Annotated in this window: 363 protein-coding genes, 3 tRNA genes, 1 other RNA gene and 3 pseudogenes (2 of these 370 running past the window's edge); 172 read left to right on the top strand and 198 right to left on the bottom strand. The window is 35.9% G+C overall.

Annotated elements, in window-relative coordinates:
- From CGC49_RS10260 to guaB, 4 genes are all read left to right on the top strand, one after another.
- Positions 1 to 454 carry the 3' portion of a pyruvate dehydrogenase complex dihydrolipoamide acetyltransferase gene (locus tag CGC49_RS10260; protein ID WP_095912563.1) on the top strand. 1,145 nt of this gene lie to the left of the window's left edge, so the window shows 454 of its 1,599 coding nt (coding positions 1,146-1,599); its start codon lies off the left edge, out of view; the stop codon is at positions 452 to 454.
- Positions 455 to 726: 272 nt separating this feature from the next.
- Positions 727 to 2,331 (top strand): Ig-like domain-containing protein, encoded by a 1,605-nt coding sequence (locus CGC49_RS10255; protein WP_095912562.1) that lies wholly within the window; start codon positions 727 to 729, stop codon positions 2,329 to 2,331.
- 25 nt (positions 2,332 to 2,356) lie between these two features.
- Complete coding sequence (gene surE, locus CGC49_RS10250; RefSeq protein ID WP_042010427.1) at positions 2,357 to 3,130, top strand: 5'/3'-nucleotidase SurE; 774 nt, start codon at positions 2,357 to 2,359, stop codon at positions 3,128 to 3,130.
- Between the two features lie 136 nt (positions 3,131 to 3,266).
- The gene (guaB, locus tag CGC49_RS10245) at positions 3,267 to 4,736 is read left to right on the top strand and encodes an IMP dehydrogenase (RefSeq protein ID WP_095894306.1); all 1,470 of its coding nucleotides are present in this window, start codon (positions 3,267 to 3,269) and stop codon (positions 4,734 to 4,736) included.
- 429 nt (positions 4,737 to 5,165) lie between these two features.
- On the opposite strand, the gene CGC49_RS10235 is transcribed toward guaB, so the two are convergent.
- The 7 genes from CGC49_RS10235 to CGC49_RS10205 all read right to left on the bottom strand — a co-directional run bounded on the left by CGC49_RS10235 (position 5,166) and on the right by CGC49_RS10205 (position 11,462).
- Positions 5,166 to 6,053, bottom strand: a complete 888-nt coding sequence (locus tag CGC49_RS10235) for a DMT family transporter (RefSeq protein WP_095912561.1) — start codon at positions 6,051 to 6,053, stop codon at positions 5,166 to 5,168.
- Positions 6,054 to 6,155: 102 nt separating this feature from the next.
- Positions 6,156 to 6,914 (bottom strand): response regulator transcription factor, encoded by a 759-nt coding sequence (locus tag CGC49_RS10230; protein ID WP_231549989.1) that lies wholly within the window; start codon positions 6,912 to 6,914, stop codon positions 6,156 to 6,158.
- 77 nt (positions 6,915 to 6,991) lie between these two features.
- Positions 6,992 to 8,572, bottom strand: a complete 1,581-nt coding sequence (locus CGC49_RS10225) for a sensor histidine kinase KdpD (RefSeq protein ID WP_095912560.1) — start codon at positions 8,570 to 8,572, stop codon at positions 6,992 to 6,994.
- Positions 8,573 to 8,640: 68 nt separating this feature from the next.
- Positions 8,641 to 9,237 carry a dephospho-CoA kinase gene (gene coaE, locus CGC49_RS10220; protein ID WP_095912559.1) on the bottom strand — a complete coding sequence of 199 codons (597 nt, stop codon included), beginning with the start codon at positions 9,235 to 9,237 and terminating at the stop codon, positions 8,641 to 8,643.
- Entirely contained in the window at positions 9,234 to 10,181 is a 948-nt protein-coding gene (locus CGC49_RS10215; RefSeq protein ID WP_095912558.1) for a hypothetical protein, read from the bottom strand. Before CGC49_RS10215 ends, coaE begins: the two co-directional genes overlap by 4 nt.
- A 272-nt stretch (positions 10,182 to 10,453) precedes the next feature.
- Positions 10,454 to 10,855: a transfer-messenger RNA gene (gene ssrA / locus CGC49_RS10210) on the bottom strand.
- Positions 10,856 to 11,006: 151 nt separating this feature from the next.
- Complete coding sequence (locus CGC49_RS10205) at positions 11,007 to 11,462, bottom strand: type I restriction enzyme HsdR N-terminal domain-containing protein (RefSeq protein WP_042343349.1); 456 nt, start codon at positions 11,460 to 11,462, stop codon at positions 11,007 to 11,009.
- A gap of 176 nt (positions 11,463 to 11,638) precedes the next feature.
- On the opposite strand from CGC49_RS10205, the gene hemL reads away from it, so the two are divergent.
- From hemL to CGC49_RS10150, 11 genes are all read left to right on the top strand, one after another.
- On the top strand, positions 11,639 to 12,934 hold the full coding sequence (hemL, locus tag CGC49_RS10200) for a glutamate-1-semialdehyde 2,1-aminomutase (protein ID WP_095912557.1): 1,296 nt from the start codon (positions 11,639 to 11,641) through the stop codon (positions 12,932 to 12,934).
- Positions 12,935 to 12,948: 14 nt separating this feature from the next.
- Positions 12,949 to 13,620 (top strand): HAD family phosphatase, encoded by a 672-nt coding sequence (locus CGC49_RS10195; protein WP_095894301.1) that lies wholly within the window; start codon positions 12,949 to 12,951, stop codon positions 13,618 to 13,620.
- Between the two features lie 14 nt (positions 13,621 to 13,634).
- A complete protein-coding gene (locus CGC49_RS10190) occupies positions 13,635 to 14,777 on the top strand; it encodes an AAA family ATPase (RefSeq protein WP_042343346.1) in 1,143 nt (380 codons plus the stop codon).
- Positions 14,778 to 14,837: 60 nt separating this feature from the next.
- A complete protein-coding gene (locus CGC49_RS10185) occupies positions 14,838 to 16,109 on the top strand; it encodes an acetyl-CoA hydrolase/transferase family protein (RefSeq protein ID WP_042343345.1) in 1,272 nt (423 codons plus the stop codon).
- Between the two features lie 3 nt (positions 16,110 to 16,112).
- Positions 16,113 to 16,244 (top strand): FeoB-associated Cys-rich membrane protein, encoded by a 132-nt coding sequence (locus tag CGC49_RS10180; RefSeq protein ID WP_095894299.1) that lies wholly within the window; start codon positions 16,113 to 16,115, stop codon positions 16,242 to 16,244.
- Between the two features lie 253 nt (positions 16,245 to 16,497).
- Positions 16,498 to 18,078 (top strand): phosphoenolpyruvate carboxykinase (ATP), encoded by a 1,581-nt coding sequence (gene pckA / locus CGC49_RS10175; RefSeq protein WP_042343344.1) that lies wholly within the window; start codon positions 16,498 to 16,500, stop codon positions 18,076 to 18,078.
- A 650-nt stretch (positions 18,079 to 18,728) separates the two neighbouring features.
- Positions 18,729 to 18,800: transfer RNA gene (locus tag CGC49_RS10170), tRNA-Glu, on the top strand.
- Between the two features lie 29 nt (positions 18,801 to 18,829).
- A tRNA-Glu gene (locus CGC49_RS10165) sits at positions 18,830 to 18,901 on the top strand.
- 58 nt (positions 18,902 to 18,959) lie between these two features.
- Positions 18,960 to 19,217, top strand: a complete 258-nt coding sequence (rpsT, locus tag CGC49_RS10160) for a 30S ribosomal protein S20 (protein ID WP_042009424.1) — start codon at positions 18,960 to 18,962, stop codon at positions 19,215 to 19,217.
- 38 nt (positions 19,218 to 19,255) lie between these two features.
- Positions 19,256 to 20,515, top strand: a complete 1,260-nt coding sequence (locus CGC49_RS10155) for a hypothetical protein (protein WP_095912556.1) — start codon at positions 19,256 to 19,258, stop codon at positions 20,513 to 20,515.
- A gap of 128 nt (positions 20,516 to 20,643) precedes the next feature.
- Positions 20,644 to 20,916 carry an HU family DNA-binding protein gene (locus CGC49_RS10150; protein ID WP_042009425.1) on the top strand — a complete coding sequence of 91 codons (273 nt, stop codon included), beginning with the start codon at positions 20,644 to 20,646 and terminating at the stop codon, positions 20,914 to 20,916.
- Between the two features lie 196 nt (positions 20,917 to 21,112).
- On the opposite strand, the gene CGC49_RS10145 is transcribed toward CGC49_RS10150, so the two are convergent.
- From CGC49_RS10145 to CGC49_RS10045, 22 genes are all read right to left on the bottom strand, one after another.
- On the bottom strand, positions 21,113 to 21,853 hold the full coding sequence (locus tag CGC49_RS10145; protein ID WP_095912555.1) for an epimerase: 741 nt from the start codon (positions 21,851 to 21,853) through the stop codon (positions 21,113 to 21,115).
- A 290-nt stretch (positions 21,854 to 22,143) separates the two neighbouring features.
- Complete coding sequence (locus tag CGC49_RS11230) at positions 22,144 to 22,296, bottom strand: DUF6088 family protein (protein WP_157909036.1); 153 nt, start codon at positions 22,294 to 22,296, stop codon at positions 22,144 to 22,146.
- 55 nt (positions 22,297 to 22,351) lie between these two features.
- On the bottom strand, positions 22,352 to 23,047 hold the full coding sequence (locus CGC49_RS10140) for a M48 family metallopeptidase (RefSeq protein WP_095894295.1): 696 nt from the start codon (positions 23,045 to 23,047) through the stop codon (positions 22,352 to 22,354).
- On the bottom strand, positions 23,048 to 26,092 hold the full coding sequence (locus tag CGC49_RS10135; protein WP_095912554.1) for a type I restriction endonuclease subunit R: 3,045 nt from the start codon (positions 26,090 to 26,092) through the stop codon (positions 23,048 to 23,050).
- 3 nt (positions 26,093 to 26,095) lie between these two features.
- Positions 26,096 to 27,838, bottom strand: coding sequence for a restriction endonuclease subunit S (locus tag CGC49_RS10130; RefSeq protein ID WP_095912553.1), 1,743 nt, complete (start codon positions 27,836 to 27,838; stop codon positions 26,096 to 26,098).
- A 108-nt stretch (positions 27,839 to 27,946) separates the two neighbouring features.
- The gene (locus tag CGC49_RS10125; RefSeq protein WP_095912756.1) at positions 27,947 to 30,394 is read right to left on the bottom strand and encodes a type I restriction-modification system subunit M; all 2,448 of its coding nucleotides are present in this window, start codon (positions 30,392 to 30,394) and stop codon (positions 27,947 to 27,949) included.
- 31 nt (positions 30,395 to 30,425) lie between these two features.
- Positions 30,426 to 31,820 carry a tRNA uridine-5-carboxymethylaminomethyl(34) synthesis GTPase MnmE gene (gene mnmE, locus CGC49_RS10120; RefSeq protein ID WP_095912552.1) on the bottom strand — a complete coding sequence of 465 codons (1,395 nt, stop codon included), beginning with the start codon at positions 31,818 to 31,820 and terminating at the stop codon, positions 30,426 to 30,428.
- Positions 31,821 to 32,175: 355 nt separating this feature from the next.
- Positions 32,176 to 32,940 (bottom strand): DeoR/GlpR family DNA-binding transcription regulator, encoded by a 765-nt coding sequence (locus tag CGC49_RS10115; protein WP_042010454.1) that lies wholly within the window; start codon positions 32,938 to 32,940, stop codon positions 32,176 to 32,178.
- Positions 32,941 to 33,093: 153 nt separating this feature from the next.
- Positions 33,094 to 34,683 carry a peptide chain release factor 3 gene (locus tag CGC49_RS10110; protein WP_095912551.1) on the bottom strand — a complete coding sequence of 530 codons (1,590 nt, stop codon included), beginning with the start codon at positions 34,681 to 34,683 and terminating at the stop codon, positions 33,094 to 33,096.
- A gap of 225 nt (positions 34,684 to 34,908) precedes the next feature.
- Positions 34,909 to 35,382 carry a biopolymer transporter ExbD gene (locus CGC49_RS10105; protein WP_042006162.1) on the bottom strand — a complete coding sequence of 158 codons (474 nt, stop codon included), beginning with the start codon at positions 35,380 to 35,382 and terminating at the stop codon, positions 34,909 to 34,911.
- 15 nt (positions 35,383 to 35,397) lie between these two features.
- The gene (locus CGC49_RS10100; RefSeq protein ID WP_042345410.1) at positions 35,398 to 36,012 is read right to left on the bottom strand and encodes a biopolymer transporter ExbD; all 615 of its coding nucleotides are present in this window, start codon (positions 36,010 to 36,012) and stop codon (positions 35,398 to 35,400) included.
- 8 nt (positions 36,013 to 36,020) lie between these two features.
- The gene (locus CGC49_RS10095) at positions 36,021 to 36,413 is read right to left on the bottom strand and encodes a hypothetical protein (protein WP_042345413.1); all 393 of its coding nucleotides are present in this window, start codon (positions 36,411 to 36,413) and stop codon (positions 36,021 to 36,023) included.
- A 31-nt stretch (positions 36,414 to 36,444) separates the two neighbouring features.
- Positions 36,445 to 37,173: a MotA/TolQ/ExbB proton channel family protein gene (locus tag CGC49_RS10090; protein ID WP_042345415.1), complete on the bottom strand. Its 729-nt coding sequence runs from the start codon at positions 37,171 to 37,173 to the stop codon at positions 36,445 to 36,447.
- An 87-nt stretch (positions 37,174 to 37,260) separates the two neighbouring features.
- Positions 37,261 to 37,348 (bottom strand) — tRNA-Ser (locus CGC49_RS10085).
- Between the two features lie 59 nt (positions 37,349 to 37,407).
- On the bottom strand, positions 37,408 to 38,436 hold the full coding sequence (locus CGC49_RS10080) for an asparaginase (protein ID WP_042005953.1): 1,029 nt from the start codon (positions 38,434 to 38,436) through the stop codon (positions 37,408 to 37,410).
- Between the two features lie 3 nt (positions 38,437 to 38,439).
- The gene (locus CGC49_RS10075) at positions 38,440 to 39,576 is read right to left on the bottom strand and encodes a 1-acyl-sn-glycerol-3-phosphate acyltransferase (RefSeq protein WP_095912755.1); all 1,137 of its coding nucleotides are present in this window, start codon (positions 39,574 to 39,576) and stop codon (positions 38,440 to 38,442) included.
- A 56-nt stretch (positions 39,577 to 39,632) separates the two neighbouring features.
- Positions 39,633 to 40,394 (bottom strand): TatD family hydrolase, encoded by a 762-nt coding sequence (locus CGC49_RS10070; protein ID WP_042347361.1) that lies wholly within the window; start codon positions 40,392 to 40,394, stop codon positions 39,633 to 39,635.
- Between the two features lie 214 nt (positions 40,395 to 40,608).
- Positions 40,609 to 41,781, bottom strand: coding sequence for a porin (locus CGC49_RS10065; RefSeq protein WP_095894288.1), 1,173 nt, complete (start codon positions 41,779 to 41,781; stop codon positions 40,609 to 40,611).
- Between the two features lie 81 nt (positions 41,782 to 41,862).
- Entirely contained in the window at positions 41,863 to 42,579 is a 717-nt protein-coding gene (locus CGC49_RS10060; RefSeq protein WP_095894287.1) for a peptidylprolyl isomerase, read from the bottom strand.
- A complete protein-coding gene (locus CGC49_RS10055) occupies positions 42,569 to 43,333 on the bottom strand; it encodes an alpha/beta fold hydrolase (protein WP_095894286.1) in 765 nt (254 codons plus the stop codon). The genes CGC49_RS10060 and CGC49_RS10055 overlap by 11 nt, the downstream gene beginning before the upstream one ends.
- A gap of 142 nt (positions 43,334 to 43,475) precedes the next feature.
- Positions 43,476 to 44,282, bottom strand: a complete 807-nt coding sequence (locus CGC49_RS10050) for an endonuclease I family protein (protein WP_095912550.1) — start codon at positions 44,280 to 44,282, stop codon at positions 43,476 to 43,478.
- 245 nt (positions 44,283 to 44,527) lie between these two features.
- Positions 44,528 to 45,685 carry an FtsX-like permease family protein gene (locus CGC49_RS10045; RefSeq protein WP_095912754.1) on the bottom strand — a complete coding sequence of 386 codons (1,158 nt, stop codon included), beginning with the start codon at positions 45,683 to 45,685 and terminating at the stop codon, positions 44,528 to 44,530.
- A gap of 61 nt (positions 45,686 to 45,746) precedes the next feature.
- On the opposite strand from CGC49_RS10045, the gene CGC49_RS10040 reads away from it, so the two are divergent.
- The 4 genes from CGC49_RS10040 to eno all read left to right on the top strand — a co-directional run bounded on the left by CGC49_RS10040 (position 45,747) and on the right by eno (position 50,840).
- Positions 45,747 to 46,982 carry a DUF1343 domain-containing protein gene (locus tag CGC49_RS10040; RefSeq protein WP_198540642.1) on the top strand — a complete coding sequence of 412 codons (1,236 nt, stop codon included), beginning with the start codon at positions 45,747 to 45,749 and terminating at the stop codon, positions 46,980 to 46,982.
- An 87-nt stretch (positions 46,983 to 47,069) separates the two neighbouring features.
- The gene (locus tag CGC49_RS10035) at positions 47,070 to 48,071 is read left to right on the top strand and encodes a glycosyltransferase family 2 protein (RefSeq protein ID WP_095912549.1); all 1,002 of its coding nucleotides are present in this window, start codon (positions 47,070 to 47,072) and stop codon (positions 48,069 to 48,071) included.
- A gap of 279 nt (positions 48,072 to 48,350) precedes the next feature.
- Positions 48,351 to 49,454, top strand: a complete 1,104-nt coding sequence (gene carA / locus CGC49_RS10030; protein WP_095912752.1) for a glutamine-hydrolyzing carbamoyl-phosphate synthase small subunit — start codon at positions 48,351 to 48,353, stop codon at positions 49,452 to 49,454.
- A gap of 96 nt (positions 49,455 to 49,550) precedes the next feature.
- Complete coding sequence (eno, locus tag CGC49_RS10025; protein ID WP_041994254.1) at positions 49,551 to 50,840, top strand: phosphopyruvate hydratase; 1,290 nt, start codon at positions 49,551 to 49,553, stop codon at positions 50,838 to 50,840.
- Positions 50,841 to 51,458: 618 nt separating this feature from the next.
- Here eno and CGC49_RS10020 read toward each other — a convergent pair.
- The 4 genes from CGC49_RS10020 to CGC49_RS10005 form a co-directional block, all read right to left on the bottom strand.
- The gene (locus CGC49_RS10020; protein ID WP_095912548.1) at positions 51,459 to 52,208 is read right to left on the bottom strand and encodes a DUF3298 and DUF4163 domain-containing protein; all 750 of its coding nucleotides are present in this window, start codon (positions 52,206 to 52,208) and stop codon (positions 51,459 to 51,461) included.
- An 18-nt stretch (positions 52,209 to 52,226) separates the two neighbouring features.
- Entirely contained in the window at positions 52,227 to 52,883 is a 657-nt protein-coding gene (locus tag CGC49_RS10015; protein WP_095912751.1) for a metal-dependent transcriptional regulator, read from the bottom strand.
- 88 nt (positions 52,884 to 52,971) lie between these two features.
- Entirely contained in the window at positions 52,972 to 53,496 is a 525-nt protein-coding gene (locus tag CGC49_RS10010) for an acyl-CoA thioesterase (RefSeq protein ID WP_042343976.1), read from the bottom strand.
- 23 nt (positions 53,497 to 53,519) lie between these two features.
- Positions 53,520 to 54,725, bottom strand: a complete 1,206-nt coding sequence (locus CGC49_RS10005; protein WP_095912547.1) for an SPOR domain-containing protein — start codon at positions 54,723 to 54,725, stop codon at positions 53,520 to 53,522.
- Positions 54,726 to 55,085: 360 nt separating this feature from the next.
- On the opposite strand from CGC49_RS10005, the gene bshC reads away from it, so the two are divergent.
- Positions 55,086 to 56,684, top strand: a complete 1,599-nt coding sequence (gene bshC, locus CGC49_RS10000; RefSeq protein ID WP_095912546.1) for a bacillithiol biosynthesis cysteine-adding enzyme BshC — start codon at positions 55,086 to 55,088, stop codon at positions 56,682 to 56,684.
- 69 nt (positions 56,685 to 56,753) lie between these two features.
- Here the strand turns inward: bshC and CGC49_RS09995 are convergent, their stop codons facing one another.
- Entirely contained in the window at positions 56,754 to 57,326 is a 573-nt protein-coding gene (locus tag CGC49_RS09995; protein ID WP_042009493.1) for a DUF3109 family protein, read from the bottom strand.
- A 153-nt stretch (positions 57,327 to 57,479) separates the two neighbouring features.
- Here CGC49_RS09995 and CGC49_RS09990 point away from each other — a divergent pair, with 153 nt between their 5' ends.
- From CGC49_RS09990 to CGC49_RS09975, 4 genes are all read left to right on the top strand, one after another.
- Complete coding sequence (locus CGC49_RS09990; protein ID WP_095912545.1) at positions 57,480 to 58,478, top strand: TlpA disulfide reductase family protein; 999 nt, start codon at positions 57,480 to 57,482, stop codon at positions 58,476 to 58,478.
- Between the two features lie 5 nt (positions 58,479 to 58,483).
- Entirely contained in the window at positions 58,484 to 59,191 is a 708-nt protein-coding gene (locus tag CGC49_RS09985) for a bifunctional 2-polyprenyl-6-hydroxyphenol methylase/3-demethylubiquinol 3-O-methyltransferase UbiG (protein WP_095912544.1), read from the top strand.
- A gap of 131 nt (positions 59,192 to 59,322) precedes the next feature.
- Entirely contained in the window at positions 59,323 to 60,276 is a 954-nt protein-coding gene (locus CGC49_RS09980) for an ABC transporter ATP-binding protein (protein WP_095912543.1), read from the top strand.
- 46 nt (positions 60,277 to 60,322) lie between these two features.
- Positions 60,323 to 61,615 carry an ABC transporter permease gene (locus CGC49_RS09975; RefSeq protein WP_042009497.1) on the top strand — a complete coding sequence of 431 codons (1,293 nt, stop codon included), beginning with the start codon at positions 60,323 to 60,325 and terminating at the stop codon, positions 61,613 to 61,615.
- A 164-nt stretch (positions 61,616 to 61,779) separates the two neighbouring features.
- Here the strand turns inward: CGC49_RS09975 and CGC49_RS09970 are convergent, their stop codons facing one another.
- The gene (locus CGC49_RS09970; protein ID WP_198540626.1) at positions 61,780 to 62,520 is read right to left on the bottom strand and encodes a hypothetical protein; all 741 of its coding nucleotides are present in this window, start codon (positions 62,518 to 62,520) and stop codon (positions 61,780 to 61,782) included.
- A gap of 224 nt (positions 62,521 to 62,744) precedes the next feature.
- Here CGC49_RS09970 and CGC49_RS11225 point away from each other — a divergent pair, with 224 nt between their 5' ends.
- Entirely contained in the window at positions 62,745 to 62,915 is a 171-nt protein-coding gene (locus CGC49_RS11225; protein ID WP_157909035.1) for a hypothetical protein, read from the top strand.
- A 101-nt stretch (positions 62,916 to 63,016) separates the two neighbouring features.
- On the opposite strand, the gene CGC49_RS09965 is transcribed toward CGC49_RS11225, so the two are convergent.
- The 8 genes from CGC49_RS09965 to CGC49_RS09930 form a co-directional block, all read right to left on the bottom strand.
- Positions 63,017 to 64,180 (bottom strand): toll/interleukin-1 receptor domain-containing protein, encoded by a 1,164-nt coding sequence (locus CGC49_RS09965; protein WP_095912542.1) that lies wholly within the window; start codon positions 64,178 to 64,180, stop codon positions 63,017 to 63,019.
- A gap of 70 nt (positions 64,181 to 64,250) precedes the next feature.
- The gene (carB, locus tag CGC49_RS09960; RefSeq protein ID WP_042009502.1) at positions 64,251 to 67,103 is read right to left on the bottom strand and encodes a carbamoyl-phosphate synthase large subunit; all 2,853 of its coding nucleotides are present in this window, start codon (positions 67,101 to 67,103) and stop codon (positions 64,251 to 64,253) included.
- A 94-nt stretch (positions 67,104 to 67,197) separates the two neighbouring features.
- The gene (gene rpmH, locus CGC49_RS09955) at positions 67,198 to 67,356 is read right to left on the bottom strand and encodes a 50S ribosomal protein L34 (RefSeq protein ID WP_002669412.1); all 159 of its coding nucleotides are present in this window, start codon (positions 67,354 to 67,356) and stop codon (positions 67,198 to 67,200) included.
- A 366-nt stretch (positions 67,357 to 67,722) separates the two neighbouring features.
- A complete protein-coding gene (locus CGC49_RS09950) occupies positions 67,723 to 68,406 on the bottom strand; it encodes a YiiX/YebB-like N1pC/P60 family cysteine hydrolase (protein ID WP_095912541.1) in 684 nt (227 codons plus the stop codon).
- A gap of 44 nt (positions 68,407 to 68,450) precedes the next feature.
- Positions 68,451 to 68,915, bottom strand: a complete 465-nt coding sequence (locus CGC49_RS09945; RefSeq protein ID WP_095912540.1) for a DUF4878 domain-containing protein — start codon at positions 68,913 to 68,915, stop codon at positions 68,451 to 68,453.
- 164 nt (positions 68,916 to 69,079) lie between these two features.
- Positions 69,080 to 69,976, bottom strand: coding sequence for a dihydrodipicolinate synthase family protein (locus CGC49_RS09940; RefSeq protein WP_095912539.1), 897 nt, complete (start codon positions 69,974 to 69,976; stop codon positions 69,080 to 69,082).
- A gap of 160 nt (positions 69,977 to 70,136) precedes the next feature.
- Entirely contained in the window at positions 70,137 to 70,664 is a 528-nt protein-coding gene (locus CGC49_RS09935; protein WP_095912538.1) for an NUDIX domain-containing protein, read from the bottom strand.
- A 101-nt stretch (positions 70,665 to 70,765) separates the two neighbouring features.
- Positions 70,766 to 82,906, bottom strand: coding sequence for a T9SS type B sorting domain-containing protein (locus CGC49_RS09930; protein WP_157909034.1), 12,141 nt, complete (start codon positions 82,904 to 82,906; stop codon positions 70,766 to 70,768).
- Positions 82,907 to 83,473: 567 nt separating this feature from the next.
- On the opposite strand from CGC49_RS09930, the gene pheT reads away from it, so the two are divergent.
- The gene (gene pheT, locus CGC49_RS09925) at positions 83,474 to 85,903 is read left to right on the top strand and encodes a phenylalanine--tRNA ligase subunit beta (protein ID WP_095912536.1); all 2,430 of its coding nucleotides are present in this window, start codon (positions 83,474 to 83,476) and stop codon (positions 85,901 to 85,903) included.
- Between the two features lie 157 nt (positions 85,904 to 86,060).
- Here the strand turns inward: pheT and CGC49_RS09920 are convergent, their stop codons facing one another.
- The 5 genes from CGC49_RS09920 to CGC49_RS11305 all read right to left on the bottom strand — a co-directional run bounded on the left by CGC49_RS09920 (position 86,061) and on the right by CGC49_RS11305 (position 92,943).
- Entirely contained in the window at positions 86,061 to 87,128 is a 1,068-nt protein-coding gene (locus CGC49_RS09920) for a branched-chain amino acid aminotransferase (RefSeq protein ID WP_095912535.1), read from the bottom strand.
- A gap of 357 nt (positions 87,129 to 87,485) precedes the next feature.
- Complete coding sequence (locus CGC49_RS09915) at positions 87,486 to 87,965, bottom strand: hypothetical protein (RefSeq protein WP_095912749.1); 480 nt, start codon at positions 87,963 to 87,965, stop codon at positions 87,486 to 87,488.
- A gap of 17 nt (positions 87,966 to 87,982) precedes the next feature.
- A complete protein-coding gene (locus CGC49_RS09910) occupies positions 87,983 to 89,857 on the bottom strand; it encodes a RagB/SusD family nutrient uptake outer membrane protein (RefSeq protein WP_095912534.1) in 1,875 nt (624 codons plus the stop codon).
- A 12-nt stretch (positions 89,858 to 89,869) separates the two neighbouring features.
- On the bottom strand, positions 89,870 to 92,665 hold the full coding sequence (locus CGC49_RS09905) for a SusC/RagA family TonB-linked outer membrane protein (protein WP_232745181.1): 2,796 nt from the start codon (positions 92,663 to 92,665) through the stop codon (positions 89,870 to 89,872).
- A gap of 8 nt (positions 92,666 to 92,673) precedes the next feature.
- Positions 92,674 to 92,943 (bottom strand): carboxypeptidase-like regulatory domain-containing protein, encoded by a 270-nt coding sequence (locus tag CGC49_RS11305; protein WP_232745180.1) that lies wholly within the window; start codon positions 92,941 to 92,943, stop codon positions 92,674 to 92,676.
- A 749-nt stretch (positions 92,944 to 93,692) separates the two neighbouring features.
- Here CGC49_RS11305 and CGC49_RS09900 point away from each other — a divergent pair.
- The 6 genes from CGC49_RS09900 to CGC49_RS09875 all read left to right on the top strand — a co-directional run bounded on the left by CGC49_RS09900 (position 93,693) and on the right by CGC49_RS09875 (position 103,692).
- The gene (locus CGC49_RS09900; protein ID WP_095912533.1) at positions 93,693 to 95,150 is read left to right on the top strand and encodes a regulatory iron-sulfur-containing complex subunit RicT; all 1,458 of its coding nucleotides are present in this window, start codon (positions 93,693 to 93,695) and stop codon (positions 95,148 to 95,150) included.
- A complete protein-coding gene (locus tag CGC49_RS09895) occupies positions 95,150 to 95,638 on the top strand; it encodes a gliding motility lipoprotein GldH (RefSeq protein WP_042009516.1) in 489 nt (162 codons plus the stop codon). The genes CGC49_RS09900 and CGC49_RS09895 overlap by 1 nt, the downstream gene beginning before the upstream one ends.
- Before the next feature lie 111 nt (positions 95,639 to 95,749).
- Complete coding sequence (locus CGC49_RS09890) at positions 95,750 to 98,053, top strand: penicillin-binding protein 1A (RefSeq protein WP_095912532.1); 2,304 nt, start codon at positions 95,750 to 95,752, stop codon at positions 98,051 to 98,053.
- 84 nt (positions 98,054 to 98,137) lie between these two features.
- Complete coding sequence (locus CGC49_RS09885) at positions 98,138 to 99,934, top strand: DUF4091 domain-containing protein (protein WP_095912531.1); 1,797 nt, start codon at positions 98,138 to 98,140, stop codon at positions 99,932 to 99,934.
- A gap of 393 nt (positions 99,935 to 100,327) precedes the next feature.
- Positions 100,328 to 101,602, top strand: a complete 1,275-nt coding sequence (locus tag CGC49_RS09880; protein ID WP_042009540.1) for a pitrilysin family protein — start codon at positions 100,328 to 100,330, stop codon at positions 101,600 to 101,602.
- A 71-nt stretch (positions 101,603 to 101,673) separates the two neighbouring features.
- The gene (locus tag CGC49_RS09875; protein ID WP_095912530.1) at positions 101,674 to 103,692 is read left to right on the top strand and encodes a pitrilysin family protein; all 2,019 of its coding nucleotides are present in this window, start codon (positions 101,674 to 101,676) and stop codon (positions 103,690 to 103,692) included.
- A 147-nt stretch (positions 103,693 to 103,839) separates the two neighbouring features.
- Here CGC49_RS09875 and CGC49_RS09870 read toward each other — a convergent pair whose 3' ends face one another.
- Positions 103,840 to 104,772, bottom strand: coding sequence for a YeiH family protein (locus tag CGC49_RS09870; protein WP_095894254.1), 933 nt, complete (start codon positions 104,770 to 104,772; stop codon positions 103,840 to 103,842).
- A gap of 236 nt (positions 104,773 to 105,008) precedes the next feature.
- On the opposite strand from CGC49_RS09870, the gene CGC49_RS09865 reads away from it, so the two are divergent.
- The 15 genes and pseudogenes from CGC49_RS09865 (at position 105,009) to CGC49_RS09795 (ending at position 117,117) form a co-directional block, all read left to right on the top strand.
- A complete protein-coding gene (locus CGC49_RS09865; RefSeq protein WP_095912529.1) occupies positions 105,009 to 105,536 on the top strand; it encodes a YceI family protein in 528 nt (175 codons plus the stop codon).
- A gap of 130 nt (positions 105,537 to 105,666) precedes the next feature.
- The gene (locus CGC49_RS09860; RefSeq protein ID WP_041913514.1) at positions 105,667 to 106,239 is read left to right on the top strand and encodes a Crp/Fnr family transcriptional regulator; all 573 of its coding nucleotides are present in this window, start codon (positions 105,667 to 105,669) and stop codon (positions 106,237 to 106,239) included.
- Between the two features lie 173 nt (positions 106,240 to 106,412).
- Entirely contained in the window at positions 106,413 to 107,312 is a 900-nt protein-coding gene (locus CGC49_RS09855; RefSeq protein WP_095912528.1) for a pirin family protein, read from the top strand.
- A gap of 149 nt (positions 107,313 to 107,461) precedes the next feature.
- Entirely contained in the window at positions 107,462 to 108,742 is a 1,281-nt protein-coding gene (locus CGC49_RS09850) for a DNA cytosine methyltransferase (protein ID WP_095912527.1), read from the top strand.
- Entirely contained in the window at positions 108,729 to 109,802 is a 1,074-nt protein-coding gene (locus tag CGC49_RS09845; RefSeq protein ID WP_095912526.1) for an HpaII family restriction endonuclease, read from the top strand. Before CGC49_RS09850 ends, CGC49_RS09845 begins: the two co-directional genes overlap by 14 nt.
- A gap of 147 nt (positions 109,803 to 109,949) precedes the next feature.
- On the top strand, positions 109,950 to 110,483 hold the full coding sequence (locus tag CGC49_RS09840) for an NADPH-dependent FMN reductase (RefSeq protein ID WP_095912525.1): 534 nt from the start codon (positions 109,950 to 109,952) through the stop codon (positions 110,481 to 110,483).
- Positions 110,483 to 110,800 carry a GNAT family N-acetyltransferase gene (locus CGC49_RS09835; protein WP_002664345.1) on the top strand — a complete coding sequence of 106 codons (318 nt, stop codon included), beginning with the start codon at positions 110,483 to 110,485 and terminating at the stop codon, positions 110,798 to 110,800. The genes CGC49_RS09840 and CGC49_RS09835 overlap by 1 nt, the downstream gene beginning before the upstream one ends.
- Positions 110,801 to 111,067: 267 nt before the next feature.
- The gene (locus CGC49_RS09830; protein WP_013996603.1) at positions 111,068 to 111,481 is read left to right on the top strand and encodes a GxxExxY protein; all 414 of its coding nucleotides are present in this window, start codon (positions 111,068 to 111,070) and stop codon (positions 111,479 to 111,481) included.
- Positions 111,482 to 111,675: 194 nt separating this feature from the next.
- Positions 111,676 to 112,071 (top strand): OsmC family protein, encoded by a 396-nt coding sequence (locus CGC49_RS09825; protein ID WP_095912524.1) that lies wholly within the window; start codon positions 111,676 to 111,678, stop codon positions 112,069 to 112,071.
- Between the two features lie 382 nt (positions 112,072 to 112,453).
- Positions 112,454 to 113,118, top strand: a pseudogene (locus CGC49_RS09820) (pirin family protein).
- Between the two features lie 15 nt (positions 113,119 to 113,133).
- Positions 113,134 to 113,544: a DoxX family protein gene (locus CGC49_RS09815; RefSeq protein ID WP_002687359.1), complete on the top strand. Its 411-nt coding sequence runs from the start codon at positions 113,134 to 113,136 to the stop codon at positions 113,542 to 113,544.
- Between the two features lie 126 nt (positions 113,545 to 113,670).
- Positions 113,671 to 114,492 (top strand): serine O-acetyltransferase, encoded by an 822-nt coding sequence (locus CGC49_RS09810; RefSeq protein ID WP_095912523.1) that lies wholly within the window; start codon positions 113,671 to 113,673, stop codon positions 114,490 to 114,492.
- Positions 114,493 to 114,586: 94 nt separating this feature from the next.
- Positions 114,587 to 115,495: a cysteine synthase A gene (cysK, locus tag CGC49_RS09805; protein WP_095912522.1), complete on the top strand. Its 909-nt coding sequence runs from the start codon at positions 114,587 to 114,589 to the stop codon at positions 115,493 to 115,495.
- A 101-nt stretch (positions 115,496 to 115,596) separates the two neighbouring features.
- Entirely contained in the window at positions 115,597 to 116,553 is a 957-nt protein-coding gene (locus CGC49_RS09800) for a DUF4300 family protein (protein ID WP_095912748.1), read from the top strand.
- 150 nt (positions 116,554 to 116,703) lie between these two features.
- Complete coding sequence (locus tag CGC49_RS09795) at positions 116,704 to 117,117, top strand: VOC family protein (RefSeq protein WP_095894248.1); 414 nt, start codon at positions 116,704 to 116,706, stop codon at positions 117,115 to 117,117.
- Between the two features lie 772 nt (positions 117,118 to 117,889).
- Here the strand turns inward: CGC49_RS09795 and CGC49_RS09790 are convergent.
- From CGC49_RS09790 to CGC49_RS09775, 4 genes are all read right to left on the bottom strand, one after another.
- The gene (locus CGC49_RS09790; RefSeq protein WP_095912521.1) at positions 117,890 to 119,254 is read right to left on the bottom strand and encodes a hypothetical protein; all 1,365 of its coding nucleotides are present in this window, start codon (positions 119,252 to 119,254) and stop codon (positions 117,890 to 117,892) included.
- A 118-nt stretch (positions 119,255 to 119,372) separates the two neighbouring features.
- Complete coding sequence (locus tag CGC49_RS09785) at positions 119,373 to 120,551, bottom strand: hypothetical protein (protein WP_095912520.1); 1,179 nt, start codon at positions 120,549 to 120,551, stop codon at positions 119,373 to 119,375.
- Between the two features lie 192 nt (positions 120,552 to 120,743).
- Positions 120,744 to 123,332, bottom strand: a complete 2,589-nt coding sequence (gene clpB / locus CGC49_RS09780; RefSeq protein ID WP_095912519.1) for an ATP-dependent chaperone ClpB — start codon at positions 123,330 to 123,332, stop codon at positions 120,744 to 120,746.
- 316 nt (positions 123,333 to 123,648) lie between these two features.
- Positions 123,649 to 123,849: a helix-turn-helix domain-containing protein gene (locus tag CGC49_RS09775; RefSeq protein ID WP_042005567.1), complete on the bottom strand. Its 201-nt coding sequence runs from the start codon at positions 123,847 to 123,849 to the stop codon at positions 123,649 to 123,651.
- Positions 123,850 to 124,010: 161 nt separating this feature from the next.
- Here CGC49_RS09775 and CGC49_RS09770 point away from each other — a divergent pair, with 161 nt between their 5' ends.
- From CGC49_RS09770 to CGC49_RS09715, 12 genes are all read left to right on the top strand, one after another.
- A complete protein-coding gene (locus CGC49_RS09770) occupies positions 124,011 to 124,400 on the top strand; it encodes a hypothetical protein (RefSeq protein WP_095912518.1) in 390 nt (129 codons plus the stop codon).
- The gene (locus CGC49_RS09765; protein ID WP_095894242.1) at positions 124,397 to 124,816 is read left to right on the top strand and encodes a hypothetical protein; all 420 of its coding nucleotides are present in this window, start codon (positions 124,397 to 124,399) and stop codon (positions 124,814 to 124,816) included. The genes CGC49_RS09770 and CGC49_RS09765 overlap by 4 nt, the downstream gene beginning before the upstream one ends.
- Before the next feature lie 7 nt (positions 124,817 to 124,823).
- Positions 124,824 to 125,240 carry a hypothetical protein gene (locus tag CGC49_RS09760; RefSeq protein ID WP_095912517.1) on the top strand — a complete coding sequence of 139 codons (417 nt, stop codon included), beginning with the start codon at positions 124,824 to 124,826 and terminating at the stop codon, positions 125,238 to 125,240.
- Between the two features lie 7 nt (positions 125,241 to 125,247).
- Positions 125,248 to 125,667 (top strand): hypothetical protein, encoded by a 420-nt coding sequence (locus CGC49_RS09755; RefSeq protein ID WP_095912516.1) that lies wholly within the window; start codon positions 125,248 to 125,250, stop codon positions 125,665 to 125,667.
- A gap of 7 nt (positions 125,668 to 125,674) precedes the next feature.
- On the top strand, positions 125,675 to 126,091 hold the full coding sequence (locus CGC49_RS09750; protein WP_095912515.1) for a hypothetical protein: 417 nt from the start codon (positions 125,675 to 125,677) through the stop codon (positions 126,089 to 126,091).
- Positions 126,092 to 126,098: 7 nt separating this feature from the next.
- Positions 126,099 to 126,518, top strand: coding sequence for a hypothetical protein (locus tag CGC49_RS09745; RefSeq protein ID WP_095912514.1), 420 nt, complete (start codon positions 126,099 to 126,101; stop codon positions 126,516 to 126,518).
- 7 nt (positions 126,519 to 126,525) lie between these two features.
- Positions 126,526 to 126,942, top strand: a complete 417-nt coding sequence (locus CGC49_RS09740; protein ID WP_095912513.1) for a hypothetical protein — start codon at positions 126,526 to 126,528, stop codon at positions 126,940 to 126,942.
- A 7-nt stretch (positions 126,943 to 126,949) separates the two neighbouring features.
- Positions 126,950 to 127,363, top strand: a complete 414-nt coding sequence (locus CGC49_RS09735; RefSeq protein ID WP_095912512.1) for a hypothetical protein — start codon at positions 126,950 to 126,952, stop codon at positions 127,361 to 127,363.
- Positions 127,364 to 127,370: 7 nt separating this feature from the next.
- Positions 127,371 to 127,790 (top strand): hypothetical protein, encoded by a 420-nt coding sequence (locus CGC49_RS09730; RefSeq protein WP_095912511.1) that lies wholly within the window; start codon positions 127,371 to 127,373, stop codon positions 127,788 to 127,790.
- Between the two features lie 782 nt (positions 127,791 to 128,572).
- Entirely contained in the window at positions 128,573 to 129,775 is a 1,203-nt protein-coding gene (locus CGC49_RS09725) for an IS256 family transposase (RefSeq protein ID WP_095893597.1), read from the top strand.
- Between the two features lie 167 nt (positions 129,776 to 129,942).
- Positions 129,943 to 131,982 carry a recombinase gene (locus CGC49_RS09720; RefSeq protein WP_095912510.1) on the top strand — a complete coding sequence of 680 codons (2,040 nt, stop codon included), beginning with the start codon at positions 129,943 to 129,945 and terminating at the stop codon, positions 131,980 to 131,982.
- 81 nt (positions 131,983 to 132,063) lie between these two features.
- Positions 132,064 to 134,970 (top strand): glycoside hydrolase family 3 N-terminal domain-containing protein, encoded by a 2,907-nt coding sequence (locus CGC49_RS09715; RefSeq protein WP_095912509.1) that lies wholly within the window; start codon positions 132,064 to 132,066, stop codon positions 134,968 to 134,970.
- A gap of 35 nt (positions 134,971 to 135,005) precedes the next feature.
- On the opposite strand, the gene rimM is transcribed toward CGC49_RS09715, so the two are convergent.
- From rimM to secDF, 4 genes are all read right to left on the bottom strand, one after another.
- A complete protein-coding gene (rimM, locus tag CGC49_RS09710) occupies positions 135,006 to 135,533 on the bottom strand; it encodes a ribosome maturation factor RimM (RefSeq protein ID WP_042007057.1) in 528 nt (175 codons plus the stop codon).
- 2 nt (positions 135,534 to 135,535) lie between these two features.
- On the bottom strand, positions 135,536 to 136,039 hold the full coding sequence (locus tag CGC49_RS09705; protein ID WP_042007059.1) for a 30S ribosomal protein S16: 504 nt from the start codon (positions 136,037 to 136,039) through the stop codon (positions 135,536 to 135,538).
- Positions 136,040 to 136,147: 108 nt separating this feature from the next.
- The gene (locus CGC49_RS09700) at positions 136,148 to 136,465 is read right to left on the bottom strand and encodes a hypothetical protein (RefSeq protein WP_042344908.1); all 318 of its coding nucleotides are present in this window, start codon (positions 136,463 to 136,465) and stop codon (positions 136,148 to 136,150) included.
- Positions 136,466 to 136,907: 442 nt separating this feature from the next.
- Positions 136,908 to 139,850 (bottom strand): protein translocase subunit SecDF, encoded by a 2,943-nt coding sequence (gene secDF / locus CGC49_RS09695; protein ID WP_095912508.1) that lies wholly within the window; start codon positions 139,848 to 139,850, stop codon positions 136,908 to 136,910.
- A 469-nt stretch (positions 139,851 to 140,319) separates the two neighbouring features.
- Here secDF and CGC49_RS09690 point away from each other — a divergent pair, with 469 nt between their 5' ends.
- The 6 genes from CGC49_RS09690 (at position 140,320) to dnaB (ending at position 146,332) form a co-directional block, all read left to right on the top strand.
- Positions 140,320 to 140,877 carry a hypothetical protein gene (locus CGC49_RS09690; protein ID WP_095894236.1) on the top strand — a complete coding sequence of 186 codons (558 nt, stop codon included), beginning with the start codon at positions 140,320 to 140,322 and terminating at the stop codon, positions 140,875 to 140,877.
- A gap of 22 nt (positions 140,878 to 140,899) precedes the next feature.
- Entirely contained in the window at positions 140,900 to 141,376 is a 477-nt protein-coding gene (locus CGC49_RS09685) for a hypothetical protein (RefSeq protein ID WP_042347592.1), read from the top strand.
- Between the two features lie 20 nt (positions 141,377 to 141,396).
- Complete coding sequence (menD, locus tag CGC49_RS09680; protein WP_095912507.1) at positions 141,397 to 143,070, top strand: 2-succinyl-5-enolpyruvyl-6-hydroxy-3-cyclohexene-1-carboxylic-acid synthase; 1,674 nt, start codon at positions 141,397 to 141,399, stop codon at positions 143,068 to 143,070.
- Between the two features lie 37 nt (positions 143,071 to 143,107).
- Entirely contained in the window at positions 143,108 to 143,452 is a 345-nt protein-coding gene (locus tag CGC49_RS09675; protein ID WP_042007071.1) for a DUF2853 family protein, read from the top strand.
- A gap of 214 nt (positions 143,453 to 143,666) precedes the next feature.
- Positions 143,667 to 144,620 carry an acetyl-CoA carboxylase carboxyltransferase subunit alpha gene (locus tag CGC49_RS09670; RefSeq protein WP_042007074.1) on the top strand — a complete coding sequence of 318 codons (954 nt, stop codon included), beginning with the start codon at positions 143,667 to 143,669 and terminating at the stop codon, positions 144,618 to 144,620.
- A 158-nt stretch (positions 144,621 to 144,778) separates the two neighbouring features.
- Entirely contained in the window at positions 144,779 to 146,332 is a 1,554-nt protein-coding gene (dnaB, locus tag CGC49_RS09665) for a replicative DNA helicase (RefSeq protein ID WP_095912506.1), read from the top strand.
- 187 nt (positions 146,333 to 146,519) lie between these two features.
- On the opposite strand, the gene asnA is transcribed toward dnaB, so the two are convergent.
- From asnA to CGC49_RS09625, 8 genes are all read right to left on the bottom strand, one after another.
- Positions 146,520 to 147,554 carry an aspartate--ammonia ligase gene (gene asnA, locus CGC49_RS09660; protein WP_042347588.1) on the bottom strand — a complete coding sequence of 345 codons (1,035 nt, stop codon included), beginning with the start codon at positions 147,552 to 147,554 and terminating at the stop codon, positions 146,520 to 146,522.
- A 21-nt stretch (positions 147,555 to 147,575) separates the two neighbouring features.
- Positions 147,576 to 148,361 carry an esterase family protein gene (locus tag CGC49_RS09655; RefSeq protein WP_095894234.1) on the bottom strand — a complete coding sequence of 262 codons (786 nt, stop codon included), beginning with the start codon at positions 148,359 to 148,361 and terminating at the stop codon, positions 147,576 to 147,578.
- A gap of 224 nt (positions 148,362 to 148,585) precedes the next feature.
- On the bottom strand, positions 148,586 to 163,624 hold the full coding sequence (locus CGC49_RS09650) for a T9SS type B sorting domain-containing protein (RefSeq protein ID WP_095912505.1): 15,039 nt from the start codon (positions 163,622 to 163,624) through the stop codon (positions 148,586 to 148,588).
- Positions 163,621 to 164,319: a hypothetical protein gene (locus CGC49_RS09645; protein WP_095912504.1), complete on the bottom strand. Its 699-nt coding sequence runs from the start codon at positions 164,317 to 164,319 to the stop codon at positions 163,621 to 163,623. The genes CGC49_RS09650 and CGC49_RS09645 overlap by 4 nt, the downstream gene beginning before the upstream one ends.
- Before the next feature lie 207 nt (positions 164,320 to 164,526).
- Entirely contained in the window at positions 164,527 to 165,933 is a 1,407-nt protein-coding gene (locus tag CGC49_RS09640; protein WP_042347859.1) for a PorP/SprF family type IX secretion system membrane protein, read from the bottom strand.
- A 9-nt stretch (positions 165,934 to 165,942) separates the two neighbouring features.
- Positions 165,943 to 169,065, bottom strand: a complete 3,123-nt coding sequence (locus CGC49_RS09635; protein WP_157909033.1) for a gliding motility-associated C-terminal domain-containing protein — start codon at positions 169,063 to 169,065, stop codon at positions 165,943 to 165,945.
- Between the two features lie 386 nt (positions 169,066 to 169,451).
- On the bottom strand, positions 169,452 to 171,647 hold the full coding sequence (locus CGC49_RS09630; RefSeq protein ID WP_095912502.1) for a PepSY domain-containing protein: 2,196 nt from the start codon (positions 171,645 to 171,647) through the stop codon (positions 169,452 to 169,454).
- Positions 171,648 to 171,905: 258 nt separating this feature from the next.
- Complete coding sequence (locus tag CGC49_RS09625) at positions 171,906 to 173,162, bottom strand: sigma-54-dependent Fis family transcriptional regulator (protein ID WP_042345009.1); 1,257 nt, start codon at positions 173,160 to 173,162, stop codon at positions 171,906 to 171,908.
- A gap of 275 nt (positions 173,163 to 173,437) precedes the next feature.
- Between CGC49_RS09625 and CGC49_RS11355 the strand changes: the two genes are divergently transcribed.
- From CGC49_RS11355 to CGC49_RS09595, 7 genes are all read left to right on the top strand, one after another.
- Entirely contained in the window at positions 173,438 to 173,569 is a 132-nt protein-coding gene (locus CGC49_RS11355) for a hypothetical protein (RefSeq protein WP_255318343.1), read from the top strand.
- A 174-nt stretch (positions 173,570 to 173,743) separates the two neighbouring features.
- Complete coding sequence (gene pbpC, locus CGC49_RS09620) at positions 173,744 to 176,098, top strand: penicillin-binding protein 1C (protein WP_095912501.1); 2,355 nt, start codon at positions 173,744 to 173,746, stop codon at positions 176,096 to 176,098.
- 200 nt (positions 176,099 to 176,298) lie between these two features.
- A complete protein-coding gene (locus CGC49_RS09615) occupies positions 176,299 to 178,053 on the top strand; it encodes a 1-deoxy-D-xylulose-5-phosphate synthase (protein WP_082024977.1) in 1,755 nt (584 codons plus the stop codon).
- Positions 178,054 to 178,268: 215 nt separating this feature from the next.
- Positions 178,269 to 179,291 carry a DUF3078 domain-containing protein gene (locus CGC49_RS09610; RefSeq protein ID WP_095912500.1) on the top strand — a complete coding sequence of 341 codons (1,023 nt, stop codon included), beginning with the start codon at positions 178,269 to 178,271 and terminating at the stop codon, positions 179,289 to 179,291.
- 24 nt (positions 179,292 to 179,315) lie between these two features.
- On the top strand, positions 179,316 to 179,927 hold the full coding sequence (locus tag CGC49_RS09605; RefSeq protein WP_095894226.1) for a thymidine kinase: 612 nt from the start codon (positions 179,316 to 179,318) through the stop codon (positions 179,925 to 179,927).
- 34 nt (positions 179,928 to 179,961) lie between these two features.
- On the top strand, positions 179,962 to 180,771 hold the full coding sequence (locus tag CGC49_RS09600) for a TerC family protein (RefSeq protein WP_042008825.1): 810 nt from the start codon (positions 179,962 to 179,964) through the stop codon (positions 180,769 to 180,771).
- 82 nt (positions 180,772 to 180,853) lie between these two features.
- Positions 180,854 to 181,543: a zinc metallopeptidase gene (locus CGC49_RS09595; protein ID WP_095912499.1), complete on the top strand. Its 690-nt coding sequence runs from the start codon at positions 180,854 to 180,856 to the stop codon at positions 181,541 to 181,543.
- A gap of 69 nt (positions 181,544 to 181,612) precedes the next feature.
- Here CGC49_RS09595 and CGC49_RS09590 read toward each other — a convergent pair whose 3' ends face one another.
- The 9 genes from CGC49_RS09590 to lpxK all read right to left on the bottom strand — a co-directional run bounded on the left by CGC49_RS09590 (position 181,613) and on the right by lpxK (position 192,686).
- Positions 181,613 to 182,374 (bottom strand): response regulator, encoded by a 762-nt coding sequence (locus tag CGC49_RS09590; protein WP_042344704.1) that lies wholly within the window; start codon positions 182,372 to 182,374, stop codon positions 181,613 to 181,615.
- 40 nt (positions 182,375 to 182,414) lie between these two features.
- The gene (locus tag CGC49_RS09585; RefSeq protein ID WP_111947372.1) at positions 182,415 to 185,432 is read right to left on the bottom strand and encodes a two-component regulator propeller domain-containing protein; all 3,018 of its coding nucleotides are present in this window, start codon (positions 185,430 to 185,432) and stop codon (positions 182,415 to 182,417) included.
- A gap of 115 nt (positions 185,433 to 185,547) precedes the next feature.
- Positions 185,548 to 187,188, bottom strand: a complete 1,641-nt coding sequence (locus CGC49_RS09580) for an OstA-like protein (protein ID WP_095912497.1) — start codon at positions 187,186 to 187,188, stop codon at positions 185,548 to 185,550.
- A gap of 99 nt (positions 187,189 to 187,287) precedes the next feature.
- On the bottom strand, positions 187,288 to 187,887 hold the full coding sequence (locus CGC49_RS09575) for a DUF5683 domain-containing protein (protein ID WP_042010013.1): 600 nt from the start codon (positions 187,885 to 187,887) through the stop codon (positions 187,288 to 187,290).
- Positions 187,884 to 188,828 carry a ParB/RepB/Spo0J family partition protein gene (locus CGC49_RS09570; RefSeq protein WP_095912496.1) on the bottom strand — a complete coding sequence of 315 codons (945 nt, stop codon included), beginning with the start codon at positions 188,826 to 188,828 and terminating at the stop codon, positions 187,884 to 187,886. The genes CGC49_RS09575 and CGC49_RS09570 overlap by 4 nt, the downstream gene beginning before the upstream one ends.
- A gap of 9 nt (positions 188,829 to 188,837) precedes the next feature.
- Positions 188,838 to 189,605: a ParA family protein gene (locus CGC49_RS09565; RefSeq protein ID WP_042010018.1), complete on the bottom strand. Its 768-nt coding sequence runs from the start codon at positions 189,603 to 189,605 to the stop codon at positions 188,838 to 188,840.
- 26 nt (positions 189,606 to 189,631) lie between these two features.
- Complete coding sequence (locus tag CGC49_RS09560; protein ID WP_232745179.1) at positions 189,632 to 191,041, bottom strand: DUF389 domain-containing protein; 1,410 nt, start codon at positions 191,039 to 191,041, stop codon at positions 189,632 to 189,634.
- A 35-nt stretch (positions 191,042 to 191,076) separates the two neighbouring features.
- The gene (locus tag CGC49_RS09555; protein WP_042010021.1) at positions 191,077 to 191,391 is read right to left on the bottom strand and encodes a YbaB/EbfC family nucleoid-associated protein; all 315 of its coding nucleotides are present in this window, start codon (positions 191,389 to 191,391) and stop codon (positions 191,077 to 191,079) included.
- A gap of 284 nt (positions 191,392 to 191,675) precedes the next feature.
- A complete protein-coding gene (gene lpxK / locus CGC49_RS09550) occupies positions 191,676 to 192,686 on the bottom strand; it encodes a tetraacyldisaccharide 4'-kinase (RefSeq protein ID WP_095912495.1) in 1,011 nt (336 codons plus the stop codon).
- Between the two features lie 319 nt (positions 192,687 to 193,005).
- Between lpxK and rlmD the strand changes: the two genes are divergently transcribed.
- On the top strand, positions 193,006 to 194,418 hold the full coding sequence (gene rlmD / locus CGC49_RS09540) for a 23S rRNA (uracil(1939)-C(5))-methyltransferase RlmD (protein WP_095894218.1): 1,413 nt from the start codon (positions 193,006 to 193,008) through the stop codon (positions 194,416 to 194,418).
- Between the two features lie 99 nt (positions 194,419 to 194,517).
- Here rlmD and rodA read toward each other — a convergent pair whose 3' ends face one another.
- From rodA to CGC49_RS09515, 5 genes are all read right to left on the bottom strand, one after another.
- On the bottom strand, positions 194,518 to 195,807 hold the full coding sequence (rodA, locus tag CGC49_RS09535) for a rod shape-determining protein RodA (RefSeq protein ID WP_042343195.1): 1,290 nt from the start codon (positions 195,805 to 195,807) through the stop codon (positions 194,518 to 194,520).
- A gap of 335 nt (positions 195,808 to 196,142) precedes the next feature.
- Complete coding sequence (locus CGC49_RS09530) at positions 196,143 to 196,391, bottom strand: DUF6327 family protein (protein WP_095912493.1); 249 nt, start codon at positions 196,389 to 196,391, stop codon at positions 196,143 to 196,145.
- Positions 196,378 to 196,743 (bottom strand): hypothetical protein, encoded by a 366-nt coding sequence (locus CGC49_RS09525; protein WP_095912492.1) that lies wholly within the window; start codon positions 196,741 to 196,743, stop codon positions 196,378 to 196,380. Before CGC49_RS09525 ends, CGC49_RS09530 begins: the two co-directional genes overlap by 14 nt.
- Before the next feature lie 9 nt (positions 196,744 to 196,752).
- Entirely contained in the window at positions 196,753 to 197,079 is a 327-nt protein-coding gene (locus tag CGC49_RS09520; RefSeq protein WP_095894216.1) for a YtxH domain-containing protein, read from the bottom strand.
- Between the two features lie 22 nt (positions 197,080 to 197,101).
- Positions 197,102 to 198,556 carry a nicotinate-nucleotide adenylyltransferase gene (locus CGC49_RS09515; RefSeq protein WP_042010038.1) on the bottom strand — a complete coding sequence of 485 codons (1,455 nt, stop codon included), beginning with the start codon at positions 198,554 to 198,556 and terminating at the stop codon, positions 197,102 to 197,104.
- 184 nt (positions 198,557 to 198,740) lie between these two features.
- On the opposite strand from CGC49_RS09515, the gene CGC49_RS09510 reads away from it, so the two are divergent.
- Positions 198,741 to 199,505, top strand: coding sequence for an MBL fold metallo-hydrolase (locus CGC49_RS09510; protein WP_095894511.1), 765 nt, complete (start codon positions 198,741 to 198,743; stop codon positions 199,503 to 199,505).
- Positions 199,506 to 199,509: 4 nt separating this feature from the next.
- On the opposite strand, the gene CGC49_RS09505 is transcribed toward CGC49_RS09510, so the two are convergent.
- From CGC49_RS09505 to CGC49_RS09435, 14 genes are all read right to left on the bottom strand, one after another.
- Positions 199,510 to 200,073 carry a 5-formyltetrahydrofolate cyclo-ligase gene (locus CGC49_RS09505; RefSeq protein WP_095912747.1) on the bottom strand — a complete coding sequence of 188 codons (564 nt, stop codon included), beginning with the start codon at positions 200,071 to 200,073 and terminating at the stop codon, positions 199,510 to 199,512.
- Positions 200,074 to 200,530: 457 nt separating this feature from the next.
- Positions 200,531 to 201,253: a metallophosphoesterase family protein gene (locus CGC49_RS09500; protein WP_042010041.1), complete on the bottom strand. Its 723-nt coding sequence runs from the start codon at positions 201,251 to 201,253 to the stop codon at positions 200,531 to 200,533.
- Entirely contained in the window at positions 201,250 to 202,395 is a 1,146-nt protein-coding gene (locus CGC49_RS09495; protein WP_095912491.1) for a DUF5929 domain-containing protein, read from the bottom strand. The genes CGC49_RS09500 and CGC49_RS09495 overlap by 4 nt, the downstream gene beginning before the upstream one ends.
- 27 nt (positions 202,396 to 202,422) lie before the next feature.
- Positions 202,423 to 203,214, bottom strand: coding sequence for a glutamate racemase (gene murI, locus CGC49_RS09490; protein WP_095912490.1), 792 nt, complete (start codon positions 203,212 to 203,214; stop codon positions 202,423 to 202,425).
- A gap of 450 nt (positions 203,215 to 203,664) precedes the next feature.
- Entirely contained in the window at positions 203,665 to 204,786 is a 1,122-nt protein-coding gene (gene lpxB, locus CGC49_RS09480; RefSeq protein WP_095912488.1) for a lipid-A-disaccharide synthase, read from the bottom strand.
- Positions 204,783 to 206,222, bottom strand: a complete 1,440-nt coding sequence (locus tag CGC49_RS09475) for an LptF/LptG family permease (RefSeq protein WP_095912487.1) — start codon at positions 206,220 to 206,222, stop codon at positions 204,783 to 204,785. Before CGC49_RS09475 ends, lpxB begins: the two co-directional genes overlap by 4 nt.
- Before the next feature lie 60 nt (positions 206,223 to 206,282).
- On the bottom strand, positions 206,283 to 206,921 hold the full coding sequence (locus tag CGC49_RS09470; RefSeq protein ID WP_095912746.1) for an outer membrane lipoprotein carrier protein LolA: 639 nt from the start codon (positions 206,919 to 206,921) through the stop codon (positions 206,283 to 206,285).
- A gap of 196 nt (positions 206,922 to 207,117) precedes the next feature.
- Positions 207,118 to 209,538, bottom strand: a complete 2,421-nt coding sequence (locus CGC49_RS09465) for a DNA translocase FtsK (RefSeq protein ID WP_042010057.1) — start codon at positions 209,536 to 209,538, stop codon at positions 207,118 to 207,120.
- A gap of 121 nt (positions 209,539 to 209,659) precedes the next feature.
- Entirely contained in the window at positions 209,660 to 210,154 is a 495-nt protein-coding gene (gene tpx / locus CGC49_RS09460) for a thiol peroxidase (RefSeq protein WP_042010060.1), read from the bottom strand.
- Between the two features lie 245 nt (positions 210,155 to 210,399).
- Complete coding sequence (gene odhB, locus CGC49_RS09455) at positions 210,400 to 211,617, bottom strand: 2-oxoglutarate dehydrogenase complex dihydrolipoyllysine-residue succinyltransferase (protein ID WP_095894209.1); 1,218 nt, start codon at positions 211,615 to 211,617, stop codon at positions 210,400 to 210,402.
- A gap of 27 nt (positions 211,618 to 211,644) precedes the next feature.
- Positions 211,645 to 212,598, bottom strand: a complete 954-nt coding sequence (locus tag CGC49_RS09450; protein ID WP_095894208.1) for a DUF4299 family protein — start codon at positions 212,596 to 212,598, stop codon at positions 211,645 to 211,647.
- Positions 212,599 to 212,686: 88 nt separating this feature from the next.
- Positions 212,687 to 213,211 carry an HXXEE domain-containing protein gene (locus CGC49_RS09445; protein ID WP_095912486.1) on the bottom strand — a complete coding sequence of 175 codons (525 nt, stop codon included), beginning with the start codon at positions 213,209 to 213,211 and terminating at the stop codon, positions 212,687 to 212,689.
- Positions 213,212 to 213,233: 22 nt separating this feature from the next.
- Positions 213,234 to 213,689 (bottom strand): hypothetical protein, encoded by a 456-nt coding sequence (locus tag CGC49_RS09440; protein ID WP_157909032.1) that lies wholly within the window; start codon positions 213,687 to 213,689, stop codon positions 213,234 to 213,236.
- 89 nt (positions 213,690 to 213,778) lie between these two features.
- Entirely contained in the window at positions 213,779 to 216,577 is a 2,799-nt protein-coding gene (locus tag CGC49_RS09435; protein ID WP_095912484.1) for a 2-oxoglutarate dehydrogenase E1 component, read from the bottom strand.
- Between the two features lie 354 nt (positions 216,578 to 216,931).
- On the opposite strand from CGC49_RS09435, the gene CGC49_RS09430 reads away from it, so the two are divergent.
- From CGC49_RS09430 to CGC49_RS09405, 5 genes are all read left to right on the top strand, one after another.
- Complete coding sequence (locus tag CGC49_RS09430; RefSeq protein ID WP_042007138.1) at positions 216,932 to 217,810, top strand: ABC transporter permease; 879 nt, start codon at positions 216,932 to 216,934, stop codon at positions 217,808 to 217,810.
- A gap of 12 nt (positions 217,811 to 217,822) precedes the next feature.
- Positions 217,823 to 218,074, top strand: a complete 252-nt coding sequence (locus CGC49_RS09425) for a DUF3098 domain-containing protein (RefSeq protein WP_042007140.1) — start codon at positions 217,823 to 217,825, stop codon at positions 218,072 to 218,074.
- Entirely contained in the window at positions 218,074 to 218,898 is an 825-nt protein-coding gene (locus tag CGC49_RS09420; RefSeq protein ID WP_095912483.1) for an undecaprenyl-diphosphate phosphatase, read from the top strand. The genes CGC49_RS09425 and CGC49_RS09420 overlap by 1 nt, the downstream gene beginning before the upstream one ends.
- Positions 218,899 to 219,072: 174 nt before the next feature.
- Complete coding sequence (locus CGC49_RS09410; protein ID WP_042007144.1) at positions 219,073 to 219,609, top strand: hypothetical protein; 537 nt, start codon at positions 219,073 to 219,075, stop codon at positions 219,607 to 219,609.
- Positions 219,610 to 219,615: 6 nt separating this feature from the next.
- Positions 219,616 to 219,972, top strand: a complete 357-nt coding sequence (locus CGC49_RS09405) for a hypothetical protein (RefSeq protein ID WP_095912481.1) — start codon at positions 219,616 to 219,618, stop codon at positions 219,970 to 219,972.
- Here the strand turns inward: CGC49_RS09405 and CGC49_RS11250 are convergent.
- The 3 genes from CGC49_RS11250 to CGC49_RS09390 are packed head-to-tail and all read right to left on the bottom strand — an operon-like array spanning position 219,969 to position 222,134.
- On the bottom strand, positions 219,969 to 220,187 hold the full coding sequence (locus tag CGC49_RS11250; RefSeq protein ID WP_042007148.1) for a hypothetical protein: 219 nt from the start codon (positions 220,185 to 220,187) through the stop codon (positions 219,969 to 219,971). The genes CGC49_RS09405 and CGC49_RS11250 overlap by 4 nt on opposite strands.
- 3 nt (positions 220,188 to 220,190) lie before the next feature.
- Positions 220,191 to 220,952, bottom strand: a complete 762-nt coding sequence (gene yaaA, locus CGC49_RS09395) for a peroxide stress protein YaaA (RefSeq protein WP_095912480.1) — start codon at positions 220,950 to 220,952, stop codon at positions 220,191 to 220,193.
- Between the two features lie 9 nt (positions 220,953 to 220,961).
- Positions 220,962 to 222,134, bottom strand: coding sequence for an AIR synthase related protein (locus CGC49_RS09390; RefSeq protein ID WP_095912479.1), 1,173 nt, complete (start codon positions 222,132 to 222,134; stop codon positions 220,962 to 220,964).
- A 285-nt stretch (positions 222,135 to 222,419) separates the two neighbouring features.
- Between CGC49_RS09390 and CGC49_RS09385 the strand changes: the two genes are divergently transcribed.
- Positions 222,420 to 223,322: a YitT family protein gene (locus CGC49_RS09385; RefSeq protein ID WP_042344834.1), complete on the top strand. Its 903-nt coding sequence runs from the start codon at positions 222,420 to 222,422 to the stop codon at positions 223,320 to 223,322.
- Positions 223,323 to 223,552: 230 nt separating this feature from the next.
- Here the strand turns inward: CGC49_RS09385 and CGC49_RS09380 are convergent, their stop codons facing one another.
- Together CGC49_RS09380 and CGC49_RS09375 are read right to left on the bottom strand one after the other, a co-directional pair.
- Positions 223,553 to 224,140, bottom strand: a complete 588-nt coding sequence (locus CGC49_RS09380) for a riboflavin synthase (protein WP_095912478.1) — start codon at positions 224,138 to 224,140, stop codon at positions 223,553 to 223,555.
- A gap of 21 nt (positions 224,141 to 224,161) precedes the next feature.
- Positions 224,162 to 224,638 carry a hypothetical protein gene (locus CGC49_RS09375; protein WP_042007159.1) on the bottom strand — a complete coding sequence of 159 codons (477 nt, stop codon included), beginning with the start codon at positions 224,636 to 224,638 and terminating at the stop codon, positions 224,162 to 224,164.
- Positions 224,639 to 224,968: 330 nt separating this feature from the next.
- Here CGC49_RS09375 and purN point away from each other — a divergent pair, with 330 nt between their 5' ends.
- From purN to CGC49_RS09355, 4 genes are all read left to right on the top strand, one after another.
- On the top strand, positions 224,969 to 225,532 hold the full coding sequence (purN, locus tag CGC49_RS09370; protein WP_095912477.1) for a phosphoribosylglycinamide formyltransferase: 564 nt from the start codon (positions 224,969 to 224,971) through the stop codon (positions 225,530 to 225,532).
- Positions 225,533 to 225,783: 251 nt separating this feature from the next.
- On the top strand, positions 225,784 to 226,752 hold the full coding sequence (locus CGC49_RS09365; protein ID WP_095912476.1) for a glycoside hydrolase family 130 protein: 969 nt from the start codon (positions 225,784 to 225,786) through the stop codon (positions 226,750 to 226,752).
- Between the two features lie 261 nt (positions 226,753 to 227,013).
- Entirely contained in the window at positions 227,014 to 228,843 is a 1,830-nt protein-coding gene (locus tag CGC49_RS09360) for a M43 family zinc metalloprotease (protein ID WP_095912475.1), read from the top strand.
- A gap of 25 nt (positions 228,844 to 228,868) precedes the next feature.
- The gene (locus CGC49_RS09355; RefSeq protein ID WP_095912474.1) at positions 228,869 to 229,309 is read left to right on the top strand and encodes a hypothetical protein; all 441 of its coding nucleotides are present in this window, start codon (positions 228,869 to 228,871) and stop codon (positions 229,307 to 229,309) included.
- Positions 229,310 to 229,512: 203 nt separating this feature from the next.
- Here CGC49_RS09355 and CGC49_RS09350 read toward each other — a convergent pair whose 3' ends face one another.
- The 5 genes from CGC49_RS09350 to CGC49_RS09330 all read right to left on the bottom strand — a co-directional run bounded on the left by CGC49_RS09350 (position 229,513) and on the right by CGC49_RS09330 (position 235,566).
- Positions 229,513 to 230,637, bottom strand: a complete 1,125-nt coding sequence (locus CGC49_RS09350; RefSeq protein WP_095912473.1) for a peptidylprolyl isomerase — start codon at positions 230,635 to 230,637, stop codon at positions 229,513 to 229,515.
- A gap of 16 nt (positions 230,638 to 230,653) precedes the next feature.
- On the bottom strand, positions 230,654 to 231,244 hold the full coding sequence (gene gldI / locus CGC49_RS09345; RefSeq protein WP_095912472.1) for a gliding motility-associated peptidyl-prolyl isomerase GldI: 591 nt from the start codon (positions 231,242 to 231,244) through the stop codon (positions 230,654 to 230,656).
- Between the two features lie 12 nt (positions 231,245 to 231,256).
- Positions 231,257 to 232,264 carry a bifunctional oligoribonuclease/PAP phosphatase NrnA gene (locus tag CGC49_RS09340; RefSeq protein ID WP_095912471.1) on the bottom strand — a complete coding sequence of 336 codons (1,008 nt, stop codon included), beginning with the start codon at positions 232,262 to 232,264 and terminating at the stop codon, positions 231,257 to 231,259.
- 204 nt (positions 232,265 to 232,468) lie between these two features.
- Positions 232,469 to 233,692 carry a Gfo/Idh/MocA family protein gene (locus CGC49_RS09335; RefSeq protein ID WP_095912470.1) on the bottom strand — a complete coding sequence of 408 codons (1,224 nt, stop codon included), beginning with the start codon at positions 233,690 to 233,692 and terminating at the stop codon, positions 232,469 to 232,471.
- 20 nt (positions 233,693 to 233,712) lie between these two features.
- A complete protein-coding gene (locus tag CGC49_RS09330; protein WP_095912469.1) occupies positions 233,713 to 235,566 on the bottom strand; it encodes a DNA topoisomerase IV subunit B in 1,854 nt (617 codons plus the stop codon).
- A 197-nt stretch (positions 235,567 to 235,763) separates the two neighbouring features.
- Here CGC49_RS09330 and dnaE point away from each other — a divergent pair, with 197 nt between their 5' ends.
- From dnaE to CGC49_RS09315, 3 genes are all read left to right on the top strand, one after another.
- Complete coding sequence (gene dnaE / locus CGC49_RS09325; RefSeq protein WP_095912468.1) at positions 235,764 to 240,239, top strand: DNA polymerase III subunit alpha; 4,476 nt, start codon at positions 235,764 to 235,766, stop codon at positions 240,237 to 240,239.
- A gap of 202 nt (positions 240,240 to 240,441) precedes the next feature.
- Positions 240,442 to 240,753, top strand: a complete 312-nt coding sequence (locus CGC49_RS09320) for a hypothetical protein (protein WP_095912467.1) — start codon at positions 240,442 to 240,444, stop codon at positions 240,751 to 240,753.
- Between the two features lie 173 nt (positions 240,754 to 240,926).
- Positions 240,927 to 241,901: a transposase gene (locus CGC49_RS09315; protein ID WP_095912466.1), complete on the top strand. Its 975-nt coding sequence runs from the start codon at positions 240,927 to 240,929 to the stop codon at positions 241,899 to 241,901.
- 386 nt (positions 241,902 to 242,287) lie between these two features.
- Here CGC49_RS09315 and serS read toward each other — a convergent pair whose 3' ends face one another.
- Positions 242,288 to 243,556: a serine--tRNA ligase gene (gene serS, locus CGC49_RS09310; RefSeq protein WP_095912465.1), complete on the bottom strand. Its 1,269-nt coding sequence runs from the start codon at positions 243,554 to 243,556 to the stop codon at positions 242,288 to 242,290.
- Positions 243,557 to 243,709: 153 nt separating this feature from the next.
- On the opposite strand from serS, the gene CGC49_RS09305 reads away from it, so the two are divergent.
- Positions 243,710 to 243,928 (top strand): heavy-metal-associated domain-containing protein, encoded by a 219-nt coding sequence (locus CGC49_RS09305; RefSeq protein WP_042009945.1) that lies wholly within the window; start codon positions 243,710 to 243,712, stop codon positions 243,926 to 243,928.
- 84 nt (positions 243,929 to 244,012) lie between these two features.
- On the opposite strand, the gene CGC49_RS09300 is transcribed toward CGC49_RS09305, so the two are convergent.
- Positions 244,013 to 246,142 (bottom strand): suppressor of fused domain protein, encoded by a 2,130-nt coding sequence (locus CGC49_RS09300; RefSeq protein WP_095912464.1) that lies wholly within the window; start codon positions 246,140 to 246,142, stop codon positions 244,013 to 244,015.
- A gap of 142 nt (positions 246,143 to 246,284) precedes the next feature.
- Here CGC49_RS09300 and CGC49_RS09295 point away from each other — a divergent pair, with 142 nt between their 5' ends.
- The 3 genes from CGC49_RS09295 to kdsB all read left to right on the top strand — a co-directional run bounded on the left by CGC49_RS09295 (position 246,285) and on the right by kdsB (position 249,233).
- Positions 246,285 to 247,466 (top strand): MalY/PatB family protein, encoded by a 1,182-nt coding sequence (locus CGC49_RS09295; protein WP_095912463.1) that lies wholly within the window; start codon positions 246,285 to 246,287, stop codon positions 247,464 to 247,466.
- 214 nt (positions 247,467 to 247,680) lie between these two features.
- A complete protein-coding gene (locus CGC49_RS09290) occupies positions 247,681 to 248,424 on the top strand; it encodes a porin family protein (protein WP_095912462.1) in 744 nt (247 codons plus the stop codon).
- A 74-nt stretch (positions 248,425 to 248,498) separates the two neighbouring features.
- On the top strand, positions 248,499 to 249,233 hold the full coding sequence (gene kdsB / locus CGC49_RS09285) for a 3-deoxy-manno-octulosonate cytidylyltransferase (RefSeq protein WP_095912461.1): 735 nt from the start codon (positions 248,499 to 248,501) through the stop codon (positions 249,231 to 249,233).
- A gap of 82 nt (positions 249,234 to 249,315) precedes the next feature.
- Here kdsB and CGC49_RS09280 read toward each other — a convergent pair whose 3' ends face one another.
- Both CGC49_RS09280 and CGC49_RS09275 read right to left on the bottom strand, forming a co-directional pair.
- On the bottom strand, positions 249,316 to 249,795 hold the full coding sequence (locus tag CGC49_RS09280) for a DUF2271 domain-containing protein (RefSeq protein ID WP_042009932.1): 480 nt from the start codon (positions 249,793 to 249,795) through the stop codon (positions 249,316 to 249,318).
- A gap of 6 nt (positions 249,796 to 249,801) precedes the next feature.
- Positions 249,802 to 251,280, bottom strand: coding sequence for an ankyrin repeat domain-containing protein (locus CGC49_RS09275; RefSeq protein WP_095912460.1), 1,479 nt, complete (start codon positions 251,278 to 251,280; stop codon positions 249,802 to 249,804).
- Positions 251,281 to 251,438: 158 nt separating this feature from the next.
- On the opposite strand from CGC49_RS09275, the gene CGC49_RS09270 reads away from it, so the two are divergent.
- The gene (locus CGC49_RS09270) at positions 251,439 to 251,726 is read left to right on the top strand and encodes a DUF4834 family protein (RefSeq protein WP_042009962.1); all 288 of its coding nucleotides are present in this window, start codon (positions 251,439 to 251,441) and stop codon (positions 251,724 to 251,726) included.
- Between the two features lie 12 nt (positions 251,727 to 251,738).
- Here CGC49_RS09270 and CGC49_RS09265 read toward each other — a convergent pair whose 3' ends face one another.
- Entirely contained in the window at positions 251,739 to 252,575 is an 837-nt protein-coding gene (locus CGC49_RS09265; protein ID WP_082023482.1) for a DUF3822 family protein, read from the bottom strand.
- Positions 252,553 to 253,209 (bottom strand): hypothetical protein, encoded by a 657-nt coding sequence (locus CGC49_RS09260; RefSeq protein WP_042009927.1) that lies wholly within the window; start codon positions 253,207 to 253,209, stop codon positions 252,553 to 252,555. The genes CGC49_RS09265 and CGC49_RS09260 overlap by 23 nt, the downstream gene beginning before the upstream one ends.
- 121 nt (positions 253,210 to 253,330) lie before the next feature.
- On the opposite strand from CGC49_RS09260, the gene CGC49_RS09255 reads away from it, so the two are divergent.
- From CGC49_RS09255 to CGC49_RS09230, 6 genes are all read left to right on the top strand, one after another.
- Positions 253,331 to 254,749, top strand: a complete 1,419-nt coding sequence (locus CGC49_RS09255) for an ATP-dependent RecD-like DNA helicase (protein ID WP_095912459.1) — start codon at positions 253,331 to 253,333, stop codon at positions 254,747 to 254,749.
- Positions 254,750 to 254,882: 133 nt separating this feature from the next.
- Complete coding sequence (locus CGC49_RS09250; protein ID WP_095912458.1) at positions 254,883 to 255,392, top strand: DUF6252 family protein; 510 nt, start codon at positions 254,883 to 254,885, stop codon at positions 255,390 to 255,392.
- 77 nt (positions 255,393 to 255,469) lie between these two features.
- Positions 255,470 to 256,819, top strand: a complete 1,350-nt coding sequence (locus tag CGC49_RS09245; protein WP_095912457.1) for an alpha-L-fucosidase — start codon at positions 255,470 to 255,472, stop codon at positions 256,817 to 256,819.
- A 198-nt stretch (positions 256,820 to 257,017) separates the two neighbouring features.
- The gene (gene lepA / locus CGC49_RS09240; RefSeq protein ID WP_041993989.1) at positions 257,018 to 258,814 is read left to right on the top strand and encodes a translation elongation factor 4; all 1,797 of its coding nucleotides are present in this window, start codon (positions 257,018 to 257,020) and stop codon (positions 258,812 to 258,814) included.
- Positions 258,815 to 258,829: 15 nt separating this feature from the next.
- Positions 258,830 to 259,951 carry an FRG domain-containing protein gene (locus CGC49_RS09235; protein ID WP_095912456.1) on the top strand — a complete coding sequence of 374 codons (1,122 nt, stop codon included), beginning with the start codon at positions 258,830 to 258,832 and terminating at the stop codon, positions 259,949 to 259,951.
- Positions 259,952 to 259,970: 19 nt separating this feature from the next.
- Positions 259,971 to 260,360 carry an HU family DNA-binding protein gene (locus tag CGC49_RS09230; protein ID WP_041986250.1) on the top strand — a complete coding sequence of 130 codons (390 nt, stop codon included), beginning with the start codon at positions 259,971 to 259,973 and terminating at the stop codon, positions 260,358 to 260,360.
- Positions 260,361 to 260,530: 170 nt separating this feature from the next.
- Here the strand turns inward: CGC49_RS09230 and CGC49_RS09225 are convergent, their stop codons facing one another.
- The 3 genes from CGC49_RS09225 to CGC49_RS09215 form a co-directional block, all read right to left on the bottom strand.
- Complete coding sequence (locus CGC49_RS09225) at positions 260,531 to 260,923, bottom strand: nucleoside triphosphate pyrophosphohydrolase family protein (protein WP_042344164.1); 393 nt, start codon at positions 260,921 to 260,923, stop codon at positions 260,531 to 260,533.
- Positions 260,924 to 260,994: 71 nt separating this feature from the next.
- Positions 260,995 to 261,459 carry a helix-turn-helix transcriptional regulator gene (locus CGC49_RS09220; protein WP_095912455.1) on the bottom strand — a complete coding sequence of 155 codons (465 nt, stop codon included), beginning with the start codon at positions 261,457 to 261,459 and terminating at the stop codon, positions 260,995 to 260,997.
- Positions 261,460 to 261,637: 178 nt separating this feature from the next.
- Complete coding sequence (locus CGC49_RS09215; RefSeq protein ID WP_157909031.1) at positions 261,638 to 262,102, bottom strand: hypothetical protein; 465 nt, start codon at positions 262,100 to 262,102, stop codon at positions 261,638 to 261,640.
- A 121-nt stretch (positions 262,103 to 262,223) separates the two neighbouring features.
- Here CGC49_RS09215 and CGC49_RS09210 point away from each other — a divergent pair, with 121 nt between their 5' ends.
- Together CGC49_RS09210 and CGC49_RS09205 are read left to right on the top strand one after the other, a co-directional pair.
- Positions 262,224 to 264,548 carry a TonB-dependent receptor gene (locus CGC49_RS09210; protein WP_095912453.1) on the top strand — a complete coding sequence of 775 codons (2,325 nt, stop codon included), beginning with the start codon at positions 262,224 to 262,226 and terminating at the stop codon, positions 264,546 to 264,548.
- An 83-nt stretch (positions 264,549 to 264,631) separates the two neighbouring features.
- Positions 264,632 to 265,837, top strand: a complete 1,206-nt coding sequence (locus CGC49_RS09205; RefSeq protein WP_042347382.1) for a hypothetical protein — start codon at positions 264,632 to 264,634, stop codon at positions 265,835 to 265,837.
- Between the two features lie 147 nt (positions 265,838 to 265,984).
- On the opposite strand, the gene CGC49_RS09200 is transcribed toward CGC49_RS09205, so the two are convergent.
- The 4 genes from CGC49_RS09200 to recR form a co-directional block, all read right to left on the bottom strand.
- On the bottom strand, positions 265,985 to 266,314 hold the full coding sequence (locus tag CGC49_RS09200) for a hypothetical protein (protein WP_095894181.1): 330 nt from the start codon (positions 266,312 to 266,314) through the stop codon (positions 265,985 to 265,987).
- Between the two features lie 51 nt (positions 266,315 to 266,365).
- Positions 266,366 to 266,716, bottom strand: coding sequence for a 4Fe-4S binding protein (locus CGC49_RS09195; protein WP_095912452.1), 351 nt, complete (start codon positions 266,714 to 266,716; stop codon positions 266,366 to 266,368).
- Between the two features lie 96 nt (positions 266,717 to 266,812).
- The gene (locus CGC49_RS09190; protein WP_042344166.1) at positions 266,813 to 268,099 is read right to left on the bottom strand and encodes a dihydrolipoamide acetyltransferase family protein; all 1,287 of its coding nucleotides are present in this window, start codon (positions 268,097 to 268,099) and stop codon (positions 266,813 to 266,815) included.
- 202 nt (positions 268,100 to 268,301) lie between these two features.
- Entirely contained in the window at positions 268,302 to 268,919 is a 618-nt protein-coding gene (gene recR / locus CGC49_RS09185; RefSeq protein ID WP_095912451.1) for a recombination mediator RecR, read from the bottom strand.
- 200 nt (positions 268,920 to 269,119) lie between these two features.
- On the opposite strand from recR, the gene CGC49_RS09180 reads away from it, so the two are divergent.
- Both CGC49_RS09180 and CGC49_RS09175 read left to right on the top strand, forming a co-directional pair.
- Entirely contained in the window at positions 269,120 to 270,262 is a 1,143-nt protein-coding gene (locus CGC49_RS09180) for a pseudouridine synthase (protein ID WP_095912450.1), read from the top strand.
- Between the two features lie 141 nt (positions 270,263 to 270,403).
- Positions 270,404 to 271,606 carry an IS256 family transposase gene (locus CGC49_RS09175; RefSeq protein ID WP_095912449.1) on the top strand — a complete coding sequence of 401 codons (1,203 nt, stop codon included), beginning with the start codon at positions 270,404 to 270,406 and terminating at the stop codon, positions 271,604 to 271,606.
- Positions 271,607 to 271,962: 356 nt separating this feature from the next.
- On the opposite strand, the gene CGC49_RS09170 is transcribed toward CGC49_RS09175, so the two are convergent.
- The 9 genes from CGC49_RS09170 to ybeY form a co-directional block, all read right to left on the bottom strand.
- Positions 271,963 to 272,985 carry a macro domain-containing protein gene (locus tag CGC49_RS09170; RefSeq protein WP_095912448.1) on the bottom strand — a complete coding sequence of 341 codons (1,023 nt, stop codon included), beginning with the start codon at positions 272,983 to 272,985 and terminating at the stop codon, positions 271,963 to 271,965.
- Between the two features lie 4 nt (positions 272,986 to 272,989).
- Positions 272,990 to 273,643, bottom strand: a complete 654-nt coding sequence (locus CGC49_RS09165) for a DUF4433 domain-containing protein (protein WP_095912447.1) — start codon at positions 273,641 to 273,643, stop codon at positions 272,990 to 272,992.
- A gap of 32 nt (positions 273,644 to 273,675) precedes the next feature.
- Positions 273,676 to 274,509 carry a 1,4-dihydroxy-2-naphthoyl-CoA synthase gene (locus CGC49_RS09160; RefSeq protein ID WP_095912446.1) on the bottom strand — a complete coding sequence of 278 codons (834 nt, stop codon included), beginning with the start codon at positions 274,507 to 274,509 and terminating at the stop codon, positions 273,676 to 273,678.
- A gap of 85 nt (positions 274,510 to 274,594) precedes the next feature.
- Positions 274,595 to 275,248, bottom strand: a complete 654-nt coding sequence (gene fsa, locus CGC49_RS09155) for a fructose-6-phosphate aldolase (protein ID WP_095912445.1) — start codon at positions 275,246 to 275,248, stop codon at positions 274,595 to 274,597.
- 42 nt (positions 275,249 to 275,290) lie between these two features.
- Entirely contained in the window at positions 275,291 to 276,097 is an 807-nt protein-coding gene (locus CGC49_RS09150) for an SDR family oxidoreductase (protein WP_042009888.1), read from the bottom strand.
- Positions 276,098 to 276,099: 2 nt separating this feature from the next.
- A complete protein-coding gene (locus CGC49_RS09145; RefSeq protein ID WP_095912444.1) occupies positions 276,100 to 276,804 on the bottom strand; it encodes a hypothetical protein in 705 nt (234 codons plus the stop codon).
- A 60-nt stretch (positions 276,805 to 276,864) separates the two neighbouring features.
- The gene (gene dinB / locus CGC49_RS09140; RefSeq protein ID WP_095912443.1) at positions 276,865 to 277,974 is read right to left on the bottom strand and encodes a DNA polymerase IV; all 1,110 of its coding nucleotides are present in this window, start codon (positions 277,972 to 277,974) and stop codon (positions 276,865 to 276,867) included.
- 526 nt (positions 277,975 to 278,500) lie between these two features.
- A complete protein-coding gene (locus tag CGC49_RS09130) occupies positions 278,501 to 279,442 on the bottom strand; it encodes a 2-hydroxyacid dehydrogenase (protein WP_042344180.1) in 942 nt (313 codons plus the stop codon).
- Positions 279,439 to 279,861: an rRNA maturation RNase YbeY gene (gene ybeY / locus CGC49_RS09125; protein ID WP_042344181.1), complete on the bottom strand. Its 423-nt coding sequence runs from the start codon at positions 279,859 to 279,861 to the stop codon at positions 279,439 to 279,441. The genes CGC49_RS09130 and ybeY overlap by 4 nt, the downstream gene beginning before the upstream one ends.
- Positions 279,862 to 280,332: 471 nt before the next feature.
- On the opposite strand from ybeY, the gene CGC49_RS09120 reads away from it, so the two are divergent.
- Positions 280,333 to 281,553 carry an aminotransferase class V-fold PLP-dependent enzyme gene (locus CGC49_RS09120; protein ID WP_095912441.1) on the top strand — a complete coding sequence of 407 codons (1,221 nt, stop codon included), beginning with the start codon at positions 280,333 to 280,335 and terminating at the stop codon, positions 281,551 to 281,553.
- Positions 281,554 to 281,678: 125 nt separating this feature from the next.
- On the opposite strand, the gene CGC49_RS09115 is transcribed toward CGC49_RS09120, so the two are convergent.
- From CGC49_RS09115 to rsfS, 6 genes are all read right to left on the bottom strand, one after another.
- Positions 281,679 to 282,176, bottom strand: a complete 498-nt coding sequence (locus CGC49_RS09115) for a GNAT family N-acetyltransferase (RefSeq protein ID WP_095894509.1) — start codon at positions 282,174 to 282,176, stop codon at positions 281,679 to 281,681.
- An 81-nt stretch (positions 282,177 to 282,257) separates the two neighbouring features.
- Positions 282,258 to 283,040, bottom strand: coding sequence for a diaminopimelate epimerase (dapF, locus tag CGC49_RS09110; RefSeq protein ID WP_172919958.1), 783 nt, complete (start codon positions 283,038 to 283,040; stop codon positions 282,258 to 282,260).
- Between the two features lie 29 nt (positions 283,041 to 283,069).
- On the bottom strand, positions 283,070 to 283,894 hold the full coding sequence (locus CGC49_RS09105; RefSeq protein ID WP_042009868.1) for a phosphatidate cytidylyltransferase: 825 nt from the start codon (positions 283,892 to 283,894) through the stop codon (positions 283,070 to 283,072).
- A gap of 12 nt (positions 283,895 to 283,906) precedes the next feature.
- The gene (locus tag CGC49_RS09100; RefSeq protein ID WP_042009864.1) at positions 283,907 to 284,521 is read right to left on the bottom strand and encodes an LUD domain-containing protein; all 615 of its coding nucleotides are present in this window, start codon (positions 284,519 to 284,521) and stop codon (positions 283,907 to 283,909) included.
- Between the two features lie 212 nt (positions 284,522 to 284,733).
- Positions 284,734 to 286,707 carry an ATP-dependent zinc metalloprotease FtsH gene (gene ftsH, locus CGC49_RS09095; RefSeq protein WP_095912440.1) on the bottom strand — a complete coding sequence of 658 codons (1,974 nt, stop codon included), beginning with the start codon at positions 286,705 to 286,707 and terminating at the stop codon, positions 284,734 to 284,736.
- 1 nt (position 286,708) lies between these two features.
- A complete protein-coding gene (rsfS, locus tag CGC49_RS09090) occupies positions 286,709 to 287,086 on the bottom strand; it encodes a ribosome silencing factor (protein ID WP_095912439.1) in 378 nt (125 codons plus the stop codon).
- Between the two features lie 515 nt (positions 287,087 to 287,601).
- Between rsfS and CGC49_RS09085 the strand changes: the two genes are divergently transcribed.
- The 15 genes and pseudogenes from CGC49_RS09085 (at position 287,602) to CGC49_RS09015 (ending at position 305,973) form a co-directional block, all read left to right on the top strand.
- Positions 287,602 to 288,063, top strand: coding sequence for a DUF6252 family protein (locus tag CGC49_RS09085; RefSeq protein WP_042343897.1), 462 nt, complete (start codon positions 287,602 to 287,604; stop codon positions 288,061 to 288,063).
- Positions 288,064 to 288,144: 81 nt separating this feature from the next.
- Positions 288,145 to 288,633 (top strand): outer membrane protein, encoded by a 489-nt coding sequence (locus tag CGC49_RS09080; RefSeq protein ID WP_042343898.1) that lies wholly within the window; start codon positions 288,145 to 288,147, stop codon positions 288,631 to 288,633.
- Positions 288,634 to 288,775: 142 nt separating this feature from the next.
- On the top strand, positions 288,776 to 289,249 hold the full coding sequence (locus tag CGC49_RS09075; RefSeq protein ID WP_095912438.1) for a DUF6252 family protein: 474 nt from the start codon (positions 288,776 to 288,778) through the stop codon (positions 289,247 to 289,249).
- Positions 289,250 to 289,382: 133 nt separating this feature from the next.
- On the top strand, positions 289,383 to 290,342 hold the full coding sequence (locus CGC49_RS09070) for a hypothetical protein (protein ID WP_095912437.1): 960 nt from the start codon (positions 289,383 to 289,385) through the stop codon (positions 290,340 to 290,342).
- Between the two features lie 155 nt (positions 290,343 to 290,497).
- On the top strand, positions 290,498 to 292,240 hold the full coding sequence (locus tag CGC49_RS09065) for a hypothetical protein (RefSeq protein ID WP_198540625.1): 1,743 nt from the start codon (positions 290,498 to 290,500) through the stop codon (positions 292,238 to 292,240).
- Positions 292,241 to 292,643: 403 nt separating this feature from the next.
- Positions 292,644 to 293,580: pseudogene (locus tag CGC49_RS09060) on the top strand (DUF4372 domain-containing protein).
- A 177-nt stretch (positions 293,581 to 293,757) separates the two neighbouring features.
- Positions 293,758 to 298,092: a translocation/assembly module TamB domain-containing protein gene (locus CGC49_RS09055; protein WP_095912435.1), complete on the top strand. Its 4,335-nt coding sequence runs from the start codon at positions 293,758 to 293,760 to the stop codon at positions 298,090 to 298,092.
- A 55-nt stretch (positions 298,093 to 298,147) separates the two neighbouring features.
- Positions 298,148 to 299,170: a Holliday junction branch migration DNA helicase RuvB gene (gene ruvB / locus CGC49_RS09050; protein ID WP_042343901.1), complete on the top strand. Its 1,023-nt coding sequence runs from the start codon at positions 298,148 to 298,150 to the stop codon at positions 299,168 to 299,170.
- 14 nt (positions 299,171 to 299,184) lie between these two features.
- Positions 299,185 to 301,149 carry a putative porin gene (locus tag CGC49_RS09045; protein WP_042343902.1) on the top strand — a complete coding sequence of 655 codons (1,965 nt, stop codon included), beginning with the start codon at positions 299,185 to 299,187 and terminating at the stop codon, positions 301,147 to 301,149.
- Positions 301,150 to 301,261: 112 nt separating this feature from the next.
- Positions 301,262 to 301,855, top strand: coding sequence for an RNA polymerase sigma factor (locus CGC49_RS09040; protein ID WP_042347423.1), 594 nt, complete (start codon positions 301,262 to 301,264; stop codon positions 301,853 to 301,855).
- On the top strand, positions 301,815 to 302,516 hold the full coding sequence (locus CGC49_RS09035) for a hypothetical protein (protein ID WP_095912434.1): 702 nt from the start codon (positions 301,815 to 301,817) through the stop codon (positions 302,514 to 302,516). The genes CGC49_RS09040 and CGC49_RS09035 overlap by 41 nt, the downstream gene beginning before the upstream one ends.
- Positions 302,517 to 302,534: 18 nt before the next feature.
- On the top strand, positions 302,535 to 303,668 hold the full coding sequence (locus CGC49_RS09030; protein ID WP_095912433.1) for a hypothetical protein: 1,134 nt from the start codon (positions 302,535 to 302,537) through the stop codon (positions 303,666 to 303,668).
- A 147-nt stretch (positions 303,669 to 303,815) separates the two neighbouring features.
- On the top strand, positions 303,816 to 304,010 hold the full coding sequence (gene rpsU / locus CGC49_RS09025; RefSeq protein WP_042007653.1) for a 30S ribosomal protein S21: 195 nt from the start codon (positions 303,816 to 303,818) through the stop codon (positions 304,008 to 304,010).
- A 97-nt stretch (positions 304,011 to 304,107) separates the two neighbouring features.
- Positions 304,108 to 304,755 carry a leucyl/phenylalanyl-tRNA--protein transferase gene (aat, locus tag CGC49_RS09020; protein ID WP_042343905.1) on the top strand — a complete coding sequence of 216 codons (648 nt, stop codon included), beginning with the start codon at positions 304,108 to 304,110 and terminating at the stop codon, positions 304,753 to 304,755.
- A gap of 57 nt (positions 304,756 to 304,812) precedes the next feature.
- Complete coding sequence (locus CGC49_RS09015) at positions 304,813 to 305,973, top strand: class I SAM-dependent RNA methyltransferase (protein WP_095912432.1); 1,161 nt, start codon at positions 304,813 to 304,815, stop codon at positions 305,971 to 305,973.
- A 34-nt stretch (positions 305,974 to 306,007) separates the two neighbouring features.
- Here CGC49_RS09015 and CGC49_RS09010 read toward each other — a convergent pair whose 3' ends face one another.
- On the bottom strand, positions 306,008 to 307,090 hold the full coding sequence (locus CGC49_RS09010) for a bifunctional 3-deoxy-7-phosphoheptulonate synthase/chorismate mutase type II (protein ID WP_095912431.1): 1,083 nt from the start codon (positions 307,088 to 307,090) through the stop codon (positions 306,008 to 306,010).
- 383 nt (positions 307,091 to 307,473) lie between these two features.
- On the opposite strand from CGC49_RS09010, the gene pgk reads away from it, so the two are divergent.
- The 10 genes from pgk to CGC49_RS08960 all read left to right on the top strand — a co-directional run bounded on the left by pgk (position 307,474) and on the right by CGC49_RS08960 (position 318,082).
- On the top strand, positions 307,474 to 308,664 hold the full coding sequence (pgk, locus tag CGC49_RS09005) for a phosphoglycerate kinase (protein WP_042343907.1): 1,191 nt from the start codon (positions 307,474 to 307,476) through the stop codon (positions 308,662 to 308,664).
- 174 nt (positions 308,665 to 308,838) lie between these two features.
- Entirely contained in the window at positions 308,839 to 309,390 is a 552-nt protein-coding gene (locus CGC49_RS09000) for a redoxin domain-containing protein (RefSeq protein ID WP_095894159.1), read from the top strand.
- 189 nt (positions 309,391 to 309,579) lie between these two features.
- The gene (locus tag CGC49_RS08995) at positions 309,580 to 309,909 is read left to right on the top strand and encodes an iron-sulfur cluster assembly accessory protein (protein ID WP_041986634.1); all 330 of its coding nucleotides are present in this window, start codon (positions 309,580 to 309,582) and stop codon (positions 309,907 to 309,909) included.
- A 48-nt stretch (positions 309,910 to 309,957) separates the two neighbouring features.
- Positions 309,958 to 310,326 (top strand): four helix bundle protein, encoded by a 369-nt coding sequence (locus CGC49_RS08990; RefSeq protein WP_095912430.1) that lies wholly within the window; start codon positions 309,958 to 309,960, stop codon positions 310,324 to 310,326.
- A gap of 81 nt (positions 310,327 to 310,407) precedes the next feature.
- The gene (sufB, locus tag CGC49_RS08985) at positions 310,408 to 311,865 is read left to right on the top strand and encodes a Fe-S cluster assembly protein SufB (RefSeq protein ID WP_095912429.1); all 1,458 of its coding nucleotides are present in this window, start codon (positions 310,408 to 310,410) and stop codon (positions 311,863 to 311,865) included.
- Between the two features lie 236 nt (positions 311,866 to 312,101).
- Positions 312,102 to 312,449 (top strand): hypothetical protein, encoded by a 348-nt coding sequence (locus CGC49_RS08980; RefSeq protein WP_232745178.1) that lies wholly within the window; start codon positions 312,102 to 312,104, stop codon positions 312,447 to 312,449.
- 522 nt (positions 312,450 to 312,971) lie between these two features.
- Positions 312,972 to 313,283: a membrane-binding protein gene (locus CGC49_RS08975; protein WP_095912428.1), complete on the top strand. Its 312-nt coding sequence runs from the start codon at positions 312,972 to 312,974 to the stop codon at positions 313,281 to 313,283.
- A gap of 338 nt (positions 313,284 to 313,621) precedes the next feature.
- Positions 313,622 to 315,022, top strand: coding sequence for a hypothetical protein (locus CGC49_RS08970; protein WP_095912427.1), 1,401 nt, complete (start codon positions 313,622 to 313,624; stop codon positions 315,020 to 315,022).
- Positions 315,023 to 315,055: 33 nt separating this feature from the next.
- Positions 315,056 to 315,793 carry a Fe-S cluster assembly ATPase SufC gene (gene sufC / locus CGC49_RS08965; protein WP_013998035.1) on the top strand — a complete coding sequence of 246 codons (738 nt, stop codon included), beginning with the start codon at positions 315,056 to 315,058 and terminating at the stop codon, positions 315,791 to 315,793.
- A 342-nt stretch (positions 315,794 to 316,135) separates the two neighbouring features.
- Positions 316,136 to 318,082, top strand: coding sequence for a hypothetical protein (locus tag CGC49_RS08960; protein ID WP_198540624.1), 1,947 nt, complete (start codon positions 316,136 to 316,138; stop codon positions 318,080 to 318,082).
- Positions 318,083 to 318,166: 84 nt separating this feature from the next.
- On the opposite strand, the pseudogene CGC49_RS08955 reads toward CGC49_RS08960, so the two are convergent.
- Positions 318,167 to 319,104 (bottom strand): annotated as a pseudogene (locus tag CGC49_RS08955) (DUF4372 domain-containing protein).
- 757 nt (positions 319,105 to 319,861) lie between these two features.
- Between CGC49_RS08955 and CGC49_RS08945 the strand changes: the two are divergent.
- From CGC49_RS08945 to tsaD, 3 genes are all read left to right on the top strand, one after another.
- Positions 319,862 to 322,123 carry a TonB-dependent receptor gene (locus CGC49_RS08945; RefSeq protein ID WP_095912743.1) on the top strand — a complete coding sequence of 754 codons (2,262 nt, stop codon included), beginning with the start codon at positions 319,862 to 319,864 and terminating at the stop codon, positions 322,121 to 322,123.
- A 19-nt stretch (positions 322,124 to 322,142) separates the two neighbouring features.
- Complete coding sequence (locus CGC49_RS08940) at positions 322,143 to 322,496, top strand: heavy-metal-associated domain-containing protein (protein WP_042007504.1); 354 nt, start codon at positions 322,143 to 322,145, stop codon at positions 322,494 to 322,496.
- Positions 322,497 to 322,610: 114 nt separating this feature from the next.
- Complete coding sequence (gene tsaD, locus CGC49_RS08935) at positions 322,611 to 323,636, top strand: tRNA (adenosine(37)-N6)-threonylcarbamoyltransferase complex transferase subunit TsaD (RefSeq protein ID WP_095912426.1); 1,026 nt, start codon at positions 322,611 to 322,613, stop codon at positions 323,634 to 323,636.
- Between the two features lie 189 nt (positions 323,637 to 323,825).
- On the opposite strand, the gene CGC49_RS08930 is transcribed toward tsaD, so the two are convergent.
- Both CGC49_RS08930 and CGC49_RS08925 read right to left on the bottom strand, forming a co-directional pair.
- Positions 323,826 to 325,016, bottom strand: a complete 1,191-nt coding sequence (locus CGC49_RS08930) for an aspartate aminotransferase family protein (protein ID WP_095912742.1) — start codon at positions 325,014 to 325,016, stop codon at positions 323,826 to 323,828.
- 119 nt (positions 325,017 to 325,135) lie between these two features.
- Complete coding sequence (locus CGC49_RS08925; RefSeq protein WP_042007510.1) at positions 325,136 to 326,683, bottom strand: glycine--tRNA ligase; 1,548 nt, start codon at positions 326,681 to 326,683, stop codon at positions 325,136 to 325,138.
- Between the two features lie 101 nt (positions 326,684 to 326,784).
- On the opposite strand from CGC49_RS08925, the gene CGC49_RS08920 reads away from it, so the two are divergent.
- The 3 genes from CGC49_RS08920 to ric all read left to right on the top strand — a co-directional run bounded on the left by CGC49_RS08920 (position 326,785) and on the right by ric (position 328,705).
- Positions 326,785 to 327,477, top strand: a complete 693-nt coding sequence (locus tag CGC49_RS08920) for a ComF family protein (protein ID WP_095894152.1) — start codon at positions 326,785 to 326,787, stop codon at positions 327,475 to 327,477.
- A gap of 53 nt (positions 327,478 to 327,530) precedes the next feature.
- Positions 327,531 to 327,851 carry a hypothetical protein gene (locus CGC49_RS08915; RefSeq protein ID WP_198540562.1) on the top strand — a complete coding sequence of 107 codons (321 nt, stop codon included), beginning with the start codon at positions 327,531 to 327,533 and terminating at the stop codon, positions 327,849 to 327,851.
- Positions 327,852 to 327,988: 137 nt separating this feature from the next.
- Positions 327,989 to 328,705, top strand: coding sequence for an iron-sulfur cluster repair di-iron protein (gene ric / locus CGC49_RS08910; RefSeq protein WP_095912425.1), 717 nt, complete (start codon positions 327,989 to 327,991; stop codon positions 328,703 to 328,705).
- A gap of 258 nt (positions 328,706 to 328,963) precedes the next feature.
- Here the strand turns inward: ric and gcvP are convergent, their stop codons facing one another.
- The 5 genes from gcvP to CGC49_RS08885 all read right to left on the bottom strand — a co-directional run bounded on the left by gcvP (position 328,964) and on the right by CGC49_RS08885 (position 336,731).
- The gene (gcvP, locus tag CGC49_RS08905; protein WP_042007515.1) at positions 328,964 to 331,810 is read right to left on the bottom strand and encodes an aminomethyl-transferring glycine dehydrogenase; all 2,847 of its coding nucleotides are present in this window, start codon (positions 331,808 to 331,810) and stop codon (positions 328,964 to 328,966) included.
- Positions 331,811 to 332,021: 211 nt separating this feature from the next.
- Positions 332,022 to 334,622: a carboxypeptidase-like regulatory domain-containing protein gene (locus CGC49_RS08900; protein WP_255407626.1), complete on the bottom strand. Its 2,601-nt coding sequence runs from the start codon at positions 334,620 to 334,622 to the stop codon at positions 332,022 to 332,024.
- Between the two features lie 39 nt (positions 334,623 to 334,661).
- Positions 334,662 to 335,372 carry a GLPGLI family protein gene (locus tag CGC49_RS08895; RefSeq protein WP_157909029.1) on the bottom strand — a complete coding sequence of 237 codons (711 nt, stop codon included), beginning with the start codon at positions 335,370 to 335,372 and terminating at the stop codon, positions 334,662 to 334,664.
- 144 nt (positions 335,373 to 335,516) lie between these two features.
- The gene (locus CGC49_RS08890; RefSeq protein WP_042007517.1) at positions 335,517 to 335,960 is read right to left on the bottom strand and encodes a hypothetical protein; all 444 of its coding nucleotides are present in this window, start codon (positions 335,958 to 335,960) and stop codon (positions 335,517 to 335,519) included.
- 57 nt (positions 335,961 to 336,017) lie between these two features.
- On the bottom strand, positions 336,018 to 336,731 hold the full coding sequence (locus tag CGC49_RS08885; protein WP_369801121.1) for a transposase family protein: 714 nt from the start codon (positions 336,729 to 336,731) through the stop codon (positions 336,018 to 336,020).
- Positions 336,732 to 336,766: 35 nt separating this feature from the next.
- Here CGC49_RS08885 and CGC49_RS08880 point away from each other — a divergent pair, with 35 nt between their 5' ends.
- Together CGC49_RS08880 and CGC49_RS08875 are read left to right on the top strand one after the other, a co-directional pair.
- Positions 336,767 to 337,468, top strand: a complete 702-nt coding sequence (locus CGC49_RS08880) for an IS1 family transposase (protein WP_095893401.1) — start codon at positions 336,767 to 336,769, stop codon at positions 337,466 to 337,468.
- Positions 337,469 to 337,842: 374 nt separating this feature from the next.
- On the top strand, positions 337,843 to 338,667 hold the full coding sequence (locus tag CGC49_RS08875; RefSeq protein WP_042007519.1) for a universal stress protein: 825 nt from the start codon (positions 337,843 to 337,845) through the stop codon (positions 338,665 to 338,667).
- A gap of 115 nt (positions 338,668 to 338,782) precedes the next feature.
- Here CGC49_RS08875 and CGC49_RS08870 read toward each other — a convergent pair whose 3' ends face one another.
- Complete coding sequence (locus CGC49_RS08870) at positions 338,783 to 340,243, bottom strand: aminoacyl-histidine dipeptidase (RefSeq protein WP_095912422.1); 1,461 nt, start codon at positions 340,241 to 340,243, stop codon at positions 338,783 to 338,785.
- 244 nt (positions 340,244 to 340,487) lie between these two features.
- Here CGC49_RS08870 and CGC49_RS08865 point away from each other — a divergent pair, with 244 nt between their 5' ends.
- From CGC49_RS08865 to CGC49_RS08850, 4 genes are all read left to right on the top strand, one after another.
- Positions 340,488 to 341,531, top strand: coding sequence for a DUF3810 domain-containing protein (locus tag CGC49_RS08865; RefSeq protein ID WP_095912421.1), 1,044 nt, complete (start codon positions 340,488 to 340,490; stop codon positions 341,529 to 341,531).
- Between the two features lie 289 nt (positions 341,532 to 341,820).
- Positions 341,821 to 342,588: an alpha/beta fold hydrolase gene (locus tag CGC49_RS08860; protein WP_042347800.1), complete on the top strand. Its 768-nt coding sequence runs from the start codon at positions 341,821 to 341,823 to the stop codon at positions 342,586 to 342,588.
- 69 nt (positions 342,589 to 342,657) lie between these two features.
- Positions 342,658 to 343,254 carry a ribosome biogenesis GTP-binding protein YihA/YsxC gene (gene yihA / locus CGC49_RS08855; RefSeq protein WP_042343532.1) on the top strand — a complete coding sequence of 199 codons (597 nt, stop codon included), beginning with the start codon at positions 342,658 to 342,660 and terminating at the stop codon, positions 343,252 to 343,254.
- A 5-nt stretch (positions 343,255 to 343,259) separates the two neighbouring features.
- A complete protein-coding gene (locus CGC49_RS08850) occupies positions 343,260 to 344,486 on the top strand; it encodes a DUF3667 domain-containing protein (RefSeq protein ID WP_095912420.1) in 1,227 nt (408 codons plus the stop codon).
- A 116-nt stretch (positions 344,487 to 344,602) separates the two neighbouring features.
- On the opposite strand, the gene acs is transcribed toward CGC49_RS08850, so the two are convergent.
- A complete protein-coding gene (gene acs / locus CGC49_RS08845) occupies positions 344,603 to 346,591 on the bottom strand; it encodes an acetate--CoA ligase (RefSeq protein WP_095912741.1) in 1,989 nt (662 codons plus the stop codon).
- Between the two features lie 182 nt (positions 346,592 to 346,773).
- Here acs and CGC49_RS08840 point away from each other — a divergent pair, with 182 nt between their 5' ends.
- The 5 genes from CGC49_RS08840 to CGC49_RS08820 all read left to right on the top strand — a co-directional run bounded on the left by CGC49_RS08840 (position 346,774) and on the right by CGC49_RS08820 (position 350,737).
- Entirely contained in the window at positions 346,774 to 347,184 is a 411-nt protein-coding gene (locus CGC49_RS08840) for a BrxA/BrxB family bacilliredoxin (protein WP_042007529.1), read from the top strand.
- A 154-nt stretch (positions 347,185 to 347,338) separates the two neighbouring features.
- A complete protein-coding gene (locus CGC49_RS08835; RefSeq protein WP_042343514.1) occupies positions 347,339 to 348,067 on the top strand; it encodes a 1-acyl-sn-glycerol-3-phosphate acyltransferase in 729 nt (242 codons plus the stop codon).
- Positions 348,068 to 348,184: 117 nt separating this feature from the next.
- The gene (gene mnmA, locus CGC49_RS08830) at positions 348,185 to 349,378 is read left to right on the top strand and encodes a tRNA 2-thiouridine(34) synthase MnmA (RefSeq protein ID WP_095912419.1); all 1,194 of its coding nucleotides are present in this window, start codon (positions 348,185 to 348,187) and stop codon (positions 349,376 to 349,378) included.
- Between the two features lie 19 nt (positions 349,379 to 349,397).
- On the top strand, positions 349,398 to 350,153 hold the full coding sequence (locus tag CGC49_RS08825; protein ID WP_095912418.1) for a 1-acyl-sn-glycerol-3-phosphate acyltransferase: 756 nt from the start codon (positions 349,398 to 349,400) through the stop codon (positions 350,151 to 350,153).
- A 212-nt stretch (positions 350,154 to 350,365) separates the two neighbouring features.
- Positions 350,366 to 350,737, top strand: a complete 372-nt coding sequence (locus tag CGC49_RS08820; protein WP_095894142.1) for a PUR family DNA/RNA-binding protein — start codon at positions 350,366 to 350,368, stop codon at positions 350,735 to 350,737.
- A gap of 53 nt (positions 350,738 to 350,790) precedes the next feature.
- On the opposite strand, the gene CGC49_RS08815 is transcribed toward CGC49_RS08820, so the two are convergent.
- Entirely contained in the window at positions 350,791 to 352,971 is a 2,181-nt protein-coding gene (locus tag CGC49_RS08815; protein ID WP_095912417.1) for an FUSC family membrane protein, read from the bottom strand.
- Positions 352,972 to 353,153: 182 nt separating this feature from the next.
- Here CGC49_RS08815 and CGC49_RS08810 point away from each other — a divergent pair, with 182 nt between their 5' ends.
- On the top strand, positions 353,154 to 353,714 hold the full coding sequence (locus CGC49_RS08810; protein ID WP_042007539.1) for an L-threonylcarbamoyladenylate synthase: 561 nt from the start codon (positions 353,154 to 353,156) through the stop codon (positions 353,712 to 353,714).
- A 4-nt stretch (positions 353,715 to 353,718) separates the two neighbouring features.
- Complete coding sequence (locus CGC49_RS08805; protein ID WP_042007540.1) at positions 353,719 to 354,159, top strand: dCMP deaminase family protein; 441 nt, start codon at positions 353,719 to 353,721, stop codon at positions 354,157 to 354,159.
- Here the strand turns inward: CGC49_RS08805 and CGC49_RS08800 are convergent.
- From CGC49_RS08800 to mgtE, 6 genes are all read right to left on the bottom strand, one after another.
- The gene (locus tag CGC49_RS08800) at positions 354,156 to 355,547 is read right to left on the bottom strand and encodes a NupC/NupG family nucleoside CNT transporter (RefSeq protein WP_095912416.1); all 1,392 of its coding nucleotides are present in this window, start codon (positions 355,545 to 355,547) and stop codon (positions 354,156 to 354,158) included. The two genes, CGC49_RS08805 and CGC49_RS08800, sit on opposite strands and share 4 nt — an antisense overlap.
- A 170-nt stretch (positions 355,548 to 355,717) precedes the next feature.
- Entirely contained in the window at positions 355,718 to 356,326 is a 609-nt protein-coding gene (locus CGC49_RS08795) for a bifunctional nuclease family protein (RefSeq protein WP_095912415.1), read from the bottom strand.
- A gap of 290 nt (positions 356,327 to 356,616) precedes the next feature.
- Positions 356,617 to 358,467 (bottom strand): glycoside hydrolase family 13 protein, encoded by a 1,851-nt coding sequence (locus tag CGC49_RS08790; protein ID WP_095912414.1) that lies wholly within the window; start codon positions 358,465 to 358,467, stop codon positions 356,617 to 356,619.
- A 140-nt stretch (positions 358,468 to 358,607) separates the two neighbouring features.
- Positions 358,608 to 359,465: a DMT family transporter gene (locus CGC49_RS08785; RefSeq protein WP_095912413.1), complete on the bottom strand. Its 858-nt coding sequence runs from the start codon at positions 359,463 to 359,465 to the stop codon at positions 358,608 to 358,610.
- Positions 359,466 to 359,593: 128 nt separating this feature from the next.
- Entirely contained in the window at positions 359,594 to 359,896 is a 303-nt protein-coding gene (locus tag CGC49_RS08780) for a DUF4286 family protein (RefSeq protein WP_042005845.1), read from the bottom strand.
- Between the two features lie 111 nt (positions 359,897 to 360,007).
- Complete coding sequence (gene mgtE, locus CGC49_RS08775; protein WP_042005838.1) at positions 360,008 to 361,363, bottom strand: magnesium transporter; 1,356 nt, start codon at positions 361,361 to 361,363, stop codon at positions 360,008 to 360,010.
- Between the two features lie 526 nt (positions 361,364 to 361,889).
- Here mgtE and CGC49_RS08770 point away from each other — a divergent pair.
- Positions 361,890 to 363,830 (top strand): family 20 glycosylhydrolase, encoded by a 1,941-nt coding sequence (locus tag CGC49_RS08770; protein ID WP_095912412.1) that lies wholly within the window; start codon positions 361,890 to 361,892, stop codon positions 363,828 to 363,830.
- 221 nt (positions 363,831 to 364,051) lie between these two features.
- Here CGC49_RS08770 and CGC49_RS08765 read toward each other — a convergent pair whose 3' ends face one another.
- The 14 genes from CGC49_RS08765 to CGC49_RS08705 all read right to left on the bottom strand — a co-directional run bounded on the left by CGC49_RS08765 (position 364,052) and on the right by CGC49_RS08705 (position 381,695).
- Complete coding sequence (locus CGC49_RS08765; protein WP_095912411.1) at positions 364,052 to 365,155, bottom strand: 6-bladed beta-propeller; 1,104 nt, start codon at positions 365,153 to 365,155, stop codon at positions 364,052 to 364,054.
- A complete protein-coding gene (locus CGC49_RS08760) occupies positions 365,133 to 365,549 on the bottom strand; it encodes a hypothetical protein (RefSeq protein WP_095912410.1) in 417 nt (138 codons plus the stop codon). Before CGC49_RS08760 ends, CGC49_RS08765 begins: the two co-directional genes overlap by 23 nt.
- Positions 365,531 to 366,667 (bottom strand): DUF4221 family protein, encoded by a 1,137-nt coding sequence (locus CGC49_RS08755; protein ID WP_095912409.1) that lies wholly within the window; start codon positions 366,665 to 366,667, stop codon positions 365,531 to 365,533. Before CGC49_RS08755 ends, CGC49_RS08760 begins: the two co-directional genes overlap by 19 nt.
- Before the next feature lie 357 nt (positions 366,668 to 367,024).
- A complete protein-coding gene (locus tag CGC49_RS08750; RefSeq protein ID WP_042009978.1) occupies positions 367,025 to 367,405 on the bottom strand; it encodes a TraR/DksA C4-type zinc finger protein in 381 nt (126 codons plus the stop codon).
- Positions 367,406 to 367,417: 12 nt separating this feature from the next.
- Positions 367,418 to 367,627: a hypothetical protein gene (locus CGC49_RS08745; protein ID WP_042345562.1), complete on the bottom strand. Its 210-nt coding sequence runs from the start codon at positions 367,625 to 367,627 to the stop codon at positions 367,418 to 367,420.
- 53 nt (positions 367,628 to 367,680) lie between these two features.
- Positions 367,681 to 368,388, bottom strand: coding sequence for a hypothetical protein (locus CGC49_RS08740; RefSeq protein WP_095912408.1), 708 nt, complete (start codon positions 368,386 to 368,388; stop codon positions 367,681 to 367,683).
- Position 368,389: 1 nt separating this feature from the next.
- On the bottom strand, positions 368,390 to 369,895 hold the full coding sequence (locus CGC49_RS08735; protein WP_095912407.1) for an Eco57I restriction-modification methylase domain-containing protein: 1,506 nt from the start codon (positions 369,893 to 369,895) through the stop codon (positions 368,390 to 368,392).
- 34 nt (positions 369,896 to 369,929) lie between these two features.
- The gene (gene ileS, locus CGC49_RS08730; RefSeq protein ID WP_095912406.1) at positions 369,930 to 373,442 is read right to left on the bottom strand and encodes an isoleucine--tRNA ligase; all 3,513 of its coding nucleotides are present in this window, start codon (positions 373,440 to 373,442) and stop codon (positions 369,930 to 369,932) included.
- Positions 373,443 to 373,730: 288 nt separating this feature from the next.
- Positions 373,731 to 373,943 carry a dienelactone hydrolase family protein gene (locus CGC49_RS11300; RefSeq protein WP_232745176.1) on the bottom strand — a complete coding sequence of 71 codons (213 nt, stop codon included), beginning with the start codon at positions 373,941 to 373,943 and terminating at the stop codon, positions 373,731 to 373,733.
- Positions 373,892 to 374,767, bottom strand: a complete 876-nt coding sequence (locus CGC49_RS08725; protein WP_232745175.1) for a carboxymethylenebutenolidase — start codon at positions 374,765 to 374,767, stop codon at positions 373,892 to 373,894. Before CGC49_RS08725 ends, CGC49_RS11300 begins: the two co-directional genes overlap by 52 nt.
- Positions 374,768 to 374,903: 136 nt before the next feature.
- A complete protein-coding gene (locus CGC49_RS08720) occupies positions 374,904 to 375,974 on the bottom strand; it encodes a Shedu immune nuclease family protein (RefSeq protein WP_095912405.1) in 1,071 nt (356 codons plus the stop codon).
- On the bottom strand, positions 375,964 to 376,590 hold the full coding sequence (locus CGC49_RS08715; protein WP_232745174.1) for a hypothetical protein: 627 nt from the start codon (positions 376,588 to 376,590) through the stop codon (positions 375,964 to 375,966). The genes CGC49_RS08720 and CGC49_RS08715 overlap by 11 nt, the downstream gene beginning before the upstream one ends.
- A complete protein-coding gene (locus CGC49_RS08710; RefSeq protein WP_232745173.1) occupies positions 376,577 to 379,714 on the bottom strand; it encodes a class I SAM-dependent DNA methyltransferase in 3,138 nt (1,045 codons plus the stop codon). Before CGC49_RS08710 ends, CGC49_RS08715 begins: the two co-directional genes overlap by 14 nt.
- A 61-nt stretch (positions 379,715 to 379,775) precedes the next feature.
- Positions 379,776 to 381,695 (bottom strand): TonB-dependent siderophore receptor, encoded by a 1,920-nt coding sequence (locus CGC49_RS08705; RefSeq protein WP_095912403.1) that lies wholly within the window; start codon positions 381,693 to 381,695, stop codon positions 379,776 to 379,778.
- A gap of 88 nt (positions 381,696 to 381,783) precedes the next feature.
- Between CGC49_RS08705 and CGC49_RS08700 the strand changes: the two genes are divergently transcribed.
- Positions 381,784 to 382,071 carry a hypothetical protein gene (locus CGC49_RS08700; RefSeq protein ID WP_095912402.1) on the top strand — a complete coding sequence of 96 codons (288 nt, stop codon included), beginning with the start codon at positions 381,784 to 381,786 and terminating at the stop codon, positions 382,069 to 382,071.
- A 33-nt stretch (positions 382,072 to 382,104) separates the two neighbouring features.
- Here CGC49_RS08700 and CGC49_RS08695 read toward each other — a convergent pair whose 3' ends face one another.
- The 11 genes from CGC49_RS08695 to CGC49_RS08645 form a co-directional block, all read right to left on the bottom strand.
- Complete coding sequence (locus CGC49_RS08695) at positions 382,105 to 382,863, bottom strand: hypothetical protein (RefSeq protein ID WP_095912401.1); 759 nt, start codon at positions 382,861 to 382,863, stop codon at positions 382,105 to 382,107.
- A gap of 55 nt (positions 382,864 to 382,918) precedes the next feature.
- Positions 382,919 to 383,200 (bottom strand): 2TM domain-containing protein, encoded by a 282-nt coding sequence (locus CGC49_RS08690; RefSeq protein WP_095912400.1) that lies wholly within the window; start codon positions 383,198 to 383,200, stop codon positions 382,919 to 382,921.
- A gap of 18 nt (positions 383,201 to 383,218) precedes the next feature.
- Positions 383,219 to 383,500 carry a transcriptional regulator gene (locus CGC49_RS08685; protein ID WP_095912399.1) on the bottom strand — a complete coding sequence of 94 codons (282 nt, stop codon included), beginning with the start codon at positions 383,498 to 383,500 and terminating at the stop codon, positions 383,219 to 383,221.
- Positions 383,493 to 384,074, bottom strand: a complete 582-nt coding sequence (locus CGC49_RS08680) for a hypothetical protein (protein WP_042345549.1) — start codon at positions 384,072 to 384,074, stop codon at positions 383,493 to 383,495. Before CGC49_RS08680 ends, CGC49_RS08685 begins: the two co-directional genes overlap by 8 nt.
- Before the next feature lie 231 nt (positions 384,075 to 384,305).
- Entirely contained in the window at positions 384,306 to 394,787 is a 10,482-nt protein-coding gene (locus CGC49_RS08675) for an Ig-like domain-containing protein (RefSeq protein ID WP_095912398.1), read from the bottom strand.
- Between the two features lie 434 nt (positions 394,788 to 395,221).
- Positions 395,222 to 405,463 carry a gliding motility-associated C-terminal domain-containing protein gene (locus tag CGC49_RS08670; RefSeq protein WP_157909028.1) on the bottom strand — a complete coding sequence of 3,414 codons (10,242 nt, stop codon included), beginning with the start codon at positions 405,461 to 405,463 and terminating at the stop codon, positions 395,222 to 395,224.
- Positions 405,464 to 406,584: 1,121 nt separating this feature from the next.
- Positions 406,585 to 408,015: an asparagine--tRNA ligase gene (gene asnS, locus CGC49_RS08665; RefSeq protein ID WP_042008499.1), complete on the bottom strand. Its 1,431-nt coding sequence runs from the start codon at positions 408,013 to 408,015 to the stop codon at positions 406,585 to 406,587.
- 136 nt (positions 408,016 to 408,151) lie between these two features.
- Complete coding sequence (locus CGC49_RS08660; RefSeq protein ID WP_232745172.1) at positions 408,152 to 409,816, bottom strand: hypothetical protein; 1,665 nt, start codon at positions 409,814 to 409,816, stop codon at positions 408,152 to 408,154.
- Positions 409,817 to 409,922: 106 nt separating this feature from the next.
- The gene (locus tag CGC49_RS08655; protein ID WP_095912396.1) at positions 409,923 to 410,903 is read right to left on the bottom strand and encodes a cation diffusion facilitator family transporter; all 981 of its coding nucleotides are present in this window, start codon (positions 410,901 to 410,903) and stop codon (positions 409,923 to 409,925) included.
- A gap of 27 nt (positions 410,904 to 410,930) precedes the next feature.
- On the bottom strand, positions 410,931 to 412,343 hold the full coding sequence (locus CGC49_RS08650) for an alkaline phosphatase (protein ID WP_095912395.1): 1,413 nt from the start codon (positions 412,341 to 412,343) through the stop codon (positions 410,931 to 410,933).
- A 186-nt stretch (positions 412,344 to 412,529) separates the two neighbouring features.
- Positions 412,530 to 413,480: a Na/Pi cotransporter family protein gene (locus CGC49_RS08645; RefSeq protein ID WP_095912394.1), complete on the bottom strand. Its 951-nt coding sequence runs from the start codon at positions 413,478 to 413,480 to the stop codon at positions 412,530 to 412,532.
- A gap of 265 nt (positions 413,481 to 413,745) precedes the next feature.
- On the opposite strand from CGC49_RS08645, the gene CGC49_RS08640 reads away from it, so the two are divergent.
- The 8 genes from CGC49_RS08640 to CGC49_RS08605 all read left to right on the top strand — a co-directional run bounded on the left by CGC49_RS08640 (position 413,746) and on the right by CGC49_RS08605 (position 422,503).
- Positions 413,746 to 414,660 (top strand): dimethylarginine dimethylaminohydrolase family protein, encoded by a 915-nt coding sequence (locus CGC49_RS08640; RefSeq protein ID WP_095912393.1) that lies wholly within the window; start codon positions 413,746 to 413,748, stop codon positions 414,658 to 414,660.
- A gap of 390 nt (positions 414,661 to 415,050) precedes the next feature.
- Positions 415,051 to 415,983 (top strand): citrulline utilization hydrolase CtlX, encoded by a 933-nt coding sequence (ctlX, locus tag CGC49_RS08635; protein ID WP_042008490.1) that lies wholly within the window; start codon positions 415,051 to 415,053, stop codon positions 415,981 to 415,983.
- 16 nt (positions 415,984 to 415,999) lie between these two features.
- Complete coding sequence (locus CGC49_RS08630; RefSeq protein ID WP_095912392.1) at positions 416,000 to 418,531, top strand: O-antigen ligase family protein; 2,532 nt, start codon at positions 416,000 to 416,002, stop codon at positions 418,529 to 418,531.
- A 3-nt stretch (positions 418,532 to 418,534) separates the two neighbouring features.
- Positions 418,535 to 419,098, top strand: coding sequence for a bifunctional pyr operon transcriptional regulator/uracil phosphoribosyltransferase PyrR (gene pyrR / locus CGC49_RS08625; protein WP_042008486.1), 564 nt, complete (start codon positions 418,535 to 418,537; stop codon positions 419,096 to 419,098).
- 8 nt (positions 419,099 to 419,106) lie between these two features.
- Positions 419,107 to 420,036 (top strand): aspartate carbamoyltransferase catalytic subunit, encoded by a 930-nt coding sequence (locus tag CGC49_RS08620; RefSeq protein WP_042008484.1) that lies wholly within the window; start codon positions 419,107 to 419,109, stop codon positions 420,034 to 420,036.
- 3 nt (positions 420,037 to 420,039) lie between these two features.
- Complete coding sequence (locus CGC49_RS08615) at positions 420,040 to 420,354, top strand: hypothetical protein (RefSeq protein WP_042008483.1); 315 nt, start codon at positions 420,040 to 420,042, stop codon at positions 420,352 to 420,354.
- Positions 420,354 to 421,259, top strand: a complete 906-nt coding sequence (locus CGC49_RS08610) for a ribonuclease Z (protein ID WP_095912391.1) — start codon at positions 420,354 to 420,356, stop codon at positions 421,257 to 421,259. The genes CGC49_RS08615 and CGC49_RS08610 overlap by 1 nt, the downstream gene beginning before the upstream one ends.
- Before the next feature lie 122 nt (positions 421,260 to 421,381).
- Positions 421,382 to 422,503 (top strand): serine hydrolase, encoded by a 1,122-nt coding sequence (locus CGC49_RS08605; protein ID WP_095912738.1) that lies wholly within the window; start codon positions 421,382 to 421,384, stop codon positions 422,501 to 422,503.
- A gap of 18 nt (positions 422,504 to 422,521) precedes the next feature.
- Here the strand turns inward: CGC49_RS08605 and pyrF are convergent, their stop codons facing one another.
- The 14 genes from pyrF to CGC49_RS08535 form a co-directional block, all read right to left on the bottom strand.
- A complete protein-coding gene (pyrF, locus tag CGC49_RS08600; protein ID WP_095912390.1) occupies positions 422,522 to 423,334 on the bottom strand; it encodes an orotidine-5'-phosphate decarboxylase in 813 nt (270 codons plus the stop codon).
- Between the two features lie 137 nt (positions 423,335 to 423,471).
- A complete protein-coding gene (locus tag CGC49_RS08595; protein WP_095912389.1) occupies positions 423,472 to 424,128 on the bottom strand; it encodes a hypothetical protein in 657 nt (218 codons plus the stop codon).
- A 663-nt stretch (positions 424,129 to 424,791) separates the two neighbouring features.
- On the bottom strand, positions 424,792 to 425,145 hold the full coding sequence (locus CGC49_RS08590) for a VOC family protein (RefSeq protein ID WP_095912388.1): 354 nt from the start codon (positions 425,143 to 425,145) through the stop codon (positions 424,792 to 424,794).
- Positions 425,146 to 425,204: 59 nt separating this feature from the next.
- Positions 425,205 to 425,375, bottom strand: coding sequence for a DpnD/PcfM family protein (locus CGC49_RS08585; protein WP_082021468.1), 171 nt, complete (start codon positions 425,373 to 425,375; stop codon positions 425,205 to 425,207).
- 8 nt (positions 425,376 to 425,383) lie between these two features.
- A complete protein-coding gene (locus CGC49_RS08580; RefSeq protein WP_095912387.1) occupies positions 425,384 to 426,094 on the bottom strand; it encodes a hypothetical protein in 711 nt (236 codons plus the stop codon).
- Positions 426,095 to 426,168: 74 nt separating this feature from the next.
- Positions 426,169 to 427,326, bottom strand: a complete 1,158-nt coding sequence (gene nhaA / locus CGC49_RS08575) for a Na+/H+ antiporter NhaA (protein WP_042008469.1) — start codon at positions 427,324 to 427,326, stop codon at positions 426,169 to 426,171.
- Positions 427,327 to 427,682: 356 nt separating this feature from the next.
- Entirely contained in the window at positions 427,683 to 428,756 is a 1,074-nt protein-coding gene (gene prfA / locus CGC49_RS08570; RefSeq protein WP_095912386.1) for a peptide chain release factor 1, read from the bottom strand.
- Between the two features lie 195 nt (positions 428,757 to 428,951).
- Positions 428,952 to 429,794, bottom strand: coding sequence for a DUF4249 domain-containing protein (locus tag CGC49_RS08565; RefSeq protein WP_157909027.1), 843 nt, complete (start codon positions 429,792 to 429,794; stop codon positions 428,952 to 428,954).
- Positions 429,795 to 429,799: 5 nt separating this feature from the next.
- On the bottom strand, positions 429,800 to 432,145 hold the full coding sequence (locus tag CGC49_RS08560) for a TonB-dependent receptor (RefSeq protein WP_095912384.1): 2,346 nt from the start codon (positions 432,143 to 432,145) through the stop codon (positions 429,800 to 429,802).
- An 11-nt stretch (positions 432,146 to 432,156) separates the two neighbouring features.
- Complete coding sequence (locus tag CGC49_RS08555; RefSeq protein ID WP_095912383.1) at positions 432,157 to 432,444, bottom strand: hypothetical protein; 288 nt, start codon at positions 432,442 to 432,444, stop codon at positions 432,157 to 432,159.
- Complete coding sequence (locus CGC49_RS08550; protein WP_157909026.1) at positions 432,437 to 433,639, bottom strand: clostripain-related cysteine peptidase; 1,203 nt, start codon at positions 433,637 to 433,639, stop codon at positions 432,437 to 432,439. Before CGC49_RS08550 ends, CGC49_RS08555 begins: the two co-directional genes overlap by 8 nt.
- Complete coding sequence (locus tag CGC49_RS08545; RefSeq protein ID WP_095912381.1) at positions 433,629 to 434,585, bottom strand: hypothetical protein; 957 nt, start codon at positions 434,583 to 434,585, stop codon at positions 433,629 to 433,631. The genes CGC49_RS08550 and CGC49_RS08545 overlap by 11 nt, the downstream gene beginning before the upstream one ends.
- Positions 434,586 to 434,597: 12 nt before the next feature.
- Positions 434,598 to 435,494, bottom strand: coding sequence for a hypothetical protein (locus CGC49_RS08540; protein ID WP_095912380.1), 897 nt, complete (start codon positions 435,492 to 435,494; stop codon positions 434,598 to 434,600).
- A 556-nt stretch (positions 435,495 to 436,050) separates the two neighbouring features.
- A complete protein-coding gene (locus CGC49_RS08535) occupies positions 436,051 to 436,953 on the bottom strand; it encodes an AraC family transcriptional regulator (protein WP_042347109.1) in 903 nt (300 codons plus the stop codon).
- A gap of 193 nt (positions 436,954 to 437,146) precedes the next feature.
- Between CGC49_RS08535 and hemA the strand changes: the two genes are divergently transcribed.
- The 8 genes from hemA (at position 437,147) to CGC49_RS08495 (ending at position 445,193) form a co-directional block, all read left to right on the top strand.
- Positions 437,147 to 438,400, top strand: a complete 1,254-nt coding sequence (gene hemA / locus CGC49_RS08530; RefSeq protein ID WP_095912379.1) for a glutamyl-tRNA reductase — start codon at positions 437,147 to 437,149, stop codon at positions 438,398 to 438,400.
- Between the two features lie 177 nt (positions 438,401 to 438,577).
- Positions 438,578 to 439,384 carry an enoyl-ACP reductase gene (locus tag CGC49_RS08525; RefSeq protein ID WP_042010276.1) on the top strand — a complete coding sequence of 269 codons (807 nt, stop codon included), beginning with the start codon at positions 438,578 to 438,580 and terminating at the stop codon, positions 439,382 to 439,384.
- 200 nt (positions 439,385 to 439,584) lie between these two features.
- Positions 439,585 to 439,809 (top strand): membrane protein insertion efficiency factor YidD, encoded by a 225-nt coding sequence (gene yidD, locus CGC49_RS08520; protein ID WP_095912378.1) that lies wholly within the window; start codon positions 439,585 to 439,587, stop codon positions 439,807 to 439,809.
- A gap of 23 nt (positions 439,810 to 439,832) precedes the next feature.
- A complete protein-coding gene (dgt, locus tag CGC49_RS08515) occupies positions 439,833 to 441,161 on the top strand; it encodes a dGTP triphosphohydrolase (protein ID WP_095894108.1) in 1,329 nt (442 codons plus the stop codon).
- A 15-nt stretch (positions 441,162 to 441,176) separates the two neighbouring features.
- Positions 441,177 to 441,734 carry an aminodeoxychorismate/anthranilate synthase component II gene (locus CGC49_RS08510; RefSeq protein ID WP_095894107.1) on the top strand — a complete coding sequence of 186 codons (558 nt, stop codon included), beginning with the start codon at positions 441,177 to 441,179 and terminating at the stop codon, positions 441,732 to 441,734.
- Between the two features lie 68 nt (positions 441,735 to 441,802).
- A complete protein-coding gene (locus CGC49_RS08505) occupies positions 441,803 to 442,183 on the top strand; it encodes a CCC motif membrane protein (protein ID WP_095912377.1) in 381 nt (126 codons plus the stop codon).
- Positions 442,184 to 442,364: 181 nt separating this feature from the next.
- Positions 442,365 to 442,751 carry a DUF423 domain-containing protein gene (locus CGC49_RS08500; protein WP_042010265.1) on the top strand — a complete coding sequence of 129 codons (387 nt, stop codon included), beginning with the start codon at positions 442,365 to 442,367 and terminating at the stop codon, positions 442,749 to 442,751.
- A 12-nt stretch (positions 442,752 to 442,763) separates the two neighbouring features.
- Positions 442,764 to 445,193: a YfhO family protein gene (locus CGC49_RS08495; RefSeq protein WP_095912376.1), complete on the top strand. Its 2,430-nt coding sequence runs from the start codon at positions 442,764 to 442,766 to the stop codon at positions 445,191 to 445,193.
- Between the two features lie 123 nt (positions 445,194 to 445,316).
- Here the strand turns inward: CGC49_RS08495 and CGC49_RS08490 are convergent, their stop codons facing one another.
- The 7 genes from CGC49_RS08490 to CGC49_RS08460 all read right to left on the bottom strand — a co-directional run bounded on the left by CGC49_RS08490 (position 445,317) and on the right by CGC49_RS08460 (position 452,174).
- Entirely contained in the window at positions 445,317 to 445,526 is a 210-nt protein-coding gene (locus CGC49_RS08490; RefSeq protein ID WP_042010260.1) for a helix-turn-helix transcriptional regulator, read from the bottom strand.
- Between the two features lie 4 nt (positions 445,527 to 445,530).
- The gene (locus CGC49_RS08485) at positions 445,531 to 446,010 is read right to left on the bottom strand and encodes a DUF2975 domain-containing protein (protein WP_095894105.1); all 480 of its coding nucleotides are present in this window, start codon (positions 446,008 to 446,010) and stop codon (positions 445,531 to 445,533) included.
- Positions 446,011 to 446,014: 4 nt separating this feature from the next.
- Positions 446,015 to 446,554: a DUF2975 domain-containing protein gene (locus tag CGC49_RS08480; protein ID WP_095912375.1), complete on the bottom strand. Its 540-nt coding sequence runs from the start codon at positions 446,552 to 446,554 to the stop codon at positions 446,015 to 446,017.
- Positions 446,555 to 446,765: 211 nt separating this feature from the next.
- Positions 446,766 to 448,049 (bottom strand): citrate synthase, encoded by a 1,284-nt coding sequence (locus CGC49_RS08475; protein WP_042345457.1) that lies wholly within the window; start codon positions 448,047 to 448,049, stop codon positions 446,766 to 446,768.
- Positions 448,050 to 448,431: 382 nt separating this feature from the next.
- Entirely contained in the window at positions 448,432 to 449,466 is a 1,035-nt protein-coding gene (locus CGC49_RS08470) for a 6-bladed beta-propeller (protein ID WP_157909025.1), read from the bottom strand.
- Between the two features lie 194 nt (positions 449,467 to 449,660).
- The gene (gene lysS, locus CGC49_RS08465; protein ID WP_095912373.1) at positions 449,661 to 451,358 is read right to left on the bottom strand and encodes a lysine--tRNA ligase; all 1,698 of its coding nucleotides are present in this window, start codon (positions 451,356 to 451,358) and stop codon (positions 449,661 to 449,663) included.
- Between the two features lie 45 nt (positions 451,359 to 451,403).
- Entirely contained in the window at positions 451,404 to 452,174 is a 771-nt protein-coding gene (locus CGC49_RS08460; RefSeq protein ID WP_042347123.1) for an alpha/beta fold hydrolase, read from the bottom strand.
- Between the two features lie 144 nt (positions 452,175 to 452,318).
- Between CGC49_RS08460 and CGC49_RS08455 the strand changes: the two genes are divergently transcribed.
- The 5 genes from CGC49_RS08455 (at position 452,319) to CGC49_RS08435 (ending at position 456,702) form a co-directional block, all read left to right on the top strand.
- Positions 452,319 to 453,311: a DUF4837 family protein gene (locus CGC49_RS08455; RefSeq protein WP_042010239.1), complete on the top strand. Its 993-nt coding sequence runs from the start codon at positions 452,319 to 452,321 to the stop codon at positions 453,309 to 453,311.
- A gap of 183 nt (positions 453,312 to 453,494) precedes the next feature.
- Complete coding sequence (locus CGC49_RS08450; protein ID WP_095912372.1) at positions 453,495 to 454,832, top strand: dihydroorotase; 1,338 nt, start codon at positions 453,495 to 453,497, stop codon at positions 454,830 to 454,832.
- A gap of 3 nt (positions 454,833 to 454,835) precedes the next feature.
- Positions 454,836 to 455,213 carry a DUF4296 domain-containing protein gene (locus CGC49_RS08445; protein WP_042010233.1) on the top strand — a complete coding sequence of 126 codons (378 nt, stop codon included), beginning with the start codon at positions 454,836 to 454,838 and terminating at the stop codon, positions 455,211 to 455,213.
- Positions 455,214 to 455,226: 13 nt separating this feature from the next.
- The gene (locus CGC49_RS08440) at positions 455,227 to 455,886 is read left to right on the top strand and encodes a DUF4271 domain-containing protein (RefSeq protein ID WP_042010231.1); all 660 of its coding nucleotides are present in this window, start codon (positions 455,227 to 455,229) and stop codon (positions 455,884 to 455,886) included.
- Positions 455,887 to 455,952: 66 nt separating this feature from the next.
- Positions 455,953 to 456,702: a uroporphyrinogen-III synthase gene (locus CGC49_RS08435; protein WP_095912371.1), complete on the top strand. Its 750-nt coding sequence runs from the start codon at positions 455,953 to 455,955 to the stop codon at positions 456,700 to 456,702.
- Positions 456,703 to 456,783: 81 nt separating this feature from the next.
- Here the strand turns inward: CGC49_RS08435 and CGC49_RS08430 are convergent, their stop codons facing one another.
- The 3 genes from CGC49_RS08430 to CGC49_RS08420 form a co-directional block, all read right to left on the bottom strand.
- On the bottom strand, positions 456,784 to 457,503 hold the full coding sequence (locus CGC49_RS08430) for a YqjF family protein (RefSeq protein WP_095912370.1): 720 nt from the start codon (positions 457,501 to 457,503) through the stop codon (positions 456,784 to 456,786).
- 1 nt (position 457,504) lies between these two features.
- The gene (locus CGC49_RS08425) at positions 457,505 to 458,122 is read right to left on the bottom strand and encodes a lipoprotein signal peptidase (RefSeq protein ID WP_042347129.1); all 618 of its coding nucleotides are present in this window, start codon (positions 458,120 to 458,122) and stop codon (positions 457,505 to 457,507) included.
- A 136-nt stretch (positions 458,123 to 458,258) separates the two neighbouring features.
- Positions 458,259 to 459,770: a GH3 auxin-responsive promoter family protein gene (locus tag CGC49_RS08420; RefSeq protein WP_042010217.1), complete on the bottom strand. Its 1,512-nt coding sequence runs from the start codon at positions 459,768 to 459,770 to the stop codon at positions 458,259 to 458,261.
- Positions 459,771 to 460,144: 374 nt separating this feature from the next.
- On the opposite strand from CGC49_RS08420, the gene CGC49_RS08415 reads away from it, so the two are divergent.
- Together CGC49_RS08415 and CGC49_RS08410 are read left to right on the top strand one after the other, a co-directional pair.
- The gene (locus CGC49_RS08415; protein ID WP_095912369.1) at positions 460,145 to 460,933 is read left to right on the top strand and encodes a DUF2797 domain-containing protein; all 789 of its coding nucleotides are present in this window, start codon (positions 460,145 to 460,147) and stop codon (positions 460,931 to 460,933) included.
- A 77-nt stretch (positions 460,934 to 461,010) separates the two neighbouring features.
- Positions 461,011 to 461,373: the 5' end (the start) of a Gfo/Idh/MocA family oxidoreductase gene (locus CGC49_RS08410; protein WP_095912368.1), read on the top strand. Its footprint extends 675 nt past the window's final position; only the first 363 of its 1,038 coding nucleotides appear in the window; the start codon lies at positions 461,011 to 461,013; its stop codon lies beyond the right edge, outside the window.

Genomic DNA, 461,373 nt, shown 5'->3' with positions numbered 1-461,373 from the left:
CACATCATGGAAAGGCGATGTAACGGTTTACAACCAACACGTACATATAGGAGTTGCTGTAGCTGTAGAAGACGGTTTAGTCGTTCCTGTATTAAAATTCACAGATAGCCTGTCGCTTACTCAAATAGGTGGACAGGTAAAAGATTTGGCAGGACGCGCCAGAAATAAAAAATTGACTCCTGCTGAGATGGAAGGAAGTACCTTCACGGTGTCAAACTTAGGTATGTTCGGCATTGAAGAATTTACTTCAATTATCAATCAACCGAACTCAGCAATTCTGTCAGTAGGAGCTATTGTGGAAAAACCTGTGGTGAAAAACGGACAAATTGTTGTGGGTAACACAATGAAAGTAACCTTAGCTTGTGACCACCGTACTATCGACGGAGCTACGGGAGCTCAGTTTTTGCAAACATTGAAAACTTATATCGAAAATCCTGTTACGATGTTAGCGTAAGACGAGGACTTTAGGTAAACGATCTTTTTTTTAAATGCAAATCTCTATCTATGGAGGTTTGCATTTTCTTTTTTTGTCAAACTAATAATTCTATTTGCAATTTAATCAATGATAAGAATTAATAATAAAGTTAGTTAATCCAAAAAATGAATGGTTTTTATCGGAAAACTACGAAATTCTTGGTATTTACCTCGTTTTTTGATGTTGCGAAGTGAAAAAAAAATAGTACATTTGTGGGTTGTAATTTGTCAAAAGAAGATAATTTTAGGAATATGCTAAAAAAATACGGATATTTCATTGTTTTAATCATCTCATTATCAATATTTTTACGTTGTGCTAGACGAGGTTCACCTACAGGAGGCCCAAAAGATGAAACACCTCCAGTTTTATTACAGGTAACGCCACCCTCTGCAACAACTGGATTTGATAAGAAAAAAATACGTATGGTTTTTGATGAGCTTGTTACAATTAAGGATTTGCGTAAACAGCTCATAGTTTCTCCTCCTATGGAAAATTTTCCCATAGTCAGTCCTATGAACGCTTCAAGAAATTTGGAAATCAGTATTTTAGATACACTTAAACCAAACACAACCTATGTTTTTAATTTTGGAAATAGTATTCAAGATTATAACGAAGGAAATGTTTATAAAGATTTTAAATATGTATTCTCAACAGGAAAATTTATTGATTCATTAAAAGTCACAGGAAAAATAAAAGATGCTTTAAAATCAAAACCTGATAAATCAATTGTGGTGATGCTTTATGAATATAATGAGTCCTATAAAGATTCCGTAGTTTATAAAAATAAGCCTTTATATATCGGATACGCGAACGACAGTCTTAACACTTTCGAAATCAACCATATAAGAGAAGGAAAATATATGCTGATGGCAATGCAAGATAAGAATAACAACTATCTTTTCAATCAAAAAGAAGATAAAATTGCATTTCTTGAGCAACCTATTTTTGTGAAAGGAGATACTGTTATTTCATATGAACTTACGCTTTTTAAAGAGAAGTGGAACTACAAAGCGGCTCGTCCAATACAAGCGTCTGAAAATCGATTCATATTCGGATTTGAAGGAGATACGGATAATGTAAAAATCGAACCTATATCAAAACAAACTAATGATTTTAAGTATGTTATATCCAAAGAACCTAAAAAGGACACTCTTAATTTTTGGTTTTCTCCCAAACAAGATTCTTTAAGATTTACAATTACAAAAGGTGAAAAGATAGACACATTCACCACACGTTTGCGAAAAATGAAGCCCGATAGTTTGCAAATTTCAAATCTATTTTCAGGAGATCTTCCAAAAGGAAAATATTTCGGATGGAAGTCAAATATCCCAATAATGAAAACGGACACTACAAAGGTACAAGTATTTGAAAAGGACTCTATTAGAATTCCGTTCAAAACAAAATTAAGTGAGGATAGATTGGAATATTTGATTGTTTTCGACGCGAAATACGGTGAATCATACCGAGTAAAAGCATTTCCCGATGCGATGATTGATTTTTTTGGAAAAACAAATGATACTCTGGAAGTGAAACTAAGAACCAAAAAACAGGACGAGTATTCCGTATTGAAACTTACACTAAAAGGCGAAGTGGATTATCCTATACTAATTCAACTTACAGATGAGAAAGGAGATGTTCATCGTGAACTATACACTGAAAAACCTGAAAATCAATATATTTTTGAAGCTGTGCCTCCTAAAAAATATCGTTTGCGTATCATAGAAGACAAGAATGGTAATAAAAAATGGGATACTGGTAACTTTCTAAAACGCCAACAAGCTGAAAAAATTATTCATCATCCAAAAGAAATTGAGCTACGAGCCAATTGGGACATTGAAGAAACATTTAGTTGGTAGATTTAAAACACACATTCAGATAATTATGACTAAAAAACCATTGATTTTAATCACAAATGATGACGGAATTACAGCTCCAGGAATACGCTGCTTAATAAAAATAATGAACGAAATCGGAGATGTGGTGGTGGTTGCTCCTGATTCTCCACAAAGTGGTATGGGACACGCCGTTACACTCAATTCAACCCTGTACTGCGAACCAATACACATCGATGATGGAGTCCAAAAAGAATACACATGTAGTGGTACACCCGCAGATTGTGTAAAAATAGCCAAGTACGAAGTATTAAAACGTAAACCTGACTTATGTGTTAGTGGTATCAACCATGGCTCAAATTCATCCATAAATGTAATTTATTCAGGAACGATGAGTGCTGCAGTTGAAGCGGGTATTGAAGGGATTCCTGCTATAGGTTTTTCATTACTTGATTTCAGTTGGGACGCAAACTTTGAGGAAGCTCGCGATTTTGTTAAGCAAATAGCAATCAATGTATTAAAAAATGGATTACCAAAAGGAGTAGTCCTAAATGTAAATATTCCTAAATTGAAAAAGGAAGCCATCAAAGGTATCAAAATATGTAGACAAGCCCAAGCTCGTTGGATTGAAGAATTTGACAAACGAACAAATCCACAGGGACGGAATTACTATTGGATGACTGGTAAGTTCGTGAATGAAGACGGAGGAGACGATTCGGACGAATGGGCATTAGCAAACGGATATATCTCCGTAGTTCCTATTCAATTTGATTTGACTGCATATCACGTCATTCCTCATTTAGAGAAGTGGAAAATGAAGTAAATTCTGTTAGGACGGAGAAAATATCTTGTCTAATGTACACCAGTATGGTCAACGAAATCATATAGTAGTGAGGGAACTCTTTTTTATTTCAAAAAAAAGTAGTACATTTGCACGCAACAAAATTTCAAGTTGCTTTATGAATTTTCAAGAAAAAATAGTAGGAGAAGGATTGACCTACGATGATGTACTACTCATTCCGAACTATTCCGAAGTACTTCCGCGAGAAGTGGTTATCTCAACCAAATTCACAAAAAATATTACGCTAAACGTTCCTATCATTTCGGCTGCGATGGATACAGTTACAGAAGCTGCGATGGCTATTGCAATGGCTCGTGAAGGTGGCATTGGTGTACTTCATAAGAATATGACGATTGAAGAACAAGCTAAGCAAATTCGCAAAGTGAAAAGAGCGGAAAGCGGAATGATTATCGACCCTGTAACGCTTAATTTAGAAGCAAAAGTATCTGATGCTCAAAGGAGTATGAAAGAAAACAGCATTGGAGGAATCCCGATTGTTGATGCGGATGGTACGCTCAAAGGTATTGTTACAAATCGTGATTTACGCTTTGAACAAAACGGCAATCGCCCCATTGTAGAAGTAATGACTTCTGAAAATCTTATTACAGCAGCGGAAGGTACTTCAATGAAAGAAGCCGAAAAGATATTACAAAAACATAAAATTGAAAAACTTCCTGTTGTAGACAAAAACAACAAACTTGTAGGACTTATCACTTTCCGTGACATCGCTAACCTGCAAGAGAAATCCATATCAAACAAAGATCTATTTGGTAGATTACGTGTGGCTGCCGCATTAGGAGTTACTTCGGATGCCGTAGAACGTGCTGAAGCATTGGTCTATGCAGGAGTAGACGCAGTTATCATCGACACGGCTCATGGGCATACCCGAGGTGTGGTGTCTGTTTTGAAAGCTGTAAAAGAAAAATTCCCCGAATTGGACGTAGTTGTAGGAAATATTGCTACGGCTGAAGCTGCTCTTTATCTGGCTGAAAACGGAGCTGATGCGGTGAAGGTAGGTATTGGGCCAGGCTCTATTTGCACTACTCGTGTGGTAGCCGGTGTAGGCTATCCACAATTGTCAGCAGTTATGAACGTTGCTAATGCACTTAAAGGTACAGGAGTACCAGTGATTGCAGATGGTGGAATTCGTTACACAGGCGATATTGTCAAAGCGATTGCTGCAGGTGCTGACTGTGTAATGTTAGGTTCTCTATTGGCAGGAACCAAAGAATCTCCTGGGGAAACCATTATTTTTGAGGGAAGAAAATACAAATCATACCGAGGTATGGGATCGGTCGAAGCTATGAAACAAGGAAGTAAAGACCGTTATTTCCAAGATGTGGAAGATGATATCAAAAAATTAGTTCCTGAAGGAATTGTGGGACGTGTAGCTTACAAAGGTGAACTTCAAGAGAGTATGCACCAATTTATAGGAGGATTGCGCGCAGGTATGGGCTATTGTGGTGCAAAAGACATTAAAACTCTGAAAGAAACGGCTCGTTTTGTACGTATTACAGCAAGTGGAATCGCAGAAAGCCACCCACATAACATTACTATTACCAAAGAAGCTCCAAATTATTCAAGATAATTGGAGTGATGCATAAATAAATTATCAATTAGGAAAAAGAGACTGTCAGGAAAGACGGTCTCTTTTATTTATGGGTTTCCTGTTTTTTTTTGTAAATTCAGGTATAATGGACAAAAATTGAGTTGTGATTTTTATTTTGCCAATCCGTATTGTTCTTGGGAGCGAGGATTGAGTGAAAACACCAATAAACTTGTACGACAATATATCCGTAAAGGTACTTATTTTGAGGAAATTAGCAAAGAAAAAAAATAAAAGAAACTCAACATAAAATTAACCGAAGACCGAGAACTTCGAAGATCATCACTAACACCTTAACTTTAAAAACTATAAAAAGTGAGTAATAACATTAGATTTTGAAGAACCTAAGAATTTATTTTATAAATTCGTGGCATAAAAAATTGCACTTGGGAGTTGAATCTAAGTGCATAGTTATTTACTTTTTCCTTTTTTTCGTTCAAAAAGAATACTAATAAGCACTCCTGTGATGATAAGTAACACACCGAAAATCAAATTTTTTGTGAGTAATTCTCCAAAAAGAAATACACTAATACCCACTGCTACAATCGGTTCCACAGCTCCTATAATGGCTGTGGGAGTAGAACCAATATAGTAAATCGCATAGACTAAAGTCAAAATTGAAAGCACTGTTGTAATGAGTGAAAAAGCGGTCAAGTGTATTCCCATATCAACTGTCGGAATCTCTACAAAACCATTAATAATCATAGATTTAACTAAAAAATAAATACTCGAAAACAACATCGAATAGAACGTAATTTTAATTCCTGATGCTGTTAACTTTGATTTATTGACTACTACCATATATATTCCATAAATAACAGCCCCCATCAAACCGATGAACAGTCCAAAGAAGTTAATGGAAAAAGAATCAGTGTCCTTTACGCTCAGAAATCCGACTCCTAAAACCACAATCAACAAGGAGATAACGGTAGCTAATGTGATTTTTTCCTTGAAAAATAGTCCTAAAATCAATGCTACCACAATCGGATACATGAAAAATATGGTTGAAGCTATGCCTGGCGTAAGATAATCATACGCTGCAAATAAAAACTCGGATGACAAAGCGTACAACAAACCTAAGATTTTAAAAATCAATAATTCACGAAAATTAACCTGCAATCGTTCCTTACGATATATCAAAAAACCTAAAATAAAAACACTCCCGATGGCAAACCTATAAAACAGAGCATCGTCTAACGATAAGGTACTCTGTTTTATTGGAATCATGTATAGTGGAATCATTCCATATGTGATCGCTGAAACAAGTGCTAAAATGTATCCTTTGAGTTTTAATGACATAAATATTTATATGAAAATAAAAAGAAGAAACTGTCCAAAAAGCACACCTTGAGCTAATGACTTTTTGGACAGCTCCTATAAAAATATTACAATTACATTTTTTTAAATAAAGGATTCTTCCTCACGATTAGTTAATAATCGGAAACCTTCCCCATGGATGTTCAATACCTCTACTTTTTCATCTTTTTTCAAATATTTTCTCAACTTGGCGATATAAACGTCCATACTTCTTGAGGTGAAATAATTGTCGTCCTTCCAAATTTTAGCCAATGCCAACTCTCGGGGCATCAAATCATTTTCATGTAACGCTAACAAACGAAGCAATTCGTTCTCTTTTGGTGATAATTTTTCAGGTTCTTCATCTTTATATTTGAGGAATCTCAACTTTGAGTTAAAGAAGAAATCGCCAATTTCAAATTCAAATTTCTTGCTATCAGCCACCGTTTCCACTGCTTTTCTTTGTAACATGGAACGAATTTTCATCAACAGAATTTCAGAATCGAACGGCTTATTCAAATAATCATCACCTCCAACTTTGTATCCTTTAATGATGTCCTCACGCATCGTTCTTGCTGTCAAGAATATGATTGGAATTTTCTCGTTTTTCTCGCGTATTTCTTTGGCTAAGGTAAATCCGTCTTTATAAGGCATCATAACATCCAAAATGCAAAGATCAAACATCTCCTTTCTGAATTTTTCAAAACCTTCCATACCATTTTTAGCCAATGACACATCAAAACCACTCATTACTAAGTAGTCTCTCAACACTGTTCCAAAGTTAGGGTCATCTTCCACCAAAAGGATTCTTTTGTTTGCTCCCATGGATTTGATGTCGTACCCTCTTTCTGTTTCATCTGTCATAATATTCTATTTTTAAAGGTTATACTGATTAATTTAGCTTTCTTCGTTATGTAGTTTATATATTTGTTAGAAATGAATCAAATTGTAGGCATTTTAATAAAAAAAGTACTACCCTTGCCTTTTTCACTTTCCACGTAGACGGTTCCACCATGGTGGTTAACAATACGTTTCACATAAGCAAGTCCCAATCCATGTCCTTTTACATTATGCAAATCGCCTGTGTGTTCACGATAAAACTTATGAAAAACCTGTTTCACAGCTTGTTTACTCATTCCTTGCCCTCGGTCTTTAACTTTTATAAGTATCTTATTTTTTATATTTTCAGTATAAATATCAATATCAGGTGGATTTGGTGAATACTTAATTGCATTTTCGATAATATTAATCAAAACATTGGTAAAATGCGATTCATTGGCTGAAATATCGCTATTTTCGGCTTCAAAATGAGTACGAATCATTCCGCTACGCTCGTGTAACATCATTTGTACGTGTCCTATTGCAATTTCCAATAACAGATGTACATCCAAAGGTTCTTTTGAAAGGTCAAGTTCGCCTTTATCAATCCGTGAAATTTGCAAAATATTCTCTACCTGAGAGTGCATTCGTTTATTCTCCTCCCGAAGCATATTGATATAGGTCAATATTTTCTCAGGATTATTGATAGTCATCGGATTTTTTATGGCATCTAACACCAAATTGGTGGTCGCAATGGGAGTTTTAAATTCATGCGTAATATTGTTTATAAAATCCGTCTTGATCTGAGAAATTCTCCTATGAGTCAACATTTGATTCAACGTTATGGTAAAAACTCCAATTATGATTATCATAAAAACCATTGATAATGAAGAAATTACAATAACAGATGAAAACATATAGTGTTCTCGTTGCGGAAAGGTCAATGCCAGCTCATAACGAGAATCCCCTGAGCTTGTGTTAAAAAGAGGCATTCGATATTCCTGACCTTTGGTGGAATCAAAATATTTGGATCGTATGCTGGATAATATATTTCGATTGTAGATCGCAAAATCAAACTCCATATTTAAATTTCGCTTATCTAATTCCTGTTGCACTGCATTTTGAATCTGCTCTGCAGAAACTCTATCCACCACGGACAATTTTTGAGAAATATTTTTTATGGATTCCTCCAACATCAGTTTCTCAATTTGAGGCAATCGACTCAATTTTTGGTAGGTTTCAATACTGGGTGCAATCTGATTGTCCAGCTCAGTAGCATACGTTATTTTCTGTTCCGTCTGCTGACTGATGTAGTTTTTGAATAAAACCGTATCGTTGGATGAAATACCATTAAACCCATTGGTCGGAAGATTATAATCCTCTTGTAAAATTCCATGTTTGTAAATGAACGTTTCTTTGGTATTTTTATTCTCCTGAACATACATAAACTCTCTCAAATATGAATCCTTCAAAATTAACGTGCTGTCTTTTTCACGTAATTCAATAATTTGAGCTATATATTTATTCACTTCTTGGCTCTCCAAACTGGCAGTTACTGAACTGAGCACCTGTTGAATAGAGTGAGAAAAAGCCTCCTGTTGTTTATCAATTGCTGACTTTATCCAATACCCCTGAATAAGGATGATTCCTATCAGCGAAATGGTCATCAAAACAACGGTTATTATGTTCAATCTCTTATTCATTGCACAAAACTAATACATTTTTTTCTGCACCTCTAATTTTTAACATATATTTAACTACAAAATTTGGTTTATTGACGATTTCGCAACTTTTTTATTAATTTAGAATGTATTTCTTTGACTTTTAACAAAGATACTTGAATGTTTATGTTATCGACCACTTCATCAGACAATTTTATACGTTCTTCGTCCGTCCATTGATTTCGCATTCGCTCCCTCACCAATTTCTCTGTAACTTGGTCTCTTTCAACCACTCGGCGTATTCTTTCCTGCTCGGGAGCCGTTACCGTAATGATATAATCACATTGCTTATAGGCACCACTTTCAAAAAGAATTGCAGCTTCTTTAATAATATATAGAGATTTTTGCATATCTTTCCATCTCTGAAAATGTAGCGCTAATGCAGGATGTACAATATTGTTTAAATTTTGTAATTTATGTTTATCATTAAACACAATATCTGCTATATATCTGCGATTGTACTTTCCATCAATATACGCCAACTCGCCAAATTCTTTAATAATTCTTCGCTTGACCACAGGGTCAGTTTCAATAACTTTTTGTGCCTCAATATCAGAAATATAGACCGGAATTCCTAAATCTTGAAACATTCTTGTAATGGTAGTTTTTCCACTGCCTATACCTCCCGTTAGTCCTACAACCATCATATTTTTTTAATCAGATATTCTACTCTATTTTCGCCTAAAAACGTAATCTTGACACGCCTCAATGTTGTTTGTATGGTTAATGGTATCCTGCTATCATCCTGAACATCAAGATAATCAGCAATTATTTGTATATCATCTTGCTTGATGTTTTTCAATAAATTCAAATCACCCGAACATAACACATCAACCTCTGACGGAAAGGTTTTCACTTGACTCCCCTCTGGAATATTCGTTACTTGTATAGGTAGCTTTATAATTTGTTCACTGACCTTATCCACCATCGCTTTAACCGTAATTTTATCCGTGTTGTATTGCAAAAAATCTGATTTTTTCAGAAAATGAACTGCTTCAAAAGACTCTTTGACTTCTTTTCTTCCATCCAAAATGACCACCACCTCTTGAAGGGTATCTATAGCTGTTTTAAATCCCATAACTTCGACTGAATCAGGCATTATTTCTAAATCGGTCAACTGATATTCTCGATGATAGGAAGCGTTTAAGTTAACTTTCAAGGGTAATCTTTTGGTGTATTTCTTTTCTAAATCTACATATATGGTGTCGGAGTACGTGTTTTGTATTCTGAAGTTGTTCTTCGAAATTACATTCAATTTATTGGAAATATTTTTAGAAAGTTTGTATCGTTTGTTTCCGATATACTCCAAATCATTAAAATCCACACTAAGCACTTGTCCTTGAGAATAATACTTTAACAAAGCATATCCATTACCTTCGGCTCGTATTTTAATTTTATATTTTTGAGAAGTATTCAGAAACATGTCCTCAGGGATATTAGTAATTGCCACATCAACACTGAACTCACGATGTAGGGTTTTGGATAACCGAATTAGAGACCACAAAACTATTGATACTAACAAACAAATGACGAATGTTACTGTTCGTCGGTCAACTAAAATGAGTTGTATTTTCTTTTTTGTTGATGCCATTGATAGTGAATTTATTTTTATATTATGGACATCAAAGATACGTATAATTTGTTAAATTAGCAATTAAAAAAGGATTTTTTTCTCTATTGGATAACTAGCGGATATAATTCTTCGGGTGATAAGGGTTGTGGTAAAACTTACAGAATTTAATTTTTTACATCTGAAAAAAAGCCCAAAAAATAGATGTTTGGTTTTTGGTTGTACAACGGTTGTACAAATTGGTAAACAAAAAAAGGACAACTACCTTTTTTACAAATAGTTATCCTTTTTTATTGTGGAGTCGGAGAGAATCGAACTCTCGTCCAAATAAGCAATTCAAAGGCTTTCTACATACTTAGTTTTTGTTTGATTTTCGTCGCGTTGCTGACCAAAAACCGCCCACAACACGCTTAGTTCCCTAAAATCCGAATCTTCAGCGGAAACCATCATCCGATTCAATGTTGACTTTTATGGTGCCTCTGTACGAACCGCCGTCAACAAGGGCTTTTCAGAGACATCTCGCTTCCCTACCTTGTAGAGACTTAGCCAGAAATCCTACTAAACTTCAGATTAGGCAGCAAGAGCGTAGTTATTCTCGCCATTTAAAAGTTTGAAATAGAGATTAACGAGCATTAATTTCATAGCTCGGTATGCTTACATTTCAATTCGACTTACTGTCAAAACCGATCGACCCCATTGGGGTTCTTTGTATGAACTTGGGGCAAAGGTACTGAAAATTTACTCTCTAACAAAATTTTTAACTTTTTTAATCTACTCTCAAAAAGTCACCTCTGTAATTTGAAGTAGCATATGACATTTCCATTAAATTTGAAAATTGGTCTGAATTTATCCTTTTATTTCAGAATATGCTGGTAAATCTTTGAGGAAGATATACTTTTTTTGAACGTAATCCACCGTACAGAAATAGTGATTCAAACCGTTAGTAATCATCAGAAAATCAGACTTTAAAACCAAATTATAACGTGCTATTTGATCAAAAGTCTTTTGTGTAATCTGAACTTGTGGAGCCTTGCATTCTACCGTAAGAAGAATATCTCCGTTTTTTGAAAAAACAACTATATCGTAGCGTTTGGATATATCATTTATTTTTAATTCTTTCTCCACATTTATAAGTGATATGGGATAGCCTTTTTCCTGAATCAGATAGCGAATAACATGCTGACGCACCCACTCTTCGGGTTGTAACACCACAAATTTTCTACGGATTTCATCAAAGATAAAACGCTTAGAATCAACTTCTTTAATCCGAAATGAATAATCATTAAAATTCAGTTTTTCCATTGTACAAAGATAGTATTTTTATGATAGATAACATTTTTATGAAAATATATTTTTTATAAATCTCAAAAAATAGTAACTTTGTAGCTTAGGTTTGGAAAACTATAATACGCGAAAAAGAAATGACGTATGTAGTAACAAACGAACAATAAACTATTAAAAATCAATATATTAACACAATGATATATAAAAGAAGTAGTGAGCTTTTTGCTCAAGCGAAAAAAGTGTTGCCTGGTGGTGTAAATTCACCCGTTCGGGCGTTCAATGCTGTGGGCGGAGAGCCTATTTTTATTAAGGAAGGCAAAGGAGCTTATTTGTATGACGAAGACGGACGTAAATTGATTGACTACATAGCTTCGTGGGGTCCTCTGATTTTAGGACATGCTTATCCTCCTGTGGTTGAAGCTGTTGTCGAAAAAGCTAAAAAAGGAACTTCATTTGGAATCCCTACAGAAATCGAAATCCAAATTGCAGAATTAGCCGTTTCAATGGTGCCTAACATTGATAAGATTCGTTTTGTGAACAGCGGAACAGAGGCTTGTATGAGTGCCATTCGCTTGGCGAGAGGATATACTAAACGTGAAAAAATCATCAAATTCTCAGGTTGTTACCACGGACATTCCGATTCGTTTTTGATTCAAGCAGGAAGCGGTGCAACCACCTTCGGAAGTCCAAACAGCCCTGGCGTAACGCAAGGAACTGCCAAAGATACACTTTTGGCGAAATACAATGATATTGAATCAGTTAAATCTCTTTTTGAAACCAATAAAAACGAAATTGCGGGAGTAATCATCGAGCCTGTAGCAGGAAATATGGGGTGTGTTCCTCCAAAAGCTGGATTTATGGAAGCTTTGCGAAAACTGTGTACAGAAAATGGGACGTTGCTGATTTTTGATGAGGTGATGACAGGTTTCCGTTTAGCGAAAGGAGGAGCGCAAGAAGTGCTTGATATTCAAGCTGATATTGTAACCTTTGGAAAAGTTATTGGAGGAGGGCTACCTGTGGGTGCTTTTGCTTCTCGGAATGAAATTATGAATCATTTAGCCCCTGAAGGACTTGTCTATCAAGCAGGTACACTGAGTGGGAATCCGTTGGCTATGAGTGCAGGTCTGGCTATGCTTACGGAATTAAATGACAATCCACAGGTGTTCAAAAGTTTGGAAGAAAAAACCGCATATCTACACCGCGGATTTGAAGAAGTGATGTCCAAAAGCGACATTCCTTTCCAAATAAATCGCTTTGGTTCAATGATTTCACTACATTTCAACGAAAATCCTGTTGTTGACTTTGAATCTTCGGCCAAAGGAAACATTGATCGTTTCAAAAAATATTTCCACGGAATGCTTGCTGAAGGAATTTATCTACCTCCAAGTGCTTTCGAAAGTTATTTCCTTAACGACGCTCTGAGCTATGAAGATTTAGATGTTACCATCGAAGCTCTGAACAAGTTGGTAATTAATAAAAAATTGGATTAGTTTATTTTTCACTAATGACAAAACATTTTATTTTTGACATGGATGGTGTTTTGGTGGATAGCGAACCCATGCACCAACAAATTATTTACGAAGTTTTTGAACAATTAGGCATTCCTTTTTCAAAAGAATATATCGAAAGAGACTTAACAGGAATGTCTGCTGTTCCCATGTGGGAAAAGGTAAAACAAGATGCGAAACGTACTGAATCGGCAAATGAATTGTTAACTTTTCACCGTGAGTACTTCTATAAACGGTTTGAACAAATCGAAGTCAATGAAATTGAAGGAGTTAAATATGTTCTACAAAAACTAAAAGACAGAGGTTTTTTACTTTCCTTAGCATCCTCCTCATCACGAAAACTAATTGATTATTTCATAAAAAAAGTTGAGATAGCACATTTTTTTGATGTAATAATGAGTGGGGACGATGTACAATACAGCAAACCTTTTCCTGATATCTTTTTGAAAGTAGCTGAAGCATATAACATTGATGCTCAATATTTTTGGGTATTGGAAGATAGCAAAAACGGTGTTCAAGCTGCCAAAAGTGCAGGAATGCATTGTATTGGTTTTAAAAATCCTAATTCGGGAGTACAAGACCTTTCAAAGTCGGACATTATCATCGAAAAAATGAGTGACTTTACGGATGATTTTATTACAAAAATAAGTAGTATTTACCGTAAATAGAATCTATGTAGTATATGAAAATAACAGAATCCAAATATTATCGACCTATAAAAATCCTACAATTGGATAGTGACGAACGTATCGAACTTTTTGATAAACACAACATACTATCGTTTAACAATCCATTTCGAACCTTGCTCAACAGTTTGATGGTATCGATTTATCTTGCGGATGAAGATTTGGTCATTCATCGTGAAAAATTGAAGCATTTTCAAAAATGTACAGACTACTACACGGTGGAGTACGCTTCCAAACAAAATGAACTTTTTGAATCGGAACAGTGTTATTTTCACCCTGATTTAGAGGCTTTTATATTGATTGATAAAAACTTATCAAATGAATATGACAACCAAATTTTTGAAGAGGGATTGTTCAAAGTAAGCCATGTTTATTACCAAAATACAAATCCAAAGGCAAAGCAAAATTTAGATACTCTTTTTTCTGAATATATTGAAAAACATATTTCAAAGGAATCAAAAGTTTCAATACTTTTGATGACCAAATTTGGTTTTGAAATCAGAACCCATATCATAAAACCATATCGCATTGATTTTGAAACTATGTACAACGATGATTTTATGGAGGTACATCATCGTGTAAAAAATAGTTTAACCAATGAGAACAAAGGCATTATACTATTCCACGGCATTGCAGGATCTGGCAAAACCAATTATATCAAATGGTTAACAAGTCAAATTCCAAATAAGAAGTTTATCTTCGTACCTACCACAATGATAGGAAAACTCACTGACCCTTCATTCATAGGTTTACTAATGGAGAATAACAATTCGGTGTTGGTATTAGAGGATTGTGAGAACTACATCGCTGAACGAACCACATTCAATAGCAATACGGACGTTGTTTCGTCAATTTTGAACATCGCTGATGGCATATTGTCCGATGTGCTGGAGTGTCAATTGATTGGCACGTTTAATTCCGATATTTCAAAAATAGATCCTGCTCTTTTGCGAAAAGGGAGACTTATTGCTGAATATAAATTTAAGGAATTATCGGTTGAAAAGTGTAACAAATATTTAGAATCTAATGATAAAAATATCAAAGTAAATAGACCATACTCCTTAGCCGAATTGACTAATATTGATGTGAAAGAATTAAAAGAAGACTCGAACCCCACTAAAATAGGTTTTGCCAAATAAAAAACTTGTATTTTTCATAAAAATTTGTACCTTTGAAAGAAAATAACACCATATAAGTATATGACTAAATACACAACCGCTGAAGAGGCTTTGAAAATCGTTAAAAGTAATGATTTTATTTATATTCAAGGAGGAGCCGCCGTTCCAAATCGACTGGTCGATGCCTTAGTACAACGGGCTTCCGAACTGAGAAATGTAACCATTGGACATATCCATGTGGAGGGCGATGCTCCGTATGCAGACCCAAAATATAAGGATAGTTTCTTTGTAAACTCTTTCTTTTTATCAAAGAACGTACGCCACACGCTCGAAGCAGGTAATGGTTCTTACACACCTGTTTTTTTGAGTGATTTACCCTTGTTATTTGACCGAAAACACATTCCTGTAGACGTAGCCTTAATTCAAGTTTCACCTCCCGATATACACGGACATTGTTCCATTGGAGTTTCCGTAGAGGCTTGTAAAGCTGCTATGCGAAACGCTAAGCGAGTTGTTGCTCAAGTTAATAAATGGATGCCTCGTGTTTTTGGAGATGCCTTTGTACACATTGACAATATTGATTATTTAGTGCAACACGACGAACCAATTTTTGCAGTGTCGCCAACCACACCCGACGAAATTGAGGATCAGATAGGAAATCATATTATCGACTTAATTGAGAATGGAAGTACACTCCAATTAGGTATAGGGAACATCCCCAACGCAGTATTGTCAAAAATGGGACATCTGAAAAATTTGGGAGTCCATACAGAACTACTTACTGAGGGAATGCTCAACCTCATCAAACAAGGTGTGGTAGATGGTTCAAAAAAGAAATCGGAACGAGGCAAAGTAGTAGCTTCGTTTATGATGGGTTCACGAGATTTTTATGATTTTGTCAATGACAACCCTTCTGTAGAATTGTTAGAAGCTTCCTACACCAACAATCCTGCAGTGATTCGTCAGCAACCCAAAATGATTTCCATAAATTCTGCTATTGAAGTGGATTTAACCGGACAAGTGTGTGCCGATTCCATTGGTACAAGACTTTACTCTGGTGTCGGAGGACAAATTGATTTTGTACGAGGAGCATCACTCAGCGAAGGAGGAAAATCAATAATAGCTTTGCCTTCGATGACCAAAAAAGGAGTTAGTCGCATCACTCCATTTTTGAAGCAAGGTGCTGGAGTAGTCACCACACGTTCGCATGTACAATACGTAGTTACAGAATATGGAGTAGCTCATCTATTTGGAAAAAATATTCACGAGCGAATCAAAGCAATGATAAACATCGCCCACCCCGACCATAGAGAAACTTTGGAAAGACAATATTTTGAAGTATTTAAAAAATAGAAAATGGACATTCAACAAATTATCGCTTATACATTAGTTATAATAGCCGTTTTTTTCTTGATACGTACTTTTTTCTATAAGAAAAAAAGAAAAAAAGGTTGCGGAAACGATGAGACTAATTGCAAATGCGGATAATTTAAAGAAAAAGTGATTACTATTAGGGTAATTGGAATGAAAAATATGAAAACATATGTATCAGTATTTCAGATAGTTTCAAACGTTTTAAGTAAAAAAATACGAAATTCGTATTTTTTGCATAAAAAAAATATCAAATTCATTTTATATTTCAAAAAAAATTAGTACCTTTACCTTCCGAAAAAAGGACATAAAAATCGTAATATAAACATAAAGAAATTAATTATAAACAATTTTACAAAATTCAAGAGTTATGAGTAAACCAAACACAATCTCTGTTGAAAATTACGGAATTAAAAATGCAAACGTGCGCTACCAACTTTCAGCTGACGAGTTGCACAAGGAAGCCATTGCAAAAGGTGTAGCTGAAGAGGCTAACTCTGGTGCATTGTCTATCAAAACAGGAAAATTTACAGGTCGTTCACCACAAGACCGTTTCATCGTAAAAGATGACATTACAAAAGACCGCGTATGGTGGGGAAAAGTGAATATTCCTTTTGATTCAGCTAAGTTTGATGCTCTTTACGACAAAGTAATGGCGTATCTTTCAGGAAAAGAACTATTTGTTCACGATGGATACGTTTGTGCTGACCCTAACTATCGTACAAATGTTCGTACTATTGCTGAACTTCCTTGGAGTGCACAATTCGTTTACAATATGTTCCTTCGTTTGGAAGACAGCGAAGTAGAAAACTTCAAAGAAGAGTGGTTGGTAATCAACGCACCAGGATTCTTGGCTGACCCAGCTGTTGACGGAACTCGTCAATCAAACTTTGCTATTTTGAACTTCACCAGAAAAATCGCTTTAATCGGTGGAACAGGATATCCAGGAGAAATGAAAAAAGGTATTTTCTCTGCACTTAACTTCGTACTTCCTGTATTCAAAAACACAATGCCAATGCACTGTTCTGCAAACGTTGGTAAAGATGGCGATACAGCGATTTTCTTCGGACTTTCAGGAACTGGTAAAACAACGCTTTCAGCTGACCCTAACCGTCACCTAATCGGAGATGATGAACACGGATGGACTCCTGAAAACACTGTATTTAACTTTGAAGGTGGTTGCTATGCAAAAGTAGTAGATTTGACACCTGAAAAAGAGCCTGAAATTTTCGCGGCTATCAAAAAAGGAGCTATCCTTGAGAACGTGATTATGCACAACGGAGAGGTTGATTTTGCAGATACTTCAATCACTGAAAATACACGTGTTTCGTATCCAATTCACCACATAGCTAATATTCAACCTGGTTCAATAGGTAAAAATCCTAAAAATATATTCTTCTTAACTTTTGATGCTTACGGAGTATTGCCTCCAATCTCTAAATTGACTCCAGAACAAGCTGCTTATCAGTTCGTTTCAGGATATACTTCAAAAGTTGCAGGAACAGAGGTAGGAATTACTACACCACAAAAAACGTTCTCAGCTTGTTTCGGAGCAGCATTTATGCCACTTCACCCAGCTGAATACGGAAAAATGTTGGCTGAAAAAATCGAAAAATCAGGTGTAAACGTATGGTTAGTAAATACAGGTTACAACGGAAAAATGAAACGTTGCAGCTTGAAAGATACTCGTGCTTTGATTACTGCTGCCCTTACAGGAGCTTTAGACAAAGTTGAGTACAAAGAGTTACCAATTTTCGGATTTGGAGTGCCACAATCTTGCGAAGGTGTTTCTGACCAAGCTATCTTGAATCCTGAAAATACTTGGGACGATAAAGCTCAATTCGCTGCTAAATCAAAAGAATTAGCGGAAGCATTCTTACAAAATTTCAAAGATAAAGGATTTGAAGAAGGAGCTGATGCACAAGTACTTAAGGGAGCTCCAAAATTGTAATTATTTAAAAAATAATAAAATCCAAAAGGCTACTTTTGAAAGTAGCCTTTTTTAATTAGACACTTTTGGAAGTTAAAATAGCATCTCAAACCTCACTGAAATCTACATTCAACCGATTTCTAAGTTTCTCTCTTTTACATCATTTTCAGCAATATCAAGACTCTATTTTTATCACTTAGCACAAATCCCAAAGTCAATCGTTCTAGAAGTAAAATAACTGTAAATATTTGTTTTAACTTTGAGCCAAGTAAAATTAATTCATTACTAAGCACTTTGAGTTAAAAACATATTCTTCTCCCTGTATTTTTATTTACTTCTACAAAAGGTTTCTAACTAAGAAAAGGATAATTTACTATTTTCAAAAAAATAAAATGTTTGCTTGAAAAACAATAGTTTTGACCTCCTCCCCTATCCTTTAATAAATCATAACTTCATTTTTTCGGAGAAAGGAAATAATAGAACTAAAAAAATAGATTATAAAATAAATTTAGAAGTTTAATAAAACACTGATTATAAACACCTTAAAAATAAACTATAAAAAAAAATACAAAAAAAAATATTTTTTTCTTTCAAAAATATTGCAGGATTAAAAAATTGTTGTACCTTTGCAACCGCAATGAAGAAATAAGTTCACCTGCAAAAAAAATATTGGCCCGTTCGTCTAGGGGTTAGGACGCCAGGTTTTCATCCTGGTAACAGGGGTTCGATTCCCCTACGGGCTACTTATTCTTAGAAATACTTATAATTTATTGGCCCGTTCGTCTAGGGGTTAGGACGCCAGGTTTTCATCCTGGTAACAGGGGTTCGATTCCCCTACGGGCTACAAAATATGATGGTTAAAAAAGTTATATCATATAACAACTAATTAAGAAAATTATAATATGGCAAACCATAAATCAGCATTAAAAAGAATCAGAAGAAATGAAGCAGCTCGATTACGCAATCGCTACCAACACAAAACAGCTCGTAATGCAGTTAGAAAGTTGCGTGCAATGGAGAATCTTGAAGAAGCAAAAGAAGCTCTTCCTAAAGTTGTTTCTATGATTGATAAGTTAGCTAAGAAAAATATTATTCACGCTAACAAAGCTTCTAATTTGAAAAGTAGCTTATCAAAACATATTAATAAGTTAGCTAAATAGTCATTTAGGTTTTAGATTTATCACTAAAAGCCAGACTTATGGATATAAGTCTGGCTTTGGTGTTTTCTTTTATATTTTACATGATTATGAAAATATTCTCATTTACCTTTGCAAAGACTGCTTTGAAATCCTTATTTTTGAAAGGAATCAAAATATATGCTATAGGATTTGTTCTTTTAATCTCATGTGATAATAGCACTGAAAAAGAGCAACTTCCGAAAGAATATCAAGTGAAAAAAGTTAATTTTGAAGAATTTCGTGTAACTGATATTTCTCCGAAATCTACTCATGACCTGCAAAATTGGCAGTCATTTCAGTCTCTGATACAAGTTATCGTTAGTATGGCTCCTACAAAAATTAAAAATACCGAGAATTTAGTTTCAACAACACCTGATTCACTGCGGATTTATCAACGACTTTATCCGAAAAATACAAATGTAATTTTAAAAAACGCTTTTGTGGAACGGGATTGGCGAAGCTTGGAAAATAATACCATAGATACTATTTATCGTTTTGAAAAAGATAGTGAAAGTGAGTTTTCTTTTGTTCAATGGGATATGTTTTTGGTTAAAAATGTACCATATACTCTCTCTGTCTTTGTAAAAGGAATAAACCAAAATGAAATAGCATTACTTTTTTTAGATGAGCAAAAGGAATTACAAAAATCTAATTTTGAGCTTAATACAGAAACTCACAACAAAGCAGGACGAAAACTAAACTTATCGGATGATTGGAAAGAATTACAGTTACAATTTACCCCTGAACAAGGAGCTACGTACAGCATACAAATTCTTTTCAATGAAGATGCTAAAAAAGGAGAGAATATCATTTTTTACAGACCTACCTTGCAAGTTCCTCCTGAATATTTTTCAAAAATACATCAATTTTCTGACAAAATCGTAAATCAACAAACAAATGTAAAAAGCTCTTATTTTTCATTGTATTTGTGGTTAACACAATTAGATGAGGAGCTAAACCAACTTTTGGCTGAAGATAAATTCCCTGAACCGATCAATTCTCTTGCCATCAAATCAAGATTTAGGTTATTTCAAACTCAGATCAAGGAACTGGCTGATAATGTAAAAAACAATTCTGATTTTGAAGAAACTGCAATCAATCAGCATATTGATAAAATTAAAAATACGTTTAACGGACTTATTACACGAATCAATAGTATCTATCAGAGTGATTTAGATGACCAAATGAAGTATATTCATTCTCAAATTGACACAATGGAATCTTTATTCCCAATGAAAGATTCATTAAGATTTGAGCATTTTACACCAATAAAAGAATGATTTTAGCGGAAAATAGGAATTAAATTGTTAAACTTCACATAAAATTACGGTTTTTGAGTCTGAAACATTGTTTACGTTAAATATATTATTACCTTTGTGCTGTTAACTGTATATAAAAAAAGATACTTATGAACAAAACAGAATTAATTGATGTAATCGCTGCTGATGCGGACATCACAAAAGCGGCTGCTAAAAAAGCTTTAGAGTCTTTTTTCTCAAATGTAGAAAAAGCCTTAAAAAAAGGAGATAAAGTGGCTATCGTAGGTTTTGGTTCTTGGTCGATTGCTAAAAAGGAAGCAAGAGAAGCGAGAAATCCAAGAACTGGGGAGATGATTAAGGTTGCTGCTAAAAATGTAGTAAAATTTAAAGCAGGTTCTGAACTTTCTGATGCGGTAAACTAAATAAAGTTTTATGCACAAAACAAAAAGGATTTCTAAATTTTGGAAATCCTTTTTGTTTAGATATAGGACTGTACTAAAATAATAAAACAAAAAATACTTTAGAGCTATCATAATCGCCTCAGCGTGTCAAGTTTATAGAAATAAGTCCTACAAAGCTCATTCTACAGTCACAATAGGTACACTGACTATCCTTTGGTCAAAAATACAGTGGATTTGGATATAAAAAATCGTAATCCAATTCTCGAATGACTTTTTCAGAAGTAACTATCTTACCATAAGCGGATTCAAGTGGTAAGTGAATGCCTGTTTGATGATTCATAATTTCTTGTTTTGTAGGATGTTTGGGAGCTACAATATTGTATGTTTTGGAATGCAACCCAAATGTCATTATTCGCTCAATAACTCGGCAAACATCCTGATAGTGAATGTGATTTACCATTTGATGGGGTTCCGAAACGACATATTTACTTAAATATCTATCATCCCCCATCAATCCTCCTAAACGAAGAATATTTATCTTTGGAAATTTATCTTTCAGATACTTCTCTACAAAATATAATTCGGGTTGCAGGTCTGGAATTGGAAAATTCTCATCAATAGTTCCATTGACTGATGGATATATCCCCACAGAACTTGTAAAAAACAACTGTTTATTGAATCCTTCAATAAAATTGCAAATATTTTTAAGTCGATTTTGCAATATTTCGACAGATAATCTACGTCCAAAAGGTATTGCTATGATAATACTATCTAAATCGGACAAAACTTGCCACTTGCCTGGAATAAAATTATCAAAATCGACTTCTAAACAATGGTAATAGTTGTCTGTAGATAGATTTCTTTTCGTCCTGATTGTCACATACATACGATGCTTGTCTGACAAGTGACTCAACAACCGCTCCCCTAACCAACCACAACCTATGATTCCTACATTCATAATTTTTTAAATTTATTCTGTTTTTTTGAAATAGATACAAGCCTTTTGTGGTTCAAAAATAATTTGTCGCTTATTACTATCTAGATAAAGTATTGATTCGCGTTTTTTTTGGAAGTTTCAAAAATTTATTCCTCATCTTTTGGAAGGGCTTTTCTCATTATGATTCGTATCCATTGGGGAGCCAATTTTATATCGTGTTCCAAACGGTGGAGTTCTTCATTTTTCAAATATTTTAAGATGATTTTTATTTCCTAATCACGAACATTTTCCTTACCAAGTTCTTTAAGTGCCTAAATTACCAAACCACTAATTTTCCCGATGGCTGATAAATTTTTAGGACTTGCTTTTTTGAAAACTACTTTCCTGTTTCCCAAGTTGATAGTTCTTGCCGAACCATCGGTATAATACACCAAATTCAGCAGAACTTGCGTGGATAATCCCAATCGAAAATTCCAATTAGTACGATTAAAGTCTTTATATCTTTTCTATTTCCTCCTTCTATATTGGCAACTCATTGAGTTGTTTTTTTCTCAATTGCCAATGGGGGTAATACCTGTTCATTAATAAAATAAAATTTTTATTATGATTTCTTTCTTTTAAATGCACCAACTCGTGAACGACGATGTATTCAATGCATTCTTTCGGTTTTTTGGCTAATTCGATATTAAACCACAAGGTTTTGGCATTTGTATTACAACTACCCCATTTTGTTTTTACCTTTCGAATACCAAAACTTTCAGGGGAAACATTCATTTTTTCCTTATAATGCTCAATTGTTTCTAGTAAAAACGCTCGAAGTTGTTGGCGGTACCATTGGTAGAGTTTCTTTTTTATAAAGGCTTTATCGTTTTTATCTGGCACAATGATTTCTATTTTGCTATGATGAAGTACTACTTTCGATTTTTTGTCGGACTCTGTAACTTGTAATAGATAGCGTTTGCCAAAGAAATAATGACTTTCATTGGTGATATACAGATAATCAATTTCTCTTTCTTGGGAAATGATTTTCTTTTTTTCTCGGCGAATCCACCCCAACTTGGTACTGACAAACACCCTAAGATACTCTATATCCATACCTTGGGGAGCAGATAAGGTTACCTTTCCAAAAGGCGGATGCACCCTTAGGTGTAGATTTTTAATATCCTTAAAGGTAAGCACTACCTCTATATCATTGAATGTTAACAGTACCGACATCTAATAATCCAGCTTATTTTGTTCTACTATCTGATAAATTGCTTCTGTTTTTGTTTCGTCTTTAATCACTTGGTAGATAGCTTCTTTTATTTCGTTTTGTTTTTGGATATTTTCTCTAAATCCCTCTTTTTTGGAATACTGTATAGCTTGTTCGCATACGATTGTCATCTCCTCATTTTTGTTCAAATAATCATAAATAGCACGCATACCAATAGTTCGTATGGAAGAAGGGGTGTTGTCTTCTTGTCCTGCTTTTACTTTTTTAGCCAATTCAGCCATTTCGTTCAGATATTCTTTGTATTTCAAAGCTCCTTTTTTGTATTCCTCTATCAACTTTTGGAGTAATTGAGACATATTTTCAAAGAAAATAGGATTTAAAAGCTGTTTTTCAATAATTTTGGAACTTATGCTATTAGCAATGGTTTCTGCTACGGCTTCGGGGTTGGAACGAATACTTTCCGGTAATTTCTCTACCGCTTTAAAAATATCCAACGATAATAAATCTAACAAAGATATATCTTCAAACGGAGAAATAACTTTTGATTCGTCTGCTTGGATATAATTATCAATAAGATGACGCATATCAGACTCATAAGCCTTTAAATCCAATGTTTCACCACTGGCGATACGTATAGTTTCGCGCAATTTTAAATAAAAATCCAATCGCTCTTCAAAATGATTGATTTCTTTTTCGGTATAGCCTGCTAACTCTAATTCTGCTTTTATATTGGCAAAAGCTCGTATATACGAAACAATTGCTTTATACAACGCCCAGCGTTTAAACTCATTGGCTTTTAAATCGGAAGGTATTTCGGTATTTCCGCAGAAATAATGAATGTAATCCAAATCGGATTTTGGATCTTCTACCGCCTCACAAAGAAGCTCCAAGGTTTCCAACGCATTTTCAAGGCGTTCGCGAGCCATACCCAAGCGTTCTTTTAAAGTGATTTCCACATCTTCTTTTGTAAAACTTTCGGTATCCAATTCAGATGTATAGACATTGATGGCATCAGTAACATTGTCAAACAAACCCATATAATCCACAATATAGCCGAAATCCTTATCGTCTGTATCCAAACGATTTGTTCTACAAATGGCTTGAAACAAGGTGTGGTCTTGCATTTTTTTGTCGATATAAATGTACGAACAAGAAGGGGCATCAAAACCTGTCAGTAGTTTAGAAACCACTATGAGCAGTTTCATTCGTGTGGGTTGTTTGATAAACAAGTCCTTGCTGTAATCCTCGTAAGTTTCGGTTTTGGTTTTACCCGCTAAAGGCGTAATATTCGCTAAAAGTTCTTCGTAAGTTTTGTAGATATATTCTTTGTCAGTTTCCGAAAATTCGCCTGTATCTTCGGTGGTAATGTCTTTGGTTTGCGGGTTGTAAGAAGTAATCACGGCACACTTGTTTTTCAAAGGGGTTTCGTGAAACAATTTGTAATATTTACAGGCTTCATAGATACTTGATGCCACCAAAATAGCATTTCCCTTTTCTGATGACAAGCGTGGCTTTACCGAAAAATCAAAAACAATATCAGAAACAATTTTTTCCATACGAGAGCGAGAACTCAATACATTTTGCATCGTTCCCCAGCGTTTTTTTAATTCCTTTTTTTGAAAATCATTCAAACCTTTTGTTTTGGCTTCAAACCAAGCATCTACTTTTTCCTGAGAAGACAGATTTTGGTCTATATCTCTCCCCTCATACACCAAGTCTTTTACCACACCGTCTTCAACAGCCTCATTAAATTTGTAAGTGTGGATATATCTACCAAATACATCCATTGTAGTTTGCTTGTCTTCTTTCAAGAGTGGCGTACCCGTAAACCCAATAAAAACAGCTTTTTGCAAAACGGCTTTCATCGTTTCGTTGAGTTTTCCACTTTGCGTTCGGTGGCATTCATCTACAAATACAAACACATTGCCTTGTACCGGTAGTGGGTTGTTTTTTATTTCCGTGATAAAAGTTTTGTAATCGTTCTCTCCCTTATTGCCAAATTTATGAATGAGCGAAGCGATTAAGCGAGGGGTGGATTGGGTCAAAAACTGCATCAATTCTTTACCTGAGTGCGTACGAGCCACTTGCTCGCCCATATTTTCAAAATTATCAGCGATTTGCTTGTCCAATTCGGTGCGGTCGGTGAGTAAAACAACACGGGAATTGCTCACATTTTCTAAAATCCATTGGGCTACGAACATCATCAAAATACTTTTGCCCGAACCTTGGGTGTGCCAAATGATGCCCCCTTCGTTTCGTTGAATGAATTTTTGGGCTTCTTTTAGTGCAAAATACTGATGCGGACGCGGTAGTTTTTTCCTCCCAGCGTCAAAAATTACGGTATTGTGAATAATGTCTAAAAAGCGTTCTTTGGCACATAGTTTTTTCAAGTATTTATCCAATTTATAGCCCTCGTTGTCTCGCAGATTTTCTTTCCACGACAGATAGTATTTCTCAGGAGTTTCAATCGTACCGTATTTCAAACCTTGCGTATTGTTTCCTGCAAAAATAAATTGAATGGTAGTAAAGAAATTTTCGTTAAACTTTTCTTGTTGATTAGAGATATTTTGTCGGATACTTTCGACAATATCCACTGTGCCTCGTTTGAGTTCCAAGACCCCCAAAGCAATCCCATTGACATACAAAACAATATCGGGACGGCGAGTTTTGTTTCCTTTAAGGGTAACCTCTTGGGCGATGCCAAAATGGTTGTTTTCCCAGTTTTTCCAATCAATGAGGTATATGGTTTCGTTTTGCTCACCGATATTTTCCTTTGCTTTTACGCCATAACGCAAGAGCGAATAAAAATTTTTGTTTCGTTCGTAAATATTTCCTGCATTGGTTTGTGCCAGTTCAGTGGCTTTGTCAATAGCTTTTTTGATAAGTGGTTGGGTATAGCCTTGGGCTTGTAGAAAAGCACGAAGATAATCGGCTTCTACATTGCTATTATTTTCGCGTTCTTCCCAATTGCCATAGTAGGTATAGCCCAACTCCTTAAAAAGTTGGATTACACGATTTTGGGTTACTCGTTCGGTTGGGTTGATCATGGTTTAGTTGTATAAATTATCTAATCTTTTAATGGCTATTTCAATATTTTCATCACAAAATGCAGAACGATTGAGTTTATCACGCCATTCCTCGTTTTCTCTGATAAACTGTTTAATCGAATTCAAATTTATCTCTTTATTTTCTTCTTTTAAATCCTGTATTGCCATATCCACAGTTGCTAAAAGTTCTAAATTATTATTGGTTTCATATTTAAATTGCTTGATAAAATTTAGAGCACCTTCTCCGTACCATCTATTAAAATAACCTAAAGCTTGCTCAATATTCTCTGCTTCTAAAAATCCTTCATATTCTTTTCCTTTATAAGAGCGTTTTTTTATAGCAACATATTTGTTTTCGATTGCAATTTTTTCTGCTCCTCCATACCTCGTTTTAGGATTGTAAGGTCCAGCGGCTTTTTTCAGATACTCTGTAATTTGTTCATCTTTATATCTCTTTAAAAGATAGGAAACTTTAGTGTATCTAAACCTTGTTAATGGAAAATTTTCAGAGCCAAGACACGACGCCATTACCCCAATGAGTACTGCATCATTGAAGTGATTGTTATGTTTCTTCAAAGGCTTAATCTCTTTTTTAACTTGAGATATTACCAATCGTATTTTGCCCGTAAGTAACTCCCGCATCAAGCCTTGTTTGATTTGTTGGGCTTTGGCTAACTTTTGTTCCAATATTTCTATTTCCGCATCCATATCGGATAAAATGGAAGCGATTTTAGTTTGTTCTGCGATGGGAGGTAAAGGGATTTCAATATTCTGAAATTCTCTAATCCAATGCCGTTTATGGTCGCCAACTTGAAATTTCAAACTCATCATAGAGTAGGATAAATACTTTAAATTATTATCATTATTCTTTAAAATAAGCATTTTCATTGCAGATGATTTTGCTTTAAATGGAAAATTAACATATTTAGAAGCTGTTGTAAAATCATCAAATATGATTGTCGGCAGATTGTTAAAAATTCCTGCTGTTTCGTTCGTATAACCTAAAATAAATGTTTTTCCTGCTGTTAAAACAGGAATATTATTGCTAGGTTTGTAATCTGCTGATTTTACCAAAAAGGGAGTGGGTTGTATATAATCTAAACAATCCCCCAACCTTTTCACTTCCCAATTCTCTTTTGGGGTGAGTAGTTTTTGCATTATCCCTTGTTTGATAAGTTGCTTTTTAGCGATGAGGTTTTCCAAACTTTCTATCCAGCGGTCGGTGTCGCTCAGCACTTCGGCAATGGCTTGTTGCTCTGCAAAAGGAGGGAGGGGGATTTGGATTGATTTTACTTTTGATGGGCTAATTTCTAAAAAAGTACTACCACTTGCATTCTTTATAAAAATTGATTTTAAAGTTGATAATAAATAATATAAATATTCACAGTTAATATCTGTTTTCGGAATTAACGATTGAAAACCTTGGTTCGTAGCCGATGGAGATTTCAGAATTCCTAAATCTCCAATTCCTGCTCTAGTAGTTATCAAAATTGTATTTATCGGCAATATTCTTGCTGAACAACTACTTAGTCCTTCTTCTGTTATTTTTCTTGAACTGCTGTATAAATATTTAACTTTTCCTATATCAGTAGGTGTAAACCAATTTATATTTCCATTCCAGTATGCCAAATTTTTTGTACTTGGTGTACTTCCTCCAAATACCTCACCTACCTCCCCCAATGTTTTCACCTCCCAATCTTCGGGGATTAGTCCAATATCTGTATGTTTAAATTTCGTTTTTACCATTCTGTTTACTCCTATTAGTTGTTTGCTCCTCCGCCTTCGAGAGCCTCAGGCATCGGCGTGGTGCCTTTTCCTTCGAGAGCCTCAGGCGTCGGCTTGGTGGCTGAGGTTCTAGAAGCCACCATTAATCCCCATTTTCTGTAAATGTTGTTTTACTTTGGTTTCATAGTTTTGCAGGGCGGTTTCCATTTCTGGCAGGGTAACTGCATAACGCTCGGCAAGTGCTAGAATTCGCCCTGTGAGTGCTTGGCTCATTCGTTGCTTTTCCTCGTAAAGACAAGTCGCCAAATGTTTGAGCCATTTTTTGTTGATCACCAAATCTTTTACTTCGCTTTCTGTGAGTTGGGCATACTTTTCCAATACTGATTTTTCAATGACTTCCTTCTGGATCTTAATCAATTTGGTAAAACTCGAAATGGCTTCACTCAAACGGATATAATTTTCAATCACGGCGAGTTCTTCTTTTGGGGCTTTTTCGGCTTTGCGTTGTTTTAAAAGCATCTTTACGGAAGTGAGATTTACTTTATCCAATTCGCTGAAAATACCGCTTTCGCCTTCATTTTCCTGTTGTATTTCTTCTAATTCAGCTTTAGTATTTTCTATTTTCGTTTCAAAATCGGTAACAGCTTCCCATTCTTTGGCAAAATATTCTTGGATTAACAAATGAGGCGGTATCAGTTTGCCGATGATTCCGTCTAATCCGTCAATGGCTTTGTCTTTTGTGGGCTTGCCGGCTTTTGCTTTTTTACCTTTAACGATTTCTCTCTCCCATTGTGTGCCTGCTTGCCAACCCTCTATTGAGATGGTATAAAAATCATCTTGCATCACCTCTACCCAATACGACATTAGATGTTGGTACATATTATAGGGTTTTACCAAAGCATCGCCTTGAAAGGCTTGGAGTATAGCATCGCCCAATGTTACAATTTCTTTTTTAGGGTTTATGCCTTTGTCCAATTGTTCAAAGTAAAGCTTTTGTTGGTTTGCCCAATGGTCAAAAGTGGCTTGTAGTTGCTCTCTATAAACTACAAATTCAGGATGATTGAAAATCGTTTTTTTGATTTCTTCGTTTGCTATTTTTAGGTCGTAAAAACCTTTTCGTTGTTCTTGAAACAAACTGTTTTTTAAGTTGGGAAATATTTTCCAATAGCTTTGCAGTGATGCAAGGTCTTTCTTGGGGATTCCACCGAACAAATGTGCCTCAATATCTTGTGTATCCTCTTCTTCTTGTGTGTCTATATAACGAGGAATATTCAAATTGTATTGATTTTTGTCATTGGCAATTTCTTCTATTGGCACCATTCGGCTGTATTTCGGAATTTCAGTAAACTGGTGAAAAACATCGGTTATTTTCCGAATGTCTTTTTCTTGCAAGCGATTTTTGTTTCCGTCTTTTACAAAATCTTTACTTGCATCTATCATAAAAATACCTTTTCGTGTGTCGGCGTCCTCCTTGTCCAAGACCAAGATGCAAGCCGGAATACCTGTTCCGTAAAACAAGTTGGCAGGCAAACCGATAATTCCTTTGATGTACCCCTTTTGAATGATTTTTTTACGAATATCACCCTCGGCATTGCCTCGAAACAAAACCCCATGCGGTAGTACTACTGTGGCTTTTCCTGTGGTTTTCATCGATTTGATAATGTGTAACAAAAACGCATAATCACCATTTTTTTCAGGCGGAACACCTAACTCGAAACGCCCATACTCGTCGTTGTTTGCATTAACCCCATTGCTCCAATTTTTTAAGGAGAAAGGCGGATTTGCCACGATATAATCGTAGGTTTTGAGTCCGTCGCCGTGTTCATCTTTCCAATAAGGACGCGTGAGGGTATTGTCGGCAACGATTTCAGCCGAAGGATTGCCGTGCAGTATCATATTCATACGCGCCAGGTTGGCAGTTGTCGTTTCCTTTTCTTGTCCGTAGAGTGTGATACTTTTTTCGGCTTCTTCGCCCACCTTCAAAAGGAGCGACCCTGAGCCACAGGTAGGGTCGTAAGCTGTAGTTTGCACAGTTGAATTTTCGTTGTTGATACCAATCACTTTGGCAAGAATGCGGCTCACTTCGGCAGGGGTATAGAATTGACCTTTAGACTTTCCGGATTCCGTAGCAAAATGTCGCATCAAATATTCATAAGCATCCCCCAATAAGTCATCATCACTAGCATTGTTTTGTGAAAAATCCAAATCGGGAGAATTAAAAATAAGAATCAAATTGCTTAATGTATCCACCAAATCTTTACCTTTTCCTAATTTTGTATCATCATTAAAATCAGGAAAATCGTTTAGTTTATTGGCTTCCTTAATAGGGTTGAGAATTTTTTTATTGATATCATCACCAATATTTGATGTTCCAACCAATGTTACCATATCATCAAACGACGCTCCTTCCGGTATTTTTATGGCAGAAAACTTTTTGCCTTTGTATTTGTCCGATATATATTTTACAAATAAGAGTGTAAGTACATAATCTTTGTACTGTGAGGCATCCATTCCACCTCTTAATTCATCACAGCTTTTCCATAGAGAGCTGTACAACTCTGATTTTTTGATCGCCATTTTTTCTATAAAATGAATTCTTATTTTATCCTTATTTTCCAATACAGAAATTCGCAAATATATTCCCCAGTACTTCGTCATTGGTAACTTCGCCAGAGATGGTACCAAGGTGGTAGAGAGCCTCACGAATGTCGATAGCAAGGAGGTCGCCCGAAAGATTCATTTCCAAACCTTCTTGAACTTTTATAATCTCGGCAAGGGCATTAGAAAGTGCTTCGTAATGACGTGAATTACTAATGATTACATTATTTGCAGAGGACGTAAAACTTTCAGCATACGTTGCAAGTTCTGACTTCAATATGTCAATATTTATATTCTCCTTAGCGGAAATTCCCAAAATAGTGTCCGTGTATTTAGGGACAAGTTCCAACTTCAATTTTCGGTCGAAATCACCAAATTCACCACCAGATATATCTACTTTGTTATGCAAAAGAATTATCTTTAAGTCGTATCGATATACTTCTTTCACAAAATCAATAACTTCCTCAGGTTGATTATCCAATTCATCATAGAGATATAATAAAACATTGGCTTGTGTAATCTTTTCTTTCGCTTTTTTAACACCAATCTCTTCTATTTTATCAGAAGTTTCACGAATTCCTGCTGTATCGATGAATCGGAAAGCCGTTCCGCCGATGTGTAACACTTCCTCGATGGTATCACGTGTTGTTCCCGCAATGTCCGAAACGATAGCTCGTTCTTCATTTAAAAGAACATTCAAAAGCGTTGATTTACCTGCATTGGGTTTTCCTACAATCGCTACTGGAACTCCATTTTTGATAACATTTCCTGTTGCAAATGAGTCCATCAATCGTTTAATTGTAGTCTGAATCCTTGAAAGTAGTGAACAAAATTGGTTTCTGTCAGCAAATTCTACATCTTCTTCCGAAAAATCAAGTTCTAATTCAATCAAAGAAGCAAAATTCAGCAATTCAGTACGTAGTTCCTCAATTTCAGAAGTAAAACCGCCTCGCATTTGTTTCATAGCGATAGTGTGAGCAGCTTCGCTGTCGGAGGCAATAAGGTCAGCAACAGCTTCAGCTTGTGACAAATCCATTTTTCCATTTAGAAATGCCCTCAAAGTAAATTCCCCCGCCTTTGCTAATCTACATCCTTTAGAAAGACAAACTCTTATCACTTGCTGAATGATATAACTACTTCCGTGACAAGAAAATTCTACAGTAGGTTCACCCGTATATGACTTATTTCCTTTAAAAATCGTTGCAAGACATTCATCTATTATCGTCTTATTATCAAAAAAATATCCCAAATGTACGGTATGCGAATCAGAATTAGCTAAACTTCTTCCGTGATGTGCTTTAAATACGCTATCAGCAATTGAAATAGCATCTTTTCCTGATATTCTGATGATAGCAATAGCTCCACTCCCCGAAGCTGTTGCTAATGCTATGATAGTTTCATTCATTTCTTTTTAGTTTGTTTTTACAGATTACGAGTTTTTAGAAGTTTTATAACGTTTTCTGGTACCTGATTTTGAAATTTCATTATTGCTAAATGAAAGAAAATCTACTTTAAGTACTTGGTTTACAATTTTTATGCGAACGGGCATTACTTCGAGTGAAATAACGCCCGTGTTGCACAGTTTAATTATTACGCCTGGTTAATAATATACGTACCATTCCATAACGTAATTTTCCACGTAGGGAAACAAAGTTTATTATTCTTTACTTTTGATGTTACACAACATTTCTGTCCTTTCGTTTTTCATAAAATTCCATATATGAATCTGAAAAAGAAACAATTACCAAATTTCCGACTTATCAAGCAATCACAACTTCTACACCTCGTTTTTCTAGCTCTTCAACAAATTCAGGGTCTATTTTATTGTCGGTGATTAAAATATCTATTTTTTCAAGATAACAAATAAAACCAAAACCTCGTTTGTGCATCTTAGAAGAATCTGCTAACACAATCAACTTGTCCGCATGATCTACCATTTTACGGTTCAGATGAGCCTCTCCTGCATTGGTAGTACTAATTCCAAAATCCAAATCAAGTCCTTCTACACTCAAAAACAAGGTTGTACACAAAAAGTTGCTAAGAGTCTCTTCTGCGAAAGCCCCCACAGTAGAAGTCGAATTCTTACGAACTTCTCCTCCTAAATGTATCGTATTAATATTCTGATGTTTACAAACATCTAAAGCCACACGTAATGAAGGTGTTAAAACAGTTAAATTCTTATAATCAGGTAACTTTTGGGCTAACAAATGTATAGTTGTTCCTGACGAAAGAATAATGAAATCCCCTTCCTTGATATATTCTAAAGCCTTGGTCGTAATTCTTATTTTTTCATCGACATGTAAAGTCTCCTTTTCAGATATGGTTTGATCAAAAACGTATCGCATTTGCTTACTCGCTCCCCCGTGTGTACGATGCAAATACCCCTCCTGCTCTAAAAGAGTCAAATCCTTACGGATAGTTACCACTGAAACATTAAGCCTTTCGCTTAGGTCATTAACACTGATATGTCTTGCAGCATCTAAATACTCTACAATCTTAATTTGACGTTCATTAAGTACTTTCATAATTATATATTTTTCTCCGCCTAACCTCTCATACTCATTCGAAAAAAGGAAATTCGGTAGTTAATGTGATTTTATTTTGTTTTTTCTTCCTAAAACACTTTTTTATGAGATTCAATCATCTTAGTCAAGTGTGAATCAAATCGAAAATGAATTTTAAAACTCCGAAGTAAAATGTAGCTTCACGCTCGGATATTTTTGTTTCACCATCTCAATGGAGAAAGCCGAATCGGCAAGGAAAACTCTATTCCCCTGTTTGTCACGCGCCATATATTTTTGTTTGACACGCAAGAAATCCTGAAACTCGGTATCTTTCGGATTTTCAGGTTCTTCGACCCAACAAGCCTTATGTATCGGGAAGCTCTCATAACTACATTTTGCTCCGTATTCGTGCTCCAATCGATACTGGATAACCTCGTATTGTAATGCTCCCACCGTTCCGATAACTTTTCGTCCATTAAAATCAAGTCTAAAAAGCTGTGCCACACCCTCATCCATCAGCTGGTCGATACCTTTTTCCAATTGCTTGGATTTTAGAGGATCCGCATTATTAATATAGCGGAAATGTTCAGGAGAAAAACTCGGAATTCCTTTGAATTGCAAGGTTTCGCCTTCTGTAAGTGTATCTCCAATTTTAAAATTTCCAGTATCGTGTAGTCCAACAATATCACCCGCATACGAGATATCAATCACTTCTTTTTTCTCCGCAAAAAAAGCATTCGGACTTGAAAACTTCAATTTTTTACCATGACGAACATGTAAATAGGGTTTGTTTCTCTCAAAAGTTCCCGAAACAATTTTCACAAACGCCAAACGATTACGATGATTCGGATCCATATTAGCGTGAATTTTAAATACAAATCCGCTAAACGTATTTTCATCAGGATTTACAATGCGCTCATCACTAGCCTTGGTACGAGGAGATGGTGCTATTTCTACAAAACAATCCAACAACTCTCTCACCCCAAAATTGTTCAATGCCGAACCAAAAAACACAGGCTGTTGCGTCCCATTAAGGTAAGCTTCACGATCAAATGGTGGATATACCTCATATACCAATTCCAACTCGCTACGCAAGTTTTCAGCCGATTTCTCACCAATGATTTTATCCAAATCAGGGTCGTTTACATTATCAAAAGCAATGGTTTCCTCGATATTTCTTCGACTATCACCTGAAAATAAATTGATGTTTTTTTCCCAAATATTGTAAATTCCTTTAAAATCATACCCCATTCCAATTGGGAAACTGAGTGGAGTTACCGAAAGTCCAAGTTTTTGTTCAACCTCGTCTAAAAGGTCAAAAGCATCCTTACCTTCCCTATCCAATTTATTAATAAACACAATCATCGGGATGTTTCTCATGCGACAAACTTCAACTAGCTTTTCGGTTTGTTCCTCAACCCCTTTGGCAACATCAATCACTACGATAACGCTGTCTACTGCGGTTAGAGTTCGGAAAGTATCTTCAGCAAAATCCTTGTGCCCTGGAGTATCTAATATATTGATTTTGTAATTCTTATAGTTAAAAGCTAAAACCGAAGTAGCCACAGAAATTCCTCGTTGTCGTTCAATTTCCATAAAGTCGGAGGTAGCTCCTTTTTTTATTTTATTACTCTTAACGGCTCCCGCCTCTTGAATAGCACCTCCAAAAAGTAGTAATTTTTCGGTAAGAGTGGTTTTCCCAGCATCGGGATGGGCGATAACACCAAAGGTTCTGCGCTTTTGTATTTCTTGAAGTATAGACATAACTCCCTCTAATTTACCTAATATTTTATAATGCAAAAGTAACGTATTTGATTTAGTTATACAAATGTTTTTTTTGATATAATTACCTCAGAATATATGTCTTCCTATGATAAGTTATAACAATAAAACAATCATTTTTCTTAGTTTTAAAAATATTAAAAAACAAAGAGGCTGCCCTTTTTGGACAGCCCCTTTTATTTTATTAGTCAGATAAATTTGTTTTACCTATTTCAATACAGAACCTTCTTTAGTAATATAATTAATCTTCAAAGCGTTAATGTCCTGAAGCTTTTCTCTTATATCACTCACAACACCCATGTTGGTTTCCTCATCTACCTTAAGAGCTGTAATAAACATTTCTCTTAATTCTTCACGAATCCCATCCTTGTACTGTAAGATAAAAGGAGCTATTTCCGAAACATCTGCAAATTTATCATTTATTTGGATCTTTGCATTTACACCAAATTTTTCCTGATACTTAGGAAGAGGTTTTCCTGCATAGATGTACACCACCGGATCTTTCTTATCAAGTTTTTGAACTTGATCAGCCATAGGCACCTTATTCTGAACCATCAAATCACTGTTTTTCATCTCTGTTACTGTCATAAAGAAGAACAATAGCATGAACACGATGTCTGGCAAAGATGCAGTCGAAACTGGTGGTAATTCTCCACTTTTTTTCTTTGTAAATTTAGACATTTTAATTCTGTTTTTTTAGTTTTTCTTAGGAGCCGATTCAATTAACTTTCTTGGAAACAACTCTTGAAGCTTTTTAATTTTAACTTCCAAATCGTCTTTACGTTTTTTAGGAGTTCTTGCAGCGTTGTACTCTGCATCCATCTCAGTATACGAAACCTCATTTGGAAACAAACGCTGACGCTCACGTTCACGCAAATCATTATAAGCTGCTATGAGTTCGTTTTGAACTGAAATATACGTTTTATAAGACGTTTCACGGTCGTTTCGCAATGAGATAATAGCTTTTTCGGGATTGTCAGACGACGCTTGGTTTTTAGCTCCTCGACAATGAGTGCAAGAACCATCACCCCCATTATCTAAGAAATCAACAGCCGCTTTTCTGACATCCTTCAATTCCATTACCTGATTGTTCACCAACAGCTGGTTGTTTTTGTTCACAACCACCACTAGAACGTTTTTCTCTTTTACAGCAGGTGGCTCAGGAGCATCTACCGGCTGTTTTGGAGGTAGTTTTGTGGTAATACCCGCATTGGTTTCAATCGTTGTCGTTACTAAGAAAAATATCAACAACAAGAACGCAATGTCGGCCATCGACCCAGCATTTACCTCTGGTATTCCTCTTTTTGCCATACTTCATTTTATTTTGTTAAAGCTCCTTTTACTCCTGAAATAATAAGCAAACCAACTGCCACTATCGTAAGAATATAGAACGAAATTAAACCTGCACTAACCCAAGTTTCGGTGGTTGTTTTTTCCGTAACAAACAAGAAAGGAAGAAACATAATTACAACAAAAACTCCTGTGTAGATAAGTGTCTTTTTCAAAGCCTTTGGATTGGATAAGATATTCTTTGCTCCTGAAAAAACAGCTGCCACAAGAGCAAGTCCTAAAAGGATATAAGAAATTATAAACATCCACTCCATAGGTGCATTATCAACATTTTGTGTATCAGCTGTGGTTATAAGCATTATCCAAAGAATAGCTCCTAAAACTCCCAACACCAAAACACCTATTTTTGATATTTTATACATAATTTAAAATTCTTTTAATTAGAAAATCATTTTATCTTTTTTGTCTTGCTACTAACATATCTATCAATGAAATAGATGCATCTTCCATATCATTAATTAGAGCATCAATTTTTGAAATGATGTAGTTATAGAACACTTGAAGGATAATCGCAACGATAAGTCCGAATACTGTAGTCAATAACGCTACTTTAATGTCACCTGCAATCAAAGATGCATCCAAACCTCCTGCTGCACTAATTTTGTCGAATGCTTGAATCATCCCGATTACCGTTCCCATAAACCCTAACATCGGTGCAATAGCGATAAACAAAGAAACCCAAGATACGTTTTTCTCTAACTGACCCATTTGAACTCCTCCGTAGGCAACTACTGATTTCTCAACCATTTCGATTCCCTCGTTTGAACGCTCTAATCCTTGATAGAAAATAGAAGCAACAGGCCCTTTTGTGTTACGACAAACCTCTTTTGCAGCCTCAACTCCACCTTTGTCAAGTGCATTTTCTACTTCTGCTACTAATTTCTTAGTGTTTGTAGTTGCCATATTCAAGTAAATGATTCTCTCGATAGCAACCGCCAAACCTAAAATCAAACAGAGCAAAACAACTCCCATGAACTCAGGACCTCCTTCAATGAAACGCTCTTTCAACACTTGATGAAACCCTTTTGAAGCACCTGCATTTTCTACTTCTTGTGCGCTAACAGTAGCGACATTTAAAATTAACATAGCTACGAAAAATAGCTTCGATGACATTTTTTTCATTGTTTAATCTTTTTTAATTTGTTAGTTAATAATTTTAATGATTTTAGTACTCAATTTTTTTGTTTCTACACTATAATTATTGTAAAGCAGAGAGGAAGGGATTCGAACCCTCGATACGCTTTTGGCGTATACACACTTTCCAGGCGTGCTCCTTCGACCACTCGGACACCTCTCTTTCAGAATGCCAAATAACGAATTTTTTTTCTACTTAGAAAGAAAAATGTAAACTTTTTATTAAATTTCACCACAAATATTTTCTTCAAATCTGATTTTCAAAGAGTTATCAGAAACTATTTTTTTTAGCAAAATCATCATTTTTGTTACAGCAGCCTCCGTTGTGATATCTTTTCCATTGATTATCCCCATCCTTCTGAGGTGTTCACTTGCCTCATATTTTCCTAAAATGACGCTTCCTCCAGAACATTGTGTTACGTTGACTATATGTATTCCTTTCTGAATAGCTTTCTCTATACTATTTAAAAACCATTTCTCAGTAGGTGCATTCCCTGAACCATAGGTTTCTAAAATAACTGCTTTTAAATCAGGAATATCAAAAAATCCGTTTAATATCTTCTCTGTAATACCTGGGAACAACTTTACAACAGCTACATTTTGGTCAAACTCTTTCCACACTTTCAAAGACTGGCGACCTTCGCTTCTTAACAAATGTTGCTTGTTCACTTTCAAATGCACTCCACTTTCTGCCAAAGTTGGATAATTCATTGAAACAAAAGCTTGAAAATTTTCAGCATTTATTTTAGTTGTTCGATTTCCTCGATAGAGCTTATATTCAAAATACAATCCCACCTCTTGAATCACTGACTTTCCGTTTTCCTTTAGGGCAGCTAATTGGATGGATGTTATCAAATTTTCCTTCGCATCGGTACGTAAATCACCTATGGGAAGTTGAGACCCTGTAAAAATAACAGGCTTCGCTAAATTCTCTAACATAAAACTAAGTGCTGACGCTGAATAACTCATCGTATCGCTCCCATGTAAAACAACGAAACCATCATAAACATCATAGTTATTTTCAATAGTTTCTGCAATATTGATCCAATGTCTCGGATTCATATCCGATGAATCTATTGCTTTTTCAAAGGACACGGAGTCTATCACACAATCTAAATGTGACAACTCTGGAATACGATGATAAATATTCTCAAACTCAAAGGCTCTAAGCACTCCTGTCTCATAATCCTTTATCATTCCGATAGTACCTCCCGTATAAATGAGTAATATTTTTGAATTTTGTGTGTTCATAAATCAAACATGTTGGCTCATTTTATTTTTAACGGGATTGGCGTACATCTCCAAAAATTTTTCTTGAGAAAGAACATCATCAGATTTGCTACGATTGTGTATTCTTCGTTCAAATTGACGCAGCTCCTTTTCGGTATAAAAATCCTTGTAAGTATCTGTACTATTCAATAAATCATAAGCAATATAATTAGCAGGAAACAGTTTGTACTGCAAATGAATGGATCTATCCAAAGTTTCTGCCATTGCCTGTAACTGCTTATTAACATGAGCATGTTCTTTTTCTATTTTGTCAAGTTCTCCGTTGAGTGGCTTTCCTACCGAAATATGCACACGTCCTTTCTGTCCTATCAATCCCTGTAATATGTTCTCAAAATCTTCTTTTTTTGATTTAACATATTCAACACCATAATGTTGCGCCATTAGAGCGGGGATTTTCATCATATCCGTAGGATCAAATTCATATGAAATGGACATCGGGACTATGTTGAGTGTCTTTAAATACTGCAATGGTGACACTCCCTCTGGTGCAGCTAAAGAAAGCATTTTCAACACACCTTGCTGAGTGCGATCATCCCCATTTTTAGTACGTCCTTCACGTTGAGCTATCCAAACGGATCGGTTATCTTTAGTTATACAATAATGTATATATTCCGAGACAATTTTAGAATGCTCTAACGATTCTCTCGGAGGTAAATTCCTGTAAATTATAAAATTACGATTCAGCATAGAGAGGATTTTCAAAAATTTCTTTTGAATTAAATTATTCCCTATAGCCGAAGCCGTCATTTTTAAATTATGGTCATGTAACGTAACGTTAAGCAACGAAGTGTCCAAAATAATATCCCTATGATTTGAAATAAAAAGGTACGACTTTTCCTTTGTAAGTTTATCAAATCCTTCATAGGTGAACTGAGCAATACTTTTCTCCATTGCTTTCTTGACAACTCCATACATGATTTTATTCTGAAAATCAAAAATCGACTCACACGACAAAAGTTTTCCTACTCTTTCTTCAACAGAAAGATCTGGAAAACCGTAGGCTAACATAGCCTGTACTTTGGAGTGGTCTTTGACTTTTTGCAAAACCTCCGAAACCTCCTTGTCGTAGTAGGGTCGTATTGATTTAAAATAATCCACTATCGTATTTTGTTGCATATCGAAAAGCAAAGTAACGAAAAAAAAATCATAAAACAATGCTAAAAACCAAAAACTTTTATAGAATTTTTTGTGGTGATATCAGCTACTTCGTTCTCAGACACCCCGTAAATACTCGAAATTTTTTTCAAAACTTCTGTAATATAAGCACTTTCGTTTCGTTTCCCTCGATAGGGAACAGGTGCTAAATAAGGAGAATCCGTTTCTAAAACGATATGCTCCAAATCTATATTTTTGAGAAAAGTATCTATTTTTCCGTTTTTAAAAGTTACTACGCCTCCTATTCCGAGTTTTAGATTGTAGCTTATGGCTTGTTTTGCCTGTTGCTCATTACCCGAAAAACAGTGAAATATTCCGAACAAACGGTCGTCTTTTTCTGAATCCAAAATTTCGAAAATTTCGTCAAATGCCTCACGACAATGAATAACAATCGGCAATTTATGCTTTTTAGCCAAGCCTATTTGCCTACGAAAGGCTTCTTGCTGTTCCTTAAAAAAAGTCTTGTCCCAATAGAGGTCGATACCCGTTTCACCTATGGCACAGAAAGAGTGTTCTGTCATCAGTTTCTCAACATGATCCAGCTCTTCCAAGTAGTTTTCTTTCACATCACAAGGATGTAAGCCATTCATTAAGAATACATTATCAGGGTACGCTCGTTTCAAAGCAAACATACTCTCGGTGTGTGAAGAATCAATAGCTGGGATAAAAAATCGCGTCACACCCAATGCCATGGCTCGTTGCATCATTTGATCTCTATCCTCATCAAAGACTTTGCTATAAAGGTGTGTGTGAGTATCAGTTATGATAGGAAGTGGTTGTTTCATCAGATAGTAATAAGGTTATTTTATCACTTGTGTTTTAGTTTCACTCAGATTCAAAATTTAGCACTTAACAAGCGAAAGTATTCGAAATTTTAGGAACAAAACGAGTATAAGCCCGTAAACTTATACTCGTATCATTTTGTATCCATTGAAATATTTTTGGGATAATTTTGTGTTGTATATCTGATTTTTTTGGTTATATACCAATCTCTATTTGGAAACGAGCATACCAATCATCTTTTTTAGGTGATTGAATATAATCATTTTTACTGATTTCAAATTGCATTTTGAAAGCATGTTCCCAAATATACTTTGTAATCCCTAAAGAAAACTGATTTTGTTTAGGAACGAAAGCATACAGATCACTGTGAGAATTATTACGAGAAAAACGCCCTATAATTTCCCATTTCTGAGGAAATACGTAACTCAATTGGGTGTCATACCCATTACCTACTTGCACAAAATTGGCCTTTGCAGCATCAACTATAGGATTGTCAGCCGTACGGCTCATATAGGCCGAGGTGAACGACCAACCGTTATATTTACACACAAAATCTAAGAAAAAAGACTGTAAATCACGTTGTTGTAACAACTTGGTACCGTGCTGCCCTCGACTAAGTGTCGCCTTCTCATTATAGTGATAGGTACCTCCAAAATATAGCTTAGGCTTTTCTTCTCGCTGCAAATCACCCTCAAAAAACTCTCCTCCTTTTTTAAATTTCCCCAAAGGATAAAATTCGATACGTCCTGTGTAAGCCAATCCTTTGGTTTTTGTTGTGGAATTACGACCTTCTCCAGTTGTTAACGCTGCTTTAATATTATACCCAAAGGCGTTTTCTTTCTGCTTTGAATATACTGCCTGTAGTCCGAAATCACGATCGATATTGTACGCCTGATTATTAATAGAACGGTCTGTTAAATTCAACGCTCCTGACGAGTTAATGCGCTGTCTATTTCCCGGAAGCTTGGTTTGCCCAAAACCGAACGACCACTGATCATTGGGTTTATAAAACACAATCGCATCACGGATAATATTTAAATTTTCACCATCTCGGGTTGTTCCAATATCTTCGGGAGCAAATGCCAATTGAATAGCATACGTAAATTTAGGATCTCCAACATAACCATCAAAACGCAAACGTAAACGACGCACTTTCGCTGAATAGGTATCCTCCGTAACCTCTAATCTGTTTTTCATACGAAAACGGATATTCAATTGAAAAATGCTATCGGGTGCCGTAATTCCTAATCCTTTTCCAAAATTATAGTAAGGTAAAAAATCTGTATAGATGTTTTTTTCGTCTTTATGCTTTTGTGCAAAGACTCCTGTTCCGACCAATAGTGCTAAAAAAAGGATTATTTTTTTCATTATCATGTTTTTTTTAAAAAAAGTTGTGCAAAGGTACAAAATCAACCAAACTATGTGTTAAGATATTGTTATGAAATTTAATCACTTCAAAATTTCGACTTTCATTTTAACATCTCGTTTTGGCCATTCGCTCTGATCATCGGTTTCGACTTGACTTATTTTATCGACTACGTCCATCCCCTGAATGACTTTACCAAAAGCTGTGTACCCACCATCCAAATGGTAAGCACCTGGATCTTGAACCACAATAAAAAATTCATAAGGCGACGCGAATTTGTGCGGATTTTCAATGTCACTGCTTGGCATCGAAACCACTCCTCTGTGATGTTTAAAACCTTTTTTAGTGTCGGGAGGCAATAAATACTGTCCTATCCGATGTCGTTTTTTATGGATAGCCCAACTATCCGAATTCCCTCCTTGAATCACAAAATTTTTTACCACGCGATGGAAAACTGAACCATCGAAATATTTTTCCTTGGTCAACAAAATGAAATTTGCTCGGTGATATGGTGTTTCTACAAACAACTCAATATCAATATTCCCGTAGTCAGTAATAATACGAACGTAACGCTCTTTGTGTTTCTTTTCATATTCGAACAAAAAAGGAATTGCACTTTGGGTGGTCAACGGTTCAAATATTTCTTGTTCCTTTTCTGATTTGTCCTCTTTAACTAAGTTCTCTTCCGTGACCTCTTTATTATTTTCAACACTCTCCAACGAATTATTTGCCTTTTGAGATCTGTCGTTACACCCCAAAAGAATAAAAATGCAGAGCATACTCAGAAAACTATATCTCATAGCCTATTCTTTTGATAATATCCACAGTTTCAGTTTCATTCTCAATGTACGACATATGTCCCCCAATCAAACGATTATATGACGCTTTTGTTTTTTGAGCCAGTTCTACTAAATTCTCTGCGGGAATCAGTTCGTCATTTTCACCAATTATGATATGTTTAGGCACCTGTAATCCTTCAAAAATATGTGTTCGGTCGGGTCTATCTTTCATTCCCAAAGAAGCTGCTTTGATTCCCTCGTTAGGAATTTCCATCGCAATTTTGATAACCTTGTCCACTTTTTGCTTCATCTTGATACGATTTTCTGAACTAAACAAGTTATTTACCGCCGTACGTATGAAAAACGATTTATCTTTATCAATAACTTCCAAGACTCGAAGTCGGTTTGCTTTTTTTTCTTCCGAATCAGCGACCGTTGTTGAGTTCATCAAAATTAATCCATTAACTTTCTCAGGATATTTTTCTGCAAAAGCGAGTGATACATATCCTCCCATGGAATGCCCTACAAACAAACAAGTATCTATTTTTTCGATTTCTAGAATACGATTTACAGCTTCTGCCATCATTTCCATAGTATGAATTTCCGCTTCGACAGGAGTTTTCCCATGTCCTAACAAATCAGTGGTAATGACACAAAAATCCGACTGTAGGATTTCTGCAAAATGTTCCCAAATTTCACTACTTTCTAAAAATCCGTGGAGTAACATCAATGGTTTTCCTGAGCCTTTTTTGGTGTAAAACGGAATATTTTTCATGTTTATTTTTATACTAGAATTTACAAAATTGTTTTTTCAGAATCATCTGTATTTTCATCAATGAAAGATTTAACAAGGGGTAACTCTGAACAGAGCCGAAATTTTATGGCAAGAGCTGTATGCAAAAAAGTAAACCCTTGAATTATTTCCATCTATTTTCAGCCTTGTATTTTCCCCATAATAGGGTAGCTAAAAAAGGATTGTCTATGAAAGGATTACGATTTCCTTGAGCTTGTTCAATAACGTTATTGCGATTCTTTTCAATGGTTGAAACGGGGTCTTCAGCATTCCATTTCAGTAGTAAATCAACCCCTCCAGTTGAAATATCCTTGCCAAGACTTTCGTTATATCGCAAATTAAGATACAGAATCATTCGAGCTACATCACCTTTCCATTCATCTCCTGGATACCAACTGCCATTGATTAATCTTGCTGAGCCACTACCTTCCGTAAATGGATAATTGCCCCGAAGTGTGTTCACTCGCGAGTCGCACACCCGTAAGTGATGTAAATCGGCGATGGCCACCAATCCTAATTTTGAACGTGGATAAACGTGTTCAGTATTGAACGTCTGAGGTTTGTATCCTTTATTCCCTTCATATTCTTTCCAAAAACGAATTTCTCCTGTGTAAAGCAACACCACTTTTTGAGGGTCATTTTCCGACTTATCGGCTTGGTATAAATATTTATGTCTGTCGTAATATTGTAAAATATTTTCGTGCTTTTGAATGGTCAAAGTAGCCAAATCGTTGTATAAATCTGAGCTTTTTTTTGAAAAATCAATATTCTTATAGTACGCCTGTAATTCCTTAGGAATATTGAATTTAACATTTTGAAAATTTGGGTCTTCTTCAGGAATCTCTGTATTTTCCTCTTTTTCAGGTAAAGGTACATTTTGTGTACTACAAGCTACGAAAAATGATACAAGTAAAAATAATATATATTTCATAATTTTGTTTTTATTTATTGTTTTTCAATCACTTACACGGGCATCAAAAAAATTTCTGCTTGTTGCTTAAAAACAGAACATATAAATCTCAGCCGTGAAATATGGGTCTTTTGCCCAAATGCTTCACTAAATATCCATCAAATTTCAATTTGAAAAAAATTGCATAATATCCATATTGTGAGCTATATGAATTATTTAGTTTATTATACTCAGAACTTTAACCTTCTGCAAATATACAAAACTTTTTACGAAAACTTCATCGATTTGGTTGGTGATATTTTTGTAACGACATAAGTAGGCACTAAAAGCATCAATAAACACAGTATCAACACCCCAATATTAAGGAAAATAACAGAGAAAACATCAATGTGAATAGGCACTTCAGTAACGTAATAAGTAGCTGGATCTAATTTGATAATACTGTATTTTTGTTGTAAAAACAGTAATAAAAACCCGAGAATATTTCCCCAAAACAATCCTTGTGTGATGATGTAGGCTGCATTATACAAAAATATACTGCGTATACTACGGTCGGAAGTGCCTAAACTTTTTAATATGCCAATCATGGGAGTTTTCTCCAAAATAAGCACTAAAATGGCAGTAATCATATTAAAACCTCCCACGACTATCATAATTCCTATGATGAGATAAATATTAAAATCAAACATCCCCAACCATTCAAAAATAAATGGATATTTCTGCATAATAGTCTGCGAATCAAGTGTCGCCATAGTTTTATCATACACCTGATCACCGACTGACTCTATCTTATCAAAGTCATCAACAAAAACTTCAAACATCCCAACTTCGTCCTTTTTCCACTGATTGATACGCTGAATTTGACGAATATCAACAAAAACGTAAGAGGCATCAAACTCGTGAAAACCACTGTTATAGATACCTACAATTTTAAAATTTCGTTGATTTGGCACTTGTGCGGTTTCATCTTTCAAAAAAATGGTATGACAATGGTCTCCCAAGCGGAGTTGCAACCGATTGGCTAAATATTCCGAAATAAGAACCTCATTACTGATTTCATCGGTGGTAAAATCGGGAATACGCCCCTCTTTAAGGAACTCATACATAACCTCCCAACGATAATCCTCCCCTACTCCTTTTGCTAAAATAGCTTCATAAGTGGTTTCCGTTCGGATAATTCCTCCTTTTGTTGCTACTGCTTGTAAATGCACAATTGAGGGTATTTCGGTAAATTGAGGATAAAAGTCTTGATGGATTGAAATTGGTTTTATTGATACTTCTGAAGCATTATTGTCATAATTATAAATTTGGATATGCCCTTGAAAAGTAACAATTTTTTCACGTATTTTTCGTTGCAACCCACCTCCTGTGGCAATAGCAATCAACATCATAACCATTCCTAAGGCAATTGCCGTAATCGCCATTTTGATAATTGGAGAAGAAATCGTACTTTTACCCGATTTTGAAAATATAATTCGTTTCGCTATGAAAAAGGGAAAATTCAATGGTCTGTTTATTTTAAGAATGGTCAAAAATACGTTTTTTTTGCTATTTTTAATCACTTCTTGTAAAAATTATAGCCAAAAAAACACAAGTAACGGAATTTCTGAAAAAGAAATTGTATTGGCAAGTAACCGTATATGGCTATATATAAACGACTTACAAAATAAAAAAATTGGTATTGTAACGAACCAAACAGGAATCATCAAAAACAAAAAAGGAGAATACACTCACCTGGTCGATTCGCTAATCAGTCGCAAAATAGACATCCACAAAATATATGTCCCTGAACACGGATTTCGTGGTGAAGCCGATGCCGGAGAAATCGTCAAAGATGGTAAAGACTCAAAAACGGGTATTCCCATCATTTCACTCTACGGAAAAAATAAAAAACCTTCTCCTGAACACCTGAAAAATATTGATGTAATTTTATTTGATTTGCAAGATGTAGGTGTCCGATTCTACACGTATATTTCAACTCTACACTACGTGATGGAGGCTTGTGCCGAACTAAATATTCCTGTAATCGTACTGGATCGACCAAACCCTAACGCACACTATATTGATGGGCCTGTTCTAGAAATGGAACAACATAGTTTTGTAGGTATGCACCCAGTTCCTGTAGTCTACGGAATGACCATTGGAGAATATGCACAAATGATAAATGGAGAAAAATGGCTTAAAAATCAAATAGTTGCAAATTTAAAAGTGATTCCTTTATCTAATTATACACACCAAACCCCATATAGTTTACCCGTAAGACCTTCGCCAAATCTACCTAATGATGTTGCCATAAATTTATATCCAAGTTTGTGTTTCTTCGAAGGTACAAATGTAAGCATGGGACGAGGAACTTCATCTCAATTTCAAATTTATGGATCTCCTTATTTAGAGAAAACTAACTTTCAGTTTACACCACAACCAAATCTGGGAGATAAAAATCCTAGATTCAAAGGAAAAGTGTGTTATGGGGAAAATTTAACCAATCATCCACGAATGTCAGCCTTGAATTTGTCTTGGTTACAAAAAGCGTTTGAGCAATCGAAAGGCGTGAAAATAGATTTTTTTAATAACTTTTTCAACAAACTCGCAGGAAATAAAAAACTTAAGGAACAAATTATCCAAGGAAAAAGCGAAACCGAAATTCGTGAAACATGGCAAAAAGATTTGACTAAATTCAAAGAAATAAGAAATAAATATCTGATTTACAGAGATAAATAAAATAATATAATCTACAACAACCACCGAAAAGCACATCATTTGGATAGTAGAGTCTATCCCATGAGTATTTAAAAAAAGTGTCAGAACATGAGTTATTCATTTATAATACCTGTTTACAATCGCCCTATTGAAGTCGATGAATTATTAGAAACTATTGAAAATCAATCTTTTGAAGGGGATTTCGAGGTCGTAGTCATCGAAGATGGTTCAACCCTTCAATCCAAGGAGATTTGTGATAAATATGCAGATAGGCTGCATATTACCTACTTATACAAACCCAATTCTGGCCCTGGAGATTCTCGTAACTATGGTATGCAAAAAGCTCATTATGACTATTTTATAATTTTAGATTCCGATTGCCTACTACCCGAACATTATTTAGAATCCGTAGATGATTTTCTGAAAAGACAGTATGTAGATTGCTTTGGTGGCGCCGATGCTGCTGGTGAAAGCTTTACGGACATTCAAAAAGCAATCAATTATGCCATGACCTCTTTACTCACCACGGGAGGCATTCGTGGCAATAAAAATGGAATAGGGAAATTCCAACCCCGAAGTTTCAATATGGGGCTTTCACGCAAGGCTTTTGAAAGTAGTGGGGGTTTTGGAAGAATACATCCTGGAGAAGATCCTGATTTAGTAATTCGATTATGGCAAAAAGGGTATCAAACGGCATTTATTGAAGAAGCGTTTGTCTATCACAAACGTCGTATTTCGTGGAAAAAATTCAAAGAGCAAGTCTGCAAATTCGGACAAACACGAGCTATTTTAAATCATTGGTATCCACAAACGAAGAAAATAACTTTTTGGTTACCTTTTCTATTTTCAACAGGATTAATCTTCTCTTTATCAGTTGCTTTCATAGGCAGATTGGAAGGATTATACATCTACTGTAGTTATTTCATCATAGTTCTGCTTCACAGTTCAAGGGAAAACAAAAGCACAAAAATTGGATTTTTGACTATATGGGCGATTTTAGTACAGTTTTTTAGCTATGGATTTGGTTTTTTCAGAGCTACTACAAAATTATTTTTGTACAAAAAAGAACCTGAAAAATTATTTCCTCATTTATTTTTTCGCCGAAAATAAACTTTGTTAAAAGAAAGAGTTTATTTATCCCAAATACTACGGATGAAATTGCAAAATATCCGAAACAGGTACACTTTGATTACAGAATTTTAGCTTAAAATTTGTTATATCTTCTTTTAATTATCAGCCAATTTGGTTTGATAATAACTTGATTTATCCTAGTTTGTCTCAATCAATTTTTCTTTTTTTAACACAGAATATGGCCATAAAAAATTTGTTTCTTTCTTCTGGTTTTTGTACCTTTGTCCTTTGGAAATTAAAACCAAAAAAGAACTTTTAATGAAATATCAAGAAAAGAAAAAAGCGGTTATTTTACTTGCTGATGGCACCGCTTTCTACGGAAAAAGCGTAGGAAACGACGGTACTGTTTTTGGAGAAGTATGCTTCAACACGGGAATGACAGGCTATCAAGAAATTTTTACAGATCCCTCCTACTTTGGGCAGATCATGGTAACAGCCAACGCCCATATTGGAAACTACGGAATTAATGAGGACGAAAATGAGTCCGATGGCATCAAAATTACGGGCTTGGTTTGTCGTAATTTTAGCTATGATCACTCCAGACCAAGTGCTTCTGGTTCATTGAAAGATTTTTTCGATAAAACCAACTTAGTAGCCATTTGCGATGTAGACACTCGTGCATTAGTAGCTCACATTCGTGATAATGGTTCAATGAACGCCGTTATTTCAACTCAAACCGATGATTTAGAGTTTCTTAAAGAAAAATTAAAACAAATTCCTGATATGAAAGGTTTAGAATTGGCTTCAAAAGTGTCAGTTACTGAACCTTATTTTTTTGGCAATGAGAACGCTACGTACAAGGTTGCCGCTCTTGACTTTGGAATTAAGAAAAACATTTTGAGAAATATGGCAAAACGCGATATGTACATAAAGGTTTTTCCGTATGACACTCCTCTGGAAGAGTTAAAGAAATGGAATCCTGATGGATATTTTCTATCAAACGGACCAGGAGACCCTGAACCACTAACAGAAGTTATTGCAAAAGTGAAGCAAATGATAGCAGAGGATTTACCTTTGTTCGGGATTTGCTTAGGACATCAAATCATTGCTTTGGCAAATGACGTTCCCACATTCAAAATGCATAACGGACACAGAGGAATTAATCACCCTGTAAAAAACTTACTTACAGGAAAAGGAGAGATAACCTCTCAAAATCATGGTTTTGCGGTAGACAGAAAACAAGCAGAAGCTAATAAAAATATTGAAATTACGCACGTTCACCTCAATGATGATACCATTATGGGAATTCGTGTTAAAGGCAAAAAATGTTTCAGCGTTCAGTATCACCCTGAAGCTGGACCTGGACCAAACGATGCCACTTATCTGTTTGACCAATTTGCGGAAATGATGAAAAATAATTAACAGATAAGAATTTTGTAATGAACGATTTGAGTTAAATCATTCTTCATTGAAAATTGTTAATCAATAAAAAGAAATTTTAATTAAATAATAGAAAATATGAGTATTATTGTAGGCGTACACGCACGACAAATTTTGGATTCAAGAGGAAATCCAACAGTAGAAGTTGATGTTATAACAGAAAACGGACATCTTGGAAGAGCAGCTGTTCCTTCAGGAGCTTCAACTGGTGAATATGAGGCAGTTGAACTTCGTGATGGAGGGAAAGATTATATGGGTAAAGGTGTATTGAAAGCCGTTGCTAACGTTAACGAAATCATTGCTGAGGAAATTATTGGAATGAGTGTTTTCGAGCAAAATCTTATCGACAGAACAATGATTGAGCTTGATGGAACACCAAACAAATCAAAATTAGGTGCTAATGCAATCTTAGGTGTTTCTTTGGCTGTTGCAAAAGCTGCTGCTGCTGAATTGGATTTGCCTTTGTATCGTTATGTAGGTGGAGTTAGTGCACACACATTGCCTGTTCCTATGATGAACATCATCAATGGAGGTTCTCACTCTGATGCTCCGATTGCTTTCCAAGAGTTTATGATTATGCCTGTAAAAGCTAAAAACTTCTCTCAAGCTATCCAAATGGGAGCAGAAGTTTTCCATAACTTGAAAAAAGTATTGCACGACAGAGGATTAAGCACTGCTGTGGGTGACGAAGGAGGTTTTGCTCCAACTTTCGAAGGAACAGAAGACGCGTTAGATTCTATCAAAAAAGCAGTAGAAAATGCAGGTTACAAATGGGGCGAAGAAATTAAAATCGCTTTGGATTGTGCTTCATCAGAGTTCTACGCTGACGGAAAATACGATTATTCTAAATTTGAAGGAGCTTCAGGAAAAGTTCGTACAAGACAAGAACAAGTTGATTACTTAGCTGAATTGGTTGAAAAATATCCAATTATCTCAATCGAAGATGGTATGGACCAAAATGACTGGGAAGGTTGGAAAATGCTTACTGAAAAAATCGGACACAAAGTACAATTAGTTGGAGATGATTTGTTTGTAACAAACGTTTCTATCCTTGAGAGAGGTATTGAAAAAGGTGTTGCTAACTCTATCCTTATCAAAGTAAACCAAATTGGTACACTTTCTGAAACGATTGCAGCTGTGGAAATGGCTCACAGAGCAGGTTACACTTCGGTAATGTCACACCGTTCAGGAGAAACTGAAGACAATACTATCGCCGATTTGGCTGTTGCATTGAATACAGGACAAATCAAAACAGGCTCAGCTTCACGTTCTGACCGTATGGCAAAATACAACCAATTGATTCGCATTGAAGAAGAATTAGGATTGGTAGCGTATTTCCCACAAGAAAAAGCATTTAATGTGAAGTAATTCTTTATTTTAGCTTTATTGAACTATCCAAAAATGTTTTACGAATTGATTTTGAGTATTTTATAAATATTCTTATCAAAAGTAAAAACATTTTGGATAGTTTTTTATTGGATAAAATTTAGATGATACATAAAACTGAGATACCCAAATTACTACTGAAAATCAAATAAATACTTCTCTACTTTAACTACTCAATCAATCTCTCCAAAACAAAAAAGTCTGCCAATTATGACAGACTTTCCGCTTAAAACTAACTATTCACTTATGAAAGAAATAATTTGCAAACTTCTTTACATAATTTGAACTGCAAATGAAATATAAAAAACACTACTAAATTAATTCCCTTTGCAAATAACAACTACTAACAACGAGGCAAATATAATAGTTTTTTTTGAAATCACAAAATTTATTTAGATTTATTTTAAATTATTAAAGTGTATTTTTATACTTGACAAATAGATGAAGTTTATCGGAATATAAACCTTGAACTGCAAAAGGTTACTGATACACTTTTCTTATTAAACTTTTATGAACAACAAATCCAAGCTACACTCTTCACAGTAGGAAAAATGAAACTTGGATGTATGATCTATACCGATTTTTTTAGACTCAAACAAACTATAAATCTCCAATATTAAGATAAGGTTTAACCTCCTCTATTGGTATTTTGACCTGAAATGCTCCATTAACGTACGAAGCTATTTCATAGGGATTATAAAGCAAAATTAAATATTCTTTCGTAAAGCCAATATTCTCGGGAAAAGTAAATTTATTATCATCAAACCAAAAATCATTTTCAGTTGGATTGGTGGCAGAAACGATTTTTCGCTGTTCATTGAAGTGTATTTCAGCAATTTCAGATACTTTTTCAATATCTGAAAATAAATTTTCATTAGCAATAAGTGTTTTTGTTTCGATATCAAAATTCAAAAAAATAGTTGTCAAAAGCTCATGAGCTCCTCCAGTATAGGCATATCTATCCGAAACCAAAGAAATGATTTTTTTATTCTGAAAGGAAATACTATCGCTCAAGTTCAATTCAAAAGCAGGAATATCAGGAAAATGTTCATGTAATTTATTATAGTCATCGACAAAAAGCTTTACAGCTTCAGAAACTGACGAAACATTAGTCACCAAAGAATCTATCTGATTGCTCAATAGAAAGTTAATTACCTGTTCCTCAATTTCACGGTTGAAAAAGTCAGCAAAGGCTGTTGGTTTCTTACAAACTAAATAATTTATAGTAACAGAAAGGCAATTATCCATACAATTTTCATTAGTATGCTCAATTACTTTCTCTGTAAATTTAGGTTCAGATGAACAAGCCGTCAAAAGAATTCCTAAAATGATAGCAATATATTTTTTCATACCCGTGTAATATTGAATTTATTTTTCTTTCTGCACATACAAGTTCCTACAAACCATAGCAGAAAGGTTGATCTCTTTATTATGAATTGAAACAATCATAGAATTATCAAACTTTTCTTTACTTTTCACAACAATTTCATCGCCTAAAGTAATCGAAACTTTACTCAAATAGCGAAGAAAATCTTTAGAAGTATTTTTCACTGCTATACAGATTCCTTTTTCATTTTTATCAAGTTCACTAAGCAGTGTTTTTGTTGTTTTTTCATAGAAACCGTGTTTGTTAGGAATTGGGTCACCATGCGGATCTTTTTCTGGAAATCCTAAAAAAGCATCTAAGCGTTCTATAAGTTTTTCAGATTCAATATGCTCTAATTCTTCGGCAATTTCATGAACTTCATCCCAAGAAAAATCTAATTTTTCGACCAAAAAGACTTCCCACAAACGATGCTTTCTCACTATGTAGATGGCTTTATTTCTCCCCTCTGTAGTCAAAGTAACTCCTTGGTATTTTTTATAGTTAATCAGCTTTTTATCAGCCAATTTTTTCAACATATCAGTCACAGAAGAAGCCTTTGTATTCATTACCTCGGCTATGGCATTAGTGCTCACTTCTTCTTCCTCTTCATTAAAAAGGTGGAAAATTGTTTTTAAGTAATTTTCTTCGGATAGGGTCATTGATTTTGATTTTTTATAAAAAATCCGTCCATAGCGGTTTTCAAAATATAGTAAAACCAACATGGACGGTTTAATTCTTTAAATCGATTTATTCGTTTTCTAATTCCATAAACAAAGCTTTCAATTCTGTAGCATCATGAGGCTTGATTTTTCCTGCAAGCACCAAACTGAGCTGTCTTCGACGTAAAGCCCCTTCATAACGAACCTTCTCAAGTTCTGTCTCTGGCTGAATTTCAGGAACCTTGGTAGGTCTTCCTTCATCGTCAATAGCTACAAATGTGTAAATAGCTTCATTGGCTTTGAGACGTGTTCCGTTGTCAAAATCCTCAACCCAAACATCAATATAAACCTCCATAGAGGTGGAAAAAGCTCTTGAAATAGACGCTTCAACCGTAACAACACTACCTAATTGAATGCTGTGATTAAAAGCCACGTGGTTCACCGAAGCTGTCACCGTCGGACGAAGTGAATGCCGTTGAGCTGCAATACTCGCTGCCCTGTCCATTCGTGCTAAAAGCTCTCCTCCAAACATATGATTCAAGTGGTTAGTTTCCCCTGTGAGAACTAAATCCGTTAATATTGTACGCGATTGAGAAGGTGTTTTTTTCTGCATGTAGTTATTATGTGATGTGAAAATTATTCGTTTGTTAAAATCCAGCCTCCTTCCAATTTCTTAGTGTCTTTTTCTGCTTTGATTTGTTGTTTCAAAGCCTCTGCCTCTGCCATGCTGTCAAATCCAGCATAACTCACTTGATATAATCCTTTGGCATTGATTCCAATAACAGCAGCATTTTTAAAACCTAATTTTTTTAATTGAGCAACTTTGGTATTTGCGTTTTTCTCTTCTTTAAAAGCACCAGCTATCACTTGATATTTTTTTACTTTGGCTGATGAGTTAGCATTCGTTTTTTTAGTCGTCTCCTTAGGTGTAGTTGTTGCCACAGGAGTAGTCTCTTTCTTATTCGTTTTTACTTCTGTCTTATTCTGGTTTGTCGGCTTTGAAGTTGCAACATTTTGAGAAGCAGAAGACTGAGAAACATCATTATCTTTTGGTTTTAAAGCATCTACTTTTGTTACTTCCACAGGAATAGCTGAAAAACTCATCGGAATATTTAAAGTAGCTTCACTCAATTTTTGTTGTACTTTTTCTTCAATCTGATTTTCAGCAAGCATCATCTCTTCATTGTTTTCCAAAGGCTCTCCAAAGAAAGTGATTACGCCAACGGTCAACAAAATAAGACCAACAACTGCAACTGCGGTATATTTAACGAACGAACGTTTTTTCCCTTTTTTAACAGGTTGCTGCTCTGAATCTTCTGCTTCATCTCTGTTCTCTGGCACTGTAGGTTCAATACTCGGTTTGGGCACCACAGGGTCTATGGTAGAAGATACCTGATTTTCAGCGATTTTTTTATTGGACATTTCATTAATTTCGTGCGGAACAAAAGGCGACATGCCAAATGAATCCGTGAGATAATTTACATCTTCAAATGCCTCAAAGGAAACTTTTCCCTCCGGGGTTTGCCTAAAAAGACCTATATTTTTTAACGAAAGATTCTCACCACGGGTCAAAGCCTTTTTCCAAGACTCCACTGTGGAATTTACATATTCTTCAACCAATTTATAATCAACTCCTGATGTTTCTGAAATATGTTTAAGCAATAACCCATCGTTAGAGTTCAAACTTGCATTAAAAGTGAGTTCTCTTTTTGGGGGTGAAAATGTTTTATCTTCAAACAACTTTGCGGACTTTCTGTTAGAAATAAAAGCCCCAAATTTAGGAATTATAACACAAGGATGCTTGTAAAGCAATTCCTCCACGTAAATGTTAAGATCTTTCATACAAATAATATTTTAAGTGTTGAAAATAAACTAATTAGCCATGTTAGAGTCCCAAAGATAAGCAAAAAAAAAATTATATACAAATATATTTTTCTTTGAAAAGATTAACGTGTTTATTTTCAAATATTTAAGCGTTTTATTTTAAGTGAAAATTGTGTGATTTTTATCCAAATTCAAATTGAGAAAGGCGTCTCCAAACACCTAACCTCATCCTATTCAATCCCATGAAAAAGGAAACAAAGTTGCAAAAATACGAATTATTTTGGCATATACAACACCTATGCCCAGGTAAAAAACAATACAAAAATGATTATGATACCGATTATATTTTTTACTTTTGCATTCATATACGTTTTTATTATGATAGTTGATTGTATCCCATTTGACCAAATCCGTTTTTTTTCTTCATTCATAAGTGACTACGTAAATGAAAAAGAAACCTTACGTACATTGTACCACCGTTTTCCATCAGTGGAAAACTTCGAAAAACAGATTCTTGAGAAACAGCAACAATTTTCAGATGAAGCTCGAGTGCTATTGGTAAACTCCTTAAGGGAACAGTATGCTTCTCTCAAAACATCGGATAAAGTACAAAAAAACATCGCTAAATTAGGGGATAAAAACACGTTCACTATCACAACTGGACATCAATTGAGTTTATTTACAGGTCCTTTATATTTCATTTATAAAATCATTTCCGTCATCAACACATGTGAAATACTATCAAAAAAATACCCTGACTATCATTTTGTGCCAATCTATTGGATGGCTACCGAAGACCATGATTTTGAGGAAATTAATCACTTTCATTTTAAACAGCAAACCTTTCGTTGGAATAGTTCACAAACAGGGATGACAGGAAATTTTGATACAACAACATTGGACGCTGTATTTTCATCCTTTATTTCGAATCTGGGAGTGGGTAAAAACGCTGAGTTTCTAAAACAACTTTTTGAGAATAGTTACCTAAAAAACAAGGATTTAGCATCTGCTACTCGATCTTTAGTGAATACTCTTTTTGAAAACTACGGCTTGGTGATTATCGATGGAAATGATTCAAAGTTAAAGAAATCGTTCGCTTCTTTTATGCGAAATGACATACTAAAAAACACTGCATATCAAGAAGTTAAAAAAACAATAATACAAATTCAGGAATTAGATAAAATATATCCAACACAGGTAAATCCTCGTGAAATCAATTTATTTTACCTAACAGAAAAAGGCCGTAATAGAATTGTAATAACCGAAAATGGTTATGGAGTCCACGAAACAGAAATGTACTTCACTGAAAAAGAATTACTTAATGAACTCGAAAATCATCCTGAGCGTTTTTCTCCTAATGTGATCATGCGTCCTCTGTACCAAGAGGTTATATTGCCAAATTTGGCTTATATTGGAGGAGGTGGCGAAATTGCTTACTGGTTGGAATTAAAAAGCTTTTTTGATAGTGAAAAAATTGTTTTTCCTATACTGATGTTACGAAATTCAGCTGTTTTTATAACTGATAAACAACACAATAGAATAAAAAAAGCAGAAATGAAAATTGCTGATTTATTCCTTAAATCAGAGAATCTTAAGAACATATATGTTCAAAAATTAAGCGAATTTCCAATTGATTTCTCAGAACAAAGAAAAGCACTACAAAACCAATTTGCAAATTTGTATGTACTGGCAGAAAAAACAGATAAAACTTTTTTAAACGCTGTCAAATCACAAGAAATTAAGCAATTGAAAGGATTAAATAATCTGGAAAAACGCTTGTTAAAAGCTCAAAAAAGACAACTTTCCGAAAAATTAGAGCGTTTGACAACGTTGCAAAGTGAATTGTTTCCAAATGGGTCGTTACAGGAACGTTTTACTAACTTTTCGGAACTATACTTAGAATATGGCGAATCATTTTTTGAAGTTTTAAAAAATGATTTTAATCCTTTTCATTTCGAATTTTTAGCTGTGAAATAATGTCTTCCTCTTGACTTAAACTATTCAAGAAAACTAACTTTCTTTGCGAGGTCTGCTTTTTTGTAGATTTTATTTTCTTTTCAAATGAGCTACGACCAGTTCCAATTCTTCGTACCATGCTTCTCCGAATTTACGGATGAGTGCATTTTTAACAAACTTATATACAGGAACTTGTAACTCCTTTCCTAAACTACAAGCGTCACTACAGATATGCCAACGATTGTAGTTTACCGCCGTAAACGAAGTGTATTTTTGTAATCGAATTGGATACAAATGACACGAAATTGGTTTTTTCCAGTCAATTTTACCATCGTTGTACGCCTGTTCAATGGCACATAATGCCCAGCCTTTTTCATTGCGAACCACATAAGCACAATCGGCATTGTCAATAAGAGGAGTTTCCCATTCTCCATCTTCACCTTTGATGTATACACCTTGATTCTCAATAGATTCTCGTCCCTTTTCCGTTAGATAAGGAGCTACTTCTGGGTAGATACGCTCTAAAATTTTCAATTCTTCATCCTCTATTGGAGCTCCTGCATCCCCCTCAATACAACAAGCCCCTTTACAAGCGTTCAAGTTGCAAACAAACTCATTTTCAATTATATCCTCTGATATAATGGTCTCCCCTATTTGTATCATACGTCCGAATTTTATAAAGATACTGCTTCTCAGTCGGCAAAAATAGAGAAAAGTTTTTAACTCTCGCTCTTTTAAAGTTAGTTTAGAACGTTCCCAAATTTGTCATTTATGAATTAATAATATATCTTTGTAGCTATCTAAAAAACATTCTGTATGAACAACAAACATAAAATACTGTTAGTAAGTATATTAGGAAGTATTTTTTCTTGTAATAATACTATGAAGCAAGAATCCGATTCGTTTACACTAAACGGAAAGTTACCTACAAACGTAAATGAAAAAGTATATTTATTGGAGTATAAAAACCGTGAATATACCGTTGTAGACTCGGTAGAAGCGAAAAATCAAACCTTTACGTTTAAAGGAAAGTTACAAGAACCTTTAGTACACGCTATTCGATTAGGAAATTCAGGAAAAAGGGCTAATTTTTTCTTAGAAAACGCTGACATCTCCATAACTCTCAACGATAATTGGCAAATTTCAGAAGCCTTTGGCAGTGAAAATACTGAATTATTCAAGAAGTATGATGATTTGAATGCGACAAAACGTATAAATTTGGACAGTTTACTCCAAAAAGACAACAGTTCGCCTGTTATAGCCTATTTTTTAGCAAGAAATGCCTATTTATATGACTACGAATCTTTAATTTTACTTCGAAAAAAGATAAATCAAAATTTATCAAGAAACACTTATATTGAAGAACTTGATGGAGCTATCACTCAATTGGAAAAAATACAACCTGGACAAGTTGCTCCTGAGATTGTGATGGAAGACTTAGAAGGAAACACCATTTGCTTGAGTGATTTGAGAGGGAAAGTGGTACTTATCGATTTCTGGGCTTCGTGGTGTCCCGACTGTCGTAAGGAAAACCCTGAACTGGTGAAACTCTACAATCAATATAAGGACAAAAATTTTACCATATTAGGCGTGTCGTTTGACCGAAAAAAAGACCATTGGAAAACCGCGATTGCGACCGACGGACTAACTTGGACACACGGATTCGTTGAAGGTGCGTGGAAAGCAGAACCGATAAAGACATACGCTATCCGTTGGTTGCCGACAGCTATGTTAATTGACGAAAACGGAATTATCGTAGCTCGAAATATTGACCACAAAAAACTTATTCCAAATCTCGAAAATCTACTAAAATAAGCATAATGAAGGACTTATTTGGACAAGCATTATTAGACTATCAACAAGGAAATTATACGGAAGACATCAAAACGGAAACTTCTATTTCAGAGGAAGATGTATTGCCTTTGCCCTATCTATTTCGTTCTTTTTCAGAGATGCCTCCGTTAGAGAAGAAAGCTCTACAATTAGCGAAAGGAAAAGTGCTGGATATAGGATGTGGCGCAGGAACTCATGGACTCTATCTGCAAAATGAACGAGGATTGGAAGTTCATTCGGTTGATATATCACCCAAAGCCATTGAAGTATGTAAATTACGAGGTCTACAAAATGCTTATGTTGGAGATATAATGACCTTTGAAGGGCAATTTGATACCATCTTACTACTGATGAATGGAGCTGGGATGTGTGGACGACTTCGCAAAATGGGAACTTTTTTTGCTAAAATCAAAAGCCTTTTAGCTCCAAAAGGACAAATATTAACTGATTCCTCTGACATCATATATATGTTCGACCAAAATTCGGATGGCTCCTACGACGTACCTTTAGAGTTTGATTACTACGGGGAACTAATGTATTTAGTAAAATATAAAGGCGAGAAAGAACCTCCTTTTCCGTGGTTATATGTGGATTACAACACCCTACAAAACGTTGCTCATTCTGTTGGATTGAATTGCGAACTCATTGCAGAAGGAGAAAATTTTGATTATTTAGCTCGTTTGGAGCATCTTTAATCTCAAAATGTCTGTATTTATGTCATTTGTTTAATTGTATCTGATACTACACTGAAATTCTTCAAACAAAATTTGAAAGACAACTTAAACTCATAAAACACTAAAAAAAATACTGAAAATAACCAATATATATGATTATTACAGAAAATATTTGTAAAACCTACGGTTCACACATAGCATTAAATGATGTTTCACTACATGTTCCAAAAGGGAGCATTTTTGGATTATTAGGTCCAAATGGGGCAGGTAAAACATCCTTGATTCGAATCCTTAATCAAATTACATTCCCGGATTCGGGAAAAGTTTTTTTCGATGGTGAACCGCTACAAAATAAACACATATACCAAATTGGATATTTACCCGAAGAACGAGGGCTTTACAAAACAATGAAAGTAGGCGAACAAGTGATGTATTTAGCTCAACTTAAAGGTTTATCAAAAATAGAAGCTAAGCAAAGACTTAAATTTTGGTTTGATCGGCTAAATATCGGTGATTGGTGGAATAAAAAAGTACAAGAACTCTCTAAAGGAATGGCTCAGAAAATACAATTTATGGTTACCGTACTTCACGAGCCAAAATTACTGATTTTTGATGAGCCTTTCAGTGGATTCGACCCTATCAATGCAAATATTATCAAAGACGAAATCCTATATCTACGCGAAAAAGGAGCAACTATCATTTTTTCCACTCATCGTATGGAGTCTGTAGAAGAAATATGTGATCACATCGCATTGATTAATAAATCAGAAAAGATTTTGGAAGGAAAATTAATTGATGTAAAGCGAAAATTCAAAAATAACACATATGAAGTTGGTTTAAAAATCGATGAAAATCGAAAAAAAGCCGTTTTAGAAGACTTAAAACAATATTTTTCCGTTTCAGAAGCTAATTTTAAGAGCTTATACGACGACTTGAAAATCAATATACACAAAAAGGACGAACAATCCACAGGAGAGTTACTACATTTTTTACAAACAAAGGCTGAAGTAACTCATTTTGTTGAATCTATACCCTCTATGGATGAGATTTTCATTAAATCCATCAAAGAAAGAGAAGCGAGAATATCAACACCAAACTTTGATTAGTACAAATGTATCACCGTACACAAAAAATTAAACGTAGAAATATCTAATGAAACACATAGGAATTATTACCAAACGAGAATATCTCAATAAAATACGCAATAAATCATTCATCATAATGACATTTGTAAGTCCACTAATAGTGGTGGTTTTTGGAACTTTGATAGGATATCTAACAACAATCAATAGCACAAGTAACGTAAAAAAAATCACTATTTTAGATGAAAGTGGTTTTTTTATGGACAGTTTCAAAGATTCTGAAACAATAAAGTATACTTTTCTTGAAAACATAACTCTTTCGGATGCAAAATTGAATGTTTTAACTGAAAATTCATACGGATTACTGCATATCCCCTCAAAAACAACACCTAAATGGAAAGAAAACATCGAATTTTTCAGTGAAGAAACTCCAAATATTACCCTTCTTAATCAATTATCAAACACATTAGAGGATGCTCTTTTTGAATTAAATCTAACTGACAAAGGAATGAACAAAAATGAAATCGACAATGCTCGTGAAAGCATACACATTTCTTTATCAAATTTCAGTGGAGAAAAAAGTTCTGAACTGAGTAGTATCATCAAAATCGCTATCGGAGGCATCGCAGGATATTTGATTTTTATGTTTATTATCATCTATGGAAATATGATTATGCGAAGCGTCATCGAAGAGAAAAGCAATCGGATTGTGGAAATTATCATCTCTTCTGTAAAACCCTTTGAATTGATGTTAGGGAAAATTTTTGGCACTTCATTAGCGGGACTTACACAGTTTTTAATCTGGATGATTTTCGGTGGACTTTTGATGACTATTACAACAAATTTTTTAGGCATCAGTCCATCATCAACCAACGAAATTGTGATGACGAAATCGGGAATGGATAGAATTACTTCCGAAATTCTGGTTGCATTTTTCCAATTTCCGTTTATGGAAATGTTTGGAGCTTTCCTATTATATTTCATCGGAGGATATCTTCTGTACAGTTCTATTTATGCTACCATAGGAGCTATGGTGGATAACGAAACGGACACGCAACAGTTCCTGATGCCTGTCCTTATCCCCTTGATTTTAGCAGTTTACATCGGATTTTTCAGTGTTATCGAAGAACCTCATGGCACTGTTTCAGTTGTGTTTTCGTATATTCCCTTGACCTCGCCTGTAGTCATGCTGATGCGAGTTCCCTTTGGAGTCTCGTGGTGGGAATTACTAATTTCAGTTGTAATTCTGTATGCTACTTTCTTCCTTTTTATCGGAATTGCTGCCAAAATTTACCGTATTGGTATACTGATGTACGGCAAGAAACCTACGTACAAAGAAATTTTAAAGTGGTTAAAATATTAAATGCGATTGTACTAAAAGTCATTAACATCTGACTTTTTGGCTTAATAGACATTTTTGATTGAAAAGTACAAAGAAATAAAAATCAAACATATTTCAATCCATTACCAACATAAAAAAAGTAAAGACACCCCAATGGACGTCCTTACCGATAATATTTCAATTTCTTATGCTTTTTTGGTCACAATACCCAAAGCCTCAAGCTCCTGACTATGAGCAAACACAACTTTGGCGTAAGCCACAAACTCACTGTACTGCGGGTAAAGTTCATCGAAGAATTTGTCGCGAACTTCGGTGGCTTTTTGAGCCTCGGCGGTTTCCTTTTTCTGACTTTCTTTCAGAGCGATGACTTCTGTGAGTTTATTTTGTACCGCTTTCAAATCTTCTTCTTTGATGTTGATAGACTGCAACTTAGTTAAAAACGCCGAGTTTTTAAGCAATTGCGAATAGAAGTTCCCCACTTGCACCAACCAATCGCTATATGCCGTTTTGCGTTTCCCTGCAAAGTCGAGCGAAGCACCTGCTAACGTATCGCCCTTAAAAAGGATTTTACAGAAAGCCAAATGCTTGGTATACAAATCATTGATTTCGGAAAATTTTTGGTCGAACTTCTCCGTTTCGGCGTATTGCTGAGCGTATTCCGTCTTTTGGATTTGGTGTAACTCTTCCAAACGCACCACTTTTGTTAAAAGCTCATCAAGTTTTTCGGTAGTATAGCCCAACAGCCCCATCTGCTCCTGAATGTTAGGCAATTTCCCGTTAGAAAACGCCAATCGCATTCGCTGAATCCATTCCTCCATTGAAATATGTACGTTTCGCTTCTTTGGAGTTGGTGTTTGCTCGTTTTGATTCAGATTTTGGTCATTCTGATTCAAGTTTTGTTCGTTCTGATGTAAATTCTCATTCATAATAATTGTGTTTTTGGTGTTAAACTTTTAATTTTCTATTGATTTTATAGATTTTTACTTGCAGGAAATGGATTTTTACCGGTCAGAATCCATTTCTTGTCGGTCAAGATTGATTTCTTGTCAGTCAGAATTCATTTCTTATTGGTCGGAATTGATTTCTCGTTAGTCAGAATTCATTTCCTGTTGGTAAATATTGATTTCTTGTTGGTAAATATTGATTTCTTATGGGTCAGAACTTATATGATGCAGGTCAAACCTTGCTTCCCTGCTGTAAGAATGCTTTTCTGTACGGGAATTATCAAAATCCTATGAGTAAATACTCATCACTTACAGGGATTTCTTATGATATACGCAGCAATATCCGTGCCGTAAGTGGTAAAAATTCAGCAGATTAGTATTAAAATCCTGTTAAAAAGAAAAGACGCTGTGAGGGCGTCTTCATATATGAGATATTTTATCGATTTTGAAAAAAATAAAAATACCTTGTTACTGAGATTTAATCAAATTTTGGTTTTTTTCCTATTGGAGGTTTCTTGTGTTTAGGCTCTCTATGAATATCACGCAAAAGCTCTTTTACTTTGGTTTCGAAATCAGTATCACTTCTCATATCAATATACATTCTCCCGTTTAACATGGTTGGTATAGAAGTATTTTCATCTCCTCTTAATAAAGGGATGAATTTAGATGTTTCTATATCTTGAAATATAGTTGCCGTTATTATTGAATACTCGTAGCCAACTCCTCCTTTTGGCTTTTCTGTTTTTATTTTATAGTTAGGAGTCATCACGCAAATCACTCTTTCAGACTCTCTAATAGAGTTTTCCATAAAATTAGGTAATGGCTTTCCTAATTCATTCAATTCCCACTTATCCAAAATTATATCCACACCTTTTTCACATAGTTCTGTAGCTAATTTTAAAACCCAATTTTCGTGTTCTTTGTCATCCCAAGAATATGATATAAATACTTTTGGATGAACTACATCCTTTTGTTCAATTGGCTTTTCTTCCTTCAATAAAGGTTTCTCTTCGTTTGATAATATTGGAAAGTCCCAACTATTATTAGTTTCTTCCTTTTCTTTGGAAAAATCTATTTCTATAAATATTTGAATTTTTGCATATAGAAGAAGCTTACTCTCATCATCTAAAAGATTGATTAAATCTTTATAATAATCAACTCTATTTATTGATAATCCCTTTTTTTTCCTATACTCTATATATTGACTATATGAGGGAGGAATTTCATCAGACAATTCTGCTACAAACTCGTAAAATTTTGAACCTTTTATGTAGAAGATGTTTCCCTCTTTCCCAATTACTCTCCACAATCTATTGTATGCTTTGTCCCAATCTGTCTTTTCTGCTTCTGGAAATACCCAAGGCTTCTTCACCATCGATTTTACAGCATCATCATCATAAATATAGTCAAATCCTTTCCGTGTCAATTGTAAACATTCTAAACCTCCTTTCTCATAGGTATAATAACCCGTAAAAATTAATCCATTGAATACTTTCAAAAACAAATCTTTTTCCTTTGGGTTAAGATTCATTACTATTTTATCATTACGTATGTTACGGAGAGGCACTATTCCATTTTCTTTACATCTTGCTTCTCTAAACTTATCAAAAATAAGTTCTGCTAATTCTCTTTCTGTTTTCATACTTTATTTTATTTGAAAAGAGCGAATTATAATTCGCCCCTACTATTGCCTAATCCCTATTTCCTATTCCCTACTTACTCAAATACATTTTCCTTCTCGCATAGAGTTCATAGAATTGGTCGTCTTTGAGGTCGTCTATGAAAAGGATACTCTCGCCGGTAGATTTCATTTCAGGTCCTAAACGTTTATCCACGTTCGGGAACTTGTTAAACGAAAACACAGGCTGTTTGATAGCAAATCCGTCCAATTTCGGTTGGAAATCGAAATCGGTTACTTTCTTCTCACCGAGCATCACTTTGGTAGCGTAGTTCACGTACGGCTCCCCATAGGCTTTGGCGATAAACGGAACGGTACGCGATGCCCTCGGGTTGGCTTCGATGATATACACCGTGTCGTCCTTAATGGCAAACTGAATGTTTATCAGTCCCACCGTGTTTAAGGCTTTAGCTATTTTGTGCGTATGGTCTTTGATTTGTTGCATCACAAACTCACCGATGTTAAACGGCGGCAGCGTGGCGTTACTATCCCCCGAATGCACCCCACACGGCTCGATGTGTTCCATAATTCCGATGATGTACACGTTTTCGCCATCGCAAATGGCATCGGCTTCGGCTTCGATAGCTCCATCTAAATAATGGTCGAGCAAAAGTTTGTTATTCGGAATTTTACGAAGCAAATCCACCACGTGTTCTTCCAATTCGTGCTTGTTGATAACGATTTTCATTCCTTGTCCACCCAACACGTACGACGGACGCACCAAAAGCGGGAAGTCCAACTCATCGGCTAACTTTAAGGCTTCGTCGGCAGTCTCAGCAACACCAAATTTCGGATACGGAATGCCCAATTCTTTCAATAACGTGGAGAATCGTCCGCGGTCTTCTGCCAAATCCAACGCATCAAAACTCGTTCCGATGATTTTAATGCCATATTTATGAAGTTTTTCAGCCAATTTCAAAGCGGTTTGCCCGCCTAACTGAACGATAACACCTTCGGGTTTTTCGTGACGAATGATGTCGTAAATATGTTCCCAAAAAACAGGCTCGAAGTAGAGCTTGTCTGCCGTGTCAAAATCCGTAGAAACCGTTTCAGGGTTGCAGTTAATCATAATGGTTTCATAACCACACTCGGCAGCCGACAGCACTCCGTGAACACAACAGTAATCGAACTCAATTCCCTGTCCGATACGGTTAGGTCCTGAGCCTAACACAACTACTTTTTTGCGGTCGGAAACGATACTATCATTCGCTGTGAAAAGATTGCCGTTCGCATCACGAATTGGAGCTTCAAACGTAGAGTAATAATACGGCGTTTGTGCTTTAAACTCGGCAGCACACGTATCTACCAACTTATATACGCGGTTGATACCCAATTCTTCACGTTTTTTATAGACTTCACTTTCCCAACACCCCAACATATGAGCGATTTGGCGGTCGGCAAAGCCTTTTTGTTTGGCTTCCAATAGTAAATCTTTCGGAAGTGTTTCTATTTTATAGGTTGAAATTTCTTTCTCAATGCTGTATAGTTCTTCGTATTGCTTCAAGAACCACATATCTATCTTAGTGATTTCGTGAATTCTCGAAAGTGGAATACCCATCGCGATGGCGTCGTAAATCACAAAGACTCTATCCCAACTTGGGTTAGTAAGTTTATCGATAATTTGCTCATAGTTTTTGTATCCTTTGCCATCTGCTCCCAATCCATTGCGTTTGATTTCAAGTGATTGCGTAGCTTTATGAAGCGCCTCTTGGAACGAGCGACCGATACCCATTACCTCTCCTACCGATTTCATTTGCAGACCGATAGTGCGGTCTGAACCTTCAAATTTGTCAAAGTTCCAACGCGGAATTTTTACGATAACATAATCCAACGTAGGTTCAAAAAGTGCCGAAGTGGACTTAGTGATTTGGTTGGAAAGTTCGTCCAAGTTATAACCGATAGCCAATTTTGTTGCAATTTTGGCAATCGGATACCCTGTTGCTTTGGAAGCCAAAGCCGAAGAACGTGACACACGCGGATTGATTTCTATGGCGATAATATCTTCTTTTTCGTCAGGAGAAACGGCAAATTGTACGTTGCAGCCTCCCGCAAAATCGCCGATACTTCGCATCATCTTGATTGCCATATCACGCATACGTTGGAACGTTCTATCGGAAAGCGTCATCGCCGGAGCAACGGTAATGGAGTCGCCCGTGTGGATACCCATTGGATCCATATTTTCAATGGTACAGATAATTACCACATTATCGTTTTTATCACGAAGAAGTTCCAATTCGTATTCTTTCCAACCCATTAACGCCTTGTCAATCAACACTTCGTGAATGGGAGAAGCCTCCAAACCACGTGTGAGAAGCGTATCGAAGTCTTCCTTTTTGTATACCACAGAAGCTCCTGTTCCGCCCAATGTAAACGACGGACGAATCACCAAAGGAAAACCGAATTTCTGAGCGATTTCTTTTCCTCGAAGGAAGGAATTTGCCGTTTCGGACGGAGCCATCGGAATGCCAATTTTGTCCAAAAGCACACGGAATTTCTCTCGGTCTTCCGTAATTTGGATGGCATCGATATCCACACCAATGATTTCTACACCAAAATCTTTCCAAATCCCTTTTTCAGCGGCTTCAATGCAAAGATTTAAGGCAGTTTGTCCTCCCATTGTAGGCAAAACGGCATCAATATTGGGATGTTTTTTCAGAATTTCAACTATGGATTTGGTAGTCAAAGGCTTTAAATAAACGTGGTCAGCCATTGAAGGGTCAGTCATAATGGTAGCAGGATTGCTGTTGATAAGCACCGTTTCGATGCCGTCCTCACGTAGCGAACGCAATGACTGCGAACCTGAATAGTCAAACTCACAGGCTTGTCCGATAATGATTGGTCCTGAACCAATTAACAATACACAATTTAAATCTTTACGCTTTGGCATAATATTCAGATAAGTATTATTTTTTAAAATTTTAAAAAAAGGTGTTACCTAAAAAAGATAACACCTTTATATATTATAAAAATCAACCATCGACTTATTTTTTATGTCTTGGTTCTGAAGAAACTGTTAATTTTTTTCTTCCTTTAGCTCTTCTTCTTGCTAACACTTTTCTTCCGTTTGCAGTAGCCATACGCTCTCTGAAACCGTGTTTATTTCTTCTCTTTCTTTTTGATGGTTGAAATGTTCTTTTCATTGTCCTAAATCTTTAAAAATCTTATTTTAAATAAAAACTATTTTTCTCTACCTAATAAGTGGGGCAAAGGTAGTACTTTTTTTTGAATTGACAAATTTTATAAATTGAAAAACAAAAAAAAATAGAAAATACCGATATCTAACACCTGAACATTCATTTTCTAACTTTTAAAATTTAAAATAAAAAAACACTCTCCTTCTTTTATCTAACTCATTATCAAATTTCTAAAGTCACAACTGTAATTTAAATACAATTATCGATTATTTAAATACTTAAAAAATACACCCCCTATAAAGCAACAGATTAAGGAAAATTATATAGTCTTATACTTGACAACACATATATCCTATTCTCAACTATGAATAGCTAATCAGCACTGTTGACAGGATATTTATTAACAATTATATCAAAATATGTTGGGTCATACATCCCTACCATAGAATAAAATACACGTTTACGCTCTTCTGGATTTTTGGGTAATACGATTAGTTTTAGATCTACGTCCAAAATTTGCCAAATCATTTCGGTGCAATACATTTTTGAAGGTTCGTCGATCTCCCCTACCCTATCGAAAGGCACTCGTTTAGCTAAATAATATTTTGCCCGTTCCACTATTTTCTTGCCCTGTACTTCAGAAGTATTTTTCGTACGGACAATCATCATCTTTTCAGGCATGGAATAGGTCAAAAATTCGCGTAGTGGTTGCTCTTGCATTCCATCTGTATCACTGGCATCTGCCGAAAGAGAATGAATTACCCACCATTCATTGCTTTTTAGGTACAAAATTCCTGAATGAGTAACATCATAGACAGAATCATTCAAGCGCTCAGCAATCAAATCACTAAAAAAACCATAGCCTCTGCGGAGAATAATATCTCCTTCTTTGATCTTAGCTATGTCTTGGCGAGTTAGTCGTGCCACTTGTCTGTTTCGTTTCACAAGTTTGACTTCCTGTTTTCGATCCACCCAAAAAAACAGATGAAACCCTCCTAAAAGAAACAACAAAAAAATCCCAAAATAAATCACTATCTTAACGGATATGTTCTTCATCTTGGGATTTATCTAAATAAAACACTAATTATCAATAATTTAATCTATTGACCTACAGCTTCCTGTACTTCTTCATCAACTTCTTCATCAACTTCTTCTAAAGAACTTTCTCCTAAGTCAACGTCATCCATATTTGGCATATTTTCCTTATTTGAATTTTCTTTGTTGAACGTAACTTTCCATTTACCATCTACCTTTTTAAGGTCTATACTTTTTTCTTCCTCTTCACCCTCGACTTTATAGAACGCTTTGGCATTATCACCATCTTCTTCAACCTTAGTTATTGTTACTTTCTTTTTCTCATTTCCTTTGGGAAGTTCTTTTCCCATTCCACTTAACATACCTAACATCTGTTGCATCGAATCGTCAGCATATTTTTTAGCTTCTTCAAAATCAGAATTTTCCATAGAAGTTAAAAATTTTTCAGCTACCGATTTGGGTGAATTATTTGAACAAGAGGTCACTAAAAACGCTACAAATAGCGTCGCAATAAAAAATACTTTTCTCATTGTTTTTTTATTTTTAATAATTTAACTACGCAAAGGTAGTAATAAACAGCTAAGATTCCAAAAATAATTTCACAAAAAAAACGATTGATTCACATCAATCGTTTTTTAAAATAATAAAAAAGAAAACTTAAAAATAAAAATTATGAAAAAATTAATTTTATATCTTATTTTGATAGGTAGCTCGTTATACCCAATTTCTCTAATTTCGATTCTATTTCTTTTAATTGGGCATCGGTAAGCGTCGTGTGAGGATATCTTGCTACTCCACAATCAACACCTAATAATCTCATAAAACTCTTTCCTCCACCATTAAACCCTCCGTAGGAAGCAACAATATTAACAAACTCAATTGCCTTACGTTGTAAATCAGCAGCCTCCTGATAATTACCTTTTTCAAAAAGTTCTTTAATTGTTAAATACAACTTAGCCAAATGATTATAAGTACTTCCTACCCAACCTGTTGTACCTAATGGTAAACTTGCTAAAAAAGCTTCATCTACCCCAAAAAGAACATTAAATTCCTGATTGTTACACAACTTTGCTTGAGTAAAATGAATCATATTATTCTGAGTAAATTTTAACCCTGCAAAGTTAGGTATCTCCTGTTTTGCCTTTTCCATAAACTGACACATATCAAAATTAGCTCCTGTGAGATCCGGTATGTGATAATAATAAAATGGAATATTTGGGGCAGCCTCAGCTATGGTTTTGCAGTAAGCAACTAATTTTTCTAAGTTAGGTTTAAAGTAGAAAGGAGCCAAAGTAGCTATAGCATCTACTTTATCCGCTGAATGTTTTGCCAAATCAACTGCATGATTCAAATTGATATCCCCAACATGGTTAGTGATGAAAAAATCTGGCGACTTTTGTTCTGCCCAAGCCTCTATAATTTCTTTGCGTTCTTCCACTGAAAGAGAAGCAAAATCACCTGTGGAGCCATTAGCGAAAATACCAGAAACTCCGTTTCTCTTTAAAAAATCAGCATACTTAGGAACAATCTTTGTTGATACTGCCCCTTTCGAATCCATAGGAGCATACGTCGCAGCGATTAAACTATTCATCTCATATATGTATTACATAGGACAAAGTTATAACTTTTTTTTGAAATTCAAAAGAAAAGTTGTTTTTTTTCATTTTGTTTCGTATAAAAAATGTTATCATAGATAAGAAGCGCTTATCATTTTGACACAAAATATTGTAAATCAATAGATAAATAATCTTTTATTTGGAAAATAGGTCTTGACAATATTTCCTTACCATATTACGGATGGAAACAAATCCTATTTCATCAAAGTTGATTGTATGGACTGACAACCAACGGAGAGCTTCGATCTCATCGGTTGCCACTACCGACACTTGTGAATTGGTTAGTGAACATTCAAAAAATATATCCATCGTTCTGTAAGGAACATTTTTGTAAAGATAATCATTTGGATGTGTTCCTATGTACTTTAATTGCGATGGCAGAACATCTATCCCTAACTCTTCTTTTATTTCGCGACAAGCCGCCTCCTCTGCATTTTCTTTAGGATCGATAAACCCTCCTGGAAGATCTAATTTTCCTTTGTCAGGGTCAACATTTCGGACTGTGAATAATATTTTTTGTTCGTACGTAAATAGAACTGCCACGGCTGCTGCTATATTATGAAAGTAGGTGAACTGACAATCGTGACAAAAAAAACGTACGTTATTTGGAAATTCCACGTTGGTTGATGTGCAGTTCGGACAATGTTTAAATATCATTTTCAATGTTTTTAATATGGTATAAATTCAGAAAAAAAATTTATTCTTGTATAAAAACAGTAAAAGGGATTAGTCTTTGAACCAACCCCTTCTACTGTACATGGAAACTATCGATACAAAGTAAAGTTTCCGTAGAATTTACGTGTATCTTCTAACGTATTGAGTTCTAAGATGTACCAATAATCTCCTGATGGCATGTGCTTTTTATCGTAAATACCATCCCATGAGTCCATAGGTGTCAAAGTTGTTATTTTTCTTCCGTTTCGGTCGAAAATATAAATCACCGCTTTTGGATAGTTTTCTATATTAATAGGCTTCCAAGTATCATTAATACCATCTCCGTCTGGAGTAAAGAAATTAGGTACTCGGATGTCGTGATATACTTCCTCAATGGTTAAAGTACGTGTACAGCCTAACGCATCGACCACTTGTACATCTACTTCTTTGATTATCTGTCTAGAATCTGGGTCTACTCGTCCAGGGTCATTTATTTTCATAATATACACTGGATTCGATCCTTGTTCTCTACCATTGAAATAGTATGTATATGGTTCTACTCCACCCGTGGTTTTCACCTCAATGGTATTCAATCCTAAATTAGTAACTCGAGTAACGGTTAATGCTTGAATGTCTTCAATATCAGTCACAACATAGACTTGTTCGCATTGTTCAGTTTGTGAGCCATCGGAATGAGTATAGGTGTAGATTACCTTTAGTGTCTGCGTTTCACTGGTTCTGTCATAGTCATGGATGTAACCTATGGTAGTCACATCAGTAGTTCTTGACAATGTTCCAGAGGTAATGGCACCTGCTTGTGTTTTCAACTCATAGGTCACATTTGTTAAATCAATAGGTGTAGGGAATCGCACTTTAATAGCGTCCGTAAACACGTTTTCATCACAAGATTTTTCTTGATATACCTCACGTGGTTCTATATTCGGGAATTCTTCAACCGTAAATTTAACTGTTTGTGTTGAACAGCCGTTGACGTCTATGATTGTTACATAATATTCACCTGCTTCCAATATTGGATCGGTTACGATACTTACTGGACTGGCTATACGTGGGTCAGCAGGTACTCCTGAAACATACGAAACTGGTGTTACACGTCGTCCATCCTTGCTATACACATCCATTTTATAGGGTTGTACACCTCCTTGAGCTGTAATAGCTACCCTTGCGTCAGCTTCTCCGTAACAAATTAATCTATCAGAACCTGATACGTCTACTGCTGCATATAGATAGTTAGGTTCCCAAACCTCAACTGTTGTTTGTGTCCAACATCCCATACCATCCGTAATTTTCAAGGTATAAATTCCTGCTTTCAAATTCTCAAACACAGGGGTTGATTGCTCTATTGCAGGAGTTGTTCCGTTATCTAACTCAAATAGGAAAACTGTTGAGCCTGATCCTCCTTGTATGTTGGAGATGGTAATTTTCCCATTAGCTTCGTCCTTGCAATGTACGTCTTCAACGGTGATAGATGCTGTCAACGGATCTGGAGTTACCAATTCAGCGGTTGCAGTTCCTATAAAATCCATACAGCCCAAAGCATCTCTTACCGTAACTGAGTAAACACCTACCTCTAAATTATCAAATAATACGCGATTTCTGTTTACTGTTTTTGTGAATGTTGTCGCCAACGAACTCAAAGTAACCTCATACGGAGCTTGTCCTCCTGTTACCTCTACCATAATATTTCCTTTATCATTCAAACAACTCACTTGTGGAATTGGTGCTGGATAAGCATTTACGCTTATTTGCTCTGCCGAAACAGGTACTACGAATGAACTAGTTGTTTTACAACTATTTACAAAAGACTGTATTTCAATACTATACCTTCCTTCTTTTAATCCTGTAAGTGTTATAGATGAACTTCCCGCAACAATGGTTCCTGTGGTTATAGTACCATTAACGGAATAGGTAACAGTGTAAGTGAATCCACTTGCAGATGTATCTCCTCCTATAGCGGGTTTTCTATCTACAACGGTAAGGGTTATCTCTCCGTCATCACCTCGGAAGCAAGTCGGTTGTTTCTGATTTGACATCGTAATATCATATTTATTACTCAAATCAGCTACCTTATGCACGGTTTTCGATCTGCCACAACTTGTAGCTCTATTTTCGGCTGTTATTTCATAATCTCCTGCATCAAAAACCATTGGCAAGGTATGAGTAATATGCGTTGTAGCAACGGTTGATGAGTACACCGCACTGGTTACCAATCCATCGCTCAATCGTTTTACCGTAAACACGATTTCCGTTCCTGGTATGTATTGCGGAGTTGCTTCCACACTAACGGCTATGGTTTCGTTCACGGCACAAGTTATTGGAGTTACCGTTGCGACTGTTACATTGGCTAACGTAAAGGCTGGATAGATGGTAACATCGGTTGTTCCCGTTGCACAACCTCCTGAGCTGTCTTTCACGCGTACGTAGTACGTACCTCCATTTACGTCGGATAGTAAAACGCTTGCCGAATTTTCACCTATGACGGCATTGGTAGCTCTGTCAATAAACTGCCAAGTGTACGGAGCTACTCCTCCCGTGATTTGAGTAGCATCAAACTGTAATGAGGCTATCAACGCCGCACTTGTTGAACAAGTGAATTGCTGAGGAGTCAATGCAGTAGCACCTACTTGCAATGGCGGTGGCGACGCGATAACTGCCTGCTGCGTAGTGAAACATCCGTTGGTTCCTTCAATTCTAATCGTGTAAAGTATTCCTGCCTGTGAACCTAACAATCCTGTGAAACGTGCTTGATTCGATATCACAGACGTAGGCAATATGCTAGTGGCAGTCTCAACTCCTGTTCCCAAATCTCTCATCGAAACGATAGTAAAGGTCATAGGAGCGATGTCGATTGGTGTTGCCATCAACTCAATAGTTCCTTCTGGTGCCGAGCTACAAGAAACATTCGTTACCTTCAACGAACCAAAGACAACTTGCGGAACTTTTGCCGACTCTATCGTAAATGATCGTCTGATGGAGTTACAACCTATTGCTTCCATGTCGGAATCCATCACCCAAAGCTCGTAACTTCCCGCTACATTAACAGTTACGGTTATTGTGGTTGCTGTTGTAGTGGTTTGTCCTATGAATGGCGTTGTTGAGCCATCGTCTTCCACGCGTACCACTTCATAGGTGTAAGTGCCTGTACCCCCCGTAATGTTTGGTATTACGATTTCTGCTGGCGATGTCGTTGCACAGGTTAATACTCGGGTTACGTTGGCATTTCCTACCTGCATTGGTGACTTAACCTCAAAGGTGGTTGATGTTTCGCAACCTCTGATATTCGAATAGGTCAAGGTATATACCCCTGGATTCAATCCTCCTAACAAGATACGATCATATGGGGATTGCTGTTGTACTGGTGCTAACCCGCCTGGTTCTAACTTATAGAAGTGTAGCAACGTTGGCTCTCCTCGGGTTACATCCACTCGAACATCATACTGGTTATTGGTCGCCTGACAAACATTCACTCGAACGCTGTTGATGGTCGGTTGTGGTGCATCGCTAATGATTAAACTTGCTCCTCCATATCTAACAATACAATCTCCTGAGTCTTTCACATACAAATCGTATGTTCCTGATTTTGATACAAGAATTTTTTGAGAACCCAAAGCCGAAACAAACTGCCCTGGTTGTGGATGTGTAAAATCACCCACCGCTGGAGGTGTCGCAAATGAGATTGGTTGCACCAAGAACAAATAATCTGGTAATCCTCCCGAAACTCTATCTACGGTAATTTCCGCTTGGTCTCCAATATCTGTTGTACAGTACACATGCTCTTTTGTTATGCTTACTTGATGTACTACCAATGGCTCCGGGCCTGGAATAGCAATAGGTGGAGTTGCATTAACGCAACCTCCATTATTCTCTTCAAAAACAATCACATAGCGTCCTGGTGCTAATCCATTTACGTTGCCACTTACTGAAGTCATTGAGCTACCTACAGTTATATTTCCTGACATTCCTACTCCTGCTACAGGGTCATAATCAGGGTAGGTATAGACCTGCCAAGTAATACCAGTAGTAGACGACTTCCAATCTTTCAAAGTAAAGAAAATAGTTCCACTTGATGTTCCTGAACAAGCTATGGTTCCTTTCGTTGTAGTCATAGACAAGGTTGAACTCGTAGGCACAGGAATCGTAGCTCCTCCCCGTAACCAACAAGGATCTCCTGAAGGAGTTTCTGAAACAATGATAAATTCGTACCACGCTCCTGGAATTAACCCTGTAAATGTATGCTCCAACTTTTCTCCTGCTTGCCCAGTAGTTGGCAAAGTTGTAGCTACTGGAGGATTGAACTGGTACCAACCTGGAGAGGTAGGATCATTCACATCTATAGTAGTCTTATAGATGGCTACATAATTTCCAGTATGTGTTAATCCTGTTCCCGCTCGGTATGACTGTACAATAAGTTCTCCTGAATTTGGAGTACATCCTACAACTGTTGTAGAAGCTGTCACAATGGCATCGGGAGCTAATCCTGTTTTGAAATGATATGTATTTTGACAAGATGGCGAAGTCATATCTTGTAAGATAACTTCATACTCATCATAATGCAAGTTCGACACTGTAATAGTTGTTGGCAACTGACTTGACAATATACCCGTTGCACTATACACCGTTTCTGAGGTTGTTTTTACAATCAACGAGAAATTACTATTCGCATCACCTCCGGCTGAAATAACAATATTGGCTTGAGCAAGGACTCCACAGGCTATCGGCGTTGTTGTTACCGTTACTATCTGTGCCTGAGGTAATGACGGAACAACTACTGGTTGCATAGCCGTACAACCTCGTGCATCGGTAATAACAACCACATAGTTACCCGTAGCCAAAGCTATTGGATTGAGCGCGGCTCCTGTTGGATTATCAGTTCCATCGTTGGCGTATACCTCAACATTAAACGGTGCTACTCCTGTCGATTGATTCACTATATCAGGAACGGACGTATTGATATATCCGTTATCTGCACAGTAAGCTCCTTTGACTTTAAATAACGGTGTAGCCTTGAATGCTGGTCTTGAAGCTACTCTGAATGGTTGTGAATATTCATAACTACACGTTTGTTCTCTTTCAGTGTATTTTACATCAAAGAAATAGGTTTTCCCGAAATCAGTTGAAGTAAACGTATAGGTTGAGCCAACGGTCGTCACTTCTGTATATACATTAGCTCGGTTTGTGGTATAGATAACGAAAGTTCTATCACCTGGCACTCCACCATGGGCTGTCAATACAAACGTTGAGTTGGGCGAAGCTACACAATCAATTGCCGATGTTTGCGAAACGGTCAAAGTCAATGGCGGGTAAATATTGACTACAGTACTTGTTTTACATCCTGAGTTATCATTTAATGTAATGGTGTAAGTTCCTACCTGCAAACCTTCAAACGTATGTACGCGATTTGAAACGGTATGCCAAGTTGTTTCACCAGAACGATTTACAACATATCCTCCGTTACCATTTAAAACATTAACCGTAACATCTGTTCCATTACCATCATGACAAGGATTGTAAACTACCTCAAATTCAATTTCTTTTTTCTCTACCTCAAATGAAGTCTCTGTTGAACAACCTTTCACATCGGTAACCGTAATAGTATAAACGCCAGGTGATAAAGGCATAGGCTGTGAATAGCGACCGTTGTAAACTCCTACAACTTGTGGTGTTGGCATGGTCGTGCTTTGGTACGTAAATTGTGTGTACTCTGAGTTACCACCAATCGCTTCAAAGGTAATTGATGCTATGTTTCCTGCATCACAACGCACAGGATTAATTGGTTCAACTACTCGTAATGAAAGCGGAACAGCAGGTTGTGTGATAACATATGTAGCCTCCACCTTACAAGCGATTTTATTAACATCTCTAACATAAACTGTTGTACTTTCAGTTGCGGCCAAATGGGTTATGGTAAACACACCATCGACCAAAACGGTTGGTGTCCAGGTAATTCCATTATTGATTGAATACTCCACGTTGGTTGGTGGATTATGCACGAAAATACGCAAACTTCCGTCATTACCTCCGTGACAACTTACAGCGGTAGTTCCTAATACCTCTATTTCTAATTTTTTACCTTCGTCTATAACCACAGGAACAGTTTCTGTGGTGTCACAAAGTTTAATATTTTGTTCTATTTCTATATTATCCAACGCAACAACACCGTTCCCTGTCGCATTTTTGATTAGTACGATATACTCATTTTGCGTTATCTCTACATCTGTGAAATCTATTGAGGACTGTATCCAAGTTGGCGTACCCGTACTCGTTACTATAAGCTGTTTTACAATACCCGATGAAGCTCCCACAGGAATCAATTCAACATTGAACTGAGGAGATGCTGTTGGCAGCATATTAAAATGGCGAACGGAAACTCGTAACCGTTCGTTTGGCACTACATTTTTGATATGTTTTCTAAACACTACGGCATTTGATGTTGAAGCATGGACTACCATATAACGTCCGTTACCAACCCCTTGTGCATCGCTTGGAACTACCCAAGCTCCCACAGGTTGTGCTTGATTGGTAATGGCATATTTCCCCATTCCAACAGCGACATTTTTTTCGCAAACCAAATCATTGATAGGGTTTGGATAGCCTAAGTCACTTCCACAAACATCATTCCCTACTCCAAAATCCTCCTTAAATAGTACGTTTGGAGTAATTCCTGTTGGTTTGTAATGCACGTAAATAGTATGAGTTCCTGGTGGCAATGTAAACACCGATGCCTGTACAGCTCCTGTAGTTGTATTCACACTGTAAGTGTAAGAATGCGTTTGCCCAGGTGGTGCAATGGCTGTAACTGTCACAGTTCCAAAGCCAACACAATCATAGGTAGGAGTAGAAACACTCACTGTTGGTGCTTGTGGTGATTGCATCGTTACAGGTATTATCAATTCACAACCTGAAAGATCTTTAATTTTCACGGTGATATTCCCGTCAACCTGAGCTGTCGGCTGATTTTGGTATCCCGTTCCAAAATCGTATTCGTAAGACCCTGAACCGCCCATTACATTATTTACCGAAACGGTATATTTTCCGTTGGCATTACAAGTCTTATCTTTGGTCACTCCAACGAAAGCACGCAATGGATTTGCAGGCGGATTGATACTTATCGGTCGTTTTACGAAAGTACACGTTTGCGAAGCTACTTGAGCTGTATAGGCAACTTCATAACTTCCTACTTCTAAGCCCGTAAATAGAGAAAGATTATTTCCTTCATAGCGTGCAGGTAATATTCTCGCTCCCGTATCGTCTAATTTATACAGACTAACCGCTCGTTGAACTGCTGGATTTTCGAATATCAATTGAATTTCACCTGTTCCTGTTGCAGTTGCACAATCCAAATCGGTAACTGCGAAAGTAACGCTATGCGTTCCTACAGGTCGTATGTCGATTGGAGCTGAAAATGTTCGTTCTCCATTTTGTTGATGTCTCATCACAAACACATAGCTACCAATACGAGTAAGATTCATCAACCCTTCATAATGAGCGTCAAACTCACCTTGGTCGCCTACCCATTCAGAGTCCGGAATGTTCATATGAGAACCTCCCGGAGCAAGCACCTCGCCATCTACCGACCATACGGCAAATTGATACGGAGGATTACCACCTTCGCCTTTAAATTTCATTTTTGCTTCGTTACAACTTTTCCATTCAACAAATTCGGCTGTGAATTTTAAATTTGTATTCTTTTGTATGGTAATCGTTTGCGTATGATCAAGACATGACAACAACGCCTCTGGAGAGGTTATTTTCACCACGTATGTTCCCGCCTTCAAACCTGTAAAACGGTGTTGTGTAGTATTTGTAGTTATCGCTCCTGTGGCTCCTGTTGTGATGTTCGTATATGCATAATTATAGTTCACTCCTTGTGTGGACATGTTGATATTGATGTATCCGTCCACATAGCCTGTTTCGTCTCCATAGGTTACGGTAGCCGCAGGGATACTACTATCGAACACATCAAAATAATAGAAATCATAGCAGTTAGCCCCTGCTACTTTCAAACGATAGCGTCCTCCTTGTGAAAGAGTGAAAGTATTTGTATTGTTACTCACTTCTTCCCAACATCCGTCAATCACCACTGGACAAGTTTCGTGACGTGGCTGACAATTCAATCCACTGGCTGATGGGTTTAATTTCTCCCATGTCAAGGTTGAATTTACAAAATTGACCGCTATCGTTTTAGATGTACCACCGCATAGATAGAAATGGCTTGTCCACGTTCTATTGTCATTTCGACAAGTCACACCCACATTTGCTGCCAATGCCTTAATTGGGTCAGCAGAACTTCCTGGTTCATGGTAGTCTATAATTTCATAGCTTACTATTGTAGCGACTCCACAGTCAAATTTATATTTTTCAACACGATATTCTCCTTGAGCGTTTGCAACAAAGGTGTTGGTGTTAGTTCCCACAGGCGTTCCATTAAGGAACCATTTGTACTCATCAAAACCTGGAGTAACGCTCAATGTCATTGGGTTGCCCACACAGTAAATTTCAGTACGTTTATTATCAATAGTTTTGATTTCCACTACCGTTGGTGTTTGTATGGTAGCAGTTTGCGTACGAAGCGTACAACCTGCCACCCCACCTGTATAAACCATCGTAGGAATGATATTCACTTGGTTCATACACGGCTGTTGGGCTAAATCATATCCTCCTACGATTTTCAACGGTATGCCTATACTTCTTTCCTGATGTCCTCCTGGGGCTGGCAACGCAACAGCGGGATAGGTAAAGGTATATTTCTTAGTTGCTGAATCATAGGTGTATGGTACACTTGAAACCCCTGCATTTGTTGTAAAGTCTACTTGCTTGGTTAAATCAGGTTGTACGTTGGCATTGGAAGGCAATTGAACTTCTAAAATTGCTGACGTTAAGGTCACAGCTCCTGTGTTTACATATTTCACCCTGTAATAGAACTCATTGCCTACCTGCAACGGATTCAATGAGTACTCCTCTGCCAATTTCATATCCATAGTATGATCTTGAACCGTTACAATCAAGGTTCGTGAAACAGCGTTTCCAAAAACATCCGTAAATGTATAGACCACCGAATGTACCCCTATAGGGAATCGCCCTTGGTGTTGTGCTCCTCCATTGAAAGTTGTTGTGATGGAGACTGTTGAACTAACCGTAGTCTCCACTCCACAACGAATACTTTCATCAGTGACTTGCGGTGCATTCCAAGTTAATAAAACATCGCATCCTCCTATAACTGGATAATCAGATATATCCGATGGGAAATACGTAACTGACGGCACTCCCGTATCAATAGCAAGTACTGATGTGGAGGTAGCCGTTAGCCAAACGTTTGTTGCACATCCAAATCGGTCTTTCAATTTCGCTCTTACCTCATAGGTAGTATTGGTATATACTGCCTCACTGTACGTTTGGGTGTTACTGGCTACCATCACTTTTGAACCATCAGGATTGATTCTGTACCACTCCACATCAAAGGAGTTTACTGACACCCCTCTCAATCGCAGTTGAGTAGCTTCCCCAGGACATAACCCAGCAACGTGGTCATCATTGGTGATGCGAGGAGTCGGAAGTACACTTGAATCAGCTACTTCTAACACACCAACAACAGGGTCTCCTGCTACGCACTCGTCTTTTACATAGACCTTATACGTACCATCGGGTAAGTCTGTAAATGCGTAGTCACGTTGTCCTCCTGTCATGGTTACGCTTGCCACCTCTGTTTCAGTAGTTCCTGAAACACTTTTTAACACATACGTAACATCTCCTACAATCCCTACGTTGGTATCACTGGGAAGATCGACCAAAATCATGGAAGTTCCGTTTGAACCACAAGATATGGAAGCAACTACAGGATCCATAGTTTGTGACGGGACTGTAATTTCCGTGTAATAACGCAACAAATTTGGATTGTAAATATAACTATTCATAAATTTAATACTTTGCTTTCCAGGCCCTATTACATCTGAAAAAGTTGACAACAATGTCCATGGAGCGGTTGTTGCTGAAGAAGGCTTATTATGAATCGTATATCCACCAAATCCATGTGTATATAGTTTATAAGTATGTCCAGGTTTTAATCCCGTGATTGTACCATTTCTTCCTCTCTTTGTTATATTTTGCTCTACATTCCAATTAGAAAAAACCCCTATCACTCCCGTAAACATGCTGTTAGTAAGAGCAGGAAAATTAGTACCTAATGCCTCATGCGTAAACTCCAAGTCATAGTACCCACATCGAGGCACTAACTTATAGAATGGTCGTTCGGCCTGTGTATTTCCATAACTTATTGTTTTCCCCAATGTAATTGTCTTTGATGCACTACCACAAGCATCCTTGACGGTCAAAATATAGTTCCCCGGAGGTAAATCTCCAAATCCTATATATCCATTAGGGTCTCCCATATAGGTAGGCGTTAACGTAGCGGATATTGGAAAATTAATCGTTTCGGTTTTGGTTTGTCCAAAAGGAAGCCTTGTTGGAAACGAGACAGATGTTTGTCCATCTACCCTTCCTAAGGTGAATGTCACCGTAGAAACTCCAGGGTAGGCAGGATCTTCATATACAAGTTCACTTCTGCTATAAATACGAAACGATGTTGTTCCCTCTGCAATTCCATAATTGGACTCGAAAGTATTAAACACCGAGTCAAAACGATTGGGTGGAGTTGGTAAATATTTTACTGAATTTGTAGCTCTTTCAAATGCAGTAACGACCGTTCCATCGGCTTTTAAAAACTCCATACGAATCTTGTATCTACCTTCTCCCGAGGACTGTACATCAATAGTTCGATAATCCACTATTGTATAATCACTCCCTTGGGTCAATAGCGTATAAACTCCCGAGTTTAGCGGGGTTTCCTTAGAAACTTTGTACTGATATGTCAACGTAGATGTTGAAGAAGTCGTATTCCAAATATGCTCCAAATTGGGCAAATACCAATTATAGTTAATTTTTAGAGTTCCTCCTTCATTAAGAGTAACATTCCTTTCCGAATTCTCTATGTACGTTTTAATTTGCAAAAAAACAGGTGCTCCTGGGCAAACAGGAGTAGCAGGAGAAGCACTATATGAAAACCGCATCCCTCGTGTAGGAGGAGTTTCCTGATGTACATCCTTTATCCCTTTCATTTCAAATGTTTTGGTAACTATATTTCCCAAACCATCATCTACAACAATTTGAACTTGATCGTTTTCTTGAAAATCAGCATTTATATATGAATATTGTCGTCCATCGAAAGTTGACGTAATATCCCTGACTATTGACCTATTCAAAATTGCAATAGTAGCCTTTGCATTTGAAGATCCTACTCCTTTAAAATGATTTATCGGAATATCTGGGTTAGCTACACCTCCTATAAAACCTGTTGCAACAAACTCATTGTCAACACCTCTTCGCAATGGAATTGTTAAATTAAAATTACCCGTAGGCTCTAATACGTTAGTACCTCCTACATTTCTTGTAGTCGTATGCAAGCTCAATGCTAAATTCGATAAGGTTAAGGAATATGTACCTGGAAAATAAACCGATTTAGGAATTTGCACCCCTTGGGGAGGGGATGCATAATTTCGACAATCATTATCGGGAGCCCCTGGTGGAATCTCTCTAATAAAAACGCTTACATTCGGATGATCAGCATGTGAAATACGTTCTCCTGGTGCAGGGTGAACACGAAATTGCGGTTCTACAGCCACTGTTGGGAAGACTCTATCATGAATCAACACAGCCCCTGTATCAGCCGATATAACACGAATTTGAAACTTTGATGCCCCTGTCGTGAATCGTTTAAGATCAATAATTATACTCCCTCTTCCGTCATCAACATTGGTGTTGGTTACAGGATCTCTTTTTATACCTGCAGGAGTAACACTTATTGATTTCACTTGAAAAGGTATGTAAAGATCATTGATTGTTACAGGCTTTTCACAAGACATATTCGCCTCATCTTCCAACGTAAAAGTGTATGTCCCTGCCGCTAAATTCGGAATAGTCATGGATTGTCCTGCCAAAACAGTACCTCGTGGTGATGCTAATGTAGTTCCTGGTTTTACCCAATAAACCGTAAACTCTGTTCCCGCAGGATGTTCCGTTGAAACAGGAGGAGCATTCAACGTTATAAGCCCTCGATTCTCACACTGAATATTACCCGTTACAAGCTGAAACCCGTTAATAGGATGAGTTGAATCACATTGTGCATATATCCATGAGGTTGTTAGCATCATGAACGAAACGAAAATAAACAACTTTTTCATAACGTATTCGTTTTTAGTTAGTTTTTCAGTTAGTACTGTTAGATTAGATTAAGATTTTCCCCTCACTAAGTTGGAAATAAAGTATACAGGCGACAAAATTAAAAAAATGCCCTCCAATAAAAAAAATAATAACATTTTTATAACTAAAAAATAACAGTTAAAAGATGAAAAATATACGTTTATCGGATTTTATTTAACACTGTTTAACTTTTTTAGTATGAAATTAGACATAAAAATAGTTCCATCAGAACTCTATTTTCTGCGAAAATAAAAACACTTCTAAAAAGAATTAATCCTAATACGATGCCATCTTGTCTACTCTTACAAAACTTGACAGTTTTAAACGCTCTAAAATTTAAGACTCTTTTCCAAAATGTGGACTTATAAATCATTGAAACAACACCGAGTAAGAATCTCTTTTTCACTGACTTTTAAAATGTAAAAGAACTATGTACAGCATAGTATAGTACTCTTTAAGAAAGTTTTTCTACATAAAAATATTATATTTCGGTAAAAATTGTATTTTTGCAACCTTGAAATCATACATACATATAGTGTTATCAAACTATGAAAATTTCGTACAACTGGATTAAAAAATTCATCAAAATTGATTTACCTTCAGAACAAACTGGAGCCTTACTTACCGACTTAGGACTTGAAGTTGAAGGAATTGAATCTTTCGAAAGCATCAAAGGAGGACTGAAAGGAGTTGTTGTCGGACACGTATTGGAGTGCCAACAACACCCCAACGCTGACCGATTGAAAGTTACCAAAGTAGACATAGGTCAGGGGAACATCGTGCAAATTGTGTGCGGAGCTCCAAACGTTGCTAAAGGGCAAAAGGTACCTGTTGCGACCATTGGAACAAAACTTTTTGATAAGGACGGAAACCCATGGGAAATCAAAAAAGGAAAAATACGCGGTGAAGAAAGTTTCGGGATGATTTGTGCCGAAGATGAACTCGGCTTGGGTGAAGGACACGAAGGAATCATGGTTTTGGATGATAAGTACGAACCTGGAACCTTATGCAGTGAAATTTTTGAAGTAGAAAACGATGAAGTCTTTGAAATCGGATTAACTCCAAATCGTGCAGACGCCATGAGTCACTATGGTGTTGCGCGTGACTTACGTGCAGGATTGATACAAAGAGGTACTTCTTTGGAGTTGATAACCCCTTCGGTGACAAAATTTCACATTGACAATCGACTATCAAAAATTGATGTAGATGTTCAAAACAAAGAACTCGCACCTCGATATACGGGATTGACTATCAGCAATGTAAAAGTATCTGAATCCCCTATGTGGTTGCAAAACAAACTGAAATCCATCGGACTTACTCCTAAAAACAACATCGTTGATATTACCAACTATGTACTCCACGGACTGGGACAACCGTTACACGCTTTCGATGCAGATCACATCGTAGGGAAAAAAATTATCGTAAAAACGGCAGAAGCTGGTACAAAATTCAAAACCTTAGATGGTGTTGAACGTATCTTAGATGCGGAAGATCTGGTGATTTGTGATGCTGAAAAACCTTTGTGCATTGCAGGAGTTTTGGGTGGACTCAACTCGGGGGTAACCAGCAGCACTCGCAACATCTTTTTAGAAAGTGCCTATTTTAACCCTGTTTCGGTTCGAAAAAGCGCCAAACGCCATGCTATCAACTCCGATGCTTCTTTCCGCTTTGAACGAGGAATAGACATTAGCGAAGTAAAACACGCTTTAATGTACGCTGCTATCTTAATTGAGAATGTCGCAGGAGGACAGATTTCATCGGATATTATCGACTTATACCCCAAAAAACATGAGGATTTTCAGGTATTTTTAGCATTCGAACGCGTTCATAAAGTTATTGGACAAACCATTCCAAACGACACCATTAAAAGCATATTACATTCATTGGATATCAAAATCAACTCAGTTACAGAGCGCGGTTTAGGATTAGTTGTGCCTTCATATCGTGTAGATGTACAACGTGAAGCGGATGTTATTGAGGAAATTTTGCGTGTCTATGGATACAATAACATTAATTTTTCAGAAAAAATTAATGCCTCAATGTCACACGCTTCAAAATTTGACGATCACAACGTTCAAAATGTAATAGCTTCCCAACTTGCCGGACAAGGGTTTTCTGAGATAATGACCAATAGCTTAGTATCTGAAAAAACAATTACTGATTTTGAAGAAGATCTTACAAAAGTGGTAAAAATTCTGAATCCTTTGAGTAGTGATTTAAATTTTATGCGTAAAAATCTCCTACCCTCTGGATTGGAGATTATTGAATACAACATTAACCGAAAGCGTTCCGATTTGAAACTATTCGAATTTGGGAAAAGTTATCACAAAATAGGTGATAATTTTGTAGAAAATAAACACCTAATGATTTATATCACAGGTAATCAACTTCCTGAAAATTGGAACACTATTCCTCAGAAAACAGATTTCTTCTTTTTGAAAGGAATTGTTGAATCTGTTTTTGAACGATTGCAACTAAAAAATATTCATACGCAACCTCTAGATAATAATCTCTTTATTCGAGAAGGATTTGAATGGATTATCAATGGAAAATTGCTTGGAAGTATAGGCGTTGTTAAAGGTAAAATATTGAAAAAATTTGGTATCAAGCAAGAAATATTTTTTGCCGACATCTGCTGGGATATAGTTCTTGAGAGCATTAAAAATCAGAAAAATACATTCAAAGAAATTGCTAAATTCCCAGAAGTAAGGCGTGACTTAGCATTACTCCTTGATGAAGCTGTTTCGTTCAGTGACATTCATAGAATAGCATTTGAAACCGAAAAATCCATCTTAAAAAATGTAGGCCTGTTTGATGTATACCAAGGCGAGAAACTTCCTACAGGCAAGAAAAGCTATGCAATTAGTTTCACCCTACAAGATGATTTTAAAACACTCACGGATAAACAGATAGAAAAGGTAATGCACAATTTACAAGAACGTTTCAAGGAAAAATTACAGGCATCTGTTCGCTCATAATAATTCATTAATGTTCTAAAAAAATAGAAGCTGTCAAAAAAAATGTTTTTAAACAAAAGTATATTTATAAAATCTTGATTATAAATATCTTTTAAATCTTCGAAATTAGTTTTTTTGACAGCCTCTTTTCGTTTCAAATCGTAGAGATATTCCGTTATTAATCGACTTTAACTCTCCAACCAAAAGGGTCTTCAACTTTGTTATATTGGATATTCAAAATGGCTTCTTTGATTTTTGAAGCGTATAAATCAGCTGGAGGTGTAAACGTATATTTTTTGTCTTTATAACCAAATCCTGAAATTGGACTTATAACGGCTGCCGTTCCACTACCAAAAATCTCTTGAAGAGTTCCATTTTCAGCAGCTTCAATCAACTCTTTGACTCTTACTGGACGTACCTCGGTTTTGATTCCCATTTTTTCAGCAATTGTAAGTACGCTTTTACGAGTAACACCGTCCAAAATACGTTCGCTTGCAGGGCAGGTCATCAATACATTATTGATTCTAAAAAATAGGTTCATCATTCCTGCTTCTTCTAAAAATTCATGTGTAGCATCATCTGTCCATATAACTTGCTGGTAGCCTTCTTCAATCGCTAATTGTGTTGGATAGAACTGACCTGCGTAATTTCCAGCAGCCTTGGCAGCACCAAAACCTCCATTAGCAGCACGGCTATAGTAATCTGCAATTTTCACTTTCACGTCGCCTGAATGATAGGCCTGAACTGGCGAAGTGATAATAATAAACATGTAATCCGTTGCAGGAGAGGCTTTTATTCCTGATGTGGTAGAAATCATAAAGGGGCGGATGTATAGTGAATTTCCAAATCCTTTTTGAATCCACTCGCTATCAATTTTCAACAAAGCTCTCAACCCTTGGTCAAACCAACTTTCAGGAAACTCTGGAATTGCTAACCGAACCGCTGATTTATTCATTCGTTTGTAATTCTCTTGCGGACGAAACAAAAAGATGTCTCCAGCATCATCTTTATAAGCTTTCATTCCTTCAAAAATAGCCTGTCCGTAGTGAAAAACACTTGCTGAAGGTTCTAAAGTTATAGCTGAATATGGCTTAATTTCAGGTTGTTGCCACATTCCATCGGTGTAGTGGCATACGAACATATGATCTGAAAAAATTTTTCCGAATTGTAGATTCGAAAAATCTACTTCATTAATACGACTTTCTTTCGCTTTCTGAATACGTAAATTAAATGCAAGGTTATTCATAATTTTAAATATTTTCTGCGAATGTACTATTTTTTTTCGACATTTGGAAAAAATACAAAGCTCTGTTCAGATAAAAGCAGATTTTGAAATTAATTTTCGTTTTAAAAAGGCATTATGTTTTATGTAATAATAAAAATAAGGAAAGGTCTTACGAGTTTTAAGGTTAGCTAATCATTTTTGCTACAAAAAATACGTAAATTCGATTTATTTGACATTAACTGTATATTCCTTGATAAATATTTATTACTAACAAAAAATGAGGCTGTCCAAAAAGGTCAGCCTCATGAATTTAACAATAATCAATTGGTACAAGATTTTTAAGTACTATTTTTTTACCATATTGTATCGTCCAAACAATTATTTATTTAGGGTTGTTATTTGGATAGTCCACTCTGCTTTATTACCATTGGCAGCCTCCACGATATATTTGTTTGGTTTTGACCAATCACCGGGAGTTCCTAATTTTGGAGAACCTTCGATAGGAGATATGCGAGCAGCGGTTGAAAGATTAACAATAACAACCAAATTATTTAGAGAAACCTTAGCTCTTCCACTATCTGTAAAAACACCACTTGCCTTTGGAACAGTTACTTCAAAAGTAATACTCTTATCGACATTATTTATAGCTGGTTTTCCTTTTATCGATAGACCAACAAATTTAACTACATTTTGCCCACTTGCATTAGAAACTTGTTCACTTACAAAACGATATTCAACACGATTTATACCTGTGATATCATTTTCTTCAAACTCAGGTAAATCTTCCAGTCCTTTTTTTAGACAAGAAGTTGCACTTACTGCTATTATAGCTAATATGATATATATAAATTTTCTCATTTTTGAATAATTTTTAATTACCAACCTGGATTTTGTTCATCTTTGATATTATGTGCAGCTCGTGAATCAAGAATTGATTGAGGAATTGGGTATAAATAGCGTTTTGTTGAAAAAGTTCTCTCCCAAGCTCCGTTGCGTGTGATTTGAGCAATCATAATTTGAGTTCTATCTTTTGTGATCTGTATCTTATGTACAGGCTTGTTCAATGCCTGTATAACATCAGATTCAGTAGCCCCTTCATTGGCGAAATTTCCGTATTTTCCCCAACGTAGATAACTCCAATATAAATCATTTTCATAAGCCATTTCTACACGACGTTCGCGTATATAATCAGCCCAAGCCTCAGACATTGTGTTTGCTGTTGATACGGGTAAACCTCCATGTTTTACTCGTGTAACATTCAGCATTTCTACAGCTTTTGCAACATTATTTTTCAATAAGTATATCTCAGCTAAGTTCATATACACTTCGCCTAAACGGGCTAAAACATAATGAAAATCAGTATTATTACTTACGTACACACGAGGTTCTACCTGTCTAACGGATTTACGCCAATAGTAACCTGAGGCTGTTGTATACCAAGAATCCGATTGCCCTTCACGTACACCTGCCCATAAATTACCACAAATATTCGTTTCTACATTCTCGCCCAACCAAGAGCTTTGATCATATACTATAGTATGATAAAAACGTTTATCACGGTGTTGATACATAATATTACTGATATTTTCAATCGTAGCACCTGATTTTATCTTATCATAACGAACAATAATATTTCCTTTAGCATTGGTACCTAAATCGGCTTTTTCAGGAACCTTATGGCGAACGGTATTCAAACTTCCTTCTGTTAGAGAAGAAATATCTCCACTTTCAACATTGTTAACATATTGTGAAGTTTCGTACCAAGGCTTAGCAGTTTTATCAACTTGGTCTATGACCAAATATTGGTCTACTAAATCCTGTGTAGGAAAGTATTGAGCCCAACACTCAAAAGTTCTTCCTTTTGCATCATTGAAAGGAGTTCCTCCAACTGCATTAACCTCGTTGTTGTTTATATTCGGTACAGTTATTTGCATCTCAGTAATACTTCCCACACTGGTATTTTGACTTAATCTGTAATGACCTAAAATGATTTCTGATGATTTCTCCCCCTCTTTTAAAAATAAGGAACCATAGTTATCTGTTAATTGATATCTTCCTGAATTAATAATGGCTTCAGCTGATTCTTGAGCTATATCCAGATATTTTGCATCTTTGGTATAAGCATAAGCCTGTAATGCTGCTCTACTGCGAAATGCATGTGCAGCATATTTATTAGCTCTTCCTGCTGATGAAACTTCTACCATCCCGTTAGCGGCTATAGTAAGGTCTTCAATGATGTATTGATAACTTTCCGCAGGATTTTTTGTATAAGGTGTTTTGAACTCATCTTGACTATTTTGGGTAAGAACTTTTGTTATAGGTACAAAACGACCTTGCCAAAGAGTTTGATAGAAAAACAGAACCCCTCTCAAGAAGTGTCCTTCTGCTTTTAGCTCAGGCAAACTTGCTCTCTCGATGATTAAATTACATTCACGCAAGTTTGCAAAAAAATCACCCAATCCTTGAGCAGAACCCGTATTATTACTTATTCGTGAATCAATCACACGAGTATCCAGATTTGTTAAATTACTTAAAATACTATTGGGGGTTAGTGATTCATTACGTGCATATCCATTAAAATTGGTAACTGTACCATTATACGCTTTAACAATAAAAGCTTCGGTACCTTCTTTACTTCCCCATACAGCTTGATCATCATAACTTTCAAAGGGCTGGGTATCAAGCTCTCCACAAGAGGACATTGTAATTCCCAAAGCCATTACTAAACTATATTTAATACATTTATTCATAATCTAATTTGTTTAAAATCCAACATTTACACCAAAAGAGAACATACGTTCGTTAGGATATCCGTAAAACTCTGTATTTGTTATTTCAGGGTCCATTCCATATTTAGTAGCTTCGGAAATAGTGAATATATTCTGACCACTAAGTGTTAACTTCATTGCACTTAACCATTTATAGTCTTTCAAAATATATTTTTTCAAATCGTATGAAACAGAGAAATCTTTCAAACGCAAGTATGCTCCGTTTATTAAGAAAAAGTCACTTCCATGAGTATTGTTATTTCCGTTCACTGAATTACTTGAAACTAAGCGTGGAAAACGAGCCGATGTATTATCAGGTCTCCAATAATCTAACTGAAACTCATAGATAGGAGTAGTTCCTGCACTAGGATTTTGCCCTAAAAACACTCCTCCCATATACATATCAAATCGAGTAGCCCCTTGTAATAGCATATTGAATGACAATGCTTTATAACTAATTCCTAGATTAAGCCCATAATTAGCACGAGGGAAATTATTTTTCCCAATACGAATACGATCCGAATTGTCAATTTTACCGTCTCCATTAAAATCCTGATATTTTAGGTCTCCTGCTGTAAGATTATGAGAACCTATGTGTTTAGGACTGGAATATACATCTTGTGCATCTGTAAAAAAGCCTTCAGATTGAAGTCCTATACCATAGTATCCTATTTGTTGGGTAGTTCTCAAGTACGGATTCTTACGATTTTCTAGAGCTTCATCAGGATTGGTAGCGAATAACGACTCAAAGAAAGTTGCATTGGCTGAAACCTGATATTTGAGTTCTCCTAGTGCTCCTTTCCAACCTAATTGTACTTCAAAACCTTCCCTTCTGTGTTCTTTATTTGAAGAAATTCTTGGTAAAGATTTACCTAACGGGGCTGTATATCCCACAATATTTGGATCAGGTGCTGTTAAATATCCTGTAGTTTTGTAAAAGAAATAGTCAAAAGAACCGAACAATCTGTTATTGAATGACTCAAAATCAAAACCAAAATCTAATTGCTTAGTTGTAAACCAAGTAATATCAGGTGAAGGAATGTCCCCTTCTGAAAAACCTTGAATAAATTTACCATCAACAACATAAGCCTGTGGGTCTAAGTTGTAAGAAGATAGGTAAGAGAATCGTCCAACTCCACTATCTAAACCTACTTCTCCATAAGAGACTCTCAATTTTAATAAATCAAAAATGTGCTTTTCTTTAAGAGATTTCATAAAAAACTCATCAGAAACTATCCAACCTGCTGAACCAGAGAAGAAAGTTCCCCAGCGTTTGTCTTTAGGAAATAAATCAGAAGCATCGTGCCGAATACTACCCTCTACAAAATAACGATTGTTGTAGTTGTATTTCAATTGACCTATAAAACCAGCTCTTCCTGATTCCCAGTCACTACCATTTCCATCCATATCTTCTTTAGGGCCAGCACCAAATTGATCAATAGGGAAACTATAGTTGATACGTTTATGAAAAACATTTCTGTTAAAAGTATAAGAAGCTTCATATCCTCCTAACAAGTGTAATGAATGTTCATTCAAGTTACGAGCGTACTCTAAAAAATTTTGTGAGGTATACGAATAATTATACGCCATTGATTGATATAATTGAGGTTTTGATACACTTGCTGGTTTGGTAGAATCCCAATCGTACACATCACCATCTTTTCTCCACTGTCTATCATCTGTATTGAAATAACGATAGTTAAAGTTAGTACGTGCTTTCAACCCTTTTACCCAAGGAAAAGCCCATTCAAGTCCCGCCATTCCATTAATCTGCTTATATTTTTGAGTAGAATATCCCGCTGAGGACGAAGTTTCAGCAACTGGGTTGTCGGTTGTATTAGCATATGGAAGCCCATATTTATTTAAAGCGGGTGTAAGTGGATTATGATTTACTAAAGTGTGGCTAAAAACAGCGTAATAATTAGAAGCTGTGGAAGTATGAGGATGTTCATTTTCTTTAAAATATCCATCAACGGAAGCAAATCCTTTCAATCCTATATCCTCGCTAACGATAAAATTTTGATTTAATCGGAAATTCATCAAATCAAATGTATGTCGTCCACTTCTGTAGTAGGAACCCTTAGTAACATATCCCAATGAAGCTAAAAACTCATTTCCTTCTCTTCCTCCCGATACACTCAAGTTATGACGGTATTGTTGTGCAAAGTCCTTTAATACTAATTTACGCCAATCTACATTCGGATAGTTTAATTGATCACTTCCGTCAAGTATTTTTTGAAGTTTATCATCAGTATAAACAATTGGTTTACCGTCATTTTTATTTGCTATGTTGTGTTGTGTAGCCCAAGCATAAGCATCTAATCGAGATGGAATAAATGAAGGTTGGAAAATAGACAAAGAATGTGCATACTGAATAGTTGTCTGACCTTTTTGACCTCTAAGGGTAGTTATTTGAAGAATACCGTTAGCAGCACGAGCTCCATAGACTGCTGTTGCAGAAGCATCTTTTAAGATCGAAATAGAAGCAATATCTTCGGGAAGAATGTTTACAAAATCGTCATAACTACGAATGACACCGTCAATTACAACCAGAGGCGTACCACCTCCACGTATCGTAATTTGACTACGATTATCAAGACCTGCGCTTCCTTTGACTACCAAACCTGGAGAACGACCCGCAAGTCCTTGCGTGATGTTAGACACAGGGATTTCTTTCAAAGTTTCCGTTTTTACAGAGGAAACAGAAGAAACCATAGCTCTTTTTGTTGAAGTTCCATACCCAACAACTACTACATCTTCTAATTGTTGAGCCTCTTCAGTTAGTAACACGTTGATTATCAGCGAATTACCCCCCCTACAATTTTTTCTTGTGTTACAAAACCTAAGTAACTGAAAACAAGCACATCTCCTTGATTTGCTTTGATTTCGTACTTGCCATCAAAATCAGTAGCTACTCCACGAGTAGTGTTTTTGATCAACACACTTACGCCTGGTAGTGGCACTTTACTCTCGTCAGTAACCGTTCCTTTTACTGACACCGTCTGTGCAGAAAGTGTTAAACACCAACTGAACACAAACGTGAACAATGTTAAAATTTTAAATTTCATAAGCTGTTTGATTAATTATTAAATTGAGGTGTAAAGGTACACCTTTTTTTTCTTTTTTCACAAAAAAAGTTCTATTTTTTTGTGAATATATTCTTAAATAAAAGAGCTTCATTTGATTATACTTCGAAAAAATACAACAGTAATATTCAAATACTAAGTATATAACCTCCTATAAATTATAGCACCTGGTCATTTAACTTATGTTTAAGAACACGAGGCTGTCCGAAAAGTCAAGTTTTAGTAATTTTACAAAACTTAACACCTTGAAAATAAACATTTTATTTTTAATGTTTTGCCCAAAACAAACCTTTTCGACAGCCTTGTGACATGCTTATTTAATTACAGCAATGATATTTCTTTTCTTGGTTATATTCTCTGTAAAATAAAAAAACAATCCAATCTGAATAGTTTATCTCATAATTATAAGATATAAATTATTGATATTATGAGTTTTACATTTCAAACAGAAGACCTATAATCTTTACTTTATTTTTTGTTAACAATTCACAAGTTGATGTAATTATCAATTAAACCGTATTTATTTTGCCTTCTTCATGTTAGGAAAGAAATTCTGTTAGAAAAAAATCCGTTATATTTTATAGTACGTAAAAATAAAAAATGTATTTTTGCAAATTGAAGCTATTCGTATAAAATAGCAAATGACTAAAAGACAAATACTAATCGGACAAGGTTATTTTCTAACAATATCTATTCAAAACCTTGTTTTTCAATATAATAAATAACAAAGAATGAGTTGCAATAGTTGCACAACAAAAAATAAAAAAGGTGGTGGATGCAGTGGAGGATGTAGTTCTGGAGGTTGCAATAGCGGAAAATTAGCTGTCTTTGATTGGCTATCAAATGTGCGCTTACCAGGGGGACAAGATTTTTTTGACTGCGTAGAAGTCCGCTTTAAGAATAGCCGTAAGGAATACTTTAAAAATACAGAGAAATTATCGTTACAAATAGGTGATGTAGTTGCTACGGAAGCCAGTTCAGGACATGACGTAGGAGTGGTTACCCTCACAGGTGAATTGGTTCGTTTGCAAATGAAAAAGCGAAAAATCGATTGGAATGGAGAAGGAATTCCTAAAGTCTACCGAAAAGCAAATCAGCGAGATATTGATATTTGGCAAGAATCTCGGGATAAAGAGATTGAAGTGCAAAAACGCTCGCGGGAATTAGCAATTGCTTTAGGATTGGAAATGAAAATTTCAGATGTAGAATTCCAAGGAGATGGTTCTAAGGCTACGTTTTATTATACAGCTGAAGGTCGAGTCGATTTCCGTCAATTGATTAAGGATATGGCACGAGCCTTTTCGGTACGCATTGAAATGCGACAAATAGGTTTCCGTCAGGAAGCGGCTCGATTAGGAGGGATCGGTTCATGTGGGCGTGAACTGTGTTGCTCAACATGGCTCACTGATTTTAGAACTGTAACCACTTCAGCGGCTCGTTATCAGCAACTTTCACTGAATCCACAGAAATTAGCAGGACAGTGTGGAAAGTTGAAATGCTGTCTCAATTTTGAGCTGGATTCCTACGTGGATGCTCTGCAGGATTTCCCTCGTACAGAAACTAAATTACATACGGAAAAAGGGAAAGCAAGTTGTCAAAAAATAGACATTTTCAAACGTTTGATGTGGTATTCTTATGACGAAGACCCTATAAATTGGCATAAATTGTCGGTAGAAAGTGTCAAAGAAATTATTGCCAAGAATGGTGCAGGTGACAAAGATGTCGTATTAGAAGATTATGCCATCACAGCCGAAGCAGATGGAATAGGTTCTGGAATTGGAATGACAATGATCAAGGAAAATACCGAGGATAGTCTTACTCGATTCGACAAACCCAAACGCAAGAAAAAGAAAAATGACAAGCGTTCCAAGAATAACAAGGCAGGGAACCAAAATGGTAATGAAACAGGAAAAACAGAAAGTAAAGTAGAGATTCCTGAAAAACAGGTAGATGCAAATGTTCAACATAAAAATGAGCAGCGAAAACCAAATCAACAGGTAAAAATTAAAAAGACACAGCCCCAATCTCAAAAACACAATATTCCTATTGAAAACGAGAAGGACAAACAGAAGAATAATATCGCAAATCAGAAAAACTCAAAAAATCCAAAGCATTTGAAGGAAAAAAATCCAAATGCAAAACGAAAATCGAACCATTTTAATAAGAATAGCACCGATAATAATAAATAATGAGATTTTTAACCCTATTTTTGGCCGTCCTGATGTGGAGTAGCTGTCAGTCAAACATCGAATATAGCGAATATGTTTCACTTTCAGATGGAGAAGGTTGGCAAAAGGCATCGCCTGTGTCGTTTCAATTTCAACACTCCGATTCTATTGCTAAAAAAAACATATTCATTATGCTGAGAAATAATGAAAAGTATGAGTTTAGTAATTTATTTCTTATTACTCACATGGAATTGCCTGACAGAAGGCTCATTATAGACACTTTGGAATACGAAATGGCAACCCCAGAAGGGAAATGGTTAGGTTATGGATATTCATCTGTAAAGGAAAATAAGTTGTGGTATAAAGAAAACTTTGTGTTTTCAGCCAATGGAACATATACTATAAAGGTAGAACAAGCCATGCGAAAAATAGGAGAAACAGACGGTTTGGAACAGCTCAATGGTATTACCGAAGTCGGATTGCAAATAGAAAATATTCAGGAAAGATAATCTACTGTTAGATAAATTTTGATATTAGCTTAAAAGGAATGAAAAAAGTTTATTTGATGTTCGAATTTATTATTTAAAAATATAATTATCAAGATATTACAAAAATACATAATGAAAAAGAATACAACGAAAGAAGGAAGTAAAAACAAGTTAGTTAAACTGTTTTGGTTGGTATTTTTCGGAAGCATTGGGTTTGTGTGTCTACTTTTTGCTTTTGGCTCATGGGGTTTTTTAGGAGAGATGCCTGATTTCAAACGATTGGAAAATCCAGAAACAAACTTGGCAACAGAGATTGTTACCGCTGACGGAAAAACATTAGGAAAATTCTATTTGGATGACAATCGAACTCCTGTAAGATATAAGGATTTGCCAAAACATTTGGTTGATGCTCTGATAGCTACGGAAGACGAGCGTTTTTATGACCATTCAGGAATTGATGTGCGAGGAACTCTTCGTGCCTTTGCTTATCTCGGAAGTAAAGGAGGAGCGTCAACAATCACGCAACAACTTGCAAAACAGTTATTTCACGGTACGAAGGCTCGTGGTTTGGAGCGATATACCCAAAAAATCAAAGAGTGGATAATTTCTACTCGCTTGGAAACACAATATACCAAGGAAGAGATTCTCACAATGTATTTTAATATATATGACTTTGGATATCAAGCAGATGGAATACGTTCGGCAGCACGTATTTTCTTTGATAAAGAACCTATGGAACTGAGCTTAGAGGAGAGTGCTGTATTGGTAGGAATGTTCAAAAATTCATCGCTCTACAATCCTGTACGAAATCCTGTAGGGGTTACTAACCGACGTAATGTAGTCTTGGCACAAATGGCAAAAAATAATTATATCACTCAGAAAGAAAAAGATTCATTGCAAAAATTGCCTTTGGAATTACGCTTTACTCCAGAAAGTCATAACGAAGGAATAGCAACTTACTTTCGTGAGTATTTACGCTCATTTATGAAAACATGGATAGACCAAAATCCCAAACCTGATGGAACGAAACATAATCTTTATTTGGACGGTTTGAAAGTTTACACCACCATTGATTCAAAAATGCAGACCTATGCTGAATTGGCGGTAGAAGAGCACATGCAACGACTGCAAAAAGTATTCGATGCTGAAAACAATCCAAAGAAAAACAAAACCTTTCCGTTTGTAGAAGTATCAAAAGATGAATTTAATTCCTTGATTAATAGAGCTATGAAACAATCGGAGCGTTGGAGAAAGATGAAATCTTTGGGCTATTCCGAAAAAGAAATAGAGCAATCGTTCAAAGAAAAAACCGAAATGCGTGTTTTCTCATGGCAAGGTGAACGAGATACGATTATGACACCTTTAGATTCGATTTTGTATTATAAAGCTTTTTTGCGAACGGGAATGATGTCAATGGAGCCTCAAACTGGGCATATCAAAGCATGGGTAGGAGGAATCAATTATAAACATTTTCAATACGACCAAGTGATTCAAGGTGCTCGACAAACAGGATCTACTTTCAAGCCCTTTGTGTACGCAACCGCCATTGACCAGTTACACTATTCACCTTGTCATGAACTTCCTGATATTCAGACATGTATTGAAGCAGGGAAATATCAAAACTTGACTGCTTGGTGCCCACGAAACTCTAACGGAAAATTTTCAGGTGACATGATGACTTTGAAGTATGCCTTAGCAAACTCAATTAACTCCATTACGGTGAACTTGATGGATAAAGTTGGGCCAGTTCCTGTGATTAATTTGGCTCGTGAATTGGGAATTTCAGCAGAAATTCCTGAGATGCCGTCCATCGCATTAGGGACAGCAGATATTACGGTTTATGAAATGGTTGGAGCTTATGGAACTTTTGCAAATGAAGGAGTATATGTGAAACCCACATTGGTAACGCGTATTGAGGATAAAAACGGAACCGTACTTTTTGAAAATACGCCTCAAACACGCGATGTGGTGAGTGCCGAAGTAGCCAGAGCTGTTGTTAACCTTATGGAAGGAGTTACACAGTATGGTTCAGGTGCCAGATTGAGAACCAAAGGAGCGGATTCTTATAACAGTATGTATAAAAACGTAATTACGGGCTATCCGTATGCTTTTACCAATCCAATAGCAGGGAAAACAGGAACTACGCAAAACAACAGTGATGGTTGGTTTATGGGCATGGTGCCAAATTTGGTCACGGGTGTTTGGGTTGGAGGTGAAGACCGAGCCGTCCACTTCAAAGGAATTACCTATGGGCAAGGAGCAACTATGGCGTTGCCTATTTGGGGAAATTACATGAAAAAATGCTATGCTGACAAAGATTTGAATGTGTCTAAATCACCGTTCCCTGCACCACAAAATATTGAAATTCCAATGGATTGTAAAAAAGTGGAAGCTTTGGAAAATGATAAAGACGACTTCGGAGACATCGATTTTTAGTGTATTTTTAGTAGCCTTAAATTACTATGAAAATTCAGCGAAAAATTATATCTTTGTGGACATCTAAACATACTATTTAAGGTGATGAAAAAATGTTATTTTCTTCTGTGGTTATTTCTTATACTTTCGATGAAAGCTCAAGAAAATCAAGGTATTACTCACTCCAAACAGCTTACAGGACAAGTTCCTTTTCCGAAAGAAACTTTTATAGAATTGCCAAATCCTGTGAAAGCCAACCCTCAGGAGTGGAAAAACTTCAAGGGAACAACTGCAGGTTGGGGTTCTACGGATGTCCGCTATAAAAAAGAAACTCCAGCTAAGGACTTAAAATTGGCTCAAACTTTAACCGCTTGGAAAGGAGAGCGTATTTCCGGACAAATTGTAGTAGTTAATGCCAACAAAGATGCTGAAATTTCAGTTGACATCAGTGATTTTAGGCATACGAAACTTAAAAATAACCTTAAAAAAGAACATATTTCAGCTGATTTTATTCGTTATGTGATGACGGACGAACTCAATAAGGATGGCAAAGGAGGCTGTGGTTATCGTACCGCAATTAACTTTGATTCTACTCTTGTAGCAGATGCAATTGATCACTACGCTAAAAAATTGGTCATCCCTGCACAAACCTCTCGAGGAATTTGGGTAAAAGTACAAGTGCCTCAAAATGTAGTCTCAGGAAGCTACAAAGGATTTATTTCGGTGAAAAACAAAGGAAAAGTATTCCAAAAACTTTCGTTGGAAATAAAAGTATTAGACCGAGTTTTACCTGCCTCAAAAGACTGGCACTTTCATTTAGATTTGTGGCAAAATCCGTATGCAGTATCTCGTTATCACAATCTAAGACCATGGAGTAAGGAGCATTTCGATAAATTGCGAATAGAGATGCAACCCTATGTGGAAGCGGGAGGGAAATCAATCACAGCATCAATCATGCATAAGCCATGGGGAGGACAAACTTACGACGCTTTCGGTTCCATGGTTACGTGGTTTAAAAAGCTAGATGGCTCTTGGCATTTTGATTTTGCGGTGTTCGACAAATGGGTCGAATTTATGCACGAAATGGGAATAACCAAACAAATCAATTGCTATTCGATGGTTCCTTGGAAGTTGTCTTTTCAGTATTTTGATCAAGCTACTAACCAAGTGCAAAAAATTGAAACACAACCAGGAAAACCTGAATACAACGAGGTTTGGGGAGCTATGCTCACCGCCTTTGCGAAACACTTAAAAGGTAAGGGATGGTTTGAAAAAACGTATATTTCTATGGATGAGCGTCCTATGAAAGTGATGTTAGAAACCCTGAAAGTTATTAAACAAGCTGATCCTAATTTTAAAGTATCTTTTGCTGGTGATTGGCATGAGGAAATTGAAGCCGATTTGGATGACTATTGTGTAGCTCTATGGAAAAAATTCTCCGACGATGTAAAAAACAAGCGTAGAGAGCAAGGTAAAATTTCTACTTATTATACATGTTGTACTGAACCTTACCCAAACACTTTTACGTTCAGTGAACCTGCTGAAAGTGAGTGGTTAGGTTGGTTTGTAGCCAAAGAAAACTTAGATGGATACCTACGCTGGGCATTGAATAGTTGGACAATTGAACCCCTTCTTGATAGTCGTTTTGTAAGTTGGGCGGCAGGCGACACCTATTTAACTTATCCCTTAGGTCGAAGTTCTATCCGTATGGAACGAATGATTGAAGGTATCCAAAATTATGAAAAAGTTCGTATTCTCCGTGAAGAATTTAAGAAATCGGGAAACATTCAGGCGTTGGAAAAAATAGAAGAAGTCTTACAGACCTTTGATGAATATGGTATCCCGAAAATCCCTGCTAAAGAAACAGTCAGCAAAGCAAAATATATTATAAATTCATTGTAAATTCTTGTTTATCTGTTTTTTAGGAGCTGTAATATACTCAAATTAGATACGATTGTGGAGCAAATCCATCGAATTTTATAATGTAAAAATATCGTATACTTAAAATTTAAGGCATAAAAAACTAAGATACAAATCTTTACATCTGATTTTAATATCAATTTAAGGCTTGAAACGGAGATATATTACCAACAAATTTAAAGTCTTAACCATACTAGTAATCATTTTACAAATTATTTTGTAACAAAATGAAATATTCTGATACTAACAGGAAAGATTTGTTAGTAAATATATTTTTTAACACGTATTCTTAAATATTCATAGAAATTTTTACTTTTATCATATATGAAAAACAAATTATTTGTAACAGCAATGATGCTTTCAGGAAGTTTTGCTATGGCACAACAAGTTGCCTTTGAAGAATATGACCTGCCCAATGGATTGCACGTCATTTTACATCAGGATAATTCAGCACCTGTGGTGGCTGTGGGGGTGATGTATCACGTAGGAGCGAAAGATGAGGATCGTTCTCGTACAGGGTTCGCCCATTTTTTTGAACACCTTTTGTTTGAAGGAACAGAGAATATTGAGCGAGGAAAATGGTTCGATATCGTTTCCTCACACGGTGGAAAAAACAATGCTTTCACCACACAGGATAAAACCTATTACTATGAAATATTCCCTTCAAACAATTTAGAATTAGGACTTTGGATGGAATCAGAGCGTTTATTACATCCCGTAATAAATGAAATAGGGGTGAGTACGCAAAATTCGGTGGTTAAGGAAGAGAAGAAACAACGTTTGGATAATGCTCCTTACGGAAAAATCATGTATAGAACGGGAATCAATCCGCATTTATTTAAAAAACATCCGTATGGAGAGTCTGTTATCGGGCAAATTGAGCATTTAGATGCTGCAAAATTGGAAGAATTTATCGCCTTCAAAAAGAAATTTTACAATCCAAACAATGCTGTTTTGGTGGTTGCGGGAGATTTTGAGAAAACTCAAACTAAAAAATGGATTCATGATTATTTTGCTTCTATTCCAAATACAGGTGATAAAATAGTACGCACAAAAATTGAGGAAGAGCCTATTAATCAAACAATTAAAGTAACAGACTATGATCCTAATATTCAGTTGCCAATAAAAATATACGCTTATCGGACGCCAGGTATGAATGAAAAAGATGCGTATGTTTTAGACCTTATTTCTTCTATTTTGACAGGAGGAAAGAGTTCTCGTCTCTACAAGAAGATGGTAGATGAGAATAAAAGCGCTTTGCAAGTATTAGCTTTTTCCGATTCACAAGAGGATTACGGTACCTACATTATGGGGGCTTTGCCAATGGCTGGAATTTCTCTTGAAACCGTTGGAAAAGAAATGGATGAAGAAATTGAAAAATTACAAAATGGTCTTATCTCGCAACGTGAGTTTGAAAAACTACAAAATCAAATTGAAAATCGTTTTGTGAGCACCAATTCTAACATGGAAGGAATTGCGTTGTCATTGGCGAATTTTTACACTTTCTACAAAGATACAAATCTGATTAATAAGCAAATAGATATTTATCGTTCTATCACTCGTGAGGATATTCAACGTGTGGCTAAAAAATATCTAAGTGCTAATCAGCGTTTAGATCTTGACTATTTACCAGAAAATGCAAAACAATAATTGAAAAAAGAGTACGTATGAAATCGAATATAAAATTTGTTATAACGTTAATATTTGCATCAATAATAACAATGGCAACAGCTCAAATTGACAGATCCAAAATACCCACTTCGGGAAAAACTCCTGTCATTAATTTAGGGACTCCATATACTTACAAACTATCAAATGGAATGACCCTTTTGGTGGTTGAAAACAATAAATTACCGCGTGTCAGTATAAGTCTGAGTATTGACCAACCGCCTGTGCTTGAGGGGAACAAAATGGGAATAGCAGACCTTACTTCATCTTTGTTGGGTAATGGAACCACTTCTATTTCGAAAGATGCTTTCAATGAAGAAGTAGACTTTTTGGCAGCAAATATTTCATTATCAGCAGGTGGAGGATATGCATCTTCGTTGTCAAAATATTTTCCACGTGTGTTAGAGTTAATGGCTGATGCAGCTCTGAATCCAAACTTCACGCAAGAAGAATTTGAAAAAGAAAAGGCGAAATTACTCCAAGGAATTAAGTTTGGCGAAAATAGTGCTGAATCTATCGTAGGACGTGTACAAGGAGCGTTAGTTTATGGTAAAAATCACCCTTATGGGGAGTTTTCTACCGAAGAAAGTATCAACAGCATTACCTTAGATGATGTAAAAGCCTTCTACAAAGAACACTTTGTTCCTACAAATGCCTACATTGTGGTTTCAGGAAATATCAAGGTCAAAGAAGCTAAGAACTTGATTACAAAATATTTCAAAAAATGGAAACCAGGAAAATCTACTCCAAAACCTATTACTACTCCTTCGGATGTGGAATTTACCCAAATCAATTTTGTAGATCTGCCAAATGCAGTGCAATCTGAAATACGCTTTAACAATTTAGTAGATTTGAAAATATCTGACAAGGATTATTTTCCTGTATTGATTGCTAATTACATTTTAGGAGGAGGGTTCGGAAGCTATATCAATATGAATTTGCGTGAGAAAAACGGATTTACTTATGGAGCCAGTACTTCTGTAGGTGCCAATAAATGGACAAGAGGAGATTTTGAAGGTGCTACTAAAGTAGGAAACGATGTATTGGACAAAGCTATTGTTGAAATATTAAAAGAAATACAACGCATTCGTAATGAAGAAGTTGCAGATGATCTTATTGCACAAGCGAAAGCTAGCTATTTAGGTAGCTTCATCATGGCAACAGAAAACCCACAAACTATAGCTCGATACGCGATTAACATCAAAACGCAAAACCTACCTGCTGATTTCTACAAAAATTATGTAGCAAATATTAATGCCGTTACCAAAGAAGATATTAAACGAGTAGCTAATAAATATTTCAAAAACAACAATTTACGTTTCACAGTAGTAAGTAAAGGAAGTGAAGTTGCAGACAAATTAGAAGCTATTACTTTCAACGGGAAGTCAATTCCTGTGTACTACTTCGATAAGTTAGGTAATCCAACAGCTAAAGCTGTATATACTAAGGAGATTCCAGCAGGTGTGACGGCTAAAACGGTATTGGAAAATTATCTAAAATCTGTAGGGAAGACACAAAGCGTTAAAACCATTGCTATCCAAGCGAAAGGTGAGATGCAGGGAATTGCTCTTGATTTTGAAATCAAACGTAGTGGTACTGATAAATTTTTACAACTTATCACAGGAATGGGTATGACCTTGTCAAAGCAAATCGTTAATGGTAAAACAGTTTCGGTCGAGGCTCAAGGACAAAAAATACCGGTTTCAGATGACGAAGTGGTAATAGCTCAAATGGAATCAGGTGTTTTCCCAGAAGTTAATATGCTGAAAAATAACAATATAAAATTAGTTGCTATTGAATCATTTAATGGAGCTGATGCCTATGTTATCGCTTTGACAGATAAAAAGAATTTGTACTATGATGTAGTTTCAGGACTTAAAGTAGGAGAGAAAACCACAGTTGAAATGGGAGGTCAAAAAATTGAAAATATCGTTATTTATGATGATTATCGTGAAGTGAAAGGAGTAAAAGTTCCATATGCAATTTCGGTTTCATCTGCAGGAATGACTTTTGAATTCAAGACTTCTGGCGTAAAGATAAATGAAGGCGTTTCTGATGCTGATTTTAAATAATCGCTGTTAACATATAAGTTAAACGAAAGGAAAATAATACCTTTAGAGCTATACCCCATAGAAACATAGAATTATTATGTTTTTATGGGGTTTAGAACTTAATTTGGGAGTTCTTTTAGGAGTAGATTACGTGTTTTCTCAGAATATTCACATCATTTCATACACCATTAAAAGCCCTAAAAGACTAATGCCTATCCATAGTAAAACGGAAAAAATCAGAGGTTTTACACCTACATTTCGTAGGGTTTCATAAGAGAGTGTACTGCCTATAAGAAATAGCGTAAGATGCAATCCTGCTTTTGCTGTGAGGGTAATGGTATTTGTAATCACCTCGGGAATAGGAAGGTAAGTATTTACCAATATGGCTAACACAAAACCACCTATAAACCAAGGAATTTTTATTCGGTTACTTTTGCCCTTGAATAGCCACATCGTCAGTAAACTCAGCGGAATAATCCAAAGGGCTCGGGCTAATTTTACCGTTGTAGCGATTTTTAGGGCTTCTTCGCCATAATTATTAGCGGCACCCACCACCGAACTCGTATCGTGAATCCCTATGGCACACCATAACCCGAATTGTTCCTGACTCAGTCCAAGCAAATGCCCCACAGGAGGATAAATGAAAAGAGCAATGGAATTGAGCGTAAAAATAACCGCTAAAGCCACCGAAATTTGCTTGCCATTGGCTTTAATAATGGGCGAAATAGCTGCAATGGCACTACCCCCACAAATGGCCGTCCCCACACCGATGAGGTAGCTGAGTATCTTATCGAGTTTTAATATTTTACTCAACAATCCGCCTAGTATCAGTACAAAACCAATACTCATAATGGTAATCAAAAATCCGTTTTGCCCTGCTTTGAGTGCTTCATTGAGTTGCAATCCAAAACCTAATCCTATGATGGAAAACTTTAACAATCGATGAATAACCGGATTGATTTTAGGCAGTGGAAATGGTGTTTTCAGTGTAAAAGCAAAAGCAATTCCTAATGCCAAAGCAATGGGCGAAGACACCCAAGGAGATAATGAAAATACCGCAAGCATCAAGAAAAGGAATTTTCGCAGGGTGTTATTTTTCATAAATGAATATTTTTTTATCGGCTATATCAACGTACTAAGGATATTGAGGTGCAAATTTCAGTAGTTTTTTATTATTAACCAAATGAGGAAGAAACTATTTGTTGTGACTACATTTACCCCTTAAGTACAATTTCTTTTAACCAATCGTAAAAAGCAAAAATCACTTCTTGACTTACATCAATGACAGGGTAGAAAAAACCGCATACCTTTGCAGCGAATTTAAAAATAAACAAGATATGTCAACAGTAAAATGGTCATTAGATACCGCTCACAGTGAATTGAATTTCAGGGTAAAACACCTTATGATTTCTAACGTAAAAGGAAGTTTCAAAGATTTTTCAGTGGAAATTCTTGGCGAAGATTTTGCAACTTCAAAAGTAAATGCACAGGTAAAAACTACTTCTATTTTTACCAACAACGAAGACAGAGACAACCACTTGCGTAGTGCCGATTTCTTCGATGTAGAAAACTTCCCAGAAATGAAATTCGAAGGAACTTCTCTTACCAAAAAATCGGACGATGAGTACACTTTGGTAGGAAACCTTACTATAAAAGGTATTACCAAAGAGATAGATTTAGAAGTAGATTTTGGAGGAATTAGCAAGGATCCTTGGGGAAATGAAAAATTAGGATTTTCTGTAAGAGGACGAATCAACAGAAAGGATTTTGGACTGAACTGGAATGCCGCTTTGGAAACAGGAGGTGTGTTGGTAAGCGACGATGTAAGAATCGAAGGAGAATTGCAATTTGCAAAACAAAACTAAAAATAAATAAAACTCAATCACTAACTGATCTTCAGGGCTTTTACAATCATTGTAGAAGCTCTGATTTTTGTTTCAACAGAAAATTTCTAATGAAATTTATATTATCTTTGCCTACTAAATTAATAAGGCAATGATGGTTAGTGAATATTTTTCAAAGTTGGTGGAACTCTCTACCGAGGAAAAAAACTTGATAGATAATAGTTTTGAACTGAAATCCTTTTCCAAAGGAGATTTTCCATTGCGTTCGGGAGAGGTTTGTGAGTCTGAGTTTTTTGTAAAACAGGGCTGTCTTAAAAATTATTATATCGACTTTCAAGGCAATGAAATTATCTTATCCTTTGCCATAGAGCATTGGTGGATTGGTGATTTTGAAAGTTTCAATCGTCGTACCCCGAGTAAAATGTTTGTAGAGGCTTTGGAAGATAGCGAGGTGTACACCATTTCTTATAACAAAAAACAACAGCTCCTCAAAGATATTCCGCAATTGGAACGAGCCTATCGCATACTTTTAGAACGACACCTGCAGAACTATCAGGAGCGTATTTATTCTGTATTGGCACTCTCGGCACAGGAACGCTACGAACGATTTTTAGAAAAATACGCCAAATTGGTACAATGCGTTCCGCAGTATTCCATCGCTTCCTTTTTGGGCGTAACTCCTGAAACGCTAAGCCGTATAAGAGCTAAACAAGCTAAGAAATAAAGAAAAAAATCCGTAAAAGCAAAGTTTTTATTTTTGTAAAACCACATAGAAACATAGAAAAAATTATGCCCATATGTGGTTTAAAAATATAATTTCGTTATTACCCTATGTCAATGGCAGGGAATGAAAAATACGCTACTTTTGCATCATCGAACGATTAAAATCAAAAAAATATGTCAAACATCGGAATTATATTAGAAGAAAAAGCAGCAGATATCGGCAACTTTTTGGTAGGAAGATTACTTCCTTTTCGCGAAAAACGAGCCGTAGGACCTTTCGTGTTCATCGACCATATGGGACCTGCCGACCTGAAAGATTATCAAAATTTGGATGTGGCACCGCATCCGCATATTGGGCTTTCTACGCTCACTTATTTGTTCGAGGGGTCTATTTTTCATAGAGATAGCATCGGTTCGCAAATGGAAATTCAGCCTGGAGCGGTCAATTGGATGACGGCAGGAAAAGGCGTGGTGCATTCCGAAAGAACACCTGATTACCTAAGAAATACAGAGAAAAAACTACACGGACTCCAAATTTGGGTGGCTCTACCGAAACATTTGGAAGATTGCGACCCTAGTTTTCATCACATCGAAGCGGAGGAGCTTCCGCATTGGGAGGAAAATGGCGTACAGGTAAAACTGGTTGCTGGAGAGGCTTTTGGGAAAAAATCGCCCGTGCCTGTGCATAGCCCGTTGTTTTTCATTGAACTGAAAGCCAAGGAGAAAACCAAACTCCACATCGGAGAAGACCTCTACGGAGAAGCGGCAATGTATGTACTGGAAGGCACGGTGAACATCGAAGGGAACGACTATGGTTCTAAACAATTGTTGGTGGCTAAAAATAGTAAGTTATGCGAGTTTGAGATGAGTGAAAATTCGGTGGTGTATATTTTCGGTGGAGAGCCTTTTCCTGAAGAACGATTTATGTTTTGGAATTTCGTGAGCTCCGACAAAGAGAAAATAGAAAAAGCTAAACAAAACTGGAAAGAACAAAACCACGAAGCCTTCCCAAAAGTCATTGACGATGAAGACGATTTCGTACCACTACCTATTTATCCGTTGAAAAGTAAGTAATTTTAACTAAAAGCCAGATAGGCACTTAAAATAGGCAAATTTTATTTACAGAATCTTAATAAAGCAACAAAGAATCTATTTAATGTAATAAAATATCGTTTAAAGCTTAATGTTTTAATACCTATTTTCACAAAAATATTCCCTGTAAAATGAACTTGAAAGAAAAAATATCGTTAGAAACCTTTGGAGACAAAGCATTTAGAGTGCGATTGGTAGAGCCTAACAACCCTCAAGAAGCGGTTTTGACTCACTATTTGCATAACTCAGAAAATGGAGCTTCCAAATTTTATAAGCAGGAAGCAATTATGTTTACCAAAGAAATTTTACAGCACAAGTATCCAAAGGAAGAAATCACCCATACCATTGCAGAGGAAGCCCTGCAGTACGGTATTTTCGATACCTTTCAAGTTCCTTTTTTACCCATAGAAAATCCGAAGTTCAAATTTATTGATTTATTTGCGGGAATTGGCGGTTTTCGTTTGGCGTTACAGAATTTGGGTGGCAAATGCGTTTTTACCAGTGAATGGGACAAAGATGCTAAAAAAACTTATAAAGCGAACTTTGGAGAAACCCCTTTCGGCGATATTACAAAAGAAGAAACCAAAAGATATATTCCCGATGATTTTGATATTTTGTGTGCAGGATTTCCCTGTCAAGCCTTTTCTATTGCTGGGCATCAAAGAGGATTTGAGGACACCAGAGGCACCTTATTTTTTGATGTTGCAGAAATCATTAAAAGAAAACAACCCAAAGCCATTTTTTTGGAAAATGTAAAGGGACTTATAAATCACGATAAAGGGAAAACATTAGAAATAATTTTGAATGTTTTACGAAATGATTTAGATTATTTTGTTCCAGAGCCACAAATTATAAATGCTAAAGATTTCGGAATACCTCAGCATAGAGAAAGAGTATATATAGTTGGTTTTCATTCAAGTACAGGAGTTAATTCTTTTAGTTATCCTAAACCTTCAAATAAGAAAACGACCTTTGGAGATGTGAAAGAAAAAAAGGTTCCCGCAACAAAATATTATCTATCTACTCAGTACCTATCTACTTTAGAAAGTCATAAAGCAAGACACAAGAGCAAAGGAAATGGGTTTGGTTTTCAAATCATTAAAGATGATGAAATAGCTAATGCTGTTGTTTGCGGAGGAATGGGAAGAGAAAGAAATTTAGTATATGATCACAGAATAACAGATTTTACCCCCACTACGCGGATAAAAGGAGAGGTAAATCGTCAAGGGATACGCAAAATGACACCGAGAGAATGGGCAAGATTACAGGGGTTTCCAGATGAATTTATTATTCCTGTAGCTGATGCTTCAGCATATAAGCAATTTGGCAATTCTGTTGCCGTTCCAGCAATACAAGCAACAGCAAATGAAATCTTGAAACTAATAAAAATGAATAAAAATGAAAGGAAATAAAGGAGAATGGAGTGAGGTTTATACACTACTAAAATTAATTGCAGATCAAAAACTCCTTGCAGGAGATAGTAACCTAAACCAAGTTGAAAATCTCATTTTTCCGATTGTAAAGGTTTTGCGTGATGAATCAAATGGAACATTTGAATTTAGCTATAACAAAGATATAGTAATTATCAAAAATGATAAAGAAGAGTTTAGAATCACTATAGAGGAATTTAAAAATCGTGCACATTTTCTTCTTACAAAACTTAAAGAAAAAACAAATACTACATTTTCCATTCCAGAAATAGAGATGTTTGTAAATTCCTTTGGTAGTCATTCATTGAAAGCAAAGTCAACAACAAAAAGCGATATTAGAATTGTAATTCACGATCAACGCACAGGAACAAATCCAGAACTTGGTTTTAGTATAAAATCACAACTTGGTGGAGCATCAACACTTTTAAACGCAGGAAAAACTACCAATTTCATATACAAAATACAAGGAGTATCATTATCAGACAAGCAAATTGAAGAAATCAATGCCATTGATACCAGAAGTAAAATAAAAGACCGAATAGAGACCCTGAAAGATCTTAATGGAGGGCTCGTTTTTGATACCCTTGAAAATCCAATTTTTGAAAACAATTTAGTTTTAATTGATAGTGCTTTACCAAAGATCATCTCTGAAATATTGTACCTCTTTTTTACTTCCAATCGGTCAAAAATTTCTGACTTGGTATCTGAAATAGAAAAATCGAATCCCTTAAAATTCAATTTAGAAAACCATCATCCGTATTATTCGTATAAAATGAAAAAATTCCTTACGGACATCGCCTTAGGAATGATGCCATCAAAGGTTTGGACGGGACAACTCGATGCCACAGGAGGTTATTTGGTAGTGAAGGAAGACGGTGAAATCTTGTGTTATCATATCTACAACCGCAACGATTTTGAAAATTACCTGTTCGAAAATACAAAACTAGAAACAGCAAGTAGCAAAAGACACGAATTCGGTACGATTAACAAGAAAAACGAGCATTTATTCCTTAAACTCAATTTACAAATACGATTTGTATAAATCTACTGGGATATTGAAAATACTAAAGAAACTATTTATCGGTATTGATAAGCAGAATTCTAGTTTCAAAACTTTCTTGACCCATATCAATGAAAAATCTAACGAAAAGAAATACCTTTACACCCTGAAAAATTTAATATTAAAACAATGAAAATAGTAGCTTTTGCAGGAAGTACATCTTCTACTTCCATCAACAAAAAATTAGTAGAACACACCCTAACGCATTTCGGGGAAAGCGACATCAACTTGTTGGATTTGAACGACTATTATATGCCGATTTACTCTTCCGATGAGGAGAAAAAAGGGACTCCGGAACAGGCACATAAATTTTTGCAGTGTATAGAAGAAGCCGATGCCATCGTTTGTTCGTTTGCAGAGCATAATTCAAATTTTGCCACGGCTTTCAAAAATATTTTCGATTGGGCTTCGCGTATCAATAAGAGCGTTTTCCAAGATAAACCGATGCTAATTATGGCAACTTCACCGGGCGGATACGGCGGTAAAAATGTTTTAGATGTGGCTCAAAAAACGCTTCCTCACTACGGCGGAAATATCAAAGGGGTATTCTCTTTGCCGAAGTTCGGACAGAATTTCGATGCCAATGAAGGAATTACCAATCCTGAATTGAAACAAGAGCATATCAACACAATAGAAAACTTTAAACAACAAATCGCACAATAGTGAAACCCGAATTAGAACATTTACCATTGGTGAAAAACGATGAAAAAAATCGTTTTGAACTCGAAAACAACGGTCATCTTGCCTTTATCGATTTCGAGGAAAGAGATAGTTTCATTGCCCTGACACACACCGAAGCGGCAGCGGAATTGGCAGGAACAGGAACAGCCGCAGCATTGGTAGAAAAAACGCTACACTACATCGAAGAAAGCGGAAAACAACTGATGCCTTACTGCCCGTATGTGTTTGCATTCATCCAAAAACATCCCGAATGGAAACGCATCGTAAGTCCGAAATTCCCCGCTTACGATAAGTTGTAGAAATAAATAAACCACATAGGTACATAGAAAAAAAAATTAAAATCCTATGTTTTCTATGTGGTTCAATTTTTGCAAAAAATAAGCAACTTCGTAAGAGCATAAAAGATTATGTATCTATAAGGTTCAAAAATATTTCAATCGCATAGGTCATAGAAAAAATTAAAATCTATATTTTCTATATGGTTCAAAACCTAAAGAAATAAAACAACCTCATAAATATAAAGTAATCTCTATGCCTATGTGGTTTAACCTAAAATATAAACCAATATGATGATTACCAAAACATATTTGGATAGTTTGACTTACGAAATTATCGGAAGTGCAATAGAAGTTCATAAAATAATGGGAAGCGGACTACTCGAAAGTGTGTATCATCAATGTATGCGTGAAGAACTGAAAATTAGGGGTATTGATTTTCTAACCGAAATGCGTATCCCTATTATTTATAAAGAAAAGTATTTGGATATAGATTTTCGGTGTGATTTATTAGTGAATCAATCAATTGTAGTAGAGTTGAAAGCCGTACAGGAGCTACTGCCTATACACGAAGCTCAATTGCTCACTTATATGAAATTGCTGAAATGTCCGAAAGGAATTTTAATAAATTTCAATTGTTCAAATATTTTTAAAGAAGGACAAAAAACATTCGTTAATGAATATTTTAGTCGATTACCAAGATAGCAAATAGTAGAAATGTAATAGGTACATAGAAAAAAATTAAAATCCTATGTTTTCTATGTGGTTAAAACCTTTAAAAAACAACCTCATAAGTATAAAGTAATCTCTATGCTTATGTGGTTTAACTTAAAATATAAACCAATCGCATAAGTACATAAAATAATCTATGTTTCTATGTGGTTCAAAATCTTAGAAAAATGAAAGCAAGTGTAAAAGCAACATTAGGAAAAACAAATTTCTATACGGAAATTGTAGCAGGTGAAAATAAGATAATTACCGACGAGCCCGTAAGTTTGGGCGGACAAAACAAGGGTTTTAACCCGCTGGAAGTGTTAGCAAGTTCATTGGCAAGTTGCACCGCTGCCACTTTGAAAATGTACATAGACCGCAAGGAATGGGAAGTGGAAAGCATTGAAATAGATGTAGATGTAGAAAACAACGCCACCGAACGCCAAGCGGTATTTACCCGAAAAATACATTTCAACGGCAATCTGGACGATAAGCAAATCGAGAGACTGCACAAAGTAGCAGAATCTTGCCCAATACACAAGCTACTTACCAATCAGATAGAAATACAAACCGAAATCGTATAAGTTTGGGATTTCGTAAAGTTTATAAATTTCAAAGTCGGTCAAAAACCGACTTTTTTGTTTTTAAAACACCCCCTTGCATATAATCAATAAAACCTCTACATTTGCCTTGTTATACATAAATTCTGTTCTTTAAAAATAGATAGGTAATTATTTATATTTCAATACATTAGAATATTGAGAGGATAAGTTGTTTCAAAGAGTATCCTTTCTTGATTTACATCAATGTTTGACCGTGGATGTCCGTAGTATCTTTGCATCATCAATAACAAAGTATTAAAAAATTAAATCGATGCGAAAAATTTTATTATTTTTAAGTGCAGCACTTTTGAGCAGTTGCAGTTTCGGACAAAAAACAAATTCAAACAATAAAAATAACAATCAAATGAAAGCAGTTTATCATAAAGCAGACAGCAGAGGACACGCAAACCACGGAGAATGAACTTCGGTGTTCTTCGTGTATTGAATGACGATACCGTAAAAGGTGGGATGGGCTTCGGAACACACCCACACCGAGATATGGAAATCATCAGTATTCCTTTGGAGGGCGACCTGAAACACGGCGATAGTATGGGCAACGAAGGGATTATCCGCAAAGGAGAAATCCAAGTGATGAGTGCCGGAACAGGAATTATGCACAGCGAAATGAACGGCAACCAAGGTGAAACCGTGAAATTCTTGCAAATTTGGGTTCTTCCTCGTCAAAAAGGAGCTAAACCTCGTTACGATCAAATCAACATCGAAAAAGATAAGAAAATCAACGATTTCCAACAAATCCTATCCCCTAACCCTGATGATGCTGGTGTATGGATTCACCAAGATGCGTGGTTCAATATGGCGAACTTTACCGCAGGAAATTCAAAAACATACAAGCTAAATAAAGAAGGTAATGGGGTGTATGTATTCGTTATCAAAGGAAAAGCAAAAATAGGCGACCAAGTATTAGACCAAAGAGATGGTTACGGAATTTACGATACTTCAGAATTTGATTTAGAGGCTCTTGAAGATTCACAAATTCTATTGATGGAAGTACCAATGCAATTGCCATAAAAAAATTAAAATACAATGAACATATTTCAAAACAAAGATTTAGGACTTTTAATTCTTCGTCTTTCCGTAGGATTATTAATGATTCCACACGGAATCCATAAATTACTGAATTCAGGAGCGTTGGGGTACATTCAGTCGCTCTTGGAAGCCAAAGGATTACCAACGTTTATCAGCTATGGTGTTTTTGTAGGAGAAATTATTGCACCGCTCCTCATCGTAATTGGTTTCCGTACGCGTATCTCGGCATTGGTATTGGCAGCCACAGGTTTGATGATTCTGTTCTTAGGATACGACAACCTTTTTGCCCTCACACAGCACGGCGGTTGGGTGGCAGAACTTGTAGGGTTGTTCCTCTTCGGAGCTTTGGCATTAGCCTTTACAGGCGGTGGGAAATACGCTGTATCTACGAATAATCAGTGGGATTAAAACAAATAAAATGATAACAAAACGCCCCTTAATTGGGGCGTTTTTTAAGTTGAAGCCTAGTTTGAAAAAATCGTGGATAAATATTCTTTTCGTTAAAAAAAACATTTTTATTTCACATCTGATATTATGAAAAACAATTTTTTAGAGTACTTAAAAACAGGTTATTGTGATAGAAAATATGATTTAAACAAACAGAAAATAGAACAATTTATAGATTCTTTTTTTCGGTTTATATTTTTCTTAGAGCCTCAAAGATGTGATTCTCAAACGGAGATTGAAAGCCGATTTGTCAGTTTTAAAAATCAGTTTAAAGAAATAATAAACGATGTAAAACAAGAAAATACCGCACAGATATGCGAAACTTTTTTTAATGAGATTCCTAGCATTTATGAAACATTGGGAAAAGACGCTCAGTTTTTCTTAGAAAGTGATCCTGCTGCCACGCATATAGAGGAGATTAAAGTTTCATACCCAGGATTTTATGCCATTGCAATTTATAGATTTGCACATCAGCTGCACCTTCAAAAAGTCCCGCTAATTCCAAGAATTTGGACAGAGCTTGCCCATAGCAAAACGGGAATAGATATTCATCCAGGGGCAAATATTGGGGAATATTTCTTTATTGATCACGGCACAGGAATTGTAATAGGAGAAACCACTCAAATAGGAAACCGTGTAAAAATTTATCAGAATGTAACATTAGGGGCATTGGCAGTATCTAAAAGCATTGCCAATACCAAAAGGCATCCTACCATAGAAGATGAAGTAACCATCTATGCAGGAGCTACTATTTTGGGCGGAAAAACCATCATTGGTAAGGGGGCTACCATCGGAGGAAATGTTTGGATTACAGAAAGTATATTCCCTTATAGTTTAGTATATTATAAAGACAAAACCATCATCAGAAGCCAAGAAAATTCACCCGAACCGATTAATTTTTCCATATAAACCTATTAAATGATATGGATACACCGATAAATTTTCCTGTAAAAAGGAAAAAATATAACAAAAAACATTCTTAATATTTAAAATCATACAGAATATGAAATTCAATAATGTATTAGAAACTATTGGGAAAACGCCGGTAGTCAGATTGAGTAAAATTTTTCCTAAACATAATGTTTGGATAAAATTAGAACGAAGCAATCCAGGGGGAAGCATCAAAGATAGAATTGCTTTAGCAATGATAGAAACCGCTGAAAAGGAAGGAAAAATTAATAAAAATACTCAAATCATAGAACCCACTTCGGGAAATACAGGAGTAGGATTAGCCATGGTTTCAGCCGTAAAAGGTTATCATTTAACATTGGTAATGCCTGAAAGCATGAGTATAGAACGCCGAAAATTAATGTCTGCCTATGGTGCTAATATTGTATTAACTCCAAGAGAATTAGGTATGAAAGGTGCCATTGAAAAAGCTCAGGAGTTGGCACAGCAAAACGAGAACACTTGGATACCACAGCAGTTTGAAAACATCTCAAACCCTGAAATTCATCGTAATACAACTGCTCAAGAAATTCTTAATGATTTTCCAGAGGGAATTGATTACCTCATCACAGGCGTAGGGACAGGTGGACATATTACAGGAATTTCGGAGATTATAAAACAGAAATTTTCTCAGTTAAAATCTTTTGCTGTAGAGCCAGAACTTTCCCCAGTTCTCAGTGGCGGAAATCCAGGAGCACACCCTATACAAGGCATTGGTGCGGGTTTTGTACCCAAAGTTCTCAATACTGAAATTTTAGATGGAACCATTCAGGTGAGTAAAGAAAATGCCTTTGTTTATACCCAAAGACTAGCCCAAGAAGAAGGTATTTTAGCCGGAATTTCCACAGGAGCATCTCTCGCAGCCATTGCACAAAAAATAGATGAGTTGCCTGAAAACACCACCATTCTTACCATAAATTATGATACCGGCGAAAGATATTGGTCGGTGGAAGGACTTTTTTAAATTTATGAAGTGATTGGAATTTTTTCCAATCATTTATTTTATATGTGTTTGTTAAGAACGCTTTTTATTTCGTACCTTTGCTTCAAATAAAATAGAACATGATGAAAAAAAACATATTGATTACTGCATTATCTTTAGCGGCACTGTGCAGTTGTAATAAAACTACCACGCCCAAGACCGAAACCCCACAGACGGCATTAGAAAATGTCCCACAGCCTTTTATTTCCAGTATAGAATATTCTAATTTGGTAGATAAAGCCAGCCAAGAAGAAGTAAAAGAGGCAATGTTAAAAGCTGGAATTACACCTTTGGCAGTAGATACTTTTTTTGAAAATGTAAATACCTTTAACCAAACGGTTACTGATGTAGGAATGGTAGATAAAGGATTCGTCATTTCCAATGAATTAGCACCAGAATATAACGAAGCAGGTATACAGATGCAATGGGAATCCAAAAATCCAGTATTCCCTGGCTACAATTGTCGTATCACTTCGTTTGATATGTTTGCCGATTTTTTTACCGTTGATACAAAAAAAACAATCAACAACAAGAAAAATCTGTTTTTAGACGAACATGCTCTTGATAATTGTGATAAAGAAATATTTTCAGCAAAACAACGAGAGAAATTTACAATTTTTTATGCTCAAATCCCAACCGTAGAAGGTAAAGAAGTAACCAAACATGTGGAAATTGTTCAGAAATATTGGAAAGATAGAGGCATTACTTTTCTTCATAATCAAGATAAAACCAAAGCGTCTTTAATTTCTGTATTTTTCCATTCATTTTTCGATACCGAAGACAATCATTTGTTTATCGGACATATCGGGGTTTTGGTACCTACTGAAAATGGAAAACTTATTTTCATTGAAAAATTATCTTTCCAAGAGCCTTATCAAGCACTGAAATTCAACAATCGAACGGAACTTAATGATTACCTCATGAACCGTTACGATGTGGAATGGAACCAACCTACAGCCGCACCCTTTATCTTTGAAAATAATCAACTGATAGAAGGCTATAGACCCAATCCGAATAAAAAAATAGAACAGAGTTCGTAATGTCCAAAGATATTTGTTTTGCTTTTATAATATTTTTTCAAATCTTAAAATGATTATTCGCAGTTTGTAATCCTTAAAAAATGTCTTATAGCAATATTTTTTTGATTTGTTCTGACTATCTTTGCTCAGAATAATTTAAAAACGATAAAAATGGCAACAAGAATCAATCCGTATTTGAATTTTAACGGGAATTGCGAAGAGGCGTTCAATTTTTACAAAAAGGCTTTCGGAGGCGATTTTACAATGATGGTTCGCTCTGATGAAACTCCAATGGAAGTGGCTGAAAATGAGAAAAACCGCTTGATGTACATCGAACTTCCGATAGGCGAAAACGATAAACTAATGGGTTCGGACATTTTCGAATCGCTTGGGCAGAAACTTACTACGGGCAATCACAACTATGTGAGCATAGCCGTAGATAGCAAAGCCGAAGCCGACCACCTTTTCCACGTACTTTCCGAAGGGGGCGAAATAGAAATGCCTATGGAAGAGCAGTTTTTTGGCTATTTCGGAAGTTTCCAAGATAAATTTGGTATCTCTTGGATGATTATTTTTGAAGGGTGAAACTTTTACCACACATAAACCTATTTTCATAGACGACCTCAAACATGACCAATTCTGTGAATTGTGCAGAAGAAGGAAGATGTATTCTGTCCAAATAGGCGGTAGGGTTTAGATAATAGGAAATAGTAAGGAAGCTGTTGGAGACTTTTCCGACAGCTTCTTTTTATTAAAACTATCGGATGAACCCTTATGGCTAAAAAAACTTATACTTCTAGATTTTTAAAATATAAGTACCACTTTATAAAGTTCTTTTAGCCCCAAAACGAAGCCCTCTATGCAAGGTTAATTTCTTCTTGGAGATAAAAAGTTATAATAAAAAAGGCTTCACTATAACTCTTATAAGTCTATAAAAAACAATAATTTACAAGGTTTTTAAGCTCCATTTTTACCACATTGTCTATAAAAGAAGGCTGTCCATAAAAAATCGGACAGCCTATATTTTTCATTCTTAAAAATTATTTTTTTGAGTTCATTATTTATTTTCACACACTGTTCTTTTCCTTAGATGAAGAAGAACCAAAAGTGCGATCCGCACGGGCATTAAAAAATAAGCAGTCGGCTTCCGACAAATTTTTCCAAACCTGCTTTCTGCGGTCGCTTCGAACAATGGAAAATTTTCCACATACTAAGCTCCAAGTTTTCGCTTACTTTGTTTTATTCGTTGATTTTCCTAACGCCAAATCTTCAATGCCGATGAAAAGTGGCCAAAATACTGAAAAATCAGTGTTGAACCATTAAAAAATATATCAATTAAGTACTGAACTCAAAAAAATTAATGCCACTGGTAAGTTATACCTGCAAAAACATTGATTCCCTTGGTATTGTTTGAAAATAAATTACTTATAATGCTACTTGAACCAACTACTAATGGCCCTACACGAAGTCCTGTACCTATTGTTGTTCCTACTTGTTGTGTATTAGCTATGGGTAAATAAAATCCTATCCATCTTGATTCGTATCGAGGTGTTAGTACAAAGCTATTAGCGTAGGCAGCGTTGTAGATTTTATCTTTCTTGTCAGATGAAGCAAATTGCCCTGAAAAATCAACGAAAAATTTTCGCAAAATACGAGCATCCGCATAAATTCGCAAAGCTACAGGAAGAGATGAAGTAAAGGTTTTCCCCTTTAATGAGGTTTGGCTAACCAAATTGCTTCTATCCAGATCACGTTGCAAATTGTCTAAGTTCAATGCTACGGATGTTACTGACGAATTAATTGAGTATTTTTTTGAATTTTCAGTGGTTGTATAATTCAATCTTCCTGCATCGGTGAAAGCTAATCCAAACTTAAAGTCGTAAGGAGTCTTTTCACAATCTGGACAAGGTTCTTTTCGGTATTCGTATGCAAATCCAGCATCAAAAACAAAAGTTGAAGCACTTGATTGCAGTCTAAACTTAGAGTCTGAATCTTCTCCCCAAATATTAATACCTCCGTTATTGATACTAAAATCACCTGTACCAGAGATGTTTAGAATAACATCATCCTTTTTTTGCTCCAATTTAATAGCTCCAGAAAAACCATCAAAACCAGCACGCGAACTAATAATTCCTTGGATAGCTTTCAAGGTAACTCCAACTTTGATTGTATGTTTTTCATTACTAAAAACAATACTTCCCCATGAAACTCCTACTTCGGAGAAAGCATTTACCAAAATATGCTGATTATCAATTTTAATAGAAGGATAAGCTGCTAAATCCATTAAATTTGTGTCAGAAAAATAAGATTCCAAGATTTTAGCATCTATTCCTCTTGCATCGGCAATGGCACGAACTCGTGAGGTAATAGCAATCGCATTTTTATTCCCTATATTAAAGAAAGCGGAAGGACCAAGTATGTCTAGATTGAAATCCGCATCAAGGTCATTGTGAGAAAACACGGAACCTTCTCCCGTTTTTGTAAATTTTTCAAAACTATCAGACAAACCGCTGAGTGATAAAGGCACCTTATTATTGGAAAAAATTCCATCAAATGATAAAAGATTAACTCCTTTTTTGTGCATTCCACCAACAGCTTCAGCTGGGTTATTGATAATTGAATAAATACCTCCGTACGGGCTGACTCTGAACCCCGAAAAAGACTGCTGAGCTCTTATACTAAAAGTACTCAGCATCAGTAGTAAAAAAAATATTTTTTTCATGTGCTTGGTGTGTTTAATTTAGGCAAAATTAAGACCTTTTATTTACATGAAAAAAAAAGTTGTCCTTAAAAAAAAGTTAATATTTTCACAAGGAGTTAGTTATAACAAAATTTAGAAGCTAATTTCGATTTATTCTGAATAACCATTCGCTTACACAAATTAAGAAAATACCACTTGCCAAACTCAGTAAAAGAAAGTAATTTTCAAAAAAAGCCCAACCTAACCAAAGACAAATACCTTTGTAAGCAATTAAAAACTCAGTAGTGAGAAATCCTGCAATGTATACAAGTATTGATATTCTACTCAAATTCAAAAGATTATTTTCTTTCAAAAGATATAACAACCCAAAATTGACAACTCCTAAGAAATTAAAGTGCAAATAACTCATTATAAAGTCATTATTGTAAAAAATAATCTCTTTGAAATAAGGAATAGAAGCGAAAAACATCATACAAACCTTAGTAATAAACAAAAAGAGAAACCCGTTGCTTAAAACATTTTTAAAGGGATATTTCTGTATGTAGAAATAGATGATAGCTCCTATCGAAAGCATCCAAATTAGGGAGGTAATTGTAGCAATAAGATGTAAGAAAATACTATCAAAAATACTTATGTATGAAACAGCTATTGCTCCAAAAACACCTATTTGAAAGCCATAGAAAAATTTATTAATCCAAGGAGATGTAATTCTATCAGCATGATTTTTTTTAAGAAAAAGTCCCATCAGGGTTGTCAAAACCCAGCCATTATATTGAAAATCTAAGAAAAAGAAAATGGATGCTTGATACAGGTTTGAATCTTTTCCGGTGGTTGCAATCGCTACAGGAATCATCCAAATACCTACGCTTGAAAGAATTAAATAGAAAATACCCATTCGTACAAACCGGTATGAAATCAACTGCTTATGCTCTTGTGTATTTGAATTTTTAAGGAAAAAATAACTGTAGTAATATGAAAATAGAAGGAACAAGACACTAAATGAAATCGAAATAGCTCCGTATCCTTGGAAAGGGAAACTGAAAAGCATCCCCAATAGAGAGATTTGTGTCAGATAAAAAATACGACGATGTTGCTTAGCTTTTTCAAGGGGAATAAATGAGTAGCTAAGTAGGGCTGTAAGGGTTGTGTAAATCCATCCCAAAATGGCGATATGCGAGTGTGTATGTAGAACATATCGATAATTATAACTAAATAAATCAGGCACTGCATGTGTTAATCGCATGAAAGTCCCGAATCCTATAATAATTAAAAAATAGGAAAAAGACCAATACAAATCTTGCCGAATACTGATTTTCATTTAATTATTTTTTCGATGTAGCAAAGGTATAACTTTTATCGAATAAATGAAAATAGAGGCATCCGAAAAGTCAGAGTAATATCATTCTGAGAAGGGATAAATCCTTATAAGTTGTGCTTCTTTTAAAGATTTTCCCTTTTGTTGGAATGACAAAATTTTACAAATACTGACTTTTCGGATAACCTCACTGGTTTATTTTATATTCCTAAAAACCAATTGACTATTGAAAGAATCTACAAGTATCACGCTGTTGGTGGTAATATTTCCCTGTAAAATTTCTTTTGAAAGTTTGTTGAGCAGTTCTTTTTGTAATACGCGTTTTACGGGTCTTGCTCCAAACTCAGGGTCATAACCCTTTTCAGCTAAGTAATCAATTGCTTCAGGGGTAGCATCTAGCACGATATTTTCACGTGCAACGAGCCTGATGATATTTCGGAATTGCAATTGCACGATTTCTTTAATATTTGCCTTTGAAAGAGGTGTGAACATTACGATATCATCAATACGATTAATAAACTCGGGACGTACGCTTTGTTTAAGCAACTGTAAAACAGCATTTTTAGCCAATTGAGTAGCCTTTTCAATATCCTTGCTATGATTTTCGAAACTTTCCTGAATCAGATGACTACCGATATTGGAAGTCATGATGATGATGGTATTTTTGAAATCGGCAGTACGTCCTTTGTTGTCGGTCAATCGTCCCTCATCCAGTACTTGCAATAGAATGTTGAAGGTATCAGGATGTGCCTTTTCAATTTCGTCCAACAGCACTACCGAATAAGGTCTTCGTCGTACAGCTTCAGTGAGTTGACCTCCTTCGTCATATCCCACATATCCTGGAGGAGCTCCTATCAATCGGCTAACAGAGTGACGCTCTTGGTATTCGCTCATATCAATTCGGGTCATAGCATTTTCATCATCGAACAAATATTCAGCAAGAGCTTTTGCAAGTTCGGTTTTTCCGATTCCTGTTGTCCCTAAGAAAAGGAATGATCCAATCGGTTTTTTAACATCTTGTAAACCTGCACGACTTCGGCGGATAGCATCGGAAACCACCTCAATAGCTTCCTCCTGCCCGACCACACGTTTGTGAAGTTCTTCCTCCAAGTGGAGTAATTTTTCACGTTCGCCTTGCATCATTTTCGTTACAGGAATGCCCGTCCATTTAGCGATGACTTCAGAGATATTTTCACGCGTAACTTCCTCTTTAACAAGAGCTTTGTCCTTTTGGTTGTCCAACTCTTTTTGAAGAGTTTCAAGTTTGTCCTGTTCTTCTTTTATCTTGCCATATCGAAGTTCGGCTACTTTTCCGTAATTACCTTCACGCTCGGCTTTTTCGGCTTCCAATTTGTAATTTTCGATATTGGTTTTTGCCTTTTGAACCTCATCTACTAAGGTTTTTTCACTTTGCCATTGTGCAAAAATATGGTTGCGGTCTTCTTTAAAATTCGCTAAATCAGCATTGAGTGATTGGAGTTTTTCAACATCATTTTCACGTTTAATTGCCTCAATTTCAATCTCTAATTGCATAATTTTTCTATCCAAAACATCTAATTCTTCGGGTTTGGAGTTGATTTCCATACGCAATTTTGAAGCTGCTTCGTCCATCAAGTCAATGGCTTTATCGGGCAGAAAACGATTAGTGATATATCGCTCCGAAAGTTCTACGGCTGCGATTATAGCCTCGTCTTTGATACGCACTTTGTGGTGGGTTTCATACTTTTCTTTAATCCCTCGGAGGATAGAAATTGCACTTTCTGTATCGGGTTCTTCCACCATAACTTTCTGAAAACGACGCTCTAAGGCTTTATCTTTTTCAAAATATTTTTGATATTCGTCCAAAGTCGTAGCTCCGATAGCTCTGAGTTCGCCTCGTGCCAAGGCAGGTTTTAGAATATTGGCAGCATCCATAGCTCCTTCGCCACCACCAGCACCCACTAAAGTATGAATTTCATCAATGAACAAGATAATATTTCCGTCAGAAGTCGTTACTTCTTTTACTACGGATTTTAGGCGTTCTTCAAATTCTCCTTTGTATTTAGCTCCTGCTATCAAAGCTCCCATATCTAAGGAAAAAATGATTTTATCTTTCAGATTTTCAGGCACATCACCTTGAACAATACGATGAGCCAAGCCTTCGGCAATAGCCGTTTTCCCAACTCCAGGCTCACCGACTAACATAGGGTTATTTTTGGTTCTTCGCGAAAGGATTTGTAGCACACGGCGTATCTCCTCATCTCGACCAATCACAGGATCGAGTTTTCCACTATCGGCTAATTGATTTAGGTTTTTAGCATATTTATTCAGCGAATTGTAGGTTTCTTCGGCAGAAGCTGAAGTCACACGCTCTCCTTTGCGGAGTTCGAGAATAGCCTTCTCTAATTCTTTTTCCGTAATACCTTGATCTTTAATAGCTTGTGATAATTTATTTTTTGTTTTTAAAATTGCTAATAACAAATGCTCCACAGAAACGTACTCGTCGTTCATTTCCTTGGCGATATTACTCGCTTTGTTCAACATTTCGGCACTTTCACGCGATAGCGACATACTACCTCCACTGACTTTAGCGTAAGAATCCAATGCTTTTTGTAGGTTTTGAGTTAATGTGCCTACGTTCACATTCAGTTTTTTCAAGAGAAATGGAAGTACATTGTTATCAACCTCTTCAATTCCTTTGAAAATGTGTTCAATTTGCAAATCTTGATGCCCATAACCTTGAGCAATTTGCTGGGCTCTTTGAATAGCCTCCTGCGATTTAATGGTATAGTTGTTAAAATTCATCGTTTACATTTTTTAGATTCACTCAATTATTGTCAAGTTATATACCATTGGATAAAAAATGACTTTTTGTCAGTTTTTAAAATATTAAACTAACACAAAGCATGACAAAATTTACTTATTATCAACCATTAATGCATATATTTGAATAGTTTTCAACTCTAAAAACTTGTAAAAAAACAGAAATAGAGTCACTGTAAATTAAATCTAAAACCACATAGAGACACAGCGTAAAATCTATGTTCCTATGTGGTTTGAAGGATAGTAACTCTAAAGATAATATTTCATACGTTGCCCTAACCCAATGCGTAAATATGGGTTAAGAAGACGAATCACTAAGCTCTTTTAAGTCAATGGAAAGAATTTTAGAAATTTTAATAAGTTGTTCAGCTGAAAGTTTTTGTTTTCCTGTCTCAATTTTAGCATAGGCTGATTGGGAAATACCTAATTGAAAAGCAATATCTTCTTGGGATATTTTTTTCTCCAATCGGATTTTTTTGATTTTAGTTAAGTAATTCATAGTGTCATTTTTTAGGTTTGTACGAAGATACGAAAAAAATAATGAAATAAAAAGTTATTTTTATAATTATTTTAAATTTTAATGGAATTATTCTAAATTAGAATAGTTTTATTGGAATAAACCGTATACCTTTGCTTACGGATAATTTTAATAAAAACAACATGATTCGATTTACTACCAAAATTCAATTAAAGGCAATAGCTTTGACATTATCAGCTATTTTGCTAAAAACTTCTTGTTCAATAAAAACCTGCTGGGTTTGGAGATGGCGTGGTTTTAGAAGTGGATTATACCGAGAAGTAACTCGAATGGCAAACACGGATGCTTTAGCCGATGAAGCAAGACATCATTTAGGAAAAGAGTACGTAAAGTGGTATGAGTTTGCAACTGCCAAATGGGCTGCTCCAAGACGTTTTACTTGCACAACCTTGGTTTGGTGGTGTTCCAAGAAAGCATACGGCGTGAATGTATCGAATTGGTATAGTCCTTTGGTAACACCCAGTGGTCTTTTTACGGATAGCAACACTTATTTAATACGAGAGGTACGATGAAAAAACTTTATTTTTTATTCGCATTATTGGGTGTATTCGCTTGTTCGGAAGATAAAGATATGACCCCTGAACATTTTAAAGCCCAACAGCGAGACAGCCGTTTCTTTGGGAAATGGGCAGTAATAAATTCTAAAACATTTGAGGAAATTGTCACTGTTACGTTTTATAGTGAATATACAAAGATTGGGGAACTTTTTCTCATACATAGAGACACTGAAGAAAAAGATAAAAGTGTGGAATATTATTATACAAAAGGAGATAGACTCTATGTATTAAACCCTGGCTCTGGTTTTAAAGTTTCCGCTTCGGTATATGAATTTCGATATGAATTTTCTGATTCGGATAACATTTTGGTTTTACAAGAATACACAAACGGAGAACTAAGTAATTATAAACGATTTCTGAAACGTAAATAATACTTTTATGAAAAAGTTTTATTTTTTATTCGCATTGTTAGGCGTATTCGCTTGTTCGGAAGATGAACATATGACGGCTGATTATTTTAAAGCCCAACAACGGGATAGCCGTTTCTTTGGGAAATGGAAGGCTGTAAATCCTAATACCTTAGAGGAGAAAATAACATCCTTTTATAGTGAATATACCGAAGAAGGGGTGTTTGATTTGATAGACCGAGAAACAGGAGAAAAAGATGAAAGAAAGAGATATTATTACACAAAGGAGAATACATTGTATGTATTACACCCAGGAGCTGGTTTTAAAGTTTCCGCTTCGGTAAGTGAATATAAGTATAAGTTCTCTGATGATAGTAATATTTTAATCATTCAAACATTAGAGGAGTATCGAAAAGGCGATAAAGGAGGTTTTTTCAAACGTAAATAACACTTTTATGAAAAAGTTTTATTTTATACTCGCATTATTGGGTGTATTATCCTGTTCGGAAGATGAACATATGACGGCTGATTATTTTAAAGCCCAACAACGAGACCGCCGTTTCTTTGGAAAATGGATATACGTTAATTCTGAAACATTTGAGGAAGTTGTCTCTACTACGTTTTATAGAGAATATACAGAAATTGGGGAACTTCTTCGCATATATCAAGAGACAGGAGAAAAAAATAAAAGGGTGGAATATTATTACACAAAAGGAGATAGACTCTATGTATTAAACCCTGGCTCTGGTTTTAAAGTTTCGGCTTCGGTAAAAGAATTTCGATATGAATTTTCTAATTCGGATAACATTTTGGTTTTACAACGATATACAAACGGAGAACTAAGTAATTACAAAGAGTTTTTGAAACGTAAATAACACTTTTATGAAAAAGTTTTATTTTTTATTCGCATTATTGGGTGTATTCGCTTGTTCGGAAGATGAACATATGACGGCTGATTATTTTAAAGCCCAACAACGGGATAGTCGTTTCTTTGGGAAATGGATGGCTGTAAACCCTAATACCTTAGAAGAGGAAATTACAACATTTTACAGTGAATATACCGAAGAAGGGGAATTTCATCTGATATACCGAGATACAGGAGAAAAAAATAACAGAGTGGAATATTACTATACAAAAGAAAATGCTATATATTTACTGAACCCAGGAGCTGGTTTTAAAGTTTCTGCTTCCGTAAGTGAATATAAATATAAGTTCTCTGATGATAGTAATATTTTAATCATTCAAACATTAGAGGAGTATCGAAAAGGCGATAAAGGAGAATTTTTCAAACGTAAATAACACTTTTATGAAAAAGTTTTATTTTATACTCGCATTGTTAGGCGTATTCGCTTGTTCGGAAGATGAACATATGACGGCTGATTATTTTAAAGCCCAACAACGGGATAGCCGTTTCTTTGGGAAATGGACATATGTTAATTCTGATACATTTGAAGAAGTTGTCTCTACTACGTTTTATAGAGAATATACAGAAATTGGGGAACTTCTTCGCATATATCAAGAGACAGGAGAAAAAAATAAAAGGGTGGAATATTATTATACAAAAGGAGATAGACTCTATGTGCTAAACCCTGGCTCTGGCTTTAAAGTTTCTGCTTCGATATATGAATTTCGATATGAATTTTCTGATTCGGATAACATTTTGGTTTTACAAGACTATACAAACGGAGAACTAAGTAGTTACAAAGAATTTTTCAAACGTAAATAACACTTTCATGAAAAAGTTTTATTTTATACTCGCATTGTTAGGTGTATTCGCTTGTTCGGAAGATGAACATATGACGGCTGATTATTTTAAAGCCCAACAACGGGATAGCCGTTTCTTTGGAAAATGGAATGACGTAGATATAAACACCTTAGAAGAAGTAATGACCACTGTCTATCCTGAATATTCGGAGAATGGAGAGTTGATTCATATATATCGAGAGACAGGAGAAAAAAATAAAAGAATAGAATATTATTATACAAAAGGAGATAGACTCTATGTGTTAAACCCTGGCTCTGGCTTTAAAGTTTCTGCTTCGATATATGAATTTCGATATGAATTTTCTGATTCGGATAATATCTTGATTCTACAACTATATGTAAACGGAGAACTAAGTAATTACAAAGAATTTTTGAAACGTAAATAACACTTTCATGAAAAAGTTTTGTTTTATATTCGCATTGTTAGGTGTATTCGCTTGTTCGGAAGATAAAGATATGACGGCTGATTATTTTAAAGCTCAACAACGAGACAGTCGTTTCTTTGGAAAATGGATATTTGTTGATTCTGATACATTGGAAGAACTTTCAGACTTTACACGTAACTATATTGAGGATGGTGAGTTACAATATTTCTATCTTACGGGAGAACCATATTATTCTCAAAAAAAATATTATTACACAAAAGGAGATAGACTCTATGTATTAAACCCTGGCTCTGGTTTTAAAGTTTCGGCTTCGGTAAAAGAATTTCGATATGAATTTTCTAATTCGGATAACATTTTGGTTTTACAAGGATATACAAACGGAGAACTAAGTAATTACAAAGAGTTTTTGAAACGTAAATAACACTTTTATGAAAAAGTTTTGTTTTTTATTCGCATTATTGGGTGTATTCGCTTGTTCGGAAGATGAAAACATGACGGCTGATTATTTTAAATCTCAAAAAAGAGACAGCCGTTTCTTTGGGAAATGGGCTGTAATAAATTCTAAAACATTTGAGGAAGTTGTTACTGTTACGTTTTATAGTGAATACACAAAAATTGGGGAACATCTTCGGATAGACCGAGAAACAGGAGAAAGTAATCAAAGAGTAGAATATTATTATACAAAAGGAGATAGACTCTACGTGTTAAACCCTGGCTCTGGTTTTAAAGTTTCTGCTTCGGTATATGAATTTCGATATGAATTTTCTGATTCGGATAACATTTTGATTTTACAAGAATACACAAACGGAGAACCAAGTAATCATAAACGATTTCTGAAGCGTAAATAACACTTTTATGAAAAAGTTTTACTAAGTTGCTTATTTAATCAGATATCAAATCTGTATGGTAAACAGGTTATGTATCAATTATTCGTTTGATAATATTGTTATTTTTTTTGAATTGAGAATGATTTATTCGCATAAACATTTAGCCAAATATCTATGAATATTAAAGGCTGAAATCTTAGAATAAGTCATTCTCAATGAAGTTTTACTTTGAACGATAAATTAGCCATACCAAATATCAATTTCAAAACAAGTAAAAAAACTTCCAAATTTATCTTTTGAGTTCAGTACTTAATTACATATATTTTCTTAATGGTTAAACACTGATTTTCAGTATTTTAACCACTTTTCATCGGCTTTAAAGACAAAGTTCGCACTGCGGAATATGTGTCGTTAAAAAAATCAATGAATGTAGCCTAGAAAATCTATACTACCTGAGCGTAGGGAGTTTAGAAATTTTCAGCAAAGTATGTGAGAGTTGATTTTTGGTAAAGTATCCACAGCATTGAATTTTTGGTTCCACATACTAAGCTTTCGCTTACTATGTTTCAGGACAAAAGTACAAAATATGAAAATAAATAATGAACTCAAATTTATTTTTTAAAATCTTCATCATTATCTAATCTCATGAGTCGAAAAGAAATGAATTTATGTAAAAAAACTAGGAGTATCCCATAATCTGTGTAAGTTGAAAAGTTATTCTGAAATTTTTTGAGCCCTTAAAAGCTCAAAAAAAATTTCGGAAATAACTTTTTAACTATTTTTGACCCATAATTTAAACAGATATGATTAACAAGGAAGAATTGCTCAACAGCAAAGAATTTTACAAGTCATTTAAGACTGCTGAGGACTTGACAGGTTTCTTTAAAGAGCTCCACAAAAAAGCGGTGGAACATATGCTCAATGCCGAACTCGACGTTCACTTGGACAACGAAAAACACGACAAAACTAAAGATGGAAATTATCGTAACGGACACACTTCCAAGAAGATAAAAACTTCCTTTGGCGAAGAACAAATCCAAGTTCCTAGGGATAGAGACGGTAGTTTTAACCCAATGTTAGTCCCTAAACGCAAGAACGTTATCGATGGTTTGGAAAACATCATCGTATCGTTCTATGCCAAAGGAATGAGCGTGAGCGACATCGAAGAACAAATCCAAGAAATGTACGGCTTTGAAGTATCAACTTCCACAATATCAAGGATTACCAATGCGGTTACCAATGAAATGGTCGCTTGGCAGAACCGCCCGTTGGACGAGCTGTATCTGATTGTTTGGATGGACGGCATCGTTTTTAAAGTTCGTGAGAACTCAAAAGTTGTCAACAAAACCATTTACCTTGCTGTGGGCTTGAATCGAGAGGGAAAAAAGGAAGTTTTAGGAATGTGGCTCGGAAAGAATGAAAGTTCCGCCTTTTGGATGAGCGTTCTCACTGATTTAAAGGCTCGTGGAGTGGAAGATATTCTCATTACTGCCACCGATAATTTAAACGGATTTACGCAAACCATTCGCACGGTTTTTCCCCAATCACAAACGCAAATATGTGTGGTTCATCAGATTAGGAATGCTTGTAAGTATGTGGTTTACAAAGACAGAAAAGAATTTACAGCCGATATGAAACACATCTATACTGCCCCTAACAAGGAAGCTGCCAAGGTTGCTTTGGAAGATTTTGCCCAAAAATGGGAGTCAAAATACGGCTATGCTATCAAATCTTGGTATGACAATTGGGACGAATTGACCGTATTTTTCGATTTTCCGTTAGAGATAAGAAAAATTATTTACACAACCAATCTTATTGAGAATCTGAATGGTAAGATTCGGAAATACACCAAAAACAAGCTGTCTTTCCCAACAGACGAAGCTGTGCAAAAGTCCGTTTTCTTGGCTTTGAGAGAAGCTACCAAAAAGTGGAGTATGCCTATCCAAAATTGGGGGATTGTCTTGAACCAATTTATGCTTATATTTGCACAAAGACTCAAACTATAAAAACTTAACCCCAACTTTTTAACTTACACACTTAGAGGGATAGTGTCAAAAAACTCAATAAAACACATCCAAAAATAGCATAAAAACATTGAAAATAGGTTTTTTATGACAAATCTTTTTTTTGCAATATATCGCTTTTTTATATCTTTGCCACTAAAATATTTTATATGCTTACACTAAGAAAAAGTCATACCTTAATCTACGCTATTTTTGAAAAACATATTAACGCTACTACGAGTGAAGATATCGACTTTATTTTTGATTTGGTGGACTACTATCGTCAGCAGTACAATAAAAAAACAACAATTGATTTGACTGAATTGCTTTCTGAAATACGAAATGATAAAGAAAAAGCCCATTTTTTGAAAGCAAAACTCGTTTCTGTCTTCTCAGATAAAAAAAAGACCATACTCCTAACCGATGCAGGATTACTCAGTAGCACCTCATTTTTCAAAGAACTTCGACGCCGTGTGTGGCATAAATTGATTCCCGATCAGCCTTTAAACAACAGTATTCAGTACGTTCTAAACCAATTGTTTTACAAATCTTCCGACACAAATTGGTTGAGTGCTATTCCTATGGACAATTGGTTTGAATTTTTAGAAATACTTTCGTTATCAACTTTTTATGATGACACAAAAAACCGAAGAGTCACCAAGGAAATCCTTCTAGCAATTATGATTCTTTCCCAGCGTATGGGTGGTTTTGCTCTACAGACGGATGTAATGCGGATGGTTCCCGAGTATTCCTCTTTGGAAAGTCCATTTATTGCTTTAGACGATGAACTTAACGCTTTGCATCGGGCTATAATGAGCCAAGACAAGCCTTATTTAAGTTTAGAGGATCATCATTTAGATCTCAAACAACTGGACATCTTAGTAAAGCAGTGTGAGGATTTCGTAGAAAAAGCTGTAAACAACACTTCTAAATATGGGGTTTCATTCAATGTAAATCAAACTCTTTTGCTCATTCGTCAACAGGTACGTCGTATCCGGAAGTTATATAATTTCTTGTTTATCAGCGGTGAAGAAGAGAAAAAACGAAAAAGCATTGAATTTTACTTGAGTTTGGTACGTGTTAATTCTAAAAAGAACAATATCAGCAAATTAATTGATGATAGCGTGTATAATATCACCTATGAAATTACGAATTATACAGGTAAAACGGGAGAACATTACATAACCTCGAATGCAAAGGAATATTTTTTGATGTTCAACACCGCTTTTTGGGGAGGTATTATTGTGAGTTTCATGTGTTTAGTTAAGTTAGCACTTTCAAAAACGGAATCAAGTGAGTTTATCCATGCCTTGAATTATAGTTTGAATTATGCCATCGGATTTGTAGTCATCTATTTAATAGGGGCAACTTTAGCAACTAAGCAACCTGCAATGACGGCATCAACAATTGCTCGAACTTTAGAAAATTTAGAGTCCAAAGACACGAAAGAGAAAAATAAACGCTATTCAGAATTTTCGGCCTTGTTTGCTCGTTTGTTCCGTTCGCAATTCGTCGCCTTTGCAGGAAATGTACTGGCGGCTTTCCCAATGACGTTACTACTTATTTGGGGGCTTACTTTCTTGTTGGATGGATATAACTTGGCAGAAAGTAAACATGATAAATTATTAGCCGAGCTTGATTTCCGACAAACACCCGTTTTTTTACACGCTTGTATTGCAGGAGTATTTCTATTTCTTTCTGGAATTATTGCGGGAAATGTAGCCAGTGTAAATAATTTCAATAATTTTTACTACCGATTGTCAGAACATCCTGTCTTGAAAACCATTTTAGGCAAACAACGAATGATTAAAATTTCCAATTGGATGAAAAAGAAATGGCCCGGAGTGGTTTCCAACATATGGTTCGGATTTTTTATGGGGTGTACAGGAGTAATAGGTACGTTTTTAGGCCTAGATTTAGACATCCGACACATTACTTTCGCCAGTGGAAATTTAGCATTGGGCTTATTTGGTGCAAACTTTGACATAGGTTTAGAGCTATTGCTATGGTCAATTGCAGGAGTATTCATTATTGGATTTGGAAATTTTATAGTGAGTTTCTCACTTTCACTGTTCATCGCCTTGCGTTCAAGAGAAATCCCTGTGTTTGAACTTAAAAACCTAACCAAATCCGTTTGGATACGATTCAAACAGCGACCAATGTCATTTTTCTTTCCAAGTAGGGAATCAAAAACAGTAGAAAGTGTTTAGAATATTCCCAAGCTAACATCATTTTCTAAGACACTTAATTTTTTAAACAGATAATTTTTTAAAGTAGAAAACATATTTATAATGAAAAAATACATACTTGCATTAACCTCCCTTTTTTTTGCAATAAGTAAAGCACAGACCCCCAATCCATTATTAGCAGAAGATGCTGAAAATCAAAAAAAATGGGTAGAAGAAACCTACGCAAAGATGACACTGGAGGAACGTATCGGTCAGTTATTTATGGTTTCCGTATTTTCCAGTCAAATTAACACCCGAAATACCGAAGTGGTAAAAGATTTCATCAAAAAATATCACATTGGAGGAATAATTTTTTCCAAAGGAGGGCCAAAAAGACAAGCAAAACTCAATAATGAGTATCAATCCCTATCAAAAGTACCACTTTTTATGGCAATGGATGCCGAATGGGGACTGGCGATGCGTTTAGATTCTACCTATGCCTACCCGTGGAATATGACTATGGGAGCTGTAAAAGACGAAAAACTTATCGAAAAAGCCGCTTTCCGCATCGGGCAACACTGCAGACACATGGGGATGCAATTCAATTTTGCACCTGATATTGATGTGAATACGAACCCTGCTAACCCAATTATTGGAAATCGTGCTTTCGGTGAAGATAAAGAAAATGTAGCTATCAAAGGGATTGCCTTTACCCATGGAATGCAATCGGCGGGTGTGTTAGGCAGTGCCAAGCATTTCCCAGGACATGGCGACACAGCCAAAGATTCACATAAAACTCTTCCGCTCATTGAATTTTCAGCTCACCGTATTGACAGCATAGACCTTTATCCATTTCGCAAATTGGTGGATAGTGGAGTGGCAAGTGTAATGGTTGGACATCTAAATATTCCTGCTTTGGAACCCAAAAAAGGACTACCCTCTTCCCTATCCTATACCATCATTACCGAGCTTTTGAAGAATAAAATGGGATTCCAAGGCCTAATTTTCACCGACGCTTTAGGTATGAAGGGAGTAGCAGAATATATGCCTGTGGGAGAAGTAGAAGTAGCAGCTTTTTTGGCAGGAAATGATATTTTGCTAATGCCTGAAAATATGGCGGTAGGTTTTGAAGCTATGAAAAAAGCCTATCAGCAAAATCGGATTACTGAGGAGCGTTTAGCATATTCAGTAAAGAAAATTTTAATGGCAAAATACAAAGTAGGATTAACCTCATTCACCCCATTGGATGAAAAGACCATATACGATAATTTACATAGCTTGGAGGATGATTTGCTTACTGAACAGATTTTTGAAAACGCCTTAACAGTAGCTAAAAACAACAATAAAACTCTACCAATCAAGGATGTAGACAAAAAAATTGCTTACGTCAAATTTGGAAACGACAGTGGGTGGACATTTTACACAACGCTTCAAAAATATGCCGATATCTCTCTTATTGAACCCAAATCGATAGAACAATTACAAAAAGATATCGCATCCTTTGAAACCGTTATCATAGGGCTACACCGTCCGAATCGAACTCCATGGGATGCTTACCAATTCACCAAAGACGAGCTATTGTGGTTAGAAAATATCGCTAAGAAGAAGAAAGTGATTTTATCCATATTCACTCGCCCATATGCATTGTTGGATGTCAAAGACATTTCAAACATTGAAGCAATTATCGTTTCCTATCAAAATCACAAAGTAGCACAAGAGAAAACAGCTCAGTTAATTTTCGGTGCCATTGAAGGAAAGGGGGTGCTTCCAGTATCCGCACATCCACTCCTACCTGTAAACACATCTATACAAACTCCAAAAATAGGAAGATTATCCTATGGATTACCTGAAAGTGTCGGAATTAGCTCAACTAAACTGAATCGCATTGACAGTGTGGCAAAAGAGGTATTGTCGAAAAGAATGGCTCCCGGAATGCAAATTTTAGTTGCCAAACAAGGGAAAATTATCTACCGTAAAAATTTCGGAACTTTGGACTACAACGATAAAAATAAAGTTACCGACAACACCATTTATGATTTAGCTTCTCTGACCAAAATATTAGTAACCGTACCACAATTGATGAAAATGTATTCAGAAGATAAATTCAATGTAAATGGTACATTTTCAGATATATTACCCTATTTAAAGAACACCAACAAAGGGAAAATGAAAATTTTGGACGTATTGTCTCATTACGCCCAATTTCAGTCCTGGATTCCTTTTTACATGCAAACGCTCGACCCCGATAAAAAACCATTATCAGAGTGGTATAACACCCAAAAAACAAAGGACTACAACGTGCAAGTAGCAAAAGATTTATTTATGAAATCCGAGTATGTCAACATAATGTATCAACGCATCGACAGTAGCGATTTAATTAAGAAAAAACGCTATTTGTACAGCGATTTACCTTATTACTATTTTAAAAAATATATTGAAGAAACCTATAAAAAAACGTTAGACCAAGTAATTGATGAACATTTTTATGCAAAAATGGGAGCTTATCATCTGACCTATTTTCCTTTGAAACGTTTTTCGTTGGGAAGCATAGCACCTTCTGAAGTAGATACATATTTTCGTCATCAAGAAATCCGAGGCTACGTACACGATCAAGGTGCCGCTATGCTCGGCGGAGTGGGAGGACACGCGGGACTTTTTGGTACAGCAGACGATGTAGCCAAAATGATGCAACTATTTTTACAAAATGGCTACTATGGAGGCACTTGGTTTTTACAACCTCAAGCACTCACTTTGTTCAATACATGTACATTTTGTAGCGAAAAAAACCGAAGAGGACTCGGTTTTGATAAGCCACAACTCGAAGGAGAAGGCCCTACTTGTGGATGCGTACCAATGTCGAGCTTTGGACATACAGGTTTCACCGGAACATATGCTTGGGCAGATCCTGAGAATGAGGTGATTATCGTATTTCTATCGAACAGGACATTCCCAACAGCTGAAAATAATCTACTAATCAAAGAAAACATCCGTCCAAAGATTCAACGCATTGTGTATGAAGCGTTGAAATAATAGAAAGCATATTGTATTGCTTTTGTAGAGAAGATTTACTCCATATATAAATCAATCAAGCCTTCAGGGGTTTTGACGATGATTTTTTTGTGCTGTCTATCCACCTTTTCGATAAATTCATCGTTCATGGGGATAAGTAATTCCTTTCCGTCATTTTCGACCTCAAACAGAGCTTGTGAAGTAATGTCATTCACGCCGACAATTTTTCCAACGTAACCATAATTCACATCCTCCATCGTGAAGCCTATAATTTCGTGAAAATAAAACTTATTCCCTGTCAATTTTGGCAAGAAAGACAATGGTAAATAAAGTTTTGATTTCATTAAAGCATCAGCATCTGCTTCACTTGAAACATCTTCAAATTTGATACGCAGTAAGTCTGTTTTATGCAAGGAACATTTCTCAACAAAAAAAGGAACCAGATTATTACCTAAGGCAATAAAAACTGATTCCAAATTTTCATACAATTCAGGGTCGTCTGAGTCTAATTTGACTAAAACTTCGCCTTTAAAACTGAATTTTGATACAATTGTTCCTACATAGAAGCAATCTTTCAAAGTCATAATTATGCCTCAGTTTCGTTGTTTTCAGGTGTTTCAGCGTTTTCTTCTACTTGAGCCTCAGCTACGGCAGCATTTTTACGCTTTTCACTTACCTCTTTTTCAGCTGCCAAAGACTTAGCTTTTGCCTCTGCTTTGTCTTTCGCTAATTTTTCTTCTTTAGAAGTAATTTTTCCTGATTTTTCTTCCAACCAAGCGTTGAATTTAGCTTCAACTTGCTCTAATGTTAAAGCTCCTTTGGCAACACCTCCCAACAAGTGATATTTCAACAAAGCTCCTTTGTAAGAAAGGATTCTTCGAGCTGTGTCAGTAGGTTGAGCTCCGTTTTTTAACCATTTTACTGCAGCATCAACGTTTAAGTCGATTTGAGCAGGGTTTGATACAGGATTGTAAGTTCCAATTTTTTCAAGGAATTTACCATCTCTTTTTGCACGTGAATCAGCAGCAACCACCCAATAAAATGGTTTTCCTTTTTTTCCGTGTCTTTGTAATCTAATTTTTACTGGCATAAAAGTTTAATTTTTAGAGGTTCTCGACCTCAGTTATTAATTCAAGGTGCAAATATAGACTATATTTTTGAATTATGAAGAAAAAAGTAACTTATTTTCAAAAAGCAGCTACATTTTGTCCATTCTGATGATTTTTATGACGCTAAAAGGTTTTCCTCCTCGTCCACATAAGTAGTGAAACTTGGTATGAAGATAACTTACTTTTACATGTAATCCATTGGTTTGAAACTGATTATCAAAACCATCCATAGCAAAATATATCCCATTAATTTCTATGAGCCAACCACAACCGTCCGATGCAGGATTTCCCATATCAACGATTTTTCCATTACTTATGATGATTCCTTCAGGATCATCCTCAATTTTACTACCACTACATCCGATGATCATCAACCATATAGATGCTAAAAATAAAATCTTTTTCATCACTTTATTATTTTTGAGTTCCTATTATAATGAATCTATCTCTACTTATTTAAAAAAAATAATCATTAAAAAGTAAATAAAATTAAATATAATGATTCTTTCGTTAAAAATCCATAAAAAGATTTATGCAAGAGATTTAACTTAATGATTTTCATATTTTTGGCACTTTGCCAAAGTCTTAAAAACTTTGGTAAAGTGCTTTGAGATAGTAATTTAAGCAAAATAAAAAGTCAAGACGAGTTCAATCTAAAACAAAAATACAGCACCGATTTAATCAAAAATCTGGAATATTTTCTTTCAAACACGCTTTTATTTTATAACATTTATTATAAAATAACTCTTAACACTATCAATAGACTGCACAACACACCTACAAAGGTAATAAAAAAAGGAACTATAAACAATTTATAGCTCCTTTTTTGTAATAACCTCAAAAAATATATTAGCTTTCGCTTGTATTTTTCTTATCAAAATCTTTTTCCAAAGTATCGTAAATCATAGGTGCTGCTATGAATAGTGAAGAATAAGTACCTACAAGTACACCTACAATCATAGCGAACATAAATCCACGCAAGGATTCCCCACCAAAGATAAAGATAGTTACCAATACTGCCAAAGTAGTAATAGAGGTGTTTAACGTACGGCTAAGTGTACTGTTAAGTGCTACATTGATTTTCTCTTTGGTAAAATTAGGCTCTTTCATATACTCACGTATACGGTCATAGATAATCACCGTGTCATTGAGCGAATATCCTACCACAGTCAAGATGGCTGCAATGAAGGCTTGGTCAATCTCCATATTGAATGGCATAAAACTATATGTCAATGAGAAAATACCTAATACCAAAATCACGTCGTGCGCAGATGACACTACTGTACCCACAGAGAATTGCCATCTTCTGAATCGGAATAGGATGTAGAGAGCAATCACAATTAGTGAACCAATAACTGACCAGTAAGCACTACTCTTAATGTCTTCTGCTATTGTTGGTCCTACTTTCATTGACTGAACGATACCAATAGCATCGGTCTCTGCATTCGAAAACTCTTCGTAGCTATATCCTGCTGGTAAAAATTTTTGCAATCCTTTGTGAAGCAATTCTTGAATTTCATTATCTACCTGAGTGCTTTCTTCCTCTACCTTATATTTTGTAGAAACCTTAATCTGATTTGCTGCACCAAATGTTTTTACTTCAGTAGTTCCTAAGTACTGCTGTAATTCGGCAGCCACCTCGGAAGCTACAACTGGGTGTTCAAAACGAATCTGGTAGGTTCTACCTCCTACGAAATCAATACCTTGATTCAATCCTCGTGTAGATAAAGATATGATACTTACCAAAACAGCTATTCCAGAAACAATATATCCTATTTTACGTTTTCCTATAAAATTGATATTTACGTTTTTGAATAAGTTTTTAGTCAAATTTGTAGAGAAAGCAAGATCATGTTTTTTCTCTAAGCTATATTCAATCAAAATACGTGTGATAAAAATAGCCGTGAACAACGAAGTGATAATACCTATTAGTAAAGTAGTAGCGAAACCTTGGATAGGGCCACTTCCAAAGAATAATAAGATAATAGCAGTCAATCCTGTTGTAATATTCGCATCTAAAATGGAAGAAAGAGCATTATTGAAACCGTCTTGAACAGCTTGTGCTACTCCTTTCCCTTTAGCCAACTCTTCTTTTGCACGTTCAAAAATCAACACATTCGCATCGATAGCCATACCGATAGTCAATACGATACCCGCAATCCCAGGAAGAGTCAATACAGCTCCTAAACTTGCTAATACACCAAAAACTAATAAGATATTCAAAATCAATGCAATATCTGCATAAACCCCTGCTCTTCCGTAATAGAAAATCATCCAAGCAAAGATAAAAATAGTAGCAATCAAAAACGAATTAAACCCGCTATCAATAGCCTCTTGTCCCAAAGATGGCCCAACTACTTCCGATTGAACGATGTCAGCTCCAGCAGGTAATTTACCTGCACGAAGTACGTTAGCCAAGTCAATTGCTTCGTTTAAAGTGAAATTTCCTGTGATTTCAGAACGACCACCCGCAATAGCTCCATTAGTAACTCCTGGTGCTGAATAAACTATGTCATCCAACACAATAGCTATATTTCCTTGTTCCTTAAATGCTTTATCAGTAAGGTTTTCCCATATTCTCGCACCTTTACCATCCATCTGCATAGATACCGCAGGTTGGTTTCTCATATCAAAGGTTTGAGAAGCATCTGTAATTACGTTTCCTGTCAAGGATGCTACATTGTCTCGGTTACCTTTCAAAGCATATAACTCAATCACATCCGTATTTTTAGCTGGTTTTCCCCAAACGAATTTTACGAATTGTAAATTTGGTGGCAACAAACGTTTTGCGTCTGTTGATTTTAAATAACTATTTACTTTTGCTGTATCCTTAATACTTGCACCGAATAGCACTGGAGAACCCTCGTAAGTAGGTACAGGTTTCAGTAAATCAAACAAAGGATTGACTTGATTTACAGAGTCTTTCTTAACATCAGTAAGTAGTGAGTCAATCGCAGAAGTGGTTTCCGTAGCCTGTGGTTTGATAGTTGCTACCAACTGTTGGTTTAAAGCCTCTAAATAAGGAAATACCTCTACGTTTTTAAATGTTTCCCAAAACTCCAGTTGAGCTGTACTTTGTAACAAAGTTTTAACACGGGTAACATCTTTGGCTCCTGGAAGCTCAATCAGAATACGCCCCGAAGTTCCTAAACGTTGAATATTAGGTTGTGAAACTCCAAACTTGTCGATACGTTTACGCAATACCTCAAAAGCTGAAGTGATAGACTCATCCACTTTGCGTTTAATTATTGGACGAACTTCATTATCAGGCATTTGTATGTTTATCTCATCGCTCAACGCTTTATTAGCGAAAACCTCAGGAGATGCCAATTTTCCACCATTATTTTGGTATGCCTCAAAAAACAAATCCAAATAAGTGCGGTCTGTTTTTACCAAAAGCTCATCAGCCTCAGCTAATGATTTGTTAAAAATAGGGTCTTTTGAATTGTTCGCCAACCCTTTTAAGATGTCTTTTACAGAAATTTGCAGGATTACGTTAATACCTCCTTTCAAGTCAAGACCTCTGTTGAGCTCTTTTTCTTTGACTTCACCGTAGGTGTATTTCGTCACACCGATGTTATACACCGATTGTCCTAACATAGAGTCTAAATACTGAGATTCAACTCTTTCGCGTTTAGAAACATAGTCCGTTTCTGAACTTAACACCTTTGCCTCAGCAAATGCTTTAGCCTTGTTCTCTACCCTATTCGCCACAAACGTAAATGAAAGCTGATACACGCTCACAAGTCCGAACAACAGTGCAAATAGTTTAATAAGTCCCTTGTTTTGCATTTTAAATATTAATTACTAATTCTTTTTTTCTTCAATCGGCAAATATATACATTTTGAGGAATATACCACCATATGTAGTTGTTAAAATTTTTAAGTTTTTTTTAGTAACAAAAGCTTTATTTTATAAACAATTGATTTTCAAAGTTTTTCAGATTCTTTTTTAAAGATATCTTCTTTAATTTAGTTTTTCATATGTATTCTTTTTCTGAAGTTTGTTAATTTTTCATCTTTTCGAGACAAATTATTTTAGTTATTATATGTGTAATCTTATTATATATTTTTGAATATCAAAAAATTATACTGATTTTACGAATCATAAATAAGCCGATGTCAAGCAAAAAAACAGACAACAGAAAAGAATAGTATTGGCTTGAAAAGATATTGCACATTACTTGATTTTTTCATACCTTTGTGCGTCCTTTATACAAAAAAATTATCCTACGTACGAAAACTTAAAAATTATAAATATATGAAAACATTTATCTTACTGCCCTTCTGTTTTTTATGGCTTTTTTCTTGTACTCCAAAAGGAGAGTTGACTGCAAAAGACGCTCAGGAACTGATTATTGATCATTTGGAACAGCACCCTATTTTTGAGCAAGGTAAATTTGACACTTCAAAACAACGGATTGACTCGAAAAAACAGCGGGAACTACTCACCTCTTTAGAAAAGTTACAAGAAGAAGGATTGATTGAAATCAACAACGAAAAAACCCGAAAAAAATGGTTTACAAAAGACTCCATTTTTGTGGTAACAACAAACTTAACAAAAAAAGCATTGCCCTATGTAGTACAACAGAACAGAAACCATACGTTGGTTAAAACTATTCTATACAAACTCAATGAAAGTAAGGAAGTTGTGATTGAGAAAAAATCAGAGAAAAATGCTGTTTGTACCGTATTTTTAGATAAAGAAAAAACTCCATTTTACTACTTTGGAGATGATTCAACCCCAAAATCAGATTTTATCTCTCGAAAATTCAAACTGAAATTCAGTGAACAAGAAGGATGGAAAGTAGCTAAGTGATTAACATATTTATGATTTACGAATGAAAAATGCTATCATACTGACGCTCTTTCAAGCTATAAGTAGCCTTGTTTCAGGGATTCTTATTTCACAAATGTCTTTCCTTGGACGCGTAGGAATCAGCTTGAAATACAGAGAATATCTCGTTTTCAAAACATGGTGGAAAACTGCTTTATTGATTTTTACTGTGCATTTGGCTATCATTTTGTTACTTTACCTCTTGCGAAAACTGATCGGCTTTTGGGGAATGAAAATTGTAGTTGCCTTATTGTTTGCCTTGGGTGTGGCGGGTGTCTACTTGACTTATCAGGACTTCACAACCACAATGCACAAGGTAATGAAACAGAAATTTCATTTTGGGTTCTACTTATTTTGGCTGAGTTGGTTTATCACTTGTTTCTATTTTCTATTGATGAAGAAACCGAAGATAAAATCATATAAGGAAAATCAACAGCTTCATACCTCTAAAGAAAGAAATCACCATACGATTGTCGAATAAAAAACAATATCAAAAAAATAATGAAATTACCCGCTATCAAACTTGCACAACATATCATCCAAGCATGTAAGACGAAAAACATACAGCACATAGTCATCTCACCAGGTTCACGTAATGCGCCTCTGACTATTGGCTTTTCCAACGATCCTTTTTTCACGTGTTACAGCATTGTTGATGAACGTTGTGCTGCGTTTTTTGCATTGGGAATTGCTCAACAGAAAAAACATCCTGTAGCAGTAGTTTGTACTTCAGGATCGGCTTTATTGAATTATTATCCTGCTGTAAGTGAGGCTTTTTACAGCAACATTCCTATGGTAGTAATTTCTGCTGACCGACCTTCAGACAAAATTGATATTGGTGACGGGCAAACCATACGCCAACAGAACGTATTGATGAACCACAGTGGCTATAACGCTAATTTATCGGATAAACAACATAGTGATGCGAGTAACATCTATGAACTGAACCGAGCTTTGAATACTGCGATTGCAGAACGATTGCCTGTACATATCAACGCTCCTTTTGAAGAGCCTCTCTATACAACCACCAACGAAATTTTTCCTTTCGAGAATTTTTCGGAGAGAGAACGTATTTATAGTGCAACACCCGCTCAGAACAAAAATTTCATACAGGCGTGGAATCAGTCAAAAAAGAAAATGGTATTGGTTGGAGTTTTATCGCCAAACGAATTAGAAAATAGATATATAGAAAAATTGGCCGAAGACCCTTCTGTTCTGGTTTTAACAGAAACTACCTCGAATTTACATCACGAAAAATTTATTCCCTATATTGATAAATTACTAACTTATACGGAAAAAGATGAATCCCTAAAAGCAGATTTACAACCCGATTTTTTACTTACTTTTGGTGGATTAGTAGTATCAAAAAAGATTAAACAATTCCTCCGGAAATATCAGCCTAAATTTCATTATCACGTTGATAGATACAAAGGTTATGATTCATACTTTTGTCTGACCGATCATTTAAAAACAGATATAAATTCATTTTTTACGGACATATCGCTGGAATTAAAAACCATTTCATCGAATTATCAAAAACGTTGGACTACTGTAAATACGGAAATTCACAAACGTCATCTGGAATATATTAATCAAATTCCTTATTCTGACTTGAAGGTTTACAAAAAAATATTTGAAAACATTCCTGATAATCAAATGGTTCAATTAAGTAATAGCTCTACTGTTCGCTATGCTCAGCTATTTCGCTTAAACCCTTCTTGGCAAATTTTTTGTAATCGGGGAACGAGTGGTATTGATGGAAGTACTTCAACAGCCATCGGAGCTGCTATAGGAAGCCAGCGACCGACCCTGTTGATTACGGGAGATTTGAGTTTCTTCTACGATAGTAACGGGCTATGGAATCACTACGTTCCGAAAAATTTTCGTATCATTCTGATAAATAACCAAGGAGGAGGCATTTTCAGAATTCTTCCTGGGGACAAAAACGATAAGCATTTCGAAACTTATTTTGAAACTCCACATCAACTTACAGCCATGCATCTTTGTAAAATGTACGAATGGGACTATGACCAAGCTGACAATATCACTGATTTAACAAATAAACTACATATTTTATTTGAAAAATCAGACCGACCACGCCTGTTGGAAGTACACACACCACGCACTGAAAACGATAAAGTTTTGTTAAACTACTTTCAAGTATTAAAAAAATAGACTAACTTCACACTTTAATTTATAAACATTGATTGATATGAGTAAAAGAGACGAACTTATTGAGGTTTACGCCAAAGATTTAAAAGAAAAGTGTGGAGTTACTCCCGATTTAGATTTTCTAAAAAAAGTGACCGTAGGATTAGGTCCTTCCATTTACAACGCGGATTCATCAACTGTTGCAGGTTCTGACCAAATGGAATTGGATCGCGTGAAGCAAAACTTTTTAATTAAAAAGTTAGGATTAAGCGACGGGCCTGAATTAGACAAAGCTATTGATTCAGTTATCGAAACTTACGGAAGATCCAACAAAACAAAGCATCGTGCTGTAGTTTACTATCTATTAGCGAAACACTTCAAGAAAGAATCTGTTTACAACAAGTAAACCCGATTAAATTAACGATTTTAAAAAACTGTCTTCGGGCAGTTTTTTTATTTATGTTGAGTTTTAAAAAATATTTTTTTTATCATTAAACAACATTTTTTTACTGAAAATCAAGTTATTTTCTTTGCTTACAAAATATTTTTTTCAAAAAACGAATTATCTATACAAAAAATTTGTACTTTTGTCTGAATATAAATCAAAATAGACTAGTGATATGGAGTATTTAGATTTTGAACTGCCAATCAAAGAATTAGAAGAGCAAATGGAGAAATGTGCCATCATCGGTGACAAAAGCGATGTGGACATGACGGATGCTTGTAAAAAAATTGAAAAGAAACTCAACCAAGTTAAAAAAGAAATATACGGAAATTTAACCCCTTGGCAACGAGTACAGATTTCACGTCATCTGGACAGACCTTACACGCTTGATTATATCAATGCATTATGTGGGGATTCCTTTTTAGAACTTCACGGTGATCGTACTGTAAAAGACGATAAAGCAATGATAGGAGGATTTGGGAAAATCGAAGATCAAAGTTTCTTGTTCATAGGACAACAAAAAGGGGTAAATACAAAAATGCGACAGTACCGAAATTTTGGTATGGCAAATCCTGAAGGATATCGGAAAGCATTGCGTTTGATGAAATCGGCTGAAAAATTTGGCATTCCCATTGTTTGTTTGGTTGACACACCTGGAGCTTTCCCTGGAATTGAAGCTGAAGAAAGAGGACAAGGCGAGGCTATTGCCCGTAACATATTGGAAATGTCACGATTGAAAGTACCTGTTATTGTATTTATCATCGGTGAGGGAGCCTCAGGAGGTGCTTTGGGAATTGGGATTGGAGACCGTGTGTATATGCTTGAAAACACTTGGTATTCAGTAATTTCGCCTGAATCGTGTTCTTCCATTTTATGGAGAAGTTGGGAATATAAAAAAGAAGCTGCCGAAGCTCTGAAGTTAACTGCTCCTGACATGAAAAAACTTAAATTGGTCGATGAAATCATCAGAGAACCATTGGGAGGAGCTCATCGCGATAGAGAAACTACCTTTTTGGCTGTTCGCAAAGTTATTTTAGAAACCTACAACGAACTGAAAAAGTTACCAACAGACAAACTTGTTCAAAAAAGAATGGATAAGTACTTGAATATGGGGGTTTTCAAAGAATAGGGATACAAATCTATTTAAAAATAACAAAAAAGGTAAGTGTTGATAATCAATACTTACCTTTTTTTAATGAAGCTTTTCAAACTTTATCAACAGCTTATTAACAAACGATGTTCATAGATCTCTCTTCTTTGAATTGTTTTTTTTTCTAATTTCGCACTATGAAAGATTTACAACCATATACAACCATACAAGAAACTTCACCTGTTTCTTCTTCAATCATTAATTTAGAACGTGGAAAAATCCCTCCACAAGACATTAGTATTGAGCAAGTTGTACTCGGTGCTATGATGATTGACAAAAAAGGAGTAGATGACGTTATTGACAAACTCACACCTGATGTTTTCTACAAAAAACAACATCAATTTATTTACCAAGCTATTTACGACCTTTTTCAACAATCGGAACCCATTGACTTATTAACAGTAGTGGAGCAGTTGCGTAAAAATGGTAATCTGGAGGCTGCAGGGGGAGAATATTACCTAATCCAATTGACACAACGAGTGTCTTCTTCGGCACATATTGAGTTTCACGCACGAATTATCATGCAGAAATTCATCCAACGTAGGTTGATTCAAATATCATCAGAAATTATTGAGGAGGCGTATGATGAAACCACCGATGTTTTTGATTTGTTGGATTCGGCAGAGTCTAAACTTTATGAAGTAGCTCAAGGGAATTTAAAACGGTCGAGCGAATCAGCGGAAGAGTTGGTAATCAAAGCATTAAAAAAAATCCAAGATATATCCAACAAAACTGATGGATTTAGTGGCATCCCTTCGGGATTTACTAAATTGGATCAACTTACATCAGGTTGGCAGGCGAGTGATTTAATTATCGTAGCCGCCCGTCCGGGGATGGGAAAAACAGCACTTACTCTGTCGATGGCTCGAAACATTGCCGTTGGTCAAGGGATTCCCGTAGCGTTCTTCTCGTTAGAAATGTCGTCGGTACAGCTAATCACACGTTTAATATCTTCGGAGACAAGCCTTCCGTCAGAAAAATTACGTACAGGAAAATTAGAGCCTCACGAGTGGCATGTATTGAGTACGCGTGTGAAAGATCTGGAAAAAGCTCCTTTGTATATTGATGATACACCGTCCATTTCGATTTTCGATTTACGAGCGAAAGCACGTCGTTTGTCGTCACAATATGGTATCAAATTGATTATCATTGACTATTTACAGCTGATGACCGCAGGTGGAGGCTCTAAAGGTGTCGGGAATCGTGAACAAGAAATTTCGACAATCTCACGAAACCTAAAAGCATTAGCTAAGGAATTAGACATTCCTGTGATTGCTCTGTCTCAATTATCGAGAAATGTGGAGGCTCGTCCTGGACATAAGCGTCCACAACTTTCGGATTTACGTGAATCGGGAGCTATTGAGCAAGATGCTGATATTGTATCTTTTATCTATCGACCTGAATATTATAAAATCATGGAATGGGACGATGAGGCACAGTCCTCAACCAAAGATCAAGGGGAGTTTATTGTAGCTAAACACCGCAATGGAGGATTGGAAAACATACGCTTAAAATTCTTAGGTCAATTTGGTAAGTTCGACAATTTAGATGATTTCGATACGTTTGGAGGAGGAATTCCTCAGGAAATAAGTTCACGAATAAATGATATTGACACATCAAAACTTCCGTCTGTGGAACAGGCTTTTGGAACACCTCCGCAAATCCCAAATGATGAAGATATCCCGTTTTAGGAAAGAGTTTATTCAAAAAACTTCGCCAATATTATTGCTTTTGAGCAGACAACTTTGGCGAAGTTTTTGTATAATTCGGATTCTTATGGTGTTTTGTACATTGGCTCCACTCCTATCGAAAATTTATAATACAAAGAAACTATATTTGCAACATAACTTCACGGCTCTGAGTAGAGACAAGCAAAACTTAGATTAATGGAATATTGTGTTTCAAACATTCTTCCCTCATAGATTCTGGCCAAATACTTGCTTGAATTTCACCAATATGAGCTTTATGTAGCAAAAACATACATAGACGCGACTGTCCAATACCTCCTCCAATAGAAAAAGGTAATGAACCTTCAATCAATCGTTTGTGGAAATAAAGCTCCAATCGGTCTTCTTTTCCTTCCAATTTCAACTGATGTAGCAGAGCAGCTTTATCCACACGAATTCCCATTGAGGACACTTCAAACGGAAGTTCCAACACAGGATTCCATAAAATAATGTCACCATTTAATCCGGCTAATCCGTTTTCGATTGTACTCCAATCATCATAGTCTGGAGCTCGACCATCGTGTTTTTCGCCATGACTCAATTTATTACCAATACCCATAATAAATACAGCTTTGTATTCCTTTGCAATAGCTGCTTCGCGTTCTTTAGGTGTTAAATTTGGATATTTTTGTAATAATTCTTCGGAGTGAATAAAATGAATTTCAGGAGGTAAAATAGGCTTTATACTCGAAAAACTTTCGCATACTAAATACTCCGTACGTAGTAAAGTTGCATAAATTCTGCGAACAATATTTCTCAAAAAATCGGTGTTGCGTTGTCCTTCGGAAATAACCATCTCCCAGTCCCATTGGTCAACGTACAGAGAATGCAAGTTACCAAGTTCTTCATCGGCACGAATCGCATTCATGTCAGTATAGATACCGTATCCTTGTTCAATGCCGTAATCGGCTAACATTACTCTTTTCCATTTTGCTAATGAATGTACCACTTCGGCACGAACTTCATTCATATCCTTAATAGGAAAATTCACAGCTCGTTCCACACCGTTCAAATCGTCATTAAGCCCTGTACCTCGCAATACAAACAAGGGTGCTGTTACTCTACGAAGACGCAGTTCAGCCGAAAGGTTGGCTTGAAAAAAATCTTTAATTTTCTGGATTCCTAATTCCGTTTGTTGTAAATCAAGTGAAGGTCGATAGTTTGTAGGTTTAATTAAATAACTCATCAATTATTAGTTTTTATCTTATTATTTAGAAACAAAATCTAAGGCTTTTGGAAGCGATTCTTTCCAAAATTGCCAATTGTGTTTTCCTTTTCGACGAATATAATCGTGTGAAATACCTTTATTTGTAAGCATCTGGTGGAATAGATCGTTTGAATGGATAACTAAGGTATCTTCTGTACCACATTCCATTATATAGCGGGGTAGTTTTGTCAATTCCTCAGAATTTTTCTCATCTAAAATTGATTGAATAACAGGAATAGCTGTTAATAAAAAGCCTCCACTCATGGAATAAACTCCTCCAAATTTCTTGTGATGCTTAAATCCAAGATAAGTAGCCCCAAAACCTCCCATAGAAAGCCCTGCAATGTGTCTGTTGGATTTATTGTCTAAAATCCGATATTTTTTTTCGATAACGGGGATAAATTCTTCCATAAAAAAATCTTCGTATTGCATCTGTTCTGTGTTGTAGTAGAGTGAATTATATCCATTTGGACAAATAACTATCACCTCTGGAAGCCCTTCGGAAATAGCCTTATCAACAATATTTTTCAAATCACCATACGTTACCCAATGCTTATAATCTTGATTCATTCCATGCAAAAGGTACAATACAGGGTATTTTTTCGTAGTATTGGAAGCATAATGAGGAGGTAAATATACCGAATAGGGTTGCTGTCCACCTAAAATCGTACTAAATATAGACTGTGACATATCCACTTTGCTATCATTATCAATCTCAACAACAAGCTGTTCTTTTCGACACGAAACGCTGATGAATATCAACAATACGAAGTAAATGTATCTCATATCTAATAGTTTTTTCAGTTGCAAATATATCATATTTTTACTTTGTAATGGTAAAATCCTTGCAATTATTAATTGTAAATATCTATTACGGTTATTAATAAAAATGCCGTAACCTCCTGAAAAATGTCATTCAGTGTTTAAACATTAAAAAGTATACGCAATTAAGTACTGAACTCAATAAATTATAAAAAAGGCTGACCTGTTTTTTTGGTCAGCCTCTATTTTTATCTGAATAAAGTCATATTTCCGAGGAATTCACGACTATCGTCTTTATCCTCATTCAATCGGATAATGTACCAATAGTCACCCGTTGGTAGATGCTTACCTTCGTAAGTTCCATCCCAGCGTTGTCCTTTTTCCAATTGAGCTATCAATCGACCATATCGATCGTAAATTGCAATGGTCATATTCGGATAACTTCTCGGATCATTTGGCCCCCAATCGTCATTATTTCCATCTCCGTTAGGTGTAAAATAGTTCGGGATTTTGATGTCGATAAACTCTTTTTCAATGGTCAGTGTTCTCGTACATCCTAAATCGTCTAGCACCTCAACATCAATTTGCTTGATAACTTTTCCGTCAGGAGTAACATATCCTTTATCTGCTGGCATGATGTGATATTCGTTACCGTCGTCACTAATAATTCCATTGAAACGGTAAGTGTAAGGAGCTTTTCCTCCTGTTGCTTCTACCTTAATAGTATTCAATGATTTAGGATCTGTTTTATCTGTCAACATCAACGGATCGTACTCTTCAACATCGAAATACTGACCTACAGGAATGGTGTACGTACACGTTTTATAGAAAATAGTGAAGTACTGATCTTTACCCGCTGGAATATTTCGTATGATTGCTTTGTTACCTATGAACTCACTAAATGGTACAGCGTCTACTAAATTGGTACTATTCAATGCATAGAATGTGTTGCTCGCTGTCAAAATCGTATTATCGAAGAACAACTCTATGTAATTTTCACTTACTGAGGTATTATCCCAACTTTCACGACACTGATACTGAACCTTGATAGCTTTTGAATTTATCGGTTCAATATTTGGTGCTTTGCCTACTTGGATTGTAGCTGTTTTCGTACACAAGGATGCATCGTCGGAATAAAGCAACTGATATGTTCCTGGAACTAATCCTGTTTTTGATATTACTTGCCCTTGTACTATTCCTGTTGCTGATTCCACTAACGTACCATCGGGAGCTGTCAACGTATAAGCATATTGAGGTCGTCCGCCTTTGATTTCAAAGAACAACTGTCCATCATTAACTTGATAACACGTTTCGGTGACAGAACCTGTTTCTACGTATAACACATCAGGCTCGGCAAACGTAAATATTTCAGTTAGTACACAACCCAATTGATTATCACGTACGGACACTTCATAAGTTCCTGCTGGTAAGCCTCTAAAGGTTCCTGTTGTTACGTCAAAAGTTCCTATGTTCGGTGCTATTCGATAGGTGTAACTTGCTGAACCTCCGGTCACTTGCATTACGATACTTGCATCACTCTCTCCATTGCAGGAAACTTGGGTTGTACTTGTCACAACGGTCAATGGATCGTAATGAGGTACAAATACAGTGGTTTGAGTCGTACATCCATTCGGATGAGCCACAGTAATGGTGTGTGTTCCTGACGAAACATTTGTGAATATATTATTTCGCTGTGGTGTACCTCCATCAAGAGCATAAGTTACTAACGAAGCATAGTTCGAATTTACTAAAACAATTACTTCACTGCTAATTGTATTTGCGGAAACACATTCTACTTTAGCTGTTGCCGACAATTGCAAATCAACTCCTGCATTGATGCTCGGAATGACTACATAAGTACTACATCCATTGGCATCTTTAACAAAAATGACTTGATTTTCACCCGCAGGTAAGTTGTCATAGTACACACGACCATCATTGCTTTGCGTCCATGTTGCAGAGACTGCGTTTGAATTGAAAGCTGTATGGTAAGGTGCTTTACCTCCCGAAATAGTGATAGATGCTGTTGCATCGGCTGCTCCGAAGCAAATCTCATGTGTTACAACATCCAACACAGCAGTTAAACGAGTGGCTGCTTGGATAGTTACATCAAAATCAACATAACATCCATTTTCATCACTTGCTCTTACCAAATAAGTGCCTGGTGCGTATTCCTGCTGATTGATAAATTCAACTGTCACGGCTCTATCCAATCGTGGTGAAATGGCGTAAGTAATGCTTCCTGTTCCTCCTGTAGCCATTACTTTTATCGTTCCATTATTCTCACCAAAACATGTTTCATCGGTGCTGGTAGCTGTTCCCCAAACCAAAGCTGGAGCTTCGTTGATGATTATCGGATGGATTGTTGAGGTTACACAATCGTCACTCTTCAGTGTAACTTGATAAGTTCCTGTAGCTAAACCTACAAAAATTCCGTCAAGAGTTGTACGTGTAACGACGCTTCCATCAGCTAAGGTACCTTTAAGTTCAAACTGATAGTTTCCTAAACCGCCTTGGGCAGTAGCTCTAATCTCTGCTGTACTCTCTCCATTACATTTCACATATGCATCGGTAGTATCTACAGTCAATGTAAGCGGTTCTATTGGTAATATCTCAATCGTATTTGAAACTTCAGATAAACATCCGTTACTATCTTTCGCATAATAGGTATATGTTCCCATTGGCACTGATAACACGTCAGCCACTGTAAACGTTCCTGTTGGCGATGTGCTGAATGTGTATCCAGTACCTGAACCTCCTGATGCAACCAAAGTAATTTCTGCATTTGTTAAACAAGTCAATCCTTTGGTAATAGTAGCATTCAAACGTACTGGAGTTGGTTCGGTGATAGTGATATGTACGGTTGAAACTTGGTCACAACCCCATCCGTCTATTACTTTCACTTGGTAGACTCCTGCTCCTAAATTAGTAAACGTTGGACTATCCTGAGCTCCAGATTCATAGACTTCAGTTCCAATAGTTGAAATCAACACATACTTGTAGTTACCACTTCCTCCCATGACACTTACAGCTGTGATACTGGCTGATTTATCACCGTAACAAGACACCTGAGTCACGCTCGAAGTCAAATTAAGTGTTATTGGCACTGGTGGAGCGATTGCAATAGTGGTCATGGTTGCCGTTGCAGATGCTGTAAGTTCACAACCTCCCATGTCGCGTACTTTCACTTCATAGTTTCCTACTCCTAAACCTACGAAAGCTGAAGTGGTAGTATAAGTACCGTACGTTGGGTGAGGAACTCCATTCATCCACAATTGATATTCGTAGTTACCCCATCCATATTGAGCTTGGACATCTATTACAGCGTTGTTTCCTTCACAAGTTAATGGTGCTATGATGGTCGCCGTTGCTGTCAAGGCTCTTGTAGGGCCTGATACGGATACCAACGTTGAGGTTACCGTACAGAATGGTATTCCATTTTCTGTCAATTCTACTTTATACATACCTGTCGGCAATCCACCAATATCCACACGGTGAGGCAAACTTGCCATAGTTGTCGTGGCCGTTCCTGAAGCTACCATCAATGAAGTAGCATCATCAATTACTCGATACGCATAACTACCTAAATAACCTGTTGTTTCTAACGTAATAACTCCGTCAGAAGCTCCATAACAAGATGTATTTACTTTTGGTGAAACCTTGATTTCAATGTTATTATACGGATGTACGATATATGTAGTCACAGTATAACATCCTGTATGATTATCTATTATTTTAAATTCGTACATACCCACCTCGGTAATCTCAAAAGTGGTTGTTGAAGAACCTGCTATTATGGTTCTCGTGGTTGGTGACACCACTCCTACTCCCGAAATACGATTTCCTTCAACCGTATACCCTTGATTTGCTCCACCTGTGATGGTTACAGCTATGGTTTCCGGATTCGCACAGGTAATTCGATTCGTTCCCACTACCGACACGCCTTGGATAGCAGGGAATGGTTGCACTACTACAGTGGTTGTAGTTGCACATCCGTGCGAATCTTTAACGTACACGGTAATGGTTTGTGTGACTCCCGTGTCGGTAGTAGTGAACACTCCTGAGGTGTTAGTGAAATCTGTTCCGTCGATGCTGTAATGGTACGGTGCCGTTCCTCCATTACCTACTGCTGTGATAATCACAGGTTGTGGTAAGTTACTTGGGTCACAAGCAAAAGGCGTTGTTGTCGCCGTAACCCCCACTACAGTTGGTTCGCCTATGGTTACTGTATCTGTAGTAACACAACCTCTTACGGAGGTCATCACTACGGTGTAAACTCCTGCTGATAAATCTTTAAACAAGAGAGAAGTTGGCACATTCGCTACGGTTCGGGTTTGCGTAACGAAACCTGTCGCCGTACTTGTTACTACCACTTGGTAGTCCAAATGCTGTTGTGTCTGTGGCACATCGACCGTGAACCTTCCATCAGCACCTCCGTTACACTTCACATCGCTACGCGTAGTTGTAAACGTAGGTGATACTGTTGGTGTTAGTTCAAAGGTAACAGACTCTGTTGCACAACCCGTAACCATATCGTACACCTCAACCGTATAAATTCCTGCAGTAAGTAAATTCGTAAACAAACCGCTATTGATTTGTGTTACAGTTGCTCCTCCCCCTGGAGGAGTCACTGCATAACGGATGTTTGTTGAATGTCCTGCACTGTGGGTGATGGACACGGTTCCGCCTGTTGGTGTACTACATGTGATTTCTTTCATCACCATTGCATGAACGTTTGTGATAGGTGTATGCAAGGTTGTTGAAAGCGTTGCTGTTGTGATGGTCTGGCAACCCCAAACATCAGATACTTCCACATGATATGCCCCCGCATCTAAGTTTGTAAACATTACAGTGGTTGCCGTTGTGGTATTCAACACCGCATGGAAATTTCCATTTCTGAACAGTTCAAACGTGTAGCCCTCTCCTGCTCCACCGCTCACTGTTACGCTCATTACTCCACTTCCTGCCACACAGTTTTGTGAAGCAATGGTCATCGTGGCTGTCAGTGGCACTGGATTGGTAAGTACTACGGTTGCTGAAACGGTAGAAATACATCCTGCACCTCCCTTATCACTAATTTGAACCGTATAAGTACCAGCTGTCAATCCCGTAAATCTCGGATTGGATTGCCAAGCTCCTGTTCCAATTCGGTAACGATAATCTCCCCAACCGCCCGTAGCGTTGATTACTTCAATCACACCTGTGTTAGGAGCTACGCAAGTGATAGGCTCTGTGGTTACAGAAGCCGTCAAGGCGATAGCAGGTTCAACCACTGTGAATACGTACGATTTGTCACAAGTTGGTGCGGTTTGTTGCCTTACAGTTATCGTGTATGTTCCTGCCAATAGGTTGGATAGAGAGATGTTCTGCGTTGTTGCTCCTCCCACCGTTGTTCCTACCGGTAAGGTTGTAGTTCCTGACTGTACGGTGTATTCATAAACTCCTGTATAAGTAGCATCGGTTAGCGTTATGTTCGCTGAACCTGTTCCTCCTTTACAGTCCGGATTGGTGATGACAGGTGTGTTAATCACAAAGGTATTCGGGTCTTTTACCGTATGTACCGCTGAAATCATACAACCTGTTTCAATATGTTTCACCCAGAAACGATGTGTTCCTACTGATAAGTTTGTAAATAAGGTCGATGTTGCTGTATTCCAAACAGGATCATTGACTGCTGGTGGAATATCACCTTTAATGTACCTAAATTTAGTGTCATTTCCTAAGGTTGAGGTCACAGTAACACTCACACTTTCTCCTACAGGACAAGTAATTGGATTAACTATGGTCACCACTGCCGTTTTTAACTCGTCATACGGTTTGATGGCTACCGTTATTGGTGTTGCTGGTAGATTCGTACAACCATTAGTATCCGTGATAATTGCTTTTACATCACCACCAAGTCTGTTTGTGACAGTCATCGTTGTACCGTTAACCGTAATATCATCGGTTGAATTTGCAGGTGTTCCGTTGTCATATACCAATTGGTAGCTATAAGGAGGCGTTCCTCCTGTCACTTGCGTTGGATTAAGAGTTACAACCACTGCATTGGAAGTATTTCCTGCCGTACATTTGAATGCCGTTGCAGTCAATCCCCCTACTGCTGATGTTATCTGTGCTGGTTGCCCTACTGGAACAGTTACCGTTGCGGTACAACCATTATTTATATCCGTCATTGTGATGTTATACACACCTGCTGATAACCCTTCAAAGGCTTTTGCAGCTGTATTAAACGTAGCTGGTGGCACTATAGCTGGTGCTATGGTATACGTGTAAGTGCTTCCCACTACTTGTTCGTGGATAAATATCTTACCATCATTGCCTCCATGACAAGTTACGGATACCGTAGTAGTCGTAAACGAAGGTACAACCGCTGGTGCAACCTCTACAGTAAAGGTTTTAGCAGGACAGGTCGTTCCGTTGTCGTACAAATGAATTTGATACGTTCCAACAGCATTAGTAACATACGTAAACGGATTCGTTGGTAATGCCCCTCTTGTTACAGCAGCTGCTCCTGTAATTGCATAATCATAATTTCCTGAACCTGCGGTCACATCTATCTTAATTTCTGCTAAATGTGTACAACCCAACAATTTCGTCTGTTGCACAGTTGCCTGCATCATCGGATGTAAAGTAACGGCTGTTGTTCCCGTTGTTACACAACCCGTTGTTTTATCTTTAATCAATACAGTGTAGTTACCAGCCACCAAATGGGTGAAAGTTACGCTCGATTGCCATGTGCGTGGTGTTGGCCCTGCAAGTGCATACTCATAGTTTGTTCCCATTGGACTAACTGTGATTGACAACGGCTCTGAACAACTGTTTGCTGTTCCCGTTGGCACTGGCGGTGGAGCTGGCACATTGAGTGTCAAAGGTGTAGTAAGTGTTAAATCACAACCATATTGGTCTCTCACATGAACTGTCACGCTGATGTTTCCTGTTGTCAATGGATTGATTTTACTACGTGGAATTTCAATAGGATTATTGCTCGTCCAAGTTATTGTAGCAACAAAAGCAGGACTGGTCAATTGGTATTCGTAAACACCTCCACCTCCTAAAACGCTTTCCACCAAAACACGTCCTGAAGTGTCACAAGTTACGCCTTGCGTAATTACCCGTGCAGTTGCTTCAATCGGATCAAGTACTCTCATTTCCACATTTGCACTTGCCCACTCACAGTTAGTTACTGCTTCTTTTATAAGCATATAGTAGGTTCCAGGTGCTTGAACCGTTACACTAGGTAAGGTTATCGTTCCTCCTGCTGAAGGCATTAGTGCAGTTCCTGTCAAACCTGTAACTACTGCGTCAGTGGATGCATTACGTACCTCCCATGTAAAGTTTCCTGCCGTTGTTGTTGATGAAGCCGAACGCGTTACCGTAAATTGTATTTCTGCATTTGTTGTTCCATGACATGCCGGCTTCACTTTAGTTGCAGTAATATGTATTGGTGGTACATAGTTATCATAAAGTTCCTGCGTATTTTCTTTAACACAGTTAGTATTATCCAATACTAAGAAACGATAGCTACGCCCTGGAACTAAACCTGTGAACGTATGCGTTGTTCCATTGGCTGGTGTTGGTGTTACCCACGCTGTTGAACTCACCGCTGGTATTGGGTCAGAAGCAGAATGCAATATAGCGAATTTATACGGTCCTGTTCCGCCTTTTGCTCCAACGACTACTTCCATTCCTCCTGCTGTACAAGTATTGGTAAATGTTGCTAAATTCGTTGAAATAGTCAAATTATCCAATGGTAACGGCACGGTCTCCGTAGGCATTTTTTCAATACAAACGGCTGTTGCTCCTACTCCTGCTCCACTTGGCACAGTTTTAAACCAAACCGTGATTTGCTGTCCTGTAATGAATCCTGAAATTGTATTTGTTGGATTCAATGGACTCCATGTTCCTCCAAAATCTATTGAATAGAACAAATCGTACCCTGTCAAATTATACGCATCTATTATTGTCTGTGATACCGTCAATTCCAATGGCACTACACTTCCAATAGTAACACAATTGGTAGTCGTACTTTTGATAATACCCATAATCTGTGGTTTGCCTGTAACGGTTGCGGTGTATGTCGCCACACAACCATAGCGGTCAGTAACCGTTACGGAGTACGTACCTGAAACTACATTCGCAAACGTATAGTTTGTAGCAATCACATTGTTAAATGTTTGTGAAATGGTTGGTGTTACGGTATTTTTCAATGCAAATGTATATGGAGCATGTCCTGTAACGTTTGTTAATGCTACCGTTCCATTGCTTCCGAAACAATCTGGATTTTTAGCAGTTACCGTTGCACCTACCGTTGGAGCTGTACCAATTGTTACAGTTTCTGAAATCGTACAATTCGCTGATTTCAAATACACCATGTAATTTCCTGCTGTGGTTACTGCAAAGGTATTCGTTGTACCCAATGTTGGCATTGGAGCTCCCACTGGTGCAAAACCATACTCATAGTTTCCGTTTCCTCCTTGAGCGGTTACGGTAATGCGTCCATCGTTACAACTCTTATCAATTGTTTGTACATCCATGATCAACTTCGGATGAATAACTAATGTTTGAGTCGCTGTACAGTCGTAACTGTCAAGCACACGGATAGTATACGTACCGTTTGATAATCCTTCAAAAGCATGTGTTGTTGGGTTTGTTGGTGTTATCCACGCACCACCGTTGATGCTAAACTTATAACCTCCGTTACCATCTGTTACATTCACTTGGATCGAAGCATCGTTATTTCCTGAGTAACATTTTTGTGTAGTAGCTGTAAACGACACGGTTTTTGGAGCTACCAAATTCACTGTGGTCGTAGCTGGACAACCTTTGGCATCTTGCACCGTAAAGATTTGTGTTCCATGAGGAACACCTACAAATTCCGGTGAATTTTGCAATGTTCCTGTACCTAATTGGTATTGGTAAGGAGGCGTTCCTCCTCCTGCTGTTAAGCGTACAGTTGCTCCTGCGTTGGAACATTTTTGTGGAGTAATTACTGTTGATGTTAAAGTCAACACCGCTGGTTCGGTTACTTTGAATGGCATTGTAACAGTACAGCCTCCACCTACGTACTCCAATGTCAAGGTATGATCTCCCGCTGTTAAATTTGGAATCGTTAGGGTTGAATTGGTTGTAGCAGTACTCCAAGCACCTGCGTTCAAACGATGGCGATAGCCCGTTGCAGCAAAGTTTTCGACAAAGAACTGAGCCGAACCATTGTTACCTCCATGACAGGATGGTTGTGTAATTGTACCCGCTGTAGCTCTAAATTCTTTATCCGTAGCTACTTGTACGGTTTCGGTTGCTGTGAAATCACACATTTCTGGCTCTTGATATACCAAAATATCGTCAAGGGCAAAATCATTACCCCCAGTCGCATTATGTATGGTTCTTATACGGATAATCAAACTCGTGTTATTTTGTGGATCTATCGTTCCATACGCATCGGATGAAAACTCAGCCCATGCATCCGCATTTCCTCCATTAGGCTGTACGTCTGCTGAAAGAATTTGTTGCAGAATAGTCTCATTACCTGTTAATGGGTCTTTAGCCACCACTTGAATCTGCATACTCGGATTTATTCCTGATAGAGTGCTATATAAATTAAACCCATACATTTTAAATTTAATAGGCTTATTAGGTAACACATCATGTACTTCTTTTTCATAAAGCACACCCCCTGCTGCCAATTGTGTTCCTATGTCTACAGCCATATAACGTCCTCTTGGGTCTCCTCCTGGTGTATGGTCATTAGGGGCAACCCATCCGTTAACGCAAGTACTTGCATTTGAAAAATCTGTTTTATTGGTTATTGAATAAAGGTTGTGATTCAAGCATCTGATTCTTGTATCTATAAACAAAAATGCATTTGTCACATTTGGACTTGGCACTGGCGTTCCTGAACCGAAATCCTCATGAATTAAGATTACAGGATTTGGTGCGGTTACCTGTCGGTACTTAATCGTAATGATATTATTACCTGGAGACAAATTCGTTAAAGTGTTGGTTGTCGTTGGGGTACCGCCATTGACAGAGTACGTGTAGGAATACGTACTTTGGTCGTTGTTAATGGTAACTGTTCCATTACCATGACAGTCATATGTCACAGCCGTTTGTGTAAATACTGGTGGGGTCAATTTTTGTGGTACATCCACTTTCATTTCAAATGGACATTTATTATTAGCATCACGTACCCAAACACTTTGGTTATTACCTGCTGGCATCCAACCTTCATTTTCACTTACCCAACCTCCGTCGAAACGGTATTCATACGGTGGAACTCCTCCCGTTACGTTGGTTATACGTACTTTAGCCTTATCAGCATTAGCTCCTGTACCACAGCCTATTAATTGGGATACTCCAGCAAATCCACGAATTGCAACAGGCTCTGTGATAGTTACCGTTTGCACAGTTGCATCACAATGTTTGGCATCACGTACGGTAAGGGTGTAAATTCCTGCTACTAAATTATTGAAAATATTGGATGTTTGTGGTGTTCCACCATTTAATATGTAGGTGTAACCTCCAATTCCACTGGTTACATTAACCGTAATGGAACCTCTACCTCCATTACACAAAGCATTGGTTTGGGTGTAGGTAAACGTTGGAGGTACAGGCTGAGTTAAGGTGTGGGTTACTTGGGTTTGACATTTAGCATCGGTAATTTCGATGGTGTATGTTCCTGGCTGATCACTCTCATAAATAATAGACGTTCCTGTAACAGGGGTTTGTGGTTGCACTATGGTTGTTCCACGCTTCACTACATAAGTATTTGAACCATAACCTCCTTCTAAATTAACCTGAATGCGACCGCGATGGTTAGGTGCAGGTCTACACGTAATGTCCTGTTGTACAGACGAAGCCGAAACACGCAAAGGAGGCTCAATTCTAATAGTTTCCGTTGTAGTACAACCATGAGCATCGGTAACCGTAACTACATAGGTGTTCGGTTGTAAGTTCGTAAGCGTATGACTCGTAGCGTTCGTAGTCGTATGAACAGCCCCATTAACTCTGAAAACAAACGGTGGCGTTCCAGTAACATTGAGAGTAATAGAAGCTCCTGTTCCCGTTGTTACGCAATAGTTAGAAGTCGGAGCAATAGTAATGTTCACTGGCGGTGCAGGATCAACTCTAAAACTTGTAGCCACTGAACATTCATTGATGTCCTTCACGTGAATTTTATAATTACCTACACTATTAATTTCAAATGAAGGGCTACTTTGATAAGGAGTTGTTGTTATAACTCCTCCAATGTTGGATTCTAACGCGTACGTAAACACTCCTGTTCCTCCTGAAGCCACCGCCGTTACGGTCACCTTAGCAGGATTGCAGCCTAAATACTGTGTCGGAATTGGAGTAACGGTAATGGCTGGTGGTGCTTTAATTTCGAATGTATCGGTAATCTCACAATTCGTTGAAGTAGCACTATAACGGAATTTCACCGTGTGATTTCCTACTGACACATCATTCCAAACGAATGGATTCGCGGTTTCTAACGTCCACGTTCCTCCGTCTTTTGACACATAGTAACCTGTTGCGGCTGCGTTTCGTAAATTAATTTGGTATTTACCTTTGCTGTTAGGTGTTGTTGTAGTGGTTGGATGACATTTTGCATTCTGAACGACACGTGTATTCGGATTCGTAGCAAACTGCTTGTCTGGCAACACAATAGCAGTTACTTGTGCATCAAAACCACATACCTTGGGCACTTGGTATACAAAAATATCGTCAATTGCCAAGTCATTACCATTGGTTTCAGGACTCATACTTACCACCTCAATACGCAATGAAGTTACATTAGGAGCGGCTAACGTTCCTGAGAAACGTTGCCACGCTCCTCTAACCTTTCCATTAACAGGAACGTTTCCTGAATTTTGTTGCGTTCCAATGATTTGCCCCGTAGCAGTGTTTACCAAACGAATAGCAAATATTGGTGGTTTACATGAAGTACAGTGACATAGGTTGTAAACGTACATTTCAAAACGAATTTCCTGATCTGGAATTACATCGTTTACCTCTTTATAGTAAATTGGCTTGTTAAATCCTACACTTCCCACATTCATTGCTAAATACCTTCCTGTAGGATCTGATGGCGAGGTATGGTCTGTTGGAGCTGTCCAACAGCCATTAGCCAACGGACCTGAAGTAGGGTGAGTAATAGTACCCGCTGGCATAACAACATATTGCCCATCAGCTATGGTTGAGGTATATTTGTATGTATAATTAGGATGTACGTTGGGGTTAGGTGTATAACTTCCGTACCCAAAGTCTTCTTTTATCAAAATACTGGGCGTGGGAGCCGTTGGATCAGCATATTTGATAGTAATTGTATGTGTCCCTGGTGGTAATCCTGAAATGGTGGACGAAGTATATGTATTTCCGTTATATTCATAGGTATAAAGAAACCCACTTTGGTTATTGTTAACCGTAATGCTTCCTCGTCCTTCACAGTCATACGCCACAGAAGTCGTAAAATTTGGGGCTACAGGACGGTTTGGCACATTTACTTCCATAGGACCAAACTCACACTCATTGACCTTATCGCGTACAAACACATTATGTGTACCGGCTGGTAACCACGCCTCGGAAGAGGTTATCCAATTTGCTTTGTTATCGAAACTATATTCATAGTTACCTGAACCTCCTTGTACGTTGGTTACACGCACTTTGGCTTTATCCACATTCACTCCCTGACCGCAACCAATCAACTCGGTTACTCCCGCGAAGGCTGCCGTAATTTTAGCGTTGTTCACAGGTGGTAAAGTTACCGTTGAAGTGAGTGTACAAGTAGCTGAACCTGAAGAAATTACCAAAGAAGGCGTATAAGTTCCTCCCGCCACAAGCCCTGCAAAAGTGTTTGCCACCTGTGATGTAAGTCCTCCGTCTATGCTGTAACGAATTTGGAAATTCGATGGATTGCTCGTCACATTTATCTGCAATGCTACTTTTTGTCCACAATCGGTTAATCGAGATGTGGTGGTAAATGTTGGATGTGTCAAAGCATTGACGGTAACCGATGTATTAACACTACAATTGTTAGCATCGGTTACTTTAACGTTATAAGTACCTGCTGCCGTTACCGTAAATTCATAGAATTTACCCGTGTAATTATACACATAAGTAGTTCCACCATCAATGCTATATCCATAGCTCGTACCAGGTGTTCCTCCCTGTGCTTCCACTCGAATCACCGCCTCACCACACATTAAATGACGCTTCACGGTAGCTGTAGCTTTCAATTCAGGGAGTTTATTAATTGTTATGGGATGGCTTAATGCACAACCATCAGGAGAAGTTACCTGTACATAATAGTTTCCATCATTCAAATTAGGTACAGTGATGTTGGTGGTATCCGTAGCATTCACTTGGTAGACTACTGCCCCTGAAGCAGATGCATTTCTTACAACATAGGTGTAAGGTGGGAACATATCCGATACGCTAATTTGCAAAGTACCTTTGGAATTCTGACATACCAACGGTGTTGCTGCTACAGCCAGATTCGGATTTTTACGTATAATTGAAGCAGGAAGCTCAAAGATACACGGAGTGTAAGTCGATCCTGCTGGTAATACCTGACGAATCAAGACTGTATAAGAATCTGGATTCGTAACAGTAAATTTATTTGAATTCTGATAATTAACTACAATGTTTCCATCACTACCTCGCAAAGCATATTGATAACCTGAAGTTGGATGAGTTACAGTGATTTCACCTTGTTTTGTACAAATGATGTCACGTGTGGTTACCGTAGGGGTAAGCTCCGTTTTAGTTACTCTAAAATAGAATACCTGCACACAACCTCCCGCGTAATTAATTTCAACTCGATAATCTCCCCCTTGGCTAACATTGTAAGAACTTCCTGTGTGTACTGTATTCCATGTACATCCGTAGTTATCCAGTACGGGGCAAGTATCAGGATGCGTGGTAGGAATGGTACAGTTATTGCGTTTCTGCCAATTGTAACTAACTGCTCCTGCGGTGTTTAACTGCAACAGTTTGGTGGCTGAAGTTCCACAAAGGTAAATTTGCGGATAGTCCGAACCGTCATTACCGCAAGTCAGCACCAAAGAAGCATACTGATTGATTGGATTGGTTGCCTGAGCATCTGAGTGCAAAACTACTTCTATTTCTTCACGCATATCAGCACAACCCGTTTTTTTCTTTAAAACCTTATAAGTACCAGTCTCTGTAACTTTTAACGTTTGTGATGTTCCAATGATTGTTGAGCTACCCCCTTTTGTCCAAGCATAGGTGTCAAAATCTGCCCCTGCTACCAAATCAAGCGTTTTCTCACAAAGAGTTTCTTTTCTTTTACTCACACAAGTTCCTAAATCAGCAATGAAAGTTGAAGGTCCTTCTACGTTTCCACAAGCTGAATAATTATCTGTACTACGAACATTGAAAGGCGTAATTTGTGTGTTTTCTACTCCGAAATACGTTCCCGTAACTACATTATCAATAACATTTGAACAAGCGTCACGTAAATCATCGCACGTGTCGGGCACTTTTACCTCAAACGATACTTTTTGCCAGTTACCTCCCTTTTTAACTACGTGATCTGGAATATTAAAAATTAAAGTATGATTTGTTGGATTATAAACATAATCCGTTCCTGCAACAGGATTCGACTTCCATCCAAACCTTACGGACGAGATTATATTATTATATACCAAATTTTTAGGCAATATATCCGTTAACACCAATTTTTTAGCATCGTCAGTACCTTCATTTTTAAATTTGATTTCATAGCATAATTTGTCTCCTAAATTAACCGTACCTCCTGTTACATCAGTTCCTCCGTTAACTTTATATATTTTTTTTTCAACAACTACCGCTGGTGCAATCACCTCAACATTGAAAGCCACTACAAATGGATAGAAAGAATCCTGTAGAGTAAAAGGTGATAAAATTACCGAAGTTGTATTATTATCAAGTAATGAATTTGCAGAATTCGGAATATCAAAAATAGCAACATCAAACCCTAATAGATTAGTACTTGCAGGAGTTCTATTCGTGTTAGGGGTTGGTGCAGTATCAGTAATTCTACTATTAAAAAAATTAGGATAAAAACTTGTAGTACGACCTCCTGGAGCATCGATTGGTACACCTGCAGGTTTTAAAGCTGACTTAATCAACAACCCATCTCCTTGAATTCCTAATTCTCCTTCCAAAACAGCAATTCCCATTTTCGCTTTCACTGAACCCGAAGGTATTGTCTGAAAACCTGAAATAGAAATATCTAAAGATTGATTAGTACTCGTAATTGCTGAAAAACCATCAAAAAGCGTAATCATCTTACTTGTCTGGTTTTTTTATCTTCGTAAATAATTACAAGCGTCCATCCTGCGGCATATCCTACTCCTGACCACTCTGTTCCATAAGGAGCCATAATATTTGCCACTGTATAATCTCCTGAAAAAGAACCATTACGAGCGGTACCCTCTGTCAATAACATATTTGTTACATCTGCTCTATAAACATACGCTCGTTGCGAATCTTCTGAATTTGGTTTTAGTGCAAGTTGATGATTCCCATCATAAATCGGAGTTCCTGTAAAGGTTTGATACGCGGAATTAGGTGTCTTAAATTTGACTGAATTAAATTTATTCCGTTCAAATTTTGGATTAACTTGATTATTTACCCGCTCTTGAGTATAGGCGACACTCCAATACAAATATGCCTTATCAACTTTTAAACAAGCTGACGCAGGATGTGACACAAAAGCTGAACTTGAATTAAATGTTGACGGATCTCCATCAACATCGGCATATTCCAGATTAATTGAAGAGTTCCAGCCATGCGATCCTACATAAGGAGTATTTGCAGGTCGTGTGTTTCCTTCATTTAAAATGGAATTTCCGACCATAATCATGTCTCCCTGTAGCGTTTTTCGATAAAGAGAGTTAAAATCCACATGATTTTGACCAAACACTCTGCCACCACCAACAATCGTCAGTAGTAACATAAGAAAAAAAGATGAATTTTTCATATTTATAAACATAGCTTTTTCACTTTATATATTTTTCAATTGCTTTATTTTTCTGCCAAATATTCAGCTGGGAACTCCCTTTACCCCCTCTGAAACTATCCGTATGAAACACTTGAAAGACCAAATGTAGGAACGACAACGGTTAGAAATCAAAATATACAAACTATTTTAATCTCTAACCATTATCCTCTCTCTCAATTTACGTTATTATCGACTTACCCTCAGAATCCAAATACTTCTGTCGGCAAATTCTGGTCGTCTGAGCGTTTCGGTCATAACCACTCCTGCTTCTCCTTTGCTACTGTACGCCTTGTTAAGGTAAACGTACGTCATTCCATTTTCAGGGTGTACAAAAGTATATGCTGTCAATCCAAGCCCTCTAACATTTTGTAAATATTGGTAAGCTCCTTTAGGATTTCTATAAACTCCCGCGATAACGTAGAATCCTTCTGAAATTTTATCATTTGCAATCTTGTGTTCCTGTACTTTCAGACGTTCTTCCAATCGTTGCATAATTGTTTTCGGTTTCTCCTCTGGCTTCGGAGGAGGCGGTGTTGTTTGAGTGGTTGGCGTCACCACCGCTGGTTTTTTCTTCTCTTCTTTGGCTCTTTCAGCAGCCTTACGTTTGTTTTCTAACTCGACCTCTTTTGCTTTTCTGTCTTTTGCTAATTTTTTAGCCCTTGCTTGACGCTCACCTCCGAAATTATAGGCAAGAGTAATCTCATAAGTCCCTCCTAAATTGCTTACATAGGTACCTATGCCTTGTTCGTAGCCAAACCCTGCACTTAGGTTAGCGTTCACATTGAACCCTAAACCTGCTGATACTCCATATTTTTGATCATATCCAGCATGTACCCAACCTAAAGTAGGCATGTCGAGCATTGCATGTCCACCCATTTGAAAATTATCTGCGCTTTTTCGTCCTCTTGCTAACACGGACAAAGTAGCCTCTTCCAAAACTCCACTACCTGCTGTCATCGTATTTCGGTACATTACGTGCCCTGTAAAAGCTTTATCACTAAAAGGTACGGCCATCTCACCTCCAGCTAATGCATAATCAATCAAATTTTCAGCATTCAATCCAAAATGTATCATCCCGAAATTTATATCGAAAGCTGGATTTATATTAAAAATCCCAGTATTGCTAAAATTCGCTAAAAAAGGATCTGATGAATCATTAGCTACAATCTTCCCTTGAGCAATACCACTCATACCAAAAGATGCATTAATCCCTAATCTCAAATAGCTCTCATCTCCCAAACCTATCTGATGAACATAATTTCCTAAAAAACCTGTATTCTGAAACACTCCAATCTTTTTCTGAAATGCCATAACATTAATCACCTCATTATCAGACCATTTTTTACCATAAGTCCCCATAAAAATACTAAAGTTATTTTGAAAATTCATCCACTGCTGTCTGTGATACAATGCCACATGTGACTCTTTGTACCCAAAAATTGGAAAAGCTGGATTCATCAAAAACGTGTTGTATTTTACAGCTGTATGTCCTGGTAAATCATGTGCTAAATAATAGTTATTCTTTTGCTGTGCCCACGAAAATTGAACTAACAACATCAAAATAACCCATGTAACAGTATTTCTATTCATCATCTTCTTTCTCTATCTGAACAAAGTTATGGTACCTTGCTTATCTACTTTATTATCCACTTCTATTATATACATAAAGATTAAGGCTCTTTTACCCAATTCTTTGTATGTTTCAACATTAGGCCAAGTTTTATTGGTAAATCTTGTACCAGAGAAGACTGCCTTCCCTTCTTGCGAATATATGCTTACTTTAACATTATCCTTGTTCAGATAATCCTCTGGAATTTCCCAAAAATCGTTACTTCCATCTCCATTAGGCGTTACCACGTTGGGGATTTTAGAAATTTCAAACACTTCTGCTGAAAAACGTAACTCCACCGGTGAACAAGTACCGCCTATAGTAGCTGTCAACACATAATCTCCTGTTTCTTTTATAATAATTTCCTGTGCGAAAACAGAATTACTTGGCGTACTCCACAGATAGTTTTCCGCTTTACTATTCCCTCCAACAACTTTGATTACCTCTCCTTTCGATGCTGTAACGCGACTGCCTGATGGCACTTCCGAAATTTCTACTCCATCACTATTGACGCGTACTAACTTTAGTGAACTAGGATCAAATACAGAAACTTTCACGATGTTAGTCGACTGTTTGGTACAAGCTCCATTAGAAATCCGCAAATAATAATCACCAACTTCTGTTGCTTCATAGGTTGCTTCTACTGCTCCTTCGATAGGAACTGCTCCCTTATACCATTGATAAGAGAATGCCTCCGAATCTATAGGAGCTTTGATAATAGTTGAACCACCTTCGCAAATTTTAGGACTATCATCATCACTTTCCGAAACTAATGTGATATCCGGAATAGTTGAAAAAGATACATTCAATTTATTTGACGGGTCAATGATCGTTTGGTAAATTGCTAATAGCGAATAACTTCCAGTTAAGGCATCTTCTTTTGTAACAACTAATCCCGTCGGGTCAGATTGTCCCATAATTGGGGCATCGTTTCTGAGCCATTGAAAACTGAAATACTGATAATCAGTCTCATCCCCCTCATTACCTATCAAAACAACCTCACCTCCTTCTAATACAGCTTCTAACTTTTTCAGCTTCAATGTTGTTTGAGTTGCCGTACCATCACAATTTTGAGACTGGACTTCCGCAAATCCTATATTGGGTTTAAGCTCTTTTATCTCTATGTAGCTTTGCAAAGGTAATACAATTTTTGAACCTGCACACCCCGAACTTGAACTTTCTACCTCAGCATGATAAGCTCCTGGTTCCGTAACGGAATAGGTAGGAGCAGAAACTCCCTGAATTTCAGTCCCATTTCTAAACCATTTGATAGTTGGATTATTCATGTTGTGACTGATTGTCAACACATAGGTTTTACCAGGTATAAAAGCTCTTGGGATTTGTGGCAAAACCCAATTTGCCCTGATTTCTCTTTTAACAAGCACTAATGAATTTGACGTAGCAGGACAAGCCTCTGAAGTTCCAGACATTGCCACGTAATAAGTCCCCATTTGGGTTGCTCCATATTCGTAAACTCCTGCTCCTTCAGATACCTTAACACCATCTTTGTACCAAGTATAAGTGGCATTAACGTCAAGTGGCGAAGCCGTCAAAGTAACTGCACCTGCACAAACCTCCAAGCTCGTTTGTCCTCCGTTCAACTGTACCGCATTTGGATCTGTCAACTGTACGGGTAACGAATTAGAACGTTGTATGTTGTTCACCCCCGGGGTAGCTATTTTCAAAGAGTAATTCCCATTTTGAGTAGCCTTATTTAAGGTAAGTTCAAAACCACTGTCATCATCATCGTCATCGTTGTTATCGTCATCATCATCCAAAGCCTGATCGTCTTTATACCATTGATAAGTAAATGCACTGTAACTTGATGCCTCTAACAATACTTCTCCTGAAGGAGTGACAGCAATGATTTTTGCTAATCCTAAAGTAGCTTTATCAAACATACAAGGTTGGTAACCCGAGGACTTATATCGAATCTCCACCTTAAATTCATTCGGACTTTCAAGCAATACCTTATTAGAGGTCTGCAAAACTCCCGCACAACTTCCTCCTTGAGTTACCTCAACGGTGTACTCTCCAGGCTGTCTGGCTTGATAAGTAGCTTCTGTAGCTCCTTGTATGGGGGCTCCGTTTAATTTCCATTGATATGAAGGGGATTCGGCTGTAGTAGTAGCCTCTATTTTTTTTGTCCCTCCAGGCAAAATCAGCACATCACCCTGTACCGTAGCTGAAACCGTGAAGTTTTCTCTGAATTTTATTTCAATTTCATTTGTTAATTCCTCACAAGTACTACCTGGAACAGAAATTCCTAGCTTATAGGAACCAGCAGCCGTGTCATCGGTAGGAGCTGTATAAGTATGCATACCTGCTCCCTGTTGCACTACCGTTCCGTTACGATACCATTTATATAGATAGTTCGAATCGTTAACACTTGCTGTTAAGGTAAAAGGCTGACCTTTACAAATATTATTACCTGAAATCGAGTTGGTTATAACGACCCCGAGACTTCCTCCCATTACTACAGTCACATTGTTTGAACGTGAATTAGACGAACCCGAGCAATAATTTCCATAATCTACAACGGCATGATACGTCCCAGCCTCTGAAACTCGGAGCGTATGCTTGGTTTCACCAGGAATTAAGGTATTGTTACGATACCATTTGTAAGCTTTTTCACCTTTTTTGTTTACTGATATTTCTTGCGAATGCCCTGGACAAAGATTGATATTAGATACCCCTCCGTTTAATTCCATAGGGCTATTTACATTTACATAGTAAGCCGAAAATGGATTACTCGTAATGGAAGATGATGGATTGGTGCTACTAACACGAATCCTATACGCATCGCCATGCATGGTGTTCGGAAACTGAACGTTTACTGAGTATTCAAACTGTGTATTTTGCCCTGTCAACGTTGCTAATGTTACAGGATTTGAAAAATCACCATTCGCATCGGATAACTCAATAATATATTGATTCGTAGCATTGGGCAATGGCGGTTGCCATTTGAATGAAACTCCAAAGTTATTATATGAATCCGAAACACAAGCATCACTAAAACCCAGAGAGATAGACTCTATCCTCTGAGCGTGTACATAGCTTACGAACAAAGAGAAAATAAGCAGTACTAAATACTTGTATGAAATATCTATTTTCATTATTTCAAAATCTTTTTTCACGGTTTATTTGTATTAAACACATGTGACAGCATTGCAAAAGTAAACAAATTAATTGGATATAAAACTATCGGATGTTAGTTTTTGCGATTTCAAAAAATAAGAATTAATAATCCTAAATCGTAAATAGCAGTTATCATACAAAAATAAAATAAAAAGAAAAACATTTAACATATTTTTATTACGAAAAAAGCACAAAAACTTCCGTTTTTTCTCTTTTTTGACATTTTTATGTTTTATCTAAAAACAATGTTAATTGTGATTTCTTTAAGAGTAAGCAGTACTTTAAACATCAAAAAATCTGAAGAATTTTGATTTTTCGGTAACAGTTCAAAGCGTATAAAATACGGTAGAATCCTGAAAAGTACCTAATAACAATCAACTTTATACTGTTGTCTGTTTTGGAAATAACTCAACGGTTTTTGTAATTGTTCTTGGCATATACTTTCTAATATCTCGGCCACTCCTCGCTGCATCGCTACTGAACCGCAAATCATCACCACACCTCCACTCTTTAGGAGATTTGCAAAAAACGTAGATTGCTCTAAAACAATATCTTGTACATATTTTTTCGCCCCCATTCTGGAGTAAGCAATTTGTAGATTCGTCAATTTTCCAACTCGAAGTTGCTCTTCCAAAAATGATTTGTAAATAACCAAAGACCTGTCGTTTTTTCCGCCCCAAAATAGCGTTAACGGTTGATGGGCTTCATTGTCAGCTATCATTCCCAAAAAAGGAGCTATACCTGTTCCTGTAGCAATACAAACCACTGGTTTTCCTTTTTTGGGAAAGTGAAATTCTGGATTTTTATATATCGCCGACTTCAAAAGATCACCTGATTTTAAATTATTTAACATATTGGAAATCAACCCTTTTTCATGTCGTTTCACACTCAGTAAAATCTCATTGAAAGCCGTTTTCCCTATGGAATAGAGTCGTTCTCTACCATCAACCTCTGATGTTATACCCAATAAATCTCCTGATGTAAAACGCACATTTTCAATAGTTTGCAATCGCACTAAAAAAGTTTCATCGGATTGAATAGTTGTTTTTTCTATCACTTTGAATGTGTGTTGTTTACCTTTCTTTTTAGCCAACTTGTTAAAGGGTAAATTTAGTGAAAAACCTTGTTGCCTTGCCCATTCATTCACCCAAAGTGAAAAAGACTCAACAGACTGATTATTAATAGTTTGCAAATCTACTATTTTTTTACCTATGGAGGTTTTCGCTAATAGTTCATCTACTTCATAAGCATATTTGCAGTAGTCGGGATATGCCAAAGATCCAAACCCCACTACTGAATAGGTAAATGGTTTTTGGATCGTATTCTTTTGCCATAAAGATTTAAATTTTGTTGCATTAACAGGCTCATTTCCTTTGCCATAGGTACAAGTCATCACTATTAAATGCTCCATTTTAGGATATTCTGACAAGGAGTTCATTTCTGCTAAATACGATTTTTTTCCTTGACGGATAAGCTCATGATGTACCAAATTAGCAAATCCTAAAGTCGTGCCTCCTTCTGATCCTACCAAAATCACGTATTGACAATTATCTTTCGTGTATGGATTACGGATTTTTGATTTCCTGCGTTTCAATGTTATAACGAATCCTGAGTAGATAAAAAACAAAACGCTAATACAAGATAAAAACAAAATCACAGCCCATAGCACCGTACCCCTACCGGTATGCAATATCATGCTGTAATAGGTCATTGCCTTTACAGTTGACTTAGGCGATTGTGCCAATACTTCTCCTGTAAACTGATTTATAATCAACTCACTATCAATCAATTCTAAGCGATAAGTTTCTTCTACATCTTCAAATATAGGAAAGGTGAGTTTTTTTACGTTTGAAAGTGGGATGTGAAACACCTCAAAATCTGCAATTGACCTATGAGGTTTTTCGTTAATTTGTTCGTAGTCAATATCTTCAAAATCTATTTTTGGGGAGGTAATCAACGAAAAGCCTTCCAAGGAAAGGTATATTCCTGTAAGAGTAATGACAGTTATAGGAAAGAGTAACAATCGACCTAAAAAGGTATGGTAGTGGGGAAAAAATCGTTCTTTTACCAATTTATTGAAAAAGCGTTTCCAACTTTTTTGCTTACGAACAATGAGAATCATTCCTGAAACAGCAATCAAAAACAGTAAAAATGCAGTTACAGCCATCACAATTCTCCCTACTTTTCCCATGAACAAAGAACGATGTAAAGTAGTGGTAAAACTAAATAATTCAGGTCGTTTGTAAGTTTCACCAACAGTTGCTGCCGTTTTAGGGTCTATATAAAAAATCATTGTATCGCCCTGTTCATCAACAACTTCTGTTTTAACAAACCGATTTTCATCAACCTCAAGAGATAATACCTCTGTGTATTTTTCCTTTAATTGTAGTACAGTTTCGAATAGCTCAACATCTTCAAAATTAGAGCTCTTCAGAGGTTTTAATTGATTTGAAATAGGTTCAAATGCTAAAATCATCCCCGTAAGGGTAGCTATGAGAACAAAAAACGAAGCTACTAAAGCTAATACCAAATGTGCATATCTCCAAATGGACAGAGTCATTTTTACAATTGTTTTTATTAAGACTGATTATACATTTATATCAAAAAAATAAGAGTCCTAACGTATCTTCTGCGTCGTATCTCATGTCAAGACCCAAAATTTAACTAAGATTCTACATTATCAATCTAACATTGCCTGTGCAAATCTGTAAGGTTCGTTATGGTTAAGTAAACTAATTTTATTAACCCCATTTTTACGGAATTTCAAACACAGTCAACTTGATTGGGATGAAAAGCAGAAAGATATTGAATAGGAACTCTACAAATCCAAATCAAATTGTTTAATTTTCCGATAGAGTGTCCGTTCTGAAATTCCCAACTCTTTGGCTGTTTCCTTACGTTTGCCTCCATTTCTCTCTAACGATTTGATTATCAACTCTAATTCTTTATCGTGCAAGGAAAGAGATTCGTCTTTTGGAGCTTCCTCATAAACGTACTCTTCCGCATCGTCAATCACCTCGGTAGGAATTGTCGCCTCAACAGGAATGAATGAAATTTCGGGAGTTACCTCAGAAGTATGTTTCTTATTTTCACCATAAATTCGATGGATCAATCCCTTATTATCCTCTTGAACTTGTTGCGAATTTCCTTTTTGTAATAACTCCAAAGTCAATTTTTTCAGATCATTGAGATCGCTTTTCATATCGAACAACACCTTATATAATAATTCTCGTTCGTTTGAAAAATCACTTTCACTACGTGTGGTACCGACTACTGTTGGCAGATTAACTCCCTCGTCAGGCAGATAGTTACGCAAAATTGTAGCAGAAATCTCCCTTTTTTGTTCCAAAATAGAGATTCTTTCAGCTACATTACGCAACTGACGTATGTTCCCACTCCAGCGGTAGTTAACCAAAAGATGTACGCCATCATCAGTCAGTTTTATGGGCGGCATTTTGTATTTTTCAGCAAAATCAGAAGCAAACTTTCTGAAAAGCAGGTGAATATCGTCTTTTCGCTCTCGAAGTGCGGGTAAGTGAATCTCAACGGTACTCAACCGATAGTACAAATCCTCACGGAATCGTCCTTTTTTAATTGCTTCGAACATTTTCACATTGGTTGCTGCCACAATGCGTACATTTGTTTTCTGCACTACCGATGACCCTACTTTGATAAACTCTCCATTTTCGAGTACGCGAAGCAATCGCACCTGTGTGGTAAGTGGTAGTTCACCCACCTCATCCAAAAAGATTGTGCCTCCGTCCGCTTCTTCAAAATATCCGTTTCGAGTCGATGTAGCTCCTGTGAAAGCCCCTTTTTCGTGACCGAATAGCTCGGAATCAATTGTCCCCTCGGGGATGGCTCCACAGTTCACAGCAATGTACTTACCGTGCTTACGCATTGACAATGAATGAATTATCTTCGGAATAGACTCCTTCCCTACTCCACTTTCTCCCGTAACCAATACAGAAACATTAGTGGGAGCTACTTGTGCTGCCTTTTCAACAGCTCGATTGAGTTTAGGGTCATTCCCGATGATTCCAAAACGTTGTTTTATAGTTTGTATGTTTTCCACGAGTTGCAAAATTTAACCGGTCAAATATACGAATTTTAACTCAATGTAACGTCAAAAACAATGTCTAAGATCTATCATTATCTTGTTTTCTACTCGAAAAAAATATTTCGGGCGGCAAATATATAATTTATTTTTTAAAAACAATGATTTTATAAAATATTAAAAACCAATGTTTTACAAACAAAAATATTTATAATTAACTGAAAAACTGACATTTATCATATTTTATTTTTGTGAAAAATTTTATTTTAGCCGAATAAAAAAACGCTACAAAAATGACAATGATTTCTAACATTCCTCTTTACAACCACACAGCAGGTGTTTTCATCATCGGTGTCTTCGTTTTAGTTTGTATCGCCTTTGTTGTGATGACGGTTATGTTTTTCCGCAGTGGGAAAAAAAAGTAATTCATTGAATCTGAGATAAGTTAGTTTCACTGAAGGAATTTTGATAGGGACGCTTTATATTGCGTCCCTATACTTACGGTTCACAGTTCTGTTTCTAAAATCCCTTGAGAATGAGAATTTTTCTGCTCAAAAACGAATAAATCCGTATATTTGCCTTTATGAAATTCACTTTCAATGTTACGATTTTTTAATTACATAACTCAAAAAATTAAGCAAAATCCTATCAAAACTTCTGTTTTTGGAGTTGTTCTGTTGTTGTATTACTTTTCATTGCCAAAAGCACTGTTTCCCGACGATTATTCCACTGTGATTGAAAGTGCTGAAGGAAATTTGTTGGGTGCAAAAATCGCGAATGATGAACAATGGAGGTTTCCTGAGCTTGACAGTGTACCTTATCGATTCAAAAAAGCAATTATATACTTTGAGGATGAATACTTTAGCTACCACTGGGGAGTGAATCCTATTTCGATGACTAAAGCCTTAGTAAATAATTTACAACAAGGAAAAATTGTTCGTGGAGGCAGTACAATCACGCAACAGGTCATCCGTTTATCTCGTGAAAACCAACAACGTACATATTTTGAGAAAATTACTGAATTGATTTTAGCTACGCGTTTAGAATTTCGACATTCTAAGGACAAAATTCTACGGCTTTATGCCTCACACGCTCCTTTTGGCGGAAATGTTGTAGGGTTGGATATGGCAGCATGGCGTTATTTTGGGGTGTCTCCACATCAATTGTCGTGGGCAGAATGTGCAACATTAGCTGTATTACCCAATGCCCCAAGTTTAATTTTTCCAGGAAAAAATCAACAACTTTTATTACAAAAACGTAATCGACTACTCAAAAAACTGCTTGACAATCAGGTTATAGACAACGAAACATACGAACTAGCACTTGCCGAGCCTCTACCTCAAAAACCACATCCGTTACCACAGATGGCTCCTCACTTATTGGAACTCATTGCTAAAAAAAATGAAGGTCATCGCATCAAAACGACTATTGATTTCTATTTGCAAGAAAAAGTAAATCAAATTGTTCGTAACTACTATCACCATTATTCTCAATCAGAAGTTTATAATATGTCGGTACTAGTTACGGATGTGAAAACTCGGAATGTGTTAGCATATATTGGAAATACTCCTACAAATGTTGCTCACCAAAAAGATGTGGATATTGTCCATGCCCCTCGCAGTACTGGGAGCGTGTTGAAACCTCTACTGTATGCGGCTATGCTTCAAGAAGGAGATTTATTGCCTCAAATGTTAATCCCAGACATTCCTACGCATATTTCTGGATATTCTCCTCAAAATTTTAACAACACCTTCGAGGGAGCTGTTCCTGCAGATATGGCATTAGCAAAATCACTAAACATACCATTTGTATGGCTATTGCAACGCTTTGGAACGTATCGTTTTTACGATATCATCCAAAAAATTTCCCTTACGGACATAAAAAAACATCCTGATCATTATGGTTTATCTATAATTTTAGGAGGAGCTGAAAGTAATCTATGGGATTTAACAAGAGTTTACGTTAATTTAGCTTCCGAATTGAATGTTTTCAACAAACAAAGAGCCTATCGAAGTGCCGAATTTCAGGATTTAAACTATGATTTGTCTAAAAACACTATTGATTTTGGTCATTTTACCACAGAAATTCCTACATTGAGAGCAGGAGCTATATGGCAAATGTTTGAAGCCATGAAAGAAGTAAATCGCCCAACGAGCGATGTAGCGTGGCGATACTATGAGTCGGCTCGAAAAGTAGCATGGAAAACAGGAACCAGCTTCGGAAATAAAGATGCTTGGTCAATTGGTATAACTCCAGAATATGTAGTTAGCGTTTGGGTGGGTAATGCTACAGGCGAAGGTCGTCCTTCGCTAACAGGAGCTTCTTTTGCAGCTCCTATTATGTTCAGTATTTTCAACACCTTGCCTAACTCAACATGGTTTAAGAAGCCTCACGAAGACCTTAGAGAACTCTCTGTGTGTGAAGTTTCTGGATTTTTAGCAAAAGAAGAATGTCCCAAAAAAACGATCTACTCAACCATTAGCAATTCCGACAACGAACAATGTAAATATCATAAAATTGTTCATTTAGACAAAAATGAACAATTTCAAATCAATGCCTCTTGCGAATCTCTTGATAAAATCGTCACAAAATCATGGTTTGTTTTGCCTCCTGTGATGGAGTGGTTTTACAAAAAACAGCATGTTAATTACCAAACTCTCCCTCCTTTTAGAGCTGATTGTCAACATAGCAACACGATAAAATCATTAGACTTTATCTATCCTAAGCACGGAAACATAATTTACACGACTAAAGGATTTGGAGGTGATTTACAACCTTTTACAGCTAAAGTAGCCCACAATGAAGGCGAAGTATTTTGGTATCTGAACAGTTCTTACTTGGGCGTTACCACGCATTTCCACGAAATGGACATCTATGCACCAAAAGGAAAAAATATATTACGGATTATCAACACTAAAGGCGAAGAGCGAGTTATTGAAGTGACTGTAAAATAATCATTTATAAATTCTATAACCTTTAAAATAAGAAATAGGATTTGTGGATGTTGTTTCTTGTCGTATATTTGCAGTTCGGATTTAGCTTCTTTTCATACCATGATTGGAAGCCTTTTTATTCGGTTTTTCACTGAAAATCAACTGATTTATTCGATTAACAAACTACATCTGTCAACATCTTTGACGTAAGACCTCGTTCGATGATTTTACCAAACATACATACCCCCCATGACCTACGTCAATTACCGAGAGAACAATTTTCTTTATTGGCGAAGGAAATACGTGACCTCATTATTGATGTGGTTTCACGACAAGGAGGACATTTGGGAGCTAGTTTAGGAGTAGTAGAACTAACAATTGCTCTGCACTATGTATTTAACACTCCTGATGACAAACTTGTTTGGGATGTAGGACATCAGTGTTACCCCCACAAAATACTTACCGACAGAAAAGAAGCATTTGAAAACATACGTCAATTTGGTGGTATCAGCGGATTTCCAAAAATTGAAGAAAGCGTGTTCGATGCTTTTGGCACAGGACATTCTTCAACTTCTATTTCGGCGGTGCTGGGTATGGCTGTAGCATCGGTTTTACAAGGAAATCGAGACCGGCAACACATTGCTGTAATTGGCGATGCCTCTATCGTCAGTGGTATGGCTTTCGAAGCCTTGAATCATGCTTCTACGACCGATGCAAATGTTATTATCATACTGAATGACAATAACATAGGTATTGACCCATCAATAGGAGCTTTAAAAAACTATTTTGAACAGCAGAAAAAGGAAAAAGGAAAAAACGAGTCTTTTTTTAAATCACTGAATATCAAATACAAAGGAATCATTGATGGACATAATATCCCTGAACTTATCACCTCTTTTGAATCTGCGAAAAAAGAAAAAGGTATCCAGCTACTCCATGTAACCACAATCAAAGGTAAAGGTTTAGAAAAAGCTGAAAATGACCAGATTACCTACCATTCTCCTCGAAAATTTGATAAAATCACGGGTGAACAGTATTCAGAAAGTGTGGAACTTCCTGCTAAATACCAAGATGTTTTTGGACTGACTTTAAAAGAGTTAGCCGAACAGAATCCAAAAATTGTAGCTATCACTCCTGCAATGCCAAGTGGAAGCTCTTTGACCCACATGCAACAATCGTTCCCAAATCGAGTTTTTGATGTAGGAATCGCTGAACAACACGCTGTTACATTCTCTGCTGGATTATCCTTACAAGGAATGATTCCGTTTTGTGTAGTCTATTCAACTTTCTTGCAACGAGCGTATGACCAAATAGTTCATGATGTGGCATTGCAAAATATACCCATAATTTTCTGTATCGACAGAGCGGGATTAGTGGGGGAAGACGGGGCAACCCACCACGGTGTTTTTGACATGGCTTTTCTACGGTCTATTCCTAATCTGATAATCGCCTCTCCACGAAATGCCACAGAGCTTCGAAACCTACTTTACACCGCTCAACTCAATGTAGGACAACCCTTTGCAATTCGATATCCACGAGGCAGATGTTCTCAAACTGATTGGCTACAGCCTTTCCAAAAAGTCGAAATCGGCAAAGGAAGACAACTCAAATCGGGAACCAAATACGCTGTTTTAAGTATCGGAAGCATTGCCGATAATGTAACAAAGGCATTGGATTTGTTAAAAAATAGTGAAGAGTATGCTCATTTTGATATAGGTTTCTTAAAACCTTTGGATGAATCACTTTTACACACTATTTTTGCAACCTATACAATCATTTTTACCGTTGAAGAGGGAATCGAAAAAGGAGGGTTTGGAAGTTCCATTGCTGAATTTGCAAACGTTTACAATTATAAAAACAAACTGAAAATCATAGGTTTACCTGACATTTTCATAACACATGGTAATGTGGAGAGATTACAAAAAATAGTCGGTTTAGATTCCTCCACCTTGGCTGAAAAATTCAGTCTACTGTAGTCAGGAGTTTGTAAGAAACAAGCTCTGCTCTACTCCCTCTCCCAAGGATTGTTCATTGTGGAAGTAAGTAAATAGTTGAAAGTGTTTTGTAAAATCAGTAAAATTGGAGATGAACCCCACCAATTTGGCTACATTCACAAAATTCTACGTACAAACTTCTTCTAAAAAAATGTGTAATCACTAAAAAACAAAACCATTAAAAGTACAATATAGAAATGAAAAAAATCTTACTTACTACCCTTTTGCTTATAAACGCTGTCTCTTTTGCTCAAATCCGAAGGGCGAAAGGAGAGATTCAACCTATAAAAACTTATCCGATCCAGATTATTAAAAATCAAAGAGCTATTGAATTTGCTATTGACCGTTTTAAAAAAGAACAAGAAAAATGGTTTAAATTCAATCGTATCAATTTAAGTATCAGTGAAATGGCTTTCTCAAATTGGAGTGCTGGAGGAGACAATTCGGTAACAGCTTTATTAAATGCTCAGTTCAGACGTCGTTTTTCTGAAACAACCTATTTTTGGGATAATGAATTAGAAATCAACTATGGAGCCAATGCTCAAAAAGGTCGAGGGCCTCGGAAAACGGACGATAAATTTTCGATTACCTCTTCCTTTGGTTATCGTGGAAATTCAAAATCACGTTGGTACTACACCGCTAAATCACAATTTCTGACGCAAATTTACAACGGATATGCCTATCCGAATACGGAAACTGCTATCTCTAAATTCATGGCTCCCGCTCACTTTACGCTGGGGATAGGATTGGAATTTGTACCAGATGCCAAACGTTTTAATATATTCATTTCACCAATAACTCACCGAACGCTTTTTGTTTTAGACAAAACCTTAGCTGACCAAGGTGCCTTTGGTGTCGATAAAGCGGAATATGATGCCAATGGAAATATGATAAAGCCTGGTAAAAAAACTAAATCACAGTTAGGTTTTTATGTATCAGGGAATTGGAGAAAAGAAATTGCTAAAAACATGCAGTTGGAAAATCGTTTCAATTTCTATGGTGACTATCTAAAAAATGTAGGAAATATTGACATAGACTGGGAATCAACCCTTAATTTGAAAGTAAATACCTATGTTCAAGCGCGTATTGGAATACATTTGAAGTATGATGATGACATTAAATTCTATTCATATAAAGGTGCTAACGGTGCTATCCATCAATACGGAGCAAGACCCCAACTAAAACAAATGTTAGCTGCTGGACTTTCTTACACTTTCTAAAAAAAAACGTATTAACTCAAAATCATGTTTTTAGAAAACACCACAAATCATTCAGAAAAATTCGGATGGATAGAGGTCATCTGTGGATCTATGTTTTCGGGGAAAACCGAAGAACTCATCCGTAGGTTGCGACGAGCTCAATTCGCTAAGCAAAAAGTAGAGATTTTCAAACCTGCTCTTGACACTCGTTATGACGAAAGTAAGGTCGTTTCACATAACGCTAACGAAATTCATTCGACCCCTGTACCAACAGCTACTCATATTTTACTACTTGCTGATGGTTGTGATGTAGTGGGAATTGATGAAGCCCAATTTTTTGACAACGAAATAGTAAATGTATGTAATGATCTAGCTAACAGAGGAGTACGGGTTATTGTTGCAGGGTTAGACATGGATTTCAAAGGCAATCCTTTTGGTCCAATGCCTGCACTGATGGCTACGGCTGAATATGTTACAAAAGTCCACGCTGTTTGTACTCGTACAGGAAATTTAGCTCACTTTAGTTTCCGAACTACTGACAATGATGGTTTATTTGTGTTAGGAGAGAAAGAAAGTTACGAACCTCTGAGCCGAGCCGCTTTTTTTAAGGCTATGAAAACAAAAAAAGACAATCTCGTTGAAAATACCGAAAAATAACTAAATTTGCCGAAAAAATTAGTATCACATACCTATGGAAATTTTATTTACCGCCGATGCTTTAATCGCATTTTTGACCCTGACATTCTTAGAAATTGTCTTAGGAATTGATAACGTGATTTTTATCTCAATCGTTACGGGAAAATTACCTGAAGAAAAACGCAAAAGAGCTACCCAAATCGGATTATTCTTGGCTATGTTCATGCGTATTGCCTTACTGTTTGCCATCACATGGCTTACCAAAATGAAAAGTACACTTTTTACCATTGACTGGGGGTGGTTTACTGCCCACATTAACGGACAAGCATTAATTTTACTCAGTGGGGGTATCTTCCTAATTTACAAATCAACCAAAGAAATCCATGAAAAAGTAAATCATATTGAACACATTACTGACTCAAAAGGGGCAGGACAAAAACGTTCTGTATCTTTCTCCTCTGTTATCTTTCAAATTTTAATGATTGACCTTATTTTTTCTGTGGACAGTATTTTGACCGCCGTGGGGATGACTAATGGTTTATACCCTGCAGAAGTTGAAATATGGGGAATGCGTCCTGAGTTATTCATCATGATTGCAGGAGTAATTGTTTCCGTAATTGTAATGATGAGTTTTGCTGTTCCTGTGGGTAAATTTGTCAATCGTAATCCATCAATCCAAATTTTAGCATTGTCATTCCTAATTTTGATTGGATTCATGCTAACCACGGAAGCTTTGCACCTTTCAGATGCTGTTTTGGCAGGAGAAACTATCGGAGCTGTTCCAAAAGGATATCTATATTTCGCTATTGCATTCTCTTTAGGAGTAGAGTTTCTAAATATGCGTATGCGAAAAAAAACAAGCTAATAACTGACAAATCTAAGACCAATGAACTTTGGCAAACATTTTGAGTATAGAAAAAAGATAATTTTTAATTTTTTTAATCACTATGATGGGATATTACCTTATTATTGGAGCATTAACTTTGGTTAGTTGGCTGGTTAGTTGGCAGTTAAAACGTAAATTCAAGCACTATTCCCAAGTGCATTTACGCAATAACATGTCAGGTGCGGAAATTGCCGAAAAGATGTTACACGACAATGGGATTTATGATGTGAAAGTTATTTCAACACCTGGAATGCTTACTGACCACTACAATCCGATGAACAAAACTGTAAATTTGAGTGAAGGAGTTTACAATCAACGCAATGCAGCAGCAGCAGTAGCTGCTCACGAGGTAGGACATGCCGTACAACACGCTCAAGCATACAAATGGCTGACTATGCGTTCTAAGTTAGTACCCATTGCAAGTGTTTCCTCTAACTTTTCTACTTATTTGATTATGGGTGGATTAATTTTGTCCACAATGTCAAGTTTTGGAATATATGTCGCTGTTGCGGGTCTGATTATGTCGGCTTTGGCAACATTGTTTACAGTCATCACACTCCCTGTGGAATATGATGCGAGTAACCGAGCTTTGGCATGGCTGAAAAACAAGAATATGTTAGCCCCTCAAGAATATGCAGGTGCTGAAGACTCTTTAAAATGGGCTGCAAGAACCTACTTGGTAGCTGCTTTAGGGTCATTGGCTATGCTTGTTTATTGGGCCTTGAAAATCGCAGCCGCTTCAAGAGAATAAATTTTAAGAGTATTATTTAAACAATCAAATCCCGATTTTGGAAAAACCAACTTCGGGATTTGTTATTTTTTAGGAAAAAGTTTCTAATTTTCGCCACTGTTCTCGAGAAACTTTAATGGATAAGTCGTTTTCCATAAAGACATAGGGCTTTACTATTGTTTTAATAAAAACTTTATTAATAACAGATTTTCGATTATGAGCCACAAAATAGTCAATCTGAGATTCCTCTAACAAAGTAAAGATTTCTTCCCAAGTTTGTTTCAGTTCGTACGAACAATTATTCTTCAAATATAACATTTTCAAACGTGTTCCTTCCTGTTGTAAAACGGCAATAAATTCCGACATAAAAATACGCACCTTTCCCAAAGATGTGTCTATCAAAATACCCTCAGATTCTTTGCTTTCTGCTGAGCTTCCTTTTTTGGAAACCGATTTGATAGCTTGTTTTTCGGCTTCTCGAACATAGCTTTGTAGATGATTCGTTAGGTTTTCATATATGGGTTTAACGATGTATTTATTAACTATTGGAAAATCGTTGATGATTCGTTGAGGGATTTCAGGATTTTCTGACTGATATCCTGTAAAAAATATAACATAAGGATTATAATTTTCAATTGTTGAAATGTAATTCAAAATCTGATATGCATTACCTCCACGAATGCTCCAGTCTGAAAAAATCATTTCTGGAAGATGTTGCGTAATTTTTTCAATCGCATCGGTCAATTCCGATGAAAACTCCAAGGCCTCCCATTGCGGATAGCTTTGCATACGAATACGGATATTTTCCCAAACATTGGTATCGTCCTCAACGACAATATATCGAAATTTCATGATTAATATTTTTTTAATATTTTATCAATTTAATTGAGTTTTATTTATATAAAATAGCCTTTCCTTCTCTTTTTATTAGGGGGGGGGGGGGGGGGGGGGGGGATATATTTTTAAAATTCATATCTTTTCGCATCCGAATAGAAACTATTGTACCAGGATACTCCTGGTCATCAGGATTAAATTTATTAATTCTTATGCTGAAAGCTCGTTCTATCTTGGTATTGATAATTTCTATCATTGCAGCAATATTATTCAGACCTGTACCTCTTCGTTCAAATTCATAGAATTTTTTAGAATGTTCCATCCCTACCCCATTGTCTGAAATCGTGATATAGTAGAAAAAATCATCTTCAGTAAAATCAATATTCAATAAAAATGGAGCTACTTTTCGATGCCGAACACCGTGAAGAAGTGCGTTTTCTACCACCATTTGAAGCGTCCCAATGGGCAGACGATAATCCAAGGGAACTACTTCTACATGAGAAATTTTAATATGTAATTCTTTGACATACAACTCTTTGTAGATATCAATAGTATTGAGTGCTAATTTCCATTCTTGAGCGAATGAAATACAAGGTTGATTCTCTTTTGAAAATAAGTGAATAATGTTAATATTTTCGCCTATGCGGCTAATAATTCGCTCGGCGTGAGGCTTGTCGTACAAAGACGCTCCTAAACTGTTGAGAACGTTCAACATGAAATGAGGACGAAATTGTTTACCAAGGCTAAGCATATTCAACTGAGTTATTTCCTTTTGTTGACGTTCCATTCTTTGTTGGATTCTAACCTGTTTAATTACAATCAACGTTGGGAACAAAAGCAACAAGAACCAAAACCACCACTGTTGCCAGATGAATTTAGTAATCGTGATGGGATATTCATGCACCGAATAGCTACCGTCTTGCTGACAAATTAATACTTGAAAAATATATTGTCCAGGAGATAGATTCTGAAAATTATAGTTTTTTTGTATAGCTATATCTTCTATTTTAGGAGTTTCGCCCTTCTTAACCAAGTGTGAACGCATATACCGAGGCATATTGTCCTTTCCTTGGTAGGTAACTTGAATTTCGAAGGAAGTTTTTGACGGAGAAATCTTTAATGCTTCATCCGTTTTTAAATCTATTACAGATTCTCCTTCATAAAATTGCACACGTGGGGTTACATGAAAAGTAGGTAATTTCAACCATTTTTCGATATCCCATTGGTAAAGCATATCGCTTGTAGCAAACCACAGCGATTGATCTCTGAAATCGGTCAATACGGTATTTTGCTCGGTCACACTTTCTATTTTACATTCCATTGGATTTAGATACCGAACTAAAATTTTCCGATCCTTATGCCAAGTAGCTATGTTGAACAAAAGTACCTTATCTTTAGCTCCCAATACTAACCAATCATTCCACTGATGGATGAAAGTAATCATCTTTCCTTTTACTAACAGAGGGTGCTCAATCCGTACAAAACTTTCAAATCTAAAATCATCTTTATGCTTTCCATTCCAGTAGAAAAGTTCCCCTTGAGAAGTTCCAAACCACAAGGTATCATAAGTATCTTTGAGCATCGCTATAGAACCAAATGGAATGTCTTTTTCCTTAGCATAAAGCGAAATAGCTTGGTTTTTATCTTCTTGAAAAACAGCTAATTGACCTCCAGCACCTGTCCAAATATTCCCGAATTTGTCCTCGGCAACCGTGAGGCACGATTGGAGTTTCATCCCTTTATCTTTACCTACGAACTTCCATTTAACAGATTTGTTTTCAAGGTCTTTCAAAGGTTTATACATCAACCCGTAATTAAAAGTCCCTGTGAAAAACATACCTTTACTACTCACAAAACTGAAATATCCACCAACAGTATCATTCAAAATAGTATATTTGTTTTCATTCTCGTAAAGGAACGTTTGTGCAGGGGCATCAACATAGACCAGCATTTTGTTTCCGACCGACATAGCTCCAGGCAATATACGTTTTCTTTGTTTGGACTGTACTATTTTACGATCGTCAATAACAGAAAAATTATTCCCATATGACCCGACCCAAATCTTACCATCTGGAGATTGTGTGATACTGTGAATGGATTCGGAATTGTCTCCATCAAAAATACGAGGATATTTCTTGATATACGGAAAAAGCCTCCCCAAATGCTGTGGAGTCGACACATAGAAACTGTGACTTTCAGGTGAATAAGAGTTCAGATAACGCAACTTTATATCCGAGCTGACAGCCATAAGTTGTGGTGGAGTTTGTGACAAATCATAAATGCGATATGCCTCTTTCTTTTGCTCTCCATAAAACTTATTTTTTAAATAATGGTCGGACATAATTCCTTCAAAAACAGGAGTTGAAACCCCATCTTTGTAGTGATACAAAATAGTATTAGAATTTTCAAAATAAAAATCATCAGGTGAAATAATATAACCTATCGCCGAAGTAATAAATGGGTAAGTTTTTACCAATTTAAAATTGTCAATAACATCATAAATAAACGTTTTCCCTTCCTCAGAAACTATAAAATAAATGGTTTTATCATTAGATATTAAACGATTTAGGTTATTAAATTCGGTTTTTATATTTTTAAACTGTTTATTTTCAATATCATAAACGTACAACCTTATTTTATTTCGTTGAGTTATATGAATGACAGTGAAATAGATATGTTTTTCATGCTCGACTACGTGGCTAATAAGAAAATCCTCTTCAACATCAAAAGGAAGTCGCTCAATTTTTTCACCACGTTGGCTGTAAATTGATTTTTCAAAGAAAAAATAGGTCACACTATCTTTTTCGATTATACCTGAATATTCGTAGTTTCCATCAAACTTATCACTGATTGTACTAACTGTATTACTTTCCAATCGCTTCAATTTCTTACCATAAGGGGCTAAATATACGCTTCCTTCTGAGTTTATGTGTATAGGTCTAATAGCATTAACGAAATCGTCACCAAAGTTATATTTATTGTAAATGAAAGTATTAGACTCACATATAGGCAATTCTTGTCCATGGATATAACACATCCCAACGAGCAAAGCGCATATTTTAATAAAGGTTTTCATTTAAATAATTTTTAGTACGACATCTTCCTTTTTTAGATGGAAGTATACAAAATCACAAAAGTAGGGGTATTAAGAATTATGTAGGGATAAACTCCGTGATGCTGAATGAAAAAACTCAATCAATCGGATTTGATTCGTTTCGTTCTTTAGTTTTTTTAATTTCCTCGACATCGTTTTCTTCAGGAGTTTTAAATGCTTCAATGGGTTTAGGAGCTATTTTCTGTGCCTCTTCACTAAAAATTTCATTCTGATGGCTGATGCGTTCTTTACCTCGCCAAATGAATTCTTTAAAAAGTAGTTCTTCTTTAGATAATTTTTCTTCAGGGTACAAATTTCCGATAGGTTGTGTGATAAATACCACTTGTGCAATTTGTTGATTTTCATCCAATCTCAACTTTATGTGGCTACAGGTAAGTTTATTGATGCCGACCAATTCATTTCTTTCGGTGTAGACGTACTGAATAGATTCCGTATTTTGAATGAAGTCAATTTGTTTTAATCTATTTTTCTTAAATTTCCCATATAAAACCCTACCTTTCACTTGGTTATATCCATCGCCTAAACTATCTTTTTCTACTACCAAGGCATTGTTAAATACCTTGAGTGAGTCCATTTGTTGAGTTCTTTTATCAGCAATCAGATGTATGTTCTCTCCTGTTATTTGACTTTCTCCTGTCCAAGCTACTGGATTTCCAATGAGCTGTGTAAGCCCGTTTTCTTCATTCGAATGAATGGAATCACATTTGGCTTGTAGGTCAGTTTTGTAGATTCGTGCGTCGTGAAATACCCGTATGTTTCGCTTACCTTCCTTGCCTGTAACCAGTATCTTTTTTCCATGCATATACATTGAATCCCTTTCTACCAAAGTGATTATCAATGGTTTTTTAGTAATAAACATAGAATCTTTTGCCTTATGAACCTCCCCATAATGTCCCTTAACTGTGGTTTTATTAAGGCTATCCAAAATAATTATGTTGTTAGTTGCGGAAGCAAATTGTCGTTTTTTATCGAAATAAAGACTATCTCCTTTGATTGTTTTTAGGTCATAATCAATTTTAGCATTCTGCTTGAAGTACCCCTCCTCACGGCGAGTGTCATAAAACCCTTTTTCACTATATGTTTTATAATCCTTTCCTACAATAGTGGTAGCTCCGTAAAAGTACGCATTTCCCGTGTTATGAAAATAGTCCAAAACCTGAGAATCTACCGTAAAATCCTTATTTACAATCTTCACAGCATTAGTAAACTGATTTTTTTTAGTTTCTATGAAATATTTACCAACCTTGCTCGTTAGCTCGTTTTCAATGTCAGTAATTTTACCAAAGTTGTTGTAGTAAGCCACTTGAGTATTCCTGTCGAGGAATAGCTCTTCAGTTTCTAAAGTCATTGTTTCATTTTTCAGCACCACCTCTTCCTTAGCAACTGCAGTTTTTAGGTTTCCGTTGTAAGAAATATATTTGCTGTTCATTTGCAAAGTATCACCTTGTTGCAAAAGTACATCTCCAAAAGCAATAACCTCATTTCGAGCTTCATAAAGCACTGCCAAATCACACCAAACATCCAACCCTTGATGATGAAATTGCACTCGCTTACCGTCGGATTTAAAGATCGTAGCTCCTGGATATTTCACATGGTCAATGGTGAACTCCCCTCCATAAACAATCTCAATACGCCTTTTTTTTCCTTCTTCTTGTTGAGCAAAAAGACTGAAAGTTGTTACTAAAAAACTGACTATTAAACAGATATACTTTATCATTTGCAAATAATATTTTCTTTGAGTCGGTCACCCCCCGACAACTTTTCCTAACGTAGATTTGGTTATTGTACTTCCACAGAAGAACTAAAAAATATTTTATTAAAATCTGACCTGCACCGACAGACCAAATTGAGGCTGTGCAGTAAATTCATTGATCTCTATAAACGGTTCAAAGCTCAATTTTTCATCAACATTGAACTGTTTTAGATGTGCATCCACATTAGCATCGACAATATTCAGTGCATATAACCCAATGGTTATCAACAAGGAAAGTTCTTGATTTCGACGATAAAACTGTTGAGCTCTCCGCAGTCCATCAGTACTCAATCTTGGCTGTCCATCGGGACGATTACCATAAAATTCATCATCCGTAAACCCCGCGGCACGTCGTTTGTAGGCAGCTTGATAGCGGTTAAATTCGCGTGTGTTAGCGATATAAAAATAAATAGGTGTGCCGATAGCCACATAGACTATCGGCATTTTCCAGTAACTTTTATTGTAGGCTTGTCCTAATCCAGGAAGTATGGCAGCATAAAAAGCTGCTCTTGCTGGTGAAAGAGGATCCGTATTCCACGTAACCTGCCTCACTTCCTTTTTATCCTCGACAGTACTAATTTTCAGTGTATCAGATAAATTGGTTTGCTGGGCCTTGGCTACATATCCTCCCAAAAATAATAGTATCAAAAAAAATCTATTCATTCCCTATTTAATAACCGTTGAATTCGTCTGAAATCTTCTTCCGAACTGAATGGAATGATCAACGTTCCTTTACCGTTTTTGGCTACTTTTACGCTTACTTTTGTACCAAAGAAGCGATCGAACGTATCCATACTTTCAAGCACATAACTAGGAGTAGTTCCTTTGTTGTTTTCTATCTGAGATTTAGGTATTTCTATTCCAACGATATTATTTTCTGTGGTATTTATTTCCGGATTTTGCAACTTACGTACCAAATCCTCTGTTTCTCGAACTGATAAATTATCGGAGATAATGCGTTGATATATCTCAGCTTGGACTTCAGGATTTTCAATGGTAATAATGGCTCTTCCATGTCCCATTGAAATAAACCCATCGCGAATACCTGTTTGAATGATAGGAGCTAACTTCAACAATCTTAGATAGTTAGTAATTGTCGAGCGTTTTTTCCCTACTCGTTTACTCATTTGGTCTTGCGTTAGGTTGATTTCTTCAATCAAACGTTGATAAGACAATGCTATCTCGATAGGATCCAAATCCTGACGCTGTATGTTTTCGACCAGTGCCATGGTAAGAGATTCATTGTCGTCAGCAATACGAACATAAGCTGGAATGGTTTGCAACCCTGCTAACTTTGATGCTCTGAAACGACGCTCTCCCGACACAAGTTGGAATTTATTTACGCCAATCTTACGTACTGTAATAGGCTGAATAACACCCAACTCCTCAATAGAAGAAGCTAGTCCTTGCAATTCTTCCTCATTGAAAGATGTACGTGGTTGAAACGGATTTACCTCAATACTATCTAACTCCAACTCAATGATGTTCCCCACCACTTTCTCAGCGTTCTTATCAGCGATTGAATTAATGTCATTTTCAGGACTATTGCCGAAAATAGCAGAAACTCCTCTCCCTAACGCTTGTTTTTTAAATGCTTTTGCCATTAACGTTGTCTATGCTTTATTTTTTTCGATGATTTCTTGTGCTAAATTCAAATGGTTGGTAGCTCCTTTACTTCCTGCGTCATAGTTGATAATAGTTTCTCCGAAACTTGGTGCCTCACTCAAACGAACGTTACGTTGAATAATCGTTTTGAAAACCATATCGCTAAAGTGCTTCTGAACTTCTTCCACTACTTGATTTGACAAACGTAAACGTGCATCATACATAGTTAACAACAAGCCTTCAATGTCCAAACTTGGATTGAATACTTTTTGAACACTTTTGATAGTGTTCAACAGTTTTCCTAGTCCTTCCAAAGCGAAATACTCACACTGAATAGGAACTATTACGGAATTTGCTGCCGTTAGCGCATTTAGGGTAATCAATCCTAATGAGGGTGCACAGTCTATCAAAATATAATCGTACTGGTCTCTGATAGGCTCTAACGCTTTTTTGAGCATATACTCACGTTGCTCTTTGTCGACCAACTCAATTTCAATCGCCACTAAATCAATGTGAGCAGCAATCAAATCCAAATTCGGTGATTCAGTTTTGATGATCATATCTTTAGCAGGAATCGTATGCTCTAATAATTCATAGGTTCCGTGTTCAACAGATTCTACATCTACCCCCAATCCTGAAGTTGCATTCGCCTGAGGATCAGCGTCAATCAACAATACTTTTTTCTCGAGTACGCCCAATGAAGCTGCTAAATTTACGGAAGTTGTGGTTTTTCCAACGCCTCCCTTTTGGTTTGCAATAGCGATTATTTTGCCCATAATTATTTTTTTATGCTATATTTACCTTATTTAATTTCAATTTTCTGAGTATTTAAACGAACTTTGAGCCATTTTTCTAAAGCTTCAAGCTCCTTTTTCTTCGTACTTTCATCAACATCTTTTTCCCATTCAAAACGAAACACTGGGATAGTATCCGTTTTTTTAAAGTTACTACGCAATTCGTTAGCAAACGAAACTGAAGCTATCAAATCACTTTTAGCAGCAATCTCCTTACTAATTTGATCAAATTTCGAGGCTTCACGCATATATTTGTTTAAAGACTCTAATTTGCTTTGCAATAGTTTTATTTCTCCTTGACTTGAAGCAAGTTGTTCTTTATTGGTATTGTAAAGTTCTGCTATGTAACCACTTTGATCTTTATTTTCACTATCACTCAAAATTCGTAACTGCGTGTTTTGTAGATAGCTATAACTGTTCTTTTGATTCTCCCAAAGAACTCTGACCTCAGGTGATATGCTTACATCTCCAAAAAAAACTAACTCAATATACGGATTTCCATCATTATAATTTGCCTTTGAGAAATCTTTAAGAAAATAGCCTTTTTCACCAAAATCGTAGACTTCTATGCTATTTTTGATGAAACGATTGGCATCTATCTCAAATTTTGATTCTTTCCATACTCCATAAAACGTATATCCTGCAGGAATCATCATCAATGTGGAAACAAAATACGCCATCTGCGAAATACGTTTTCTTTTGGATGAATTGGCATAGACTACCATTGGAATTTTGATAATACGAAGTATCAAAAATGTAGCCAAAGCAATAAAAAACGTATTAATTAAGAACAAATACAACGCTCCTGAAGCTAATTTAAAATCCCCGATTGACAAAAAATAACCTACCGTACAAAGCGGTGGCATCAAGGCTGTAGCAATGGCAACCCCAAAAATAACGCTTGCCATGGTTCCTTTTTTGGCTCTCGCAATCACAAGTGCCAAACCACCAAAGAAGGCTATCAACACATCGCGTATGTCAGGTGCAGTACGTGCTAAAAGTTCAGACGAGGTATTGCTTAATGGAAAAATGTAGAAGAATGTAAAAGCAGAAACCACACTCAAAACTACCATCACTCCAAAGTTTTTCAAAGCTCTTTTCAATAAGTCGACATCGTTCATAGCCAACGCTAATGCCATTCCCAAGATAGGACCCATCAATGGGGAAATAAGCATCGCACCGATGATAACCGCCGTTGAATTTGCATTTAATCCTAACGACGCAATAATAATGGCACAAATCAAAATCCACGAAGTATGTCCTTTCAGCGAAATATCGGCCTTAATACTTTCTATAGTAGCCTCTTTATCAGTCTGCTCGTGAATGTTCATCAAATCTGCCAAAAAATCTTTTATCTGAACAAAAATACTTTTTGGACTCTCTTTAAGCGTATGTTCGTTATTTTGGTTATTTTCCATCATTTAAAATTTAGATGTATGAAACTTTTCTGTTTTTAAAACAACCCTGGTATGTTTGGCAATCCTTGCTTTGCAACAGCTGCCAACTCGGTTTCGTTAATTTGGGTAGCTTTTTCAATGGCTTTGTTCAGCGTAAGTACCAAATAATCCTCCAATTGCTCTCTGTCCTCTAAAAGACTATCGCTAATTTCCAACGATTTAATCTCCCTGTTAGCGGTAATCGTCACTTTAATACTTCCGTCGGACGAGGTCTCGTCAATCAGTACGTGATTTAATCGTTGTTTTGTTTCTTCTATTTTTTGCTGGGTTTCTTTAAGTTTGCCCATCATCCCCATAAGGTCTCCAAACATAGTTCTTATTATTATTTTTTATGTGGACAAAAGTAAGAATTTTTTTTGAAGTAGCAAGTTTAGAGATTTGTTAAAAAAGCCACCGCTAAAGTTAAGTTCTATTTTTCTTTTCGGAAGTATATTGTACGTTATTTTCAATAGCTAAATTGATAATTATATGTAGGTTAAGTAAGTTTTTGAAGTCCTGAACAAGTCAAAATCAATTATTAATCAACAAAGTACGACCTACTATGTAATAGACCTTCCTTTGAAGAAAATTAACGTAAAGGTTGATATCTATTTTTTTAGGATTTCCTCTGTAAATCTAAGATTTTCCAAAAGGTAGCTTCTTCGGTTTTATCAATGAAGACAGTTTCGATAGGGAGATAAAAAATATCCGACAAGCGACTTTCTAAACGTACATAATCCTTTTCTGTGGTAAGTACACGAGGGGATTGTTTGAGTTTTTCGATTTCGGTTTCTGAAAAATGATGATGATCAGCAAAATTCAAATGCTCAAAAGTTGCTCCACATTTATTCAAAAAATTGAGAAGAGGAATGGGATTTGCAATGCCCGTTACCAAGAGAAAAGGTAATTTAATAAATTCTTCTAAATAAACAGATTGATTAGCTGAAATCACTTTTTCTCCATAAGCAATGGTTGCAAAAACCACAGATTGATGTTCTTTCTGGCGTATCTGCGTAGCAATTTTTTTTCGCTCCTGCTGACTGATATGGGGTGGGCATTTAGTAACTACAATGACGTCCGCCTGTTGTACTCGTGAAACAACATCTCGCAAGTTTCCAGTAGGTAAAAGCCAATCATCGGTAAATAAATTTCCATAGGCAGTCAAAACCACATTGATTTTCGCTTCTACTTTGCGATGTTGAAAAGCATCATCAAGCAGGATTACTTCAGGAGGCTGTGGTAAATCCAACAGATGGGATATGCCTGAAGCTCTGTCTGCATTTACCACCAAACTAATTTTAGGATATTTTTTCCAAAATTGAAATGGCTCATCCCCTAAATCGTACACGGTAGAAGTAGTATCAGCCATGACTAATCCCTTTGTTTTCCTCTTGTAACCTCTACTAACTACTCCTATCTTATAGTTTTCCTGTAGATTGCGGATTAAATATTCAACCATAGGCGTTTTTCCTGTACCTCCAACACTGACATTTCCAACACAAATGGTCGGTATTTCAAATTGTACACTCTTCAGAACACGTTTATCGTATGCCAGATGGCGTACCCGCACAACGATGCCGTACAACACTGCAAACGGAAAAAGCATATACCGCAATAACTGTATCATTTTTTAATATCAAAATAAACTTGGAAAGCACAAAAGTACGCAATTCTTAGAAATTATTAGGAATTGAAAAAAAATGATTGTCCGTTTTTTTCTCGTAGAACAGTTACAAATCCTTTTTAAGATAAGGTTCATAGCTTTAATAACTGAGCAATTTACAGATAATAAAAAAACAAAAACTTGTAATAAAAGAACTAATACAGTATTTGAATCCAACAAGTTATTGGTAATGAAACATATCATTAAACAATTATTCTGAAAATTGCCTCCCGACTAATGTCCTGTTTGCCCATTTCAATTTATTCCGTACCTTTGCCTCCTTATGAGTCGAAAAAACAAAAATATCATATTCGAAAACGTTGAAGTAATTGATGCAGGGGCTAAAGGAAAAAGCGTTGCAAAAGCTCCTGATGGACGCGTTATATTCTTGTCGGATGCTATTCCTGGAGATGTTGTTGATGTACAAACCACCAAGAAAAGAACTGCTTATTTTGAGGGATTTGTTATCAAGTTTCATAAAAAATCGGACAAACGCACTGAGCCGGTCTGTTCGCATTTTGGTTATTGTGGTGGATGCAAATGGCAGAATATGAGCTATCAACATCAACTATTCTACAAACAAAAGGAGGTAGAAAACAATCTGAAACGTTTAGGACGCATTGAAATTCCTGAAATGCAACCTATTTTAGGGGTTGAAAATCCGTATTTTTACCGTAATAAAATGGAATTCTCTTTTTCTGACACTCGTTGGCTGACCCCTGAAGAAATCAAAAAAGTGGAAACGATTGACAATCGCAACGGATTAGGATTTCATATCTCAGGTGCATGGGACAAAATTTTGGATATTGACACATGTTACCTGCAAGAAGACCCTTCCAATGAAATCAGACTAAAAATAAAACAGTTTGCTATTGAAAACGAGATGCCTTTTTACAGCCCTCGTCAGCAAACAGGTTTTCTGCGTTCAATGATGATTCGCATTACTTCGATTGGGGAAATTATGCTCGTTATTCAGTTTTTCGAAGAAAACAGGAAAATGCGAGAGCAATTGTTAGACTTCATAATTGAAAGTTTCCCACAAATCACCTCCTTGCAGTATATCATTAACGGAAAGCAAAACGATTCAATTTATGACCAAGAGGTGATATGCTATAAAGGTCGTGATTGCATCTACGAAGAAATGGAAGGATTGCGATTCAAAATCAATGCTAAATCGTTTTATCAGACCAATTCGAAACAGGCATATAACCTCTACAAAGTAGCACGTGATTTTGCGGAATTGAAAGGTAATGAATTGGTGTATGATTTGTACACTGGTACGGGAACCATTGCTTTGTTTGTTGCCCAAAAAGCAAAAAAAGTGATTGGTGTTGAAGCTGTTCCAGAAGCGATTGCCGACGCTAAAGATAATGCTAAAAACAACAATATTAGCAACGTTTCATTTTTTGTGGGAGATATGAAAAATGTTTTTAACGAAGCATTTATAGAGGAAAATGGCACACCCGATGTTATTATCACCGATCCACCACGTGATGGAATGCACAAAGATGTTGTTACTCAAATTTTAAGCATTGCACCTCCAAAAGTGGTGTATGTAAGTTGCAATAGTGCAACCCAAGCTCGTGATTTAGCTCTAATGGATGCAATGTACAAAGTAACTAAAGTACAAGCAGTGGATATGTTCCCTCAAACGCATCATGTTGAAAATGTGGTTCTATTGGAAAAAAGAATATAGTTTATAATTCACATACTTTTGGAGATTCGTGATTAAACCTTTCATCTAAAAATAAAATAAGAGTATTCAGTCTATTTTACCTTGCACAAAAGTTTTCGGTTATTTAATCCAATCATTAACCCGATTAGCATCCAAGCGTAGAAATATAAACAAAAGAATAGTAAATGCCCATAGCCCTGAACCTCCATAGCTGAAAAAAGGTAATGGAATACCTATGGTAGGTATCAATCCAATCACCATACCTATATTTATACAGTAATGCATGAACAAAATTGATGCCACACAATAACCATAAATTCGGCTAAATTTGGAGCGTTGTCGTTCCGCTAAAATAATCAAGCGAAGAAGCAAAAAAGTAAAAATCACAATCACTGTGAGCGTACCTACCAGTCCCCATTCCTCGCCCAAAGTGGTAAAGATATAATCCGTATGTTGCTCTGGTACAAAACTCCCCTTAGTACGAGTACCTTCTAAAAATCCTTTTCCAAAGATTCCTCCTGAAGTAATTGCCGATTCGGACATGTAGGTATTATAGCCAAAGTCACGACGCATCTCACTGATTTTCTGAGGGTCTTGCTCCATACGTAACCATAAACTCAACCTGTTTCGGTGGTGCTGTTTCAAAACCGAATCAAATACAATCGATGTGGAAAACGATGTGAGCAAACAAACCGACAAAAGGATAAATATATTCTGAAAAGGAATTCTATTGGTTCTTCTTTTATACCAAAATCCGTAGAAACCAATCATTAATAAGCAGATGATTACAGCGAAAAGCACACCAAATTTCAAAGTTATAATAAAAACTATGGCTACCAACACCATGTAGAACAACAAAGCAACGTGCATACCTTCACGGAACAGTACAAATGTTAAGGAAAAAAAAACCAGTAAACTCCCTACATCAGGTTGCAGAAGAATTAAAATAGCGGGTAATGCCAGAATAAGTATTGCCTTAAAAAGATCTTTAAAATTCTGTATGTTAGTATGAATATCACTCAAAAACTTTGAGAAAAACAATGCTGTGGCTACTTTAGCAAACTCACTGGGCTGCACAGTGATAGACCCAATAGCATACCACGATAAAGCTCCGTTGGTTTTCTTTCCTAAAACAAATAGTCCCGCTAATAAAGCTAATGAAATAAGATAAAATACAAAAGAAAAATTTTCGTAAAATTTTGAATCTATTGCCAGAATAAAAACAATAAGCAATAGTCCAAGCCCAATAAAAAGCGTTTGTTTTCCGTAAAATTGATCAAGGTCAAAAATAGAAGTTACCTCAGCCTCATTATAAGTAGTTGAAAAAATAGCTATCCAACCAATACTAACCAATAATATATAACAAAAAACGGATAACCAATCTAAATTTTTTATAAGGCTTTGTTTCATAAAATCTAATTTGAAAGTTGTTTTGTTTTTCTAAATAATAGATTTACGTTTTTATCGGACATACATTGAATCTGTGTCTGGTTTTATTCTATTTTTACACAAAGTAATCCGCTATATAATTGAAAAACATAAATTCACTTAGTATTTTCATCGTTACCCCCTATTTGGATTCCATATGAATACCACGATACAGTTTGCGCAAAAAAAATAGAAGAATATGACCTTGATTGAAATATGAACAATATTTTCTAAAATTACCTTTATAACGATGAGGTTCCGACTACATATCCGAATGGAATGTAATTGAAACCTCAAATTTTTAACTCTTTATATAATTACTTTTTTTTGAAAAAATAGTACAAAGCATAGTTCAGAATAAGACCAAACCAACGACTTTTTGGTTTGAAAAAGCTCCCTCCTACGTTTGAAAAAGCACTAGCCATCAAATTCTTAGGAGCTAAGCTATCCGTAAAATTTGAAGTACTGTTCTTCAACTGCAACCAGTCAATTTCTTTTTTGAGTCTCAAGATTTTTAAATCACTTTCAATTTCCTCAAAAGATTGATAAATTCTATTTCTCTTCATCTTCTTCTCCCGCTTTAAAGTATACCTCTGAAAGAGTCCTCAATAAAGGTCTTTCAATCATTTTCTTTCTGAAAAGATAGGCAATACACATCACCAAACAATAAAAAAGTGCCATAACAACAAACCCTAAGGCAATGTTGCCAATCCAAATTCCTATGGCATAGGCAAACGCGAAAGAGAGTGAAAACAATACCAATAGGCTTATCATACCCAATACCAAAATGGATAATAGCCCATAAGAAGTTTTCGCTATAAATCTGAAAACAAACAGCTTGTAGTAAGAAACATTTGTTTCTAATACTTCATTTCCTCTATCGGGGAGTTCTTTAAAAGCCTCTTTTATGTTATTCATCAACTTATTTTATTTTTGCAACTTAGCGTTTGCCTCTTTCAAAGCTGCTAATTTTTTTTCTAAAAAAGTAATCACATCTTCAGCTTTGTAACTCGATTTGGACAAGACTCTGTCCATATTTTCCTCCAAAGAACCTTTGATTTCAGTTGTTTTTAACTTCACCTCCTGCGTTAAATGATCAATTTTTTCCTTCAACTTGTGTGTTGTCTCATCTACTGAATCTTTGATTTTTTTACGAGTATTTTTCCCTTTGTCAGGTGCAAAAAGAATTCCCACTCCTGCTCCAATAGCTACTCCTGTAACTAATGCTAATAATACGTTTCCTGTCTTTGCCATAATAATTTATTTTTTTAAAGGTTTAACATTCTGTTTTTTGTGGCTTATAGCCAAATAATTGCTTTTCTTTGATGATTTCGGAAACCCCACCTGGCAGTAATTCCTCCCAATTGGTTTCACCTCTCTCAATCATCGAGAGAATTTCTCGAGAGAATATGTTGAGATGTGCCTCATCATATCCCTCAATATCCACCACTTTTCCGTTGAATTTGAAAAACTTGTACAATTCTTTCATACGTGGATGCACACGCAAATTCTCACTGGTGATGATTTGACCTGTTTCTGGGTCTTTCATCGGGAACAAATATATTTTAATATCGCGATAAAACAATTTTCCAAATGCCTCTAAAATACCTCCACTCAAATGTCGGTAATATTTTTCATCGAAAATCGCAATCAAATTATTCACTCCCATCGCCAACCCCATTCGCATACGAGTATAATTTGAAAAATATTCTACCACTCGATAATACTCTTTAAAATTAGAAATCAATACTTTTTGACCTAAGGAACACAACAATTTGGCTCTGTCCATAAAATCCTGTTCGTCAATTTCCCCTTCGGCTATCAAATTCGACAGTGTAATTTCAAAAATTACCTCAGTGCGAGACGGATTGACCTTGTTTTCTGCCAAAAACATCTCCAAAGATTTTTGATACATATCCATATTGACCTTGGTCACGGGTCTGAAACTTCCTCGCAAAGTCAGCACATTTTTTTTGTAAAGATGTTCCGCAGGAAGGATATTATTCCCGTCAGGTCCGAACATCACCGCTTCTGTCATTCCATTTCTGATAAGTTGCAAACTCATCAATCGATTATCTACATCCTCAAAATCAGGGCCTGAGAAATTTATCATATCAATTTCAATCAAGTCCTTATCAATATGGTCGTATAAATATTTCAATATTTTTTTAGGCTTTGAGGTCTTATAAAAAGCTCCATAAATGAGATTTACTCCCAAAATTCCTAAGGTTTCTTGTTGTGCTCTGGCTTCAGTTTGGTGAAAACGCACGTGCAAAATGATTTCGTTATACGCTCCATGAGGTTTGGTTTGGAAACGCAAACCCACCCAACCATGTCCTTTATAACGCTTTGAAAAATCAATAGTTGCGACGGTGTTGGCATAAGAGAAAAACACCTTGTTGGGGTGATTATTTCTCGTCAAACGCGTTTCGATGAGTTTGATTTCATAGTCCAACATTTTTTTAAGTCGGCTTTCAGTTACGTAACGTCCATCTTCTTCCACTCCGTACACAGCATCGCTTACCTCCTTGTCATAGGCACTCATTGCCTTAGCAATAGTCCCCGAAGCTGCTCCTGCTCTAAAAAAATGGCGTACCGTTTCCTGACCTGCTCCAATTTCAGCAAAAGTTCCGTAAATATTTTCATTCAAATTAATACGCAATGCCTTGGCTAAAGTCGAAGGTACATCTTCAATGGCTATATCCTTATCTCCTTGAATTATGACGCTCATTTTTTTATGCTTTTATTTTTTCAGGTTAATATCACCTCTATTTCCTAAATACTTTAATTTCTTTTATATAAAACACGGCACACACCCTCTTTAAAACAGAGGATTAGCCTCATTTAAAAAACTATTTGCACAAAAATAGGAAATTCTATTGAAAATTCCTATTTTTGTCGTAAATTTTTTTGCTTTGAAAATTATTTTTTTAGGAACAGGCACATCACAGGGGATTCCCGTCATTGGAAGTAATCATCCTGTAGGATTAAGTAAAAACCACAAAGACAAGCGATTACGAACTTCTGCCCTTATCTCATGGGACAATATAAATCTATTAATTGACTGCGGCCCCGATTTTCGGCAACAAATGCTCACTCACAAAATTAACCATTTGGAAGCAATTCTCTTTACGCATGAACACGCCGACCACACTGCTGGGCTTGACGACATTCGTCCGTTTGTATATCAACAAGGCGACATGCCGATTTATGCCTTACCGCGTGTGATTTCTGAACTGCGACAACGTTTTGACTATATTTTTCGCACTGAAAATCGGTATGCAGGAGCTCCATCAGTAGCTGTCAATGAGGTAAACAATGAGTCATTTGAGTTTTATGGAAAAACTATTCAGCCAATTCATGTGATGCATGGTGATTTACCAATTTTAGGCTATAGAATTGAAAATATCGCTTATATTACGGATGCTAAAAAAATAATAAACAACGAATTAGACAAACTTCACGGACTGGATCTTTTGGTGCTAAATTGCCTACGTGAGGAGATTCACCCCACACATTTAAACTTGGATGAAGCTTTGGAAATTATCCGTATTGTACAACCAAAAAAGACCTATTTCACCCATATCAGTCAAACGTTTGGATTTCATGACGAGGTGTCTAAAAAACTACCAGAAAACGTTTTTTTGGCCTATGACAATCTGATTTTAAACAATATATAAGTATTTAAAATCTAAAAAATCCGTCGGGAGTAGCACAGTAATCCAAAGGAATATCAGTTGAGAAAACCCCTTCAATTTTTAATTCAGGGAGAAAAAATGATAGACCTACCTTTAAAGTAGTTACAGGACAGTTTGATAAAAATCGGTCATAAAATCCACCTCCATACCCGACCCTATTCCCTTTTTGATCGTAAGCCAGTAACGGAACAAACACCACATCTATTTGAGCAGATTGCACCTCAAATCCGTTGGAAGGCTCTGTAATTCCTAAATGATTTTGTCGCAAAATAGTTTGCTCTGTGAGTAAAATATGCTTTAACCTCCCGCTTTCTTCATCTATCTTAGGTAATACGATATTTTTATCTTTTCCATGGAGAATATGTAAAATATATTCGGTGTTAATTTCAAACAATTTGGCTATCGGAAGAAAAATATGATAATTTTCCCTATCCCAAATAGGCATTTTCAATAATTGATTGGCTATTTGTAAACTTTTTTGCTCACGCTCTTCTTCTGAAAGACCTGCTCGAAGTTGTTTGTAATAATTCCTTAACTCTTTTTTGTCCATAAAACATGTTTTTGGAATTAGCAAATATACAAAAAAAGCAAATAATTTCATTAATTAGTTAAAAATAGGACATTAAAGACACGAAAATTATGAACCTTTAATTCGTTTACTCGAACCTTTTTTGAACTTGAAAGTTAGTAAAAAAACATTAAGTTTCCGTAAATTAAATTTTAAACCACATAGAGACATAGAATTAACACTATGTCTCTATGTGGTTTAAATATAATAGCTCTAAAAATATTATTTGATGTGTTTAACCTACAAAAACACTCCTACCTTTAATCGAAGAAAATATCAATAATCAGACTCTTTTATAATCTACTGAATAATAAACCTATTGCCTAAACTCTCCAAATAACATACATTATTTTTCAATTTCAGAAACTCTTCTGCTCAAATTAGAGAGAAAATCATGCAAGTTTGGATTAAACTTCAAAAAAAACGAAAATATGTTTTTTTACTTGTTTCGCCCCATTTCTTCGGGATAAAGCTCAAAAACAGGATTGCTTTGCCAAAATTCCTTGGTATTGATATCCATCACTGTAATACGCCCTTTAAACGCCGCTCCCGTATCAATATTCCATACATTGTTAGCAGACATAGGTTTGTCGGTTTCGAAACGAACAGTAGGTGTATGTCCTATAAAAATTTCGGAATAGAGTTTCAATCTATTTGGATAACGAATTTGTTCAGGCGACATTTCTACCGAAATAGCTAATTCCCAAAGAGTTCTATCCCAATAGAATGCCTTGGGAAAATATTCATACTCTACTCCTCTCAAATTAGTGAACCCTGCGTGAACAAACAATCTATTTTGGCTATCTAACTGATAGTTAGACAACTTTTTCAAAAAATCGATATGTTTTTGCTTGGTTTCTTCAGGGATGGATTCGTAGGCTTTTTCGGTAGCATCTCCTCCGTGGAAATACCACATCTTTTCCATTGATTTTCCAGACAAAAAATCTAAACACAAATCATCATGATTCCCTCTGAGAAAAGTGCAATCGTATTTTTTACCAAAATCTATCAAAAAATCAATAACTTGAGGTGTCTGACTCCATCCATCAGCATAATCTCCTAAAAATATGAATTTGTCTTGATCTTGAATATTCACTCGTTCAAGTACTTGAATCAATGCCTTATATGCTCCGTGAATATCACCTATTACTAATGTTCTCATCTGTGAGTATTGTATTTTAATTTACGCATAATGCGAAGTGTCCGCTTTAAAGCGGGGTAGGATTCCCTATCTATTTCTCTGTATTTGAACCGAGTTTCTTCTAATAACTCTTTGGCCTGTATGTAACCACTTAAATAACACGTCAAAAAAGTGGATGGTAGCAGTTTTAATTTATTCAAACTACTGTTATTCAAATCATTCCCCTCTATTATATTTTTAACTATGGGCATATACTCGTCCCATAAAAGAGCCGATTTTTCAAGATTATACGCAGGAGGAATAAAGACCAACTTTTGATGTATTTTGTATGTTCCATTATTAAAAAACTCGATGGTGAGTGTTTCCAATGGGTGGTATTTTTGTGAAAAATCAGTTGCTAATTCGATATATTCCGTAATTTGGAATGAATTTGCTTGAATATGGATTTCAACCAAATCCAAGGCAGAAAAAAACAGTTGTACTTGTTCGTTAATCAGCTCAATATCAACTCTTGAATAAAATAATTTTCCATCAACACGCTCTGGTTTCCCTGCGTAACATAGCACAAATTGTTCTCTGAAAACGTGATAAAAAGCCTGTAAATCCTTGTGTCGGTGATTTAAAAAATGGATTGTGGCATCAAGAGTATGTTGAATATTATTACTTGAAAGTTTTTCTATTTGCCGAACTGTTTTTAGGTTTACATCGCTTATTTTAAAGGTTTTATCAACAATTTTACTGTTACTACCCTCTCGTTTGAAAATGGTTCCTTTCGGGTATTTCCACACACCTTTTGATAAAGAACATATTTTTTGAGATGATCGTACTGTAACCAAACCAACCACTTTATTTTCAGCAATATCTGGAAAAATAATATTTTCATACATTACTGATGGGGGATTTTCTAAATAGGAATTGACCAGATTTTGAATATGGCTGTCATCGAAAAAATCCACCCCAAAAATTAAGCGTGATTCATCTTCAACACCAACAATTATAAACGCATTATTATAGGGATTCGAATTGGCTAAAGCACAAACTATTTTCAAAAACTTAGCCTTTCCTTCACGATCACTCAAATTGATGAAACGCTTACGATCATAGAAACTGTTTTCGTCGCTATGAGCTAATAGGTTCTTAATTAGTAAGCGCTTATTTATCATATTAGTGTTACTTTATTTTGAGATACTTTACAACATACTTATTTCCAAATCATTACGATCAGGAGCAAATTCTTTTAAAATTTCGATATTTCCGTTAGCCAACCAACGGTGCTTCGGCTTTTCAGTGGCACCATTTAACAATTGATTTTGACTGAGTATGTTTTTAGTTTGTCTAGCAACGGCATATCCAGAATCAATCACTTGAATATTTTCGGGGATAAGTTGCTTAATTTGAGGTAATAAATACGGATAGTGAGTACATCCCAACACCAGATAGTCTATTCCTTCTTCTACCATTGGATACAAATATTTTTTGAGCAAAATCGTCATTTCAGGACTATTAATTTTGCCTGACTCTATGAGTTTTACCAAACCTTCTCCTACCCTTTCAATAAATTCAATACCGTTATTTTGTGCTAAACTATTGCTATTTTTCTGAAATAATTCACTCGTCAACGTCCCTTGAGTAGCTAACACTCCTATTTTTTTAGTGACACTTCCCAAGGCTGCAGGTTTAATAGCTGGTTCAATACCTATGAAAGGTATATGTCTATATTTTTCACGAAGATAGGAAATAGCGTTAGTCGTACCCGTATTACAGGCTAAAACAATGATTTTCACATTATTATTGAGCAAACACTCTGTATTTCTTTCGCATAAAGCAATGATTTCGTCCTTCGTTTTTCCGCCGTAAGGAGCATTTTTATTGTCTGCTAAGAATAGGGTGTTCTCATTGGGCATCAATGCTACGACCTCTTTCCAAATGGTGGTTCCTCCAACACCCGAATCAAATAATCCAATAGGAGCTTGTTTTTTCATAACACAAAAGTAACACTTTTTACCTGAAAAACGAAATAAAGAGTTTTCGTTTTACTTATTCTCTCTTGAAAAGTAGTAGAAATCTTTAGAGGATTTCTGTTCAGCGTCAACAGAAAACCATAATACAAAAAGATGATTTCGGTCTGTTCATCATTCTTTTGCTGTTGAGTGATACCTCTGAGTAATAGCATATTGACTGTCTCGCCTATTACGCCTTTGTGAAAAGCATGACCTTGTTTTAAAAATTCTATAATAGACTCAATTACTACTCTTTTCTTATGTACCGAGTTGAATTTTACCCTTGTATAACTCTGTATCTTTTTAGAAGTATATAATAAATTTGGTATAATCAATGAACTATAAAGTCTTGAGAAAGAAAAAAGTGTTTTTTCCTTCTGAAGCAGTCCTTAATGATCTCACTAAGTTAATTATATTCCTATTGTAAATGCTTTATCTCTCCTTAATTCGATTCGAAAGAATCAATTCAGCCGTTTTTTGACTTGCTCCACTTCCCCCTAATTGATTTCGTAAATCCATATAGTCTTGCAGTAACTTATCGCGATGTGTTGGAGTTAAGAGTTTATCTATTTCAAAACGTAAATTTTTGGTATTCAACTCCTCTTGAATAAGTTCTGTAACTACAGGTTTATCCATAATAAGATTTACTAACGAAATATACTTCAAATTAATCACTCGCTTTGCAATTTGATATGACAGCCAATTACCACGATAACAAACCACTTCTGGGACATTAAACAAAGCTGTTTCCAAAGTAGCTGTTCCACTGGTCACCAATGCACAAGTGGCTACGGATAATAAATCGTAAGTTTTTCCACTAACAAAATATACATTATTATTTTTGATAAATTGCTGATAAAAACCATAATCTTGTGATGGAGCTCCTGCAATAACAAACTGATAATCAGGATAATAATCCACTACTGAAAGCATCACTGAAAGCATTTTGGCGATTTCTTGTTTTCGACTTCCGGGAAGTAAAGCGATAATGGGTCGTTGGTCTAGATTATTTGCTACCTTAAACGCATGCGGATCTATTGGTTCACGATTAGCTATAGCATCTAAAAGCGGATGTCCTACAAAATGAACAGGATAAGCATGTTTTTTTTCATAGAAATCTTTTTCAAAAGGCAATATCACATACATAAAATCTATGTCGCGCTTAATGGCTTTTATACGATTTTCTTTCCACGCCCAAATTTGAGGCGAAATATAGTAATGTGTTTGAAAACCTTGCTGCTTCGCCCACGTAGCGATACGCATATTAAAACCCGGATAATCAATGAAAATCAGTACATCTGGTTGGAAATCCTGAATATCTTTTTTGCAAAAAGCGATATTCTTTAAAATAGTTTTCAGATTGGTGATAACTTCCCAAAAACCCATGAAAGCCAAATCTCGATAGTGCTTGACAAGGGTTCCTGCAACGGATTTCATTTTATCTCCTCCCCAAAAACGTATATCGGCACTGGAGTCTTTGGCAATAAGTGCTTTCATCAGATTGGCTCCATGTAAATCACCCGATGCTTCACCTGCTATGATGTAGTATTTCATCTCTTGTTGGATTGTTGTTTACGTTTGAGGAAATCAAACAATTTATGTAATTTTTCAAATTGAAATAACCCTTTATCCGTAGTAACACGAATGGTTAGATATATTCCTAAAGGAAGTAAAATCAACGTAGAAAACCATGGTGCAATGACAGGGCTTACCGTGTTATTTTCTGCTATATTCTTAACAAACAAACTTATAAAGTAATAAGATAAAAACAGAACCATTGCCACTACAAAGGGTAAACCCAATCCTCCTTTACGAATGAATGCACCTAACGGTGCCGCCACAAAAAACAATACAAAACAAGAAAATGTCAAGGCAAACTTATCACTCAAATTCAGAATATGGAGGTTTAATGTTTTGTAACGATATTCAATGTCACGCTGCCTGAAATCTAAATTATCATACTGACTTTGAGCATTGCTAACAGCCATATCCCATATCTGCCGTTTTTTGTGAGTTTCGAATAGGTTTAGCAGTTCTGAAATATCCTCAACATTGTTATTCTCAGAAGTTTTTATATTTTTTTCAGGTAGAAAAATACCTGTACGACGCATCATACTCCCCCCATGATCAGCTATATGTTGTTTAAAGTCATTCCGCAATGAATCTATAGCGTAGTTCAATTGTCCAACATTCATCATTCGATAAGTAGTAATATTGGTTTTCTCATTAAAATCAACATTGTTCAAATGGGAAAGATCAATATTGATGACATATTTATCAAAATGTACTTTCGCAAAAGGGAAACGCTGTTGTTGGGCATAAGTTTGAGTCTTGATATCTTCGTAATAATTACCATCTTCCAAGATAAGTTGCAAAAAATCACTATTTTTAACATTTTTTAACTCACCTCGTTCTGCAATAATTACAGTCCTGTTCACACGGTCAGGTGATTTTTTATGAATAACCACCTTTTCTAAAAATTCATCATTTTTACCTGATTTTTTATCAACTTTGATACTGATATCATCACCTATATCTGAAAAAATTCCTTCAGCAATTGCCATGGCAGGCTTCACTTTGGCGATGTTTCGGCGTAGGTCAAACAATTCAGTATAAGACACTGGAATTACTACATTTACTAAAAAAAAAGTAAATAAACTCAGAAATCCCATAAAAACCAACAAAGGTCGCATGGCTCGTTGCACCGAAATTCCTGATGCTTTCATTGCTGCAAACTCGTAATTTTCAGCAAATGCTCCAAAGGTCATAATGGAAGAAACCACCACCGCCAACGGCAAAATGATCGGAATCAATTGCGGAATGAAAAATATTAAAAACTTAGCTATAATCCACATCTCCAAACCTCTACCCGCTAAATCGTCGATATATGTCCACAAAGTATGGAACATAAATATCAGAATTAAAACGAAAAGAGTTCCTAAAAAATTCTTTAGGAACTGTGTCAAAATATATCGATCTAATATTTTCATTATGTGTACGTTACTACTTATTTGGACATCTCACATCGTATTTGATTTCCTGAGGTGAAACTACAATTCAGAGATGTAATATCCTTCTTTTTTATATTTTTCTTTATCAAATTTAAACAAATTTGCTGGAATCGGTTGATTGGTTTTGAACGTATTGACCGTGATGGTGGTTTTCGTATTGTTTTTCCCAATTTCGATTAGATTGTAAATATGCTTTGTTTGAACATCAATCCCTAATAAAATTTGTTTTACATCTGATGTTTTTTGAGGTTTAAGTTCCACATATTGTATCTTTCTGCCCCGTACATTTTGTTCAATATCCCATTTGTAGGTGTATCCCTTTCTATAAAATGTTAACATTTTTGAAGGCGTAATTGAAGTTTCCTCTTCCGATGTTGATTCGATTACAACTTCCTCATTTTCGGGAATTATAGTATATGATTTATTACCATCATATATTTTGGTAGCTCCCATATAATTCAAAACATATTTATCCTTAGCCAAAGTTACATTTCCTTTGATTTCTTGATTAATATTTTCGGAAATATTATCTAAATTATACCGAAACTCAATATAAATATTGTCGTAACTTGTCATTTTGTTATACACCTCATCTAATAAAGCCTTCGCCTTATTAGCGTTCTGAGCCTGAGCCACAAAACTACATAAAGTGATAATCGAAATTATTATTTTTTTCATTTTTTTGATGTTTTTCATAATTATTACTATAATGTGGATTCATACGTAAGATACTCCGAAAGAACCGTTTCATATCAAACCACAAAAAAATCTCATTAATAAATTATTAATCCTTCTCTATGGCCGAGTACAAAATTACGTAAAAACGATGCTCTTTAACGACTTACTACCATGAATACCAATTTCCGTTCCAAAATTAACGTCCATTCAACAAATTTTCGAGCGATACGATGTCAGAAACAAGTACCTTTCGGGCTTTACTTCCATCAAAAGGCCCCACAATTCCTGCGTGTTCCAACTGATCAATAATACGTCCTGCTCGATTATATCCTAAACTCAATTTACGCTGTAGGAGCGATGCCGAACCTTGCTGTGCATTAACAATGATTTCAGCCGCTTCTCTAAATAATTTATCGCGGTCAGCAGGATCAAAATCCAACTCCGTAGCTTCACTTTCACTACCTACATATTCAGGTAATAAGTAAGCATCGGGATAAGCCTTCTGAGCTCCAATATATTCTGTAATATGATTGATTTCAGGGGTATCTACAAAAGCACATTGGATACGAATAGGCTCATTCCCTTGAGTATAAAGCATATCTCCACGACCTATTAGCTGCTCGGCTCCCGAACCGTCTAAAATCGTTTTTGAATCTATTTTCGAGGTTACACGAAACGCAATTCGAGCGGGGAAATTTGCCTTAATAATCCCTGTGATAACGTTTACCGATGGACGTTGCGTTGCAATAATCAAGTGAATACCAATGGCTCGTGCCAATTGAGCCAATCGCGCAATGGGCAACTCCACTTCTTTACCTGCCGTCATAATCAAATCGGCAAACTCATCAACCACCAAGACTATATACGGCAAAAATCGGTGTCCTTCATTCGGGTTTAGTTGCCGTGCTTTGAATTTTGCGTTGTACTCTTTGATGTTACGAACCATTGCATTTTTCAACAACTCATAACGATTATCCATTTCTATACAAAGAGAATTGAGCGTGTTGACTACTTTTTTGTTATCCGTAATAATAGCTTCTTCACTATCAGGAAGTTTTGCTAAAAAATGGCGTTCAATAGTGTTGAACAAAGTCAGTTCTACCTTCTTCGGATCTACTAATACAAATTTCACCTCGGCAGGATGTTTCTTGTAAAGTAAAGATGTGAGTACAACATTAAGCCCCACAGATTTACCTTGCCCTGTAGCACCAGCCATCAGTAGATGGGGCATCTTAGTGAGGTCAGCTACAAAGGTTTCGTTGCTAATGGTCTTTCCGAATGCTACAGGAAGCTCCATCTCCGAGTGTTGAAACTTGGGCGAAGTAATCATGGAACGCATAAAAACAGTGGTCGGTTTCTTATTCGGAACCTCAATACCAATAGTCCCCTTTCCTGGAATCGGTGCAATAATACGAATACCCAAAGCTGCTAAGGACAAAGCTATGTCATCTTCTAAATTTTTAATTTTCGAAATGCGAATCCCCGCAGCAGGGACAATTTCATAGAGCGTAACCGTTGGACCAATGGTAGCCTTTATCTGTGATATTTCAATTTTGTAATCTCTAAGGGTCTGAACGATTGTATTTTTATTCTCCTCCAATTCCTCCTGATTGATAATAATACCACTTTCTTTGGGCTCGTTCAAAAGTTCGATGGTAGGAAAACGATAGTCACTCAAATCCAAACGTGGATCGTATTCTCCATAGTTTTCAACCAATTTTTTAGCTAATAATTCAGGATCAACTTCCTCACTTTGCTTTGGTTTTTCTACTTGCAGATCCAACTCTTCAGAAGGAGTATTGGTTATAAAGAAATTTTCTTCATTCTCTTCATTTGTCAAGAAAGGGATTTCTTTTTTATGAGTGAATACATCTAATTTTTCGTCAGGTTTATTATTGTCAATAAAGATCTTTTCATTATTAACATCTGTTGACTTCAAAAAATCATCATTATTTTCCTCAGGATTCGCTGGAACAGCTACTTTCTTTACTAGTTTAGAGGGACTTAAAGTATCCGAAATTTTGACTTGATTGATTTTAGTGAAAACTGTCTGAAACATTTTGCTCACTTTTTCGGGCGTAAGTTCAGCTTTCAAAATAGCATAAAGTAATAGAAATAAGATGAGTAGTAACGCTGTCCCAAACACCCCAATGTAATCTTGAACAAAATGATTGATTTCGTAACCTGAAATACCTCCCAAAATACTAGCTTTGCCTGAAAAAAAACCGAAAAAAGTAGCAATAAAAATCATCCACAAAATTCCCCAAAACCATCGATTGAAAAGAGGCATTCGCAATCCGAATGAAAGTTTTAAACCTGTCAAAAAAGCCAATACTGCAGGAATAAACATCGCAATTCCAAATCCTTTATAGATAAAAAAATGTCCCAAAAAAGCTCCAATTTTACTCACCAAATTCTGAGCTTCTTGCTGTCTATCCCCTAAAGCCAACCAAACACTTTGATCGGTTTGCCAAGTAAAAAGATAAGACACAAAAGCTACAATAAGCATCAGTGAAACAAAAGTAAGAACAACACCGAAAATTAATTTCCGTTGTTTGCCTTTATCCGTCTTTGTTTTAGTTTTTTTATCGGAGTCCTTTTGTTTTTTTTGTGACATTTTTTTAGTTTAATAGGTAGCAGATTGAAAAGTTAAATCATCACGCAAAAGCCTACAAAAGCTACGTGAGATTTTTCAACTTGATGACACTTATGTTTGTTCTACATGTTATATTTTAAAACTACAATTTTGCCAAAGCAGCTGCGTAATTTGGCTCGTTAGCTGTTTCTGCAACTTGTTCGTTGTGGATAACATGCCCTTTTTCATCAATAACAACGATACAACGCGAAAGCAAACCTTTGAGAGGGCCATCAGTAAATGTTACGTGATAGTTTTGAGAAAATTCACCTCTGAAATCGGAAAGCATTACCAAATCATCAATACCCTCAGCTGCACAGAATCTGCTGAAAGCAAAAGGTAAATCTTTTGAAATACAAGCTATTACAACATTATCCAATGCAGCAACCTCTTGATGAAATCTACGTGCAGAAGTGGCACAAACTCCCGTATCTATACTTGGAAATATGTTTAAAACCAGTTTTTTACCCTTAAAATCTTGTAAAGAAACCTCTGATAAGTCTGTTTTTACTGCTTTGAAATCAGGAGCTACTGCCCCTACTTGTGGAAGTTCACCTTGTGTATGAACCGCTCCTCCCTTAAAAGTGATTGTAGCCATAATAATTATTCTGTTTTTTAATCCGTAACCGCAAAGGTACGTAAAAAAAAACAAAAACCAAACTTTAATTTTAGGAGGATTAATTGGGAAAGGATTACATTATAATCAATACATTCGGATACGCAAACAGAAATTTTCACAAGAGATAATTATGTCTGTCAAAAGTAACAAAACTCTAAATCAACAAACAGAAAACCTCCTAAAACGTTATTTTCAGGAGGTTTAACTATTAATATTTTAGAGTTCTACAACTCTAAAGCTGCTTTTATGTTACCATTCATTAGGATTTCAACTGGATTTTCAAGAGCTTCTTTCACGGCTACTAAGAACCCTACCGATTCGCGTCCGTCAATGATTCGGTGATCATACGAAAGAGCTACATACATCACAGGAGCTACAACGATTTGTCCGTTTTTAACAACGGCTCTGTCCACCACGTTGTGCATTCCTAAAATTCCCGACTGAGGTGGATTGATTATTGGAGTAGATAACATTGATCCGAAAACGCCTCCGTTAGTAATCGTAAACGTCCCTCCAGTCATCTCATCTACAGTTATTTGCCCGTCACGAGCTCGTAGTGCTAAGCGTTTTACTTCAGCCTCTACTCCTCGGAATGACAGGTTTTCAGCATTACGGATAACAGGCACCATCAGTCCTTTAGGGCCTGAAACGGCAATGGAGATATCACAAAAATCATACGTAACTTTCTCTTGTCCGTCAATCATTGAGTTTACATCAGGGAACATTTTCAACGCACGAACTACTGCCAAGGTGAAGAAAGACATAAACCCTAAATTCACATTATGCTTATCTTTAAAAGCATCTTTGTATTGGCTTCTAAGTTCGTAGATAGCCGTCATGTCTACTTCATTAAAGGTAGTAAGCATCGCAGTTTCATTTTTAGCACTCACCAAACGCTCGGCTACCTTACGGCGAAGCATCGACATCTTAGCTCTTGTTTCGGTTCGTAAACCTCCTGTAGGAGTTCCCATAGATGGTTTTGAAGCCTTAAGAGCATCTTCCTTAGTGATGCGTCCGTCTTTGCCTGTACCTTTCACAGATGAGGCAGGTATTTCTCTTTCTTGCAATATTTTACGAGCTGCTGGACTTGGTGCGTTAGTAGCGTATGTCGTTTTTTCAGCTACGGAAGCAGCCACTGGTTTAATTTCTTCTTTCTTTGGCTCCTCCTTTTTAGTTTCTGCTTTAGCAACTCCTTCGGTAGGCTTAGTAGCAGAGGTATCAATCAAACAGACTACCTGCCCTACTTTGACAGCGTCCCCTTCCTCTGCCTGAAGCGTAATAATACCACTGGCTTCGGCAGGAAGTTCAAGAGTAGCCTTATCCGAATCAACTTCAGCAATAGCTTGATCTTTAGATACATAATCTCCCGTTTTCACTAACCAACGTGCAATTTCAACTTCCGTTATGGACTCCCCCGGCGAGGGAACTTTCATCTCTAACATAGTATCTTAGTTTTAAGTATGTGTATATTAATTATTGTTAAATAAATTCTTTATTTTTCCAAACAAACTGCTTGTTTCTGATTTTTGATAGATAATGTCTTGCATATCCGATTTTGAAAGTTCAACAATCATATAATGCCCGTCCAATTTCTCGATTTTTTCTTCTGGAAGTCGTTCCAAAAAGGTTTTAAAATCCATATCACCCATGACTTTATAACTATTAGGGTCGTCCTCATCACCTTCAATCGTTACTAATGAAATACGCCATCGACTGATATCCTCTTGGTTGAGTGAGATTTTGGTAATATCAATAAAGGGTGGATATTCATAGGGTAAAATGGTTGGTAAATCTTCCGTTAAAGCATACACACCAATAATACCTTCATTTTTATCTAAACTACTTTCATAGAATCGTTGTTTAGCGAAATAGGCATCCACATACTGATGAGCCTCCACCATTTCGCTGAAATACGTCGCCTTATCATCAGCAGACAATAATCTGTCTATCATTTCTCCATTCAGGCACATTGGATAATTGACCCCAAAAATATATTGCCCCTCTCTTCCTTCATAGCATTGAATACCAAACTCAATGTCTCGTAAATAATCATACGTTATACTATCGGCTTGGTATGTAGTATCCTCTTCATCAACCACTTGCACTCCTAAATATCTTGCCAAATTTACTATAAATTCAAACGCACCTTGCCAATCAGCTTTGGTACTCGGAGTAAAAACCCGCACCTGATAACTATTTAATTCGGCTTGATAACAAACTTCAAATCCTCGTCCACTCACAAACTCTTCTCCCATCAACATACTTCCGTAATGATCAATAGGTGAGTTCATTACATCTAAAAAATGCTCCTCTTCATCATGAACATCGTACTGAATAAAAGTAGGTGGCTGGAGCGACAAAATCTCATTCGGACTCATCACTCGGGGTGCTTCTGTGTTTTTAATGTAAAAACTCCTACTCATGATCAACTATTTTTTATCCTCAATTCCTGATATCTTTCTGCACGATTGTAAAATTGTTTTTTTAATCTTTACCGATTTGGACGTAAGTTCAACTTAAAGTTTTTTGTAATCTTCCTGCAAGGTTAAGTACACAGGGAACAATTATTAACATTAAAATCGTACCTAAAAACATCCAAAATAGCATTTCCGCAACGGAAAAATCACTATACTCAAAAACGACATAAAAAGCGTAAAAACAATAAGGCAACGACAAAAACGATGTAATAATAGCAGGAATATACTTCCTATAAACTATCCATTGTCCTATATGAATGAACAAATGTACAAAAAAAGCTGAAAATACTACAAACCACCATTGATAAATACCCAAATACAAAGAAATAAAACTCATCAAGGATACCAAAACAAAAACGACACACACTGCAAAGGCAAACGTAGAGGTTGATAGTAGAAACATTCCTCCTTTGTCGAATCTTTTTTCTATTCTAGGAAAACGTTTTGCCAACTCTTCCCTATTGTTTTTCAACCACGATTCAAAACCTATGATTTCTTCAAAATCATGCAGCATAAACACGACAGGAAATATCACTACTATTTTATCTAAATCACTCATTTTGAAACAGAACCCTATCAAACTAACAAATTATAGGCTCTTGAAAATCTTGTTCTACACGAAATTTCACATAATGTTGCTGAAAAACAGCTTTCAACCTTTCGATACTTTCTGGTGTAATACCTGTCAAATCCAACCTACGTACTACGTCATCGTGGCGTGTAACTCTCAGCTCTTTTTCCAAAAATTCAACCGATTTGATATCTTCAAAAGAAAACGTTCGTGAGAAAACCAGCGTATTCAACTTTAAGGTAATTCCTCTTTTATTCCACTCAACAGAATTTCTATAAAGAAAGGGAGTCAGATAATATAAGGAGAATCCCAAATATGCTGATACTCGTATGTACGGTCTCAGTATTGAATCTTCTAAAAAAAACCTTTCAAGAAGAAGCATCACCATTGCGATACCTGAAAATACAAATAACCAAAAGCGAAAACTTCTCACATTACCAAAGTTAAAGAACTTTATTTCTTTCATAGTTCAAGTATTTTTAAACGAACATTTGAATATACGGTGGCATACAGTTTACCAAATTTTGTAGGGATATGTGACATCCCTACAAAATATTAAAAATTCTTTTTCGCATCCGCTTTTCTGTCGAAAACCATTGCGATCGCTTCGGCATGGCGTTTTCTATCACGGGTATGGCTTCCTGATGCAGGAGCTGAATAAACGGTATTAGATGCTAATCTCCATTGAACCATATCAAAGAACATCAACATATAGCCGTATGCTCCCATATTTTTAGGTTCTTCCTGAGCCCAAACGTAGTCGTCTGCATTTTTGTATTTGCTCAACACTGCTTTAATTTGATCCACTGGTAATGGGAACAACTGCTCTATACGGATTAGTGCTACATCGTTTCTGCCTAATTTTTCACGCTCAGCATATAAATCATAATAGAAACGTCCTGAACAGAACACCACTGATTTTACGTTATTTACATCAGCTATTGGGTCGTCAATAACCTCTTGGAAATGTCCATTAGCTAAATCTTCAGCCTTTGAAACTACCTGTGGGTGACGTAACAAACTCTTAGGCGTAAACACCACCAACGGTTTTCTAAAATTCGTCTTCATCTGACGGCGTAACAAGTGGTAGAAATTCGCAGGGGTTGTACAGTTGGCTACATACATATTTTTGTCAGAACACAACTGCAAGTAACGTTCAATACGTGCAGAAGAATGCTCAGAACCTTGTCCTTCATACCCGTGAGGCAGTAACATAACCACACCATCTTGATTTTTCCATTTGTCCTCCGTACAACTAATGTATTGGTCAAGCATAATCTGAGCCCCATTGGAGAAATCTCCAAATTGAGCTTCCCAAATGGTTAAGGTGTTTGGACTTGCCAACGCATAGCCATACTCGAACCCTAAAACACCGTATTCGGACAACAAAGAGTTATAAATATGTAACGAACCTTTATTGAATTTATCGTGTTTTTTAAGTTCGTTGAGTAAAGTTATTTCTTCTTCCGTATCTTCCGTTTTGACTACAGCATGACGGTGCGAGAATGTTCCACGCTCCACATCTTGCCCCGTTAGACGAACGTCAAATCCTTCCGAAAGTAGAGTCGCGAATGCCAAATGCTCAGCTGTTCCCCAATCTATATTATCATTTGTATACGCTTCTTTTCTATCGGAAATAATTTTTGTGATTTTATTGATAAATTTCTTATCAGCAGGAAGTTCTGTTATAATTTTCGCTAACTCATCCAAATCTTTTCGGTCAAAAGAAGTATCGAATTTCTCTAACATTTTTTGGCGAGAAGCTATTTCAAATCCTTTCCATTCATCTTGCATAAAAGGTTTTATAACAGTCAGATTTTCCTTACGAGAATTTTCTAAATGCATGTCTAACACTGACTTATAGTCCATTTCAATTTGGGTTACAAAGTCATTGGTAATAACGCCCTCTTCAATAAGTTGTTTTGCATAAATATTTCTAGGATTGTCGTGTTTGCCGATAATTTTGTACAACTTAGGTTGGGTAAAACGAGGTTCATCTCCCTCATTATGACCATATTTACGGTATCCCAACAGGTCGATATACACATCACTACCAAATTGCATACGGAAATCCAACGCAAAGAGAAAAGCATGTACTACTGCCTCAGCGTCATCTGAATTTACGTGTAATACGGGTGAAGAAGAAACCTTCGCTATATCAGTACAATACGTCGTAGAACGAGAGTCTGTATAGTTGGTAGTAAACCCTACTTGGTTGTTAACCACTATATGTACTGTTCCTCCTGTTTTAAATCCGTCCAATTGGCACATTTGCATAATTTCATAAACAATCCCTTGTCCTGAAATCGCTGCATCTCCATGGATAGCGATTGGCAACACTTTACTGCGGTCTCCTGCTGTAAGTCTATCTTGTTTAGAACGTGCAATACCCTGAATAACAGCTCCTACAGTTTCCAAATGTGAAGGGTTATGAGCTAAATTTACGTTAATTTTTTTACCCGATTTGGTAACCAATTCCGAAGAAATCCCTAAGTGATATTTCACATCACCATCGAAATTATCTTCCATTTCATAGTCTTTTCCGTCAAATTCAGAGAAAATATCTTGCGGATTTTTATTGAAAATATTCGCCAACACATTCAAACGCCCACGGTGAGCCATTCCTAAAACCAGATGCTCCACTCCTTGCTCTGCAGCACTCTGAATCAGAAAATCCAATCCTGAAATTAGAGCATCGTTTCCTTCAAGAGAGAAACGTTTTTGCCCTACATATTTCGTATGTAAAAAGTTTTCAAAAGAAGTAGCTTCATTGAGTTTTTTCAAGATCTGTATTTTCTCTTCTTTTGAAAATTGGGTTTTATTGTTGTTACTGAATAGTCGAGTTTCAATCCATTTACGGATCTCAGGCTCACGGATGTAGGTGTACTCCACTCCAATGGAACGGCAATAAATATCGTTTAAAGCACTGATAATATTACGCAGAGAAGTAGGTTGCAGTCCAATCTCTTTAGCCGAATCAAAAGTAGTATCTAAGTCCGCATTTGACAGACCATAATTTTCTATGTTCAAATTCGGAACATATGCCTCACGTTCGCGAATCGGATTTATCTTAGTGAACAAATGCCCATAGGTGCGATACGCATTGATAAGGTTCAGCACTTTGAACTCTTTTTGCAACTTTTCAGAAGCTACACTATTGCCTGTATCCACGCTTTGAGCCATCACCTGTACGGTTTGGTCATAGCTACCTCCATAGTTTTCCTGTGCAAAATCAAATCCCTGGAAAAAAGCTCTCCAACTGGGCTCTACTGCATCCGGATTTTCAAGATATTTTTCGTATAATTCTCCAAAATAAGCCGTACTTGCGGCATTCAAAAAAGAATATTTGTCCATATAAAAAACGTTATTCGTAATAATGAAGTACAAAGATATAACTTACTTTCAAATTTCCGATTTTTTTTGATGACTTTTCAACAGATATTTTTTATGTTTTTTTTAGCAATTATTCAAAATTCTATATATCAACATGTTACAAAGACAGCGGTTCTTTATAAAAATTTCATTTTTTTGCTTTTTCAATTTCGTTTCATTTTGATTTTTTATAAGTAGACTAAAATTGATAAATTATTCGCAACAAGGCAAAACGTGGTAAAAGAATGTTTTTTTCAGAGCCAAACAAATAAATATTTTGCAGTTTTTCAATATTTTTTTACCTTTACCGAGTTATTTTGAAAAAACTATAAAAAATTGGCACGATCGATAGATATATTCAACAGAAGAAGACTGATAACTTCCTATTTTTCAGTAACTATAAGCATAACTTTAGTACTTTTTCTATTGGGATTATTGGGTTTTTTGTTATTAAGCACACAACGTTTAGCAAACTATTTTAGGGAACAAGTTTCTGTAACCATTTTTTTGAGTGATGATGCGAAAATGGCGGATATTGAGCAGTTACAACGTACTCTATCGGTAGCGGAATATGTAAAATCGCTTCAATTTATCTCGAAAGAAGAAGCCGCAGAAAGTTTTAGCGAAGAAATTGGTGAAGATTTCGTCACGTTCATTGGCGACAATCCTTTGCATAATTCGATTGACTTGAGTTTAAAAGCAGCTTTTGCTGAACCTGAAAAAATGAAGGAATTGGAGAAAGAACTGAGCCAACACTCTTTTGTTTCAGAAGTAGTATACGATAAATCGCTCATCACATTGATTCACGAAAACGTAAACCGCATAGGTCTTATTTTACTAATATTCAGCGGTTTGTTTACTTTTGTAGCAGTGCTTTTAATCAATTCATCCATCCGTTTATCAATATATTCAAAGCGGTTTATTATCAAAACCATGCAGTTAGTGGGAGCAACACGAGGTTTCATACGCCGACCGTTCATATGGACAAACGTTCGTTTGGGCATTTTGAGTGCTTTATTCGCCATGGGACTACTCTATGGGTGCTTACGATATATATACATTAAATTCCCTGAATTTCACATACTTGCCAACACAAATGACATGGTAATTGTCTTTACAAGTATATTTGCCATAGGAGTGTTAATCAGTTGGATAAGCACCTACTTTGCAGCACAACGCTTCTTGAACCTAAATACTAACGATTTGTACTATTAAAATATAAAAAATATGGAGGAAGAAAGAAAACATCATTCAGAACTTATTTTCGGGAGAAAAAACTATATCGTAATGGCTATTGGATTAGCAATCATTGCTTTAGGATTTATTTTAATGAGTGGAGGAGGTAGTAGCGACCCTAATGTGTTCGATGCTTCTATTTTTGATTCACAACGCATTCATGTAGCACCAACTTTGGTTTTAATAGGCTTTGCGGTTGAAATTTATGCTATTTTGTTAAATCCCAACAAGAAAAAGAATTAATGAGTGTCATCGAAGCCATAATCATCGCTATTATTGAAGGTTTAACGGAATATTTACCGATTTCATCAACCGCTCATATGGGTTTCACGGCCTCTCTTTTGGGAATGAACAGCGATGATGAATTTTTAAAAATGTTTCAAGTCTCTATACAATTTGGAGCTATTCTTTCGATTGTTATGTTGTATTGGAAGAAATTTTTTGATTTTTCCAACCTTAATTTCTACATTAAACTTGGAAGTGCTGTAGTTCCAGCTTTGGTATTAGGATATCTTTTTGACGAGAAAATCGAAAGTGTTTTAGGAAATCAGCAAGTGATTTCAGCTGTATTAATTCTGGGAGGAATTGTGTTGATTTTTGTTGATCGATGGTTTAAAAATCCTGTGATTTTCGATGAAAAAGACATTTCTTTCAAAAAAGCCATCACCATAGGATTTTGGCAATGTTTGGCGATGATGCCAGGCACTTCACGGTCAGCGGCTTCCATCATTGGAGGCATGACCCAAAGGCTAAGTAGGAAAGCTGCTGCAGAATTTTCGTTTTTCTTAGCTGTACCTACGATGTTAGCCGTAACGGTCTATTCTGTATTTTTGAAAACTTGGGGGAAAAACACCGCAACTCCACAAAAAGGCTATGAAATGATATTGGCTACTGCTGAAAATACACAAGTTTTCCTATTGGGTAACCTCATCGCTTTTGTGGTTGCTTTAATCGCTGTAAAAACATTTATATCGGTTTTGACAAAATATGGGTTTAAATTTTGGGGATATTACCGCATTATCATCGGGATTGTTCTTTTTATTTATTTCACATATTATGGAAAATAATCCAATAACGTAATTTAAAGGTTATTAGAATAGCTTTCTCAATTAAAAAAGATTCTATTTTGTAACACAAAGAACACACATAGTTTTTGTCTTCAACAAAAAGTATGCACTGCCTAATCTTAAAAGAATTTAGAGTTTCGATAGATGTGTTTTTAATCGCAATTTGTAAATCAAATGACATTACTGAAATATATTTATTTTTTGGCAAAATCAACCAATCAGCATGGAGTGCATTCGCCTTTTGTTTACGATTTTATTACAAAATGCTTGTATTCAAGAAAAAAAATAGATGAAAAAGAATCCTATTCTGCAACAATAGAAGGAATTAATCCGAAACAATACAACTTACTACTGAAAAGTATGCGTTATTTCGGAGTAAAAACTGTCTTTGTGGATTCGGAAAATCTAAAAAATGCTATTTTAGGAGCAGGAATAGATGTTTCCGTAGACGTAAAACTAAAGGATAACCAAAAATACGATATTATTTTTTTACAAAATATATCACAACCTTCGAATATCACTTCACTATTGACGTATATGCACAACAATAGCGTTTTGATAATCAATAATTTGTACAAAAATACTCCTACATTGGCATGGCAAGAGTTTACATCGCATCCTCAGGTCACCGCTTGTATCAATATCTTTACACAAGGGTACATTTTTATACGTAATGAACAAGGTAAGGAGTTTTTTTACATTAGAGTTTGAAAAATTATGGCAAGAGATGAACAATTAAAATCGCGTTGGGAACATATCTGTAGAGAATTATCCAAAACCTTTGGCAATGGGGAAATTTTAGATGTAGACGACATTATATATCTTGTTGGTTTACAAGAGTTTGGAAAATTTCATCGGAAATTTAAAAAGGACGATAAAATCAATTTGATGCACATCGCTATCTGTAAGCTATTAGAACCATACGGCTACTACCGTTTTGATTTTGTTGACCCTGATGGTTGGCCTCACTATACATTGGTGGAAGAGTTACCTCCTTTAAAAGCTGGTGAACAGTCTATTCTTATGAAAGAAGCTATCGTACATTACTTTGAGAAAAATGAATTTTTCGATTAGTCAATATGGTTTTCTACAGTCTTATTTTTTTCAAAACCATCTAAAATTTGCTTATATTCCTCAAAGCGATGTTCTCGCACAGGTCTCACAAATGGCTCTGTGCGAAAATAGAGAAGTAGGCAGGGGCTAATATTTTTGTATTTTTCAACAAATTCATATTTAATTAATTCGCCGTTATTGATGCGTTGTTTAATTTTGTTGTGATAAGGATACATAAATTAGCGAATAAATACAGGTTCGTTGATGTTGGTAGTATGCTGTTGGCTAAAACGGTAGCCTTCATAGTCAAACCCTTTGAGTTCATCAAGAGTTTGTATATTATTCTTAATCAAATAACGAACCATTAGTCCACGTGCTTTCTTAGCGAAAAAGCTAATCATCTTTAACTCGTCGTTTTTCCAATCTTTGAAAATAGGAGTGATAAGTTGATTTTTAATTTGCTTATAATCAACTACTTTAAAATATTCATTACTTGCCAAATTAACAAATAATTCGTTAGAATCAAGTTCCTCATTCAAAAATACTGTCACAGATTCTTTCCAATAATCATATAAATTTTTAGCTCTCCCGATGCTTATTTTAGTTCCCATCTCCAAACGATAGGGCTGAATTAAATCCAGTGGTTTTAAAATGCCATACTGTCCGGAGAGAATACGCAAAGAGAACTGTAATCGCTCAACTTCTTTGCTATCAAGAGAATACACATCCAATCCATCATAAACATCTCCATCAAAAACATATACCGCCTGACGGGCATTTTCCAAAGAAAAAGGCAAGGAAAAAGCCTGATTACGCTCCCAATTTAAATTTGCTAACTTATCCGATATATGCATCAAATCAGCCAATTGTTTAGGTGATAATTCCTTCAAGGTGGCATTTACAGTAGCTATTTTCTCAGAAAAAACAGGTTGAGTGTGTTCCTTAGTTGGTATGTTTCTTTCAAAATTCAGAGATTTTGCTGGAGAAATAACGATTTTCATTGTACAGTATTAATATTTAAACACTCCATATTCACTATGGATAGTCAATTTTTTGCTTTCCGATTTTTCTACACGCCCTACAATTTTGGCAGGCACTCCAAAACTTTCTGATATGGCAATCAAATCATTCGCAATTTCTTTTGGTACGTAGAGTTCCATACGGTGTCCACAGTTAAACACTTGATACATTTCCTTCCAATCAGTTTTTGATTCTTGTTGAATAAGTTTAAACAAGGGCGGAACTTCAAACAAATTATCTTTGATAATGTGTAAGTTATCTACAAAATGCAATATTTTAGTCTGAGCTCCTCCACTACAATGAACCATTCCATGAATTTGTGAAACGTCATATTTTTCGAGTATTTTTTTTATGATAGGAGCATATGTTCTTGTTGGAGAAAGCACCAATTTTCCAGCATTGATAGGTGCGTCGTCCACAGTATCAGTAAGTTTTTTAGATCCTGAATACACTAAATCAGCTGGTACAGAAGCATCAAAACTTTCAGGATAATTAGTCGCTAAATACTTTGCAAATACATCGTGACGTGCCGAGGTTAGTCCGTTGCTTCCCATACCTCCATTGTACTCCTTTTCGTAAGATGCTTGTCCGAACGAAGCTAAACCAACGATAACATCTCCTTCTTTAATATTTGCATTATCAATCACTTGGCTTCGTTTCATACGAGCCACAACCGTTGAATCAACAATTACAGTACGTACCAAATCCCCTACATCGGCAGTTTCTCCTCCGGTTGAATGTATGGTAACTCCGTGAGCTTTCAATTCTTCAATAAGCTCCTCCGTTCCATTGATAATAGCAGAAATAACTTCTCCTGAAATTAGATTTTTATTACGCCCAATGGTTGAGGAAAGCATAATATCATTTACAGCTCCTACGCAAAGTAGGTCATCAATGTTCATTATCAGAGCATCTTGGGCAATGCCTTTCCATACGGAAAGATCACCTGTTTCTTTCCAGTAAAGATATGCCAACGATGATTTTGTCCCTGCTCCATCGGCATGCATCACCAAACAATAATCAGGATCATGAGTTAAAAAGTCAGGTACTATTTTGCAAAAAGCCTTTGGAAACAAGCCTTTATCAATGTTTTTTATAGCATTATGCACGTCACCTTTTGATGCAGAAACTCCTCGTTGAGCGTATCGTTTACTTACTTCCATACTGAAAAATTAATCTAAATTTGTAGAGTGCAAAACTACATTTTTTTTTTGCATAAACCAAGTATTTTGTACGGATTACTCTCCTTAGTTTACCTTCTTTAAAAACTCAGTAAATACGATCGAAGCCTCTTAGCAATCATCGTTAAGTAAAATGTTAGAAAAGATCACTATCCGAAGTACGCACGAAATCGAAAAATGAAAAGAAAATAATTTCTGAAAAACATCGTACAAATCAAAAAATATTCAATAATTTTGCGGACAAATTTCGTAATCGCTTTTAATAAAATGACTGCTAAAAGTAAAACTATCAAGTATCTAAAATCTTTCTACGTCAAAGATTATTTGATTATCGTCTTAGGCCTTACAATTTTCACGTTGGGAATCACAGGTTTCATACTCCCAAACAAAATCGTAACGGGTGGGTTATCAGGAGTTTCGGCTATGATTAAGTACGCAACGGGTATCGAAATGTGGATAACTAACTTGGTCATCAATACGGTTCTACTGGCAATTGCTTTCAAGGCCGTTAGTAAACAATATGTTTTAAGAACACTTATTGCCGTGGGGATTCTTTCCTTGATGCTTAGTTTTGGAGAGACCTACTTACAACCTTATTTTACAGCACATCCGCCAGTAGGCGAACCTTTTCTTTCGGCCATTGTAGGAGGTTTATTCTGTGGAACAGGGTTGGGATTATGCTTTTCAGTTAATGGAAGTACTGGAGGTACAGACATTATCGGAGCTTTGGTTACGAAATACTTCAATATTCGATTAGCGAGAATACTGCTAATAGTGGATATTTCAATTGTAATTTCATCCTATTTCATTCTGGGAGGCGATAGCAAAGCATTAGAGAGAACCATCTACGGATTGATTCTACTACCACTGATGTGGCAAATGGTAGAAATGGTAATCAACGGAGCCAGACAGTCAGTTCAACTATTCATATTTTCAAAACATTACGAAGAAATAGCTAACCACATTAACTCCGAAATCAAACGCGGATGTACGATAGTAGATGGTATTGGATGGTATTCCAAAACACCGATGAAGGTTATCATCGTGATTGCCCGACGCACCGAATCTACCTCGATTTTCCGTTTGGTAGGAAGTATCGACCCTGAGGCTTTCATTACAAAATCAAACGTTATGGGAGTTTATGGAAAAGGATTCGACAAATTGAAATAAAAATAGTTAGAAAGAGTATCTACTAAACATTAGATTTTCTCATTTACTGATTTATAAATAATTACCTATTATAAATTTTGAATAAAATCCTGATTTTCTCAGTAGGTTTAAATGTAATTACTCCTAATAGTAACGTTGAATAGAAATAAAAGCAAAACAGACCTTTCCGCAGGTCTGTTTTGTTTTAGATTTTGGTAAAAAGAAAATACCTTTGAACTGAGGTTCAATATTTACGCCCGATTCATCAATTTAGCGACATATTTTCCGATGACATCGAACTCTAAGTTTACAATACTACCGATTTGAAGTTCTTTGAAAGTTGTGTGCTGTAATGTAAAGGGGATAATTGACACACTAAACTGATTTTCAATAGAATTTACAACAGTAAGACTTACCCCATTAACGGTGATTGATCCCTTTTCTATAGTAACATTTCCATTTTCGGACGAATAAGAAAAAGTGAAACGAGTGCTTCCATTTTCATCTTTAATACCAATACATTTGCCCGTTTGGTCAACGTGACCTTGCACAATATGTCCATCCAATCGAGCGTTGAGTAACATCCCACGTTCCAAATTCACCATGTCGCCTACTCGTAATTGACCTATGTTGGTTTTATTTAAAGTCTCCTGAATTGCTGTCACCTTATAGGTACCTCCTTGAATATCAACTACTGTTAAACATACGCCATTATGCGATACGCTCTGATCAATTTTTAATTCAGAGGTAAAGCGACTCTTTACATAGAGATGTAGGTTTGACTGTTCTTGCTCTATGTGGGTGATGGTTCCTAAATCTTCAATAATTCCTGTAAACATAACATTCTCATTTTTAAGATTCTACATATTGTTCAAAATCATTTGTAATTCGATTACAGATTTCTCAATACGCTTTACAATTTTGGAATCGGTAATGTCGCGCCTGAGTTCTGGTTGTTGAAACCAAGTGGTGTCAATTCCTGCCCGACAATGACTAATCTCCAACTGTCTGTTAATCTCAACAATAAAAAAATATTCTGAAGGAAAATAAGCATCTTTCACATCAAAAAACACGATAGATTTAGGCAAATAGAAGTCGCCATATTCGTGAGTTTGATGGATGCGGTCGTTATTCCAAACAACTGCATATTTGAATCCTTTTTCATTGCGTTTCCAAGGCAAAATGGATGTCTTTTGTGGCAATTCAAAAATGTGCATTCCGTCATCAGGAATGAACGTAGTTTTTGATAGTATGTAATCAAAAAGGGGTAATGTAATTTTTTCGTTTTTGAAAGGTTTACCATTGATTTTCCTATCTCTGTAATATACCCTTGGCATGATAAAATTCGATGTTTTAATGACTGGGCAAAGATAGGTAATATCTTTCGATTTTTGGAACGCTTTTCTTTTTTGTTAATATCTTTTTTTTACATACCTTTGAGGCGGAAAAACACAATTCTAGAATCTTTTTCAATACAATTAATTGTAGCTAACTACACCGTTTTTAATGAAATTGAATTGTACTTAATTTTCATAAATGTAACGCCAATTTTCCTGCGAAAAAGGTAAGTATAAAATACACTAACTTTATGTGAAAATACATTTTTATAACCTTAAGCAATTAAAATCAAATAGTTAAACTGAAAATTAAGAAAAATATACCTTTTTATGAGAAAAATTGTCATTTTCGCTTCAGGCTCAGGGAGCAATGCTGAGCAAATTGTAGCTTATTTCAATAAAGAAAACACCGCAAAAGTAAGTTTAATACTATCTAACAACTTGAATGCTGGAGTATTGAATCGTGCTAAACGGTTAAAAATCCCTTCATTGGTATTTGACCGTCAAGCGTTTTATCACACCAATGTGGTATTGGATATTTTGAAAAATGAAGCCCCTGATCTTATTGTTCTAGCAGGTTTTTTATGGAAATTCCCAGAACATATCATTTCAGAATTTCCGAATAGAATCGTGAATATACATCCTTCCTTATTGCCGAAATACGGAGGCAAAGGAATGTACGGGAATTTTGTACATCAAGCGGTTATCGATCATAAAGAAGCTGAAAGTGGCATCACCATTCACTATGTGAATGAAAATTACGACGAAGGTGCTATCATTTTTCAAGCAAAAACCGAAGTGAGTACGAACGATACGGCTGAAACTTTAGCTCAGAAAGTACATCTACTGGAATACGAGTATTTCCCAAAAATCGTTGAGCAGTTATTGAAGTAAGGTTGTATTATAAAAAGTATGATGGTAGTTTTGATTGTCAGGCTGAGCGTAGTCGAAGCCTCGTAATTACAGGGCTTCGACTACGCTCAGCCTGACAGAAATATCCACTTTATTAAAAGTATCATACTTTTTACAACACTTCCTGAAGTAAAATAAAAACTCTGTGAGTTTCACGATGTATCAAAATCATAGGGTTTTGGTAAATTCAAAAGTAAGATAACGTAAAAAATATAAACAATATAAAACAAATTATGAGTAATACAATCCCCTGGCAGGAACGTCCTGCTGGTTCTACTGACGTAATGTGGCGTTACAGTGAAAATCCAATTATCAATCGCTATGACATTCCAACATCGAACAGTATTTTTAACAGTGCCGTAGTTCCGTTCAAGGACGGATTTGCGGGTGTGTTTCGTTGTGATAACAAAGCTGTGCAAATGAACATTTTTGCAGGTTTCAGTAAAGACGGCATTCACTGGAAAATCAATCACGAACCTATTGAAATGAAAGCAGGAAACACAGATTTTCTACACTCCGAATACAAATACGACCCACGAGTAACTTTCATTGAAGATCGGTATTGGGTAACATGGTGCAATGGACATCACGGCCCAACAATTGGAATCGCCTACACTTTTGATTTCCAAGAGTTTTTCATGTGTGAAAACGCTTTTTTACCATTTAACCGAAATGGTGTGCTGTTCCCTGAGAAAATTAATGGTAAGTACGCCATGCTGAGCCGTCCGAGCGACAATGGACACACTCCTTTTGGAGATATTTACATTAGCTACAGTCCTGATATGAAGTATTGGGGAGAACATCGTTGTGTGATGAAAGTATCTCCTTTTGTGGACAGTGCATGGCAATGCACCAAAATTGGGGCAGGAGCTGTCCCTATTAAAACTTCTGAAGGTTGGTTGATGTTCTACCATGGAGTTATTAATACTTGCAATGGATTTCGCTACTCTATGGGGGCTACGTTGCTAGATTTGAAAAATCCGAGTGTGGTGAAATACAGAACAAAACCCTATTTATTGGCTCCTGCAACACTTTATGAAACTACAGGCGATGTGCCAAACGTGGTATTTCCTTGTGCCGCTTTGCATTCTCTTGAAGAAGATAAAGTTGCTGTGTACTACGGTGCAGCCGATACTGTGGTGGGAGTAGCTTTTGGTCGTATTTCCGAGATTATCAAATTTACGAAAGAAAATAGTCTATAGTAAAGAAATCGAAATATTTAATATTCAAAAAGAAGCTATCCGAAAAATTAAATTTTAGCGATCTACCAAAAAAATAATACACTAAAAATCAATAGTTTATTTTTAAAATTTCGCTAAAAACAGACTTTTTTAGATAGCTTCTTCTTTTTTTATTTAGTTAATATTTGTTAACATTGTTTTTTTTCATCACTTTAATTATTAAATTCGCAACACGGAATGATTCCATATAATGTGATTGTATAACTAAAAAAATGTAAGATTATGTGTAGTAAATTTTTTATTTTCCCCTTAGTTGTCCTGTCTGTTATTTTAATCGGATGTAATGAAATGCAAGTACAGGAGTCTGAATACGAAGTTGAAAAAAATCAACAGACTTCCTTTAATAGTTCCATATTTCAAAGAAAAGGAGTACTTGGAAACGACCTACCATGTGGAACAATGGGAGATTTTTCGAATCAACCTTTTGAATTGAGTACAAAGTTCTCTACCTCCAAAAGTTTACAAAAAATGTATCATTGTGTTAACATTGTTTTTTACATTGTAAGAAATGACAATGGTAATGGTGGGTATAATGTTGCTAACATTCCTGCAATTATGCGAAATCTAAATGATGTCTTTAACGAACATAACATTTATTTATTCAACAAAGATGTGAAATTCATAAATAGTTCTGTTTTTTTCGACTTACAGATTGGGAGCAATAGTGAATTTCCTAACTTGATTTATAGTAATAATTCATCTAACGCTATAAACTTTTATTTAGTGAATAGTATTTCAAATGGAGCTAACGAGTACGCTGGTGTAGCAGAAGGTATTCCAAGCAAAAATTTGGTTGTAGCGAATAACTATGCTCTATCCCCTACCTCTGCACATGAGCTTGGGCACTGCTTGAATTTATTTCATACTCATAGGAATATTGGAGAAGGAGGTTGTAATGAAAATATCAATGGTAGCAACTGTTCCTCTTGTGGAGATTATGTATGTGACACACCTGCTGACCCTGGCTTGGGAACAGGAAACATTGATTTTATTAATTGTACATACGTTGGAGGTGGTGGTTATACTCCTCTTGTAAACAACATTATGTCGTATGCATCCACATGTAGAAGTTCTTTTACTAACGGACAAAGTTCACGAATGAAAGCCGCTTTATCCGACTCTTCTGTTCTTCGCCCCGTAATAAAAACAACTTGTAACATCCCAGAAATATTGGGAACTGATACACTTTGCAATGAAGCCACTTTTACCATCAGTAATCTTCCCTCAAATAGTTCTATTTCTTGGGAATCAACACCAAACGGCATAATTTCTCTACATAGCCAGACAGCAAACGGCATAACTGTACAACGAATATTTGGCATGTCTGGTAACGTCACTTTAAGAGCTCGTGTTAATTATCCTGATGGAAATAGAATTAATATTAAGAAGAACATTATATTACTTTCAAGTCCCACTCCTGTAATATCTCTAAATCCTTCAGCCCCTCAATGTATTAGTATGGGTTCTGATCGTTTTTTCTATGCGGAACATTATACAGGAGGAACATACCAATCAATCAACAACAATCCTAATGTAACAGAAATTGATTGGCAAGTTATTGACTTTTCAACATCACCTCCAACCCCAATAACAAATTTTCAAAAATATAGTAATTCTGTAATAAATAGTCATATTAAACTGTTTCTACCTTATAAAAGCTCTGATTACGTGATAACTATCGTACCCAGAGTTAAACACAGATGTGGCTATTGGGGAGAATGGGGACCTGGATATGCTTACTTCATTAAAAGTAATTGTTCTTCTCAGTTTGGTGTGTTTGATGTAAATTATAACAAATCGGAAAAACAATACGAATTGAATTTATCGAAGCAATATGATGCTATTCAGAAAATCGTTTCAAAGAACCTGAATAAAGAGTTGAAGACTTCAAATAAATATAACAGTCTCACTATTTTTGACAACGAGAATAAGATAGTTTATTCTCAAAAATTTTTAGGAAAAATTTCCACTCCAAAACTTTCACAAGGTAACTATACTATCGAATTACTCCAAAATGGGTATATCTATAGACAATCTTTAAACTTAAAATAAATTCTTTAACACAAATAGCACTATTATGAAACATCTTTTTTACAGTTTATTTTTAATTTTGACAGTGTCGTGTAGCAAAAGTGACACAAGTGACTACGCTACAGAGTCCTCTGAAAGGGGAATTATTGGGAAATGGCGTTTGGTAGAAGTGCATTCCAGTGATGGTACGCCTCAAGTGAATAAAGTTGATGTTAGTTCCGAAAATTACGTTGTAGTTTTCGATGCAAACGGAAATGTGGAATCTGTTGATTTTCCTTGCGTAGGGAAATATAACTTTGATTCTAATGCTTCAGGAAATTTAGGCAATAACCTTGTAGTAACATTCGATAAATGCAAATCAAACAAGAGTTTTTCGTATTCTATCAATGGATTGGCAAATGCGCGAATTTCGGATTATAATTACCTAATCCTAAACGTTGCAAACTGTGATGAACCTTGCACAAGAGTTTACAGAAGATTGAAATAATCCGATTTTGAAATCGATTTCACTGAGATAAAAATTCTCGAATTGATTGAGCCTCATACAGGATTTGCCTCATTGAACAAATTCAAAACATTAGTAATTATCACAGTAAATTCAAATATTATTTGGTATTAAATAGGATTTAAAAACAGAAAAGGCTGTCCGATAGTTTTAGGACAGCCTTTTGTTTTATTTTTACTTGTTGTTTACTTTGCAATACCGCTAATTTCGATATCAAAAATCAAATCACTATTGGGAGGAATGACACCTGGAGCTCCTGCTTCGCCATACGCCAAAGCCGAAGGAATAAACACACGTACTTTGTCTCCTACGTTCATCGTAAGCATAGCTTCTCTGAAACCTGGAATCAATCCAGCTGAGGTGTTGTAAGGCACCGGAAAAGGCTCATAACCTTTACCTCTTTCACGAGCAGGGTCATATTTTTGATATGCTTCTTCCACTGATTTAATATTGGAATCGAATAAAGTTCCATCAGTTAAATAACCTGCATAGCTAACCAAAACTTGTTCTGTGTTTTTAGGCTTTACCCCTTCTCCTTTTTTCAAACTAAAAACCTGAATACCTGAAGGATATTTCTTAGCTTCTGATTTTTGCTGAGCGATTTCAGTCAAGAATTGTGTTTTTAAAGCCTGTAAAGCTGCTTCTTTTTCTTTAGCTCTTTTTTCTAATGAAGAAAAATACTCCTCAATTGTGGCCTTTGCATCAAATTTTTTAGCATCTTTCCCATTGCGAATGAAAGTTATTTTATTGATTTTAACATCTTCTTTAGGTCTATCAGCCTGATGCGTTGGAACACTTGCGATAGTGTCTATCACCTCAAAACCTTGAACAGTTTCTCCAAAGACAGTGTGACGGCCGTCCAAATGTGGAGTTGGGACTTCGGTAATAAAAAACTGACTTCCATTAGTAGCAGGACCTGCATTTGCCATGGAAAGAATACCTTTTTTATCATGTTTTAAATGCTCAACAAACTCATCTTCAAAACGATATCCTGGGTCTCCCATACCTGTCCCTGTTGGATCTCCTCCTTGTAACATGAAATTTTTGATAACACGATGGAAAATCGTTCCGTTATAGTAGGGTTTATTTTTGTATTCCGCTTTTACAAAGCTGTTTGTTCCTTCTGCCAAGCTCACGAAATTTGCTACCGTAACAGGAGTTTGGTCATAATGTAGTTTTATAACAATATCTCCCTTACTTGTTTGAATATTAGCAAATAACCCATCACCCAATTTGGAATTTTTCTGTGATTTACAACTGAAAAATGCCAAACTTGTAAAAAACAAAGTAATTAATTTCATTGTTTGCATATAATATAATTTTAAATTAATGTTCTGTATTTTTTGGAGCTATTGTTTGATTTTGCTCCATTTTTTCTTTAGCCTTTTCAATTTTGAACACCTGAATTTTGGCTATAACAGGCTGATTACTTTCTATTTTATTTTTATCTCCTCGATAGCCATACGCGGTCTCAGAAGGGAAGAAAAACACTCCACTCTCTCCCTCTTTCAAAATCTTTAGAGCGGAACGTAACCCGAAAAAAAGTTCCTCTTTCTCAACATGATACGTGTATTCACCATCCTCTTTTTCTTGATAAATTTCGTTTCCTTCAAGATCTGAGATACTGTAATCGTAGGTTACAACATCACCAAATGATGCTGTATAGTCAGATTCTGGATTTTGATTGGTATAATAAAATTTAAAGCCGTGTTGTGAATCAACATAGGTGTTTAGCGTATCTTTTTTGATTATAGAATCAATGATAGCCTCTTCCGCTTGGAGCAACAATTTGTTTTTCTTTGCCGATTCTTTCAAAAAAGTGTTGGTCGTTTTCACGGATATGGGTCTTCGAGCTTGTTTTTCGCCACAAGACACTAAAAATACAACACATATTAAGGATACATAAATGTTACGCATAAATCTGGATTATTAATAACGTTTTTTGATAATTTCAGGCAACACTTCCTTGAAGAAAGCCACTGCTTCTTCAATACTTCCATTGTATTTTCCACCCGCGGCGTTCACATGCCCCCCTCCTTTGAAATATTTTCGAGCAAAAACATTCACATCATATTGGTTTTTCGAGCGAAATGACATCTTTACATAATCTTTTTCTTGAATGAATATTACCGCTAATTTGGTATCTTTAATGGTTAATCCATAGTTTACGAATCCTTCGGTATCTCCTTTCTGAGCATCGTTTTGTGCTAACTCTTCAGCTGATAAAGTAATGTAAGCAGTGTCATAGTCTTTCAAATAAACCATATTTTTCAATGCTATGCTCAACAATTGCAATTTATTGTAAGAATTAGTATCGAATACATTGTTATTTATCTGGCTATTATCGGCTCCTTTTTCAATAAGAAATGATGCTTTTTTGAACGTACTGCTTGTTGTGGAGGCATATTTGAAATTACCTGTATCAGTCATCATTCCTGTGTAAAGACAGGTTGCAATGGTTTTATTGATAAGGTTTTGATCTCCCATAGCATCAATAAATGAACAGACCATTGAGCAAGTGGAACTTGCCTTAGGGTTGGAAAAAGCAATCTGTGCATAACCATCAGGTTCTTCATGATGGTCAATCATGACAAAAGTAGCTTTGGACGTTTCTAAAAAAGGGGTTAATGTATCCGCTCGTTTCAAAGAATTAAAATCTAATGTGAAAATGAGCTGTGATTTTTTGATTTGCTCCCTAGCTTTTTCGGGTTGATTATCATATATAAGAATAGTTTCCGCATCGGGTAACCATTTCAAATTACTCGGAAAATCATTTGGAGAAACAACTGTCACATCACAATTCTTTAATTTTAAATAGTGATACAACGCCAAACAACTTCCTATAGCATCTCCATCAGGATTTTTATGAGGAATGATACTTATTTTAGATTGCTTTTTAAGCAATAGTTTTGTGGACTCTATATCATGTATATTCATAGGGGACGAATGTACGACAATATTTTTAATTTTCGATATAGTTTATATTTTTTATAACGTTTATTTTGAAAGTAATAGGAGTGTGTTTTGTGTAATCAATGGGTAATTTAAGAGATGGAAAATACTATTTTCTTCTCTGAATTAACATTATAGCCAAATGTAGAAACTAACACTTTATTTCCTTACGACCGAAAATGAGGTTTTCTAATGACTTATGGATTTTGTAAAATCTGGAATCTCAACAGGGATATTACCATTTTGTACCGAAAGTTCTGAAAGTTCCGTTATGCACGACCATAAGGCTCCATCGTAAACATTTTGATCCAACGGGAGCCCATTCTTGAGGCAATATACCAAACGATAGTCCATGATGATGTCCATTGGTTTTTGATCAGGAAGCAACTCTCTCAAATATGCTGTTTGCTTCACAAACGGATGTTCATTTTCTTGCATGTATAGCTCCATTTCATGGATTGACAGCTGTGGCGTAGCTCTTTTATCAAAATATATTTGTGGCGTAGGATATTTCTGTACAAAACCATCAGTGCCACTTAGCAAAAAAATTCGTGAATAAGGACGTGGACTAGTAGCATCGTGTTGCAAAAGAATCGTTTTTCCTAAAGCTGTTTTGATGAGCGTCAAGTTCATGTCGCCTGTATACTGAACTTGTGCTTGTGGAGAATCCTTACCAAAGGTATTTTCAGCGTATCGTTGCATTCCAATAGCCAGTGAAGACATGGACACTAAACGCGTTAAATTATCTCCTCGCAAGATGTTCATCGCTTGGCAAATTGGTGCTATTCCATGTGTTGGATACGGATTTCCATTGTGAGTTTGGCTGTACTTCATTCGCCATTCCCCTCGAAGAGTATCGCGATCATTTTGTTGAAAATTCAAACGACGTAAATCGTGAATATACGCCCCTTCGCCGTGAACAATTTCCCCCAGTAGTCCTTTTTGAATCATCTGTAAGGTCATCAATTCAAAATTGTCATAACAAGTATTTTCAAGCATCATGCAATGTCGCTGAGTGGCTTCGGCTGTTTTTACAATTTTCCAACAATCGTCCACAGTCATGGCTAGAGGAACTTCAATGGCTACGTGTTTGCCTTGTTGCATGGCATAAACAGCCATTTCAGTATGCATCTCCCAAGGAGTAGAAATATACACCAAGTCAAGATTCGGTAGCTGACAAAGTTTTTTCCAATCTTCTTTTCCTGATAAAAAAACAGGAGCAACAGATTGTTTTTCAGTGATTTTTTTTGCTTTTTCGATATATTCGGGATAAATATCGCATATTGCCGAAATATGCACATCCAAGCACATATAACGTTTCAACGCCTCTACACCTCGAATGCCTACACCTATGAATCCGATTGAAAGATTTTCAATAGGAGCTACAGCTAAATTAAAAACACTTTTTGTCATTATTCCCCTTTTTTATATTATTATCGCTCATCCGCCATATCCACCTCTACACGTAAGTTATTGATGATAAACTCCTGTCTGTCAGGGGTATTTTTTCCCATATAAAAATCTAAAAGCTGATCAGTGTGGATGGTTTTATCCATCATTACAGGATCTAAACGAATATCCTCTCCTATGAAATGCTTAAATTCATCTGGAGAAATCTCTCCCAATCCTTTAAAGCGAGTAATTTCAGGTTTTCCTTTGAGCTTTTTGATAGCGTTTTGCTTTTCTTCCTCGCTGTAGCAATATATCTTCTGTTGTTTATCTCTAACACGAAACAAAGGGGTTTGCAAAATATATACATGTCCTTCTTTGATAAGTTCGGGAAAAAATTGCAAGAAAAACGTTATTAAAAGCAAACGAATATGCATTCCATCCACATCAGCATCAGTGGCGATGACAATGTTATTATATCGTAAATCGTCGATTGAGTCTTCAATGTTCAAGGCCGCTTGCAGTAGGTTAAACTCTTCATTTTCATACACAATACGTTTGGTCATCCCGTAAGTGTTCAACGGTTTTCCTTTCAAGCTAAACACGGCTTGTGTTTCCACATCCCTTGACTTGGTAATTGAGCCCGACGCTGAGTCTCCCTCCGTTATAAATAATGTTGTTTCTAAATTTCGTGAATTCTTTGAATCGGTCAAATGCACACGACAGTCCCGCAATTTTTTGTTGTGCAAACTTGCTTTTTTAGCATATTCCCGTGCCGTTTTTCGAATACCCGCCAACTCTTTGCGTTCACGCTCGGCTTGTTCGATTTTTTTCTTGATTTCTTCGGCTACTTCCAAATTTTTATGCAAAAAATCATCTAAATGCTTGCCTATAAAATCATTGATATATGCTCGAACTGAAGGCATTCCTTCACCCATTTCAGTTGAACCAAGCTTCGTTTTTGTCTGACTTTCAAACACAGGCTCCATAACTTTAATTGAAATGGCTGCAATTACGGACTTACGGATATCTGCTGCTTCATATGATTTGTTATAATAATCACGAAGCGTTTTCACGAAAGCCTCTCGAAATGCTGTTAAATGGGTTCCTCCTTGTGTTGTGTTTTGACCATTGACAAACGAATAATACTCCTCACTATACTGAGTGCGACTGTGAGTTATAGCAACCTCAATATCATCTCCTTTCAGATGGATAATTGGGTATAGAAAGTCCTCTTCATTATTATTATCATTCAATAAATCCTTGAGTCCATTTTCTGAATAAAACCTCTCTCCATTGAAGTGAATCGTCAGTCCTGGATTTAGATATACATAATTTTTGAGCATACGCGTAATATACTCATTCCTAAACTTATAGTTTTTAAAAATACTTTCATCGGGAATAAAAATCACGTTGGTTCCTCGCCGTTTGTTTGATTCCTCCACAGGGGACTCTTCAAGCAATATTCCTTTCTCAAAAATTGCAGATTTTGATTGGTTATCACGTACCGATTCCACTTTGAAATAAGTTGAAAGGGCGTTTACTGCCTTGGTTCCGACCCCATTCAACCCTACGGATTTTTTGAACGCTCGGGAATCATACTTTCCTCCCGTGTTCATTTTTGAAACTACATCCACTACTTTCCCCAACGGAATCCCACGGCCATAATCACGTACATCCACACGGTTATCGCTGATTTTCACTTCTATAGTTTTACCAGCTCCCATGACAAATTCGTCAATACAGTTATCTAAAACCTCTTTTAAGAGAATGTAGATTCCGTCATCGGAAGAGGAACCATCGCCTAATTTTCCGATATACATACCCGGACGCATACGGATATGCTCCCGCCAATCCAACGATTTGATATTATCTTCCGTATATTGTATATTCTCCATAAGTGACAAAGTATTTCAAAAACTGTGTGCGAAGATACTAAAATTTACATTTGTTCGAAAATTTGAAAATTATTTTTTTCAAATCTGACACCTCCTTACCCCTACTCCATTTCAAAACTGTGGATAATTTTTTGAATACCCTAACTATTTTTGATTGCTTATTTTGTAACTTTGTAGGCTAAAAACATTCAGACACTATGTACTTAATTTTCGATACGGAAACTACAGGTTTACCTAAACGTTGGGACGCTCCCTTTACAGATACCGACAACTGGCCACGTGCTGTGCAAATTGCATGGCAATTACACGACCGAATGGGAAATCTGGTGGAACATCAAGATTTTTTGATTGCTCCTGATGATTTTAACATTCCGTACGATGCTGAAATAGTTCACGGAATTTCCACAGAACTCGCTCAAAGTAAAGGAGTTCCAATTCAGGTTGTTTTTGAAAAATTCAACGATGCTCTGAAAAAATCTCAGTATGTAGTAGGGCAAAACATAGGCTTTGATATCAACATTATGGGGGCGGAATTTCTACGTTATGGGGTAGAAAGCCCATTGACCACAATGCCTATTTTGGATACGTGTACTGAAATTACTGCCGAACTATGCAAGATCCCTGGAGGACGAGGAGGGCGATTTAAATTACCTACCCTAACAGAATTACACGAATTTTTATTCGGAATCCCCTTTGATGAAGCCCATAACGCGACGGCCGACGTGGAAGCCACCACACGCTGTTTCTTTGAGTTGATTCGCATCGAGCAAGGATTTTCAAAAGAGTTTATTACGCCAGAGTATGTTTCCGATTTTCAAAAACACAATCCTACTGAAATTCAACCTATTGGGCTTAAACACATCAATTTAAAAGAGGCCTCCGACAAAATCCGTCAATCTCAAAAAACTGAAGGTGGACTTACTGAGCAACAGATAGAAGCCAACATAGCTCTACTCGAAGATGCTCCTTTTGCCCATTTGCACAACCATACGCAATTCTCTGTTTTACAATCTACTACATCCATCTCCGATTTAGTAAAAAAAACCGCTCAGGAGAAAATGCCCGCCGTGGCTTTGACCGATAGCGGAAATATGATGGCTGCTTTTCATTTTGTAAAAGAAGTGGCAGGATATAACAAATCGGCAGAAGCTAAAAACAAACAGGCCATCGAAAATGGCGAACAACCCACTGAAATTACTATAAAACCAATTGTAGGTTGCGAATTTAATGTATGTGAAGACCATTTGGATAAATCACACCAAGATAATGGATATCAAATAGTTATACTTGCAAAAAACAAAAAAGGCTACCATAACTTAGCAAAAATGGCTTCCATAGCCTACACTCAAGGATATTACTATGTACCTCGAATTGATAAGAAAATCGTAGAACAATATAAGAGCGATTTGATGGTACTTTCGGGAGGAATGAACGGAGAGATCTCGTCCAAAGTACTGAATATCGGTCAAAAACAAGCTGAAGATGCTCTTTTGTGGTGGAAAGAACAATTTAGGGAAGATTTTTACATCGAAATCATGCGACATGGCCAGGAAGATGAAAATCGCGTAAACATAACGCTTATCGAACTCGCTAAAAAGCACCATGTAAAGCTCATTGCAACTAATAACACCTTCTATATCAACCAAAAAGATGCAAACGCACACGATATTTTGCTATGTGTAAAAGATAATGAAAAACAGGCAACTCCTATCGGTCGTGGGCGTGGTTATCGGTTTGGGATGCCTAATGAGGAGTATTATTACAAATCGACGGAGGAGATGAAAGCTTTATTTAAAGATTTACCCGAAGCGATTTTAAATATTTCCGAAGTTATCAGCAAGGTGGAACCCTACGGTTTGGGACGAGATGTTCTACTACCTAAATTCGATATTCCTGCTGAATTTACAGTGGAGGACGACCCCGATGGAAAGAAGGGAGAGAACAACTATTTGCGACATCTTACATACGTAGGTGCAGAAAAAAAATACAAGCAAGGCATTACGGACGAAATTCGAGAACGCCTTGATTTTGAATTATCTATTATAGAAAAAACCGGATATCCAGGATATTTTCTTATTGTACAGGACTTCATTGCTGCTGCTCGGAATATGGGAGTATCGGTAGGGCCAGGACGTGGCTCGGCAGCAGGTTCTGCTGTAGCTTACTGCTTAGGAATTACCAACATGGATCCAATTGAATACGACCTCCTCTTTGAGCGTTTTCTGAATCCTGACCGTGTGAGTATGCCTGATATTGATATTGATTTTGAAGATTCGGGTCGCCAGCTTGTAATTGACTATGTAATAAATAAATACGGGGCAAACCAAGTAGCTCGAATCATCACCTACGGAACGATGGCCGCTAAATCATCTATCAAAGATACGGCTCGTGTTTTAGCTGTTCCCATTGAAGAATCAAACCGACTGGCTGGTTTAGTACCTGATAAAATGCCTTCGCTCAAAAAGATTTTCAATGCCGATGATAAAACCTTGAAAGAAAAAATACGCTCCGAAGACTTCCCTAAGGTCAACGAACTTAAACAGTTATTAGAAGGCGATGATTTGAGTAGCCAAACCATCCAACAGGCAAGAGTTTTAGAAGGTTCGGTACGTAATACGGGGGTTCATGCTTGTGGAGTTATCATCACTCCAGATGATATTACTAATTTTGTACCAATTTCATTAGCAAAAGATTCGGATTTATTCGTTACCCAATTCGATAACTCGGTAGTAGAGAGTGCAGGACTTCTGAAAATGGACTTTTTGGGGCTTAGTACACTCACCCTTATCAAAGATACAGTGGAAATCATTAAATTACGTCAAGGAATTGACCTTGATCCTGAGGAGTTTCCACTGGACGATAAAAAAACTTATGAACTTTTCCAACGAGGTGAAACCGTCGGTATTTTTCAATACGAGTCCCTTGGAATGCAAAAATACATGAAGGAGTTGAAGCCTACTGTTTTCGCTGATCTCATTGCGATGAATGCTCTCTATCGACCTGGCCCGTTGGAGTATATCCCGAGTTTCATTCGCCGAAAACATGGTACGGAACCTATTGTGTATGACCTTGAAGCTATGGAGGAATACCTTAAAGAAACGTACGGAATCACAGTGTATCAAGAGCAGGTAATGCTCCTTTCTCAGAAATTAGCAGGATTTACCAAAGGTGATGCAGACACTCTGCGTAAGGCAATGGGTAAAAAACAGAAGGACGTACTGGACAAGATGAAACCTAAATTCATCAGTCAGGCTGCCGAAAGAGGACATAACCCCGAAAAGTTAGAAAAAATTTGGAGAGATTGGGAAGCCTTTGCAAGTTACGCCTTTAACAAATCACATTCCACATGTTACGCTTGGATTGGCTATCAAACAGCTTTTTTGAAAGCTAACTACCCCGCAGAATTTATGGCGGCCGTACTATCCAATAACATGAATGATATCAAGCAAGTTACTTTCTTTTTAGAAGAATGCAAACGAATGGGAATCAAAGTTTTAAGCCCTGATGTAAACGAATCTTTCTATAAATTTACGGTAAACAAAAACGGAGATATTCGCTTTGGGTTAGGAGCTATCAAAGGAGTAGGAAGAAATGCCGTAGACACCATAGTGGAACATCGTAAAGAAGGAATGTACACATCTATTTTTGATGTAGCAAAACGCGTTGATTATAAAAATATCAATAAAAAAGCCTTTGAGAATATTGCACTTGCAGGAGGTTTTGATTCATTTACGAAAGTACATAGAGCTCAATACTTTCACGCCGAAGCTGATGGAATTCCTTTTTTGGAAAAAGCAATCCGTTTTGGAAGTAAGTACCAAGAAAGTAAGAATTCTGCTCAGATGAGTCTATTCGGAGGCAGTAGCGAAGTAGATGTCCCTGAACCCATAGTTCCCAACTGCGAAACATGGGGTAATTTGGAGCAACTACGCCGTGAAAAGGAAGTTATCGGGATTTATATTTCGGGGCACCCTTTGGATGAATTTAAACACGTTATTCGGCAATATTGCAACTTATCACTAAATCAACTATCTGATTTAAAATCTTTTGTAAACAGAGAAGTAAATGTTGCTGGAATGATTACGGACGTGAAACACAACACTGCTAAAAACGGAAAAGGTTGGGCTTCATTCATCATGGAAGACTATGATGGTGCGTATGAATTTCGTTTATTCAACGAAGATTATTTAAAATTCCGTAACTATTTGATCCCGTCAACATTTCTGTTTTGCAAATTCAAAGTAGAAGAAGGCTGGGTTAAAAAAGATACCAACGAACGGGGTGAACCACGCATAAAATTCATGGAAATGATTATGATGCAAGATGTTCTACAAAAGATGACAAAAAAAGTAGCTTTCGAATTTGGCGTAAATGATATTTCGGAACATACAGTTCATTTTTTTAAAGAGAATATAGCAAAATTTTCAGGAAACTGCCCTGTCATCTACAGGATAAAATCTGCCGAAGAAAAAATATCCATTAGCATGGACAATCCAAATCAAGGTGTACATATTTCGAACGAATTTTTAGATGCCTTAGACAAGGAAAAAATACGCTATCTACTAAACGAACGAGAACCTAAAAAACTCATCGACACCAAAGAAGATTCTAAAACGGTAGAAACTGAAGAGGAGGAAGAGATTCATGAATCATTAGTTGATGATAATGATTAAAGCGATAAAAAACATAACGAAACTTGTAAGAAAACAACCCTCAGTAGAATACCAGAAAGTAAAATGATTGTACTTATTAAGCATTATATAATTCTAATATGGGGAAAAAAAATAACACACTAAATCCGTAAAAACAAAGTAAAAAAGCTCGTATGGTGTCTCGTCCTGAAAAAAAATGATACAGGATTGAACAAATAAAAGGTTGTATCGTAATCCTTTAACTCACTCTGGTTTTACACACCCTTGCTATAATGCAGATACAGACATCAAAAAACTTACTTGGACTCCTAAAACAGATAAACGTAAACGTATTGATTTGATTTATTACAAAGGAAAAGGAATTAAAGTATTAGAAGCCAAACTTTTTGGAACGGATAGTTCTGTTTGTCGGTCAAAGCCTATTAAAGATGATTTTCAGGATACAATTATAAAACCTTTGGGGATATATCCCAGCGACCATAAAGGAGTTTGGATGAAGTTCAAAATTACCCCTTCAAAAAGATCCAAAAAATAAAAAAAGTCATTATACTGTTTAGTAACAAAGGATTAAATCTTTAAAAGTTGAGGCAAACACACAAAATTTAAGACAATATAACAAAAAATGGTGCTTAAAAACCTTGTAAAGCATTGTCTTTTATAGACTTATAAGAGTTATAATGAAAGTGGTTTCATTATAACTCTTATTTTATGTCCAAAACGAATAAAAAATGTCCAGTTTGTGGTTCTAATCACATCATCAAAAAAGGAAAAAGAAATGGAAAACAACGCTTTCAATGTGGAGATTGTCAGGCAAATTTTACGATTAAAAACATTGGTGTAAAAAGAAAAAATCAATTCATTTGGTTCAGAAAATGGATAATGGAAAGGCAAGTCTATAAAACCCTTTCGAGGGATAGCACAATGAGCCAATCTACCCTTCAAAACCTCTTTAAACATTACCTTTCACAAGTTCCTACCCTCAGCATCAAAAGCAAGACAAAGGTTCATCTCTTGATTGATGGCACCTACTTTTCCAATGGATTATGCCTGATACTCTACTACGATTATGACATTCGATATGTGCAACTTTACCGCCAAACCAACAAGGAAAAACTTCGTGATATAAAGGAAGATTTGGAAAACTTAAAGAAGCTGAATGTGGCAGTTTACAGTGTAACCTGCGATGGGCATAAATCTATTTTAGGAGCGGTAAAAAAGGTATTTCCAGAGGTGATTATCCAAAGATGTTTAGTGCATATTAAACGACAGATTAAGAACTATTTAAGTGGTAGCCCAAAACATTTTATTAGCCAACAGCTTTTGTGTTTATCCAAAGAAATTACGCATCTAAAAACCAATGAACAGGCTAACGACTGGGTAAATAGATTTTACCAGTGGTATGTTGAAAATCAATATTTTATAGAAGAAAAATCAATGAATGAAGAAACTGGATTTCAGTGGTTTAAACATAAAAATCTACACTTAGCTACTTATCATATTATCAATGCCTTACCCAATATGTTTGCATATCTGAAAGATAGTGAAATCCCTTATACTACCAATCGTTTAGAAGCCTATTTTACGCATTTGAAAGAGAAATTAACCTTGCATAGAGGACTTCGTTTTGAGGCTAAAAAGAACTTTATAAAATGGTATTTATATTTTAAAAATCAAGGGGGATAAGGTTTTTTTAGCCATAGGGTTCATCCGATAGTTTTAATAAAAAAGGGTGAGAAAAACTCACCCCTAAAACTATCGTTTTGAACATTGATTGTATTGCTGACAATGAACTATGTTCGTAACCTTCGTAAAAGCTATTCGCTTTTTCTCGCTTATTCCTCAGCAGAGCTTGTTTCCTCTTCCAATCAATGTGCGAAATATAAGCATTTTTTATCAATTAAAAAAGCACCATTTTTTACCACATTGCCAAATTTAAAATAATTTTCTGTGCTCAGCATATCTACCACAGGCAAATAGTAGTTTGTCATAAATTCAATACCTCAATTAGCATATTTATTTCAGCTAATTGAGGTACCTACTAACTATGAAAACTAAACCTATCTTCTTAACTATATTTTATCAAACCCTGTGTATTTTCTTAACACTTCTGGGATAACTATACCATCTTCAGTTTGGTAATTTTCTAAAATTCCAGCCAATACTCGTGGCAAGGCCAAAGAACTTCCATTGAGGGTATGAGCCAATTTATTTTTGCCTTCAGTATCTTTATACCGCAATTTTAATCGGTTGGATTGGAACGTTTCAAAATTAGATACAGAACTGATTTCCAACCATTTTTGTTGTGCTGTGGAATACACCTCAAAATCATACGTCAATGCTGATGTGAAGCCCAAATCACCACCACAAAGACGTAAAATACGATATGGCAACTTCAATTCATTTAAAATTGATTTAACGTGTTCCACCATCATATCCAAGGCTTTATAGGAATTATCAGGGTGTTCTACACGCACAATTTCCACTTTATCGAACTGATGTAAGCGATTCAATCCACGAACATGAGCTCCATAACTTCCTGCCTCGCGGCGGAAACAAGGCGTATAAGCTGTACAACATATAGGCAACTCATTTTCAGATACTAACACATCTCTGAAAAAATTTGTGACAGGCACTTCTGCCGTAGGGATAAGATACAAATCATCTAAACCAACGTGATACATCTGTCCTTCTTTATCAGGCAACTGCCCTGTACCGTATCCCGATGCTTCGTTCACCACATGGGGTACTTGAAACTCTTGGTAACCTGCTTCAGTATTCTTATCTAAGAAATAGGTAATCAACGCACGTTGCAGTTTTGCTCCCTTACCCTTATAGACTGGAAAACCAGCTCCAGTAATTTTCACACCCAATTCAAAGTCTATAATATCGTACTTTTTTGCTAATTCCCAATGTGGCAAAGCTTTATCTCCTAAGTTAGGTACTTCTCCCGCTTGAAAAACTACTTCATTATCAGTATCTGACACTCCAAAGGGCACCAGCTCATTTGGTATATTCGGAATGCGGTACAACAATACATTAAGATTTTCAGAAATTTCATTCAAAGCGTCCGATAAAGTTTTAGATTTATCTTTAAGTTCACCTGTTTTGGCTTTTAGTTCATTCGCTTTTTGGGTGTCTCCTGATTTGAATAAAATTCCGATTTCTTTTGAAATATTATTTGATTCTGCTAATACCTTATCTAATTCGGCTTGGGTTGCACGTCTTTTCTCATCTAAATTGATGATGTCATCAACTAAATGTAAGTCTTTGAAATTTCGCTTTTTAAGTCCGTTTAAAACAACGTCTTTGTTCTCCCTAACAAACGTAAGTTGTAACATATTTCGTATACTTTATATTTTAGATTATTGAACTCACAAAAATACAATAATATTTCACAAAGACAAAGAATAACCTCATTTTTCTAAAAAAATTAAGTCTTATGATTTATTAATCGAAAATCATTTCTAAATTTGCGTATTAAAATATTTGAAATGGAAAACAAAGAATTACAATTCAAAACAAATCTTAATTGCGGAGGATGTGTATCAAAAGTACAGAATGAGTTAGATAACGCTTTAGGGAAAGACCAATGGAGCGTTGATACTGATAATCCTGATAAAATTCTACGTGTGAACAGCGATGTTTCTGCTGAAAAGATTATTGAAATCGTAAAAAGTAAAGGATTTAACATTGAATTTTTGGAGTCATAATCCAAAAAAACATTGTTTTTTCACTGACAGACTTTTTTAGAGCGTTGATGTTTCCTGTTTCGGAAAACATCCAACGCTCTTTCATTAGTCTCCTAAGCATAAATATATCACAGGAGTAATATCATCCTCGTAACCTTCAATTTCAAAACCTTCAAAGAAGATATTGTCGCCAAGTTCTTTGTTTTGCAAACAGTTGTGGATATTCCAAAGCAGTTCCAATGCACCAAAAGAATTATTATCTCCTGATTGAAGTTCTGCAATGATTTCCGCTTGATAAAAACCGTTTTGCTCGTTGTACTGATTAAAAATATTGTCAATCGGCTCAACGAATTCCTCAAATGGTAATAAATCTTTCTCGCTTCTAACCCATGCCTCGTAAATAACTTTCACTTTAGATGTTTTGAACAGGGTTGTAAAGGGGTTAAAATAATCTAAATCTTGTTCGATGTACTCGTTATAAGCCCGAACATCATCCCAAAATTGCATCAGCCCCACGTAATTGATTTTATTGAATGCCCATGCTACGCCATCCAAGGCAGCATGATTTTCAGATGGGACAAAATTTTCGCATACGTTCAATCGATTTACATCTACCACTGGAGGATAAGGAATTGCTTTCGCTTCGAATCGTTCAATGAGAGCTTCTGCCATATTTTGCAATTTATAAAGCATCTCTTCCTCATAGAGCGGTACTAAAGTGAAGAATTGAACTTGGCGTCCAGTAGGAAGTGTTACTAAGGCATTACTACGGTCTTTAGTTTCGCTTCCTATGAGCATCAAACAAGTGAACGGAGTATCAGGCAAAGGTTCTCCTGTTGGAATAGTATGCCCCCAATCTAAAAAAGTTTGTTGTTCAATAGGTAGCTGTGCTAAGGTTTTGAGCCATCTGATCGGCCAAAAATCTTTTTCATCATTTCCGTAAACATTCCAATCGGGAGGAAGGTTAATCATTAATTCGGCATTAGTACTCCCTTCATGATCTTGGGGAACGAGCATATCAAAGGCTCCCATTCCTCCTGTTATTAGGGTGTAGTAATTCCGTTCAGGCGTAGGCTTGATGATGTAAATATCACAGGGAATGTCAGATGAAATAAGTTCAGGGAATACATCATCAATTTGACCTATGTTTTCAGAAATATAATTCTTTAAAGTATCTAACTCATCTTCAGTGTAATAAACAGCAGAAAAGTCATCTGTGGTAGTAAACATTAGGGAATTGAGTTTCTCATCATAGACAACAAATCCTTCTTCAATATTTTTAGTAGTGGTATAGAGCCACGACCAAATGTTGGGACTAACATAATCTACGTAATAACTTTGGAGCTTATCCGAAAGGGAAACACTGATCAGCTGCCCAAAGTCTTCTTCATTGATGCTATCAAAATCAAAACACAAATATTCTTCGTTTCCTTGCTCATTATGTTGCATCAAAAACGGAATCCAACGTTGGCTAAACAATTGATTTTTGATAATGTCGTCATCAAAAAAATCATCGGACGAAAATGTTAAATCTTGCCAATTTTCTCCAAAATTGTTTACCACAAATGTTAGCCATCGCTTTTGTAGTTCTTCTACTTCTTGAATGGAAATAAAACGTTGTGCATTATTAAGGAAAAAAACATTGTTATCCGTTTGTCCATCAAAAGTTTTATAAAAATAACGTACGTCCTCAGGCAAATTAATGCCCATTCTTTGCTCAAAAGCATCCAATGTTGTATCTGAAGCTCCTTTGCCGAGTACAGAAACTAAAGCAGGTGCTTTTTCTTGAATAAGTGCTATGAACTTTTCGAACAGAAATTCAAATTTCAAAGCTCCTTGTGGAGCAACTTCAGTGGGTTTCAATCCTTTTTGCTCAGCAATTTTGAGAAATTCCAGTAAATCTTTTCCATTACCCTCAGAGGCATGTGAAAGATGTTCTTTCGCTTTCTCTATATTATCTAAAAAGAAATAGGCATAGCCAATGCGATAGTGCCATATTTGGGAAGGTATATCATCTTTGACGTAGTTAAAGACACTCACAGCCTTTTGCAAGTAAGCACGATTCTCTTCAGAGGGCATCAGCCAATAAAAATTATTGTACGCACGGCCTAATTCACTTAAAACTTGCGATGTTTTTTGTTGTACAGGAAGGTTTTCAATAAATTCAATAATGGCGGATACTTTGTTGTCTTTATCCCACTTTTCTATCTTTGCTAAGATTTGTTTTTCAGTCATAAAAGTTATTTTACCAGAAAAATATATTCTAAGCGACAAAAGTAAATCAAAAAGATAGAACCCGAAAATATTTCAAATAAAACTATTGTGGTATTTTATAAAAGTAGTATCTTTGGCTCTCATAATATGATTTGATATAACCATGGAATATAATTTTGACGAAATCAACGACCGCAGTAAGAGCGATGCTCTCAAATTAGAAGCACTTCAACCACGTTGGGGAAGAACGGATTTATTAGCAATGTGGATTGCTGATATGGATTTTAAAACACCTCCTTTTATAGTGAACGCTTTGAAAAAACGGATGGAATGCGAAATTTTTGGATATACGGCTAAACCACAACAATGGTATGACGCTATTATCAATTGGCAACAAAAACGTTTTGGTTGGAATATCAGTCAAGAGATGATTTCTTTCACCCCGGGGGTTGTACCTGCCCTAGCAATGGTTGTACAGGCTTTTACGGAAAAAGGTGACAAAGTCTTGATTCAACAGCCTGTGTACTATCCATTTTCATTGGTAGTGGAGAACAACAACAGAGTTTTGGTAAACAGTCCTTTGGAACTGATTGACGGTCAATACCAGATCAATTTTGATAGATTGGAAAAAGACATCAAAGGATGTAAGGTATTTCTATTCTGTCATCCTCACAATCCAGGAGGTCGAGTTTGGCGACGTGATGAGCTGGAACGTGTAGCAGACATTTGCCATAGAAACAATGTGGTACTGGTATCCGATGAAATTCATGCTGATTTAACTTTACCTCCGCATAAACATATCCCATTAGGTAGCGTAAGTGATCAAGCTCGTCAAATGAGTATTACGTTCGCATCACCCAGCAAGGCTTTCAATATGGCAGGATTTACAACCTCCTATGCCGTAATTCAAAATCCTGAATTGCGAGAGAAATTCCAAAGCTATGTAGAAGGAAACATGCTCGGCGACGGAAACGTATTTGCTTATCAAACGGTAATCGCTGCTTACACAGAAGGAGAGGAATGGTTAAACAAGCTATTGAAATATATTCAGAAAAACATTGACTTTGTAGTGGACTATGTGGAAAAGAACATTCCAAAAGTGAAATGTATCGTTCCAGAGGCTTCCTACCTGGTGTTTTTAGACTTCCGAGGGTTGGAAATCTGTCAAGAGAGTTTAGTTCATCTGTGTGTTGATGGAGCTAAATTGGCATTAAACGACGGAGCTATGTACGGCAAAGAAGGTGAAGGATTCATGCGTATTAATTTAGCTTGTCCTCAAAGCATTATTGCTCAAGCACTTCATCAGTTGAAAGATGCTATTGAAAAACAAGAAGAATGTGTTTAAAAAGTAGATCCACAATAATGTTCCACCTGATGTAAATTCCCTTGAGGGTGGAACGCTTTTTCTTGCTATCGTATGAAAATTTTGCACAATTTTCCTATTAGGAATAAGGTTAAGTTAATGGTAATTAAATTAATCCTTAGCTAAATTTTTACCCAGACTCCTTTTTTGAGAAAAGAAAAAATTTGTGTGAAGCCTAATGATTAATGTTTATAGAATGATAAAAAGTAAGATTTACACCTTTGTTCTGTTTTGTTTGTTGCCCTTGTGTAGTTACGCACAGGAAGATGAGGATGACGGAATGATTCAAAGTCCTTCCAAAGTGGATAAAAAAAATAGAGACTATGGAGTGAAATATTTGGAAGACCAATTTTATTTGGGACTAACATACAATATTCTAAGCTCAAAAGCATCAAGAGTAGTCCAACACGGTCTTTCCCATGGCATTCATACGGGTATCATGCGTGACATTCCGCTAAACGAACGTCGCAACGTAGGAATCGCCGTAGGGATGGGGTATGCCTATGATCTGGTATATAGTAACATTGTCGTTTTCAGCGAAAATGGTGTGCGAACCTATCAAATTCCCGACGGACTCAAGTCCTTGAATTTGAACAAAAATAACTTTTCATTACACACATTAGAGATTCCTCTGGAGTTCCGATGGCGAACCTCAACAGCGGAAGATCATAAGTTCTGGCGAATTTACACAGGAATGAAATTTGGTTATGTCCTAAAATCCAAAAGTTTTTACGAGCATAACGAGTTGAGTACTTCCTTCTCTAATCTCGAATTAAAAGGAAAATTTCACACAAAACTCTACGCTGCATTAGGCTACAACGCCGTAAACTTTTACGTTCAATACAGCTTGACTCCTCTATTCAAAAATGTCAACACCATTGAAGGGACTTCCTTGAAAGCAAATATCCTTCAATTAGGAGTGATGTTCTATATTTTGTAAAAGGTAAATTTAGAAAAGAATTTCACCTTTTAAAATTCAGTAAGAAAGTCTTAAATTAAGAAAATATACCTAATATGAAAATAATAGCCATGATACCAGCTCGTTACGGAGCAACACGTTTTCCAGGTAAACTCATGAAAGACTTGGGAGGAAAACCTGTAATTGTTCAAACTTTTGAAGCTGTACGTGCCACACAACTCTTTGAAGATGTGTACGTGGTAACCGATGATGCCCGCATTGAACAGGCTATTATTGAAGTTGGCGGCAAAGTCATTCGTAGTAAAAGAGAATATCAGAGCGGAAGTGACCGATTAGCTGAGGCTTGTGAGTCTATGAATGTAGATGTAGTGGTAAACATTCAAGGAGACGAACCATTTACAGCTAAAAAAAACTTAGAGATGCTCATTGAGATTTTTAAAAAAGACACTGACAATCAAGTTGATGTAGCTACTTTAATGGAAGAGTTATATGATTTTGAAGATATAAAAAATCCAAACAACGTGAAGGTAGTTACAAACAACTCGGGAGATGCTCTCTATTTTTCGAGAGCTTGTATTCCTTTTCCTCGCGATGAAAAATCGTTAGGTAACTATTTTAAACATATTGGAATTTACGCATATCGCAAACCTGCATTGATACAATTTTCTCAATTGGAAGAATCAATGTTAGAAACTACAGAAAAATTAGAACAGCTCCGTTATTTAGAAAATGGATTTAAAATTCGTGTAGCCAAAACAGATATCCCTACCATTGGCATCGATACAGAAAGCGACTTGGAAAAAGCTCGAAAAATTTGGAATAGTTTATAAAAACAGAGAAGAAATATTAAATGAAGAAAGGTTACTTAACAGAATGTCAAGTAACCTTTTTTCAAGAAATTAACTATGGAATTTAATTGGGCATCATTCGTACGTAACGGATGTATCCCTTGCCTTCAACCTTGCTTTTCAAACTCTGCGAAGTAAGTTCAAACTCTACATCAGTAGCGTAATATTTTTGGTCTTCCACCGCAGTTTCAAAACGGATTTTGTAGCCTTTATCAATTTTATCATCCTCTATTTCAATCACTTTCACAGCTCGTTGTCCTCCACTAATAGTTTCTCCCGTGATAGCATCGATGGTCTCTCGTTTTCCATAGAACTTCCACCACTCCGGTAAATCACTATACCACTCTGGATCATCACCCAACACCTGCAAAGTCTTTTCATATTTACCCTCGGGATTCAACAAAGAAACCACAATATAAGCCCCTTCTCCATCGTAATTCGTAAGTTGAATCATACATTTATATTTAGAACTTGGTTGCTGTTTTGTGAATGAAAAAGTCACTAATACAAGTGCTAAAATCCCAATTAATTGTTTGATTTTCATAGTAAATTATTTTAAAAAATTAATATTCAATCCATTTAAGGCCTCATTTTCTTGTGCCAAATCATAAGCCGATTCACCAAAATCTGTGGTTACGGTTTTATCAGCCCCTTTTTCAAGTAAAAAGTTAATTATGTCCAAATTTTTAGCCGTCATAATAGCTTGATGCAATGGAGTAAGCCCTTCTTCATTTTTAGTATCAACGCTCACACTTGCTGAACTCGCCTTTTGTAACAAATCTAAATTCCCTTTCTGAACAGCTAAATGATAGATCGTATTACCATTAGCCTGAAGTTGAGCCATGTCCAATCCTTTTTCAAGCAAAATATCCCATTTTTTATTAAAATCTTCTTGGTTACGTGGACTATAGCCATCCACCAAATAGTAAACTAAGGAATTTCCTTTATCATCTTTCACATTCACATCAGCTCCCTTACCAATTAAAAAATCAACTACTTCAGCTGAATTTCGGTGAACAGCTAACGTCAAAGCTGACTGTTTATGATTGTTAACGGCATTGATATTTTGCGTTTTATCCGCCAAGAGGGTAACAATGGGGAGTACATTCGAAGAGGCAGCGTTCATCAACGGACTTTGACCAGAAGCGTTTGTTTGATTCACATCATTTCCTTTTTCGATAAAATATGACAATACCCCTACATCTCTATGTCTGAACGAAAGTATGAATAGAGGTGTTAAACCTTCTTTATCTTTTTGATTTGGATTAATACCTAAACTTTCAACATACTTGAAAAAAGATATATCGTTTGATTTACCTCGTCCTCCTTCAGCAGCTGCAAAAGCTATGTTTTGTCCCTTTTTATTAACAGCCTTTACATCTATTTTCTTCTTAATCAGCTGATTGATAATATCTTGATTACCATAACGAGCCGCATAAAAAATGGAATTATCACCTTTATTATCAACATCTTTCAATGACAAACCTTTTTTGATAAAATAATCAACCTCTTTCAAATCTTTAAGGTGTGGAATCAGCAAGAGCAAAGCTGTAGCCCCATTTTCGTTTCTATCCTTAACATTGGCTCCATATTTTATAAGCATCTCGTAAAATTCAATGGATTTGTTTCCTCTGACAGCTGAAAACAAAAGTGGTGAATACAGATGAGAATCACGAACATCCGTTTTAGCTCCTTTGTCAAGCAAATATTTAGCTACATCCAAACGATTTTGGAATGCTGCCCAAAAAATGTAAGTACGCTTGTCATGAGTTAGTTTATCAACTTCATTGCCTTTGAGCGAAAGTAAATAAACGATAGTCTCAAACGAGGCTCCGTTATTTATAGCCAATGAAGTCGCATCATAAGCTCTTTCATTTAGAGCTACAGGGTCATTACCTTCAGCAATTTTTTGCTTTACCTGTTCCACTGAGGGCTTTGATTTCCAAAAATCCGCACTAAAAAAAACATTATTCTGTGCTGATATACAAGTTGTTATAAACACAAATAAAGATACAAGTTTTTTCTTCATATTAATTCTAATTAAAAACAATTGTGCAAATATAGCTATTTAGATTTAATTTAGATAACATAAAGTCACTTTTTTTAAAATATTTTCTGAATATCCAAATTGTTGGTATTTGCAAATTACCAACACAATTCATATCTTTGGCAAAACTTTTAAAATCTATGATAGCAGAAGCATCTTTAATGGGTTTTTTGAGAACCCTTCTGATTGTTTTACTTGTAATTTTAGGACTTCGGATTCTTATTAGGATTCTAATGCCTTTTGTGTTGCGTTATTTTTTTAAGAAAGTAGAAAAAAAGATATATAACCAATTTCAACAAACTCAAAATCAATATCAAAGGCAAACCGACAGTCGTCAAACCATTATGAATGACGATGCTCGGTCAAAAGAATCAACTTCGAGAAAGAAAAAAGTAGGAGAATATATTGATTTTGAAGAAATTAAATAATTTAGTTTCGAATCAAAAACATTGCGTCAACACAAAATTTTTGCGTATCAATTCTTCATCCATTCCTTTGTAGTATTCCTTTCGATTAAAATCCATTAAATAAATATATTTTATGTAACGACTCAATTGACGATAAACCAATGATTTATGGTTAAAATCTCCGATTACATACAACGGAATACGCTCGGAATCAATTCCTAATTGTTCGATACAGTAAAGCGTGTAAAATAAAAAATCTTCTGTGGTTTCGTAATAAAATCGATTGAAGTGATAAAGTTTTTTATCTTTAAATACCACAAAATAAAAGGAACTTTGTTCCGTATAGGCATACATAATTTGATAGGAATGCGAAGCATAATGCTTAAGCAACATACGCAAAAGAGAAGATGAAAAGTGGTTGTAGTCCACCATTCCATAGTGTTCAATTAAGATATTATTAATCAGAACATCAGGAACATAGACATTTACGATATCAATAGGAATAATTTTATCAACTTCGATAAATTTTTCTTTTAGCCCAGAGGTGTCAATGCTATATTTCAAATAATTAACAGCTTCTTTTTCGTCAGAAAAAAGAGCTTGTGGAATAAGGGTGTAAGCTGGTGTGTTATGTAACACTTTGATATTGTTAAAATCCTGCCTTAAATCTTCTTCGGATTGTAAAATAGTATAGACTTGTTTTTCAATTTCCTGATTACTTTTATTGAAATTTACAGAAAAATTGTAAATTGACTCAACGTAGTTCAACACAGGATTGAAAACACAAAAAGAAAGTCCATCCAAGTTAATTTGAATGGACAATTCTTTAAAATAAGGTTCTAATATATTATTTTCTTGCAGTTTTTGCATCGTATGAAGTTGGCCAGTTACCATTAATTGTGATATCGTCTAATGAACCTACTTTGATTAAATCACCCTTAACTTCTTCTACTGAATTTCTTGCTATTTCAACTTGAACATCATTTTCATCTTGATCCCATAGAACTACTTTCTTAGGCACATACGCCTCAAAAACAGAGGCTTGAACACCATTTCTATCCAACATAGCTGTATTCATTACGAATTGTTCTTCTTTGCTTTTAGCGTGTGGTACATAACGTAAATTCTTATAGCGATCAGAATTTTTGAACAAGGAATCTTTCACAGCTACATAACCTAAGGTATCAACAACAACACCTTGTTTCAACATGTCAATTTTATAGACTTTGTCGTATTCAACCCAACTTGTGTCACGCTGCGAAGTGATAGTGAATTTAGCTGTTTCGATAAATGAAGTCAATTCATCAAAATTAGCTGCATACTTTCCTTTAACAACTCGGTGAGCTTCCTGTGCATCACGAATGTCTTTGAGTTTGCGGATTACTTCTGTGTAACGCTCTGTTTTAATTTTTTTAAACTGAATAGGACCTGTAACTGATTTGTAAATCATGAAGCAGAAAAATAGACCTACTGCCCAAAGTGCGATTTGTAAAACTTTTTTCATTTTTTAAAATATTATTTTATTCAAATTTCTTGACTGGTTAATGCAAAGCTACAATTTTTTTTTGTTATAAAAAGTTTTTTCGCAAAAAAAATTATATTTTTGAGGTCTATTTTTGACATGTATGGATAAAACAACTTTTTACAACGCCCTTTTAGAGGCTTTTAACCACTCCCCTACCCCTCTACAAAATATTGCTTTACAACAACTTAGTATTTTTTTACTTGACACAAAAACAAACAATAAACTTTTTCTACTAAAAGGTTTTGCGGGTACGGGAAAAACATCCATCACCAATAGTCTGATTCAAAATCTTCCAAAAATTAAACACAGAGCTGTGCTGTTAGCTCCCACAGGACGAGCAGCTAAAGTCATGTCTCATTTCGCAAAACAACAAGCATATACAATTCACAAACATATTTATTCCCCCAAAAATCAAAACGGTAGTTTTTCTTATAATTTAAAACCTAATAAGTTCAAAAACACTTTATTCATTGTAGATGAGGCTTCAATGATTGCTGATAATGATGGGCAGTTTTTTGAGCGAAACTCTTTATTAGATGATCTGATGCTATACGTTTATTCGGGGGAAGGTTGTCGATTATTACTGATGGGAGATACAGCTCAGTTGCCTCCCGTAAATTCTCTGTATAGCCCTGCTTTAGATATCCGAAATTTAGAATCTCGCTACCAAAAGGATGTCTCGCATATTGAACTTACAGAAGTAGTCCGACAAGAAAAAAAGTCAGGAATTTTATACAACGCTACTAAGCTAAGAGAGTCGCTAAATCAAACTTTTTATAGCAATTTTGAGTTTCAAACCAAAGGTTTTAAGGACATCATCCGATTAAGAGAAAGTTCTGAAATTCAAGAAGCTATAGAAGACGCTTATAATAACTACGGAACAGAACATACCTCCATCATCGTGCGATCAAATAAACGTGCGGTACTGTACAATAAACAAATTCGAAAGGTAATTTTAGACAACGAGGATGAACTTACGGCAGGTGATTTACTGATGGTTGTCAAAAACAACTACTTTTGGTTAAAAGATTCATCGGAAGTCAGTTTTATTGCCAATGGTGACACTTTGGAAATACTTCGGATTTATGCCTTCCGTGAATATTACGGTTTTCGATTTGCTGAAGTCTCTGTACAACTGATTGATTATCCGAACCAACCTCCATTTGATACTGTCTTACTCTTAAACACTTTGGAATCGGAACAAGCCTCCCTTTCGCACCAAGATAGCCAACGCCTTTACGAGGAAGTACTATTAGACTATGAAGAGGAAACTTCTTCCTACAAAAAGTATCAAAAAGTGAAAGAAAACCCATATTTTAACGCCTTACAGGTAAAATTCTCATATGCAATTACCTGCCACAAAAGCCAAGGTGGACAGTGGAATGTCATTTTTATCGAAAAACCATATCTACCTAATGGTACCGATGAGGAATACTATCGTTGGTTGTACACAGCATTGACACGTTCCACTAAAAAAGTATATTTACTGAATTTTAAAGATGAGGATTTCAAATCATAACTAATTAACCGCATTTTGAATTATTTAAAGTCAAAAAAAAAACGATTTTTTTGTCCTTAAAAATTCTCTATTTGAAAAAAAATATCGTTCTTTGCCTTAAATTACGCTGAAAGCAATAAAATTACATAGACTTATGAAAAAAATTACAAGTATTATTAAATTTTTAGTAGTACCTATGATTATGTTCATTGGGTGCGACAAACCTGAAACTCCGCAACAAGCAGAGGAAATTGACGAAAACGGAATCGTTTTATCTAACGATTTCTACATCAAAGCTAAAGTTGATGGAGAGTGGGTGGTTGTTAAAGGTGACCGATGCACCTACACAATTAACAAGGATGGTAGTATACAAATCGAATCCTATCGTTCAGGAAATGATGCTACTGATAAAACGTTCTCTTTTTCGATAAGTTCAACTACTTTAGGAAATCATAAATTTAGTGATGAAAAAAATGGAGGAACTGGTCTTTACATCGTAAACAAACAACAGTATCTTACCATAGATGACGGAAATGTTGAAATTACAAAATTAGACTCTTCCAAAAACATCATTGAAGGACGCTTTCAGATGAATGTGAAAAAAAATGGAATCGGGGATATGAAAAAAATCACGGAAGGCGTTTTTCGCTGTAAACAAAAATAATCTATACATAATTTTAGTATTATTTTTAAACTTATTTAATGTCATAATTTTATTTTAAAATACATATACTTGTACTTATGGTAAAAAAAATATTTTTAACTTTATGTTTGTTAGCAACTATAAACATCCACGCACAAATTAACAAACAGAAAGACAATCGATTAGAATGGTTTGAAAAAGCCAAATTAGGGATATTCATTCATTGGGGATACTACGGAGTGAATGGAATTACGGAGTCGTGGTCTATGTATCACAAACGGATTTCACACGCTGATTATTTAGCTCAAGGAAAGGAATTTACTGCTTCAAATTATAATCCTGATGCATGGTTAGACCTTTTTGAAAAAGTAGGTGCTAAATATGTAGTATTAACAACGAAACATCATGATGGTGTAGCTCTATGGGATACGAAATACAGCACATTGAGTACCATAAAACACGCTGCTGCCAAAAAGGATTTGCTCACACCTTTCGTGAAAGCCGTTCGTAAAAAGAACATGAAATTAGGACTTTACTATTCGTTATGCGATTGGTCACATCCTGATTATAAACCTGTTACTTTTGAGCGTATCAAAACTACAAATAAATTTTATCCACAAAAGGGACAACAAAAATTATCTCCATGGGAACGTTTTGTCAAATTCAACTTCGATCAATTAGAGGAACTAAACGCATACAAACCTGATCTTTATTGGTTTGATGGCGATTGGGAACATAAAGCTGAAGAATGGAAATCAGCTGAAATCAAACAAAGTTTATTGAAATCAAATCCACAAGTAATTGTCAATTCACGACTCAATGAATATGGAGACTACAAAACTCCTGAACAAGGAGTCCCTATCGTTCGTCCTGAAGGAGCGTGGGAATTTTGCATGACAATGAACGACAATTGGGGTTATTTCCCATCGGATACAAACTACAAACCGATTTCACAAATCGTACGTACATTTGTTGAAGTAATTTCCACAGGAGGAAATCTTCTATTGAACATCGGACCAAAACCAGATGGAAGCATCGCTCCCGAACAAGTTGAACGTTTGGAAGCTCTTGGCAAATGGATTCAAAAGCACAAAACTGCAGTATACGACTCCGAAGCAGGACTACCCTACGGGCATTTCTTTGGACCTACCATGCTTAGTCATGACCATAAAAAAATATACTTATGCTTGTTCGATGCACCTAAAAACTACATTCAGTTAAAAGGAATTCAAACTAAAATAAAATCTATTAAGGTTTTAGGAAGTGGAGAAAATCTTTCTTTTGAACGCAACGGAGGGGCTGCCTGGAACAATATCCCAGGAATATTACGAATTTCCGTACCTTCCGAAAATTCTCTTGATCCTTACGTAACTGTTTTAGAAGTAGAATTAGAGGATAAACTCGTTCTCTATCGGGGACATGGAAACGCAGTAGAACTGAATATGTAATAAAATATTCACAAACAATTTAACTTATTTTAAAAGTAAAAGAGGCTATTCCCAATATGTGGAATGGCCTTCTTGGTATCTATTTGATTTTTCAGCACATACATTTTCTTCTCTGCTTAACTAAATTTACGGAATCCATAGCAACTGACAAGTTTTTTTGTATATTTGCCCTTCACATATAAATGAATATTTACACTGATGAAAAACATACGCAATTTTTGCATTATCGCACACATCGACCACGGAAAAAGTACCCTTGCTGACCGACTTTTGGACTTTACCAAAACCGTTACCGAACGCGAAAAACAAGACCAACTCCTTGATAATATGGACTTAGAGCGTGAACGAGGGATTACCATCAAATCTCACGCTATCCAAATGGAGTACGAATACAAAGGTGAAACTTACATTCTGAATCTTATCGACACACCTGGTCACGTGGATTTCTCGTACGAAGTGTCGCGTTCTATCGCTGCGTGTGAGGGAGCTTTGCTGATTGTTGATGCTGCACAAAGTATTCAGGCTCAGACTATTTCCAATCTTTATTTGGCTCTGGAAAATGATTTAGAAATTATCCCCATCTTAAATAAAATAGACCTTCCTTCGGCAAATCCTGAGGAAGTGAAAGACGATATTGTTGATTTGCTTGGCTGTGACCCTGATGATATTATCCCTGCTTCTGGGAAAACAGGTTTGGGCGTGGAGCAAATCCTCGAAGCTATCATCGAACGCATTCCTGCCCCAAAAGGCGACCCCGATGCACCGCTTCAAGCACTGATTTTCGATTCGGTGTACAATCCGTTTCGTGGTGTGGAAACGTATTTCCGTGTGATGAATGGAGAAATCCGTAAAGGTCAGAAAATCAAATTTATGTCTACCGGAAAAACCTACGATGCCGATGAGGTAGGGACTCTAAAACTCAATCAAGTAGCCAAACAATCTGTAAAAACGGGCGATGTGGGTTACCTCATTACTGGAATAAAAGATGCTCGTGAGGTAAAGGTGGGTGATACGATTACTTCGGCAGTAAATGGCTGTTCTGAAATCATTGATGGATTTGAAGACGTAAAACCGATGGTATTTGCTGGAATTTATCCTGTTGATACTGAGGATTATGAAGAACTTCGAGCTTCGATGGAAAAACTGCAACTTAACGATGCTTCGCTCGTTTTCACTCCTGAAAGTTCGGCGGCATTGGGTTTTGGTTTCCGTTGTGGTTTCCTCGGAATGTTGCATTTGGAAATCATTCAAGAGCGATTGGAACGCGAGTTCGATATGACGGTAATTACTACCGTTCCGAACGTTAGTTATCTGGCGTACACTAAGAAAGACCCTGAAACGCCTATCGTAGTAAATAATCCGTCTGACCTTCCCGACCCATCGAAATTGGACCGAGTGGAAGAGCCTTACATCAAAGCATCGGTAATTACCAAAGCGGATTTTGTGGGGCAAGTGATGTCGCTTTGTATCGAAAAACGTGGGCAAATTACCAATCAGACGTACCTTACCCCCGAACGTGTGGAACTAAATTTTGATATGCCACTGGCGGAAATCGTGTTTGATTTTTACGACCGATTAAAAACAGTATCAAAAGGTTACGCTTCGTTTGATTATTCGCCAATCGGAATGAGAGCTTCTAATTTGGTGAAAGTCGATGTGCTTATCAATGCCAATTCAGTAGACGCCTTATCAGCTTTGATTCACGCCGATAATGCGTACAATATCGGAAAGAAAATGTGCGAAAAACTCCGCGAACTGATTCCGCGTCAGCAGTTTGATATTCCGATTCAGGCAGCAATTGGGGCGAAAATCATCGCTCGTGAAACTATCAAAGCCCTCCGCAAAGACGTTACGGCAAAATGTTACGGAGGCGACATCTCGCGTAAGCGTAAACTCCTTGAAAAACAGAAAAAAGGAAAAAAACGTATGCGACAAATTGGAAACGTAGAAGTACCACAATCAGCGTTTATGGCAGTGTTGAAGCTGAATGATTGATAAGAGATAAAGATTATGGCTAAAAGACAAAATAAAAAATTGGAAAAAAAAGGGAACAAAGTGACCTCTATAGAGACTTATCTTTCTCAAATTAAAACAATATCGGTTTCTGAAAATACTTTTTATAGAGGACATTCTGATAAAAATTATAAGTTGGAGCCTTCAATTTATAGGAAAGATAGTTTAATAAAGAATGAACATTTGATATATCGTGAAACAATTAGTAAAGTTCCCTATGATTTCAATGGGAAATCGACGATAGAATCTTTAGTTTTAATGCAACACTATGGAGTACCCACTCGTATTTTAGATTTAACGACTAATGCGTTGGTGGCTCTTTATTTTGCTTGTATTGATAATAAGGACAGGGATGGAGAAATAATAATTTTTGATGTTCCTCAAAAAGATACTTGTTATTTTGATAGCGATAGAGTTACGGTATTAGCCAATTTAGCAAAATGTGATAATGAATTTTGTTATGGAAAACTAGAATTAGATTTTTTAGAAAACTGTGATCGTGAGCTAAAGACACTAAAACAAAATTTTAATACAGGTAGTTATGATAAAGATTTAGATGTTCACATATATACATTTAAAGAAAGTTTGGATCAGTGTAAAAAAACTGATTACAAAGTTAAATACGATGACTTTAAAAAAGAAATAGATAACTTTAAAGATAAAGAATCGAATCTGGATGAAAACTTAATAAAGCAAGTCAAATATAAGTTAACTGAAACTTTGTGGATTAAAAACAGAACGTTTATTGATGATGAAATATCAGAAATTAATGAGTATTATTTTGGCTATTTATTGCATTATATAAAGGAAGATAAATCATATTTCAAACCAATTATAGACCCAAATGATATAGGAAAAGTTTTCGCTATCAAACCTAAATTGGATAATCCTCGTATAGTAAGGCAACACGGAGCTTTTCTAATTTTTGGAGTAAAAGAAAATAATAAGGAGATGCCTCAAGTTCCTTCAGAATGGATTAAAACAAAAATAGGAATTGATGCAAAATCAAAAGAAGATATTTTAAAAGAACTCTTCCAATTGGGAATAGATAAAAGTACACTATTCCCTGAGATAGACAAAGTAGCAGAGTATATAAAAGAAAAATTTCAAAATCAGTAACCCTTAATACAATTATATTATGCCAGTAAAGTACAATGTCGTGGGACGCAAGAACCCACAAAAGCCCGAAGAGGCTCCGAAGTTTTATGCCAGTGCCAAAGCCGATGGCGAAATCACCCTAAAGGCAATCGCTAAAGAAATAGCAACGGGTTCGACTACCGTTTCGGATACCGACGTATTGGCAACGCTTAACGAACTTACGAAAGTGCTTATAAAACACCTCTCTAATGGAGAAATCGTGAAATTTGGTGATTTTGGAAGTTTCCAAATAACCATCACCAGCGAGGGTGTGGACGACGAAAAGAAATTTACCGCAGCCAACATCAAAGGAAACAAAATCCAGTTCCGCCCAGGTACTGACCTTAAAGAAATGCTTGCTACCGTAAAATACGAAAAGTACAAAAAATAAATCGTAATCCGTGAGAAACTTAAACAGGTACGCTTCCGCTGAAAAACGGGAGCGTACCTGTTGTTTGATAGGTACGCACCCATTGAACAACGGGTACGTATGTGTTAAGTAACAAATGCACATACACTAAGTTGAACGCATTAATCTCACGAACCTATAATATAGTTTTATTAATCTGTAGACTTTAAAACCTCTGCAATATTTGGCGGAAAATAACGGGAACTTTTCATCACTTTGCCATCTTCTCGGTAGATAGGTTTTCCGTCAGCGTCAAGTTTACTCATATTACTTCGGTGGATTTCACTAAAAATCTCGTCTATTTTGTATTGCATTCCGTGTTCGATGATGGTTCCACAAAGAATATAGAGCATATCCCCTAAAGCATCAGCTACTTCGACCATATCATTATTTCTGGCAGCTTCCAAATACTCTTGGTTTTCCTCTGCCATTAATTTAAATCGCAAGTTGATAGTTTCGGGGGTTAGCTCAGTGGTGGGTTGTTGTTTTACTCCCAATCCGAAGGCCGTATGAAACTCGGTTACGGCTTTTAATTTACTTTTCATATCCTTTTTTAGGTGACAAAAGTACATTTATTTTACTATTTTGAGCTACTTCATACCGAAAATATAAACACTTACTCCCTAAATTTTAATGGAGAGACATGGTACTTCCTTTTGAAAGCTGTGGAAAAATGTGACACATAATCATAGCCACAGGCTTCTGCAATCTCTGAAATACTCTTGTTCGTATCCAAAAGAAGTTGCTTAGCTAACTGCATCTTATGATCGAAAAGATATCCGAAAACGGTAGTGCCAAATATCTCTTTAAATCCATATTTCAATTTATTTTCATTCAGACCTACACGACGAGAAAGCTCTGATAGGCTCAATGGAGTATGGAAATTATGCATTAAAAGATGACGCACTTCGTGTATTTTATCAATATCGGATTGGGTCTTGCAATGTTTTTTGGTTTTTATGTGCTGTCCCAAAAGTTGTTGCTGTAGAATAAAAAGCTCCAATATTTTGATTTCAGCATAAGTTTCACAAACATTTCCCATCAAATGACTTTGTTCTAACTGCTGAAGTATTGTATTCATCTGAGAAGTAAGCGGAAGTCCGTTTCTATCTGAAAGAATAAAATTTTTGGTTGTGTTATAAAAAGTATGATGGTAGTTTTGATTGTCAGGCTGAGCGTAGTCGAAGCCCTGTAATTACGAGGCTTCGACTACGCTCAGCCTGACAGAAATATCCACTTTATTAAAGGTATCATACTTTTCACAACACTTCCAAATTTTTATCTCGTTGATACTGATTTAGAATGCTTTCAAATACTTCGGGATAAGTATTGGCAAGATGCAAAAAACGGTCGCTCGAAACGAAAAAACCAGAGAAAACAGTATGATCATTTTCCCTAAAGAGGTCATGCCCCTCCTCTTCCATATCGATAAATAAAACATTGAACATGCCTTGTTTCATGGTCAAATCAATTTTTTTCATTTTCATTTGCACACCGCTGTTGGACTGATTTAGAGCATAAAACCGAACAGATGGAACGGAAGCATTTCCATAAATTTGTGTAGATTCAGAAAAATGAGAATGCCATTTATAGATTGATATTTCCTTCATATTTTTTACATGAAGTTGTATGTTTCCTACTTCATTTTTCAATGAAAGATTAAAATTACCTTCATCTCTTCTTGATAAAACAACATCTTCTTCAACGATTTTATTAAAATCCATTTTTCTCATGGTAATTTCCTCCGTTAGATTAAAAAAAATATCCGTTAGATTAAACTGACAGGCAAAAATACAAACTAATTTTGCAGTCACAAATTTATTTAGAATAAAATTAAATAATCATATGTCAAAGCAATTTTTATCTGTTTTCATTTTTTTTATTTCTATTTTCATTACCTACTCACAAACTCAATTCGGCAATTTATCAGGTTTTGTATTCGACGAATCTACCAAAAAACCACTTCCTGCTACTGAGGTTTACTTCAGAGAATTTCAAAAAGGAGTGATTTCGGATAGTAAAGGATTTTTCCGGATAGAAAAAATTCCGCATGGAACGCATACCCTTATAGTATCTTACCTTGGTTATGAAACTCAAACAATAAAAATTTCCATTGAAGGAGATAAAACCATAAACGTAAGCCTGAAACCAGAGGTAGAATCTCTCAGTGAAGTGGTAGTAAAGGCTCAGAAAAATGAAGAACGTATCTTACGAAACAGTGCCATGACCGTTTCGGTGATTAATTCAAAACAATTTGAAGGTACAACAAGTTCTCTCAACGATGTATTAAACAAAACTGTAGGAGTTACCATTCGCAACACAGGAGGCGTAGGAAGTGCTTCTCGCATTTCAGTTCGAGGATTGGAGGGCAAACGTATCGGTGTTTTCTTGGACGATTCGCCCATAGGATTATTCTCTGATTATGTGTCGCTCTACGATGTGCCTATTGACCTCATTGAACGTGTTGAGATTTACAAAGGCATTGTTCCCGCTCGACTCGGAGGCTCCGCAATGGGAGGTGCTGTAAATATGATTACAAAGGAATATCCACCTTTATACTATGATGTAAGCTACGAAATAGCGTCATTTAATACACACAAAATTCAAATGATGGGTAAGAGTAATCTTAAAGATGCCGGAATAGAGTTCGGAGCATCAGCAAATTACACATATTCGGACAATGATTATGAAATGGATTTGCCCCATCACCGTGGACTTCGAGTAAAACGTGACCACGATCGACATCGCAAAATGCTCATTGGAGGAGGTTTCAAAGCAACCAAATGGTGGTTCGACGAAATATCAATAGAAGCGGTTACCATCCAAACTGACCAACAAATACAGGGTATTGAAACTAACATCAAACACGCTTTCAGCAAGACTAACATGTTCGCCTTCATCAATGGATTTGAAAAAGATAACTTCCTCATCGCAGGATTGGATTTTGATATGAATACAACCATCAGTAGTGCAGAATTCAATTTGAATGACACCTCCATGATGAGATACGACTGGAATGGAACAACCTACCCTTCCAGTGGAGAAATAGGATTATACGCTTCAGACTCTTATCGGAAAAACCTTGCATTAAACAATCGATTAAATCTCAATTACATAATCAGTGAAAATCAAAATATAAACTTCAACTCACAATTAAATCACATCAAAAATTCACCTTTTGACCCTGTAAAAGAACAAATTATAGGCTATCGAACCGATTTTGATAATAAAATGATTAGCTGGGTTGCAGGAATTTCTTATGATTTAAGTAGTCGTAACAAAAAGTGGCTTAATTCTTTAACAGGAAAATACTACCATTATAAGAGCGATGCCAAACAAGCAGGTCTGTTAGGGCTTGGAGGCGTAAAAGACATTAATATTTCCGAAGGAAATTGGGGAATAAATAATGCCATACGATACAATTTTACAGATAATTTCATGATTAAAAGTTCCGTAGCCCATGACGTCCGCCTACCTTCGGACAATGAACTCTTGGGCGATGGATTTTTAACAGCTCCTGCCAGTAACCTATTGCCTGAGCGTGGAACAAATGCTAATATAGGACTACTATTTCACAAAAACACCTTAACAGACAAACGATTGGAAATAGAACTAACAGGTTTTTATTCTTATTTAACCAATATGATTCGATATACAGGAGGGCTACTACAGTCTTTTTATGAGAATTTTGGTGAGATGCGTTCTTTTGGAGTAGAGTTTGATGCCAAAGCGGATATTTTCCCTTCTCTGTACGGATATGTGAATCTTACGTATCAAGATCTTCGAGACATGCGCGATTATGAACCAAATTCGTCCATTCCAAATGTAACTAAGGGTAAGCGAATGCCCAACATTCCTTATTTTTTGAATAATATGGGATTAGAATACCACAAGGAAAATCTCTTTGGCGGACAAAATCAAAACACCCGATTGATGTTAGACAGCTCTTTTATAGAAGGATATTGGTATGATTTTGAGGTAAGTAAGCATCAAGAACGTCGCGTACCTCGTAGTTTAACATTCAATTTTGGTATTGAACACGGATTCAGAAACGGAAAAATATTGCTTTCATTCCGAATGAATAATTTAACAAACGAAAAAGTAATTTCAGAGTTTAATCGTCCGCTTCCAGGGCGTAATTTTGGTCTTAAGTTGCGATATCGAATGTAAAAAGTGAAGAACAAAAGCAACCAAGTACACTTAGAACAGTACTAATTGAAAATACATTAATTAACTTTTAAAAATGAAATACAATGAAAAAAAATGCAATGTTAGTTGCTTGTTTAGCAACATTTTTCGCAGTAAGTTGCGATAAAGAGAATGAAACCCCTGATATTATATCTGGCAAAGGAGAAATTTTGATAGAAGCTACGGTAGTAAATACTGACCAATCAGGAAGTGGCTACATTCAATTGTTGGACGATATTTCTCCAAAAACGGTAAACAATAAAAACGCCTTTCCAGTTGGTCCCAGCATTCCTCCATTTGTACATAAAAATTGGATATTTACCTTTCCAAACTTTTTTGGATCGGACGTTTCCGAATTGACAAAATTTGTTCGTGAAGATGGTGTTTTGAAAAAATCTGCAACCATGCCTTTACCTGGAAACTCACAAGCAACACACCTAACTGTCGTAAATGACACCAAGGCTTATTTAGGACTTACAGGCTTAGGTAAAATATTTATTTTCAACCCTACAACGATGGTAAAAACAGGTGAAATAGACCTAAACACCTATGGTGACCCGAATCCCGAGCCTTCGGGAATGATTGTTCGCGACAATTTACTCTTTGTAACCTTAGGACAATGGACAGCGGGTACTTGGTTTCCACAGGAGAAAGCTGTTGAAGTACTGATAATCAACACCCAAACAGATGCCATAGAAAAACATATCAAGGAAACAGCCTCAGGATTGTCTTTCCCGACCAATCCAGGTGACAGAATCTTGATGGATGAACATAAAAATATTTACCTCGTTTGTATTGGAGCTTTTGGTCAAGTAGATGGATTTGGAGGAGGATTTTTAAGAATCAAAGCCGGAGAAACTGATATTGACCCTACTTTCTCAATGAAATTTGATGACATTACAGTTGCTGATGCTCCTGGGAAAATCTCCTATTTCCTTCCCGCTCGATATATTAAAAACAACATAACCTACGGATATGTGGCTATTAAAGAATATACCCCAGACCAACAAATGAGTCCTTTAGCAGTTATGTATGCTCCTGTAAAAGTAGATTTAAGTAGCAAACAAGTAACTCTCATCAAAGGAATACCTGTTGCCAATGGTTATTCTACAGGAATGGGAATTTATAAAAACAATACATTTTTATTCGGTTCTATTAACCAAACCTCTAAGGGTTTTTACACTTACGACCTCTCTACGGGTAAAGTAAGTACTGAACCTATCATCAAAGTAGAAGGATTCCCTAAGTTTTTCTATTGGTTTGGAGAATAAATATCTTGCCCATGTACAAATAAAGTCTGTAAGGCTTAAGAATTTATACGTTTAGAATCATCGACAATTTCATAATTTTTTCACAGACATGAATATTTTCTATAAAACTGTGGGAATTACAACATCGAAAAGCAACACTCTGACACCTTAAATATCCTTTTTCAGAAATGCAAACCGTTTCCGACTGTTTAAATAATTGAGATTGTCTTGATTATGGTAAGCTTCTCGCTCAAAAATGATGTTGTGGTATGCCTTTTGCCAATTTCGGTATTTGATATATTTAAAAAGAAAATCAAGTACATACCACAGATAAAAGAAGACTACCAATAGTTCTTTTTGTTGTTGGAGGTGTATTTTTTCGTGATTCAAAAACTGTGGATCGTTTAAACACTCCTTTTTGGATACGAATACAAAAGGAAACAGAGTTATCCCTGAGTATCCTTTGGGGACAAGAAGACGATTGACAATGAATTTCATAGGGTTTATATAAAGAAGGCTATCGCAAAACCGATAGCCTTTTTGTATTTTTTACTCATTGTGTAAAAATTTCTTTTTTGCAGTGAGTTCCTCTTGAGTTTCCTTATTATCTTCATCTGGAACACAACAATCCACGGGACAAACCGCCGCACACTGTGGTTCTTCGTGAAAACCAATACATTCGGTACATTTATCCACTACTATAAAATAGAAATCATCGCTCACGGGTTGTTGTACTTCATCCGCATCGACCTGCCTTCCGTTTGGCAAAACCACCCCTCCACTGAGTGCAGTTCCGTCACTGTAACGCCAATCATCAGCTCCTTCATAAATGGCATTATTGGGACATTCAGGCTCACAAGCTCCACAATTTATGCAATCCTCTGTAATCTTAATGGCCATAGATTTACCTATTAAATTCAAAAACTAGGGGCAAAGATACATATTTTCTATATCTCTCACGCTCATTTTTTGAAATTTAGAATGGTTTCAAATTGATTAAATATCTCGATTCATATCCCAATTTTCGAGATATTCGCCTACACGTTGCACAAACATACCTCCCAAAGCTCCATTGACAACCCGATGGTCATAGCTATGCGAAAGCATCATTTTATAACGAATACCTATCACATCTCCCTCGGGCGTTTCAATAACTGCAGGTGTTTTCCGAATAGCTCCAATTGCCAAAATTCCGACTTGAGGTTGGTTGATAATCGGTGTTCCGAAAACATTACCAAACGACCCGATATTGGTCACGGTATAGGTTCCGTCTTTGATTTCATCTGGCTTTAACTGATTGGCTCTTGCACGTTTTGCTAAATCATTGACTACTTTAGTCATTCCTCGTAAATTCAACTGATCAGCGTTTTTGATTACTGGAACAATGAGGTTTCCATCAGGCAATGCAGTAGCCATACCAATATTAATATTTTTTTTCTTAATAATGGTCGTCCCTTCTAATGAAATATTCATCATCGGATAGTCTTTCAAAGCTTTAGCAACAGCCTCCATAAAGATAGGGGTAAACGTAAATTTCTCTCCTTCTTGGGCTTCAAATGCTTTTTTGACTTTATTACGCCAATTCCAGATACGCGTAACATCCACCTCTGTAAAACTCTGAACATGAGGTGAAGTGTGTTTACTATGTACCATATGCTCGGCGATGAGTTTGCCCATACGCGACATCTCAATGCGTTCGTCTCCTTTTTGGAAAGATGTCGCCTTTACCTCTGCTACCTTGTTTTGAGGCAACTCAGCAGACCTATTTACTGTTTGTTTCTCCCGATTTTCTAAGTAGGATAGCATATCGTTTTTAGTTACCCGATTATCTGCTCCTGTGCCTTTGATTTGATCAAGCTCTTGCAGTGAAATTCCTTCCTTTTGAGCGATACTTTTCACCAAAGGAGAATAAAATCTATCTGATTTTAAACCACTTACAACAACATCTGTTTTAGTCACATTCTGCTGTAATTGTTCAATTTCTTTTTCTATAACTTTAGCAGTGGTCTCAACCGTAGGTGTAGCAACAGCTTCTGCTGAAGCCTCCGTTTCGATGATTGCCATAACCTCACCAATTTTCACGACTTGGTCAACTTCAAAACGCAATTCAACGACCACTCCCGACACTTCCGAAGGCACTTCAGAATCGACTTTATCTGTAGCAACTTCCACAATTCCTTCATCGACCTCGACTGTATCTCCTACTTTTTTTAACCAATTCGTTACAATCGCCTCTGCAACACTCTCCCCCATTTGAGGTAGTTTTAATTCGTATTTAGCCATTTCTTGTTCTTTATTTAAAATTTAAAGATTCTTTTTTAATTTGTCGTTCAAAATATTTTTCACAAGTACCTCGACTTTCGAAAAAAAACAATCATAAAACCAAGGAGTTTAAAGAAGTAGCAAAGCCCAAATCCTATCTATTTACCTTCAAGAAATAACTTTTTCAAAAATAAATCGACTGACTCTCTACAATCCTTAATTTTTATCCTTTCAGAGCTAATTCGAACGGAATTCGTTGAGTTATACTTCGTCCCAAAGTAACCTCATCGGCATACTCCAACTCTCCCCCAACGGAAATTCCACGAGCTATAGTGGATATCACCACATCGTACTGTTCAATTTGTTTATAAATATAAAAATTTGTGGTATCACCTTCCATAGTGTTACTCAGTGCAAAAATAAGCTCTTTAATCTTACCCGACGCTACCTTTTCGACTAATGACTGAATGTGTAAACTTGACGGAGCTATGCCATCAATAGGAGAAATTTTTCCTCCCAAAACATGATATTGCCCAAAAAATTGCCCCGTATTTTCAATCGCAATCACATCTCTAAAATCTTCTACTACACATACAATACCGTTTTCCCTGCTCGAATTGTTACATATGTCACAGATTTCTACATCAGAAATATTATGACATTTTTTACAGTACTGAATCTGTGTTCGCAAATTAATCAAAGCTGATGCCAACCTAGCAGATTGCTCCTCAGGTTGTTTTAACAGATGTAAAGCTAACCGCAAAGCAGTTCGCTTTCCTATTGTAGGAAGTTGCGATATCTCATACACCGCATTTTCTAAAATTTTTGACGAAAATTCCATACCGCAAAGATATGAAAAAAGTTTTGAGCTTTGCCTTTTTAAAAATATTTCTTACAAAAAAACATGCTATGTCATTTCTATGTAGTATCTTTGCACATTCAAAAGTTTTATAGTGATATAAAGCCTTTGTAATACATTACGGTTTCGAACGTTTTCTGGTTCTAAAACATAAAATACATCATTAAATAAATAGAGAATTTATGGAAAAAAAATATTCCAGTAATAACACTAACTCACAACGTAGCAATAATTCTTACAAAAAGAGAGAATATTCAAACAACTCATTCCAAAAGAAAGAATATGGAAACTCGGAACGCTCTTCTGACAAACCTTACTACACTAAAAAAGAGTATGGATCATCGGAGCGTACTTACAACAAAAAAGAATACAATTCAGACCGAACTAAAACAAACAGCGGTTTCAAAAAATCGTACAATCCAAACTTCAAAGACACCTCCAACGAAGGGGGATACAGAAAACCGTACAATCCAAATTTCAAAGATACTTCCAACGAAGGGGGGTACAAAAAATCCCACAATCCGAATTTCAAAAGAAACAACAGTTATAAAAAACCGTTTATCAAAAAAAATTACAACACCGAGATTGAACAACAGGACAACACTCTAGAAACTGGGGAGATACGCCTGAATAAATATATCGCCAATGCAGGAATCTGTTCTCGCCGAAATGCTGATATCTACATTGCTGCGGGAAATGTGGAGGTAAACGGACAGGTAATGACTACATTAGGATATCGTGTACAACCTACCGATGTAGTAAAATTCGACGGAAAAGTGATTTCTTCGGAAAAGAAAGAATACATTTTATTAAACAAACCAAAAGGATTTATCACCACTACAAGTGACGAAAAAGGTCGTAAAACTGTGATGGATTTAGTTGCCAATGCTACTACGGCTCGTATTCTGCCTGTTGGACGTTTGGACAGACCTACCACAGGACTTTTATTACTAACTAATGACGGTGATTTAGCAAAAAAATTAACCCATCCAACACATGGTGTACGAAAAATATATCACGTGGTTCTTGACCGTAAGTTAGACTACAAAGATTTTATAAAAATTGAAGAGGGAATTGAACTTGAGGATGGGTTTATTCAAGTAGATGAAATCAGCTATGTGAACGACAAACCTAAAAATGAAATAGGTGTTAAAATTCACAGCGGAAGAAACCGTATTGTCCGTCGTATTTTCGAACATCTGGGGTATGAAATTGAAAAATTAGACCGCGTTGTGTTCGCTGGACTTACTAAAAAAGACCTTCCTCGGGGACATTGGCGAAAATTGACTCAACAGGAAATTATTAATTTAAGAAATATAAAGTAAAAATACTTATTAAAAAAATAGGAGTATCCCATAATCTGTGTAAGTTGAAAAGTTATTCTGAAATTTTTTGAGCCCTTAAAAGCTCAAAAAAAATTTCGGAAATAACTTTTTAACTATTTTTGACCCATAATTTAAACAGATATGATTAACAAGGAAGAATTGCTCAACAGCAAAGAATTTTACAAGTCATTTAAGACTGCTGAGGACTTGACAGGTTTCTTTAAAGAACTCCACAAAAAAGCGGTGGAACATATGCTCAATGCCGAACTCGACGTTCACTTGGACAACGAAAAACATGACAAAACCAAAGATGGAAATTATCGTAACGGACACACTTCCAAGAAGATAAAAACTTCCTTTGGCGAAGAACAAATCCAAGTTCCTAGGGATAGAGACGGTAGTTTTAACCCAATGTTAGTCCCTAAACGCAAGAACGTTATCGATGGTTTGGAAAACATCATCGTATCGTTCTATGCCAAAGGAATGAGCGTAAGCGACATCGAAGAACAAATCCAAGAAATGTACGGCTTTGAAGTATCAACTTCCACAATATCAAGGATTACCAATGCGGTTACCAATGAAATGGTCGCTTGGCAGAACCGCCCGTTGGACGAGCTGTATCTGATTGTTTGGATGGACGGCATCGTTTTTAAAGTTCGTGAGAACTCAAAAGTTGTCAACAAAACCATTTACCTTGCTGTGGGCTTGAATCGAGAGGGAAAAAAGGAAGTTTTAGGAATGTGGCTCGGAAAGAATGAAAGTTCCGCCTTTTGGATGAGCGTTCTCACTGATTTAAAGGCTCGTGGAGTGGAAGATATTCTCATTACTGCCACCGATAATTTAAACGGATTTACGCAAACCATTCGCACGGTTTTTCCCCAATCACAAACGCAAATATGTGTGGTTCATCAGATTAGGAATGCTTGTAAGTATGTGGTTTACAAAGACAGAAAAGAATTTACAGCCGATATGAAACACATCTATACTGCCCCTAACAAGGAAGCTGCCAAGGTTGCTTTGGAAGATTTTGCCCAAAAATGGGAGTCAAAATACGGCTATGCTATCAAATCTTGGTATGACAATTGGGACGAATTGACCGTATTTTTCGATTTTCCGTTAGAGATAAGAAAAATTATTTACACAACCAATCTTATTGAGAATCTGAATGGTAAGATTCGGAAATACACCAAAAACAAGCTGTTTTTCCCAACAGACGAAGCTGTGCAAAAGTCCGTTTTCTTGGCTTTGAGAGAAGCTACCAAAAAGTGGAGTATGCCTATCCAAAATTGGGGGATTGTCTTGAACCAATTTATGCTTATATTTGCACAAAGACTCAAACTATAAAAACTTAACCCCAACTTTTTAACTTACACACTTAGAGGGATAGTGTCAAAAAATAAAACCCTCAAATTTTTATCATACCATTTTTGAAGTAATCATCAGATACTTAAACTTAAAACACATTCAATTTACAGTTTTGAGATATCTGGCATTCATAAAAATTTGAGGGTTCTCTCTATCTACGAAATCCACTGATTCTCGCCAAAGTCAGGTTTGCGTTTTTCAAAGAAAGCGAGTAAATTTTCCATTGAAGATTTATTGCTTGGTTTTATTTGATTGATAATCCATTCTCCTATATTAATTGAGGTAATCGGTAGGATTCTGAACCTGTTGGAAAGTTTTCAGAATAGAAAAACCACTTAATTTTGAATTAAATGTTTTAAAACAATATCTAAATATCTTTCATTAGAGGTCATTTCACTTTTTCTACTATTCCAACTTTTAAGTTTTTCTATGATGATCTCTTTTTCTTTTGTTTTTTCTTCTCTCATAATATAATCTACCGAAGAAAGTAATTCCAAAGCATAATCAGAATAAAATCCTTCCAGAAAATGCATGGTGTCATTAGCAATCTGCTTCAATTCTTCATTACCTTCAATGAATTTTTCCACTTCTTGAAATCCATCTCCAAGCAAATTGAGTGGTTCAAAAGGTTTTTTATTCATATCGCTATATCCCATGATATAGCTTCCGTTCAAGGCATTCAAAACAAAACGAACTTTTCCTGAATAAGGTCCATAAAAATAAGGAGTAAATTTCAACTTCAAATACTTTTCAGCTCCAAACTTTTGAAGGAAATAACATACTTTCTCACTTGAAAATTCAGATACGAATTCTCCTTCTCGTACCAAATCGTATAGTACATATAATAATAAAGCTCTACCTTGTGTCAGTTTTACTCTCTCCTTTTTCAGTTGCTCTTTGATTTGGACAGAGGGTTCATAGATGTAGATTACTGTATCCAAATGGGAAAGTTTTCGTTCTATTATTTGCTTTACTTTATCCCAGTCCAATCCTCCATTTCCTGCCCCCAATGGCGGAATGGCAATACTCTTGATGTTCCTTTCCTTAATGATTTTTACCAAATCATCAAGTCCCCATTCTATATATTCATATTCAGAGGGCTTTTTCCAAGTGGTTTTGGTGGGAAAGTTGATGATAACTTTCTTACCAGAAGTAAGATTCTCATCTTCGGTTACAAACATTTTCCCCACTACCACACTTTTTTCTTTACAGGCTTTTTGATATTGCTTAAAGTTATTCGGGAAAGCATTTTTAAATTGGAGTGCAATACCTTTTCCCATTACCCCAACGGTATTCACCGTATTAATGAGTGCCTGTGCATCACTCTCTAATATGTTTCCTTCTAAATAAGTAATCATAGCTTTAATAATAATATTGATGAATAACTTTAATTTTTACCTCCTCTATACCAAAACTAATCAACTTTTGTTTAGCCACTTCATTATAACAACCAAAGCCGATAATAAAATCAGAAGCTATATCCGCTTTTACTAAAAATTCAGCCTCTTTTTTTCTTTTGATATCTAAATTTTCATCTCCACCCCAATCCCTTGCTTTGATGGCCTTCCAATCCAAAATAGTTTCAATTTTATTTAAAGCTGTTTTATCATACAAAACAGAAAATTTATCTGCAGCGTGTCCATCTGAAAAATATACTTCCGAATATTGGTCAGCCAATTTGCTCGGAATACAAACCAAATATACTATTTCTTCGGGATTTCTTTTAACAACATTATGAAATCCCCTTTGAATAATGTACAGCATAGGCATCCTCAACCAAAAGTAAAAAGGAATAAAATCTCCTAAACATATACGCTTTGCATCTCCATAGTCTAAAGTTCCATTAGTAACTTGAATAGTTTTACTCGCTCGAGTATCAATCAATGAATTATCTCCAATCGAAACATAGTTTACATTAGCATTAGGTGAATTTTTGTGCGTTATTCCATTTTGTAAAATATGAGGAATATTGTCTATATGTGTCATCCTAAATACTTTGATTTCAGATAAATTCATAGTTACTATTTTTAGTAAAATTATCAAATTATTTAACTAATCCACTGATTCTCCCCAAAGTCAGGTTTTCTTTTCTCTAAAAATGCGTTACGCCCTTCTTTAGCTTCGTCGGTCATATAGGCAAGGCGGGTGGCTTCTCCGGCGAATACTTGTTGCCCTACCATTCCGTCATCGGTGAGGTTCATTGCAAATTTCAGCATACGGATAGAAGTTGGCGACTTGGCAAGGATTTCTTGAGCCCATTCATACGCTTCTTGTTCCAAACGAGCGTGAGGCACTACTTTATTGACCATTCCCATTTCAAACGCCTCTTGTGCGGAGTAATTTCGCCCTAAAAAGAAAATCTCACGAGCTTTTTTCTGTCCTACCATTTTTGCCAAATATGCCGAACCATAACCGCCGTCAAAGCTGGTAACATCGGCATCGGTTTGTTTGAAAATGGCGTGTTCTTTACTCGCTAAGGTAAGGTCGCACACTACGTGAAGCGAGTGTCCTCCACCTACTGCCCATCCGTTTACCGCCGCGATGACCACTTTGGGCATAAATCGGATAAGTCGCTGTACTTCCAATATATTGAGTCGGTGTCTGCCGTCTTCACCTACATAGCCCTGATGCCCACGAGCCTTTTGGTCACCACCGCTACAAAAAGCGTGTCCGCCATCTTTGGGGCTGGGACCTTCCCCCGTGAGGATTACCACGCCTACACTCGCATCTTCGTACACGTGATAGAAAGCGTCGTAAAGCTCAGAAGTAGTTTTTGGGCGGAAAGCGTTACGCACTTCTGGTCGGTTAAAGGCGATTCTTGCTACGCCGTTACATTTTTTGTAGGTAATATCTTCGTATTCTTTTACAGTTTGCCAATTCATATGTTGTAATCAATAATAAACAATTTACAATTTATTTAATGAACAATTTTGAGAGATTATACTTTATAAAATTGTTCATTATTAGTTAATTCCCTTTTTTATAATCTGCTAAAAATTGAGCTAAACCACTATCAGTTAATGGATGTTTTAGTAGTCCCACAATTGCGGATAGCGGAGCTGTAATCACATCCGCACCTATTTTGGCACATTGCATAATATGCATCATATGACGAACAGAAGCAGCTAAAATTTCAGTCTCAAATCCGTAATTATCATATATAAGTCGGATATCTTCAATCAGAGTAAGTCCATCGCTGGAAATATCGTCTAACCGCCCGATAAAAGGAGATACATACGTAGCTCCTGCTTTGGCTGCCAACAAAGCTTGTCCTGCCGAGAATACTAGCGTACAATTAGTTTTAACTCCTCTGTCTGAAAAATATTTGATAGCTTTGATACCATCTTTAATCATTGGTATTTTCACCACTATTTGTGGATGCAATTCTGCCAAGGCCGTACCCTCTTTGACAATACCCTCATAATCAGTAGCAATTACCTCTGCAGAAACATCTCCATCGACAATGTCACAAATATTTACATAATGCTTCAAAATGTTATTTGTGCCTGTGATACCTTCCTTTGCCATTAATGAAGGATTGGTCGTTACTCCATCTAAAACTCCTAAATCTTGAGCTTCACGGATTTGATCTAAATTTGCTGTGTCAATAAAAAATTTCATAATATTGCTTATTTGAGTTCAAAGTTTAAGGTTACCTATTCTCTACAATTCATAATGTTTCATCAACATTCGCTCGTAGGTTTTACTTGGTAAAACACGTTTAAGTACAATGGAAAACTTTTGTAAGAAGTTACCTTGTTTATAATGTACGTTAGGATGCTTGGTTTTTATAATTTTATATATTTTTTCTGCCATTTCAATGGGATTTCCTCCCGAATCTACATGCTTATTCATCAAATCTAAAGATTTTTGATATTTTTCTCTATAAGCAGAACCTTCTTTCACAGGCGCATGATAACGTCGAGAAGCAATATCGGTAGCGTAGTCTCCTGGTGCGATAGTTGTCACTTGGATTCCAAAATTTTTTAATTCCATTCGTAAACTTTCTGACATCAGCATTAAAGCTCCTTTACTTGCTGAATAGGCTCCCCGAAAAGGCAATCCCATATACCCTGCTATGGAAGTAACGTTGATAATCAATCCACTTTTTCGATTTCGCATTGTAGGAAGTACTTTTTGAATCAAGTAAATGGCTCCAAAAAAATTCGTAGCGAACACATTTTCAAGCTCTTCGGAAGGTAATTCTTCCACGGCTCCTGAAATTCCTACACCTGCATTATTGATCAGTATGTCAACTTTACCTACTTCAGAGAGAATGCTTTGGATTGCCTTATCGACACTTTCTTTACAGCGTACATCCATAGGCAAAAGCCGAAAAGGTAGAGATTTACCTTCTACATTCCGAGCTGTTCCATAGACAGTAAATCCTTTTTCTTTAAGGAGTAACGCCGTTTCTTTGCCTATTCCCGAAGTTGCTCCGGTGATTAAAACTATTTTTTCGTTCTTCATTACTATTGTCTAATAGCCCTTACCTCTACTCTTCGAGGAGTGCGATTCGTTTCACCCTTTTTAATATGGCTGCTTTCGTTGATTATATTCGATTTATCTCGCAGTATATCAAGAATATAATAATTTGAATATTCTCCTTTTTGAACATAATAATTTCCTTCAGCGTCTATCAGAACAAAACTCCCACAAGGATATTGTAACGGAAAGAATAAATCACGTAATGTTTTATTTTTATCCTCCAGCCAACTGATTTTCTTTCCATAATCTTTGATTCCATCTCGTTCGTTATAAACAAAAAACTGACTTACATCTTTCTTCTTTTGTATTTTTTTCAAATAATCTTTAATCAAAGCATAGTAGCTCGAATCTTCAGGAGAATCATTACAAGGATCCTTCCCGTGATGATAATTTACTACAATAATGTTCTTCTCGGGAACGGATTGACCCGAAAATCCAGACAATTCGGTACGAATTACTGCTAACTGTTCAAGAGTTATTTTTCCTCTTTTAACTCGTTGAACCTGCACGTGCATTACTACTGAATCCAATTCATAGGTTAGGATATAGTGATTATTCGATTTTCTGTAGTCATTGAATTTCTTAGCTGAAATATATTCTAAATCATCGTTCAAATAAACATGCTTTTGCTGTGAAAATACAGGCAATGAAAACAAACACATTACGAAAATCAACCATTGTCTATTCATATCAATTTTTCTTATTATTCACTCCTGCAAATATAAAAATTAAATCCTTATTTTGTTTTTTTATTGCGGAAAAATCAGTTTCAACTGGACATACCTCGGCATATTTTTTTCTTTTTTTTCGGGTATGTTATTTAAGTTTGCCAACGATATTCCTAACAGACGAACTGAATCCTCTAAAAGTTGTTTATAGAGTAATTCTTTAGCATGATAAGATATATCCTCCTCTTTATCAACATAATGCAATAAGGTTTTACTACGGGTATTAATTAAAAAATTACCATACTTGATTTTTAGTGTTACGGTTTTCCCCGCTATCTTTTTACGTTGTAACCGCTGACTTAATTCTTTAGCGATCACTGTTAGTTTTTCTTCCATAAACACCTCACTGGTAATGTTTTTCTCAAAGGTATGTTCAACGCCTAATGACTTTGGCAATCGATATGATTTAACTTCACTCAGGTGGATACCTCGTGCTAATTCATAGAAGTAAGTTCCTCTATTACCAAAATGAAGTTCTAAGAACTCTAAAGATTTTTCTCTCAAATCTTTACCCGTGAAAATTCCATTCAGATACATTTTTTCAGCTGTAACCTTTCCTATACCATGAAATTTTTTAATGTCCAAAACATCTAAAAAACCTTGCACTTCTTCCAAAGGTACCGTTTTTTGTCCATTAGGCTTGTTAAAATCACTGGCTATTTTGGCTACAAATTTATTGACGGAGACACCTGCTGAAGCGGTAAGTCCCGTGGTTTCGAAAATACGCTGACGAATTTCTTGAGCCAAAAAAGTTGCTGAAGGATTATTCTTTTTATTGTGAGTTACATCTAAGTAAGCCTCATCCAAGGATAGGGGTTCTACCAAATCGGTATATTCATAAAAAATAGAGCGAATTTGCATTGAAATTTCACGATAGCGCTCAAAACGTGGTGGCACAAAAATGAGCTGTGGACATAGTTTCTTTGCCTGAACTCCACTGATAGCACTTCGCACCCCGTATCTTCGTGCTTCATAACTGGCAGCTGCTACAACTCCTCGTTCCTTTTCGCCACCTACGGCTATGGGTTTCCCTCGCAACTGTGGAAAATCGAGCTGTTCCACCGAAGCATAAAAAGCGTCCATATCCACATGGATGATTTTTCGCAAAGGTATGTCTGTCAGAGATTCCATTTTATTTACCAAGCATTTCAGTATGCAAAAATATAAAACTTACCAAGTTCAAGCTATTTTTTCATTCTTTCGATTGTCGAATACTTTTGTTTTTAGATAAGCTTTTATGCCCGTTATAAAAATATTTGAGTTTATTAGTTATTTTGATATTCTACTTTTCCCTTAGGTTTAAAAAGAACCTTGGATTTCAAAATCGTTACATCTTCCAAACTTCAAACGTAAAAACGATACTGATACTTGGTTAGTTACGGGTGTGATTGTAGTAATTCATGTATTTTTTGTATATTACCCAGATTATAGCACGAGCCTTGATTTTTCTTCCCTGTATTTGTACGTTAAATGTCGTATAGTCACTTTCAATCCACTCTTCTTCTTCCCTTAACACCGTAAAACGAAAATATTCTGTCTTTTTTTGATTTTTCCAGTACATTCACAAGAAAGACCCACTAAATTATACAAAGAAATTTTACAAAATCAAAAAAGCACGAATAGATAAAACGGTTGAATAAACAACATCTAGAGTAAATTATTTTTCTGAAAAATTCTCTATGATTTTATCCACAATCACCTGTGCCAATTTGGTCTTACTTTCAGCAGTCCAACCTGCAATATGAGGTGTAAGTATTACATTGTCAGCTTCTAATAAATATCTAAACGAAGCAGGGAGTTCATCAGTAAAGAAATCCTCAAAGGACGTTTTCTCGTACTCTAATACGTCTAGCCCCGCTCCTTTGATTTTGCCTGACTTTAAGGCTTCAACCAAATCATCAGTTACAACGCTTTTCCCTCGTGCAGTGTTCAATAACCAGAATGGTTTTTTGAACCTGTGGATGAAATCAGTATTCATCATTTTTGTTGTTAATGGGGTTTGCGGTGTGTGTAAACTCACCACATCCGATTGTTCAAAAAACTCATCCAAGGACACTTGTCGTGCGTTTTCATCGCCTACATTGGGTTTTATGTCATAACAAATCACTTGACAATCAAACCCTTTCAATTTTCGAGCAAACGATTTCCCCATATTCCCGTAACCAATAATGCCTACGGTTTTATAATCTAATTCCGACCCTCGATTTTCTTCACGTAGCCACACACCTCGCTCAATTTCACGATTGGATTTTTTAAACTTATTTAACAGCGCTAATAACATTCCGAGAGTGTGTTCGCCTACCGCATTACGATTTCCTTCAGGAGAGGATATTATCATAACTCCCTTTTGCTCAGCGTATTCACAATCAATATTTTCAAGACCTGCTCCCACTCTGGCAATAAATTTTAAGCGAGTTGCCTTATCCAAAAACAACTTATCAATCGCGAACCGACTACGAAGGATGACACCATCATATTGGTCGATTTTGCTTTCGATTTGGGATTTTGAACTTTTATAATCTTCGTGATTTTCAAATCCATGAGCAGTAAGTTGCTCTATTATTAACGGATGATTCGTGTCAATATGGAGTATTCTCATTCTTTTTCTGTAAATAATCGTATTTTTTCTTCTTCCTTTTGTCTCATTTGCTGACTTTCCGATTCGGATTTGTCCTTATAGCCACATAAATGCAATATGCCGTGAGCCATGACTCGTAATAGCTCTTCCTTAAAAGAAACCTCAAAATCATTAGCATTGTCACACACTCGTTCCACAGAGATATAAATATCTCCAGCAATTTGAAAATCTTCAGTATAGTCAAAAGTAATAATATCCGTTAAGGTATCGTGGTTAAGATATTGTACATTGATTTTATGTAACTGCTCATCGTTACAAAAAATGTAGTTTATATCGCCAATTTTATGATTTTCAGTATTACAAATCATCTTTACCCACGATTTTAGATCGTTTTTCTTGTACGGAAGTTTAAATTTTGTTTCGGAAAAAAAAGAAATCATATTTTTTTATTTAAATAAGCATTAGGCTACTATTTCCATAATTTCAGTAAACATTCGATATTTACCAGTAAAAAACAAAAAACAGCATAAATTGTTTTCTGATTTGGAAAATATTACTATTTCTACCTTATTACACATAAAAAGGAAGTATACTAAATATAAATAGAAGAATAATTTACCTTTTTTAAGTGTAAGTGGTTGAAAAATTAATCAAAATATTTCACCTGACCATGGGAATTCATCACTTGCAGTCACTTTAAACCATGTAGTCTCGATACCAAAATTACTCTAATGATTTTATTACCCTACAAAGCCTGACAAAAAATGATTTTGACAATAGTTTTTTTTTATATATAACAACATTTAGGAGGCAAAGATAGTGTTTATTTAGAATAAAATAAATACCTTTGGCGGAATTATTTTTTGTTATCTAATGCAATCATTTTTGAACTCAATCGCAAAAAACATATTATGAAATCAATTGAACAAATACGCAGTGATTTTCCTATCCTGAACCGACTTGTAAATAACAAACCCTTGATATATTTCGACAATGGAGCCACTTCGCAAACTCCTAATCAAGTAATTAATACCATTGTAAATTACTACACTCAACTTAACGCCAATATCCACCGCGGGGTGCATACTCTCAGCCAGGAATCTACCGATGCCTACGAACAAGCTCGTGAAAAGTTGCGAAAACATTTCAATGCCAAAAAATCATGTGAAATCATTTTTACTTCGGGAACAACAGAGTCCATTAACTTGGTTGCCAACGGATACACTTCTCTTTTGAAATCAGGAGATGAAATCATAGTATCGGCATCAGAACATCATAGCAATATCGTGCCATGGCAGTTTGTTTGCGAACGCACCGGTGCTACACTGAAAGTTATTCCGATGAACGAACAGGGGATTTGGAACATGGAATCCTTTGATAACTTATTGAATTCCAGCACAAAACTTGTATGTGTACAACATGTTTCGAATGCTTTAGGAAATATACATCCCATTGCTGAAATCATTGAAAAGGCTCATCAAAGAGGAGCTAAGGTTTTGGTTGATGGTGCTCAATCCGCGCCTCATATCCAGCCTGATGTTCAATCACTTGATGTTGATTTTTATGCTGTTTCTGCTCATAAAATGTACGGGCCAACAGGGGTGGGTATACTTTATGGAAAAGAAGAATTGTTAAATGCTATCCCTCCCTATCAAGGTGGAGGCGAAATGATAAAAGAAGTCCGTTTCGAAGGTTCAACATACGCTGATTTGCCTTATAAATTTGAAGCAGGAACGCCTAACATCTGTGGGGGTATTGCATTTGGAGCTGCAATTGATTACATACATGAATTAGGTATCGAAAATATAGCCAAACACGAACAAGCTCTGCTAAGATACGCTGTTGAAAAACTAAAAGAACTTGAAGATATTCAACTTTATGGGAATCCTGACTTGAGTAAACGAACTGCAGTTATATCGTTCAATTTCAGAGGAATACATCCGTATGATGTAGGAAGTATACTGGATAAATTGGGTATTGCCGTTCGCACAGGACACCATTGCACTCAGCCTATTATGGATTTCTTTTGCATTCCAGGAACAATTAGAGCCAGTTTTGCGGTTTACAATACCTTTGAAGAAATTGATACTTTTGTCGAGGCTTTAAAAAAAGCTCATATGATGCTAAGTTAAAGTATCAAATCTCTTCTGTTTCGGATGTAATTGTGCAAAAGACCTAGTCGATTGAATTCTGACAATCAGATTTTTATAAAAACGCAAAAAAAAAAAAATGAAGTAAAGTATAGATTTCGATTTAGCTACAGAATTCGCTGAAAAATCAACACATCTTTAAATGTTCCGTTAGAAAAAATCCAATCTTTTTTTATGCCATGAGAAACAAAACCAAGTTTTTCAAAAAGATGTATGCTTGGAATGTTGTCTACAGGGATATATGCAATTAATTGATGTAAATGAAGATTTACTTTACTGTAATTCAATAATTTAGCAAGAGCATATTCTCCTTTACCTTGGCGTTGGTATTTTTCTAAAATGGCGATTCCAACACAAGCTCGTTTGTTCTTAGGATCAAAATCATAGAGGTCAACACATCCAAAAGGCTCTCTATCAGAGGAAGAAATGACGTAACGAAACTGTTTCGCTTCATAAATGTCCTGTGTTGCATTTTGAATGTATTCTTTCAGAAGATACCGAGAAAAAGGCAATTGTGTTTGACTAACTTCCCATAAACTTTCTTGATTTTCAAGTTCATACAAAAAGTCAATATCTTCTGGTTCTAACGCCCGTAACAAACACAACTCGTCTGAAATACAATTCATCTTTTATGTATAAATTTAAACACTTTTTTCTCTTTTACGCTTGACGAAGCTTAACTTTAATTACATTTCTACTTTACCTTCAAAAACAAAAGTAGCCTGTCCAATCAGAAATACGTTTGTATATACTCCGTTTTCAACATCAAACGAAACTCTTAAATCTCCCCCAAGGGTTTGCAGGTGTATGTCTCTCTCCTTTGTTTTTTCTTGGTGATACATGGCAATTGCAACAGCCGTAGCACCCGTACCACAAGAGTAAGTCTCGTCTTCAACCCCCCGCTCGTAGGTGCGTACAGCAAATTTTTCATTTCCTAAAGGAGTTACAAAGTTGACATTAGCTCCACCTTTATCCTTGTACAATTGTCCATAGCGAATGGACGCTCCTTCTGATTTCACATCTATATTATTAACATTTTCAGCTAATTGAACGTGATGTGGCGAACCTGTATCTAAAAAAGTATATGAGTCTTCCTTTCGAATAACATCAACGTCTTTCATCTGCAATTTCACTTGATTTTCATTATTGATTTCGGCATAATGTTCCCCATCAATAGCAATAAAAATAGTTTTATTATCTATGATTTTCAATAATTTAGCAAATGCGACAATACATCGTCCTCCGTTGCCACACATCGTACTTTCTTTTCCATCTGAGTTGTAGTAAATCATGCGAAAATCGTATTTTTCATCATTTTCTAGCAGAATTAGTCCGTCTGCACCAATACCAAAGTGCCGATGACACAATGAGGCAACTAATGAAGTATTTTCCTTGGGAAAATCTGAATTACGATTATCAATCATCACAAAGTCATTGCCTGTACCTTGAAATTTATAAAAATGTATTATCATTTAATTTTTTAGCAAGAATATGATTTTTAAGAGAAATAATATAGAATTTGCAATACAAAGAAAGCAAATGGAGAGGCAAAAATAAGACTATCCAAACGGTCTAAAAGTCCGCCGTGTCCTGGAAGAATTCGACCGCTGTCTTTCACTTTAGCAACCCGTTTGAAACTTGATTCAACCAAATCACCAACAGTTCCAGTAGTAACTAACACAATAGCCAGCACAATCCAACTCCAAATCTCTTTATTACTGTAAATTGAAATTACATAGGCGGTTAGGATAGCTCCGATGAGTCCTCCTACGAATCCTTCAACTGTTTTTTTGGGGGATATCTTTTCAAACAACTTATGTTTCCCAAAGTTTTTCCCCGTTAAATAAGCAAAACTGTCACTTGCCCAAATGATACACAAAATACCAATCATTGTCAATTGAGCCTCACCGACGGAATATGATTTTATGCACTCGTGCTTGTATATTAATGGAATAAAAACACATCCTGCACCAATATACAACATACTAATAATCAACTTATGAGAGTAAGGAGCGTAGCGTAGAGGAGTTTTTCCATAGAAGAGCATGATAGTCAAGTACACATTGGCTATAATAGTAAATAGCAACAGTATATAAATTGAGAAAACACTTACCTGCAAATGAATGAATAGCCACCAAAAAAATAAGAATATCAGATAGACGTGCAATCCTTGAAGTCGAATAAGTTTTTTAAATTCGTACATACATACTAATCCAAAAGACAAAAACAAGAAGTCAAAAGCCCCCTCATCTAACATGATTGCCGATAACAAAAAGAGTATGTAGATAATTCCTGTAGCAGTTCTTTTAAATAGTTCGTTCACAATGAGTTCCTTTTAAATTGGTAAATCTTCTAACAAGATGAGGTAGGTTTTCTTATAGCTTCCTCCATAATTCATTACATCATTTGCTGTTCTGTTTTCGTCAAAACTACGCAAAGTGACCAACCCTGTTGGTTTTTGTTTCGGATATTTCAAATTGATACCACGCATTCCCTCATCAATGCTTTTCACCATTTGGCTGGTTTTAGCCAAGACGATAAATATTTCAGGAAGTTCACTTGTTCTTCGCTGTCTCAACTGATTGGAAGAGAGCATTATACCTCCCATCGATGTGATTAAATATTCACAGGTTGTCAGATAGACATTCGCTGTTTCAACATCATCTGTGAAAAGTGATTGATGCTCTTCAAAAAAATCTACGAGTGACTCGTTGGGCGTACTGATTTTCACATATACACCTATTTCCATTAAAATATTTCTGAAAAAATGCTGTATTTCTAATTCTGAGGTGCAATAAATGAATTTACCCCCATTTTGGGTAAAGTTGATTGCAAATTGTTCATCTGCAGGTAGGTTATCTCCCGACAGTACATTAGTAGCTACAATCTTTTCCTCACCCAAATTCGGTTCACTACTGCGTTTACCAAATATTTTCTTTAAAAAATTCATCTAAACTTATTGTATTTCAGATGTTTATTATTATTACCCAAAACTCTACCGTCGTTATTTATTAAAAAACACGACACTTAATTTCTGTATGATAGAGTTAATAAAAATCTTTCTTTATTCTTTATACATAGAATGGGGTAAAGTTACAAAAAAACTTGATTGTTTTCAAAATAACAATCAAGTTTTTATCATTTTTTTACGAATTAAATAATTTATGTTGTCAAAAGATTTGAGTCATCTACCTTCGTCTCTGTTTTTTCAGTTAATTCCTCTTCCTTTTCATAGGCTCTTTTTCCGAAAATATCTTCCAAATCTTCCTTGAAAATGACTTCTCTTTCGAGTAATAAGTTGGCCAAACTAGTTAGCTTATCTTTATTTTCTGAAAGAATTTGAATAGCTCTTTCATATTGATTTTCAATAATTTTTGAAATCTCTTCATCAATTACATGAGCCGTTTTTTCGCTGTATGGTTTGGTAAAGCCGTATTCCGATTGCCCTGATGAATCATAATAGGTCAGATTTCCTACCTTATCGTTCAATCCATAGATGGTTACCATGGCTCGAGCTTGTTTGGTTACCTTTTCCAAATCACTCAACGCTCCTGTTGAAATTTTGTCGAAAATTATCTTTTCGGCGGCACGTCCTCCCAAAGCTGCACACATTTCGTCTAAAATCTGTTCGGTTCTGATAATTTGTCGCTCTTCAGGTAAATACCAAGCGGCTCCTAACGACTGCCCTCGGGGAACGATAGTTACTTTAACTAAAGGAGCAGCATATTTCAACAACCAACTAACCGTAGCATGTCCTGCCTCGTGGAAAGCGATGGTTCTACGTTCTTCATCGGTAATCATTTTACTTTTTTTCTCTAGACCACCAACAATTCTATCAACAGCATCTAAGAAATCTTGTTTTCCCACAGCTGTTTTACCTTTACGAGCCGCAATCAAAGCTGCTTCGTTGCATACATTTGCAATGTCGGCACCTGAAAATCCTGGGGTTTGCTTAGCTAAAAAGTCTATCTCTAAGGTTTCAGCCTTCTTAATTGGACGTAGATGCACTTCAAAAATCTGCTTTCGCTCGTTTAAATTTGGTAAATCAACATAGATTTGTCGGTCAAAACGCCCTGCTCGCATCAATGCTTTATCTAAGATATCAGCTCGGTTCGTTGCTGCTAACACGATTACATTGGTATGCGTTCCAAAGCCATCCATCTCCGTTAGTAATTGATTTAGAGTGTTTTCTCTTTCATCATTTGCTCCTGTAAAATTGTTTTTCCCTCTGGCACGTCCAATAGCGTCAATTTCGTCAATAAAAATAATTGCAGGTGATTTTTCTTTGGCTTGTTTGAACAGGTCACGTACTCGTGAGGCTCCCACTCCTACAAACATCTCAACGAAATCAGACCCTGAAAGTGAAAAGAACGGCACTTGGGCTTCACCCGCTACGGCTTTTGCTAAAAGGGTCTTTCCCGTACCCGGAGGCCCTACCAATAAAGCACCCTTTGGAATTTTTCCTCCCAAAGAGGTGTATTTATCTGGATTTTTAAGGAAATCAACTATTTCTTGAACCTCTTCTTTAGCACCTTCCAAACCTGCTACATCTTGGAATGTTACGCGAACTTCTCTTTTTTCATCAAAAAGACGAGCCTTTGATTTTCCGATACTGAACAATTGTCCACCTCCACCGCCTCCGGCCATTCGTCGCATAAAAAAAATCCACAACCCCACGATAAGAATAAATGGTAATAGTGTAACTAAAAAATCAGAAAACACGTTCTGTTGTGTTTTATTTTCACGAGTGGTTGTTAAATTGTTTTCTTGAACAATCTGGTCAAAACGGTTTTCAAAATTGCTCAAATCACCCAATTCAAAACGATATTGCGGACTTTCATTCTTTGCACTCGTTGTTTGTGATAGCATATTTCCACTCGGACGTACATCCTTATGTTCTTCTTTTTTCAATGCTTCATCGGTCAAATAAACATTAGCTTCTTTGCGATTGACGATGGTTATCTTTAAAACATCTCCGTTACGCAAAAAGTCTTCAAATTTCGCCTGTGGAATTTCTTTGGGTTGCATCCAAAAACTACCTCCCGAATAGAAATTAAATCCTAATAAAATCACTATAAGTAAGGCGTATACCCAATAGGCTGAAAATTTAGGTTTGTTTGTTTTGTTCTCTGCCATATTAATAGTTAGTTTCTATATTTAAAAATTTAGCATCTCCCCACAATCCTTCAATGTCATAATGTTCACGGATTCTTTTTTGAAAGATATGCACCACAACATCTACATAGTCAATCAATATCCATTCTGCATTCATCTCTCCTTCCACATGCCATGGTTTTACATGTCCCTCAGCTTGACTTACAACTCGTTGTACTGCTCCCGAAATAGCACTCACTTGGGTGTTTGACGAACCGTTACATAAAATGAAATAATCGCAAACAGAGTTTTCGATTTCGCGTAAATCCATGATAGTAATGTCCGTCCCTTTTACTTTTTCAATACCTTCGATAATATTACTAATTAGTTGATTAGATGTAATCTCTTTATTCTGTGTCATTTATTTTTAATAATTTCTATTACTATGAAATGGCAAATATACTGTTTTTTCGGAGATAATCACTTAAAAAAAATATAAAATTTGAATTTCTGAAAAAACACAAAAGAAATTGTTACTTATCCTTAGCTATCAGATTAAGAATGGATAAACAAGAGTTTTTTTTGAAAATTGAATTTCAATAGCACTTAAATTTTGATTGAGTTATTACGGAATGACATGTTTACACAAGTAGAATTTAGCAAATACACATGTTAAAGTTTTGTTATTTTTTTAAACAGTTCAGGTGATATTTTTGACCGTTCGTGCAAGAAAATTACCGTTCATGCTCAATTTTCGACCGTTCGTGTAAATTTTAACATTTCTATTTTTATGCAATATTTGCTGCTTTAAAAGAAAAATCATTCCTTTGTAGTGTGAAAATAAAGATAAAATTAACTAAAACGAAGTAATAAAACTAACGTTTATGTAATTGTAGTAAGTTTTGGATTAAGTATAAATTTAATAATAAATTATATATGAAAAATAAATTAAAATTTAGCTTTATTTTGTTAACAGCAATTTTAATAGTTGTAAGCTGTAAAAAGGATGATTCAAACACTTCTGAATTCTATGTAAAAGCACAAGTAGGAGGTGTGGAACACGAAGCTTCAGGTGAATATTGTTTTTTTATTGATACAGGCTTCGGAGTTACGATAACAGGAGGTGACAAATATGCTTTCATGATTCCTTCGATGGAAGTGGGTACATATAAATTTTCTGATAACATAGTATCTTTCGGAACTGTTTATATTGATGGAGTTTATGGAGGATATACGGATTCAACCGATGGAAGTTTAATTATCACAAAATACGACAAGGACGCAAAAGTGATTGAAGGAACTTTTCAGTTTGTTGGAACGAACGGAGATATTACAAAGAAAGTTACTAACGGTTCATTTCGTTGTAAACAACAAGATGTGTCAAAGTTAAAACCGTAATTTTAAGCTAAAAAACAATAAGTCAAATACTTGAATTTTAAAAATGTTATAAATAAGTTGTTTAATTAAAAAAAGAAGAAAATGAAAAAAGTTGCTTTAATTGTAGCCCTTGTTTTAGGGTTTGGAATGGTTGCTCAAGCACAAACTAAAATTGGTATCCACGGAGGGTTTGATGTAGAGGGAAAAAATCCCATAATCGGTGTGAATGCTGAGATTGGGATTATGGACAAACTCACGGTAGCTCCTGATGTAGGGTATCTTATGTTAGATAAAGTTGAGGGAGTAAATTCCCTTGGGTTAGAGTTCAATGCCAATGGTCATTACTACTTCTACGACAAAGATACTTTTAAGTTTTTTGGTTTAGCAGGAGTTGGATACAATTATTTTAAATCAAGTTCGGAAATCTTAGGAGTTAAATACGAGTTTAGTGGAGGGAATTTCGGAGTGAATGTTGGAGCAGGTATGTCTTACGCTTTATCCTCAAACTTGGATCTTTTCAGCACAGTGAAATACACCATTAGAACAGGGTCTTCTCTTGGAGTTCATGTAGGTCTTAGATATGCTTTTTAGTAAATTTCTCAACAAGTTCTTATAGTTAGACTAACATCTCCTTTCGGTTTTTTATCATTAAATAATAATACCTTAAGGAGATGTTTCTTAAGAAATTATGCTAAAAAGATTTAAAATACAATGTAATAAAAAAATGAAGCATATGAAAAATTATTTAAAATTTAGTTTTTTCCTACTGGCAGTAGTCGTAGCTGTTGTGGGATGTAAAAAAGATGATTCTGACAACACGGGCGAGTCTGGAAGTTCTGATTATTACGTAAAAGCAGAAGTTGACGGTAAAAAACATGAAGTTACAGGAGCAACTTTTTGTTCCTATACAGTTTCTGCGGGAAAAATTAGCGTAAATGGAGTGAAAGGTAACGAATTTGTTTTTGCACTTACAGCACCTGCCAAAGAAGGTGTATTTAAATTTGGGGGAGAAGAATTAGCATTGGGAGGCGTAACTTTTGGAAATGACAGATATACTAGTTTGGCAGATGGAACAATAACCATCAAAAAATTCGATGAAAAAGCAAAGATAGTTGAAGGTACATTCGAATTTAACGCAAAAAGTGATGACGGTAGTGTAACCAAAAAAGTAACTAACGGTTCATTCCGATGTAAATCGTTGTTATAATTGATTTTTCTTTCGAGGAATGATTATTTTGATTACATAAAAATAAATTAAAAACTCTATCCGAAGGAAAATTTCACACAAAGGCGTAACCGAAAAGCCTATAATAGAGTAGGATTATTTTAAGTTTTATCATATGAAAAAAATATTTTTGCTATTTGCTCTTTTCGTATTAGTTGCGAATTTTGCAAACTCACAAGATATGCCTGCATACATGTTGAAAAATCCTTGGGTTCAAGGAGGAAAAGAAGGGAAGAACTATGCTGTAATTATTCATACGGATTTATCTAAAAAAGAGTTGATTACTTCAACAATAAATCGTTTAAAGGATTTTGGAATAATAGACTCAAAAAAAGAGATTAAAGTAGATCAAGTTGATGAAAATATTAGCCAATTTTCATTCCCTGTGATTTTTTTGCAAACTATGGCAAAAGATAGAATGATGGGTATGGGACTTGTACGATCACCTCTTGAGATTTATGCCGAATTGCATTTTGAATTCCATAACACAGGGGGATTTTTACTTGCTATTAAGAATTTAAAAAATAAGAGACTTACTCTTTTAAGAATGTACGACTCTTCATCTGATTCTAAAAATGAAGCTTATAATGAATATAGAGCAGAGTACGACACCACGTTGATGAGTAAATCTCTTTTAACTAGTATTTTGGTAACATTGAACGGAAGAAATGTTGATGAAATGAACAAAAGAATGACCGACTATCTTGCCGATGTAGAATCGAAATTCAAAACATACGAAACTTTGGTTAGTCAGGGAGATGCTGCTTGGTTTGATGGACAAGAACTTGTTTCGCATTTTGATGCAATAGATTTTCCTGGTAAAAAGTATAGTTTTCCAATGATAAAAAAAGCAGTTGAAGAAGAACGTTTAATTGATGTTCCTGAAAAAAGATGGGAAGAACATATAAGACCTTTTTTTGATGATATTTTTAAATATTTAGCTTTTAGCCTTAAAGGGAAAATACATGCAGTTGCCGAAGATGGTGAACCAACTTGGGAAATTGTAGAAGGACTATTAGTGCCTACTGACAAGAAGTTACAGAAAAAATATTTGAAAAACAAGCAAGAATATTGAAATAAGCCATGAAATTACGCGTTTTTTCAGTCCTCGTTTCATTATTTTGTGCCGTAAATCTCACGGCACAAAGTTTTGATTCATTAAAAAAGAAAAAGGCTTCTAGTTATAATGTTGAATTAGATAAATTGTTGGAAAAAAATGACGTGGAGGGTATGGCAAAAATACTGTCTGAAAACCCTGCAATGGTTAATGATGCAACAAAATCGGTAGAGAGAAATAGATATCGTTCAAAAATCTACTATGAGAATGTGCCACTAATCAACGATGCTATAGATCGTTTACTAAAAGGTAATCTTTCTGTCCAAATGTGTGAAGTAATCATTAAATCGGGTTGTGATTTAAAAACTCCTACTCCAATCATTGACAAACCTCCCATATACTTACTACTTGATTTTATAGCTACTCATAAAAAAGAGATTTGCACTGATGCTGAAAAAGTGTTAGAAGCCATGGTGAACCGTAGTGATTTTGATATTAACCAACGATATCAAACACTGCTTCCTCCTTTGGCGTATCTTATACGAGAGAATCATGCTTTTTTAGGAAAATTTAGTTCAGAATATATTTCAGATAATGTCATTCGAATTTTTATCGAAAAAGGAGCCTCTGTGCATACTTTTGATGCTGAAGGAAATTCGTTAATGGCTTTTGCCACACAAACTAATAATGATTACGTACAATCGTTTTTGGTGGATAAAGGTATTGATGTAACACAAGCTGTAGAAAACGGAAAAGATGCGGTTTACAAAACCATTGAAAACGGAAAAATTTCATTATTAAAACAGATCCTTGATAAGGGATATGATTTGAATATCAACACATTAAAAAACAACCCTGATACTTTTCGTAAAAACAAAGAAATGTATGATTACATTGTTGATTTATGTGCTAAAAAAGCTGAAAATTATGAAGATATTATTTTATTTCGGGAGAAATTTCCTGAACATAAAGTATTAGTACAAACAAAGTACGAACGTCTGGCTACAACTTGTTCAAAAGATGCTATGAGTTATGAAGATATCATGGTTTGCCTTTCAAAATTCCCTGATATGACAGCTTCATTTAAACCTAAACTAAGTGCTTTTTACAAAAACGACTGCCTCATTTTAGAAAAAATCAAAAATAAAATTTTTGCTCTTACCGAAAAAGGATATGTTTTTATAGAAAAAGATAATTTTGTAGATAGATTTATAACCTCGTATAGTTCTTACGACCCAGACAATAAACGAGCTGTTGCTCAAGAACTCAGCCGAGTGATGGCAGTGTCTGAAATAATAAGTAGACCTATTAGAAAAGAATATCTTTATTACTCCCACGTATATGAGGAAAGACGATCCTTGTTAGGAATTGAATATAACGTAGCAAAAATTAGTGGCGTTAAAAAGCCTCAATTGGATAAAGGCTTACTAAATTCACATATAAACATGATGACTAGCGCAATAAATTTATGTCGCAAACCTTCAATGACTTCTCTGCGTCCTTTCTTTATCAAAGCAGAAGAAATTTTGATTCAAAAGCATGATGATATAGTAAACGCGTACAATAAACAAGTAAAAATATACAACAAAGAGATTAGCTTTTTTGAAGAAAGAAACGCTCAGATTGAGGCAATGGAAAGAGAAAAAGAGCTAAAAGAACAAGAAGAATGTAAAAAATGTGCGATAGACTTTGACCATCCTAAAAATAGATTGCCAAGAGATTATACTGATTTTCTTGGATTTTCAGATCAAAATCCAGGGCGTATTTATATGAAAAACGGAGATTACTATCTTTTTTGGCGCAACAGTAAAGGTAAGTGGCTCATTAAAGGATTTATATTTGATGACACCTTTGAAGACTACAATGATTTATTAGATCATTTTATAAAAAAATGTCAAGAAGAATATTGTAATTAATCAAACAAATAGTAATTCAAAACCTGACACTTTCCCTCTAAGTGTGTAAGTTAAGAAGTTACTTCTAAATCCATATCATTTTATAAAAAACAAACAGAGAACTACCTTAAAACATACAATTTCAACGAATTAAAAAAATAAAGTAGATTGCGAATGGAATGCAATCTTGATAAAATTGGCTTATAATCGTCATTCGTTGTTATAATTGATTTTTCTTTCATAGACAAGTCTTTATTGTTAGACTTTGATTTCCATCTCCTCATGATAACTGTTATCTGAGGAGATGTTTTTATGATGTTACACTTGAGGGTTAAATGTAGTCAATCACAACTATCCGAAACTTTTAAAATAAAAGTTGCCTGAGAATGTCGTATATTTGAAAAATCCCCATTTTTTTTTAATTATGGCACTCTTCAGGCGAAGCAAAAATACAAATAAACCCGTAATCAGACAAATTTTAGATCTCATTCCTACGCATATTTTAAGAGCGGAAATCGCTAAACATCAGTCCGATAAAGGAAAATCTGCCTATAAAACTCGCGATCAATCGGTGGCACTAACTTTCGGACAGCTGAATAAATGCTATACGCTATCCGACATAAGTTGCGGATTATCAGTAAGTAGCACTTTCCTAAGCGATCTCCAACTCAAACAAAGTCCCACAAAATCAACAATGAGTGATGGAAACAAAGTAAGACATTATGGAGTATTTAAAGATTTGTATTCCAGTCTTTTAAAGTACTACAAACACTCTTTAAAAGCCAAACATCAAAGTCATATCATCGATGAAATCCAAAACCACAAAATAAAAATCATTGACAGTACTACCATTAGCCTGTGTTTAAGCCTTTTCAACTGGGCAAAATTTATTCACAAGATTTTATTTGTTTCAAAGGTGTTCATGATACGCTTCGCTTGATTCGGACAGCTAAAGGCGGACTCAAAATTCACACCGTTTGGGACGATCAACTTGGATTGCCTGATGAAAAAGACCACGACATCCTCAAAGATGAAATCATCGTTTTGACTTCAAAAAAGGCTATGAAGCAAAATTTACAGATAAAAATTTTTCTTGGCACAAGTGAAAATGCGGTGAAATCACAGATTTATGTAGCTTTGATTTGCGTCTTCTATTGGAGTTGATTAAGCGATTTCATAGCGATAAAAAGACTGCATTTAGTAATTTTTACGAGAAAATAAGGGTCTGTCTGATGCACTATCTGACGCTGAGTTATGTCTGCAACGAACTGAAACACACCGTAAAAAAAGCAAAAAAACTACCTGAAAACACACTCTTTGACAGAGATAATTCCGCACAAAAAACAAGTCTGCCCTTATAAATAAAGGGTTGACAAGGGTTTTTATGTCGTTTTCAAAAAACTTTCGGACGGCTGTGGTAGCCAATGTAACACCTTCAAAAAAAATTTGTTCAAAGCGAACCATTTACGTATATTTGCAACATTTGTAATTAAAAACTTCAAGTTATCAAAAGATTTCGTAAAATAGCGTTCCGAGTAATGTGGATAACCCTTTTATTTTTTGGGGTTCTATTACTTTTGTTGGCATTGCCAGTAACTCAAACGTTCATAGCCCAAAAGGTTGTTAACAGGCTTAACCAAGATTTTGATGTAGACATACAAATCGAGAAAATTCATCTGAAATACAATGGAGATGTAGCTGTTAAGGGGGTCTTGATTAAAGATTTTCGTGCTGATACACTTATTGCAACCAAACAGCTACAAACGTCGATTTTAAATGTTAGACAATGGATTAAAGGTGATTTGTACTTTGGTGATATTGAAGCAGATGATTTGGTTTTTCATATGAAAACCCACAAGGGAGATACTTTGTCAAATTTAGAGGTATTTGTATCAAAATTTGATTCAGGAGAACCCAGTTCAGGCGATTTTGTAATGAAGGCAAAAACCATACGGTTGAATGGGAGCCATTGCTATATTTCCGATGAAAATCAAGAAAATCCAATACTGTTCCAAGCTGAAAACCTTAATATGAAACTTAAGGATTTCCAGTTGTTAGGAGCTAATGTGTTCTTTGATATGGAACAAGGAAGTTTTATATTTGATAAATCATTGAAAGTTAGCAATCTACAAACTTCTTTTTTCTACACCGATACTTTGGTACAGGCTAAAGATATGATTCTCAAAACCGAAAAAACAACAGTTGAAGGTACATTGAAAATATATCCTCATGAAGGAGGCTTTGGTGATTTTGCTGATAAAGTGGTGTTAGATGTAGAACTTCCTAAAGCGACCATTTCTACTCGTGATTTGAATACTTTTTACGATGGATTTGGAGCAGGTAAATCATTAATAGTTAATGATTTACATTTTAAAGGAACTTTGAATAAATTTGTAATAGATCAAGGAAATATTACGTACCAGAATACGCTCATTGGAGGAAATTTATCCTTTGAAAACCTATTACGAGAAGATAAAAAAATCATTATTCAAGGCAAGGGAGTGAATTTCGAATCTATTTATAATGATTTGGCAACTCTGATGCCTGTGGAATTAGGACAAAATATACCTGTGGAATTGCAGAATTTAGGAATGTTTTCACTTACGGGAGATTTTGTATATGGCACTTCGCATCTGGATGCTAACCTAAGGATGACTTCGCAACGAGGAAATGCAACTTTTGAAGGAAAATTAAGCAACTTGGAGCAAACGGAAAATTTAGCATATGAAGGGCGAATTTCAACACAAGCATTTAACATAGGGGCTTTAATAAAGCAACGTATTTTAGGGAATTTGTCGGCTGATTTGGTAGTTCAAGGTAAAGGAACCGACTTTAAAACCATGGAAATGAATGCGTATGGAAAGATAAATTCTTTACGATTTAATGGATATGACTATAAAAAAATTAATATTGAAGGAAAGTTAACCAAGCAATTGTTCAATGGTTTGGTAGTAGCTAATGACCCTAATTTGAATATGAAATTTGGAGGATTAGCTGATTTCTCATCTATAAAACCTACCTTTGATTTCAAAGCAGACATTCAAAAGGCGGATTTGTACCAGCTCAAGGTATCCGAAAGTGATACGATTTCAAAACTAAAAGGAAGGGTGCATATAGACATACAAGGAATTGAGGTTGATGACATTGTAGGGAAGGTTAGCTTTGAAAATGCAGTATATGAAAATTCGCATAATATTTTTACTTTCAATGATTTTGATATTACTTCTACCATTTATGATACAGGAGAGAAAGAAATCAAAATAAATTCAACTGATATTATTAGCGGAAGTATTCGTGGAAAGTACAAAATGGCGGAGATGAAAAAAATCATCCAAAATGCTTTGGGAAGTGTTTACATGCACTACAATCCATATAAAATTGATGAAAATCAGTATATAGACTTCAACTTTAGTATTTACAATAAAATTGTAGAAGTTTTTGTACCAGAGTTGAAAATTGGAAGAAATACCACTCTCAAAGGAAAAATTGTTCCAGATGATGGAAGTTTTAAAATGCAACTGAAATCGCCTGAAATTAATGCCTTTGATTATCAAGCAGATGGGTTGAAACTTACGGTAGATAACCAAAATACGCTCTATAATGCCTTTTTTGAAGTTGGAAAATTAGATTTAGGAATTTATGACATAAAGGATTTTAACCTCATTAGCCGTGTGGTCAATGATACTTTGTTTTTCCGTTCCGAATTTAACGGAGGTGAGTCAGAAAAAGACAATTATCAGTTAAATTTCTTCTATACCTTAAACGAGAAACAGGAATCGAGTATCGAATTTAAAAAGTCAGAAATCAATTTCAGAGGCAATCAATGGTTTATCAATCGTGAAAATGCTGAAGGAACAAACAAGGTGACTATCGACCGTAAAGCGGATACCATTAAGATCCATAACTTTAGAATCGCTCACCGTAACCAGCATGTTAATCTTAGTGGTGTGTTAACTGATGAATATAAACAACTACACACAGTGGCAAACAATGTGTCGCTTGATAAGGTGTTACCCGAACTTAAAGGATTAAATCTGCAAGGAACTCTCAACGGTCACTTGTCGCTGGTACAAAAAGGAAAATTGTATTATCCATCATCGGATGTGTTTATCCGAAATTTTCGTTTGAACGGTTATGACTATGGAGATTTAGAAGCTAGTATTTTCGGAAATGCGGATCTTTCTGCTTTCAAACTCAATGCTCATTTTGTAAATGGAAAAACACAAGGTTTCCAAATGAATGGAGATATTAAGCTTGATTCTAACAAAGGTACTTTTGTAGATGTTGATGCCCATTTTAGACAGTTCAATTTAGCTCCTTTCAATCCGTTTTTGGAGGGTATTTTCTATGATCTACGAGGAAGTTTGGTGGGAGATATAAAAATTGAAGGAAGTATTGAAAATCCTACGATGAACGGAGAACTTGCTATTGAGAAGGGAGGAGTTGGAATTACATATCTGAATTTGAATGCTGATATCAACGATAAAGCAAAAATTTTTATTAGAAATCAAACTTTCGAAATTGATGATTGGACACTTACCGATACAGCACATAAAACCCAAGCGTTACTCAATGGTAGCATACGTCATAATAAGTTGTCGGACTGGTTTTTTGATTTGAACATCAAAACATTAGGTGATAAATTCTTAGTTTTAAACACAGGCTACACCGATGATGCTCTTTTCTACGGAACAGGATTCATTAACGGAAATGCATCCATTCGTGGAGCGTTAGATGAGTTAGTGATTTCGGTCAAAGCGGTTACCCAAGAGGGGACACAGTTTAAAATTCCATTGAGTGATATGGAAAGTGTAGGGGACGATTCTTTCATTACTTTTATTGAAAAAGAAAATCCGAAGGTGAAAAAAGAACGTGTTTTGGAGTCAGTTAAAGGGCTTGAACTACGTTTTGAAATGGACGTGTTACCATCAACTGAGGTTGAAATTATTTTAGATAAAAAAACGGGAAGTAACTTAGTGGGAACAGGTGCCGGAACCTTACTTATTGAAATCAATACTAATGGTAAGTTCAACATGTGGGGTGACTTTATTACCTATTCAGGATATTACAATTTTAAATTTGAAAATCTGATTGATAAACGATTTACCGTGCTTCCTGGAGGTTCAATTTCATGGAGTGGTGATCCGCTAAAAGCCGTGTTGCGAAATTTGAAAGCTGCCTATACTTTGAATGCCAATCCAGGAGTGTTGTTGGAATCTTCGCAATACAATCGAAAGATAGCTACTCAGGTCATTATCAGTCTCGAAGGAGAGTTGATGCAACCAGAACCCGTTTTTGACATTGCTTTCCCTGATAGTGGGCAAGGTTTGGTATCGGAACTTAATTATCGTTTGGAAGATAAGGACAGAAAACAACTACAAGCCTTTTCACTTTTAGCTCAAGGTTCCTTTATGAGTGAGCGGAATACGGATAATCGTTTGGTAGCCTATAACTTATTTGAAACAGCAGCGGGGCTTTTCAATCAGTTGCTGTCGGATGAGGACAATAAGCTAAATTTAGGTGTTTCTTACGAAGCAGGAATGGTTGATAGTTCTTCTGACATAACCAATGACGACCGATTAGGATTTACGATTTCTACACAAATTACTGATAGAGTTCTCTTTAACGGGAAAGTAGGTATTCCTGTTGGAGGGGTGAAACGCACTGCCGTAGCAGGAAATGGAGAAGTAATATTCCAACTGAACCCCCAAGGAAATTTGACAGCTAAGGTGTTTGTACGAGAAAATGAATGGCAAGAGTACTTGGTGGACAGAATTGGGTATGTTTACGGAACAGGTATTACCTATAATGTTGATTTTAATACGTTTAAAGAGTTGATAAATAAGGTTCTCGGAAGAAAAGAAGAGGAATAGAGCAAATAAGAAAAAAAAATCGTTTTATAGCTACAAAAACACAATAGTTCAAAAAATGAATAAAAATTTGAATCCAAATAAAGAAAACTATTCGGCTCAAGAGTTGGATATTGAACGAGCTTTACGTCCGTTGTCGTTTGACGATTTTGCGGGACAAGAAGCTATTTTGGAGAATCTTACTGTATTTGTAAAAGCAGCTAATATGCGAGGAGAGGCTCTTGATCATACTCTTTTTCACGGTCCTCCTGGCTTGGGAAAAACCACTTTGGCTCATATTTTAGCTAATGAGTTGGGTGTGGGCATCAAAATTACTTCAGGGCCTGTACTCGACAAACCAGGTGATTTGGCAGGACTTCTAACAAATTTACAAGAACGTGATGTGTTGTTCATTGACGAAATTCACCGATTGAGTCCCATAGTTGAGGAATACCTCTATTCCGCTATGGAGGATTACAAAATTGATATAATGATAGAATCAGGGCCTAATGCTCGAACAGTACAAATTAATTTGAACCCTTTTACTTTGGTAGGAGCAACCACACGTTCGGGATTACTTACCGCTCCGATGCGAGCTCGTTTTGGTATTCAAAGCCGATTGCAGTACTACACTACCGAACTACTTGCTGACATCGTCCAACGAAGTGCTTCGATTTTGAAAGTGCCCATTTCAACGGAAGCTGCTATTGAATTAGCAAGTCGAAGTAGAGGAACTCCACGTATTGCCAATGCGTTGCTGCGTCGAATCCGAGATTTTGCCCAAATCAAAGGTAACGGAAAAATTGATATGGAAATCACCCGCTTTGGATTAAAAGCTCTTAATGTTGATGCTCATGGTTTGGACGAAATGGATAATAAAATACTTGCTACTCTAATAGATAAGTTCAAAGGAGGGCCTGTAGGTATAACTACCTTAGCTACAGCTGTTTCGGAAAGTCCTGAAACTATCGAAGAGGTTTATGAACCATTCCTCATTCAAGAGGGATTCATCGTGAGAACACCTCGTGGTAGAGAGGTTACCGATTTGGCATATAAACATTTAGGTAAGGTAAATCCGAATGTACAAGGAAAATTATTTTAAATTATGAGAAAAATATGAAACTAACATACGTATATGTCTTTTTGGTTTTCTTGCTATCTTTTGAACTTATGGCTCAGGAAGATAAAACAAAAAACGAAGGAATTACCTTTAAATCAATGCGTTCTACCAAAAAGAAAGACAGTATTACTTTCACAGCAAACGACTATAAAATAATCAGCTATATGCGTGATACTATAGCCGTCGATACTACTTTATCCATAAAGAAATACTATAAAAGTAATGTTTGGCAGAAAGATATATTTGGAAAAATGCCTTTCTCAAATATGGCACAACCATATAATACAATGGTTTACGACCATATTCAGCAGGACTATCTTGCTTCTATGGGTGCTGAAGCTAAAAAACAACTTTATCTTACTACTGAAGATATAAAATATTATCTATTACCCACCCCTTTGACCGAACTTTCTTACCGTTCAGGAATGGAACAAGGACAGATGGCAAACGCTTTATTTTCAGTAAATTTAAAACCAAATATTAATGTTTTTATTGGATACAGAGGACTGCGTTCTTTGGGAAAATATCAGCAGATTTTGGTTAGCAATGGAAATCTCAGAATAGGAGGTTCCTACATATCTCCGAATAAGAAATATACTCTCTTTGCCCATTATGCAGGACATGATATTGAAAGTCAAGAAAATGGAGGGATTACTTCCTTGGAGCAGTTCGAATCTGCCGACAAGCAATTCAGGAATAGAGCTGTAATGGATGTGAATCTGTCGGAAGCTACCAATCTACGTGAAAGTAAACGTTATTTTTTTCAACAGGATTACGCTTTTTTACGCAATCGGGATTCGTTAGCTTCCTACAAGCAGATTCGTTTGCGTCATCGGTTTTTGTACGAAACCGAATACTACAAGTTTAACCAAGCCTCAGCAAGTGAGTTTTTTGGAGAATCTTATGTGTCTGCTAATATCAACGACCGAATGCAGTTACAAAAGATGATTAATACCGTGGGTGCTGAACTTGAGTTGCCTTATCTGGGAAAAACATTCGTGTACGGGAATGCTTATTTCTATAATTATTTTTTCCGTAATGCTTTTTACAAATCGGGAGTACTGCAACGCTATCAAATTAAGGATACTGATCTAAGTTTAGCCATGCAATGGAATAAAAAAGTAGCTGGATTTGTAATTGATGCTGAAGGGGAACAGACATTTGTGGGTAAAATGACGGGAACCAAATTGCACGGAAAACTATCCTATAATTTTGATAAAAAAAATGGAATCACAGCTGGAATAAGCCTCCATTCGACAATGCCTAATTTCAATTTTTTATTGTACCAAAGTGATTATAAGAACTACAATTGGGATAATTACGGTTCTTTTGGTAAAGAAAATAGGCAAAGTTTGTACGGAGATTTAAAAACTCAATGGGGAAATGCTTCCGTAAGTATTTCAAACATAAACAATTACACTTTCTTTCAACTCCAACCTGCTCAGAGAGATGAACGGGAGCAATCGGTTCCTGTACAATATTCGGGGAATATACAATATCTGAAAGTCAAATTAGAAAAAGAATTCGCTTTTAGAAAATTCCGATTGGACAATACAGTTCTTTACCAGAATGTAGTTCAGAATGACTTAGTATTGAACGTTCCTAACTTTGTTACACGCAATGCCTTCTACTACGCTTCGGATTTATTTAATAAAGCGATGTACTTAGAAACAGGTTTGGGATTAAATTACTTCACGAAATATTATTCCAATCGTTACAACCCTCTTTTAGCAGAATTTGAAGTGCAAACCACTGAAAAAACGGGAGGTTTTCCAATGGTCGATTTCTTTTTGAATGCAAAAGTGCGAACCATGCGGATATACTTTATGATAGAACATTTCAATCCCTTTTTGATGGACAGAGTTTTTAAAAACCCACAGTATAATTACTATTCAGCACCACAGCAACCCTATCGTGATGTTATTTTACGTTTGGGAATTTCGTGGAATTTATTTTCGTAAATTACCTTTGGCATCATCTTTTGACAACAGAAATTTTTTTAAAAAAAATACACTCCTTTCCAACCTCTGGAAAGGAGATTTCGTTTATATGGATAGAAAAGCAAATGAACTTATGGCGAAAACCATCAATATAGCATTCGAACAGCGACATGTCATCGAACGTGCTAAGCAAAATGACCGTTTGGCTCAAAAACAACTCTATGACGCTTATGCTCCTACTTTATTGAGCATTTGCCGACTATACATCAAAGATGAACATTTTGCTGAAGATATTTTAGTAAAAGCCTTTTTTAAAATACTTACTCATTTACATGCCTACGAAGAAAAACAACACTTTTTTGCATGGATGCGAAAAATTATTGTAAATGAATGTATTGATTTTCAAAGGAGTAAAATTCAAAAAGTAACGTATTCCGAATGGGATGATTCTTTAGATTCTTTAGATGAATTAAGTAGCAACCATCAATTTGAAGAGGAATATATTCAATCATTTATTGATGAATTGCCTGTCGGATGTCGTCTTGTTTTCAACTTGTATGTATTTGAAGATTATGATCATAAACATATTTCCAACGAGTTAGGCATTTCTGTTGGAACATCAAAATCGCAATTGGCATATGCTAAAAAGTTATTGAAAGAAAAATTAAACAAAAAAACAATTCACAATGGAAAATCATCTGAAAAAAAATATAAAAGAAACTTTTAAGAACCGAACTATCACTCCCAAACGCGATTTGTGGAGTGAATTAGAACAACAGCTTGATCAACAACAGGCATCTACTATGCGAAAAACAAGATACTATGCCCTGGCGGGTTGTTTAACGATACTAATTGCTGTAGGATTATGGTTTATGAAACCATTTTCTGAAAATCAAATTATTGAAAATCAAATTGTTAAATCAGGGGTGAAGTTAGAGAATGAGATAAAAAATCAGCCAGAAAACCTGAAAGAAACATTTGATGTAATATCTCAAAAAGCTATTGTTATTCAAGATAGTAATTCCTCCAAAAAGACTAATTCTTCTATTAAAAATCAAAGAGATAAGGAATTAGATGCTTATATAGACGAGGTGTTGAGTGATGTGTCAGCAGATAAGATGATCGCACTGCTCAATCAAGATGTATCCTTTGAGAGTAAAGTAGATAGTATCTATCAGGCGATGAACTTTCAAAATATTTCTGCCGAAGAATTGCTGTTAATTGCCTCAACAGAAATAAATATAGACCAATACGTTGAATCAAAAATCAATGTCGACACAATGTTACAAGAGTCTGATAAAGAGACTTTTAAAGACCGTATAAAACAATTTTTCGACAAAGTTTCTACCGAATATGACAAATTGAAATACGCACTTTCTAATGATTAATCTAAAAAATATATACCAATGAAAAACACAATTTTAGTAACAATTACTCTTTTATGTTTAGGGAGTTTAAAAGCTCAAAAAAAAGAAAATCAAGCTATTGAACAAGCAAAACAAGCCATAGACTCTGTTATTACGGCTGAGAAAAAACTGTTAAAACAAAAACTTGTTTTGATTGATGATATGGTGGACAAGAAAGAAGTGTCCAAAGATGAAGGCGAACGATTGCGAAGACAAATCGCCGAAGAAAGCCGTAGGAACATACAAACTAAAACAGCCTTAGAAAGGGAGAAACTCATTACTATTTTAAGATCTAAAACCATCGCAACGGATTCAATTGTAAACAGTGAAGCCTATATGAAAGCCCTTGCTAAATTAGATTCATTGATAGAAAAACCAGTGGAAGAAACCCAAAAAAAGGATACTCACGAAAAAATTGTGATAAACGATGAAATTTACTACATTAAAGCCACAGGAGAAAGAGCAGAGAAAAGTCAAATTGTAAGAATATACAACCGTTACCGTACGTCCAAAGGAGGATTTAACTTTGCTTTGGGATTCCACACGCTAAATGGTAGTGAAAACTTTGGAGGGGATAAATTCAGAGTCTGGGGGTCAAAATCGGTTGAGATTGGTTATTCTCGAAATGTTAGGGTGTTTAAAAACAGTAATTTACTTCATCTAAATTATGGTGTATCATGGGTGATGAACAAATTAAAAATGAAGAACAACGATTACTTTGTAGCCAATAGTGATGGTACAACCACCATCGAACCATTCCGAACTTCACTAAATAAATCAAAATTTAAAAACTTTTATTTGACTCTACCTGTAAATTTGGAAATTGACTTAACGCCAAGCTATGAGAAAAATGGGAAAACGTATTATCCCTATAAAAGAAACTTTCGTGCAGGAATAGGGGCATACGTAGGTGTACTTTTAAATTCCAAACAAGTGTTGTGCTACCAAGAAAATGGAGGAGTTCGTGATGTAAACAAAGGGAATTTCCATGTAAATGACTGGATATATGGAATTTCTGCTCACTTCGGTTACAGATCTTCGGTATTCTATGCCAAATATAATTTAGTTCCACTATTCCGAAACAATTCAGTGAAAGAATATCCATTATCCTTAGGCATACGTTTTGGCGGATAAAATTGTGCATATCATGTAATTTTCTCATCGAAGGAAGCGTTTTAATTCTTTTATATGTTTTCTTACAATAAAAAAATACATTTAATTTGCGAGATTCGAAAATAAGTTGCATATTTGCAACCCTAAATGAGAGGAGGTGTATAGACTATGTTAATAATACCAATTAAAGACGGAGAAAGCATTGATAAAGCTTTAAAACGCTATAAAAGAAAATTTGACAGAACAGGAGTTGTGCGTCAACTTCGTGAAAGACAACATTTTACAAAACCTTCTGTAAAAAGAAGAAGTCAATTGCAACGCGCTCAGTACATCCAACATTTGAAAGATCAAGAGGAAGTATAATGAAAAAAAAGCGTATGCTATTGTAAAATATAAAAGCAATATAATCAATTGGTTATATTGCTTTTTTGTATTTCTCTATCCAATTTGAAATTAATCAATGGAACTCACTTTTTTATACGAAAACACCCCTTTCCCATCAGTTGAAAAAGCGGTAGAAGGCATAGTAGCCTTTGGAGGAAATCTGACCTGTAAACGACTACTCGAAGCCTATCGCAAAGGAATTTTCCCTTGGTATAGTGACGAAGAACCCATTCTATGGTGGTCACCCGATCCACGATTTGTACTTTTCCCAAAAGAGTTACATGTTTCTAAAAACATGAGAAAGTTACTAAAAAAGAAACCTTACAAAGTGACTTACAATCAACATTTTAAAGAAATCATCACTCAATGTGCCAGTATTTCACGTAAAGGTCAAGATAGCACATGGATTCATCCTGAAATAATTGAAGCCTACATCGAACTCCATCATCAAGGGTTTGCCTATTCGGTTGAAGTTTGGGAAAATGAGGAACTTGTTGGGGGACTTTATGGCATTAAATTGAACGGGATTTTTTGTGGAGAAAGTATGTTTAGCAAACGAAACAATGCTTCTCAGTATGGCTTCATTGTCTTCTTGCAAGAACATCCCGAAATTGAATTAGTCGATTGTCAAATTCACAGTGAATACTTGGAAAAAATGGGAGCTAAAGAAATTCCACGTGCTACTTTTTTAGACATTTTGTCCAAACTAATAGAACAACCATAATTTATAATTCATAATTAGACATATTATTCCTATATTTGCCATCTGTTTTTTGTTACTATGGAAAAAAATTATAGAATGTTAGCCAAAACTTTTTTTGGTTTTGAAGATATTTTAGCTGATGAGCTTCGGAATTTAGGAGCTACAAACGTTGAAAAAGGAGTTCGTGTAGTATCTTTTGAAGGAGATAAAGGATTTATGTACAAAGCTAATTTGTGTTTGAGAACTGCCTTAAAAGTCTTGAAGCCAATTACTAAATTTTTTATCCGAACAGACAAAGACTACTATCAGAAACTGTATGATTTTCAATGGGACAGATATTTCTCTGTTAATCAAACGTTTGCTATTTCTGTTACCTTACAAACGGACATGTTCAACCATTCTCAATATGTTGGTCTACGAGCTAAAGATGCCATAGTAGATAGATTTCGTGAAAAAATAGGGAGACGCCCAAATGTAGATACATTACACCCTGATTTACAACTACATATACATATTCAAAAAAATGAAGTTACCGTTTCATTGGACAGTTCAGGGGCTTCGTTACACCATCGAGGTTATCGCTCGGCGACCAATATAGCTCCCATCAACGAGGTACTTGCCGCTGGAATTTTATTGTTGAGTGGTTGGCAAGGTCAATCTGATTTTCTGGATCCGATGTGCGGCAGTGGTACATTTTTAATTGAAGCAGCTATGATCGCCTGCAATATCCCTCCTAATATCCATCGTCGTGAATTCGCGTTTGAGAAATGGAACGACTATGATGCTGATTTGTTTGAAAAGATTTTCGACAGTAGCCTAAAAAAAACGAGAGAGTTCAATTACCAATTAGTTGGCTATGACAAAGCTCCATCGGCAGTGGCGAAAGCTAAGGAAAATCTAAAAAATGCGAATCTGTCGGATTATATCGAAATTCGTCAGAAAAATTTCTTTGAAACTGAAAAAGAAGATAAAAAGAGACCTTTATTTATAGCATTCAATCCTCCGTACAATGAACGGTTACATATTGATGTACAAAAATTTTACGAATCAATTGGGAACACGCTTAAAAACAAATATCCAAACACCGACGCTTGGTTCATCACTTCAAATTTAGAAGCATTAAAATTCGTAGGATTACGTCCATCCCGAAAAATAAAGCTTTTTAATGGGAAGTTAGAAAGCAAACTTCTCAATTACAAGATGTATGAAGGAAGTAAAAAGGCGAAATTCGACCTGTAGAGACACAGCTTTTGCGTCTCTACAGTTGATTTGTCTAACTATTAACTATTTTCTCTTGTCGATTGATTGACTCTTGATGGATGGCTTTGTATATTTTTGAGATAAATTCTTCACTCAATCCTCGTTGCTGTCCTTCGACAATCATCTTTCCTAAAATGGTGTACCAACGAGAGTTTTGAAGTACCGCTACGTTTTTTTCACGTTTTAACTTCCCAATACTGTCGGAAAAGGTCATACGTTTCTTGAGAAGGTCAAGCAGTTGATCGTCAATAACATCAATGTTTGAACGCAATTCAGTCAGAGTATTTTGGTAATCTTCTTCCGAAGCTGTTTTGTTACGCACCTGCAATTGTTTGATGATTTCCGTTAGTTTTTTTGGGGTAACTTGCTGAGCCGCATCACTCCATGCTTGATCTGGAGAAATGTGTGTTTCAATCATCAACCCATCAAAGTTGAGATCTAAAGCAGTTTGCGATACATCAAAAATCATCTCACGATTCCCCGTAATATGCGAAGGGTCACAAAGTAACGGAAGATCAGGAAATTTGTTCTGCAATTCAATTGCTATTTGCCATTCTGGGATATTTCTGTATTTTGTTTTTTCGTACGTAGAAAACCCTCGATGGATAACACCTAAGTTCTTAACACCTGCGCGTTGCAAACGCTCTAAAGCTCCAATCCATAATGGTAAATCTGGATTCACTGGATTCTTAACTAAAATAATTTTATCTGTATTCCTTAACTCATCAGCAATTTCTTGAATAATAAAAGGACTTACGGTGGAACGAGCTCCTATCCAAAGCATATCAATGTCATGCTCTAAGGCAAGTTTTACATGGTCTTTGTTGGCTACTTCAGTAGCTACTTTCATACCCGTTTCTTGCTTTACTCTTTGCAACCACTTCAAACCTAAAGCCCCAACTCCTTCAAACATGCCAGGACGTGTACGAGGTTTCCAAATACCTGCTCTAAAGAAAGATACTTTAGTGTTTTTCAATTCCCAAGCGATGCTTAGCACTTGCTCTTCAGTTTCAGCACTACAAGGTCCAGCAATCACCAACGGATGTGGTAACTGCAAATCATCCAACCATTTTCTGTTTTCTTCGGTTATGTTCATGTCAAGTTTTTTGTGTATAATTTCTATAAAATAAAGTAATCGCCAAATAAAGTTTGGAGACTCACAATATCAAAAGAATTTTTTATTTCAAAATCTTAAGGCACAAAGATAATTAAAAAAAGCATATATGTTTACAGTCAAATCATTATTTTGCTAAAAATCACAATTTTTCTGGTTCTATTTGTTTTTTCGCATACATGTAAATTTATAGTACTTCTTAATAGTAAAGTTAGATGTTGACAAAGATATGTTATTGATGAACAATATTTTACCCTCCCAAAAAGATGTAGCTTAAAACTTTCAGAACCATAAAGTTGTTTTTCTTTTTAGAAATTTGTAACTTTGAGGCTTTAAAAAAATATAATTATAATTCATTACATACGATGAAAACCATAGACAATTTTAATTTCAAAGACAAAAAAGCGTTGATCCGTGTGGATTTCAACGTGCCTTTAGACGAGAATTTTAAAGTAACTGATACAACGCGTATCGAGGCAGCAAAACCAACCATCGAAAAAATATTGAAAGATGGAGGTAGTGTAGTTTTAATGAGCCACTTAGGTCGTCCAAAAGGAGAAAGAAATGACAAATACTCACTCAGACATATTGTGGATGAAGTTTCTAAAGTATTAGGAAAATCTGTTCAATTTGTTGACGACTGTGTAGGTGAAAAAGTAGAAAAAGTGGTTGCAAGTCTTCCTGCTGGAAGTATTCTTTTGCTTGAAAACCTACGTTTCTATGCTGAAGAAGAAAAAGGAAACGAAGAGTTTTCTAGCAAATTGGCAAAATTGGGAGATATCTACGTAAACGACGCTTTTGGAACAGCACACCGAGCTCATGCCTCGACCACAATCGTTGCAAAATTCTTTCCGAATAACAAATGCTTCGGATATTTATTAGCTAAAGAAATCGAAAGTATTGATAAAGTGATGAAATCAGGAGAAAAACCTGTAACTGCTATTTTAGGAGGTTCGAAAGTGTCTTCAAAAATAACCATCATCGAAAATATCTTGGATAAAGTAAACCACTTGATTATCGGTGGAGGTATGGCATATACATTCATTAAAGCACAAGGAGGTAAAGTAGGAAATTCTATATGCGAAGATGATAAATTGCAATTAGCATTAGATATTTTAGCAAAAGCGAAAAGCAAAGGAGTTGAAGTGCATCTACCCGTAGACGTGGTTGCAGCCGATGATTTCAGCAATGATGCTAAAACACAAGAAGTGGATATTACCAACATTCCTGACGGATGGCAAGGATTAGACGCAGGTACAAAAAGTTTAGCGAATTTTAAAGAGGTTATATTAAAGTCAAAAACAATCCTTTGGAATGGGCCAGTGGGAGTTTTCGAAATGCCTACATTTGCTAAAGGAACTATCGAAATAGGTAATTTCATTGATGAGGCTACCAAAAAAGGAGCTTTCTCACTTGTGGGAGGTGGAGATTCAGTAGCAGCTGTGAAACAATTTGGTTTTGAGAACAAAGTAAGCTATGTTTCTACAGGTGGAGGTGCCATGTTAGAAAGTCTTGAAGGGTTAGTACTTCCAGGAATTCAAGCAATTTACGAGTAATCTCACTAAATAAACATAAAAAGAAACGACAATTCCCTATATAAACTATAAGGGATTGTCGTTTCTGCATTGTACTCAGATAATATAAAAATAATCCTATGAAAACTTTCAGTAGGTAGATTGCATAAATAGTTACATATTTCATATCTTTGTCCACATAAATTTTGTATATAAATGAAACTAAGAACTGTTTTGAACCTCGGACTGATTTTATTAGTTCTCGCTTTTTTCGTAACTCCTTTGGGATATGAAAGTAAGATAATCTTACAACGGATATTTTCCAGCTCGGTTGAAGTTCTTCCTACCAATGAACAATATAAAATTGACTTTGATTGGAAATTAAAAGACCGAGATAATAAAGAGTTCAACTTTTCTCAGTCAGAAGGAAAGAAACCTTCCTTTGTTTATTTCTGGTCATCGTGGAGAGTTACCAGTGTTGCCGATTTATCTGGCATACAAAAGCTCTACAATGACTACAAAGAGAAAGTTGATTTCTATATAATTACTAATGAATTGCCTTCTCCGGTAGAAGAATTAATGTCCAAGAGAGGCTATAACTTTAAAGTGACTTATTTAATCATAGGTGAGAAAATGCCTTTTGATGCAGAAAAAATACCTTCGGGATATATCATTGACAAACACGGAGTTGTCCGAGCAAAAAGCGAACGAATTGCAAATTGGAATAGTGATAAAGTTCGCAGTTTGTTAGATACCATTTCAAAATAGCTTTCAACAAAACTCTAACTATTTTTCAACCACTTACAGATTAATAATAAGAAAATCTTATACCAACATACGTATAATTTAATTGTATATATGTTGGTATTTGAATTATATGTGCTATTTTTGCCAACAAAACCTGATATATATCATATATTTAGCTTTTTTTAGAAAGTAATCAAAACATAAAACACAATGATTCAAGTATCTGAACAAGCAAAAAAGAAACTAATTTCCTTAATGGAAGATGATAATTTCGACCCTACAACCGATTTTGTACGTGTGGGCGTAAAAAGCGGTGGTTGTAGCGGACTTTCCTACGAACTAAAATTCGATAAAACTACTGATGCCGACGATAAAATATTTGAAAACAACGGAATACGCATTGCTGTAAACAAAAAAAGTTTTCTCTATTTGGTAGGTACAATCCTTGAATATTCAGGCGGACTTAACGGAAAAGGCTTTGTATTCAACAATCCCAACGCTAACAGAACTTGCGGCTGCGGAGAGAGTTTTTCGTTGTAAGATTATTATTCATTCAAAGATTTAAAGATTAAATAATTAAAAAAAAATATGGCGCAGGAGTTTGAAAGTTTTAGAGTCTATAAAGAAACTTTAGCTCTAACCCAAAAAGTCTTTGAATTGTTAAATCATCAACATTTGAAAAATGAATTTGAATTTTCTAATCAGATGAAACGTGCTATTTTATCTATTTCAAATAATATTGCAGAAGGTTCAGAATATAATAACAACGCACAATTTGTACGATTTTTAAAATATGCAAAGGGAAGTTGTGCAGAAGTAAGAAATATGCTTAATATTTGTAACAAAATTTACCACATCAATACAGAAGATTTAAAAGAGCATTGCAGAGAGATATCCGTTCAGCTTTCAAAATTTATTGATTATTTAAAAAATAATGATAACAAACGGAGTAAATAATTGATTAAACCTAACAGGATTGATTCTCTCCTCATTTATTTTTTTAATCTTTTAATCATTTAATTTTTTAATCAAAGAAAAATGGCAAAATACACAGAAGACGATTTACGTGACGAACTACAAACCAAGGAGTATGCCTATGGTTTTTATACCGATATCGAAGCCGAAACATTCCCAAAGGGGCTCAATGAGGAAATTGTAATTGCGATTTCCAAAAAGAAAAACGAGCCTGAGTGGATGACCAATTGGCGTCTTGAGGCTTTCCGCATTTGGAAAGAAATGGAAGAACCCGAATGGGCAAATGTAAAATACGAAAAACCTGATTTCCAAGATATTTCGTATTATTCCGCACTCAAGCAGAAACCTCAATACGAAAGTTTAGATGAAGTAGACCCAAAACTTCTTGAAACTTTTAACAAATTGGGTATTTCCATCGAAGAGCAGAAACGTTTAACAGGCGTTGCCCCTGTTGCGATGGACATCGTGATGGATTCCGTTTCGGTGGCGACAACTTTCAAAAAGACGTTAGCAGAAAAAGGAATCATATTCTGTTCTATCTCCGAAGCCATTCAAGAACACCCCGAATTGGTGAAAAAATACATCGGCTCTGTCGTACCTAAAACCGACAATTTCTATGCTGCCCTGAACTCGGCGGTATTTTCCGATGGGTCTTTCTGTTATGTACCCAAAGGCGTTCGTTGTCCGATGGAGCTTTCTACGTATTTCCGAATCAATCAGGCAGGTACAGGGCAGTTCGAGCGTACATTGGTAATTGCCGATGAAGGTAGCTACGTGTCTTATCTTGAAGGATGTACCGCTCCGCAACGTGACGAAAACCAATTACACGCTGCCGTAGTGGAGCTGATAGCTTTGGACGATGCCGAGATAAAATACTCTACCGTTCAGAATTGGTTCCCGGGGGATAAAGATGGTAAAGGAGGGGTTTTCAATTTTGTAACCAAACGCGGGCTATGTGAAAAGAACGCCAAAATATCTTGGACGCAGGTCGAGACAGGTTCCGCAGTAACTTGGAAATATCCATCGTGTGTGCTCAAAGGTGATAATTCGATTGGGGAATTTTACTCCATCGCCGTAACAAATCACTTCCAACAGGCGGATACAGGAACTAAAATGATTCACTTAGGGAAAAATACGCGTTCAACTATTATTTCAAAAGGAATTTCTGCCGGACAATCGCAGAATTCTTACCGAGGATTGGTGAAAGTTAGCCCGAATGCCGAGAATGCACGAAACTTCTCGCAGTGTGATTCCCTTTTGATGGGCAACGAGTGCGGAGCTCATACCTTCCCGTACATCGAGGCGAAAAACAAAACCGCTCAAATAGAACACGAAGCTACAACTTCAAAAATCGGGGAAGACCAAATTTTCTACTGTAACCAACGCGGTATCGACACGGAAAAAGCCATCGCCCTAATTGTAAACGGCTTCAGCAAGGAGGTATTAAACAAACTTCCGATGGAATTTGCCGTAGAAGCTCAGAAACTATTGGAAATCTCTTTGGAAGGAAGCGTCGGATAGGTCGAGAGGCTCGACACCCAATAATCTTTTTCAAAAAGAAAGATGAAAAAGCCAAGTTTCAAGCTATTTTTCACAGAAAACAACCATAACAAGGCGTTAATACAGTAGGGGTGTATTGCAATACACCCTTACATCGTTTAAAATAATGTAATATAAAGCATTTCCCTATATAGATAAAGTGTATTTCATCAAAATATTTTGTTTTTCTATAAGGGATGAGACAAATCCCTAAAGGGATGGAACATTTTTTATCAGGGATAATGTATTTCCCTAAAGGGATGAGCAATATCCTTAATGGTACAAGGCATTTCCCTAAAGGGATGAACAATATCCTTAATGGTACAAGGCATTTCCCTAAAGGGATAGAGTGTTCCCCTAAAGGGATAGAGTGTTTCCCTAAGGGGATAGAGTGTTTCCCTAAGGGGATGAACAATATCCCTAAAGAGATGGACAATATCCCTAATAGTACAAGGCATTTCCTTGTAGAGGCGAAAGATATTTCGCCCGTATATTGTGTAGGACGATATGATATAAAATATTTCCCCGTAGGGGCAAAACATCTTTTGCCCTTACATTGTGCATAGTGATGTGATATGAGATGTTTCCCCGTAGGGGCGTATTGCAATACGCCCGTACATTATGTAAAGCGATTATGATATAAGATATTTCCCGTAGGGGCGTATTGCAATACGCCCGTACATTATGCAGGACAATATGATGTAAGATATTCCCCGTAGGGGCAAAACATCTTTTGTCCTTACATTGTGCATAGTGATGTGATATGAGATGTTTCCCCGTAGGGGCGTATTGCAATACGCCCGTACATTATGTAGAGCAATTATGATATAAGATATTTTGCCCGTACATTGTATAGAGCAATGTGATATAAGGTGTTTTTTAAGCAATATAGATATAAATTAACATCAGCAGAAATACAATCCACGTTACAAAAACAAAAACTGTTGATAAATACGTTCATAAAAAGCTGATAATAAGTAATATTTGGCTCGATATTTGCTTGTTTTTTTAATGGAATAGCCCAAAAGCTAATGGATAACAAAGGTGGAAGGCTTAAACGGAATATTAACCATTAAAATCGAATTATTATGGCAAGGAAATCGTATGCAGAAAACATCAAATCTGTAAAGTTAATGATTGACGGGCTTAGAAATCACAAGGATAATCTACCCGCAGGGATTGATGAGGCTTTTATCAATGAGTTGGAAGCCTTAAAAAACAAAGTCGAAACCCTAAACAGCGAACAAGAGAAGCTCAAAGCCGATTTAAAATCGAAAACTGAGGAGTTCGATAAGCAACTCAAGCTGCTTACCGACAAACAATCGGTTGCTCGGAAAAGAACCAAGATGGATTATCAGCAAAGTCAGTGGCGAGAATTTGGCATTGAGGATAAAAGATAAGTCCGCAAGGTGGTACAAAACAAAAAAATGTAGGGGCGGAAAACATTTCGCCCGTACATTGTGTATAGCAATGTGATATGAGGTGTTTTCCTGTAAGGGCGTATTGCAATACGCCCGTACATTATGTAGGGCAATGTGATATGAAATATTTCCCCGTAGGGGCAAAACATCTTTTGCCCTTACATTGTGCATAGTGATATGATATGAGATATTTTCCCGTAGGGGCATATTGCAATACGTCCGTACACAATATTTTCCAAACAAAGAAAGGTAACATCACACCTTAAATAAAACCAAAAATAACTGACATATAACTACTATTACAAACATAACGATTTATGAAACAAGCATTTTTATTCATCACACTTTGGGCTTTGGTAAGTACATCTTGCAGCAAAGCAGAACATACTGAACCCTCAAAAGAACAAGAAATCCCTAAGCCGGAGCAAGAAGCTCCAAAAGGAAATATATCCAAAGAGAAGGTCAAACAATTTTTCGTAGAACACCTATCGGGTAAAATGACGTCTTTTCAAGAAGGGAAAACCTTGTCGCTTACTGAAATAGCCCATACGCAACAAGAAATTTGGCAAAGTTGGAAAGAAGCAAACCAAAGTTTTTCTGAAGAGAAGTTAGGAGATTTAGCTCCTCTTACCAATGCTACTCAAGGCAATCGTTGGCAACTTCCTGCTAACTTGGAGGCAAATGCTACAATGCCTTTCTATTGGGCTTCCAAAGGTAATCAACCTGAAAAAGGGTATCCGCTTTTTGTGTATATGCACGGGTCGGGCGATAAACATCAGGAGTGGGCTAACGGAAAGATTCTTGCACAACGCTTTGAAGATGCTCCATCTGCCTATTTCATTCCGCAAATTCCCAATACGGGCGAACTATATCGTTGGTGGCAAAAGTCAAAACAATTTGCTTGGGAGAAACTACTCCGATTGGCTTTTCTTTCAGGGAAAGTAGACGCTAATAGAGTGTATTTCTTCGGAATATCTGAAGGAGGTTACGGAAGTCAGCGATTAGCTTCTTTTTATGCTGATTATTTAGCGGGAGCAGGTCCGATGGCAGGAGGCGAACCACTCATAAACGCTCCGGTAGAAAACTGCCGAAATATTGCTTTTTCACTCCGAACAGGGGCAAACGATAATATGTTTCATCGGGATTTATTTACTCGATATGCAAAAGAAGAATTTGAAAAGTTTAAAGCCGAAGACCCTCAGGGATTTGTACATCATATTGAGTTAATTCCTAACAAAGGACACGGAATAGACTATCGCCCTACGACACCTTGGCTAAAGCAATATACACGTAATCCGCATCCGAAAAAAGTAGTTTGGGAAGATTTCCCAATGGACGGCATCTACCGAAAAGGATTTTATAACATTGCCATCAAAGAACGTGGAGCAGAACGTGTGCGTTACACGATGGACATCGTTGATAACAAAGTAAGTATCAATGTTGATGAAGTTACTTATCAGGGAATTGAAAGAAATCCTCGTTGGAAGTTATTCACGAAATATCAAAAAACGCATATTCCTTTGCAGAAAGGAAAATTTGTTGTTTATTTGAACCAAAATTTGGTGGATTTCAGCAAAGAAGTCACTGTTGTAGTGAATAATAAACAAGTTTTCAAAGGAATGCTACAATCTGATGTTCAACACCTTGTCAATAGCTGTGCTACTTTCTTTGACCCTGAAAGAGTATTCCCTACTGCTGTGGAAGTACACTTAAATTAAAATAGAAAATAAATTAAAAAATCAATATATAAAATGTTAGAGATAAAGAACTTACACGCCTCTGTAGAGGATAAAGAAATTTTAAAAGGCATCAACCTGAATGTAAAAGCAGGTGAGGTTCACGCCATTATGGGACCTAACGGAGCAGGAAAATCCACGCTTTCGGCAGTGATTTCGGGCAATGAAAACTTTGAAGTTACTGAGGGAGATATCATTTTGGAAGGAGAAAGCATTTTGGAAGACGCTCCCGAAGAAAGAGCCCACAAGGGAATATTTATGTCCTTTCAATATCCTGTGGAAATCCCCGGAATTTCCGTTACAAACTTCATAAAAACTGCGGTAAACGAAGCGAGAAAAGCTCGTGGTGAAGAGGAAATGCCTGCGGCTGAACTTCTAAAGAAAATCCGCGAGAAAGCTGAACTTTTGGAAATCAACAAAGATTTCTTATCTCGTTCGCTCAACGAAGGTTTTTCAGGGGGAGAAAAGAAACGTAACGAAATCTTCCAAATGGCAATGCTTGAGCCAAAAGTCGCAATATTGGACGAAACAGACTCCGGATTGGATATCGACGCTCTTCGTATCGTGGCAAACGGAGTAAACAAACTAAAAAGCCAAAACAATGCGGTAATTGTTATCACACACTATCAGCGTTTGTTGGAGTACATCGTTCCGGATTATGTTCACGTACTTGCCGATGGAAAAATCGTGAAGTCGGGCGGAAAAGAACTCGCTCTCGAACTTGAAGAAAAAGGCTATGATTGGCTGAAATAAAAACAAATCAAACAACAAAAGGTTTAAAGCGTTTGCTTTAAACCTTTTGCTTTTTGATAACATATTCGAGCATTAAAACAAATTGATTTGAAGAAGTGTAATTTGAAGGGGGGCATTAAAGCGAAGTTTAAATTGATAAGTATAAAAATGTTTTTGTAATTTTGGCTTTTCTGAAGATGAATCAAAAAGAATAAAAAACGATTAAAAATAGTAATATGGCAAGGATATTAACAGGCATACAAAGTACAGGAACTCCGCACTTAGGAAATATTTAGATGTCAAGTATAAAACATCTCTATTAATTTCTACGACCTTTAAAACAATCAAACAAAACAAACAACTATGAAGAAGGTATATTTAATGATTTTGTTTTTAACTTCATTCTGCGGTTTTTCACAAACTGAAGAAGAGGTACGCAAAGAACTTGAGGAACTTTTTACCAATTGTAAAAATACAAATCCTAATGATATTCTTCCCTTTTATGTGGATAGAAAATTAGGACTTATGAATAAAAAAACGATGCAAACCCTCGTTAAGCCAATTCATACCAGTATTTACATTGAAAGTTTTTCTCCGATTAGAGGAAAAGTGATTTATAGTGTATTTGATGAGCATTATTACACATTTTCGGTAGATAAAAACTGGAAAATTTCAACTAAAGAAGAAATAAATTACAGTTGTGTTTTATATTCTCCTTCTTATAAGAAACCAAAATATGAATTTGTACCTTCAGATAAGTTATCAAAAGGGTTTCAGATAAAAAACAGAACTGTATTTTTCGCCAAAGAATATGAAAGTTGTAGCTATTTTCGAGATAATGATATTTTTAAGTATAAAGGAAAATACTATTTAATTGTATGTAAAAAAGTTGAAGATGGATATTTGTATGCTATCATAGACCAACAAGGTAATATTTCAGAGCATTTTAATTACAAACATTCGTGGATTGATGTAAACAAATATGCTTCCAATGAAAATGACGTTTGGTTTAAAGTTCAAGATTCGGCAATGAGTAAGAATAAAGTAATAGGCTTTATCAATATGTCAGGAGAAGAAAAATTGAAGAATCAAGTTCCTGATGATATTTCTGCCTTAACGGTAATTTTCGGCTACGGAATAGCCAAAAATATTAATAAAGAAAATTATGCTGTTGTGGATTTGGTAAAAATGGAATGGGTTATTCCTCCGCAAGAGAAATTGGTTTTCAGAGACTTAATTATAGACACTGACAAGAAAGTTAATCGGCACGATATTAAAAATCGGGCAAAATATCGTATTCTGATAAGTACAGATAGCTATTCAAGAGATTTTTATATGGACTTCAGCGGAAAAAAATTCCTTCCGAAAGAGTTTGACAACCAAGAAGAAAACCTAACTCCAGAAACATTTGCCCAAAATAAGATAAAAGACTTCTTCAAAGACTACGATGCGAACACAATTGGCAATATTTTGTATTTCCAACGAGGATTTGACACAGGATACATTGATGCAGAAACAATGGAAGAAATCGTTCCGCCTTCAGGCAGTCCAATCTTAATACAAGGGGAGCTTTCTACTCCAAAAATAAAAGGGAATTTCTATTCTCACAACGGATTTTTTGAGTTTGAATACCACCCTACAAGTGGCTTGGAACTGAAACCTTACAAAAAATATGCTTCTCTACATCCAATTGGTGACCTAAACATAGAGGAAGTAAAAACAGAGATAAAGACCATTTATGTTGAGGAAAAACCCAAAAAAGCAACTCCCAACAACAAGAATTTTGAATATGTTGATATTATTACTCATAACGGAAACACCTATGTTTTAGCTCGAAAGTTATCAAAAGAAAATTCTATGATGGGAATTGTTAATGCAAAAGACAAACCTTTGCCTTCTTTTGAGTTTGAATACGAAACGATTGAGCAAAATACGTTTGCAAAAGATAATATTTGGTTTCTGACCAAGAAAAAAGGAGAAGAATACAGCCATTTTACGAGTATTTCGGGTGATACAAAAACTCTGTTCATCAAGGAAATAAAGAAAAAACGATTAGGATACGCCATTGCAGAATCTATAAATAATACAATGGGAGTTATTGACCTTACCACAATGCAATGGGTTATCAAACCTCAAAAGCAGTTACATTTTTTAGATTTCAGACATACTTCAAAAGAAGAAATTGACACGCAAAACATTGAAAACAGAACAAAAGCAATGCTATACATTCTCGTATATCAAGATGATTATCAATACTTCATTGATTTGAAAGGCAAAAAATATATTCCCGAAAAATATTTGAAGGAATAACTCTTAAAAATATACATATTATAAAATTCACAGCCGTCCGAAAGTTTTTTGAAAACGACATAAAAACCCTTGTCAACCCTTTATTTATAAGGGAAGACTTGTTTGTTGTGCGGAATTATCTCTGTCAAAGAGTGTGTTTTCAGGTGGTTTTTTTGCTTTTTTTACGGTGGGTTTCAGTTCGTTGCAAACATAATTCAGCGTCAGATAATGCATAAGGCACACCCTTATTTTCTCGCAAAAATTACTAAATGCCGTCTTTTTATCGCTATAAAATCGCTTTACCAACTCCAACAGAAGATAGCAAATCAAAGCTACATAAATCTGTGATTTCACCGCATTTTCACTTGTGCCAAGAAAAATTTTTATCTGTAAATTTTACTTCATAGCCTTGTTTGAAGTCAAAACGATGATTTCATCTTTGAGGATGTCGTGGTCTTTTTCATCAGACAATCCAAGTTGATCGTCCCAAACGGTGTGAATTTTGAGTCTGCCTTTAGCTGTCCGAATCAAGCGAAGCGTATCATGAACACCTTTGAAACAAATAAAATTTTGTGAATAAATTTTGCCCAGTTGAAAAGACTTAAACACAGGCTAATGGTAGTACTGTCAATAATTTTTATTTTGTGATTTTGAATTTCATCGATGATATGACTTTGATGTTTGGCTTTTAAAGAGTGTTTGTAATACTTTAAAAGACTGGAATACAAATCTTTAAATACTCCATAATGTCTTACTTTGTTTCCATCACTCATTGTTGATTTTGCGGGACTTTGTTTGAGTTGGAGATCGCTTAGGAAGGTGCTACTTACTGATAATCCGCAACTTATGTCGGATAGCGTATAGCATTTATTCAGCTGTCCGAAAGTTAGTGCCACCGATTGATCGCGAGTTTTATAGGCAGATTTTCCTTTATCGGACTGATGTTTAGCGATTTCCGCTCTTAAAATATGCGTAGAAATGAGATCTAAAATTTGTCTGATTACGGGTTTATTTGTATTTTTGCCTCGCCTGAAGAGTGCCATAATTGAAAAAAAATGGGAATTTTTCAAATATACGACATTCTCAGGCAACTTTTATTTTAAAAGTTTCGGATAGTTGTGTATAAAATTCTAAAAAACACAAGATTTCTTTGGGAGTTGAATCTAAACAACAAAAAAACAGTTTTATTTTACCTTATTTCACAAAAAAATAATTACCTTTGCGCTCAACATGGTTCGCAAAATAACAAGCATATTATTAACTATTTTCATCCTATTTTCAAATTCAGGATGGGGTTTTGATTTGCATTTTTGTCAAGAACAGCTAACTCACATTTCATTCAAATATATATACGCAACAGATAATGAGGACATATGTTCTTCTTTATCAAAAGATTGCTGTATTATCTATGATGATAATCTTTCATCAAGTGAAGATCTTCACGACGAATGTTGTGATGGCGATTTTTTCGAGTCATCGGATTATGACAACGGAAAAATTACCACAAAATCTTTTGAGTGGCATTTGTATCCATGTGTTTTAACACAAATATCAGTCGCTCAACCCCCATTTATAATAACCAAAAAAACAAAAAAAAGCATTCCTGCATTTTATGTAGATTCGAATGCTCCTCCTCTTTATAAGCTATATTGTCAGCTCGTATTTTATGCATAATTTTACTTTTTAGTATGATTGCGTCAAATTCATAAAACATTTTATCTCATTGATAATATGCTTTTTATGACTTCATGTACATTTGATTATAATTTAAAAAGTAAAAAATACATAAAATACAAAATAATAATGAAAAAATATATATTTATGCTTTTAGGCATTTTGCCTATTGGCATTTTTTCCCAAGAGTATGTAAAAGGAAACGTTTTTGACCAAGAAAAACAGCCTATGACAGGGGTAAATGTTTATTGGGAAGGAACTTCCATAGGTGTTTCTACTAATGATGAAGGTGGATTTACAATAAAACGAACTCAAAAAACGAATGTATTAATCATTAGTTACATAGGATTTGAAACAGAACGATTAACCATAACTTCATCAACCCCTTTAGAGGTTATATTAAAAGCTGAAAACAATCTAGACGAAGTGGTTGTGACTCATAAAAGAGCCACCACTATTCGTGCTAAATATCAAATTGCTAATTTACAAACCATGAGTAGTGGTGAACTTTTAAAAGCTGCTTGTTGTAACCTTTCAGAAAGTTTTTCTACAAACCCTTCTATTGACGTAAATTTTTCAGATGCCGTAACAGGAAATAAGCAAATTAAAATGCTTGGACTTACAAGTCCTTATATCTTAATGGCAGAAGAAAACATACCCACGCTTAGGGGGGCTCTACAAGCCTATGGAATGTCGTTCGTTCCTGGTACTTGGATTGAAAGTATTCAAATTACCAAAGGAGCAGGAAGTGTTATCAATGGATATGAAAGCATCTCAGGACAAATTAATTACGAATTTTTGAAACCTGCAACTGATATTCCTTTCTTTTTGAATTTATACGGCTCACAGGACAGTCGATTCGAAATTAATGCTCATTTGAATCATAAAATTTCCCCTAAATTAAGTACCTCTATCTTAACTCATGGAAATATAACCCGCCAAAAAAATGACCATAATCATGATGGTTTTCTTGATATGCCAATAGGCAATCAAATCAATGTATTAAATAGATGGCAATATACTGATAATGAGAATGGTTGGGTAAGTTTCTTAAATCTGAACTATATGAAGGATGAGCGTCAAGCTGGGCAACTAAACTTTGACCCTTCAAAAGAAAAAAAATCTAAAAAAAATTGGGGAAGCGAAATTGATTCCGAAAAGCTAAGTGTTTCAAATAAAATAGGATACGTTTTCCCTGATGCTTCGTACAAAAGTTTCGGATTCCAAAATGCGTTCTTATCCCATCGTCAAAACTCGTATTTTGGTATGAATCAATATGATATACATCAAAAAAGTTGGTATTCAAATTTATTATACAATTCGATCATCAGCAATACGAAAAACAAATTTGCTACTGGTTTCAATATTGTTTACGATGATTTTTACGAATGGATTGACTCAAATTTTGAAGCAAATTACTCTCGAATTGATAAATCAATAGGTGTTTTTTTTGAATATACGTACGACAATTTGGATAATTTGAGTTTGGTAGCTGGAGTTCGTGCCGATAGTCATAACCATTTAGGAAATTTTATCACACCTCGATTCCATTTACGATATATCCCTTGGAATGAATCAACTTTGCGAATTTCGGCAGGAAGAGGAAAACGAATGGCTAATATTTTCGCTGAAAATCAACATCTTTTCATATCAAACAGAGATTTCAATATCATTCAAAAAAATGATAAAATATACGGTTTGAACCCTGAAATCGCTTGGAACTACGGAATTAGCTTTCTTCAATCTTTCCATATATTAAACCGCAAAGCGGAATTTGTAATTGATTGGTACGGCACTTCTTTTGAAAATCAAGTAGTTATCGATTTAGATAATTCTCCTCAGCAAGTTTGGTTTTATGATTTAGAAGGGAAAAGTTTCGCCAATTCATTTCAAGCGGAATTTAGTCTTTCTCCAATACAAGGATTAGATGTTAAAAGTGCGTACAAATATTACGATGTTAAAACACAATACATTAAAAATCAAATGGAAAAACCGCTAACTCCAAAACATCGTTTCTTTGTGAATATTGGATATGAGACCGAAGAAAAGCATGAAAAAAATCATAGTAAATGGAAGTTTGACTTCACCTACAATTGGATAGGAAAACAACGACTTCCTTCTACAAAACAAAACCCAACACCTTATAGATTAGAAGATTACGCTCCTTCTTTCAGAATTTTTAATGCTCAAATAACCAAAGTTTTTTCACATAACTTCGAAATATATCTTGGAGGCGAAAACATAGGTAATTATAAACAAGATAACGGAATTTTAGCTGCTAAAGATCCTTTTGGCTCATTTTTTGATGCTACAATGCTGTATGCTCCAGCATTTGGCAGAATGATTTATGGAGGTTTACGCCTAAAAATCAGAAATTTTAAACACTAATTTAAATTTATACCCATTTATGAGAAATATTTTATTTTTAATCACAAGTTTACTCTGCTTAACTTTAGTAAACGCACAAGAAACGAAAGAAATCAACAAGAACAAAAAAGCAGAATTCCCTGTGGGTGGGAATTGCCAAATGTGTAAAAAACGTATTGAAAAAGCTGCTTATTCGGTTAAGGGGGTGAAAAGTGCAGATTGGAATGTAGATAGCGGGAACATGAAAATAGTTATTGATGAGCGTAAATGTTCGGTGGAAGATGTACAAAAAGCGATTGCTAAAATAGGGCATGATGCGGGTAAAATCAAAGCTGATGAAAAAACGTATGAAAAACTACATCATTGTTGCTTATACGAACGATTACCTGAATAATTCAGTAAAAAGTTCCATATAATAAAAATTTAAAAGTCTCGGGGTTTGAAGTAACCAAAAATATAGAATCAATTCCCGAGTACCTTTTTTATCATTGATAAAATCATCAGAGAAATGACCAATACATATATTTTAGCTATCGAATCTTCGTGTGATGATACCTCTGCAGCAGTTCTAAAAAATGATTGTGTACTCTCAAATGTTGTTGCTAATCAAGATGTTCACCGAAAGTATGGCGGTGTAGTTCCCGAATTAGCTTCTCGGGCACATTTGCAGAATATCGTACCTGTAGTAGACCGTGCGTTAAAAGAAGCCAGAATATCACAAAACGAACTATCAGCAATTGCATTCACACGAGGGCCAGGACTAATGGGATCACTATTAGTCGGCACTTCTTTTGCTAAATCCCTTTCAATGGGGCTCAACATTCCTCTTATTGAGGTGAACCATATGCAAGCTCATATTTTAGCTCATTTCATTGATGAGGGAACTAAAAAACCTGAATTTCCTTTTCTAGCGATGACTATCAGTGGTGGACATACGCAAATAGTCCGAGTTGATAGTTTTTTTTCTATGGAAGTCTTGGGTGAAACTTTAGATGATGCTGTAGGAGAGGCTTTTGATAAAACTGCTAAAATTTTAGGTCTCCCCTACCCTGGAGGACCTCTTATTGATAAATATGCAAAAGAAGGAAATCCGAAAGCCTTTTCTTTTCCAAAACCCCAAACAAATGAATTGAATTTCAGTTTTTCAGGATTAAAGACAGCTGTATTATATTTCGTCCAGAAACAGACAAAGGAAAACCCCAATTTTATTAAGGAAAACATGCCCGACATCTGTGCTTCGGTACAACATACCATTATCGACATACTAATGTCCAAGCTAAAAAAAGCAGTAAAACAGACTAATATAAAACAGATTGCCATCGGTGGCGGCGTGTCTGCCAATTCTGGTATCCGCGAAACATTACAATCTTTGGGAGAAAAATACGGTTGGGAAACCTACATTCCAAAATTTGAATACTGTACAGATAACGCTGCTATGATTGGCATTGTTGGATACCATAAGTATAGAGAAAAACTATTTACAAGCCAAGAAGTTACAGCAAAATCCCGCTGGGAACTTGGGAAAGAGCATTGATTCTCAAAATATTCAACCAAATTGTGATTGAGGTTGATTAAAAAGAGGTGTGACGTCTACTTTTATTAGGAATATTATCTTTATTCATTGAAAAGATTTATAAACAATTTCGCCAAAGTTATGATTCTTGAGAATCATAACTTTGGCAACAATTAGAATACATTTTCCAATTCAGTGATTGTTAGTTCCTTATCTACTTCTATAAGCATTTAGTGCTTCGATAATAATCTCACAACCAATTTCGATTTCTGCTTCAGTCAATGTCAATGGAGGCGACAGACGAACGGCTCTTCGCTCAAAAAGTAACCAATAGACTATCAGTCCTTTATCTTGACAATAGTTAACTACAAAATCAGCCATTTCAGCCGATTGCAAGATTATTGCTAACATCAATCCTCGCCCGTTAACACTTTCAATAAATGGGTGTTGTAAATATTTCCGAAATAGTTTTTCTTTCTCTACAGTTTGTGCCATAAGATCGGTAGTCAGCAACTCTTTTAAGGTAGCTAAGGAAGCAGCAGCTATGACGGGATTTCCTCCAAAGGTAGTAATATGTCCCAATTTTGGGCTGTGGGATAACAACTTCATCAACTCGTTGGACGCTACAAACGCTCCGACAGGCAATCCACTCGCCATTCCCTTACCGATGGCGATGATATCAGGTACGAAACCGTAGTTTTGGAATCCAAACAACGTCCCTGTACGCCCAAAACCTGGCTGAATTTCATCAATAATAAGCAATGCTCCTACCTCTTCACAGCGTCTTTTAACTTTTACTAAATAGTCATTTTGCGGTTCTATGAATCCTGCTCCTCCTTGAATACTTTCTAAAACAACTCCTGCTGTACGGTGAGTAATTTTCTGAATATCAGATTCATTATTAAATTCAATAAAATCCACATCAGGCAATAATGGACGAAAAGGTTGCTTACGCTCTTCGTACCCCATCAAACTCATGGAACCTTGGGTATTTCCATGATAGGCATTTTTAGCTGCTATAAGTTGGGTACGTCCCGTGGCTCGTTTGGCAAGTTTCACAGAGCCTTCGATGGCTTCCGTTCCAGAATTTACTAAATAAGTAGTATTCAAATTTTCAGGCAGATGCTCTGCTAACAATTTACAAAAATCTACAGCTGGTTTTTGAACATATTCACCATAAACCATCACATGCATATAGGTTTCGCACTGTTTTTGAATTGCTTCCACTACCTTTGGATGGCAATGTCCTAAAGTACAAGCCGAAACCCCTGCTACAAAATCTAAATATTTTTTACCATCAGTGGTGAAAATATAGTTTCCCTTGGCATGTGAAACCTCCAACAACATCGGATAGGGCGATGTAGGAGCTTGATATTTTAAAAAATCTTCTTTTTGGGATATGTTTGACATAAAAATTCTTATCAACGCACGAAAAGATTGGGAGAAAAACTTTCTTTACCTCCCAATCCTCTGAATTAGTTTATTAATTACAAAAAATCAAATAAATGAATACCAACAGATTACTTCTGTGTTTTACGCAACCATTGGTTCATATCTACTTCTTTAAATATGATATTGCGTAAGTCGCTAATATCTACACGTGTCTGTTCCATTGTATCCCTATGGCGCAGAGTAACTGTATTATCCTCTTTAGTTTGATGATCAACCGTTACACAGAAAGGAGTCCCTGCGGCATCTTGACGGCGGTAACGACGACCTACGGCATCCTTCTCGTCATAGGCTACGTTGAAATCATATTTCAAATCATCAAAAATTTCACGGGCAATTTCAGGTAGTCCGTCTTTTTTCAACAAAGGCAAAATAGCTACTTTGGTAGGAGCTAATACAAAAGGCAAACGTAAAACGGTTCTGGTTTCGCCTCCTTCCAAAGTTTCTTCCTGCAAGGCATTTGAAAACACCGCTAAGAACAAACGATCAAGTCCCACGGACGTTTCTAATACATAAGGCACGTAGCTCTTATTTTCCTCTGGGTCGAAATATTGTAATTTTTTACCTGAATATTTTTCGTGATTACTTAAATCAAAATCAGTACGCGAGTGAATACCTTCTAATTCTTTGAATCCGAACGGAAACTTGAATTCAATATCGCAAGCCGCATCGGCATAGTGAGCCAATTTTTCATGATCGTGAAAACGATAATTTTCTTCCCCTAAACCTAATGATAAGTGCCAATTTAAACGCGTCTCTTTCCAATAGTCATACCATTGTTGTTGCGTTCCTGGTTTGATAAAAAACTGCATTTCCATTTGTTCAAACTCTCGCATACGGAAGATAAATTGCCGTGCAACTATCTCATTTCTAAATGCTTTACCTGTTTGAGCGATTCCAAAAGGAATTTTCATACGCCCTGTTTTTTGCACATTAGAAAAGTTTACAAAAATTCCCTGTGCTGTTTCAGGACGCAGATATAGATCCATTGCAGTGTCCGTGGTAGCACCTAATTTTGTTCCAAACATCAGGTTGAATTGCTTCACTTCTGTCCAATTTTTGCTTCCCGAAATAGGACACACGATTTCCAATTCTTCTATCAAGGCTTTTACATCGGCTAAGTCTTCATTTTCAAGTGATTTTGCCAAACGCTTCAGAATACTATCCGCCTTTTCTTTATATTCAATAACTCGAGCATTAGTAGTTACAAATTGCTGTTTATCAAAAGATTCTCCAAAACGCTTTGCTGCCTTGGCTACTTCTTTTTCTATTTTATCTTCAATTTTTGCTACATAATCTTCGACCAACACATCAGCGCGATAACGTTTTTTAGAATCTTTGTTATCGATAAGAGGATCGTTAAATGCATCAACGTGTCCTGAGGCTTTCCAAGTGGTTGGATGCATAAAAATTGCTGCATCAATTCCTACTATGTTTTCGTGCATTTGCACCATTGCTTTCCACCAATACTCCCGTATGTTTTTCTTTAATTCCACTCCATTTTGAGCGTAATCATATACTGCACTGAGTCCATCATATATCTCACTTGATTGAAAAATATAGCCGTATTCCTTGGCGTGTGAAATAACTTGTTTAAATAATTCTTCTTGATTTGCCATTTGTCCTAATATATTATGGTGATAAAAAATATATTTTAACTGCAAACTTAGTAAATATATTTCAAAAATTATTATATTTGCCGTAGATAAAATAACAAAATATGTCTTTTTCAGGTTTACTATCTGTGATATTTCCTGAATACTGCTCAGGATGTGGTCAGGTTTTAGGACATGAGGAGACATTTCTGTGTATTTATTGTAGAGGAAAACTCATTGAAACACAATTACATTTGCACAAAGACAATAGATTGTTGGAACGGTTTTACGGTCAATGTGAGTTGTTTGGAGCTACCTCTTTGTTTTATTTCCATAAGGACAGTGTGGTTCAGCATTTGATTCACCAATTAAAATACCAAAAAAAGGAATCTATTGGTGGGTGGTTAGGCGAATGGTTAGGTGAAAAAATAAAAAACGTTCCTCATTTTCAAGAAATTGATGTAGTTATACCCGTTCCGTTGCATAAAAAAAAGTTAAAAATGCGAGGATACAATCAAGTAGCTCTTTTTGGACAAAAGTTGGCTCAAATTTTGAAGGCTAACTACGTAGATGATGTACTTATAAAAGTGAAAGCCAACACTACGCAAACAAAAAAAGACTTATGGAGTCGTTTCAAGGATAGTGAAAACATTTTCTCAGTACAAAATACTGAAAAAATTGAAAATTGCAAAATTTTATTAGTCGATGATTTAATCACTACGGGGGCTACTATCGAAAGTTGTTACACCCAATTGGTCAAGGCTAAAAATGTTAATATAGGAATTGCCTCAATGGCATACTCTCTGCTTGGGCACTGAATAAAAAAAATAAACCTAAATAATAATATTATTAATTTAAAATTTTAGTATAAATGAAGAAAATCGTAAGAATCGCAACAGCTACATTGTTTATGTTTGCTATAACTAATGTTCAAGCTACAACTTTGGGTGAAGAAGTGAACGTGTCAATTGAAAAAACGACACAGGATCAGGATGGAGTTAAACAAGATAAAGAGAAAAAATCTTGTTGCAAAAGTGGAAAATCGAAAGATAAAGAATCTTGTTCCAAAGAGAAAAAATCTTGCTCTTCTAAAGAGAAAAAATCTTGCTCTTCTAAAGAGAAAAAATCTTGTTGTAAAAGCGGAGCAGCAAAAGACAAGGAGTCTTGCTCTAAAGAAAAAGAAGTAAAGTAATTATTTATTGAAATGTAATTTTTAAGAGGCCACCTTTTTGTAGTGTGGCTTTTTCTATACCTCAATAAAATAAAAGACAAAAAAGTATTTTATTTGAAAAATAATTGTATCTTTGCGCAAGATTAAATAAATTAAACATGGAACTAAAAGACAAAACCATTGGAGAGATTGTAGCTGAGGACTTCCGGACAGCCGCTATTTTCAAAAAATACGGAATTGATTTTTGTTGCAAAGGCGGAAGAACTATTACAGAGGCCTGTGACAAAAAAGATTTAAATGAAAATCAACTCATCAATGACCTAAACACTATCACTAAAGAAAAAGATGATTCTTTAAAAGTAAATGATTGGTCTCTTGACCTTTTAACAGATTACATCGTCCGTAAACACCACAATTACGTTAGAGAGAAAACGCCTTACTTGTTGCAGTTTTTAGATAAACTTTGTCGAGTTCACGGCGGCAGACATCCTGAATTAATTGAAATAAACAAGCTATTCACAGAAAATACGTACGAATTAGAAAAACGTATGGAAAAAGAAGAGCAGATTTTATTCCCTCTCATCGGAGAATTGACACATGACCAACAAAATAATCAAGCTTTTCTAAACCTAAATTTTGAAAAAATCACAAACACAATCTCAATAATAAAAGAAATGTTTACTACGGAGGCTCATCGTTTTGAATCAATTTCACAACTAACTGACAAGTATACACCTCCTATGGATGCTTGTAGTACTTATCGTGTAGCTTTTGCAATGCTCCAAGAGTTTGAGGAAAATTTACTCCAATCTATTCATTTAGAAAACAATATACTCTTTCCGAAAATAGTTGATTTAAAAACTCAACTAAATTAAGTTCAATATTAAATCTGTTTGAGTTTCAACACTCAAGCAGATTTATTTTGCTTAATTTAAGATTTTTACTCTTGAACATTACAAATTTTTCTTTCTCTTCAATTCAAAACAGCATATAACTTTTACATTAGTAAGAACTTAATTTTTAACACTTTTCTTTTTACAGTATCGTCTATTCTCTTCTTTACAATAAGAAAAAAACTTTGTCAAAATCAAAAGATTTCAACAAAGTTTTTCTTTTCACCTATTGATATTCAATTACATATACGCTTCAATTGGAGCACATGAACAAATCAAATGACGGTCACCATGCGCTTCATTTACACGACGTACAGTAGGCCAGAATTTATTTTCTGCAATATACTCCAGAGGGAAAGCAGCTTTCTGACGGCTGTAAGGTAAATTCCAAGTATCGGCAGTAATCATTGACAAGGTGTGTGGTGCGTTTTTCAGCACATTAGCCTCATCTGTTGGTGTAGCCTCTTCAATCTCTCGACGAATAGAAATCATGGCACTGATGAAACGATCTAGTTCATTTTTACTTTCACTTTCAGTAGGTTCTACCATCAAGGTTCCTGCCACTGGGAAAGAAACCGTTGGAGCGTGGAATCCGTAGTCCATCAATCGTTTTGCAATATCAGTAGCTTCGATTCCGTTTTGTTTGAACGGACGACAGTCCAAAATCATTTCGTGGGCAGCACGTCCTTGCTCTCCCGTATAGAGGATTTCATAGTAATTTTTCAAATTTTCTTTCAAGTAGTTAGCATTCAAAATCGCATAACGTGTAGCGTTTGCTAATCCTTCTGCTCCTAGCATTTTGATATAAGCATACGAAATCAAACATACGTAAGCACTTCCATAAGGAGCTGATGAAACTGCTGTGATGGCTTCATTTCCTCCTGTTGAAACAATTGGATTCGTAGGCAAGAAAGGTGCTAAATGTTTGGCTACACAAATAGGTCCAACTCCTGGCCCTCCTCCTCCGTGAGGAATAGCGAATGTTTTGTGTAAGTTTAAGTGGCACACATCTGCTCCAATAGTTCCAGGGTTGGTAAGCCCCACTTGTGCATTCATGTTTGCTCCATCCAAATAAACCTGTCCTCCATTTTCATGGATAATATTAACAATTTCTACGATTGATGATTCAAACACTCCATGCGTTGAAGGATAAGTAATCATCACTGCAGCTAAATTATCTTTATGTTTTTCAGCTTTTTCTTTTAAATCAGCAACATCAATATTTCCGTGAGCATCCGTTTTAGTTACTACTACTTCCATACCTGCCATTACTGCTGATGCTGGATTGGTTCCGTGAGCCGATGAAGGTATTAAACAGATGTTACGATGTCCTTGTCCATTTGAGATATGATACTGACGAATGACCATTAATCCCGCGTATTCACCATTTGCTCCAGAGTTAGGTTGTAACGATGTAGCCTCGAAACCTGTGATGATGGACAAGGATTTTTCTAATTCCGTGAGCATTTCTTGATATCCAAGAGCTTGATTTTTAGGCACAAATGGATGTATGTTTGCCCACTGTCCCATACTCAAGGGCAACATTTCAGTAGCGGCATTCAGCTTCATCGTACAAGAACCTAATGAAATCATCGAGTGATTCAATGCTAAATCTTTACGCTCTAATTTCTTGATATAACGCATCATATCCGTTTCGCTGTGGTATGAATTAAACACAGGAGCGGTTAAAAATTCTGAGGTACGCACTAAATCCGAAGGAATGGCGTTCGCTGTATCCAAAGTAGTTACTTCTTCTACTGATTTTCCAACTACTTCTGCAAAAACAGTAATGATTTGGTTCAACTCAGCAACTCCTGTAGCCTCATTAACAGAAATCAAAACAGTGTCTTGATTTGGATAAAAGAAATTTATTTCGTGTTTCTCCGCAATAGTTTTTACCTTTTGTGCATCTGCTTTGATAGAAATGGTGTCAAAAAATGTTTTTGTTGTAACAGTAACACCCAATTTTTCCAAACTGTTTTTCAATGTAACTGCCGTTTGGTGGATTCTTTCTGCAATAAACTGCAATCCTTTAGGACCATGGTAAACGGCATACATTCCTGCCATTACTGCTAATAACACTTGTGCTGTACAGATATTTGAAGTCGCTTTATCTCGTTTGATATGTTGCTCACGAGTTTGCAAAGCCATCCGCAACGCAGGGTTTCCATCTGCATCAATGGTAATCCCGATAATACGACCAGGTATTGAACGTTTATATTCTTCACGGGTAGCAAAATATCCTGCATGAGGGCCTCCATACCCTAACGGAATACCGAAACGTTGGGATGTTCCAACTACAACGTCAGCACCAAATTTTGCAGGAGCTTCCAATAACACTAAACTCAACAAATCGGCAGCAACTACTACTTTAATTCCTAAATCGTGAGCTTTGTTTACGAAATCCGCATAGTTAAACACCTCTCCATTATTAGTAGCAGGATACTGCACAATAGCACCAAAATAAGTGTCGTCCAATGTGATAGTTTCGTGATTTCCAACCACTAACTCAATTCCGAAAGGATTGGCACGTGTTTGTAAAACAGAAAGTGTTTGTGGCAACACTGTTTCTGAAACAAAAAATTTGTTAGCGTTATTCTTTTTTTGTTCACGTGAACGCAAATCAAACACCATTGCCATTGCCTCTGCTGCCGCAGTTCCCTCATCTAAAAGAGATGCATTAGCAATCTCCATGCCTGTTAATTCAATAACTACAGTTTGATAGTTCAACAAAGCCTCCAAACGACCCTGTGCAATTTCTGCTTGGTAAGGAGTATAAGCCGTGTACCAACCTGGATTTTCAAAAATATTTCGCTTAATCACAGAAGGAGTCAATGCTTCGTGATATCCCAAACCGATATACGATTTGAAGATTTTATTTTTTTGAGCTAATTCAGTAATATGTTGTAAGAAATGATGTTCGCTAATACCTTTTGGAAGATTTAAAGCAGATTTCAAGCGAATGTCTTTGGGAATTGTCTGATCAATAAGTTGATCTAAACTTGCAGCACCAATGGTTTGTAACATTTCAGCCGCGTCTTCTTTTGAGATACCGATGTGGCGTATGCTAAAATTTTCTGTATTCATAATTATAAATAAATCTTTTGAAATTAAGCACAAAGCTACGACTAAAAATATAATTTTGCAAGAAATAGGCAATGGATTTTAAGAGAGAAAATGGTCATTAAGAAGAAAGAGGACCTGAAGACAAATGACTTTCAAATCAAAGAATAAAGTGTATGCATGTGCTTGATCATATCATCGAATTTTGAAAAGAAAGACGATTTACATACACACACTATATGTCATAAATCAATGAAATTAGGAAAAGTCGAGGTAAAACACTGATCTCTTGTTCACTAATCAAATAATCAGACGTTGTTTTTTGATAGTTTACTTTGGCATCTAACAGATTGTGAATTTTAACTTCAACGCCCAAAGGAGATTTCTCTTTTCGATACAAAACGCTTACTTTTAAATCATTATATTGGTTTTTAGCATTCGTTTTTATGAGATTATGCCATTTGTAGGCAATATCGAGCGTACAATTTTTCACAGCACTGATTTTGGTTTGAATTTGTAAGGATTGCCTTTGAAAACTATCCGAAAAATTACTTTTAAATTGGTTAAATTGATGTGAATACCCTACGTTAAACTCGTAGTTTTTTAAGGATAACGTTTTGATTATCAAATTTATTGATTGAACATTATGAGAAATATTCGATGATTTTGTATTTATATTACGATTGTAATAAAATCCTCTAAAAGAAGAGGAAATTAAAAATCGGAAAACGCTTATTTTTTTGTTTGCCATCAGATTGAAAAACCACATCTTTTCGGGAGTTTTCATCTGTATGGGACTATAAAACTGATTGACGTTTTGCTGAACCATGTCATAACTGATAGGGTTATTCTTTTGGGTGTAATTAAATAGTGATGTTAGAAAGTAATTTTTATATATATTTGATTTGTAATACATTAAATTAAAAATATGATACTCTTCATTACGCAATAAGCCATTCCCTTTGAAGAGCATATTAAAATCCTTCAAAGTGTAATGTTCCGTTAGATTATTGAAGCTGGGTAGTTCATTTGTGAGTTTATAGTTTCCTTCTACAGTTTCAGAGGAATTAAAATCATATTCAGAGTTTACCTCTGGTTCATAAGCCCATTTATTAAAAGATACATTTCCTATAAGTGACTTGTTTTCAAGTTGATAAAACCTTATTTTGTTTGAGAAACGATTTATCCATTTACCTATTTTTAGCTTATATTCAACATTGAAAAAACTATCATTTAACAAGTAATCAACAGAATTAGTGAACACAGATGAAGTAAAATCATTCGTACTCCCATTTGTAAGTGATTGGAAACTGTGCAATTGATGAGATGCTGTTGATAAGTTATTCCCAATCGAAAAGTAAACATGGTTTCGGTTGTCAATTATTCGATATTGTTTATATAACAGATTGAATAATTGATTATCAGTGCGTTCTATACTTGAAATATCATACGAATTATCTACTGAAATAGGCAGCAAATCATTCATCATTGGCTTATTAGAAAGCCATTGATTATCAATATATTTTCGTTCAAAAGAGTGATTAACAACAAAGGTAGTTTTTAATTTTGCGTGATGAGACTGATGTCTTTCGAGATATTGTTTCAGGTCAATATCAAACTTTTTTTGAGGGAAATATATGTTTTGTGATAAATTGTAGTAATTTGATAGCAAGTCACTTATGTCCTTACTCTCAGTGATATTACTATGGATGTTATATTTCCATTTTGTTCCAATTTTTGGAGTGAAATTCAACTCAAAATTGAACATAGCGAGATTATTTCTGAATTGTTTTTGTTGTTGCCTATTTTCTAAAATATTCGTTTCCAGATAATTATAAAAATAGTTTCTTTTTTCTTCAATAGTATTTTTATGTACAATGGCATATGCAGAGATATTAAATTTACTATTTAGAATCAAGTTTACGTTGAATGCATTCAGTAAAGATTCATTTTTTATTACATTGTTATTTTCGGTTGTGAATTCAACCAAATTATCTTTCCTGTGAGGATTTTCGATGAAAGCACTCATGCCTCCTTGAAAGCGTCGGGCATCTTCTTTTGAAAAAACATGAGAGCCAAAATTGTTGTAATCTCCAATATAATTAGCACTAAAATCAGGTGAATACGAAAATAACGCAGCATGAAGCAACCCGTAGTCAGCATTTCCATACCCCGCCTGTAGGTCTCCAAAAATAAATTCTTTCTTATTTTTTCGCAATTTTATATTGATCGCAATTTCCTTATTATCAGTCACATCCTTTAAAAAACTGACTTGGTTGTAATTCTCTATAAATTGAATTTTATCTACCGCATCGGCAGGAATGTTTTTCACTCCCAAAGTGGTACTTCCGCTAAAAAAAGGCTTGTCTTCAATCAATAAAGTACTGACATTCTTCCCTTTGAACGTAATATTTCCTTGCGAATTAACCTCTACATTAGGAAGTTTTTGCAATTGCTCCTCTAATTTTCGTTCCTTGCCTGTGGTAAACGCTTCGACCAAGTAAGTGGTCGTATCTTTTTGAAAAGTTATGGGACGTTGGTAGGTAACCTCAACATCATCCAAGGTTTCGGTGGAAGGAACTAATCGGAAGTTATGAATAGTCACTCCCTTAGTAGATTCATACACAAATGTTTGTAAAGCAAATCCTAAATAAGAAACATTCACTTCGTATGTGACTTTTGGTTTTAATAACAGTCGATATCTCCCTTTTTCATCCGAAATGGAGAAAACGGGAGTGTTGTCATCATGCTGTTTCGGAAAAGCAATGACGTTGGCATTCTGCAATGGATTGTTCAAAGTATCTGTTACATACCCATTTAGCTCCTGTCCAAACACTGAAACACTAACAAAACAGAAAATAAAAAAAAAACAGTATTATTCCTTAGATTCTTCAATTAAATTTTGGTAGTTTAATTTTAGGTTTTTGTAATATTCGATGTAGTATTTGTTCATTTCTTCGGAGCTAACAACTCTCAAATTTGGTGCTTTTTTTACTTGATTTTTTTTGCTGAATCGTAGTTTTTTGAAGCGGTAAGCATAAAGAAGTTCTTCTTTAACGCCTATCTCCAAAATAAGACCAGGCAAACCAAAAAAACCTACAGGGCCATAGGAATAGGGAAATTCAGGAGCATACCAAGCTATGAGTTCTTTGTTGTAATATTTTGCGGTGGCTTTATGTACAAGATATTTACCAATTTTTTTCGTTTCGGAGTGTATTTTCCAGTCATAATTTCCCTTTCTTCTAAGGACTTTTTCTCCATTATAGTCAGTTGGAAGAAAGGACGCCTTTTCTCTATTGGAAACAAAAATATCCTTTTTCAAACCAAAAGCTGCCATGGCATTGTTATCATCGTATCCCATAATAGCTGGAAAATACGAATTTTCCTCATCAAAAAAAACCTCTATCTCCATTTTATTCAGAAGTAACGCATTTTCTTCTGTATTTAACTGAAATTGTTCGGAGTTTTTTTTCTTTTTCCCATCAGGATTTTTGGTAACCACTAATTCGTAAGTGATTTTCCCTTTTTGTTGAGCTTTTAGTCCGAATATAGGTAGAAGTATTAGTACAAAAAGAATATTTCTCATATGTTTATACATTAATTTCAACTTTAAAATAGGCTGTCCTTAAAAGTCAATTCTAAAGAAAAGTTTATATTCAACATCCTGAATATAAACACTTTATTTTCTTCAATTATCAAAACTTTACTTTTCGGACAGCCTCTTTTTGTATTACTGGTCAGCAGGGTTTGTTTCAGAATTGGGTACAAATTCAATGCTTTTATTGAGCTTTTCCAATTTGGTCTCTACCTTACTAATGTTTCGTTGTATTTTTTGCATTTTTCTTTCGCTTTTTGCCAAATTTCTATTAGCTTTTTGTGCCTTCTTCAAAGCTGTTCGTGCTCTTCGTGCTTTTTGAGCTGCATCCGAAGCGTCATCAGAATTTGAAAAAGAAGAAGTTTTCTCGTCGGCATTAGCATTTATTTTTGCTACTTCATCACGAAATCCCGCTGTTGCGATACGTTCTTTTTCTAATTCAATTTTTAAGTTATTAAGTTTGGTATTCAAAGATAAAATTTCCTCTTTGGCTTCCAAACGCTTCAATTCTGGTGATTTTGTGCCTCCACAAGCTGTTAGCATAACTAATGCTAAACCTAAAAACAAGTTTCTTTTCATAAAATGATTTTTAAATTTGTTTTACAATGATACGAAAATAATTTTATAAATTAGAACTCATCTCGACTTTCTCTTTTGTTTAAATTTTCTGAGTCCTAAGACGATAAATGCAAGGTAATTAAAACCTACCCAACTACTTACGGTAGTATCAAAACGATTTAAAACCGAACGAAAACTATCCATCCAAGCGTTGCTTCTTTCAATGGCGTAACGCTCTTTATAGAGTTTTTTATCGAAATAATGTTCCGTTTCAGAGGGTGATTTTTGGTTTCTTTTGTTTTCACAAATATTGGCTATGATACCTTCTGAGGCGGTTATTTTCCGAAGATTTTCACTGTCAAAACCTGCATCAAAATTCACAAATAAACCCTCTGTGGAGATTTCAGCCTTTTTCAAAATAGATGTAATTTCTTGAAAATGAGTCTCTATATTATACAAGTCGTGATGCTCGCCAGATATAGGCTGAGACATTGCTAACATCAAACCTTGCCTGTCGGACAAGAACAAACTATTCGTTGTTTTTGCTTTTTTACGAGCTTGATATCCTACTTGTTCCCCTCCTTTTTTTGCGGGTGTTTGGCTACCGTCAAAATCGCAACTTGAACAATCTATTTTCGATTTGTTTTTCTTCAAAATTTCTACCCAACAAGTCTGCCAAGCACCTTCTTCACACCATTTCCGGTAATGCCCAAACACGGTTTTATAGCTCGGAACTACCTCTGAAAATAATTGTTTCAGGTCGTGTTTTAAAAAGTATGATGGTATAAAAATTTGACAATCAGGGAATAAAGTTGTATTTTTGTTGAATGCTAATAACAATTACACTCCATTGCCCCAATTGTCAAAGCACAAAGATAGTCAAAAATGGGAATAAAAAGAACAAAAAACAAAACTATCTTTGCAAAACCTGTAAACGCCAATTTATCGGCGATCATAATCTGACCTACAAAGGTTGGGCTTCGCATATTGCTGCGAAAATTCTCTTGCTTTTGGCAAGAAATGTAGGTATTCGTGATATTGCTGAAATTGAAAAAGTTAGCATCAAAAAAGTACTTTCGGTTTTGGTAAATTTCAATCGAGAAATCAAACCCAAACAAAACAAATACAAATCGTTACAAGTTGATGAACTTTGGACTTTTGTGGGAAAAAAGAAGAATAAAAAGTGGTTGATTTATGCTTATTCTGCTGAAACAAAGGAAATTGTAGCGTGGGTATGGGGCAAACGAAACATAAAAACAGCCCAAAAACTTCGTGAGAAATTGAAGAAATTGGGCGTTAGTTTTGATGAGATTTGTACAGACAATTGGGAAGCTTTTGCGTCTGTTTTTCAAGAATATACACATAAAGTAGGTAAAAAATACACTACTGATATTGAAGGAAACAACACACTTTTGAGACATCGGATACGCCGAGCGGTGAGGAAAACTTGTTGTTTTTCAAAAAAGTTTGAAAACCATATAAAAGCCTTTGAAATTGTGTTTTTCTACATCAATTTTGGGTGGATTTGAGTATCATACTTTGGGAAACACTACCCCTTGTTTGTTTTCAAAAAGTCAAGATAGGTTCTTATATTTTTTACACTTATTTAACTTTTTAATTGCTCTATTTTGTATTTTATTACTAAAAATATTTGTTTTGTAGATAAGTGTTAGTATTAATGACCAATTCACCTTTTACTGATCACTGAAGGTCTACCGTCATCTGTTTCAATACAATGTGAAATCCAAGCAAAACGAAAGTAATAAAAACAAAAAATAAAATCATCAATATTTTTATTTTTCGAATTTTATTCGTATCTTTATACACGAAAAAGGAAGGATAAAAAACTAACGAGATTTATCATTCCGAATGAACTGATTATTAATGTGTAAAAACTGATGAAATGAAAAATATTCTTGTTACTACCGATTTTTCTGAGAAATCAATCGCCTCTTTGAAAGTGGCAATTGGTTTAGCGAAACGCCAAAAAGCACAAATTTTTTTGTTGCATGCTCTTGAATTACCCTTTAGATTGGTAACTCAAAGTGAGGTTTCTATTCCCGAAGCTATGTATTTTCTAAACTTATCAAAACAACGTTTCTCTGACATTAAAAAAGAAATTGGTGAGGATGTTGAAATTAAGGATATTATAGAAACACAGCCATTAACGGATGCCGTTCAAGAGGCTATTGAGAAATATAATATAGATTTGGTGTTTATGGGTTCCAACGGGGCATCCGGCTCTAAGGAGCTTTTCATTGGATCAAATGCCGAAAAGGTGATTCGTTCGGCGAGTGTTCCTGTGTTGGTAATCAAAAATCCAGAAGAAAAATTACAAATTAAGCACGTTATGTTCGCATGTGATTTTTCAAAAAAATTCTTAAAACCATTTGAGAAAGCAGTGAAGTTTGCAAAATTGTTCAACGCTAAGGTTGATTTGGTGTATGTGAACACTCCATACCAATTTTTGACTACTACGGAAATTAACGAACGTATGAAAGAATTCCTCTCATCCACGGATAAGGTGTCGGCTAAGAAATTTGAAACACATGTTTACAACGACATTCGTGTAGAAACAGGAATTTTGAACTATGTTGCAGAAAATAACGTTGATTTGGTTTGTATGTTCCCAAGTGGACGCCGTGGTATTGCTCACTTCTTCAATGGAAGTATCAGCAGTGATTTGGTAAATCATGCAACAAAACCTGTATTAACCATTAAACTATAATACAAAAAATGTAAAAATGGCGCTTTTTTTTCGAAAAAAGCGCCATTTTTTATTTAATCATCTCATTTTACTAAAAATCAATCCTTTTAAAACAGTTCTTCCGCATCAATTGGGATTATTTCTGTGGAGTGTTTTTCAAAATCTCTAACAAATATTTCCAGAATTTCTGTACAGAAGAGATGCTTACCTTTTCATCGGGTGAATGAGCTCCTCGGATAGTAGGCCCAAAGCTAATCATCTCCATTTCAGGATAGTTTTGCCCTAAAATTCCACATTCCAACCCAGCATGACAAGCTACTACATTAGGTTTTTCACCAAAAAGGATTTCGTATTGCTCTTTGAGAACCTTTAATATCGAAGCATTGACATTTGGTTCCCAACCTGGATAACTCCCTGTAAAGGTTACTTCACATCCTGAAAGTTCGAAAGCTGAACGCAACGCATTTGCTAAATCGAATTTTGCTGACTCTACAGACGAACGTGTTAAGCATAACACCTTGATTTCTCCGTCCTTGATAATTACTCTTGCGATGTTATTGCTCGTTTCTACCAAATCCTCTATGGTTCGGCTCATGGCATATACTCCGTTATGGGCAGTGTAGATTGATCGCAAAATTCCTTCTTGTACTCCTAACTCCATTACCCTTTCAGGCGTAGCTATGTTTTCCAACGTGATAACAAGTTGCGGTTCAGTTACAGCAAGTTCGTGTTGAATAGTTTTAACAAGTTGTTGAAATTCAAACTGAAAAGCCTCATTTTGCACCTTATCTACTACTATGGTCGCAACACTCTCTCGCGGGATAGCGTTACGCAAACCTCCTCCATTAAGCTCGGCTATTCGAAGTCCAAAATTTTCAAATCCGTCGAAAAGTAAGCGATTCATAATCTTGTTAGCATTCCCGAATCCTTTATGAATATCCATTCCGCTATGCCCACCTTGTAATCCTTTTACAGTTATCATATAGGAGGTTACGTTATCAGGCGTTTGCTCTTCGTCATATTCGCGATAGGCAGTAACATCCACTCCTCCAGCACATCCTATGTCGATTTCATCATCTTCTTCAGTGTCTAAATTCAGAAGTATATCACCTTTGAGCAACCCTCCCTTGAGTCCAATCGCCCCAGTCATACCCGTTTCTTCATCAATAGTAAAGAGAGCTTCAATGGCAGGATGAGCAATATCAGTACTTTGCAGAATTGCCATAATGGCAGCCACACCAATTCCGTTATCAGCACCAAGTGTAGTTCCTTCTGCTTTAACCCAATCACCATCAATTCTCATTTTGATACCTTCCGTGTCAAAATCAAAAATAGTGTCGTTATTTTTTTGATGCACCATATCCAGATGAGATTGCAACACTACAGTTTTGCGATTTTCCATCCCTTTGGTGGCTGGTTTTTTGATAATTACGTTACCAACTTCGTCTTTTAATGTTTCGAGGTTCAGTTTTTTTCCAAAATCCATCATAAAAGCAATAACTTTCTCCTCCTTTTTTGATGGACGTGGCACTGCATTAAGATCTGCAAAATTCTCCCACAAAGCCTTTGGATCTAAATTTCGTATTTCTGTACTCATATAATGTTGTTTAATAAATTATTTTTCGTATATGCGTACAAAGTTAATCATAAAAATCTGTACTTTTGCAAAAAACAAAAGAAAAGTCACTTTTTAATACACGCAAATAAACCAGTTTATAGCGTATCGTTTCTTTGGAAATTGAGGAGTGAATTTTAGTGCTTTAGAAGTTAATTTGCTACTTGGCTGCTCTCTTAATTTGCAAAAATATTTCAAATCTATATACTAAACCTTAAAATCATCAATGAAACTCAAGTATGTTTTTTACATTTTTTTTGTGAGTATCTGGATTGTTTTTCGCAACAATTCTGAATTGACCGAATCCATTTACAGTACAGGAATATATCCATACATCGCCATCATTCAACATTATACATGGGGGTGGTTACCGTTTTCATTCGGTGACATTTTTTACACAATTTCAATAGGTTACATCCTTTATTTTATCCTGAGAAAGGGCAAGAATCTGTGGAAACGCCCACTTTGGTTTTTCGATAAATTACTTTTTTTTGTAGCGTTGGTGATGTTTGCTTTTTTCTTCCTTTGGGGGTTCAATTATTTTCGAAAACCTCTGTCCGAAACTTTACAGATAGACACAAAGTACACCGAAGAAGAGCTTTATAAAGCTACACAACTATTTGTTAATGAAGCAAATAACCTGCATAAAATCTTAGCAAAAGAGGATTCTGTTAAGGTAGATTTTACGCTTTCTCACAAAGAAATATATAAACTTGCATACCAAAGTTATCCATTAGGTTACGAAAAAATCACCGATTTTGTCAGTATAAAAAGCGTTAAACCTTCCCTGTACAGCGCCTTTTTGACCTACATGGGCTACAGCGGTTACTTGAATCCATTCACAAACGAGGCTCAAGTTAATGGAAAACTCATAGGCTACTCACTTCCAGTTACAGCCTGTCACGAAATTGCTCACCAAATGGGGTATGCCGCTGAGGATGAAGCTAATTATTTGGGATATTTATCTGCACAAAAAAGTGAAAATCAATATTTTAAATACAGTGCTTCGCTGTTTGGCTTACGTTATCTGCTGAACGAAGTCTACAAAGTAAATCCTGAAAAATACGACGAATTTACATCGAAAGTTAACAAGGGAATTTTCAAAAATTATAAAGAAGTTCGGGAATTTTGGATGCAGTACGAAAACAAAGCTGAGCCAATTTTCAAAGCCAGTTACGACGCTTTTCTAAAAGCAAACAAACAACAACACGGCGTACAAAGCTATAACTTAGTGGTCGGCTTACTTATAAAAAATAAAATAAATAATTGACAAACAGAGTGTTGCATAATTCAATTACCACCACATCACACGTTAACAACGTCTATTACTATCATTAAAAATATTCTGTCTGTTAATTTCGCTTACAATTTTATTTAATATGGTTATACATTGAGACAAATCACTTTTAAACACTTAAAATGTTAAAAATCAGCGGTTAATTTCATAATAAATGACAGAAAACAAAAAAATATGTGATTTTGAATAAAAAAACATGTGATTTTTCTGTGTAATTTGAATTTAAGTAGTATATTTGCTTACAAAATTCCATTTAAAATAGATGACAACAGAAGTAAAACAAGAAGGAAAATTTTCATACATTGAAAAAGGGGAAGGAACCCCAATAATCCTCTTACATGGGCTGATGGGCGGATTAAGTAATTTTGAAGGTGTAATTTCTTTTTTTTCGAAAGCTAACTATAAAGTAGTGATTCCTCAGTTACCCTTGTTTTCAATGTCTTTACTTACCACATCTGTTAAAACTTTATCGAAATTTTTACACAAATTCATAAAGCACAAAAATTTTGAGGAAGTAATCCTGTTGGGGAACTCCTTAGGCGGACACGTTGGTTTACTTTATACTAAATTACACCCAAATCGTGTGAAAGCCCTTATATTGACAGGAAGTTCAGGTCTTTATGAAAGTGCTATGGGCGATGGCTACCCTCGCCGAGGTGATTATGAGTTTATCAAAAAGAAGTGTGAAGAGGTGTTTTACGACCCTGCTATCGCTACCAAAGAGATTGTAGATGAAGCATTTAGAGACGTCAACGATCGAGGAAAACTCATCAAAACATTGGCTCTTGCTAAAAGTGCTATTCGCCATAATATGGCAAAAGATTTACCAAAGATGACAACTCCCGTTTGCCTAATTTGGGGCAGAAACGATATTGTAACGCCACCGCGTGTGGCTGAGGAGTTTCACGAATTATTACCCAATTCAGAGTTATTCTGGATTGACAAGTGTGGACATGCCCCTATGATGGAACATCCAGATAAGTTTAACGAACTGCTAAACAGTTGGCTTATTAAACAGAATATACATTAAATTAAGAAGGAAAATCACTAAATACAGTGATTTTTCGCTTTTAATCCAATAAACTTTTAGAAAAAAATGATTATTACCAAAGCAGAATTTGTTGTCAGTAATTCCGATGTAAGTAAATGCCCTAACGAACCACTTCCAGAGTATGCCTTCATTGGAAGATCAAACGTAGGGAAATCTTCGTTGATTAATATGCTCACAAACAACAAGAATCTGGCAAAAACTTCTGGCAGACCTGGAAAAACACAACTTATCAATCATTTCAAAATCAATAATAATTGGTTTTTGGTAGACTTGCCTGGATATGGATATGCACGTGTTTCAAAAAGCACCAAAAAAGTATTTCAAAAGTTTATTACACAGTACTTTGAAAAACGCCATCAGTTGGTTTGTGCTTTTGTTTTGGTAGATGTGCGTCACGAACCTCAGAAAATCGATTTAGAATTCATGCACTGGTTAGGGGAAAATAGCATTCCGTTCGCAATTATCTTTACCAAAGCCGACAAACTAAAACCCAATGCTATTGAGCGAAATGTAGAAGCATACAGACAAACTCTACTGGAAACTTGGGAGGAATTTCCACCATATTTTGTCACTTCATCGGAGAGCAGATTGGGAAAAGAAGAGCTATTACAGTATATTGAAGATATCAATAAAAGTCTGCGATAGTACTTATGAAGAGAAGAAAACGAATTAGTCAATGTCCAAATTGCCAAACGATGCTCTCGGCACAGGATAATTTTTGCCATAATTGTGGACAAGAGAACCATTATAATGATTTCTCTATCAAAGAATTAACAAGTGATTTTTTTGGGTCGTTCATCAACTTTGACAATAAAATTTGGAACACACTCAAAACAATCTTACGCCCAGGACAAATTACCAAACAATACGTAGAAGGAAAACGTATTCGTTTTGTACCTCCTTTCAAATTGTATTTATTTTTTTCCTTCATTTTCTTTGTGATTTTGAGTTTTTCTTTTCAAAAAGCTTCACATTCGGGTTTCATGCAACGTCTGTTCACAAGTATTAATAAGTCGGTAACGTCCACGCAATTGAAAATTACGGAGGCTGAATATATGCAACTAAAAGATGCAAATTCTGACCAAATTAAATCATTTATTGACAGTATTTTCAAACATAAAAACAAATGGAATAATCTAAACAGGAAAACTTTCAACAATTGGGCGGATAAAAATATATTCTCAGATTTTCGAGTAGGAGTTTTGGATAATCAATTTAGTATAGGAAGTCAAAAAATTGCTTCCAGCTATGTAGTATTTCTCAATAAAAAACCTGAGTTTGATACTATTTGGGTGGGAAGATATCAACTTACTCTCAAAGAATTAAAAACCGTTTACGAAAATAGTTCCCAAACAGATTCCTTAATTACAACAAAATGGAAAGAGCTTGACCGTTTTGAACATATCAAGCTCCGCAATTTGATCAAGCAAGTGGGCGTTTTTACCTTCGGAACTGTAACCCAGATGACGGAGTTTACGGATACACAAATAGCGAAATACTTATCTATCACATCCTACACTATGCTTTTAATGATGCCTTTTGTGTCCCTATTGTTGCTTATTTTCTTTCGAAAAAAATACAAAAAAATGTACATACACCTAATTCATTCCTTGCATTTGCATACGGTAATCTATTTATTTACAAGCATTTTGATGGGAATATTTTTATGGAGTGGACTAAATACCTTTTTTTGGATATTGTATGTAATTTGCATAGCTGGACTGGTCACTTATTTTACAATTTCTAACAAAATTTTATATGAGGAACCCATTTCGAAAACTATATTTAAATCATTGATACTCACATTCTTGTACTTTGCAACATCTTTCTTTATTGGAATGTTAATCGGATATGTTTCAGTTGCGTATATGCAATAGCTCAATACGGCATTTTTTTGTCGTACTGAGCTATATTACAAAAGTTAAAACAACTTGATACACAGAAAATTACATGTATCAAACGTGTTTTTTGTAACTAAAACACTCCATTAACTTTATAGAGCATTTTTGATAATATCTTCGATGATTTCAGGGTTCACCAAAGTAGTTGTATCGCCTAAGTTTGACACATCATTAGAAGCTATTTTTCGTAAAATACGACGCATGATTTTTCCACTACGGGTACGAGGTAAACCAGTAACAAACTGTATTTTATCTAATTTAGCAATGGCTCCAATTTTATCAGCTATGAGTTGATTGATTTCACGACGCACATTGTCATGCACACGTGTTTCATCTTTAAGAATCACAAAACCGTAAAGAGCATTTCCTTTGATGTCGTGAGGAAAACCTACAATGGCCGACTCTGCAACAGCAGGATGTTCATTGATAGCATCTTCGATAGGAGCTGTTCCTAAATTATGACCAGAAACAATGATTACATCATCCACACGTCCCGTAATTCGGTAGTAACCAACCTCATCACGAAAAGCTCCGTCACCCGTAAAATATTTTCCTTCATATGCCGAAAAATAAGTGTCAATATATCGCTGATGATCTCCATAAACGGTTCGAGCCATTCCCGGCCAAGGAAATGCAATACACAAATGTCCTTCTCGAGAATTTTCAGTAACTTCTTCTTTATTTTCTTGCATCAGAACAGGGAAAATCCCAGGTAAAGGAAAAGTGGCGTAGGTTGGTTTGGTTGGTGTTGCAAACGGAATAGGAGCAATCATGATACCGCCTGTTTCGGTTTGCCACCACGTATCAGTAATTGGACAACGTTTTTTACCAATGTGATCGTTGTACCAGTGCCATGCCTCTTCATTGATAGGCTCTCCAACCGATCCTAAAATTTTTAATGATGACAAATCGTATTTCTGAGGAAACTCCAACGACTGCTTAGCTAAGGAACGGATTGCAGTTGGAGCTGTGTAGAATTGACTAACTTTATGTTTCTCAACAACTTCCCAAAAACGTCCAAAATCAGGGTAAGAAGGTATACCTTCAAAAATTACAGTTGTAGCTCCATTCAAAAGTGGCCCATAAACGATGTAGCTATGTCCCGTTATCCAGCCAATGTCGGCCGTACACCAATACACGTCGCCATCCGAATATTGAAAAATATTCTTAAAGGTAAAAGCTGAATAGACCATATATCCTGCGGTTGTATGTACGATTCCTTTAGGTTTGCCCGTTGACCCTGAAGTATATAGGATAAAAAGCATATCTTCAGCCTCCATTGTTTCAGCGGGACAAAATTCGGAAGCCTCTTGAAATAAAGGTGCTAACCACATATCACGATTAGAGTGCATTGTAACTTGTTGGTGCGTATGTTCCACCACTAACACTTTTTCAACACATTGACATTCTTTAAGAGCTTCATCAACAATATTTTTTAAAGGTATTGTTTTCTCTCCTCTCAATCCACCGTCTGCCGTGATAACCATTTTACAGTCAGCATCATTGATACGTGATGCTAATGAAGACGATGAAAACCCTGCAAAGACTACCGAATGTACAGCTCCAATTCTCGCACATGCTAACACAGCAATTGCTAGTTCTGGAATCATTGGAAGATAAATGCACACGCGGTCTCCTTTTTTTATACCTTGGGATTTCAGTACGTTTGCCATTCGGTAAACATTTCTGGCTAAGTCATTGTATGTTAACTTCCTAACAGGAGCTTTAGGATCGTTTGGTTCCCAGATAATCGCAGTTTGTTCGCCTCGATGTGCTAAATGTCGATCAATACAATTCTCGGTGATGTTGAGCGTTGCTCCTGAAAACCATTTTACCTCGCTTTTCTCTTTATCCCATTCTAACACAGAGTCCCATTTCTTACGCCATTGGAAATTGTTATTGGCAATAGTTTCCCAAAATTCAATGGGGTCATTTTGAGAAAGCCGATAAATATCGATATATCTTGCCAAGGAATTAATGTTGTAGTAACGTTCGTTCAAGGCTTTGAGCGACTCGTGGATTTTCTGTGAAGAGTTCTCTAAATTTTGAAGATTTCCGGTAGATTTTTTTTCGTATTTCATAATCAGAATCAATTTGTTTGCGATAAAAGTAAGGATATTTTTTGAAAAACCAAAAAAAAAACGAAGCGAATCGAACAAAATCGAATAAATATATTCTTCTCCCAGCAACCCTACTATCACAAAAAACTTATAATTCAAATTAATTTCATATCTTTGCTCCCTAACTAAAAAAAAGTAAAATTATGTATCCACCAGAGTTGGTAAAACCAATGATAGAAGAGCTAACAAATGTTGGTTTTCAAGAATTAAAAACGGTTGATGCCGTTAAGGAAGCATTGAAACAATCGGGAACAACCTTAGTTGTAGTGAATTCGGTATGTGGTTGTGCGGCACGTAACGCACGTCCAGCAGTGATTGAGAGTCTTCAAAACGCAAAAAAACCTGATCATTTAACAACCGTTTTTGCAGGAGTTGACCGTGAGGCAACGGAAGAAGCTCGTAATTTCATGTTCCCTTTCCCTCCATCATCGCCTAGCATAGCTTTATTTAAAGATGGAGAATTAGTGCATATGTTAGAGCGTCATCACATCGAAGGACGTTATGCTGAAACTATTTCGGATAATTTGAAACAGGCTTACGACGAGTTCTGTTAATCAGAAATCCACACAGGTGTTAGAAAAATCAAATTTGTATAGCACTATCATTCCGAAAGAGCGAGGAATTTTTGTAAGTCGATAATGCAAATATTCCTCGCAAATTTGGAATGAAACCAACCCTTTTGGGATAAACTGTTTTATTTTATATCCTATGAAAATAATATCCTACCCGCTTAGTGCTTTGCATTATCTCATTTTTGGGAGTTTACTTCTTATTTTCCATCCAATACAATGGATTGCGATTCACGCTTTTGGTAGAAAAACGCATAAAGCAGTAGTCGATTTTTTGAATTTCTTGTTAGTACACGTAATGTGGATGACAGGCAATCGTTCTTATTTAACATTTGAATCTCCTTTACCTGAAAACACACCGCTGATTTTTGTTGCCAACCACCAGAGTGTGTATGACATTCCTCCCTTGATTTGGTTTTTACGAAAATATGCGATTCGCTTCGTAGGTAAAAAAGAATTAGGCAATGGAACTCCAAGTATAACAATAAACCTACGCCATAATGGCTCAGTATTAATTGACCGAAGTAAGCCACAAAATGCTATACCTCAGCTAATAGAATTTGGTAAATCATTACAAGCAAACAATGATGCTGGGTTTATTTTTCCTGAAGGAACACGAAGGCGTGACGGAAAACCAAAACCTTTCAAAACCAAAGGATTAGAAGCCATTATGTCACAAATGCCTGATGGATATGTAGTGCCTTTGACAATTAACAACTCATGGAAAGTACTCAAATACGGTGCTTTTCCAATGGGATTGGGAAATAAAATAACCTTTTACGTGCATACACCCATAAAAATAGATCTAAACAATATCAATCAACAAATCGTGGAGGTTGAAAAATTAGTCGTTTCGAAAATAATTTAAGTGTAAAAGCAAGTTCTAAGTTGCTTATTAAAAACAACGGTATGGAATGTAGTTGCTAATAATCTTTACTTATTCCATACTCTTTAACAATAAACAGTAGTTTTCGCATAAGAAAATATGAAAAAAGTTGTAGTTGGTTTAAGTGGTGGAGTTGACAGCAGTGTAGCTGCCTATTTGCTACAACAGCAAGGATACGAGGTTATTGGACTTTTCATGAAAAATTGGCATGATGATTCAGTAACAATCTCAGATGAATGTCCATGGTTAGAGGATAGTAATGATGCACTATTAGTGGCCGAAAAGTTAGGAATTCCGTTTCAAACGGTTGATATGAGTGAGCCTTACAAGCAACGTATCGTCGATTACATGTTCAGTGAGTATGAAAATGGACGTACTCCAAACCCTGATGTGCTGTGCAATCGAGAGATAAAATTCGATGTTTTCATGAATTTAGCCCTCAGTTTAGGTGCTGATTATGTGGCAACAGGGCATTATTGTCGTAAGGAGGAAGCGGATGTTGAAGGAAAAAAAATATACCGACTTTTAGCAGGAAAGGACAGTAACAAAGACCAATCCTATTTCTTGTGCCAATTATCTCAAAATCAACTAAGTAAAGCTCTTTTCCCAATTGGTGAGTTACAAAAATCTGAAGTTCGTGCCATCGCGTCCGCACAAGGGCTGATAACTGCTGAAAAGAAAGACTCGCAAGGCTTATGTTTTGTTGGAAAAATACGTCTTCCTGAGTTTTTACAACAACAATTACTCCCGAAAGAAGGAAAAATTATTGAAATTCCAAATGATTGGGAAGGATATACAAAACGGCATCAACAGTTAAATTTTGAATCGTACGAAAGTGAGTTAGAATTTCGTTCAAAGCGTTTTACGTATCAGCCTACTGATGGAAAAGTAAAAGGAAAGCACCAAGGAGCTCATTTCTTTACAAAAGGGCAACGGAAAGGACTGAATGTTGGAGGTACACCTGAGCCACTTTTCGTTATAGAAACTGATGTAAATCAGAATATTATCTACGTAGGTCAAGGCAACACTCACCAAGGTCTATTCCGTTCAGCACTGTTCATCAGAGAAGAAGATATGCATTGGGTACGACCTGATTTGGCTCTAAAAACAGGAGATAGTAAGGACTTCATGGTACGCATTCGTTATCGACAACCGCTTCAAAAAGCCACTCTCCACAAGGTAGCTAACGGGCTGTACATTGATTTCAAAGAGCCACAAAGTGCTATTACTGAAGGACAATTCGCAGCGTGGTATGAAGATGACGAGCTTATTGGAAGCGGAGTAATTAATTAAAAACCAAAAAGATACGCTTATGAAATTACTTAAAAGAAATCCTTTTGGACATATTTTATGGATAAAACGTTGGGTAATTCGGGTTTTTGGATTCATCACACACCGACGCTACAACGGAATCAATCAACTAAACATACAAGGCTCGGATATCATCCGTCAATTGCCAGAAAACAATGTCTTGTTCATCTCTAATCATCAGACTTATTTTGCCGATGTGGCTGCTATGTTGCATGTTTTCAACGCAAGTTTAAAGGGACGAAAAGACAATCTCAAAGGCTTTGGTTATCTGTGGAATCCAAAACTGAACATATATTACGTAGCGGCCTCTGAAACGATGAAATCAGGCATATTACCTAAAATTTTAGCATATGCAGGAGCCATCACCGTTGACCGAACTTGGCGAGAAAAAGGTAAAGATATCCAAAGAGAAGTGAAACAAAGCGATATTGAAAACATAGGGGTGGCACTTGATGATGGATGGGTCATTACCTTCCCTCAGGGAACAACATCTCCTTGGAAACCAATACGCAAAGGAACAGCACATATCATCAGGCAATATAAACCCATCGTTGTGCCTATTGTCATTGACGGATTTCGCAGATCGTTTGACAAAAAAGGAATAAACTTCAAGAAAAAAGGTATTCAACAATCCATGGTCATTAAAGACCCTTTACAGATTGATTACGAAAATGAAAGTGTAGAGCAAATAGTTGAAAAAATAGAATTGGCGATTGAGCAACACGAAACATTCAAAAAAATTAACTCAACAACATAGCTTTCTGAAAACGTTTTCTTCAACGTATATAAATTTAACGTATTTCTCGTTAAGATAAATTTAAGATTTACAGATATTTTTTATTCTTATTCATAAAATTATCATAAAAAATAATTTATATGAGATTGTTTTTGCAAAAAAAATTGTCTAATTAAGGTTTTTTTTAGACTTTTGCCCAGAGATGATTTTCAATTATTTTTAAATAAACAACTATGGAAGAGAAAGAATTTTTAGAAAATGAAGAAATTTTTTCAAAAGCATTAAGAGCTGGAAGAAGAACTTATTTCTTTGATGTGAGAGCTACACGTGCAAAGGATTATTATCTGACAATCACAGAAAGTAAAAAATTCACACATGAAGACGGTTCTTTCCATTACAAAAAACATAAAATCTACTTGTACAAAGAAGATTTTGAGCCATTTAAAGATATTCTCAATGAAATGACAGGCTACGTTTTCGAGGAAAAAGGTGAAGAAGTTATTTCAGAAAGACACCAAAAAAATTTCAAAACAAGAGCATTTCAAGGCTATAGTATGGATGGCTACAACTCTACCATTAATCTCAACTTTGAAGATTTACAATAATATTTTAACAAAAGTTTGTTTTCTTTTTGAAGACAAACTTTTTTAATTTTATTTCATAACTTTTTCAACTCCTGTTCCAAATTCTTAGCAAGTCCAAAGAGATATTTGAACTGTTCCAGATAGAGTTGGGTTTCACGCTTTGAAATTGGACTTTGTTTTGAAAGCTCCTGTTTTTCAATAATATTTTGAACAGATTTATGGAAATTTTCTACGAAAATTTCATAATTCTGAACATTTACAGTGAATTCGTTTGTAAGCAATGCTAAATTCATTTCGAGCGATGTAATGAGATCATCTATCGCTTGGTTAAAAACTTCTTTTGGGAAAGTTGTTTTATGAGCTTTCAGACGAACACCCAAGGAAGCCACAGACGAAAGGAACGACTGCTGGATTACGATAATCCCGTAGGTTAGGGCTGTTTTATTTCGCTTCGATTTAGGCTCTTGCATCATCCGCTGGAAAGTAGCATTGAGATTGGAAAGTGCTAAAAATGCTTCTTTTCGAGATATTTTATACGCATTGGTAATAACTTGATCTGTATTAAAAACGGACTTCACTTGCTTCAAATAGCCAATGTTTGCGCGAATGGATTTCTGAATAGCATCGCCATAGGTTCGGTATTCCCACGTAGGCAAAATCAGGTAGTTAGCCACGAACGCAAGCCCTACACCGATAGCCGTATCGAGTACTCGATCGTGAATCACAGCATAAACATCGGGCGAAGCTAATGCAAACATAAAAATAGCACTAATGGTGATGAAAATAGAAGCGTACATATAATTCTCCTGCATCAATCCAAAAGCAATAGGCATACAAAGCACCCCAACATAAAGATGTAAAGTCGGATTCGGAAAGAGATATATTACCGCAAAAGCGACTACTCCACCTAAAATTGTTCCGTAAATTCGATTGAGCGACCGCTCTTTGGTGAGCCCAAACCCAGGACGCATAATGATGAACAAAGTTAACACAATCCAATACGCATTACTAATCGAAAAATAATCGCCTATTAGAAAAGCAATTAGAGTTATTATTGAAATTCGAATGGAGTGTCTAAAGAAAGATGATTGTAACGAAATATGATCTTTCAGTCGTTTCCATGAATAGCTTTGGGAACTTACAAACTTTCGATAGCTCTCTTCATCACGTTTGCCTATATTACTTTGGTAATAATTTTCAAAAATAACTCGTATGTTTTCAATAGAATTATACTGATTTTCAATATAGATGTAAAAATTTCGAATAGTTAATACTTTTTCTTTGTCCGAGTCTCTATTGTTTTGCGTCTTAAACTCATTATTTTTTTGTTGTATGAGCAACAACTTTTCTTGTAGCGAATTATCCAACTGAACACTCTTGCGAGAACCAATATAAACCGACATTTGTTGTAACTGCCGAGAAAGTTCTTCTAAAAAATCGGAATAAAATCGTAATATATCCTTATTTTCAGCAAATTCCTTGTCAATTTTTTCATATTGCACAGGATTTGCCAGAGCTAATTCAAAAATATCCACCAATTCAATGAACATTAAAAATTGTCTCTGCAAATAATCGGTTTTACCTGATTTACTACGTGAATTGAGAATAACATCACGCAATTTTTCGTAATTTTCATTCAGAAAAGTCTGTAAATCAATCATTTTTTTAAATCCCTCATCTCTGTCCTCGGACAGCAACAAACGGGCTCGTACCGAAAAAAAATCCGCTGTAAGCGAAAAACATTTACCCAACAATTGCTCACTGTATTGACGCGGTTTTATCCATAAATAGAACATAACTAGCAAGATATACCACACCCCACCGATGAATATATACAATAGATGTAAAAAAATGCCTTCGCCTTGCTCAATGTGCGATAAAGTTGATGCAATACTGAATAATCCTGAGAAAGCTACCATGGAAGCTCGATGCCCATAAAGGGAAATATAGGCATTGAAAAACGTTAGTAAAAATATGGTTATCAACAAGATATAAAAGTATGGAAAAGCTAAATTCACGAAAAGGCAACTCATCATTGCCAAAAGTGTTGCCACGAGTAACCCTCCGATGTGATGCTTACGATTTCCAGGAATATCACTCGGTGAAATAGCAATAATGGTTAGCCCTATTGGGAGACCTACTTCCAAAGCATTAAAGTACCAACCTATTCCAATAGGTACCATAACTGCTATAGTTTTGAGTATGCCTTTGAAGAAAGAAAAACTTTTAAAAAAAGAAATGATTCCTAAATACATTTTTTTTGAGTATATTCGCCACAAAAATACGAAAGTTTCTCGTCGAAAGATCTCACAACCGAGAAAACTTCACTAAGGTTAGTTACTCCAAGAGGAAATTTGAGTAAAGCTGTGGAGAAAAGTTACGTTTTTGGAGTTATTCTATTTATGGTAAAAGTATTCAGAATCAGACGAAAATAACAATGGAAAAAGATATCAAAAAAACAGTGGAAACGCTGACTAATGGAGGAACAATACTTTATCCAACGGATACAGTTTGGGGGATTGGTTGCGATGCCACTAATGAAGCAGCAGTAACTAAAATTTTTAGTATAAAACAACGAAACGAAAGCAAAAGTTTGATCGTTTTGGTAGATTCTGAACAAATGTTACGTGATTACACAGAAGATGTTGCTGATGTAGTGTTTGATTTTATTAAAAAGAACCCTGAACCTACAACAGTAATCTATCCAAAAGCAAAAAATTTAGCAAAAAATGTTATCGCAGTAGATAATTCGATTGGAATACGTTTAGTTCAAGATGATTTTTGCCAAAAAATCATCCGACAGTTCGGAAAACCGATAGTCTCCACTTCAGCAAACATTAGTGGCAAACCTACTCCAAAGATTTTCAAAGAAATAGAAGCCGAAATTATTCATAACTGCGATTACGTGGTGCGATATCGCCAAATGGATACAAAAGTAAAGTCACCTTCTCGATTGGTGTTTTTTGATTCGAACGGAAACATAGAATTCTTAAGATAAGATTATGAACATATTGAATACCAAACAAATACGTTACGACAAAGCCTATATGCGAATGGCTATGGAATGGGCTAAATTATCACACTGTAAGCGTAAGCAAGTGGGGGCAATCATCGTTAAAGATCGAATGATTATCTCCGATGGTTATAACGGCACTCCAACAGGATTTGATAATTGTTGTGAAGACAACAATGGAGATACGAAATGGTATGTACTTCATGCTGAAGCTAATGCAATTATGAAAGTTGCGGCTTCAACCCAATCGTCAGAAGGGGCAACACTTTACATTACCATGTCGCCTTGCAAAGAATGCAGTAAACTCATCCACCAATCGGGGATTAAACGAGTTGTCTACAAAGAACTTTACAAAGATGATGAGGGAATTGATTTCCTCAAAAAGGCAGGTGTAGAATTGGTACATCTATCGGAAACCGAAGATGTTTAACCTACAATCATCCCTGCAATGGTTGCCGACAAAAGAGACGCTAACGAACCACCTAAAACGGCTTTCAATCCAAATTCTGACAATGTTTTCCGCTGTGTAGGAGCCAACGAGCCTATGCCTCCTATTTGTATGCCGATTGATGCAAAATTAGCGAATCCACAAAGCATATAGGTTGCGATGATAATGGATTTGTCGTACATTAAATGTGAAGCAGAAGCCACGTTCTTTAAATCTGCTAACTGCGTATATGCCACAAACTCAGACGATGCCAATTTAACACCTAACAATTGTCCCATTAGCATCATGTCCTCTTTAGCTACTCCAATGAGCCACATCAGAGGTGAAAATAGCACTCCAAGAATCATTTCCAATGACAGAGACTTGTAGGAAGTATTCTCACTAATGATTGTATTAAGCGAAGTAATATCGCCAATCCAACCGAAAATGTAGTTTATCATCGCAATGAAAGCTACAAAAACAAGTAGCATAGCTCCTACGTTGGCAGCTAATTTTAATCCCTCGGTAGTTCCGTTAGCGATAGCATCCAATACGTTTGAACCTACATTTTCTACCGATACTTTGGATTCATTTGAAAAATTCTCAGTTTGCGGATACAATATTTTTGAAATAACAATGGCTCCTGGTGCTGCCATCACAGATGCCGCTAGCAGATGCTTCGCAAATATCAATCGCAACTGAGGATCGTCTCCTCCTAAAAATCCGATATAAGCAGCTAAAACACCTCCTGCAACAGTTGCCATACCGCCAATCATGACCAATAGCACCTCTGATTTTGTCATTTTTTGTAAATATGCTTTAATCATTAGGGGAGCTTCTGTTTGTCCTAAAAAGATATTTCCTGCTACCGATAAACTCTCAGCTCCTGAAATTCCTAAGAATTTGGATAGCACCCATGCCATTCCTCGCACAACAATCTGAATAACACCCAAATAGAAGAGAAGCGAAGTTAGTGCAGAGAAGAAAATTATGGTAGGTAGAATTTGAAATATGAAGATAAACCCGTAAGTGGACGCGTCTAATAATCCACCAAGAAGAAATTCACTTCCCACTTTAGTAAAGTCTAAAATAAGAACAAACACCCCTCCGATTTTCTCGAAAATCGCTTGGACAAAATCAACTTTCAACACACCAACAGCCAGAGATAATTGCAAGGCGAGTCCAATTCCAACAGTTTTCCAATTGATTTTCTTTCGGTTACTACTAAACAAATAGGCTATAGCCAATAAAACCACCATTCCAAGAACTCCTCGCCATAAACTCTCAAAGGTAAATCCTTGGCTTGGAATTGTTTGTGACATAACTTCTGAACTTTGAGCCTTTCCTATCCATGGGAAAAGAAAAAGAAAAAGAATTAGTATCGTTCTCATACGTATATTTTTATTATTCTACATTAGTCAAGTTTTTCAAAATTCGCTTTAATGAGTTTTCGTAGACTTTGTAACAATCGTATTGCCCCAACATATGATTATAATCATTAAAATAGTGATAAAAACTCATTTTACGCCATTCTTATTTAATAAGTGCTTCTATTTTTGTGTTAATCATCTGTTTCTCTTCGAGTTATCTCATCACGCAACTCTGCCGCTAATTCATAATCCTCACTCTCAATACATTCCTCAAGCATTCTCTTTAACTCACTCATTGAATATCGTTTGAAACGAGCTCTTTTCTCTTGTATTTTTTCATCATCCTCAATGTTAAGAGTCGGAGATTGAGGTTGTGGTTCATTGGGTTCAGGAATGTAAATTCCTGCCTTCTGTAATATAAAACGGTGTGTAAAAATAGGTGCATTGAATCGTAAAGCTAATGCAATGGCGTCACTGGTACGAGCATCAATAATATGCTCCTCTCCATCTCGTTCGCAAACCATATTGGAGTAAAAAATACCGTTTTCTAATCGATTAATAACTACTTTAGTAATATTTACATTGAATTTTTTGGCGAAAATCTTAAATAAGTCATGCGTCAACGGGCGTGGAGGAACCACATTTCGTTCTAATTCCAATGCAATTGCCTGAGCCTCAAAAGCACCGATGACGATAGGCAATTTCAAATCGGACTCTAACTCATGTAGGATCAAAACAAAAGCCTCGTTTTGGGAATGACTATATGAAATTCTCTTGATGTAAAGTCTAACAAAATCCATACGTAAATTAAAAAAATGATTCGAGGTGTAAAAGTAATACAAAAAACACAATTTCGGAAAGTTTTTTCACAAAAAAGAGAAGGAAAATTAAATAATTTTTACTAAGTGTGGCTTTTTGATTTACTTAATCATTTGGATATCTGCATAATCGAAATAGTAAAGTCAGTTATTGTTTCAGAAGTAAATAACCTCTGCATAAGAAACTGCATCGTATCCTTGAAGTTTTTAATAAACAAAAATCAATCGACTACTTTACTCGTAATCGATTGATTTTTAAATGTTATATAAATTTACTGCAGTTCAATCACCATTGCTGTTTTTCCTGCTATTTGTAAGTCCTTTTGCAATGTAATATTTTTGCCTGAGATAATATCTTTTCCTCCATAGAACCCTTTTAGACTTTCATCAAAACGATTTAAATCAAGCATTTGCGTTTCTTTATTTTGGTTAATAATTACCATAACCGATTCAGTTTCTGTGTATCGGAAATAAACGTACACTTCATCCTGAGGCAGATATTGTTTAGTTTTTCCGTAGTGGATCACAGGTTTTGTTTTTCGCCAATTGAATAATTTGGACGTAAAATCAAAATATTGTTTCTGTTCTTCAGTTCGTTGAGCTGGTGTAAATGCATTTTGTTTATCATCAGCCCAACCTCCTGGGAAATCCTGACGTATGTAAGCATCTCCTTTACTTTTATCACCTCGCATTCCAATTTCGCTTCCATAATAGAGTTGAGGGATGCCTCGAGCTGTAGCTAAAAGAGTCATTATCAATTGGTAATCTTTTACATCTTGATAGATTTCATTAATACGTGATGTATCGTGATTTTCAGCAAAAATCAATAAATTATTAATATCCTTATACAAAAAATCGTTTACAAAGTTATCATAAATCTGTATCATTCCTTTATCCCACGAAGGAGTCGCGCGAAAAGCCTCTCCAATAGCGTCGTGCAACGTAAAATCCATAACAGATGGCAAATACGTATTATAACTTTGAATGGCACTGATAGGGCTATCTTTTTGCCAGTACGATATTTGTGCTTGATCGTGTAGCCATACTTCTCCTACAATATTAAAATTAGGATATTCATCCATAATAGCTTTCGTCCACCGAGCAATTGGTTCTTTATCGTTGTAGGAATAAGTATCCACTCGAAGTCCATCCAAATCGGCATATTCTATCCACCATATTGCATTTTGTATTAAATAATTCAACACCAAGGGGTTACTCTGATTTAAATCAGGCATTGATTTTACAAACCAACCACTGACACAATATTTTTTATCAAATTCAGAAGTATTTACGTCCATTTGTGTACTCATGCGGTAGTTACTTTGAGCATAACCTGGGAACTGATGAATCCAATCATACGTAGGTAAATCATCAATCATCCAATGTTTCCAACCCCAATGATTGGTTACGTAATCTTTGATAAGTTTCATTCCGCGTTTGTGCATTTCCGAAGCAAGTCGCTTGTAGTCTTCATTAGTCCCGTAACGTGCATCTATTTGGTACACATCACTTTGTCCGTAGGTGTGATAAGAATAAGTTTCATCGTTGTCCTCGCACATTGGTGTACTCCATATGGCAGTAGCTCCCAAGTATTTAATATAATCCAAATGATTTATAATCCCCTGAATATCACCTCCGTGTCTTCCCCCTGGGAGTTTTCTATCGGCCTTTTCATTGAGTTTCGGATTAGAATCATTTTGCGGATTACCATTAGCAAATCGGTCGGGCATCAGTAAATAAATGACATCCGAACTATCGAACCCTTTTCGCAATGCGGAATCTTCGCGACGTTTTTTAAGTTCGTAATTGAATGTAGTTATTTTTCTTTTTGAATTAAGCAATGTGATTTTGTAATTACCCTCGGGTTTATTCTTAGTATCGACAGTAACAAAAATATAGTTTAGGTTCTCTGTTTTGGTAACATTCACTATCGGCAATTCACTTTCGACTGAAAATTGTCCGATGTTCTTACCGTAAAGCATTATTTGTAATTCACTATGGTGCATATCTGCCCACCAAAACGGAGGTTCAACTTTCTGAATCTGAGCAAAGATGGGTAAGCTAAATAGAAACAGTAACGCTCCGAAACGTTTTCTGATAAAAGATGCTGTGTTATTTTTCATTATCAATGTATTTTTAAAATTTGTGAGGCTAATTTACAAATTACAGAACCGAAATACAAACATCTCACGTCTGAATGGGTTTAAGAAAAGGTTGTAGTAAGAAAATAATAACAAAGTTTAAATCTTTTTAACAAGACGAATTATCTCCGATTTTTAATAATTCCGTTCAAAATAATTGAAAGAATCATCACTCCCGATGCAACGTAAAATATCGGATTCATGTTTTCCGATTCGCCAAAAATGAAATAGGCAAGAATAATTCCATACACAGGCTCTAAATTGACGGCTAAAATAAGCGTGAATGGAGAAATATGTCGCATCAACCGAATGGACTCAAACATTGGATAAGCGGTAAAAACACTGGCTAACAACAAGGTCCACCAGAAATCATTTACAGAAATATGCGAAACTCCTTCCAAATCTCCCGAGAAAAGGTAGTAGATGGTAAGCATGAAAAAACCTCCGAAAATTTCATAAGTAATGATGTTTGCTGAAGAGGTTTTCCCATGTACACGACCATTAAAAACACTGAATACAGCTCCAAAAATAGCACATAAAATACCATAGATAATCCCTTCCTTATAGCGCATTTCCGTTTTGAAAATGAGCAACATACAAGTAGTAATTACAATTCCCAAAACAATTTCAGTCCAATCAATACGCCTACGAAATACTAATGGCTCAATGAAAGCTGCAAACAAAGTAGCTGTAGAAATACATGACAGCGTAATTGACACATTCGACACTTTGATAGATTGAAAAAAAAGCAACCAGTGGATAGCCATCAGGCTTCCGATACCAATAAGTCGTACAGCCAAACTTCGTTCAATAAAAATACTTTGCTTTTGGAACACAGCAACAAATCCTATCAAAATTATCGAAGTAAAAAACATCCTGTACCAAACCAAATGGTAGGCATCCAAACCAATAAGTTTTCCTAAAACTGCGGTAAATCCCCAAAGGAAAACAATAAAATGTAAACGTAATTGTGGAGGCATTGCTTTACAGACAGAGATCTAATTGTCGCAAAAATAGAAAATATCTTTATTTTACAACATAAAAAGCACTCTTTATACTATTGTATTTACTGAATGTTATTTGCTTTTTATCAACTAAATGAACCTTGTCATAAAAAAATTTCCTTTAATTCCGTACCAAACATCAGTGCTTTTTCTCCAAAAAGATTATGACTAAGCACTTGAAAATGAGGGATATCTTTTGTAATGAAATCCAACAAATCCTGGGGATGTTGAGTTTCGTGATGTAACGCAAAAGTTACATCCGATGGAGTGTTTAATACTTTAAAAATTCGAGTATTATTGATTTTTTTTGAAGCTTCTACTTTTGGGATATAATCGGTTTTGAGCCAATTGAACCACAACTCAAAAATTTCATTACTAACTACTACGGTTAAATTATAAACGTACATATAGAAAAACATTTTACGATACGGAAAAATCATTCACATGAACAAAAAACACGTAACTTACTAAATATGAAAACATAAAATACAAGAAAATTCGTAACTTTCACTTTCTAACTAAAATCCTAACACTATCTTTGCAATTGAAAAATAGATTAGAATTCCTAAAACATCGTTACTAGTGGTGATAAAAGGTCCTGTAGCCACTGCAGGGTCGATACCTCGTTTATGTAGAAAAATCGGGATAAAAGTACCGATAATAGCTGCATTCACAATCACGGTAACTAACGCAACGGCAACAGTAGTGCTTACCATATAATCAGCTTCGAAAAGAAAATGGCTCACCAAAATCACAATAGCCGCAATAGCCAGTCCGTTGATGAGTCCCAACATGAATTCTTTTAACAATCGTCCCCAGAGTTGACTATCAATGGAGTTATTGGCCAACCCTTGCACGATAATAGCAGAGGATTGCACCCCCACATTTCCAGCTGTAGCTTGTATTAAAGGGATGAAAATCAATAATATAGGAAAATTATTCATCGCATCCTGAAATCCGTTAATGATACTAGCAGCCCCCAATCCGCCAAACATTCCAATCAATAGCCATGGTAGACGGGCTTTGGTAAGTTTCCAAATACTGTCATCGGCTTCAACATCGTGGGTAATCCCTGCAGCTAATTGGTAATCTTTTTCGGCTTCCTCTTTGATAACATCGACCACATCATCAATGGTGATACGCCCGACCAAGCGTTTCATCTCATCCACTACAGGAATCGCCTCTAAGTCATACTTCGACATAATGTGAGCCACGTCCTCAGCACTGTCTGTAACATAGACGTAATCCACCTTTGGTATATAGATATCCTTCACATTGGAACGTGTGGAAGTTGTGAGCAAATCTTTGAGTGATAAACGTCCTTTCAAAACATCATTATCATCTACCACATAAATTGAATGTACTCGTTTGACAAACTCAGCCTGTTCACGCATCTCTTTTACACATTTGAGTACATTCCAATTTTCGTTTACTTTCACTAACTCCTTTGCCATCAACCCCCCTGCGGTATCTTCGTCGTATCGTAATAAATCAACGATATCTTTGGCGTGTTCCACATCTTCGATGTAAGAAATAATCTCAGTTTTTCGCTCTTCGGGAAGGTCTGAAATGATATCGGCAGCATCGTCGGTATCCAACTCAATCAACTCATCGGCAATTTCCTTGGCGGATAATTTTTCGAAAATTTTGTCACGGAACTCCTCATCTAATTCGGTGATGATGTCAGCAGTTTTATCCTTACCTATCAAACGAATGATATAAATCGCTTGATCAACATCGAGTTCATTAATAATTTCAGCAATGTCCGCATAGTGCATCTCTTCGAACAAAGAAATTAACTCTCGATTGCGTTTTTCTTCAATGAACATTTCAATTTGTTCAATGATTTCATCAGTAAGTTTAAATGTTGCCATAGTTTTCTGCTTTTATAAGAAATTTTTAATGCCCAATATGTTTAAAAAAATTAGAAATTAGTCATTTTACGCTAAAATCAATCTTTAAAAAACTAACTTTCAAAATTTCGACCTTTAGTGGACAGTAAAAACGCATAAAAAAATATATTGTAAAGAATACAATAAGATAAAAACAATCTTCAGAGAACAAAGTTGTAGTCGTATAACATACCAAATAATGATAGAATTACATCCTCTTGATTGTCAAAGCACAAAGATAGTAAAAAACAGAAAAAATCCTACGCAAAGCATAATTATCTTTATGAAGAATATGAACATCTATCGTTATACACTCACAACGAACTTACACATCATCTGTTTATCAACCATTTAATAAAGTATTCAAAACTCTTATAATCAAAAAAAATATTCTGAATGACTTTATGAGTGCAATCCAACTCCGTACATTTTCTTCATTTTTAGGTTTAACATTAGCTTTTTGTTTTTTTCTTCCGTACTTTTGCGATGAAACCAAAATTAATCTCTTATGAATAAAATATCTTCTTTCCTGATGATGATGTTATTGTCTTTAGTGGCGGTAGCACAAAACCAAAAACCCTTTGTAATCCCCGAACTTCGAGAATGGACGCAATCCGATGGTGCGTTTACTTTATCAGAAAAAACAACCCTTTCGGGGGATGAAAAATCAAGTGAAATCGTCAAAATTTTTGCTGATGATTTCGAAACAATGTTTGGCAAACAACTGAAAATAAAAAGTAACGACGCTAATATTCATTTCGAAATAAATCCATCCATATTGAATGATAAAGGCGAGGAAGCCTACAAAATAGAAATCGGACAAATAGTAAGAGTAAGTGCTAACTCTCCACAAGGACTTTTTTGGGCAACACGAACGCTATTGCAACTTACCGAGCAATCTGCTCAATTACCTTGCGGAACAATTGTTGATTATCCAGACTACCCGATGCGTGGATTTATGCTCGATGTAGGACGTAAGTTCTTCACCTTAGATTACCTAAAATCGGTAGTAAAAACAATGGCTTACTACAAGATGAACGTATTTCAAGTGCATTTGAACGATAACGGATTTAAGCAATTTTTCAATGATGATTGGAACAAAACCTATTCGGCATTCCGATTGGAAAGCTCCACCTTCCCTGGACTTGCCGCTAAAGATGGATATTACACCAAGGAGGAGTTTCGTCAATTCCAAATAGACGCTCTAAAACAAGGGGTTACTGTAATCCCTGAGATTGATGCTCCTGCTCATACCTTGGCATTTACGCACTATTTACCTGAAATAGGAAGCGATGAATACGGTAAAGACCACGTAGATCTGTTTCACCCCAAAACCTATGAATTCTTCGACAAATTGTTCAAAGAATATTTAGAAGGAGAAAAACCTGTATTTGTAAATCCTTTGGTGCATATTGGTACGGATGAATACAGTAATAAAGACCAAAAAGTAGTTGAAAAATTCCGTTATTTCACAGATTATTATATCAAATACGTAGAAAGTTTCGGCAAAAAAGTAGCTCTTTGGGGAGCTTTGACTCACGCAAAAGGAGAAACCCCTGTGAAAGTAGATGATGTTTTGATGCTTTGCTGGTACAACGGATACGCCGAACCACGTGATATGATAGCTTTGGGGTACGACGTGCTTAGCGTCCCTGATGGATGGCTGTACATTGTTCCTGCAGCAGGATATTACTATGATTATTTGAATATCAAAAACTTATATGAAAAATGGACTCCTGCCATGATTGGAAAAGAAGTATTTGAAGAAAAACATCCACGCATAAAAGGAGGTATGTTTGCCGTATGGAATGACCATGTGGGTAATGGTATCAGCCAGCAAGATGTTTACCACCGTTTATTCCCTGCTATGCAAACACTTTCAGTAAAAATGTGGGATGGCAAAAACACGACGGTTTCCTTTGAGGAATTCGACCAAAAACGTCACTTACTGAGCGAAGCTCCTGCTACAAATTTACTTGCACGACCTGCAAAATCCAAAAAAGGAGTAGTTTTCGAGGTGAAAAAACCAAAGCAGAACAAAAATCTAAACCAATCCCTAACGGATATAGGCTATGACTATCGTGTGAGTTTCGACATCTTAGTAAAAGAAAATCCAAAAAACACTCCTCTGTTCACGTCTGATCATGCTACTTTCTATTTGAGAGACAAAGACGGAAAAATAGGATTTAGCCGTGATGGATATGACTACCAGTTCAATTACACTCTGCCAATCAATGGTTTACAAAAAGTAAGCATCGAAGGAACCAACAAAAGCACTTCACTTTTTGTGAACGGAAAATTAGTGCAAACTCTTGGAATCATCCCGCATAAGGACGATGCTCATCTAAAAGAAAAAGCACGAAAATGGATACAAACCTTAGTCTTTCCTCTCAAAAAACTTAACAAATTCAATGGAAAAATTCAGAATTTGAAGGTAGAATACTTGTAGAAATAATTAAAAGTGACACGGGATTCAACAAATTAGTAACAAAACCACAGTACAAACTTAGATATTTACACTGTGGTTTTATCACTAAATTTTCCGACAACTGAATATACAAAAAGCACTTCATCGAAGTTCTTAATACTTTGATAAAGTGCTTTTTATGTAGTTTACTTGGATAATAAATTACCGTTTAATTTGTATATAACATTTACGAATATGAGCCTTTACTCTGAAAAACTTTTCTCAAATGTTTTTAGATCAGTAACCACAATTATCGGATTTTCTTCGTTATCTACATTCAATTTTTCTTGCTCACCTTCCGAAACTACAAAGTAGAACATATCATTTTCAAAATATCGAATCCAGCCTCTTACTTCCTCTCCGTTCACAGAGATTGGAACTCCAGGCAATTCATCAGGAGATGATATAGTGTTACGATATAAAAGCTTTTGATTTTTCACATTCCATATATCGTCATATTTTTTATTATCGTAATAATAGGAGAGAAATAAATAATCCCCCGCCAACGTAACAAAATCATTCCAAATGTATCGTTGTTTTTCATTTTTTCTACTGAGATCATATTGAATTTCATCAGGAATCTGTAAATTTCCTTTTTCTAAAAATATTTTAGGAAACATCCCCCCATTTTTACTTTGATAAATAATCGGGGCGTTGTAAAAAAAGATATTGTTTTTGCTTATTTGGAAACTTTTAATTACGTTAAAATCTTTTATATTAAATTTATCTTTCCTTTCAATTATAGAATCCTTAACATTCCAATTTTTATCATAAATGGTAAATTCAAAGTTCGAAAGCATATCGTTGTAAGCAATAAATCTATCCGAACTTAATTCAGTAAATGACCATAAATGAACGTTTTTCTTCTCTTCTATAAAATTCCCTGAAAAATCATATCTTTTAACAGATTTTCTGTGCAAATCATACACATGAGCTTCTTTTTTATCAAAATCGATCCAACTATACGTATTCTCAATATACTCCTCTGGGCCATTTCCCATACGTGAAATCTTTGATAAAAATTTCCCCTGCGTATCAAAAAAAATCAAACTATTTCCATTTCTAACAACAATATATTCATCGGTAACACCCTCAATATATGCACTTCGCAAAACTGATCTTTTCGTAAACTCCAGTGGAATCATTTGAGTAGCCTCCAAAGGCTTTATAGACAATTTTTCAACACCCATTGATTCCTTCAAATCAAGTACTGCCTCATATTCTGCTTGTTTCTCCGTATGACTTTCACAAGACACGAATATCACAAGAAAAAAATAACACAAATTAATTAAAAATCTCGTTCCCATCTTTGCTGTATTCTATAGATTCTATTTTTCCGTTTTTCAAAACAATCCTGTACGGATATATCTTCATTTCTTTAGCTGTTATCTTTATAAAATCATTACTTGTGTCAACATAAGAATTATCCAATGACAACTTAATTTTGTTTCTCAAATATTTCTCTGAAGACACTTGGGTAAATATAAAAAATACACTTTTATGATTTTCCTTTGTATAAAACTCTTCTGCTTCACTAATGCACCCTCCACAGCCTTGATTGGGTATAACATAAATGGTATGTACCTTATTCAAATCCAAATTAGGAATCTTCTCAAATTCCCTATAATAATTTGAATAATCAGAATCACAACTAACGAGTAAACAGAAAAACAAATAAAAAATTATTTTTCTATATTGCATAATTCATAGTTTTTGAAAATCAACACATCTTCGGAAGATTGAACAGGAACTTTAAGACCTTCTTGATCAACATAAATGGCATATCTATAATTACTTAGACATTTGCCTACAAAGGTTTCCCCTATAATTTTAAATGTCTTATCAAGAACAATTACAGATATTTCCTTAGACCATCCAACCATTCCTTCGTAAACGGTACCCTGCTCGGCTATACGATAGTACACCTCCCGAAATGGATCAAAAATAACCCTTGAATAACTCGGCGTTTCTGCAAAATGCCTCACTTTTGTTTCTGCATCAATCGGAAACATCTTGGGCGATTTCAGATATTTAATGGATTCGATAAACCTACTCCCTGCGTAAAACGACACTTCTTTTTCAAGATTATCTATGTCATATACGTATAGTGAATGCGAGGCTGGAAAACTGATGATGATTCTTCTTTCCTTAGAATTATAGTCGGCATATACCCAACGGAACAATCCTCCTCCGAAATTATGTTCATACTCTTTCGGATAAGCAACAAAGCAAGATAATTTCTGCGTTTCCAAGTCATATACTCCCATAACTCTTCTGTTTTCTTCATTTTCATCCGAATATTCTCCGCTGATGTTACCAAAGAAGTATACTTTGTTTTTATCTTCTATAATTGGGCTTGTTTTTGTTATGGGAAGAGGGAAATATTTTATAGTTTCCTTTATTTTTAAATCTTTCACAATTCCTCCCAACGAATCGACTTTAAAAAGCCTATTGCCGTTATAATCAACAGCCCATAAAAAACCTTCTTTACTTGAAAATGAATTTATATGGCGTTTGCGTACAGGAATCTTGTCATACAAAACGTCTTTTTTGTAACGATAGACCGTATCGGAAGCATAAAAGGAAAAGATTTGTTTCTCTAAATTATAGTCGAACGCCGTCATGATATGCGAAACTGATGAACCAAGAGGGTACACAACACTGTCCGTTGCTCTTAATTCAACAGTTTCGGTTATTTCACCCGATTTTATGTTTTTAATTTCCCCGTATTCACTTGTACAAGCGGTCATTACGAGTAAAACAAACACAAAACTAAAAAACGTAAAATGCCTATTGCAATACTTCTCCTTCTTCCTCATATTCTATATTTTCTTTATACAACCGGAGAACACCGAAGAATTCTCACAGAATAACTTGTCTCATCAGTTGTACAATCCCCCTTATATGTTACAAAGGTAAGCAAAAAAAAAAAAAACGAAATTTTAACACATTATTTCTTAAGAATACATTCACATTTTAGTCTATACACGTAAAAGGAATATCGAATTTTGTAACATTTTCCTCCATAAAATTATCTTTATGAATTGAGCACACCTTTTCCTTTAAAGGCGTTTCATAGAACGATTCTTCTGTGTACCGCTATTTCAGGATAAGAAACAAGATAAAAAAACAAAAGACTGCCCCGGAAAACGTTAGGACAGTCCTTTTTTGTTAATCTACTGCATATTCTTCGCTTCGATACTCAGCGTAGCGTGTGGAACAGCAAGTAAGCGACGTTTGTCTATAAGTTTACCAGTTACACGACAAACCCCATAGGTTTTATTTTCAATACGAATCAAAGCGTTTTTAAGGTCACGAATAAACTTCTCTTGACGAATAGCTAATGCTGTATTTTCCTCCTTGCTGGTTACTTTGGATCCTTCTTCAAACGCTTTAAACGTAGGTGCCGTGTCCTCGGTGCCGTTGGTCGCACTGTTCATATAGGCACTCTTCAAAAGCTCTAAATCATGTTGAGCCTTTTTGATTTTTTCTTCGATAAGAGCTCTAAACTCTTCCAATTCCTTGTCGGAATATCGAACTCTAATATTTTCTTCCATAATATAATTATTTTATTTTTTATCGTATTTAACATGTTTCCTTATCTTCGGAATAATAAAAGCCCAAATCAAGGCGGTGATCACTATCATCACAGGAATTAAATCATGATCTTTATCAAAAAGGAAGGTACTCCATACCATTCCTGTTAAAAAAAAACCAAGTATTACTCCCAGATAGGCTTTTTTTCCTATCAACAAACTTCCTATTTTTAATTCTTTCATAATAGTTTTTTCAAGCAAAAATCAAGTCTTAGGATAATAAATAACCAAGCTACTCATATTGATAAAATTCTGTGTTTAACTTTTTCTATAAATTCTTCATAATCATTTAAAATGATGCCATTCCTAAAAGATGCACTGTCAATAGATGCTACATTTATTTCTAAATTTTCGGATAAAGAGTAATGTTGTATATAATCATTTTTATGTATTATAGTTTTTTTCATTTCTTTAATACTTAGCACATAAATTAACATTTTATCAGGTGTATGCAAGTACATTCTTACATTATCCGCAGATAAAATTTGATATTTCTTTATCTGATGAGTGTTAAAGGTTTCCCACCTGCTGAATTCACCGTTGTTTTTATAATAAGGCAATTTTTCGGGGATAATAAATATTTGAAAATAAGGAATATTTTTACTACGAATATTCGCTGTTTCTCCTAACATATTTTCAAAATAATTATTTGAATTCTGAGCGTAATTTTGTTGGATAAACTTTACCCCAATTCCTGCAAGAGGAATATTTTCTTTTAAAATAGTAATATCTACATTTTTGTCAATATATCTACCTTGTATTTTTCCTTCTTTGCTATCTCCAAAACCTAATGATTTTACTTGAAAATTTGCACTTAATCTATTTGATAAATCATTTGCTATGGCTCCGTGTAATATTTTTAGCTTTTCGTTACTACGAGAGCCTGTGGTCAAAAATTTCAAAAAAGCTTTTTTTACAATTTCTAAAAATTCGGCATTATTCATTTCAAAATAACGTATTTGGATTTTTATAATTGATTTTATACTCCTTTATCTGCTTGGTAGAAATGGATTTATACCCTCCTGAAAAATCTTTTCCCATAATACGGATATATTTATAAAACTCCTGCGAACCTAACACATCTTCCATAATCTCCCACTGTGAAAGTTCATTTTTTTGAGTGATAAAAATCCCTGAATATACAAAAACATCTTTGGGCAGTTTATGAAAAATAACTTTTCCATTTACCAACGTATTTACCACTATTTTTTCTTTATGAATGGTCTGTATTCCCTGACTTCGTCCAAATTCATACCACAACGCTCCTTTATCCATATCTCGTTTTTGAAGTTCTTCTTTATGAGAGAGCAAATATTGATAAGCCTTAGGATAATTATCACTTAATTTCTCTTCTGAAATTACAACAAAACGATTTTGAACCTTTTCATATGGAAACAAAACCCACTCTATCTCATCTGTATTACCTTTATAACGAGACCCTTTTACGATTTTGTTCAAAATAGATTTTTCAACCTCTACGCCATTAAACAAACAATACTTTTCATCTTTTTCAATGTTTTTACTGATAAAAATTTTATCCCTTAATGTGGCAAATCCGTATTGAACATCAAAAAAATCTCGTAAAGCGGCTGTTCTATCATTAAATAAAGTAGCGATAAACTTACTATCTATTTTATTGGAAAAAGACCACTTTTTGTCCTCTAATTCTTTAAAATTGATAGTATTAACTGAGATTATTTTATCATTTTTTAATTCCTTATACTCAAAAAAATCCTTTGATTTTGAGGTGTCAAAAATAGAAATTGCCGTATAAGTTGAAAAACCTTGAAATACTTTATTCGATTTAAAATCAATGAGTGTAGTCAATGTTTTTTGAGCTTTTAAAAACTGCCTGAAACTTTTATACGAGGTATTGTGCAAATAACTATTCGGCGTAATGTAGCCTAATTTTCCGTCAGATTTCAAAACCTTAAAGCCTAATTCAAAAAACGACAAATAAATATCAATTGTTCCCACCGAAAAGGAAAAATTTTCTTTTAAAAACGCTCTTGTCTCTTCATCTAAATTATGAATACGAATGTACGGTGGATTGCCTAACACAACATCAAAGAATTTTTGATAATCTTTATACCACAATAAAGTATCTGTGTTAAAAACTTTCCATTGTATGTGATAATTTTCAGGCAACAATTCAAAAACCAGTTTATTAAGGTTTTCGATACATTTCATATGTTCCTGTTTATCTACTTCAACACCATAAATATAGGTTTGTAAATTTTCAACAATTTCACTTGAAGGAATTTTAGCTTTTTGAGCTTCAAAAATATATCTTCTGACAATCTCACACAAAAAAGCCCCATCACCACACGAAGGCTCCAAGATGTACTTATCTAAAACAAACTGCCCAAAATACCCTGTTTCGTTAAGTATTTCATTGACAATCCATTTCGGAGTATATACTTGTCCTAATATTTTTGATTTTTGTTTCATTAATACAAAAACTCTATAATTTCTATAAAAAGGTCTACACTTTCTCCACCAAAATCTTCGTTACAATATCATCAAACTCGATAGGTTCACCTGAAACGTTTTCAGCAAACGTAAGTTCACTAGTAAGAGTTTCACTTTTGATGTACTCCAAATTGTCTGAAACAGCTTCTTCCACCGCTTTTTGTTTTTGAATGCAAATATTGATTTTATCCGTAACATCAAAACCGCTATCTTTTCGGATATTTTGAATACGATTCACTAACTCACGAGCGATTCCCTCTTTTCTCAACTCGTCCGTGATATGAATATCCAAGGCTACCAACAAATTCCCTGAACTTGCCACAAGCCACCCCTCGATGTCTTGCGTGGTAATTTCTACATCTTCAATGCTTAAAGTTACATCTTTTTCGGCTAATTTTATAATAATTTCACGATTTTTTTCAATATTCTGAACATCTTCTTGCGTAAAATTCTGTATTTGAGCAACTACCAATTTCATATCTTTCCCGAAACGAGGTCCCAAAGTTTTGAAATTCGGTTTAATTTGCTTCACTAAAGTACCCGAAGCATCTTCTAAAAGTTCAATTTCTTTAACGTTTACTTCCGATTTTATCAAATCGGCAACTGCTTCAATTTCCCTTTTTTCAGCTTCATTTGATACAGGAATCATAATTTTTTGTAGCGGCTGACGCACCTTTATCATTTCCTTTTTACGAAGTGAAAGCACCAAAGATGAAATGTTTTGAGCGTTTTCCATTTTGCTCTCCAACGACCTATCAATAAACGATTTATCTGTTGTAGGGAAAATGGTTAAATGCACACTTTCTGCCGTTTCCTTTTGGGTTCCTGACACCAAATCTCTGTACAATACCTCTGCGTAGAACGGAGCTACCGGAGCCATTAGTTTTGCCACGTTCAGAAGACAAGTGTACAAAGTCTGATAAGCCGAAATCTTATCTTCCTCATATTCACCCTTCCAGAAACGTCTGCGGCACAAACGCACATACCAGTTACTTAAATTCTCTTGTACAAAATCCGAAATTAAACGCGTAGCACGAGTAGGCTCATAGTCGGCAAAAGCTTCATCTACTTTTTGGATAAGGGTATGAAGTTCCGACAAAATCCAACGGTCGATTTCAGGGCGTTTTTCTAAGGGAATTTCCTCTTCTTTGTATGTAAATCCGTCAATATTAGCATATAAAGCAAAGAATGAATAGGTATTGTAAAGCGTTCCAAAAAACTTACGACGCACTTCGGCAACTCCCTCCAAATCAAACTTTAAGTTATCCCACGGATTGGCATTGGAAATCATATACCAACGTGTGGCATCGGCTCCATATTCTTCCAAAGTGGTGAACGGATCGATGGCATTGCCCAAACGTTTAGACATTTTTTGTCCGTTTTTATCCAAAACTAATCCGTTGGAAACTACATTTTTGTATGAAATCCCATCGAAAACTAATCCTGCAATCGCGTGAAGTGTATAGAACCACCCGCGTGTTTGGTCAACTCCTTCGGCGATGAAATCGGCTGTTTTCCAAGTGTTTTCAACCATTTCTTTGTTTTCGAACGGATAGTGCCATTGTGCGTAAGGCATCGCTCCCGAATCGAACCAAACGTCAATCAAATCGCTTTCGCGTTTCATCGGTTTGCCCGATGCTGAAACCAAAATGATTTCATCTACTACGTTTTTATGTAGGTCGATTTTCTCGTAATTCTCGTCAGACATATTTCCTACCTGAAAATCAGCAAAAATATCTTCTTTCATCAATCCTGCAGCAATAGACTTCTGAATTTCAGCCTTTAACTCTTCAACAGAACCAATGATAATTTCTTCTTTTTTGTCTTCGGTTCGCCAAATCGGAAGCGGAATTCCCCAATAACGCGAACGCGACAAATTCCAATCGTTGGCGTTTTGTAACCAATTTCCGAAACGTCCTTCACCGGTGGCTTTGGGTTTCCAATTGATATTTTTATTTAAGTCGAAAAGGCGGTCTTTCACGTCCGTAATTTTGATGAACCAAGAATCGAGCGGATAGTACAAAACGGGTTTGTCAGTTCGCCAACAATGCGGATATGAGTGGACGTATTTTTCCACCTTAAAAGCTTTATTTTCAGTTTTTAACAGAATTGCCAACTCTACGTCCCACGATTTTTCTGGTATCCTCTCCCCGTCCCTCTCCGAAAGAGAGGGAGACTCATCGTAATATTCGTTTTTGATGTATTTTCCGCTAAAAATTTCAGGAACATTTTCGCCTTTAACAAACTTTCCTTGCAAATCCACAAGTGGCACAAGATTGTCGTTTTCATCTTTGATAAGCATCGGCGGAATGCCATTTTCTTTGGCAACGCGAGCATCATCGGCACCAAAAGTCGGAGCGATATGTACAATCCCTGTTCCGTCTTCCGTAGTTACGAAATCGCCTGTAATTACTCGGAAGGCTTGGTCGGCATTTTCCGCAGGACTAAACCACGGAATGAGTTGCTCATAGGTAGTCCCTTCTAAATCAGAACCTTTGAATTCGGCAAGGATTTGGTAAGGAATATTCCCCCCTGCCCCCGAAGGGGGAGTTTTAAAATCTTCTTGTTCTGAAGTCTCAAAAAATTTCTTTCCGAATTGTTTTGAAACCAACACTTTTGCCAAAACAATATTGATTGGCTCAAACGTATATTGATTGAAAGTTTTAATCAGCACATAATCAATATCTTTACCAACAGCCAAAGCGGTATTTGATGGAAGCGTCCAAGGTGTGGTCGTCCAAGCGAGGATAGAAATTGGAAGTTTACTATAATCTGCCTCATCATAATCCGCCCAATGCAAAGCACCACCGCAAGAAGCCCCTGCAATATCACAACTATCAAAAGGATTGGATAATTTTTCTCTGAGTTTGTTACTTAACTTTTTCACACGGAATTGAGCCACAATCGTAGTATCGGAAACATCACGATACGTTCCGGGTTGGTTGAGTTCGTGGGAAGAAAGTCCTGTTCCTGCCTTTGGCGAATACGGCTGAATGGTGTAGCCTTTATATAGCAATCCTTTGTTATAAATCTGTTTCAAAAGCCACCAAACCGACTCCATATATTTGGATTTGTAGGTAATATACGGATTTTCCATATCCACCCAATATCCCATTTTTTCGGTAAGGTCGTTCCAAATGTTGGTGTAACGCATTACGGCTTCTTTACAAGCCTTGTTGTAGTCTTCCACCGAAATTTTCTTTCCGATGTCTTCTTTGGTAATGCCCAATTCTTTTTCCACGCCAAGCTCCACAGGAAGTCCGTGCGTATCCCAACCTGCTTTTCGTTTTACTTGAAATCCTTTTTGAGTTTTATAACGACAAAAAATATCCTTAATCGTACGTGCCATTACGTGATGAATGCCCGGAAGCCCATTTGCCGAAGGCGGACCTTCAAAAAATACAAACGGCTCTTTGCCCTCACGCGTTTCAATACTTTTTTCAAAAATATTATTTTCTTGCCAATATGTAAGTATCTCTTTGGCAACGACTGATAAATCTAAGTTTTTGTGCTCTGTGAATTTCATTTCTACTTCTAATTCGTTGTAATTGAGTAATCCTTCATTCTCAATAAAATGAGGATTATTTTAAAGTGCGAATTTACTAAAAATTCCGAAAAATGATATGTTTTTTGAAGTTTTTTTGTTGAGAGTGAATTCAACAGCCTTTTGTGGTGATAAATAGTATCAAAACCGCACCATCGTTCCGAAATAGAAAATCCGTTTTTCAAGGAAGAGATGATGATTACTTTTAAGTCAATTTAATGCTTGTTCGTATTTTACGATTTAGAAATTTTTTATTTCATTGTAAATCTATTATTGATTTACCCATTTCATGAAATCGTCAAAAACGGTCATAAATTCCCGACTCCACTCTTCATTTTCATTTTGAGGAGGTCTTGCAAAAGAATGATTATAATCGGGATATATTTTAAAGGTTAAGTTATCTTTACTATGTCTGATAAATTCTATTGGAATTAAAAGGCTACTTTCGATAGGGACAGATTCATCTTTTCCTGCAACAGCCACGAGAACAGAGGTTTATTGATTTTTAATAAATTATGTATTGGAGGTTCAGCAAACTGAGCCCATCTGCGATATGAATTCTCTAACCATTGTTTTTCAGTGTCATTTGGATGCTTTTCTATATTTCTAATAGTTGTAAATAAATTATTCAAAGAGTCATTTACTTGATTTTGTGTTAATTTACCTTTTTGAACTTCTCTTTGAATGAATAAAGCAAAATCATAATATTGGGTATTTGCACCACCCGCCCAATATCCAATGTGTGTTACTTTTTTGTTTTTATGTCCTAATTTAGCTACTACATCAGAACCTTCCGAATGCCCAATTATTACGATTTTATCAGGATTTTTTATCCATTTTTTGGTAAGTTCATTAATTACATTCTCTCCTTGCCAAACTCTGTAATTTAAAGATTCGTTTTCATAAAAGATATTATTAGGCTTGTAAGATTCTTTGTCGGCAAAAAACGGAACACCTTTTTTTGAGATTGTTACAAAAATATATTCATCAGGAATCTTGTCCAAATCAAAAGGAACAGAAGAGTACAGATAGGTAAATCTCTGAATTTTATTATTTATAGCACCATTTTCATTAACTTTGATTGTATCCTGTTTTACAGTTTGCATAAATAGAGGATTACCACCAGAACCGTGAAAGAAAATAATTATGTTTCTTTTCTTCTCTATTTCACCTTTTGAATAAATATGATAATGGATTGTATCGGATTTTGTAAGAATTCTTTTGTGCTGATAATCATTGACTTTTGGGTCGTACTGGCCAAAAATCCGCAAAGGCATCAAAGCTAAAATGACTAACAGAAATCTCATTTTTGATATGTTTTCAATGGTTAAAATTCTGTACAAAAATATGAAAAACTTCAAAACCTTACCATCGCTCCAAAGTAAAAAATTCACTTTAAGAAGAGGTTTGTGTTATTTTAAAATGATTTTATCTCAAAAATAATTATCTCCTGCGTAATTTTCTGTAAAAAGAATCCCAAGATTCAAGTTTAATAGGTAAATTAAAAGTTGATTCAAAAGAATGTCTTTTATAGCTTTCTTCTAAATCATCTTTGGTTCTTCCTCCTATTACAACACTATGAATATTAATATCTTTGTTTTTATCTACTAAAATATCTTGACAAGGTCCCATCAAAGAGTTAAACAGACGCTCTCCGTTAGAAACTCTTTCTCTATACTCGTGAACAGATTCTCGGAATGATGAGATATTTCGGTAAATATAATCAAGTCTATCACGAATTTGGTTTATAGCAATATCTAATTTATGGTTGAATTTTTTATAACCTTGAGTTAATAAATTAAAATCAGCCCCTTTAATTTCTATTAAAAAGACATCCATTCTTGATCTGCCAGTAAAAAGTACAAAATCAACAGTCCCTTCTCCCACAGGAAACTCTGAAAAACAAATATAACTATCATTCGGAGAAGCATAAATTTCCGCAAAAAAAGACTTGTCTTTTTTTAGGAGTTCTAAAAATTTCGATTCTATTGAATGATTATCAATAAGTTCTCTCAATTCATTTTTTGAAATCATATTGTTTTCAATTTCAAATTGCCGTAAGATATATTCTGGCTGTACTTGATAGGGAAGCCCTAAATGAGGAGAAATTATTGTTCTAAATTGTTCGATTTCCGCTAATAGTTGAGGATTTTTAAGTGTTAGATTATTGATTTCATTTTCATCAGATTCTATTAGTTTTAAAACTTGTGGTAGTGTTATTGATTTCCATTCTGTATTGTTTTTTGGGTCTATATTAACAATACTAAAAGTATGAGTTGGAACTTCATAATGTTCTATAAAAATACTCGTTTTAGGTATATTATATTTTTCTGTTAATGTTTGGTAAATTGCTTCTATTGAGTTAGTTACTGATGCAGAAGTATTTTTAGTATCCAAATCTGTAATTAAGATAATTACATTTAAATTTGAATTAACAAAAGTTCTTATTCTACAAATCCCATCTCTAATAAGACTATTAGATGAATATCTAAGTATATAATCATTAACTTTCATCTATTCTGTTATTTTTGGTAAAATCAAGTATAATATGTTTTAGTACTCCTATTTCGGTATGTTCGGATTCGTAGTAGAAATTAGCAAAAGAATTTAAGACTGGTTTTAATATTTCTTCTTTTTTGTTGTCTTTTATGATGAGTTTATTGATTCCAACAATAGTTAGGTCTAAATTTCCTTCTATTAAATATCCTAACATACATCGCTCTTCTATTGGATATTTTTTTGAAATATATCTCTGCATTCCTTCGCTGATATAGGCTCTTTTTAATTTAGAATCTTTTTCTTTGAGTATTTTAGCTTCCATAAAATACTGGTATCTCTTATCTTTTGATACTTTAAAGAAAACTAAATCAACTCTTGGTAGCTTATCTGAAAAGCCTTTTGTAAGATTTTCGGTACAGGAAAGGAGTTTCTGTTCTGTTTTGCAGGTAATTCCTACGGATAGAGAGTATGGATTTTCATTGATGTAACATTCTAATGTTTGTGAAAAATCATTTTCTTGCCAATCCGTTTGGTATTTTTTATTGACATAGACAACTTGATACGCATCAACAAGCAATTTGAAACAATGCTTTTCAAAGGCATTTTTATAGAGATTACTAATCATTGCCATCGTGTACTCCGTTTAAGATTTCAAGAATTAATTCGGAAGCATCTTCATAAGCCATTGATTTAGACCAAAAACGGCGTTGATTAGGGCGAATAATAAAAATATCATTACCTATCGTATAATTGAGTTTCTTTCTGAAATAAATATTTTTAGATTTCTTTTCCCATAGATATTGGTCTATTTTTTTTAATTCCTTTCCGATAAGTTCATTAGAAACAGAAATTTCCTTTTTCTGTTCATTATGAGTGAGTTTTATCATCATTAACGGCGATGATTTTAAGTCATTTGTATATATCATTGCATTTGCAAATAAGCCCTCTTCATCAAGAAATTTATTAAGCTCTGATGTTAAGATTTGAGCATATTCTTTGGGTTGGTCTTTCAAAACAGGCCTCAAAGCTGCCGATTTTACTTGATTATAAAATAAATCAACGGAAAATTTTATGCAGTCATCAATTAGTGTTTTGTCCTTCTCTGATAGCTCTAAAATATCGTTAAGGATAATATCATCTATTTCCTTCTCAATATTTTTTGAGTGAATATAATTGAAATCACTTTGAATGACACTAATTAATTCATTAAATCTGCCATCTAAATTTAATTTTGCTTTTTCATTAATATCCACAGGCATTGGTAGTGTCAATGTTTCATTCGATTGCACTCTTTCCCTTTCTATTCCCCAAGAAGCAGATGTTAAGGATAAATAATATTTTGCAAATGTAGAATTGATTAAGCAGCACCATAGTTTCAAATTAAAATCTTCTTTATCAAATGACGAAATACTTAATGCTGCTGTATGATACGATTGATAATCTATATAACTTGCACAAAGATTTCTATTCTTTTCACCTTCCTTAACTAATAAGTAAGGAGGTTTAAAAATATTTTGGTTAATATTTCTAAATACTTTATTTGATAACTTAAGTGCATAAGTTAAGGTATAATAGCGTTGTACTTCCGAAATATTTATAATCTCTTTTGGAGAAAAAGTCTGTTTTTTTTTCAATTGGTCAGTAGATGGAGCGTGTAATCCTGAACCAAAGCTATAATTATCTTTATGTTTTTCTAAAAACTCTTTTATTGATTGTGTGTATTTCTTAGAAATATTCTTTATGAGCGTCCAATCACTCATTCCACCCCACATTGTTATTTTCCAAATTTTGGTATCCGATTTTTGACACTCTTCCCTTGGTAAAAACTTCACATCTGTAAAATCAATATTTAAACCCTCAACCAAATTGGTTTTTACATAAGTTTTTGGAGCATAATAAACAATGGTATCAGAAATAATTTCAGGTTTTTCTTTCTGATAAAAAACTATAGAAACAGGTCCTACGGCATCTCCAAACAATTGTCCTCCAAAAGTTTTAGGAACTTTTCTTAAGATTGAAAAATTATAAACTTTTTCTACATAACACTCTTGAAATAACCATTTTCTAAATTTTTTATAAGGATTTTTTGTATTGGTTAAAACTTTTGTATTAAAAATCAATGCTATTTCTCCTTTTGGAGCAAAAAGAGTTGCTTTGTGCAAAAATGGTAGTACCTTTTCTTTAGCAAAACCTTTTTCATCACAATATGTTCTGATACTATTTTGTAAGCTTTTTGTGCCAAATGGAGGATTGCCAACAATTAAATCAAAGTTTTGTAGCTCTTCTATGTGAGATAAATCAGAAATGGTATCTCTACAAAAGAGATTTTTACCTCTTTTTTGTTCATCAGACTCTTCAGGGTCATTTATTAAATATGGAAGTTTGTAATTTGCATTTTGCCATAGATTTTTAGGGTCTAATTTATCTACCAAAGCTAGATACAAACTAAATGCAGCAACCTTTATTGCTTGTGGGTGAATTTCAATACCAAAAATATTTTCCTTTAATATTTGAACTAAAATATTGAAATCCGAAAGATTTTTGAGATTATGAGCCTTTTCATATCGTTTTACTAATCGTTTGAAACTTTCAACCAAAAAAATGCCCGAACCACAACTTGGGTCTAATATTTTTACATTGTATTGTGTTTCATTATTATTGACAGGAAGTTTTTCATTCAAAATAAATTCAACCAAAGAAGGTGGAGTGTAATAAGTTCCTGAATTTTCTTTTAAGGTAGGATCAGTTTCAGCCAAGAAATTTTCGTAAATCTCACTTAATAATTCTATTTGAATAATATCAAAATTAAATAATCTCCAATCTTCAAAAAGTTTTGTTTTAGGTGTATTATCATTTCCACTAACAAAACATTTTTTTATAATTTGAAGCTGTTCTATTGATATTTTTTCAATTATTTGATGATTAGAATCTCTTTCCAAAGTGAAAATATTACCATTGAAATGATTTTCAAGCCTTTCGAATAATTTATAAGTAGTTGCAACATCATCTAAAATATCAAAATAAGATTCAGCCCCTTTTTTGATTTGACTATAAAAATCTTTTTTGGCAGCCCCTCTATCTTCGAGATATAACAGAAATAAAGAACGAAGAACTATCTTATGGATAAATTCAACTTTTAATCCGTTGTTTTCCAGTTGTTTTGAAGTATTAACCAAGCTGCTTACTAAGTATTTATCAACTCGTTTTTGCAGATTGATTTTATCTTTTATTTCTTTTGCTTCTTCCGAAGTCCAAATAATTCCTGTATCAATAGAAATTCTGGAAAACAGCTTATTAAGTTCATCTAATTGCTGTGTATCAGAGTATTTATAGGCTTTAATTTCAATTTTCTGTAATTCATTTTGATAATCAAAATCTTCTGTGGTTACGATAAGAGGTATTTCGGCACAATTATAAATTCGTATTTCGATTTCGGAGTACACATAAAGAAATAGAATTTTTTTATAATTCCATATTTTTCGTTGTATTTCAGTTATGTTCTTTAGAGTTTCTATATCATTAAAGTTTGAAACTTTTTTTAGAAAAACGGCTGGAAAACTACTATTAGTTTCTTCATCTGTATTAAAATAAACTAAATCAACATCAATTTTTTTCTCCTTTATTTCATTTAAGACAGCAAACTCACTTTCTGATATTTTTTCATTATCAGAATAAACAAATTTTGCTCTATGCAAATCAAGAAAACTAATTATATCCCCCATCAAATCGCTCAAAAAAAGTATAGAGTGTGCCAACGGCAAAATTACAAAATAATTATTGATTTAATAATTTCATTGTATTTTATTTTATATTTTTTCAAAACCGCACCATCGTTCCAAAATAGAAAATCCGTTTTTGGAGGTGGTTGTAATGTAAATTTGTGTAATTCGAATTGTAATACACCGAAGCAGAATTATTGAAATTCAATAAGTTATTAACTGAAACAAAACCAATCACAGCAGTTTTTCCAATGAAGAAAAGTCGGTTTGCTGAAAAATCCAAGCGTTTATAATGAGGCATTTCAGCGGAATACCAATCGCCGAAAATCGGTTGAAAATCATTGGCTTGTGGATTAAAAACTGCCGACTGCACAGGAGTAAAACGATTTCCCGGACGCGTGGCAAAAACCAACGAAGCCGTAAACCATTTCGGATTTTTGTAAATTAGTTGCGACTTGATAAAATATTTTAAGTTTAAAGGGGTGTTATATTTTTGATTTCCAATAGCATACTTCTGATTTAGAAAAGTATTCGATATTGAAAAAGAAAATTGATGATTCAATTTAAAATCCACAGAAGCCTCACTTCCAAAGATTTGTGTTTTATCAAATTGCTCGTAATGATTGGTTACAATATCGCCTTTATCTGCTTTGAAATATACTGATGTAGAAATGTTAAATTTCTCATTTTCAAAAGAATAATCCAAAGCAATTTGATGACTGCTCAGCGTATTGAAATTGCGAATAATATAATTTGGTGTAGTATAGCTGTGGTATTTTCCTGCACTGAAAATCAACCGATGCTCGTTATTTGGCGTGTAATTGGCTGAAAATTGGTAACTTGTGAAACTTTTGGTATTTTTATGAAGAAATATATTTTTTCGCAAAGCCGATGAAAAATTCCATTGATTGTTAGGCGAATAATTGGCATACACATAAGGTTCTACATAGAAAAAATCAGTTGTTTTTTGATTGGTAAAAGTCGGGCTCTCAGGCTTTAAACTGAAATAAAATTGAGGTAAAATTTCATTGTAATGATAGCGAAATACGGAAGCATCTACGCCATATTGCATACTAAACACTCTCAAAAACTGAGTTTTAAAGCTCAAACCATTGAAAAACTGAATATTTTTCACTTTGGAATCAATGTTTCCAAATTTGAATTCCGAGTGGGAAAAATCTACCATCGAAGCCCAACGAATTTTCGTTTTCTGCGTAAAATAATCCAAATTATTCACCGAAAAAAAGCGTTTTTTGGAGGCTTCAACATCACCTGAAAAATTCAAAGAACGATTCAAAACCGAATATTTTTCATCAATAAAATAATTAAATGTGTTGAAAGACAGGTTTTTATTGATTTTTAGATGTGTGTTTGCTCCCAAATCGAAAGTGGAAAAATGCTGCAGTTGGTCTAAACTTTTTCTGTTCAACCCGATAATAGCATCACTAAACTGATAATTGGTGTAAATTTGCGTAAAATTGTTTTTACCGAGTTTCTGATTTCGCATCAGTCCAATATTGGAAAGAGCCAAAGAAAGTTGTGTAAATTCGCTAATAGGCTGGGTTTTAGTTTCTATTTCCACCAATCCTGCACTTGAATTACCAAAACTTAAAGGTGGATTACTCGAATAAACATATTGTTTATCAATGAGTTCAGTATTGAAAAGTGAAAAATTTCCCAAGCCATCATTCCGACTGAAACGGACGGGATTTAACACAGGCGAACCATTGAGATAAACCCTTGACCTATCGGGACTTCCGCCTCTAAGTGAGGGGTTAGCACTCTCATCTGTATTAGTGGAAGCAGGAAGTGTAGTAATGACTTTGAGTGGGTCGGCATTGGCGGCAGGATTAAAATAAATATCTAACGAATTGAGTTTCTTCACCGCAAATTTTTCAGAAATCGGGTCTTTTTTCACGATAACTACTTCTTCTAATTGGTTGATTTGGAGACTGTCTTGTTGAGCTTGTACAAAACTGAAAACAAGTAAATTAAGTAATAAAAATAGTGTTTTCATTATTAAAATTTTAAAAAGATTAAAGGAAATAACTTGCGATATTTCTTATTTTTTTCGACCTTTGTTAGCTAATTTTAATTATCATTTTATGAGTGAAAAAGAAACGAATGAGTACGGAGGCTTACTCAAAAAAAATCCTAAATTGGGAGTTTTAGTGTTGATTCTCATAGGAGTAGCATTTTTAGTTTATGCTTACATAACACATAACGACCTGACACAGTGGGAACAAGAGGGCGGAACGCGTCCGATGAATCGTCTTTTTGCTGTGGTGTATGATATGGTGGGCGTTTGGGGCGTTACTTCACTTTTGGCGACAGGAGGATTTTTCTTTTTCTACCAAGCCTATACTGCTTATAACAAATTGTTAAAGAAATAGTTATTTAAAAGGGCAAAATAAAATTGCCCTTTTTTATTTTGATTTTTCAGAAAACTTTTCGTGGAATTTTCTCTCTAATTCATTCGCTTTTTCTTTCTGATTTTCAGAAGAGTACCATTTCAAAAGACTTTGATAGGCTTCCCTTTTTCCCCAAGTAGGTAAATAGTCGGAATTTTGGTTTGGTTCAGGGAGTGAAATGGCTTTTAAAAGCGAAGTTTCTGCTTTTTTGCCACCGCCGTATTGCTTGGGAATATTGGCGTCATAATTGCCTTCCACATAGTACAAACGCGGATTTTCTTTTTCTAAACGAAAGCCTTTTTGCAGATTTTCACGAATTTTGGTATCAATCTGCATCGCTTCCATCTGATTTTTCATAAAAACAAACGATAAACTCAAATTATTGGCTAATAGGGCATATTCTTCGGCGTTTTTATTTTTCTTATCTTGCAGAATATCAATGCTTTTTTGATTGTATTCACTCGCTTTTTCTTTGTTATCTGTTTTCAAATAGAAAATGGTTTGATAAAAATTCAAATAAGATTTCCAATACAAATTCCATTGGCTATTTTCCTTATTTTCAGAAAGCTGTTTTTCCAAATTTTCTAATGGAAGTCCGTTTTTTATAGTAAAAGCCTCGCCTAAAGCGGTTTCTATTTGTTGTTGAATGCCATTGAGCGAAGACTGATTTTCTATTGTCTGAATTTCAGATTGTTGTGTACTTTGAGCTTGTGTATTGATTGCAAGAAATGAGCAAATCACAGCAAAAACGATGTTTTTAAAATTTCTGTTCATTGTATTTATTGTTTATAAATTAGTTTATTTTGTAAAGTAAAATTGTAAAAAAATATTATTTTTCCTCTTTCTCCATCAACTCTTTGATTTTACGTTCTTCCCATTGTTTAGAAAAAAATAAGTTGGGTAGAAAAACTGAAACGGCATTGAGTACAAGTCCGAGCCCCCAACCAAAAATGACCCATAAGCACCACAAGTTATTCGGAGTTTGATAGAGATTCAGTCCGACAAGGAAGGCATTGACTACGACATAAGTCGCCAAATGATGGTAGAATTTTTTGAGTTTCTTTACTCGTTTTTCTGCTTTTCTGTAAGCGTTTGGTTCTGTTGTGTTCATTACATTTAAGTTTTAAAATTATTTCAAATATCCCTTCAACGCCTCTACATATTCCTCAAAGGCTTGTAGTCCCTTGGCGGTAAGGGCGAGTTCGGTATTGGGGTAATTATCTTTAAATGATTTGGTTACACTGATGTATCCCGCTTTTTCGAGTTTGCTAATCTGCACACTGATGTTGCCCGAAGTAGCTTGGGTAACTTCTTTCACTCGGTTGAAATCTGCCTTTTCTTCCGAAACCAAGAGCGACATTATCGCCAACCGCAACTGCGAATGTAAAAGAGGATCTAAATCTTTAAACATTTTTTCTTTTTTTATAATCGGAATATAACTGAATGCCAGGAATTAAAAATAAAAGTGCTGCTAAAACCACGGTCATCAATATAGAGTGATACCCGTAATTAATAAACAAAGTACTGTACACCAGTGCAAAAGAAATCAGCGAGGTGCTTACCCAAAGTCGATTTTTGAGTTGTAATGCCGTTGCCAGAGAAGCCATTGCAAAAGGTAGGTATATCAGTACAATAATCCACTTGGAAGATTGTGTAAATCCGCCCACCATTGCACCTATTCCCGCTACGAGCCAAAGCCAGCCCATCCAGTCGGTGCTTTTGCCTTGTTTTTCGGCTTTTATGCCTTCTCGCATTTTGGCAACAAAGGTAAAAACAAATCCCAAAGGCATCAAAATAAGCCACACGAGTCCCGATTTACTGAAATGAAAATCAAATTGATACATCAGGAAATGTATAGTTCCTGCTAACATAATGAGTATGCCCCAAAAGATGAAGAAAAATCCATTTTGTTCGTATTTTTGTTTTCGCTGATTGATAATCTCTTGAATGATTTTTAAGCTGTCATTAGGCTGTAAATGTTCCATTTTTATTTCTTTTTAGATTTATGATTCTACTTTTAAATTTAGTTTATTCTGTAAACAAAATTATCAAAAAAAATAGTTACTTGACTTTTATGATGCAAATATAAATAAGTTTATTTTATAAACAAAATATTTTTCAGAAAAATAGTTCCTTTATGCTATACCCAAGACTTGACTAAAAAAAGAGAGATTACCCGTTTAGGATAATCTCTCTTTCACTTATTCTGTCAGTGGTTACTTCTTAATATACAACCAACTTCCTTTCGTATGTTTCTTGTTGTTGTTATCGGTGTATTCAATGATATAGTAATATGTACCTTGTGGCAATTTCTCAGGAGCTTCAATCGTTACTCGTCCGTTTGAAATCGCTCGGAATACTCTATTAACATTATCATAGCCCTTCGTCTCAAATACCTTAACTCCCCAACGATTGTAAATACGAACCGTATTATTAGGATATCTCTCTATACCTTGAATATGGAAGTAATCATTCAATCCATCTCCATTCACAGAAATACCATTGTGAGGAATTACATCATTCAACACCGTTATCGTTACCTTAGCTATAGAACAGTTACCCATCGTATCGCAAAGCTCATACTCGAAACTGTCTACTCCTGCATAACCTCGGTTAGGTGTGTAAACAACCTCATCATCTGACGGATCATTAGTCGTTCCATTGTTATTGATAACAACCGTTCCGTTTTTAGGTTGCGTAACAATAGTCAAGGTTCCTTGCGTAGGCACATGCTCATCATTAGATACTACTTTAACCGTAACAGGTGTATCAACTACCGTCTGTTCAACATCATCTTTCGCTACTACAGGTGTCGTTGGAGTTGTTACCTCTGTAACTACTATCGTTACTGTAGCAGTATCGCATGTAATCGTTCCTGATTTTGTACAGATGCTATAACCTATCGTATACGTTCCCGTTGGCGTACCTGACGGCACCATAACATTTCCTGTTACAGGGTCTAAGTTCGGTACGATTGCTCCCGTTGGGGTTGACGTTACAGTTATCGTTACATCAGATGTTGTTGGTGTGTTCGTACCAAGCCTATCATTATCCAACACGTTTCCTACTGTTTGCGTGTTGGTCGAAGTCGTAGCTGTAAAGGTATCTGTATTCGCTGTAGGCGTAGCTACAACTCCTTTAACCGTAATGTAAACCGTAGCTTCATCACATGCCTGTGGAGTTCCACTATCACAAACTCTATACGTAAAGGAGTCTGTCCCTACAAAGTTCGTAGTCGGTGTATACGTAAACGTTCCATCTGTACTCAAACTCAACGTTCCATTAGAAGGAGTTGTTACCACTGTAGTAGTTACTGTATCGCCCTCTGGGTCGGTGTCATTATTCAACACATTTCCTACTACTGCTACATTAACATCTGTATTGTAAGCATCGTCATTAGCAACTGTAATATTAGTTGTTGTAGATACCACAGACACATGTACTCTCGCTGTTTTACAAGTAGACGTTACATTACCATCACAAATGATGTAAGTGAACTCATCTTCTCCTACAAAGTCTGTTGTTGGTGTATATGTGAATGTTCCGTCAGCATTCAAGGCAACTGTTCCATGAGATGGATTGGTATGTGTCGTTACACTGAAAGTATCTCCTTCTGGATCAAAGTCATTCGACAACACGCTTATCAAAACACCTGTATTTACTTTAGTAACAGCTGTGTCATCATTCGCAACCAAACTATTGATTCCTTTCGGTAATACTTGGATACTTATCGTAGCTGTTGCACATGCCTGCGGTGTTCCGTTATCACATACTTCATACGTATAAGATACCGTTCCTACAAAGTCTGTCGAAGGAGTAAACGTATATCTTCCGTCTGCGTTCAACACAAAGGTATGTCCTCCTACTGTATTTGTTTGTATTGTCCATACTTGCGTATCTCCCTCAGGATCTAAATCGTTCGTTCCTACACTTCCTGAAACCGGTGTATTAACATACGTATTGTTAATATCATCTTTCGCTATGGTCGTATTTGTTGGTGTTACTACCTCCGTAACTGTTATTACTACAGTAGCCGTAGCACAAGTAATCGTTCCTGATTTTGTACAGATGCTATAACCTATCGTATACGTTCCCGTTGGCGTACCTGATGGTACCATAACATTTCCTGTTACAGGGTCTAAGTTCGGTACGATTGTCCCTGTTGGGGTTGACGTTACAGTTATCGTTACATCAGATGTTGTTGGTGTGTTCGTGCCAATTTTATCATTATCCAACACGTTCACTACTGTTCCACTTTGAGTGGTCGTTACAGTTACTGGGTCGTCAGTAGCGGTGATTACCGTAGGGGTTACAGCTGTAACTACTATCGTTACCGTAGCTGTGTCGCATGTAATCGTTCCTGATTTTGTACAGATGCTATAACCTATCGTATACGTTCCCGTTGGCGTACCTGACGGCACCATAACATTTCCTGTTACAGGGTCTAAGTTCGGTACGATTGTTCCCGTTGGGGTTGACGTTACCGTTATCGTTACATCAGATGTTGTTGGCGTTTTTGTACCAAGTCTATCATTATCCAACACGTTCACTACAGTTCCACTTTGAGTGGTCGTTACAGTTACTGGGTCGTCAGTAGCGGTGATTACCGTAGGGGTTGTTACAGCTGTAACTACTATCGTTACCGTAGTACTTGTACAGTTACCCGTATTTATCTTATCACAAATCGTATAAGTACCTGTGTACGTGCCTGATGGCGTGTTCGGTGAAATCGTTATGTTTCCGTCCGTACCCATTGTGATATTAGGATGTGTAAACACCCCTGGGGTTAAAATTACAGTTGACGTGCTTACTGATTCCCCTCCTAAACTATCGTTATCAAATACGTTACCCACCGTTTGGATCGTGTTTGTTGTGGTAGCCGTATAGGTGTTCGGCAACGCTACTATCGTAGGTGCTGTTACTGTTACTGTTACCGTAGCTGTTTTGCAAGATGCTGAACCCGTAGCAATACCCTTAGGACACAATTCATACACTATCGTATAAACTCCTGCAGGGGTATTGGCAGGTACTTCTACATCTCCCGTAATGGTTGATAAAGTAGGGGTCACTCCCGCTCCGATAGGGGTCGCCGGTTGTTTAACTCCTATATTCACAAACGAAGGCAATACAGGGGTATGACCATTAATAGCATCATTGCTCAACACATTACCCACTACCCTAGGAGTAGCAATTGTCGTAGCCGTATAGGTATCGTTAGCAACTGTTAACGTAGGTGTTCCAACTACAACTTGTACTTCCGCAGTATCACAATCCGTAGAACCTCCTGACAAGCATATCTCATACGTTATCGTATAAATATTCGGTAAAGTCCCTTGAGGGATCGTGATATTTCCATTTGTATCCAAAGCAGGTACATTCGAACCCGTAGGATTTTGGATATTGCCGATAGTTACCAAAGTAGTCGTAGCCGTTTGCGTCCCTACCTTGTCATTATCCAATACGTTACCCACAGTTTGAGTTACCGTGGTATCCGTGATCGAGTAAGAATCATCCGTAGCTACTACTTTCTTAATCGTAACAGTCGCTGTAGCTGTATCGCAAATACTTGTATTTGCCTTATCACAAATAGTATACGTAAACGTATGTGTACCCGATGAAGCTGTATTTCCTATCGTTAACGTACCATCCGAATTAAGTGTTACTCCAATTGGTAAATTCGTAGATGTCACACTTACCGTCGCACTCGTTGGTACTACTCCATTCAACTTGTCGTTTTCAAACACTGTCTTGGTGGTCGTTCCTACAGTTTGAACTCCAAAATCATCATCAACAGCGTCGATATTCTTAATCGTAACAGTCGCCGTAGCTGTATCGCAAATACTTGTATTAACCTTATCACAAATAGTATACGTAAACGTATGTGTACCCGATGAAGCTGTATTTCCTATCGTTAACGTACCATCCGAATTAAGTGTTACTCCAATTGGTAAATTCGTAGATGTTACACTTACCGTAGCACTCGTTGGTACTACTCCATTCAACTTGTCGTTTTCAAACACTGTCTTGGTGGTCGTTCCTACAGCTTGAACTCCAAAATCATCATCAACAGCGTCGATATTCTTAATCGTAATAGTCGCCGTAGCTGTATCGCAAATACCTGTATTTGCCTTATCACAAATAGTATAAGTAAACGTATGTGTACCCGATGAAGCCGTATTTCCTATCGTTAACGTACCATCCGAATTAAGTGTTACTCCAATTGGTAAATTATTTGAGGTTACACTTACCGTCGCATTCGTTGGTGATACTCCATTCAATTTGTCGTTTTCAAACACTGTCTTGGTGGTCGTTCCTACAGTTTGAACTCCAAAATCATCATCAACAGCGTCGATATTCTTAATCGTAACAGTCGCCGTAGCTGTATCGCAAATACCTGTATTTGCCTTATCACAAATAGTATACGTAAACGTATGTGTACCCGATGAAGCTGTATTTCCTATCGTTAACGTACCATCCGAATTAAGTGTTACTCCAATTGGTAAATTCGCAGATGTCACACTTACCGTAGCACTCGTTGGTACTACTCCATTCAACTTGTCATTTTCAAACACTGTCTTGGTGGTCGTTCCTACAGTTTGAACTCCAAAATCATCATCAACAGCGTCAATAGTTATTAATCTAACAAACGCCGTTTTAGTCGATATATTACCAAAAGTATCTGTTGCTGTGATGGTTACCGTTATCGTATTACCTGTTACATTACACAAATCCATAGGCTTAACTGCAGAGTAATTGTTTGTGATAGTAGCCACCACTCCACAAGCATCAGTCACATTAACACTTGATAACCAATTACTTACCTGAGTGTCTATATTCGGTGCTTCACAACTAATCATCAAATCTGCTAAATTATCAATTACAGGAGCTTGAGTATCATCAATAGTGATGGTTACTGCAACTCTACCACTCTCACAACCCTCTGCATTTACTTGGCTTACGTATTTAGTGGTAACTGTATTAGCCGTTACATTGCGTGAAACTGTTGGTGTGGCGGCCAGTTGAGTAGATGACGTAGCCGTATCATACCAACGTAACGTATGTCCTGCCGTTGGAGTTACCACAAAGGTTACTGTATCCGTAGAAGCACAAAATATTTGATTGGTAACCACAGGAGGTGTCGGAACAGCAAGTGCTGCCTTAGCTTGGAAAGGTGTAGAGGCTACTGTACAAGTTCCATTTCTAACTTCTAACGTATAACTTGTTCCGAGTACCATACCTGTAATGGTATTCCCACTTAGGGTAGCAGTGTTCGGGGTTAAAGTATAAGTAAAATTGCTATCGTAGTTAGTGATTGTAGCCGTCGTACCATTTATTCCACATTGAGCATTAGCCACTTGTACCACAGGGACACTCGGTGTGGCATAGATATTCACCAACACATTAGCTTTCACACTTTCGCATTGCCCTGCCTGTGTTTGTGTTGCCTGATAGGTAGTTGCGTGTGTTAATGGCGTAACATCGTTCAGTAGCATATTTCCGCTATAAACCTTAATAGTATTGAAAGCAGTAGCGTTAATACGTTTTTTCAAATCCAAAACAGTGGCTGCATCACAGAAATTTTGTGGCGTAGCTACCGTAAAGGCAGGAGAAGGCTTAACTGTTACCGTTACGGTTTGTGTAGCCTCACAGCCGTTAGTTCGTCTTACAGTTAGAGTATAAGTTACGGTAAGCGGTGCCGAAAGACTTGATCCTGAATAGGTGAAAATTGGATTCTTCACAACAGCACTTGATAAATAAGCCAAAGCTCCCGGTGTTACTGCTTCCCACTTATAATCCTCATAATCAGGAGACTCTACGTTATAAACAATTTGTTGTCCTACTCCTTCGCAAACCTGGAAATCAGACACCAAACCTGTTATTTTAGTAGGTGCTTCGATGATTTTTTCCAAATCCTCATTACATAAACAAGGATTCGACGAACTTCTAATTGCCAAATGCAAACGGCATAGTTTATCCTGTGGTAATAAAATTTGAAGCGTTTGCTGTACAGAAGTTGTGTTTGCGGGAACACTCAAATTAGTAAGCGTAAAATCCTGTACCTTTTCAGCATCAGTGACATTTCCGTTATTATCAACATCATCAAACAAGGTTACCACTAAATTTCCTGTATAAGCAACGCTAGATGTATTCTCTATCTTGTAAGTTATGTTTACTCTTTCTTTATTGCTTTCTACGGACGAAGTAAACTGAATGTCCTTAATTCTAAGTTCCGCTCGATCCATTGGAATAACCACTTCGCCACGCTGACGGGAAGTTTCAACAGTTATTGAAGGGCAATTCATTACTCCACATGGTATTCCACTTACTTTATCAACTGTATAATACTTTAACTTTTGAGTTACTGCACAATTTTCAATTACAAAATTCGCTTTTTGACGTACTTCAATAGTATAGGTAAAGAAATTTGTGTCTTGCATACCCGCAGGAATCGCAATATGTAACTCGGTTTCTCCATCTCCAACAGAGGTAATAGGAGTAGTTGCTAAAACAGGATCAGAAAAAGTAGCTCCAACATTTTTTCCTGTTGCTACAAACGTATCCGGTACGTATTCAAACCCTTTCGGGATACGTACGATCACCTCTCCACCTGATTGGGTTGCTACAAAAGATGTGGCTCCTGGCTCTCTTGTAATAACATGTTTTCCTTCAAATTTAGCAAATGAAGGAGGTGAAAGAGCCAAACCAACGCAGTAGTTAGCATTACCGCTAAGTTTTTTCAAAACATTATCTACCTTGTATTGATTGGAAACTACACCAGTTATACCTGCCGTAATCACTGTATTTTTGTCTCCCTCCACTTCATTACCACAAATATTGAATCCAGTCATGTCTACATCAAAAGACGAACCTGAAACAAAATCGCAATCGGGTTGAACATTAAAGGCTACTCCCACACGTCGGTTATTTTCAGTACCTTCAGCAATACTTCCTGGTAATATATTTCCTGCTGCTACAACTCCTGAAAGGTCATAGGTTATCAGATTACCATTTACCGAAGGTGTTAACGTATAATTATTGGAAGAACCATACGGATAGGTTACCACAAAATCCGAAATTAATAGCCCTGCTTCTTTAACAATAACCACTTTAGGTTTTTCAATGTTTCCTTCCCCCGCACTATTAATGATATATTTATAAGGTGTTTTTGAACACATTGCAATCGTATTCGAATTACCTCCCACACCTGGATTAGTGTTTTCGGGAGTAATTTGTATCACACTTTGTACCACATTGAGTGTATAAGTTACCTTGTTTTCATTACAAGTATGCTGATACCCTCTTATAGGATACTCGGAACAATTCCAACCTGCATATACATCAAAAGACGTATCGGCACAATTGGTCATTTCAAATCTGATTTTATACTTCTTCTTAGCCCCTTTAGCCAAACCAGCTTGACTCAAAAAGAACATGGACTCACCAGAAATACCCGTTTGACGGAGAACTGGTATATTAGTATTGGAATCAATTAATTCTAATACTTTAACTCCTTGTACATCAGGGATTGATAGCCAAGTATAAGGAGCATCCGTCAAACTGGAATTGTTTAACTCTACCTCTACTTCTTGTTGCTTGGTGTTTACACGAAGTGTAAGGGGAGTTACAGAAGTTAATGCAACACCTGGTTTTTCAGAATAACGCAAGATTCCTTCCAATTTTTTATTTTCAACTTTTTCTCCTCCATTTGCTGCATAATGGTAATAATAATCGTAGTAATTAATCTCAGCTTTTGCTTTTTCAGTATTATCAGTTTTTGAACCACACGAAGCTTGAAGCGTAACTTTTAAAGTAGCATTATAATCATTCTCAACGGAAATTTCACCTGCGTGAAGATGTTGAGGATTATTTCTGTCAGTAGGGTTGGTAAAAGTATACACCTTATTAGTTCCATTGTCGGTTGATGAAAAATAACTTGTAATATCCTTGTAACCAGAAACTACGTGAGCGTCTTTTTGTCTAAACTCGTATTCGATTTTAACGATTTTATAAGAGCTGGGATAAGTCAGCTTAATATCTTTTATCAAACGACCAGGGCGAAACTCTTGAGAAAAATAAGTTCCTGCTGTATTTGACCTACGTGCCATATACACTTGGTTGGAACCAATGGCAGTTTCTACACACCCTTTTATATTATAGGTGTTTGTTCCCAACAACTCATAAGTCCCTGCTACATAAAATGTTGGTATTTGTTTCATACCACAATATTTTTTATTGGTAGCGTGCGTATAAAAGTAAGATTCGTTAGATGATTGAACATCATAAGCGGTATTTTTAGAACCCGCTCCACTGGTAACTTGGTATGTAGCTACAACTTTAAATTGGTCGCCATTTCTCATCTTATCAGATGGTAAGTAAGGCGTTAGATTCCATAAAAATCCGGTATTTTCGCCACTCCAATTTTCTGTCGACTTAATTGGGAATGTACTGTTTGCCTGTAAGGTTTGATTTACTATTTCAACACCTCCACGCATGATGGTAAACTTCAAACTTTTTGGCACCAAACGAGTTCCTTTTTTCACTTCCCAATGGTAGTAAAGATCATTAAAATTCCCTTGAGCTTCACCTTCGGCAGTAACTTCAATATCATCTAAATACAAGGCTCGTGATAACTCCAACTCATTGGTGTAATCGCTACGCTGCATTCGTTCATTCATTGTCCAATCTTTCCACCCATAGGAATTCTCAGCTCGTTCAGTTTTCGTGCTTACCATACGAGGTGCATTATTACAGCCAGTATCAGGACAATCATAGGCTATCTGTTTTTTACTACAAACAAACTCCATAGCGTACTGATGTGATTTTCCATAACTATCTATATGATATATAGTATATTCAATCTCTCCAGAATTAACACCAGTACAACTTACTAATTCCAAATCAAAAGCAATATATCCTTTTTCCCACGTAGTAGAAGTAAACGTATGAGAAAACGTTGTTCCAGCCGCCACATCTGGTAAATCAACCTTTATAGCAGGATCTGTACTATTTGTATCATCGTAAGAGTAATGCGGTTTTTTAACCAAACGCACATTTTTCATTGACAAATTGGGAGGTAATTTAACTTGATACGTGTATCCTACAGGCGTATATCCCCAATTTTTTCCTTGCTCACGCTCAGCACTACTATAAGAGTGATTTCCAAAAATTAAATACGCTGAACGTGGTTGATTCAAAGAAAGAACATCTGGCAATTTTGAAGAATCTAAAATTCCAAACATAGTCCTACTCATTGCAGCAGTCATTGTTATTTCAGGAGAGGATATGCTTTGTGCACAAGCATCCTTATAATCAAATAATGCTATTGGGTTTATAGAAAACTGACCAGATTCATGTTTTAACAAACAATTAACAGGAGCTACTTTTTTAAGTTTAAATCGAAGCGTAACCTTTGCATTTTTTGGCCAATCATCTGCATAACCATCCCCATCGATATCCGAAAGTCCAATATTTTTTCCTGCCAAAGAAGCTACATTCAATTCTGATATATCACGAAGTGGAATTTCACGTGTACGAAAAGCAGGATTATTAGCTTCATTTTTAGAAGGTAAAGGAGTAGTGGGAATAGGAATTGCAATCTCTGTTCCATCAGTAGCGACAATTCGTAAATCCGAAATTTGATGCTTGTCAAATGCTATCCACGAATACTCTCGATATTTAAATAATACATCATAAGCTGTGGCATTTCCAGAACCATTATTTAAAAATGTCACATTATATTGTCCTACTTCATTTCCTCCAAGTCCATCTATCCATGTAAAATAAGTCTCATTTCCGTTATTCATTATCGTGATATTCGGTGTTCCCGATTCGACGTTAATGGTACGTGAGTTGGAAATCGTTTGATAAAAATCGTTTTGATTTTGAGAACTACCCCACATAGCAAAATACTTATTTTGACGGTTAGCAGCACAACCCGTTACTGTATAATTTTCTGTAACAAGAATACTGCCATTACGAGCCACACCAGCAGGTACATTTACCTTATACAGTTGTAAAGAAATAGACGTACCCGCAGGAGTAAAAGTTGCTACTGGAGATAAATCCATTCCTTCGTAAGAAATTGAATTACCCGTAATTCCAGCAGGATATTGCACAGCGAAATAAATATCTTTCACAATACCATCTCCCGTATTTTTAATTCTAAATTTCTGAGAGCTTGTCCCAGATGCATTTTCATGTGTAGGAAGGGCTGTAGTACTTTCCCCTTCTATTGCTAACACAGGATATTTCAATATGTAAGGATCGGTATGTGCGGGTGCAACTGCATTCCCGTCCACGCTCATTGTTATTTCATCCTTTAATCCTGAGTTAAGAGACTGCATAATTTGTGGTGTTACTTTTTTGGCAATAGAAAAAGTTGCCTCTGAAGCTCCTGTGATACCTGTGATTTTAAATACAGGTCTCCGTGTATCGGAAATATTGTACTCCTGTACAGGCAATCCACTGACTAAAGTTAAATTACCATCGTAGTGCATTCCTTGTGGGAAAGTGACAGTAATAAGTGCTTCTGAGGCAGATGTCGAAAAATTTGCTCTCACAGTCAAGATACCTGCCTTAAAACCATTTTCGGCAATTGATTGCCCTCCTGAAGTTGTTACTGGAGTACCTAAACTTTGAGCCATTCCTTGCCCTAAACCGAATAACAACAAAAATAATTTTAAAATTAGTTTTTTCATAAGTAAAACGTTACGTTTATTTTTAGCCCCAAATGTGGGTAGTGAAATGGGTACAAAATTACGACAATTATTCCATAAACGATATATATACACTCATCTTTTGCATTTTATTAACCCAAATTACAGATTCAATAAAAATACTGAAAAACTTTCCAAGATAAATCTTAAAAATTTAACAATTAGAGATTAAATTATTGAGAAATAATTTTGCTTATTAAAATTGTAAAAGTAATAAAGCTATAACCATTCATGTTATTTATTTCTTATGTCACTCTGTAAAATTTTTATGAAGTATATTCAAAAGTGAATTAGTAGAATGTAGTAAGTCCTGCAAAACGAAGAAAACATATCAATTCTTCGGTTTCTCAAGACTTGACTAAAAAAGAGAGATTACCCGTTTAGGATAATCTCTCTTTCTCTTATTCAGTCAGCGGTTACTTCTTAATATACAACCAACTTCCTTTCGTATGTTTCTTGTTGTTGTTATCGGTGTATTCAATGATATAGTAATATGTACCTTGTGGCAATTTCTCAGCAGCTTCAATCGTTACTCGTCCGTTTGAAATCGCTCGGAATACTCTATTAACATTATCATAGCCTTTCGTCTCAAATACCTTAACTCCCCAACGATTGTAAATACGAACCGTATTATTAGGATATCTCTCTATACCTTGAATATGGAAGTAATCATTCAATCCATCTCCATTCACAGAAATAGCATTATAAGGTATAACTTCATCCAACACCGTTATCGTTACCTTAGCTATAGAACAGTTACCCATCGTATCGCAAAGCTCATACTCGAAACTGTCTACCCCTGCATAACCTCGACTAGGTGTGTAAACAACCTCATCATCCGACGGATCATTAGTCGTTCCATTGTCATTGATAACAACCGTTCCGTTTTTAGGTTGCGTAACAATAGTCAAAGTTCCTTGCGTAGGCACATGCTCATCATTAGATACTACTTTAACCGTAACAGGTGTATCAACTACCGTCTGTTCAACATCATCTTTCGCTACTACAGGTGTCGTTGGAGTTGTTACCTCTGTAACTACTATCGTTACTGTAGCAGTATCACAAGTAATCGTTACTGATTTTGTACAGATGCTATAACCTATCGTATACGTTCCCGTTGGTGTACCTGACGGTACTGTAACATTTCCTGTCGATGGGTCTAAGTTCGGTACGATTGTTCCCGTTGGGGTTGACGTTACAGTTATCGTTACATCAGATGTTGTTGGTGTTTTTGTACCAAGCTTATCGTTATCCAATACGTTTCCTACTGTTCCACTTTCTGTGGTCGTTACAGTGACTACATCATCAGTAGCAGTGACTACTGTAGGGGTCGTTACCGCTGTAACTGTTATTACTACAGTAGCTGTGTCGCACATAATCGTTCCTGATTTTGTACAGATGCTATAACCTATCGTATACGTTCCCGTTGGCGTACCTGACGGCACCATAACATTTCCTGTTACAGGATCTAAGTTCGGTACTATCGCTCCTGTTGGGGTTGACGTTACAGTTATCGTTACATCAGATGTTGTTGGTGTGTTAGTACCAAGTCTATCATTATCCAACACGTTAACTACAGTTCCACTTTGAGTGGTCGTTACAGTTACAGGGTCGTCAGTAGCCGTGATTACCGTAGGGGTTGTTACCGCAGTAACTATTACAGTTACCATAGCTGTGTCGCACGTAATCGTTGCTGATTTTGTACAGATGCTATAACCTATCGTATACGTTCCCGTTGGAGTACCTGATGGTACCGTAACATCTCCTGTTACAGGGTCTAAGTTCGGTACGATTGCTCCCGTTGGGGTTGACGTTACCGTTATCGTTACATCAGATGTTGTTGGCGTTTTTGTACCAATTTTATCATTATCCAACACGTTCACTACTGTTCCACTCTGAGTGGTCGTTACAGTTACTGGGTCGTCAGTAGCCGTGATTACCGTAGGGGTTGTTACAGCTGTAACTATTACAGTTACCGTAGCTGTGTCGCACGTAATCGTTCCTGATTTTGTACAGATGCTATAACCTATCGTATACGTTCCGGTTGGAGTACCTGACGGTACCGTAACATCTCCTGTTACAGGGTCTAAGTTCGGTACGATTGTTCCCGTTGGGGTTGACGTTACCGTTATTGTTACATCAGATGTTGTTGGCGTTTTTGTACCAATTTTATCATTATCCAACACGTTCACTACTGTTCCACTTTGAGTGGTCGTTACAGTTACCGGGTCGTCATTAGCGATTAACACTGTTGGTGTTACTACCTCTGTAACTGTAATCGTTACTGTGGCTGTACTACAAGTTACTGTACCTACTTTTGTACAGATCTTATAACCAATTTCATACGTTCCTGATGGTGTTCCTGATGGTACGGTTACATCTCCTGTTACAGGGTCTAAGTTCGGTACGATTGTTCCCGTTGGGGTTGACGTTACAGTTATCGTTACATCAGATGTTGTTGGTGTGTTCGTGCCAATTTTATCATTATCCAACACGTTTCCTACTGTTTGCGTATTGGTCGAAGTGGTAACTGTAAACGTATCGGTATTCGCAGTGATATTTAATACGCTTGGCACGACAGGAATTACAATCTCTATCGTTGAATTCGCACAATTGGAAGTAGCATTACCTACACCATCTTTCTCACAGATTGAATATGTCAATGTGTATGTCTTGGTCTCGGTAGCTGTTGTCGATGGAATCAATAATTTACCATCAGTATTAATCACCACTCCTGTGAGTCCTCCATCAGTCAATAACGTTACACTTACCGTACCGCTATTTGGTGTCAATCCGTTCAAATCATCATTTGTAAAGACACTACCCACAGTTTCTCCACCTGCGGTCGTTGAAGTGAATGTATCCGAATTTGCTGTAATAGTTGATACGCTTGGAGCTATAACCGTTACCGTTACCGTAGCATCATCACAATTATCAGGGGTCGCTCCATTCTCACAAATCTTATACGTCAACGTATAAACTCCGCTCGAAACATTCGTTCCTACCGTTACTTTTCCGTCGCCATTCAACGTAATACCCGTTGGGGTAATAAGCGGTGTAAGGGTTACCTTACCTACTTCTGTGCCTATAACCACAGGCGTACCATTGAGCTTGTCATTACTAATAACCGTTTGCGTAGTCGTGCCACCCGATACTACCGTACCTAAATCATCATTATCAGCTACGATGCCGTTTTGAACCGTTACCGTTACCGTAGCATCATCACAATTATCAGGGGTCGCTCCATTCTCACAAATCTTATACGTCAACGTATAAACTCCGCTCGAAACATTCGTTCCTATCGTTACTTTTCCATCACCATTCAACGTAATACCCGTTGGGGTAATAAGCGGAGTAAGCGTTACCTCACCCACACCTGTGCCTATAACCACAGGCGTACCATTAAGCTTATCGTTACTAATAACCGTTTGCGTAGTGGTACCTCCTGATACTACCGGTCCTAAATCATCGTTATCAGCTACGATGCTGTTTTCAACCGTGATCGTTACCGTAGCATCATCACAATTATCAGGGGTCGCTCCATTCTCACAAATCTTATAGGTCAACGTATAAACTCCACTCGAAACATTCGTTCCTACCGTTACTTTTCCGTCACCATCCAACGTAATACCCGTTGGGGTAATAAGCGGAGTAAGCGTTACCTGACCTACTCCTGTGCCTATAACCACAGGTACACCATTGAGCTTGTCATTACTAATAACCGTCTGCGTAGTCGTACCACCCGATACTACCGGTCCTAAATCATCATTTTCGGCGACTATGCCGTTTTGAACCGTGATCGTTACCGTAGCATCATCACAATTATCAGGGGTCGCTCCATTCTCACAAATCTTATAGGTCAACGTATAAACTCCACTCGAAACATTCGTTCCTATCGTTACTTTTCCATCACCATTCAACGTAATACCCGTTGGGGTAATAAGCGGAGTAAGGGTTACCTGACCTACACCCGTGCCTATAACCACAGACGTACCATTTAATCTATCGTTAGTAATAACCGTCTGCGTAGTGGTACCTCCCGATACTACCGTTCCTAAATCATCATCAGCAGCTACGATGCTGTTTTCAACCGTGATCGTTACCGTAGCTTCATCACAATTATCAGGGGTCGCTCCATTCTCACAAATCTTATACGTCAACGTATAAACTCCACTCGGTACATTATTACCAACACTAACTTTTCCGTCACCATCTAACGTAATGCCCGTTGGGGTAATAAGCGGAGTAAGCGTTACCTCACCCACACCTGTGCCTATAACCACAGGCGTACCATTTAATCTATCGTTAGTAATAACCGTCTGCGTAGTCGTGCCTCCCGATACTACCGTACCTAAATCATCGTTATCAGCTACGATGCTGTTTTCAACCGTGATCGTTACCGTAGCTTCATCACAATTATCAGGGGTCGCTCCATTCTCACAAATCTTATACGTCAACGTATAAACTCCACTCGGTACATTATTACCAACACTAACTTTTCCGTTAGTAGCATCTATCGTAATGCCCGTTGGGGTAATAAGCGGAGTAAGCGTTACCTGACCTACTCCTGTACCTATAACCACAGGCGTACCATTAAGCTTATCGTTACTAATAACCGTTTGCGTAGTCGTACCTCCCGATACTACCGGTCCTAAATTATCATCTTCGGCGACTATGCCGTTTTGAACCGTGATCGTTACCGTAGCTTCATCACAATTCAATGGATTAGAGCCGTTCTCACAAATATTATAAGTCAAGGTATAAACTCCACTCGGTACATTATTACCAACACTAACTTTTCCGTTAGTAGCATCTATCGTAATGCCCGTTGGGGTAATAAGCGGAGTAAGCGTTACCTGACCTACTCCTGTACCTATAACCACAGGCGTACCATTAAGCTTATCGTTACTAATAACCGTTTGTGTAGTCGTACCTCCCGATACTACCGGTCCTAAATTATCATCTTCGGCGACTATGCCGTTTTGAACCGTTACCGTTACCGTAGCATCATCGCAGTTATCAGGAGTCGCTCCATTCTCACAAATCTTATACGTCAACGTATAAACTCCACTCGAAACATTCGTTCCTATCGTTACTTTTCCGTTAGTAGCATCTATCGTAATGCCCGTTGGGGTAATAAGCGGAGTAAGCGTTACCTCACCCACACCTGTGCCTATAACCACAGGCGTACCATTAAGCTTATCGTTACTAATAACCGTCTGCGTAGTCGTACCTCCCGATACTACCGTACCTAAATCATCATCTTCGGCGACTATGCCATTTTGAACCGTGATCGTTACCGTAGCATCATCACAATTATCAGGGGTCGCTCCATTCTCACAAATCTTATACGTCAACGTATAAACTCCACTCGGTACATTATTACCAACACTAACTTTTCCGTTAGTAGCATCTATCGTAATGCCCGTTGGGGTAATGATTGGTGTAAGGGTTACCTGACCTACTCCTGTGCCTATAACCACAGGCGTACCATTAAGCTTATCGTTACTAATAACCGTTTGCGTAGTGGTACCTCCCGATACTACCGGTCCTAAATCATCGTTATCAGCGATTATGGAGTTTTTAACCCTAATAGTTACCGTAGCATCATCACATAAAGAAGGTACTACTTTTGAACAAATTTCGTAATTAAAGCTATAATTACCACTTGGCGTTCCCGAAGCTACACGAACTATTCCTGTAATAGGGTCTAAACTTATCCCTGATGGTAACGTTCCTATTGGAGTTAAGGTTACACTCACCATTGAAGACAAAAATTCTCCATCATATTTGTCGTTGTTTAGCACACTACCCGTATTGCCTCCCGCCGACACCTCAAAATCATCATTATCAGCATTGATGTTTTTAACCGTTATGCTTACCGTTGCCGTGTCGCAAGGTGTACCATTTACTTTTTCGCAAATGGTATAAGTAAGCGTATATACGCCTGATGGCACGTTATTAGCCACACTCACTTTACCATCTGTTGTAGCAATGGTTATTCCGGCGTGCGGACTAACCACGTTCTTAATATCTACATCAGCCGTAGTTGCCGAAGCCGTTCCTAACTTATCGTTATCTAAAATACTTCCGGTAGTGGTTGTATTCGCCTCTACAATGCCAAAATCATCCTCTACTGCATCAATGGTACACGTAGTATTAACCACAAAAGAGGTCGCCTTAGTACAAGTTCCGTTGGAAACCGTCATCGTATATGTAGTTCCAAAAGCAAAACCTGTAATGGTTGTCCCTGTATGGGTTACCCCTGAACCACTAAACGTATAGGTAAGCGTAGGGTCATAATTAGCAATGATTGCTGAACCACTATTTCCGCAAGTGGCCGTAACGACATTTATGGTTGGGGTTGGCAAATCGTTTACGGTAACGGTGTAAACATTCCCCGTAGTGGGTGTTGTTGGACAACCCGAAGCATTAGACACTGAAACCACACGTAGCACTTGGGTGGTGGTAGCATTACTTACCGTATGCGTATAAACGCCACTTGTAGGTAAAGTGATGGTTGAAGCTACTCCATTTACTGTATAATGCACTTCTTCATTGGGGACTCCTGTGAAAGTAAATTTCACATCCTCACCACATTGAACTGATGATAAAGCAGTTACTGTTGGTACAGAAGCCGTCATTCCTTTAACTTCTACCTTTACAATATTCGTATACATAGGTACGTTACAAACGTTTTCAACGGTTACCTCCACGAAGTAGTATTTTGCACCCATACTTGCCGTAGATGGCGTATAGGTTGACACCTCTCCCCTATTGAGCGTTTGAGTGTGTACTGGGGTAGCCCCTATCGTTCCGTTGTAGGTGCTTTCAAACCATTTGTAAATCATCTTACCTGCGGTTGGTGGTGAGGTTGAAGCCCCTAAAGCCGTTAACACCACCTGCTCACCCGAACAAACGATATGTGACACGGGTTGCGTAACAACGCTGGTCTGATTGAAATTCAAGGTGATGTTTCTCCACGAAGAAAGACACCCTCCGTTTTCCATACGATACTTGTACACCTCCGAGGTGGTAAGTGCATACGTATCAGGTAATTCTGTTGCAGTTTCATTACCTCCTACCATACGAATTATATAAACTCTGGGGATTGCCTCACTCCCAAAAATTTGTTTCAAGCGTGCCTTTATGTCGCTTACCACAACTCCGTTGGCACAAGTATTATAGTTCAAATCCGCCAAACGAGGATCTTCTGTTCCGTCTGGTTTTTTGTAAGCCGTATTCTTGATAATTCTTACTCTGGCTATACTGGAACAATAATTGGCTCTATTTATTTTGTAAAAAATATCCCTACTGCCTGCAACAATGTCAAACTGATGAATGGGCGTATTACCTTGCTCATCGCTGAAAAACTCAATAACATCGGTGGTTCGTGCTGTATTTTGAACCTTAATATATTGTGTCAAATCGTTAAAATGATTCGCCTCAAAAGTTACAAAATTGGTTAGATCACCCTCACAAATGTTAAAGGCAATAGCATTCGGAGAGAGGTCTTTGGGCGAAATATTTCGTTTAACCGTTAAAGTAGCGGTTTTGGTAGCCTCCAAACCACAAGCGTTGGAAATTGTATAGGTAAAGGTAAAGGTTTGTCCTTCTAATACGGGTATCATATCCTTGTGCAATGCCATAAGCCCGTTTTGTGAAACCGGGTACATACCTGAAAATTCTCGGATAACACCATTGGTATAGCCCGAAGTTATCGCCTCATTATGCACCACTGAAAACAAATTAGTACGTATGTCGTAAGAGGATTTTCCGTTGAGTTCAGAAGCACATAACTCCACATCGGTAGCGTTCGCCGTTAGCACGGGAGCTACTGCGGTACTGCCCGTTAACTGCACTTCATATTCCGCAGGAATACACAAAGTGAAAGACGCATCTTTCGGAGCTACTCTTAATTTGTACTTATGAGCAAAATCAGTAGCTTGTAGATTGCTCACCTGCAAGGTTGGTGAATGGGATAAAATGGTGCTTGGGTCGTCTTCACGGAACCATTCATAAGTATAAGCTAACGATAAATCGGGTACGGAAAGGGTAGCCGAAGTACCTTGGCAGTACTCGGTGCGGTCGGTGGTGATGACAAACGGGGTCATATTTCGGATTTCTACATCTTTGGTTTCCTGATTGCAGACATCTTCCACCGCAAATTTGTACGAAGCCGAAGGATTGGTTTCCGTGATGGTAAACTTCCCTGTGGTATTCGTAATAGGCACAAAAGAAGTATCCAAGGATCCTCCCACACTTCTGCTTAATATTTTATAGGTAAACGGAGGCGTTCCACCACTGGCAACCACCATAATTTCATACTGATTTGCCCCACAGGTAGCCCCTACGATATCCACCAAAGTAGGTAACTCCGAGGGCGGGGTGTATTCCCCTAACACTTTCGGACACGCAGAATGAAGCCCTACCGTGCCGGTGAGTTCCACCACCCGATAACGGGTATAGAGCTTATAGTTGTTATGATTTAAAACCTTGATTATATTTTGCTTTTTATCTGAAATAGCATCTCCATACGGATTGTCATTAGGGTTTACCATATTTACCCAACGGGCTTGACCCTCATCATAGCCTTGCAACGAATAGGAGCGTTGGTAACTATCCCCTACGGCATCATACAATTCCACCTGAACTTTACAACCCGTTGCCATTGAAAAACGCACCTTAGGGTCGGGCATTGGAGGTTGTACGGTTACTACCTTATCAACCACATCTTGCTGACATTCAAACCCGATTGCCGACAGGGTATATGTACCAAAAGGCAGGCTGTGAAGTACGCGTCTTCCACTGACTATTGTTGTCCATTGGTCATAATCGTACTCTTGGGGAACGGCAAACGTACCCGAAGTGCCTGGTGCTGGGGTAAAGCTCGTAATACGGATTTTCTTCGGAGCTCCGGAGTTACCCTCTTGTACAAATCCGATACCATAACTTTGATTTTCACAATAATAGGTGCTATAAAAATAACTTGCATTAGGCACACCCGCTGGGTTTTGCAAATCGGTTACGGTAATTTGGCGTTGAACTTCAAAGCCACAATCTGCGTGTACGTAGGTAAATTTATAATTTCCTAACAACAAATGCGGATAGCTCACTAAGGGAAAAGCGGGCTTAGCTAACTGACCATATTTATAATATTTTCCTCCAAAGCGATGATTTTTTGTAAAACCTGCCGCCACGGGGTCAAATCCTATGGGTGCTTCATCCAATACCATATATACAAATCTATGAAGCCATTCCACAGTGGCATAAATATAGGTTTTACCACAAGCGTCGTACGCTTTATTAAGCCTTGCCCAACGGTTAAAATCATCCTCTTTTGTTTTTACATTCTCGGTAAGAGGAGCTAAATTGTGTACCCCACAGGCGGTAGTAACTTGGATGTTGTGCGTCCAATTACCACTTTCGTACGGAATTTGCACTCCATTACCAAAGAAATTTCCTCTACCTGGTATATTATGCGAAAAGAAGATACTCGCTTCTCTATTATCATACCACGCATAAGCGGTTAATTCGGTTCTATTATTAAAGGTACGTGTCATCGCATACGATGTTCCGCTGGGGGAAGTAAGCGTATAGGAGACCGTCATCGGGTAGGGAATAGCATCGGTATACCAATGGTTTCTTGCCATTTTTATACCACGTTGTAGCCTAACAAGCCCTCGCCCACACTCATCTGTGGGGTTTATGTAAGAAGACCCTCCAATAGGTCCTATATAAAAGGCTTGACCATCAATTCTAAAATTTAGGGTACGCCCCTGCCCGCAAGCGTCTTTTACGTACATTGTGTAATTCCCCGCAGGTAGGTTTTCAAACACATTGCTGGCTTGTTCGGGTCGGGTTTCAGGGCCAGAGGTAATTTTAAAAGTAAACGGATAGGACACCCCTTTGGTAATGTTTACAATGGCTCGACCCGTATTAGCCCCACAAAGTATAGGCTGTGCGGTAATGGTGTACTCAATCCCTGGTGGGTTAGGCACTTTTAAATTGCCTACGTTTATGGTTTTTTCATAAAACGTAGTGGGATTGGTTTTCAACTCAGCACGAATAACATAGGTTTTTCCACCTTGTACGGTTTGCAAGTCGTTTCGGTCTGCGGTAGCGGTTTGAAAAGCGGTTTGCGTGGACAACTTGTGATAAAAATTATAGTTGTCGTTGCTATCGCCCATCATTTGGTAGTAAATTCCCCCCGAATTATCGCAATATTCATCGCGCACACGGGTTTGCAAATGTACCTCCGTGGTTGGTTTTACCTCAAAAGTAACATCATCTACTACCTTGAAACTACAACCACCTGCAATGGCGTGTACTTCAAAAGTGGTATTCTGAGTAAGAACCCCCACAGGAATGGTAACCATAAATAGCGTAGTATCATAACTACCTGCAAACCACATTCCTGTGGTTTTGTTTATAGCAAAATAGGTTACACCGGTAGCCATACGCGAGTTATCCAAATAGATAACCGCATTACTACCCGATTCAATGGGTGAAAACACACTTGCCTTAGTCTGTTTAATCAACCCATCAAAATACGGGTCACAATCTCCGGAAGGCGTTGGTAACGTCGCAGGAGGATTTCCCTGAGCCCATAGCATTGGGCTCACCAAAAAGAAAAATAGTTTGAATAATATTCTCATTGAGTTAAAAATTAGTCTTTAATTATTGGAAGTGATGTAAAAAGTATGATACCTTAAAAAAAGAGGACATTTCTGTCAGGCTGAGCGAAGTCGAAGCCCTGTAATGATAAGGCTTCGACTTCGCTCAGCCTGACAATCAGAACTTCCATCATACTTTTTACAACACGACCCAAATTTTTATACCATCATACTTTTTAAAACACGACCATTATTTATATGTGTGAAAATGGATAACTTGTTAATCAAATTTGTTGGAATATCATTGTTTTTTATAAATGCGTACTTCATCTATCAAAAACTAACATAAAATTCCTTAACATAGTTTTGAGGGGACAAAAATACATTTTTTTTGAAAAATAATGCAATTTTTTAACTATGCTGAACAAAAAAAATAGAATGAAGTTGAAAAAAGATTATTTTGTTTCATCATATCACACAAATTACAGAAAATGACAGCCTCGAAAACCTCTGTATAAACAAAACACACGAACATCTTATGAGGCTCTAAATATGTAAGAAATAGCGAAACGTTGCGTTTAACTTCTCAATTCATCCGATTTTTCCAATGGAACAGAAGGTAATCTGCAAGAAAATACTTTTACAAATTGAATATAACCAACCTCACATAATTTATCTTTCATTTATGTTCTTTTTAAAGCAATTTTTCTCTTTTTACATATCAAAATATAGTAAAAACCACCGATTTTATGCTTTTGCACCCTTACAAAAATGCAAACCTACCCGATTTTATACTCTTATCAGAGTACAATAGTGCAAAACCTGCCGATTTTATGCTTTTGTACCCTTACAAAAACACAGATCTTTCCGATTTTATGGATTTGTATCCTTATAAGAAGATAAAATTCAAGATTTAAAAAGATAGGGAGAGCTCAGTAGGTGATAACAAAACTTCAAAACTTTTAATTTCGACAGACTATGCTCCATGCATTCGCAAATTATGCTAAAAATCAATTCTCACACACTCTTCTTTGGCGGACTTTGTCTCCAAGGTCATAAACTCTCTCTTGAAAATAGCGACAATTTAAAATGAGTTAACTATATAAGAAATTAAAAAAGCTGTCCTTTCAATTTTGGACAGCTTTATATTTTAAGGTATCAAATTAAAATTCAGCATTTTGTGGCGTTCGTGGAAAAGGAATCACATCACGAATATTGCTCATCCCTGTAGCGAAAAGTACCAATCGCTCAAACCCAAGTCCAAAGCCACTATGCACTGCTGAACCGAATTTACGCAAATCCAAGTACCACCAAAGATCTTTCTCTTCAATGCCTACCGATTTTATTTTTTCTATCAACACATCATAACGCTCCTCACGCTGTGAACCTCCAACAATCTCGCCTATACCCGGGAAAAGAATATCCATAGCACGAACCGTTTTACCATCTTCGTTAAGTCGCATATAAAATGCTTTTATCTTAGCTGGGTAATCGTACAAAATCACCGGACACTCAAAGTGCTTTTCGACCAAATAACGCTCATGCTCACTTTGTAAATCAGCACCCCATTCGTCAATGATATACTGGAATTTTTTCTTCTTGTTGTGATTTGAATTTTTGAGAATGTCAATCGCTTCGGTATAGCTCACTCGTTTGAAATTATTGTTAATTACAAACTCTAATTTTTCAATAAGGGACATCGTACTACGCTCATTTTGAGGCTTTGTTTTTTCCTCTTCCAAAAATCGAGCATTCAAAAACTCAATATCTTCGCGACAACGCTCCAAGGTATATTTCAACACATACTTGATGAAATCCTCCGCCAAATCCATGTTTCCGTCTAAGTCGAGAAATGCCACTTCGGGTTCAATCATCCAAAACTCTGCCAAGTGACGCGACGTATTTGAATTTTCGGCACGGAAAGTAGGCCCAAAAGTATAGATTTTACCTAATGCCATTGCAAATGTTTCACCCTCAAGCTGTCCTGATACAGTCAAATTGGTTTCTCTTCCAAAGAAATCTTTTTTGTAATCGACTTTACCTTCTTCCGTAAGAGGCGGATTTTTAGCATCCAACGTTGTTACACGGAACATTTCTCCCGCTCCTTCAGCATCGCTTCCCGTAATGATAGGCGTATGTACATAGAAAAATCCATTACGTTGGAAATAATCGTGTATGGCAAAAGAAAGCACTGAACGCACACGCATGATCGCCCCGAAAACATTGGTACGTACACGCAAGTGAGCATGTTCACGCAAAAACTCAAAGGAGTGTTTCTTAGGTTGTATAGGATAGGTTTCAGGATTTGAATCGCCTAAAACAATCACATTAGAAGCTTGGACTTCAATAGATTGCCCTTTTCCTTGACTTTCTACTACACTTCCGTGAATCTCTACTGCAGCTCCCGTGGTTATGCGTTTTAAAAGTTCTTCACTCGTATTTTCGAAATCCACAACAACTTGTACATTTTCAATCGTTGAACCATCGTTCAAAGCGATAAACCGATTACTTCTGAAGGTACGAACCCATCCTTTTAGGGTTACATCTTGTGCAATTTTACCTTCACTGAGTAGTTTTTTAACACTGATATACATATAGTTATATTCTTATTCGTTTTTGTTCGTCAAAATAAGTCTGCAAATATAAAGATTTTAAATGCGATTTAAAAATTTTATGAAAAACACGTTTTTCAAATCTATGCTGCTTAAAAATAACCTATACTCGAAGTACTTATGATTCGAAAATCTGTTCTAAAATTTTCAAGGTAATAAGATAGGTGGGTTTCACTCCCATAGCTCCCAAACCTCCTGAAGCTAAAGTACTTCCTGTTTCCAACGGGTTGTCAGAAGCATAGTACGCATAACGCACTTTTACATCCTCACGAATACTTTTCCTAATTTTTGAAGCTGATTGAATTGCCTTTTGATAGTGAACCCCCTCCATTTCAAGTCCGATAACGTTCCAAGTGGAACGTAAAAAATAATTTAACACGTCCTTATTTTGCAGAGATGTTCCTAAAACGGTAATCATAGACCCTTCGAACACACGAAGCCCATTCCCCTCAAAATCAGCCTTTTTCAATTCATTTTTAAACGGATAATTATCCGCTGTTCCTTCAAAAATATGTGCCGTTGGAATCATCAAATCGCCTTTTTCTCCTTCCAAAATTCCTGCTTTCCCCATGATGGAAATAGAAGCTACATTCATGAAATGAACTTCTGTTTCGGTTTTGTAGGGCTTCAAAAGTTCGTCGATGGTTTCATAAGCCTGTTCTCCAAAAGCGTAATCCATTACAAAAATCACTGGCTTTTCAGCTTCTACCACCGAATAAGAGGTATTTGAAAAATCAATCTTCGCTGTGTCGAATATCTGAACATCAATATTTGTTCCCGAGGAATCATCCAATGAAATCATTCCGTTTTTGTGAGCGTAATCATTCACTTTCTGGCGTAACTCTTCATTTTCTTTTTGGCTTAATAACTCAAAAATTTCCATCGGTTTTTTGCCTTTCATCTCGTTTTTTAAGGCTTTTTCTGCAAAAAGACTATTCATAACGCTATGTTTATTGGCACTGATAATGTGCAACGGACGATTTAACAAGCCTTGTGTATGAAGTATTTTCTTGATGGCATCTGCCCAAATTTCACTGTACAGATGATGTCCCAAGCGTTCGCGAAGCACCGAACTAAAAGTAATCACTCGCTTGTCATCGTGCAAAATTTCATCTATTGCCAATTTCCCTAACCAATATATGATGTGTATAAAACGCTCGGGATGTGTTTCTGTTGAAAAATAGGTGTACGTTTCCAGTACTTCCTCAAAGGTACGACCTAAGATATTTCCGATATGGATCAATGTGATTTCTCGTTCGGCCTGTGAAAGTTTTTGTTTGTTCACCGATTGTGCCAATTTTTCCCAATCGCGTGTCAGTTTCCCATCATCCAACAACACATTTCGAGCAATTTTATGAGACTCCACAAATAAAAACGTCAAATGGGTTAAGGCATCATAAATATCCGACCGTCCACGGGTAATTTCAATATTCATCTGTTGGTCGTCAATGCGATAACAATTACGTCTTCGCTTCGGAGGAATAATTGACTGAAAATGAGACTTTCGATAACCTTCATCTGCAATAAGATTTATATACTTGCACTGTTCAATACCTTCAGGAAGCCGGTCTAAAACGTACGAAAGCCCTGCTAATTCAGATTTGTTTTCGGCAATAGAACCATAGATTTCAGGACGTAGTAACAGAAGTGCTTCACGCAATGCTTCCCCTGAAATTCCCATAGGCTTATAGAACCCACGAGAGAATAAATGCCTCATTGTAACGTACATACGCTCAATAGCTCGTTTTGACTCCTGAGCTCTGGTTCGTTCTTTTACTTTCATAATATAATATATTTCGTTTTCTTAAATATGTTTACTTTCTCCAATCCTCTCTGGCACCAAAATAGTGGACATAAAAAGCAAATGATTGAAAAATAAAAATTTAACTTCACAATCCCCGAAACCTATGCTTTTGCACCTGACGAATGGTTTCGCTGTTCCACTGAATGCTCCCCACAAAAGGCTTCTTTCGTAAAGGACAATCCAAATCGCATATTTCACAGGAAAAAGATTTACAATCATCCATATGGAAATTAAAATCAATGGTTCGTTCAGTATTTTTTAGTAATACCTGAATCACTTTTTCCATTTCCTGATGAGCCTCTCGAAGTGAATAGTAGTAGGGTAAGGTAATGTGTGCATCAATATGCAAGTGAGAGCCAAATTGTTGTACTTTCATATTGTGGATATCAATCCATTCGGAATGGCGATTTTCCTGAAGAACCTTTACAATTTCGGTAATGAGGTACTCATCTTGCTCGTCCATAATACCACTGAGTGCCTTTCTGATGATTCTGTATCCAACGATGATGATATATCCTCCAAAGACAAGAGCTACAATGGCATCCAACCATAGCAAATGAGTGAAATAAACTAATACTAAACTGGCTACCACTCCAAGAGTCGAAATAGTATCACTTTTCAAGTGTTGCCCAGAACTCATCAGTACCATCGAATTTTCTCGCTTTCCTTTTTGGTAGGAAATATGTCCCAGCACATAGTTAGCAACAGCCGTTGTCCCTACTATGAAAATTCCCCAATCCAGCTGATGCAAAGCTACTCCCATTATGAGAGAATGTACTGATTGTGCAATGATTAAAATCCCAGCAATTACAATGAGCGTCCCCTCAATTCCCGAAGTGATAAATTCGACCTTTCCATGTCCGTAGGGATGGTCATCATCACGAGGCTTTGCTCCCAAATAAAGTGAATATAATCCCATAAAGGCTGAGATTATATTCACTATACTTTCCATTGCGTCTGAAAAAACGGCATCTGAATTGGTTAATTGCCAAGCAATCAACTTGCCAATAAACAAAACAACGCCAACGATGGCAATCCCTTTTTGGAAGGATAAACTATTAGACATTAGATGGTCGCGATAACTTTTCTTTTGTTAAAATTTATCTTCAACTTCAGCCACATCCAATAAAAACTTGTGCATATCGGTATTTCGCATAAAAGGCTTTAGTTTTTCACTTCCAGGCCCAAACATTGCCAACTCCACAAAATCAGAGGAATGATCCATACTAATCCACCCAACAGAAGTATGTGCTTTTTGGATTTCAGAAAATAATTTATACGGCAAGTGGTTGTAGTTGTAAATACCATCCTCTTGCCCTGCTTGAGCGTAATAAGTTAACAACTCTCTGGCCTGGTCATCAGTAATAGACATCTTCCCACAGTTATTGTACACGCTTTCTTTGACTTTAGCTATGCCGTCAGTAGGCTTTATGTTCTGCAATATCCAATCATTTGAATGTTTAAAGTCTTGAATTCGGTCAAAATTACCATTACATTGTTTCCCGTAAATCAATCCTGGATTTGCATTTCCATGATCGGATGTTAGCACTACTAACGTATTTCCGTCTTTTTTAGCAAAATCAATGGCAACTTTTACGGCATCGTCAAATGCCACTTGGTCGTAAATCAGTCCTCCAAGGTCATTTCCATGAGCTGCCCAATCTACTTTTCCTGCTTCAACTTGAATTACAAACCCTTGAGGATGACTCTTCATAACGTCAATAGCTTTGGCTGTCATCTCAGCGAGTGTTGGAATTTCAGCTTTAAGTACTTCATCCTGCATGTGGTCGACAGTGTATGGCAAAGCTACATCGGCAAAAACTCCAAAAAGAGGTTTTTTAAGTGATGCTTTTTGCATATCTGCTCGATTTCGAACCACCGTGTATCCTTTTTGTTGCAGTATTGCATACACATCCTTCCCATCTTCACGTAAAGAAGGATTGAATACTTTGTTTCCTCCTCCCATCATGACATCAAATCCTAATTCCGTATACTTCAACGCAATACCTTCCATATCATTACGTCTTTCCGACCAAACAGAAAATCCTGCAGGTGTAGCATGAGTTATTGGTACGGTGGTTACACAGCCTACCTTTTTTCCAGCTTTTTTAAACTTTTGTAGAATAGGTAAGTTTTCCTTTCCATCAGGACTTATATTCAGGCTTCCATTATTCACACGAACTCCCCCACCCCACGAGGAACTTGCTGCAGCTGAATCAGTTACAATAGAACTTGCTGAAGCCATATCCATTAAACCTCGTTGTACTAAATTGGTCTCATAAAGCCCCATCCAATTGGACGGACGATCAAACTTTCGTCTGATGTATATGTCTGCCATAACAAGTGTTCCTACACTCATACCATCACTTACCATGAAGATGATATTTTTAGCTTTCTTTCCTCTATTTTCCTCTAAAATGGTATTCGCACGTAGGTCAAAAGAGGAAGTTAACATTCCCCCCAATGTGGCTAATGCCCCTTGTTTAAAAAACGACCTTCTTTTCATACTTCTTATCTTTAACATTAATCTATATAATCTCTTTATAACCAGAATTTAGTTTGGTCTCATATTCCCAAAAAGACACCTAACTATTGAAAAATATGCATTGAAAATGTTGCGAAAGTTACGTATTTTATCAGTAAAAACAAACATAATAAACAAAAAGTTTTTTTACATATCTATTCTATTTACTCATTTATCCTGTTTTTCAGTTTTTTGATACCAACGATGTCGTTTCAACATTCGAATAGTTGGAGTTAGAAAAAATAAAAAAAACAATGATGTCAAACTATTACTAATAGTAAATGCTATAGCAACTTGCAACGATGGGTTTTGACTGAAAGAAGTGGCTATGCTTTCTAAAAGACCAAAAAATGGAAAAATAATCAACACCCCGACAATATTGAATACCGAAGCAGAAAGTGCTACCAAACGAGAGATTGGCGACATCCGAAGGCTGATAAGCAGTGCCGTTGAGGTTGTTCCAATATTTGCTCCAATAACTATGGGGATAGCAGAATCAATGGTAATAGTTCCCTGTGAAAGCAACACAATCACTAACCCCACTACTACTGAACTTGATTGAATGATAACAGTAATAAGAATTCCGTATAAAATTCCTAATAGCGGATTCGAGGCTTTGGAAAGTACCTGAATGAGCATTGGGTCTTTTTTTATAGGTTCCATAGCCTCACCAATGTAAGCCAAAGAGAAAAAGATGAAGCCAAAGTAAAATATTGATTTCCCAACAACGGACACTTTAGCAGGAATCATACTAATTAACGTTCCCAAAACGATAAACAGAGGGCCTAAAAACGTAGATTCCAAAGAAACAATCCAAGCTGTAGAAGTTGTCCCCACGTTTGTTCCAAGTAACACTAAAATACTATCTGTAAAGGTAATTGCTCCAGCATTTACTAGTGAAACAGTTATGGACGAAACCAATGTACTTGATTGAATAACAGCTGTGAACACACCTCCAAGCAAAAAACCTCCTAACGGAAGCGATGTAATTCGGCGAATCCAACGAGAAAGACGCTCTGTTCCCAAATTCTCGATTTCTTTACTAAAACTATGCAATCCGTAAACAAATAAAGTAATAGAAGCTATGATGACAATAATCGTTTGAAAATTCTCCAACATTTTTGTACAAAATTAACTTAGCAAAACTACTAAGATTTTCCAATTCAACGAACATTTTTATCATAATTAACAGTACTTTCTTCGAGTTGTTTAACATGTGCATGTATACTGTTTAAAAAAGTTTTTTAATTATGAAAAAATTCCTATTTTTGCGGTACGGTATGCTTTATCTCTTATTTTTCACCTGCATACAACTGATTTTAACCATACTAAAATATACATTTGAAGTAAACAAACTCCTTTCGAGGCACTAAATAACGAACCTATGCTACAACTAAACATAAAAAACGAAACCAGTCGACTAAAAGCCGTAATTTTAGGAACAGCCCAAAGCAACGGCCCTACACCTACGTTAGAGGAGGCATACGACCCTAAATCAGCAGAACATATCAAAGCTGGAACCTATCCGATTGAAAAAGATATGGTAAGCGAAATGGAAGCGTTTAACGCTGTCCTTAAAAAGCACGGTGTTACTGTATACAGACCTGAGTTAATCAAGGACTATAACCAAATTTTTTCACGAGACATCGGTTTTGTTATTGAGGACATTTTCATCAAAGCGAATATTTTACCTGACCGCGAACGTGAACTTGATGCCATTCAATACGTGATTGACCAAATTGATCCTACCAAAGTGGTTCGTCCCCCAGAAGAGGTACATATTGAAGGTGGTGACGTAATGCCATGGAATGACCATATTTTCATTGGAACATACAAAGGAGGGGATTATAAAAACTACATTACCGCTCGTACAAATACACAAGGGGTAGAATTCATCAGAAACCTTTTCCCTAACAAAATTGTAAAGGAATTTGACCTCGTAAAGTCAAAAATTGAACCAAGAGACAATGCTCTGCATTTGGACTGTTGTTTTCAGCCTGTGGGCAAAAATAAAGGGATTATTTACAAAAGTGGTTTCCGCGAAGAAGCAGATTACATGTATTTGGTGGAGCTTTTTGGCAAGGAAAATCTATTCCATATTACGCGAGAGGAAATGTACCACATGTTTAGTAATATATTTTCGATTGCACCCGATGTGGTGGTTTCAGAACAAAAATTTACACGTTTAAACAACTGGCTGAAAGACCATGGATTCACCGTTGAAGAAATTCCGTATTATGAAATTTCCAAACAGGAAGGTCTGTTGCGTTGCTCAACCTTGCCCCTTATTCGTGAATAAACCCAGGTTTTAAAAGATACCTTTGGGGACACTTACTAAACATCTTTCTGTTTTACGTGAATCATAATCCTCATTACAAACCAATGTTGAATGAAAAGGATAAGCGAATCTCTTTCGAGAAGATATCAGTAAACTCTCTTTCTGCCAATTATATTAAAAAAGGAAGTGAATTAAAAATCGTACTCTACGACATTTTTTACAATATTCTAAAAAACAATAAGTTACAACAGATGCAATAGGTGTTTTTTAAGTGAGTGACAACCATAACAAATATATTACCTACGGATTTGGCTTTACGAATGTGGCTTAAAGGAGATGACCCATCGGTTAAGTAGCTAATAAGTAACTAATTTTTTTTAACCATAATATTTTAGTATACAAAAAAATACAATGAAGAAGCAAATAACCAACACAATACTAATGATTCGTCCAGTTCGTTTTCGCATGAATGAAGAGACGGCTATCAACAACTATTTTCAAGAAGAAATAGAACTAAAAAACGAAGAAATTAACAACAAGGCACAACAAGAATTTGATGCTTTTGTACAAAAATTAGAAAACATAGGAGTAAATGTTATCGTAGTAGACGACATTTACGAACAAAACACCCCTGATTCCGTTTTTCCAAATAATTGGATAAGCTTTCACCAGAATGGGAACATTGCTCTATATCCAATGTTTGCGGAAAACCGTCGTCGTGAACGTCGTGATGATGTATTGGATTTGCTTGAAGAAAAAGGATTTTCAATTGAGAATGTGTACGACTATACCGATGCGGAAAAAGAAGAATTGTTTTTAGAAGGCACAGGCTCAATGATTTTAGATAGAGCGAATGAGGTAGCTTATTGTGCATTATCGCCCCGTGCTGATGAAGAACTATTCATCGAATTTTGTGAAGACTTTGAATACACTCCTGTGATTTTCAAAGCATACCAAACTGTAAATGGTAAACGAGAATTGATTTACCACACTAATGTGATGATGGCTTTAGGAGAAACTTTTGCTGTAGTTTGTTTGGATGCCGTTGACGACAAATCGGAAAGAAAAGCCTTAACGGAAAGTTTAAAACGTACGGGGAAAGAAATTATTAGCATTACAGAGGAACAAATGCATCGTTTCGCAGGAAATATGCTTCAAGTACAGGGTTCAGACCACACTTATCTGGTGATGAGCCAAGCTGCTTATGATTCATTAACTGAAAAACAAATAAAAAACATTGAAAAGCATTGTAAAATCTTGTATTCCAACTTGGAAACTATCGAAACCTGTGGCGGTGGAAGTGCAAGATGCATGATGGCAGAAGTTTTTTTACCAACGAACTAAAATACGAACGCAAACAATGAAAACAAAGAAACGCAACAAAACCGCGGCTATTTCAGGTTCATTTTCAAGTCATAAAAAAGGAAATGCTACTCTGAATCTCTTAACCAGCATCCTTTTGATAGCTTATGGATACGTAACTGTATTGACTCCCAATTGGATGGCTTTTGACTCGAATGCTCCCAAATTCTACACATTTGCCATATTGAACTTAGTGGTTGCTATTTTAGTTTTCTCAATTAAAGATTTCAGAGAGAAAAATAAAGTCCTTTTTGGTTTTTTCACCAATAAAATTGGAATTGCATACACCACCATCATCTTTTTTGCTTTGCTTTCATTTGCAAAAGTAATTAATGTTGAAGAGGCTGTTTTACATTTTTTCAAAGTCTTCACCGCATTTTCGGGAGCTTGGATGGTATCCGCTTTAGTGATTTATAATCCGAAAAGCATTACGGTTTTAGCCGTTTCAATGACCGCTTTATTGCTTTACGATTCGTTAGAAACATTTCGTGGGGTGTCAAAAATCATTAAGGGAACAGGCTCAGATATCGACATAAAGTCCTCCTATTCAAACAAGAACATTTTAGCTTCAGCAATGTTTATTAAAATTCCGTTTGCAATTTGGTTGTTCTTCTTCAAAAAGGATAAACTTCGCATTATTGGAGGTATCGGAACCCTTGTGGGAACTCTTGCTATATTTTTCATGAGTGCACGTGCTTTCTACTTAGCTACATTCATCATCATGTTTGTACTCATTGGATATGGTATATTAAATTATTTCATTCTAAAAAATAAAAAAACTGCTGTTAGCGTTGGTGGACATACGCTATTTGTGTTAATCGCTTTTGGAATATTTTCCTTTGTGCAAGGAGTGATGTATCCAAAAGCTATTAAGGAAAGTACAAGTTTCACCGCTCGTTTGGCTACAATTGCAGATCAAGAGAACACAAGTAATAACCTTCGGAAAACAGCTTGGACAACAACCCTTACAGAGATGATTCCAAATGACCCTCTGTTGGGAGTAGGAATCGGGAACTGGAAGGTTCGCTATTTGGAATACGAAAACTCGTACAGCCCTCATTACATATATATGTACAAGGCTCACAACGACTTTCTTGAATTAACCTCAGAAGCTGGTATCTTTGCTGGGTTAGCTTTCTTGTCAATATTTTTATTGATAGCGTATTATTTCTTACGTGCTACTTACAAAAATAAAAATCCAGAATTAGAAAAATGGTTATTTTTACCTTTATTCGGACTTTTCGCCTACTCCTTCGATGCATTTTTTAATTTTCCCCAAGACAGACCTGAAATTCAGTCTCTATTTGCAATTTATGTTGGATTAGCTGTTGGATTATTGGTCGTTCATTTGAGTAAAAACAATCAAATTGAAGAAAATGTAATAACTGAAGAAAACACTGATAAAAAATCCATTAAAGCAAATTCAGGAGCCTTTATTGGAATGATAGCTATCGTTACTATCGTGGTAAATTTAGCAAACGTAGTAGTACAAAAAATGTACTTCGATTCATCAAAAATTCAGCGGATGGTCAAAGAAGAGCAACAAGGAGTTCGAAAAACAAAATCTACATCGGATTTTTTAATTCAAAACTATCCTAAAATCCCAAATTTGACAGCCGTTGCTGAACCAGTAGATGTGGAAAAAGCTCGTTATCTCATTGACGAAAAGAAATTTGACGAGGCTCGTAAAGTTTTACAATCCATTGAATATAATCCTTGGGACGGACGTGCTGACTACTTTACAGCTGTATCCTACTTCATGGAAGAAAACAAAAAGTACGACAGTATTTACAAATATGCTATCTGGGCAAAAGTAGCAAAACCCAATTTCTTCGGAAATGTAAATCTGGCAACTTATGGTTTGAATGGTATGGGGCGAGAAAATGAATCTATTGAGCTATGGAAAGATTTTCTGGAATTGAGTCCACCAGACACAACTTCAACAAAAAAACCCGAAAAATGGAAAAAAATACTAAAAGAAAGGTTTCATGTTGATGTGGACAGAGACGGAAGAAACGCTAAGCGTCAAGAAGCAAGTGCATGGAATGCTCTGGCCTATCTATTAGAAAAGAATGGCATGGTAGAAGAAGCAAAAGCAGTTTTGGATACAGCGATAAAATATGTGCCAAACGACAAAACCGTGGTTGATAATCAGATGAAAATCACATCTCGACTCCAAATGGAACAGTATTTACCCATCTATGGAAAGGCTTTACAATTACAACAACAACGAGACTACGTGGAGGCAGTTAAGCTACTATCTCAATTCTTAGAAAAAGTTCCAGCTCATGTTGATGCTTTAGGACAAAGAGCCATCTGTTATTATAACCTACAGCAATATCAAAACGCTATCAAAGATATCGTTCGAATGGAAGAATTGGGAGCTACTCCAAGTCCTGCCATGGATAATTATTATGCATCTTGCTACTACATGATTGGGGATCGTGCCAAAGCCAAAACACTTTTTGAAAGAGCCGTTCAGAAAGGAAATGCGGACGCGGTGAATAACCTAAACAAACTAAAATTCTAACGTATGAACCAAAAAGATACACATAAGAAGGAAATAGTATCTTCCTCTGAAATGAACGTAATTCTTAATCGACTGGCATGTCAACTTATAGAGCGACATGGCGATTTTTCAAATACAGCCTTAATCGGTATTCAACCTCGAGGAACATTTTTAGCCAAACGTTTAGTAACATTACTCAGCGAAAAATACAACATCAAAAACGTCCCTTTAGGATTGTTGGACATCACTTTTTTTCGTGACGATTTCAGAAGAAATAACAAACCATTAGAGGCAAATTCTACAGATATTAATTTCATTGTTGAGGATAAAAAAGTAGTATTTGTAGACGATGTACTTTACACTGGACGTAGCATCCGTTCGGCTCTGACAGCCATACAATCATTTGGCCGTCCATCAGAAATTGAACTTTTAGTATTCATCGACCGACGTTTTAGCAGACATCTACCCATCCAACCCAACTACAAAGGGAGGCAAGTCGATGCCATCAATCAAGAGCGTGTGATAGTACACTGGAAGGAAAAAGACGGTGAAGATACCGTTTACATCATCAATAAAGACAAAATATAACATTCATCATGAGCGAATTAAGTGTAAATCACCTATTAGGAATAAAATACATCACCGAAAAGGATATCCAACTTATTTTTGAAACCGCTGACCATTTTAAAGAGGTTATTAACCGACCTATAAAAAAAGTACCATCATTACGGGATATTACTATTGCCAATTTATTTTTTGAAAACAGCACTCGAACTAAATTATCGTTTGAGTTAGCAGAAAAACGATTATCGGCGGATGTAATTAACTTTTCAGCATCACAATCGTCTGTAGCTAAAGGAGAAACTCTGATTGACACGGTGAATAACATTTTGGCAATGAAGGTAGACATGGTCGTGATGCGACATCCGAACCCAGGTGCATGCGTTTTTCTATCCAAACATGTAAATGCTTCCATCGTTAACGCGGGTGATGGAGCTCACGAACATCCTACACAAGCCTTGTTGGACTCCTATTCCATTCGCGAAAAGTTAGGTGACCTCGCAGGTAAAAAAGTAGTAATTGTGGGCGATATTCTACATTCACGTGTGGCTCTTTCCAACATATTTGCATTGCAATTGCAGGGAGCTCAAGTAAAAGTATGTGGCCCTAAGACATTAATTCCTAAATACATTCACACACTTGGTGTAGAAGTAGAACACAACCTAATCAAAGCTTTAGAATGGTGTGACGTTGCCAATATGCTACGTATTCAAAATGAGCGTTTGGATATCAGCTATTTCCCCACCACCCGTGAGTATGCACAACAATACGGTGTAACCAAATCTATTTTAGACAATCTACCAAAAGAAATCGTAATTATGCACCCCGGCCCTATCAATCGAGGGGTAGAAATCACCAGTGAAGTAGCTGACTCTAAACAATCCATAATCTTAGATCAAGTCGAAAATGGAGTTGCTATCCGCATGGCTGTGATTTATTTATTAGCCTCAAAAATAAATAGATAAAAGATGAGTACAAAAATCATAACAATAAAAAAATCAGAATTATCAGACTTTGTCAATACATTTAAAGATAAAGAAGAGTTGAAATCTACGCATATTATCTTAGATTTATCAGAGATTAAGGATTTAGAAACCAAGGACTTAATTCCGTTTGTAGAAATTTCGAAATATCACACTAAGAAAAACAAAAAAAGCTTAGTCATTGTTAGTGAAGAGATTACATACGGAAATATCCCTAATGAAATCAATTTGACTCCTACCATTCAGGAAGCAAAAGATGTAATTGAAATTGAGGACATTCAACGTGATTTAGGATTTTAATGGAACTGACGATTTTAGGTTGCCATAGTGCCACTCCACGCCCGAACGCACGTCCTTCATCGCAGGTTTTGGAACTGCGAGGGCATCTATTTCTCATTGATTGTGGTGAAGGTTCACAAATGGCTCTACGAAATGCAAATGTTAATTTTTCAAGAATTAAGCACATATTTATCTCGCACCTACATGGCGACCATTTCTATGGGCTACCAGGTTTAATTTCCACTTTCCAACTTTTAGGAAGAGAAACAGAATTGCATATTTACGGCCCAAAAGGTATCAAAGAGGCTATATTATTGCTACTCAAACTGGGAAATGCATGGACTGCTTTCCCTCTGATTTTTCACGAATTAACTTCCGAAGAGTCCGAAATATTATTAGACGACGAAAAGGTAAGTGTCCAAACTATTCCACTAAAACATCGAGTTTATACCAATGGTTTCATTTTCCGAGAGAAAATAGGTGATCGCCAACTAAATTTAGATGCAATCTACAACTATGGCATTGAAACATGTGATTATCAAAACATTAAAAACGGAAAAAACATTACCTTGCCCCATGGCGAAGTAATAGCAAACGAACTGCTGAGCTTCGACCCGATTGAACCTCAGAGCTATGCCTATTGTAGTGACACAATTTATTTTGAAGAATTAGCATCTCAAATTAAAGGTGTTAGAACAATCTATCACGAATCCACATTTTTACAACAACATACGGAACTAGCAGAAAAAACAATGCATTCAACAGCCCTTCAAGCGGCATTGACTGCTAAAAATGCAGGAGCTGAGGTTCTTATTATAGGACATTATTCATCAAGATATTCCGACAAAAATCTTTTTCTAAAAGAAGCCCAAACGGTTTTTAAAAATACTCTACTATCCGAAGACGGAAAACGAATAAAGTTTTGAAACAACCATTATTTGTTTACAATAAAACAAATACGTCATTTAAAACTCTTCCATTCGAAAGAGAAAAACTATAAGTCGGAAAAATATTTATTACGGATAAAAAAATAATGATACAAACACAAATGAAATTGATATTTTTCATATATTTTCTATCAATCCCTTGGGTTTTCCCTCAGAATGACTCAATAAAACGTGAAAAAATTGCGAAAGTACGTTCATTTGCCGATGGAAAAAAAGAAGCCGAAAAGATTATCCTTTCGTTAATTCACAAAGGTACCGTACCTGGTGTTGCAATTACCATCACTAAAAAAAATAAAACACTTTGGCAACAAGGATATGGCTTTGCTGATTTACAACATAAAACTCCCGTATCACCACAAAAAACACTATTCCGAATAGCCAGTGTTTCAAAACCTATATCAGCAACCACCTTAGCTAAATTACAGGAAAAAAAGAAGTTCGACTGGAACAAATCAATTTACACCTATCTTCCCAACTATCCCAAGAAAAAACATGACTTCACCATCAAGCAATTGGGTGGACATCTCGCAGGAATTCGTTCCTACAAAGGAAGGGAACCGTTTAGCAACAAACCGATGACCATTGAACAGGGAATCAACATGTTTAAAAATGAATCCTTATTATCTGTTCCCGGAACACAATACTTATACAGTAGTTTCAACTGGAATTTAATTTCCTTAGCGATGCAAAAATACCTGAAAAAGAGCTTTGAAAACATTGTTTCCGATGAACTTTTAAAACCTTTACAGATGAAAAACACCCTTCCTGACAAGGGAAATATCATCAAAAATCAAGCTATCCCTTACTCAAACAAAAATAAAGGTAAAGGTTTTGTACGTTCGCCCGATGTAAATAATTTCTATAAATTAGCTGGTGGAGGCTATCTGTCCACCTCAGAAGATGTTGCTAAATTTGGAAATGCCGTATTGTCTGACGGGTTCATCTCTCAAAAAATAAAAGAAGAAATGCTAATGCCTCAGCAAACCTCTGCCGGAAGTTCAACAGGTTGTGGCATTGGTTGGCAATCTACCAAGGATTGGGCTGGACGCACCTACTACGGACACTCTGGAAATGGCATCGGTGGTTATGCTTGGTTTTTTGTATATCCTGAAGAGCAGGTAGTTGTTGTAATGCTTTTTAACATGACCAATCCAAAAATAAGTCAACAACTTCGAGATGTCATTGACTTTATTTTGGCTGGAAGTAAGTTTATTTATATGTAAAAGTTAACTAAATTGTGCTTATCGTACCCATTTTTCCATTCGTTGTTGTAATTTTTGGGCTTCTTCACGGGCTTTTTCGGCAAAATCAGTGCCGTTGGAGGCATAAATGATTCCTCTTGAAGAGTTTATCAGCAAACCATTATCTGCATTGAGTCCATACTCACAAACCTCGTCCAAACTACCGCCTTGAGCCCCTACACCGGGAACCAACAAAAAGTGATTCGGCACAATCTTACGGATTTCTTTCAGATATTCGGCTTTGGTAGCTCCTACTACGTACATCAAATTCTGACTATTTTCCCACGTTAAAGAAGTCTGCAATACTTTTTTATAAAGCTCCTCATTATTTACCATTTGTGTCTGAAAATCAAAAGCTCCCGCATTGGAAGTCAATGCTAAAAGTATGGTAATTTTATCTTGAAAAGCTAAAAAAGGCTCTACCGAATCCTTTCCCATATATGGAGCTACCGTAACGCTATCGAACTGCAAATCATTGAAAAAAGCCTTAGCATACATTGCAGACGTATTACCAATATCACCACGTTTCGCATCGGCGATGGTAAATATATCAGGATAATTTTCATTGATATATGCAATAGTTTTTGCCAATGATTGCCAACCTTTCACCCCATAAGCCTCATAAAACGCCGTATTGGGTTTGTAAGCTACCGCGAAAGAGTGTGTCGCATCGATAATTGCTTTATTGAACTCAAAAATAGGGTCTTCGGTTTGTAACAAATGTGACGGAACTTTTGTCAAATCCACATCAAGTCCTACACATAAGAATGATTTCTTTTTCCGTATTTGATTTATTAGTTTTTGTAGTGTCATATACTGATACTTTTTATTTTTATGGTGTTATAATGCTGTAATTAAGATAATTTCTTCTTTAAAAACAGAAAAAAATTTGCCTTTTGAGCTTTAAGAAATACATGTTTTTAGGAGTTAACTTACTTTAATAGAAAATGTTATCGTATTGCTCGTCCAAACATTTGTAAAAACTGAGGCTCATCGGCAAGAGCGTATTTTGCATAACTATAAAGTTCACGTGTCCATTTATCGAGAGCTTCAAAGGCTTTATTTTTGTCTTTAGTAGCTTGTTCGCTTTCGTTTTTTTCTTGAGAATAAATGGCGTACAAATCTTTGGTTTGTGAGGTTTCCGATTGTTTTTCAGTGATTATCTGTTGCGTGATTTTTACCCTTTCTAATGGAGTGCGTAGGGTTTCTTGCTCAGCTAAATTCTTATAAAACAAAGTCATTTCTTCCAAAAGTGCCACGATAGACTTTGAAGGACTTCCCTTTAATGATAATCTTACCTTTGCTTCTTCATTATTTTTAAAAATGAGCTTTGCTTTGTTGCGATGTTCGCGATAGGATTTAGAAGTTTCATCCATTTTTTGTTTGAAATTCAGATATGCAACGCGTTCTTCTTCGGTTTCTTTCTTGTTAGAACCATACTGAGCTTGAGCCTTTTCGTAAAGTGCCTTTCCTTTAGCAATTTCCGATTGAGAATAGCCATAATCGTCTAATTTCTCGGCAATTTTGCTATTATTTTCCAATGTTTCAAAAAGAACTTTAGCATTTTGAAGCATTTCTTCATTTGTAAAATAGATTTTGGAAGCCATAATTTTATATTTTTTATAGTTAAACGATTGTATTTTTAATTTTTTATCAAGGATTTTTATTTTATCAAGTCACTTTTTTATTTTCCGTACTTACTTTTTAATTTTCTACTAAAATAAGTATTCATTCCGTACTTTCTTTTGTATTTTCCGCTGTAACTTTTGTATTTTCCGTACTGACTTATCTGTTTTTTACACTGATTTATCTTTTTTCCGCTATTGCTTTTATGTATTTTATAATGACTTTTAATTATTTATAATTTACTACTTAGATTTTGTTACTTTATCCCTTTAACTTTACACTTTATCCTTTTAACTTTTAACTTGTGACTTGGATTTTGTTACTTTATCCCTTTAACTTTACACTTTATCCTTACCTCTTGTGACTTATTAGTTACTTTTGCTGTCAAAGTTACATATTTAAGATTTATTTTCCTAATTTTTGAAAAAGATTTTTTATAGATTTTTAATTGACTATGAGAATTTTAATAAGATGTTAGGATTTTTATTTTTAGGATAAAAAGTATGAAATAAGAAAAATAAATAATTTTTGTGATAATAAATGAAGTTAGAGAAAAAAGTCTGTGTGCTAAAGCCTTATGGTTAATGAGTTCTAACTACTTTAATCCTAATACTGAAAAGGTTTACTATTTTTCTATATCATTGTTACTTTTTATCTTCAAAGAATTCAAACCAATTGCCGTCGGGGTCTTCAAAGGTAAGTAGTTTTCCGTAAGCTTCGTATCGGATAGTGCCAATAAAACGAACATTTTGGCTTTTTAGAGTTTCGTAAAGATTTTCCATATCGTCCACTTCAAACATAATCCTTGTTTTTTGCGGTTTGACCTTTCCTTTCTCGGCAGGACGTTTGAGAATGGCAAAAGAGGTGGCTCCCAAATCGAATTCCACCCAATCTTCCTGCTGAAATTTCAGTACAAAGCCCAATTCTTGAAAGAATGCTTTAGAAACTTCCAAATCGCTCACATATACCCAACAGGCGTAGATTTTTTTGATGGTCATAATGATTAAAATATACTAAAAATATTCATTCAAACAGATAAAAGAGGCATGAAAAAAAATCATTCTAAATATTCTATGATTTCATGAGTTACAAAATCATCGAAATCTAAAATGATTTCTTCATTTTTATACATCTCTTCTACTTTTTGAACTGCTTCTTGTTCGTTTTCTGCCTCAACCGGAACTATTCTTGATAGAATTTCCTTTACTTCTATTTTATAAATATTCATTTTTTTTATTATAAATCCCCTATTTTGTACAATTCAAAACTCTTCGTATGCAAAGCCGAAACAAAATCATAATCAATAAACTGTACTCTATTTTTTATTTGCTTAAATGCAGAATATGCTATTTTTTGTTCAAATTCTTTTTTTCTCTCACTTGCACTTAAAATATAAAATTTAGAATAAAAATCCTGTAAGTCATTAAATTTCAATAACGAATTTTGTATATCGGTAGAATGTTCAACTTCAAAAAAAGAATGTGGTAAATTTCTGTTATTGAACCATATCACATCTATTGTTTTAGCCCTATTAACGATATTTTGATAACTAAAATCAAATATTTTATCTAAGGTAGAAATGCTCCTCAATGGTCTGTCTAAAAATAATTTATTTTTATCTTGTGCGGGAATAAAAGTGTTGTATCCTTTTAAATTTCCTATTTCGAGCAATAATCCCTGAAAATAAGTATGTGAAAATTCTTGTTCTTTCTTTGTAGATAATTGTATTTCGAACTTATTTAAAATTTCGTTCTGAAACTCTTTTAAAGCCCAAAGTCCTGGTTTTATTTTAAAGAAAAATCGTTCATCTTGTACAATCCTTCGTATGGAAGCAAAAGGAGTTTTTGTAGCCCAATCAGATACATTAACTTTATGATTGAGAAAACCGAGCGTTGCAAACCCTCCGTTTTCTCTCATAACTTGTATAACCTGTTCATATTGTTTCATATATCAGATTTTCCCCTTCTCGGATATCAATTGGGCTTTGTATCTTACTTCATTTCAAAAGACACTTCCATATTTTATGCTTCTTCCTCCACCACAGTGTTCTTCAAGATCAATTTTAACGACACAAATCCGATGAGTCCTGCCATTAGAGACGACAGCAAAATAACTAACTTAGAGTTATTGATAACCATAATATCGTTATCGAAAGCTAAAAGAGTGATAAAAATTGACATAGTAAAACCAATCCCTGCCAAGAAACCTACTCCTAAAACGGATTTCCAATTAATATCCGAAGGCAGTTTGCAAAGCCCAAATGAAACAGCTAAGAAAGATAATAAGAAAATACCCAATGGTTTTCCAACAATCAAACCTAAAGCAATTCCCAAGCTATTGTTTTGTGTTAATATCTCGGAAATGTCTCCCTCAAAGAAAATAGCAGTATTTGCCAAAGCAAAAATCGGTAGAATTACGAAAGCTACGGGTTTATGCAAATAGTGTTGCAGTTTATAGGAAGTCGACTCCTCTCCTCCATCACCAAATGGAATTGCAAAAGCCAATAGCACCCCTGCTATGGTGGCATGTACGCCCGATACCAACATGAAATACCACATCGCAACTCCTCCTAACAAATAAGGAATGAGTGATTTAACTTTTAAACGATTTAAAACTAACAACACCGCGAATATCCCCAAAGCAATAAGAAGATTTGTCCAAAGCAACTCTTTAGTATAGAAGATTGCGATGATAATAATTGCTCCCAAATCGTCAATTACAGCTAAGGCAGTAAGAAACACTTTCAGCGAAACAGGAACGCGATTGCCTAATAATGAGAGTATTCCCAACGCAAAAGCGATGTCAGTTGCCATTGGGATTCCTGCTCCCGCTTGGGTTTCCGTTCCGAAATTAAGAGCTAAAAATATTCCCGCAGGAATTAACATACCTCCGATAGCTGCAAAAATAGGAAGTAATGCATCTTTCACATTTGAAAGTTCTCCTTTGTAAATTTCTCGTTCTAATTCCAAACCGATGAGTAAGAAGAAAATAGCCATCAGTCCATCGTTAATCCAATGTTCAATGCTCAACCCTGCAGTTTTGGTTTGAAAAAATTGAACATAACTTTCTCCAAACGAAGAGTTTGCTATCAGAAGAGATATAACAGTACAGGCTATTAAAATCAAACCTCCTGCTTTTTCACTTTCAAAAAATTCTTTAAATAATTTCGTTGCTTTCATTCTTTAATTTTTAATGATTTATTGTTTTTTGTTGTTAAAATTTTTGGTGGTCGTGTTATAAAAAGTATGATGGTAGTTCTGATTGTCAGGCTGAGCGTAGTCGAAGCCCTACTATTATAAGGCTTCGACTACGCTCAGCCTGACAAAAAAACTTCTTTTTTAAGGCATCATACTTTTTATAACACAGCCTTTTTGGTTATATTATAGAAGTACGCTGTCAGTTCGATTGTCAGGCTGAACCTAATCAAACCCTCATAATTACGGACACAATCACTATCATCATATTTTCTACCAACACAACTCAAAAAACTTCTTACCTAACGGATTAGATAAGAAGTTTTCCTCGCCATATCGAATTAAAACACATCGTTTTCTTTCAGTTTTTCGGTATTTTCGGCAAGTTGTAGCTCGTCGATAAGGCGTTGTACGTCTCCGTTGATTACGTTTTGCAAATCGTAGAGCGTCAGTCCGATACGATGGTCAGTTACACGCCCTTGCGGGTAGTTATAAGTACGAATTTTGGCACTTCTATCCCCGCTGGAAACCATACTTTTACGTCGTGCCGAATCTTCTTCCATTTTTTTAGCCAATTCCATCTCGTACAAACGCGAACGCAACACTTTCAAAGCCTTATCCAAGTTTTTATGCTGTGATTTTTCGTCTTGGCAACGTACTTCAATCCCTGTGGGAATGTGTTGCAACTGAATGGCGGAATACGTGGTGTTCACCGACTGCCCTCCAGGTCCTGTTGAGGTCGTTCTGATGATTTTAACGTCTGCCATATCCAATTCCACGTCAAATTCTTCTGCTTCGGGCAATACCATCACAGTCGCCGCCGAAGTATGCACTCGCCCTTGCGTTTCCGTTTGCGGAACACGTTGCACTCGATGTACCCCAGCCTCAAACTTGAGCGTTCCGTACACGTTATCGCCCGTAACTTCAAAGATGATTTCTTTATATCCGCCTGAAGTTCCTTCGTTGTAATCCATTACTGATGTATTCCAACCTTTTGACTGACAATATTTTGTGTACATTCGGTAGAGGTCTCCTGCAAAGATGGACGCTTCATCGCCTCCCGTTCCCGCACGGATTTCCATTACGGCATTTTTGGCATCTTCAGGGTCTTTCGGGATAAGCATAAAGCGGATTTCCTCCTCCAACTGCGGAAGTTTTTCTTTGGCTTCGTCCAATTGCATTTTTGCCATTTCCACCATTTCAGCATCGGTTTCATTGGCGATAATTTCCTCTGCCTCACTAATGTTTGAAGTTACAATGATGTATTCCTCTCGCTTATCGATAAGCTCTTTGAGGTCTTTATATTCTTTGTTAAGCTGAATATAGCGTTTTTGGTCGGAAATTACATCAGGCTGAATGATTAAATCCGAAACCTCGTCAAAACGCTGTTTTACAATGTTTAGTCTGTCAAGCATTTTTTTGGAATGAATATTTTTCGTTAAAAATTGGTTGCAAAAATAGTAAAAATGGTTTGAAATGCAATTCGTTTAAGAAAAGTACATCCCTAAAATATTTTTGACCCAATATTTTGTTGTCCGAATTTACGGATTTAAAACCCTAGCACAAATAGTTTACACTTTTCTTGAAGAGTTAATCCGCCTTAGATTTGCTTAAAGATTAAGAGTAACTGTCTTTTTTGCATATGCTCCAAACACTCCCAATCCTCCTTTTATATTTGAGTTAAGAATTACGGTCTCACCAAAAGGCCCTATGTCCTCTGTGTCATTTTGCAAAGAAACGCTACGTCCGTATTCATAGAAATTAACATCCGTAGTATAGAGCGTTACGACCACCTGTTTCACATACTGAGCCGAACCGAAATCTTTTTCTGAACGCACCGTGATTCTATTTCCATCGCGATTATTATCAGTAAAAAACTTAGCCTCTAATCTACGATCGTAGTTAGATAATTCTTGACGAACCAAAATCACAGGAATGTAATAGTTACGTTCGTTGGCTCTATCTTGAAAATCAAAGGACACTTGATAGGCATCGCTACCTTCATTTTTAGTGTCGATAACGGTTACGTTTTGTATATCTCCGACAATGTTTTGAGGCACAGTACAATGAGCTGTTGCCTTATTTCCATGAGAATCTCGCACTTCTAAATGATAGGTTTTCCCCGCTTCAATTGGAAAAGTGGTTGCACTAATGGTATAATATTCTGAATTACTTTCATATGGAAGGGTAATGCTTTCATTTTGGTCGTTTCGCAACGTCACTTGTGCATTACTTACGGAAGGTATTCCCGATTGTGAGTGATTTCCAAAGGTAGGATTTGACATCGCCACTTTGACTTTTATATCGGGGCTATCGGCTGAAATATAGCTATGTATCACCAACTGAGATTGGGTACTGATTTTGGGTGGCTCAACCTCACTTTTGAAAAAATTTTCACACCCCACGAATAGAAATCCGCTAAAAACAAGCAATATATTAAAATATTTTTTCATCATAATTAGAATTTTAGGTTATACGTAATGGAAGGAATCATTGGGAATATGGAATACTGTTCAAGAACGTTTTTTTGACTTGAAGGATTTCCTGAGTATTCCCCACTGATGGCGTAGAAAAACGGATTTTTACGTGAATATGCGTTGTAAACCCCTATTTCCCACGTACGTTTCATGTTCTTTCCTTTGCTTTTATGAAATTGTACAGCTAAATCCAAACGATGGTAAGCTCGCATTCTGAAACTATTTTTTTCATCATAGTTATATGCAGTATATCCTCTGATGGCGTCAGAAACATCCCCTTTGTCTACTTGGTAGGAGGAAACAGGCAAGCTAATTGCATTTCCCGTTCCGTAAACCCAAGTGCCTGAGAGAGTTATCCTGTCCGATAGGTTATAGACAGCCACGAGGGAAATGTCGTGTCGGCGGTCGTAACGAGGAAAAAATTTACGTCCTCCATTATCTCCATCAAATTGATGTTGCGTCCATGAGAGGGTATAGCCTAACCAACCCGACAGTTTTCCAACTTTCCGTTGTAATAATAATTCTGTTCCGTATGACCAACCTTGTCCCCGAATGATGCTCTCTTGCCAAGCATACTCAGAAACACTTTCAAAGTCTTCTAACAACAAGAAATTTGCACCAGGAGCATACCCAATAATATTGTTCATTTTTTTGTAATATCCTTCTAAGGAGATACTTAGGTTTTTGTCTAAAATATCTTTGGCAATCCCCACTGCCACTTGTCGCGATTGCTGAGGTTTTACTTCATCGGTGGTTGGTACCCATAAATCCATCGGTAGTGAAATCCCCGAGCTACTCAGCAAATGCACATACTGACTCATAGAGGCATAGGAGGCCTTCACCGACCAATCGTTCGGCAATGTATATCCCACAGAAAATCGAGGTTCGAGGTCTTGATACGACGTGTTTTTATGCAAATAGTGACTCAACCGAAGTCCTGCATTTAGTCGTAATCTTTCTTCTATCGTAAGTTCATTTTCAATATAAATTCCTGATTCCAAAGTTTTTATATCTTGTATTTTGCGTTCGAATTGGTTGAAAGTTGGGTCTTTAATGACAATCGCACTTGGCCTAAATCGATGGAGCGTAGAAGCAAATCCCGTACGAATCAAGTAATTAGGATTTAAGTTGATTTGCATGTCATATTTAAGTCCAACATCCTTAATTCCAGAGTTGTACCGCATTTCGAACGTATTATTTTTATACGTATTTTCTTGGTATATTTCAAATAAATAATCACTGAAAATCAGCGAAGTATTGGAAAATATTTTATCCGTAAACAAGTGATTCCAACGCAAAGTAGCCGTAGCATTTCCCCAATGTAATCCTCCTTTGAACACCTCTCCTGTGTTTTCTTTATCTCGGAAGTAGAACTTATCCCGACCAAAATACCCACTTAGATATAATTTATCTTTTTGGCCGAAATCGTAGTTTACTTTCATATTGAGGTCGTAAAAGAAATAACCTACCTTTTCGTTTTCAGGCATTAGCGGACGCGTCAATACATCGATATAGGTTCTTCTGCCTGAAATGATAAACGATGATTTGTTTTTAACAATAGGAGCTTCGAGCGTAAGCCTTGATGAGATAAGCCCGATACCTATGTCGCCTGCAAATCGTTCTTTATTTCCGTCTTTCATGCTCATGTCTAACACGGACGAAAGCCTTCCTCCGTAGCGAGCGGGAAATCCGCCTTTGGTAAGATTTACATTTTTAATGGCATCTCCGTTGAAAATAGAGAAAAAACCAAACAAATGTGAAGCATTATAAACAGGAGCATCGTCCAAAATCAGTAAATTCTGGTCAGGGCCTCCTCCACGAACATACAAACCGCTATTTCCTTCCGAGCCTGATTGCACCCCAGGTAGGAGTTGCAAGACTTTTAACACATCTTTCTCACCCAATAAAGCGGGTATTTTTTGTATCTGAGCAATGGGAACTTGGATGGTACTCATCTGTGAACTACGGCTAAGCATTGGGGTTGTTTCTCCCGTAACAACCACTTCTTCCAAAAGTTCAGCATCTTGCAATTCCACATTCAACGATATGTCCTCTGAAAGGTTAATGGTTTTTGTAAAAACCTGATAACCAACGTATGAAACATACAGCTCATACGTTCCCTCAGGGAGAGAAATGGTGTAGAAACCATAATTATTCGTTGTTGTTCCCACTTTTAACGCGGGGATGTAAACATTTGCTCCAATAAGAAATTCCTTACTTCCTTTTTCGGTGATATACCCGCTAATGGTGTACTTCTTTTGTCCCCAAACAGCACTGCAAAACAGCATGAAAAAGAACAACGCAAAATTTGATGTTTTTATTCTCATTATTTAAAAATTTAATCAACTAAAATAGTTCCGTCAGAAATCAAGGTTAATAAAATAGTATTTTTATGACTTATTGCTTTAAATTTTGTAGTGATTATCAAATTTGAAGTAGTATAAAGTTTCACACTATACGATGAAACTGAAAACTTTTCTTTAAAAAAGTAAGTTTCTCCCACTGAAAGAGACTTATTGAACGTAGCACTACCTATTTTTATGGAATCAATAGCTTCAAAATAATTATTTTTTACACCTATGTTGTAATTTTCTTGAAATATTTCTTCCTTTTTACAACTAATCATGAATGTAATTAACCATATTAACAGCGTTGTTCCAAGAAAGCGTTTTGTAAAAATCATAAACCCCATTTGTGTTATTTATTTTCTTGGGAACAAAGATACTTACACCCGTACTTTTTTCCAAAGGAATTTTATTAAAAAAATAAGATGTATGGTCGTAACATACAATTAATTTTTCAAATTGTTTTGAAAGTTCTATTTCCGTTTGATTAGGTTGTAAATGGTTCAAAAAATCCCCCATATCAAACAGATAATCAGAGCCTTCTTGGTCATATTGCAACCATTTCGTTGTGTCTATTTTTTCCGTTTGTTGTGATAGACATTTATTAAAAAGATAAGCAAAATTTTTTAATTCACTTGTTTTTATAGTAGTAACGGCAGCAGATTGTAAAATTCCTTGTTTTTGTTTAAAATGAGAAACATATTTTTTAGAGATATTGTTGTAATTCACGGTACTTTCAAGCATATCTATTAAAATATCTTTGTAAGGAAAACCTGTTGCTAAAACCTTTGTTGGCGAGGCTATGATATAATCAAAACTATTTTTAAGTTCATAAAATACTTCTATGGATGCCATAAAACACGCGTCAAACAACAAAAAATCAAAGTGATAATTTACTAATGATTTCGCTAATTTTCTGATGTCCATTTCAGAATTAATCGCTGTGTCTTCTGTCGCGGTTTGGTCAACTCCAAACGATTTTACGGCTGTGGCTCTGTTTGAAGCCAACAGAGAACTTTTAGGCAACCACGCACTACCGTGTGACCAAAGTACCAAGCCCCGAATCTTTTCATTTTTGGTGGTAGTCAAAGTAATTACCTCATTTAAAACCTCTTTAAAAACAACTTCATTTGAAGAATCTTTTTCAGGATAGACTTTTAAAATTTTTGAATTGATTTGAGCGGTAGTGTCAGCCGAAATTTGGTATAGTAGTGGATGAGCTGTTTTGCGGTTCTTGGCTCGGTCAATGTAGACATAAATACTCCCTTTATCTGGATTTTCGGCTATAAATGCTTCCATTTCGTTTATGTTAGCAGTGGCATAAAAATCCAAGTCATTATCGGCTATCATGTACACAAACAACGCCTTATCTTTCTGTAAAGATGTTAATCCTGTGATTTCATCTTTATTGCAACCCACTAAAACAAACACTTGTAGCAATGCCACAAGTGTTTTTATATAAAATCTACTCCCCATATTGTTCAAATATTTTACTTCCATAAAAACCTTGACGTGTATTTATAAACCATATTTGCCCTGAATTGGAAAGTGTTTGATTTGAAGGGATTACTCCGTAGTGCTTAACATCATTATAGCGACTACTAATTAAACTCTCATTAACAGATGATATTTGTCCAGTTGTGTATCGGTCATAATCTTCAAATAGCGTATATCCATTTGTGTATTCTTGACGATATATCCCCATTATTTGAGGTATAGAAAAAGGTGCAGTTGCTGTCATTTCTCCCAAAATAGGAGCTTTTAAAGAAACTAATTTCGCTGGCATATCACTTATGGAACAAGATATACCATTGCAATACCCAATAACCCAAGGGACATAGACATCTATCTGTGGGGCTAACTCAGGTTTTAACAAATACAAAACAGGAGTCGCTTTATAAATGGGAATAGGGCTGTACTTCACTACTTTTGATTTATCAATCAAATGTCTATTGGACATATTAATCCACTCATCAATATATTTAGTAGTATAATATTTTAACGACTGATTTCCTACCACACAATATTCCAAATCCACGTTTGATAAATTTTTAATTTCCAAGTAATCAGCTCCTTTTGGGGTGTAATTTCTTTTTAGTTCGTTGTGTAAATGTCTTTTCCCCATATGTGATTCATAGGTTAAACTGTCATACACAACTTTGACATCCTCTCCTCCAATAACAAAAGGAGTCGTTAGGGTTTCTGTTTTCACAATATTTTCAGAATTTCCTGCTACAAAAACGGAATAGCTCACTTCAACCTCAACTGCTGAACCATCTACCGATGCTAAAACAATGTAGTTATGTTTCAAGGTTTTGGATTTATTGGGGCTTTCTACTTCAACTTCAGGCTTCGTGCAACGAAGTTGAAGATTTAACGATATGCCTAACAGAACTAAGCATCTAATAATTATCTTTTTCATAATCTATAAAATCTACTCCCCATATTCTTCAAACATTTTATTTCCATAAAAACCTTGACGTGTATTTATAAACCATATTTGCCCCGAATTGGAAAGTGTTTGATTTGAAGGGATTACTCCATAATGTTCCAATTCTCTATGTTTTCCTCCAATACTTTGTTTTTCAACATATTGTGTATAATGAGTGAAATATAATATTTCTTTGTAAATATATTCTCGTTTATACAAATCAATTATTTGGGAGGCAGAAAAGGGAGTGTTAGCAACAACACCTCCAAAATCAGGAGCTTTAAATGATACACGTTCAGCTGATTTAGGGGTTGACTTTCTAACATACACATCTGTTTGAGGTGCTAACTCTGGTTTAATCAAATATAAAACAGGAATATCTTTATAAATTGGAATGGGACAACTTTTTAGTACTTTTGTTTTATCTATTTGATTTGCATTAAAAAAACCATAACTCTCAACACATTCAGTAGTACAATATTTTAATGGTTGATTTCCTACCACACAATATTCCAAATCCACGTTTGATAAATTTTTAATTTCCAAGTAATCAGCTCCTTTTGGGGTGTAATTTCTTTTTAGTTCGTTGTAAACAAAATGTTTATCTGATGCAGCGACAACACTATCATACACAACTTTGACATCTTCTCCTCCAATAACAAAAGGAGTCGTTAGCGTTTCTGTCTTTACAATGTTTTCAGAATTTCCTGCTACAAAAACGGAATAGCTCACTTCAACCTCAACAGCCGAACCATCTACCGATGCTAAAACAATGTAGTTATGTTTCAAGGTTTTGGATTTATTAGAGGTTTCTACTTCAAGACCTACTTTACTACAACTCCCTTGAAAGCTAACAAAAATACTTAATAAAAGTAGAAATTTCACTATTATCTTTTTCATAACACCCCCATTTAATTAGTCATAAACCAAAAACCAAGGATTCCACACTTGTACAGCGGTATAGTTTATTTCTTCGTTAATATCTCGCTTTCTATCTTTTATAAGTGTTTCATTATCTATTTGTAGAAATTTGTAATTTCTCCAAAGATACCCCCGTTTGCTACCGCTCCATAAGCCAATGTCCAATGCAACTGACCATTAGGAGCTAAAAAAAGACTTTCCACCGATCATTTAGAAAGTATCTTGTTGTAATTAAATGTTTCTTAAAAAAACTCTTTGGAGTAATACTTCTTTTCTTGACATGCCATCAAGGATAGAAATCCTATGGCAAAAAATAACCTTCTCATAAGAACAAAAATTTATACATGTCACAAAGCTAAGCCAAGTTATTTTAATAAACAAATTTACACATCATTTTTCTTTCTTTCTTAAACATAAATATTTTATAATGAATAAGTTATAAGTAAAAATTATTTTTACAAAATCTTAATAAATATAAAACCTAGGTTTTTTTGTAATTTTTAATATGTCTGAAAATACACTTTTCAACTCTTGATTAATCCCGATTCGATAAATATTTTTTTGGAGTAACCCCATATTTCTTTTTAAAAGCCGCAATAAAATGACTTGGAGTGCTATATCCTATTTTGGAACTTATTTCATTGATATTCATATCTTTACCCTCCAATAATTTTCGTGCAATTTCCATTTTATAATCGAACAAAAAAGCGTAAACTGAATCACCATAAATCTGCTTAAACCCTTCCTTTAACTTCTTAATATTCAACCCTATTTCATTGGAAAGTTCCTGTAAAGTAGGCGGTTCAATCATACGACCAATAATAATCTCTTTAGCTTTATGAATTTTAGCAATACTTTCTTCATCAGCCAAAAACGGACACTGCTCAATATCAGCTTCATTGGAACGATTAAAATAGAGCGCAAGTAGTTCATACACTTTCGCTTTCATATAAAAAGGCTGTAAATTTTTCTGAAAATTAGCATTCATTATCTGATGTAGTACCACCATAATAGCGGGTGCAATTTTGTCTTCCTTATAATACTTCTTGTCTCTATTTTCAAGACTTAAAAAATCTACATAACTCGCTTCATCGGAAAGTAACTTATGAAACTTTTGAATTGATATAAAAACCGAAACAATTTGTGACTTTGGCTCGACAATTTGATGCAGAGGTAAAGCCTGTTGTGGATTGTAAAGCAACAACATACATTCCGCATGTAGCGGTTTCTTGTAGTTCCCATTATTAAACAGAAATTGAGCTAATCCCTTGATATTGAAATGATACTGAATAAAATTCTGAGGAATTTCTTTTTTTATTTCTAAAGGCTCAGCTGTGTCATTTCCTATTTTTAAAAGGATGATATCCTCGCTAATAAGCACCACTTCAGAAGTACTTCCTGCGGTATTTTTTGAAAAAAAATATTGTAAATTTTTCATGTGATTTTATTTAGATTTGTTCTATATTTCCGTATATTCATTTTACTTAAAATACACATTATCAGTATAATAATTGCAAATATACAATAAAAAAAATAAACGCGTACTCAAAGAGACAAAAAAAGTTCTTTTAGCGTTATTTTTATATTTCAGTTGTGATTATTTTTGCGAAAGAATTAGCGAAGAATATTTTATGAATCAATATCATTTATCAAAGAGCAAAAGTTTTTACTGCATTGGGTTAAGCTACAAAAAAGCGGACGCTACAATGCGTGGTACTTTCAGTTTATCTTCTGAAAATAAGGCACTTTTGTTAGATGAGGCTAAGGCACAAGGCATTCAGGAGTTGTTAGTGATATCGACTTGTAATCGTACCGAGTTATATGGATATGCTGAACATCCTTTCCAGTTGATTCAATTGCTATGCGAATTTTCAAACGGTTCAGTGGACGATTTTCAAAAAATTGGATACATTTACAAAAACCGGGATGCTGTACAACATATTTTTCGAGTAGGGACTGGGCTAGATAGCCAAATTTTAGGTGACTTTGAAATCATCGGACAGATAAAACAAAGCTCTTCAGTTTCTCGCCAAAAAGGATTGTTAAGTACTTTTTTAGAACGCTTGATTAACAGCGTTATCAACGCCAGTAAACGCATCAAAAACGAGACGAATTTATCGGCAGGTGCAGCCTCTGTTTCGTTTGCTGCAGTACAATATATCTTGCAGAATGTGGTAAACATTTCTGAAAAAAACATCTTGCTATATGGCGTAGGAAAAATTGGGCGTAACACTTGCGAAAACCTTATCAAGCATACTCAAAACAATCATATTACTCTCATTAATAGAACTCGAAAAAAAGCTGAACAAGTGGCTGGAAAGTTCAACGTGTTGGTAAAAAATGAAAATGATTTGACCTCTGAGATTGCTAATGCAGATGTGTTGGTTGTGGCTACGGGAGCTCCACAACCTACTGTACACAAACAACTTATCGCAGAAAACAAAAAACTTTTAATTTTGGATTTGTCCATCCCTAAAAACGTAAACGAAAATGTGAAAGAGCTTTCGGGCGTAACGTTGGTTCACATGGATGCACTTTCAAAATTAACAGATGAAACTTTGGAACGCCGTAAAGAAGCCGTACCTAACGCTTTGCTGATTATTGAAGAAGTGAAAAATGAATTTTTCGAGTGGATGAATAGCCGTAAGTTTGCTCCTACTATTAAAGCATTGAAAAATAAATTAGAAAGCTTAAAACTTGCTGAATTGGATTTTCAACGCAAAAAAATCAACAACTTCAACGAAGAACAGGCTGAAATTATCAGTAATCGCATCATCCAAAAAATAACTACACAATTTGTAAACCACCTAAAAGACTCACAAACAGCTGACGAAACCATCAGCTGGATGCAACAAGTATTTCAGTTGGATGTAGAAGCTGTTTAAGGAATCTTCTGCCGTAATCTTTTTGACTGAATTAGAACAGATCTTTCTCCTTCAGATCTATAATCAGTTATAAAACATCTTTTAACTATTGAAGCTTCAGGGTTTTGAATCAATTAGTTGCTTTGTTGCTTACTTAATTTTTTTTCATATCTTTGTCCAAATAAAACCAAAATAGTTATGTACAATTTATTAAAAGGAAAAAGAGGAATCATTTTTGGAGCATTAGACGAAAATTCAATAGCTTGGAAAACAGCAGAACGTGTTCACGCCGAAGGAGGTAAATTCGTGCTTACGAATGCACCAATCGCAATGCGTATGGGACAAATCAAGCAATTGGCAGAAAAAACAGGCTCAGAAATCATCCCTGCAGACGCTACCAATATGGACGATTTACAGAACTTGGTAACCAAATCAATGGAAATTTTAGGCGGTAAAATTGATTTCGTATTGCACTCTATCGGGATGTCTGTCAATGTTCGTAAAAACATTCCTTACACCGAATCAAACTATGACTTTACTGAAAAGGGCTGGGATGTTTCGGCATTATCTTTCCATAAAGTGTGTCAAGTTTTGTACAAAAATGATGCAATGAACGAATGGGGAAGCATCGTCGCATTATCATATATGGCGGCTCAACGAACATTCCCTGACTATAATGATATGGCAGATAACAAGGCTTACTTGGAATCAATTGCTCGTAGCTTTGGATATTTCTTCGGAAAAGAGAAAAAAGTGCGTGTAAACACCATTTCACAGTCACCAACTCCAACTACAGCTGGACAAGGAGTAAAAGGTTTTGATGGGTTTATCGCCTATGCAGAAAAAATGTCTCCATTAGGGAACGCTACCGCACAAGATTGTGCTGACTACACTGTGAGTTTGTTCTCTGATTTAACACGAAAAGTTACAATGCAAAATCTTTTCCACGATGGAGGATTCTCTAATACAGGTGTAAGTCAAGAAGTTATAGAAAAATTTAGTTAGTTTTCCAAAAAATATACGCTAAAGGATTTACATTCAAGCTCATACCTATAAGCTTTTATACTTTTGGAAAGCAACATTATAAAATAAAAATTTCGACTGTATTGTGGATTTGATACAGTCGAGGTTTTTGTTGTTTCATGAGGTATACTTTTAAAATAAAGATACATCTCTCCTTGATTTAAGTTGAGATTTTTTGTGTTATGCTAAAAAAAATCATCGTATTCCCTTTTGTGCTGTTGGTTCAGTTTTACCAGATTTTCATCTCCCCCTTGAAACCACCTACGTGTCGTTACACACCTACCTGTTCAAGTTATACCATCGAAGCTCTAAAAAAACACGGACTAGTCAAAGGAAGTTGGTTAGCAATAAAACGCATTTTTAGTTGCCATCCTTGGGGAGGAAAAGGTTATGACCCTGTACCTTAATCAGATATAAAAAAACAAAAACAATGAATTGGGAAGATTTACTTTCACTAAATCGCTTTGGCGATACCAAAAAACGTCTCAGAAAAGGGCAAGATGAAAATCGCCTTAACTTTGATGTGGACTATGATCGCGTAGTTTTTTCAAGTGCTTTTCGCAGTTTACAGGACAAAACCCAAGTGATTCCTCTGTCAAAAACAGGATTCGTACACACACGCCTAACACATAGCATTGAGGTTTCGGTGGTAGGTCGTAGTTTAGGTCGTAGTATCGGAACGCACGTGCTTAATAGATTACCTCACATGCAAGAACTCGGTTATTTAGCCAATGATTTTGGTGCAATTGTAGCGGCTGCATCTGTTGCTCACGACATTGGGAATCCTCCATTCGGACACAGTGGAGAAAAAGCTATTGGGGAATTTTTCAAATATAAAAAAGGAGCTACTATCAAGCATTTACTCTCGGGAAAAGAGTATCAAGACCTTTGTAGCTTCGAAGGGAACGCCAATGGATTCCGCATTCTAAATGAATCACGCCCAGGAGTTGAAGGAGGATTGCGTTTGTCGTATGCCACCTTAGGGGCTTTTCTAAAATATCCAAAAGAATCGTTACCTGTACGTCCTACAAAGAACATTGAAGACAAAAAATACAGTGTTTTTCAGTCGGAAAGTGCTTTTTTTAAAGAAGTCGCAAACGAACTAAAAATGCGCTCAAATTCAGATGATTACACACTTAGATATGCACGACATCCGTTAGCCTTTCTGGTTGAAGCTGCCGATGATATTTGCTACACCATCATAGATTTTGAAGACGGCATCAATTTGGGACTTATCCCCGAAGATTTAGCCTTGGAATACCTCGGAAAGTTAATCAATGAGCGAATCAACACCCAAAAATACAGCAAATTATGTACACGAGAAGAGCGTATCGCTTATTTACGTGCTATAGCTATTGGAACCTTGATTCACGAGGCAACTAACATATTCATCGAAAATGAAAAAACAATCTTAGCGGGAGAATTTCACAGTTCATTGCTCAGCAAAAGTGTGTTTAAATCTCAAATTGAAGACATTATAAACATCAGTATTTCACATGTTTACCATTCTAAAGAAGTTATCGAAAAAGAAATTTCGGGTTACACCATACTTCAAGACCTGCTTGAAATCTTTTTCACAGCAACTTTAAATGATTTCAATGGCAAAAAAAATACATTTGATGAACTTATCTTGAAAATAATTCCCGAAACTTATAAAAAAGATTCTTCACTGTACAACCGAGTTATGGGAGTTACCTGCTATGTAGCAAGTCTTACCGATTCCAAAGCTGTGGAGTTGCATTCAAAAATTAGGGGATAATAAGCACATGTCTTTATGAAAGTATTAGTAATCGACAATTACGACAGTTTTGTTTTTAATTTAGTACACTATCTTGAAGATTTAGGGTGCGAAGTAGTTGTAAAACGCAACGATGAAATATCTTTAACAGAGGTAGCTGATTTCCACAAAATCCTACTATCTCCTGGCCCAGGCATCCCAGACGAGGCAGGGTTAATGAAAGTTATCATTGAAAAATATGCTCCTTCAAAAAGTATATTTGGAATCTGTTTGGGGCAACAGGCTATCGGCGAGGTTTTTGGAGGAACACTGATGAATCTTCCTAAGGTTTTCCATGGAGTAACCTCTCAAGTAACTGTCATAGAGGAAGATCTCTTGTTCAAAAATATGCCTAAACAGTTCACAGTGGGTCGCTATCATTCATGGGTAGTTTCATCCGTATCTGATTCACTATCCGTAACTTCTGTTGATGAAAATGGATATATCATGTCGCTCCGTCATAAAGAATATGACATTCGAGGGGTACAATATCACCCTGAATCAATTCTTACTCCCTTCGGTAAAACGATACTGAAAAATTGGATTGAAAATTAAAACATCTCTTGCCTATAAGCGTAAAAATACTTACATTTGCGTGGTTTTTAACTCTAAATGTTTTATTTATGGATACAAATCAGAATCCAACATTCAATTATAACAAGAACCCCATATTCGATCAGCGTTCAGAACTTAAACAACCTATCAGCGCTACGGTTGTGTATGTATTGGCGATTATCGGAATCGTTTTCTCTTTTTGCTGTGGCGTGGGTTTGATTCCTGCCATTATTGCTGTATTAATAGCAAGTACAAGAATCAATCAATACAATAGCAATCCGGAGATGTACTTAGGCATTGATAATTTAAAAACAGCAAGGACTGTTGCATATATCAGTGTAATAATCAGCGTGTTGATGGTCTTATTATCTATCTACCTAATTGCTATCGTGGGATTGGAAGGAATTGAACAAATGACTGAAGAAATGCCTTATAATCATTTTGATTAGTTTTTAAAATTACTATTCTAAGCAAAAAGGCTTATGCAGTTAAACTGAGAAAACACTCGTAAACCTTGCATAGAGCTTTCTTTAGTCACATTGAGACTGGTACAAAAAAGTTAAAAATTATACGTAAAACATCGTATTTCTGAGAAAATTCTTAGATTCCTTCGATAAATATTTATTAAAAATGAAAACATTTACATTACTCTGGGGAGGTATATACGGAATCACCTCTATCATTTTAGGAGCTTTTGGGGCACACGCTTTCAAAAAAATCCTGTCCGTTGAACGATTAGCAAGTTTTGAAGTAGGTGTGAAATATCAAATGTATTCGGCTTTATTGTTACTCATCATTGGATTCTTCTTAAAATTTGAATCTTCTTTAGAAAAATGGACTTCCATTTTAGTGATTTTAGGAACATTTTTCTTCTCTGTAAGCATCTACTTTTTATCGTTTCAAGAACATTGGGGTGTCAGTTTGCGTTTTTTAGGGCCTATTACTCCTATCGGAGGTACACTAATGATTATAGGCTGGGGATTATTAATCGCTTATTTTATCAAGTCAAAAGCCTAAACACATTTCAAGATGAAACATATTTTTCAAAAGGCACTGCCCCATTTGGTGGCAGTTGTGCTTTTTATAGCTATAGCTTTGGCTTTTTTTTATCCAGTAATGCAAGGTAAAACCATTTTCCAAAGCGATATAGTACAGTATACCGGTATGGCGAAGGAACGAAACGACTTCCGACTAAGTCAAAATGAGGAATCTTACTGGACAAACAGTGCTTTCGGAGGGATGCCTACTTATCAATTGGGAGCTAATTATTCATACGATTTTATCAAAAAAATAGACAAAGCTATTCGCTTTCTACCTCGTCCCGCTGATTATTTATTTCTTTATTTTATTGGGCTTTACGTCTTATTGCTTACCCTAAAAGTAGATATGCGAACTGCCTTTATAGGTTCAATAGCCTTTGGACTTTCTACCTACTTGATTATTATACTCGGTGTGGGACACAATGCCAAAGCTCATGCCATAGGTTATTTCGCACCCGTACTTGCTGGTATCTTACTGGTTTTCAGAAAAAAATATCTTTGGGGAGGACTGCTAACAGCCTTTGCTCTGGCTCTCGAAATCAATGCAAATCACTTGCAAATGACGTACTATCTGATGTTATTAGTACTCGTTTTTGGATGTTTTATGCTATATAAAGCATTTAAAAACAAAGAATTAAATAATTTCTTGAAAGCTACAGCCACACTCGTTGGAGCTGTTATTTTGAGTGTACTCACCAACGCTACATCGCTTTTAGCAACTCAAGAATACACACAGTGGAGTACACGTGGCAAATCGGAACTAACGATTTCTCCAGACGGAAATAAAAAATTAAATAGCGGATTATCAAAAGACTACATTACGGAATACAGCTACGGATTGGCAGAATCGCTAAACCTTATCGTTCCAAGGTTGTTCGGAGGTTCAAACAATGAAGCTCTCGGAAAGGATTCAAAAACCTACGATTTTTTGGTAAAACAAGGCGTTCCTCCAACTCAAGCATTGGAATTTACAAACGGATTGCCTACATATTGGGGAACTCAACCCATAGTTGCCGCTCCAGCCTATATAGGAGTAATCATGTTTTTCTTTTTCGTGTTATCTTTATTTTTAGTCAAAGGTTACAAAAAATGGTGGCTATTAACAGGAAGTATCATGGCATTGGTACTTTCATGGGGAAAAAATTTCGACATCTTAACAAATGTGATGATTGATTATTTCCCGTTATATAACAAATTCCGCGCAGTTTCTTCTATTCAAGTAATTTTGGAATTGTGTGTACCGATTTTGGCAATGCTTGGTCTGTATCGATTTTTGAAAAATACGACTGAAGAAAATAAAAAACCGCTTTTGTACACCGTTTGTATTACCTTTGGCATCGTAATTTTACTACTACTCAGCAAGGGACTCTTTGATTTTAAAGGAGTTAGCGACACTTTATATGAACAATATTACGGACGCGAAGTCGTAGCGATGATTCAAGAAGATCGGCAGTCCATGTATACGAGCGATTTGCTCCGTAGCACCATCTTTATGTTACTTACTATATTGTTTTTGAATTTATATCAATACAAAAAGATATCCGAAAAGGGAGTACAAATAGCTCTACTATTACTCATCATTTTAGATTTAGGAGGCGTAGCAAGACGTTATGTAGATGAGAAAGATTTTGTATCAACACATCGGATGAAACAACCCTTTGAAGCTACACAAGCTGATAATATGATATTAGAAGACAAATCTGTTTACCGAGTGTACGAACCTGAAGTAGGCATCAACGGAGCAAGGACTTCATATTTCCATCATTCTATTGGGGGATACCACGCCGCTAAACCAAAACGTTTGCAAGAGTTATTTGAATATCAGATTTCAAACCGAAATACAGAAGTGCTTAACATGCTCAATGTTAAATACATACTTATGCGTAACGAAAATGGACAACTCCAACCGATGCAGAATGAGGACGCTTTAGGCAATGCTTGGTTTGTAAATAAAATAATTACCAAAGACACCAACGATGAAGTCATGCAAGGGCTTTCGGATTTTAACCCGAGAACTGAAGCCATCGTCTTGACAAAAGAGGTGGAAAATTTAAATTTCAAATCATCGACAATGGATAGTACTGCAACTATAGTACTGAAAAATTACAAACCAAACAAATTAGAGTATAAAACTGATAATCAACAAAAAGGGTTTGCCGTATTCTCCGAAATGCACTACCCTCACGGTTGGATTGCAACCTTAGATGGCATAGAAGCACCTCACTACAGGGTGAACTATCTTTTGCGTGGAATGGAAGTTCCTGCAGGAAAACATACTATCACCTTTGAGTTCAAACCTCAAGTAGTAGCCACTGGAACTAAAATCACCTTAGCTGGAAATGTATTGTTGATTTTGTGGTTGCTGGGAGCAGGAGTCGTTTTTTACAAGAATAGACGTACAAAAACAGACAAAAAATAGAATAAACTGTCCGAAAAGTTATTTTTCTAAGCATCATCATTTTGAATAGGCAACAAACGAAATGATAACAAAAGAACCAACTTTTCGGACAATTTTTTTTGGAGTAAAGCACCACTAAAATTACTACTCATCTTCTTTATATTCCAAAATATCAGCAGGTTGGCAGTCAAGTGCTTTACAAATAGCTTCAAGGGTGCTAAATCGGATGGCTTTGGCTTTTCCTGTTTTCAAAATGGAAAGGTTGGAAAGCGTTAAACCCACTTTTTCCGAAAGCTCATTTAACGATATTTTTCGCTTTGCCATCATTACATCTAAATTTACAATAATTGGCATAATATCAAATAGTTAAATCGTTTTCTTCCTTCATTTTTGTACTTATTTTAAGCACTTCACTCAAAGTCATAAATAACAAACCCACAGCTACCTTAAACAACACAGGATTTGTATCCAATCGGATTCCTATATTTTTGCGTTCTATAACGCTATAAATCATTAAAGAAATATCAGTACATATAGTTATGATTATCAGTAGAATTCCTATTTTATTCAAGTTTTTAACCACTTTTTCGTTAAAAATTCGTACTCGAAGAAATAAGTATGCAGTTTTTCTGAAAAGATAAAGAATATATATGAACAAAAGATAACCAATATACCAAAGCCAAAGCACAATTTTAGCGAATAATGTGTCAGCCGTAACATCATAACCGTTCACTCTGATGGTCTCTTCCAAAAAGAATGAAATAAAACTCAAAACCCCGAAAATTGATAAAATAAATAGCAAGTCGAGAATAGTTTTTAGAATAAATATTTTTCGCATAATATCAAATAGTTAAATCGTTTTCTTCTTGTAAATCTGTTCCTTTTTTAAAAATGTAAGCAAGTACATACATAGTTGACCCTAAAAGAAGTATTATTCCCATATCCGATGCCGTTCTACGGTTAAATTCTTGGTATGACGGGATGTTAATAAAAATAAAATCACTTATGGCTTGAAAAATAAATATGAAGCAACTCAAAGAAATAGCTATTTTACTGATTTTTAAAAAATTGTCAGCCAATTTCTCTTTAAAAAACGAGTTGTTCACATTTAATTTTGAAACAGATTTAGCCGCTATCAAACTCATATAAATTTTTGAAAAGGCAATAATTAACTCAAAAAAAACAATAATTCCGTAATAAATTGGGTGATTTTGGAAGAACATCAATTTTCTATCCCAGCTTGATGTGTTATTCTCTCTCGAAAAAATCAAAGGAGATATGAATTCGAACAACATTCGTATTGCATCAAAAGAAAATATCACTAATATCAACCAAACAGTTAATTTAATGAGTTGAAAATCGGAAGATGTAATCTTTTTCATTGTATCTGATTTTAAAATTATGATGCAAATATAATAAATTTTTATCGAAAAACAATAAATATTTATCATATTATTTGATTAAGAAATATAAAAAATAAGCATGGATTATTTCAGGAACCTCCACTAAATATGAGTTCTTATTGAAGCTATTATGGGCAAAGAATAAAAAAAGCCCCGAAGTGGAGCTTTTCTTATAAAATGTATTCTATGATTATCTTTTGCTAATCTCAACAAAAGATCTTTCTGTACTTCCTACGTACACTTGGCGTGGTCTTCCGATTGGCTCTCCACCTTGACGCATCTCTTTCCATTGAGCTATCCAACCTGGCAAACGTCCGATAGCAAACAAAACGGTAAACATTTCCACATGCATTCCCAACGCTCGGTAGATAATTCCTGAATAGAAATCCACATTTGGATACAAGTTTCTTGATTTGAAATACTCATCCTCCAAGGCTACTTTTTCTAAATGTTTGGCTATATCAAAAATTGGGTCATCAATTCCAAGTGAATTCAATACGTCATCCGCAGCTGCTTTGATGATTTTAGCACGAGGATCAAAATTTTTGTACACTCGGTGTCCAAAGCCCATCAAACGGAATGGATCGTCCTTGTCTTTTGCTTTTCTGATATATTTTTCTACATCACCTCCATCGGCTTTAATATCTTCCAACATTTCTACTACAGCTTGATTAGCTCCTCCATGAAGAGGCCCCCAAAGAGCAGAAACTCCAGACGAAATGGTAGCAAATAAACCTGCATGAGACGAACCTACCAAGCGAACGGTAGAAGTTGAACAGTTTTGCTCGTGATCACCATGCAGAATTAGCAATTTATTCAACGCACTTGCTACTCTTGGATTCACCTTGTACTTATTTGTTGGGATGGCAAACATCATATTTAGAATATTATCAATGTATTCCATATCATTGTTATAGTAGTTCAATGGAAGTCCTTCTCGTTTGCGATACACCCACGATGCCAATACAGGAATTTTTGCCATCACTTTACATACAGCTTCGTACACATCTTTCTCACAAGATACGTCCACTGCCTTAGGATTGAAAGCTACCAAAGCACTGATCACCGATGACAACACTCCCATTGGATGGGCTGTTTTCGGGAAACCATCTAAAATACCTTTCATCTCCTCATGAATCATTGTGTACTTATGAATTGTAGTGATGAATTTTTCATACTCAGCTTTGGTTGGTAAATCCCCAAAAATCAGCAAATAAGCCACTTCCAAGAAATCTGCTTTCTCAGCTAACTCCTCAATATTATATCCTCTATAACGTAAAATCCCTTTTTCTCCATCCAAAAAAGTAATTGCACTTTTACAAGCTCCAGTATTTTTATAACCTGAATCCAAGGTAATCAACCCTGTTAAAGCACGTAATTTCTCAATGTCAATTGCTTTTTCATTTTCGGTTCCTGTAATCACTGGAAATTCATATTCTTTTCCGTCAAAGACTAATTTTGCTGTTTCTGCCATAAGTTTAATTATAAAGTTTTATTTTAGTAATATCGTTTTTCGCTTAAAACGTGGCTAATATACAAAAAACTTTTCTGATCAACAAAAATTTTTATCCATTTTTTTAACGCAGTTACTTTTTGAACAGTTTCATTAACGGATTCTTAGCCCCTTTTTAAACGAAAATATAAAAAAAATAGCTTTCCGCTTTTTTTCGAAAACCCGACCTTTCACATCTGTTTATCTGTTACTCTTACAATTTACTTCTTCAATATTTTTAAAGATATTGAGAAAAAGCAAAACATTTTGTGGGTACTCTACCTCACGTATCGAAATTCAAAAAAACATTATTTTTTTGAAACATAGATACAACATTCTAAAAGTAAAATCCTAACTACTAATTTTATAACTTAGACTCATCTATCAATATCAAGCAACCGTTACTCTCTATACTATCTAAATCGTTGACAGGCACATACAAATGATTTTTATGAAAAAGAATTCTTGAGCCTAAATTTTGATTATCGTATGTCAGTAAATAAACTTTGGTTTTGTTATTATTCCTATCGTGTTTAACGTAGTGTATTTTTCTTTGAAAAAGAAACGTAAATCTTAAAAAATCGGAATCTTCATAAACGTTCTGCACAAGGGAAGCATACTTGTTTATGTTCTCAGGCTGATTCGTAAACTGAATCAATTCATAGAATTCTTTTTTCTTAACATCCGAAGGAATTGATTTCTCTTGAAAATCCACAATATATTTGGGAAAGCATTCTTGTTTTTCTGTGATTGTAAAAATAGTATCATTAAGTATTTCCCAAAACAACATATTTTTGCCGTCTCCTACATTAAAATTATTTAGAGAAAAAAAACTATGAGCCAACCACCTATTTTTAATATTCTTTTCAATGCTATAATCTTCCTTTAAAATGCTATATGAAGGGGTTTTTCTATGACTACCCCCATACATATTTTTTGAAATAAACTTCCCATCGGACAAAGGATAGATAAAATTTGGAGTTATACTATCATATCTATCGTTCAGGTTTATAGTTGATTTGTATCTACCTTGAAAATCGTAAATAATCATCCGTTTTGTCTGATCATCATATATAAAAACATCATCTCCCTTTATGAAGAAAGAATTAAAATTACTATATTCATCGGGAGCTGCTCCCTTTGAACCTATTTGGGATAGAAACCTCCCTTGTTCGTCAAAAAGAAAAAGATTACTTAAAGAGCGTATTAAAAAACCTTGACCATTTAAAACAATTTCATCCAAGTTTCCTAACATCGATTCTTCTGAAAACTCAAAACAGACCTTTCTTTCAATATGTTGAGATAAGTCAACGTTCTCAATTTTATCAAAATCAATAAGAATTTTGCAAAACTCCTTCCTGTCTTCTTTTTTTTTGCAACCAAAAATGAAAAAAGACATAAGTAGACAAAATAAAATAGAATGTTTCATACGAAAAAACGTTTAGTTATTCTACGAACAAAAGTATAAAAATATTTGAAATGCCTATTGCCATGAAATTAAAAAGTTATCGCCTAAATTTGAAAAAGAGAACATAGCATTCTCATAATCTCTATTTTTAAAAAAAAAAGGGCGAAAGATTTTTCGCCCTTATGTTATACTAATTTCACCAATAAATTATCGTCTTGTTTTTCAACGAAAGCTACCTTTTTGCTGGTCAGACCTTTGATGGTTTTATCCCATTTTTTGTTGGATAGTCCCGATTGGGTTTTTAACTCTTCCAACGGAAGTGTTTCCGCTTTTTGGAGGATTTCAAACACCATTTTTTCATCTTCGTTTAATTCTACTGTCTGTGTGGCTTTCGCCTCAGGCTTCATTTGCGGGAAAAAAAGTACTTCTTGTATACTTTCGTTATTGGTCAGGAACATTATGAGTCTGTCCATCCCGATTCCCAAGCCTGATGTTGGAGGCATACCAAATTCTAACGCTCGTAAAAAGTCTTGGTCGATGAACATCGCCTCGTCATCGCCTCGCTCGGAAAGTGCCATCTGTGCCTCGAAACGTTCGCGTTGGTCGATAGGGTCATTCAACTCGGAATACGCATTGGCGATTTCTTTTCCGCAGACCATCAGCTCGAAACGCTCGGTCAGATTGGGGTCGTTGCGATGTTCTTTGGTCAGTGGCGACATCTCTTTCGGATAATCCGTGATAAATGTAGGTTGAATGAAATTTCCTTCGCATTTCTCGCCGAAAATCTCGTCTATTAGTTTGCCTTTGCCCATTGTGTCATCAACCTCAATTCCAATAGATTTAGCAAAATCGAACAATTCTTTTTCAGTTTTTCCTGTGATGTCAAACCCTGTGAATTTTTGAATGGCTTCGGTCATCGTAACTCGCGGATATGGAGCTTTAAAATCAATCTCGTGCTTTCCGAAAGTGGCTTTGGTTGAACCATTTACAGCGATGGCACAATGCTCCAACAATTGTTCGGTAAACTCCATCATCCAATGGTAGTCCTTGTACGCCACATAAATTTCCATTGCGGTAAATTCAGGGTTGTGAGTTCTGTCCATTCCTTCGTTTCGGAAGTTTTTCGAGAACTCGTACACGCCGTCAAATCCTCCCACGATAAGTCTTTTCAGATACAATTCGTTGGCAATTCGCATATACAAAGGAATGTCCAAAGAATTATGATGTGTGATGAACGGACGAGCCGCAGCTCCTCCTGGAATGGATTGTAAAACAGGTGTTTCCACTTCCATATAACCACGTTCGTTAAAAAATTGACGCATTGCATTGAAAAGTTTGGTACGCTTGATGAAAACTTCTTTCACCTGCGGATTTACTACCAAATCCACGTAACGCATACGATAGCGAAGCTCGGGGTCGGTAAAGGCGTCAAATGTATTTCCATCGGCATCGGTTTTAGGAAGCGGCAACGGACGAAGTACCTTGCTCAGTAGCTTGAAGTTTTTTACCCGCACTGATTTTTCGCCCACTTGTGTAAGGAAAAGTTCGCCTTCCACACCGATGAAATCGCCCAAATCGAGCAATTTTTTGAACACTTCATTGTAAAGAGTTTTATCTTCGTCAGGACAAATTTCATCACGATTGATATAGAGCTGTACGCGTCCTTGGCTGTCTTGTAATGAAGCAAAGGAGGCTTTTCCTTGAATACGGACAGACATTAGTCGCCCCGCCAAAGTTACCTTCTTTCCTTCTTGAAAATCCGATTTTACATCGGCAGAAGTTGTATCAACAGGGTACAATTCCGCTGGATACGGATTGATACCCAATTCTTTTAATTTATCAAGTTTTTCTCTACGAATTATCTCTTGTTCTGATAGTTGCATATAATTAATCGATTTTGTTGTATATTTTCTTTGAAGATAAACATATTATTGATTTAAAAAAGCCATCGTTTTCTGGAAAAACTCATCTGGATTTTGTGCATGTAGCCAGTGTCCTGATTTTGAAACCATTTCAATTTTTGCATTTGGAAAATGTTGTTTAATCAGAGGTTCATCGCTTGGCATCACATATTCCGAAAACTCTCCTTTTAGGAATAGAATTTTCCCATCGAAAGTGTTATTTTTCGGTAATTCAACTCCAATTTCATACTCATTTTCCATAAGAGCTTCTAAATTAAAGCGAAAATCCAATTGATCTTTTGTTTTCCAAAATAAATTTTTTAGTAAAAATTGTCTTACATCAGCTTGGCTGACGTAGAAAGATAGTTGCTTGTCGGCTTCCGAACGCGATTTGACAACTTCAAAATCAATCGAAGCTAATCCTTGTAAAATTTGTTGATGATGTGGTGGATAAAATTTTGGTGCAATATCGGCAACAATCACAGAATCAACCATATTCGGATACTCCGTAGCAAATAACATTGCTGTTTTTCCTCCCATAGAGTGTCCAATTAAATCGAAAAGAGTGATGTTTTTCACTTGGGCATAATGCTTCAAATCTTCTGTTAGAATAGAATAGCTAAATTCTTGGTGATGAAAACTGTGTCCATGATTCCGTTGGTCGATAAGGTGTACCTCATACCCTGCTTCGGCATATTTGATTCCTAAAGTTCGCCAATTGTCCGACATGCCAAGAAATCCGTGTAAAATAAACAACGGTTTCCCTTCGCCTATGATTTGTGAATGCAATACGTTCATTGCTCAATTTTGTGTGTTATATTCTTTTCGGCAAAGATACTTCTAAAATATGAAAATTCAACTTATTGATAAATAAAAAACAAAAAAAACGTTTTTGGAACGATTTTCGCTATAAAAAATAATAGGAAATTAACCACTAATTTTATGAAAAAAATAATATATATTTTTATAAGTTTATGTTTGCTAACAGCTTGTAATGAAACAGATAACAACCAAAAATCGGCTAAAAATCTGCATTTGCCACAGTCTATAGGGCAATTAAATTCTTTAGCCGTAGTCATTGACAATACGCTTTGGGAAGGTTTTGTGGGGGATACTATCCGAAAATATTTTGCCTCGCCTTTAGAAGGTCTTCCAACCGAAGAACCAATTTTTTTATTACATCAGATTCCTCCGCAAATTTTTACGGATAACACTCGAAATAGTAGGAATGTATTGATTATCAGTCAAGATTCACTTAATAAATCATTCGTAAAAGAGAATTTGTATGCACGTCCTCAAAAAGTGGGTGTTATCAAAGGTAAAACAAAACGAGACATCAGTTGTGAGATTCAAGAGCATTTTGCCAAAATGATCGAAGAATTTAGGGATAACGATATTAAGGAGGCTCAATCACGATTCCAAAAATCTTTGAATAAAGAAACGGCGTTGCAGGAAAAATTAGGCTTTTCGCTCACAATGCCCTCTGTTTACAAAATTGTGAAGCAAGAAAATAATTTCTTCTGGATAGAACGTCAAATTAAGGGGGGAACTTCCAACTTAATTGTTTATGAGATGCCTATTAATAGCATACCAAAAGACAATAGCCGAGCTGAAACCATCGTAAGAATGCGTGATTCCATCGGTGAACGATACATACCAGGTAGAAAAGAAGGTATGTACATGATTACCGAAACATCCTTTGCTCCCAGCATTACAGATATGAAAATTAAAAACAGGAATGCTATGGAAAGCCGTGGTTTGTGGGAAATGAAAAATTTCTTTTTAGGAGGACCTTACCTGAATTATATTATCGAAGATGTTCCTAATAACCGTTTAGTCGTACTTGAAGGCTTCATTTTAGCTCCAAGAATAGAAAAAAGAGATTATCTATTTGAATTAGAAGCTATTGTAAAATCCATTGAGTTTGCAAAGTAATTTGTCACTTAATTTTTTGGTGTAAAAGATAGTTTTCGTTTGTGGGAATTGTTCGTTTTCTTTTTTGCAGTCAAAAGCGTTTGAAATGGATAAAGTATCCCTAAAAGTAGGTATTTTAAAATTAATCTTATATCTTTGGGGTTTAATTTTGAATACAAGACAATTTGCAATTCTACAACACAAATGAAAACACTTATCAAAGATGTACATATTATCAATGAGAATCAAGTGATTAGAGGTGATATACTCATTGAAGGAGAACGAATAGCCAAAATAGCACCCAATATTACAGCGGAAAACGGATACACAGTTATCGAAGGAAAAGGGCATTACTTATTGCCAGGAGTAATTGATGATCAAGTTCATTTTAGAGAACCTGGGTTGACGCACAAAGCCAATATAGCTTCCGAAAGTGCAGCGGCTGTTGCGGGAGGAGTAACTACTTTTTTTGAACAACCCAACACTGTTCCCCAAACCACAACTATTGATCTTTTGGAAGAAAAATTTGAAATTGCATCGAAAACTTCTTTCGCTAATTTTTCGTTTTTTCTTGGTGGAACGAATGATAATTTAGAGGAACTAAAGCGATTAGATCGCAAGGCTTGTGTGGGTATTAAACTATTTTTAGGCTCTTCCACAGGGAACATGTTGGTAGATAATGAGCAAACTATTGAACGTATTTTTTCGAATGTGGATATGGTTATAGCTACCCATTGTGAGGATGAGCAAACCATCCGGCACAACATGGAGCGTTACTCTCAACAGTTTGGTTATCAAATACCTATGCAAATTCATCCTTTAATTCGAAGCCATGAAGCTTGTTATTTATCTTCGTCTAAAGCTGTTTCCTTAGCTCAAAAAACAGGAGCGAGATTACACGTTTTTCATCTTTCAACAGCTCAAGAAACAGAGCTTTTTAGAAATGACATTCCTTTGAAAGATAAAAAGATAACTGCGGAAGTATGTGTACATCATTTGTGGTTTTCCGATGCTGATTACGATCAAAAGGGAAGCCTCATTAAATGGAATCCAGCGGTCAAAACGGCTAATGATCGTGAGAGCTTGTGGGAAGCCTTGTTAGACGACCGTCTGGATGTAATTGCTACCGATCATGCTCCTCATACACTCGAAGAAAAGCAAAATCAAGAATATCATAAAATTCCCTCGGGAGGCCCTTTGGTGCAACATTCGTTAGTAGCAATGCTTGAGCAACATCATAAAGGACGTATCTCAATTCAGAAAATAGTTGAAAAAATGTGCCACAATCCCGCAATTTTATTTGAAGTGAAGGATAGAGGGTTTATTCGTGAAGGGTATTATGCTGATTTAGTTTTAGTTGATTTGAATAGTCCGTGGAAAGTGACCACAGAGAATATTTTGTACAAATGTGGATGGTCTCCTTTTACAGATTCTGTGTTCAAATCAAAAATCAGAACCACATTCGTTAATGGAAAAATGGTATACAATGATGGAATTATTATTGGAGAGGCGGCTGGAAAACGCGTTACTTTTAATAGATAAGTTATGAAAATAAGATTATATATTTTGATTATTCTATGTTTTTCGGTGCTGTCATGTGGTGAAAATATTGTAAAAAAGCCTCAAAAATTTCTTTCGGAAAGAGAAATGCAGAATTTGATGTATGATTTAATCCTTTTAGACGCTATAAAAAGTACAGATTACACAATGATGGACACATTAAACATCTCTTTTCAGGAATTGATATACAAAAAATATGAAATTGATAGTTTAATTTTAGCTCAAAATATGGAATATTATGCTTCTTTTCCTCAAAAATATGATACAATAATCAAAAATGTTGAGTTACGATTGAAACGAGAACGAGATAGCATCATTCCAGAAATTGATGCAACATCAGTCACACCTTTAGAAGTAGACTAAAAAATACAGAACCTTGGAAAGTCATCTATTATCTCCGCCTTTTTTATCCTGGATTTTCCCATTATTCCTCTTTGTTTTTGGGGTCATAGCCTTTATGAAAATGGTTTATCCCAATCATTTTTCGGAATATGTAAAATTACCATTAAATGATAAGTACATTGTGATTTACGAGAAAAAAGAACGAAAAATACATCTTTTTACGTTTTTTCTATTTTTTTTGCAATGGTTTTCGTTGAGCTTATTTTTCTATGTTTGTGGACAGATATATGATCTACAGTTTCCTGTTAGTACTGGATTTTTATTTTTAGACATCGCTGTATTACTTCTGTTGCTTTTAGGTTTAAAGCTTGTTGTACAAACTTCTATAGCTCAGGTGTTTGAGTTGAGAGGGTTTAGTAAGGGGTACATGTTTAGTCGTATAGCATATTCAAGTTATGGAGCTATTTTGGTGGTTGTAGTGTTATTCTTTATTCTATATGCAGTGTCTTTAGAAAAAAAATACATCTATTTACTTTTCGGCATACTATTAATAATCAACGTATTAGGTTGGATTTCGATTGTAAAATCCAATCAAAAGATGATAAAACCTTACATTATTTATTTTATTTTGTATCTTTGCACCCTTGAAATAGCACCGTATGTCTTCTTTATCTATGGGATTAGATTTTTATAGAAACAAATTCGGTGAACTAATAACATCCGTAGGATTTATTTAGCACAAAGCAAACAGTAATTATTTATGAAAGTAAAAAGTATCTTGGTTTCACAACCAGAGCCGAAGGCAGAAAACTCTCCGTATGCTCATATTATTGAAAATCAAAGAGTTAAGATTGATTTTATTCCATTCATAAAGGTCGAAGGGGTTAGTGCTAAAGATATACGTTTGCAGAAAATAGATTTAACAAAATTTTCTGCTGTTATATTAACAAGCAGAAAGTCAGTAGATCATTACTTCAGAATTGCAGAAGAAATGCGTTTCAAAGTGCCTGATACTATGAAATATTTCTGTCAATCTGAGGCAATTGCATTCTACTTGCAAAAGTACATCACTTACAGAAAAAGAAAAATTTATGTAGGAAAGAAAGAATTTTCTGATTTGTTGCCTATTTTGAAAAAATACAAAGAAGAAAACTTCTTATTCCCTGGTTCAGATACTTGTAAGGCAGAACTTGCCACAGCTCTTAATGATTTGAAAATCAAATGGGAAAGAGCAATTTTTTATAGGACTGTTCATTCTGATTTATCAGGAATAAGCAACTTTAATTACGACATTTTGGCTTTCTTTAGTCCTGCAGGTATTGAATCGTTGTTTAAAAATTTTCCTAACTTCACCCAGAATAACACAAAAATAGCCGTTTATGGTGATTCAACTTTAAAAGCAGCCCAAGAGGCGGGGTTGGTCATCGACATAAAGGCTCCTTCTCCTGAAACGCCTTCAATGACAATGGCTTTGGAACAGTATATTTCAAAAGTAAATGGAAAAAAATAGTTAGGGCGATCAATGATACAAGTTATATAATCTGAAGGCAAGTTAGTGGAATCTAATTTGCCTTTAGCTTTTAGTACAACACTAAAGTTTTACCCTATTCCATGAAATGACCTGAGTACCATCGGAATAGTGACAAAGGTGATAGTTAGGTGATAAAGAAATGTTTTTCAGATGATAATTTATATTTAATTTGTTTATTTTCAGACCTCTAAGATTCCATTCTTGATGATGTATGTCATACCGAAACAAAGATTCTTTTATATCTAAAAACAGGCAATAACGTTCTGTAAGCCAAAGGTCTAAAGGTGTCTTTTCAAGTATAATTTCCTCTATGTCAAATGATACGTCCAAACGGAAATTCTTCTTTTTGTTTTCTGAATTATATTGATTATCAGCACGTTTTATCGTTGCAAACTCGTATGGAAGTCCTGATAAGCATTTCGCTACAATAGCTGATAGTAGTTTTCCTGCTTCAATATTTAAAAAATAGACCCCTTTTTTACCATCTTTTTCTACATACGTTCGGATATTTATCTCATGAAAGTCAGAAATAAAGGAAATGGCGGGTAGTTGTTTTGGTCTTATTTTCTCCATAGTGAATGCTACTAACGAGATGTAGCAATCATTATTGTAACTATCTAATTGTAAGCCGGTTGGAACTAATTGACGTAACAACTCATAAGGTACTTTATAATGTAAAAACAAGGCTCGATTCCACTCTTGATAGTATGTCCAATTGCCTTTCGGAAGTGGATATGGTCGATGTTCGTTGTTTTTTAAAATGTTTGTGATAATGCTCATTTTAGGTTTGTTCAGTTATTTTCTCTTCTTTTGGAAAAGCTTTTTTGTTGAACATAAGCAATAGCCCTACGGCAACGCATATGGCAGAATCGGCAACATTGAAAACTGGTTCAAAAAACTGAAAACGGTTACCTCCCCAAATTGGCAACCATTCAGGAAGAGTAGTGTCAATCAAAGGGAAGTAGAACATGTCTACTACTTTGCCGTGAAACCAAGTCCCATAGGGTTGTTCTGAGAACAGAGTCGCTACGTTGTTGTAGCTATGGTCAAAAATCACTCCGTAGAAAACGGAATCAATAATATTACCTAATGCTCCTGCTAAAATCATTGATATAGAAATGATTAAAATAGGATGTCGTTGCTTTTTTATGGATGATATCAACCAATAGCCTATCCCGAAAACCGCAAAAATACGGAAAAGTGTTAAGGCTAGTTTTCCATAAACTCCGGGGATTTCAGCTCCCCATGCGGCTCCGTTGTTTTCAATGAAATAGATTTTAAACCAACTAAAAACGTCTACACTTTCATTCAGAATAAAATTTGTTTTAATGTATATTTTACTAACTTGGTCAATGATTAATATCGCAAGAATGATAAAAATGGCGTGTTTTAATTTCATAGAATTATAAGTATATGAGGGGCAAAAGTAAGTCTTTTTTGGTAAATAAGCTAAAAAACTTAGTATTGAACTTACTTAAATTTGCATTTACTAATAGGTTTAAAATTTCAACAATTGTGTAAAGAATCAATTTTGGTTACATGAATTTCAATAACTCTTCGAGATGCTCTCGGCTATTGGAAAGTCGTGGCACTTTGTTTTGTCCCCCTAGTTTTCCTTTGTTTTTGAGCCAATCGTGAAACAGATTTTGTCGGGCTACATGAACGGTAGGCATGTTAAGAGTCATGTTATTATAACGCTTAGCTTCGTAGTCGGAGTTTACTTTTTTGAGTTCTTCATCTAATATTTCGGTGAATTTTTCGATGTTCAAAGGTTCTTTATCGAACTCAATGATCCACTCATGTCCGCCTTTGAGTTTATCTTTCATGAAGATAGGAGCTACTGTGTAATCTTTCACATGGCTATTGGTAAGTTCACAAGCTTTTTTTAGTCCTTTTTCCGTATTTTCGATAATAAGTTCTTCTCCAAAAACATTGATAAAGTGCTTGGTACGTCCTGTAATTTTGATACGATAAGGTGAAACAGAGGTGAAACGAATCGTATCTCCGATGATGTATCGCCAAAGTCCTGCATTTGTGGTGATTACCATTGCGTAGTTCTTTCCGAGTTCTACTTCGGATAGAGGAATCACTTTTTGTTGGTTGGTTCCGAAAGTATCCATCGGAATAAATTCGTAGAACACACCATAGTCTAGCATCAAAAGCAATTCATCGGAATTATTTCTGTCTTGAATCCCAAAAAATCCTTCTGAGGCATTGTAAATTTCATAGTAGCGGAAAGTATCGGAAGGGATTATTTTTTTGTATTGTTCGCGATATGGGACAAAACTAACTCCTCCGTGAAAATATACTTCCAAATTTTTCCATATTTCGAGTAAATTATTTTTTCCAGTTTCTTCTAACACTCGGTTGAGTAGGACAAGCATCCATGAGGGAACTCCAGCCATGCTGGTTACGTTTGCGTTTTTAGCTTCTTTGACAATAGCTTGTAGTTTTGTTTCCCATTCGCTCATGAGCGACACCTTATTGCTTGGAGTAGAACTAAATTCTGCCCAAAATGGTAAGTTTTCAATTAGTATTGCTGATAAATCACCGAAATAAGTGCCGTTCTCTTGATATAGTTCTTTGCTTCCTCCAAGGCGTAAACTCTTACCTGTAAATAGATTAGAGTTTTCATTATTGTTTAAGTATAAACAAAGCATATCTTTGCCTGATTTGTAATGACAATCCTGCAAAGCCTCTTCGCTGACGGGAATAAATTTACTCTTAGCATTAGTTGTCCCACTACTTTTAGCAAACCATTTGATGGGAGAATGCCAAAGAACGTTGCGTTCACCCTTTCTGGCTCGGTCAATATAGGGTTCAAATTCCTCGTAGGTTACCAAGGGTGTATTTCGTACGAATTGCTGGTAATTTTCAATTTCGGAAAAACCATATTTTTTTCCAATTTCGGTGTCTTTAGCAGCGTTTAGCAATTCCGCTAAAACACGCTCCTGTGTCTGGTGAGGGTTATTTACAAATTGCTGAATTTGGTCAATACGTCGTCTTAAAAACCAAGAGGTTATCGAATTAAATAGTGCTAATGGCATCTTTAATGTTTTTTAAAATTGATTGAAACTCCCGATATGATTTGTTCAATTGTTTTTTATCTCTCGCATATCGTTTGTATAATAGATTTTGATAATCAGAACTTTACAGAGTTTTGTTGTTGTTTATCAAATACATTTTTCTCAAAAGTTATTACGAATCTGTTAAAAATAAAAATTCCTTAATACAAACAGAATGAATAAAATCTAAATTTTGCACAGTCCTAAACTTCAGTAAAAATGAGGGGTAAATTCTAATTGAAATAAAACATGTTCCTGAAATTATTACTTTTGCAACACAAATGATTATATCATCGAATATATATTCTGAATATACCACCTTCTAAAATCGGGTAAATTTAATAAAAAAAATAGATATGTTTCAAGGAGTATTACAAAAAATGATGACCGAAATGGCAAATCCTGTACGCTACTACTTGCAATTGGAGAACGATTTTTTATCGGTCAATAGTTTGCTAAATCAACAGATTAAAATAGAATTATCTCATTTTCAATGTTTAAGCTGTGGAAAGAACGAACCTATTTTTCGACAAGGGTTTTGCAAAAAATGTTTTTTTGAAATTCCACAAGCCGCCGATTGGATTATGCATCCAGAACTTAGCAAAGCTCATTTAGATATTGAAGATCGGGATTTGGACTACGAAAAACAGATGCAACTGCAGCCTCATTATGTGTATTTGGCAAATTCAAGTAAAGTGAAGGTGGGGGTTACGCGTCATTCACAGGTACCTACACGCTGGATAGATCAAGGAGCTCATGAAGCTTTGGTAATAGCTGAACTTCCAAACCGTTATTTGGCAGGAATTACTGAAGTTGCTTTGAAAGAGCATGTTTCGGATAAAACCGATTGGCGAAAAATGCTTACGAATACTCTGGAAGATATTGATTTAAAAGAAATTAGAAATCAGCTGTTTACATTCTTTCCTGAGGAAACGAAATCTTATTTTATTGACAATGGTGAAGAGGTTCATATCCAATTTCCTGTGGAACAGTTTCCTCAGAAGGTACATTCTCTTAATTTAATCAATACGCCAGTGTACAATGGAGTGTTGAAAGGAATCAAGGGACAGTACCTCATCTTTGAAGATGGGACGGTTTTCAATGTGCGAGGTAATGAGGGGTATTACGTAAAGTTCTCTATGTAGGAAATGTGTTTGTATCTTTGAACAACAACGTAGGTTCTAGAATGTATATCATGTCAAAACACTAAAAAGATAAAGAAATGAACAAAATAATAAATGTAGGATTAGCTTCTTTTGGGATGAGCGGACGTTTGTTTCACGCTCCATTTGTAGCAAATCACCCACTTTTTCGGTTACAAGCTGTGGTGGAAAGGCATAAAAACGATTCACGAGAAAAGTATTCTCAATCAAAATTGTATCGCTCTTTCAATGAGTTGCTCCATGACGAAATCATTGATTTGATTGTGATCAACACTCCCGTACAAACACATTATGAATACACTAAAGAGGCATTGGAACTAGGGAAAAATGTATTGGTGGAAAAGCCTTTTACCGTTACGAGCGACCAAGCAAAAGAGTTACAGCAATTGGCAGATTCAAACGATTGTTTTTTAAGCGTTTAC

The sequence above is a fragment of the Capnocytophaga sp. H4358 genome (assembly GCF_002302515.1).
GTDB lineage: Bacteria > Bacteroidota > Bacteroidia > Flavobacteriales > Flavobacteriaceae > Capnocytophaga > Capnocytophaga canis.
The sequence above is the reverse complement of the archived record's forward strand: the minus strand, read 5'-3'. Positions and strand labels throughout refer to the sequence as shown.

Bases quoted from the DNA above. Each gene is read 5' to 3' on its own strand.
- CGC49_RS10255 (WP_095912562.1), top strand. From the start codon at position 727: ATGCTAAAAAAATACGGATATTTCATTGTTTTAATCATCTCATTATCA.
- surE (WP_042010427.1), top strand. From the start codon at position 2,357: ATGACTAAAAAACCATTGATTTTAATCACAAATGATGACGGAATTACA.
- guaB (WP_095894306.1), top strand. From the start codon at position 3,267: ATGAATTTTCAAGAAAAAATAGTAGGAGAAGGATTGACCTACGATGAT.
- CGC49_RS10235 (WP_095912561.1), bottom strand. From the start codon at position 6,053: ATGTCATTAAAACTCAAAGGATACATTTTAGCACTTGTTTCAGCGATC.
- CGC49_RS10230 (WP_231549989.1), bottom strand. From the start codon at position 6,914: ATGACAGATGAAACAGAAAGAGGGTACGACATCAAATCCATGGGAGCA.
- CGC49_RS10225 (WP_095912560.1), bottom strand. From the start codon at position 8,572: ATGAATAAGAGATTGAACATAATAACCGTTGTTTTGATGACCATTTCG.
- coaE (WP_095912559.1), bottom strand. From the start codon at position 9,237: ATGATGGTTGTAGGACTAACGGGAGGTATAGGCAGTGGAAAAACTACC.
- CGC49_RS10215 (WP_095912558.1), bottom strand. From the start codon at position 10,181: ATGGCATCAACAAAAAAGAAAATACAACTCATTTTAGTTGACCGACGA.
- CGC49_RS10205 (WP_042343349.1), bottom strand. From the start codon at position 11,462: ATGGAAAAACTGAATTTTAATGATTATTCATTTCGGATTAAAGAAGTT.
- hemL (WP_095912557.1), top strand. From the start codon at position 11,639: ATGATATATAAAAGAAGTAGTGAGCTTTTTGCTCAAGCGAAAAAAGTG.
- CGC49_RS10195 (WP_095894301.1), top strand. From the start codon at position 12,949: ATGACAAAACATTTTATTTTTGACATGGATGGTGTTTTGGTGGATAGC.
- CGC49_RS10190 (WP_042343346.1), top strand. From the start codon at position 13,635: ATGAAAATAACAGAATCCAAATATTATCGACCTATAAAAATCCTACAA.
- CGC49_RS10185 (WP_042343345.1), top strand. From the start codon at position 14,838: ATGACTAAATACACAACCGCTGAAGAGGCTTTGAAAATCGTTAAAAGT.
- CGC49_RS10180 (WP_095894299.1), top strand. From the start codon at position 16,113: ATGGACATTCAACAAATTATCGCTTATACATTAGTTATAATAGCCGTT.
- pckA (WP_042343344.1), top strand. From the start codon at position 16,498: ATGAGTAAACCAAACACAATCTCTGTTGAAAATTACGGAATTAAAAAT.
- rpsT (WP_042009424.1), top strand. From the start codon at position 18,960: ATGGCAAACCATAAATCAGCATTAAAAAGAATCAGAAGAAATGAAGCA.
- CGC49_RS10155 (WP_095912556.1), top strand. From the start codon at position 19,256: ATGGATATAAGTCTGGCTTTGGTGTTTTCTTTTATATTTTACATGATT.
- CGC49_RS10150 (WP_042009425.1), top strand. From the start codon at position 20,644: ATGAACAAAACAGAATTAATTGATGTAATCGCTGCTGATGCGGACATC.
- CGC49_RS10145 (WP_095912555.1), bottom strand. From the start codon at position 21,853: ATGAATGTAGGAATCATAGGTTGTGGTTGGTTAGGGGAGCGGTTGTTG.
- CGC49_RS10140 (WP_095894295.1), bottom strand. From the start codon at position 23,047: ATGTCGGTACTGTTAACATTCAATGATATAGAGGTAGTGCTTACCTTT.
- CGC49_RS10135 (WP_095912554.1), bottom strand. From the start codon at position 26,092: ATGATCAACCCAACCGAACGAGTAACCCAAAATCGTGTAATCCAACTT.
- CGC49_RS10130 (WP_095912553.1), bottom strand. From the start codon at position 27,838: ATGGTAAAAACGAAATTTAAACATACAGATATTGGACTAATCCCCGAA.
- CGC49_RS10125 (WP_095912756.1), bottom strand. From the start codon at position 30,394: ATGGCGATCAAAAAATCAGAGTTGTACAGCTCTCTATGGAAAAGCTGT.
- mnmE (WP_095912552.1), bottom strand. From the start codon at position 31,820: ATGAATGAAACTATCATAGCATTAGCAACAGCTTCGGGGAGTGGAGCT.
- CGC49_RS10115 (WP_042010454.1), bottom strand. From the start codon at position 32,940: ATGAAAGTACTTAATGAACGTCAAATTAAGATTGTAGAGTATTTAGAT.
- CGC49_RS10110 (WP_095912551.1), bottom strand. From the start codon at position 34,683: ATGTCTATACTTCAAGAAATACAAAAGCGCAGAACCTTTGGTGTTATC.
- CGC49_RS10105 (WP_042006162.1), bottom strand. From the start codon at position 35,382: ATGTCTAAATTTACAAAGAAAAAAAGTGGAGAATTACCACCAGTTTCG.
- CGC49_RS10100 (WP_042345410.1), bottom strand. From the start codon at position 36,012: ATGGCAAAAAGAGGAATACCAGAGGTAAATGCTGGGTCGATGGCCGAC.
- CGC49_RS10095 (WP_042345413.1), bottom strand. From the start codon at position 36,413: ATGTATAAAATATCAAAAATAGGTGTTTTGGTGTTGGGAGTTTTAGGA.
- CGC49_RS10090 (WP_042345415.1), bottom strand. From the start codon at position 37,173: ATGAAAAAAATGTCATCGAAGCTATTTTTCGTAGCTATGTTAATTTTA.
- CGC49_RS10080 (WP_042005953.1), bottom strand. From the start codon at position 38,436: ATGAACACACAAAATTCAAAAATATTACTCATTTATACGGGAGGTACT.
- CGC49_RS10065 (WP_095894288.1), bottom strand. From the start codon at position 41,781: ATGAAAAAAATAATCCTTTTTTTAGCACTATTGGTCGGAACAGGAGTC.
- CGC49_RS10060 (WP_095894287.1), bottom strand. From the start codon at position 42,579: ATGAGATATAGTTTTCTGAGTATGCTCTGCATTTTTATTCTTTTGGGG.
- CGC49_RS10055 (WP_095894286.1), bottom strand. From the start codon at position 43,333: ATGAAAAATATTCCGTTTTACACCAAAAAAGGCTCAGGAAAACCATTG.
- CGC49_RS10050 (WP_095912550.1), bottom strand. From the start codon at position 44,282: ATGAAATATATATTATTTTTACTTGTATCATTTTTCGTAGCTTGTAGT.
- CGC49_RS10045 (WP_095912754.1), bottom strand. From the start codon at position 45,685: ATGGCGATTACGGCAATTGCCTTAGGAATGGTTATGATGTTGATTGCT.
- CGC49_RS10040 (WP_198540642.1), top strand. From the start codon at position 45,747: ATGAAAAAGGGAAAATTCAATGGTCTGTTTATTTTAAGAATGGTCAAA.
- CGC49_RS10035 (WP_095912549.1), top strand. From the start codon at position 47,070: ATGAGTTATTCATTTATAATACCTGTTTACAATCGCCCTATTGAAGTC.
- carA (WP_095912752.1), top strand. From the start codon at position 48,351: ATGAAATATCAAGAAAAGAAAAAAGCGGTTATTTTACTTGCTGATGGC.
- eno (WP_041994254.1), top strand. From the start codon at position 49,551: ATGAGTATTATTGTAGGCGTACACGCACGACAAATTTTGGATTCAAGA.
- CGC49_RS10020 (WP_095912548.1), bottom strand. From the start codon at position 52,208: ATGAAAAAATATATTGCTATCATTTTAGGAATTCTTTTGACGGCTTGT.
- CGC49_RS10015 (WP_095912751.1), bottom strand. From the start codon at position 52,883: ATGACCCTATCCGAAGAAAATTACTTAAAAACAATTTTCCACCTTTTT.
- CGC49_RS10010 (WP_042343976.1), bottom strand. From the start codon at position 53,496: ATGCAGAAAAAAACACCTTCTCAATCGCGTACAATATTAACGGATTTA.
- CGC49_RS10005 (WP_095912547.1), bottom strand. From the start codon at position 54,725: ATGAAAGATCTTAACATTTACGTGGAGGAATTGCTTTACAAGCATCCT.
- bshC (WP_095912546.1), top strand. From the start codon at position 55,086: ATGATAGTTGATTGTATCCCATTTGACCAAATCCGTTTTTTTTCTTCA.
- CGC49_RS09995 (WP_042009493.1), bottom strand. From the start codon at position 57,326: ATGATACAAATAGGGGAGACCATTATATCAGAGGATATAATTGAAAAT.
- CGC49_RS09990 (WP_095912545.1), top strand. From the start codon at position 57,480: ATGAACAACAAACATAAAATACTGTTAGTAAGTATATTAGGAAGTATT.
- CGC49_RS09985 (WP_095912544.1), top strand. From the start codon at position 58,484: ATGAAGGACTTATTTGGACAAGCATTATTAGACTATCAACAAGGAAAT.
- CGC49_RS09980 (WP_095912543.1), top strand. From the start codon at position 59,323: ATGATTATTACAGAAAATATTTGTAAAACCTACGGTTCACACATAGCA.
- CGC49_RS09975 (WP_042009497.1), top strand. From the start codon at position 60,323: ATGAAACACATAGGAATTATTACCAAACGAGAATATCTCAATAAAATA.
- CGC49_RS09970 (WP_198540626.1), bottom strand. From the start codon at position 62,520: ATGAATGAGAATTTACATCAGAACGAACAAAACTTGAATCAGAATGAC.
- CGC49_RS11225 (WP_157909035.1), top strand. From the start codon at position 62,745: ATGGGTCAGAACTTATATGATGCAGGTCAAACCTTGCTTCCCTGCTGT.
- CGC49_RS09965 (WP_095912542.1), bottom strand. From the start codon at position 64,180: ATGAAAACAGAAAGAGAATTAGCAGAACTTATTTTTGATAAGTTTAGA.
- carB (WP_042009502.1), bottom strand. From the start codon at position 67,103: ATGCCAAAGCGTAAAGATTTAAATTGTGTATTGTTAATTGGTTCAGGA.
- rpmH (WP_002669412.1), bottom strand. From the start codon at position 67,356: ATGAAAAGAACATTTCAACCATCAAAAAGAAAGAGAAGAAATAAACAC.
- CGC49_RS09950 (WP_095912541.1), bottom strand. From the start codon at position 68,406: ATGAAGAACATATCCGTTAAGATAGTGATTTATTTTGGGATTTTTTTG.
- CGC49_RS09945 (WP_095912540.1), bottom strand. From the start codon at position 68,915: ATGAGAAAAGTATTTTTTATTGCGACGCTATTTGTAGCGTTTTTAGTG.
- CGC49_RS09940 (WP_095912539.1), bottom strand. From the start codon at position 69,976: ATGAATAGTTTAATCGCTGCGACGTATGCTCCTATGGATTCGAAAGGG.
- CGC49_RS09930 (WP_157909034.1), bottom strand. From the start codon at position 82,906: ATGAAAAAGTTGTTTATTTTCGTTTCGTTCATGATGCTAACAACCTCA.
- pheT (WP_095912536.1), top strand. From the start codon at position 83,474: ATGAAAATTTCGTACAACTGGATTAAAAAATTCATCAAAATTGATTTA.
- CGC49_RS09920 (WP_095912535.1), bottom strand. From the start codon at position 87,128: ATGAATAACCTTGCATTTAATTTACGTATTCAGAAAGCGAAAGAAAGT.
- CGC49_RS09915 (WP_095912749.1), bottom strand. From the start codon at position 87,965: ATGAGAAAATTTATATATATCATATTAGCTATAATAGCAGTAAGTGCA.
- CGC49_RS09910 (WP_095912534.1), bottom strand. From the start codon at position 89,857: ATGAATAAATGTATTAAATATAGTTTAGTAATGGCTTTGGGAATTACA.
- CGC49_RS11305 (WP_232745180.1), bottom strand. From the start codon at position 92,943: ATGAAATTTAAAATTTTAACATTGTTCACGTTTGTGTTCAGTTGGTGT.
- CGC49_RS09900 (WP_095912533.1), top strand. From the start codon at position 93,693: ATGAGTTGCAATAGTTGCACAACAAAAAATAAAAAAGGTGGTGGATGC.
- CGC49_RS09895 (WP_042009516.1), top strand. From the start codon at position 95,150: ATGAGATTTTTAACCCTATTTTTGGCCGTCCTGATGTGGAGTAGCTGT.
- CGC49_RS09890 (WP_095912532.1), top strand. From the start codon at position 95,750: ATGAAAAAGAATACAACGAAAGAAGGAAGTAAAAACAAGTTAGTTAAA.
- CGC49_RS09885 (WP_095912531.1), top strand. From the start codon at position 98,138: ATGAAAAAATGTTATTTTCTTCTGTGGTTATTTCTTATACTTTCGATG.
- CGC49_RS09880 (WP_042009540.1), top strand. From the start codon at position 100,328: ATGGCACAACAAGTTGCCTTTGAAGAATATGACCTGCCCAATGGATTG.
- CGC49_RS09875 (WP_095912530.1), top strand. From the start codon at position 101,674: ATGGCAACAGCTCAAATTGACAGATCCAAAATACCCACTTCGGGAAAA.
- CGC49_RS09870 (WP_095894254.1), bottom strand. From the start codon at position 104,772: ATGAAAAATAACACCCTGCGAAAATTCCTTTTCTTGATGCTTGCGGTA.
- CGC49_RS09865 (WP_095912529.1), top strand. From the start codon at position 105,009: ATGTCAACAGTAAAATGGTCATTAGATACCGCTCACAGTGAATTGAAT.
- CGC49_RS09860 (WP_041913514.1), top strand. From the start codon at position 105,667: ATGATGGTTAGTGAATATTTTTCAAAGTTGGTGGAACTCTCTACCGAG.
- CGC49_RS09855 (WP_095912528.1), top strand. From the start codon at position 106,413: ATGTCAAACATCGGAATTATATTAGAAGAAAAAGCAGCAGATATCGGC.
- CGC49_RS09850 (WP_095912527.1), top strand. From the start codon at position 107,462: ATGAACTTGAAAGAAAAAATATCGTTAGAAACCTTTGGAGACAAAGCA.
- CGC49_RS09845 (WP_095912526.1), top strand. From the start codon at position 108,729: ATGAAAGGAAATAAAGGAGAATGGAGTGAGGTTTATACACTACTAAAA.
- CGC49_RS09840 (WP_095912525.1), top strand. From the start codon at position 109,950: ATGAAAATAGTAGCTTTTGCAGGAAGTACATCTTCTACTTCCATCAAC.
- CGC49_RS09830 (WP_013996603.1), top strand. From the start codon at position 111,068: ATGATGATTACCAAAACATATTTGGATAGTTTGACTTACGAAATTATC.
- CGC49_RS09825 (WP_095912524.1), top strand. From the start codon at position 111,676: ATGAAAGCAAGTGTAAAAGCAACATTAGGAAAAACAAATTTCTATACG.
- CGC49_RS09815 (WP_002687359.1), top strand. From the start codon at position 113,134: ATGAACATATTTCAAAACAAAGATTTAGGACTTTTAATTCTTCGTCTT.
- CGC49_RS09810 (WP_095912523.1), top strand. From the start codon at position 113,671: ATGAAAAACAATTTTTTAGAGTACTTAAAAACAGGTTATTGTGATAGA.
- cysK (WP_095912522.1), top strand. From the start codon at position 114,587: ATGAAATTCAATAATGTATTAGAAACTATTGGGAAAACGCCGGTAGTC.
- CGC49_RS09800 (WP_095912748.1), top strand. From the start codon at position 115,597: ATGAAAAAAAACATATTGATTACTGCATTATCTTTAGCGGCACTGTGC.
- CGC49_RS09795 (WP_095894248.1), top strand. From the start codon at position 116,704: ATGGCAACAAGAATCAATCCGTATTTGAATTTTAACGGGAATTGCGAA.
- CGC49_RS09790 (WP_095912521.1), bottom strand. From the start codon at position 119,254: ATGAAAAAAATATTTTTTTTACTACTGATGCTGAGTACTTTTAGTATA.
- CGC49_RS09785 (WP_095912520.1), bottom strand. From the start codon at position 120,551: ATGAAAATCAGTATTCGGCAAGATTTGTATTGGTCTTTTTCCTATTTT.
- clpB (WP_095912519.1), bottom strand. From the start codon at position 123,332: ATGAATTTTAACAACTATACCATTAAATCGCAGGAGGCTATTCAAAGA.
- CGC49_RS09775 (WP_042005567.1), bottom strand. From the start codon at position 123,849: ATGAATTACTTAACTAAAATCAAAAAAATCCGATTGGAGAAAAAAATA.
- CGC49_RS09770 (WP_095912518.1), top strand. From the start codon at position 124,011: ATGATTCGATTTACTACCAAAATTCAATTAAAGGCAATAGCTTTGACA.
- CGC49_RS09765 (WP_095894242.1), top strand. From the start codon at position 124,397: ATGAAAAAACTTTATTTTTTATTCGCATTATTGGGTGTATTCGCTTGT.
- CGC49_RS09760 (WP_095912517.1), top strand. From the start codon at position 124,824: ATGAAAAAGTTTTATTTTTTATTCGCATTGTTAGGCGTATTCGCTTGT.
- CGC49_RS09755 (WP_095912516.1), top strand. From the start codon at position 125,248: ATGAAAAAGTTTTATTTTATACTCGCATTATTGGGTGTATTATCCTGT.
- CGC49_RS09750 (WP_095912515.1), top strand. From the start codon at position 125,675: ATGAAAAAGTTTTATTTTTTATTCGCATTATTGGGTGTATTCGCTTGT.
- CGC49_RS09745 (WP_095912514.1), top strand. From the start codon at position 126,099: ATGAAAAAGTTTTATTTTATACTCGCATTGTTAGGCGTATTCGCTTGT.
- CGC49_RS09740 (WP_095912513.1), top strand. From the start codon at position 126,526: ATGAAAAAGTTTTATTTTATACTCGCATTGTTAGGTGTATTCGCTTGT.
- CGC49_RS09735 (WP_095912512.1), top strand. From the start codon at position 126,950: ATGAAAAAGTTTTGTTTTATATTCGCATTGTTAGGTGTATTCGCTTGT.
- CGC49_RS09730 (WP_095912511.1), top strand. From the start codon at position 127,371: ATGAAAAAGTTTTGTTTTTTATTCGCATTATTGGGTGTATTCGCTTGT.
- CGC49_RS09725 (WP_095893597.1), top strand. From the start codon at position 128,573: ATGATTAACAAGGAAGAATTGCTCAACAGCAAAGAATTTTACAAGTCA.
- CGC49_RS09720 (WP_095912510.1), top strand. From the start codon at position 129,943: ATGCTTACACTAAGAAAAAGTCATACCTTAATCTACGCTATTTTTGAA.
- CGC49_RS09715 (WP_095912509.1), top strand. From the start codon at position 132,064: ATGAAAAAATACATACTTGCATTAACCTCCCTTTTTTTTGCAATAAGT.
- rimM (WP_042007057.1), bottom strand. From the start codon at position 135,533: ATGACTTTGAAAGATTGCTTCTATGTAGGAACAATTGTATCAAAATTC.
- CGC49_RS09705 (WP_042007059.1), bottom strand. From the start codon at position 136,039: ATGCCAGTAAAAATTAGATTACAAAGACACGGAAAAAAAGGAAAACCA.
- CGC49_RS09700 (WP_042344908.1), bottom strand. From the start codon at position 136,465: ATGAAAAAGATTTTATTTTTAGCATCTATATGGTTGATGATCATCGGA.
- secDF (WP_095912508.1), bottom strand. From the start codon at position 139,850: ATGCAAAACAAGGGACTTATTAAACTATTTGCACTGTTGTTCGGACTT.
- CGC49_RS09690 (WP_095894236.1), top strand. From the start codon at position 140,320: ATGAAAACATTTATCTTACTGCCCTTCTGTTTTTTATGGCTTTTTTCT.
- CGC49_RS09685 (WP_042347592.1), top strand. From the start codon at position 140,900: ATGAAAAATGCTATCATACTGACGCTCTTTCAAGCTATAAGTAGCCTT.
- menD (WP_095912507.1), top strand. From the start codon at position 141,397: ATGAAATTACCCGCTATCAAACTTGCACAACATATCATCCAAGCATGT.
- CGC49_RS09675 (WP_042007071.1), top strand. From the start codon at position 143,108: ATGAGTAAAAGAGACGAACTTATTGAGGTTTACGCCAAAGATTTAAAA.
- CGC49_RS09670 (WP_042007074.1), top strand. From the start codon at position 143,667: ATGGAGTATTTAGATTTTGAACTGCCAATCAAAGAATTAGAAGAGCAA.
- dnaB (WP_095912506.1), top strand. From the start codon at position 144,779: ATGAAAGATTTACAACCATATACAACCATACAAGAAACTTCACCTGTT.
- asnA (WP_042347588.1), bottom strand. From the start codon at position 147,554: ATGAGTTATTTAATTAAACCTACAAACTATCGACCTTCACTTGATTTA.
- CGC49_RS09655 (WP_095894234.1), bottom strand. From the start codon at position 148,361: ATGAGATACATTTACTTCGTATTGTTGATATTCATCAGCGTTTCGTGT.
- CGC49_RS09650 (WP_095912505.1), bottom strand. From the start codon at position 163,624: ATGATTACGCTTTTTGATGGTTTTTCAGCAATTACGAGTACTAATCAA.
- CGC49_RS09645 (WP_095912504.1), bottom strand. From the start codon at position 164,319: ATGAAAAATTCATCTTTTTTTCTTATGTTACTACTGACGATTGTTGGT.
- CGC49_RS09640 (WP_042347859.1), bottom strand. From the start codon at position 165,933: ATGATGAATAGAAATACTGTTACATGGGTTATTTTGATGTTGTTAGTT.
- CGC49_RS09635 (WP_157909033.1), bottom strand. From the start codon at position 169,065: ATGAAAATAGATATTTCATACAAGTATTTAGTACTGCTTATTTTCTCT.
- CGC49_RS09630 (WP_095912502.1), bottom strand. From the start codon at position 171,647: ATGACTCTGTCCATTTGGAGATATGCACATTTGGTATTAGCTTTAGTA.
- CGC49_RS11355 (WP_255318343.1), top strand. From the start codon at position 173,438: ATGACAATGATTTCTAACATTCCTCTTTACAACCACACAGCAGGTGTT.
- pbpC (WP_095912501.1), top strand. From the start codon at position 173,744: ATGTTACGATTTTTTAATTACATAACTCAAAAAATTAAGCAAAATCCT.
- CGC49_RS09615 (WP_082024977.1), top strand. From the start codon at position 176,299: ATGATTTTACCAAACATACATACCCCCCATGACCTACGTCAATTACCG.
- CGC49_RS09610 (WP_095912500.1), top strand. From the start codon at position 178,269: ATGAAAAAAATCTTACTTACTACCCTTTTGCTTATAAACGCTGTCTCT.
- CGC49_RS09605 (WP_095894226.1), top strand. From the start codon at position 179,316: ATGTTTTTAGAAAACACCACAAATCATTCAGAAAAATTCGGATGGATA.
- CGC49_RS09600 (WP_042008825.1), top strand. From the start codon at position 179,962: ATGGAAATTTTATTTACCGCCGATGCTTTAATCGCATTTTTGACCCTG.
- CGC49_RS09595 (WP_095912499.1), top strand. From the start codon at position 180,854: ATGATGGGATATTACCTTATTATTGGAGCATTAACTTTGGTTAGTTGG.
- CGC49_RS09590 (WP_042344704.1), bottom strand. From the start codon at position 182,374: ATGAAATTTCGATATATTGTCGTTGAGGACGATACCAATGTTTGGGAA.
- CGC49_RS09585 (WP_111947372.1), bottom strand. From the start codon at position 185,432: ATGAAAACCTTTATTAAAATATGCGCTTTGCTCGTTGGGATGTGTTAT.
- CGC49_RS09580 (WP_095912497.1), bottom strand. From the start codon at position 187,188: ATGATAAAGTATATCTGTTTAATAGTCAGTTTTTTAGTAACAACTTTC.
- CGC49_RS09575 (WP_042010013.1), bottom strand. From the start codon at position 187,887: ATGAATAGATTTTTTTTGATACTATTATTTTTGGGAGGATATGTAGCC.
- CGC49_RS09570 (WP_095912496.1), bottom strand. From the start codon at position 188,828: ATGGCAAAAGCATTTAAAAAACAAGCGTTAGGGAGAGGAGTTTCTGCT.
- CGC49_RS09565 (WP_042010018.1), bottom strand. From the start codon at position 189,605: ATGGGCAAAATAATCGCTATTGCAAACCAAAAGGGAGGCGTTGGAAAA.
- CGC49_RS09560 (WP_232745179.1), bottom strand. From the start codon at position 191,041: ATGGAAAATAACCAAAATAACGAACATACGCTTAAAGAGAGTCCAAAA.
- CGC49_RS09555 (WP_042010021.1), bottom strand. From the start codon at position 191,391: ATGTTTGGAGACCTTATGGGGATGATGGGCAAACTTAAAGAAACCCAG.
- lpxK (WP_095912495.1), bottom strand. From the start codon at position 192,686: ATGATACAGTTATTGCGGTATATGCTTTTTCCGTTTGCAGTGTTGTAC.
- rlmD (WP_095894218.1), top strand. From the start codon at position 193,006: ATGAGTCGAAAAAACAAAAATATCATATTCGAAAACGTTGAAGTAATT.
- rodA (WP_042343195.1), bottom strand. From the start codon at position 195,807: ATGAAACAAAGCCTTATAAAAAATTTAGATTGGTTATCCGTTTTTTGT.
- CGC49_RS09530 (WP_095912493.1), bottom strand. From the start codon at position 196,391: ATGAAGAGAAATAGAATTTATCAATCTTTTGAGGAAATTGAAAGTGAT.
- CGC49_RS09525 (WP_095912492.1), bottom strand. From the start codon at position 196,743: ATGAATAACATAAAAGAGGCTTTTAAAGAACTCCCCGATAGAGGAAAT.
- CGC49_RS09520 (WP_095894216.1), bottom strand. From the start codon at position 197,079: ATGGCAAAGACAGGAAACGTATTATTAGCATTAGTTACAGGAGTAGCT.
- CGC49_RS09515 (WP_042010038.1), bottom strand. From the start codon at position 198,556: ATGAGCGTCATAATTCAAGGAGATAAGGATATAGCCATTGAAGATGTA.
- CGC49_RS09505 (WP_095912747.1), bottom strand. From the start codon at position 200,073: ATGGACAAAAAAGAGTTAAGGAATTATTACAAACAACTTCGAGCAGGT.
- CGC49_RS09500 (WP_042010041.1), bottom strand. From the start codon at position 201,253: ATGAGAACATTAGTAATAGGTGATATTCACGGAGCATATAAGGCATTG.
- CGC49_RS09495 (WP_095912491.1), bottom strand. From the start codon at position 202,395: ATGATAAATAAGCGCTTACTAATTAAGAACCTATTAGCTCATAGCGAC.
- murI (WP_095912490.1), bottom strand. From the start codon at position 203,214: ATGAAAAAACAAGCTCCTATTGGATTATTTGATTCGGGTGTTGGAGGA.
- lpxB (WP_095912488.1), bottom strand. From the start codon at position 204,786: ATGAAATACTACATCATAGCAGGTGAAGCATCGGGTGATTTACATGGA.
- CGC49_RS09475 (WP_095912487.1), bottom strand. From the start codon at position 206,222: ATGAAAATATTAGATCGATATATTTTGACACAGTTCCTAAAGAATTTT.
- CGC49_RS09470 (WP_095912746.1), bottom strand. From the start codon at position 206,921: ATGAAAAAAATAATAATTTCGATTATCACTTTATGTAGTTTTGTGGCT.
- CGC49_RS09465 (WP_042010057.1), bottom strand. From the start codon at position 209,538: ATGTCACAAAAAAAACAAAAGGACTCCGATAAAAAAACTAAAACAAAG.
- tpx (WP_042010060.1), bottom strand. From the start codon at position 210,154: ATGGCTACAATCACTTTTAAGGGAGGAGCGGTTCATACACAAGGTGAA.
- odhB (WP_095894209.1), bottom strand. From the start codon at position 211,617: ATGTTAGAGATGAAAGTTCCCTCGCCGGGGGAGTCCATAACGGAAGTT.
- CGC49_RS09450 (WP_095894208.1), bottom strand. From the start codon at position 212,598: ATGAGTAGGAGTTTTTACATTAAAAACACAGAAGCACCCCGAGTGATG.
- CGC49_RS09445 (WP_095912486.1), bottom strand. From the start codon at position 213,211: ATGAGTGATTTAGATAAAATAGTAGTGATATTTCCTGTCGTGTTTATG.
- CGC49_RS09440 (WP_157909032.1), bottom strand. From the start codon at position 213,689: ATGAAAGAAATAAAGTTCTTTAACTTTGGTAATGTGAGAAGTTTTCGC.
- CGC49_RS09435 (WP_095912484.1), bottom strand. From the start codon at position 216,577: ATGGACAAATATTCTTTTTTGAATGCCGCAAGTACGGCTTATTTTGGA.
- CGC49_RS09425 (WP_042007140.1), top strand. From the start codon at position 217,823: ATGGAGGAAGAAAGAAAACATCATTCAGAACTTATTTTCGGGAGAAAA.
- CGC49_RS09420 (WP_095912483.1), top strand. From the start codon at position 218,074: ATGAGTGTCATCGAAGCCATAATCATCGCTATTATTGAAGGTTTAACG.
- CGC49_RS09410 (WP_042007144.1), top strand. From the start codon at position 219,073: ATGACATTACTGAAATATATTTATTTTTTGGCAAAATCAACCAATCAG.
- CGC49_RS09405 (WP_095912481.1), top strand. From the start codon at position 219,616: ATGGCAAGAGATGAACAATTAAAATCGCGTTGGGAACATATCTGTAGA.
- CGC49_RS11250 (WP_042007148.1), bottom strand. From the start codon at position 220,187: ATGTATCCTTATCACAACAAAATTAAACAACGCATCAATAACGGCGAA.
- yaaA (WP_095912480.1), bottom strand. From the start codon at position 220,952: ATGAAAATCGTTATTTCTCCAGCAAAATCTCTGAATTTTGAAAGAAAC.
- CGC49_RS09390 (WP_095912479.1), bottom strand. From the start codon at position 222,134: ATGGAAGTAAGTAAACGATACGCTCAACGAGGAGTTTCTGCATCAAAA.
- CGC49_RS09385 (WP_042344834.1), top strand. From the start codon at position 222,420: ATGACTGCTAAAAGTAAAACTATCAAGTATCTAAAATCTTTCTACGTC.
- CGC49_RS09380 (WP_095912478.1), bottom strand. From the start codon at position 224,140: ATGTTTACAGGAATTATTGAAGATTTAGGAACCATCACCCACATAGAG.
- CGC49_RS09375 (WP_042007159.1), bottom strand. From the start codon at position 224,638: ATGCCAAGGGTATATTACAGAGATAGGAAAATCAATGGTAAACCTTTC.
- purN (WP_095912477.1), top strand. From the start codon at position 224,969: ATGAGAAAAATTGTCATTTTCGCTTCAGGCTCAGGGAGCAATGCTGAG.
- CGC49_RS09365 (WP_095912476.1), top strand. From the start codon at position 225,784: ATGAGTAATACAATCCCCTGGCAGGAACGTCCTGCTGGTTCTACTGAC.
- CGC49_RS09360 (WP_095912475.1), top strand. From the start codon at position 227,014: ATGTGTAGTAAATTTTTTATTTTCCCCTTAGTTGTCCTGTCTGTTATT.
- CGC49_RS09355 (WP_095912474.1), top strand. From the start codon at position 228,869: ATGAAACATCTTTTTTACAGTTTATTTTTAATTTTGACAGTGTCGTGT.
- CGC49_RS09350 (WP_095912473.1), bottom strand. From the start codon at position 230,637: ATGCAAACAATGAAATTAATTACTTTGTTTTTTACAAGTTTGGCATTT.
- gldI (WP_095912472.1), bottom strand. From the start codon at position 231,244: ATGCGTAACATTTATGTATCCTTAATATGTGTTGTATTTTTAGTGTCT.
- CGC49_RS09340 (WP_095912471.1), bottom strand. From the start codon at position 232,264: ATGAATATACATGATATAGAGTCCACAAAACTATTGCTTAAAAAGCAA.
- CGC49_RS09335 (WP_095912470.1), bottom strand. From the start codon at position 233,692: ATGACAAAAAGTGTTTTTAATTTAGCTGTAGCTCCTATTGAAAATCTT.
- CGC49_RS09330 (WP_095912469.1), bottom strand. From the start codon at position 235,566: ATGGAGAATATACAATATACGGAAGATAATATCAAATCGTTGGATTGG.
- dnaE (WP_095912468.1), top strand. From the start codon at position 235,764: ATGTACTTAATTTTCGATACGGAAACTACAGGTTTACCTAAACGTTGG.
- CGC49_RS09315 (WP_095912466.1), top strand. From the start codon at position 240,927: ATGTCCAAAACGAATAAAAAATGTCCAGTTTGTGGTTCTAATCACATC.
- serS (WP_095912465.1), bottom strand. From the start codon at position 243,556: ATGTTACAACTTACGTTTGTTAGGGAGAACAAAGACGTTGTTTTAAAC.
- CGC49_RS09305 (WP_042009945.1), top strand. From the start codon at position 243,710: ATGGAAAACAAAGAATTACAATTCAAAACAAATCTTAATTGCGGAGGA.
- CGC49_RS09300 (WP_095912464.1), bottom strand. From the start codon at position 246,142: ATGACTGAAAAACAAATCTTAGCAAAGATAGAAAAGTGGGATAAAGAC.
- CGC49_RS09295 (WP_095912463.1), top strand. From the start codon at position 246,285: ATGGAATATAATTTTGACGAAATCAACGACCGCAGTAAGAGCGATGCT.
- CGC49_RS09290 (WP_095912462.1), top strand. From the start codon at position 247,681: ATGATAAAAAGTAAGATTTACACCTTTGTTCTGTTTTGTTTGTTGCCC.
- kdsB (WP_095912461.1), top strand. From the start codon at position 248,499: ATGAAAATAATAGCCATGATACCAGCTCGTTACGGAGCAACACGTTTT.
- CGC49_RS09280 (WP_042009932.1), bottom strand. From the start codon at position 249,795: ATGAAAATCAAACAATTAATTGGGATTTTAGCACTTGTATTAGTGACT.
- CGC49_RS09275 (WP_095912460.1), bottom strand. From the start codon at position 251,280: ATGAAGAAAAAACTTGTATCTTTATTTGTGTTTATAACAACTTGTATA.
- CGC49_RS09270 (WP_042009962.1), top strand. From the start codon at position 251,439: ATGATAGCAGAAGCATCTTTAATGGGTTTTTTGAGAACCCTTCTGATT.
- CGC49_RS09265 (WP_082023482.1), bottom strand. From the start codon at position 252,575: ATGCAAAAACTGCAAGAAAATAATATATTAGAACCTTATTTTAAAGAA.
- CGC49_RS09260 (WP_042009927.1), bottom strand. From the start codon at position 253,209: ATGAAAAAAGTTTTACAAATCGCACTTTGGGCAGTAGGTCTATTTTTC.
- CGC49_RS09255 (WP_095912459.1), top strand. From the start codon at position 253,331: ATGGATAAAACAACTTTTTACAACGCCCTTTTAGAGGCTTTTAACCAC.
- CGC49_RS09250 (WP_095912458.1), top strand. From the start codon at position 254,883: ATGAAAAAAATTACAAGTATTATTAAATTTTTAGTAGTACCTATGATT.
- CGC49_RS09245 (WP_095912457.1), top strand. From the start codon at position 255,470: ATGGTAAAAAAAATATTTTTAACTTTATGTTTGTTAGCAACTATAAAC.
- lepA (WP_041993989.1), top strand. From the start codon at position 257,018: ATGAAAAACATACGCAATTTTTGCATTATCGCACACATCGACCACGGA.
- CGC49_RS09235 (WP_095912456.1), top strand. From the start codon at position 258,830: ATGGCTAAAAGACAAAATAAAAAATTGGAAAAAAAAGGGAACAAAGTG.
- CGC49_RS09230 (WP_041986250.1), top strand. From the start codon at position 259,971: ATGCCAGTAAAGTACAATGTCGTGGGACGCAAGAACCCACAAAAGCCC.
- CGC49_RS09225 (WP_042344164.1), bottom strand. From the start codon at position 260,923: ATGAAAAGTAAATTAAAAGCCGTAACCGAGTTTCATACGGCCTTCGGA.
- CGC49_RS09220 (WP_095912455.1), bottom strand. From the start codon at position 261,459: ATGAATACAATACTTCAGCAGTTAGAACAAAGTCATTTGATGGGAAAT.
- CGC49_RS09215 (WP_157909031.1), bottom strand. From the start codon at position 262,102: ATGGATTTTAATAAAATCGTTGAAGAAGATGTTGTTTTATCAAGAAGA.
- CGC49_RS09210 (WP_095912453.1), top strand. From the start codon at position 262,224: ATGTCAAAGCAATTTTTATCTGTTTTCATTTTTTTTATTTCTATTTTC.
- CGC49_RS09205 (WP_042347382.1), top strand. From the start codon at position 264,632: ATGAAAAAAAATGCAATGTTAGTTGCTTGTTTAGCAACATTTTTCGCA.
- CGC49_RS09200 (WP_095894181.1), bottom strand. From the start codon at position 266,314: ATGAAATTCATTGTCAATCGTCTTCTTGTCCCCAAAGGATACTCAGGG.
- CGC49_RS09195 (WP_095912452.1), bottom strand. From the start codon at position 266,716: ATGGCCATTAAGATTACAGAGGATTGCATAAATTGTGGAGCTTGTGAG.
- CGC49_RS09190 (WP_042344166.1), bottom strand. From the start codon at position 268,099: ATGGCTAAATACGAATTAAAACTACCTCAAATGGGGGAGAGTGTTGCA.
- recR (WP_095912451.1), bottom strand. From the start codon at position 268,919: ATGGAATTTTCGTCAAAAATTTTAGAAAATGCGGTGTATGAGATATCG.
- CGC49_RS09180 (WP_095912450.1), top strand. From the start codon at position 269,120: ATGGAAAAAAAATATTCCAGTAATAACACTAACTCACAACGTAGCAAT.
- CGC49_RS09175 (WP_095912449.1), top strand. From the start codon at position 270,404: ATGATTAACAAGGAAGAATTGCTCAACAGCAAAGAATTTTACAAGTCA.
- CGC49_RS09170 (WP_095912448.1), bottom strand. From the start codon at position 272,985: ATGATTACTTATTTAGAAGGAAACATATTAGAGAGTGATGCACAGGCA.
- CGC49_RS09165 (WP_095912447.1), bottom strand. From the start codon at position 273,643: ATGAATTTATCTGAAATCAAAGTATTTAGGATGACACATATAGACAAT.
- CGC49_RS09160 (WP_095912446.1), bottom strand. From the start codon at position 274,509: ATGAATTGGCAAACTGTAAAAGAATACGAAGATATTACCTACAAAAAA.
- fsa (WP_095912445.1), bottom strand. From the start codon at position 275,248: ATGAAATTTTTTATTGACACAGCAAATTTAGATCAAATCCGTGAAGCT.
- CGC49_RS09150 (WP_042009888.1), bottom strand. From the start codon at position 276,097: ATGAAGAACGAAAAAATAGTTTTAATCACCGGAGCAACTTCGGGAATA.
- CGC49_RS09145 (WP_095912444.1), bottom strand. From the start codon at position 276,804: ATGAATAGACAATGGTTGATTTTCGTAATGTGTTTGTTTTCATTGCCT.
- dinB (WP_095912443.1), bottom strand. From the start codon at position 277,974: ATGGAATCTCTGACAGACATACCTTTGCGAAAAATCATCCATGTGGAT.
- CGC49_RS09130 (WP_042344180.1), bottom strand. From the start codon at position 279,442: ATGAGAATACTCCATATTGACACGAATCATCCGTTAATAATAGAGCAA.
- ybeY (WP_042344181.1), bottom strand. From the start codon at position 279,861: ATGATTTCTTTTTTTTCCGAAACAAAATTTAAACTTCCGTACAAGAAA.
- CGC49_RS09120 (WP_095912441.1), top strand. From the start codon at position 280,333: ATGAAATCAATTGAACAAATACGCAGTGATTTTCCTATCCTGAACCGA.
- CGC49_RS09100 (WP_042009864.1), bottom strand. From the start codon at position 284,521: ATGAATTTTTTAAAGAAAATATTTGGTAAACGCAGTAGTGAACCGAAT.
- ftsH (WP_095912440.1), bottom strand. From the start codon at position 286,707: ATGGCAGAGAACAAAACAAACAAACCTAAATTTTCAGCCTATTGGGTA.
- rsfS (WP_095912439.1), bottom strand. From the start codon at position 287,086: ATGACACAGAATAAAGAGATTACATCTAATCAACTAATTAGTAATATT.
- CGC49_RS09085 (WP_042343897.1), top strand. From the start codon at position 287,602: ATGAAAAATAAATTAAAATTTAGCTTTATTTTGTTAACAGCAATTTTA.
- CGC49_RS09080 (WP_042343898.1), top strand. From the start codon at position 288,145: ATGAAAAAAGTTGCTTTAATTGTAGCCCTTGTTTTAGGGTTTGGAATG.
- CGC49_RS09075 (WP_095912438.1), top strand. From the start codon at position 288,776: ATGAAAAATTATTTAAAATTTAGTTTTTTCCTACTGGCAGTAGTCGTA.
- CGC49_RS09070 (WP_095912437.1), top strand. From the start codon at position 289,383: ATGAAAAAAATATTTTTGCTATTTGCTCTTTTCGTATTAGTTGCGAAT.
- CGC49_RS09065 (WP_198540625.1), top strand. From the start codon at position 290,498: ATGGCAAAAATACTGTCTGAAAACCCTGCAATGGTTAATGATGCAACA.
- CGC49_RS09055 (WP_095912435.1), top strand. From the start codon at position 293,758: ATGTGGATAACCCTTTTATTTTTTGGGGTTCTATTACTTTTGTTGGCA.
- ruvB (WP_042343901.1), top strand. From the start codon at position 298,148: ATGAATAAAAATTTGAATCCAAATAAAGAAAACTATTCGGCTCAAGAG.
- CGC49_RS09045 (WP_042343902.1), top strand. From the start codon at position 299,185: ATGAAACTAACATACGTATATGTCTTTTTGGTTTTCTTGCTATCTTTT.
- CGC49_RS09040 (WP_042347423.1), top strand. From the start codon at position 301,262: ATGGCGAAAACCATCAATATAGCATTCGAACAGCGACATGTCATCGAA.
- CGC49_RS09035 (WP_095912434.1), top strand. From the start codon at position 301,815: ATGGAAAATCATCTGAAAAAAAATATAAAAGAAACTTTTAAGAACCGA.
- CGC49_RS09030 (WP_095912433.1), top strand. From the start codon at position 302,535: ATGAAAAACACAATTTTAGTAACAATTACTCTTTTATGTTTAGGGAGT.
- rpsU (WP_042007653.1), top strand. From the start codon at position 303,816: ATGTTAATAATACCAATTAAAGACGGAGAAAGCATTGATAAAGCTTTA.
- aat (WP_042343905.1), top strand. From the start codon at position 304,108: ATGGAACTCACTTTTTTATACGAAAACACCCCTTTCCCATCAGTTGAA.
- CGC49_RS09015 (WP_095912432.1), top strand. From the start codon at position 304,813: ATGGAAAAAAATTATAGAATGTTAGCCAAAACTTTTTTTGGTTTTGAA.
- CGC49_RS09010 (WP_095912431.1), bottom strand. From the start codon at position 307,090: ATGAACATAACCGAAGAAAACAGAAAATGGTTGGATGATTTGCAGTTA.
- pgk (WP_042343907.1), top strand. From the start codon at position 307,474: ATGAAAACCATAGACAATTTTAATTTCAAAGACAAAAAAGCGTTGATC.
- CGC49_RS09000 (WP_095894159.1), top strand. From the start codon at position 308,839: ATGAAACTAAGAACTGTTTTGAACCTCGGACTGATTTTATTAGTTCTC.
- CGC49_RS08995 (WP_041986634.1), top strand. From the start codon at position 309,580: ATGATTCAAGTATCTGAACAAGCAAAAAAGAAACTAATTTCCTTAATG.
- CGC49_RS08990 (WP_095912430.1), top strand. From the start codon at position 309,958: ATGGCGCAGGAGTTTGAAAGTTTTAGAGTCTATAAAGAAACTTTAGCT.
- sufB (WP_095912429.1), top strand. From the start codon at position 310,408: ATGGCAAAATACACAGAAGACGATTTACGTGACGAACTACAAACCAAG.
- CGC49_RS08980 (WP_232745178.1), top strand. From the start codon at position 312,102: ATGGAACATTTTTTATCAGGGATAATGTATTTCCCTAAAGGGATGAGC.
- CGC49_RS08975 (WP_095912428.1), top strand. From the start codon at position 312,972: ATGGCAAGGAAATCGTATGCAGAAAACATCAAATCTGTAAAGTTAATG.
- CGC49_RS08970 (WP_095912427.1), top strand. From the start codon at position 313,622: ATGAAACAAGCATTTTTATTCATCACACTTTGGGCTTTGGTAAGTACA.
- sufC (WP_013998035.1), top strand. From the start codon at position 315,056: ATGTTAGAGATAAAGAACTTACACGCCTCTGTAGAGGATAAAGAAATT.
- CGC49_RS08960 (WP_198540624.1), top strand. From the start codon at position 316,136: ATGAAGAAGGTATATTTAATGATTTTGTTTTTAACTTCATTCTGCGGT.
- CGC49_RS08940 (WP_042007504.1), top strand. From the start codon at position 322,143: ATGAGAAATATTTTATTTTTAATCACAAGTTTACTCTGCTTAACTTTA.
- tsaD (WP_095912426.1), top strand. From the start codon at position 322,611: ATGACCAATACATATATTTTAGCTATCGAATCTTCGTGTGATGATACC.
- CGC49_RS08925 (WP_042007510.1), bottom strand. From the start codon at position 326,683: ATGGCAAATCAAGAAGAATTATTTAAACAAGTTATTTCACACGCCAAG.
- CGC49_RS08920 (WP_095894152.1), top strand. From the start codon at position 326,785: ATGTCTTTTTCAGGTTTACTATCTGTGATATTTCCTGAATACTGCTCA.
- CGC49_RS08915 (WP_198540562.1), top strand. From the start codon at position 327,531: ATGAAGAAAATCGTAAGAATCGCAACAGCTACATTGTTTATGTTTGCT.
- ric (WP_095912425.1), top strand. From the start codon at position 327,989: ATGGAACTAAAAGACAAAACCATTGGAGAGATTGTAGCTGAGGACTTC.
- gcvP (WP_042007515.1), bottom strand. From the start codon at position 331,810: ATGAATACAGAAAATTTTAGCATACGCCACATCGGTATCTCAAAAGAA.
- CGC49_RS08895 (WP_157909029.1), bottom strand. From the start codon at position 335,372: ATGAGAAATATTCTTTTTGTACTAATACTTCTACCTATATTCGGACTA.
- CGC49_RS08890 (WP_042007517.1), bottom strand. From the start codon at position 335,960: ATGAAAAGAAACTTGTTTTTAGGTTTAGCATTAGTTATGCTAACAGCT.
- CGC49_RS08880 (WP_095893401.1), top strand. From the start codon at position 336,767: ATGCTAATAACAATTACACTCCATTGCCCCAATTGTCAAAGCACAAAG.
- CGC49_RS08875 (WP_042007519.1), top strand. From the start codon at position 337,843: ATGAAAAATATTCTTGTTACTACCGATTTTTCTGAGAAATCAATCGCC.
- CGC49_RS08870 (WP_095912422.1), bottom strand. From the start codon at position 340,243: ATGAGTACAGAAATACGAAATTTAGATCCAAAGGCTTTGTGGGAGAAT.
- CGC49_RS08865 (WP_095912421.1), top strand. From the start codon at position 340,488: ATGAAACTCAAGTATGTTTTTTACATTTTTTTTGTGAGTATCTGGATT.
- CGC49_RS08860 (WP_042347800.1), top strand. From the start codon at position 341,821: ATGACAACAGAAGTAAAACAAGAAGGAAAATTTTCATACATTGAAAAA.
- CGC49_RS08850 (WP_095912420.1), top strand. From the start codon at position 343,260: ATGAAGAGAAGAAAACGAATTAGTCAATGTCCAAATTGCCAAACGATG.
- acs (WP_095912741.1), bottom strand. From the start codon at position 346,591: ATGAAATACGAAAAAAAATCTACCGGAAATCTTCAAAATTTAGAGAAC.
- CGC49_RS08840 (WP_042007529.1), top strand. From the start codon at position 346,774: ATGTATCCACCAGAGTTGGTAAAACCAATGATAGAAGAGCTAACAAAT.
- CGC49_RS08835 (WP_042343514.1), top strand. From the start codon at position 347,339: ATGAAAATAATATCCTACCCGCTTAGTGCTTTGCATTATCTCATTTTT.
- mnmA (WP_095912419.1), top strand. From the start codon at position 348,185: ATGAAAAAAGTTGTAGTTGGTTTAAGTGGTGGAGTTGACAGCAGTGTA.
- CGC49_RS08825 (WP_095912418.1), top strand. From the start codon at position 349,398: ATGAAATTACTTAAAAGAAATCCTTTTGGACATATTTTATGGATAAAA.
- CGC49_RS08820 (WP_095894142.1), top strand. From the start codon at position 350,366: ATGGAAGAGAAAGAATTTTTAGAAAATGAAGAAATTTTTTCAAAAGCA.
- CGC49_RS08815 (WP_095912417.1), bottom strand. From the start codon at position 352,971: ATGTATTTAGGAATCATTTCTTTTTTTAAAAGTTTTTCTTTCTTCAAA.
- CGC49_RS08810 (WP_042007539.1), top strand. From the start codon at position 353,154: ATGGAAAAAGATATCAAAAAAACAGTGGAAACGCTGACTAATGGAGGA.
- CGC49_RS08805 (WP_042007540.1), top strand. From the start codon at position 353,719: ATGAACATATTGAATACCAAACAAATACGTTACGACAAAGCCTATATG.
- CGC49_RS08800 (WP_095912416.1), bottom strand. From the start codon at position 355,547: ATGAGAACGATACTAATTCTTTTTCTTTTTCTTTTCCCATGGATAGGA.
- CGC49_RS08795 (WP_095912415.1), bottom strand. From the start codon at position 356,326: ATGGATTTTGTTAGACTTTACATCAAGAGAATTTCATATAGTCATTCC.
- CGC49_RS08790 (WP_095912414.1), bottom strand. From the start codon at position 358,467: ATGAAAAATAACACAGCATCTTTTATCAGAAAACGTTTCGGAGCGTTA.
- CGC49_RS08785 (WP_095912413.1), bottom strand. From the start codon at position 359,465: ATGCCTCCACAATTACGTTTACATTTTATTGTTTTCCTTTGGGGATTT.
- CGC49_RS08780 (WP_042005845.1), bottom strand. From the start codon at position 359,896: ATGTACGTTTATAATTTAACCGTAGTAGTTAGTAATGAAATTTTTGAG.
- mgtE (WP_042005838.1), bottom strand. From the start codon at position 361,363: ATGGCAACATTTAAACTTACTGATGAAATCATTGAACAAATTGAAATG.
- CGC49_RS08770 (WP_095912412.1), top strand. From the start codon at position 361,890: ATGAATAAAATATCTTCTTTCCTGATGATGATGTTATTGTCTTTAGTG.
- CGC49_RS08765 (WP_095912411.1), bottom strand. From the start codon at position 365,155: ATGGGAACGAGATTTTTAATTAATTTGTGTTATTTTTTTCTTGTGATA.
- CGC49_RS08760 (WP_095912410.1), bottom strand. From the start codon at position 365,549: ATGCAATATAGAAAAATAATTTTTTATTTGTTTTTCTGTTTACTCGTT.
- CGC49_RS08755 (WP_095912409.1), bottom strand. From the start codon at position 366,667: ATGAGGAAGAAGGAGAAGTATTGCAATAGGCATTTTACGTTTTTTAGT.
- CGC49_RS08750 (WP_042009978.1), bottom strand. From the start codon at position 367,405: ATGGAAGAAAATATTAGAGTTCGATATTCCGACAAGGAATTGGAAGAG.
- CGC49_RS08745 (WP_042345562.1), bottom strand. From the start codon at position 367,627: ATGAAAGAATTAAAAATAGGAAGTTTGTTGATAGGAAAAAAAGCCTAT.
- CGC49_RS08740 (WP_095912408.1), bottom strand. From the start codon at position 368,388: ATGAATAATGCCGAATTTTTAGAAATTGTAAAAAAAGCTTTTTTGAAA.
- CGC49_RS08735 (WP_095912407.1), bottom strand. From the start codon at position 369,895: ATGAAACAAAAATCAAAAATATTAGGACAAGTATATACTCCGAAATGG.
- ileS (WP_095912406.1), bottom strand. From the start codon at position 373,442: ATGAAATTCACAGAGCACAAAAACTTAGATTTATCAGTCGTTGCCAAA.
- CGC49_RS08725 (WP_232745175.1), bottom strand. From the start codon at position 374,767: ATGAGATTTCTGTTAGTCATTTTAGCTTTGATGCCTTTGCGGATTTTT.
- CGC49_RS08720 (WP_095912405.1), bottom strand. From the start codon at position 375,974: ATGAAAGTTAATGATTATATACTTAGATATTCATCTAATAGTCTTATT.
- CGC49_RS08715 (WP_232745174.1), bottom strand. From the start codon at position 376,590: ATGGCAATGATTAGTAATCTCTATAAAAATGCCTTTGAAAAGCATTGT.
- CGC49_RS08705 (WP_095912403.1), bottom strand. From the start codon at position 381,695: ATGAAAACACTATTTTTATTACTTAATTTACTTGTTTTCAGTTTTGTA.
- CGC49_RS08700 (WP_095912402.1), top strand. From the start codon at position 381,784: ATGAGTGAAAAAGAAACGAATGAGTACGGAGGCTTACTCAAAAAAAAT.
- CGC49_RS08695 (WP_095912401.1), bottom strand. From the start codon at position 382,863: ATGAACAGAAATTTTAAAAACATCGTTTTTGCTGTGATTTGCTCATTT.
- CGC49_RS08690 (WP_095912400.1), bottom strand. From the start codon at position 383,200: ATGAACACAACAGAACCAAACGCTTACAGAAAAGCAGAAAAACGAGTA.
- CGC49_RS08685 (WP_095912399.1), bottom strand. From the start codon at position 383,500: ATGTTTAAAGATTTAGATCCTCTTTTACATTCGCAGTTGCGGTTGGCG.
- CGC49_RS08680 (WP_042345549.1), bottom strand. From the start codon at position 384,074: ATGGAACATTTACAGCCTAATGACAGCTTAAAAATCATTCAAGAGATT.
- CGC49_RS08675 (WP_095912398.1), bottom strand. From the start codon at position 394,787: ATGAAAAAACTAATTTTAAAATTATTTTTGTTGTTATTCGGTTTAGGG.
- CGC49_RS08670 (WP_157909028.1), bottom strand. From the start codon at position 405,463: ATGAGAATATTATTCAAACTATTTTTCTTTTTGGTGAGCCCAATGCTA.
- asnS (WP_042008499.1), bottom strand. From the start codon at position 408,015: ATGTATATCAGTGTTAAAAAACTACTCAGTGAAGGTAAAATTGCACAA.
- CGC49_RS08660 (WP_232745172.1), bottom strand. From the start codon at position 409,816: ATGAAAGTAAAAGAACGAACCAGAGCTCAGGAGTCAAAACGAGCTATT.
- CGC49_RS08655 (WP_095912396.1), bottom strand. From the start codon at position 410,903: ATGTCTAATAGTTTATCCTTCCAAAAAGGGATTGCCATCGTTGGCGTT.
- CGC49_RS08650 (WP_095912395.1), bottom strand. From the start codon at position 412,343: ATGAAAAGAAGGTCGTTTTTTAAACAAGGGGCATTAGCCACATTGGGG.
- CGC49_RS08645 (WP_095912394.1), bottom strand. From the start codon at position 413,480: ATGTTGGAGAATTTTCAAACGATTATTGTCATCATAGCTTCTATTACT.
- CGC49_RS08640 (WP_095912393.1), top strand. From the start codon at position 413,746: ATGCTACAACTAAACATAAAAAACGAAACCAGTCGACTAAAAGCCGTA.
- ctlX (WP_042008490.1), top strand. From the start codon at position 415,051: ATGAAGAAGCAAATAACCAACACAATACTAATGATTCGTCCAGTTCGT.
- CGC49_RS08630 (WP_095912392.1), top strand. From the start codon at position 416,000: ATGAAAACAAAGAAACGCAACAAAACCGCGGCTATTTCAGGTTCATTT.
- pyrR (WP_042008486.1), top strand. From the start codon at position 418,535: ATGAACCAAAAAGATACACATAAGAAGGAAATAGTATCTTCCTCTGAA.
- CGC49_RS08620 (WP_042008484.1), top strand. From the start codon at position 419,107: ATGAGCGAATTAAGTGTAAATCACCTATTAGGAATAAAATACATCACC.
- CGC49_RS08615 (WP_042008483.1), top strand. From the start codon at position 420,040: ATGAGTACAAAAATCATAACAATAAAAAAATCAGAATTATCAGACTTT.
- CGC49_RS08610 (WP_095912391.1), top strand. From the start codon at position 420,354: ATGGAACTGACGATTTTAGGTTGCCATAGTGCCACTCCACGCCCGAAC.
- CGC49_RS08605 (WP_095912738.1), top strand. From the start codon at position 421,382: ATGAAATTGATATTTTTCATATATTTTCTATCAATCCCTTGGGTTTTC.
- pyrF (WP_095912390.1), bottom strand. From the start codon at position 423,334: ATGACACTACAAAAACTAATAAATCAAATACGGAAAAAGAAATCATTC.
- CGC49_RS08595 (WP_095912389.1), bottom strand. From the start codon at position 424,128: ATGGCTTCCAAAATCTATTTTACAAATGAAGAAATGCTTCAAAATGCT.
- CGC49_RS08590 (WP_095912388.1), bottom strand. From the start codon at position 425,145: ATGACCATCAAAAAAATCTACGCCTGTTGGGTATATGTGAGCGATTTG.
- CGC49_RS08585 (WP_082021468.1), bottom strand. From the start codon at position 425,375: ATGAATATTTATAAAATAGAAGTAAAGGAAATTCTATCAAGAATAGTT.
- CGC49_RS08580 (WP_095912387.1), bottom strand. From the start codon at position 426,094: ATGAAACAATATGAACAGGTTATACAAGTTATGAGAGAAAACGGAGGG.
- nhaA (WP_042008469.1), bottom strand. From the start codon at position 427,326: ATGAAAGCAACGAAATTATTTAAAGAATTTTTTGAAAGTGAAAAAGCA.
- prfA (WP_095912386.1), bottom strand. From the start codon at position 428,756: ATGCTTGACAGACTAAACATTGTAAAACAGCGTTTTGACGAGGTTTCG.
- CGC49_RS08565 (WP_157909027.1), bottom strand. From the start codon at position 429,794: ATGAAAAAATATTTTAATATATTGCTTGTTTTTAGCGGATTTCTATTC.
- CGC49_RS08560 (WP_095912384.1), bottom strand. From the start codon at position 432,145: ATGAGAATAAAAACATCAAATTTTGCGTTGTTCTTTTTCATGCTGTTT.
- CGC49_RS08555 (WP_095912383.1), bottom strand. From the start codon at position 432,444: ATGATTAGTTGTAAAAAGGAAGAAATATTTCAAGAAAATTACAACATA.
- CGC49_RS08550 (WP_157909026.1), bottom strand. From the start codon at position 433,639: ATGGGGAGTAGATTTTATATAAAAACACTTGTGGCATTGCTACAAGTG.
- CGC49_RS08545 (WP_095912381.1), bottom strand. From the start codon at position 434,585: ATGAAAAAGATAATTATTAGATGCTTAGTTCTGTTAGGCATATCGTTA.
- CGC49_RS08540 (WP_095912380.1), bottom strand. From the start codon at position 435,494: ATGAAAAAGATAATAGTGAAATTTCTACTTTTATTAAGTATTTTTGTT.
- CGC49_RS08535 (WP_042347109.1), bottom strand. From the start codon at position 436,953: ATGAAAAATTTACAATATTTTTTTTCAAAAAATACCGCAGGAAGTACT.
- hemA (WP_095912379.1), top strand. From the start codon at position 437,147: ATGAATCAATATCATTTATCAAAGAGCAAAAGTTTTTACTGCATTGGG.
- CGC49_RS08525 (WP_042010276.1), top strand. From the start codon at position 438,578: ATGTACAATTTATTAAAAGGAAAAAGAGGAATCATTTTTGGAGCATTA.
- yidD (WP_095912378.1), top strand. From the start codon at position 439,585: ATGCTAAAAAAAATCATCGTATTCCCTTTTGTGCTGTTGGTTCAGTTT.
- dgt (WP_095894108.1), top strand. From the start codon at position 439,833: ATGAATTGGGAAGATTTACTTTCACTAAATCGCTTTGGCGATACCAAA.
- CGC49_RS08510 (WP_095894107.1), top strand. From the start codon at position 441,177: ATGAAAGTATTAGTAATCGACAATTACGACAGTTTTGTTTTTAATTTA.
- CGC49_RS08505 (WP_095912377.1), top strand. From the start codon at position 441,803: ATGGATACAAATCAGAATCCAACATTCAATTATAACAAGAACCCCATA.
- CGC49_RS08500 (WP_042010265.1), top strand. From the start codon at position 442,365: ATGAAAACATTTACATTACTCTGGGGAGGTATATACGGAATCACCTCT.
- CGC49_RS08495 (WP_095912376.1), top strand. From the start codon at position 442,764: ATGAAACATATTTTTCAAAAGGCACTGCCCCATTTGGTGGCAGTTGTG.
- CGC49_RS08490 (WP_042010260.1), bottom strand. From the start codon at position 445,526: ATGCCAATTATTGTAAATTTAGATGTAATGATGGCAAAGCGAAAAATA.
- CGC49_RS08485 (WP_095894105.1), bottom strand. From the start codon at position 446,010: ATGCGAAAAATATTTATTCTAAAAACTATTCTCGACTTGCTATTTATT.
- CGC49_RS08480 (WP_095912375.1), bottom strand. From the start codon at position 446,554: ATGAAAAAGATTACATCTTCCGATTTTCAACTCATTAAATTAACTGTT.
- CGC49_RS08475 (WP_042345457.1), bottom strand. From the start codon at position 448,049: ATGGCAGAAACAGCAAAATTAGTCTTTGACGGAAAAGAATATGAATTT.
- CGC49_RS08470 (WP_157909025.1), bottom strand. From the start codon at position 449,466: ATGTCTTTTTTCATTTTTGGTTGCAAAAAAAAAGAAGACAGGAAGGAG.
- lysS (WP_095912373.1), bottom strand. From the start codon at position 451,358: ATGCAACTATCAGAACAAGAGATAATTCGTAGAGAAAAACTTGATAAA.
- CGC49_RS08460 (WP_042347123.1), bottom strand. From the start codon at position 452,174: ATGAACGTATTGCATTCACAAATCATAGGCGAAGGGAAACCGTTGTTT.
- CGC49_RS08455 (WP_042010239.1), top strand. From the start codon at position 452,319: ATGAAAAAAATAATATATATTTTTATAAGTTTATGTTTGCTAACAGCT.
- CGC49_RS08450 (WP_095912372.1), top strand. From the start codon at position 453,495: ATGAAAACACTTATCAAAGATGTACATATTATCAATGAGAATCAAGTG.
- CGC49_RS08445 (WP_042010233.1), top strand. From the start codon at position 454,836: ATGAAAATAAGATTATATATTTTGATTATTCTATGTTTTTCGGTGCTG.
- CGC49_RS08435 (WP_095912371.1), top strand. From the start codon at position 455,953: ATGAAAGTAAAAAGTATCTTGGTTTCACAACCAGAGCCGAAGGCAGAA.
- CGC49_RS08430 (WP_095912370.1), bottom strand. From the start codon at position 457,503: ATGAGCATTATCACAAACATTTTAAAAAACAACGAACATCGACCATAT.
- CGC49_RS08425 (WP_042347129.1), bottom strand. From the start codon at position 458,122: ATGAAATTAAAACACGCCATTTTTATCATTCTTGCGATATTAATCATT.
- CGC49_RS08420 (WP_042010217.1), bottom strand. From the start codon at position 459,770: ATGCCATTAGCACTATTTAATTCGATAACCTCTTGGTTTTTAAGACGA.
- CGC49_RS08415 (WP_095912369.1), top strand. From the start codon at position 460,145: ATGTTTCAAGGAGTATTACAAAAAATGATGACCGAAATGGCAAATCCT.